Source organism: Pseudomonas alkylphenolica (genome assembly GCF_004025535.1).
Classification (GTDB): Bacteria; Pseudomonadota; Gammaproteobacteria; order Pseudomonadales; family Pseudomonadaceae; genus Aquipseudomonas; species Aquipseudomonas alkylphenolica_A.
In genome coordinates, this window is the sequence record NZ_QJRG01000033.1 from 345341 (window position 1) to 803758 (window position 458418).

423 protein-coding genes, 1 other RNA gene and 9 pseudogenes (2 of these 433 only partly in view) are annotated in these 458418 nt (G+C 61.0%); 205 read left to right on the forward strand and 228 right to left on the reverse strand.

Going from position 1 to position 458418, the window contains the following annotated elements; genetic code table 11:
- Positions 1-4625 carry the 5' portion of a dermonecrotic toxin domain-containing protein gene (locus tag DM813_RS01645; RefSeq protein WP_128321707.1) on the reverse strand. Its footprint begins 82 nt before the window's first position, so the window shows 4625 of its 4707 coding nt (coding positions 1-4625); it begins with the start codon at positions 4623-4625; its stop codon lies beyond the left edge, outside the window.
- Positions 4626-4702: 77 nt separating this feature from the next.
- Positions 4703-9355, reverse strand: coding sequence for a dermonecrotic toxin domain-containing protein (locus DM813_RS01650; protein WP_128321708.1), 4653 nt, complete (start codon positions 9353-9355; stop codon positions 4703-4705).
- A gap of 173 nt (positions 9356-9528) precedes the next feature.
- Between DM813_RS01650 and DM813_RS01655 the strand changes: the two genes are divergently transcribed.
- Complete coding sequence (locus tag DM813_RS01655) at positions 9529-11055, forward strand: trypsin-like peptidase domain-containing protein (protein WP_128321709.1); 1527 nt, start codon at positions 9529-9531, stop codon at positions 11053-11055.
- 65 nt (positions 11056-11120) lie between these two features.
- Here the strand turns inward: DM813_RS01655 and DM813_RS28545 are convergent, their stop codons facing one another.
- On the reverse strand, positions 11121-11411 hold the full coding sequence (locus DM813_RS28545) for a hypothetical protein (protein WP_206617350.1): 291 nt from the start codon (positions 11409-11411) through the stop codon (positions 11121-11123).
- 91 nt (positions 11412-11502) lie between these two features.
- Positions 11503-13067, reverse strand: a pseudogene (locus DM813_RS01660) (BCCT family transporter); the annotation flags it as partial.
- Between the two features lie 477 nt (positions 13068-13544).
- Between DM813_RS01660 and betI the strand changes: the two are divergent.
- From betI to trxC, 7 genes are all read left to right on the forward strand, one after another.
- Positions 13545-14210, forward strand: a complete 666-nt coding sequence (gene betI / locus DM813_RS01665; protein ID WP_128321711.1) for a transcriptional regulator BetI — start codon at positions 13545-13547, stop codon at positions 14208-14210.
- A 30-nt stretch (positions 14211-14240) separates the two neighbouring features.
- Positions 14241-15713 carry a betaine-aldehyde dehydrogenase gene (betB, locus tag DM813_RS01670; protein ID WP_128321712.1) on the forward strand — a complete coding sequence of 491 codons (1473 nt, stop codon included), beginning with the start codon at positions 14241-14243 and terminating at the stop codon, positions 15711-15713.
- Between the two features lie 81 nt (positions 15714-15794).
- Positions 15795-17492, forward strand: coding sequence for a choline dehydrogenase (betA, locus tag DM813_RS01675; protein WP_128321713.1), 1698 nt, complete (start codon positions 15795-15797; stop codon positions 17490-17492).
- 229 nt (positions 17493-17721) lie between these two features.
- Positions 17722-19464 carry a potassium/proton antiporter gene (locus DM813_RS01680; protein WP_128321714.1) on the forward strand — a complete coding sequence of 581 codons (1743 nt, stop codon included), beginning with the start codon at positions 17722-17724 and terminating at the stop codon, positions 19462-19464.
- 39 nt (positions 19465-19503) lie between these two features.
- Positions 19504-22857 carry a mechanosensitive channel MscK gene (mscK, locus tag DM813_RS01685; RefSeq protein ID WP_128321715.1) on the forward strand — a complete coding sequence of 1118 codons (3354 nt, stop codon included), beginning with the start codon at positions 19504-19506 and terminating at the stop codon, positions 22855-22857.
- Positions 22858-22915: 58 nt separating this feature from the next.
- Positions 22916-24376 (forward strand): protein adenylyltransferase SelO, encoded by a 1461-nt coding sequence (gene selO / locus DM813_RS01690; protein WP_128321716.1) that lies wholly within the window; start codon positions 22916-22918, stop codon positions 24374-24376.
- 27 nt (positions 24377-24403) lie between these two features.
- Positions 24404-24838, forward strand: a complete 435-nt coding sequence (gene trxC / locus DM813_RS01695) for a thioredoxin TrxC (RefSeq protein WP_128321717.1) — start codon at positions 24404-24406, stop codon at positions 24836-24838.
- Here trxC and DM813_RS01700 read toward each other — a convergent pair.
- The gene (locus DM813_RS01700; RefSeq protein ID WP_128321718.1) at positions 24835-25608 is read right to left on the reverse strand and encodes a ParA family protein; all 774 of its coding nucleotides are present in this window, start codon (positions 25606-25608) and stop codon (positions 24835-24837) included. The genes trxC and DM813_RS01700 overlap by 4 nt on opposite strands.
- A gap of 316 nt (positions 25609-25924) precedes the next feature.
- Between DM813_RS01700 and DM813_RS01705 the strand changes: the two genes are divergently transcribed.
- The 17 genes from DM813_RS01705 to DM813_RS01785 are packed head-to-tail and all read left to right on the forward strand — an operon-like array spanning position 25925 to position 40765.
- Entirely contained in the window at positions 25925-26647 is a 723-nt protein-coding gene (locus DM813_RS01705) for a beta-ketoacyl synthase chain length factor (protein ID WP_128321719.1), read from the forward strand.
- A complete protein-coding gene (locus tag DM813_RS01710; protein ID WP_128321720.1) occupies positions 26623-27435 on the forward strand; it encodes a lysophospholipid acyltransferase family protein in 813 nt (270 codons plus the stop codon). The genes DM813_RS01705 and DM813_RS01710 overlap by 25 nt, the downstream gene beginning before the upstream one ends.
- Positions 27410-27682: a phosphopantetheine-binding protein gene (locus tag DM813_RS01715; RefSeq protein WP_128321721.1), complete on the forward strand. Its 273-nt coding sequence runs from the start codon at positions 27410-27412 to the stop codon at positions 27680-27682. The genes DM813_RS01710 and DM813_RS01715 overlap by 26 nt, the downstream gene beginning before the upstream one ends.
- Before the next feature lie 9 nt (positions 27683-27691).
- Positions 27692-27946: an acyl carrier protein gene (locus DM813_RS01720; RefSeq protein ID WP_128321722.1), complete on the forward strand. Its 255-nt coding sequence runs from the start codon at positions 27692-27694 to the stop codon at positions 27944-27946.
- Positions 27943-28488 (forward strand): hypothetical protein, encoded by a 546-nt coding sequence (locus tag DM813_RS01725; protein WP_128321723.1) that lies wholly within the window; start codon positions 27943-27945, stop codon positions 28486-28488. The genes DM813_RS01720 and DM813_RS01725 overlap by 4 nt, the downstream gene beginning before the upstream one ends.
- Entirely contained in the window at positions 28485-30164 is a 1680-nt protein-coding gene (locus DM813_RS01730; protein WP_128321724.1) for an AMP-binding protein, read from the forward strand. Before DM813_RS01725 ends, DM813_RS01730 begins: the two co-directional genes overlap by 4 nt.
- A complete protein-coding gene (locus DM813_RS01735) occupies positions 30157-30891 on the forward strand; it encodes a glycosyltransferase family 2 protein (protein ID WP_128321725.1) in 735 nt (244 codons plus the stop codon). Before DM813_RS01730 ends, DM813_RS01735 begins: the two co-directional genes overlap by 8 nt.
- A complete protein-coding gene (locus DM813_RS01740) occupies positions 30888-31826 on the forward strand; it encodes a glycosyl transferase (RefSeq protein ID WP_128321726.1) in 939 nt (312 codons plus the stop codon). Before DM813_RS01735 ends, DM813_RS01740 begins: the two co-directional genes overlap by 4 nt.
- Positions 31807-33354 carry an HAL/PAL/TAL family ammonia-lyase gene (locus DM813_RS01745; protein WP_128321727.1) on the forward strand — a complete coding sequence of 516 codons (1548 nt, stop codon included), beginning with the start codon at positions 31807-31809 and terminating at the stop codon, positions 33352-33354. Before DM813_RS01740 ends, DM813_RS01745 begins: the two co-directional genes overlap by 20 nt.
- Positions 33344-33769, forward strand: coding sequence for an acyl-CoA thioesterase (locus tag DM813_RS01750; RefSeq protein WP_128321728.1), 426 nt, complete (start codon positions 33344-33346; stop codon positions 33767-33769). The genes DM813_RS01745 and DM813_RS01750 overlap by 11 nt, the downstream gene beginning before the upstream one ends.
- Entirely contained in the window at positions 33766-34368 is a 603-nt protein-coding gene (locus DM813_RS01755) for an outer membrane lipoprotein carrier protein LolA (RefSeq protein WP_128321729.1), read from the forward strand. The genes DM813_RS01750 and DM813_RS01755 overlap by 4 nt, the downstream gene beginning before the upstream one ends.
- Positions 34358-36673 carry an MMPL family transporter gene (locus DM813_RS01760; protein ID WP_128321730.1) on the forward strand — a complete coding sequence of 772 codons (2316 nt, stop codon included), beginning with the start codon at positions 34358-34360 and terminating at the stop codon, positions 36671-36673. The genes DM813_RS01755 and DM813_RS01760 overlap by 11 nt, the downstream gene beginning before the upstream one ends.
- Positions 36670-37155 carry a DUF3261 domain-containing protein gene (locus DM813_RS01765; RefSeq protein ID WP_128321731.1) on the forward strand — a complete coding sequence of 162 codons (486 nt, stop codon included), beginning with the start codon at positions 36670-36672 and terminating at the stop codon, positions 37153-37155. Before DM813_RS01760 ends, DM813_RS01765 begins: the two co-directional genes overlap by 4 nt.
- Entirely contained in the window at positions 37152-38351 is a 1200-nt protein-coding gene (locus tag DM813_RS01770) for a beta-ketoacyl-[acyl-carrier-protein] synthase family protein (protein ID WP_128321732.1), read from the forward strand. The genes DM813_RS01765 and DM813_RS01770 overlap by 4 nt, the downstream gene beginning before the upstream one ends.
- A complete protein-coding gene (locus DM813_RS01775; protein ID WP_128321733.1) occupies positions 38348-38818 on the forward strand; it encodes a hotdog family protein in 471 nt (156 codons plus the stop codon). Before DM813_RS01770 ends, DM813_RS01775 begins: the two co-directional genes overlap by 4 nt.
- A complete protein-coding gene (gene fabG, locus DM813_RS01780) occupies positions 38811-39539 on the forward strand; it encodes a 3-oxoacyl-ACP reductase FabG (protein WP_128321734.1) in 729 nt (242 codons plus the stop codon). The genes DM813_RS01775 and fabG overlap by 8 nt, the downstream gene beginning before the upstream one ends.
- Positions 39539-40765 carry a beta-ketoacyl-ACP synthase gene (locus DM813_RS01785; RefSeq protein ID WP_128321735.1) on the forward strand — a complete coding sequence of 409 codons (1227 nt, stop codon included), beginning with the start codon at positions 39539-39541 and terminating at the stop codon, positions 40763-40765. Before fabG ends, DM813_RS01785 begins: the two co-directional genes overlap by 1 nt.
- A 28-nt stretch (positions 40766-40793) precedes the next feature.
- On the opposite strand, the gene DM813_RS01790 is transcribed toward DM813_RS01785, so the two are convergent.
- A complete protein-coding gene (locus tag DM813_RS01790) occupies positions 40794-41696 on the reverse strand; it encodes a LysR family transcriptional regulator (RefSeq protein WP_128321736.1) in 903 nt (300 codons plus the stop codon).
- A gap of 118 nt (positions 41697-41814) precedes the next feature.
- Here DM813_RS01790 and DM813_RS01795 point away from each other — a divergent pair, with 118 nt between their 5' ends.
- The gene (locus DM813_RS01795; RefSeq protein ID WP_128321737.1) at positions 41815-43074 is read left to right on the forward strand and encodes an MFS transporter; all 1260 of its coding nucleotides are present in this window, start codon (positions 41815-41817) and stop codon (positions 43072-43074) included.
- A gap of 59 nt (positions 43075-43133) precedes the next feature.
- On the opposite strand, the gene DM813_RS01800 is transcribed toward DM813_RS01795, so the two are convergent.
- The 11 genes from DM813_RS01800 to pilM form a co-directional block, all read right to left on the reverse strand.
- On the reverse strand, positions 43134-43481 hold the full coding sequence (locus DM813_RS01800) for a YgiW/YdeI family stress tolerance OB fold protein (RefSeq protein ID WP_128321738.1): 348 nt from the start codon (positions 43479-43481) through the stop codon (positions 43134-43136).
- Positions 43482-43592: 111 nt separating this feature from the next.
- A complete protein-coding gene (gene hemE / locus DM813_RS01805; RefSeq protein WP_128321739.1) occupies positions 43593-44657 on the reverse strand; it encodes a uroporphyrinogen decarboxylase in 1065 nt (354 codons plus the stop codon).
- A 148-nt stretch (positions 44658-44805) separates the two neighbouring features.
- Positions 44806-46224 (reverse strand): FAD-dependent oxidoreductase, encoded by a 1419-nt coding sequence (locus tag DM813_RS01810; protein ID WP_128321740.1) that lies wholly within the window; start codon positions 46222-46224, stop codon positions 44806-44808.
- 33 nt (positions 46225-46257) lie between these two features.
- On the reverse strand, positions 46258-50703 hold the full coding sequence (gene gltB, locus DM813_RS01815; protein ID WP_128321741.1) for a glutamate synthase large subunit: 4446 nt from the start codon (positions 50701-50703) through the stop codon (positions 46258-46260).
- A gap of 364 nt (positions 50704-51067) precedes the next feature.
- Positions 51068-52675 (reverse strand): AAA family ATPase, encoded by a 1608-nt coding sequence (locus DM813_RS01820; protein WP_128321742.1) that lies wholly within the window; start codon positions 52673-52675, stop codon positions 51068-51070.
- A gap of 16 nt (positions 52676-52691) precedes the next feature.
- On the reverse strand, positions 52692-53789 hold the full coding sequence (gene aroB / locus DM813_RS01825; protein ID WP_128321743.1) for a 3-dehydroquinate synthase: 1098 nt from the start codon (positions 53787-53789) through the stop codon (positions 52692-52694).
- Between the two features lie 99 nt (positions 53790-53888).
- Positions 53889-54407, reverse strand: coding sequence for a shikimate kinase AroK (aroK, locus tag DM813_RS01830; protein ID WP_128321744.1), 519 nt, complete (start codon positions 54405-54407; stop codon positions 53889-53891).
- Positions 54408-54411: 4 nt separating this feature from the next.
- Positions 54412-55701 carry a type IV pilus secretin PilQ gene (locus DM813_RS01835; protein WP_128321745.1) on the reverse strand — a complete coding sequence of 430 codons (1290 nt, stop codon included), beginning with the start codon at positions 55699-55701 and terminating at the stop codon, positions 54412-54414.
- A 24-nt stretch (positions 55702-55725) separates the two neighbouring features.
- A complete protein-coding gene (locus DM813_RS01840; protein ID WP_241653125.1) occupies positions 55726-56655 on the reverse strand; it encodes a pilus assembly protein PilP in 930 nt (309 codons plus the stop codon).
- Positions 56656-56660: 5 nt separating this feature from the next.
- Complete coding sequence (locus DM813_RS01845; protein ID WP_128321747.1) at positions 56661-57188, reverse strand: PilN domain-containing protein; 528 nt, start codon at positions 57186-57188, stop codon at positions 56661-56663.
- Positions 57176-58075, reverse strand: a complete 900-nt coding sequence (gene pilM, locus DM813_RS01850) for a type IV pilus biogenesis protein PilM (RefSeq protein WP_128321748.1) — start codon at positions 58073-58075, stop codon at positions 57176-57178. The genes DM813_RS01845 and pilM overlap by 13 nt, the downstream gene beginning before the upstream one ends.
- Positions 58076-58255: 180 nt before the next feature.
- Between pilM and DM813_RS01855 the strand changes: the two genes are divergently transcribed.
- Complete coding sequence (locus DM813_RS01855; RefSeq protein ID WP_164897203.1) at positions 58256-60700, forward strand: penicillin-binding protein 1A; 2445 nt, start codon at positions 58256-58258, stop codon at positions 60698-60700.
- A 179-nt stretch (positions 60701-60879) separates the two neighbouring features.
- On the opposite strand, the gene DM813_RS01860 is transcribed toward DM813_RS01855, so the two are convergent.
- The 3 genes from DM813_RS01860 to rpmE all read right to left on the reverse strand — a co-directional run bounded on the left by DM813_RS01860 (position 60880) and on the right by rpmE (position 63366).
- A complete protein-coding gene (locus DM813_RS01860; protein ID WP_128321750.1) occupies positions 60880-62148 on the reverse strand; it encodes a malic enzyme-like NAD(P)-binding protein in 1269 nt (422 codons plus the stop codon).
- Positions 62149-62326: 178 nt separating this feature from the next.
- Positions 62327-63148 carry a thermonuclease family protein gene (locus tag DM813_RS01865; RefSeq protein WP_128321751.1) on the reverse strand — a complete coding sequence of 274 codons (822 nt, stop codon included), beginning with the start codon at positions 63146-63148 and terminating at the stop codon, positions 62327-62329.
- Positions 63149-63150: 2 nt separating this feature from the next.
- Entirely contained in the window at positions 63151-63366 is a 216-nt protein-coding gene (gene rpmE, locus DM813_RS01870) for a 50S ribosomal protein L31 (RefSeq protein WP_128321752.1), read from the reverse strand.
- A gap of 168 nt (positions 63367-63534) precedes the next feature.
- Here rpmE and DM813_RS01875 point away from each other — a divergent pair, with 168 nt between their 5' ends.
- The 3 genes from DM813_RS01875 (at position 63535) to DM813_RS01885 (ending at position 68355) form a co-directional block, all read left to right on the forward strand.
- The gene (locus DM813_RS01875) at positions 63535-65754 is read left to right on the forward strand and encodes a primosomal protein N' (RefSeq protein ID WP_128321753.1); all 2220 of its coding nucleotides are present in this window, start codon (positions 63535-63537) and stop codon (positions 65752-65754) included.
- 173 nt (positions 65755-65927) lie between these two features.
- Positions 65928-67664, forward strand: coding sequence for an arginine--tRNA ligase (gene argS, locus DM813_RS01880; RefSeq protein WP_128321754.1), 1737 nt, complete (start codon positions 65928-65930; stop codon positions 67662-67664).
- Between the two features lies 1 nt (position 67665).
- Positions 67666-68355 carry an SPOR domain-containing protein gene (locus DM813_RS01885; protein WP_128321755.1) on the forward strand — a complete coding sequence of 230 codons (690 nt, stop codon included), beginning with the start codon at positions 67666-67668 and terminating at the stop codon, positions 68353-68355.
- 41 nt (positions 68356-68396) lie between these two features.
- Here DM813_RS01885 and DM813_RS01890 read toward each other — a convergent pair whose 3' ends face one another.
- Positions 68397-68816: an NINE protein gene (locus DM813_RS01890; protein ID WP_128321756.1), complete on the reverse strand. Its 420-nt coding sequence runs from the start codon at positions 68814-68816 to the stop codon at positions 68397-68399.
- A gap of 155 nt (positions 68817-68971) precedes the next feature.
- Here DM813_RS01890 and DM813_RS28885 point away from each other — a divergent pair.
- Together DM813_RS28885 and DM813_RS01895 are read left to right on the forward strand one after the other, a co-directional pair.
- Positions 68972-69089: pseudogene (locus DM813_RS28885) on the forward strand (peptidase P60); the annotation flags it as partial.
- A gap of 71 nt (positions 69090-69160) precedes the next feature.
- Positions 69161-69592, forward strand: a pseudogene (locus tag DM813_RS01895) (C40 family peptidase); the annotation flags it as partial.
- An 11-nt stretch (positions 69593-69603) separates the two neighbouring features.
- On the opposite strand, the gene DM813_RS01900 reads toward DM813_RS01895, so the two are convergent.
- Positions 69604-70614, reverse strand: a complete 1011-nt coding sequence (locus DM813_RS01900) for a type IV pilus twitching motility protein PilT (protein WP_128321758.1) — start codon at positions 70612-70614, stop codon at positions 69604-69606.
- 66 nt (positions 70615-70680) lie between these two features.
- Here DM813_RS01900 and DM813_RS01905 point away from each other — a divergent pair, with 66 nt between their 5' ends.
- From DM813_RS01905 to DM813_RS01945, 9 genes are all read left to right on the forward strand, one after another.
- Positions 70681-71367 carry a YggS family pyridoxal phosphate-dependent enzyme gene (locus DM813_RS01905; RefSeq protein WP_128321759.1) on the forward strand — a complete coding sequence of 229 codons (687 nt, stop codon included), beginning with the start codon at positions 70681-70683 and terminating at the stop codon, positions 71365-71367.
- Between the two features lie 38 nt (positions 71368-71405).
- Positions 71406-72224: a pyrroline-5-carboxylate reductase gene (gene proC / locus DM813_RS01910; RefSeq protein WP_128321760.1), complete on the forward strand. Its 819-nt coding sequence runs from the start codon at positions 71406-71408 to the stop codon at positions 72222-72224.
- A 10-nt stretch (positions 72225-72234) separates the two neighbouring features.
- Positions 72235-72825 (forward strand): YggT family protein, encoded by a 591-nt coding sequence (locus DM813_RS01915; protein ID WP_128321761.1) that lies wholly within the window; start codon positions 72235-72237, stop codon positions 72823-72825.
- 153 nt (positions 72826-72978) lie between these two features.
- The gene (metX, locus tag DM813_RS01920) at positions 72979-74118 is read left to right on the forward strand and encodes a homoserine O-succinyltransferase MetX (RefSeq protein WP_128321762.1); all 1140 of its coding nucleotides are present in this window, start codon (positions 72979-72981) and stop codon (positions 74116-74118) included.
- 7 nt (positions 74119-74125) lie between these two features.
- Positions 74126-74746, forward strand: a complete 621-nt coding sequence (metW, locus tag DM813_RS01925; RefSeq protein ID WP_128321763.1) for a methionine biosynthesis protein MetW — start codon at positions 74126-74128, stop codon at positions 74744-74746.
- 24 nt (positions 74747-74770) lie between these two features.
- The gene (locus DM813_RS01930) at positions 74771-75205 is read left to right on the forward strand and encodes a DUF4426 domain-containing protein (protein ID WP_128321764.1); all 435 of its coding nucleotides are present in this window, start codon (positions 74771-74773) and stop codon (positions 75203-75205) included.
- Complete coding sequence (rdgB, locus tag DM813_RS01935) at positions 75205-75798, forward strand: RdgB/HAM1 family non-canonical purine NTP pyrophosphatase (protein WP_431311894.1); 594 nt, start codon at positions 75205-75207, stop codon at positions 75796-75798. Before DM813_RS01930 ends, rdgB begins: the two co-directional genes overlap by 1 nt.
- Positions 75795-77009, forward strand: coding sequence for a radical SAM family heme chaperone HemW (gene hemW, locus DM813_RS01940; protein WP_128321766.1), 1215 nt, complete (start codon positions 75795-75797; stop codon positions 77007-77009). Before rdgB ends, hemW begins: the two co-directional genes overlap by 4 nt.
- A 9-nt stretch (positions 77010-77018) precedes the next feature.
- Positions 77019-77342: a DUF3392 domain-containing protein gene (locus tag DM813_RS01945; RefSeq protein ID WP_128321767.1), complete on the forward strand. Its 324-nt coding sequence runs from the start codon at positions 77019-77021 to the stop codon at positions 77340-77342.
- A gap of 83 nt (positions 77343-77425) precedes the next feature.
- Here the strand turns inward: DM813_RS01945 and trmB are convergent, their stop codons facing one another.
- The 4 genes from trmB to DM813_RS01965 all read right to left on the reverse strand — a co-directional run bounded on the left by trmB (position 77426) and on the right by DM813_RS01965 (position 79674).
- Positions 77426-78148, reverse strand: coding sequence for a tRNA (guanosine(46)-N7)-methyltransferase TrmB (trmB, locus tag DM813_RS01950; protein ID WP_128321768.1), 723 nt, complete (start codon positions 78146-78148; stop codon positions 77426-77428).
- A 9-nt stretch (positions 78149-78157) separates the two neighbouring features.
- Entirely contained in the window at positions 78158-78952 is a 795-nt protein-coding gene (locus DM813_RS01955; protein ID WP_038615579.1) for a thiazole synthase, read from the reverse strand.
- Positions 78953-79000: 48 nt separating this feature from the next.
- A complete protein-coding gene (gene thiS, locus DM813_RS01960) occupies positions 79001-79201 on the reverse strand; it encodes a sulfur carrier protein ThiS (protein WP_128321769.1) in 201 nt (66 codons plus the stop codon).
- 101 nt (positions 79202-79302) lie between these two features.
- Positions 79303-79674, reverse strand: coding sequence for a DUF423 domain-containing protein (locus DM813_RS01965; protein WP_128321770.1), 372 nt, complete (start codon positions 79672-79674; stop codon positions 79303-79305).
- Between the two features lie 33 nt (positions 79675-79707).
- On the opposite strand from DM813_RS01965, the pseudogene mtgA reads away from it, so the two are divergent.
- Positions 79708-80465: pseudogene (gene mtgA, locus DM813_RS01970) on the forward strand (monofunctional biosynthetic peptidoglycan transglycosylase).
- Between the two features lie 63 nt (positions 80466-80528).
- Here mtgA and DM813_RS01975 read toward each other — a convergent pair.
- From DM813_RS01975 to ftsY, 5 genes are all read right to left on the reverse strand, one after another.
- Positions 80529-81038: a DUF1993 domain-containing protein gene (locus tag DM813_RS01975; RefSeq protein WP_128321772.1), complete on the reverse strand. Its 510-nt coding sequence runs from the start codon at positions 81036-81038 to the stop codon at positions 80529-80531.
- A 139-nt stretch (positions 81039-81177) separates the two neighbouring features.
- Positions 81178-82032 (reverse strand): RNA polymerase sigma factor RpoH, encoded by an 855-nt coding sequence (rpoH, locus tag DM813_RS01980; protein WP_038615587.1) that lies wholly within the window; start codon positions 82030-82032, stop codon positions 81178-81180.
- A gap of 113 nt (positions 82033-82145) precedes the next feature.
- Positions 82146-83174: a permease-like cell division protein FtsX gene (ftsX, locus tag DM813_RS01985; protein ID WP_128321773.1), complete on the reverse strand. Its 1029-nt coding sequence runs from the start codon at positions 83172-83174 to the stop codon at positions 82146-82148.
- A complete protein-coding gene (gene ftsE / locus DM813_RS01990; RefSeq protein ID WP_038615591.1) occupies positions 83171-83842 on the reverse strand; it encodes a cell division ATP-binding protein FtsE in 672 nt (223 codons plus the stop codon). The genes ftsX and ftsE overlap by 4 nt, the downstream gene beginning before the upstream one ends.
- Complete coding sequence (gene ftsY / locus DM813_RS01995) at positions 83839-85398, reverse strand: signal recognition particle-docking protein FtsY (RefSeq protein ID WP_128321774.1); 1560 nt, start codon at positions 85396-85398, stop codon at positions 83839-83841. The genes ftsE and ftsY overlap by 4 nt, the downstream gene beginning before the upstream one ends.
- 230 nt (positions 85399-85628) lie before the next feature.
- Between ftsY and DM813_RS02005 the strand changes: the two genes are divergently transcribed.
- The 6 genes from DM813_RS02005 (at position 85629) to DM813_RS02030 (ending at position 92994) form a co-directional block, all read left to right on the forward strand.
- On the forward strand, positions 85629-86984 hold the full coding sequence (locus DM813_RS02005) for a M16 family metallopeptidase (RefSeq protein WP_128321775.1): 1356 nt from the start codon (positions 85629-85631) through the stop codon (positions 86982-86984).
- Positions 86977-88476, forward strand: coding sequence for a M16 family metallopeptidase (locus DM813_RS02010; RefSeq protein ID WP_128321776.1), 1500 nt, complete (start codon positions 86977-86979; stop codon positions 88474-88476). The genes DM813_RS02005 and DM813_RS02010 overlap by 8 nt, the downstream gene beginning before the upstream one ends.
- Positions 88476-89069, forward strand: coding sequence for a 16S rRNA (guanine(966)-N(2))-methyltransferase RsmD (gene rsmD / locus DM813_RS02015; RefSeq protein WP_128321777.1), 594 nt, complete (start codon positions 88476-88478; stop codon positions 89067-89069). Before DM813_RS02010 ends, rsmD begins: the two co-directional genes overlap by 1 nt.
- Positions 89070-89186: 117 nt before the next feature.
- A complete protein-coding gene (locus DM813_RS02020) occupies positions 89187-90536 on the forward strand; it encodes a M16 family metallopeptidase (protein WP_128321778.1) in 1350 nt (449 codons plus the stop codon).
- The gene (locus DM813_RS02025) at positions 90529-91929 is read left to right on the forward strand and encodes a M16 family metallopeptidase (RefSeq protein WP_164897196.1); all 1401 of its coding nucleotides are present in this window, start codon (positions 90529-90531) and stop codon (positions 91927-91929) included. Before DM813_RS02020 ends, DM813_RS02025 begins: the two co-directional genes overlap by 8 nt.
- 66 nt (positions 91930-91995) lie before the next feature.
- Positions 91996-92994, forward strand: coding sequence for a hydrolase (locus tag DM813_RS02030; protein WP_128321780.1), 999 nt, complete (start codon positions 91996-91998; stop codon positions 92992-92994).
- Positions 92995-93013: 19 nt separating this feature from the next.
- Here DM813_RS02030 and DM813_RS02035 read toward each other — a convergent pair whose 3' ends face one another.
- Together DM813_RS02035 and DM813_RS02040 are read right to left on the reverse strand one after the other, a co-directional pair.
- Positions 93014-93868, reverse strand: coding sequence for a sulfurtransferase (locus tag DM813_RS02035; protein WP_128321781.1), 855 nt, complete (start codon positions 93866-93868; stop codon positions 93014-93016).
- Between the two features lie 39 nt (positions 93869-93907).
- A complete protein-coding gene (locus DM813_RS02040) occupies positions 93908-94573 on the reverse strand; it encodes a TetR/AcrR family transcriptional regulator (protein WP_128322134.1) in 666 nt (221 codons plus the stop codon).
- A 149-nt stretch (positions 94574-94722) separates the two neighbouring features.
- On the opposite strand from DM813_RS02040, the gene DM813_RS02045 reads away from it, so the two are divergent.
- From DM813_RS02045 to ggt, 6 genes are all read left to right on the forward strand, one after another.
- Entirely contained in the window at positions 94723-96156 is a 1434-nt protein-coding gene (locus tag DM813_RS02045; RefSeq protein ID WP_128321782.1) for a coniferyl aldehyde dehydrogenase, read from the forward strand.
- Positions 96157-96178: 22 nt separating this feature from the next.
- Complete coding sequence (locus DM813_RS02050; protein WP_128321783.1) at positions 96179-96712, forward strand: twin-arginine translocation pathway signal protein; 534 nt, start codon at positions 96179-96181, stop codon at positions 96710-96712.
- A gap of 28 nt (positions 96713-96740) precedes the next feature.
- On the forward strand, positions 96741-98339 hold the full coding sequence (locus DM813_RS02055; RefSeq protein WP_128321784.1) for a GMC family oxidoreductase: 1599 nt from the start codon (positions 96741-96743) through the stop codon (positions 98337-98339).
- Positions 98340-98451: 112 nt separating this feature from the next.
- Entirely contained in the window at positions 98452-98931 is a 480-nt protein-coding gene (gene coaD / locus DM813_RS02060; RefSeq protein ID WP_128321785.1) for a pantetheine-phosphate adenylyltransferase, read from the forward strand.
- A 108-nt stretch (positions 98932-99039) separates the two neighbouring features.
- Positions 99040-99291, forward strand: a complete 252-nt coding sequence (locus DM813_RS02065; RefSeq protein ID WP_010222176.1) for a YfhL family 4Fe-4S dicluster ferredoxin — start codon at positions 99040-99042, stop codon at positions 99289-99291.
- Complete coding sequence (ggt, locus tag DM813_RS02070; protein WP_128321786.1) at positions 99291-100979, forward strand: gamma-glutamyltransferase; 1689 nt, start codon at positions 99291-99293, stop codon at positions 100977-100979. Before DM813_RS02065 ends, ggt begins: the two co-directional genes overlap by 1 nt.
- 6 nt (positions 100980-100985) lie before the next feature.
- On the opposite strand, the gene mutM is transcribed toward ggt, so the two are convergent.
- Both mutM and DM813_RS02080 read right to left on the reverse strand, forming a co-directional pair.
- The gene (mutM, locus tag DM813_RS02075) at positions 100986-101798 is read right to left on the reverse strand and encodes a bifunctional DNA-formamidopyrimidine glycosylase/DNA-(apurinic or apyrimidinic site) lyase (RefSeq protein WP_128321787.1); all 813 of its coding nucleotides are present in this window, start codon (positions 101796-101798) and stop codon (positions 100986-100988) included.
- Between the two features lie 3 nt (positions 101799-101801).
- Positions 101802-102620 carry an HDOD domain-containing protein gene (locus tag DM813_RS02080; protein WP_206617355.1) on the reverse strand — a complete coding sequence of 273 codons (819 nt, stop codon included), beginning with the start codon at positions 102618-102620 and terminating at the stop codon, positions 101802-101804.
- A 245-nt stretch (positions 102621-102865) separates the two neighbouring features.
- Between DM813_RS02080 and DM813_RS02085 the strand changes: the two genes are divergently transcribed.
- Positions 102866-104062, forward strand: coding sequence for a class I SAM-dependent rRNA methyltransferase (locus DM813_RS02085; RefSeq protein WP_128321789.1), 1197 nt, complete (start codon positions 102866-102868; stop codon positions 104060-104062).
- A gap of 60 nt (positions 104063-104122) precedes the next feature.
- On the opposite strand, the gene mgtE is transcribed toward DM813_RS02085, so the two are convergent.
- The gene (gene mgtE / locus DM813_RS02090) at positions 104123-105181 is read right to left on the reverse strand and encodes a magnesium transporter (protein ID WP_128321790.1); all 1059 of its coding nucleotides are present in this window, start codon (positions 105179-105181) and stop codon (positions 104123-104125) included.
- 283 nt (positions 105182-105464) lie between these two features.
- Positions 105465-106547 carry a phosphatidylinositol-specific phospholipase C gene (locus DM813_RS02095; RefSeq protein ID WP_128321791.1) on the reverse strand — a complete coding sequence of 361 codons (1083 nt, stop codon included), beginning with the start codon at positions 106545-106547 and terminating at the stop codon, positions 105465-105467.
- A gap of 337 nt (positions 106548-106884) precedes the next feature.
- Between DM813_RS02095 and ilvD the strand changes: the two genes are divergently transcribed.
- Positions 106885-108726 (forward strand): dihydroxy-acid dehydratase, encoded by a 1842-nt coding sequence (ilvD, locus tag DM813_RS02100; protein ID WP_128321792.1) that lies wholly within the window; start codon positions 106885-106887, stop codon positions 108724-108726.
- A gap of 69 nt (positions 108727-108795) precedes the next feature.
- Here the strand turns inward: ilvD and DM813_RS02105 are convergent, their stop codons facing one another.
- The 6 genes from DM813_RS02105 to DM813_RS02130 all read right to left on the reverse strand — a co-directional run bounded on the left by DM813_RS02105 (position 108796) and on the right by DM813_RS02130 (position 118133).
- Positions 108796-111207, reverse strand: coding sequence for a TonB-dependent siderophore receptor (locus DM813_RS02105; RefSeq protein WP_128321793.1), 2412 nt, complete (start codon positions 111205-111207; stop codon positions 108796-108798).
- Between the two features lie 132 nt (positions 111208-111339).
- On the reverse strand, positions 111340-112287 hold the full coding sequence (locus DM813_RS02110; RefSeq protein WP_128321794.1) for a FecR family protein: 948 nt from the start codon (positions 112285-112287) through the stop codon (positions 111340-111342).
- 29 nt (positions 112288-112316) lie between these two features.
- Positions 112317-112850 carry an RNA polymerase sigma factor gene (locus tag DM813_RS02115; RefSeq protein WP_128321795.1) on the reverse strand — a complete coding sequence of 178 codons (534 nt, stop codon included), beginning with the start codon at positions 112848-112850 and terminating at the stop codon, positions 112317-112319.
- A 77-nt stretch (positions 112851-112927) separates the two neighbouring features.
- Positions 112928-115981 (reverse strand): efflux RND transporter permease subunit, encoded by a 3054-nt coding sequence (locus DM813_RS02120; protein ID WP_128321796.1) that lies wholly within the window; start codon positions 115979-115981, stop codon positions 112928-112930.
- Positions 115978-117045, reverse strand: coding sequence for an efflux RND transporter periplasmic adaptor subunit (locus DM813_RS02125; protein ID WP_128321797.1), 1068 nt, complete (start codon positions 117043-117045; stop codon positions 115978-115980). The genes DM813_RS02120 and DM813_RS02125 overlap by 4 nt, the downstream gene beginning before the upstream one ends.
- Entirely contained in the window at positions 117042-118133 is a 1092-nt protein-coding gene (locus DM813_RS02130; protein ID WP_128321798.1) for an efflux RND transporter periplasmic adaptor subunit, read from the reverse strand. The genes DM813_RS02125 and DM813_RS02130 overlap by 4 nt, the downstream gene beginning before the upstream one ends.
- 235 nt (positions 118134-118368) lie before the next feature.
- Between DM813_RS02130 and DM813_RS02135 the strand changes: the two are divergent.
- A pseudogene (locus DM813_RS02135) lies at positions 118369-118769 on the forward strand (REP-associated tyrosine transposase).
- Positions 118770-118872: 103 nt separating this feature from the next.
- Here DM813_RS02135 and DM813_RS02140 read toward each other — a convergent pair.
- From DM813_RS02140 to DM813_RS02170, 7 genes are all read right to left on the reverse strand, one after another.
- Positions 118873-119766, reverse strand: coding sequence for an ABC transporter permease subunit (locus DM813_RS02140; RefSeq protein ID WP_128321799.1), 894 nt, complete (start codon positions 119764-119766; stop codon positions 118873-118875).
- The gene (locus DM813_RS02145; protein ID WP_128321800.1) at positions 119763-120683 is read right to left on the reverse strand and encodes an ABC transporter permease subunit; all 921 of its coding nucleotides are present in this window, start codon (positions 120681-120683) and stop codon (positions 119763-119765) included. Before DM813_RS02145 ends, DM813_RS02140 begins: the two co-directional genes overlap by 4 nt.
- Positions 120680-121822: a polyamine ABC transporter ATP-binding protein gene (gene potA, locus DM813_RS02150; RefSeq protein WP_128321801.1), complete on the reverse strand. Its 1143-nt coding sequence runs from the start codon at positions 121820-121822 to the stop codon at positions 120680-120682. Before potA ends, DM813_RS02145 begins: the two co-directional genes overlap by 4 nt.
- A gap of 59 nt (positions 121823-121881) precedes the next feature.
- Entirely contained in the window at positions 121882-122976 is a 1095-nt protein-coding gene (locus DM813_RS02155) for a polyamine ABC transporter substrate-binding protein (protein WP_128321802.1), read from the reverse strand.
- 167 nt (positions 122977-123143) lie between these two features.
- A complete protein-coding gene (locus DM813_RS02160; protein WP_128321803.1) occupies positions 123144-124241 on the reverse strand; it encodes a polyamine ABC transporter substrate-binding protein in 1098 nt (365 codons plus the stop codon).
- Positions 124242-124395: 154 nt separating this feature from the next.
- Positions 124396-125754, reverse strand: coding sequence for an aspartate aminotransferase family protein (locus tag DM813_RS02165; protein ID WP_128321804.1), 1359 nt, complete (start codon positions 125752-125754; stop codon positions 124396-124398).
- 47 nt (positions 125755-125801) lie between these two features.
- The gene (locus DM813_RS02170) at positions 125802-127160 is read right to left on the reverse strand and encodes a glutamine synthetase family protein (protein WP_028942349.1); all 1359 of its coding nucleotides are present in this window, start codon (positions 127158-127160) and stop codon (positions 125802-125804) included.
- A gap of 581 nt (positions 127161-127741) precedes the next feature.
- Here DM813_RS02170 and DM813_RS02175 point away from each other — a divergent pair.
- Positions 127742-129118, forward strand: a complete 1377-nt coding sequence (locus DM813_RS02175) for a glutamine synthetase family protein (RefSeq protein ID WP_128321805.1) — start codon at positions 127742-127744, stop codon at positions 129116-129118.
- Between the two features lie 98 nt (positions 129119-129216).
- Here DM813_RS02175 and argA read toward each other — a convergent pair whose 3' ends face one another.
- Together argA and argE are read right to left on the reverse strand one after the other, a co-directional pair.
- Complete coding sequence (gene argA / locus DM813_RS02180) at positions 129217-130515, reverse strand: amino-acid N-acetyltransferase (protein ID WP_128321806.1); 1299 nt, start codon at positions 130513-130515, stop codon at positions 129217-129219.
- 115 nt (positions 130516-130630) lie between these two features.
- Positions 130631-131788 carry an acetylornithine deacetylase gene (argE, locus tag DM813_RS02185; RefSeq protein WP_128321807.1) on the reverse strand — a complete coding sequence of 386 codons (1158 nt, stop codon included), beginning with the start codon at positions 131786-131788 and terminating at the stop codon, positions 130631-130633.
- 127 nt (positions 131789-131915) lie between these two features.
- Here argE and DM813_RS02190 point away from each other — a divergent pair, with 127 nt between their 5' ends.
- A complete protein-coding gene (locus tag DM813_RS02190) occupies positions 131916-133307 on the forward strand; it encodes an inorganic triphosphatase (protein WP_128321808.1) in 1392 nt (463 codons plus the stop codon).
- 3 nt (positions 133308-133310) lie between these two features.
- On the opposite strand, the gene DM813_RS02195 is transcribed toward DM813_RS02190, so the two are convergent.
- Complete coding sequence (locus tag DM813_RS02195) at positions 133311-133781, reverse strand: Lrp/AsnC family transcriptional regulator (protein WP_128321809.1); 471 nt, start codon at positions 133779-133781, stop codon at positions 133311-133313.
- A 126-nt stretch (positions 133782-133907) separates the two neighbouring features.
- On the opposite strand from DM813_RS02195, the gene DM813_RS02200 reads away from it, so the two are divergent.
- The 3 genes from DM813_RS02200 (at position 133908) to DM813_RS02210 (ending at position 136399) form a co-directional block, all read left to right on the forward strand.
- Positions 133908-134228 (forward strand): hypothetical protein, encoded by a 321-nt coding sequence (locus DM813_RS02200; RefSeq protein ID WP_128321810.1) that lies wholly within the window; start codon positions 133908-133910, stop codon positions 134226-134228.
- 99 nt (positions 134229-134327) lie between these two features.
- The gene (locus DM813_RS02205; RefSeq protein WP_128321811.1) at positions 134328-136031 is read left to right on the forward strand and encodes a GspE/PulE family protein; all 1704 of its coding nucleotides are present in this window, start codon (positions 134328-134330) and stop codon (positions 136029-136031) included.
- A 53-nt stretch (positions 136032-136084) separates the two neighbouring features.
- Positions 136085-136399, forward strand: a complete 315-nt coding sequence (locus tag DM813_RS02210) for a DUF2388 domain-containing protein (RefSeq protein ID WP_128321812.1) — start codon at positions 136085-136087, stop codon at positions 136397-136399.
- A 105-nt stretch (positions 136400-136504) separates the two neighbouring features.
- Here DM813_RS02210 and gcvP read toward each other — a convergent pair whose 3' ends face one another.
- From gcvP to DM813_RS02260, 10 genes are all read right to left on the reverse strand, one after another.
- Entirely contained in the window at positions 136505-139381 is a 2877-nt protein-coding gene (gcvP, locus tag DM813_RS02215; protein WP_128321813.1) for an aminomethyl-transferring glycine dehydrogenase, read from the reverse strand.
- Positions 139382-139462: 81 nt separating this feature from the next.
- The gene (gcvH, locus tag DM813_RS02220) at positions 139463-139846 is read right to left on the reverse strand and encodes a glycine cleavage system protein GcvH (RefSeq protein WP_128321814.1); all 384 of its coding nucleotides are present in this window, start codon (positions 139844-139846) and stop codon (positions 139463-139465) included.
- Between the two features lie 45 nt (positions 139847-139891).
- A complete protein-coding gene (gene gcvT / locus DM813_RS02225; protein ID WP_128321815.1) occupies positions 139892-140974 on the reverse strand; it encodes a glycine cleavage system aminomethyltransferase GcvT in 1083 nt (360 codons plus the stop codon).
- A gap of 119 nt (positions 140975-141093) precedes the next feature.
- Complete coding sequence (locus DM813_RS02230) at positions 141094-142716, reverse strand: ABC transporter permease (RefSeq protein ID WP_128321816.1); 1623 nt, start codon at positions 142714-142716, stop codon at positions 141094-141096.
- A gap of 139 nt (positions 142717-142855) precedes the next feature.
- On the reverse strand, positions 142856-143857 hold the full coding sequence (locus tag DM813_RS02235) for an extracellular solute-binding protein (RefSeq protein ID WP_128321817.1): 1002 nt from the start codon (positions 143855-143857) through the stop codon (positions 142856-142858).
- Positions 143858-143959: 102 nt separating this feature from the next.
- The gene (locus DM813_RS02240; protein WP_164897204.1) at positions 143960-145177 is read right to left on the reverse strand and encodes a 2-octaprenyl-3-methyl-6-methoxy-1,4-benzoquinol hydroxylase; all 1218 of its coding nucleotides are present in this window, start codon (positions 145175-145177) and stop codon (positions 143960-143962) included.
- 9 nt (positions 145178-145186) lie between these two features.
- Entirely contained in the window at positions 145187-145669 is a 483-nt protein-coding gene (locus DM813_RS02245) for a DUF4442 domain-containing protein (RefSeq protein WP_128321819.1), read from the reverse strand.
- Positions 145670-145671: 2 nt separating this feature from the next.
- Positions 145672-146865, reverse strand: coding sequence for a 2-octaprenyl-6-methoxyphenyl hydroxylase (ubiH, locus tag DM813_RS02250; RefSeq protein ID WP_128321820.1), 1194 nt, complete (start codon positions 146863-146865; stop codon positions 145672-145674).
- Positions 146862-148196: a Xaa-Pro aminopeptidase gene (gene pepP / locus DM813_RS02255; RefSeq protein ID WP_128321821.1), complete on the reverse strand. Its 1335-nt coding sequence runs from the start codon at positions 148194-148196 to the stop codon at positions 146862-146864. The genes ubiH and pepP overlap by 4 nt, the downstream gene beginning before the upstream one ends.
- 23 nt (positions 148197-148219) lie before the next feature.
- On the reverse strand, positions 148220-148774 hold the full coding sequence (locus DM813_RS02260; protein WP_128321822.1) for a YecA family protein: 555 nt from the start codon (positions 148772-148774) through the stop codon (positions 148220-148222).
- A 151-nt stretch (positions 148775-148925) separates the two neighbouring features.
- Here DM813_RS02260 and DM813_RS02265 point away from each other — a divergent pair, with 151 nt between their 5' ends.
- The 4 genes from DM813_RS02265 (at position 148926) to DM813_RS02280 (ending at position 150355) form a co-directional block, all read left to right on the forward strand.
- Positions 148926-149135, forward strand: coding sequence for a TIGR02449 family protein (locus DM813_RS02265; protein WP_128321823.1), 210 nt, complete (start codon positions 148926-148928; stop codon positions 149133-149135).
- Positions 149132-149449, forward strand: a complete 318-nt coding sequence (locus DM813_RS02270) for a cell division protein ZapA (protein WP_128321824.1) — start codon at positions 149132-149134, stop codon at positions 149447-149449. Before DM813_RS02265 ends, DM813_RS02270 begins: the two co-directional genes overlap by 4 nt.
- 18 nt (positions 149450-149467) lie before the next feature.
- A non-coding RNA gene (gene ssrS / locus DM813_RS02275) (6S RNA) lies at positions 149468-149645 on the forward strand.
- A gap of 83 nt (positions 149646-149728) precedes the next feature.
- Entirely contained in the window at positions 149729-150355 is a 627-nt protein-coding gene (locus tag DM813_RS02280; protein ID WP_128321825.1) for a 5-formyltetrahydrofolate cyclo-ligase, read from the forward strand.
- On the opposite strand, the gene DM813_RS28395 is transcribed toward DM813_RS02280, so the two are convergent.
- Positions 150356-150496 (reverse strand): hypothetical protein, encoded by a 141-nt coding sequence (locus DM813_RS28395; protein ID WP_164897197.1) that lies wholly within the window; start codon positions 150494-150496, stop codon positions 150356-150358.
- Between the two features lie 181 nt (positions 150497-150677).
- Between DM813_RS28395 and DM813_RS02285 the strand changes: the two genes are divergently transcribed.
- The 4 genes from DM813_RS02285 to DM813_RS02300 all read left to right on the forward strand — a co-directional run bounded on the left by DM813_RS02285 (position 150678) and on the right by DM813_RS02300 (position 156019).
- On the forward strand, positions 150678-151127 hold the full coding sequence (locus DM813_RS02285; protein WP_128321826.1) for an EVE domain-containing protein: 450 nt from the start codon (positions 150678-150680) through the stop codon (positions 151125-151127).
- Positions 151128-151221: 94 nt separating this feature from the next.
- Positions 151222-152181 (forward strand): HlyD family secretion protein, encoded by a 960-nt coding sequence (locus DM813_RS02290; RefSeq protein WP_128321827.1) that lies wholly within the window; start codon positions 151222-151224, stop codon positions 152179-152181.
- Positions 152178-154901 (forward strand): ribosome-associated ATPase/putative transporter RbbA, encoded by a 2724-nt coding sequence (rbbA, locus tag DM813_RS02295; protein ID WP_128321828.1) that lies wholly within the window; start codon positions 152178-152180, stop codon positions 154899-154901. The genes DM813_RS02290 and rbbA overlap by 4 nt, the downstream gene beginning before the upstream one ends.
- A complete protein-coding gene (locus tag DM813_RS02300; RefSeq protein ID WP_128321829.1) occupies positions 154901-156019 on the forward strand; it encodes an ABC transporter permease in 1119 nt (372 codons plus the stop codon). Before rbbA ends, DM813_RS02300 begins: the two co-directional genes overlap by 1 nt.
- Before the next feature lie 4 nt (positions 156020-156023).
- Here the strand turns inward: DM813_RS02300 and DM813_RS02305 are convergent, their stop codons facing one another.
- The gene (locus DM813_RS02305; RefSeq protein ID WP_128321830.1) at positions 156024-156428 is read right to left on the reverse strand and encodes a flagellar basal body-associated protein FliL; all 405 of its coding nucleotides are present in this window, start codon (positions 156426-156428) and stop codon (positions 156024-156026) included.
- A gap of 156 nt (positions 156429-156584) precedes the next feature.
- On the opposite strand from DM813_RS02305, the gene DM813_RS02310 reads away from it, so the two are divergent.
- The gene (locus tag DM813_RS02310) at positions 156585-157562 is read left to right on the forward strand and encodes an NADPH:quinone oxidoreductase family protein (protein WP_128321831.1); all 978 of its coding nucleotides are present in this window, start codon (positions 156585-156587) and stop codon (positions 157560-157562) included.
- A gap of 9 nt (positions 157563-157571) precedes the next feature.
- Here DM813_RS02310 and DM813_RS02315 read toward each other — a convergent pair whose 3' ends face one another.
- From DM813_RS02315 to trxA, 6 genes are all read right to left on the reverse strand, one after another.
- Complete coding sequence (locus tag DM813_RS02315) at positions 157572-158213, reverse strand: energy transducer TonB (protein ID WP_128321832.1); 642 nt, start codon at positions 158211-158213, stop codon at positions 157572-157574.
- Positions 158214-158307: 94 nt separating this feature from the next.
- Positions 158308-158958 carry a gamma-glutamylcyclotransferase gene (locus tag DM813_RS02320; RefSeq protein WP_128321833.1) on the reverse strand — a complete coding sequence of 217 codons (651 nt, stop codon included), beginning with the start codon at positions 158956-158958 and terminating at the stop codon, positions 158308-158310.
- 274 nt (positions 158959-159232) lie between these two features.
- A complete protein-coding gene (locus tag DM813_RS02325; RefSeq protein WP_128321834.1) occupies positions 159233-160201 on the reverse strand; it encodes a CDP-6-deoxy-delta-3,4-glucoseen reductase in 969 nt (322 codons plus the stop codon).
- Positions 160202-161668 (reverse strand): 4-hydroxy-3-polyprenylbenzoate decarboxylase, encoded by a 1467-nt coding sequence (gene ubiD / locus DM813_RS02330; RefSeq protein ID WP_128321835.1) that lies wholly within the window; start codon positions 161666-161668, stop codon positions 160202-160204. It lies immediately after the preceding gene.
- A gap of 126 nt (positions 161669-161794) precedes the next feature.
- Positions 161795-163054: a transcription termination factor Rho gene (gene rho / locus DM813_RS02335; RefSeq protein ID WP_010221159.1), complete on the reverse strand. Its 1260-nt coding sequence runs from the start codon at positions 163052-163054 to the stop codon at positions 161795-161797.
- Between the two features lie 229 nt (positions 163055-163283).
- Positions 163284-163613: a thioredoxin TrxA gene (gene trxA / locus DM813_RS02340; RefSeq protein ID WP_045201042.1), complete on the reverse strand. Its 330-nt coding sequence runs from the start codon at positions 163611-163613 to the stop codon at positions 163284-163286.
- Positions 163614-163855: 242 nt separating this feature from the next.
- On the opposite strand from trxA, the gene ppx reads away from it, so the two are divergent.
- Complete coding sequence (gene ppx, locus DM813_RS02345; RefSeq protein WP_128321836.1) at positions 163856-165358, forward strand: exopolyphosphatase; 1503 nt, start codon at positions 163856-163858, stop codon at positions 165356-165358.
- Here the strand turns inward: ppx and ppk1 are convergent.
- Entirely contained in the window at positions 165345-167585 is a 2241-nt protein-coding gene (gene ppk1 / locus DM813_RS02350; RefSeq protein WP_128321837.1) for a polyphosphate kinase 1, read from the reverse strand. The genes ppx and ppk1 overlap by 14 nt on opposite strands.
- A gap of 19 nt (positions 167586-167604) precedes the next feature.
- Positions 167605-168615 carry a porphobilinogen synthase gene (gene hemB / locus DM813_RS02355; protein ID WP_128321838.1) on the reverse strand — a complete coding sequence of 337 codons (1011 nt, stop codon included), beginning with the start codon at positions 168613-168615 and terminating at the stop codon, positions 167605-167607.
- A gap of 207 nt (positions 168616-168822) precedes the next feature.
- On the opposite strand from hemB, the gene DM813_RS02360 reads away from it, so the two are divergent.
- Positions 168823-169467, forward strand: coding sequence for a DedA family protein (locus tag DM813_RS02360; protein WP_128321839.1), 645 nt, complete (start codon positions 168823-168825; stop codon positions 169465-169467).
- A gap of 501 nt (positions 169468-169968) precedes the next feature.
- Here the strand turns inward: DM813_RS02360 and DM813_RS28580 are convergent.
- Positions 169969-170595: pseudogene (locus DM813_RS28580) on the reverse strand (sterol desaturase family protein); the annotation flags it as partial.
- A gap of 113 nt (positions 170596-170708) precedes the next feature.
- Between DM813_RS28580 and elbB the strand changes: the two are divergent.
- Positions 170709-171377, forward strand: a complete 669-nt coding sequence (elbB, locus tag DM813_RS02370) for an isoprenoid biosynthesis glyoxalase ElbB (protein WP_128321840.1) — start codon at positions 170709-170711, stop codon at positions 171375-171377.
- 118 nt (positions 171378-171495) lie between these two features.
- Here the strand turns inward: elbB and DM813_RS02375 are convergent, their stop codons facing one another.
- The 5 genes from DM813_RS02375 to DM813_RS02395 all read right to left on the reverse strand — a co-directional run bounded on the left by DM813_RS02375 (position 171496) and on the right by DM813_RS02395 (position 177289).
- Positions 171496-171957 carry a YaiI/YqxD family protein gene (locus tag DM813_RS02375; protein ID WP_128321841.1) on the reverse strand — a complete coding sequence of 154 codons (462 nt, stop codon included), beginning with the start codon at positions 171955-171957 and terminating at the stop codon, positions 171496-171498.
- 60 nt (positions 171958-172017) lie between these two features.
- On the reverse strand, positions 172018-173916 hold the full coding sequence (locus DM813_RS02380) for an FTR1 family protein (protein ID WP_128321842.1): 1899 nt from the start codon (positions 173914-173916) through the stop codon (positions 172018-172020).
- Between the two features lie 160 nt (positions 173917-174076).
- Entirely contained in the window at positions 174077-174709 is a 633-nt protein-coding gene (locus tag DM813_RS02385; RefSeq protein ID WP_128321843.1) for a LysE family transporter, read from the reverse strand.
- A gap of 82 nt (positions 174710-174791) precedes the next feature.
- Positions 174792-175379 (reverse strand): mechanosensitive ion channel family protein, encoded by a 588-nt coding sequence (locus tag DM813_RS02390; RefSeq protein ID WP_128321844.1) that lies wholly within the window; start codon positions 175377-175379, stop codon positions 174792-174794.
- On the reverse strand, positions 175379-177289 hold the full coding sequence (locus DM813_RS02395; protein ID WP_128321845.1) for an ATP-binding cassette domain-containing protein: 1911 nt from the start codon (positions 177287-177289) through the stop codon (positions 175379-175381). The genes DM813_RS02390 and DM813_RS02395 overlap by 1 nt, the downstream gene beginning before the upstream one ends.
- A gap of 50 nt (positions 177290-177339) precedes the next feature.
- Between DM813_RS02395 and DM813_RS02400 the strand changes: the two genes are divergently transcribed.
- Entirely contained in the window at positions 177340-177822 is a 483-nt protein-coding gene (locus DM813_RS02400; protein WP_128321846.1) for a TIGR02444 family protein, read from the forward strand.
- On the opposite strand, the gene DM813_RS02405 is transcribed toward DM813_RS02400, so the two are convergent.
- Positions 177798-178937: an AlgP family protein gene (locus tag DM813_RS02405; protein WP_128321847.1), complete on the reverse strand. Its 1140-nt coding sequence runs from the start codon at positions 178935-178937 to the stop codon at positions 177798-177800. The genes DM813_RS02400 and DM813_RS02405 overlap by 25 nt on opposite strands.
- Positions 178938-179163: 226 nt before the next feature.
- Here DM813_RS02405 and DM813_RS02410 point away from each other — a divergent pair, with 226 nt between their 5' ends.
- Positions 179164-179829, forward strand: a complete 666-nt coding sequence (locus tag DM813_RS02410; RefSeq protein WP_128321848.1) for an FKBP-type peptidyl-prolyl cis-trans isomerase — start codon at positions 179164-179166, stop codon at positions 179827-179829.
- A gap of 16 nt (positions 179830-179845) precedes the next feature.
- Here DM813_RS02410 and rsd read toward each other — a convergent pair whose 3' ends face one another.
- The 8 genes and pseudogenes from rsd to DM813_RS28890 all read right to left on the reverse strand — a co-directional run.
- Positions 179846-180316, reverse strand: coding sequence for a sigma D regulator (rsd, locus tag DM813_RS02415; RefSeq protein WP_128321849.1), 471 nt, complete (start codon positions 180314-180316; stop codon positions 179846-179848).
- Between the two features lie 223 nt (positions 180317-180539).
- Positions 180540-181061 (reverse strand): disulfide bond formation protein B, encoded by a 522-nt coding sequence (locus DM813_RS02420; RefSeq protein WP_128321850.1) that lies wholly within the window; start codon positions 181059-181061, stop codon positions 180540-180542.
- Positions 181062-181277: 216 nt separating this feature from the next.
- Complete coding sequence (locus DM813_RS02425) at positions 181278-182516, reverse strand: heme biosynthesis protein HemY (RefSeq protein WP_128321851.1); 1239 nt, start codon at positions 182514-182516, stop codon at positions 181278-181280.
- Complete coding sequence (locus DM813_RS02430) at positions 182513-183607, reverse strand: uroporphyrinogen-III C-methyltransferase (RefSeq protein ID WP_128321852.1); 1095 nt, start codon at positions 183605-183607, stop codon at positions 182513-182515. The genes DM813_RS02425 and DM813_RS02430 overlap by 4 nt, the downstream gene beginning before the upstream one ends.
- Positions 183608-183639: 32 nt before the next feature.
- Positions 183640-184419, reverse strand: a complete 780-nt coding sequence (locus DM813_RS02435; RefSeq protein ID WP_128321853.1) for a uroporphyrinogen-III synthase — start codon at positions 184417-184419, stop codon at positions 183640-183642.
- The gene (gene hemC / locus DM813_RS02440; protein WP_128321854.1) at positions 184416-185357 is read right to left on the reverse strand and encodes a hydroxymethylbilane synthase; all 942 of its coding nucleotides are present in this window, start codon (positions 185355-185357) and stop codon (positions 184416-184418) included. Before hemC ends, DM813_RS02435 begins: the two co-directional genes overlap by 4 nt.
- Positions 185358-185473: 116 nt before the next feature.
- Positions 185474-186220 (reverse strand): LytR/AlgR family response regulator transcription factor, encoded by a 747-nt coding sequence (locus tag DM813_RS02445; RefSeq protein WP_128321855.1) that lies wholly within the window; start codon positions 186218-186220, stop codon positions 185474-185476.
- Positions 186217-186323, reverse strand: a pseudogene (locus tag DM813_RS28890) (sensor histidine kinase); the annotation flags it as partial. The pseudogene DM813_RS28890 and the gene DM813_RS02445, both read right to left, overlap by 4 nt.
- Positions 186324-186542: 219 nt before the next feature.
- Here DM813_RS28890 and argH point away from each other — a divergent pair.
- Entirely contained in the window at positions 186543-187937 is a 1395-nt protein-coding gene (argH, locus tag DM813_RS02455) for an argininosuccinate lyase (protein ID WP_128321856.1), read from the forward strand.
- A gap of 53 nt (positions 187938-187990) precedes the next feature.
- Here the strand turns inward: argH and DM813_RS02460 are convergent, their stop codons facing one another.
- A complete protein-coding gene (locus DM813_RS02460) occupies positions 187991-188656 on the reverse strand; it encodes a glutathione S-transferase (RefSeq protein WP_128321857.1) in 666 nt (221 codons plus the stop codon).
- 146 nt (positions 188657-188802) lie between these two features.
- Between DM813_RS02460 and DM813_RS02465 the strand changes: the two genes are divergently transcribed.
- The 3 genes from DM813_RS02465 (at position 188803) to DM813_RS02475 (ending at position 192417) form a co-directional block, all read left to right on the forward strand.
- The gene (locus DM813_RS02465; RefSeq protein WP_128321858.1) at positions 188803-189087 is read left to right on the forward strand and encodes a hypothetical protein; all 285 of its coding nucleotides are present in this window, start codon (positions 188803-188805) and stop codon (positions 189085-189087) included.
- Positions 189088-189171: 84 nt separating this feature from the next.
- Positions 189172-189417: a TIGR02647 family protein gene (locus DM813_RS02470; protein ID WP_128321859.1), complete on the forward strand. Its 246-nt coding sequence runs from the start codon at positions 189172-189174 to the stop codon at positions 189415-189417.
- Positions 189418-189567: 150 nt separating this feature from the next.
- The gene (locus DM813_RS02475; protein WP_128321860.1) at positions 189568-192417 is read left to right on the forward strand and encodes a class I adenylate cyclase; all 2850 of its coding nucleotides are present in this window, start codon (positions 189568-189570) and stop codon (positions 192415-192417) included.
- 2 nt (positions 192418-192419) lie between these two features.
- On the opposite strand, the gene rnk is transcribed toward DM813_RS02475, so the two are convergent.
- The 3 genes from rnk to cyaY all read right to left on the reverse strand — a co-directional run bounded on the left by rnk (position 192420) and on the right by cyaY (position 193528).
- Entirely contained in the window at positions 192420-192839 is a 420-nt protein-coding gene (gene rnk, locus DM813_RS02480) for a nucleoside diphosphate kinase regulator (protein WP_107026127.1), read from the reverse strand.
- 133 nt (positions 192840-192972) lie between these two features.
- A complete protein-coding gene (locus tag DM813_RS02485; protein WP_128321861.1) occupies positions 192973-193194 on the reverse strand; it encodes a DUF1289 domain-containing protein in 222 nt (73 codons plus the stop codon).
- 1 nt (position 193195) lies between these two features.
- Positions 193196-193528, reverse strand: a complete 333-nt coding sequence (gene cyaY / locus DM813_RS02490) for an iron donor protein CyaY (RefSeq protein WP_128321862.1) — start codon at positions 193526-193528, stop codon at positions 193196-193198.
- Positions 193529-193722: 194 nt separating this feature from the next.
- Here cyaY and lptM point away from each other — a divergent pair, with 194 nt between their 5' ends.
- From lptM to DM813_RS02560, 15 genes are all read left to right on the forward strand, one after another.
- Positions 193723-193860: an LPS translocon maturation chaperone LptM gene (gene lptM / locus DM813_RS02495; RefSeq protein ID WP_128321863.1), complete on the forward strand. Its 138-nt coding sequence runs from the start codon at positions 193723-193725 to the stop codon at positions 193858-193860.
- 9 nt (positions 193861-193869) lie between these two features.
- Complete coding sequence (gene lysA / locus DM813_RS02500; RefSeq protein ID WP_128321864.1) at positions 193870-195117, forward strand: diaminopimelate decarboxylase; 1248 nt, start codon at positions 193870-193872, stop codon at positions 195115-195117.
- 4 nt (positions 195118-195121) lie between these two features.
- Complete coding sequence (gene dapF / locus DM813_RS02505; RefSeq protein WP_128321865.1) at positions 195122-195952, forward strand: diaminopimelate epimerase; 831 nt, start codon at positions 195122-195124, stop codon at positions 195950-195952.
- Positions 195953-195965: 13 nt separating this feature from the next.
- Entirely contained in the window at positions 195966-196703 is a 738-nt protein-coding gene (locus DM813_RS02510) for a DUF484 family protein (protein WP_128321866.1), read from the forward strand.
- Positions 196703-197602 carry a tyrosine recombinase XerC gene (xerC, locus tag DM813_RS02515; RefSeq protein WP_128321867.1) on the forward strand — a complete coding sequence of 300 codons (900 nt, stop codon included), beginning with the start codon at positions 196703-196705 and terminating at the stop codon, positions 197600-197602. The genes DM813_RS02510 and xerC overlap by 1 nt, the downstream gene beginning before the upstream one ends.
- Entirely contained in the window at positions 197599-198297 is a 699-nt protein-coding gene (locus tag DM813_RS02520; protein ID WP_128321868.1) for an HAD family hydrolase, read from the forward strand. Before xerC ends, DM813_RS02520 begins: the two co-directional genes overlap by 4 nt.
- Before the next feature lie 203 nt (positions 198298-198500).
- Positions 198501-199742 (forward strand): tyrosine-type recombinase/integrase, encoded by a 1242-nt coding sequence (locus tag DM813_RS02525; RefSeq protein ID WP_128321869.1) that lies wholly within the window; start codon positions 198501-198503, stop codon positions 199740-199742.
- Positions 199739-200299 (forward strand): hypothetical protein, encoded by a 561-nt coding sequence (locus tag DM813_RS02530; protein ID WP_128321870.1) that lies wholly within the window; start codon positions 199739-199741, stop codon positions 200297-200299. Before DM813_RS02525 ends, DM813_RS02530 begins: the two co-directional genes overlap by 4 nt.
- Positions 200300-200355: 56 nt before the next feature.
- Positions 200356-200631, forward strand: coding sequence for a helix-turn-helix transcriptional regulator (locus tag DM813_RS02535; protein ID WP_128321871.1), 276 nt, complete (start codon positions 200356-200358; stop codon positions 200629-200631).
- Entirely contained in the window at positions 200624-200836 is a 213-nt protein-coding gene (locus DM813_RS02540; RefSeq protein WP_241653117.1) for a helix-turn-helix transcriptional regulator, read from the forward strand. Before DM813_RS02535 ends, DM813_RS02540 begins: the two co-directional genes overlap by 8 nt.
- Positions 200837-201172: 336 nt before the next feature.
- The gene (locus tag DM813_RS02545) at positions 201173-201649 is read left to right on the forward strand and encodes a hypothetical protein (protein WP_128321872.1); all 477 of its coding nucleotides are present in this window, start codon (positions 201173-201175) and stop codon (positions 201647-201649) included.
- A 198-nt stretch (positions 201650-201847) separates the two neighbouring features.
- Positions 201848-202414: a hypothetical protein gene (locus tag DM813_RS02550; protein ID WP_128321873.1), complete on the forward strand. Its 567-nt coding sequence runs from the start codon at positions 201848-201850 to the stop codon at positions 202412-202414.
- Between the two features lie 40 nt (positions 202415-202454).
- The gene (locus DM813_RS02555; protein WP_128321874.1) at positions 202455-203672 is read left to right on the forward strand and encodes a tyrosine-type recombinase/integrase; all 1218 of its coding nucleotides are present in this window, start codon (positions 202455-202457) and stop codon (positions 203670-203672) included.
- Positions 203673-204164: 492 nt separating this feature from the next.
- Positions 204165-204329 carry a hypothetical protein gene (locus tag DM813_RS28400; protein WP_164897198.1) on the forward strand — a complete coding sequence of 55 codons (165 nt, stop codon included), beginning with the start codon at positions 204165-204167 and terminating at the stop codon, positions 204327-204329.
- 114 nt (positions 204330-204443) lie between these two features.
- On the forward strand, positions 204444-204743 hold the full coding sequence (locus DM813_RS02560) for a hypothetical protein (RefSeq protein WP_128321875.1): 300 nt from the start codon (positions 204444-204446) through the stop codon (positions 204741-204743).
- A gap of 70 nt (positions 204744-204813) precedes the next feature.
- On the opposite strand, the gene DM813_RS02565 is transcribed toward DM813_RS02560, so the two are convergent.
- From DM813_RS02565 to glnK, 4 genes are all read right to left on the reverse strand, one after another.
- Complete coding sequence (locus DM813_RS02565) at positions 204814-205632, reverse strand: hypothetical protein (protein WP_164897199.1); 819 nt, start codon at positions 205630-205632, stop codon at positions 204814-204816.
- Between the two features lie 261 nt (positions 205633-205893).
- Positions 205894-206217, reverse strand: a complete 324-nt coding sequence (gene sutA, locus DM813_RS02570; protein WP_128321876.1) for a transcriptional regulator SutA — start codon at positions 206215-206217, stop codon at positions 205894-205896.
- A gap of 474 nt (positions 206218-206691) precedes the next feature.
- Positions 206692-208023 carry an ammonium transporter gene (locus DM813_RS02575; protein WP_128321877.1) on the reverse strand — a complete coding sequence of 444 codons (1332 nt, stop codon included), beginning with the start codon at positions 208021-208023 and terminating at the stop codon, positions 206692-206694.
- A gap of 40 nt (positions 208024-208063) precedes the next feature.
- Complete coding sequence (glnK, locus tag DM813_RS02580; RefSeq protein ID WP_002555808.1) at positions 208064-208402, reverse strand: P-II family nitrogen regulator; 339 nt, start codon at positions 208400-208402, stop codon at positions 208064-208066.
- Positions 208403-208809: 407 nt separating this feature from the next.
- On the opposite strand from glnK, the gene DM813_RS02585 reads away from it, so the two are divergent.
- The 3 genes and pseudogenes from DM813_RS02585 (at position 208810) to DM813_RS02595 (ending at position 211848) form a co-directional block, all read left to right on the forward strand.
- Entirely contained in the window at positions 208810-209073 is a 264-nt protein-coding gene (locus DM813_RS02585) for an accessory factor UbiK family protein (RefSeq protein ID WP_128321878.1), read from the forward strand.
- 25 nt (positions 209074-209098) lie between these two features.
- Positions 209099-210886, forward strand: a pseudogene (locus tag DM813_RS02590) (monovalent cation:proton antiporter-2 (CPA2) family protein).
- Between the two features lie 50 nt (positions 210887-210936).
- Complete coding sequence (locus tag DM813_RS02595; protein WP_128321879.1) at positions 210937-211848, forward strand: LysR substrate-binding domain-containing protein; 912 nt, start codon at positions 210937-210939, stop codon at positions 211846-211848.
- A gap of 43 nt (positions 211849-211891) precedes the next feature.
- Here DM813_RS02595 and DM813_RS02600 read toward each other — a convergent pair whose 3' ends face one another.
- The 4 genes from DM813_RS02600 to DM813_RS02615 form a co-directional block, all read right to left on the reverse strand.
- Entirely contained in the window at positions 211892-213730 is a 1839-nt protein-coding gene (locus DM813_RS02600; protein WP_128322137.1) for an amidohydrolase, read from the reverse strand.
- Positions 213731-213948: 218 nt separating this feature from the next.
- On the reverse strand, positions 213949-214515 hold the full coding sequence (locus DM813_RS02605; protein ID WP_128321880.1) for an antibiotic biosynthesis monooxygenase: 567 nt from the start codon (positions 214513-214515) through the stop codon (positions 213949-213951).
- 78 nt (positions 214516-214593) lie between these two features.
- Positions 214594-215223 (reverse strand): isochorismate family cysteine hydrolase YcaC, encoded by a 630-nt coding sequence (gene ycaC, locus DM813_RS02610; RefSeq protein WP_128321881.1) that lies wholly within the window; start codon positions 215221-215223, stop codon positions 214594-214596.
- Between the two features lie 706 nt (positions 215224-215929).
- Positions 215930-216316, reverse strand: a complete 387-nt coding sequence (locus DM813_RS02615) for a hypothetical protein (RefSeq protein WP_241653118.1) — start codon at positions 216314-216316, stop codon at positions 215930-215932.
- A gap of 196 nt (positions 216317-216512) precedes the next feature.
- On the opposite strand from DM813_RS02615, the gene DM813_RS02620 reads away from it, so the two are divergent.
- From DM813_RS02620 to DM813_RS02650, 7 genes are all read left to right on the forward strand, one after another.
- Positions 216513-217292 (forward strand): class I SAM-dependent methyltransferase, encoded by a 780-nt coding sequence (locus DM813_RS02620; RefSeq protein WP_128321882.1) that lies wholly within the window; start codon positions 216513-216515, stop codon positions 217290-217292.
- 183 nt (positions 217293-217475) lie between these two features.
- Positions 217476-218969, forward strand: a complete 1494-nt coding sequence (locus DM813_RS02625) for a YifB family Mg chelatase-like AAA ATPase (protein ID WP_128321883.1) — start codon at positions 217476-217478, stop codon at positions 218967-218969.
- A 168-nt stretch (positions 218970-219137) separates the two neighbouring features.
- Positions 219138-219926, forward strand: coding sequence for a winged helix-turn-helix domain-containing protein (locus tag DM813_RS02630; RefSeq protein WP_128321884.1), 789 nt, complete (start codon positions 219138-219140; stop codon positions 219924-219926).
- 2 nt (positions 219927-219928) lie between these two features.
- Positions 219929-220405: a hypothetical protein gene (locus DM813_RS02635; protein WP_241653119.1), complete on the forward strand. Its 477-nt coding sequence runs from the start codon at positions 219929-219931 to the stop codon at positions 220403-220405.
- A gap of 114 nt (positions 220406-220519) precedes the next feature.
- The gene (locus DM813_RS02640; RefSeq protein WP_128321885.1) at positions 220520-221203 is read left to right on the forward strand and encodes a DUF3313 domain-containing protein; all 684 of its coding nucleotides are present in this window, start codon (positions 220520-220522) and stop codon (positions 221201-221203) included.
- Positions 221204-221245: 42 nt separating this feature from the next.
- Positions 221246-221746, forward strand: a complete 501-nt coding sequence (locus DM813_RS02645; protein WP_128321886.1) for an outer membrane beta-barrel protein — start codon at positions 221246-221248, stop codon at positions 221744-221746.
- Between the two features lie 131 nt (positions 221747-221877).
- The gene (locus DM813_RS02650; RefSeq protein ID WP_128321887.1) at positions 221878-223308 is read left to right on the forward strand and encodes a mechanosensitive ion channel family protein; all 1431 of its coding nucleotides are present in this window, start codon (positions 221878-221880) and stop codon (positions 223306-223308) included.
- Between the two features lie 16 nt (positions 223309-223324).
- Here DM813_RS02650 and amaA read toward each other — a convergent pair whose 3' ends face one another.
- Both amaA and amaB read right to left on the reverse strand, forming a co-directional pair.
- On the reverse strand, positions 223325-224611 hold the full coding sequence (gene amaA, locus DM813_RS02655; protein ID WP_128321888.1) for an L-pipecolate oxidase: 1287 nt from the start codon (positions 224609-224611) through the stop codon (positions 223325-223327).
- 128 nt (positions 224612-224739) lie between these two features.
- Positions 224740-226230, reverse strand: a complete 1491-nt coding sequence (gene amaB, locus DM813_RS02660; RefSeq protein ID WP_128321889.1) for an L-piperidine-6-carboxylate dehydrogenase — start codon at positions 226228-226230, stop codon at positions 224740-224742.
- A gap of 135 nt (positions 226231-226365) precedes the next feature.
- Between amaB and DM813_RS02665 the strand changes: the two genes are divergently transcribed.
- Positions 226366-227256: a LysR family transcriptional regulator gene (locus DM813_RS02665; RefSeq protein ID WP_128321890.1), complete on the forward strand. Its 891-nt coding sequence runs from the start codon at positions 226366-226368 to the stop codon at positions 227254-227256.
- 102 nt (positions 227257-227358) lie between these two features.
- The gene (gene hglS / locus DM813_RS02670; protein ID WP_128321891.1) at positions 227359-228756 is read left to right on the forward strand and encodes a 2-oxoadipate dioxygenase/decarboxylase HglS; all 1398 of its coding nucleotides are present in this window, start codon (positions 227359-227361) and stop codon (positions 228754-228756) included.
- Here the strand turns inward: hglS and DM813_RS02675 are convergent.
- Positions 228728-229696, reverse strand: coding sequence for a LysR substrate-binding domain-containing protein (locus tag DM813_RS02675; RefSeq protein WP_128321892.1), 969 nt, complete (start codon positions 229694-229696; stop codon positions 228728-228730). The genes hglS and DM813_RS02675 overlap by 29 nt on opposite strands.
- 157 nt (positions 229697-229853) lie before the next feature.
- Between DM813_RS02675 and DM813_RS02680 the strand changes: the two genes are divergently transcribed.
- The gene (locus tag DM813_RS02680) at positions 229854-231245 is read left to right on the forward strand and encodes a NorM family multidrug efflux MATE transporter (protein ID WP_128321893.1); all 1392 of its coding nucleotides are present in this window, start codon (positions 229854-229856) and stop codon (positions 231243-231245) included.
- 38 nt (positions 231246-231283) lie between these two features.
- Here the strand turns inward: DM813_RS02680 and DM813_RS02685 are convergent, their stop codons facing one another.
- Positions 231284-232948, reverse strand: a complete 1665-nt coding sequence (locus tag DM813_RS02685) for a putative bifunctional diguanylate cyclase/phosphodiesterase (RefSeq protein WP_128321894.1) — start codon at positions 232946-232948, stop codon at positions 231284-231286.
- A gap of 266 nt (positions 232949-233214) precedes the next feature.
- Here DM813_RS02685 and rep point away from each other — a divergent pair, with 266 nt between their 5' ends.
- Both rep and DM813_RS02695 read left to right on the forward strand, forming a co-directional pair.
- Positions 233215-235224 (forward strand): DNA helicase Rep, encoded by a 2010-nt coding sequence (gene rep, locus DM813_RS02690; RefSeq protein ID WP_128321895.1) that lies wholly within the window; start codon positions 233215-233217, stop codon positions 235222-235224.
- Between the two features lie 63 nt (positions 235225-235287).
- Positions 235288-235860, forward strand: coding sequence for a xanthine phosphoribosyltransferase (locus tag DM813_RS02695; protein WP_128321896.1), 573 nt, complete (start codon positions 235288-235290; stop codon positions 235858-235860).
- A gap of 64 nt (positions 235861-235924) precedes the next feature.
- Here DM813_RS02695 and DM813_RS02700 read toward each other — a convergent pair whose 3' ends face one another.
- The 6 genes from DM813_RS02700 to dadA all read right to left on the reverse strand — a co-directional run bounded on the left by DM813_RS02700 (position 235925) and on the right by dadA (position 241925).
- Positions 235925-237790, reverse strand: a complete 1866-nt coding sequence (locus DM813_RS02700; protein ID WP_128321897.1) for an acetyl-CoA hydrolase/transferase C-terminal domain-containing protein — start codon at positions 237788-237790, stop codon at positions 235925-235927.
- A 117-nt stretch (positions 237791-237907) separates the two neighbouring features.
- Entirely contained in the window at positions 237908-238330 is a 423-nt protein-coding gene (locus tag DM813_RS02705; protein WP_197875438.1) for a c-type cytochrome, read from the reverse strand.
- A gap of 141 nt (positions 238331-238471) precedes the next feature.
- Positions 238472-239020: a cupin domain-containing protein gene (locus DM813_RS02710; protein ID WP_128321898.1), complete on the reverse strand. Its 549-nt coding sequence runs from the start codon at positions 239018-239020 to the stop codon at positions 238472-238474.
- A 109-nt stretch (positions 239021-239129) separates the two neighbouring features.
- Positions 239130-240203: an alanine racemase gene (gene alr / locus DM813_RS02715; protein WP_128321899.1), complete on the reverse strand. Its 1074-nt coding sequence runs from the start codon at positions 240201-240203 to the stop codon at positions 239130-239132.
- A gap of 95 nt (positions 240204-240298) precedes the next feature.
- Positions 240299-240652 (reverse strand): RidA family protein, encoded by a 354-nt coding sequence (locus DM813_RS02720; RefSeq protein ID WP_128321900.1) that lies wholly within the window; start codon positions 240650-240652, stop codon positions 240299-240301.
- Positions 240624-241925, reverse strand: coding sequence for a D-amino acid dehydrogenase (gene dadA, locus DM813_RS02725; RefSeq protein ID WP_128321901.1), 1302 nt, complete (start codon positions 241923-241925; stop codon positions 240624-240626). Before dadA ends, DM813_RS02720 begins: the two co-directional genes overlap by 29 nt.
- 156 nt (positions 241926-242081) lie before the next feature.
- On the opposite strand from dadA, the gene dadR reads away from it, so the two are divergent.
- On the forward strand, positions 242082-242570 hold the full coding sequence (gene dadR, locus DM813_RS02730; RefSeq protein WP_008366790.1) for a transcriptional regulator DadR: 489 nt from the start codon (positions 242082-242084) through the stop codon (positions 242568-242570).
- Positions 242571-242573: 3 nt separating this feature from the next.
- On the opposite strand, the gene DM813_RS02735 is transcribed toward dadR, so the two are convergent.
- Positions 242574-242927, reverse strand: a complete 354-nt coding sequence (locus tag DM813_RS02735; RefSeq protein WP_128322141.1) for a YkgJ family cysteine cluster protein — start codon at positions 242925-242927, stop codon at positions 242574-242576.
- Positions 242928-243039: 112 nt separating this feature from the next.
- Here DM813_RS02735 and DM813_RS02740 point away from each other — a divergent pair, with 112 nt between their 5' ends.
- Positions 243040-244344, forward strand: coding sequence for an NAD(P)/FAD-dependent oxidoreductase (locus DM813_RS02740; RefSeq protein ID WP_128321902.1), 1305 nt, complete (start codon positions 243040-243042; stop codon positions 244342-244344).
- Here DM813_RS02740 and DM813_RS02745 read toward each other — a convergent pair.
- Positions 244341-244571, reverse strand: a complete 231-nt coding sequence (locus DM813_RS02745) for a DUF1127 domain-containing protein (RefSeq protein WP_128321903.1) — start codon at positions 244569-244571, stop codon at positions 244341-244343. The genes DM813_RS02740 and DM813_RS02745 overlap by 4 nt on opposite strands.
- 178 nt (positions 244572-244749) lie before the next feature.
- Here DM813_RS02745 and DM813_RS02750 point away from each other — a divergent pair, with 178 nt between their 5' ends.
- Together DM813_RS02750 and DM813_RS02755 are read left to right on the forward strand one after the other, a co-directional pair.
- Positions 244750-246180: a PLP-dependent aminotransferase family protein gene (locus DM813_RS02750; protein ID WP_128321904.1), complete on the forward strand. Its 1431-nt coding sequence runs from the start codon at positions 244750-244752 to the stop codon at positions 246178-246180.
- A 59-nt stretch (positions 246181-246239) separates the two neighbouring features.
- Positions 246240-247793 carry a phospholipase D family protein gene (locus DM813_RS02755; protein WP_241653120.1) on the forward strand — a complete coding sequence of 518 codons (1554 nt, stop codon included), beginning with the start codon at positions 246240-246242 and terminating at the stop codon, positions 247791-247793.
- Here DM813_RS02755 and DM813_RS02760 read toward each other — a convergent pair.
- The gene (locus DM813_RS02760) at positions 247790-248929 is read right to left on the reverse strand and encodes an MFS transporter (protein ID WP_128321906.1); all 1140 of its coding nucleotides are present in this window, start codon (positions 248927-248929) and stop codon (positions 247790-247792) included. The two genes, DM813_RS02755 and DM813_RS02760, sit on opposite strands and share 4 nt — an antisense overlap.
- Positions 248930-249023: 94 nt before the next feature.
- Positions 249024-250517: an aldehyde dehydrogenase gene (locus DM813_RS02765; RefSeq protein ID WP_128321907.1), complete on the reverse strand. Its 1494-nt coding sequence runs from the start codon at positions 250515-250517 to the stop codon at positions 249024-249026.
- 195 nt (positions 250518-250712) lie between these two features.
- On the opposite strand from DM813_RS02765, the gene DM813_RS02770 reads away from it, so the two are divergent.
- Entirely contained in the window at positions 250713-251072 is a 360-nt protein-coding gene (locus tag DM813_RS02770) for a cupin domain-containing protein (RefSeq protein ID WP_128321908.1), read from the forward strand.
- Between the two features lie 143 nt (positions 251073-251215).
- Here the strand turns inward: DM813_RS02770 and rpmG are convergent, their stop codons facing one another.
- Positions 251216-251371, reverse strand: a complete 156-nt coding sequence (gene rpmG, locus DM813_RS02775) for a 50S ribosomal protein L33 (RefSeq protein WP_010225867.1) — start codon at positions 251369-251371, stop codon at positions 251216-251218.
- Between the two features lie 11 nt (positions 251372-251382).
- The gene (gene rpmB / locus DM813_RS02780) at positions 251383-251619 is read right to left on the reverse strand and encodes a 50S ribosomal protein L28 (RefSeq protein WP_010225868.1); all 237 of its coding nucleotides are present in this window, start codon (positions 251617-251619) and stop codon (positions 251383-251385) included.
- A 362-nt stretch (positions 251620-251981) separates the two neighbouring features.
- Between rpmB and DM813_RS02785 the strand changes: the two genes are divergently transcribed.
- On the forward strand, positions 251982-253571 hold the full coding sequence (locus tag DM813_RS02785; RefSeq protein WP_128321909.1) for an ABC transporter substrate-binding protein: 1590 nt from the start codon (positions 251982-251984) through the stop codon (positions 253569-253571).
- On the opposite strand, the gene radC is transcribed toward DM813_RS02785, so the two are convergent.
- Positions 253555-254241, reverse strand: coding sequence for a RadC family protein (gene radC, locus DM813_RS02790; RefSeq protein ID WP_128321910.1), 687 nt, complete (start codon positions 254239-254241; stop codon positions 253555-253557). The genes DM813_RS02785 and radC overlap by 17 nt on opposite strands.
- A 132-nt stretch (positions 254242-254373) precedes the next feature.
- On the opposite strand from radC, the gene coaBC reads away from it, so the two are divergent.
- From coaBC to argB, 4 genes and pseudogenes are all read left to right on the forward strand, one after another.
- Positions 254374-255582 carry a bifunctional phosphopantothenoylcysteine decarboxylase/phosphopantothenate--cysteine ligase CoaBC gene (gene coaBC, locus DM813_RS02795; protein ID WP_128321911.1) on the forward strand — a complete coding sequence of 403 codons (1209 nt, stop codon included), beginning with the start codon at positions 254374-254376 and terminating at the stop codon, positions 255580-255582.
- Between the two features lie 6 nt (positions 255583-255588).
- The gene (dut, locus tag DM813_RS02800; protein ID WP_128321912.1) at positions 255589-256044 is read left to right on the forward strand and encodes a dUTP diphosphatase; all 456 of its coding nucleotides are present in this window, start codon (positions 255589-255591) and stop codon (positions 256042-256044) included.
- A gap of 136 nt (positions 256045-256180) precedes the next feature.
- Positions 256181-257557 (forward strand): annotated as a pseudogene (locus DM813_RS02805) (phosphomannomutase/phosphoglucomutase); the annotation flags it as partial.
- 29 nt (positions 257558-257586) lie between these two features.
- The gene (gene argB, locus DM813_RS02810) at positions 257587-258492 is read left to right on the forward strand and encodes an acetylglutamate kinase (protein ID WP_128321914.1); all 906 of its coding nucleotides are present in this window, start codon (positions 257587-257589) and stop codon (positions 258490-258492) included.
- Positions 258493-258534: 42 nt separating this feature from the next.
- Here the strand turns inward: argB and pyrE are convergent, their stop codons facing one another.
- On the reverse strand, positions 258535-259176 hold the full coding sequence (gene pyrE, locus DM813_RS02815) for an orotate phosphoribosyltransferase (RefSeq protein WP_010225878.1): 642 nt from the start codon (positions 259174-259176) through the stop codon (positions 258535-258537).
- 80 nt (positions 259177-259256) lie between these two features.
- Here pyrE and DM813_RS02820 point away from each other — a divergent pair, with 80 nt between their 5' ends.
- Positions 259257-260036 carry an exodeoxyribonuclease III gene (locus DM813_RS02820; protein WP_028942456.1) on the forward strand — a complete coding sequence of 260 codons (780 nt, stop codon included), beginning with the start codon at positions 259257-259259 and terminating at the stop codon, positions 260034-260036.
- A gap of 153 nt (positions 260037-260189) precedes the next feature.
- On the opposite strand, the gene DM813_RS02825 is transcribed toward DM813_RS02820, so the two are convergent.
- Together DM813_RS02825 and rph are read right to left on the reverse strand one after the other, a co-directional pair.
- Entirely contained in the window at positions 260190-260558 is a 369-nt protein-coding gene (locus DM813_RS02825; protein ID WP_128321915.1) for a DUF4870 domain-containing protein, read from the reverse strand.
- Between the two features lie 24 nt (positions 260559-260582).
- Positions 260583-261305, reverse strand: coding sequence for a ribonuclease PH (rph, locus tag DM813_RS02830; RefSeq protein ID WP_045186166.1), 723 nt, complete (start codon positions 261303-261305; stop codon positions 260583-260585).
- A 241-nt stretch (positions 261306-261546) separates the two neighbouring features.
- Between rph and DM813_RS02835 the strand changes: the two genes are divergently transcribed.
- Together DM813_RS02835 and gmk are read left to right on the forward strand one after the other, a co-directional pair.
- The gene (locus DM813_RS02835; RefSeq protein WP_128321916.1) at positions 261547-262410 is read left to right on the forward strand and encodes a YicC/YloC family endoribonuclease; all 864 of its coding nucleotides are present in this window, start codon (positions 261547-261549) and stop codon (positions 262408-262410) included.
- Between the two features lie 13 nt (positions 262411-262423).
- A complete protein-coding gene (gmk, locus tag DM813_RS02840) occupies positions 262424-263044 on the forward strand; it encodes a guanylate kinase (RefSeq protein WP_128321917.1) in 621 nt (206 codons plus the stop codon).
- 21 nt (positions 263045-263065) lie between these two features.
- Here the strand turns inward: gmk and DM813_RS02845 are convergent, their stop codons facing one another.
- The 4 genes from DM813_RS02845 to DM813_RS02860 all read right to left on the reverse strand — a co-directional run bounded on the left by DM813_RS02845 (position 263066) and on the right by DM813_RS02860 (position 268417).
- Entirely contained in the window at positions 263066-264616 is a 1551-nt protein-coding gene (locus DM813_RS02845; protein WP_128321918.1) for an APC family permease, read from the reverse strand.
- Positions 264617-264728: 112 nt separating this feature from the next.
- Positions 264729-265508, reverse strand: a complete 780-nt coding sequence (locus tag DM813_RS02850; protein ID WP_128321919.1) for a gamma-glutamyl-gamma-aminobutyrate hydrolase family protein — start codon at positions 265506-265508, stop codon at positions 264729-264731.
- A 14-nt stretch (positions 265509-265522) separates the two neighbouring features.
- Positions 265523-267016, reverse strand: a complete 1494-nt coding sequence (locus DM813_RS02855; protein WP_128321920.1) for an aldehyde dehydrogenase — start codon at positions 267014-267016, stop codon at positions 265523-265525.
- A gap of 18 nt (positions 267017-267034) precedes the next feature.
- Entirely contained in the window at positions 267035-268417 is a 1383-nt protein-coding gene (locus DM813_RS02860; RefSeq protein WP_128321921.1) for a glutamine synthetase family protein, read from the reverse strand.
- A gap of 243 nt (positions 268418-268660) precedes the next feature.
- Here DM813_RS02860 and DM813_RS02865 point away from each other — a divergent pair, with 243 nt between their 5' ends.
- The 5 genes from DM813_RS02865 (at position 268661) to DM813_RS02885 (ending at position 273355) form a co-directional block, all read left to right on the forward strand.
- Entirely contained in the window at positions 268661-269539 is an 879-nt protein-coding gene (locus tag DM813_RS02865; protein WP_128321922.1) for a LysR family transcriptional regulator, read from the forward strand.
- Between the two features lie 184 nt (positions 269540-269723).
- On the forward strand, positions 269724-269990 hold the full coding sequence (gene rpoZ, locus DM813_RS02870) for a DNA-directed RNA polymerase subunit omega (protein WP_028942466.1): 267 nt from the start codon (positions 269724-269726) through the stop codon (positions 269988-269990).
- Between the two features lie 60 nt (positions 269991-270050).
- Positions 270051-272159 (forward strand): bifunctional GTP diphosphokinase/guanosine-3',5'-bis pyrophosphate 3'-pyrophosphohydrolase, encoded by a 2109-nt coding sequence (spoT, locus tag DM813_RS02875; protein ID WP_128321923.1) that lies wholly within the window; start codon positions 270051-270053, stop codon positions 272157-272159.
- 23 nt (positions 272160-272182) lie between these two features.
- On the forward strand, positions 272183-272563 hold the full coding sequence (locus DM813_RS02880) for a RidA family protein (RefSeq protein ID WP_045186183.1): 381 nt from the start codon (positions 272183-272185) through the stop codon (positions 272561-272563).
- A 57-nt stretch (positions 272564-272620) separates the two neighbouring features.
- The gene (locus DM813_RS02885; RefSeq protein ID WP_128321924.1) at positions 272621-273355 is read left to right on the forward strand and encodes a hypothetical protein; all 735 of its coding nucleotides are present in this window, start codon (positions 272621-272623) and stop codon (positions 273353-273355) included.
- Positions 273356-273367: 12 nt separating this feature from the next.
- Here DM813_RS02885 and DM813_RS02890 read toward each other — a convergent pair whose 3' ends face one another.
- The gene (locus DM813_RS02890; RefSeq protein ID WP_128321925.1) at positions 273368-274225 is read right to left on the reverse strand and encodes an SDR family oxidoreductase; all 858 of its coding nucleotides are present in this window, start codon (positions 274223-274225) and stop codon (positions 273368-273370) included.
- Between the two features lie 196 nt (positions 274226-274421).
- On the opposite strand from DM813_RS02890, the gene exbB reads away from it, so the two are divergent.
- From exbB to DM813_RS02920, 6 genes are all read left to right on the forward strand, one after another.
- Positions 274422-275399, forward strand: a complete 978-nt coding sequence (gene exbB, locus DM813_RS02895) for a tonB-system energizer ExbB (protein WP_128321926.1) — start codon at positions 274422-274424, stop codon at positions 275397-275399.
- Positions 275400-275402: 3 nt separating this feature from the next.
- On the forward strand, positions 275403-275828 hold the full coding sequence (exbD, locus tag DM813_RS02900) for a TonB system transport protein ExbD (protein WP_128321927.1): 426 nt from the start codon (positions 275403-275405) through the stop codon (positions 275826-275828).
- Positions 275825-276562, forward strand: coding sequence for an energy transducer TonB (locus DM813_RS02905; RefSeq protein WP_128321928.1), 738 nt, complete (start codon positions 275825-275827; stop codon positions 276560-276562). Before exbD ends, DM813_RS02905 begins: the two co-directional genes overlap by 4 nt.
- Positions 276563-276655: 93 nt before the next feature.
- Entirely contained in the window at positions 276656-277576 is a 921-nt protein-coding gene (locus DM813_RS02910) for a hydrogen peroxide-inducible genes activator (RefSeq protein ID WP_128321929.1), read from the forward strand.
- A gap of 9 nt (positions 277577-277585) precedes the next feature.
- Positions 277586-279661: an ATP-dependent DNA helicase RecG gene (recG, locus tag DM813_RS02915; RefSeq protein ID WP_128321930.1), complete on the forward strand. Its 2076-nt coding sequence runs from the start codon at positions 277586-277588 to the stop codon at positions 279659-279661.
- 78 nt (positions 279662-279739) lie between these two features.
- The gene (locus DM813_RS02920) at positions 279740-281140 is read left to right on the forward strand and encodes an aminoacyl-tRNA deacylase and HDOD domain-containing protein (RefSeq protein WP_128321931.1); all 1401 of its coding nucleotides are present in this window, start codon (positions 279740-279742) and stop codon (positions 281138-281140) included.
- Positions 281141-281162: 22 nt separating this feature from the next.
- Here the strand turns inward: DM813_RS02920 and DM813_RS02925 are convergent, their stop codons facing one another.
- From DM813_RS02925 to DM813_RS02940, 4 genes are all read right to left on the reverse strand, one after another.
- Entirely contained in the window at positions 281163-281537 is a 375-nt protein-coding gene (locus tag DM813_RS02925) for an SCP2 sterol-binding domain-containing protein (RefSeq protein WP_128321932.1), read from the reverse strand.
- Positions 281538-281747: 210 nt separating this feature from the next.
- The gene (locus DM813_RS02930) at positions 281748-282020 is read right to left on the reverse strand and encodes an HU family DNA-binding protein (RefSeq protein ID WP_128321933.1); all 273 of its coding nucleotides are present in this window, start codon (positions 282018-282020) and stop codon (positions 281748-281750) included.
- Positions 282021-282208: 188 nt separating this feature from the next.
- Positions 282209-283357, reverse strand: a complete 1149-nt coding sequence (locus DM813_RS02935; RefSeq protein ID WP_128321934.1) for an NAD(P)/FAD-dependent oxidoreductase — start codon at positions 283355-283357, stop codon at positions 282209-282211.
- Between the two features lie 33 nt (positions 283358-283390).
- Positions 283391-283558, reverse strand: coding sequence for a rubredoxin (locus DM813_RS02940; RefSeq protein ID WP_128321935.1), 168 nt, complete (start codon positions 283556-283558; stop codon positions 283391-283393).
- A gap of 167 nt (positions 283559-283725) precedes the next feature.
- Here DM813_RS02940 and DM813_RS02945 point away from each other — a divergent pair, with 167 nt between their 5' ends.
- Together DM813_RS02945 and ubiA are read left to right on the forward strand one after the other, a co-directional pair.
- Positions 283726-284289, forward strand: a complete 564-nt coding sequence (locus tag DM813_RS02945) for a chorismate lyase (RefSeq protein WP_128321936.1) — start codon at positions 283726-283728, stop codon at positions 284287-284289.
- Positions 284289-285179 (forward strand): 4-hydroxybenzoate octaprenyltransferase, encoded by an 891-nt coding sequence (ubiA, locus tag DM813_RS02950; protein WP_128321937.1) that lies wholly within the window; start codon positions 284289-284291, stop codon positions 285177-285179. The genes DM813_RS02945 and ubiA overlap by 1 nt, the downstream gene beginning before the upstream one ends.
- A 34-nt stretch (positions 285180-285213) precedes the next feature.
- Here the strand turns inward: ubiA and DM813_RS02955 are convergent, their stop codons facing one another.
- Entirely contained in the window at positions 285214-285585 is a 372-nt protein-coding gene (locus DM813_RS02955) for a COG4315 family predicted lipoprotein (protein WP_128321938.1), read from the reverse strand.
- Positions 285586-285730: 145 nt separating this feature from the next.
- Here DM813_RS02955 and phoB point away from each other — a divergent pair, with 145 nt between their 5' ends.
- From phoB to DM813_RS02970, 3 genes are all read left to right on the forward strand, one after another.
- On the forward strand, positions 285731-286420 hold the full coding sequence (phoB, locus tag DM813_RS02960) for a phosphate regulon transcriptional regulator PhoB (protein WP_128321939.1): 690 nt from the start codon (positions 285731-285733) through the stop codon (positions 286418-286420).
- Between the two features lie 78 nt (positions 286421-286498).
- The gene (phoR, locus tag DM813_RS02965) at positions 286499-287773 is read left to right on the forward strand and encodes a phosphate regulon sensor histidine kinase PhoR (RefSeq protein WP_241653129.1); all 1275 of its coding nucleotides are present in this window, start codon (positions 286499-286501) and stop codon (positions 287771-287773) included.
- 113 nt (positions 287774-287886) lie between these two features.
- Complete coding sequence (locus tag DM813_RS02970; protein WP_128321941.1) at positions 287887-289227, forward strand: hemolysin family protein; 1341 nt, start codon at positions 287887-287889, stop codon at positions 289225-289227.
- Positions 289228-289234: 7 nt separating this feature from the next.
- On the opposite strand, the gene DM813_RS02975 is transcribed toward DM813_RS02970, so the two are convergent.
- The 8 genes from DM813_RS02975 to DM813_RS03010 all read right to left on the reverse strand — a co-directional run bounded on the left by DM813_RS02975 (position 289235) and on the right by DM813_RS03010 (position 299629).
- Positions 289235-290131, reverse strand: coding sequence for a M23 family metallopeptidase (locus DM813_RS02975; protein WP_128321942.1), 897 nt, complete (start codon positions 290129-290131; stop codon positions 289235-289237).
- 140 nt (positions 290132-290271) lie between these two features.
- The gene (locus DM813_RS02980) at positions 290272-291168 is read right to left on the reverse strand and encodes a response regulator (RefSeq protein ID WP_128321943.1); all 897 of its coding nucleotides are present in this window, start codon (positions 291166-291168) and stop codon (positions 290272-290274) included.
- A gap of 162 nt (positions 291169-291330) precedes the next feature.
- Positions 291331-292089, reverse strand: a complete 759-nt coding sequence (gene phoU, locus DM813_RS02985; RefSeq protein ID WP_128321944.1) for a phosphate signaling complex protein PhoU — start codon at positions 292087-292089, stop codon at positions 291331-291333.
- A gap of 56 nt (positions 292090-292145) precedes the next feature.
- Positions 292146-292979: a phosphate ABC transporter ATP-binding protein PstB gene (gene pstB / locus DM813_RS02990; RefSeq protein WP_128321945.1), complete on the reverse strand. Its 834-nt coding sequence runs from the start codon at positions 292977-292979 to the stop codon at positions 292146-292148.
- Between the two features lie 85 nt (positions 292980-293064).
- Positions 293065-294735 carry a phosphate ABC transporter permease PstA gene (gene pstA / locus DM813_RS02995; protein ID WP_128321946.1) on the reverse strand — a complete coding sequence of 557 codons (1671 nt, stop codon included), beginning with the start codon at positions 294733-294735 and terminating at the stop codon, positions 293065-293067.
- A gap of 17 nt (positions 294736-294752) precedes the next feature.
- Complete coding sequence (locus tag DM813_RS03000) at positions 294753-297041, reverse strand: ABC transporter permease subunit (RefSeq protein ID WP_128321947.1); 2289 nt, start codon at positions 297039-297041, stop codon at positions 294753-294755.
- A 138-nt stretch (positions 297042-297179) separates the two neighbouring features.
- Positions 297180-298178 (reverse strand): phosphate ABC transporter substrate-binding protein PstS, encoded by a 999-nt coding sequence (locus DM813_RS03005; RefSeq protein WP_128321948.1) that lies wholly within the window; start codon positions 298176-298178, stop codon positions 297180-297182.
- A gap of 161 nt (positions 298179-298339) precedes the next feature.
- Positions 298340-299629: an MFS transporter gene (locus DM813_RS03010; RefSeq protein WP_128321949.1), complete on the reverse strand. Its 1290-nt coding sequence runs from the start codon at positions 299627-299629 to the stop codon at positions 298340-298342.
- 373 nt (positions 299630-300002) lie between these two features.
- Here DM813_RS03010 and DM813_RS03015 point away from each other — a divergent pair, with 373 nt between their 5' ends.
- Positions 300003-300404, forward strand: a complete 402-nt coding sequence (locus tag DM813_RS03015; RefSeq protein ID WP_009402429.1) for an acyl-CoA thioesterase — start codon at positions 300003-300005, stop codon at positions 300402-300404.
- A gap of 72 nt (positions 300405-300476) precedes the next feature.
- Positions 300477-301373 carry a D-hexose-6-phosphate mutarotase gene (locus DM813_RS03020; protein ID WP_128321950.1) on the forward strand — a complete coding sequence of 299 codons (897 nt, stop codon included), beginning with the start codon at positions 300477-300479 and terminating at the stop codon, positions 301371-301373.
- A 2-nt stretch (positions 301374-301375) separates the two neighbouring features.
- On the opposite strand, the gene DM813_RS03025 is transcribed toward DM813_RS03020, so the two are convergent.
- From DM813_RS03025 to purE, 4 genes are all read right to left on the reverse strand, one after another.
- Complete coding sequence (locus DM813_RS03025) at positions 301376-301909, reverse strand: DUF3299 domain-containing protein (RefSeq protein WP_164897200.1); 534 nt, start codon at positions 301907-301909, stop codon at positions 301376-301378.
- A 44-nt stretch (positions 301910-301953) separates the two neighbouring features.
- Entirely contained in the window at positions 301954-302199 is a 246-nt protein-coding gene (locus DM813_RS03030; protein ID WP_028942497.1) for a GlsB/YeaQ/YmgE family stress response membrane protein, read from the reverse strand.
- 93 nt (positions 302200-302292) lie between these two features.
- Positions 302293-303375: a 5-(carboxyamino)imidazole ribonucleotide synthase gene (locus DM813_RS03035; protein WP_128321952.1), complete on the reverse strand. Its 1083-nt coding sequence runs from the start codon at positions 303373-303375 to the stop codon at positions 302293-302295.
- Positions 303376-303385: 10 nt separating this feature from the next.
- Positions 303386-303877, reverse strand: coding sequence for a 5-(carboxyamino)imidazole ribonucleotide mutase (gene purE / locus DM813_RS03040; protein WP_028942499.1), 492 nt, complete (start codon positions 303875-303877; stop codon positions 303386-303388).
- Between the two features lie 316 nt (positions 303878-304193).
- Here purE and DM813_RS03045 point away from each other — a divergent pair, with 316 nt between their 5' ends.
- Positions 304194-304829, forward strand: a complete 636-nt coding sequence (locus DM813_RS03045) for a hypothetical protein (protein ID WP_128321953.1) — start codon at positions 304194-304196, stop codon at positions 304827-304829.
- A gap of 3 nt (positions 304830-304832) precedes the next feature.
- On the opposite strand, the gene DM813_RS03050 is transcribed toward DM813_RS03045, so the two are convergent.
- Complete coding sequence (locus DM813_RS03050) at positions 304833-305744, reverse strand: LysR substrate-binding domain-containing protein (RefSeq protein WP_128321954.1); 912 nt, start codon at positions 305742-305744, stop codon at positions 304833-304835.
- A 178-nt stretch (positions 305745-305922) separates the two neighbouring features.
- On the opposite strand from DM813_RS03050, the gene aspA reads away from it, so the two are divergent.
- The 5 genes from aspA (at position 305923) to DM813_RS03075 (ending at position 311833) form a co-directional block, all read left to right on the forward strand.
- A complete protein-coding gene (gene aspA / locus DM813_RS03055; protein WP_128321955.1) occupies positions 305923-307347 on the forward strand; it encodes an aspartate ammonia-lyase in 1425 nt (474 codons plus the stop codon).
- 157 nt (positions 307348-307504) lie between these two features.
- Positions 307505-308497, forward strand: a complete 993-nt coding sequence (locus tag DM813_RS03060) for an asparaginase (protein ID WP_128321956.1) — start codon at positions 307505-307507, stop codon at positions 308495-308497.
- A gap of 57 nt (positions 308498-308554) precedes the next feature.
- On the forward strand, positions 308555-309547 hold the full coding sequence (locus DM813_RS03065; protein WP_128321957.1) for an AraC family transcriptional regulator: 993 nt from the start codon (positions 308555-308557) through the stop codon (positions 309545-309547).
- A gap of 142 nt (positions 309548-309689) precedes the next feature.
- On the forward strand, positions 309690-310736 hold the full coding sequence (locus DM813_RS03070) for a histone deacetylase family protein (RefSeq protein ID WP_128321958.1): 1047 nt from the start codon (positions 309690-309692) through the stop codon (positions 310734-310736).
- Entirely contained in the window at positions 310733-311833 is a 1101-nt protein-coding gene (locus DM813_RS03075; protein WP_128321959.1) for a polyamine ABC transporter substrate-binding protein, read from the forward strand. The genes DM813_RS03070 and DM813_RS03075 overlap by 4 nt, the downstream gene beginning before the upstream one ends.
- Before the next feature lie 55 nt (positions 311834-311888).
- On the opposite strand, the gene DM813_RS03080 is transcribed toward DM813_RS03075, so the two are convergent.
- Together DM813_RS03080 and DM813_RS03085 are read right to left on the reverse strand one after the other, a co-directional pair.
- Complete coding sequence (locus DM813_RS03080; RefSeq protein WP_128321960.1) at positions 311889-312335, reverse strand: hypothetical protein; 447 nt, start codon at positions 312333-312335, stop codon at positions 311889-311891.
- A gap of 113 nt (positions 312336-312448) precedes the next feature.
- Positions 312449-313996 carry a PLP-dependent aminotransferase family protein gene (locus DM813_RS03085; RefSeq protein WP_128321961.1) on the reverse strand — a complete coding sequence of 516 codons (1548 nt, stop codon included), beginning with the start codon at positions 313994-313996 and terminating at the stop codon, positions 312449-312451.
- A 90-nt stretch (positions 313997-314086) separates the two neighbouring features.
- On the opposite strand from DM813_RS03085, the gene DM813_RS03090 reads away from it, so the two are divergent.
- Genes DM813_RS03090 through DM813_RS03100 form a run of 3 tightly spaced genes read left to right on the forward strand, consistent with a single transcriptional unit; the run spans position 314087 to position 315865 of the window.
- The gene (locus DM813_RS03090; RefSeq protein ID WP_128321962.1) at positions 314087-314716 is read left to right on the forward strand and encodes an FMN-binding negative transcriptional regulator; all 630 of its coding nucleotides are present in this window, start codon (positions 314087-314089) and stop codon (positions 314714-314716) included.
- An 11-nt stretch (positions 314717-314727) separates the two neighbouring features.
- Complete coding sequence (locus tag DM813_RS03095) at positions 314728-315174, forward strand: GNAT family N-acetyltransferase (RefSeq protein WP_128321963.1); 447 nt, start codon at positions 314728-314730, stop codon at positions 315172-315174.
- Between the two features lie 16 nt (positions 315175-315190).
- The gene (locus DM813_RS03100) at positions 315191-315865 is read left to right on the forward strand and encodes a GNAT family N-acetyltransferase (protein WP_128321964.1); all 675 of its coding nucleotides are present in this window, start codon (positions 315191-315193) and stop codon (positions 315863-315865) included.
- Positions 315866-315963: 98 nt separating this feature from the next.
- On the opposite strand, the gene oadA is transcribed toward DM813_RS03100, so the two are convergent.
- Positions 315964-317772, reverse strand: coding sequence for a sodium-extruding oxaloacetate decarboxylase subunit alpha (gene oadA / locus DM813_RS03105; protein WP_128321965.1), 1809 nt, complete (start codon positions 317770-317772; stop codon positions 315964-315966).
- An 11-nt stretch (positions 317773-317783) separates the two neighbouring features.
- Positions 317784-319199, reverse strand: coding sequence for an acetyl-CoA carboxylase biotin carboxylase subunit (locus DM813_RS03110; protein ID WP_128321966.1), 1416 nt, complete (start codon positions 319197-319199; stop codon positions 317784-317786).
- A 188-nt stretch (positions 319200-319387) separates the two neighbouring features.
- On the opposite strand from DM813_RS03110, the gene DM813_RS03115 reads away from it, so the two are divergent.
- Positions 319388-320350, forward strand: a complete 963-nt coding sequence (locus tag DM813_RS03115; protein ID WP_128321967.1) for a LysR family transcriptional regulator — start codon at positions 319388-319390, stop codon at positions 320348-320350.
- Here DM813_RS03115 and DM813_RS03120 read toward each other — a convergent pair.
- Entirely contained in the window at positions 320292-320510 is a 219-nt protein-coding gene (locus DM813_RS03120; protein ID WP_128321968.1) for a PA3496 family putative envelope integrity protein, read from the reverse strand. The genes DM813_RS03115 and DM813_RS03120 overlap by 59 nt on opposite strands.
- A gap of 196 nt (positions 320511-320706) precedes the next feature.
- On the opposite strand from DM813_RS03120, the gene DM813_RS03125 reads away from it, so the two are divergent.
- Positions 320707-321018: a hypothetical protein gene (locus DM813_RS03125; RefSeq protein ID WP_128321969.1), complete on the forward strand. Its 312-nt coding sequence runs from the start codon at positions 320707-320709 to the stop codon at positions 321016-321018.
- Between the two features lie 31 nt (positions 321019-321049).
- Here DM813_RS03125 and hexR read toward each other — a convergent pair whose 3' ends face one another.
- Positions 321050-321916 (reverse strand): transcriptional regulator HexR, encoded by an 867-nt coding sequence (gene hexR, locus DM813_RS03130; protein ID WP_128321970.1) that lies wholly within the window; start codon positions 321914-321916, stop codon positions 321050-321052.
- Between the two features lie 104 nt (positions 321917-322020).
- Between hexR and zwf the strand changes: the two genes are divergently transcribed.
- Positions 322021-323463, forward strand: coding sequence for a glucose-6-phosphate dehydrogenase (zwf, locus tag DM813_RS03135; RefSeq protein ID WP_128321971.1), 1443 nt, complete (start codon positions 322021-322023; stop codon positions 323461-323463).
- Positions 323464-323548: 85 nt separating this feature from the next.
- Positions 323549-323872, forward strand: a complete 324-nt coding sequence (locus DM813_RS03140) for a hypothetical protein (RefSeq protein ID WP_128321972.1) — start codon at positions 323549-323551, stop codon at positions 323870-323872.
- 24 nt (positions 323873-323896) lie between these two features.
- Here the strand turns inward: DM813_RS03140 and DM813_RS03145 are convergent, their stop codons facing one another.
- Positions 323897-326776 carry a GGDEF domain-containing phosphodiesterase gene (locus DM813_RS03145; protein WP_128321973.1) on the reverse strand — a complete coding sequence of 960 codons (2880 nt, stop codon included), beginning with the start codon at positions 326774-326776 and terminating at the stop codon, positions 323897-323899.
- A gap of 223 nt (positions 326777-326999) precedes the next feature.
- Here DM813_RS03145 and uvrD point away from each other — a divergent pair, with 223 nt between their 5' ends.
- From uvrD to DM813_RS03160, 3 genes are all read left to right on the forward strand, one after another.
- Positions 327000-329183: a DNA helicase II gene (uvrD, locus tag DM813_RS03150; RefSeq protein WP_128321974.1), complete on the forward strand. Its 2184-nt coding sequence runs from the start codon at positions 327000-327002 to the stop codon at positions 329181-329183.
- A 180-nt stretch (positions 329184-329363) separates the two neighbouring features.
- Positions 329364-330221 carry a Tim44 domain-containing protein gene (locus DM813_RS03155; RefSeq protein WP_128321975.1) on the forward strand — a complete coding sequence of 286 codons (858 nt, stop codon included), beginning with the start codon at positions 329364-329366 and terminating at the stop codon, positions 330219-330221.
- A gap of 112 nt (positions 330222-330333) precedes the next feature.
- Positions 330334-330741 (forward strand): SMI1/KNR4 family protein, encoded by a 408-nt coding sequence (locus DM813_RS03160; RefSeq protein ID WP_128321976.1) that lies wholly within the window; start codon positions 330334-330336, stop codon positions 330739-330741.
- Positions 330742-330885: 144 nt separating this feature from the next.
- Here the strand turns inward: DM813_RS03160 and DM813_RS03165 are convergent, their stop codons facing one another.
- A complete protein-coding gene (locus tag DM813_RS03165; RefSeq protein ID WP_128321977.1) occupies positions 330886-332646 on the reverse strand; it encodes a cation:proton antiporter in 1761 nt (586 codons plus the stop codon).
- A gap of 323 nt (positions 332647-332969) precedes the next feature.
- On the opposite strand from DM813_RS03165, the gene DM813_RS03170 reads away from it, so the two are divergent.
- On the forward strand, positions 332970-333455 hold the full coding sequence (locus tag DM813_RS03170; protein WP_128321978.1) for an acyl-CoA thioesterase: 486 nt from the start codon (positions 332970-332972) through the stop codon (positions 333453-333455).
- Here DM813_RS03170 and pdxY read toward each other — a convergent pair.
- A complete protein-coding gene (pdxY, locus tag DM813_RS03175; RefSeq protein ID WP_128321979.1) occupies positions 333452-334324 on the reverse strand; it encodes a pyridoxal kinase PdxY in 873 nt (290 codons plus the stop codon). The genes DM813_RS03170 and pdxY overlap by 4 nt on opposite strands.
- Positions 334325-334442: 118 nt before the next feature.
- Between pdxY and DM813_RS03180 the strand changes: the two genes are divergently transcribed.
- Complete coding sequence (locus tag DM813_RS03180; RefSeq protein ID WP_128321980.1) at positions 334443-334835, forward strand: DUF3301 domain-containing protein; 393 nt, start codon at positions 334443-334445, stop codon at positions 334833-334835.
- On the opposite strand, the gene DM813_RS03185 is transcribed toward DM813_RS03180, so the two are convergent.
- Genes DM813_RS03185 through zigA form a run of 3 tightly spaced genes read right to left on the reverse strand, consistent with a single transcriptional unit; the run spans position 334832 to position 337689 of the window.
- Positions 334832-335803 (reverse strand): CobW family GTP-binding protein, encoded by a 972-nt coding sequence (locus DM813_RS03185; protein ID WP_128322142.1) that lies wholly within the window; start codon positions 335801-335803, stop codon positions 334832-334834. The genes DM813_RS03180 and DM813_RS03185 overlap by 4 nt on opposite strands.
- Positions 335804-335845: 42 nt before the next feature.
- Complete coding sequence (locus tag DM813_RS03190) at positions 335846-336481, reverse strand: DUF1826 domain-containing protein (protein WP_128321981.1); 636 nt, start codon at positions 336479-336481, stop codon at positions 335846-335848.
- Positions 336481-337689 carry a zinc metallochaperone GTPase ZigA gene (gene zigA / locus DM813_RS03195; RefSeq protein WP_128321982.1) on the reverse strand — a complete coding sequence of 403 codons (1209 nt, stop codon included), beginning with the start codon at positions 337687-337689 and terminating at the stop codon, positions 336481-336483. Before zigA ends, DM813_RS03190 begins: the two co-directional genes overlap by 1 nt.
- A 124-nt stretch (positions 337690-337813) precedes the next feature.
- Between zigA and DM813_RS03200 the strand changes: the two genes are divergently transcribed.
- Together DM813_RS03200 and folE2 are read left to right on the forward strand one after the other, a co-directional pair.
- On the forward strand, positions 337814-338200 hold the full coding sequence (locus DM813_RS03200; RefSeq protein ID WP_128321983.1) for a glutamine synthetase: 387 nt from the start codon (positions 337814-337816) through the stop codon (positions 338198-338200).
- 36 nt (positions 338201-338236) lie between these two features.
- Positions 338237-339124 (forward strand): GTP cyclohydrolase FolE2, encoded by an 888-nt coding sequence (gene folE2 / locus DM813_RS03205; RefSeq protein ID WP_128321984.1) that lies wholly within the window; start codon positions 338237-338239, stop codon positions 339122-339124.
- Between the two features lie 6 nt (positions 339125-339130).
- Here folE2 and DM813_RS03210 read toward each other — a convergent pair whose 3' ends face one another.
- Positions 339131-339658 (reverse strand): DUF3617 domain-containing protein, encoded by a 528-nt coding sequence (locus DM813_RS03210; protein ID WP_128321985.1) that lies wholly within the window; start codon positions 339656-339658, stop codon positions 339131-339133.
- A gap of 128 nt (positions 339659-339786) precedes the next feature.
- On the opposite strand from DM813_RS03210, the gene cls reads away from it, so the two are divergent.
- The gene (gene cls, locus DM813_RS03215; RefSeq protein ID WP_128321986.1) at positions 339787-341226 is read left to right on the forward strand and encodes a cardiolipin synthase; all 1440 of its coding nucleotides are present in this window, start codon (positions 339787-339789) and stop codon (positions 341224-341226) included.
- A 4-nt stretch (positions 341227-341230) separates the two neighbouring features.
- On the opposite strand, the gene cfaB is transcribed toward cls, so the two are convergent.
- Positions 341231-342415, reverse strand: a complete 1185-nt coding sequence (gene cfaB, locus DM813_RS03220) for a C17 cyclopropane fatty acid synthase CfaB (RefSeq protein ID WP_128321987.1) — start codon at positions 342413-342415, stop codon at positions 341231-341233.
- A 210-nt stretch (positions 342416-342625) separates the two neighbouring features.
- Here cfaB and lpdA point away from each other — a divergent pair, with 210 nt between their 5' ends.
- Positions 342626-344026: a dihydrolipoyl dehydrogenase gene (gene lpdA, locus DM813_RS03225; RefSeq protein WP_128321988.1), complete on the forward strand. Its 1401-nt coding sequence runs from the start codon at positions 342626-342628 to the stop codon at positions 344024-344026.
- A gap of 2 nt (positions 344027-344028) precedes the next feature.
- On the opposite strand, the gene DM813_RS03230 is transcribed toward lpdA, so the two are convergent.
- The 12 genes from DM813_RS03230 to DM813_RS03285 all read right to left on the reverse strand — a co-directional run bounded on the left by DM813_RS03230 (position 344029) and on the right by DM813_RS03285 (position 356429).
- Positions 344029-345234 carry a benzoate/H(+) symporter BenE family transporter gene (locus DM813_RS03230; protein ID WP_128321989.1) on the reverse strand — a complete coding sequence of 402 codons (1206 nt, stop codon included), beginning with the start codon at positions 345232-345234 and terminating at the stop codon, positions 344029-344031.
- 102 nt (positions 345235-345336) lie between these two features.
- Complete coding sequence (gene catA, locus DM813_RS03235) at positions 345337-346269, reverse strand: catechol 1,2-dioxygenase (RefSeq protein ID WP_128321990.1); 933 nt, start codon at positions 346267-346269, stop codon at positions 345337-345339.
- 38 nt (positions 346270-346307) lie between these two features.
- On the reverse strand, positions 346308-346598 hold the full coding sequence (catC, locus tag DM813_RS03240) for a muconolactone Delta-isomerase (protein ID WP_128321991.1): 291 nt from the start codon (positions 346596-346598) through the stop codon (positions 346308-346310).
- A gap of 11 nt (positions 346599-346609) precedes the next feature.
- Positions 346610-347731, reverse strand: coding sequence for a muconate cycloisomerase family protein (locus DM813_RS03245; protein ID WP_128321992.1), 1122 nt, complete (start codon positions 347729-347731; stop codon positions 346610-346612).
- 19 nt (positions 347732-347750) lie between these two features.
- Positions 347751-348512 carry a 1,6-dihydroxycyclohexa-2,4-diene-1-carboxylate dehydrogenase gene (locus DM813_RS03250; protein ID WP_128321993.1) on the reverse strand — a complete coding sequence of 254 codons (762 nt, stop codon included), beginning with the start codon at positions 348510-348512 and terminating at the stop codon, positions 347751-347753.
- A gap of 63 nt (positions 348513-348575) precedes the next feature.
- Positions 348576-349586 carry a benzoate 1,2-dioxygenase electron transfer component BenC gene (gene benC, locus DM813_RS03255; protein ID WP_128321994.1) on the reverse strand — a complete coding sequence of 337 codons (1011 nt, stop codon included), beginning with the start codon at positions 349584-349586 and terminating at the stop codon, positions 348576-348578.
- A gap of 25 nt (positions 349587-349611) precedes the next feature.
- Positions 349612-350100 carry a benzoate 1,2-dioxygenase small subunit gene (gene benB / locus DM813_RS03260; protein WP_128321995.1) on the reverse strand — a complete coding sequence of 163 codons (489 nt, stop codon included), beginning with the start codon at positions 350098-350100 and terminating at the stop codon, positions 349612-349614.
- Positions 350097-351455 (reverse strand): benzoate 1,2-dioxygenase large subunit, encoded by a 1359-nt coding sequence (gene benA / locus DM813_RS03265; protein ID WP_128321996.1) that lies wholly within the window; start codon positions 351453-351455, stop codon positions 350097-350099. The genes benB and benA overlap by 4 nt, the downstream gene beginning before the upstream one ends.
- Positions 351456-351561: 106 nt before the next feature.
- Positions 351562-352518 carry an AraC family transcriptional regulator gene (locus tag DM813_RS03270; protein ID WP_128321997.1) on the reverse strand — a complete coding sequence of 319 codons (957 nt, stop codon included), beginning with the start codon at positions 352516-352518 and terminating at the stop codon, positions 351562-351564.
- A 115-nt stretch (positions 352519-352633) separates the two neighbouring features.
- Positions 352634-353887, reverse strand: a complete 1254-nt coding sequence (locus DM813_RS03275; RefSeq protein ID WP_128321998.1) for an OprD family porin — start codon at positions 353885-353887, stop codon at positions 352634-352636.
- A gap of 106 nt (positions 353888-353993) precedes the next feature.
- Complete coding sequence (locus tag DM813_RS03280) at positions 353994-355325, reverse strand: aromatic acid/H+ symport family MFS transporter (protein WP_128321999.1); 1332 nt, start codon at positions 355323-355325, stop codon at positions 353994-353996.
- 147 nt (positions 355326-355472) lie between these two features.
- Positions 355473-356429, reverse strand: coding sequence for an AraC family transcriptional regulator (locus tag DM813_RS03285; RefSeq protein WP_128322000.1), 957 nt, complete (start codon positions 356427-356429; stop codon positions 355473-355475).
- 129 nt (positions 356430-356558) lie between these two features.
- Between DM813_RS03285 and DM813_RS03290 the strand changes: the two genes are divergently transcribed.
- From DM813_RS03290 to DM813_RS03300, 3 genes are all read left to right on the forward strand, one after another.
- Entirely contained in the window at positions 356559-357446 is an 888-nt protein-coding gene (locus tag DM813_RS03290) for a LysR family transcriptional regulator (RefSeq protein WP_128322001.1), read from the forward strand.
- Positions 357447-357562: 116 nt separating this feature from the next.
- Positions 357563-358597: a L,D-transpeptidase gene (locus DM813_RS03295; protein WP_128322002.1), complete on the forward strand. Its 1035-nt coding sequence runs from the start codon at positions 357563-357565 to the stop codon at positions 358595-358597.
- A gap of 254 nt (positions 358598-358851) precedes the next feature.
- Entirely contained in the window at positions 358852-359568 is a 717-nt protein-coding gene (locus tag DM813_RS03300; RefSeq protein WP_128322003.1) for a murein L,D-transpeptidase catalytic domain family protein, read from the forward strand.
- 67 nt (positions 359569-359635) lie between these two features.
- Here DM813_RS03300 and DM813_RS03305 read toward each other — a convergent pair whose 3' ends face one another.
- The 22 genes from DM813_RS03305 to rpmH all read right to left on the reverse strand — a co-directional run bounded on the left by DM813_RS03305 (position 359636) and on the right by rpmH (position 381373).
- Complete coding sequence (locus DM813_RS03305) at positions 359636-360868, reverse strand: acetamidase/formamidase family protein (RefSeq protein WP_128322004.1); 1233 nt, start codon at positions 360866-360868, stop codon at positions 359636-359638.
- A 276-nt stretch (positions 360869-361144) separates the two neighbouring features.
- The gene (glmS, locus tag DM813_RS03310) at positions 361145-362980 is read right to left on the reverse strand and encodes a glutamine--fructose-6-phosphate transaminase (isomerizing) (RefSeq protein ID WP_128322005.1); all 1836 of its coding nucleotides are present in this window, start codon (positions 362978-362980) and stop codon (positions 361145-361147) included.
- The gene (locus DM813_RS03315) at positions 362980-363759 is read right to left on the reverse strand and encodes a DeoR/GlpR family DNA-binding transcription regulator (RefSeq protein WP_128322006.1); all 780 of its coding nucleotides are present in this window, start codon (positions 363757-363759) and stop codon (positions 362980-362982) included. Before DM813_RS03315 ends, glmS begins: the two co-directional genes overlap by 1 nt.
- Positions 363760-363945: 186 nt before the next feature.
- A complete protein-coding gene (gene glmU / locus DM813_RS03320) occupies positions 363946-365313 on the reverse strand; it encodes a bifunctional UDP-N-acetylglucosamine diphosphorylase/glucosamine-1-phosphate N-acetyltransferase GlmU (protein ID WP_128322007.1) in 1368 nt (455 codons plus the stop codon).
- A gap of 125 nt (positions 365314-365438) precedes the next feature.
- On the reverse strand, positions 365439-365855 hold the full coding sequence (locus DM813_RS03325) for a F0F1 ATP synthase subunit epsilon (RefSeq protein WP_128322008.1): 417 nt from the start codon (positions 365853-365855) through the stop codon (positions 365439-365441).
- A gap of 44 nt (positions 365856-365899) precedes the next feature.
- Complete coding sequence (atpD, locus tag DM813_RS03330) at positions 365900-367276, reverse strand: F0F1 ATP synthase subunit beta (protein WP_128322009.1); 1377 nt, start codon at positions 367274-367276, stop codon at positions 365900-365902.
- 27 nt (positions 367277-367303) lie between these two features.
- Positions 367304-368164 (reverse strand): F0F1 ATP synthase subunit gamma, encoded by an 861-nt coding sequence (atpG, locus tag DM813_RS03335; RefSeq protein WP_107024412.1) that lies wholly within the window; start codon positions 368162-368164, stop codon positions 367304-367306.
- A gap of 50 nt (positions 368165-368214) precedes the next feature.
- A complete protein-coding gene (gene atpA / locus DM813_RS03340) occupies positions 368215-369759 on the reverse strand; it encodes a F0F1 ATP synthase subunit alpha (protein ID WP_038616135.1) in 1545 nt (514 codons plus the stop codon).
- 21 nt (positions 369760-369780) lie between these two features.
- On the reverse strand, positions 369781-370317 hold the full coding sequence (locus DM813_RS03345) for a F0F1 ATP synthase subunit delta (protein WP_038616138.1): 537 nt from the start codon (positions 370315-370317) through the stop codon (positions 369781-369783).
- 12 nt (positions 370318-370329) lie between these two features.
- The gene (locus DM813_RS03350; RefSeq protein WP_038616140.1) at positions 370330-370800 is read right to left on the reverse strand and encodes a F0F1 ATP synthase subunit B; all 471 of its coding nucleotides are present in this window, start codon (positions 370798-370800) and stop codon (positions 370330-370332) included.
- A 57-nt stretch (positions 370801-370857) separates the two neighbouring features.
- Positions 370858-371115, reverse strand: coding sequence for a F0F1 ATP synthase subunit C (atpE, locus tag DM813_RS03355; RefSeq protein ID WP_002555987.1), 258 nt, complete (start codon positions 371113-371115; stop codon positions 370858-370860).
- 143 nt (positions 371116-371258) lie between these two features.
- The gene (atpB, locus tag DM813_RS03360) at positions 371259-372128 is read right to left on the reverse strand and encodes a F0F1 ATP synthase subunit A (RefSeq protein WP_128322010.1); all 870 of its coding nucleotides are present in this window, start codon (positions 372126-372128) and stop codon (positions 371259-371261) included.
- Between the two features lie 16 nt (positions 372129-372144).
- Positions 372145-372552: a F0F1 ATP synthase subunit I gene (locus DM813_RS03365; RefSeq protein ID WP_128322011.1), complete on the reverse strand. Its 408-nt coding sequence runs from the start codon at positions 372550-372552 to the stop codon at positions 372145-372147.
- A 149-nt stretch (positions 372553-372701) separates the two neighbouring features.
- Positions 372702-373574 carry a ParB/RepB/Spo0J family partition protein gene (locus DM813_RS03370; protein ID WP_128322012.1) on the reverse strand — a complete coding sequence of 291 codons (873 nt, stop codon included), beginning with the start codon at positions 373572-373574 and terminating at the stop codon, positions 372702-372704.
- A gap of 9 nt (positions 373575-373583) precedes the next feature.
- Positions 373584-374375, reverse strand: a complete 792-nt coding sequence (locus tag DM813_RS03375) for a ParA family protein (protein WP_128322013.1) — start codon at positions 374373-374375, stop codon at positions 373584-373586.
- An 18-nt stretch (positions 374376-374393) separates the two neighbouring features.
- Positions 374394-375038, reverse strand: a complete 645-nt coding sequence (gene rsmG / locus DM813_RS03380; protein ID WP_128322014.1) for a 16S rRNA (guanine(527)-N(7))-methyltransferase RsmG — start codon at positions 375036-375038, stop codon at positions 374394-374396.
- Positions 375035-376927 carry a tRNA uridine-5-carboxymethylaminomethyl(34) synthesis enzyme MnmG gene (mnmG, locus tag DM813_RS03385; protein ID WP_128322015.1) on the reverse strand — a complete coding sequence of 631 codons (1893 nt, stop codon included), beginning with the start codon at positions 376925-376927 and terminating at the stop codon, positions 375035-375037. The genes rsmG and mnmG overlap by 4 nt, the downstream gene beginning before the upstream one ends.
- Before the next feature lie 516 nt (positions 376928-377443).
- A complete protein-coding gene (mnmE, locus tag DM813_RS03390; protein WP_128322016.1) occupies positions 377444-378814 on the reverse strand; it encodes a tRNA uridine-5-carboxymethylaminomethyl(34) synthesis GTPase MnmE in 1371 nt (456 codons plus the stop codon).
- An 83-nt stretch (positions 378815-378897) separates the two neighbouring features.
- Positions 378898-380580, reverse strand: a complete 1683-nt coding sequence (gene yidC / locus DM813_RS03395) for a membrane protein insertase YidC (protein ID WP_128322017.1) — start codon at positions 380578-380580, stop codon at positions 378898-378900.
- A 2-nt stretch (positions 380581-380582) separates the two neighbouring features.
- A complete protein-coding gene (yidD, locus tag DM813_RS03400; protein WP_075226616.1) occupies positions 380583-380828 on the reverse strand; it encodes a membrane protein insertion efficiency factor YidD in 246 nt (81 codons plus the stop codon).
- Positions 380821-381225: a ribonuclease P protein component gene (rnpA, locus tag DM813_RS03405; RefSeq protein WP_164897205.1), complete on the reverse strand. Its 405-nt coding sequence runs from the start codon at positions 381223-381225 to the stop codon at positions 380821-380823. Before rnpA ends, yidD begins: the two co-directional genes overlap by 8 nt.
- Before the next feature lie 13 nt (positions 381226-381238).
- The gene (rpmH, locus tag DM813_RS03410; RefSeq protein WP_002551315.1) at positions 381239-381373 is read right to left on the reverse strand and encodes a 50S ribosomal protein L34; all 135 of its coding nucleotides are present in this window, start codon (positions 381371-381373) and stop codon (positions 381239-381241) included.
- A 580-nt stretch (positions 381374-381953) separates the two neighbouring features.
- On the opposite strand from rpmH, the gene dnaA reads away from it, so the two are divergent.
- From dnaA to gyrB, 4 genes are read left to right on the forward strand one after another with little or no spacing between them, the layout of a single operon-like run.
- A complete protein-coding gene (gene dnaA, locus DM813_RS03415; protein ID WP_128322019.1) occupies positions 381954-383468 on the forward strand; it encodes a chromosomal replication initiator protein DnaA in 1515 nt (504 codons plus the stop codon).
- Between the two features lie 39 nt (positions 383469-383507).
- Positions 383508-384611: a DNA polymerase III subunit beta gene (dnaN, locus tag DM813_RS03420; RefSeq protein ID WP_128322020.1), complete on the forward strand. Its 1104-nt coding sequence runs from the start codon at positions 383508-383510 to the stop codon at positions 384609-384611.
- A 19-nt stretch (positions 384612-384630) separates the two neighbouring features.
- Positions 384631-385734: a DNA replication/repair protein RecF gene (gene recF / locus DM813_RS03425; RefSeq protein WP_128322021.1), complete on the forward strand. Its 1104-nt coding sequence runs from the start codon at positions 384631-384633 to the stop codon at positions 385732-385734.
- A 4-nt stretch (positions 385735-385738) separates the two neighbouring features.
- Positions 385739-388156: a DNA topoisomerase (ATP-hydrolyzing) subunit B gene (gene gyrB, locus DM813_RS03430; protein ID WP_128322022.1), complete on the forward strand. Its 2418-nt coding sequence runs from the start codon at positions 385739-385741 to the stop codon at positions 388154-388156.
- An 82-nt stretch (positions 388157-388238) separates the two neighbouring features.
- On the opposite strand, the gene DM813_RS03435 is transcribed toward gyrB, so the two are convergent.
- From DM813_RS03435 to DM813_RS03455, 5 genes are all read right to left on the reverse strand, one after another.
- Positions 388239-389327, reverse strand: coding sequence for a M14 family metallopeptidase (locus DM813_RS03435; RefSeq protein WP_128322023.1), 1089 nt, complete (start codon positions 389325-389327; stop codon positions 388239-388241).
- A gap of 115 nt (positions 389328-389442) precedes the next feature.
- Complete coding sequence (locus tag DM813_RS03440) at positions 389443-390720, reverse strand: MFS transporter (RefSeq protein ID WP_128322024.1); 1278 nt, start codon at positions 390718-390720, stop codon at positions 389443-389445.
- Positions 390721-390797: 77 nt separating this feature from the next.
- Positions 390798-391718: a LysR substrate-binding domain-containing protein gene (locus tag DM813_RS03445; RefSeq protein WP_128322025.1), complete on the reverse strand. Its 921-nt coding sequence runs from the start codon at positions 391716-391718 to the stop codon at positions 390798-390800.
- A 105-nt stretch (positions 391719-391823) separates the two neighbouring features.
- A complete protein-coding gene (locus DM813_RS03450) occupies positions 391824-393185 on the reverse strand; it encodes a DUF1329 domain-containing protein (RefSeq protein WP_128322026.1) in 1362 nt (453 codons plus the stop codon).
- Positions 393186-393211: 26 nt separating this feature from the next.
- Positions 393212-395074: a DUF1302 domain-containing protein gene (locus tag DM813_RS03455; RefSeq protein WP_128322027.1), complete on the reverse strand. Its 1863-nt coding sequence runs from the start codon at positions 395072-395074 to the stop codon at positions 393212-393214.
- 258 nt (positions 395075-395332) lie between these two features.
- Between DM813_RS03455 and DM813_RS03460 the strand changes: the two genes are divergently transcribed.
- On the forward strand, positions 395333-396655 hold the full coding sequence (locus DM813_RS03460; protein WP_128322028.1) for a CapA family protein: 1323 nt from the start codon (positions 395333-395335) through the stop codon (positions 396653-396655).
- A gap of 64 nt (positions 396656-396719) precedes the next feature.
- On the opposite strand, the gene DM813_RS03465 is transcribed toward DM813_RS03460, so the two are convergent.
- A complete protein-coding gene (locus DM813_RS03465; RefSeq protein WP_241653121.1) occupies positions 396720-398033 on the reverse strand; it encodes a sigma 54-interacting transcriptional regulator in 1314 nt (437 codons plus the stop codon).
- A gap of 249 nt (positions 398034-398282) precedes the next feature.
- Here DM813_RS03465 and DM813_RS03470 point away from each other — a divergent pair, with 249 nt between their 5' ends.
- Genes DM813_RS03470 through DM813_RS03480 form a run of 3 tightly spaced genes read left to right on the forward strand, consistent with a single transcriptional unit; the run spans position 398283 to position 401288 of the window.
- Entirely contained in the window at positions 398283-399167 is an 885-nt protein-coding gene (locus DM813_RS03470) for an MBL fold metallo-hydrolase (protein WP_128322144.1), read from the forward strand.
- Positions 399168-399204: 37 nt separating this feature from the next.
- Complete coding sequence (locus tag DM813_RS03475; RefSeq protein ID WP_128322029.1) at positions 399205-400473, forward strand: NAD(P)/FAD-dependent oxidoreductase; 1269 nt, start codon at positions 399205-399207, stop codon at positions 400471-400473.
- On the forward strand, positions 400470-401288 hold the full coding sequence (locus DM813_RS03480) for a sulfite exporter TauE/SafE family protein (protein WP_128322030.1): 819 nt from the start codon (positions 400470-400472) through the stop codon (positions 401286-401288). The genes DM813_RS03475 and DM813_RS03480 overlap by 4 nt, the downstream gene beginning before the upstream one ends.
- 3 nt (positions 401289-401291) lie before the next feature.
- On the opposite strand, the gene DM813_RS03485 is transcribed toward DM813_RS03480, so the two are convergent.
- Positions 401292-402179, reverse strand: a complete 888-nt coding sequence (locus DM813_RS03485) for a LysR family transcriptional regulator (protein WP_128322031.1) — start codon at positions 402177-402179, stop codon at positions 401292-401294.
- 136 nt (positions 402180-402315) lie between these two features.
- Here DM813_RS03485 and DM813_RS03490 point away from each other — a divergent pair, with 136 nt between their 5' ends.
- Positions 402316-403965, forward strand: a complete 1650-nt coding sequence (locus tag DM813_RS03490; protein ID WP_128322032.1) for a GMC family oxidoreductase — start codon at positions 402316-402318, stop codon at positions 403963-403965.
- A 100-nt stretch (positions 403966-404065) separates the two neighbouring features.
- Positions 404066-405688, forward strand: coding sequence for an MFS transporter (locus DM813_RS03495; RefSeq protein WP_128322033.1), 1623 nt, complete (start codon positions 404066-404068; stop codon positions 405686-405688).
- 171 nt (positions 405689-405859) lie between these two features.
- Here DM813_RS03495 and DM813_RS03500 read toward each other — a convergent pair whose 3' ends face one another.
- From DM813_RS03500 to glyQ, 4 genes are all read right to left on the reverse strand, one after another.
- Positions 405860-406630, reverse strand: coding sequence for a lysophospholipid acyltransferase family protein (locus DM813_RS03500; RefSeq protein WP_128322034.1), 771 nt, complete (start codon positions 406628-406630; stop codon positions 405860-405862).
- A gap of 61 nt (positions 406631-406691) precedes the next feature.
- Positions 406692-407225, reverse strand: coding sequence for a D-glycero-beta-D-manno-heptose 1,7-bisphosphate 7-phosphatase (gene gmhB, locus DM813_RS03505; protein WP_128322035.1), 534 nt, complete (start codon positions 407223-407225; stop codon positions 406692-406694).
- A gap of 3 nt (positions 407226-407228) precedes the next feature.
- Complete coding sequence (gene glyS / locus DM813_RS03510; RefSeq protein WP_128322036.1) at positions 407229-409283, reverse strand: glycine--tRNA ligase subunit beta; 2055 nt, start codon at positions 409281-409283, stop codon at positions 407229-407231.
- Entirely contained in the window at positions 409280-410227 is a 948-nt protein-coding gene (gene glyQ / locus DM813_RS03515) for a glycine--tRNA ligase subunit alpha (protein ID WP_164897201.1), read from the reverse strand. Before glyQ ends, glyS begins: the two co-directional genes overlap by 4 nt.
- Positions 410228-410309: 82 nt before the next feature.
- On the opposite strand from glyQ, the gene DM813_RS03520 reads away from it, so the two are divergent.
- Positions 410310-410861: a DNA-3-methyladenine glycosylase I gene (locus tag DM813_RS03520; protein ID WP_128322038.1), complete on the forward strand. Its 552-nt coding sequence runs from the start codon at positions 410310-410312 to the stop codon at positions 410859-410861.
- A gap of 39 nt (positions 410862-410900) precedes the next feature.
- Positions 410901-411788 (forward strand): lysophospholipid acyltransferase, encoded by an 888-nt coding sequence (locus DM813_RS03525; protein WP_128322039.1) that lies wholly within the window; start codon positions 410901-410903, stop codon positions 411786-411788.
- 140 nt (positions 411789-411928) lie between these two features.
- Here the strand turns inward: DM813_RS03525 and DM813_RS03530 are convergent, their stop codons facing one another.
- The 5 genes from DM813_RS03530 to def are packed head-to-tail and all read right to left on the reverse strand — an operon-like array spanning position 411929 to position 416448.
- Positions 411929-412240, reverse strand: coding sequence for a tetratricopeptide repeat protein (locus tag DM813_RS03530; RefSeq protein ID WP_128322040.1), 312 nt, complete (start codon positions 412238-412240; stop codon positions 411929-411931).
- Between the two features lie 11 nt (positions 412241-412251).
- A complete protein-coding gene (gene trkA / locus DM813_RS03535) occupies positions 412252-413625 on the reverse strand; it encodes a Trk system potassium transporter TrkA (protein WP_128322041.1) in 1374 nt (457 codons plus the stop codon).
- A gap of 19 nt (positions 413626-413644) precedes the next feature.
- A complete protein-coding gene (gene rsmB / locus DM813_RS03540; RefSeq protein WP_128322042.1) occupies positions 413645-414955 on the reverse strand; it encodes a 16S rRNA (cytosine(967)-C(5))-methyltransferase RsmB in 1311 nt (436 codons plus the stop codon).
- Positions 414952-415884, reverse strand: coding sequence for a methionyl-tRNA formyltransferase (gene fmt, locus DM813_RS03545; protein ID WP_128322043.1), 933 nt, complete (start codon positions 415882-415884; stop codon positions 414952-414954). The genes rsmB and fmt overlap by 4 nt, the downstream gene beginning before the upstream one ends.
- A gap of 57 nt (positions 415885-415941) precedes the next feature.
- Complete coding sequence (gene def, locus DM813_RS03550; RefSeq protein WP_128322044.1) at positions 415942-416448, reverse strand: peptide deformylase; 507 nt, start codon at positions 416446-416448, stop codon at positions 415942-415944.
- Between the two features lie 243 nt (positions 416449-416691).
- Here def and dprA point away from each other — a divergent pair, with 243 nt between their 5' ends.
- Complete coding sequence (gene dprA, locus DM813_RS03555; RefSeq protein ID WP_431311901.1) at positions 416692-417798, forward strand: DNA-processing protein DprA; 1107 nt, start codon at positions 416692-416694, stop codon at positions 417796-417798.
- 37 nt (positions 417799-417835) lie between these two features.
- Positions 417836-418393, forward strand: a complete 558-nt coding sequence (locus DM813_RS03560) for an L-threonylcarbamoyladenylate synthase (RefSeq protein ID WP_128322046.1) — start codon at positions 417836-417838, stop codon at positions 418391-418393.
- A 35-nt stretch (positions 418394-418428) separates the two neighbouring features.
- Here DM813_RS03560 and DM813_RS03565 read toward each other — a convergent pair whose 3' ends face one another.
- Positions 418429-419406 (reverse strand): NADPH:quinone reductase, encoded by a 978-nt coding sequence (locus DM813_RS03565; RefSeq protein WP_128322047.1) that lies wholly within the window; start codon positions 419404-419406, stop codon positions 418429-418431.
- Between the two features lie 129 nt (positions 419407-419535).
- Here DM813_RS03565 and hemF point away from each other — a divergent pair, with 129 nt between their 5' ends.
- Entirely contained in the window at positions 419536-420462 is a 927-nt protein-coding gene (gene hemF / locus DM813_RS03570) for an oxygen-dependent coproporphyrinogen oxidase (protein WP_128322048.1), read from the forward strand.
- Positions 420463-420514: 52 nt separating this feature from the next.
- Positions 420515-421339: a shikimate dehydrogenase gene (gene aroE, locus DM813_RS03575; protein WP_128322049.1), complete on the forward strand. Its 825-nt coding sequence runs from the start codon at positions 420515-420517 to the stop codon at positions 421337-421339.
- Between the two features lie 7 nt (positions 421340-421346).
- Here the strand turns inward: aroE and DM813_RS03580 are convergent, their stop codons facing one another.
- Both DM813_RS03580 and DM813_RS03585 read right to left on the reverse strand, forming a co-directional pair.
- Positions 421347-422918, reverse strand: a complete 1572-nt coding sequence (locus DM813_RS03580; RefSeq protein ID WP_128322050.1) for a SulP family inorganic anion transporter — start codon at positions 422916-422918, stop codon at positions 421347-421349.
- A 92-nt stretch (positions 422919-423010) separates the two neighbouring features.
- Positions 423011-423628: an NAD(P)-dependent oxidoreductase gene (locus DM813_RS03585; protein WP_128322051.1), complete on the reverse strand. Its 618-nt coding sequence runs from the start codon at positions 423626-423628 to the stop codon at positions 423011-423013.
- Between the two features lie 75 nt (positions 423629-423703).
- Here DM813_RS03585 and DM813_RS03590 point away from each other — a divergent pair, with 75 nt between their 5' ends.
- Positions 423704-424039 carry a DOPA 4,5-dioxygenase family protein gene (locus DM813_RS03590; RefSeq protein WP_128322052.1) on the forward strand — a complete coding sequence of 112 codons (336 nt, stop codon included), beginning with the start codon at positions 423704-423706 and terminating at the stop codon, positions 424037-424039.
- Between the two features lie 104 nt (positions 424040-424143).
- Here DM813_RS03590 and trpA read toward each other — a convergent pair whose 3' ends face one another.
- Together trpA and trpB are read right to left on the reverse strand one after the other, a co-directional pair.
- A complete protein-coding gene (trpA, locus tag DM813_RS03595) occupies positions 424144-424956 on the reverse strand; it encodes a tryptophan synthase subunit alpha (RefSeq protein ID WP_128322053.1) in 813 nt (270 codons plus the stop codon).
- A complete protein-coding gene (gene trpB, locus DM813_RS03600) occupies positions 424953-426170 on the reverse strand; it encodes a tryptophan synthase subunit beta (protein WP_128322054.1) in 1218 nt (405 codons plus the stop codon). Before trpB ends, trpA begins: the two co-directional genes overlap by 4 nt.
- A gap of 109 nt (positions 426171-426279) precedes the next feature.
- Between trpB and DM813_RS03605 the strand changes: the two genes are divergently transcribed.
- A complete protein-coding gene (locus DM813_RS03605) occupies positions 426280-427176 on the forward strand; it encodes a LysR family transcriptional regulator (protein WP_164897202.1) in 897 nt (298 codons plus the stop codon).
- Here DM813_RS03605 and DM813_RS03610 read toward each other — a convergent pair.
- Positions 427173-427496: a DUF883 family protein gene (locus DM813_RS03610; RefSeq protein WP_128322055.1), complete on the reverse strand. Its 324-nt coding sequence runs from the start codon at positions 427494-427496 to the stop codon at positions 427173-427175. The genes DM813_RS03605 and DM813_RS03610 overlap by 4 nt on opposite strands.
- A gap of 155 nt (positions 427497-427651) precedes the next feature.
- Here DM813_RS03610 and DM813_RS03615 point away from each other — a divergent pair, with 155 nt between their 5' ends.
- Positions 427652-427867 carry a dodecin gene (locus tag DM813_RS03615; protein ID WP_128322056.1) on the forward strand — a complete coding sequence of 72 codons (216 nt, stop codon included), beginning with the start codon at positions 427652-427654 and terminating at the stop codon, positions 427865-427867.
- A gap of 106 nt (positions 427868-427973) precedes the next feature.
- Positions 427974-428195, forward strand: a complete 222-nt coding sequence (locus tag DM813_RS03620; RefSeq protein WP_128322057.1) for a DUF1161 domain-containing protein — start codon at positions 427974-427976, stop codon at positions 428193-428195.
- Between the two features lie 90 nt (positions 428196-428285).
- Here DM813_RS03620 and DM813_RS03625 read toward each other — a convergent pair whose 3' ends face one another.
- Positions 428286-429290, reverse strand: a complete 1005-nt coding sequence (locus tag DM813_RS03625) for an LLM class flavin-dependent oxidoreductase (RefSeq protein WP_128322058.1) — start codon at positions 429288-429290, stop codon at positions 428286-428288.
- Positions 429291-429470: 180 nt separating this feature from the next.
- Here DM813_RS03625 and DM813_RS03630 point away from each other — a divergent pair, with 180 nt between their 5' ends.
- Positions 429471-429896, forward strand: coding sequence for an OsmC family protein (locus tag DM813_RS03630; RefSeq protein ID WP_128322059.1), 426 nt, complete (start codon positions 429471-429473; stop codon positions 429894-429896).
- A 73-nt stretch (positions 429897-429969) separates the two neighbouring features.
- The gene (locus DM813_RS03635) at positions 429970-430203 is read left to right on the forward strand and encodes a DUF1161 domain-containing protein (protein ID WP_128322060.1); all 234 of its coding nucleotides are present in this window, start codon (positions 429970-429972) and stop codon (positions 430201-430203) included.
- 6 nt (positions 430204-430209) lie between these two features.
- Here the strand turns inward: DM813_RS03635 and DM813_RS03640 are convergent, their stop codons facing one another.
- On the reverse strand, positions 430210-430623 hold the full coding sequence (locus DM813_RS03640; RefSeq protein ID WP_128322061.1) for a hypothetical protein: 414 nt from the start codon (positions 430621-430623) through the stop codon (positions 430210-430212).
- 53 nt (positions 430624-430676) lie between these two features.
- Positions 430677-431090 carry a hypothetical protein gene (locus DM813_RS03645; protein ID WP_128322062.1) on the reverse strand — a complete coding sequence of 138 codons (414 nt, stop codon included), beginning with the start codon at positions 431088-431090 and terminating at the stop codon, positions 430677-430679.
- A gap of 66 nt (positions 431091-431156) precedes the next feature.
- On the opposite strand from DM813_RS03645, the gene DM813_RS03650 reads away from it, so the two are divergent.
- Positions 431157-432260, forward strand: coding sequence for an aminopeptidase (locus DM813_RS03650; protein ID WP_128322146.1), 1104 nt, complete (start codon positions 431157-431159; stop codon positions 432258-432260).
- Positions 432261-432265: 5 nt separating this feature from the next.
- Here DM813_RS03650 and DM813_RS03655 read toward each other — a convergent pair whose 3' ends face one another.
- Positions 432266-432916, reverse strand: a complete 651-nt coding sequence (locus DM813_RS03655) for an HAD family hydrolase (protein ID WP_128322063.1) — start codon at positions 432914-432916, stop codon at positions 432266-432268.
- A gap of 29 nt (positions 432917-432945) precedes the next feature.
- Positions 432946-433494, reverse strand: coding sequence for a gamma carbonic anhydrase family protein (locus DM813_RS03660; protein ID WP_128322064.1), 549 nt, complete (start codon positions 433492-433494; stop codon positions 432946-432948).
- 91 nt (positions 433495-433585) lie between these two features.
- Between DM813_RS03660 and prlC the strand changes: the two genes are divergently transcribed.
- From prlC to DM813_RS03685, 5 genes are all read left to right on the forward strand, one after another.
- Positions 433586-435637, forward strand: coding sequence for an oligopeptidase A (gene prlC, locus DM813_RS03665; protein ID WP_206617351.1), 2052 nt, complete (start codon positions 433586-433588; stop codon positions 435635-435637).
- Positions 435634-435915: a YheV family putative zinc ribbon protein gene (locus tag DM813_RS03670; protein ID WP_128322066.1), complete on the forward strand. Its 282-nt coding sequence runs from the start codon at positions 435634-435636 to the stop codon at positions 435913-435915. Before prlC ends, DM813_RS03670 begins: the two co-directional genes overlap by 4 nt.
- Positions 435916-435990: 75 nt before the next feature.
- Positions 435991-437052 carry a PA0069 family radical SAM protein gene (locus DM813_RS03675; RefSeq protein ID WP_128322067.1) on the forward strand — a complete coding sequence of 354 codons (1062 nt, stop codon included), beginning with the start codon at positions 435991-435993 and terminating at the stop codon, positions 437050-437052.
- Positions 437053-437296: 244 nt separating this feature from the next.
- The gene (locus tag DM813_RS03680; RefSeq protein WP_128322068.1) at positions 437297-438016 is read left to right on the forward strand and encodes a carbonic anhydrase; all 720 of its coding nucleotides are present in this window, start codon (positions 437297-437299) and stop codon (positions 438014-438016) included.
- Positions 438017-438201: 185 nt separating this feature from the next.
- Positions 438202-439734 (forward strand): SulP family inorganic anion transporter, encoded by a 1533-nt coding sequence (locus DM813_RS03685; RefSeq protein ID WP_128322069.1) that lies wholly within the window; start codon positions 438202-438204, stop codon positions 439732-439734.
- A 21-nt stretch (positions 439735-439755) separates the two neighbouring features.
- On the opposite strand, the gene DM813_RS03690 is transcribed toward DM813_RS03685, so the two are convergent.
- Positions 439756-440403: a hypothetical protein gene (locus DM813_RS03690; protein ID WP_128322070.1), complete on the reverse strand. Its 648-nt coding sequence runs from the start codon at positions 440401-440403 to the stop codon at positions 439756-439758.
- Positions 440404-440771: 368 nt separating this feature from the next.
- Between DM813_RS03690 and coxB the strand changes: the two genes are divergently transcribed.
- From coxB to DM813_RS03710, 4 genes are read left to right on the forward strand one after another with little or no spacing between them, the layout of a single operon-like run.
- Entirely contained in the window at positions 440772-441899 is a 1128-nt protein-coding gene (gene coxB, locus DM813_RS03695; RefSeq protein WP_128322071.1) for a cytochrome c oxidase subunit II, read from the forward strand.
- Between the two features lie 52 nt (positions 441900-441951).
- On the forward strand, positions 441952-443541 hold the full coding sequence (gene ctaD / locus DM813_RS03700; protein WP_128322072.1) for a cytochrome c oxidase subunit I: 1590 nt from the start codon (positions 441952-441954) through the stop codon (positions 443539-443541).
- A 25-nt stretch (positions 443542-443566) separates the two neighbouring features.
- Positions 443567-444136, forward strand: a complete 570-nt coding sequence (locus tag DM813_RS03705) for a cytochrome c oxidase assembly protein (RefSeq protein WP_128322073.1) — start codon at positions 443567-443569, stop codon at positions 444134-444136.
- A 12-nt stretch (positions 444137-444148) separates the two neighbouring features.
- Positions 444149-445036: a cytochrome c oxidase subunit 3 gene (locus DM813_RS03710; protein WP_128322074.1), complete on the forward strand. Its 888-nt coding sequence runs from the start codon at positions 444149-444151 to the stop codon at positions 445034-445036.
- Positions 445037-445042: 6 nt separating this feature from the next.
- Here DM813_RS03710 and DM813_RS03715 read toward each other — a convergent pair whose 3' ends face one another.
- Entirely contained in the window at positions 445043-445246 is a 204-nt protein-coding gene (locus tag DM813_RS03715; protein WP_128322075.1) for a twin transmembrane helix small protein, read from the reverse strand.
- A gap of 63 nt (positions 445247-445309) precedes the next feature.
- On the opposite strand from DM813_RS03715, the gene DM813_RS03720 reads away from it, so the two are divergent.
- The 5 genes from DM813_RS03720 to DM813_RS03740 are packed head-to-tail and all read left to right on the forward strand — an operon-like array spanning position 445310 to position 449214.
- Entirely contained in the window at positions 445310-446050 is a 741-nt protein-coding gene (locus DM813_RS03720) for an SURF1 family protein (RefSeq protein WP_128322076.1), read from the forward strand.
- Complete coding sequence (locus DM813_RS03725) at positions 446016-446609, forward strand: hypothetical protein (RefSeq protein WP_128322077.1); 594 nt, start codon at positions 446016-446018, stop codon at positions 446607-446609. The genes DM813_RS03720 and DM813_RS03725 overlap by 35 nt, the downstream gene beginning before the upstream one ends.
- Positions 446610-446618: 9 nt before the next feature.
- Positions 446619-447701 carry a COX15/CtaA family protein gene (locus DM813_RS03730; protein WP_128322078.1) on the forward strand — a complete coding sequence of 361 codons (1083 nt, stop codon included), beginning with the start codon at positions 446619-446621 and terminating at the stop codon, positions 447699-447701.
- Positions 447686-448585 (forward strand): heme o synthase, encoded by a 900-nt coding sequence (cyoE, locus tag DM813_RS03735; protein ID WP_128322079.1) that lies wholly within the window; start codon positions 447686-447688, stop codon positions 448583-448585. The genes DM813_RS03730 and cyoE overlap by 16 nt, the downstream gene beginning before the upstream one ends.
- Entirely contained in the window at positions 448582-449214 is a 633-nt protein-coding gene (locus DM813_RS03740) for an SCO family protein (RefSeq protein ID WP_128322080.1), read from the forward strand. Before cyoE ends, DM813_RS03740 begins: the two co-directional genes overlap by 4 nt.
- 40 nt (positions 449215-449254) lie before the next feature.
- Here the strand turns inward: DM813_RS03740 and DM813_RS03745 are convergent, their stop codons facing one another.
- The 3 genes from DM813_RS03745 to DM813_RS03755 all read right to left on the reverse strand — a co-directional run bounded on the left by DM813_RS03745 (position 449255) and on the right by DM813_RS03755 (position 451766).
- On the reverse strand, positions 449255-450025 hold the full coding sequence (locus DM813_RS03745) for a MetQ/NlpA family ABC transporter substrate-binding protein (protein WP_128322081.1): 771 nt from the start codon (positions 450023-450025) through the stop codon (positions 449255-449257).
- Positions 450026-450087: 62 nt separating this feature from the next.
- The gene (locus tag DM813_RS03750; protein ID WP_128322082.1) at positions 450088-450759 is read right to left on the reverse strand and encodes a methionine ABC transporter permease; all 672 of its coding nucleotides are present in this window, start codon (positions 450757-450759) and stop codon (positions 450088-450090) included.
- Entirely contained in the window at positions 450759-451766 is a 1008-nt protein-coding gene (locus DM813_RS03755; protein ID WP_128322083.1) for a methionine ABC transporter ATP-binding protein, read from the reverse strand. The genes DM813_RS03750 and DM813_RS03755 overlap by 1 nt, the downstream gene beginning before the upstream one ends.
- A 142-nt stretch (positions 451767-451908) precedes the next feature.
- On the opposite strand from DM813_RS03755, the gene katE reads away from it, so the two are divergent.
- The gene (katE, locus tag DM813_RS03760; protein WP_128322084.1) at positions 451909-454131 is read left to right on the forward strand and encodes a catalase HPII; all 2223 of its coding nucleotides are present in this window, start codon (positions 451909-451911) and stop codon (positions 454129-454131) included.
- Between the two features lie 37 nt (positions 454132-454168).
- Here katE and DM813_RS03765 read toward each other — a convergent pair whose 3' ends face one another.
- The 4 genes from DM813_RS03765 to zur form a co-directional block, all read right to left on the reverse strand.
- Positions 454169-454879 carry a PA5502 family lipoprotein gene (locus DM813_RS03765; RefSeq protein WP_128322085.1) on the reverse strand — a complete coding sequence of 237 codons (711 nt, stop codon included), beginning with the start codon at positions 454877-454879 and terminating at the stop codon, positions 454169-454171.
- Between the two features lie 130 nt (positions 454880-455009).
- Positions 455010-455792 carry a zinc ABC transporter permease subunit ZnuB gene (znuB, locus tag DM813_RS03770; protein ID WP_128322086.1) on the reverse strand — a complete coding sequence of 261 codons (783 nt, stop codon included), beginning with the start codon at positions 455790-455792 and terminating at the stop codon, positions 455010-455012.
- A complete protein-coding gene (gene znuC, locus DM813_RS03775) occupies positions 455785-456564 on the reverse strand; it encodes a zinc ABC transporter ATP-binding protein ZnuC (RefSeq protein ID WP_128322087.1) in 780 nt (259 codons plus the stop codon). The genes znuB and znuC overlap by 8 nt, the downstream gene beginning before the upstream one ends.
- Complete coding sequence (gene zur / locus DM813_RS03780) at positions 456564-457046, reverse strand: zinc uptake transcriptional repressor Zur (protein ID WP_128322088.1); 483 nt, start codon at positions 457044-457046, stop codon at positions 456564-456566. Before zur ends, znuC begins: the two co-directional genes overlap by 1 nt.
- 66 nt (positions 457047-457112) lie before the next feature.
- On the opposite strand from zur, the gene DM813_RS03785 reads away from it, so the two are divergent.
- Positions 457113-458036, forward strand: coding sequence for a zinc ABC transporter substrate-binding protein (locus DM813_RS03785; RefSeq protein ID WP_128322089.1), 924 nt, complete (start codon positions 457113-457115; stop codon positions 458034-458036).
- A 47-nt stretch (positions 458037-458083) separates the two neighbouring features.
- Here the strand turns inward: DM813_RS03785 and DM813_RS03790 are convergent, their stop codons facing one another.
- On the reverse strand, positions 458084-458418 hold the end of the coding sequence (locus DM813_RS03790) for a homoserine kinase (RefSeq protein WP_128322090.1). Its footprint extends 616 nt past the window's final position; only the last 335 of its 951 coding nucleotides appear in the window; its start codon lies beyond the right edge, outside the window; the stop codon is at positions 458084-458086.

Sequence of the window (458418 nt, forward strand, 5' to 3'; positions counted from 1 at the left end):
CGCACGGCCTCCATCTGCGCTTTCTGGCCAATTTTTCGCTGCGACCAGATCTTCAGGTGGCCTTTGGCAAACCGGCGCGCCGGAACCGTGGCATCCGGATAGTGGAAATGTGCCTCCCAAATGCCTGTTCCTTTGGCATTCCCCCGGGATGGCAAACGGTGGACCTCATAGATATCCAGGTAGTCGTTGGCCGAGAGCATTTTTCGGCGCGTGGTGGGGCGAATGGATATTTGTTTTTCCCTGAACAGGAAACGCAGGCCGGTTGCCGTTGGGTGGCTGGTCGTCAGGTAATAGCTGGTCAGCAGATCATGCTGTGTATTTTCAAGGCGTTCGATGGCATCCGACAACTTCGCACCAAACTCCGCAGCGATGCCTGTGCTTTCCAGCGCCTCACCGGCTTCCTTGAGCCGCTCGACAAGCCCCTCCACGATTGACTGCATGCCAATCGGCTCAGACTTCCCGATGTAGCGCTGGGCCAGTTCGAGCGTGGGTTCAAGCTGCCCCAGAGCCTTGCGCGCCATCGACCTGGCAACACCTACGTCATGACTGTTGTCGCTTGGCTGAAGTTCATCGACAGGCTCCTCGACGTCCTCAACCCAGACGCCTTGCTGTTTGCGGAAAGTCTTGAGGACTTTAGTGCCTGATGGGTCCTTTTGCTGCACGACATCATGACCGTCGACCTGCACTTCTTCACCGATGACACTACGCCCGTTGTGTGTCTTGACCACGCGGTGTTTGCCCGTTCGACGCCGGTACACCCGTGTTGTGGGCTGCACCGGATCAAAAAGCTCAGACTCGCGAATGGCCATGGCCATTTCTTCCTGCGCCGAGTCAATCAAGGTATCCAGCACCTTCAAGTACTCATTGAGGGTGTCCGTCTTGATCACCTCATCACCCGACTCAGCGAGCAACACTGCATGCCCCTGGGCAACCTTGTAACTGTCCAGCACTCCGCCTAACAACTCAAGCCGCTGCGCCGCTGGCACCTCGATCACCTCCAATTTCCCATGCTCGATTCCCGCGCTCTTCAGCGCGTCACTCCACAACTGTGCGTGGTAACGGATGAGCGCTTCTTCATCGTCTCCAGCTCCGCGATTCAGGCATAACTCTGCCAGATGCTCGAGCAACTCCAACTGCAGATCGGTAAACGTAAGGCGTCGCTTCTCGATCAGCCCATCCAGCTCTACCTGCTTGTTCTGGCGCTCACCGCTCTCGTCCTTGAAGACAATTTCGACGTCTTTGAGTGTTTCTATCAGCAGCCCATCCAGAAGCTTGGATATCCATACCAGATCGAGTTGCTTGGCAACGACGCTTTCAAGCATTGACCTGACATAGTCATAGTGCTCAAGCTCAGTCTTACTGATTGGCCGTGCCACCATGTTGTCGATGAGCTCCTGCACGTCGATATCATTGATGGTGATTCGCGTATCGTTGTATAGCGCCACTAAGTTCTCGATGACCTGCTGACGCACAATGCTTCGATGAAGTTTTATCGCTGGCATCAATTTCTGCCGGGCAAACTTGGGCTGAACCAATTGGGTCAAGACCTTATCCAGCTTCAGGTCCGCCTCGATCATGGCTTTCAAATCCGCCATCACCTGGTATTTGGCTCTGAGTACATCGCGGCGGGCCAACTTGATTTTCTGTTCAAACGCCAGCTTCAAAGGACGGCCGGCAGGATTGTCGGGCACTTTGTCCCGCTGAGCTTCGAGCTTCTCCGCATGTCTTTCTCGATTGAACCATTCGGATTTGCTCAAGCCAAAGCTTTCCGCGACGCGGTTACGCTCGTCACTAAAGTCCGCCTGTTGCGTGTAGAGTGCATCGTATTCTTTCTGGTTATCCTCTCGGAGCAGATCTGCCCGACGTCTCGGACCTCCTCCGAGCAACCGCAAACCCGCGTCGATACGCCATTGCCCATGGCGGTAATTCAGCCAGGGACCTTTTTTCCCATCAGCACCTAGAACCTGCACACCTTTATCAGACACCTCCACAAGGTAAGTGTCGCCCACCAGGCTGGTGTAATAATTCTCACCGATCCGGTACAAACCGCGTTCAGGCCCGGACTCAAGTGCCTCAACGCCATTAAGAGAGACGCCAGAGCGCAGCCCTTGCAGAGCCTTGCGTTGCTCGGTCGGGAGCGCGTTGAACCCTTGCCTGCCACGCCAGGTAAAATCCAGCTGCACACCGGGGCGCTCGGCGAGTGAGCCAGGCAAGCCTTGTTTGCCCATTGCAGGCTCCTGGGCGGCGCTTGCCAGACCAGGCCCAGGCGGCAGACCGTCAAATACAACCGGATCGGGAAAACGTCGTGTCGGCGCCGCGTCTCCTTTCGGCAAACGGGCATGGAACATGGCCATGCCAAGGTTCAGGATCAAATCAACCACAGCCGCCGATCGCTCAAAATCACTGCCTTGATTGAGCGCTGCCACATCAGATTCCAAGCCTTTGATGACCTGCACCAACCAGGCCACGCTGGCCACAGGCCCGCGCAACAACAAAGTGACGACGTCAAACAGTAACCAGGCGCCTTGCACAAGCAATGCCCAATGGCTTTCGGCGCTGGAAACCGACTGACGATCAGCCAGCTCAACCAGCAGATCTCGGTTAGCCAGGTAAAGCTTGGCATCGACATCAAACTGCCAGAACTGCGCAAAGAAACTTGCCGGCTTCACCGGCTCAGGCAACAACTGGGTATCCAGAATCGGCCGCCCCAGGTGCGGCTCACTGAATCCGCCGTGATCGTAGATGCGTCGTGCTTGGGGTTTCAGCCACTCAAGGATGCTGTCCTGCAGTGTGCCGGGCTGACGAATCGCCGCCATCATCGCCTCAAGGCTGGCGAATTCCTTCAATGCTGCAGCGCTGTACAGCGGGCGATACAGCAGCACGGTCGCGGGCTCTGTCGAAAACAGCACATACATGCCACTGACCAGATCAGGTTCACGGCTTGCCGGCTCACAACTGAACGCCAGCGGCATCAACATGATGCCCGGCAAATCCCGGTCGACATGATCGCCACAGTAGTCGACCACACACTGCAGACCTGCCTCGCTGAGGGTGCCGCCCAATTTAGCGGTCAGTGCGCTGAACAGCAGCGAACAGCGCCATTCCCGGGCAAAGCAGCTCACCCGCTGCTCGCGGGTGGCCGAGTCGTCCAGTTGCTGTGCGACATACCCAGGATAGTGGCCGCCGATATCGACCTTCTCGACCAGCGAGCGGACATAATCAACGTTCAGCCAGTCCATGATCAGCTGTCCGTTGCGGTGCTCGATCGTAGTCAAGGTTGCGCCTTGCAGTGAGCTCAGATTGCCTATAGCGAACTGAGTCAGGGTCATGCTCCGGGTTTCCACCACGCCATCGCCAACACCCACGCCCGCTCCACCCGGTACGCCTCTGGTGAGCGTAAGCGTCAGGTTCAGATCGTCGGGAAAGTAATTGGCATCGTCCGGATGGTCGATCAGCAGTTGCGAGCGCAAACGCGCGCTGGCATAGCTGTGCAGGTCCTGCACATCGTCGAGCGCGGCTCTGCCCTTCGATTGCGCCTGGGCCAGAGCAAGCTCGAACAGTCCACACTGGTATGCAAAGCTGTCTGCCGCCGAAGCTCCGATTAAACCCGGCGCTACCGCGACACTCGCATCACCGCTAGCCACATAACCTTCGATGAACCATTGCGCGGGGTCAGTCAATGCGGCATGCAACGCCTCCATTTCAGCAACGTCTGTGTGCCGCGCGCCATGCAGCCGCTGCAGATTCTCCAGCATGATATTGAGCAGCAGCGCCGCTTGCTGGGAGAAGGGATCGCCTTCCAGTTCATAACGGTTCCAGCTCATCGACTCGAATGCGTAGCGGCTCGCCATTTCGTCCTGCAGCGCTGAGGCAAAGTCATCCAGCGAGTCAAAAGCCCTCACCACACTCGAGGGCGCGCACCACAACACCACCTCGCGCTCATCCCACTCGCCAACCACCAGCAGGTTCGGCAGCATGCGCAGGAATCTCTGCCCGTTGGCGGCGAGCTGTACTTCCACGGTGAAAACGCCGGGCTGCTCGTGCGCACCTTTCAATAGTCCATAGATACAGGCTTCCTGTGGGTCGCCAAGCCCTTGAAGTGGCAGGTTGCGCAGCAGCGCCAACTTCAGTGTCTGCTGCAGCCAACGATCCCGGCTGACGCCGGCACTTGATACGTCAGACCAGTAATCGATCTGGGCTTGCTGAACGTGGTACGGCAACTCCAGCAGCAGATCATTGATCGAATCGGTGATGCCTTTCAGCTCGATGTACTCAAAACCATCGCTGCCCTCGAAGCGATAAGGCTCGACAAAGTACAGTCCATGCGCTTCCTCATAGAGCATCTCCAGATTCAGCGCTGTGCCATCCATTAAGGCCTGCAACAAAACTTGAATCAGCGGCACTGACAACCGAGCGTTTCCTGGCCCAGACTGGGGAATCAGCAGACGCAGCGGCTCAGCGTCGGTCAGCAACGGCCGGACAGTGGAGAGCTTGGGATGGCGCTCGACCAGAAGCTGCAAGACCTTGCGCCCGACCACTTGACGCAGGGTCGGGCGACTGGCGAACTGCAAGGCCACAGCGCGTTTGAAATCCTGCGCCGACAGACGGGTTGTTTGGCTACTCATAAGCGTGACGCTCCATACAGACGGTAAGCCTCCACGCTATCCACCCATCTGCTTGCAGCGGCGTTACATATTGCTGGCTAATGGAAAGGGATGATGTCTTTCACGTCGGCATACGTGAGATTGCCACGATAGATACTCAGCGTTTCACCGGCCTGGGCAGCCATCAGCTGTTCACGGTACCCCCATTTTCGTTGGCTCCAGAGTTTTAGATGGCCTTTATCGAATGCCGTGGCATTGGCTGCGACATCATTGAAGTGAAAATGAGCAGCCCAGAGGTTTCTACCCTTGGTATCACTCGCTGACTTCAACCTGATGATTCTGTACTCGTCCAGCCCACCGCCATCGGCGGTTTGCTGACGTGGCCCGACGTACTCGATCTTCAGCAGTCGCTGCGCATGCAAGTAGCGCAATCCCTCAGCGCTGGGGTACTGGCTGTTGCTATAAAGGTCGCTCAGTATCCGCACTTTGCTCGCGCGCAACGCCTCGAGCGCTTCATTCAAGCGGCCGACCAACTGATCGTCTTCGTCCACTTTGCGCAGGCCGGCGCTGACTCTGCGAACATCTTCGATCTGCGCATCAAGCAACGACGAAATACCGTCCGCATTCTTGTCTCGCGCCACGAGTGCTTCGGCGTCACTGATCACCTGCGCGTTATGCTCAAGCAAACCTTCGGCCAGCAATTTGGCGTCCTCTTCCGGCTCCGACTCCGGTAGCTCGGGTTGTGATACGCCTGATTCTTCACTCCAGGCGCCATTTAGACGATGAAACGTGTGCAGTACTTTCCCGCTGTAGGGGCTGCGAACCTCAAGCACCTGCTTGTCATCAATACTGATCTCAGTGCCGATAACAAGGCGCCCGTTAGCCGTGTGAGCAATACGCTGCTGCGACTCGCCGACCGGATAGGCGGGCGGGCGCGAAGGGGCCATCTCGCCCAGATCCTGCTCGCGAATCGCCTGCACCAGTTCGGAACCCGCAGCGTCCTTGAGAAACTGCATTTGCTGCGTGTAACGGGCGAGCATGGCGGCATCCACCAGGCGTCCGCCTACCCGGGCAATTCGCTGGCTGTTGAGCAGGGCAGACAAGTATTCGTCCCACGCAGTGCGCAGCACTGTTATCCGGTCTGCAGCAGTAAGATTGCTCAGCGCCAGCTGGCCATGGGCACTCGCCGCGCTACTCAATGCAGTGTTGTCCAAGTCGTCGAGGAAGGTGATCAAACGCTTTTTGCCTGAGACCTTATCCATATGCAGCCCCAGATCAGCAAGGTTCATCGCCTGTTGATAAGCCAGATCAATAGTGGTCACCTGGCGTGCGTCAATCACATCCTGCACCGTCCGGGCAGTAGGCCCCGGGTTCAGCTGCGATTGCGCATCAACCATGGGCAGGAAGCGGTCGAGGTTGCCGCTCGCGACCAGCATCCTGTCCTGCAGGCCGACCGTCTCCACAATCCTCGCCCTGAAACGCCGGAACATCTCAGGTCGCGCCTCGGCCGGCAACTGCATGATCTGGCGAGCCATCGCGTTTGTCTCACGGTATCCCGCCAACTGGAACAGCTCGCTCAGGATGTAATCGGTGCTTCTGATCAAATCCAGCTTCAATCGCAGGTGCCGGTCCCTCAAGTCGAGGGCCTCCCCGGGGTCGCTGCGATCCCGGTATTTCTCCTCGCCCAGCGTAGCCAGCACCGCTTCCATCTCAACATCATGCTTGACCAGTGACTCGTGCGCTTCGACAGCCTTCATCCGTGCCAGACGTAGTGGCTCGTCCATGCCCTGAAGCCGCCCTTGATACAAGCTGACAAGCCTAAGCACCTCCTCCTCGGACATTTTGCGTCCTTCGTTGTCTTGCGCTTTCTTTATCAGCGCCTTCATTTTTTTGATGTCCAAAAGCAGTGACCGGACTTGGCCGCCTTTTTCCTGAGACAGCTCCCACGCGGTTCGGGTCTGCGTAGACAGCTCATTCAACCGGGTAACCAGGCGCTTGTGGTCTTGTTCGACTTTCAGCTTTCTGGGACCTCCCCCTCTCAATCGGGTATCCAGACGCCAGCCCCCTTCCTGCTTGTTGATATACGGCCCTGGCGTACCTGAAGGCCCGACAATTCGTGCACCACCCTCTTCCAGCAGCACCTGGTAGACCTCACCTGCCAGCCGGACGTAATACAGGTGATTGACGGAATAGAGCCCCTGGGCGGGACCGCTGGAAAGCGGCACCAGGCCATCAATGCGGACGGGCGAAACCAGTGCATGAAGGCGCCTGCGTTGTTGCGCAGTTAAACGGTCCAGGCCTTGAGTGCCCAGCCAGGAAAAATCCAGATGTTGCCAAGCGCTCTCTTGCAGCGCGCCAGCGACGTAGGCCTGGCCTTCACTGACCTGCACGTGCGATGCAGCCAAGACGTATGCCGGGGGCGGGCCGTCCAGGCGCACAGCAGGCCAAAACCCGCGGTTGGCACGCAACGCAGGGTATGGCATCGGCACATGGAGCATCGCGATGGCGAGACTACTGAGTACGTCGGCTATGGCGAGCGACTTTTCAGCATCGCTACCCTTGCGCAAGGTCTCCAGATCATCATGCAGACTGCCCAGTTCCAGGAGCAGCCAGGTGGCGGAGCACAATGGCCCCGGCAACAAAGGGGCCACCAGGTTGAACATGAGCCATCCGAACTGCTTGAGTACCGCCCATCGATGCTCGGCATTGGATACCGAGTTACGGTCGGCCAGCTCGATCATCACCTCGCGCTGGGCCTGAAAAATGCGGGCATCAATCTCCGATTCCCAGAATCGCACGGCCAAACTGGCAGGTGCCGGACGCTCGGGCATCGTGAAAGGATCAAGCGGCAGTATCGACAAATGCGGTTCCTTGAAACCACCCTCGTCGTAAATGCTGCGCACACTCTGGTCGAGCCACTGCAAAATGCTCAGTTGCAACTCCCCGGGCTCGCTGACCGCCGCCATCAAGGCGTGTGGGTCATTGAATTGGCAGAGTGGATCATCGGCATACAGTGGGCGATAGATCAACCAGCTGTTTGGCTCGTCAATCTGGATCACGAACATGCAGTCGACTTCGTCACTATGCTGCGAAGCCGGCGAGCGCTTGAACGCCAGCGGGCCTATCTTCAGGGCTTCGTGTGGCAGTTCAGCATTACGGCAAAATGCCGCGAGCGTCCGCCACGCCGGTTCACTCAATTTACCCGTGATTTTCGCCTTCAACGCATCGAACAGCAGGCGGCAGCGCCACTCGCGGCCGAATCGCGTGACCCGCCAATCCAAGCTGGCGGCATCATTCAGTTTTTCTTGGAGGTACAGGGGATAGGTACCACCGATATCGACGCGTTCTATAAGGTCGGTGACATAGAGCGGAGTCATCCACGCCATGATCAGTTGCTCATGGCGGTGAGTTATGCCGGTAACAATGCCACCCTTCAGGGCATCCAGATGACCAATGGCCAGTTGGGTCAGCGTCAACCTACGAGCATCGCGAAGCGTTTCAATACCGACGCCTTTCGGGTCACCTACAGGTACGGATACCGCCAAAAGCAGATCGTCGGCAAAATAATTCGCCTCCACCGGATGGTCTTCCAGCATTTGCGCACGCAGGCAACGGGCGGTGTAGCTATTGAGGTCGTCTATGTCCTGCAACGCGGTCACTCCAGCAGAAGCAACCTGCAGGATTGCCAGGTCCAGCACCGCCGCGTGGTACTCGAACTGATCGGCAGAGCCCACCCGAGCCAACCAGTCCGGCAGTTTGACCGCAGGAAGATCATTATCGAAAAAACCTGAAGCAGGGAAAAATCGCGCAGGATCAGAGAGCTCAGCGAACGCTTGCTCAAGGCACTCAACGGTATTCAGCGACGCTACTTGCGCTCTATCCACCTGATCCAGTACAGCGTTGAGCAATAGACCGACCTGAAGCGCGAATACTTCGCCACTCAACGCGAAGCGCTGCCAACTCAGCGACTCGAACTGATAGCGGGCAGCCGTTTCGGCGCACAATGCCTCGCCAAAGGCATCGTAGGATTCGTAGCAGCGCACCTTGCCAGCCGGTGTACACCAGATTACTAACTGGCCCTCATCTCGCTCGGCACAAATCAGTAGATCGGGCAACAGGTCGCTGTTCACATAACTGTCGACCTGGACTTCCACCGCGAACAAACCCAAATGCTCAACTGAGCCCTGCAACACGTCCAGGACACAGATGCTTGCGTCTTCAGTCAAGCCCCCCGTGCGCACACCCTGCAACAAGGCGGCGCGAAGCATCTGTTGCAAACAGCGGCTTCGGCTCACCCCTTCCAGCGTGTCCTCGGCGCCATTCCAGTATTCAATCTGCGCTTGCTTGAAACGCTGGAACAACGAGCCCCGCAATTCGTCAAAGGCACCGTTCAGCTCGTCGAGTCTGATCTGAGCGAGTTTGTTAAGGTTGCTTGAATCGCTGTCCGTGAGAGCGCCAGGTGCCAATCGGTCCTGATGATTGAAGGCCACCGGTTGGGGCTGAAGCAGCGAGTGAAGGACATGGGAGACGAGCAACTCGGTATTGCGCGTGCCGTCATCGGCCAGGCGGACCACCGTGAACGATTCGGCGGTATTGATTCCGGGCAGATCACTGATGAGTTGCGGGTGATGTGTTGCGAGAAGTTTGAAGACGGCTCTGCCGAGCACCTCACGCAGACTTGGACGGCTGGCAAACTGGTGGGCAACTACAGTGCGCAGATCAGGTACTGACACATTCAAAGTTATCGACATCGGCTTAGGGCCCCTGTATGTGGAGCCCTAGAATTGCTGACTCGATACTCGTGCAAACCATACATATTGCTGGCCCGATCCGGGCATGAGATGTACCAGTGCAGCACCGGAAAGTCATCCTGGTAAAGCTGACATGGCTTGAGCGTTATGTACCACAAGCCCTATGCGCAACAATGGAAATTGACGTCGGCAACCCACATAGGAGCTTTCCAATGCCGACCGTAACCCCACACCTTCTCGGTGCAGTATTGATATGGACGTCCTTCCAGGCACTTGCGGAGCAAACCGAGACCACCACGTCACCTGGCGCCGTGACGCTAACCAATGCGCAAGAGGAAAACAGCAAGTGGAGCGGAATCGGGCGCCTGTCCCTTCCGAACAACACGCAATGCATCGCCACACTGATGGACAGCCGCGACTCACCGACTTCATCGAGTGGCCCTGCCTACGTCGTAACCAGTGGCCATTGCATCGACAAGCGCAATGGCATCATCGTCCAGGATCAATTACTGGAAGGTACTGTCAGCTTCAACTTCTTCGTCGATACACAAGAGACACGTAAAACCTTCCCCCTCAAACGCATCGTGTGGAGCAGTATGCAAGGCATCGATCTGGCATTGCTGGAGCTGGAAAGCAGCCTGGATGACGTCATCGCCCAGGCAGTTACACCACTTTCCCTGGGCGCTAGCCCTGCTGCCGGCAGTCCGGTCAAGGTGATTGGTGAACCCAGCCGGCCTGACCAGGGACTGCGCCTGGCAACCTGCTCGGAAGACACCGCAGACGTGGTCATCGAAACACCCTGGGTCTGGCGCAATGTTCGACGCAATCACTGCCCAGGGGTGGCCGAAGGGGCTTCAGGCAGCCCGGTTGTCACAGCGGGTGACAACCTTGTCGTCAGCGTGGTCAACAGCGTCGCCAGCGAGACGAGCAAGCTGCCCCGCTGCGGCCTGAACAATCCATGTCTTCAACAGGAAGGCCAAGTGCAGAACCACGGCACGACCAATTACGCCGCACCGGTTCAACGTATCAAAGGCTGCTTCAAGGACGGTCGGGTCGATTTGAACCTGGAGGGTTGCGACCTGCTCCCCGGCTTTCAATTCAAGGCGTTGGAGCCCATTAACCGCTTGCAGAAAATTGCTACCAGCGCGGAGGGCGAACCGGTTCTTCCGTCCTGGAATTTGCGGTTCCAGATCGATACCCCAAACTATCGCTACAAAACCACCTTGGATCCACTGACCTGTGAGGACCCCATCGGCTACAGCGGTACCATTGCCGCCAGCGAAAACCTGATCGATGTGCCCATCGGGCCGCAGCCGGGCTGGAACTTCCTTTGCGTAATCGGTGTTCAGGCCCCGGACGAGCGGCCGTCCTACGCATTGATGGGCAATGCCCTGAGCCTGCCGGTCAAACTCCTTCCCGCTGGTCCGCCCGCTATCAACTTCACCAGCGTGCGGCGGCCTGATGGCGGTGTTGATATCGCCTGGCATCGAGACTCCCCCGACCTGCTGCTGTACACCATCAAACGCGGTGCCCCGGACGCCGTCGACTGCGATGACCCCACAGGCTATCGTGCGCTGGCGCGCGACCGGCATACCCTCGCGGCGGCGAAGCTACCCATCAAGTTCTGCACCAAGGCTGTGGATATCCTCAAACAGGAGTCCGCGCCACAGGCCGACATCATCAACGCCAGTGACGACTGAACTCTCTGAAACGACAAAGGCCCTGTTCTCGCGAACAGGGCCTTTGAGGTCATGCATCGAATGGGTTAGCTATAAACCCGCCCCAGCAGCTGCCGATGGCTCTCGAACTGATCGAGTACATCGCGGGTAATCTGGTCAGGCGTGAAGCCCATCAGATCGTATTCCTGGCTGCCGTTCTGCAGGTACACCTCGGCACGGTAGAAACGCTGGCGCACTTCGCTTTCGCCTTCGACCGGCGCTTCGCTTGGCGCGGCCAGATAGCCGTCCAGGCTTACTTCGTAAACGAACGGGTTACCCTCTTCCATCATCACCCGCAGGCCCATGGTCGAACGCGACTGACCGACACGGGTTTCCACCTCGACACCAAGGTTCTGCAACTGCTGCGCCGCATCCTTGAGTGCTGGGCTGACCTGCTTGTCCATGAAGCGCTGGACCATGGCCTGGGTCGGTTGCAGGTCGAGCTGGCTCAGGCGCTCGCTGAAACCGCGGCGACCGCGAGCGGCCAGCTCGGCTTGTTCCTGTTCGATCTGGCTGTCCTGCTTCATGGCCTTGTACAAACCGAACATGAACAGTACCAGCACCACCGAGAACGGCAGCCCGGCCAGTACCACCATGGTCTGCATGGCGGCGAAGTTGCCGGCGAACAGCAGACCGATGGTTACCAGGGTGATCACCACCGACCAGAACACCACCATCCAGTGCGGCGCATCCTCGTCGACCTGGCCGCCTTTGCACGAAAGGTTAGCCATCATCACCGCGCCAGAGTCGGCCGGGGTGAGGAACAGCACGAAGCCGACGAACACCGCCACACCAATGACAATCTTGGCCGCCGGGAAAAATTCCAGCAGTTGGTAGATCGACATCGACGGCTGCTCGAGCGCGGTCTTGCCCAGCTCCACGGCGCCATGGTTCATCACCAGGTCCAGCGCGGTGTTGCCGAAGATCGACAGCCAGGCCAGGGTGAAGCCCAGCGGGATCAGCAGCACCCCGGCCACCAGCTCACGCACGGTGCGGCCTTTGGAGATACGGGCGATGAACATGCCGACGAACGGGCCCCAGGAAATCCACCAGGCCCAGTAGAACACGGTCCACAGCCCCAGCCAGCGCTCGGACTTGCCCGCCTCGCTTTCGTAGACGTAGAGGTCGAAGGTCTTCAGCACGATGCCGTTGAGGTAGTCGCCGATGTTCTGCACGAAACCGTTGAGCAGGTGCAGGGTGTCACCCGCCAGCAGGACGAAGATCAGCAGGCCGCTGAACAACATGATGTTCAGGTTCGACAGGCGACGAATGCCGTTCTCTACGCCAGACACTGCAGCCACAGTGGCGACGGTGGCCATGACCAGGATCACGATCAGCAGATTGGTCTTGCTGTGGTCCATGCCGAACAGGTATTCCAGGCCCGAGGCCACCTGCATCGAACCGATGCCCAGGTTGGTCACCAGACCCAGCAGCGTCACGAACATACCGAAGATGTCCACCGCATGACCGGCGCCACCCTTGACCCAACGCTCGCCCATCAGTGGGTACAGCGCAGAGCGCAGAGCCAGCGGCTGGTTGTGACGGTAGGCAAAGTAGCCCACGGCCAGGCCGACCAGGGCGTAGATAGCCCAGCCGTGCAGGCCCCAGTGGAGGAAGGTCAGCTGCAGACCCTGGCGCGCGGCTTCGGCGCTGGCCGAGGTGCCTTCCGGCGGGTTGAAGTAGTGATCCAGCGGCTCCGAAGCGCCGAAGTACAGCAGCGAAATGCCGATGCCCGAGGAGAACAGCATGCCGGCCCACGCGCCGTAGCTGAAGTCGGGTTTGTCGTCCTTGCCGCCCAGCTTGAGCTTGCCGAAGCTGGAGAAGGCCAGAACGATGACGAATACCAGGTAGCCGCCGATCACCAGCATGTAATACCAGCCGAAGCTGCGCGTCAGCCATGTCTGGGCGACGTTGAGCACTTCGCCGGCTTTTTCCGGTACAGCGATAAGCAAGGCAGTCAGTACAAGGATCAGCAACGCGGAGGTGATGAACACCACGCTATTGACCCGGACCCTCTCGGTAGGGGTCTTGATAAGGGAGGCAGAACTCATTGCACGTAGGCTCCGGGCAGTGCGAGAGAAACGAAAACAACCTTTCCCTGAGCAAATGGTGCAATAGCCCCACAGCAGCAGGTGTTATAAAAGCACTCTGAAAAACCGTGATCCCGAATCGATTGCATTGAAAAAATCAGATCAAAAGTCCCTCTTCGAGGATTGACCGCGCAGTCAGCGACCGCCCGGCAGATCTGTTCAACGCACCGTTTGCACCCGTAAACACCTTGTGTTTCGGGGGTTCCACGTCTTTTTGGGGTGCCAATTTGGGCCAATCGACTGTAGGAAAAAGCTGTCAATGGCACAGATTGTCGCAGAGCTTATTCTTTGTTGATTGAACGTTCAATCAAAACAAAATAGACTGGCCTTCGCCGAGGCAGCCGCTCGTCGACTGCTCGCAGGCCTGAGGAGATTTGCAAAATGCCCAAGGTCGGTATGCAACCCATTCGCCGCCAACAGTTGATCGAAGCCACATTGCTGGCGGTCGACCAGGTCGGCATGGGAGATGCCAGCATTGCGCTGATCGCCCGTTTGGCCGGTGTGTCGAATGGCATCATCAGTCACTACTTTCAGGACAAGAACGGCCTGATCGCAGCGACCATGCGGTACTTGATGAGCGTGCTGAACGAGAACGTCGCCGCCCGCCGGCAGGCGCTCAAGGACAACAGCCCGCGTGCCCACCTGCAGGTGATCATCGAAGGCAACTTCGACGCCAGTCAGGTCAACGGCCCGGCAATGAAAACCTGGTTGGCGTTCTGGTCCACCAGCATGCACCAGCCGTCATTGCACAGGTTGCAGCGGATCAACGATCACCGCTTGTATTCCAACCTGTGCTGTCAGTTCCGCCGTGTGCTGCCGCTCGCCGAAGCGCGCAGTGCGGCCCGTGGACTGGCAGCGTTGATCGACGGTCTGTGGCTGCGCGGTGCCTTGTCCGGAGACGCTTTCGACACCGACCAGGCGCAGCAAATCGCTTACGAATACATGGATCTACAACTGGCGAAGCAGACGAGCCCGAACACACAAACCCGGGCCTCTGAACCATCACGCGCCGCAAATGCCCAACGGGCAGGAGCGCCGCTCGGATAGCCAAAAACACAATGCACTTGCGAGGACACTATGGCCCGTTTCGAACTGCAAAAACTCTACATTGATGGTGGTTATGTCGACGCTTCCAGCGACGCTACCTTTGACGCCATCAACCCGGCCAACGGCGAAGTCCTCGCTCAGGTACAACGTGCTACCCAAGCCGACGTCGAGCGTGCTGTAGAAAGCGCCGAGCGCGGCCAGAAAGTCTGGGCGGCGATGACTGCCATGCAGCGTTCGCGCATCCTGCGTCGTGCCGTCGACATCCTGCGTGAGCGCAATGACGAGCTCGCCGCGCTGGAAACCCTGGATACCGGCAAGTCCTACTCCGAAACCCGCTACGTCGACATCGTCACCGGTGCAGACGTACTGGAGTACTACGCAGGCCTGGTGCCAGCCATTGAAGGCGAGCAGATCCCGCTGCGCGACAGCTCGTTCGTCTACACCCGCCGCGAGCCACTGGGCGTAACCGTCGGCATCGGTGCCTGGAACTACCCGATCCAGATCGCCCTGTGGAAATCCGCACCTGCCCTGGCGGCCGGTAACGCGATGATCTTCAAACCGTCGGAAGTCACCTCGCTGACCACCCTGAAGCTGGCCGAGATCTACACCGAAGCCGGCCTGCCGGACGGCGTGTTCAACGTCCTGACCGGCAGCGGCCGCGAAGTCGGCACCTGGCTGACCGAGCACCCGCGCATCGAAAAAATTTCCTTCACCGGCGGTACCACCACCGGCAAGAAAGTCATGGCCAGCGCTTCGAGCTCGACGCTCAAGGAAGTCACCATGGAACTGGGTGGCAAGTCGCCGCTGATCATCTGCGAAGACGCCGACCTCGATCGCGCCGCCGACATCGCCATGATGGCCAACTTCTACAGCTCGGGTCAGGTCTGCACCAACGGTACCCGTGTCTTCATCCCGGCCTCGATGAAAGCGGCTTTCGAAGCCAAGATCGCCGAGCGCGTTGCGCGCATCCGCGTTGGCAACCCTGAAGACGAGAACACCAACTTCGGCCCGCTGGTCAGCTTCGCCCACATGGAAAGCGTGCTCGGCTACATCGCCAAGGGCAAGGAAGAAGGCGCACGTGTACTGTGCGGCGGCGAGCGCCTGACCGACGGCGAATTCGCCAAGGGCGCGTTCGTTGCACCGACCGTATTCACCGACTGCCGTGACGACATGACCATCGTCAAGGAAGAGATCTTCGGCCCGGTAATGAGCATCCTCTCCTACGAAACCGAAGAAGAAGTCATCCGTCGCGCCAACGACACCGAGTACGGCCTGGCCGCCGGCGTCTGCACCAACGACATCAGCCGTGCGCACCGCATCATCCACCAGCTGGAAGCCGGTATCTGCTGGATCAACGCCTGGGGCGAGTCGCCTGCGGAAATGCCGGTTGGCGGCTACAAGCAGTCCGGTGTCGGCCGTGAAAACGGCGTGAGCTCGCTGGCGCAGTACACCCGCATCAAATCGGTACAGGTAGAGCTGGGCAACTACAACTCGGTGTTCTGAGCACCCCTGTAGCCGCGCCCGGTCCGCAAGGCCCGGGCGCTATCCCGCTTTCCTGCCTACTGCCAACATGAGGGAACAGCAATGTCCCATGAATTCGATTACATCATCGTCGGTGCCGGTTCTGCCGGTAACACCCTGGCGACCCGCCTGACCGAAGACGAAGGCGTCACTGTTTTGCTGCTCGAAGCCGGCGGCCCGGACTACCGCGCCGACTTCCGCACCCAGATGCCGGCCGCCCTGGCTTTTCCGCTGCAGGGCCGCCGCTACAACTGGGCCTACGAGACCGATCCGGAGCCGCACATGGACGGCCGCCGCATGGAGTGCGGTCGCGGCAAGGGCCTGGGTGGCTCGTCGTTGATCAACGGCATGTGCTACATCCGTGGTAACGCCATGGACTTCGACGGCTGGGCTGAACTGCCAGGCCTGGAAGACTGGACCTACCTGGACTGCCTGCCGTACTTCCGCAAGGCGGAAACCCGCGACATCGGCGCGAACGACTACCACGGCGGCGAAGGCCCGGTCAGCGTGACCACGCCGAAAGCCGGCAACAACCCGCTGTTTCACGCCATGGTCGAAGCCGGCGTGCAGGCCGGTTACCCGCGTACCGAAGACCTCAACGGCTACCAGCAGGAAGGTTTCGGTCCGATGGACCGTACCGTGACGCCCAAAGGCCGTCGCTCCAGCACCGCCCGCGGTTACCTGGACACCGCCAAGAAGCGTTCGACCCTGACCATCGTCACCCACGCCCTGACCGATCGCGTGCTGTTCGACGGCAAGCGCGCCGTTGGCGTGACCTACCTGGTCGGCGCCAGCGAAGAGCGCGTGGAAGCCCGTGCGCGCAAGGAAGTCATCGTCTGCAGCGGCGCCATCGCTTCGCCGCAACTGCTGCAACGCTCCGGTGTCGGCCCGGCCGAATTGCTGAAAAGCCTGGACATTCCGGTGGTCCACGACCTGCCGGGCGTTGGTGAAAACCTGCAGGACCACCTCGAGCTGTACCTGCAATACGCCTGTACCCAACCGGTGTCCCTGTATCCGTCGCTGCTCTGGTACAACCAGCCGGCCATTGGTGCCGAGTGGCTGTTCAACGGTACCGGTATCGGCGCCAGCAACCAGTTCGAGGCCGGTGGTTTCATCCGCACCCGCCCTGAATTCAAGTGGCCGAACATCCAGTACCACTTCCTCCCGGTGGCGATTAACTACAACGGCAGCAATGGCGTACAGGAACACGGTTTCCAGGCGCACATGGGTTCGATGCGTTCGCCAAGCCGCGGCCGTATCCAGGCCAAGTCGAAAGACCCACGCCAGCACCCGAGCATCCTGTTCAACTACATGGCCACCGAGCAGGACTGGCAGGAGTTCCGTGACGGTATCCGCCTGACCCGTGAAATCATGGCCCAGCCGGCGCTGGACGCCTACCGTGGCCGTGAAATCAGCCCGGGTGCCGACGTGCAGACGGACGAGGAACTGGACACGTTCATCCGTGAACACGCCGAAACCGCGTTTCACCCGTCCTGCTCGTGCAAGATGGGCACCGACGACATGGCCGTGGTCGATGGCCAGGGTCGCGTGCATGGCATGCAGGGTCTGCGCGTGGTCGATGCCTCGATCATGCCGATCATCATCACCGGTAACCTCAACGCCACCACGATCATGATCGCCGAGAAAATCTCCGACAAGATCCGTGGCCGCCAGTCGTTGCCGCGTAGCACTGCCAAGTACTACGTTGCCAAGGATGCACCGGTAAAAGGCAAAGCGATGCGTGAGCTCAAGCAGGCGTAGTAACCCTGCACCGGCCTCTTCGCGGCTAAAGCCGCTCCTTGTAGGAGCGGCTTTAGCCGCGATAGGGCCATTCCAGGCAACACAAAAAAAGGCACCCATCGCGGTGCTTTTTTTTCATCTGCAGAAACGCTTTACATGCTGCCAATTCATCAGGTTAGAATCGATTGGCACGCGAACTGCTTATCCACAGCTGATCGCCCCCTTCCTGCTTTTCCCCGGAGTACTGCCTTTGGATGCGTCCACCATCAATAGCCTGTTCTTGATCGGCGCATTGCTGGTAGGTGCAAGTATTCTGGTCAGCTCGCTGTCATCACGCCTGGGCATCCCGATCCTGGTCATCATTCTTGCCGTCGGCATGCTCGCTGGCGTCGATGGCGGCGGCATCATTTTCAATAACTACCCGACCGCTTACCTGGTGGGCAACCTGGCACTGGCGGTGATCCTCCTCGATGGCGGCTTGCGCACGCGCGTGGCGAGTTTTCGCGTCGCCCTCTGGCCCGCACTGTCGCTGGCCACGGTAGGCGTACTGATCACCACCGGCCTGACCGGCATGGTCGCCGCCTGGCTGTTCAACCTGAGCCTGATACAGGGCCTGCTAATCGGCGCAATCGTTGGCTCTACGGATGCTGCGGCGGTGTTTTCCCTGCTCGGCGGCAAAGGCCTGAACGAACGGGTAACCGCGACGCTGGAAATCGAGTCGGGCAGTAACGACCCGATGGCCGTGTTTCTCACCGTGACCCTGATCGACATGATTGCCAGCGGCCAGACCGGCCTGCACTGGAGCCTGTTGACCCACCTGCTGCGCGAATTCGGTATCGGCGGCCTGCTGGGCCTGGGTGGCGGCTGGCTGATGCTGCAACTGGTCAACCGCATCAACCTGGCCGGTGGCCTGTACCCGATCCTGGTAGTGGCTGGCGGACTGGTAGTGTTCTCCCTCACCAACGCCTTGCACGGCAGCGGCTTCCTCGCGGTGTACCTGTGCGGCCTGGTGCTGGGCAACCGGCCGATCCGCAGCCGCCATGGCATTTTGCACATGCTCGACGGCATGGCCTGGCTGGCCCAGATCGGCATGTTCCTGGTGCTGGGGCTGCTGGTTACCCCGCACGACCTGCTACCCATCGCCCTGCCCGCCCTGGGCCTGGCGTTGTGGATGATCATCTTCGCCCGGCCGTTGTCGGTGGTGGCCAGCCTGCTGCCGTTCAAGGCCTTCCACGGCCGCGAGAAAGCCTTCATTTCCTGGGTCGGATTGCGCGGTGCGGTACCGATCATTCTGGCAGTGTTCCCGTTGATGGCCGGGTTACCCGATGCCCAGCTGTTCTTCAACCTGGCGTTCTTTATCGTGCTGGTTTCGCTGCTGGTGCAGGGCACCAGCCTGCCGTGGGTGGCCAAGCTGCTCAAGGTCACGGTACCACCAGACCCGGCGCCCATCTCCCGCTCGGCCCTCGAAGTGCACATCACCAGCGAGTGGGAACTGTTCGTTTATCGCCTGGGTGCGGAAAAATGGTGCATCGGCGCAGCACTGCGCGAACTGAAAATGCCCGAAGGCACCCGTATTGCTGCCCTGTTTCGTGGCCAGCAACTGCTCCATCCGTCGGGAAGTACCACCCTGGAAGTCGATGACCTGCTCTGCGTGATCGGCCACGAACACAACCTTCCAGCCCTCGGCAAGCTGTTCAGTCAGGCGCCACAGCGTGGTCTCGATCTGCGTTTCTTCGGCGACTTTGTGCTCGAAGGTGACGCAGAACTGGGGGCTGTAGCGGCGTTGTACGGTTTGCCGCTCGCCGGCCAGGACCCGCACATGCCCCTGAGCCGCTTCATTGCACAGAAGGTTGGCGGTGCACCGGTCGTCGGCGACCAGATCGAATGGAACAACACGCTCTGGACAGTGGCGGTGATGGAAGGGAACAAGATCAGCAAAGTGGGCGTCAAATTCCCCGAAGGAACTCGACCCGGCCCCGGGTTGTTCCTTTAAACTCATTACTTCGCCCCTGCTTGCTAGAACATTCTGCCTATGTCCCTGCGCACCACTGTATGCGCAGCCCTGCTCGGGCTGTGCCTGTCACTCTCCTCCGTCTGGGCGGCAGAACCGCCGACCAGTGCGTCCATACAAAACAGCCTGGACAAGATTGCCGAGCGCAAGCTGCCCGAGGCCGAGCAGAAAGCCCTGCAACAGGTACTCGAGCAAACCCTGGCCTTCCTCTCCAGCAAGGAAGATGCCGAGAAAAAGCTGGTTGCACTCAAGCAACAGCTTGCCGATGCACCGCACAAAACCAGCGAAAACCAGCGCGAACTGCGCAAGCTCAACGACAGCAAAGTGGTGCCGGTCGCCCAGCGCTACGCCGCGCTGAACGTGCCGCAGCTGGAACAGATACTCTCCGAACGCAACACCGAGCAGGGTGAACTGCAAAAGGCGCTGTCTGAAGCCAACAGCCTGACCATCACCGCTCAGACCCGTCCCGAGCGTGCGCAGGCCGAAATCAGCGCCAACCAGACCCGCGCACAGCAGATCAACAACAGCCTGAAGATTGGCAAGGACGGCGGCAAAACGTTGTCCGCCGATCAGCGCAACCAGCTCAACGCCGAACTGGCCGCGATCAATGCCGTCACCGTGCTGCGCCGCCAGGAGCTGGCAGGCAACAGCCTGCTGCAAGACCTGGGCAACAGCCAGCATGACCTGCTGATCGAGCGCGTCGCCCGCCTGGAACAGGAAATCCAGGACCTGCAGACCCTGATCAACCAGAAGCGCCTGGCGCAGTCCCAGCAGACGGTTACCGAGCAGTCGATCGAAGCCCAGAAAGCCGGCGGCAGCACCTTGCTGGCCACCGAAAGCGCGGCCAACCTCAAGCTCTCCGACTACCTGCTGCGCAGCACCGACCGCCTCAACGAACTCACCCAGCAGAACCTCAAGACCAAGCAGCAACTGGACAGCCTGACCCAGGCCGACCAGGCCCTGGATGAGCAGATCAACGTCCTGCGCGGCAGCCTGTTGCTGTCGAAGATTCTCTACAAGCAGAAGCAGTCGCTGCCCCACCTGAAGGTCGATCGCGACCTCGCCGACCAGATCGCCGATATCCGCCTGTATCAATTCGAGATCAACCAGCAGCGTGAGCAGATCACCAGCCCGAGCGCCTACGTCGACAAACTGCTGGCCAACCAGCCCGAAGAAAACGTCACTCCGCAACTGCGCAAGGCCTTGCTCGAGGTAGCGTTCACCCGCAACGACCTGCTCGAACGGCTGAACCGCGAACTGAGTGCACTGCTGAACGAGTCCATCACCCTGCAGTTGAACCAGAAGCAACTGCTGAGTACCTCGCAGAGCCTGCGCAAGACGCTCGACGAGCAGATGTTCTGGATTCCGAGCAACAAGCCGCTGGACCTGGAGTGGCTGAGCACGGTGCCCGAACGCCTGAAAAAGCAGCTGATCAGCCTGCCGTGGGGTGCCGGAATCAAGGAACTTGGCGACGGTTTGCTACAGCGCCCGTTGTTGTTCCTGCCGCTGCTGCTGTTGATCGGCGCACTGCTGTGGCGCCGAAAATACCTGTATGGCCGCCTGAACAAGGTCCACAAGGACGTCGGTCACTTCAAGCGTGACAGCCAGTGGCATACGCCGCAGGCGATCCTGATCAACATTCTCCTCGCCCTGCCGGTCAGCCTGGGCCTGGCGTTGTGCGGTTTTGCCCTGCAGATCGACGCCCGCGGGCAGAACGCCAACCTCGGCGCCGCGCTCTGGCAAGTCGCCCAGGCCTGGATGGTGTTCTACACCGCCTACCGCATCCTGGCCCCGGGCGGCGTGGCCGAACTGCATTTTCGTTGGGAAAAGGCCCAGGTCGAATTCCTGCGCCGATGGATCCGCCGCCTCGGCGCCGTGGTCCTGGCACTGGTCGGTGTCGTCGCCGTGGCCGAGCACCAGCCGTCGGCGCTGGCAGATGATGTGCTCGGCATCGGCGTGGTGCTGACCTGCTACGCCTTGATGACCTGGTTGCTCAGCCGCCTGCTGATCAGCAGCCCGGCCCACCGCAACACCTCACTGTTTCGCCAGGCCGTAGGGGTGGCCTTCACCGCCCTGCCGATCGCCTTGTTCATCGCCGTGTGTTTCGGCTACTACTACACCGCGCTGAAACTCACCGATCGCCTGATCGACACCCTCTACCTGCTGATGTTCTGGCTGGTCATCGAGGCGGCGTTTGTGCGCGGCCTGGCAGTGGCTGCCCGCCGCCTGGCTTACCAGCGCGCACTGAGCAAGCGCCAGGCCACCAAGGAGGGCCTGGATGGCGAAGTGATCGTCGAAGAGCCGACCCTGGACATTGAACAGGTCAACCAGCAGTCGCTGCGCCTGATCCGCCTGGCCCTGCTCGGCGGCTTCATCGGGGCACTCTACTGGGTCTGGTCCGACCTGATCAGCGTGGTCGCCTACCTCGACAACATCACCCTGTACGAATACACCAGCGGCACCGGCGCGACCATGAGCATGGTGCCAATCAGCCTCAGCGACCTGCTCGGTGCGCTGGTAATCATCGGCATCACCATCGCCCTGGCCGGCAACTTGCCGGGCTTGCTGGAAGTGTTGGTGCTGTCCCGTCTGAACCTGGCCCAGGGCAGCGCCTACGCCACGACCACCCTGCTCTCCTACGTGATTGCCGGGGTCGGTTTTGTCTCGACGCTCTCGGCACTGGGCGTGAGCTGGGACAAGCTGCAGTGGCTGGTCGCCGCCCTGTCGGTGGGCCTGGGCTTCGGCATGCAGGAGATCTTCGCCAACTTCATCTCCGGCATCATGATCCTGTTCGAACGCCCGGTGCGTATCGGTGACACCATCACCATCGGCAACCTGTCCGGCACGGTCAGCAAGATCCGGATCCGCGCCACCACCATCACCGACTTCGACCGCAAGGACATCATTGTCCCGAACAAGACCTTCATCACCGGGCAACTGATCAACTGGTCGCTGACCGACACCGTCACCCGCGTCACCCTCAAGCTGGGGGTCGACTACGGCTCGGACCTGGACCTGGTGCGCGAGCTGCTACTCAAAGCGGCCAAGGACAACCCGCGGGTGCTCAAGGAACCGGAGCCGATCGTCTACTTCCTCAACTTCGGTGAAAGCACCCTCGACCACGAACTGCGCATGCACGTGCGTGACCTGGGCGACCGTAACCCGGTACTGGACGAGATCAACCGCTTCATCAACAAGGAGTTCAAGAAGCAGAAGATCAACATCTCGTTCCGGCAGATGGAGGTCTACCTGAAGAACATGCAGGGTCAGGAATACAAGATGGTGCCCGTGGAGCAGCACGACAAGACGGTGATCGTGAAACCGTCAGACAGTGACGACAAACCGGACGACACCGCGCCAGGCAAACTGGCCTGACTGGACGCAGACGGCCATACCCTTGCAGAATACTCAGGTTTTCTTCAGGAGATGGCCGTTGAAAGCCCTCGACGAACTGACCTTCGACAACCGTTTCGCCCGCCTGGGCGATGCCTTCTCAACCTCGGTGCTGCCCGAGCCGATTGCCGAGCCGCGCCTGGTGGTTGCCAGCGACGCCGCCATGGCGCTGCTCGACCTGGAGCCGACCGAGGCGCACTCACCGGTATTTGCCGAACTGTTTGGCGGCCACAAGCTCTGGAGCGAGGCCGAGCCTCGGGCGATGGTCTATTCCGGGCACCAGTTCGGTGGCTACAGCCCACGTCTGGGCGATGGTCGCGGCTTGCTCCTCGGTGAGGTCTACAACGACGCTGGCGAACACTGGGACCTGCACCTCAAGGGTGCCGGGCAAACCCCCTACTCGCGCATGGGCGACGGCCGTGCCGTGCTGCGCTCGTCGATCCGTGAGTTTCTTGCCAGTGAAGCCCTGCATGCCCTGGGCATCCCGAGCAGCCGAGCCTTGTGCGTCATCGGTTCGAGCACGCCGGTCTGGCGTGAAACCCAGGAGCGCGCGGCAATGGTGCTGCGCCTGGCGCCGAGCCATGTGCGCTTCGGTCACTTCGAGTATTTCTACTACACCCGTCAGCCCGAGCAACAGCGCATTCTCGCCGAGCACGTGCTGAGCCAGCATTTCCCTGAGTGCCAGACCGAGCCCGAGCCTTACCTGGCAATGTTTCGCAGCATCGTCGAGCGCAATGCCGAGCTGATTGCCCTCTGGCAGGCTTACGGCTTCTGCCATGGCGTGATGAACACCGACAACATGTCGATCCTGGGCATCACCTTCGACTTCGGCCCGTTTGCCTTCCTCGATGACTTCGACGCCAACTTCATCTGCAACCATTCCGACGACCAGGGCCGCTACAGCTACAGCAATCAGGTGCCAGTCGCCCACTGGAACCTCAGTGCCCTGGCCCAGGCCCTGACGCCGTTCATCAGCGTCGAGGCGTTGCAACAGACCCTGGCCTTGTTCCTGCCATTGTACGAGGCGCACTACCTGCACCTGATGCGTCGTCGCCTGGGGCTGACCGAAGCGCACGAAGGCGACAAGGCCCTGATCGAACGCCTGCTGCAACTGATGCAGCCCGGCGCAGTGGATTACACCCTGTTCTTCCGTACGCTCGGCGACCAGCCTGCCGACGAGGCGGTGCGCGTGGTCCGTGATGACTTCATCGACCTGGCCGGGTTCGACCGCTGGGCAGACGACTATCTGGCGCGCATCGCCCGCGAGCCTGGTAACGCCGAAGGGCGTCGCGAGCGCATGCACGCCGTTAATCCGCTCTACATCCTGCGCAATTATCTGGCGCAACGGGCCATCGAAGCCGCTGAAGGCGGTGACTATGAGGAAGTGCGGCGGCTGCATCAGGTGCTGTGCAAGCCGTTCGACGAGCAGCCGGACATGCAGGCCTATGCCGAACGACCGCCGGAGTGGGGCAAACACCTGGAAATCAGCTGCTCGTCCTGACCGCCATAGCGAAACCCTGGAGCCCCCATGACCGATTCACTGGTAATACCCTGTCCGCACTGCAACGGCCTGAACCGCATTCCTGCCGGGCGCCTCGGCGACACGCCCAAATGCGGCCGCTGCAAAAGCCCGGTGTTGCTGAGCAAACCTTTCGACCTCAAGCAAGGCGACTACGCCAGCCAGATCAAAGGCGACCTGCCGTTGCTGATCGACGTCTGGGCTGACTGGTGCGGGCCGTGCAAATCCTTTGCACCGACCTTCGAGCAGGCTGCCAGCCAGTTGAGCGGGCGCTGCCGCCTGGCCAAGCTGGACAGCGAGGCCAACCAGCAACTGGCGGGGCAATTGGCGATTCGTTCGATTCCCAGCCTGATCCTGTTCAAAAATGGCCGGGAAGTGGCGCGCCAGAGTGGTGCTTTCCCACTCCAGCAACTCCTGGAGTGGTTGCGTAGCCAAGGGGTTTAGGCGTTTTCTTCAAGCAGTGCGTGCAGCTCGACAAACTGCTGGGTCAGCTTGTGTCGCGGTTCCAGATGAATCAACGGCAGGCTGGCCTGGTGCGACTCACGCATCTTCACTGAGCTGTTGAGGTACACCGGCAACACCGGCAGACCTTCGGCCAGCAGCTCGTCGAGCATCTGCTGAGGCAGGCTGGCCCTGGCCTGGAACTGGTTGACCACGATGCCTTCGACTTGCAGGTCTTCGTTGTGGTCGTCCTTGAGCTCTTCGATTTCAGCCAGCAGGCCGTACAGTGCCTGGCGGGAGAAGCTGTCACAGTCAAAGGGAATCAGCACACGATCAGCGGCGATCAGCGCAGAAACCGCATAGAAGTTCAACGCAGGCGGCGTGTCCAGATAGATCCGGTCATAGTCTTCATCCAGATCATCGAGCAGTTTGCGCAGCTTGTTGATCTTGTGTTTGGCCTCAAGCTTGGGCTGCAGGTCGGCCAGCTCGGCCGTGGCGGTAACCACATGCAGGTTGTCGAAGGGCGTTTCGTAAATATCGACCTTGTTCTTCTTGGCAAACGGCCCCGACGACAGGGTTTGCTTGAAGAAGTCGGCAATACCCATGGGAATGTCCTCACCGGTCAGGCCGGTCAGGTACTGGGTCGAGTTGGCCTGGGCATCCAGGTCGATCAGCAAGGTTCGATAGCCTTCACTGGCACTCACCGCCGCCAGGTTACAAGCGATACTCGATTTACCCACACCACCTTTCTGATTGAACACCACGCGCCGCATGGAAAGACCTCCGTGTATCTGGGAATGACCGAGTATGTGGTGCCGGCGCTGGCTTGACCAGTACCACCTGCCTCAACTTGTTGAGGAATCGACCGACAACCGATTGCCGCCGCCTGTCGGGAAAAAAACGACCGTTCTGACAAACTTGATTGTTCGAGGTCTTTTACAGGCAGACGCAGTTACAACCAGCATTTGCTCCGCGCCAGCGTCACCGGGATAATGCGCGCCACTCGGCGATAGCACCACACCCTGCCAATTCGCTAGCCGCGAGCCACACCCTCGGCAAGGAAGTCCCTCAGGGCGGGAAACAAGCATTGTGATCACATTCGACATCAGCCAGTGGCGAGCCTGGGCGCCAGGCGTGCAGACGACTGCCGACTGGCAGCGCTGGAGCCAGGCAACACAGGCTTTCCCGCCCTCTGACCAAGCGCCGGATGTATCATTTCTGCCTGCCATGCACCGCCGCCGTCTGAGCCGTCTGGCCCGCATGGCCTTTGCCGTCGGCTGGCCGTTGGCCGATGGCTTGCGCGATGTGCCTCTAGTGTTTGTCTCGCGGCATGGAGAAACTCCGCGCACTTTCGCCATTCTCAGTGATCTGGCTGAAGAGCAACCGCTATCACCTACCCAATTCAGCCTTTCGGTGCACAATGCGGTGATCGGCCTGTGGTCGATCATGCGCGGTGAAACCTGTGAGATGAGCGCCATTGCCGCCAGCGCTGACGGTTTTGAGCAAGGGTTGCTGGAGGCTGCCGGGCTGCTGCACGATGGCGCCCCGGCGGTACTGCTGATCATCGTTGAGGAGCAACCGCCCGCAGCGTATCGCGACTGGGTTGATGACGTGCCGTTCGACTATGCCCTGGGATTGCTGCTGACTCCAGGAAATAGCTGGTCTCTGGCACTCGGCAAGCAAGATGCCACGAATCCGGTCGTTGTCAGCGAGCCGCACGCCCTGAGCTGGCTGCGTAACCTGCTGACCGGCCAGGCTGGCTGGACCCACGCCGGGAAACGCCGCACATGGCACTGGCAACACAAGCCGTGAGCCGGCCACAAGACCATTTCTACTGGCGCCTGCTGGCTACCGCTGGCAGCTTCTGCCTGTTCGGCGTCGGCTGCCTGTGCCTGCGCATACTGGGGCTGCCGTTGCTGGCCTGCCTGCCTGGCGACCGTACCCGCCATCGTCAGCGGGTGCGGCACACCATAAGCTGGCTGTTCTGGCGTTTCATTCGCTTCATGGCGGTCGCTCGCGTATTGACCTACGAAGTGCGTGGCGCAGAAAAGCTTGGCCGCCCCGGGCAAATGATCCTCGCCAACCACCCCTCGCTGATCGATGTCGTGTTTCTCATCGGCCTGGTACGCCAGGCTAACTGCGTGGTCAAGCAGAGCCTGTGGCGCAACCTGTTCACCCGTGGCCCGGTGCGCGCGGCCGAATACATCAGCAACGACGGCAGCATGGACATGCTCGACAACGCAGTGAACGCCCTGCACGATGGCCAGACCCTGATCATTTTCCCCGAAGGCACGCGCACACTGCCCGGGCAGATGCCCGCCTTTCATCGTGGCGCCGCCGCAATCGCCCTGCGCGGTGCGAAGATCATCACACCGGTGACCATCAAGGTCAGCCCCACGACCTTGACCAAGGCCGAACCCTGGTACCGCATTCCGCTACGCCGCGTGCACTTCAGCCTGCAAATCGGCGACGATATCGACCCGCAGGCGTTCGCTGACCTGGGGCCCGCACCCCAGGCATCGCGTAAACTCAATGATTACCTGCACCAGTATTTCATCAAGGAGCTCGCCAAAGATGAGCGTTCCACAGCAAGACCTTAACCGTGACATCAAGCTGTTGATCATCGAGGCGCTAGGCCTTGAAGACATCAGCTCTCAAGATATCGACGACGATCAGCCCCTGTTCGGCGAAGGCCTTGGCCTGGACTCTGTGGACGCACTGGAACTCGGCCTGGCCATCCAGAAGAAGTACGGCATCAAGATCGACGCCGATGCCAAAGACACCCGCAATCATTTCACCAGCGTGACCAGCCTTGCCGCTTTCGTCACTGCCAAACAGGCCGCCTGAGACCGCACCATGCAAACCCGCGAAGACATCTTCAACACCCTGCGCGATGCGCTGGTCGAATTGTTCGAACTGGAGCCTGCGCGCATCAGCCTGGAATCGAACCTGTACCAGGACCTGGAAATTGACAGCATCGATGCGGTCGACCTGCTCGATCACATCAAACGTCAGACCGGCAAGAAAATCACCGCCGAAGACTTCAAGTCGGTACGCACCGTCAACGACGTGGTCGAAGCGGTGTATCGCCTGATCAGCCCGGCGGCATGAAAAACCTGATCGGCCTCGGCCTGGTCCTGGCCGGTCTGCTGTACCCGTTTGCGGTGTATTTCGGCATCAGCCATTTTGCCCCCTGGCAATTCGGGCTGCTGCTCGGCGGGCTGTGGCTGGCCCGCGCCCTGAACCAACCGCGCCGGCCGGGCGGACACTGGATAGCACTGGTAGCCATTGCCTTCTGCGTGTTGCTGGCGCTACTCGACAGCCCGGTGCTGCTTCGCTGGTATCCGGTGCTGATCAATACGTGCCTACTCGCACTGTTTGGCGTGAGCCTGAAGTTCGGGCCGCCGGTTGTCGAGCGCCTCGCACGCCTGCGTGAGCCGCAACTGCCGGACGCTGCGATTCATTACACCCGTCAGGTGACTCAGGTCTGGTGCCTGTTCTTCCTGGGCAACGGCTTGATCGCCGCTGCACTGACACTGTGGGCTCCTTTGAGCTGGTGGACCCTGTACAACGGCCTGATCGCCTACGGCTTGATGGGCCTGCTGTTCGCTGGCGAATGGCTGATAAGACAACGTGTGCGAGGACGCTCATGAAATGGCTGAACCTTGAGCAGCTCCTGTACCCGCTGCAGACGCTACGCCCGGTTGCTCTGGACCCGGCACTGGATCACGCAGCACTCTGCACACAAGCCCTGCAGCTGGCTGCGGGCCTTGAGCAGCGAGGGGTTCGACGTCTGGCCGTGTACCTGGAAGATGCCGCGCTGCTGGCGGTAACCCTGCTTGGCGCCTGGCGCGCCGGTGTGCAGGTGCTGCTGCCCGCCGACCTGCAACCTCATACCCGCCTGCGCTGGCAAAACGAAGTCGACCTGTGGATAAGCGAGCACTCCCAGGACCATCAACTTGAAGGTTTGTACGAAGCCCCCCTGGCGGCCGCCGACCTTGATCTGGACAGTTGTTGCCTGAGCCTGTGCACCTCCGGATCCAGCGGCGAACCCAAACGCATCGACAAAACCCTGCGCCAGCTGGCCAACGAAGTCGTGGCCCTGGAACAACAATGGGGCGCCGAACTGGGCGATGCCTGCATCATCAGCAGCGTGGCCGCCCAGCACATTTACGGTTTGCTGTTTCGCATACTCTGGCCGCTGTGCGCCGGACGCCCGTTCCTGCGCCGTCAACTGCCCTTTCCCGAAGACCTGCAGTGCGCCAGCCGCCAGCACCCGAGTTTTGCCTGGGTCGCCAGCCCGGCCCTACTCAAACGCATGGGGGAGAACCTCGACTGGCCCGCCTTGAGGCGGGTGCGCCGGGTGTTTTCATCCGGGGGAGAATTGCCCGCCAGTGCGGCACAAACCCTACAGCAGCACCTGCAGCAATGGCCCACGGAAATTCTCGGCAGCTCCGAGACCGGGGGCATTGCCTGGCGCCAGGGCGAAAACCTGTGGCAACCCTTCGCCAACGTGCGCCTGAGCCAGAGCGCTGAGGGCGCTTTACGCATCGATTCCCCCTATTTACCGGAAGGCCACATCGAACAAAGTGCCGATGCCGTTGAATTCATGGCTGACGGACGTTTCCGGCTGCTCGGACGCCTGGACCGCATCGTCAAGCTCGAAGAAAAGCGCATTGCCCTGCCGCTGCTGGAAAATGCCCTGCTCGAGCACCCCTGGGTGGCAGACACCCGGCTGGCACTGATTCAGACCAACCGCGCCTCTCTCGGCGCCTTGCTGGTACTGACAGCGGCCGGGCTGCATGCCCTGCGCAATCAGGGCCGACGGGCAATTACCGAGGGTTTGCGCACGCATTTGCACCAGCACTGCGAAGCCCTGGCCTTGCCCCGACGCTGGCGCCTGTTGCATCAGCTGCCGTTCAACAGCCAGGGCAAATTGCCACAAGCCGAGGTCGAAGCGCTGCTACTCGCACCGCGAGGCACCGGCCCGGAAATTCTCAGCCAGGCGCAGCAAGGCAACGAACTGCACCTGCAACTAGCCGTTTCGGTGGATCTGGCCTGCTTCAGCGGCCATTTTCCCCAGACACCGGTACTGCCTGGGGTGGTCCAGATCGACTGGGCCATCAGCCTGGGCCAGGCCCTGCTCGACGGTCCGCGGCATTTTGCCGGAATGGAAGTGGTGAAATTCCAGCGCGTTGTGCGTCCGGGCGATCTGCTGACGCTGAACCTGCGTTTCGATCGCGAACGCGGCAAGCTTTATTTCAGCTACAGCAATGATGGCGAACCCTGTTCCAGCGGCCGTATCGTGCTGGAGGCCGACGGTGAATAAACCCTGTGCGGTGATCCCGGTTTACAACCACGAACGGGCAGTGCCGGCAGTGGTCGCCGCACTGCTCGCGACCGGATTGCCCTGCGTGCTGGTCGACGACGCCAGCAGCCCGGCCTGCGCTGCAGTGCTACATCAGCTGGCGGCACAGGAACACGTGTATCTACTGCAACTGGCGATCAACCAGGGCAAAGGCGGAGCGGTCATGGCCGGCTTGCGCGAAGCCGCGCGCCTGGGCTTCAGCCATGCCCTGCAGGTCGATGCCGATGGCCAGCATGACCTGGCCGATGTCAGCCAGTTTCTCGAACACTCACGGGCGCACCCGCAGGCACTGATCTGTGGTTATCCGCAGTTCGACGCCAGCGTGCCCAAGGGCCGTCTGTATGCCCGATACCTGACTCACGTGTGGGTGTGGATCAACTGCCTGTCCCTGCAGATTCCCGACTCAATGTGCGGCTTCCGGGTCTATCCCCTGGCGCCGACCCTGGCCCTGATCGACCAGGTGAAGCTGGGCAAACGCATGGACTTCGACACCGAAATCCTCGTGCGCCTGGCCTGGCGCAACCAGCCAATGCGCTGGCTGCCAACCCGCGTACATTACCCGGCGGACGGTGTGTCGCACTTTCGTCTGCTCCACGACAACCTGTTGATCTCGAGAATGCACGCCAAGCTGTTCTTCGGCATGTTGCTGCGCGCCCCCATAATCCTCTGGCGACGGTGGCAGGCATGAGCCGCGGCGAGCAACACTGGGCCGAGCAACAGGAACGCGGCAGCTTCTGGTTGATGAAACTGACCGCTGCAGGCGTCAGGCTGCTCGGGCGCCGCCTGCTGAGCCCGATCCTGTATGGCGTAGTGGTGTATTTCTTCCTGTTTGGCCGCACAGCCCGGCGCAGTGCCTGGCAATACCAGCAGCGTCTGGCCGCCTGGAGCGCCCAACCCGCCTTGCGCCCCAGCCATTGGCGGGTGTTTGGCCAGTTCATGGCGTTCGCTGATGCCCTGCTCGACAAGCTCGATGTGTGGAACGGCAAGCTGCGCCTGGAACAGATCGAAATCATCGACCCGGCCCTGCTACGCCCACAGTTGCGTGGCGAGCGCGGGCAGATGCTGGTAGGTGCCCACCTGGGCAATCTGGAAGTCTGTCGCGCCCTGGCGGAACTGGGCGAACAAGTGACCATGAATGTACTGGTGCACACCCGCCATGCCGAACGCTTCAATCGCCTGCTCGGCGAAGCCGGGGCAAGCAATCTGCGCCTGATTCAGGTCAGTGAGCTGGACCCGGCGATCATGCTGCAACTGAGCCAGCGCCTGGAGCGTGGCGAGTGGCTGGCAATTGCCGGTGATCGCGTACCACTGCACGGTGCGCGCACGGTCGAGGTAGACTTTCTCGGCCACCCGGCGGCTTTTCCGCAAGGCCCCTGGCTGCTTGCCGGGCTGCTCAAGTGTCCACTCAACCTGCTGTTCTGTCTCAAGCAACAAGGCCGTTACCAGGTGACGCTCGAACCCTTCGCCGCGGCCATCGAATGGCGCCGCAACCAGCGCGATCAGATCATTGCCGAGTGGGCTCAACGCTACGCCGAACGCCTGGGGCATTACTGCCTGCAAGCGCCGCAGCAATGGTTCAATTTCTACCCTTTCTGGAAGACCGATGACGATGCCTGTGCATGAGCCTGTAACCTTCGGTGAGTCACCGCTTGCGATCGAAGACGTCCTGGCCCTGGCCAACCGCCAGGCCGCGAGCCGCCTGCAGGACGATGCCGGGTATCGTGCACGCATCGCCCGCGGTGCGCAGTTCCTCGACACCCTGCTGGACAAGGAAGGCGTCATTTACGGCGTCACCACCGGCTATGGCGACTCGTGCGTGGTAGCCGTGCCGCTGGAACACGTCGAAGCCTTGCCACGCCATCTGTACACCTTCCATGGCTGTGGCCTGGGACGCCTGCTCGATGCGCCGGCGACCCGTGCGGTGCTGGCTGCACGCTTGCAGTCACTGTGCCAGGGCGTGTCCGGCGTGCGCGTGGAACTGCTGCAGCGTCTGCAGGATTTTCTGGCCCACGACATCCTGCCGCTGATCCCGGAAGAAGGCTCGGTCGGCGCCAGCGGCGACCTGACACCGCTCTCCTATGTCGCCGCCACCCTCGCCGGCGAGCGTGAGGTCATGTACCACGGCGAGCGCCGCAGTGCCGCCGAGGTCCACCAGGAATTGGCTTGGCAGCCGCTGGTGCTGCGCCCCAAAGAAGCCCTCGCGCTGATGAATGGCACCGCCGTCATGACCGGCCTCGCCTGCCTGGCGTTCGCCCGTGCCGACTACCTGCTTAAACTGGCCACGCGCATCACGGCACTGAACGTGGTCGCCCTGCAAGGCAACCCGGAACACTTCGACGAGCGCTTGTTCGCGGCCAAGCCCCACCCGGGGCAGATGCAGGTGGCTGCCTGGTTGCGCCAGGACCTTGCCATCGACGCACCGACGGCGCCTTTGCACCGTTTGCAGGATCGCTACTCGCTGCGCTGCGCGCCCCATGTGCTGGGTGTACTGGCCGACAGCCTGGGTTGGTTGCGCGGTTTCATCGAGACTGAACTCAACAGTGCCAACGACAACCCGATCATCGACGCCGAAGCCGAGCGGGTGCTGCACGGCGGGCATTTCTACGGCGGCCACATCGCCTTCGCCATGGACAGCCTGAAGACACTCGTAGCCAACGTCGCCGACCTGCTCGACCGTCAGCTCGCCCTGTTGGTGGACGTGCGCTACAACCATGGTTTGCCCAGCAACCTGTCCGGCGCCAGTGCCGAACGGGCGATGCTCAATCATGGGTTCAAGGCGGTACAGATCGGCGCCAGCGCCTGGACTGCCGAAGCCCTCAAGCTGACCATGCCAGCCAGCGTGTTTTCACGCTCCACCGAATGCCACAACCAGGACAAAGTCAGCATGGGCACCATCGCCGCCCGCGATGCCCTGCGCGTGCTGGAGCTGACCGAGCAGGTTGCCGCCGCGACCCTGCTGGCGGCCAATCAGGGTGTCTGGCTACGCAACCGCGAAGACGATGCTCGAGACTTGCCACCGGCCCTGGCCACGATGCACCGCGAACTGCGCGCCGATTTCGCCCCGGTCATCGAGGACCGCGCCCTGGATAGCGAGCTGCGCCTGTGCCTGAGCCGTATTGCCGGACAACACTGGAGGCTGCATGCGCAGTAAAGGCGTGTTGCACGTCGACACCGAAGTCCAGGTGCCGTTCTTCGATGTCGACAGCATGCTGGTGGTCTGGCACGGCCACTACGTCAAGTACCTGGAAGTGGCACGCTGTGCGCTGCTCGACCGGCTCGGCTACAACTACCTGCAGATGCGCGACTCGGGCTACGCCTGGCCGGTGATCGACCTGCAGCTACGCTATGTGCGCGGTGCCACCTTCGGCCAGCGCCTGACGGTGCGCGCCAGCTTGGTGGAGTGGGAGAACCGCCTGAAGATCAATTACCTGATCAGCGACGCCATCAGCGGTGAACGCATGACACGCGCCAGCTCCGTGCAGGTAGCGGTAGACATCGCCAGCGGCGAGATGCAGCTGGCCTCGCCACACGAAATACTCGATGCCGTGGCCAGGGTGTTGAAATGAAAACCCCGATGCGCAGCCTGCTGTGCGCCACCCTGATGCTTGCCAGTGCGCTGGCCCAGGCCTTTGGCCTGGACGATCTGCGTAAACAATTGGCTGAGCCGGCGGTGGTCAAGGGCCCGTTCATCCAGGAGAAGCACTTGCGTGCCCTGCCTCAGCCATTGCTGAGCAAAGGGCAGTTCGTCCTGGCCCGCGATCTGGGCTTGCTCTGGTTGCTGCAAACACCGATCAAGCAGGACTACCGCCTGGACGCCCAAGGCATTGCCCGCCGTGACGGCGGAGGCTGGCAGAGGCTGCCGGGCAAGAGTGCCGGCGCCGAGCAGAACCGCCTGTTCTTCGCGGTGCTGCAAGGTGACAGTAGCGGCCTGCAGCGCGACTTCGAACTCAACCTGCAAGGCGATGCCCGGCACTGGCAACTGCGCCTGACCCCGCGCTCGCTGCTGCTCAAGCAAGTGTTCCAGCACATCGACATCGACGGCGGGCGCTTTGTCGAACGGATCCAGATGCTCGAAACCCAGGGCGACCGCACCGTGCTGCGCATGCCTGCAAGCAACAGCGCCAGCCAGCTGAACGACACGGAGCGCCGCGACTTTGCCCAGTGAGCGCGTGTTGCCACGGCTGTTCCTGTTGCTCCTGATAGCGGCCCTGGCCCTGACCGGCTGGCAGTGGCATCGGGGGGCGCCGCTGTCGGCCGACCTGATGACGCTGGTGCCCGGCGCCACTCAGGACCCACTGGTGCAACGCGCCGAACAACGTATGCAAGAGCCGCTTAATCGCCAGATGCTGGTGCTGGTCGGCCATCCCCGGCGCACGCAGGCCATCGCCCTCGCTCAGCGCCTGGGTGAACAGTGGCAGGCGAGCGGCCTGTTCGAGCAGGTCCAGTGGAGTGTGCAAAGCGATTTGCAGGCGGTGCGAGAGCAGTTGCTGCAAGGCCGACTGGCGATGCTCTCGCGTACCGATCGTACTGCATTGATCGACGATCCCCAGGCCTTTGTCGAGCAGCGCGTACACAGTCTCTATGACCCTTTCAGCGGCTTCAGCCTGGTGCCCAGCCAGGACGACTGGCTGGGCCTGACCGGGCGCATCCAGGACAGTCAGCCACGCCCCGCCTCAGTGCAGCTCGACACGGCCAGCGGCGCGCTGCTGGCCGAGGCTGACGGCCAGTTCTGGGTGTTGCTGCGGGCCCGAACCCTGGGCAACGCCTTCGATATGCAGCTACCGCTGCAAGTCGCCGCCTTGCTCGACGACAGTCGCCAGCAAGCCCGCCACGATGGCGCACAACTGCTGGCCGCCAGCGGCCTGCTGTACGCCGCCAACGGCCAGCGCCAGGCCAGCCAGGAAATCACCTGGGTCGGCGGCGGCGCGACGCTGGGTATTCTGCTGTTGCTGCTCCTGGCATTTCGACGCCTGCGTGTGCTGCTGGCGTTCGTCCCGGTGCTGATCGGCATGCTGTTCGGTGCCGCCGCCTGCGTGGCCCTGTTCGGGCAGATGCATGTGATGACCCTGGTGTTGGGCTCCAGCCTGATTGGTGTGGCGGTGGACTATCCGCTGCACTACCTGTCAAAAAGCTGGAGCTTGCGCCCCTGGCACGCCTGGCCCGCCCTGCGCCTGACCCTGCCGGGGTTGAGCCTGAGCCTGGTGACCAGTTGCATCGGTTACCTGGCCCTGGCCTTCACGCCCTTCCCGGCATTGACCCAGATCGCCGTATTCTCTGCTGCCGGCCTGCTTGGTGCGTACCTCAGCGCAGTGTGCCTGCTACCCGCGCTGCTCAAGGGCACCTCGTTGCAACCGGCGCAGTGGCCGCTGACGGTCGCCCAGTGGCTGATGGCGCTGCGTAGCAGGTTGTTGGCCAGGGTTCCCAGCCCCGCGCTGCTCGGCCTGCTGATCCTGTTTTGCATTGCAGGCCTGTCGCAACTGGACAGCCGTAACGACATCCGTCAGTGGATCAACAGCTCCCCACAATTGCTTGAGGAGGCCCAGGCTGTTGCGCGCATCACCGGCTACCAGCCCACCAGCCAGTTTTACCTGGTGCGCGCCGCAGACCAGACCCAGTTGCTCAAGCGCCTGCAATCCCTGGGCACGCGCCTCGACAAACTGGTCGAGACTGAAAAGCTCAAAGGCTACATGGCCCTCAGCCAACTGGTCGCCAGCCCGGTCGAACAACAACAGCTGCGCGAGGCGCTGGCCAGACTGCCCGGGTATTGGCAGCCCCTGCTGGCCCTGGGCATCCCCGCCAGCGCACTGCAAACCGAACTGGCCCAGTTGCAGGCACTGCCACCCCTGGACATCGATAACGCCCTCAGCGGCCCTTTGGGCGAGCCTTGGCGCCCTCTCTGGCTGGGCAATGACAGTCAAGGTGTGGCTGCCATCGTCAGCCTGCAGGGCTTGAGCGATCCGGCCTTGCTGCAGCAGCAGGCAATTGACCTGGAAGGCGTCGAACTGGTGGACCGCCTTGGCGACTTGAACCGGGTGTTCGCTGCCACCCAGATCAGCGCCGCCGAGTTAAAGTTGCTGTCGTGTGCGTTGATCGTGGTGCTGCTGATCCTGCCCTTCGGCGTGGGTGGGGCATTGCGTATCGTCGCCTTGCCTCTGCTCGCCGCCGTGTGCAGCCTGGCCAGTCTCGGCTGGCTGGGGCAGCCGCTGACCCTGTTCAGCCTCTTCGGCCTGCTACTGGTCACGGCCATCAGCGTCGACTACGCCATCCTCATGCACGAACAGATCGGCGGCGCTGCCGTCAGCCTGCTGGGAACCTTGCTGGCAGCCACCACCACCTGGCTGTCGTTCGGCCTGCTGGCGGTGTCGAGCACGCCAGCGGTGAGCAATTTCGGCCTGGCCGTGAGCCTGGGGCTGGTGTTCAGCTTCATGCTCGCCCCCTGGGCCGCCACCCGCGACAAGGAACACGCATGAAACGCCTGCTGTTGATAGTGGCCATGTCCCTGCTCAGCGCCTGTGCCAGCCAGCCGCCGCTGCCTGAACAGATGCCGACGCTGGCACTGCCAATGCAGCTGCACATCCAGAGCGAGCAGGCCGACCAGCGTCAGGATTTGCTCCTGGTAATTCAGCGGGAGGGCCTCAGCCTGCGTTGGTCGCTACTGGACTTACTGGGCATTCCCCAGGCCCGGCAAGTGTTCGACCAGGGGCAGTGGCAGGCCGATGGTTTTCTGCCGCCCAATCCAGCGGCCCGCGAGTTGTTCGCTGCGTTGTTGTTTGCCCTGACACCTGGCGGGCAGCTTGAACAAAGTTACCCGGATGCCCGTGAGCACGATCAGCAGCGCTGGCTGGACGAGCGCTGGCGCGTCGATTACCGGCACGCTGATGACTTCACCTTGAACCTCAAGCAGGGCCTGCGTTATCGAGTGAGCCCACTGCCCAGCGAGACCACGCCATGAGCGCTTATTTGAATGCCCTGGGCCTGGTCTGCGCCCTGGGCCGCAACCAGGCCGAGGTTGCCCGCCATCTGTTTGCCGGTGATTGCTCAGGGATGCGCGAAGAGCACGGCTGGGTGCCGGAACGCCGTGTACCGGTTGCTGCCGTGCCCGGTACGTTGCTCGACCTGCCGCCAGCGCTGCAGTCGCGGCACAGCCGCAACAACCAGTTGCTGTATGAGGCCTGCCTGCAGATCACCCCGCAAATCGAAGCGGCGATTGCCCGCCATGGCCGCGAGCGCGTAGCCATTGTGCTGGGCACCAGTACGTCGGGCATTGCCGAAGCCGGCGAAGGTATTGCTCACTACCTGCGCGAGCAACAGTTTCCGCCACGCTATGACTACACCGAGCAGGAACTCAGTGCGCCGGCCAACTTTCTCGCCGACTGGCTGCAACTGAGCGGCCCGGCCTACGTCATCTCTACCGCCTGTACCTCCAGTGCGCGGGCCTTGATGAGCGCCCGCCGCCTGCTCGATCTGGGTGTCTGCGATGCGGTGATCTGTGGTGGCGTGGACAGCCTGTGCAAGCTGACGCTCAATGGCTTCAGCGCGCTGGAGGCGGTCAGTGCACAACGCTGCAACCCCTTTTCGGTCAATCGCAACGGCATCAACATCGGCGAAGCGGCGGCGCTGTTTCTGATGACCCGCGAGGCAAATTGCCCAGGTACCAGCGTCGCGCTGCTGGGTGCCGGGGCCAGCTCCGATGCGCACCACATCTCCGCGCCCCAGCCCGAGGGAAAAGGCGCCTTGCAGGCCATGGCCAAGGCGCTGGACAATGCAGGTCTACAGCCCGCGCAGATCAATTACCTGAACCTGCACGGTACTGCCACCCAACATAACGATGCCATGGAGAGCCAGGCTGTGCATGCCCTGTTCGGCAGCCAGCTGGCCTGTTCGTCGAGCAAGCCCATGACCGGTCACACCCTGGGTGCGGCCGGCGCGCTGGAAGCAGCGTTCTGCTGGCTGAGCCTGTCGGCGCACAACCGGCATGGGCAGTTGCCGCCGCACATCTGGGACGGTGCGTACGACCCGCAGTTGCCAAGGCTCAACCTGGTCGAAGCCGGCCAGCGCCTGCCAACTGCGGGCCCACGGCGCTTGATGAGCAACTCGTTCGCCTTTGGTGGCAACAATGTCAGCCTGATTCTCGGAGACACCCCATGATCACCTGGCCCCTGGCCGAATTGCTGCCCCATGCCGGCGACATGATCCTGATCGATCAGGTCGAGTCTTTCGACGAGGACCAGGTGCATACCCGACTGACCGTTCGCCCGGGCGGCCTGTTCAATCGCGCCGACGGTAGCCTGCCCGCCTGGATCGGCATCGAGTTGATGGCCCAGAGCGCTGCAGCGTTCGCCGGATGCCGCGCGCGCGCCCAAGGTAAACCTGCAGCGCTGGGCTTGCTGCTCGGTACACGCAAGTTCGCCTGTAATGTCGAGTGTTTTCCCGTGGGTGCCGAACTGCATATCCATGCCCGCCCCTCGCTGGAAGACGATAACGGCATGGCCGTGTTCGAATGTGAACTGCACGGCCCTGGCATTCAGGCCACGGCCCGCTTGAACGTATTTAGCCCGCCCCAGGATGCCAGTTACCTGACTGAAGCGGGCCCGGAGGATTCCCCCCATGACTGACACAATCCTGGTCACCGGCTCCAGCCGCGGTATTGGCCGGGCCATTGCCCTGCGCCTGGCACGCTCCGGCTTCGACCTGGTCCTGCATTGCCGTAGCGGCCGTACCGAAGCCGACGCCGTTGCAGAGGAGATCCGCGGGTTGGGCCGGCAGGTTCGGGTGCTGCAATTCGATGTTGCCGATCGAGCAGCGTGTGCGGCCATTCTCGGTGCTGACGTCGAAACCCATGGCGCCTATTACGGTGTTGTGTGCAATGCCGGCCTGACCCGCGACGGCGCCTTTCCGGCCTTGAGCGAAGAAGATTGGGACCAGGTGCTGCGCACCAACCTCGACGGCTTCTACAACGTCCTGCACCCGTTGATGATGCCAATGATCCGCCGTCGCGCGCCGGGCCGGATCGTGTGTATCACCTCGGTATCGGGGATGATCGGCAACCGGGGCCAGGTCAACTACAGCGCCTCCAAGGCCGGTGTGATTGGCGCCGCCAAGGCGCTGGCGATTGAACTGGCCAAGCGCAGGATCACCGTCAACTGCGTCGCCCCCGGCCTGATCGACACGGCCATGCTCGATGAGCATGTGCCCGTTGAAGAGCTGCTGAAAATGATCCCGGCGCAACGCATGGGCACCCCGGATGAAGTCGCCAGTGCCGTAAACTTTCTGGTGTCGACTGAAGCGGCGTACATCACCCGTCAGGTGCTGGCGGTCAACGGAGGGTTGTGCTGATGAAGCGCGTGGTGGTCACCGGCATGGCCGGCATCACATCCCTGGGCAATGACTGGGCGACCATTGCCGGGCACTTTACCAGGCATCACAGCGGCATCCGCCGGATGCACGAATGGGATCGGTTCGAGGAACTCAACACACGCCTGGCCGGCCCGGTCGATGATTTCAAAGCCCCCGATTACTGGACCCGCAAACAGTTGCGCAGCATGGGCCGGGTGTCACGCCTGGCCGTGGCCGCGGCCGAGAACGCCCTGCGCGATGCCGGCCTGCTCGACGACCCGGCGATTCGCGATGGTCGCATAGGTGTGGCTTGTGGCTCGTCCACCGGCAGCACCGACGAAATGAAAACCTTCGGCAACATGCTGCTCAACTCGGTTGCCGAAGGCCTCAACGCCAATTCCTACGTGCGGATGATGCCGCACACCACCGCCGCCAATATCAGCATTTTCTTCGGCCTGACCGGGCGCCTGATCCCCACTTCCAGTGCCTGCACCAGTGGTAGCCAGGGCATCGGCTATGCCTATGAGGCAATCAAGTTCGGCCGTCTGCCGCTGATGCTCGCCGGAGGTGCCGAAGAACTCTGCCCGACCGAGGCCATGGTGTTCGACGCACTGTACGCCACCAGCCTGAAAAACGATGCCCCACAGAGCACTCCCAGCCCTTATGACAGTGGTCGTGACGGCCTGGTCATCGGTGAAGGCGGCGGCATGCTGGTGCTTGAAGAACTCGAGCACGCGCTGGCCCGTGGTGCACACATCTACGCCGAGATTGTCGGTTACGGTACTAACGCCGACGGCCAGCACACCACCCGCCCGGAGCAGGTAACCATGCGCCGCGCCATGGAACTGGCCCTGGAAGACGCCAGCCTCGCGCCCGAAGCCATCGGTTACGTCAATGGCCACGGTACCGCCACCGAACAAGGCGATATCGCCGAAACCCTGGCCACCAGCAGCCTGTTCGGGCCACGCATGCCGATCAGTTCGCAAAAGAGCTTTCTCGGCCATACCCTGGGCGCCTGCGGTGCGCTGGAGTCCTGGTTCAGCATCGAGATGTTGAACAGCGATCGTTACGTGCACACCCTCAACCTGGTCAACGTCGACCCGCAGTGCGGGGAGCTGGACTACCTGTGCGGCGACTGGCGGCCAATGAGCAACGAGTACGTGATGAACAACAATTTTGCCTTTGGCGGGGTCAATACGTCGTTGATTTTCCGGCGCTGGCCTTGACCTTGCCCGCAATCGTCGAAGCCGCCCGTCAAACGGGCGGAATCAGCGCGCGTCCCCCCAGCAATGAAGCAAATGCGCTGGCCATTGCCGAGGTCGACTCACGGCGCTGTACCAGCCATACAGCCGTCATCGCCTCGCTGTCGAGCAAGGTCCGGTAAACCACGCCATCGATACGCATGCGCTGGAACGACGCCGGCAGCACCGATACCCCAAGCCCCGCCGAGACCAGGCCGATAATGGTCATCGCCTCGCTCGCCTCCTGGGCAAAATGCGGGCTGAAGCCCGCCTGCCGGGCAAGGCTCAGTAGCTGCGCGTACAAGCCGCTGCCATAGCTGCGAGGAAAGAACACAAATGGCTCGTCGGCCAGCGCGGCCATGTGCAGCCCACCTTCACTGCCTTCGGCCAATGGATGGGCAGCATTGATGACAGCCACCAGCGGTTCGCGGAACAGCTCGGTTGCCACCAGGCTGTCGGGCAACGACAACGGGCGTATCAAGCCGATTTCGATGGATTCGTCGAGCAAGGCGTCGGCGACCGCCTGGCTGCTCATTTCCTCAAGGTTCAGGTGCACGGCCGGAAAACGCTGGCGAAACGCGTAAATGGCCTTGGGAATACTGGAATTGAACGGTGCCGACGAGGTGAAGCCGATCTTCATTTCGCCCAGTTCACCTAGCTGCGCGCGGCGGGCCACATCGGCGGCCTTATCCACCTGAGCCAGCACCAGGCGCGCCTCCTCAAGGAACAGCCGCCCCGCCTCGCTGAGCGCGACCCGACGATTGGTACGCTCGAACAGCCGCGCGCCCAGCTCCTGCTCCAGCGCCTGGATCTGCTGGCTCAGGGGCGGTTGAGAGATGCCCAACAGCTCGGCAGCCCGGCCAAAATGCAGCTCTTGAGCCACCGCAATGAAATAACGCAGGTGACGCAATTCCATAATCGCTCCAATAGGTCGTAAAACATCTCAAACAGGTCGAACAATATATTGGAAATGATCATTAGCCAGCTATATGCTTTTTTCACTGCCTGTCTGGTTGTGACGCCCGAGGTCACCCGTGAAAACTGCTGTTGCTCCACTCGTCCACGATGTTCCCCCGCTCCCTGTCGACGCCCCCGCCGCCCTTGCTGAACGCTGGATAGAAAAAGGTACACCGGCCTTTCTGCGCACGGTGCTGGCCTTGTTCTGCGGCGGCTTCGCCACCTTTGCACTGCTCTACTGCGTGCAGCCGATGATGCCGATGCTGTCCCATGAGTATTCGATCAATGCTGCACAAAGCAGCCTGATCCTCTCGGTGTCGACGGGCATGCTGGCCTTCGGCCTGTTGATCACCGGCCCCATTTCCGATCGCATCGGCCGCAAGCCGGTGATGGTCTTCGCGTTGTTTTGCGCCGCCTTGTGCACCATCGTCAGCGCACTGATGCCCAGCTGGCACGGCGTGCTGCTGACCCGGGCGCTGCTGGGGCTGTCGTTGAGCGGCCTGGCCGCGGTGGCCATGACCTACCTCAGCGAAGAGATCCACCCGCAACACATCGGCTTGGCCATGGGCCTGTACATCGGCGGCAATGCGATCGGCGGCATGAGCGGCCGGCTGATCACCGGCGTGCTGATCGATTTCGTCAGCTGGCACACAGCCCTGCTGGTAATCGGCTGCCTGGCGCTGATCGCCGCCGTGGTGTTCTGGAAAGTGCTCCCCGAATCACGCAACTTCCGCCCCCGTTCAATGCATCCGCGCAGCCTGCTTGAAGGCTTTACCCTGCATTTTCGCGATGCCGGCCTGCCGTGGCTGTTCCTTGAGGCATTCCTGCTGATGGGGGCGTTCGTCACCCTGTTCAACTACATCGGCTACCGCCTGCTGGCCGAGCCCTACCACATGAGCCAGGCGCTCGTCGGCCTGCTGTCGGTGGTGTACCTGTCGGGTATCTACAGTTCGGCACAAATCGGCGCCCTGGCCGACAAGCTGGGGCGGCGCAGGGTGTTCTGGGGCACCATCGTACTGATGTTCGGCGGCCTGTTGATGACGCTGTTCAGCCCCTTGCTGCTGGTAATCGTCGGCATGCTGGTGTTTACCTTCGGCTTTTTTGGCGCACATTCGGTGGCCAGCAGCTGGATCGGGCGGCGCGCGACCAAAGCCAAGGGGCAGGCCTCGTCGCTGTACCTGTTCAGCTATTACGCGGGGTCGAGTGTGGCCGGGACGGCCGGTGGCATTTTCTGGCATGAGGCCGGCTGGAACGGCATCGGTCTGTTTATCGGCAGCTTGCTGGCGGTGGCCTTGCTGGTGGCATTGCACCTGAGCCGATTGCCGGCCAAGGCGTGAAGATCGCCGGCAGCCCGGCTCCACACAGGGTGGAACCGGGCTGCCGGTGGAACAGTCTTTTAATTGATCACTTCAACCAGATCCACATCCACTTCACGGCTCATCAGGTGCTTCTCGACTTCACCGGTCAGCTTGACCTTGGTCTTGTCGTCGAAGGCCACCGGCGGCATGTCTTCCTTGTCGATCTCGACCGTGATGGTGCCGGTGGTGTCCTTGAATTCGAACTTGTCATCGTTGTTCAGCTTCTTCACCACAAAACCCTGCAACACCACCGGAGTGTCGTCAGCGGCGTCGTTGGCGGCGGCAACCGTGGTCACCGGTTGTGCACCCGGGCCGGTGTAACCGGCGGCCAGGGCAGCGGTACTGAACAACGGGGCGAGCAGCAAAGCGAGATAGCGGGTTTTCATGATGAAGGTCCTGTTCGGGTTTCGATGAAGACAGGTTATCCGGGCAGGCTGAACTGAAGCTTAAAAGCAAAACGCCCGGCATTGGCCGGGCGTTTCATACCGCTAAAAAGCTTACTGATGATACTGCGCGGACAGCTCATGCACGGCGTTGATGAACGCACCGGCATGCTCAGGATCGACTTCCGGGGTGATGCCATGGCCGAGGTTGAACACGTGGCCGCTGCCGTTGCCATAGCTGGCCAGGATGCGCCCGACTTCAGCACGGATGGCTTCCGGCTTGGCGTACAGCACAGTTGGGTCCATGTTGCCTTGCAGGGCAACCTTGTTGCCAACCCGCTGGCGGGCTTCACCGATATCGCAAGTCCAGTCCAGGCCCAGGGCATCGGCGCCGGCGTCAGCGATGCTTTCAAGCCACAGGCCGCCGTTCTTGGTGAAGAGGATCACTGGCACCTTGCGGCCTTCGTGTTCGCGGATCAGGCCGCTGACGATCTTGCGCATGTAGGCCAGGGAGAACTCCTGATATGCCGCCGCCGACAGGTTACCGCCCCAGGTATCAAAAATCTGCACAGCCTGCGCACCGGCCAGAATCTGGCCGTTGAGGTAGCTGGTGACCGACTGCGCGAGCTTGTCGAGCAGCAGGTGCATGGCTTGCGGGTTGTCGTAGAGCATGGCCTTGGTTTTGCGGAAGTCTTTCGACGAGCCGCCTTCGACCATGTAAGTGGCCAGCGTCCACGGGCTGCCGGAGAAGCCGATCAACGGCACACGGCCATTGAGCTCGCGGCGGATGGTGCTGACCGCGTCCATGACATAGCCGAGGTCTTTCTGCGGATCAGGGATCGGCAGCGCCTCGATATCGGCCAGGGTACTGACGACTTTCTTGAAACGCGGACCTTCGCCGGTCTCGAAATACAGGCCCTGGCCCATGGCGTCGGGAATGGTGAGGATGTCGGAGAACAGGATCGCGGCGTCCAGCGGGTAGCGGTCCAGCGGCTGCAGGGTCACTTCACAGGCGAACTGCGGGTTCATGCACAGGCTCATGAAATCACCAGCCTTGGCGCGGCTGGCGCGGTACTCCGGCAGGTAGCGGCCGGCTTGGCGCATCATCCAGACAGGCGTGACGTCTACGGGTTGCTTGAGCAGTGCACGCAGGAAACGATCGTTCTTCAGGGCAGTCATGTCGGCATCCGGAAAAAAAGTGCGGGCATTTTCTCAGACACCAACGGAAAAGGCACGGTAAGTACCGTGCCTTTTGTCTATCGACTTGTGACAGGTCAATAGATTTCTTGATTGCAGGAGCGGATTTATCCGCTCCTACAGGCCTCAATCAGACGCCGAGGTAGTCCAGAATCCCTTCGGCGGCGTTGCGCCCTTCGAAGATCGCCGTCACCACCAGGTCAGAACCGCGGACCATGTCGCCACCGGCGAAGATCTTCGGGTTGCTGGTCTGGTGCTTGTAGGTGTTCTTCTCCGGCGCCACAACGCGGCCCTGGCTGTCGGTCTGGATGCTGAACTGCTCGAACCATGGCGCCGGGCTCGGACGGAAACCGAAAGCAATGACCACGGCGTCGGCCGGGATGATCTCTTCGGAGCCCGGGATCGGCTCGGGGCTGCGACGGCCACGGGCGTCCGGCTCGCCGAGACGGGTCTCGACCACCTTCACACCTTCGACCTTGTCTTCACCAACAATGGCGATTGGCTGGCGGTTGTAGAGGAACTTCACGCCTTCTTCCTTGGCGTTCTTCACCTCTTTGCGCGAGCCCGGCATGTTCGCTTCGTCACGGCGGTAGGCACAGGTAACGGCCTTGGCGCCCTGGCGGATGGAGGTGCGGTTGCAGTCCATCGCCGTATCGCCGCCACCGAGCACTACGACCTTCTTGCCTTTCATGTCGACGAAATCTTCCGGCGACTTTTCAAAGCCCAGGTTGCGGTTGACGTTGGCCACCAGGAAGTCCAGGGCATCGTGCACGCCAGGCAGGTCTTCACCGGGGAAACCGCCCTTCATGTAGGTGTAGGTGCCCATGCCCATGAATACTGCATCGAACTCTTCGAGCAGTTGTTCCATGCTGATGTCCTTGCCCACCTCGGTATTGAGGCGGAACTCGATACCCATGCCGGTGAAGACTTCGCGACGATTGCTCAGCACGGTCTTTTCCAGCTTGAACTCGGGGATGCCGAAGGTCAGCAGGCCACCGATTTCCGGGTTGCGGTCGAACACCACCGGGGCCACGCCGCCGCGCACCAGTACGTCGGCACAACCCAGACCAGCCGGGCCGGCACCGATGATGGCGACACGCTTGCCGGTCGGCTTGACCTTGGACATGTCCGGACGCCAGCCCATGGCGAAGGCGGTATCGGTGATGTACTTCTCCACCGAACCGATGGTGACCGCGCCGAAGCCGTCGTTGAGGGTGCAGGCACCCTCGCACAGACGATCCTGCGGGCACACCCGGCCGCACACTTCCGGCAGGGTGTTGGTCTGGTGCGACAGCTCGGCGGCGGCGAGGATGTTGCCTTCGGATACCAGCTTCAACCAGTTGGGGATGAAGTTGTGTACCGGGCACTTCCACTCGCAGTACGGGTTGCCACAGCCCAGGCAGCGGTGGGCCTGTTCGGCCGACTGCTGGGGTTTGAAGGGCTCGTAGATTTCCACGAACTCTTTCTTGCGTTGACGCAACAGTTTCTTCTTCGGATCCTTGCGCCCGACCTCGATGAACTGGAAGTCATTACTCAGACGTTCAGCCATGTTCAAAACCTCATCAAACTCTTCAGGCGCATATCACTGCGGGTTGGCACGGGTGCTGGACAGCAGGTTCTTCAGGTTGGCCGCCTTTGGCTTGACCAGCCAGAAGCGACGCACGTAGTCGTCCAGGTTTTCCCAGAGCTCGCGTCCCCATTCGCTGCCGGTTTCTTCAACGTACTCAGTCAGCACGCGGTGCAGGTGGCTGCGATACGCCTCCATGGCCTCACCGGTGATGCGCTGGATTTCCACCAGCTCGTGGTTGAGCTTGTCGACGAAGCTGTTGTCCATGTCCAGCACGTAGGCGAAACCGCCAGTCATGCCAGAGCCGAAGTTGTAGCCCGTCTTGCCCAGTACGCAGACAAAACCACCGGTCATATATTCACAGCAGTGATCGCCTGTGCCTTCGACAATCGCGTGGGCACCGGAGTTACGCACCGCAAAGCGCTCGCCCGCGGTACCGGCGGCGAACAGCTTGCCGCCAGTGGCACCGTACAGGCAGGTGTTGCCGACAATGGCGCTGTGCTGGGTGGCGAACGGACTGCCCGCAGGCGGCACGATGACCAACTTGCCGCCAGTCATGCCTTTACCGACGTAGTCGTTGGCATCACCCTCGAGGTACATGTTCAGACCACCGGCGTTCCACACCCCGAAGCTCTGACCGGCAGTGCCCTTGAAGCGGAAGGTGATCGGCGCCTTGGCCATGCCCTGGTTGCCGTGCAGGCGGGCAACCTCACCGGAAATGCGCGCGCCGATGGAGCGATCGCAGTTGCAGATATCCAGTTCGAATTCGCCACCGGACAGGTCGCGGATCGCCGGCAAGGCCATCTGCACCATCTTCTCGGCCAGCACGCCCTTGTCGAACGGCGGGTTGCGGTCGACTTCACAAAACTGCGGTTTGTCGGCCGGCACGTGCGGGCTGCCCAGCAGCGGGCTGAGGTCCAGGTGCTTCTGCTTCTCGGTTTCACCCGGCAGCATTTCCAGCAGGTCGGTACGCCCGATCAGGTCGCCGAGGCTGCGAACGCCCAGCTTGGCCAGCCATTCGCGGGTTTCTTCGGCCACGTAGGTGAAGAAGTTCACCACCATGTCGACGGTACCGATGTAGTGGTCCTTGCGCAGCTTGTCGTTCTGGGTCGCAACGCCGGTGGCGCAGTTGTTCAGGTGGCAGATGCGCAGGTATTTGCAGCCCAGGGCGATCATCGGTGCAGTGCCGAAGCCGAAGCTTTCAGCGCCAAGGATGGCCGCCTTGATCACGTCGAGGCCGGTTTTCAGGCCACCGTCGGTCTGCACCCGGACCTTGCCACGCAGGTCGTTGCCGCGCAGGGTCTGGTGGGTTTCAGCCAGACCCAGCTCCCACGGCGCGCCAGCGTACTTGATCGAGGTCAGCGGCGAGGCGCCGGTGCCACCGTCGTAGCCGGAAATGGTGATCAGGTCGGCGTAGGCCTTGGCCACACCGGCGGCGATGGTGCCGACACCGGCTTCTGCCACCAGCTTGACCGAAACCAGCGCCTGCGGATTGACCTGCTTGAGGTCGAAAATCAGCTGCGACAAGTCTTCGATCGAGTAGATATCGTGGTGCGGCGGAGGCGAAATCAGGGTCACGCCAGGCACGGCGTAGCGCAGCTTGGCAATCAGGCCGTTGACCTTGCCGCCCGGCAGCTGGCCGCCTTCGCCCGGCTTGGCGCCTTGAGCGACCTTGATCTGCAGCACCTCGGCGTTCACCAGGTACTCCGGCGTGACACCGAAACGGCCGGTGGCCACTTGTTTGATCTTGGAGCTACGGATGGTGCCGTAGCGGGCCGGGTCTTCACCGCCCTCACCGGAGTTAGAGCGGGCACCGAGGCGGTTCATTGCTTCGGCCAGGGCTTCGTGTGCCTCCGGCGACAGTGCGCCGAGGGAAATACCGGCGGAGTCGAAACGCTTGAGGATGTCCTGCAACGGCTCGACTTCTTCCAGTGCCAGGGCCTGGTCGGCGACCTTGACCTTGAGCAGGTCGCGGATCATCGACACCGGGCGCGAATCGACCAGCGCCGTGTATTCCTTGAACTTGGCATAGTCGCCCTGCTGCACGGCAGCCTGCAGCGTGTTGACCACATCCGGGTTGTAGGCGTGGTACTCACCACCGTGGACGAACTTCAGCAGACCACCTTGCTGGATCGGCTTGCGCGGGCTCCAGGCTTCAGCAGCAAGCAGCTTCTGCTCATTCTCGATGTCGACAAAGCGCGCGCCTTTGAGGCGGCTGGCAACACCACGGAAGCTCAGCTCGACAACTTCCTCGGACAGGCCTACGGCCTCGAACAGCTGCGCACCACGGTAGGAACCGATGGTCGAGATGCCCATCTTCGACAGGATCTTCAGCAGGCCCTTGGAGATACCCTTGCGGTAGTACTTGAACACTTCGTCCAGGTCACCGAGCACTTCGCCAGTGCGGATCAGGTCGGCCAGCACTTCGTAGGCCAGGTACGGGTACACGGCCGAAGCACCGAAACCAATCAGTACGGCAAAGTGATGCGGGTCACGCGCGGTGGCGGTTTCAACCAGGATGTTGCTGTCGCAACGCAGGCCCAGTTCGGTCAGGCGGTGATGCACCGCGCCGACGGCCAGCGAGGCATGCACCGGCAGTTTGCCCGGGGCGATATGACGGTCGCTCAGTACCAGTTGGGTCTTGCCGCTGCGCACGGCTTCTTCGGCCTGGTCGGCGATGTTGCGTACCGCGGCTTCCAGACCCAGGCTTTCTTCGTAGTTGAGGTCGATCAGCTGACGCTCGAAGCCGGGGCGGTCGAGGTTCATCAGCGAACGCCACTTGGCTGGCGAAATCACCGGCGAGCTGAGAATGACCCGCGAAGCGTGCTCGGGAGACTCCTGGAAGATGTTGCGCTCGGCACCCAGGCAGATCTCCAGCGACATGACGATTGCTTCACGCAACGGGTCGATCGGCGGGTTGGTGACCTGGGCGAACTGCTGACGGAAGTAGTCGTAGGTCGAACGCACGCGCTGGGAGAGGATCGCCATCGGCGTATCGTCACCCATCGAGCCGACCGCTTCCTGGCCTTGTTCGCCGAGCGGGCGCAGCACCTGGTCACGCTCTTCGAAGGTGACCTGGAACATCTTCATGTATTGCTTGAGCTGGTCGGCGTCGTAGCTGGCCACGCCCTGGTCGTCGCTGAGGTCGGCCTGGATGCGCAGGGCATTCTGGCGCAACCAGCGCTTGTACGGGTGGCGCGACTTCAGGCGGTTGTCGATGGCGTCGGTGTCGAGGATCTGGCCGGTCTCGGTGTCCACGGCAAAGATCTGACCCGGGCCGACACGCCCCTTGGCGATAACGTCTTCAGGCTTGTAGTCCCACACGCCGATTTCCGACGCCAGGGTGATGTAGCCGTTCTTGGTGGTGACCCAGCGCGCCGGGCGCAAGCCGTTGCGGTCAAGCAGGCAGACCGCGTGGCGACCTTCGGTCAGTACCACGCCGGCCGGGCCGTCCCACGCCTCCATGTGCATGGAGTTGTATTCGTAGAAGGCGCGCAGGTCGGCGTCCATGGTCTCGACGTTCTGCCACGCCGGCGGAATGATCATCCGCACGCCACGGAACAGGTCGATGCCGCCGGTCACCATCAGCTCGAGCATGTTGTCCATGCTCGAAGAGTCGGAGCCGACACGGTTGACCAGCGGGCCGAGCTCTTCCAGGTCCGGGATCAGGTCGTTTTCGAACTTGGTCCGACGGGCCTGGGCCCAGTTGCGGTTACCGGTAATGGTGTTGATCTCGCCGTTATGGGCGAGGAAGCGGAACGGCTGCGCCAGCGGCCATTTCGGCAGGGTGTTGGTCGAGAAGCGCTGGTGGAACACGCAAATTGCGGTTTGCAGGCGCTCGTCATCCAGGTCCGGATAGAAGGCGGCGAGGTCCGCCGGCATCATCAGGCCTTTATAGATGATGGTCTTGTGCGAAAAGCTGCAGATGTAGTGGTCGGTGTCGGCAGCATTGGCTACGGACGAGCGACGACGGGCGCTGAACAGCTTGATGGCGAATTCCTGGTCGCTCAGGCCGTCACCGCCGACGAACACCTGTTCGATCTGCGGCAGGCGTTCCAGTGCCAGGCGGCCGAGCACGCTGGTGTCGATCGGCACTTTGCGCCAGCCCACCAGGGTCAAGCCCGCAGCGAGAATCTCGCGGTTCATGTTTTCGCGTGCCGCTTCTGCCTTGCCGGCGTCCTGGTTGAAGAACACCATGCCGACCGCGTACTGCTTGGGCAGCTCAACGCCAAACTGTTCCTGGGCGACCGCGCGCAGGAACTGATCAGGCTTTTGCATCAACAGGCCACAACCGTCACCGGTCTTGCCGTCGGCGTTGATACCACCGCGGTGGGTCATGCAGGTCAGTGCCTGCATAGCTGTTTGCAGAAGGTGGTGGCTGGGTTCGCCCGTCATATGGGCGATCAGGCCAAAACCACAGTTATCCTTGAATTCTTCGGGATGGTACAGACCTGTTTTCATAGACACTTTCTCACCAGGTTCGCCTCTCACCAAGGCAAATCTCTTTTTAGTACAACCACTTACCATCCACGCCGAACGAATGCCAGCTTTGCGGGGGCAATAGGGGAGCCATTGTTGCACAGCGACAGGGAAGCCCACAAATTTACGACGAAATGTCGCAAGTCCATGTCGCATTTTTGAATGTTTTTAAGCGCGCGCCGTGGTAACAGCATGGCTTGAGTCTGAAGCGTTTCAGCCTGGACTGCAAGATGGGCTTGTGGCCGGCAGTCTGGGACAGAAAAGCCTGCCGCGTATTCACGCAGCAGGCTTGACCGTAATTCAGGAGTCGCTCAGCAGGTGGCGGGGGTAGTGCCACCCAGCTTTATCAGCGGGTCGCAGCCAGTTCTTGTTGGACGCTGGCGACGGTACGTGGCCAAGGTTTACCAGCCTGGACCTTGGCTGGCAAGGCTTTGATTGCAGCCAGCGCTGCATCACGGCTGGCGAAGTTGCCATAAGTGATGACATACAGGGGTTTGCCCTGCAGGGTTTTCTTGAAGTAGCGATAGTCGCCACCCTGAGCATTCACGTAGGCCTGGGCCGTGGACTCGGAGCTGGTGCCGAGAATTTGCACGACGTAGTTGCCCGGCTTCTGTCCGGCATACCAGCTACCGCCGGCGGCCGGCTTGGCTGCAGCTTTCTCGGCAGGCTTCGGCGCAGGCTTGGCAGTCGCAACCTGGGTCGGGGCAGGTTTGGCAGCTGGCGCAACCGGTTTGCTGGCTGCCGGAGCAACCGGCTTCGCCGCTGGCGCCACTGGCTGAGCCTGGGCAACAACGGGCTGTGCCGGCGTAGGCGCAGGGCCTGGCTGCACGCCAGCAGGCGGGGCAATGGTAGTGACGGTAGGCGGCTGCAGCGCGGTATCGCCGGCCGGGCCACCCTCCTCACCCTCATTCATGCCAGCCGCTTCGGCCAATGGACCACGCATCACCGGTTGAGACTGGCCTACCAGCGGCAGCGGCATCGGTTGCGAGTTGCCGGCGAACTCGATGGCTGGGCCGCCATTGTTCGACTGCGCAGCACCCGGCTGACCTTCTCCCAGTGGCAGCTGAGCCTGCTCTGCCGGTGCGGTGGGCGCCTGGTCGCTTTTTTTCGGCATCAGCACGGCCGCCGCTACAGCAACGACAACCACAGCAGAGAGTGCCAGCACGTGTTTCTTAGGCATATTGAACCCCATTGATGGTCGCTTGGCCGTTGTCCGGCTGGCGATCATGGCTTCGATCAAGGTATCGCGAGCGACCTGGTTGATAGCTCCAGGCCAGCCGTCCGAATGTTGGTGAATATCGACAATCTGTTCACTGGTGAACACCTCGATGCCTCGCCCCGCACCCTCAAGGCGCTGCTCAAGGTATTCCCGCGTTTCTTCTTCGCTGTAGGGCGCCAGCTCAATGACATGGAAACGCTCCAGGTCTTCACTCAGCTCTTCCAGCCCGGCGATCAGTGACGGCTCACCGAACAGGAATACATGCGGACGCCCTTCGGGCGTACCCGCCGCCAGTTCCAGCAAGGCTTGGAGTGCCGACGCGTCGAGTTGTTCCGCATCGTCCACCAACAGATAGACTTCCTGGCCGGTCAGTGCCAGCTGCACCACCTGAGCCAGCAGCTCAGGGACCTCGGGCTGAGCAACGCCCAGGGCCTGGGCCACCTGACCGAGCACGCTGGCAGCATCGCTGGCGCCCCGCGCGGACACCACTACGCTCTGCACCGACTGCTTGTTGGTGCTGGCCACCAGTGCCTGGCGCAGCAAGGTCTTGCCACTGCCCTGCGGGCCGGTGACCACCAGCAACAGCTGGCTGTAGCGCGCCAGGTGATGCAGTTGCCCCAGCACAGGCTTACGTTGCGCCGGGAAAAACTTGAAGCCGGGCACCCGTGCAGCAAAGGGGTCGTGGTTCAACTGGTAATGGCCGAGAAAGGCCTCGTCAGCATGCAAACTAGTCATCGGACGCTCATCAACCTCAAAGCTGGGCCACGATCGCGCGGTAATCCGCGGCTAACGTGGCCTGAAGAATCTCTTTCGGATAGTCGTCGGTGACCACCGCTTCGCCCATTTGGCGCAGCAGAACCAGACGCAGACGACCGTCGAGTACTTTTTTATCGACCGCCATGTGTTCCATGAACTGGGCGGGCGTCATCGCTTCGGGCGGTACTACCGGCAAACCGGCACGCTGGAATAGGCGAATGCCACGGTCACGCGCTTGCTGACTGATCCAGCCCAGACGCATGGACATCTCCAGTGCCATGACCGTACCCGCCGCCACGGCTTCGCCATGTAGCCAGACACCATACCCCATGTGGGTCTCGATCGCGTGACCGAAGGTGTGCCCAAGGTTGAGTGTGGCGCGCACGCCCGACTCTCGCTCATCCGCACCGACCACTGCCGCCTTGGCTGCACAGGAGCGACGAATCGCCTCGGTCAGGGCCGTTTGCTCCAGGCCGCGCAGCGCATCCATGTTGGCTTCGAGCCAGCCCAGGAACGGTTCGTCACAAATCAGGCCGTACTTGATCACTTCGGCAAGGCCGGCAGACAGCTCACGCGGTGGCAGGGAGTTGAGGCTGGCGGTGTCGATCAGCACGGCATTGGGCTGATAGAAGGCGCCAACCATGTTCTTGCCCAGCGGGTGGTTGATGCCGGTCTTGCCACCCACGGAGGAGTCGACCTGGGACAGCAGAGTGGTCGGCACCTGGATGAAATCCACACCGCGCTGGTAACAGGCAGCGGCAAAACCGGCCATGTCGCCGATCACCCCGCCCCCCAGGGCGACCACGGTGGTACGGCGGTCGTGACGTGCGGTGAGCAGTGCATCGAAAATCAGCTGCAGGGTTTCCCAGTTCTTGAAGGCTTCGCCGTCAGGCAACACCACCGGCAGCACCGAGTAGGCACCCAGGGTCTTGCTCAGACGTTCGAGATAGAGGGGAGCTACCGTCTCATTGGAGACAATGGCGACCTGCCGACCGGCAATATGCGGTGCCAGCAACTCAGGCTGGTCCAGCAGGCCTTCGCCAATGTAGATCGGGTAGCTGCGCTCGCCCAATTCGACCTTTAGTGTCTGCATGTGTCCCCACAATGAACAAGGCGCGGTATCGATGCGTCGACCCGCGCGATAACGGTGTGCCCTGTCACGGCATGACTGGTCGCCGAGGATAGTCCTGGCTTAACGGGGCGGCAACTTCTGCAACCGCTCGAGAATGTCGAGCACGACCATTCGCGGTGGCCGTTCGTCGGTTTCCACCACCAGGTCGGCGATCTCGCGGTAGAGCGGATCACGGACTTCCAGCAGTGCCCGCAGCGTTGCTTCCGGGTTGGCCGTGCGCAGCAACGGTCGGTTGCGATCACGCGCCGTACGCCCGACCTGCTGCTCGACCGAGGCATGCAGATACACCACACGCCCCCCGGCGTGCAGGGCCTGACGGTTGGCATCGCGCATCACGGCGCCGCCACCGGTGGCCAGGACCACGCCGTCGAACGCGCACAGCTCGGCGATCATCGCCTGCTCACGATCACGAAAGCCCGGTTCGCCTTCCTTGTCGAAGATCCACGGGATATTGGCGCCCGTGCGCAATTCAATTTCCTTGTCGGAATCTTTGAACGGCAGGCGCAGCTCTTTAGCCAGCAGGCGGCCGATGGTGCTTTTACCAGCACCCATGGGCCCCACAAGTATCAAATTTCGCACAGAATCAACGACTCACAGCAATCGCCTGGTCACTCATGATACGCGGAGTCAGGAAGACCAGCAGCTCGGATTTTTTCTCTTGTAGAACATCGCGACGAAACAGCCGCCCAACATACGGCAGATCACCAAAAAATGGCACCTTGTCGACAACTTTACTTTGCATTGTCGAGTACACACCGCCGATCACGATGGTCTCGCCATCGCGGATGTGCACGTTGGCATTCACCTCGTTTTTGCGGATGGCAGGCACCTGGTCCAGGGCATTGAGGTAATCGGGCTCATCCTTGGTCACCTTCACCGCCATGATTACCCGGTTGTCAGGGGTGATCTGCGGCGTTACCTCCAAAGACAGCGAGGCCTCGCGGAAGGTCACAGACGTGGCACCGCTGCCGCTGGTTTCCTGATAGGGGACATCGGCGCCCTTGAGAATCCGTGCGGTTTGCTTGTCGGCGGTGACCACCTTGGGCTGCGAGATGATCTCGCCGTTGCCGGACTTTTCCATGGCGCTGAGTTCAAGATCGAGAAGCACATTATCCCGGACCAGCCCCAAACCGACGGCTGAGCCAGCCTGTTCCACCCCCAGATCGACAAAAGTACCCTCGCCACCCAGAACCAGACCGCTCCCCACGCTTGCCTGCGCCCCCCAGCGCACACCGAGGCTCCTTTCGTAACCGACATTGGCCTCGACGATCCGCGCCTCGATCATTACCTGGCGCACCGGAACATCCAGGCGCGCGACCAGCTGGCGTAATACGTCCAGCCGCGCCGGCGTCTGGCTGACCACCAGGGTATTGGTCCTGTCATCGACACTCAGAGTGCCCTGACCTGGCGTTGACGGGTCGTCTACCATCAGCGCCTGGAACACGGTGGCGATGTCCGCGGCCTTGGCATAGTGAATGGACAGCAGCTCGCGCTGTACTTGCGCCAGCCCGGCCACCTGCTGTCGCCCCTCCAGCAACTGCCGCTCATGCCCGCTCAATTCGCCAATGGGGGCCACCAGCAACACGTTGCCCTCGTCCCGTTTTTCCAGCCCCTTGCTGCGCAGCACCAGGTCCAGTGCCTGCTCCCAGGGCACCTCCTGCAATCGCAGGGTGATCTTGCCCTGTACCGAGTCACTGGCAACCAGGTTGACCCCGGAGAAGTCCGCCAGCACCTGCAACACTGCGCGCACCTCGACGTCCTGGAAGTTCAGCGACAACTCCTCGCCAGCCGGCTTGCCATTGGCCGACTGAGCGACGACAGCCTGAACCGCAAGCACACCTGCAATTATCCCCCTGCACCACCTTGCCCCCATCTGCGACCTCCCTGGTCCGTCCCGCTAGCCCGCCAGCGCGGACGATTTCAAACTCAACGTGCGCTGCCGCTCAACCCATCCCAGGTCCGGCACGAAGACCTTCTCGGCAATCTCCACCCTATGCTCATCAATACGTGTCACCCGGCCATTGTCCCGGCCCAGACGGTCACCCACCTGCAGACGATGCACCACCCCGCCGACGCGCAGCAACGCATGGCGGACCTGGCGCCGGGCAAGGCTGCCAATCAGTTCGAACTGGTCGAGCGGCAAGGTTTCCAGGTACTGGCGCTGCTGCGTCGCTGACGCCGGCTCGAACGGACTGCGTACGACACCTGGGACTGGGCGTGCCAGCGCCGGCTCAAACTCAGGCAAGGCTGTCGCTGTCCGCTGTTCGCGACTGCGGTAGGCACTGACGCGAACCTGTAGCTGCAGGCTTGCCGGCCCCTGTCCTTCAGTCGGTAGCAGGTCAAATTCCTGCGGGATAATGAGCCGTGGCAGTTGTGCCAGCCCCTGAGAAAACCCGGACAATGCGGCATAAGTGCCACGCACGCGAAGCTGTATTGGCATTTCTATATGGTGGTCGTGAAGCACCTCCTGTATCGGCTCCATCTGTTCGACAAACACACCATGGGACTGGCCCTGATAGGCAATGTCCTCAACCAGACCAGCCAATTCGCCTCCCGCTGCAAGCCGCCAGTGCGCCGCCTCGAGGCTTAGCTGTGCCGCCATCAAGCGGGCGTGACCGACTGCGAGCTGCTGGGCTTCAGGTGCCTTTTCTGCCAGTTCCAGACGCAGGCGCTGGGTCTGTTCGCCTTGTATCTCGATTGCCAGGAACAGCGCACGCAGATGGAAGACAAACGCCAGCGCCAGCATCAACACCAGGCAAACGCCCAGCAGCGCAGCTTTCCTGGGGCCGGAGACAACCGCCAAGCGTTGCCAGCTAAACCGTGGCACCCTGCTCAAGGCAATCCTCTCAACGCCACGTTCAGCTCAAACGCCTCGCCTTCGTCGACTGCCTTGAGCTGCTGCATATCAGCTACACCGACTTCATCGGCCAGTTTGCGCATCAGCTGTGCAACCAGAGCACCCGAGCGAGCCACCCCGTGAAGATTGAGGCGCTCGCCGTGTTGAGTGAGTGCCGTGAGGTACACGTCCTGCGGTACTGCACGCTGAACACGCTCAAACAGGTCAACCAGCGCCCAGCGCCTGCCCTGCAGGACGGTCAGCCCGCCAAGCTGCTGCTCTACCTGGCTGAGCTCGATCTGCTGCCGGGCCAGCCGCGCCAGCTGGCCGTCGAGCACATCAAGTGCCTGCTGAACCGAGGCCTTGTCGAGTCGCTGGCGATGTTCGGCCTGCCTCGCCTGGACATCGATGAGCCAGACCATCAGCACGGCTGCCAGACCTACCCCCAGCAACTGTGCCTGCAGACGACGGGTAGTAACTTGACGCTGGCGCTCACGCCAAGGCAGCAGATTCAGCCCCTGCATTGCGGCCCCTCACTCATGGCAACGCCACAGGCAACGGCCAGCAACGAGGCCTGCGCCAACTGCGTAAAGGGTTTGACCAGGCGTACATCGATACCCAGGCGACACTGCAACTGCTCGGACACGTGCCCGTCCGACAACCCTGCCCCGCAGAGCAGCACTTGAGCCGGCAACACGCGGCCTGGATAGGACAACACGTAGTCATCCACAGCCGCCACCAATGAGCGCACCATGTTTTCATGCCGCGGCAATTGGCATTCGTGGCGCTGCAGCGCCCCCTCTCCCGACTCATGAAAGACCAGAGCATCCCCTTCAATTTGCAGAATCAGGGCCTCAGGCTCGCCGGCGACCTGCGCAGCACGACGCAGCGCGTGTCCGTCCGGCTCGACGATGCAAACCTGCAACCCTGCACACTCGAGGCAAGCATCAAGCACTTCCAGCAACCCTTGATGGCAGGCTGCAACACTGATGCGCTGAAGCTGCGCATCGTCAGGGTCCGGGCCGACGACCTGAAAGTCCATTGCCACATCTTCGAGCGCGTAGGGAATGAACGGCCCGGCGTCTGCGGGCAAACGCCCGGCAATGGCGTGCTCGTCAATTCCGATCGGCACCGTCAGCACTTTCTCGATGACCAACCCACCGGGCAGCGCCACAGCCACCTGTCGCGTCGTGCAGGCGCTACGCCGAACTGCCTGCTGCAGCAGCGCACCGACCTGTTCGGGATCGCCAATCCAGCCGTTATGCATGAGCGCCTCAGGCAAGGGCTCAAGGGCCCATGTCACCAAGCTGCAACGGCCTCGCTGGCGTTGCAGCTGCACCAGCCTGATGAACGGAGGGGTGATTTCTACCCCGAGAAGTGAACCGGCATCCCTGCCAAAGCGTCCAAGCATCGGTTTTTCCCTGATCGCTGCAGGTGAACAGGGGGCATACCCCCGGCAAACCTGGCTGATTCCCTGACGGCGGCGCCGATAACGCGGCCGCGCGAAAAATGCTTATAATGCCCAGCGTTTTTCCTTGTCCGCTGGCCCTGCGCGCAACCCACTCTTTAATCTGGACGCCCAAAAGCCTTGATACGTCTGCTGAAGTTCTTCTGGTGGTCTTTCGTCGCAGTCATTTGCGCCATCGTGCTCGGTCTGAGCGGCGCGTTTCTGTATCTTAGCCCCAGCTTGCCCTCGGTAGAGGCACTCAGAAGCATCCAGTTGCAGATCCCTTTGCGGGTCTACAGCAGCGATGGAAAGCTGATCGCAGAGTTCGGCGAGATGCGCCGTTCTCCCATCCGTTTCGCCGACATTCCGCCTCATTTCATTCAGGCTTTGCTCTCGGCAGAAGACGACAATTTCGCCAATCACTATGGGGTCGACCCCAGCAGCTTGATGCGCGCTGCAACACAATTGCTAAAGTCCGGGCACATCCAAACCGGCGGCAGCACCATCACCATGCAGGTGGCGAAAAACTTCTTCCTCAGCAGTGAACGCAGCTTCTCGCGCAAAACCAACGAAATCTTGCTGGCGTTGCAGATCGAGCGCGAACTGACCAAAGACGAAATTCTCGAGCTGTACGTCAACAAGATCTACCTGGGCAACCGTGCCTACGGCATCGAAGCCGCTGCCCAGGTGTACTACGGCAAGTCCATCCGTGACATCAGCCTGGCCCAGATGGCAATGATTGCCGGCCTACCCAAGGCGCCGTCGCGCTTCAACCCGCTGGCCAACCCGGTGCGCGCCAAGGAGCGTCGTGACTGGATCCTGGGGCGCATGTACAAGCTCGGCAAAATTGACGAAGCCAGCTACCAGGCCGCACTGGCCGAGCCGATCAACGCCAGCTACCACGTACCCACGCCGGAAGTCAGCGCCCCGTACATTGCCGAAATGGCCCGCGCAGAAATGGTTGGCCGCTATGGCAGCGACGCCTACACCGAAGGTTTCCGCGTCACCACCACCGTGCCGAGCAACCTCCAGGAAATCGCCAACAAGGCCGTGCTCGACGGCTTGAGCGCTTACGATGAACGCCATGGCTATCGCGGCCCTGAAGCCCGCTTTCCGGGCAAGACCGAAGCGGCCTGGCTACAGGAACTGGGCAAGCAACGCCCACTTGGCGGCCTTGAGCCGGTAATTGTCACCCACGTCGACAAGACCGGGCTGCGCGTACTGACCCGCAGCGGCGAACAGGAAGCCGTGGCCTGGGAAACGATGAAGTGGGCCCGCCCGTTCCTCAATACCAACAGCCAGGGCCGCGCCCCGCAACAACCTGCCGATGTGGCCAAGGTCGGCGACCTGGTCCGTGTACAGCGCCTGGATGACGGCAGCCTGAAGTTCAGCCAGGTCCCCGGTGCGCAAAGCGCACTGGTTTCGCTGGACCCGAACACCGGCGCCATCCGCGCCCTGGTTGGCGGATTCTCCTTCGAGCAGAGCAACTACAACCGCGCCATGCAGGCCAAGCGCCAGCCTGGCTCCAGCTTCAAGCCATTCGTCTACAGCGCAGCACTGGACAGTGGCTACACCGCCGCCAGCCTGGTCAACGATGCGCCGATCGTGTTCGTCGACGAGTACCTGGACAAGGTCTGGCGCCCGAAGAACGACACCAATACCTTCCTCGGCCCGATCCGCATGCGTGAAGCGCTGTACAAGTCGCGCAACCTGGTGTCGATCCGCCTCTTGCAAGCCATGGGTGTCGGCCGGACCATCGACTACATCACCAAGTTCGGTTTCAACAAGCAGGACCTGCCGCCCAACCTGTCGCTGGCCCTGGGCACCGCGACCCTGACGCCGATGGAAATCGCCACAGGCTGGAGCACCTTTGCCAACGGTGGCTACAAGATCACCCCGTACCTGATCGAGCGCATCGAAAGCCGCAACGGCGAAACCCTGTTTACCGCCAACCCGCCCCGCGTACCGCAGACAGGCGAGCAGGTCGAGGCAGGCATTGCCGCGCCCGAGGCGCCGATCAGCGTGCAGTTCCCCGGTGAAGCCGCCGCAAACACAGGCAACGCTGCCGCCCAGCCTCCGGCAATTGCCGAGCGCATCATTGACGGGCGCACCACCTATATTCTCACCAGCATGCTGCAGGACGTGATCAAGCGCGGTACCGGGCGACGCGCCCTGGCACTGGGCCGTACGGACCTGGCAGGCAAGACCGGTACCACCAACGAGTCCAAAGATGCCTGGTTCTCCGGTTACAACGCCGACCTGGTGACCACCGTCTGGAGCGGCTTCGATCAGCCTGAAACCCTGGGGCGCCGCGAGTACGGCGGCACCGTGGCACTGCCAATCTGGATGAACTTCATGGGCCCGGCCCTCAAGGACAAGCCTAATCACACCCCGGCAGAGCCTGAGGGCATTCTGAGCCTGCGCATCGACCCGGTCAGCGGCCGGGCGGCAACGCCGGATACGCCTAATGCCTATTTCGAGCTGTTCAAGGCAGAAGACACGCCGCCGTCGGTGAACGAACTGGGTAACGGCACTGCTCCAGGCAGCCCGCTGCCAGCGGATGAGGCAGCACCGATCGACCTGTTCTGAACAGTCTTTGTAGGAGCGGATTTACCGGGACGCCGGACCGCCGCAATGGACTGCGCAGCAGGCCCATTTACGGGGCCGCTGCGCCCATCGCGGATAAATCCGCTCCTACAGGTTTAAGCAAGCCAACAAAAAGCCCCGACTCTCACGAGCCGGGGCTTTTTGTTGAACGCTACAACGGCTTAGCCGTTGAACACGTCATCCACGCTTTTCAGCGGGTAGTTCTTCGGATACGGCAGGGTCGCTACGCCGGTCTCGATGGCGGCCTTGGCCACAGCGTCGGAAACCAAGGTGATCAGACGGGCATCCATTGGCTTCGGAATGATGTACTCACGGCCGAATTCCAGCGCGTCGACGCCGTAAGCTGCGCAAACTTCCTTCGGCACTGGCAGCTTGGCCAGGTCTTTCAGGGCGTTGGCGGCAGCGATCTTCATTTCTTCGTTGATGCGCTTGGCGCGAACGTCCAGGGCACCGCGGAAGATGAACGGGAAGCCCAGTACGTTGTTGACCTGGTTAGGGTAGTCGGAGCGACCGGTAGCCATGATCACGTCGCTACGGGTAGCGTGCGCCAGTTCCGGGGAGATTTCCGGATCAGGGTTGGAGCAGGCGAACACGATCGGGTTCGGCGCCATCGACTTCAGGCCTTCAGGGCTCAGCAGGTTCGGACCGGACAGGCCAACGAACACGTCAGCGCCATCCAGGGCGTCTGCCAGGGTGCGCTTGTCGGTCGCGTGAGCGAAGACAGCCTTGTACTGGTTCAGGTCGTCACGACCAGCGTGGATCACGCCAGTACGGTCAACCATGAAGATGTTTTCGATCTGTGCGCCCATGCTCACCAGCAGCTTCATGCAGGAGATGGCGGCAGCACCGGCACCCAGGCAGACGATCTTGGCGTCGGAGAGGGTCTTGCCGGCGATTTCCAGGGCGTTGATCATGCCTGCAGCGGTCACGATTGCAGTACCGTGCTGGTCATCGTGGAAAACCGGGATGTCGCACTGCTCGATCAGGGTGCGCTCGATCTCAAAGCACTCAGGTGCCTTGATGTCTTCCAGGTTGATGCCACCGAAGGTGATGGAAATGCGGCGGACAGTGTCGATGAAAGCCTGCGGGCTCTCCGATTCGACTTCGATGTCGAATACGTCGATGCCAGCGAAACGCTTGAACAGAACACCCTTGCCTTCCATGACAGGCTTGGACGCCAGTGGGCCGAGGTTACCCAGGCCGAGAATGGCGGTGCCGTCGGAAATGACTGCTACCAGATTGCCCTTGCCGGTGTACTTGTAGGCCAGCTCCGGATCGCGACCAATTTCACGTACCGGCTCAGCCACGCCTGGGCTGTAGGCCAGCGACAGGTCGCGAGCAGTCGCGGTAGGTTTGGAGAGCTCGACGCTCAGTTTCCCCGGACGAGGCTGAGCATGGTATTCGAGAGCGGCGGTTTTCAAATCTGACATGGTGGGCATTCCGCTATTTACTGTTCTGACGGACCGCCGAGGATACGCAAAGAGCAAAGGGCCGACAAGACTGGCCGGTCACTTGTGTCAAGGCCTTTAACCTACGACTTTCCGCCAAGACCCGCAGCCTGCAAGGGTTTCAATGTGTACAATCGAATAAAAAAATGTTCACAATTTTTTAACGATTGGCCCGCTCCAGCATCGACGGATCGGTCAATGGCAGCAACCAGCGTCTCTGCCCGGCTTTCAGGCCGCCCTTGCGGGAACGATCCAGCACCCAACCACGCGCTTCGATGGTCTGCCCTTTGAGGTCGCTGAAGAAGGACGCGGGGAAATTGCGCTGCAATCGTGCAGGCACCTGAAGGACCAGCGAATCGTCAATTTCGATCCAGGTTCCGCCGCGATTGCGCTCGATACCCACGACTTTCCCGCCGATCAGCGCAAAACCGGATTGCTGTACCTGATCCGCTGCTACCACGGGAGGTGTGCGCCACACGCCCAGTCGCTGCTGACGAGCGGTACGCTCTGCCTGGCCCTGGCAGTCCGTCAGCGCCACGTTGGGCGCGACTGCCACACGGTAGCCGAGGCCCTCACTCAACAGCTGTGCTTCGAAATTGTCGCCAGCACGACCATAAATATGTGCCAGGGTGCGCCCGTACTTGTCTCTGGACTCGATGCCCGGAACCAACCCGACCTCGCCGCCGCTGGCCTTCACCAAGGCTTGCAGACGCCGGCGGGCCGCCTCAGCGTAGGGTTCGCTGGTACGGCCCTTGCGGCCAATCTCCGGGGCATTGATGCCGATAAGGCGAACACTGCGCCCATCATTCAGACGCAAGGTATCACCGTCGACCACCTGACGCACGGTGACAACCTGCGGGTCAGCCGGTGCAGCGCAGAAGGCCAGCGCCGGCAGTTGCCAAATCGCGCCCACAAAAAAGGCGCCCACGAGGGACGCCTTTTTCAGCAGCATTGCCAAGCCCACAGGGCCAGCTACGCGCAATCTTACTTCTTGGCACCGAACATGCCGAAGCGATCTGCGAACTTCTGTACGCGGCCGCCAGTGTCCAGCACCTTTTGCTTACCGGTGTAGAACGGGTGGCATTCGTTGCAAACGTCGGTGCCCAGTGGAGCGCACAGGGTCGAACGGGTTTCGAACGAGTTGCCGCAGCTGCAGGTGACTGCGACTACTTCATAATTCGGATGAATTTCTGGTTTCATGGTCACTTCCTCGACTGCGTGCCGCCACCCAACACCATTGTTGAATACCGCACGTAATTAGGCGGCGAATAATACCAGAGCATGCTCTCAACGCAAGTTGTCGCTTGCACCGGCTGTCGTCTGCTAGGCTCGCCGGGTCTTGGAAATTCCCTTCAGAGAACTCTTCGCGTGTCCGACGTCATTTTGCGCCTCGCCCTGCCCTCGCCTTTACGGCGGCTGTTCGACTACAGGGCCCCGGCGAACATGGCGCGCCAGGCACTCACCCCGGGCATGCGCATCCGCGTGCCGTTCGGGCGCCGGGAGATGATCGGCATCCTGATCGAGATCGCCGACAAAAGCGAAGTGCCCGCCGACAAGCTCAAGCCGGCCATTGCCCTGCTCGATCCCGTTTCACCGCTGCCTCCGGCCCTGTTCAAGCTCTGCCTGTGGACGGCGCAGTACTACCAGCACAGCCTCGGCGACACATTGAGCTGGGCGCTGCCCGTGTTGCTGCGCCAGGGCGAGCCGGCCGAAGCGCGCCAGGAGCGCTTCTGGCAGGTCGCGCCAGGCGCCCGCCTGGATGACCCGCGCATCGCCCGCGCACCGCGTCAGCGCGAGGCCCTGGCCACGCTGGCGCAGCACCCGCATGGCGTCGCGCACACCTTGCTGGGCAAGCTGATGCTGAGCAAGGACAGCCTTGATCTGCTGCTGGCCAAGGAGTTGGTACAGGTCGAGGTGCGGCGCCATCTGCCCCTGGCCCGCCATGAACACTGGCTGGCCCAGCCTGAACTGCCACTGAACGAGGAACAACGCGCAGCCTTCAATGCGGTGCGCTCAGGCTTCGACAGCTTTCATGCCTTCCTGCTGGCCGGGGTGACCGGTAGCGGCAAGACCGAAGTCTACCTGCAACTGATCCGCGAAACCCTGGAGGCCGGCAAGCAGGCACTGATCCTGATCCCGGAAATCAACCTCGGGCCGCAGACCCTGGCGCGTTTCGAACAGCGCTTCAACGCCCGCATCGCCTTGTTGCACTCGGCGGTCAATGACCGTGAACGCCTCGATGCCTGGCTGGCAGCCCGTGACGGCGAGGCCGACATCATCATCGGCACCCGCTCGGCGCTGTTCACGCCGATGAAGCACCCGGGCCTGATCATCATCGACGAAGAGCACGACGGCTCGTATAAACAGCAGGAAGGCCTGCGTTATCACGCCCGCGACCTGGCACTGGTGCGCGCTCGCCAGGAAAACATCCCGATCCTGCTAGGCTCGGCAACGCCATCGCTGGAAAGCCTACACAACGCCCACAGCGGCCGTTACGGGATGCTGCGCCTCAACCAGCGGGCCGGCGGCGCCCAGCAACCGCGCTTCCTGCGCCTGGATGTGAAGAGCCGCCCTCTGGACAGCGGCATCAGCGGGCCGATGCAGCAAGCCATCGGCCAGACCCTGGCTGCCGGCCAGCAGGTGCTGGTGTTTCTCAATCGCCGTGGCTTTGCCCCGACACTGCTCTGCCATGACTGCGGCTGGATGTCCGAATGCCCGCGCTGCGATGCGCGCATGACCGTGCATCAGCGCTCGAACGAGTTGCGCTGTCATCATTGCGGCTATGACGAGCGCGTCCCCCGCCAGTGCCCGCAGTGCAACAAGGTCGACCTGCGCCCGGTAGGCGCCGGCACCGAACGCGCCGAAGAGCGCCTGAATACCCTGTTCCCGGATTTCCCGGTGTTGCGCGTCGACCGCGACAGCACTTCGCGCAAGGACGCGATGAACCAGCTGTTCAACACCATTCAGCGGGGCCAGCCGTGCATCCTGGTCGGCACGCAGATGCTTGCCAAGGGTCACCACTTTCCGCGGGTGACCCTGGTGGCCATCCTCGATGCCGATGGCGGCCTGTTCTCCGGCGATTTTCGCGCCAGCGAACGCATGGCCCAGCTCATCGTGCAGGTCGCTGGCCGGGCCGGGCGCGCCGAGGAACCGGGCAAAGTCATCATCCAGACGCACCTGGCCGACCATCCACTGCTGGTACAACTGACCGAACAAGGCTACTTCGCCTTCGCCGAGCAAGCGTTGAGCGAGCGTCGTGCCGCAGGGCTACCACCCTTTGCCCACCTGGCCCTGCTGCGCGCCGAGGCGCACAAACCGGGTCAGGCGGAAAGCTTTCTGGACGAAGCCTGCAGTGCGGCCGAGCAGTTGCTGGCGGAGCACAACCTGCACGGTATCGAGCTGCTCGGCCCGGTACCCGCGCCGATGGAGCGACGTGCGGGGCGTTTTCGTGCGCAACTATTGCTCCAGGCCAATGCACGGGCGCCTTTGCATCGACTGATCAGTGCCTGGTTGCTACTGTTGGAAAACATGCCGTCAGGCCGCCAGGTGCGCTGGTCTTTGGATGTGGACCCCGTCGATCTGTATTGACTCTGCAGGAGCGGATTTATCCGCAAAGACCTTTCGCGGATAAATCCGCGCCTGCAGGTACGCGGTGTTCCTGCGACACCAAAGGTTGGCAACCTCGCCCCGGCAACGGATAATGTCCAGTTTTTCCACCTGCGCATCGAGCGCCACCGCGCTTGCGGTCGAAAGAGAAGCCCATGAAAGACACCATTCGCCAGCTTATCCAGCAAGCCCTCACCCAACTCGTCGCCGACGGTGTGCTGCCTGAAGGGCTGACGCCGGCGATCCAGGTGGAAAACGCCCGGGACAAAACCCACGGCGATTTCGCCAGCAACATCGCGATGATGCTGGCCAAGCCGGCCGGCATGAAGCCGCGCGACCTGGCCGAGAAAATCATCGCCGCACTGCCTGCCGACGAGCAGGTCAGCAAGGTCGAGATCGCCGGCCCTGGCTTCCTCAACTTCTTCCAGAACACCCAGGCACTGGCTGCCCGCCTGGATGCGGCACTGGCCGACGCCAAACTGGGCGTGCGCAAGGCCGGCCCGCAGCAGAAAGTCGTAGTCGACCTGTCGGCACCGAACCTTGCCAAAGAGATGCACGTCGGCCACCTGCGCTCGACCATCATCGGCGACGCCGTTTCCCGCGTGCTTGAGTTCCTCGGCGACACCGTGGTGCGTCAGAACCATGTAGGCGACTGGGGCACCCAGTTCGGCATGCTGATGGCCTACCTGCAGGAAAACCCGATCACCAGCGACGAACTGTCTGACCTGGAAAATTTCTACCGTGCGGCGAAAAAACGCTTCGATGAATCCGAAGAATTCGCCGACCGCGCCCGTGGCCTGGTGGTCAAGCTGCAAGCCGGCGACGAGGAATGCCTGAAGCTGTGGACCCGCTTCAAGGATATTTCCCTGGCGCACTGCCAGAAAACCTACGAACTGCTCAACGTCAACCTGACCATGGCCGACGTGATGGGCGAAAGCGCCTATAACGACGACCTGGCCAATGTTGTCAGCGACCTCAAGGCCAAAGGCTTGCTGGTCGAAAGCAAGGGGGCACAGTGCGTGTTCCTGGACGAGTTCAAAACTGCCGAAGGCGAGCCACTGCCGGTGATCGTGCAAAAGGCCGATGGCGGCTATCTGTACGCCACCACCGACCTGGCCGCGGTACGCTACCGCAGCAATGTGCTCAAAGCCGACCGCGCCCTGTACTTCGTCGACCAGCGCCAGGCCCTGCACTTCAACCAGGTGTTCGAAGTGGCCCGCAAAGCCGGTTTCGTCGGCCACCCGATGGACATGGAACACATGGGCTTCGGCACCATGAACGGTGCTGATGGCCGTCCGTTCAAGACCCGTGATGGCGGCACCGTCAAGCTCATCGACCTGCTGACCGAAGCCAAGGACCGCGCCTACGCGCTGGTCAAAGAGAAAAACCCGGAGCTGCCGGACGAAGAACTGCGCGCCATCGGCCAGGTCGTCGGCATCGACGCGGTCAAATACGCCGACCTGTCCAAGCACCGCACCAGCGACTACAGCTTCAACTTCGAGCTGATGCTCAACTTCGAAGGCAACACCGCACCGTACCTGCTCTACGCCTACACCCGTGTGGCGGGCGTGTTCCGTAAACTGGGCAAAGGTTTCGACGAAGTCGACGGCCACATCGTGCTGCAAGCCGCCCAGGAACAGGACCTGGCTGCGCGCCTGGCCCAATTTGGCGAAATTTTGAACAACGTCGCTGAAAAAGGGACTCCACACGTTCTCTGCGCCTACCTGTACGACGTCGCCGGCCTGTTCTCCAGCTTCTACGAGAACTGCCCGATCCTCGGCGCCGAAACGCCTGAACAACAGCAAAGCCGCCTGCGCCTGGCCGCCCTGACCGGTCGCACCCTCAAGCAAGGTCTGGAGCTGCTCGGCCTGGAAACCCTGGAGCGTATGTAAGTTGGCTGCCAAGAAAAAACCTGCTCCCAAGCGCGGCGCCAGTCGTAACCAAGCACCTGCCAAACAACCGATCCCAGGCTGGCTCTGGCTGGCGATCGGCCTGACGGTGGGTGCCTTCGTGGTTTTCCTGATGAAGCTCGAGCCGGGTGGCGATGAGGTCAAACGCGCCAAGCCTGAGCAACAAAAGGCCGAAAAAGCCGCCGAAGCCAACAAGACCGCGCCAAGCCCGCAGCAACCGGTCAAGCCCAAGTACGACTTCTACACCCTGCTGCCCGAGTCTGAAGTGATCGTGCCGCCGGAAGCCGTACCGGAGAAAACCCCACCGGTACCGGCACAACCACCGGTCACCCCGGCGGAAGCAGCGAAAATCGACACCGCGCGCGCCCAGGCCGCCTTGATGGGGCAGACGCCGCCACCGGCACCGGAAGTGATCAAGCCGGCAGCAACCACGCAGTTCTTCCTGCAGGCCGGATCGTTCCGCAAGCAGGCTGACGCCGACAAGGTGCGCGCCCAGATCATCCTGCTCGGGCAGGCGGTCAAGGTCGAGTCCGGCACAGTCAAAGAGGAAACCTGGTACCGGGTACTGGTCGGCCCGTTCAGCAATCGCGAACAGCTCACCGTGGCCCAGAAACAACTGGCAGGTGCAGGTTTCAGCAACCTGCTGCTGCAGCAGCGCCAGACCCGCCAGTAGTCACGCCAGCGGCCTTGTCGCCTTCGACAAGGCCGCTGCACTCAACGCCGCTGGGCGTTCGCCAGCGACACCTGGGTGTTCAGCGTCCAGAAGTCATACAAGATACCCACCAGAAACAGGCCACCCGTGCACAGGTAGATGATCCCGGTGATCCATTTGCCCTGGTACATGCGGTGTACGCCAAACAAGCCGAGAAAGGTCAGCAGAATCCAGGCCAGGCTGTAGTCCAGCGGGCCCGCGTGGAAACGCAGGTCGGCTTCGCGATCCATGGCCGGAATCAGGAACAGGTCGATCAGCCAGCCGATACCCAGCAGGCCCAGGGTGCAGAACCAGATGGTCCCGGTGACCGGCTTGCCGTAATAAAAGCGGTGAGCGCCGGTGAAGCCGAAAATCCACAGCAGATAGCCGATGACCTTGCTGTGCGTGTCGTGCAGTTGCCCATCCTGTTGATAACTGTTCATTCATAGCCTCTTCAGGTTATCGATAAATTTTCTAAGCAAAAATGTGACTTTTTCGTGTCAGGGCGACGTATGGCACCCTGCCAGTCGACCAACGGATCAGAAATTGATCAAAAAGCTGTTATAAAGTTTCGCGCTAACCAACTAGAGCCCTGCCTATGCGTCCTCTTTTCAAGACATGGCTGACCCTTTGCCTATTATTGCCACTGGCCGCCCACGCCACCAACCGTGAGCAACGTCTACCTAACGGCTTCTCCGGGTACACCACAAATTCCACGTCTGTACGTTCCACCAAGAACGTCAGCACCAAGACCCAGCACCGCACCCGCTCCAACCCACAGAGCTATCCGGTTGCCGCCATGTCGCCCGAGCAGAGCAGCGACGTGCTCAGCCGTGCCGTCAATGTACTCGGCACCCCTTACCGCTGGGGCGGCAGCAGCCCAAGCAAGGGCTTCGATTGCAGTGGCCTGGTCAAGTACGCCTTCAACGATATCGATGAAATCGACTTGCCCCGCACCTCGAATGCCATGGCCCAGGGTCACGGCATCAAGGTAGACCGTGACGACCTCAAGCCAGGCGACCTGATCTTCTTCAACATCAAGAGCCGCCGGGTCAACCACGTTGCCATCTACCTGGGCAATGACCGCTTCATCCACGCCCCGCGTACCGGTAAGCGCGTCAGTATCGACACGCTGAACAAACCCTACTGGCGCAGCCGCTATGTGGTTGCCAAGCGCGTCCTGCCGAAAAGCCAGCAACTGGCCCTGGCCAAGCGCTAACGCCTTATAACCTATATGCGGGCACTTTCGAGGCTGATCAAGCCTCGCCGCAACAGACCCTGAAGGCAGCTGTCCAGGGTCTGCATACCCAGCGCCCCGCCCGTTTGCATCGTCGAATACAACTGCGCCACCTTGCCCTCGCGTACCAGGTTACGCACCGCAGGTGTGGCCAGCAGTATTTCATGCGCGGCCACCCGACCGCCCTCCACCTTTGCGACCAGCACCTGCGACACCACTGCCTGTAACGCATCGGCCAGCATCGCCCGCACCAGTTGCTTTTCCTCGGCAGCAAAAACGTCCACCAGACGATCAATGGTTTTCGCCGCCGATGCTGCATGCACCGTTGCCAGCACCAGATGCCCGGTTTCAGCCGCCGTCAGGGCCAGGCGGATGGTCTGCGCGTCACGCAGTTCACCCAGCATGATCACATCCGGGTCCTGCCTGAGCGCGCCGTGCAGGGCCTGGACAAAGCCATGGCTATGCCGGCCGATCTCGCGCTGGCTGACCAGGCTGCGACGGGGGCTGTGGATAAATTCGACCGGATCCTCAAGGGTGATGATGTGCAGCGGCCGCTCTCGATTGAGGTGGTCCAGCAGTGCAGCCAGGGTTGTCGACTTGCCCGAGCCGGTCGGCCCGGTGACCAGCACCAGGCCGGCAGGCAGCTCGGCAATCCGGCGAAACACATCGCCTAGCCCTAATTCGGCCAGGCTGCTCACCTGCGCCGGAATCACCCGCAGCACGGCCGCCGGCCCGCGCAGCTGGGTGAAGGCATTCACCCGAAAACGCGCCAGACCAGGCACATCGATGGCGAAGTCGGTCTCCAGATGGCTTTCGAAGGCCTTCTGTTGAGCGTCCGACATCAACTGCCCGAGCACTTCACTCACCTCCTGCGCACTCAATAGCGGCACGTCCAGGCGGCACATCTTCCCGTCTACACGAATGGCCGGCACCTCGGCCGCTGCCAGGTGCAGGTCCGAGGCCCCGGCCCTTGTCGCCAGGGCCAAGAGTTCAGTCACATCCATGAGACTCCCCAAAGGCTGCCAAGCAGGTAGAATGCCGCAGACCCAAAGAGCCGCTGGCATCGATCAATGTCCACCATAGCAGACAACCTTTCCACGCTCGGCGCACGCATCAACGCTGCTGCCCAGGCGTCAGGACGCGCGCCGTCCACCATCCGCTTGCTGGCCGTCAGCAAGACCAAACCCGCCGCCGCCGTGCGTGAAGCCTTTGCCGCCGGGGTTCGCGATGTGGGCGAGAACTATCTGCAGGAAGCCCTGAACAAACAGGCCGAATTGACCGACCTGCCCTTGACCTGGCACTTCATCGGCCCCATTCAGTCGAACAAGACTCGTGCGATTGCCGAGCATTTTGACTGGGTACATTCCGTGGATCGCCTGAAAATCGCCCAACGCCTGTCGGAACAACGCCCTGACAGCCTTGAACCACTGAACATCTGCCTGCAGGTGAATGTCAGCGGCGAAGCCAGCAAGTCCGGCTGCACGCCGGAGGAACTGCCCGCCCTGGCCCTGGCCATTGCGGCACTTCCGCGCCTGCGCCTGCGCGGATTGATGGCCATTCCGGAGCCCACCGACGACCGTGCCGCCCAAGAGGCCGCGTTCGCCAGGGTTCAGCAGTTGCAAGCCAGCCTGAACCTCGGTCTGGATACCCTTTCCATGGGCATGAGCCACGACCTGGAGGCCGCCATTGCCCAGGGCGCGACCTGGGTCCGCATCGGCACCGCGCTGTTTGGTGCACGCGATTACGGCCAGCCCTGACCCATGCCTTATTCAACCTTCACCCTCAAGGACCTGACATGAGCAAGACTCGTATTGCCTTTATCGGCGCCGGCAACATGGCCGCCAGCCTGATCGGCGGCCTGCGCGCCCAGGGCCTGGACGCCTCGCAGATCCGCGCCAGCGATCCGGGTGCCGAGCAGCGGGCGAAAGTCCACGCCGAACACGGCATTGAAATGTTTGCCAACAATGCCGATGCCGTCGAAGGCGCCGACGTTGTGGTCTTGGCGGTCAAACCCCAGGCCATGAAAGCTGTGTGTGAAGCACTCAAACCCAGCCTCAAGCCCGAGCAACTGGTGGTGTCGATTGCCGCCGGAATCACCTGCGCCAGCATGAACAACTGGCTCGGCGCCCAGCCCATCGTGCGCTGCATGCCCAATACCCCGGCACTGCTGCGCCAAGGCGTGAGCGGCCTGTACGCCACCGCCGAAGTCTCGGCAGCACAACGCCAGCAAGCCGAACAGCTGTTGTCGGCGGTGGGCATCGCCTTGTGGCTGGACTCCGAGCAACAGCTCGATGCCGTCACTGCAGTCTCCGGCAGCGGCCCGGCGTACTTTTTCCTGCTGATCGAAGCCATGACGGCCGCTGGCGAAAAACTCGGCCTGCCACGCGAAACCGCCGCGAAGCTGACCCTGCAAACCGCACTGGGCGCAGCGCACATGGCTGTCAGCAGCGACGTTGATGCCGCCGAACTGCGCCGCCGCGTCACCTCGCCTGCCGGCACCACGGAAGCGGCGATCAAGTCGTTCCAGGCCGACGGGTTCGAAGCCCTGGTCGAAAAAGCGCTAGGCGCTGCGGCACACCGCTCGGCCGAGATGGCCGAACAACTGGGCAACTAAGGAGCCGAACATGATCGGATTGAACACCGCTGCCATTTACATCCTGCAAACCCTGGGCAGTCTCTACCTGCTGATCATCATGCTGCGCTTCATCCTGCAACTGGTTCGCGCCGACTTCTACAACCCGCTGAGCCAGTTCGCCGTACGCGCCACCCAGCCGCTGCTTAAACCTATGCGCCGGATCATTCCCAGCCTGTTTGGCCTGGACATGTCCTCGCTGCTGCTGGCGATCCTCGTGCAGATGCTGTTCATGGCCCTGACCCTGCTACTGGCCTACGGCACCACCGGTAACCCGCTGCAGCTGCTGATCTGGTCGATCATCGGCGTTACCGCGCTGTTCCTGAAGATCTTCTTCTTCGCCCTGATCATCAGCGTGATCCTCTCCTGGGTCGCACCGGGCAGCCACAACCCGGGCGCCGAACTGGTCAACCAGATCTGTGAACCGTTCCTGGCACCGTTCCGCCGCATCCTGCCGAACCTGGGTGGCCTGGATATCTCGCCGATCCTCGCGTTCATGGCCCTGAAGCTGATCGACATGCTGGTGATCAACAACCTCGCGGCCATGACGGCGATGCCGGAAATCCTGCGGCTTCTGGTTTAACCGCTCCGTAGGAGCCGATCTTGCCAACGCCAGGGCGCCTGGCAGCTCTACAACCAAGGTCGGCTCCAACAGGTTCATTGCAGCGGGTTCATTGCTTGCTGCATACCCCCGTGGTCTTTAGACTTACGCCTCATTTAAGCGTGAGCAGGGTCGATGTCCACTGTCTTTCCCGAAGATTCGGTCGGTCTGGTAACACCGCAACTGGCACAGTTCGACGAGCCGTTGGCCCTGGCCTGCGGTCGGTCGCTGGCCTCCTACGAACTGATCTACGAAACCTACGGCACGCTGAACAGCTCGGCCAGCAACGCCGTGCTGATCTGCCATGCGCTGTCCGGTCACCACCACGCCGCGGGCTTTCACAGCCCCAATGACCGCAAGCCGGGGTGGTGGGACAGCTGCATTGGCCCCGGCAAGCCAATCGACACCAACCGCTTCTTCGTGGTCAGCCTGAACAACCTCGGCGGCTGTAATGGCAGCACCGGCCCGAGCAGCATCAACCCGGCCACCGGCAAGCCCTACGGTGCCGACTTCCCGGTGTTGACCGTGGAAGACTGGGTGCACAGCCAGGCACGCCTGGCCGACCGCCTGGGTATCGGTCAGTGGGCTGCAGTCATCGGCGGCAGCCTGGGCGGCATGCAGGCGCTGCAATGGACCATCACCTACCCGGATCGGGTTCGCCACTGCCTCGACATCGCCTCGGCACCCAAGCTGTCGGCGCAGAACATCGCCTTCAACGAAGTGGCTCGCCAGGCCATCCTCACCGACCCCGAGTTCCACGGTGGCTCGTTCCAGGACCAGGGCGTCATCCCCAAGCGTGGCCTGATGCTGGCACGGATGGTCGGGCATATCACTTACCTGTCCGATGACTCCATGGGTGAAAAATTCGGCCGCGAACTGAAAAGCGACAAGCTCAACTACGACTTCCACAGCGTTGAATTCCAGGTGGAAAGCTACCTGCGCTATCAGGGTGAGGAGTTCTCCGGTCGTTTCGACGCCAACACCTACCTACTGATGACCAAGGCCCTGGACTATTTCGACCCGGCAGCCGCCCACGGCGGTGACCTGGCCGCAACGCTGGCCCATGTCAAAGCGGACTACTGCGTGATGTCGTTCACCACCGACTGGCGCTTCTCGCCAGCACGTTCGCGTGAAATCGTCGACGCGCTGATCGCCGCCCGCAAGAACGTCTGCTACCTGGATATCGACTCGCCGTATGGCCACGATGCCTTCCTGATCCCGACCCCGCGCTACATCACGGGCTTCACGAACTACATGAACCGCATCGTCTGCTGAGGAAGCCATGAGAGCCGACCTGGAAATCATCCAAGACTGGATCCCCGCCGGTAGCCGCGTACTCGACCTCGGTTGTGGTACAGGCGAGCTGTTGGCATCGCTGCGTGACCACAAGCAGGTCAGCGGCTACGGCCTGGAAATCGACCCTGACAACATTGCCCAATGCGTGGCCAAGGGCGTCAACGTCATCGAGCAAGACCTCGACAAGGGCCTGGGCAATTTCGCCAGCAACAGCTTCGACGTGGTGGTCATGACCCAGGCCCTGCAGGCCGTGGAGTACCCGGACCGCATCCTCGACGAAATGCTGCGCGTGGGCCGCCAGTGCATCATCACCTTTCCCAACTTCGGTCACTGGCGCTGCCGCTGGTACCTGGCGACGAAGGGTCGCATGCCGGTTTCCGACTTCATGCCGTATACCTGGTACAACACGCCGAACATCCACTTCTGCACCTTTGAAGACTTCGAGGCGCTGTGCAGCGAACGCCGCGCCCAGGTACTGGACCGTCTGGCCGTCGACCATTTGCACCGTCACGGGTGGGCGAGCAAGCTATGGCCTAATCTTCTAGGGGAGATCGGCATTTACCGTGTCAACAGCCCCGGCCTTACAGATCACAAGGTCGCGGTTTAATCCGCACACTGGAGGAGAACGATCATGGGTCGCTTGTTGAGCTTTTTACTGGTTGCCTGCCTGAGCGCGACAGCCGTAGCTGCCGACGCCATCAAAGGCGAGCGCCAGGAAGTCTTCGGTGATACGACGGTGCACTACAGCACCTTCATCTCCACGTTCCTGCAACCGGACATCGCCAAAGCCGCCGAACTGGTTCGCAGCAAGAATCAGGGCGTGATCAACGTCTCGGTGATCAAGGCCGGCAAGCCGCTGGTCACCCAGGTCAGCGGCACGGTCAAAGACCTGACCAGTAACTCGGTGCCGCTGAAGTTCAAGCAGATCAACGAACAAGGCGCGATTTACTACATCGCCCAGTTCCCTGTCGAACAACAGGAAACCCGTACCTTCACCATCAACGTTGATACCGGTGGCAAAACCGAAACCATCAGTTTCAACCAAGAGCTTTTCCCAGGCGAATAATGACTTTTCAGCACATCGTATTGGCCAGCCACAACGCCGGCAAACTCAAGGAACTGCAGGCCATGCTCGGCGAGTCCGTGCAACTGCGCTCCATTGGTGAGTTCAGCAGCGTCGAGCCGGAAGAAACCGGCCTGTCGTTCGTTGAGAACGCCATTCTCAAAGCGCGCAATGCCGCACGCATTTCCGGCATGCCGGCGCTGGCTGACGACTCCGGCCTGGCGGTCGACTTTCTCGGCGGCGCGCCGGGCATCTATTCCGCGCGCTATGCCGACGGTCAGGGCGATGCGGCCAACAACGCCAAATTGCTCGATGTCCTCAAGGATGTCCCCGAGGCACAACGTGGCGCGCAGTTCGTCTGTGTCCTGGCCCTGGTACGCCACGCCGACGACCCGCTGCCGATCCTCTGTGAAGGGCTGTGGCACGGGCGCATCCTGACCCAGGCCAGCGGTGAACATGGCTTTGGCTACGACCCGCTGTTCTGGGTGCCGGAGCGCAATTGCTCCAGCGCCGAACTCAGCCCTGCCGACAAGAACCAGATCAGCCACCGAGCCCGTGCCATGAGCCTGCTGCGTCAACGTCTGGGCCTGGCATGACCGATCATTCGCCGGCACAGCCACTGCATCTGGGCGAGGCTGGCTTTACATCCCAGGCACCACGGGCGGCCCTGACGCAGCTGCCGCCCCTGGCGCTGTACATCCATATCCCCTGGTGCGTGCGCAAATGCCCGTACTGCGACTTCAATTCCCACGCCGCAACGCCCGAACTGCCCGAAGAGGCCTATGTCGATGCCCTGCTGGCAGACCTCGACCAGGAACTGGGTGCGGTCTACGGCCGCCCGATCAGTTCGATCTTCTTCGGTGGCGGCACCCCGAGCCTGTTCAGTGCCAAGGCGCTGGGCCGGCTGCTCACGGGCGTTGAGCAACGCATTCCGTTCGCCAGCGATATCGAGATCACCCTGGAAGCCAACCCCGGGACCTTCGAGCAAGAGAAGTTCAAGGCATACCGGCAGCTGGGCATCAATCGCCTGTCGATCGGCATCCAGAGCTTCCAGCAAGCAAAGCTTGAGGCGCTGGGGCGCATCCACAATGGTGACGAAGCCATTCGCGCCGCCGACATGGCGCGCAGCGCCGGCTTCGACAACTTCAACCTGGACCTGATGCACGGGCTGCCTGACCAGTCTCTGGACGACGCACTCGGCGATCTGCGCCAGGCTATTGCCCTTAGCCCTACGCACCTGTCCTGGTACCAGCTGACGCTCGAACCCAATACGGTGTTCTGGAACCAGCCACCGCTGCTGCCCGAAGACGATATCCTCTGGGACATCCAGGAAGCCGGCCAGGCACTGCTGGCCAGCCACGGCTACAGCCAGTATGAAGTCTCGGCCTATGCCCAGCCCGGTCGCGCCGCACGGCACAACCTCAACTACTGGAGCTTCGGCGACTTCATCGGCATCGGCGCCGGCGCCCACGGCAAGCTCAGCCACCCTGACGGGCGCATCCTGCGCACCTGGAAGACGCGCCTGCCCAAGGACTACCTGAACCCGGCCAAAGCCTTCAAAGCGGGTGAAAAGCTGCTGCCGGTCGACGAGCTGCCGTTCGAGTTCCTGATGAACGCCTTGCGCCTGACCCAGGGCGTGGACGCCGAGTTGTTCAGCCAGCGCACTGGACTGGCCCTGGAACAGCTCACCGAGGCTCGCCGCGAAGCCGAACAAAAGGGCCTTTTGCAGGTCGAAACGACGCGACTGGTCGCCACCCCACGGGGCCAGTTGTTCCTCAACGACCTGCTGCAGTATTTCTTGACCTAAGGATTGCGAATGGACTTGGTACTCGATCTGCTTTCGACAGTTTCCCGCTGGAGCCGCGGCAACCTGTCGGAGATCTCACTGGCACTCGTGGGATGCTTGCTGGTGCTGTTTGGCACCGACATCAAGGGCTGGGTAGAGCAGCGCCTGGGCGGCCTGGCAGGCGCCTTGCGCGTGCCCTTCATGGCATTGCTGGTGATGATCGGTAGCGGTGCGGCGCTGATCTATGCCACGCCGTGGGTGGTGAAGGGGCTGTCGCAGTTCAACAACTACGCGCTGGCGCCGGTGTTGCTGATTGTGCTGGTACTGATCGGCGTGGTCGCAGACCGCCGCTGACAACAACGCCAGCTTCCACAGATTTATCACACACCCTGTGGGAGCCGGCATTGCCGGCGATCGAGCGCAAAACGCGCGCAGATTTACGCCAGTTTCTCGAACTTCAGGTCCCACACCCCGTGCCCAAGTCGTTCGCCACGGCGTTCGAACTTGGTGATCGGGCGCTCGGCCGGGCGCTCTACGCACTTGCCGTCAGCCGCCAGGTTGCGATAACCCGGCGCGACATTCATGACTTCCAGCATGTATTCGGCATAAGGTTCCCAGTCGGTAGCCATATGGAATACGCCACCGACCTTGAGCTTGCTGCGCACCAGCGCGGCGAATTCAGGCTGAACGATACGGCGCTTGTGGTGACGGCTCTTGTGCCACGGGTCGGGGAAGAACAGCATCAGCCGGTCAAGGCTGTTGTCGGCGACACACTTGTTCAGTACTTCAATGGCATCGCAGTCGTATACCCGCAGATTTTTCAGGCCCTGGGTAAGCACGCCGTTGAGCAGCGCGCCAACCCCGGGGCGGTGTACTTCGACGCCGATGAAGTCTTGGTCCGGCGCTGCCGCAGCCATTTCCAGCAGGGAATGGCCCATGCCGAAACCGATCTCCAGGGTGCGCGGCGCCGAACGGCCGAACACCTGGTCGTAGTCTACCGGGCTATCAGCCAGCGGCAGGATGAACAGCGGCCCACCCTGCTCCAGGCCACGTTGCTGACCTTCGGTCATACGCCCGGCGCGCATCACGAAACTCTTGATGCGGCGGTGTTGGCGCTCTTCGCCTTCGGCGGAGATCGGCGTTTCTTGCGATTCAGTCATCAGGAGCTCTTACTTGATCAGACCATCCAGCGGCGACGAGGCGCTGGCATAGAGTTTTTTCGGCATACGGCCGGCGAGGTACGCCAGACGGCCGGCGACAATGGCGTGTTTCATCGCTTCGGCCATCATGATCGGCTGTTGGGCATTGGCAATGGCCGAGTTCATCAGCACGGCCTCGCAGCCCATTTCCATGGCGATGGTGGCATCTGAAGCGGTACCGACACCGGCATCCACCAGCACAGGTACTTTCGATTCTTCGAGAATGATCTGCAGGTTGTAGGGGTTGCAGATACCCAGGCCGGTACCGATCAGGCCAGCCAGCGGCATGACTGCGATGCAACCCGCCTCGGCCAGCTGACGCGCGATGATCGGGTCATCACTGGTGTAGACCATCACGTCAAAACCGTCCTTGACCAGCACTTCGGCGGCCTTGAGGGTTTCGATGACGTTGGGGAACAGGGTTTTCTGGTCGGCCAGTACTTCCAGCTTCACCAGGTTGTGGCCATCGAGCAGTTCGCGCGCCAGGCGGCAGGTGCGCACGGCTTCGACGGCGTCGTAGCACCCGGCGGTGTTCGGCAGAATGGTGTAGCGGTCCGGCGGCAGCACATCGAGCAGGTTCGGTTCGCCCGGGTTCTGGCCGATGTTGGTACGACGTACGGCTACGGTGACGATCTCGGCGCCCGAGGCTTCGATGGCCAGGCGGGTTTCTTCAAGGTCACGGTATTTGCCGGTACCAACCAGCAGGCGCGACTGGAAAGTACGGCCGGCCAGCGTGAAGGGCTTGTCGCTGCGAAGGTTGCTCATCGGAAATCCTCTGAAAGGTTGAGGGACTTGCAAGGTAATCCTGGGGGCTTAGCCGCCGCCGATGGCATGCACGACTTCGACCTGATCGCCTTCACGCAGCGCAGTGGCTGCGTGCTGGCTGCGTGGCACGATGTCCAGGTTGAGTTCTACTGCGACGCGACGCCCGACAAGGTCCAGGCGGGTCAGCAGGGCCTCGACGCTCTCGCCATCGGGCAACTCGAAGGATTCACCGTTCAATTGAATGCGCATGCGCACGGCCACCATTATTTTTAGGGGCCCGCATTCTAGCCCTGATCACGCCCTGCGACCAAGGCCAAGCATCGCCATTCGTCTCGATTTGGACCGCTGGGTCAACCCAGGCGCCAGGCGGCGAGCCCCAGGCACAGCCAGCCCCCGAGGAAGGCCAGGCCACCAATCGGGGTAATCATGCCGAGTTTGCCGATGCCGCTCAGGGTCAACAGGTAGAGGCTGCCGGAAAACAGCACGATACCCAGCGCGAACAGGCCGCCAGCCCAGCCCACCAGCCTGCCGGGCAATTGCGCAGCCAGTACCGCCACCGCCAGCAGCGCCAGGGCATGGACAAGCTGGTACGTCACCCCGGTGTGAAAAATCGCCAGGTACTCGCTGCTCAGGCGCCCCTTCAGGCCATGGGCTGCAAAGGCGCCCAAGGCAACCCCGGTGAAGCCGAAAAAGGCGGCGAGCATTAGAAAACTACGCAACATGAGGCGACTCCTAGTCATCACAGGGTCTGTATAATGGCCCGCTCATTCGGTTCGGCCAAGCCATGTCTATGTTGTCGTCCATTATCCGTCGTCTCGCCCGCGCCCTGCTCTGGTTTGCTGCCGGTAGCGCCCTGTTGGTGCTGGTGCTGCGCTGGGTACCCCCACCGGGCACAGCGCTGATGGTCGAACGCAAGGTCGAGTCCTGGTTCAATGGCCAGCCCATCGACCTGCAACGCGACTGGGAACCCTGGGAGCGCATCTCAGACGAGCTCAAAGTCGCAGTGATTGCTGGCGAAGACCAGAAATTTGCCAATCACTGGGGCTTCGACTTCATCGCCATTCAGGCCGCTCTCGCCCACAACGAACGCGGCGGCAGCATTCGCGGCGCCAGTACCCTGAGCCAGCAGGTGGCCAAGAACCAATTCCTCTGGTCGGGCCGCAGCTGGTTGCGCAAAGGCCTGGAAGCCTGGTTCACCGCCCTGATTGAACTGCTGTGGTCCAAGGAACGGATTCTTGAGGTGTACCTCAACAGTGCCGAATGGGGTGAAGGCGTGTTTGGCGCGCAAGCGGCAGCGCAGCATCATTTTGGTGTAGATGCCAACCGCCTCAGCCGTCAGCAGGCCAGCCTGCTTGCCGCCGTGCTGCCGAGCCCACTCAACTGGAGCGCCAGCCGCCCCAGCAGTTATGTCGCACGGCGTGCCGGCTGGATACGCCAGCAGATGCGCCAGCTGGGCGGCAGCGATTACCTCAGCCAGCTGGACAGCCCGCGCCGGGCACCCTGGAACCCATAAAAACACCCGGCGAAGCGCAAACTTTGCCGGGTTTTCAGTGTGTGCCGATTACCGGGTTAGCGCTTAGAACGCACCCATGTAGTCACGCTTGCCCACTTCCACACCATTGTGACGCAGGATCGCGTACGTGGTGGTGACGTGGAAGAAGAACTGCGGCAGGCCGTAAGTCAGCAGGTAAGCCTGACCCGTGAAGCGCTTCTCTTTCGGCGTGCCCGGACGGGTAACGATTTCGATGCCTTCCTTGCCGTCGATCTGCGCTGGCGCAAAACCGTCGAGGAAAGCCAGAACCTTGGTGATCAGCGCTTGCAGCTCGGCAAAGGTGGTTTCGTTGTCGTCGTATTTCGGCAACTCGACCTCGGCCAGACGCGCCGATACGCCCTTGGCGAAATCAACCGCGATCTGCACCTGGCGAACCAGCGGAAACATGTCCGGGTACAGGCGCGCCTGCAGGAACACGCTCGGGTCGATGTTTTTTGCCGTAGCGTGCGCTTCGGCCTTGTTCAGGACATCACTCAAGGCGTTGAGCATTTGCTTGAAAACAGGAACGGAAGCGGCATACAAGGAAATGGTCATAACAGTCTCGATGTGGGTGGCGAAAGAAGTGACAGTGCCAATGTGGCGCGATTATAGACCTGCGCTGCCGCCTGAAAGACCTGGCACCATAAAAAAGCCCCGACACGTCGGGGCTTTTTGTTTATTGCCGTATCGCGGCTCAGATTGCGATCAAGGCTTTCACCTTGTTCATCGCGTTCTTTTCCAGCTGGCGAATCCGCTCGGCGGACACGCTGTATTTCTCGGCCAGGTCGTGAAGGGTGGCCTTCTCCTCGGCCAGCCAGCGCTGGTAGAGGATGTCACGGCTACGGTCGTCCAGACCCTGCAAGGCTTCGTGCAGGTTGCTGGTGGAGTTGTCGCTCCAGTCGGCATCTTCCAATTGCAGCGCCGGGTCGTAGCGATGGTCTTCCAGGTAGTTGGCCGGCGACTGGAACGCACTGTCGTCGTCGGCTTCGGACGCAGGATCAAACGCCATGTCCTGACCGGTCAGGCGGCTTTCCATCTCACGGACTTCACGCGGCTCCACACCCAGGCTTTCGGCCACACGATGAACTTCATCGTTGTTCAGCCAGGCCAGGCGCTTTTTCTGGCTGCGCAGGTTGAAGAACAGCTTGCGCTGGGCCTTGGTGGTGGCGACTTTGACGATCCGCCAGTTACGCAGGATGAACTCGTGAATTTCGGCTTTGATCCAGTGCACTGCAAAGGACACCAGGCGCACACCCATTTCCGGGTTGAAACGTTTGACCGCCTTCATCAGGCCAACGTTACCTTCCTGGATCAGGTCAGCCTGAGCCAGCCCGTAGCCGGAATAGCTACGCGCGATATGTACGACAAAACGCAGGTGGGCGAGCACCATTTGCCGAGCCGCCTCAAGATTCTGCTCATAGTAGAGACTCTCGGCCAGTTCACGCTCCTGCTCCGGCGTCAGCAATGGAATGCTGTTGACCGTGTGCACGTAGGCTTCCAGGTTTGCGCCGGGAACCAGGGCATAGGCAGGTTGCAACGAAGTGGTCATACGAAAAAACCTCCGACTCACTAAACTCGTGCCCGAAGACACTGCCAACATTGACCGGGAACCGCGAAACAAGTTCCCTAAAAATGAAAAGAGTCAATACAAGCAAAAAGACACTATCGCGGTGCCAGCTCACTCAGGTGGCGGGCCACCGCAATCCAAGCACCGATATACCCTAACAACACCGCACCAAGCAAGAGCGACAGACCATCGGCAGACGGGACGCCCGCCAACGCAAAGTCGCTGCCATACAGCCCGGAAAGCCCGATTACCGCATCGTTCAGCCAGTTCAGGCCAAATGCCAGCACCCCCCAGGCCAATACCCCTGCGCCCAGACCATACAACGCGCCCATGTACAGGAAAGGCCGGCGCACATAGCTGTCGGTGCCGCCTACCAGCTTGATCACCTCGATCTCGGTACGGCGGTTCTCGATGTGCAGGCGAATTGTGTTACCAATTACCAAAAGCAGCGCCGAAATCAGCAACACCGTCAGGCCGAACACAAACCGGTCGCCCAGCTTGAGAATCGCCGCCAGGCGCTCGACCCACAACAGGTCAAGTTGCGCCACGTCCACTTTGGGCAGCTCTGCAAGGCGTTGGCGCAGGGCTTCAAGGGCGGGTTTGTCGACTTCTGCCGGAGTGACCACAATCACACCCGGCAGGGGATTCTCAGGCAGTTCGCGCAGCGCATCGCCAAGGCCGGATTGCTGCTGGAATTCCTCCAGGGCCTTTTCGCGGCTGACGTACTCGGCTTCGGCTACCCCGGGGAGCGCCTTGATCTGCTCACGCAAGGCCTCACCGTCACGGCTGTTGGCATCGAGCTTGAGGTACAGGGAAATCTGCGCCGCACGCTGCCAGGAGCCTCCCAGACGCTCGACGTTGCTCAGCAGCAGCGAGAGGCCCATGGGCAAGCTCAGGGCCACTGCCATCACCAGGCAAGTGAAAAAGCTGCCAATCGGCTGCTTGCCCAGGCGGCGCAAGCTGTCGACCAGGCTCGAGCGGTGACTTTCCAGCCAGGCGTGCAACAGGGTACGGAAGTCCGGCCCGTCGTCGTCATGGCTGCTGCGTTTGTTCTTTTCCGGTTGTGGATCGGCGGCTTTCGGTGCGACGCGCTCGGACACTTTGGGACTGCGTGTTGCACTCATTGGCCGGCCTCCCCGTCACCGATCAAACGGCCACGCTGCAGGGTCAGCATGCGATGGCGCATGCGCGCGATCAGCGCCAGGTCGTGACTGGCGATGAGCACGCTGGTACCCAGGCGGTTGATGTCTTCGAATACACCCATGATTTCCGCCGCAAGGCGTGGGTCGAGGTTACCAGTCGGCTCGTCCGCCAGCAGCAGGGCCGGACGGTGGACGATCGCGCGGGCAATACCGACACGCTGTTGCTGACCGGTCGACAGGTCGCCGGGGAACAGTTCGGCCTTGTCCGACAGGGCCACGCGCTCAAGCGCCGAGTCGACCCGCTTGGCCACTTCGGCCTTGGACAGGCCAAGGATCTGCAGCGGCAGGGCGACGTTGTTGAACACAGTGCGGTCGAACAGCAGCTGGTGGTTCTGGAACACCACGCCAATCTGCCGACGCAGGAACGGAATCTGCGCGTTGCTGATCTGCCCGAGGTCCTGGCCCGCCAGCAGCAGTTTGCCGCTGGTCGGTCGCTCCATGGCCAGCAGCAGGCGCAGCAAGGTGCTTTTACCTGCGCCGGAGTGGCCGGTGACGAACAGGAATTCGCCCCGACGCACCCGAAAACTCAACTCATGCAGGCCTACGTGGCCATTGGGGTAGCGTTTGGCGACCTGTTCGAATCGAATCATGGATGCTCCCGCTCGGCAAACAGTGCTTTCACGAAGGGTTCGGCTTCGAAGGTGCGCAGATCGTCGATACCTTCGCCCACGCCAATATAGCGGATCGGCAGGCCGAACTGCTTGGCCAGGGCGAAGATCACCCCGCCTTTGGCCGTGCCATCGAGCTTGGTCAGGGCGAGACCGGTGAGCTCGACGCTCTGGTTGAAGTGCTTGGCCTGGTTGATCGCGTTCTGACCGGTGCCGGCATCTAGCACCAGCAGGACTTCGTGCGGCGCGTCGGCATCGAGCTTGCCGATGACCCGACGGACCTTCTTCAGCTCTTCCATCAGGTTGTCTTTGGTGTGCAGGCGACCGGCGGTATCGGCGATCAGTACGTCGATGCCGCGGGCCTTGGCGGCCTGGACAGCGTCGAAGATGACCGAGGCAGAGTCGGCACCGGTGTGCTGGGCGATCACCGGGATCTGGTTGCGCTCGCCCCAGACCTGCAGTTGCTCGACCGCTGCGGCACGGAAGGTGTCACCGGCGGCGAGCATGACTTTCTTGCCTTCAAGCTGCAGTTTTTTCGCCAGCTTGCCGATGGTGGTGGTTTTACCGGCACCGTTGACGCCGACTACCAGGATCACGAACGGCTTGTTCTGCGCCTGGATGCGCAGCGGTTGTTCAACCGGCTTGAGCAGGTCGGCCAGCTCGCCTTGCAGCGACTTGTACAGGGCGTCGCTGTCGGCCAGCTGCTTGCGCGCGACCTTCTGCGTCAGGCTCTGAACGATCACCGAGGTGGCCTCGACGCCGACGTCAGCGGTCAGCAGGCGGGTTTCAATCTCGTCGAGCAGGTCATCGTCAATGGCCTTCTTGCCCAGGAACAGGCTGGCCATGCCTTCGCCAATGCTGGCGCTGGTTTTCGACAGGCCCTGCTTGAGACGGGCGAAGAATCCGCCTTTGTTCTCTTCGACACGGGCCGCAGCAGGTGCTTCGACGGGGGCGGGTTCAACTACCGGCGCGGGAACGGGAGCTGGGGCTGCTACAGGCGCTACAGGCGCTACAGGCGCTACAGGCGCTACAGGCGCTACAGGCGCTACAGGCGCTACAGGCGCTACAGGCGCTACAGGCGCTACAGGCTCGGGCGTCTGGATTGCTGCCGCAACAGGCTCTGGTGCAGGTGCAGGTGCAGGCTCTGCAATGACCGGCGCAGGCTCTACCTGAGTTTCAGCAACAGGTACCGGGCGCTCTGGAATCGGCGGCGGCGCGTGCGGCTCCAGATCAGCCACCAGCGCTACCGGCTCCTCCGGAACGGGCAGCACAAGGCCGACAAACGGCGCTTGCGGCGCCTCAACGGGCACAGGCTGAGCAGGCTCGGCGACCACGACCGCTGTAGGTTGGTCGTTGATCGGCGCAACTGTAACCTGCGCTTCGACGGCCGGCACTGCAGGCTGCTCCGGTTCGATCGGTGCAGGGGTTTGTGGCTGTTCGGCAACAGGTTGCTGCGGCTTTTTGCGCAGCCAGCCGAACAGGCCCTTCTTTTCACCAGCCGCAGCCGGCGTCTTTTTGTCGTCGTTGGAACCAAACATGGAAGACGGCTATCTCAGGGTAGCGATGCGCCACTGTGGCGCTTCGAAAATTCTTTTAACGCAGAACAGACTACTTTTATTCCGGCACGTTCATGCGCAACATTTTGTCGTGTGGCCTGCGGGTCAGATCCACGACAGGCATGGTCGTCAGGCAACCGGATCAGTATCCTAGCACCTCCTAGCCCGCTGACGCTAAGACCACGCGGGCAGTCCTACAGGTTAAACAACGTATGAATGCTCTAGCCCGCCGCGCCGCTGGCCTGTTGCTCAGCACAGTTTGTCTGCCGTTCGCCGCCTTCGCCGCCGCTCCGCAGCCCACCCACGAGTTCATTCTCGACAACGGCCTGAAAGTGGTCGTGCGCGAGGACCATCGCGCGCCGGTGGTGGTCTCGCAGATCTGGTACAAAGTGGGCTCTACCTACGAGTCCCCGGGCCAGACCGGCCTTTCCCATGCCCTTGAGCACATGATGTTCAAAGGCAGCGAGAAACTTGGCCCCGGCGAGGCCTCGCGCATCCTGCGTGACCTGGGTGCCGAAGAAAATGCGTTCACCAGCGACGACTACACCGCCTATTACCAGGTGCTGGCGCGCGACCGCCTGCCGGTCGCCCTGGAGCTTGAAGCCGACCGCATGGCCACCCTGCGCTTGCCGGCCGACGAGTTCAGCCGCGAAATCGAAGTGATCAAGGAAGAGCGCCGCCTGCGCACCGACGACCAGCCCAACGCCAAGGCGTTCGAACTGTTCAGCGCCATGGCCTTCCCGGCCAGCAGCTACCGCACGCCGACCATCGGCTGGATGGCTGACCTCGATCGCATGAAGGTCGAAGAACTGCGTCACTGGTACGAATCCTGGTACACCCCCAACAATGCCACCCTGGTGGTGGTCGGCGACGTCACCGTCGACGAAGTCAAAGGCCTGGCCCAGCGCTTCTTCGGCGCGATCCCCAAGCGTGCCACGCCGCCGAGCAAACTGCCGCTTGAACTGGCTGAACCGGGCCTGCGGGAAACCACCCTGCATGTTCGTACCCAACTGCCCAGCCTGATCTACGGCTTCAACGTGCCCGGCCTGGCCACCGCCAAGGACCCGCGCACGGTGCACGCACTGCGCCTGATCACTGCGTTGCTCGACGGCGGCTACAGCGCCCGCCTGCCAAGTCGCCTGGAGCGGGGTGAGGAACTGGTTTCAAGCGCTTCCTCCAGCTACAACCCGTTCACCCGCGGCGACAGCCTGTTCATGATCTCGGCAACGCCGAACCTGCAGAAGAACAAGACCCTGGCGCAAGTCGAAAGCGGTATCTGGAAGCAGCTCGACGAACTCAAGACCACCCCGCCCTCGGCTGAAGAGCTGGAACGCGTCCGCGCCCAGGTGATTGCCGGCCTGGTTTACGACCGCGACTCCATCAGCAGCCAGGCCTCGGCCATCGGCATGCTGGAAACAGTCGGCCTGTCGTGGAAGCTGATCGACAGTGAGCTCGACGAGCTGAAAAGCGTTACCCCGGCCGACATCCAGAACGCGGCGCGCACCTATTTCACCCGCGAACGCCTGAGCGTTGCCCATGTATTGCCCGAGGAGAACGCTCATGAGTGATCGCAGCGCACCCCGCTACACCCTGATCGGACTCGTCATCCTGCTGATGGTTGGCGTGCTGGCGTTCTTCCTGGCCAAACCGGCCCAGTCGGACAATGCCGCGCAACCTGCCACCAGCACTGCCGCCAAGCCGGCCAACAAACTTCAGACCCTGGCCGAGCTCGATGGCAAGGCGCCCAGCCGCCGGCAACTGAACATCCAGACCTGGAACACCGCCGAAGGCGCCAAGGTCCTGTTCGTAGAGGCCCGCGAGCTGCCAATGTTCGACCTGCGCCTGACCTTCGCCGCCGGCAGCAGCCAGGATGGCAACGCCCCGGGCCTGGCCACCCTGACCAATGCCATGCTCAACGAAGGGGTAGCCGGCAAGGACGTCACCGCGATCGCCGAAGGCTTTGAGGGCCTCGGCGCAGACTTTGGCAACGGTGCCTACCGCGACATGGCCGTGGCCACCCTGCGCAGCCTGAGCGCCACGGACAAGCGCGAACCGGCGCTGAAGCTGTTCGCTGAAGTGGTCGGCAAGCCGACCTTCCCGCAAGAGGCGCTGACCCGCATCAAGAACCAGATGCAGGCCGGTTTCGAGTACCAGAAGCAGAACCCGGGCAAACTGGCCGGTATCGCCCTGTTCGAGCACCTGTACGGCACCCACCCCTACGCACACCCGAGCGATGGCGATGCCAAAAGCATCCCGCCGATCACCCTCGAGCAACTGCGTGACTTCCACGCCAAGGCCTACACCGCCGGCAATGCTGTCATCGCCCTGGTCGGCGACCTGAGCCGCAGCGAAGCCGAAGCCATTGCCAACCAGGTCTCGGCCGCTCTGCCAAAAGGCCCGGCACTGGCCAAACTGCCGCAGCCGAGTGAACCGAAGGCGGGCGCCAGCCACATCGAGTTTCCGTCCAAGCAAACCCACCTGATGCTCGCTCAACTGGGTATCGACCGCCAGGACCCGGACTACGCCGCACTGTCGCTGGGCAACCAGATTCTCGGTGGCGGTACCTTTGGCACCCGCCTGATGAGCGAGGTGCGCGAGAAGCGTGGCCTGACCTATGGCGTGTATTCGGTGTTCAGCCCCATGCAGGTGCGTGGGCCGTTCATGATCAACCTGCAGACCCGTGCCGAGCTCAGCGAAGGGACACTCAAGCTGGTTCAGGACATCCTCGCCGATTACCTCAAGACCGGCCCGACCCAGCAGGAACTGGATGACGCCAAGCGTGAACTGGCCGGCAGTTTCCCGCTATCGAACGCCAGTAACGCCAGCATCGTCGGCCAGCTTGGCGCCATCGGCTTCTACGACCTGCCACTGACCTGGCTGGAAGACTACATGCAGCAGTCCCAATCCTTGACCACCGAGCAGGTCAAAGCTGCACTGAACAAACACTTGGCGGCAGACAAGATGGTTATCGTCACTGCCGGCCCCAGCGTGCCGCAGAAACCCCTGCCGCCGCCCACTGACAAACCCGCCGAGCAGCCGCTTGGCGTACCGGAGCATTAATGGCCAGTCCCTCTGCAAAATCGGCCAAGCCACATAACGGCCAGGGCCACCTGCGCATCATTGCCGGCGAATGGCGCAGCCGCCGCTTGAGCTTCCCTGAGGCCCCAGGTCTGCGCCCGACGCCTGACCGGGTGCGCGAAACCCTGTTCAACTGGCTCGCCCCGCACATCGAAGGCGCCAAAGTGCTCGATGCCTATACCGGCAGCGGCGCGCTTTACCTGGAGGCGCTTTCGCGGGGTGCCGGCGACGCCGTGGCCCTGGACAGCAATCCGGCCGCCATCGCCAGCCTGCGACAGAACCTCGAGATCCTGCGCTGCCCACGCGGCCAGGTGATCCAGAGCGATGCCCAGCGTTACCTGCAGGGTGAGCCGAAGTTCGCCTTCGACCTGGTGTTCCTCGATCCGCCGTTTCACCAGAACCTGCTGACAACTACCTGCGCCCTTCTCGAAGAACGCCAGTGGCTGGCAGCTAACGCCTGGATCTACACCGAAAGCGAGACCCCGCCGTCGACCCTGCAGTTACCCGCCAACTGGCGCCTGCACCGGGAGAAAAAGGCCGGTCAGGTGTACTACGCACTCTGGCAGCGCGGTTAAATACCGCCACGACCCGGCTACGGCCGGGTCGTCGGCCTGTGCAATAGATAGTTAATCCCCTTTCCCCGACGCCCTGGCTGATCGTGTTCCTGGTTATTCACCAGAAGGAACACCCTTATGCACGGACGCATGTTTACCTGTTGCAGCTTGCTTGGCCTGCTAGGGCTGACCGCCCAGGCGGCGGCCGACACGCCCACCCGCCACGAATTCACCCTGGACAATGGCCTGCAGGTGGTCGTTGCCGAGGATCGTCGTGCGCCGGTGGTTACCACCCATCTGCTGGTCAAGGTGGGCTCGAGCCACGAACACCCGGGCCAGTCAGGCCTTTCTCACGCACTTGAACACTTGCTCTTTCGCGGCAGCTCGAAAGCTGCGCCCGGCGAGTTCTCACAGATCATCGAGCGCCTGGGCGGCAGTGACAACGCCTACACCACCCGCGATTACACGGTGTACCACCAGACCTTGCCCAACGACCGCCTGGCTGTCGCCATAGAGCTCAACGCCGACCTGCTCGACGGCGCTCTCCTCGATGAGGCCGAGTTTCTCCGTGAGATAGAAAGCGTGAAAGCCGAGCGCCGACAGCATGTCGAAGGCGATGCGCGGGCTCTGCTGTATGAACAGCTGCAAGCCATCGCTTATCCGGCCAGCAGCTATCACACCCCGGTGATCGGCTGGATGAGTGACCTCGAGCGCATGAGCAACGACGAGTTGAAGGCCTGGTACCGGTCAAGGTACGTGCCGAACAATGCCACGCTGATCATTGTCGGCGATGTTCGGCGAGACGAGGTGAAAAACCAGGTAGAACACTACTTTGCCCGCATTATCCGGCGCGACCTGCCTGACGCGAAACGCCCGTTGCAGTCTGCTGCCGCAGGGTTGCGACAGGTCACGGTCTACAACGAGTTCAGCACGCCCAAGCTGTTCATGGCCTTCAACGTACCCAGCTATGCAACTACTGCGCACACCGCCAATGTCGATGCATTGCGCCTGATTCAGGCAATGCTCGGGCGAGGCATGAGTGCCCGTCTTAATACGCGCCTGGTACGCGAGCAAGGTCTGCTCGCCAACCCGTCGGCCAATTATGACCCCATGGCCAGAGGCGACACGCTGTTCGAAATTGAAGCGTCGGTGAGCGCCGCCAACCCTCAACCGTTGGCGGTGTTGCAAAAAGCCGTCTGGGCCGAGCTGCATGCGCTCATACAGACCCCGCCCACACCGGCGGAGCTTGCCAGAGCCAAGGCCCTGCTACTGGCCAATAAAACCTACGCTCAGGACAGCCTGTCGGGTCGTGCCGACGAGATCGCCGCCACGCTGGGCAGCGGCCTACCACTCGCACAACCGGACAGCGACGCCAGTCGCCTGGCCCGCGTGACACCTGAACAGATCCAGTATGTCGCCCACACCTACTTCAGTGCAGAACGCCTGGCAGTTGCCTACATGCAGGCCAAGGAGGCCCATGATGACTGACACTATCCAGATACTGCTGCTCGCCGTCCTCACACTGGCAGGCACTGCCCACAGTCAGGGCCTCCCCGCCCCTGCAGCGCTAGAGTCGCTGACCTCCCTCTCGCCGCCATCCACCCAGTTGCAGGTGCCCATCGAGTCCTGGCAAACCCCGCAAGGCAGCCGGGTACTGTTTGTTCACAGGCCAGAGCTGCCGATGTTCGACCTGCAGGTGCTGTTCGACGCGGGCAGCGCCCGCGACGATGGCGCCTCGGGGCTGGCACAACTGACCTTGGGCATGCTGAAGGAGGGTACGCAGCACAGGGGCGCAATGCAGATCGCCGAGGGATTTGATGAAATCGGCGCCCGTTTTTACACCTCCGCATCACGCACCAAGGCGACTATCCGCTTACGCAGCCTGAGTACGGAGCAACACCGAAGCCAAGCGGTTGCGTTGCTGGCTGAAGTACTCGGGCAGCCGTTGTTTGCCAACGAAAAGCGTCAAGAGGTCAAAGACCAGCTGATCAATGCCTCGACACAGCGACAAAGCCTGGCGTATGTCAAAGCGGTCGATCGGTTGTTTGAACATGCTTATGCCAATCATCCTTTCGCCGCAAACGACACAGGCACCGCGCAGAGCATCAACAACCTGCAGATAGCGGATATAACCGCCTTTCATCAGCAAGCCCTGAGCGCCGGCAATGCCTTGATCACGCTGGTAGGCGATCTCTCACCAGAACAGGCGCGCGAAACAGCGCTGCAAATCTCTGCGGCTCTACCTGCGGGCCCACGCCTGCCTTCGCTGCAGCCTCCGGCAGGGTTCGAAGCGGAGATCTATCACCTGGATCACCCCGGCACGCAGTCGTTCCTGTTGTTTGCCTTGCCCGGAATCGATATCCAGCATACAGACGCACCGGCACTGACACTGGCCAACCTGATGCTAGGCGGCCCTGGTACCACCTCCCGGCTGTTCAAGGTGCTGCGCACCGAGCGAGGACTGACCTACAGTGCAGGCGCACACCTGGTCCAGTCGACCGACAGCGGGCTCTGGATTTTCACCACCGAAGTCCAGGCCAAATACCAGGATGGCGCCATGACCTTGCTGGAAAACCTGCTTCAGGACTATGCCGACACGGGGCCGACCCCTCAACAGTTCGAGGACGCCAAAGAGCAACTGCGCGGCAGCTACCTGCTGGGTGCGGTCAGTAACGGGCAATTAAGCGACCTGCTGGCGGAAATGGGTTTTCATCAACTCCCGCTGGACAGCAGGCAAACCTTCCTCGAACAGATCGAGGCACTCACCCTGGATCAGCTGAAAGTCGCCTTGAAAAAACACCTGAAGCTCGACAAGCTGGTGCAGATCAGCGTCGGCCCCAGTGTCGATCAGCACGACCTGCCCGAACCTGCATCCGGCTGACCGGCACATGCAGGCCGTGGTCAGCGTGCATACACTTGTGTGAAAGAAATGTGTGAGTACGCCACGATGCACCTGCCCCCTTCCAGCCCCTTCAAACCAGCCTTGGGGCTGAGTAACCCGCACTTGCAAACACTCTGGGGGCCGTTGTGGCGTAAACCGGCAAGCCTGAGCCGACAGCGCGAGCGAATGTGGCTAGCGGACGGCGACTTTCTCGATCTGGACTGGCACGGCCCCCATGAAGCCACTACACCCTTGGTGTTGGTGCTTCATGGGTTGACCGGCTCGTCCAATTCCCCCTATGTCATTGGTTTGCAGCACGCACTGGCACGCCGTGGCTGGAGCAGCGTCGCCCTGAACTGGCGTGGTTGCTCTGGGGAACCCAACCTGCTCCCGCGCAGTTACCATTCAGGTGCCAGCGAAGACCTCGCTGAAACCATCGAACACCTGCGCGCGCAACGACCGCAGGCACCGTTGTATGCCGTTGGCTATTCGCTGGGGGGCAATGTACTGCTCAAACACCTCGGTGAAGTCGGTTCAGCCAGCCACCTGCAAGGCGCCGTCGCGGTCTCGGTACCCTTTCGCCTGGATCAATGCGCCGACCGCATTGGCCTGGGGTTCTCGCGGGTGTACCAGGCGCACTTCATGCGCGCCATGCTGGCCTATGTGAAGGACAAGCAGCGTCACTTTCAGCACCGTGGGCACTATGACGGCCTGGCCGCACTGGAGCGCCTCGGGCCGCTGGAAAACCTGCGCACGTTCTGGGACTTCGACGGGCGGGTCACGGCGCCGCTCAATGGCTTTACCGATGCCAAGGATTACTACCGCCGGGCATCCAGCCGCTATTTTCTCGGTGAGAACCGCACACCTACCCTGATCATTCACTCCAGTGACGATCCGTTCGTGTTCAGCCACAGTTTGCCTGCCGCCAACGAGCTGTCGGCAGGCACCACCTTCGAACTGCACTCCCGCGGTGGGCATGTCGGCTTCGTCGATGGCAGCCTGCATAGCCCTGGTTACTATCTCGAGCGGCGAATTCCTCAGTGGCTGGAAACTGTGCCGGCGTAGGCGTTACACAAACGCCGCGTCAGTCGCCTGTGGCCACCTGGCGCTGCGGGTCGGTGATCCATTCGCTCCAGGACCCCGCATACAACGTGCCCAACGGATAACCCGCCAACGCCAGGGCAAAGAGGTTGTGGCAGGCCGTGACGCCTGAGCCGCAATACGCCACCAGTTGATCGGGCGAACGTTTGCCCAGCTTTTGCGCAAAACGCTTTTTCAGCAGCTCTGGCTCAAGAAAACGGCCATCTGCATCCAGGTTGTCGGTAAATGCCGCGCACTGCGCGCCGGGAATGTGCCCGGCCACCGGGTCGATGGGCTCTACCTCACCGCGAAAACGCGGTAAACCACGGGCGTCGATCAAGGTCAGGCCCGGCTGGTTCAGGCGCTCGCCCAGCTGTTCGGCACTGATCAACAGGCTTTCATCGGGAGCGCCGCTGAAACTGCCTTCGCGCTTGCTCGGCGGGTCGAGGCTCAATGGCAATCCGGCTGCATGCCAGGCCTTCAAGCCGCCATCAAGAATAAAAACCCCACTGCGTTTGCCCAGCCAGGCCAGCAGCCACCAGGCCCGCGCGGCAAACGCACCGGGACCGTCGTCGTACAGCACCACGTCGCTGTCATTGTCGATGCCCCAGGCACGCAGCTTTTCCACCAGCCGCTGTGGGTCAGGCAACGGGTGGCGACCGGTCACTCCCTTGATCACAGGCCCACTCAGATCACGCTCCAGATCGGCAAAATGCGCACCGGCAATATGCCCCTCGGCATAGCTGCGCTGGCCGTAATCGACATCTTCCAGGGCAAAACGACAATCGAGAATCACCAGCGCCGGCGCCTCCAGGCGGTCGGCCAATTGCTGGGCGGTGATCAGTTGCGCGAGGGGCATGACAGTCTCCTGAACGATTGAACGAATAAGGCCTGGGCGCTACTGCTCCAGTGCCTGATTAAGCGAAACGTAGAATTCCTCGCACAGGGCGTCCACTTCCGGACGCGCCTGGGCGGTAACAAAACCGAGTTCCAGCACCAGCACCTGATAGATACCGCGTTTGATCGCATCCTCACTCAGGTGCGCCGAGTTTTCGCGGGTGGTGCAGAGAAAGCGCACCCAGGAAGTCAGCACGATCCAGGCGTTGAGGGTCAGTGATTCGATCTGAATGGCGTCCATCTCCACCAGGCCTGCGCTGACAAAACCGCGGTAGATACCCTGGGCCTGAATCAGGCAGCGCTGCGAGAAACGCCGGTAGCGCGCAGCAAGCTCCTTGTCACTGTCGAGCAGGTGCTCAAGGTCACGGTGCAAAAAGCGGAAGTCCCACATCGCCGCCAACAGTTCCTTGAGATAGAAACGCTTGTCGGCAACCGTGGCGACTCGGCCCTGCGGCGGACGCAGAAAACTTTCGACGCGCTCTTCGTACTGGGTGAAGAGAACCGCGATGATTTCCTGCTTGTTGGCGAAGTGGTAGTACAGGTTCCCCGGAGAAATCTCCATGTGGGCTGCGATGTGGTTGGTGCTGACACTGCGCTCGCCTTGCTGGTTGAACAGCTCCAGGCTGTTCTGCACGATGCGTTCGCGGGTCTTGATGCGCGGAGCCATGATCAGATCCAGATGCCGGCTTTGAGTGAATAGGTCCATCTTACGGTTTATCCAGACCCTGATGTACCTGCTCGTCGTCAAAAACTAGTCGCATTATGCTGATATTAGAGTTTATGCTCTAGAAAAAACACGCTGCCGTGGAGTTCCGCATGACCGCCGATGCCGCACGTCTTTTGCACCCTACCGCCTTTGACCACCTCGCCGAGCAGTTCAGCGCCCAGCGTCAGGCCTTTGCGGGTAACCCCATGCCCCCCAGAGCCCAGCGCCTGCAATGGCTCAAGAGCCTGCGCGAGCTGTTGCTGACACACCAGGAAGCACTGATCGCCGCCATCAGCGAAGACTTCAGCGGTCGCAGCGCCGACGAAACCCGACTGGCCGAACTGATGCCCAGTGTTCAGGGCCTGCGCCACGCCGAGCGCCATCTCAAGCAATGGATGAAAGCCTCGCCACGCAACGTCGGCCTGGCCTTTCAGCCGGCCAGCGCCAAGGTGCTGTATCAACCGCTGGGGGTGGTCGGCATCATCGTGCCCTGGAACTACCCGTTGTTCCTGGCTATCGGCCCGATGACCTGCGCCCTGGCTGCCGGCAACCGGGTCATGCTCAAACTCAGCGAGGCCACGCCGGCGACAGGCCTGCTGCTCAAGCAACTGTTCGAAGCTGTTTTTCCCGAGGATCTGGTTTGCGTGGTGCTGGGTGAGTCGGACGTTGGCGAGGCTTTCTCACGCCTGCCCTTCGATCATTTGCTGTTCACCGGTGCCACCAGTGTCGGACGCCATGTGATGGCTGCGGCGGCGCAAAACCTGACGCCAGTGACCCTGGAGCTCGGCGGCAAGTCGCCCGCCATTGTCTCCGCAAGTGTGCCGTTGAACGATGCGGCAGAGCGCATCGCCTTCGGCAAGACGCTCAATGCCGGACAGACCTGCGTGGCTCCTGACTATGTGCTGGTGCCCAGAGCACGCCTGGACGAATTTGCGCAAACCTACCGTTCGGTCGTGCACCGTTTCTACCCGACCCTGGCCGACAACCCCGACTACACCGCGATCATCAATGCACGGCATCTGGCGCGCCTGGAGGGCTACCTGGAAGATGCCCGCAGCAAAGGCGCGCACGTTGTCGACCTGTACCCCCAGGAACCACGACAGGGCCGTCGCCTGCCCCCGCATTTGCTGCAGCAGGTCAACGACGACATGCGCGTGATGCAGGACGAAATCTTCGGCCCGCTGCTGCCGCTGGTGCCCTACGACAGCCTTGACGAGGCGCTAGCCTACATCAACCAGCGCCCTCGTCCGCTGGCGCTGTACTACTTCGGCTACGACCGTGCCGAGCAGCAAAAGGTGCTGGAGCACACCCATTCCGGTGGCGTCTGCCTCAACGACACCTTGCTGCATGTCGCCCAGGACGACCTGCCCTTCGGCGGTGTCGGGCCGTCGGGGATGGGGCATTACCACGGTCACGAAGGTTTCCTGACCTTCAGCAAAGCCAAGGCGGTGTTCGCCAAGCAACGCTTCAACGCCGCTCGCCTGATCTACCCGCCTTATGGCAAGTCGGTGATGAAGCTGGTGTTCAAGCTGTTCATCCGCTAACCCGCTACCAGGCCCGATAACAATGACTACAAGCCTGCCTGTATCCCCCGCCCTGAGCCGTCGTGGGCTGCTCCGGTTCAGCCTCGGCGCCAGCGTTTTTCTGGCTACTGCGGGGCTGACTGCCAGCCTCAGCGGTTGCTCGGCGTCGACACCGGCCAACGGTTTCATCACCCTGCGCTCAGGTGACCTGCCGATTTTGCAGGCACTGATACCGGTGCTGCTCGACGGTACCCAGGCACCTGAAAACACCGAAGCCGTGCTGCGCCAACTGGACGGCAAGCTCGCCAGCCTGTCCCCGGCCATGCTCAAGCTGACTCAACAGCTGTTCGACGTGCTGGCCCTGCCAGTCACCCGCGGGCCGCTGACCGGTATCTGGGGTGCCTGGGAAAATGCCAGCCAGGCGCAGATTCAGGCTTTTTTGCAACGATGGGAGGACAGCTCGCTGAATCTGCTGCGCATGGGCCACAGTTCGTTGCTGCAATTGCTGCACATGGCCTGGTATGAGATGCCCGCATCCTGGGCAAATTGTGGTTACCTCGGCCCGCCAAAGATCTGAACCAAACAATAACGACAAGAGGCTGTAGATGCCCGTACCCGACCTGTTTCGCGAAGGCCTCGCCCGCGGCTGGAAAGCCCGTGACGCCTCGCGCCTGGACCAGGACCTGACCCTGGAAGCCGATATCGCCATCATCGGCAGCGGTGCCGGTGGCGCCACCACGGCCGAGCTGCTCAGCGCCGCCGGCTTCAAGGTGCTGTTGATTGAGGAGGGCCCGCTGAAGACCAGCAGCGATTTCCATTTGCTCGAAGACCAGGCCTACGCCAGCCTCTACCAGGAAGGCATCGGGCGCATGAGCAAGGACGGCGCCATCACCATTCTCCAGGGCCGTGCCGTGGGCGGCACCACCCTGATCAACTGGACGTCGAGCTTTCGCACTCCGGCGCCCACCTTGCAGCACTGGGCCCGCGAGCACGGTGTGGTTGGCCTGAGCGAGACCGAGCTGGCGCCCTGGTTCGAGCGCATGGAGCAGCGCCTGGGCATCGCGCCGTGGATCATGCCGCCCAACGCCAACAACGATGTACTCAAGCGTGGCTGCGAAGCACTGAAACTCAACTGGAAGGTCATCCCGCGCAATGTGCGCGGCTGCTGGAACCTGGGCTATTGCGGCATGGGCTGCCCGACCAACGCCAAGCAATCGATGCTGGTCACCACCATTCCTGCCACCCTCGACATGGGCGGCGAGCTGATTTACCTGGCCCGCGCCGAGCGCCTGCTGCACGACGGTGAACGAATCAGCGCCCTGCAGTGCCAGGCCATGGATTCACGCTGCGTGAGTCCGACAGGCCGCACGCTCCTGGTCAAGGCACGACACTACGTGCTCGCCGGCGGCGGTATCAACAGCCCGGCCCTGCTGCTGCGCTCGGACGCGCCCGACCCGCATCAACGCCTGGGCAAGCGGACCTTTCTGCATCTGGTCAACTTCAGTGCCGCCCTGTTCAAGGACAAGGTCAACCCGTTCTACGGCGCTCCGCAATCGATTTACTCCGATCACTTCCAGTGGCGTGACGGTGTCGCCGGCCCGATCGGCTACAAGCTGGAGGTGCCGCCGCTACATCCGGCACTGGCCAGTACCCTGCTCGGCAGCTTTGGCCGCGATAACGCCATGCGCATGGAGCAGTTGCCCAACACCCACGTGATGCTCGCGCTGCTACGCGACGGCTTCCACCCGGAAAGCAGTGGCGGTGACGTACAGCTACGCGACGACGGTTCGCCGGTGCTGGACTACCCGGTGTCGGCCTACACCTGGGACGGCATCCGCCGTGCCTTCCACAGCATGGCCGAGATCCAGTTCGCCGCCGGTGCTGACGCCGTGTTGCCCCTGCACAGCGCGGGCCGCTACGTAAAAAGCCTGGCCGAGGCAAGGCAGATGATCGACGGGCTGAACCTGGAGCTGTTCCGCACCCGCCTGGGCAGTGCCCATGTCATGGGCGGCTGCAGCATGGGGGAAAACCCGCAACAGGCAGTGTGCGACAGCCTGGGACGCCATCATCAACTGGCCAATCTGTCGATTCACGACGGCTCGTTGTTCCCGACCAGCATCGGTGCCAACCCTCAACTGTCGGTGTATGCGCTGGCTGCTCGGCTCAGTGACAACCTGATTCAGCGACTGGCGAGCAACACATGACAACAAATGCCCTCACTGTCTATAGTGCCTTGAGCGTGCGCAGCCGACTTGGCCGACCGCCACTGCTGCGATACCATCCGACTCCCCAACGCACTCCTGCCAGGACGACGCGATGAACCGAGTGTTGTACCCAGGTACTTTCGACCCTATTACCAAGGGCCATGGCGATCTGGTTGAACGTGCCTCGCGGCTGTTCGACCAAGTGATCATTGCGGTAGCTGCCAGCCCGAAGAAAAACCCGCTGTTTCCACTGGATCAACGGGTAGAACTGGCTCGCGAGGTCACCAAGCACCTGCCCAACGTCGAAGTCATCGGCTTCTCTACGTTGCTGGCGCATTTCGCCAAGGAACAGCAGGCCAATGTGTTCCTGCGTGGTCTGCGGGCGGTGTCCGACTTCGAATACGAGTTCCAGCTGGCCAACATGAACCGCCAACTGGCCCCCGATGTGGAAAGCCTGTTCCTGACCCCGTCAGAGCGCTATTCCTTCATTTCCTCGACTCTGGTCCGGGAAATCGCGGCATTGGGTGGAGACATCGCCAAATTCGTCCATCCAGTGGTGGCCGACGCCCTGACGGAACGCTTCAGGAAGTGACATCCGCGATTTGACAGCCGCGCCCGCGTGCACTGCGGGCGCTAATGCGGCACAATTGTGTCCATTGGTTTTCAAATGCCAGGGCGACGTGCCTTGGCCGGAGTCCCCATGTCCCTGATCATCACCGACGATTGCATCAACTGCGACGTCTGCGAACCCGAGTGCCCGAACGCTGCGATCTCTCAAGGCGAAGAGATCTACGTGATCGACCCTAACCTGTGCACCCAGTGCGTAGGCCACTATGACGAGCCTCAATGCCAACAGGTCTGCCCGGTTGACTGCATCCCGCTGGATGAAGCCCACCCCGAGACCGAAGAGCAGTTGATGGAGAAATACCGCCGCATCACCGGCAAGGCCTGATGCCGGTCGCTGGCCGCCTTGCCGCACTGGCCCTGGGTGCACTGTTTGTACTCGGGGCAGCCGGTGTTCAGGCCCAGGGGCCTGGGCGTGCAGCGATTGCCAGCCCGCACCCCGAAGCGACAGCAGCAGCGCAGCAAATCCTCGAACAAGGCGGTAACGCCTTTGACGCGGCAATCGCCGTCAGTGCCGCATTGGCGGTGGTCGAACCCTATGGTTCGGGGCTGGGTGGTGGTGGTTTCTTCCTGCTGCGCGAAGCCGACAGCCCTGCGCGTTATGCCTTCCTCGATGCCCGCGAACGCGCACCTGGCAAAGCCACCGAGGCCATGTACCTCAAGGATGGCAAGGTCCAGCCCGGATTGTCGATCAATGGCCCGCTGGCAGCGGCAATACCCGGCTTGCCGGCGGCGCTTGCCGACCTCGCTGCGCACTACGGCAAACTGCCACTGAAAAACACCCTGGCGCCAGCCATTCGCCTGGCCAACCAGGGCTTTGCCGTGGATCGCATGTATCGTGACCGGGCAACCATGCGCCTGAGCGCGTTACGCGACGATGCGGAAAGTGCCCGGCTGTTCCTCACCCAGGGTGAAGTCCCGGCACTGGGTGCGAACATTCGCCAGCCGGAGCTGGCAATCACCCTTGAACGCCTGGCCAACCAAGGCCGCGATGGCTTCTACACAGGCCCGACGGCACAGGCGATGGTGCAGGGTGTTCAAGCTGCAGGCGGTATCTGGAGCCTGGAAGACCTGGCCAACTACCGCACCGCCAAGCGCGAGCCGTTGCGCTACCAACTGGCCGATCAACGCGAACTGATCAGCGCCCCGCCGCCCTCCGCCGGTGGCGTGGCCCTGGCCCAGAGCCTGGCAATGCTTCAGCGCCTGCCCTGGCAGAGCGCCGAGCCGGTACAGCGCAGCCATTACGTGGTGGAAGTGTTGCGCCGCGCCTACCGCGACCGCGGCCTGCTTGGCGATCCGGACTATGTGGCCAACCCCGTGCCGCAACTGCTGGCGCGCACCTACCTGAGTCGCCTTGCCGACGGCATCGATGCATACCAGGCTACACCGAGCAGCAGCCTGCCGCCCGCCCCGGCCTGGCGTGAAGGCGACCACACCACCCACTTCGCGGTGATTGATGCCGACGGTAACGCCGTGGCGGCGACGCTGTCGGTCAACCTGCCCTTCGGCGCAGCCTTCAGCGCGCCAGGCACCGGTGTAGTACTGAACAACGAGATGGACGACTTCGCCGCAGACCCGCGCGGCAGCAACAACTACGGCCTGGCCGGCAGCCAGGCCAATGCGGTTGCCGCCGGCAAGCGGCCGTTGTCGAGCATGAGCCCGAGCTTCATCGAGAGCCCGACGCAGTTCGCCGCCTTTGGCACCCCCGGAGGCAGCCGCATTCCGAGCATGGTACTGCTGTCGATGCTGGGGTTCCTTGAAGGCAAGCCGGTCGCCAGCTGGCCGGCGGTGCCGCGCTACCACCACCAGTACCTGCCGGATGTGGTCGAGCACGAGCCGGGAGCATTCACCGCCGAGCAGCAGCGCGACTTGCAGGCACGCGGCTACCAGCTAAAAGACCTGCGCCGCACCTATGGCAATCAGCAAGTGTTGTACTGGGACAAATCCAGGCACACCCTGGAAGCCGCCAGCGACCCGCGTGGTGTAGGCCGCGCTGAAGTGCTCAGCCCGCGCTGAGCACGCTCACGTCTGGCAGCGCGGGCAGAAAACGCTGGCGCGCTGCCCCAGTTTGACCTCGCGCAGAATGCTGCCGCAGACCTTGCATGGTTCTTCCCGGCGTCCGTACACGAACAGCTCCTGCTGGAAATAGCCCGGCTGGCCATCACCGCCGATAAAGTCGCGCAGGGTGGTGCCGCCGCGCTCGATGGCGCAGGCGAGGATGCGCTTGATCTCGATCGCCAGCTTCAGGTAGCGCGCTCGGGAAATGCCCCCGGCTTCGCGGCGCGGATCGATCCCGGCAGCAAACAGGGCTTCGGTCGCATAGATATTGCCGACCCCGACCACCACTGCGTTGTCCATGATGAACGGCTTGACCGCCATGGACTTGCCACGCGACAGCTGAAACAGGCGCTCGCCGTCAAACAGGTCGGTCAGCGGCTCAGGGCCAAGCCTGATCAGCAGTTCGTGGTTGAGCGGGTCGAGGCTCCAGAGCATGGCGCCAAAGCGTCGCGGGTCGGTGTAGCGCAGGGCCAGGCCCGACTCCAGTTCGATGTCGACATGCTCATGCTTGGCGGCCGGCAAACCGATCTCGACCAGGCGCAGGTTGCCCGACATGCCCAGGTGGCTGATCAGCGTGCCGACTTCGGCATTGAGCAACAGGTACTTGGCCCGCCGCTCGACCTTGACGAAGCGTTGCCCCGACAAGCGTACATCGAGGTCTTCGGGGATCGGCCAACGCAGGCGGCGGTCACGTACGATCACCCGGCTGACCCGCTGGCCTTCGAGAAACGGCGCGATGCCGCGCCGGGTGGTTTCGACTTCTGGTAGTTCCGGCATGAATCAGTGGCCGCCCAATTCGCGAATGGTTTGCTTGAGGTTCTCGAAGTCGTACTCGGAAAGCCCCACATAGTCGAGCACCAGGTGCCCAACGGCGTTCCATTCGTGATCCACGCTCTGATTGCCCAGTACCCGGTAGGAAGCGCAGATGTGCTCGGCCATCTTCAGCACCGCCAGCAGGTTCTTCAACTGTGTCTGGGCATTGCCCGACGACTCGTCGCGGAACACGGCCAACGCATTGTGGTGGTTGGCAATGGCGGCGCTGATGTGCTCGGGCAGGCGCCAGGACTTGGCGGTGAAGTAGCCGACCACCGAATGGTTGGTGTTGAAGATGCGATTCTCGGTATCGACTACCCGGGTTTCGGCATCGGCCTTGGCATAAGACTCTTCCAGCACATCCATGTAGTCGGGAAAGCGCTTGAGCATCAGCGGCACGCCGCAGTCATGGAACAGCCCGAGGGTATAGGCTTCGTCTGCCGACTGGATGCCGGTGCGCTTGGCCAGCGTCAGACAGGTCATGGCCACGTCCTGGGCGGTGTCCCAGAAACGGTTGAGGGTGACGATGGTCTCGTCGCTCATTTCGCCCTTGATCGACTGGGCGTTGATCAGGTTGATGATCGAGCGGCTGCCCATCAGGTTAACTGCGCGCTGGATCGAACCGATCTTGTTCGACAGGCCGAAATGCGGCGAGTTGACCAGTTTGAGCAAGGCGCCGGAAAGCCCCGGGTCCTGGGAAATCAGCTTGGCGATGGTTTCCAGATCCGGGTCGGGCATGTACTGCTCGAACTGCAGATCGACCATGATCTGCGGTTGCGGCGGAATGGTGATGCCTTGCAGGGCTTGCTGGATCTGTTCGGCGCTGAGTTCTTGGGACATGCGTACTCACTCGTGAAGGACGGCGAATTCTAACCCTGTAGCCCTGTTGCGTACCAACGATGCAGAGGATACCCACACATCCTGCTATGGAAGACCTGCAGGAGCGGATAAATCCGCGCCTACCGTCGCGCCCTGCACCGATAAAAAGGCCTACAGGTTATACTCCCGCTCTTTTTTCCCGGAGCGACGTCATGTCCCTGCCCAGCCTTCGTCTCAAAGCCAATGCCGACCGCCGCTTGCGCGCCGGCCACCTGTGGGTCTACAGCAACGAAATCGACGTCGCCGCGACCCCGCTGCATGGCTTCAAGGCCGGTGACCAGGCGCTGCTTGAAACCGCTGGCGGCAAGCCGCTGGGCATCGTTGCCATGAGCCCGAACAACCTGATCTGCGCCCGCCTGCTGTCGCGCGACATCAAGCTGCCGCTGGACAAGTCGCTGCTGGTACACCGCCTCAATGTGGCCCTGTCGCTGCGTGATCGCCTGTTCGACAAGCCGTTCTACCGTCTGGTTTATGGCGATTCCGACCTGCTGCCGGGCCTGGTGGTGGACCGTTTCGGCGACATCCTCGTCGTTCAGCTGGCGTCGGCGACCATGGAGCAGCACAAGGACGACGTCATCGCCGCCCTGGTACAGGTGCTCAAGCCAAGCGGCATCCTGTTCAAGAATGACTCGGCAGCCCGTGATGCCGAAGGCCTGGGTCGCTACGTCGAGACCGTGTTCGGTGTCGTGCCGGAGTGGGTCGCGCTGGAAGAGAACGGCGTGAAGTTCGAAGCCCCGGTGATGGAAGGCCAGAAGACCGGCTGGTTCTACGACCACCGCATGAACCGCGCACGCCTGGCCCCTTATGTTCAGGGCAAGCGCGTTCTCGATCTGTTTAGCTACATCGGCGGCTGGGGTGTGCAGGCAGGCGTGTTCGGCGCCAGCGAAGTGTTCTGTGTGGATGCTTCGAGCTTCGCCCTCGATGGCGTCGAGCGCAACGCCGCGCTCAACGGAATTGCCGAGAAGCTGACCTGCATCGAAGGTGACGTATTCGAAGCCCTGAAGGAACTCAAGGCTGCCGAAGAGCGCTTCGACGTGATCGTTGCCGACCCACCCGCGTTCATCAAGCGCAAGAAAGACCTGAAGAACGGCGAAGGCGCCTACCGCCGCCTGAACGAGCAAGCCATGCGCCTGCTGAGCAAGGACGGCATTCTGGTCAGTGCCTCGTGCTCGATGCACCTGCCCGAGGATGACCTGCAGAACATCCTGCTGACCAGTGCCCGTCACCTGGACCGCAACATCCAGCTGCTTGAGCGCGGCGGCCAGGGTCCGGATCACCCGGTTCATCCAGCTATCCCGGAAACCCGTTACATCAAGAGCATTACCTGCCGTTTGTTGCCTAACAGCTAATCTGTTTGACGAAAAATCCCGGCCAAGTGCCGGGATTTTTGTAAACAGAGCAGGCAGTCGTCAGATATCCAACACCTGCGAAGCAATCCCGAAGTACACCAGTACACCGGCGGCATCGGCAATCGACGTCACCAATGGCCCACTGGCGGTGGCCGGGTCGAGGTTCATGCGGCTGAGCAGGAACGGCAGGCTCATGCCGATGAGGCTGCCTAGCAGGACGATGACCAACATGCTGCTGGCCACGATCAACGCGATATCCGGGCCGCCGCGCAACACCCCCAGCGACGCAACCGCGACGGCCATGGTGCCACCCAGGGCCAGCGCCACCCCACACTCACGCCCGAGCAAGCTCAACCAGTCCCGCATGACCACCTCCCCCGTGGCCAGGGCACGGACCATCAAGGTCGCCGACTGGGCGCCGGCATTACCGCCGCTGTCGACCAGCAATGGAAGGAAGAACACCAGGGCGATATGGGCGGCAATGGTGTCTTCGAAGGCGGCGATGCCCGCCCCGGAAAACAGGTTGCCGAACACCAGCAACACCAGCCAGAGCACGCGCTTGCGGTAGAGCAGGCCCACCGTGGCGGTCTTCAGGTTGCCCAGCTGGGTGCCGATCAGCGCGCCCTTGTGGAAGTCTTCGGTGGCCTCCTCGACCACCACATCCATGGCGTCGTCACAGGTGATGATGCCGACCAGCCGGCCGTCGTTGTCCAGTACGGGCAAGGCCAGCAAATCGTGTTCACTGATCAGCCTGGCAACTTTTTCCTGGGAGGTAAACGTGCTCACACTGAGCACCGGACGAACCATCAACTGCTCTACCGGTAACTCCGGGCTGGCCAGGATCAATTCGCGCAGGGACAGGGTGCCGAGCAGGTTGCCCTGCTCATCCAGCACATAGGACTGATAGATGGTCTCGGCATCGGCGGCTTCACGCCGCAGCATGTCGATGGCCTGGCTCGCGCTGAGGCCGCTGCAGATACAGGAGTAGTGGCTGCTCATCAGCGCCCCGGCGGTGCCCGCCGGATAACGTCCAGCCTGCAGCAGGTCGTCACGGCGGGCCTGAGCCTGCTTGCGGGGCAAGGCCAGACTGGCCAGGTTTGCATCATGGATTGGGGTCATATCGATCTCCAGGCAGCGGCACAGGTGCCTGGAGGCCGACCGGCAAGGCTGACGGTCAGCTAACGGGCAGCCCTGGCGCCACGGCGTTCAGTGCCAGAATGTAGGTTCGCGATGAACTGAAACTGGGAAGGTCCATTAAGGGTGTCGTCTCGTTAGCCGCACATGCGGCGCGGGGATAGTAGGCAAGTAGCGCCTGGCCGTCTGTAGCAAAACCCACCCTGGGGGCCAAATCAGATAAGCACTACGACAAACCAGCAAAATCGCGACCGGTATGTCGCCAAGCTCAATGCCCAAGCTCATGGGCAGGGTGGTGATTGTTGGCGATGATGTTGGCAATCAGGGACTCTCCCGGGAAGTCGGCCATGATGATGCCCACGGTTCTTTGGGTCGGGCCCGGGCCGTTCATGTCGTTGATGTCGTCACGCGCCAGGGTGTTGGTGCCTTCGAATGAGATCGTGCAAACACGCAGCACGCAGGTGGTTCGGGGGAAAAACGGGTACCAGTCGACCTCCCCCAGGGCCAGAAGGCCCGTCGACAGTCGGGGTGCATCCGTGCCCGACGAGGAATGCCCGCTCGCCACGAAGTAAGGGAACGACCCGAAGCTGCCCGACAGGTAATTCACATAAAACATGTTCTTGTCCCCCGCCGCAGCACGGTGTAGCTGGCGCCTGATCTTCAGGTACTTCTCGTGCAGGTCCCAGTTGGTTTTGAGCGTAAAATCATCCTGGATGTCGAAGTTGCTATAGTTGAGCCCGTAAGGGTTGAGGTTGGAAATGTTGGAAAGCACCACAAACTTCCCCCGCGCCTCGCCCAGCGTTACGGTGTTGCGCGGTGCTTTCAGGTACGTACTGGAAAACTGTTTCATGTAGTGATCGAAGACATCCGCCAGGCTGACCGTCACGTTACTGTTCGCCGTGTGCTCTTCCTTGATCCGAAACAACACAGTTTCGCTGGGGTTGGCCTTGAGAAAACGCTCGATGGAGCGCAAGGCGGAGCCGAACATCTTGTCGAGAAAAACCGGGCCATGGTGCAAGGCGAAGACATCACTGGTTCGCCGGATACGCAAATCAAGGACGCGAATGCCATACCTCAGTTGCTCGTCGAAATTGAGCGTCTGAGTAACGACGATGTCGTCAACGATCGGAAACAGGCTGACATCGAAGGTGGCCGAATCATGGGTGCCGGGAAGCGCCAGTTCACTCAACTGCACGTCATCGCGGATTGATTTCATCCAGCTGCTTTTGTCGGTGAAAGAGTCATGGACATCGTGCGAATAGGCACCGTCCAGGTGCGGATTGGCAGTGGCCGCCTGGCTCAGGCAAAGGAACAGGCAGCCGAGGCTGATCAGGTGGTGAATGGTTGGCATGTTCGGGCCCTCCTTGGCGCGATTGATCCACCGCCACGCTAAATGCCCGGGTGCCAAAACAGGCCCTAAATAGATACCGGCACTACCCTGTTGCAGGCGTGTACATGACCGAACCTCGGGTTACATGCGCTTGTTCATTCCCTATACGCGCCAGCGGTGTAGAATCGGCTTATTCATCGCCAGTCATCCCCGGCGGGTTTATGAGCTCTGGTCGAGCACGCGGCGATCCCGCGCTGTCTTCGGCCCCATCCGTACCAGCGGCCACATGCCTTCGGTGCAAAGGACTAGAGAAGCTCACTCCCCTTTTTGTTACCTGATTAGCCGCCAGGAGTGCTTCATGCCTGATTACCGTTCGAAAACGTCCACCCACGGCCGCAATATGGCCGGCGCACGCGCTTTGTGGCGTGCCACCGGGATGAAAGATGAGGACTTCAAAAAGCCGATCATCGCCATCGCCAACTCGTTCACCCAGTTCGTCCCGGGGCACGTGCACCTGAAGGACCTGGGCCAGCTGGTCGCCCGCGAGATTGAGCGCGCCGGTGGCGTAGCCAAAGAGTTCAACACCATTGCGGTCGACGATGGCATCGCCATGGGCCACGACGGCATGCTCTATTCGCTGCCTAGCCGCGAGATCATTGCCGACTCGGTCGAGTACATGGTCAACGCCCACTGCGCCGACGCCATTGTCTGTATCTCCAACTGCGACAAGATCACCCCCGGCATGCTGATGGCCGCCCTGCGCCTGAACATACCGGTGATCTTCGTTTCCGGCGGCCCGATGGAAGCCGGCAAGACCAAACTGGCCAGCCACGGCCTGGACCTGGTCGATGCCATGGTGATTGCCGCCGACTCTACCGCCTCCGACGAGAAGGTTGCCGAGTACGAGCGTAGCGCCTGCCCGACGTGCGGTTCGTGCTCGGGCATGTTCACCGCCAACTCGATGAACTGCCTGACCGAAGCCCTGGGCCTGGCCCTGCCGGGCAACGGTTCGACCCTGGCCACCCACAGCGACCGCGAGCAGCTGTTCCTGCAGGCCGGCCGCACCATCGTCGAGCTGTGCAAGCGCTACTACGGCGAGAACGACCAGAGCGTCCTGCCGCGCAACATCGCCAACTTCAAGGCGTTTGAAAACGCCATGATGCTCGACATCGCCATGGGCGGTTCGACCAACACCATCCTGCACCTGCTGGCGGCCGCACAAGAAGCGGAAATCGACTTCGACCTGCGCGACATCGATCGCCTGTCACGCAAAGTGCCGCAGCTGTGCAAAGTGGCGCCGAACATCCAGAAGTACCACATGGAAGACGTCCACCGCGCCGGCGGCATCTTCAGCATCCTCGGCTCGCTGGCCCGTGGTGGCCTGCTGCACACCGACCTGCCGACCGTGCACAGCCCGAGCATGGAAGAAGCCATCGCCAAGTGGGACATCACCCAGACCGACGACGCAGCGGTTCACCACTTCTTCAAGGCCGGTCCGGCCGGTATCCCGACCCAGACGGCCTTCAGCCAGTCGACCCGCTGGGAAACCCTGGACGACGACCGTGAGAACGGTTGCATCCGTAGCGTCGAGCACGCCTACTCGCAAGAAGGCGGCCTGGCCGTGCTCTACGGCAACATCGCACTGGACGGCTGTGTGGTGAAAACCGCCGGTGTCGACGAGTCGATTCACGTGTTCGAAGGCAATGCGAAGATCTTCGAAAGCCAGGACAGCGCCGTGCGCGGCATCCTCGCCGACGAAGTGAAGGCCGGCGACATCGTCATCATTCGCTACGAAGGCCCGAAAGGCGGCCCGGGCATGCAGGAGATGCTCTACCCGACGTCTTACCTGAAGTCCAAAGGCCTGGGCAAAGCCTGCGCCCTGCTCACCGACGGTCGCTTCTCCGGCGGCACCTCGGGCCTGTCCATCGGCCACGCTTCGCCTGAAGCAGCTGCTGGCGGTGCCATCGGCCTGGTCCAGGACGGCGACAAAGTGCTGATCGACATCCCCAACCGTTCGATCAACCTGCTGGTCAGCGATGAAGAGCTGGCAGCACGTCGCGTCGAGCAGGACAAGAAAGGCTGGAAGCCGGTGGAAGTGCGCCCGCGCAAAGTGACCACCGCCCTGAAGGCCTACGCCCTGCTGGCCACCAGTGCCGACAAGGGTGCCGTACGCAACAAGGCGTTGCTCGACGGGCTGTAAGTCGTCTGCAACAAAAATAACCGGCGCCCTGTGCGCCGGTTTTTTTATTCACGCAGGCCGCCGGGCAGGTCAGTACTTGGCGCGCAGGGTCAGGGTCAGGTTGCGCGGCTCACCGTAGAAGTTCGAGCCCCAGGAGCTGTCGACACGCTCGTAATAGGTACGGTCGAACAGGTTGTTGGCGGTCAGCGTCGCAGACAGGTTGCGGTTGAACTTGTAACCTACCTGGGCGGTGGTGATGGCGTAGCCACCCTGGACGAAGTCCACGTCACGCTTGTAGTAGGTGGCGCTCACAGCCCGCACGCCGCCACCGACACTGAAATCCTTCAGCGGCCCGTCACTGAATTCGTAGCGCGTCCACGCGTTGAAGTTGTGCTTGGGGGTGATGGTGGTGCCCTGGTTGGTGTCTTCGCCACTGAGCGACTTGAGCATGGTGAACGCGTAACCGGTGCTGATGCTCCAGTTATCGGTCAGGTTGCCACTGAGTTCGGTTTCCCAGCCCTGGCTGCGGATCTTGCCTTGCGCTTCATAGTATTGGTTGTTGGCGACCAGCTCTGCCCGGTTTTCGTCGTAGATGCGGAACACGGCCACACTGCCGTTCAGACGACCATCGAAGAACTCCCGTTTGAGACCCAGCTCATATTGCTTACCCTTGCGTGGCTCGATGATCTCATTGTCGCTGCCGACTTCGGTCTGCGGCTTGAACACGCTGGTGTAGCTGGCGTAGGCCGACAGCTCGGGAGTCAGCTTGGCCACCAGCGCCCCGTAAGGGATGAACTTGCGGTCGATATTGGTATCGGTGGTGCTGAAGTTGTTGAAGAACGCGTTGGCGTTGTGTGCCTCGCTTTCAAACCAGGTCACCCGGCTGCCGAGGATCACGTCCAGCCAGTCGGTAGCGCTGATCTTGGTTCGGGCATAGAGGCCGTACTGATGGGATTTCGACCAGTTGCCGTTGTCCATCTCGTACTTTTGCTTGGGGATGTTGATGCTGCCCGGATCGAACACGTTGGTATCGAAGTATTCCCCACCTCCGTAGGTGAAATCCTTGTCCAGGTGCTGGTATTCAGCGCCCGCCGTGAACTCATGGGTACGCCCGAAAGCTTCCACCGGCAAGGTGACAAAGCTGTCCACACCCAGGGTCTTGATATGGGTGTAGTAGGAGTAGGCCACGGCCGAACTGGCACCGGTATCCGGATCGACAGCACCGTCGCTCCAGGTGAAGTTGCGGGTCGGGGTCTCGGCATCGCGGTAGGTCAGCGAGGTCTTGAACTGGCCACCGTTTTCCAGGGCATGGTCGACTTCGAAGAAACTCTCCCAGACGTGTTCGTCCAGTTCGTTCCACTTGGCGTCGACGAAGGTCGAGCGGCTGACGTCCAGCAGCTTGCCATTGGCGTACGCCGGCAGGCCGAAGGCCGGAGTGGAATGGTTGTGCTGGTAGGCGCCGCCCAGCGACAGGGTGGTGTCCGGCGTGACGTCGTATTCCAGCCGGCCATACACCATCGGTCGCTCATTCTGGGCATAGTCGACGAAGGACTTGTTGTCTTCATAGGCAGTGACAAAGCGCCCACGCAGGCTGCCGTCACTGTTCAGCGGCCCGGTGATATCCACCGTCGAGTGGTAGTGATCGTAAGAGCCTGCAGACAGCTCGCCGCTCAGGGCGAACTCACCCAGTGCACGTTTACGCACCAGGTTGATGGTACCGCCCGGCTCGCCGGCCCCTTGATACAGGCCTGAAGGCCCGCGTAGCACTTCGACCCTGTCGAACATCGCCAGGTCGAAGCTGGTCATCAGGTCGCCTTGACCGGTGATCTGGGAAACACCGTCGACCTGCACCTGATCGACCAGAAAGCCACGCATGTAGACGTCATTGAGACTGGAACCGGAGTTGTAGCTCTTGATCGTCGCCCCGGTTACCTGGCGCATGGCGTCCTGCAGGCTGTTCATGTTCTGGTCGTCGAGACGCTGGCGGGTAACCACCGACACCGACTGCGGGATGTCCTTGAGTTTCTGCTCGCCTTTACCGATGGTCAGGGCGCCAGTGGTGTAGGAACCACTGCCTTCGGTGGTGGCGCCCAGGGCCTTGCCACCGACCATGGTCGCGCCCAGTTGCAGGGCGGCATCGCCATCACTGGACAGGCGCTTTTCCAGCGTGACACTGTCGCTGTCGATGTAGCTGGCGTTCAGCCCGGTGCCTGCCAGCAGGCGTGCCAGGGCCTGCTCCTGTGGATAACTGCCTTTGAGTCCGGAAGAGCGCAAACCTTGGGTCATTTCGGCGTTCACCAGTACCTGCACCCGGGTCACGGCGCTGAAGGCAGCCAGCGCGCCGTCCAGCGATTGTGCCGGTATGTCGAACTGATAAGCCTGAGCCTGCACCGCAGTTGCTGCCAGCACTGGCATGGCCAAGGTACTGCCCCCCAGGGCAATGGCCAGGCTCAGTAGCGTCGGCAGACCGGACTGGCGCCGGGTGGCGGTAGTGGTATCCATCAGTGGTGCTCCCCAAATCGTCGAAATCGTTTAGCTGCGCCGCACTGTCTGAGAGTGCTTATTATTTGCGCCTACGAGATCAAGGACGACCGCTGCCAGGGAAACCCTGAAACTTTTTTTCAAATTTTTTCATCAGCCTTCGCGCAGCACCCGCAGGTAGGGGGTGTACTGCTCGGCGCGCAGGCCCAGGGTGTGCGTCAAGGCTTTGAGGACGGCATCCGGCTTGTCGATTTCGAACACCCCGGAGACCTTGCGTTGACGCAAGGTCTCGCCGAGCACCAGTGTCTGTCCTGGCCAATAGCGGTTGAGCGCATCCACTACCTCGGCCAGTGGTTGTTGCCGGAATACCAGTTGGCGCTGGCGCCAGGCAAACTCGGCGGCAACGTCGAAACCGTGCTCCGCGCCCAATTGCGTGCCGCGGTATTCGACACCCCGGCCAGGCTCGAGCAGCACCGACTGGCTGTTGTCGGCGCTGACCTGGACCTTGCCCTGGGCAACGCGCACACGGGTCTGATCGCCCTGCTGGGCAACGCTGAAGCGCGTCCCCACTACCTTGACCCAGCCGTCACCGGAGCGAATCAGGAACGGGCGCGATGCATCATGGCTGACGTCGAACCACGCTTCGCCACGCAGCAGACGCACCCGGCGCTCACCCTCGCGCAACTCGACCTGCACCGCAGTGTCGGTATTGAGTTGCAACTGTGAGCCATCGGCCAGGGCAATCGCGCGCGACTCCCCTGTAGCCGTCGCGTAGTCCGCGCGCCAGCGGTCCGGCCACGGGCTGGCCGCCAGCACGCCAAGCATCAACAGCACAGCGGCAGCGTTCGCCCAGACCCGCACCGACGGTCTACGCCAACGCGCACGCTGGGCCTGGCGTATGCGCTGAGCGGGCTCACGCAAGGCGCCCAGCAAATCGAGCATTTCGTTCCAGGCCTTGAGCTGGGCAGGCCCGCGCGCCAACCAGGCAGCGAATGCTTCCCGCTCGGTGTCGTCGAGGTCTTCAGCCTGTAGGCGGTAGTACCAGCCACTGGCCTCGGCGAACAGCTCGTCATCGGCATCCATGGCATTCGGGTCAATCATCAGTGTGTCCGTAGCTGCAAGTGGCCGGCTCATCCGCGCGGCTCCGACGCGCCGCTGAGCAGCCGCGCCTTGATAAAGGCCCGGCAATCGATCAGCGCGCGACGCAATTGGTATTCAACGCTACGTGGGGAAACGTTGAGACGCTCAGCAATTTCCCGGTAGGAACATTCATCGACATGGTAAAGCAGGAAGATGTGCCGAGTCGCCTCGGGCAAGGCCTGAATGGCATCATGCATCAGCGCATGCTCCTGCTGGGCCGAGAGTTGCTCTTCTGCGCCCGGTGCATGGCAGGGCAGGTCATCGCTGGGTTCACCGCCATCCAGGCGCTCGCGGCGGATCATCTGACGCTGATGGTCGCGCACCAGATTGCTGGCAATTGTGAAGAGGAACGCCGGCAGGTTGTCGATCTTTTTGTCGCCAGGCAGTCGCGCCAGACGCAGGAACGACTCCTGCGTCAGGTCGGCGGCAACCTGGGCATTGCCAATGCGCCGGGCAACAAAGGCTTCCAGCGCTTTTTTGTGCTCGGCAAACAACCGGGCAATCTGCATATTCCACGAAGACACGGCACGTCCTGGCAGCGAATCTCAAGGTGAGCGCACGCTAGCAGAAGATGAGATGTATTCGCAATTGATATGTATTTTTATGCACGTTGCTCCTCGGGCTCCCTGATCTTGTACCAGGCCACATACAGCGCCGGCAGGAACAGCAAGGTCAGCAGGGTGGCGATAATGATCCCGCCAATCATCGCGTAAGCCATCGGCCCCCAGAACACTTCACGGGCGATGGGAATCATGCCCAGGCTCGCGGCAGCTGCCGTCAGCAGGATCGGGCGACGACGATGGTTGGTCGCTTCCAGCACCGCTGCCCATGCAGACAATCCCTGCTCCTCATACTCGTGGATCTGGGTCACCAGAATGACCGAGTTGCGGATGATGATACCGATCAACGCGAGAATCCCCAGAATCGCCACGAAGCCCATGGGCGTGCCCGTCGGTACCAGCGCAAGCACCACACCGATCAAGCCCAGCGGTGCCACGCTGGCCACCAGGAACAACTTCTGCACGCTGTGCAGCTGGATCATCAGGAAGGTGCCCATCAGGAACAGCATCAGTGGTATGACTTTGGCGATCGGCCCCTGGGCCTTGCCGCTGGCCTCCACGGTACCGCCGGTCTCTACCTTGTAACCCACCGGCAGTTTGCTGGCGAATTCATCGATACGCGGCTTGAGTTCAGCAACAAGGTCCGTCGGCTGGATATCGCCACGCACTGCAGCCTTGATGGTAATGGTCGGCTTGCGGTCACGCCGCCAGACCAGCGGCTGCTCCATCTCGTAGCGCACGGTAGCGAACGCCAGCAACGGAATCGAGGTGCCATTGGGAGTGACGATCTGCAGGTTCTGCAGGGTCTGTGGCGAACTGCGCTCGCTGTCTTCGGCACGGGCGATGACGTTGATCAGGTAGATACTGTCATTCACCTGGGTGATCGGCGTGCCGCTGACAATGCTGTTCATGACGTTGGCCACGTCCTCGGACGACAGGCCGAGCTGACGCGCTTTGTCCTGGGCGATCTCGACCCGCAACACTTTACCCGGCTCGTTCCAGTCATAAATCATCTGGCCGATGTGGTCATTGCTGTCGAGCAAACTGGCCAGGGCGATGGCGTGTTTGCGCACCTCGTCGATGTCTTTGCCCATGACCCGGTACTGGATCGGCAACCCTACTGGCGGCCCCATTTCAAGTGACTGGACGTTGCTGCCGATACCGACGAAATCTTCACGCAAGCGCTCCTTCAATCGCTTGATCAACGCGTCGCGCGCCTCGAAGCCCTTACTGACGATGACCAGCTGGGCGTAGTAGGGGTTCTGCAACTGTTGGTCCAGTGGCAGGTAAAAGCGAATGGCGCCCTGACCAATGTAGGTGCTCCAGTGCACGATGTCCGGGTCGCCTTTGAGACTTGCCTCAAGCTTGTCCACCGCTTTGCGGGTTTCCTCGATCGAAGCGTTCTGCGGCAAGTTGAGGTCGACAAGAATTTCCGGGCGGTCCGATGAGGGGAAGAACTGATTCTGCACAAAGCGCATGCAGAACAGCGCCAGCACAAACAGCAAGATGGTCCCGGCAATGGTCAGCCAGCGATGGCGCATGCACCACACCAGGCTGTGCTCGAACGCCTTGCCGACGCGGCCGGTCTCTTCGTTATGCGCTTTGACCTTGGCGTTGAGGATATGCACGCCCAGCACCGGAGCAAATACCACCGCCACCACCCAGGACACCAACAAAGCGACAGCAATCACCGCGAACAGTGTGAAGGTGTACTCCCCCGCCGAACTGGCATTGAGACCGATCGGCATGAAGCCGGCCACTGTCACCAAGGTTCCGGTCAGCATCGGAAACGCCGTCGACGTGTAGGCAAAAGTCGCGGCCTGCTCTTTGGTTTCGCCCATTTCCAGGCGCGTCACCATCACCTCTACGGTGATCATCGCATCGTCCACCAGCAAACCCAGGGCAATAATCAACGCGCCCAGAGAGATCCGCTGCATGGTGATGCCGCTGTACTCCATGAAAATGAACACCATCGCCAGCACTAGCGGAATCGAACAGGCCACTACCAGACCCGCCCTGATACCCAGGCTGATGAAGCTCACCACCAGAACGATGACTACAGCTTCGAACAATGCGCTAGTGAAGCCACCTACGGCTTCTTCCACTACCACCGCCTGATCAGAGACCGTGTGCACCCCGACACCAACCGGCAGTTCGCTGACCACACGGTCCATCATTTTGTGCAGATCGGCGCCGAACACCTGAATGTTACCGCCGGCCTTCATGCCGATGCCCAGGCCGATGGCTGGCTGCCCGTTGAAACGAAACAGTGGCGCAGGCGGATCAACGTAGCCCCGCTCGATATCGGCAATATCTGCCAGGCGGAAAAATCGGTCGTTGATGCGCAGGTTGATCGCCTCCAGGTCCTTCTCCGAGGCGAACTGGCCAGACGTACGTACCGACACACGCTCCGGCCCGGCTTCGATAACCCCGGCCGGGGTGACCGCGTTCTGAGCCTGCAAGGCTTGCAGCACTTGTCGCTGATCGATGCCGAACGACGCCAGTTTGCGTGTAGAGAAGTTCAGGTACAGCACTTCGTCCTGGGTGCCGATCATCTCGACCTTGCCCAGGCCGGGCACCTCACGGATCTCGGCGCGCACCTGCTCGACATAGTCGCGCAGCTGGCGCAGAGTCAGGCCGTCGGCGGTAAACGCATAGATCGATCCGTAGACGTCACCGAACTCATCGTTGAACCCCGGGCCTTGGATACCCTGGGGAAACTGACCTCGAATGTCCTGGATCTTCTTGCGCACCTGGTACCAGATTTCGGGAATATCCTTGGCAGGCGTGGTGTCCAGCAAGTTGACATACACCGTCGACTCGCCCGGCCGGGTGTAGCTCTTCACATAGTCGAGCGAATCCAGCTCCTCGAGTTTTTTCTCGATGCGGTCGGTCACCTGATTCAGGGTTTCATCCTGGGTTGCGCCTGGCCAGCGGGTCTGGATGACCATCGTTTTGATTGCGAATGAAGGGTCTTCCTCACGCCCCAGGTTCATGTAGGAGAACACGCCCATCAGCAAGCTGACGAACATCAGGTACCAGACGAAGGATTGGTGCTTCAGCGCCCATTCCGAGAGGTTGAAGCTTCCTTTCATCGTGCATCTTCCTCATCGACTATGACCTTCTGGCCCGGTTTCAGACTGTTCACACCAGCTGTCACTACACGCTCTCCTGCTTGAACACCCGAACTCAACACCACGCTGTTGGGCGTGCGCTCAAGCAATTTCACCTCACGGGTGGCCACCGTGTGCTGCTGCGGATCGACCACCCAGACGCGGGTCTGCCCGTCAGTTTCCAGCAATGCCGTCGCGGGCAGTTCGTTGCGCGGTGATACTGACGAGGTCAGCGTGACGCTGATCGCCGTACCCAGGTAAAAAGTCCTTGGGGTATCGGCCAGAGTCAAACGCGCACGACGGGTTCGCGTCGCGGCGTCGGCCTGGGGTTCGAGCTCACGCAAGGTGGCGGTGGTGTTGATGCCCGCATCAAGTTGCGAAGCCACCACGAATTTCATGTCACCGGTCAATTGCTCGGCAAGGTAGGTCGGCAAGTCGATAACCGCTTCCTTCACGTCCGGACGGGCCACGGTCACCACCGCCTGCCCGGCACTGACGGTCTGCCCCGCCTCGGCCTGCCAGTCGGTAACCACGGCATCGTGATCAACATGCAATTCGCTGTAGCCGAGCTGGTCACGCGCCTGGCTGACGGCTGCGCGGGCCTGCTCCAGAGACGCCCCGGTGGTTTTCAGGTTGGTCGTGGCAACGTCCAGTTGTGCCTGGGCGCCCACGCCACGGTCAAACAACTGCTGCTGCCGACGGGCGTCTGCCTGGGCGTTGATCCACTGCGCCTGGACCTTTGCCAGGTCGCCCTCGGCGGCGCGCAACTGGTTGCGCTGATCGGCCGGATCTAGGCTGGCCAATACATCACCCGCTTTTACCGCGCTGCCGACATCGACCCAACGCCGGGCAATGCGGCCTGCCACACGAAAGCCCAAGGTGCTTTCGAAGCGCGCCTGAATAGTACCGGCGAAGCGGCCAAGATTGGCTTGTACCTGCGGCTGCACGATCACCGAAAGCACTGGCCGCACCGGCTCCGAATCCACAGACTCCTTTCCGCACCCCGCCAGAAGCAGGGCGCTGCACAGCAGTGTGACTGCTCTCATTGCGCTACCCCGATGTCCTTGAACGGTGCGATTTCTACCTGCATGCCGGGGGTGAGCAGCTGCCCGCCGGCTACCACCACGGTTTGCCCGGCTTTGAGGCCTTCACCAATGACCACCTTGCCAGTGAGGTACTGACTGATTTTGACCGGCTGCAAACTGACCTTGTCGCCGTCGCCTACCAACCACACGGCGGGGTCATGCAAGTCCTTGGTCAACGCCGACCAGGGCAGCACGACACTTGATGTGCCCTGGGCGTGACCGGTGGCAGTGACCGGTGAGCCCAACTCCATCCTGGCCGGCACATCGCGCAACGCCACTTTTACCTGCACGGTGCCGCTCTGTGCCGAAACGGTCGGGGTTATTTCACGCACGTGGCCCTGGGCCTGGACCTTCGGATCGTCCACCAGGCTGACGGTAATCGTCTCGCTGCTGGGCGGTGCGACCAACAGCGCCGGGTAAACATTGAACACCGCGTCGCGGTCACCATCGCTGGCCAGGGTGAAAATCGGTGCCGTGGCCTGCACAACCTGCCCGACTTCGGCCTGGCGTTCGGTGATGACGCCGGCAGCATCGGCCACCAGGGCGGTGTAGCTCAGTTGGTCCTGGGCATTGGCCAACTGCGCCTTGGCGGCGGTCAGTGCGCTCTGGCTGCTGCGCAGCGCAGCCTGGGCCGAGTCGTATTCACTCTGGCTGGTATAACCCTTGGGCAGTAATTTCTGCTGACGAACAAACGCTGCGCTGGTCTGGGTAACCCGCGCCTGCTCGGCGAATACTTCGGCCTTGGCCGAGTCGACATTGGCTTGCAGGTCCTTGGGGTCGAGACGGGCCAGCACCTGATTGGCCTTTACATGGTCACCGACATCAACGCTGCGGGAAATGATCTTGCCACCGACGCGGAACGACTGGTCCGCCTGTACCCGCGCCTGGACATCCCCCGTCAGTGTCACCAATGCGGCAAAATCGCTGGGTTGAACCTTTTGCACGGCCACCCGGGGTAACTCGATTTCGTCCGCTTCCTTCTTTTTGCAGCCAGCAAGCATGAGCACCGAGCCCAGACTGACGACTAATACCGTACGCAACACCGTCATGCAGGCTCCTTCCACGCGTAAGATCGATACAGGTATGCGAGTGTTAGCGTAGATCAGGGTTCTGAAAACGGCACTGGGGAGGGAATGTTTTACCCGCGAAAAGCCAGGGTGCAGTCTGTTGTTCCCACAGGGTTGGCATGTGATCCCTTGGCATAGCCGGAAACCATCGGCCATGTCGTGCCAACGCCTCAGTCACTACCTTTGAGAAGGTATCCACCTCTCAAGGAGCACGCTGATGCCCAAAGCCCAATCTCACCTGCTCCGCCGTGGCCGGTGCTCGAAACCCGGCAGGCTCTACTTGCTGACCACGACCACACATCAACGCAAACCGTTGTTTCACGACTTCGAGCACGCGCGCCTGGTCGTTCGGCGCCGGATCATCTGCACTAGTTGATTGAATTGAAAGCGGTCACGCTGGGCACACTGATGCGCAGGTTCAAGTCACGGTGCAGTCTCGCCTTGCACAAGGCGGGCGTTAAACATGAACCGATCTGGCAGAACGGCTATCAGGATCGGGCGCTGCGGCGGGAGGAGCATGTCGTGCGGGTCGCCAGGTACATCGTTGCCAATCCGCTACGGGCGGGGTTGGTAAATCGAGTCGGCGACTACCCGCATTGGGATGCGGTCTGGCTATGAATCGGCGGTGGGATCTTCGCGGGTGAACCCGCTCCCACAGGTACGGTGCAGGTCTCAGCCATTGCACTTTTCCTGTGGGAGCGGGTTTACCCGCGAAGCAACATCAGGCGGACGCTGTAACCGGCGCCTGACGCTTGGGTTGCGGCTGCGACACGTTGGCCGCTGCACCTTCTTCGATAGCCTGCTGGATCGCCTTGCGACGACGCTCTTCGGACTGACGGCTGAAGTACCAGACCATGAAGGTCACGATCGATACGCTCAGCAGGATCAGGCTGGCAACGGCGTTGATTTCCGGTTTCACGCCCAGACGCACGGCGGAGAACACTTCCATCGGCAGCGTGGTCGAACCCGGACCGGACACGAAACTGGCCAACACCAGGTCATCCAGCGACAAGGCGAAGGACATCATGCCGCCCGCCGCCAGCGAAGGCGCAATCATCGGGATGGTGATCAGGAAGAACACTTTCCACGGCTTGGCGCCCAGGTCCATGGCTGCTTCCTCGATCGACAGGTCCAGCTCGCGCAGGCGCGCCGACACCACCACCGCCACATAGGCCGCACAGAACGTGGTGTGGGCGATCCAGATGGTGACGATGCCACGCTCCTGTGGCCAGCCAATCAGCTGGGCCATGGCCACGAACAGCAGCAACAGCGACAGACCGGTGATCACCTCAGGCATTACCAGCGGCGCGGTGACCAGGCCACCGAACAGGGTACGGCCCTTGAAGCGCGTGACCCGGGTCAGCACGAAGGCCGCCAGGGTGCCCAGCGCCACCGCGGCGATCGCGGTGTAGCAAGCGATCTCCAGCGAGCGCATCACCGAGCCCATCAGTTGCGTGTTGTCGAGCAGGCCGACGTACCACTTCACCGACCAGCCGCCCCACACGGTTACCAGCTTCGAGGCGTTGAACGAGTAGATCACCAGGATCAGCATGGGCAGGTAGATGAACAGCAAACCCACGATCAACATCAGCTTGGAGAAACTGAAACGCTTCATGCCCTGCCCTCCATCTCTTTGGCCTGACTACGGTTGAAGAGCAGAATCGGCACGATCAGGATCGCCAGCATTACTACCGCCAGGGCAGACGCCACCGGCCAGTCACGGTTGTTGAAGAACTCTTGCCAGAGCACTTTACCGATCATCAGGGTTTCCGGACCGCCAAGCAGTTCCGGGATGACGAACTCACCGACCACCGGAATGAACACCAGCATGCAACCGGCAATGATGCCGTTCTTCGACAGCGGTATGGTGATCTTCCAGAAGCTGTTGAAGGTACTCGAACCCAGGTCGGATGCGGCTTCAAGCAAACTCTGATCATGCTTCACGAGATTGGCGTACAGCGGCAGGATCATGAACGGCAGGTAGGAATAGACCACACCGATGTACACCGCAAGGTTGGTGTTGAGGATCTGCAGCGGTTGGTCGATCAGGCCCAGCCACATCAGGAAGGCATTGAGCAAACCGTTGTTGCTGAGGATCCCCATCCAGGCGTACACGCGGATCAGGATCGCCGTCCAGGTCGGCATCATGATCAGCAGCAACAGCACCGTCTGCGTTTCCTTGCGCGCATTGGCGATGGCATAGGCCATCGGATAGCCGATCAGCAAGCACAGCAGCGTGCTGAAAAAGGCCATCTTCAACGAACCCAGGTACGCCGAGATGTACAGCTCATCCTGGGTCAACAGGCCGTAGTTGGCCATGTTGAGCACCACCTGCACTTTGTCTTCGACATAGCTGTAGATTTCGGTGTAAGGCGGGATCGCTACGTCCGCTTCAGCGAAACTGATCTTCAGGACGATGAAGAACGGCAGCATGAAGAACAGGAACAGCCAGATGAAGGGCACGCCGATCACGACATGACGGCCTTCAGGCTTTATTCGGTTGAATGCTCGCGTGAGCTTGCGCATGTTCATGACCGCAGTACCACGCCGCTGTCATCCTCCCACCAGACGTAGACCTGGTCGTCCCAGGTAGGTCGGGTGCCCTGGCGCTCGGCGTTGGCGACAAACGACTGGACTATCTTGCCGCCAGGCAGCTCGACGTAGAACACCGAGTGGCCGCCCAGGTAGGCAATGTCGTGCACTTTGCCGCGCGACCAGTTGTGCTCGCAGGTTGGCTGCTCGGTGGTCACCAGCAGCTTCTCCGGACGCAGCGCGTAGGTGATGCGTTTGTCTTCCACGGAAGTAGTGACACCGTGGCCGACGTAGATCTTGCGCTCAAGCTCAGGGGTGGCGATCACCGCGTGGCCTTCGGCGTCTTCGACCACTTCACCGTCGAACAGGTTGACGTTACCGATGAACTCGCAGACCAGGCGGCTGGTCGGGGTTTCATAGATGTCGATCGGGCTGCCGATCTGGGCGATCCAGCCCAGGTGCATGATCGCGATGCGCTGGGCCATGGTCATGGCCTCTTCCTGGTCGTGGGTCACCATCACGCAGGTTACACCGACCCGCTCGATGATCTCGACCAGCTCCAGTTGCATCTGCGAACGCAGCTTCTTGTCCAGCGCACCCATCGGCTCATCGAGCAACAGCAGCTTCGGACGCTTGGCCAGGGAGCGGGCCAGAGCCACACGCTGACGTTGGCCACCAGAGAGCTGATGTGGCTTGCGCTTTGCGTACTGGGTCATGTGCACCAGCTTGAGCATCTCGCCGACACGCGCGTCGATCTCGGCCTTGGGCATGCGGTCCTGCTGCAGGCCGAAGGCGATGTTCTGCGCCACGGTCATGTGCGGAAACAGTGCATAGGACTGGAACATCATGTTGATCGGCCGCTCGTAGGGCGGCATATCGGTGATGTCTACGCCATCGAGGAAGATACGCCCCTCGGTTGGCCGTTCGAAGCCGGCCAGCATCCGCAGCAAGGTGGATTTACCCGAACCGGAGCCACCCAGCAGGGCGAAGATCTCACCCTTTTTGATTTCGAGGGAGACGTCCTCCACCGCGATGGTTTCGTCGAATTTTTTCGTGACCCGGTCGATTTTGACCAGCACCTGTTTAGGTTGCTGGTCGCCCTCGAGGGCTTTCTTATAGGCACCGGAGGCAACTGCCATTTGTGAAACTCCCAACAAGATTTTTTGCGCTCGCCCCTGCCGTGACGAACCCTGGATTGTTACTTGCCCGACTTGACCTTGGTCCAGATGCGGGTCATCAAACGTTGCACTTTGGGGGGTAGCTCAGAGTTGACGTACAACTTGTCCAGCACTTCTTGCGGTGGATATACCGCTGCGTCGGTTCGCACGCTCTGGTCCATGAGTTCGCCAGCCTTTGGGTTAGGGTTGGCGTAACCGACGTAATCGCTCACCTGGGCAATCACCGCAGGTTCAAGCAAATAGTTGATGAAGGCATGGGCCTCTTTGACGTTGGCGGAGTCTTTCGGAATCGCCAGCATGTCGAACCAGAGGTTGCCGCCTTCCTTGGGAATGACATAGGCCACGTCAATGCCCTTGCCAGCCTCTTCGGCACGGGACTTGGCCTGGAACACGTCGCCGGAGAAGCCTGCAGCCACACAGATGTCACCGTTGGCCAGGTCCGAGATGTACTTGGAGGAGTGAAAGTAGGTCACGTAGGGACGTACTGCCAGCAGCTTTTTCTCGGCGTCGGCATAGTCTTTGGGATCGGTGCTGTTGGGGTCGCGCCCCATGTAGTTGAGCACCGCCGGAAGCATCTCGTCGGCAGAGTCGAGGAACGCCACGCCGCACTTGGAGAGTTTCTTGATGTTTTCCGGCTCGAACAGCATGGCCCAGGAATCGATCTTGTCGGTGCCCAGCGCCGCCTTCACCTTCTCGACGTTATAGCCGATGCCGTTGGTGCCCCACAGATAGGGGACTGCGTACTGGTTACCCGGATCGTTTTTCTCCAGACGCTTCATCAGCGCCGGGTCCAGGTTCGAATAATTCGGCAGCAGCGACTTGTCGAGCTTCTGGAACGCGCCCGCCTTGATCTGCTTGCCGAGGAAATGGTTGGACGGCACGACTACGTCATAGCCGGTACGACCGGCCAGCAGTTTGCCTTCCAGGGTTTCGTTGGAGTCGAAAACGTCCTGCACAGGCTTGATGCCCGTGGCTTTTTCAAAATCCGCGAGTGTGGTCTGGCCGATGTAGTCCGACCAGTTGTAAATGTGCACCGTGGGCGCCGCTTGGACGCTGATCGCCAGCGTCAGACCCGCTCCAGCCAGCATGGCCTTGCGAAATACAGAAATAGACAAGTGAGAGGTCCTCTACAAAAGTGCCCATGTCTTGCGGCAGTAATCCCTGCCGGACAAGCAAACCGGCGCGCAACTTACCTTCGATACACCCACTCGGCAAAAAAAAATTTGCCCTTCAAGCCCTCTCGGACGCCGCTTTCGCAGCATCCGGGAGGAAAACCGGGGAATTATTTGCCCGATTTGATTTTGGTCCAGCTACGCGTGATATCACGCTGGGCAGCTTTTTCCGGCGCTTTGATGGCGTACAGCTTGGCCTTCACTTCATCGGACGGGTAGATGGCAGGATCGCTGGTGATCTCTTTGTCCACCAGCGGGGTGGCCGCCAGGTTGCCGTTCGGGAAGCGCACGGCATTGGTGATGCCGGCCATTACTTCCGGTTGCAGCAGGAAGTCCATGAACTTGTAAGCGGCCTCGACGTTCTCGGCGTCTTTCGGAATGGCGACCATGTCGTAGAAGGTACCTGCACCTTCCTTCGGAATGGTGTAGCTCAGCTTGACCTTGTCGCCGGCCTCATGCGCACGGGCCTTGGACTGCTCCAGGTCACCCGAGTAACCCACGGCGACGCAAATGTTGCCGTTGGCCAGGTCCGAGATGTACTTGGACGAGTGGAAGTAGGTGATCGAAGGACGGATCTGGAGGAACAGCTCTTCAGCCTTCTTCAGGTCTTCCTTCTTGGTGCTGTCGCTCGGCAGGCCCAGGTAGTGCAGCGCAGCCGGAATCATCTCGGTCGGTGCATCGAGGAAGCTCACACCGCAGCTCTTGAGCTTGGCAATGTTCTCAGGCTTGAACACGGCGTCCCACGAATCGATCTTGTCCACGCCCAGCGCGGCCTTGACCTTCTCCGGGTTGTAGCCGATGCCGATCGAACCCCACATGTACGGGAAGGCGTACTTGTTGCCTGGGTCGCTGGCATCGCCAACGGCCTTGAGCAGTGCAGGATCGAGGTTCTTCCAGTTAGGAAGCTTGGACTTGTCCAGCTCCTGGTAAACACCGGCGTGGATCTGTTTGGCCAGGAAGTTGTTCGACGGGATGACCACGTCGTAACCGGACTTGCCGGCCAGCAGTTTGGCTTCCAGGGTTTCGTTACTGTCGAAGACGTCGTAAACGACCTTGATGCCGGTTTGCTTCTCGAAGTTGGCGACGGTGTCTGGCGCGATGTAGTCCGACCAGTTGTACACATGCAGCACTTTGTCATCCGCCTGAACAGCACTGGCCATGGCGCCCATCAGGGACATAGCCAACAACGTCTTGCCCAATTTCTTCATGCGTAATGCTCCAGAATTTTTTATTTAGCCATCTGTTCAGTGGCCGGCTGTCGGGCGACTGAAACAGTCGCTAGTCTGGCAAGTTACAAGGCGCACTTTCAACCAACGCGCGCCTCGAAACACGATGATGCCATTAGGCTAGCCTAGCACTTGGCTATTTCAGCGCCTCAAGCGTCAAGTCCAGGCATTTGCGTGCCTTTTCAACCAGCTCGTCGATCTCTTCACGGCTGATGACCAGCGGTGGTGCAATGATCATGGTGTCGCCCACGGCGCGCATGATCAGGCCATTGTCGAAGCAGTGCTGCCGGCAGATCATGCCTGCGCCCTGACCTTCGTAACGCGCCCGCGTTGCCTTGTCCTTGACCAGCTCGATTGCACCGAGCATGCCCAGGCCACGCACTTCGCCAACCAGCGGGTGATCGTTCAACTCGCGCAAACGTTTTTGCAAATACGGTGCCGTTTCTTCCTCGACCTGCTCGATAATTTTTTCATCGCGCAGAATCCGCAGGTTTTCCAGGCCCACAGCGGCCGCCACCGGGTGACCCGAGTAAGTGAAGCCGTGGTTGAAGTCACCGCCTTCACTGACCACACGCGCCACTTCGTCACGTACGATCACACCGCCCATGGGGATGTAACCGGAGGTGAGACCTTTGGCGATGGTCATCAGGTCGGGTTTGAGATCGTAGTAATTGGAGCCAAACCACTTGCCGGTACGACCGAAACCGCAGATCACTTCATCGGCGATGAACAGGATGTCGTACTTGGCCAGAATCTCCTTGATCTTCGGCCAGTAGGTATCTGGCGGAATGATCACCCCGCCAGCGCCCTGGATAGGCTCGGCAATAAAGGCAGCGACATTGTCTTCGCCGACTTCGAGGATTTTCTTCTCCAGCTGTTCGGCGGCCCAGACCCCGAACTCATCCGGAGTCATGTCGCCACCTTCACCGAACCAGTACGGTTGCGGGATGTGCACGATGCCCGGCAATGTGCCGCTCTGGGCGTGCATGCCGCTCATGCCACCCAGGGCAGCGCCGGCCACGGTGGAGCCGTGGTAGCCGTTGATGCGGCCGATGATCACTTGTTTGTTCGGCTTGCCCTTGACCGCCCAGTAGTGGCGAACCATGCGCAAGATGGTGTCATTGCCTTCAGAGCCGGAGCCGGTGAAGAACACATGGGTCATACCTTCCGGCGCTACGTCGGAAACGGCCTTGGCCAGTTCCAGTGCCGGTGGGTGAGCCGTCTGGAAGAACAGGTTGTAGTACGGCAGTTCACGCATCTGCTTGGAAGCGGCCTCAACCAGCTCCTCACGGCCATAGCCAACGGCAACGCACCACAAGCCAGCCATGCCGTCGAGGATCTTGTTGCCCTCGCTGTCCCACAGGTGCACGCCTTGAGCTTTTGTGATGATTCGCGGCCCCTTCTCTTTCAACTGTTTGTAATCGCTGAAAGGCGCCAGGTGATGCTCGCCGCTCAAAGCTTGCCACTCACGGGTTTGCGGGTTGTTGACGCTCATGTGCTTCTCCGTTTTCTGACGGCCGCACTCCTGCGGCTCCGGGTTGATCAGACCGCAAACAGCAGGAACTCACGTTCCCAGGAGCTGATTACGCGTTTGAAGTTTTCATGCTCGGCGCGTTTGGTCGCGACGTAGCCGGTGATGAATTTCTTGCCCAGGTACGGTTCCAGTGCCTGGCAGTTCTCCATGCGCTCCAGCGCGTCCTCGATGGTCAGCGGCAGGCGCAGGTTGCGTCGCTCATAGCCACGGCCCTGTACCGGTGCGCTGGGCTTGATGCCTTCGACCATGCCGATATAGCCGCACAGCAGGCTGGCGGCGATCGCCAGGTACGGGTTGGCATCGGCGCCCGGCAAACGGTTCTCGACGCGGCGGTTCTGCGGGCCGGCATCCGGAACGCGCAGGCCAACGGTGCGGTTTTCTTCGCCCCACTCCACGTTTACCGGCGCCGAGGTGTCGGGCAGGAAGCGGCGGAACGAGTTGACGTTCGGTGCGAACAGCGGCAACACCACCGGGATGAACTTCTGCAGACCGCCCACATGGTTGAGGAACAACTCACTCATGCGCCCGTCTTCATCAGAGAAGATGTTCTTGCCGGTGTGCACGTCGATGATGCTCTGGTGCAGGTGCATGGCGCTGCCAGGCTCACCGGTCATCGGCTTGGCCATGAAGGTGGCCGCGACGTTGTGCTTGAGCGCCGCTTCACGCATGGTCCGCTTGAACACCAGGATCTGGTCGGCCAGGGCCAGGGCATTGCCGTGACGGAAGTTGATTTCCATCTGCGCAGTGCCGTCTTCGTGGATCAGCGTGTCCAGGTCGAGGTTCTGCAGTTCGCACCAGTCATAGACGTCTTCGAACAGCGGATCGAATTCGTTGGCGGCTTCAATAGAGAACGACTGACGACCGGTCTCCGGGCGCCCCGATCGGCCGATCGGCGGCTGCAGCGGGAAGTCCGGGTCTTCGCAACGCTTGGTCAGGTAAAACTCCATTTCTGGCGCCACGATGGGCTGCCAGCCTTTGTCGGCATAGAGTTTCAGCACCTTCTTGAGCACGTTGCGCGGCGACAGCTCAACCGGATTGCCCTGCTTGTCGTAGGTATCGTGGATCACCTGGGCGGTCGGCTCGATCGCCCACGGTACGAGAAACACCGCGTTCTCGTCTGGCCGGCAGATCATGTCGATGTCGGCCGGGTCCAGCAGTTCGTAATAGATGTCGTCATCGACGTAGTCGCCAGTAACGGTTTGCAGCAGGACGCTCTCGGGCAAGCGCATGCCTTTTTCGGCAATGAACTTGTTGGTTGGAGAAATCTTGCCACGCGTGATCCCGGTGAGGTCGCTGATCAAGCACTCCACTTCAGTGATCTTGTGTTCTTTCAACCAATCGGTGAGCTGGTCGAGGTTGTTACTCATAAATACCTCAGGAGGTAAATGTCTGGACTGTCGTCAGGACACCCGGAGTGGGCCGTCCCAGACATTCTGGATGCCGGGCAACGCTAAAGCAAAAGCCACGCGAGGGCATACCGCGGCGAGGGCCGCTATAGTGAAGGCATAAGGTATTCAAAGAGGTGGCGACAACGGGCAGGCTGCCCGGGCCGTCAATTATTTCAGCCGGGGTGCAGGATGCTGGCGCGCGGCGAAAGCCGCCCGCGTAGAATGCGTGCAGACCGATCTGCGAGCGGCAGACGGTGATGCCGGTTGTCGGCAAGCGTGACATGTAACCCCCGGTATTATTGATGTTATGGGTTGCCACCGAGCTTAGCCTTGTTCATTTTTTTACACAACACCCCCGTAAAAAATAGAACACGGCATGCTCAAAACCGCTCGTATCGTACGAAAGCAGCGATTGTCTGCGCCCTTAATTGCAGCAAAAATGCCGCTCGAGGGCCATTTTAGGGCATCATGGGGTTGGCTTGACTTCAGTAGGGCTTTCCGATTGACTGGAGCTGCAAGCCCCCATTGATTGATATTTTTAACAACAAAGGTGTTGCATCATGTCGGTACCCCCGCGTGCCGTTCAGCTTAACGAAGCGAACGCGTTCCTTAAGGAACATCCTGAGGTTCTCTACGTTGACCTTCTGATTGCAGATATGAATGGTGTGGTGCGTGGCAAGCGCATTGAGCGCACCAGCCTCCACAAGGTTTACGAGAAAGGCATCAACCTGCCGGCCTCCCTCTTCGCATTGGATATCAACGGTTCGACCGTCGAAAGTACCGGCCTGGGCCTGGACATCGGCGATGCCGACCGCATCTGCTATCCGATCCCCGATACCCTGTCCAACGAGCCTTGGCAGAAGCGCCCGACCGCTCAGTTGCTGATGACCATGCACGAACTCGAAGGCGAGCCGTTCTTTGCCGACCCGCGGGAAGTCCTGCGTCAGGTCGTGACCAAGTTCGACGAGCTGGGCCTGACTATCTGCGCCGCCTTTGAACTTGAGTTCTACCTGATCGACCAGGAGAACGTGAACGGCCGTCCACAGCCACCGCGCTCGCCAATTTCCGGCAAACGCCCGATTTCGACCCAGGTTTACCTGATCGACGACCTCGACGAGTATGTCGACTGCCTGCAGGACATCCTCGAAGGCGCCAAGGAGCAAGGCATTCCTGCCGACGCCATCGTCAAGGAAAGCGCCCCTGCACAGTTCGAAGTCAACCTGCACCACGTTGCCGACCCGATGAAGGCCTGCGACTACGCGGTACTGCTCAAGCGCCTGATCAAGAACATTGCCTACGACCATGAGATGGACACCACCTTCATGGCCAAGCCCTATCCGGGCCAGGCGGGTAATGGTCTGCACGTCCATATCTCGGTGCTGGACAAAGATGGCAAGAACATCTTCACCAGCGAGGATCCCGAGCAGAACGCCGCACTGCGTCACGCGATCGGCGGTGTGCTCGAGACCCTACCGGCGTCGATGGCGTTCCTGTGCCCGAACGTCAACTCGTACCGCCGTTTCGGTGCCCAGTTCTACGTCCCCAACTCGCCGAGCTGGGGCCTGGACAACCGTACCGTGGCCCTGCGTGTGCCGACCGGCTCACCGGATGCCGTGCGCATCGAACACCGTGTAGCCGGTGCCGACGCCAACCCGTACCTGCTGATGGCTGCCGTGCTGGCCGGCGTTCACCATGGTTTGACCAACAAGGTCGAGCCGGGCGAGCCGACCGAAGGCAACTCCTACGAGCAGAACGAGCAGAGCCTGCCGAACAACTTGCGTGATGCACTGCGCGAGCTGGATGACAGCGAGATCCTGGCCAAGTACATCGACCCGAAATACATCGATATCTTCGTGGCCTGTAAAGAGAGCGAGCTGGAGGAGTTCGAACACTCCATCTCCGACCTCGAGTACAACTGGTACCTGCATACCGTGTAACAACCGCTTCGCGGCGGTCCGGTAAACCCGCCCCCACAGGGACATACTCCTGTGGGAGCGGGTTTACCCGCGAAGGGATTTATCCGTTCCTACGGGCGTTACAACGTCTTCTCAAAAATCTTCGAATTGCGCTGATAGTTGTACAGCGAAGCCCTGGCCGCCGGCAGCCGCTCGACCCCGCTGGGTACGAAGCCCCGCTCGCGGAACCAGTGCGCCGTCCGGGTCGTCAGTACAAACAGAGTGTTGAGGCCCATCTCCCGCGCCCGCGTCTCGATACGCTCAAGCAACTCATCACCGCGCCCGCCGTGACGATACTCGGGATTGACCGCCAGGCACGCCAGCTCGCCGGCTTCGGAGTCTGCAATCGGGTACAGCGCCGCACAGGCGATAATCATGCCTTCCCGCTCGACCACACTGAACTGCTCGATCTCGCGCTCCAGCACCTCACGCGAGCGACGTACCAGGATGCCCTGCTCTTCCAGCGGGCTGATCAGGTCAAGCAGACCACCGACATCTTCAATTTCCGCTTCACGCACCTTCTCGAACTGCTCCTGGGCCACGAGGGTGCCACCGCCATTGCGGGTGAACAGCTCGGTGAGCAAGGCGCCGTCTTCGGCGTAACTGACGATATGGCTACGCGCCACGCCACCACGGCAGGCCTCGGCGGCGGCATCGAGCAGTTCACCCTGATAATCGCTGCCCAAGCGCGCCAGGTGCGCGGGAACCTGCTGCGGACGCAGTTCACGCACCAGCCGCCCTTGCTCATCGAGCAAGCCGCGCTCAGCGCCGAACAGCAGCAACTTGTCGGCTTCCAGCTCGATGGCGGCGCGGGTTGCGACGTCTTCGCAGGCGAGGTTGAAAATTTCCCCGGTGGGCGAATAGCCCAGAGGCGACAACAGCACGATCGAACGCTCGTCGAGCAGGCGATTGATGCCTTTGCGGTCAACCCGGCGCACTTCACCGGTATGGTGATAGTCGACCCCTTCGAGCACACCGATCGGCCGCGCCGTCACCAGGTTGCCGGAGGCCACGCGCAGCCGCGAGCCCTGCATCGGCGAGGCGGCCATGTCCATCGACAGGCGCGCTTCAATGGCGATGCGCAACTGCCCCACCGCATCGATCACGCACTCCAGCGTGGCGGCATCGGTGATGCGCATGCCGCGATGGTAGTGCGGGGTCAGGCCGCGACTGCTCAGGCGGGTTTCGATCTGCGGGCGCGAACCGTGCACCAGCACCAGCCGAACCCCAAGGCTGTGCAGCAGCACCAGGTCGTGGACGATGTTGCCGAAGTTGGGATGTTCGACGCCGTCGCCGGGCAACATGACCACAAAGGTGCATTCCCGGTGAGCGTTGATGTAAGGCGAAGCATGACGCAGCCAGTTGACGTAATCGGGCATAACCAAAGAGCCTGTAAAAAATTGGACAAAAACGGGAAAGCACACAGCGCTCGAAGGGTTATCGTCGGAACAGGCTTGGCGTCACGCGCAATCTCCTTGGGGAAAACGGCTGAACTCAGCGGGCAATTACCGGGCTCAGGCAATAATGTTCAATCAGTTCACGCAATAGACGCACAGTAGGCTGCAAGCGTGACATTTCAAGGTACTCGCCCGGCTGATGGGCACAGGCGATGTCGCCGGGGCCCAACACCAGGGTTTCGCAGCCCAGTCGCTGAAGATAAGGCGCTTCAGTGCCAAAGGCTACCGCTTCGGCGCGATGACCGGTAAGACGTTCGGCTACCTTGACCAGTTCCGCATCGGCGGCCTGCTCGAAGGGCGGCACTTCGGGGAACAACGGCGCGTATTCGATCTGCACCTGATGCTGCTCGGCCAGCGGCACCAGCTTCTGGCGAATCGCCGCTCGCAGGGCCTGCGGGTCCATCCCCGGCAGCGGCCGCAGGTCGAACTCAAGTGCACATTGCCCGCATATCCGGTTGGGGTTGTCGCCGCCATGGATGCAGCCGAAGTTCAGGGTCGGTTGCGGCACGCTGAACTGGGCATTGTTGAATTCCTTCTGCCATTGCCGGCGCAAGCCCATCAGCTCACCCATCACCTGATGCATGGCTTCCAGCGCGCTATGGCCAAGACTGGGATCCGACGAATGGCCACTGCGCCCGAGGATGTCGATGCGCTCCATCATCACCCCCTTGTGCAGGCGGATCGGCTTGAGCCCGGTCGGCTCACCGATCACTGCCGCCCGCCCCAACGGCCGGCCAGCCTCGGCCAATGCGCGGGCACCCGACATCGAACTCTCTTCGTCGCAGGTGGCAAGGATCAGCAAAGGCTGTTTGAAATCATGGGCCAGCAGCGGCTGCACGGCCTCGATGATCAGGGCGAAGAAGCCTTTCATGTCGCAGCTGCCAAGGCCCACCCAACGACCATCGACTTCGGTCAGCTTGAGCGGGTCGGTGCTCCACAACTGAGGATCGTATGGCACCGTATCGCTGTGCCCGGCCAGCACCAGACCGCCCGGGCCACTGCCATAAGACGCCAGCAGGTTGAACTTGCCCGGGTTCACCTGCTGGATGTCGCAGTCAAAACCGAGGTCGCCCAGCCACCCGGCCAGCAGGTCGATCACCGCACGGTTGGACTGGTCCAGCGCAGGTTGGGTACAGCTGACCGAGGGTGCGGCAATCAGCGCGGCAAACTGGTCTTTGAGCGATGGCAACGGCATGCGCGTTCTCCTCGGGACGAAACCCATCATAGGGCCATCGGGCACCTGGAATAAACCGTCGACGGCCGAGTCCTGTACACTGCACGGCCAAGACGCTCCCTGTCATCCGAGCCTGGATTACCCAGCAATGCACAAAGAAACCGAAATCAAACTGCGGGTCAGCCGCGAGACGCTCGCCGCCCTGCGCGAGCACCCATTGCTGAAGAAGCGCAACAAGTCCGGCTGGCAGCAGCGCGAGCTGCTTAACCAGTACTTCGACACCCCCGAGCGTGACCTGGCTGCAGCCAAGGTCGCCCTGCGCCTGCGCCGCGACGGCGATGTGGTCATTCAGACCCTCAAGACCCGCGGCCAGAGCGTCGCCGGCCTGTCGCAGCGCAACGAACACGAATGGGAGCTGCCCAAGGCCAAACTGGACCTGAAGAAGCTCGACGACACCTGCTGGCCGGCCGAACTGGCCGAGCTGGACAAAAAGACCATCAAGGCGCTGTTCACCACCGACTTCACCCGCGAATACGCGGAAATTGCCTGGGGCCGCGGCAAGTCCAAAGTAGTGATCGAGGCAGCCCTGGACCTGGGCACAGTGGTCGCGGGCAAGCAGAAAGAAGAAATCTGCGAGCTGGAACTGGAGCTGCGCGAAGGTGAGCCCGAGGCGCTGCTGGAACTGGCTGCCGAGCTGTCCGCCAGCCTGCCGCTGTTCCCTTGCGACATCAGCAAGGCCGAACGCGGCTATCGCCTGCTCGACCCGGCCAGCTACGCCTTGAGCCTGACCGCAAGCGAGCTCAGCGCCGAAATGTCGGTAGATGACGCCTTTGCCGCGCTCGCCCTGCAATTGCTCGGCGCCAGCCAGCGCCTGGCTGAGCAGTATCGCTTCAACGGCCACTGGCGCCTGCTGCAAGACTGGGTGCAGGCCCTCGCCGAACTGCGCGCCCTGGCCAGCAGCCTTGGCCAGGCGGCGCCGCGTACCACCACGGCGGCCCTGCGCAGCAGCCTCGATGCCCTGCTCGAAGACTGGCGCCCACTGGTATTGGCCGGAAACGACGACGAAGACGTACGCCGCGCCGCGCCGGAACAGTTCGCCGAAGAGCTGCTCGACACCCGCTGGGGTCAGTTCTCCCTGGAAACCTCGCGCTGGCTGCTGGCCCGCGGCTGGACCGTCGAGCGCAACAAGCGCGGCGACCGCCAGGGCGCTGCCCAGTTGGCCAACTGGCTGAACGTACTGCTGGCTGACGAAGCCAAGGCGCTGAACCTGCCGCTGTACCATCGCCAGCCGGAAGACCTGGCCGAGCAACTGCCGCGTATCGAGCGCCTGTTGGCCTGGTTGCACCATGCCCGTCAGGTACTGGAAAGCCCGGACCTGGACCGCCTGTTCGGTGAACTGAACAAACTGCACGAACTGGCCAACTTGCCGATCAGCGACGAAGTGGAAGCAGACGTGCGCACCGAAGTGCTGGACGCCCGTGCCCAACAGGTCATGGCCGTGTTCCAGAGCCGTGGCTGGAAACACCTGCTGCGCAAGTAAGCCCTAGCGCAGCACAGGTAGACTCGTCGTGGACTTGATTTCAGACAAGGCCACGATCGAGTTGACCTCCTGGATCCCCGGCACCATCGACAGCTTTTCGAAGAAGAACCGTTCGTAGGCTTCGATGTCCGGGGTGACGATCCTCAGCAAGAAATCCACCGCCCCCATCAGCACATAGCATTCCAGCACTTCTTCAAAACCGCGGATCGCCTCGGTGAATTCGGTGAAGTTGGAGCGACCGTGGGCGTTGAGTTTTACCTCGGCGAAAATCTGCGTATTCAGGCCGATCTTCTTGCGGTCAAGCAGGGTCACCTGCCCGCGAATCACCCCCTCCTCCTTCAGGCGCTGAATCCGCCGCCAGCACGGTGACTGCGACAGCCCTACGCGTTCGGCAATCTGCGCACTGGAAAGCGAAGCATCCTCTTGCAACAGGGCCAGGATACGTCGGTCATAAGCGTCCAATTCGCTTTGCATAATAATTTCCTTTCTATGCACCAAGACGAATTATTCAATTCAATAACTCGCCATACTCGCTGATCTTAGAGAAAAAATTCCCGCGTGCGCATGTAAAAATCTCTCGCACTGATACCGGAGAATCTCATGAGCGCACTTGAACGCTTCGACAGCCCTGTCACCCCGTTGCGTGACGACGTCTGGGCGGCCAGCAGCGCCCTTAGCTACGTGCGCTACCAGCTGCAGGTCGAAGCCGAGCCAGACAGCCTCTGCCGGGTGCTGAACCTGTTTGCCCTGCAGTTTCTGACGCCACACAAGGTGGTGATGAACCAGTGCGACGATGTGCTGGAGGTAGAGCTCGAGATTGGCGGCCTGAGCTGGCACCGGGCCGAGTTGATTGCACAAAAAATGCGCAACCTGATTTGTGTCGACGAGGTGGTCCTGGCGCTGGCCCATCGCCCGGACTGAACCGGGACACGCCTGGAAATGCATCCGGGCCTTGCTATTCCCCACAGCCAGCTAAGCTTGTGATTGCCACCCCTTCAGGCAGCAAGGCAAGGACGCCACATGACTGTCAGCCAAAAGGACCGCAGGCTGACGCTCGAGTGCCTGCTGGGCGACCTGCTTGATGCCCGGCTCATCAGCCATGACGCCGTCCAGGCACTGCGCGCTCAAGCTACCGCCAGCGATACCCACCCACTCGAACACGTCGCCCACCAGGCTTTGCCTGACCCTCGCCAACCGGGTCAGCGCCTGAATCTGGAAACCCTGTGTCAATGGCTGGGCAGGCGCAGCGGGCTGCCCTACCTGCACATCGATCCGCTGCAACTCGACCTGGTGGCAACCACTGGCCTGATGTCTGCCACCTTTGCTCAACGTCACGGCATCCTGGTGATTGCCGATGACGCCCAGGGCGTCACGGTGGCCAGCGCCGAACCCTATGTCAGATCATGGGAAGCCGACCTGGCCCAGGTATTGCGCCGCCCGATCAGGCATGTGCTGGCCAGCCCGGTACAGATTCGCCAGTTCAGCCAGGCGTTCTTTCACCTGGCTCATTCGGTCAATGGTGCCAGCCGCCAACAGAGAGGGGCCGCCTCGCCAGGCAACCTCGAGCACCTGCTTGAGCTGGGCGCGCAAGGTCAGCGATCAGAAGACGATGATGCCCATATCGTCACCATCGTCGACTGGCTGCTGCAATACGCGTTCGATCAACGGGCCAGTGATATCCATCTGGAACCCAGGCGGGACCAGGGGCAATTGCGCTTTCGCATTGATGGGGTGCTGCACCCGGTCTATCAGTTTCCGGCGGAAGTCACCCTGGCCGTGGTCAGTCGCCTGAAAACCCTCGGGCGTATGAACGTGGCTGAAAAACGCCGGCCTCAGGATGGCCGGATCAAGACGCGCCTGCCGGCCGGCAACGATGTTGAGCTACGCCTGTCGACCCTGCCAACCACCTTCGGCGAGAAGCTGGTGATGCGCATTTTCGACCCGCACCTGATGCAGCACGACTTCCACCAGTTGGGCCTTGCAGGCGACACCCTGGCATGCTGGCAGGCCATGATCGGCCAGCGCCACGGCCTGATCCTGGTCACAGGGCCGACCGGGTCCGGCAAGACCAGTACCCTTTACGCCACCCTGAAGTACCTGGCAACGCCTCAGGTGAATGTGTGCACGGTTGAAGACCCGATCGAAATGGTTGAACCCCGGTTCAATCAACTGCAGGTCCACCCGGCCATCGACCTGGGCTTTGCCGAAGGCGCCCGGGCCCTGCTGCGCCAAGACCCGGACATCATCATGATTGGCGAGATCCGTGACCTGGAAACGGCCCAGGTGGCCTTCCAGGCAGCATTGACCGGCCATCTGGTCCTGTCGACCTTGCACACTAACGATGCTTGCAGTGCGATCAGCCGCTTGATTGAGCTGGGGGTAGCGCCGCACCTGATCAACGCCGGGCTGATCGGTGTGTTGGCTCAGCGCCTGGTGCGCACCCTCTGCGCGGTGTGCAAAGTACCGAACGAAAGGAGTGGCTACAGCGCCGCCGGCTGCAACGCGTGTCGGCAGACCGGTTATCACGGCCGCAGCGCCATTCATGAACTACTGAGGATAAGCACTGCCCTCAAAGCCGGTATTTGCCACGATACCGACCTCGCCCTGCTGCGCCGGAAAGCCGCAGAAGAAGGTCTGCTCAGCTTGCTGCAGAGCGGTGAACAGAAAGTGGCTGCCGGCCTGACCACGCGGGCAGAAGTATTGAGCGTGGCGCCAGGGAACTAGATTCGGGCGAACCAATCCAATCGGCCAGTTCACCTCAGTTGGAGTCACCCTCGATGCGTCTCAACGTTGCAGTCGCAACCCTTGCCCTGCTTTCCCTGCCTGTCGGTTCGGCCATGGCCGATACATTCTGGCGCAATGTAATTACCTCCGGCGCAACCACCGGCTCCACCTACCTGACGTCCAAGGACCACAAGCTGGTCGCAGCCGCGCAGGATGATGCCAGCAGCTTTGTCGCCAGCGAAGGCGCCATTCGCGGCCCCTACCTGGAAGCGGCCATGCGCACTGCCCGCGCTGAAAACCCGGATCTCAACGTCAGCGACATGGACCTGGCCAACGCGATCCTGGCCAAAAATGCTGTAGTGGACTGACCCCAAAACCTGGACAGTTAACTAGAAGCCTTCGCGGGTAAACCCGCTCCCACAGGGGAAGTGCAATGGACCTGTGGGAGCGGGTTCACCCGCGAAGAAGCAGCGCTACGCCCGGTACTCATCCACCGGTACACAAGCACAGAACAGGTTGCGGTCACCGAACACGTTGTCTACCCGGTTCACTGCCGGCCAGTACTTGTGCATACGCACATGGTCGCTGGGCGCAACACCCTGGGCAATGCTGTAGGGACGCTCCCAGATGCCCAGCACATCCGCCAGGGTATGTGGCGCATGCTTGAGCGGGTTGTCTTCTGCGGGCCAGTTACCGTCCTGCACTTGCTGGATTTCCGCACGGATACTCAGCATCGCCTCGATAAAGCGATCCAGCTCGGCCTTGGACTCGCTCTCGGTCGGCTCGACCATCAAGGTACCCGGCACCGGAAACGACATGGTCGGTGCATGGAACCCGTAATCCATCAGGCGCTTGGCCACATCCTCCTCGCTGATTCCGGTCAAGGCCTTCAATGGCCGCAGATCGAGAATGCACTCGTGCGCCACGCGCTCATTACGCCCGCGATACAGCACCGGGAATGCGCCACCCAACCGCTCGGCAAGGTAATTGGCCGAGAGAATCGCCACTTCGCTGGCATCGGCCAGTTGCGGCCCCATCATGGCGATGTACATCCAGCTGATTGGCAGGATGCTCGCACTGCCCCAAGGGGCTGCACTCACCGCAGTATTTTTCGGGTCCGGCCCTGGCACCGGGACAACCGGGTGACTGGCGACAAACGGCGCCAGGTGGGCACGCACACCAATCGGCCCCATCCCGGGGCCACCACCACCGTGGGGGATGCAAAAGGTCTTGTGCAGGTTCATATGCGACACATCGGCACCGATATCGGCCGGCCGCGCCAGGCCCACCTGCGCATTGAGGTTGGCGCCATCCATGTAAACCTGGCCACCCTGCTTGTGGATAACTTCACAGATCTCGCTGATACCCTCTTCGTAGACGCCGTGGGTCGAAGGGTAAGTCGCCATCAGGCAGGACAGCCGTTCGCCCGCCGCGAGCGCCTTTGCCTTGAGGTCCCCGAGGTCGACGTTGCCGGCCTCGTCGCACTCGACAATCATCACCTGCATGCCGGCCATCTGCGCCGATGCCGGATTGGTGCCATGCGCAGATGAAGGGATCAGACAGATGTTCCGCTGATGCTGATGGCGGCTACGGTGGTACTTGGCAATCGCCATCAACCCGGCGTACTCGCCCTGGGCGCCCGAGTTGGGTTGCATGCAGATGGCATCGAAACCGGTGATCGCGCAGAGCCAGGCCTCCAGCTCATCGATCATTGCCTTGTAGCCCTGCACCTGCCCGGCGGGTGCAAAGGGGTGCAGCAAGGCAAAACCTGGCCAGGTGATCGGGATCATCTCGCTGCTGGCGTTGAGTTTCATGGTGCAGGAGCCCAGCGGAATCATCGACTGGTTCAACGCCAGGTCTTTGTTCTCCAGCTGCTTGAGATAACGCAGCATCTCGGTTTCGCTGTGGTGCAGGTTGAACACCGGATGCGCGAGAAACGTGGTGCGCCGGACCAGTGCTGCCGGAATACCTTCCGGCAAGGCTTGTGCATCGAGGGTGGCGATATCCAGGCCGTGGTCGGCGCCCAGGAAGATATCGAACAGCCGCAGCACGGTAGCTTCGTCACAGGTCTCGTCGAGGCTTACGCCCAACTGGCCGCGCCCGAGGATACGCAGGTTGATCTGCGCGGCTTCGGCACTTTCGATGATCGCCGTCTGGCTGCCGCCAACTTCAAGGGTCAGGGTGTCGAAGAAGTGCTCATTGAGGCGCTTGATGCCTTTACTCTCCAGCCCGGCTGCCAGCACGAAGGTCAGCGCGTGCACGCGCTGGGCGATACGCTGCAAGCCTTCCGGACCGTGATACACCGCATAGAAGGCGGCAATGTTGGCCAGCAGCACCTGCGCCGTGCAGATATTGGAGTTGGCCTTCTCGCGGCGGATATGCTGCTCGCGGGTCTGCAGGGCCATGCGCAACGCGACATTGCCGCGCGCATCCTTGGACACGCCGATGATGCGCCCGGGCATGGCTCGCTTGAAGGCATCGCGGCAGGCAAAGTAGGCTGCGTGGGGACCGCCATAGCCCATCGGCACGCCAAAGCGCTGTGTCGTGCCCAGTACCACGTCGGCGCCCTGCTCACCTGGTGGCGTCAGCATCAGCAGGCTGAGCAAATCGGCGGCGACACAGGCCAATGCCTGTTGTTTGTGCAGTTGCTCGATCAAGGGCCGCAGGTCGCGGATTTCTCCATGGGTATCGGGATACTGCAATAACGCTCCGAACACCTGGTAATTGCCAAGGTTATCCACCGCATCGACGACCAGCTCAAAACCAAAGCCCTCGGCGCGGGTATGCAGCACTGACAGGGTCTGTGGATGGCAGTGCTCATCGGCAAAGAACACATTGCTTTTCGACTTGGCCATGCGTTTGGCCAGGGCCATGGCTTCAGCCGCCGCCGTGGCTTCATCGAGTAACGAGGCGTTAGCCAGATCGAGCCCGGTGAGGTCGATGATCATCTGCTGAAAGTTCAGCAAAGCTTCAAGGCGCCCCTGGGCAATTTCCGGCTGATAGGGGGTATAGGCGGTATACCAGCCCGGGTTCTCAAGGACGTTGCGCAGTATGACGGTGGGCGTGACAGTACCGTGGTAGCCCATGCCGATCAGGCTGGTCCACACCTGATTCTGTTCGGCATACCCCCTGAGTTTGGCGAGGGCGGCCTGCTCATCCAGCGCGGCAGGCAGCTCCAGTGGCCCACTCAGGCGAATGCCCGGTGGCACAGTCTGCTCGATCAGTTCGCTGCGACTGGCCAGGCCAAGGGCCTGGAGCATCGCCTGCTGCTCCGAGGCATCAGGCCCCAGGTGGCGACGCAAAAACGGATTAGGGTCGTGCAGTTGGCTCAGGGACGGCGACTGGGACATAGCGGCTCTCTCTTCCTAGACCAAGCCTCGACCAGTCGAGGCATATTGAGTCTAGGAAGAGATTGCCGCTTTGTGTGAAAACTATTCGCCGATGGCAGCAGCGTAGCCGCCAGCATCGAGCAGTTTGTCCAGCTCGGCGGTGTTGCTTGGCTTGAGTTTGAAGATCCAGCTGCCGTAAGGATCGCTGTTCAGCGACTCAGGGCTGTCTCCCAGGTCCTCGTTCACAGCGATGACTTCACCACTGACCGGCGCATAGATGTCCGAAGCAGCTTTTACCGACTCGACCACACCGGCAGCATCGCCAGCAGCGAATACCTTGCCGACTTCCGCCAGCTCGACGAACACCACGTCGCCCAGGGCTTCCTGGGCGTGATCGCTGATGCCCACGGTTACTGTGCCGTCGGCTTCCAGTTTGGCCCACTCGTGACTTTCGGCAAAACGCAGGTCGGCGGGGATATTGCTCATCTTGTTTTCCTCAATAGGGTCAGCGGTAGGCCCGCCAGAATAGGTTCAGATCAAAATCTTGCCATGGCGCACGAAAGTCGGTTTGACCACTCGCACCGGGTACCACTTGCCACGAATCTCCACCTCGGCACGATCGGCGGTTGCCATTGGCACCCGCGCCAGGGCGATGGATTTGCTCAGCGTAGGTGAGAAGCTACCACTAGTGATCTCCCCCTCGCCAATACCAGCGACACGCACGACCTGATGAGCACGCAGTACGCCGCGCTCCTCCAGCACCAGGCCGACCATTTTTTGCTCAACGCCGTGCTCGATTTCCGCCAGCAAGCCGCTACGACCGATGAAGTCTCGCTCGGCTGGCTCCCAGGCGACACTCCAGCCCAGGTTCGAGGTCAGCGGGGTGTGGGCCTGGTCGATGTCCTGGCCATACAGGTTCATCCCGGCCTCGAGGCGCAGGGTATCGCGTGCACCGAGGCCACTCGGGGCAATCCCGGCACCCACCAGGTCGTTGAAAAACGCCGGAGCCTGTACCGCCGGAAAAATCATCTCCAGGCCGTCTTCGCCGGTGTACCCGGTACGGGCGATAAACCAGTCGCCTTCGGCGCGGCCTTCAAAAGGCTTGAGGTCGCGGATCAGCGCTGCCCTGGGGGCAGAGACCAGCTCGGCAACCTTGGCGCGTGCCTCGGGCCCCTGGATCGCCAGGATGGCCAGTTCCGGTCGTTCGTTGAGCGTCACATTGAAATCGCCTGCGCAGGCGTTCAACCAGGCAAGGTCCTTGTCCCGGGTGGCTGCGTTGACCACCAGGCGGTAGCCGTTCTCGCACCGGTAGACAATCATGTCGTCGATAACCCGGCCCTGCTCATCGAGCATGGTGCTGTACAGGGCCTTGCCCACTTCGTCCAGTCGTGCAACATCGTTAGCCAGCAGGCGCTGTAACCAGACGGGGGCGTCATCGCCCGTTACATCGATAACGGTCATGTGGGAAACATCGAATACCCCGCAGTCACGGCGCACCTGATGGTGCTCTTCGACCTGCGAGCCATAGTGCAACGGCATGTCCCAACCGCCAAAATCGACCATCTTGGCGCCTAGCGCCAGGTGCAGGTCATAAAGAGGCGTGCGCAGTCCCATGGGTTTCTCCTTCCGGGCGTGGCGAGGCTTCGGCTTTAGGCAGCGTTTGCGCTACCCGGTCTGTAAGACCGACCACAGAATGCCGCGCATTGTAGCTGCAAGCTTGGACGCTGGCACCCTCAGCGCGTTTGACCGAGGTGTCGGGACGAACGTCGAATCAACCCGATAACCGGTAGCAGGCCGACCAGAATAAGCGTTAGCGCGGGTAACGACGCCCGTGCCCACTCGCCTTCGCTGGTCATTTCAAAGATGCGCACGGCCAGCGTGTCCCAGCCAAACGGACGCATCAGCAAGGTGGCCGGCATTTCCTTGAGCACATCGACAAACACCAGCAAAGCGGCGCTCAAGGCACCAGGAACCAGCAAAGGCAGATACACCTTGATAAACAATCGTGGCCCACCGACCCCAAGGCTACGGGAGGCCTCGGGCAGCGACGGACGAATCCGCTCAAGGCTGTTTTCCAGCGGGCCGTAGGCCACGGCGATGAAGCGCACCAGGTACGCCAGCAGCAAGGCAAACAGGCTACCCAGCAACAGCGGCCTGCCCGCCCCACCCAACCAGCTAGACAGCGGCACCACCAACTGATTGTCCAGGTAGCTGAAGGCCAACATGATCGACACTGCCAATACCGAGCCCGGCAAGGCATACCCCAGGTTAGCCAGGCCGACGCCGGCGCGAATGCCTTGCGTCGGCGCCTGCCTGCGGGCAAACGCCAGTACCAGCGCCACACACACGGTAATCAGCGCGGCCATCGCCCCCAGGTAGAGGGTGTGCAGGATCAGGTTGGTGTAGCGCTCATCGAGGTCGAAGCGGCCACGCTGCCAGAACCACACCAGCAATTGCAGCACGGGAATGACGAAGGCGCAGGCAAACACCAACAGGCACCAGCTTGAAGCAGCCAACGCCTTGACCCCACGCAGGTGATACAGCGCATTGGCTCGGGGTCGTTCATTGCTGCCACGCACGGCACCCCGGGCCCGGCGTTCACCGTAGAGCACCAGCATCACCGCCAGCAGCAGCAGGCTGGCCAGTTGCGCGGCACTCGACAGGCTGAAGAAGCCATACCAGGTCTTGTAGATCGCAGTGGTGAAAGTATCGAAGTTGAACACCGATACCGCACCGAAATCGGCCAGGGTTTCCATCAACGCCAAGGCAACACCGGCGCCGATGGCCGGTCGCGCCATCGGTATTGCCACCCGCCAGAATGCTTGCAGCGGCGAATGCCCCAATACCCTCGCCGCCTCCATCAGGCCCTTGCCCTGAGCGAGGAACGCGGTACGCGCCAGCAGGTAGACATAGGGGTAAAACACCAGCACCAGCACGATGATCACCCCGCCGGTGGAGCGTACCCGCGGCAAACGCATCGGCCCGAACGCCTCACGCAGCAGGGTTTGCACCGGCCCGGCAAAGTCCAGCAGGCCGACGAAGACAAACGCCAGGACGTAAGCCGGAATGGCAAACGGCAGCATCAGCGCCCAGTCCAGCCAGCGCCGACCGGGGAACTCGCACAGGCTGGTCAGCCAGGCCAGGCTCACACCCAACACGGTGACGCCCACGCCGACACCGGCAATCAGGGTCAGGGTATTGCCCAGCAAACGGCTCATCTGGGTATCGAGCAGGTGCGACCAGATCTGCATGTCGACCGACTGCCAGGACAACAGCAGTACACTCAGCGGCAGCAGCACCAGGGCGGCAATGGCGAAAACCAGGGGATACCAGCGGCGTTGGGCGGGGTGAGCCAAAAGGAACTCTCTGTGCAGTAATGACGACCGCGTGGCGGTCGATCGCAAACAAGGCCGGGCCCCCAGGTGTTGAAACGCGGGCGCCGGCCTTGTCAGCGAATGGGGCCTGACCAGGCCCCGAAAGGATAAAGCCTTGCGCTTAGTTCCAGCCAGCCCGATCCATTAGGCGAATGGCTTCTGCCTGACGCTTGCCGGCGATTTCGACCGGGATGGTGTCAGCCTTGAAGCTACCCCAGGCCGCGACTTCTTCAGAGGGAGCGACTTTCGGGTTGGCCGGGAATTCCTGGTTCACACCGGCGAAAATCTTCTGTGCCTCTTCACCGGTCATCCACTCGACCAGTTTTTTGGCGGCCTCAGGATGCGGTGCGTACTTGGTCAGGCCAATGCCCGAGAGGTTGACGTGCACGCCACGGTCAGCCTGGTTAGGCCAGAACAGCTTGACCGCCAGCTTCGGGTTTTCCTTGTGCAGGCGACCGTAGTAGTAGGTGTTGACGATACCGACGTCGCACTGGCCGGCATTGATGGCCTGCAGCAAGGCGGTGTCGTCGGAGAACACATCGGTGGACAGGTTGTTGACCCAGCCCTTGATGATTTCTTCGGTTTTCTGCTCGCCGTGGGTTTCGATCAGGGTGGCGGTCAGCGACTGGTTGTAGACCTTCTTCGCCGTACGCAGGCACAGGCGACCTTCCCAGTTCTTGTCCGCCAGGGCTTCGTAGGTGCTCAGCTCTTCGGGTTTGACCCGGTCGGTGGAGTAGGCAATGGTCCGGGCACGCAGGCTCAGGCCAGTCCAGTCGTGGGACGAGGCGCGATATTGCGGGGGAATGTTGGCGTCGATCACTTCGGACTTGATCGGCTGCAGAATGCCCATCTGCTCTGCCTGCCAAAGGTTGCCAGCATCGACGGTCAGCAGCAGGTCGGCAGTGGCATTCTGCCCCTCGGCCTTGATCCGCTGCATCAGCGGCGCCTCTTTGTCGGTGATGAACTTGATCTTGACCCCGGTCTTGGCGGTGTAGGCATCAAACACCGGCTTGATCAGCTCGTCGATGCGCGAGGAATACACCACCACCTCGTCTGCCGCCTGGGCGGTTCCGCCCAACAGAGTCAGAGCCAGGGCGGCCAATACGTGCTTGCGTGGCAACATGGTGCAGTCCTCGGAATTCAATTAAGGCGCAAATGGTAGTTAATCCCATTTGCCTTCTCAACCGAACTCACAAGGGAGGAGTTACCAGATGTTGCTGCCCATTCAGACGCGCGCCAGCTCCGGCAAATCGCCGCTCAGGCCCAAGGCCTGACGCACGAACAAGGCCTTGGCTTCGGGCAATTGCTCAACCCACTTCAAACCGGTGTTGCGCAGCCAACGCAGCGGCAAGGGGTCGGCCTGGAACAAGCGCTCGAAACCTTCCATCGCCGCCATCAGCGCCAGGTTATGCGGCATGCGCCGGCGTTCGTACCGGCTCAATACGCGCACATCGGCCAGTTGCTCACCACGCTCGTAGGCATGCAAAAGCTCTTCGGCCAGTACTGCCGCATCGAGAAAACCCAGGTTGACCCCCTGCCCGGCCAGCGGGTGAATGGTGTGCGCGGCATCTCCAATCAGGGCCAGGCCTTCGGCCACATAACGTTTGGCATGACGCTGGCGCAGTGGCACACAGACGCGGGGATCGGTCTGCAGCACAGCACCCAGGCGTCCTTCGAAGGCGCGTTCAAGTTGGGCGCAGAACGCGGCATCATCCAGCTTCATCAGGTGCTCGGCCTGCTCCGGTGTGGTCGACCAGACAATCGAGCACCAGTCCTGCCGACCGTCACGCAGCAATGGCAGGAAGGCCAGCGGGCCGTCATCGGTAAAACGCTGCCAGGCGGTGGCCTGGTGGGGTTCAGCGCAGCGTACGCTGGTGACGATGGCGTGGTGCAGGTAGTCCCATTCGCGGGTTTCACAGCCGGTCAGGCGGCGTACCGCCGAGTTCGCGCCGTCGGCAGCAATCACCAGCGGCGCGCGCAGGGTACGGCCATCGGCAAGGGTCAGCAGCCAGTCGTCACCGGAGCGGCGCATCTGCTCCAGGCGCGCATTGGCCAGCAAGCCGATCTCGCTGTCGTGCAGTCGCTCCAGCAGACCGTCCTGCACCACCCGGTTCTCGACGATGTGCCCGAGCACCTCGGCGTGCACACTGGCGGCCGAGAAGTGGATCTGCCCGGTACCGCTGCCATCCCATACGCGCATGTCCGAATACGGGCTCAGGCGTCGTGCGCTGACACCTTGCCAAGCGCCCAGACGTTCAAGGATGCGCTGACTGGCCATCGACAAGGCACTGACCCGCGGCTCGAAGGCCGACTGCGCGTCAAACGGCGGGACAGACATCGGGCTGCCATCAAGCAGGAGAATTTCCAGGCCGCTGTGCTGCAACGCCAGGGCCAGGGCGCTGCCGACCATACCGGCACCGACAATCAACAGATCTGCGCGCATTTCCATGCCTTAAGCCTGTCTCGCTTGCGGCTTGAGCCGCACATAAAGGGTTTTGTCGACCCGTGCCACCAGTTCACCAGCAGCGTCACGGATATCGACCTGAAGTCGTGGCAGGTATTTCTTGCCGCCTGCGGTGTGCTCACGAATCTCGGTCAGCAAGCCCTCGTCAATGCGCAGATCGGCAAACACCGGGCCTTTGCCCGGTGCGATGAAGTCGATGCTGGCGGCCTTGTCCCAGACGATGTATTCGCGTCCCAACAGCTGCATCAGCATCAACATGTAGAACGGATCGACCATCGAGTAGAGGCTGCCGCCAAACTGGGTGCCGACATAATTGCGGTTGAACCGCGACAGGCCCATGCGCACCTTCACCTGGCAAAAATCCGCGCTGATGCTCTGCACGCGAATGCCGGCCCCGATGTAGGGTGGATAGCAGTTCAGCAGCCAGCGCAGCATACGCGCACGCCGTGCCAGTTTCCTTGCGTCGGCCATGCTCAGCTCCGTAGGTCCGGACGGGTTCCCAGGCCCATGGCCTGTCGTGCGAACCAACGTTTGGCAGGGGGCAACAGGTCCAGCCCGAGCAGCCCCAGGTTACGCCCGGTGGCGATCAGCGGCTGAGCGCTGCCGAACAGGCGGGTGACCCGGTCGGAGAAGCCCACGGTCAGGTCCTGGTCCAGGCGCTGGCGTTCGCGATAGGCCTGCAGGGTAGCAAAGTCACCCGGCACGGCAGGGCCTGCCAACAGGCCTTCAGCCAGCGACTGCACATCACGCAGCGACAGGTTGAAACCTTGCCCGGCAATCGGGTGCAGGCTGTGCGCGGCGTTACCCAGCACCACCAGGTGCGGGCGCACCTGCTCCTGCGCCTCGACCAGCGACAGCGGGTACAGGTGCCGGGCACCGACTTGGCGCAAGGTGCCCAGACGGTAGCCGAACACCCCCTGCAATTCACTCAGGAAGCTGCGCTCGTCCAGTTCGGCAAGGCGCTTGGCATCCATGCCGACGCGGGTCCAGACCAGCGCGCAGCGGTTTTCCGGCAATGGCAACAGTGCCATCGGCCCTTCGTCGGTGAAACGCTCGAAGGCCTGGCCGCAATGGGCTTCGCTCGGGGTGATGTTGGCGATCAGCGCACTCTGGTTGTAAGGCCGCTGGCTGACATGGATACCCAACTGCTCGCGCAAGCCGGAACGCCCACCATCGGCCAGTACGGCCAGGTCGCACTCGACCATCGTGTCGTCGTTGAGCGTCAACCTGTAGCCATCTTCCAGCGCCTGCAGGGTCGTCACTTCAGCCGGACAGCGCCAGCTCACCACGTCGGCATCCAGGCCTTTCCACAGGCATTGACCCAGCCAGGCGTTTTCCACCACGTAACCCAGGGCGGGAACGCCCTCCTCCAGCGCATCCAGGCGAGTGGCGCCAAAACGGCCGCGGTCGGATACCTGGATCTGGCGGATCGGCTCGGCGCGGCGGCTGATGGCCTGCCACAGGCCCAGACGCTCGTAGATCTGCCGGGTACCGAACGACAACGCCGAAGAGCGCGCATCATAGCTGGGTTGAAAGGTATCGCCCGGCGCAAAGGGTTCGATCAGCAGGATCTTCCACCCACGGGCCTTGGCCCCGGCCTGCAAGGCCAGCGCCAGGCTGGCTCCGACCAGACCGCCGCCAATGATTGCCAGATTGACCCGGCTCATGCCGCCACACTGCGCGCGGCAGCCATCAGCGCTTCGATTTCAGCGACCGTCTTCGGCACACCTGAGGTCAGGATTTCACAGCCCTGTCTGGTTACCACTACGTCATCCTCGATACGTACACCAATGCCGCGCCATTTCTTCGCAACATCCTGATTGTCGGCACCGATGTAGATTCCAGGCTCCACGGTCAGGGCCATGCCGGGTTCAAGCACGCGCCACTGCCCACCCACCTTGTACTCACCGACGTCATGCACATCCATGCCCAGCCAGTGACCGGCGCGGTGCATGTAAAACGCCCGGTAGGCTTCGCTGTCGATCAGCTCCTGCACCTTGCCCTTGAGCAGGCCCAGTTCCACCAGCCCTTCGGTGATCACCTGCACCGTCGCCTCGTGGGCATGGTTCCAGTGCTTGCCCGGTGCAATCACCGCAAAGGCGGCCTCCTGCGCTCTGAGCACCAGTTCATAGATCGCCTTTTGCTCCGGCGAGAACCGGCCGCTGACCGGGAAGGTACGGGTGATGTCGCTGGCATAGCAGTCGATCTCGCAACCGGCGTCGATCAACACCAGGTCACCGTCCTTGAGCGGCGCATCGTTTTCCTGATAGTGCAGGATGCAGCTGTTGCGCCCGGCCGCGACAATCGAGCCGTACGCCGGCATCTTTGCCCCGCCCTTGCGAAATTCGTAATCCAGCTCGGCTTCCAGGCTGTACTCATGCAAGCCTGCGCGGCAGGCCTGCATGGCGCGTATATGGGCACGAGCGGAAATGGCCGCGGCCTCACGCATCACTTTGACCTCTGCCGCCGATTTATACAGGCGCATGTCGTGCAGCAGATGATCCAGGGCAACGAATTCGTTCGGCGGCTGGGCACCAAGACGGGCCTTGGAACGGATCACGTTGATCCACTCCATCAGGTGACGGTCGAATTCCGGGTTGCTGCCCATGGCCGAATACACCCGGTCACGGCCTTCGATCAGACCGGGCAGGATGTCGTCGATATCGGTGATGGGAAAGGCGTCATCCGCACCATAGTTGCGCACCGCCCCTTCCTGGCCCGCACGCAGCCCGTCCCACAGCTCGCGCTCCGGATTGCGCTCGCGGCAGAACAGCACATATTCGCCGTGCTCGCGGCCGGGGATCAGGGCAATTACCGCCTCCGGCTCGGGGAAGCCGCTGAGGTACTGGAAGTCGCTGTCCTGTCGGTACACGTGCTCGACGTCGCGGTTGCGAATGGCAACGGCAGCGGCCGGCAGGATGGCAATACTGTTGGGCACCATCTGCGCCATCAGCGCCTTGCGTCGACGGGCGTATTCCGACTTGGGGATATGGCTCATGGGCAGTGGTGCTTCCTGATTGATCAGTGCAACGAAGGTTTGGCCGCAGGCTCGGCCGGCTTGGCCAGCTCCGTGTACAGCAGCAGCGGTGCGACGCGCAGGTACTCCATGACTTCCATATAGTCGCTTTCGCCGTCTTCGGACTCTTCCAGGGCATCCTGAACCTGGGAAATCGCATCCAGGTCACCGAGCACTTCCTTGGCTTCGGTGCTCAGCACCAAACCGCCGGAGTTCAGGCCAAAACCGGTCAGAAAGCCCTGGCACCACTGGCCCAGCGCTTGAGCGCGCTCAGCCAACGGCAACTCGTCGCCCGGCAGCAACAGGACGATGGTGATATCTTCACCGGTGAGTTCGCCCTTGACCATTTCCTGCAGGCCGATCAAGGCGTTACGAACGTTGTCGGCCGGCTCCGACTCCAGCAGCTGGGCGGCATCCGCCAACCAGGCTTCGGCGTCGAAGCCGGCACCGGCGCAGCTGCGGCCGAGCAACAGGCCGTGCAGTTCGGCAGGCGAGACAGGATGCCCATTGCTGCTGAGCAAGGTGGCGAAAGCGGTGTACGGCGAATTGGTATTAGGCATGGGCAACTAGGCGCCAGACGGCGCAATGACTAGAATGAAGACCTTGTATCCTAGCACCGGCAGGCGCGCCAAGACTATCGACGTGGCCAACTCGGAGCTGACCTGGGCATAAACCAGGCAATCACCCGCCAGAGCGAATCGAGTGCGACCAATGCAAGAGAACGATCTGCAAACGCTGATGGGCCGGTTCGAACAGCTGATTGAGCGAGTCGAGCAACTAAAACGGCAAAATGCACTCCTACAAGCTCAGGAAAAGTCCTGGCGCGAGGAGCGCGCCCACCTCATCGAAAAAAATGAAATCGCCCGGCGTAAGGTCGAATCGATGATTTTGCGACTCAAGGCCCTGGAGCAAGACTCATGAGTTCAAGCAATAGCGTCACCGTTCAGATCCTCGACAAAGAATATTCGATCATCTGTCCGCCTGAAGAGCGCAGCAACCTGGTCAGCGCCGCGCGCTACCTGGATGGCAAAATGCGTGAAATCCGCAGCAGCGGCAAAGTGATCGGTGCCGACCGTATCGCGGTAATGGCTGCGCTGAACATCACCCATGACCTGCTGCACAACCAGGAACGCCCCGAAACACCTGCCGGTGGTGCCACCCGCGAGCAGGTTCGCGACCTGCTCGAACGTGTCGATCAGGCACTGGCCGACGATCCGAATACAAAAACCAGTTGAGATTCAGTATACTGGCGCCACTCCCTGGAGTGCTTGCCAGTCGGTCATGTCCCTGAGCCGATACGCACAACCACGGGGGTTGCACGTGGGGCCGGTGTGCATGTCCGCTTGACGGAAAGCCTTAACGCCTCCTGCAATCTCCACCTTGAACTTTCGGGTTCAAGGGCTACACCGACAGCGGTTCGTCGGGGAGCCTGAATCACCTTTGCTCGTGTATTCACGCGAGCAAATCGAGCTGTCGCCCAACGCGCGGCAGCCCTCTCTGGGAACGCCCGTGCCATGACCGACACCGCGCCGCTCACCCGCCCCCAACTTCGCCGCCTGCTACGTGATGCCCGCCGCGCCCTGAGCCCGGCCCAGCAACGTCAGGCCGCGCGTGGCCTGTACCGGCAACTGGCGCAGCATCCACTGTTCCGCCGCGCCCGGCACATTGCCCTGTACCTGCCCAATGATTGCGAGATTGATCCGCGCTTGTTGCTGCGCGAAGCGCAGCGGCGCGGCAAGCGCACCTATCTTCCGGTGCTGCACGCCTGGCCGAAAACCAAAATGGCCTTCCAGCGCATCGAACACGGCGAAAAGCTGCGCCCCAACCGCTTTCGCATTGCCGAACCGCACATCAGCCTGGCCCGCCAACGGCCGGTCTGGGCGCTGGACCTGATCCTGCTGCCGCTGGTTGGGTTTGACGAAACAGGTGGGCGACTGGGCATGGGCGGTGGCTTCTATGATCGAAGCCTGGCGTATCAGGCCCGCCGCAAGGCCTGGAAAAAGCCGTTGCTGCTGGGCCTGGCGCATGAATGCCAGAAAGTCGAGAAACTGGCGCAGGCCAGCTGGGATGTACCGCTACAGGGAACGGTCTCTGACCGTGCGTGGTACCTGGCGCCTGCCTGGCAGACACCAGCAGGGTAATCAGCGTTGTTGCGGATTTACCGGCGCTTCATACGGGGCGTCAAGATTACGCTCCCAGAGGCTTTGCGCATAACCGGTAGTGACCACACCCAGACCGAACAGAAATACCAAAATCCAGAGCAGGTCCGGTTTGCGGTTCATTGATTGCCCCCCTCAGGCAAACTGATCACGTTGTCGGCAACGTTTTATAGTTGGTTGCAACAGCGTCTAGCTTAAAATTGCCGCATTCTCCGACAACACGCGTCGACACGCAAACGTTGACGCCAACCGACTGTCGGTTTCATGCAACAGGTTATTTCAAATTTTGTCAGGAGCAGCACCCATGGCCTATTGGCTGATGAAGTCCGAGCCGGACGAACTTTCGATCAAGGATCTGGCCCGCTTGAAAGAAGCGCGCTGGGACGGGGTTCGCAACTATCAGGCCCGTAATTTCCTGCGCGACATGGCCGTGGGCGACGAGTTTTTCTTCTACCACTCCAGCTGCCCCGAGCCTGGCATAGCGGGGATCGCGCGCATCAGCGCCGCAGCCTACCCGGACCCGACGGCACTCGACCCGCAAAGCCACTACTTCGACGCAAAGGCCAACGAAGTAAAGAATCCCTGGAGCGCCGTGGATGTCGCCCATGTCGAAACGTTCAGCAAGGTCCTCAGCCTCGGCTACCTGAAACAGCAGGCCAACCTGGCTGAATTGCCGCTGGTACAAAAAGGCAGTCGCCTCTCGGTAATGCCGGTTACGGCGGAACAATGGGCGGCAATCCTCGCCTTGCGTTAAAGCAAGCTACGATTACCCCTCGTTTGACCAGAATCAAAGCACCAGGGTCGGTGACACGTCACACTTTGACGCGAATGCAGCAGGATGCAGAGAGATGAGCCAACATACCCCGAAAATATTCGCCAGCGCCTTGATCGCTTTACTCCTGGCTGCCGGCGGCCTGGGCTACTGGAAGTCCCTGCACGATCGTTTGCCTGAAGGCCTGAGCATGGGCAACGGGCGACTCGAGTCCACCGAAGTGCAGATTGCCAGCAAGGTTCCCGGGCGCCTCGCCGAAGTATTGGTCGATGAAGGTGACAAGGTCCGGCAGGGCCAGTTACTTGCGCGTATCGATACCCGCACCCTTGAAGCCCAGCGCAGCCAGGCCGAAGCTGAAGTACTGCGCGCGCAGGAAAACTACGCAGCCGCCGAGGCCAACGTGCAACTGCGCCAGAGCGAACTGCTGCTGGCCAGCCAGGAGCTCAAGCGCGTACGCGAGATCTTCCAGCGCAAATACGCCAGCCAGCAGCTGCTCGACCAGCAGCAGGCGCGATTCGACACCGCCAACGCCGCCGTGACTGCATCGCGCGCGCAGCTGGCAGCGATCAAGGCCGCCATCGGTGCCGCCGAGGCCCAGGTGGCGCAACTGACCAGCGAAATCGACGACAGCAGCTTGCGGGCGCCCATCGACGGCATCATCCAGCTGCGCCTTGCCGAACCGGGCGAGGTGCTGGGCGCCGGAGGGCGGGTACTGACGCTGATTGACCCGAATGATCAGTACATGAACCTGTACCTGCCCGCCTCGACCACCGGCCGCCTGACCGTTGGTGACCAGGCACGGATAGTGCTCGACGCCCTGCCGGAAAAAGCCCTGCCGGCGAAAATCGCTTTCGTTGCCGCCAAGGCGCAATTCACCCCGAAACAGGTCGAGACCCGTGACGAGCGGCAAAAACTGGTGTTCCGCGTCAAGCTGCGCCTGACCGAGCCCAGTGCCGTGCCACAAGCCAAGCCCGGCATGCCCGGCGCCGGTTATGTCAGGACGGCTGAAGTGGACTGGCCGGCCAATCTGCAATGAACACGCTGGCGCTGCAGGCCGAGGCCCTCAGCCATCGCTATGGTGACTTGACGGCCCTGCACGACATTGCCTTCAGCCTGCCTGCCGGAACCCGCTGCGGCCTGATCGGCCCGGACGGCGCCGGCAAGTCCAGCCTGCTCGGCCTGATTGCCGGGGTGAAGAAACTGCAGGCCGGCGAACTTCAGGTGCTCGGTGGCTCGATCCGGAAACGTCGCCATCGCAACAGCCTGTACCCGCGCATCGCGTTCATGCCCCAGGGCCTGGGCAACAATCTCTATCCGGAACTGTCGATCAGCGAAAACATCCGCTTTTTCGCCACCCTGTTCGGGCTGGGTTCGGCCGAGTGCGAGCAGCGCATGCATAACCTGTTGCTGGCCACCGACCTGGCGCGCTTCGCCGAACGGCCGGCCGGCAAGCTGTCGGGCGGCATGAAGCAGAAGCTCGGGTTGTGCTGTGCACTGATCCACGAACCCGACCTGCTGATTCTCGACGAGCCGACGACAGGCGTAGACCCGCTGTCGCGCCGGCGCTTCTGGGAGCTGGTCGAGCAGGTTCGCCAGGAGCGACCGCAACTGACCCTGCTGGTGGCCACCGCCTACATGGAGGAAGCCGAGCAGTTCGAACACTGCCTGATGCTTGATCGCGGCAAGCTGATTGCCTCGGGCCTGAGCCAGACGCTGGCCAGCGCCACGCCTAGCGGCAAACTTGACGATGCCTTCACCCACTTTCAAGGTGACAGCGGCCACGACCCGCAGCCGCTGCTGATTCCACCGCGCCCGGCCGGCGACACCACAATTGCCATCGAAGCCCATAAACTAACCTTGCGCTTCGGTGATTTCACCGCCGTGAACAAGGTCAGCTTTGCCATCGGTCGTGGCGAGATTTTCGGCTTCCTCGGCTCCAACGGCTGCGGCAAGACCACCACCATGAAAGTGCTCACCGGCCTGATGCCGGCCAGCGAAGGCAGCGCCACCCTGCTCGGCCGCCCGGTGGATGCCAAGGACCTGGCCACGCGCAAGCGGGTCGGCTTCATGTCACAGAGCTTCTCGCTGTATGGCGAGCTCAGCGTGCGCCAGAACCTTGAACTGCATGCACGCCTGTTCGACCTGCCGAAGGCCGAGAGTGCGCCGCGTATCGCCGAACTGATCGAACGTTTCGACCTCGGCGAAATTGCCGACCAGCAGTCTGGCGCCCTGCCCCTGGGCCTGCGCCAGCGTCTGTCGCTGGCGGTCGCGGTCCTGCACCGGCCCGAAGTGCTGATTCTCGACGAACCCACCTCTGGGGTCGATCCAGCGGCACGGGATGATTTCTGGCGCTTGCTGATCGAGTTGTCGCGGGAACAGGGCGTGACCATCTTCTTGTCCACCCACTTCATGAACGAAGCCCTGCGCTGCGACCGTATTTCCCTGATGCATGCGGGCAAGGTATTGGCTTGCGACACGCCCGCAGCCCTGCAGCAACAGTTCGCTGGTGACACGCTCGAGGACGCTTTCGTTTCCTGTCTGGAGCAGGCCCAGGGCGCGAGTGACGCCCCGCAAGCCAGCGCCCAGCTGGGCTCCCCGGCTGATACAACGCCTCACGCAATGCGGCACGGCTTCAGCCTCAAGCGCCTGTTCGCCGTGGCCACCCGTGAAGGCAAAGAGCTTATGCGCGACAAGGTTCGAATGGCCTTCGCGTTGCTGGGCGCGATGTTCATGATGGTGATCTTCGGCTTCGGTATCTCGCTGGATGTGGAGAACCTCGCATTCGCCGTCTACGACCAGGACCAGAGCCCGCAAAGCCGCGCCTACCTGGAAGCGTTTCGCGGCTCACGCTACTTTGCCGAACAGCCCCCCATTAAAGATGCAGCGCAATTGCACAAGCGCCTGCAACGCTCGGAAATCAAACTCGCCCTGGAAATCCCTCCGGGCTTTGGCCGCGACCTGCACGCAGGGCGCCAGCCGGTGGTGGCGGCCTGGCTGGACGGCGGCATGCCGTTTCGCGCCGAAACCAGCCGCAACTACGTAGAAGCGGTGCACCAGGCCAACCTTGAGCAACTGGCCGCACTGAGCAGCAGGGCATTGGCCGGGCAGTCCCCGGTGCGCCTGGAAACACGCTTTCGCTACAACCAGGACGTGGTCAGCGTCAACGCCATAGGCCCCGGCGTCATGGCGCTGATCCTCGCGTTCATCCCGGCCATGCTCACTGCCCTGGGGATTGTTCGCGAGAAAGAACTGGGCTCGATCACCAACTTCTATGCGACGCCGCTGACCCGCCTTGAGTTTTTGCTCGGCAAGCAGGCGCCGTACCTGGCGATCAGCCTGGTCAACCTGGCGTTGCTGGTAGCCATGAACCGCTGGCTGTTCGGCGTACCGTTCAAGGGCAGCGCCCTGGCGCTGGCCTGCGGTGGCCTGCTGTACCTGCTGGCAACCACCAGCCTGGGCCTGCTGATATCCGCGTTCACCCGCACCCAGATCGCCGCCATCCTTGGCACCATGATCATCACCAGCCTGCCCACCATCCAGTTTTCCGGGCTGATCGTGCCGCGCTCGTCGCTCGACGGTTCGGCAGCGCTGATGGGCCAGTTGTTCCCTGCCGGCTATTTTCTCGACATCGCCGTCGGCACCTTCACCAAGGCGTTGAGCCTGCGTGAACTGTGGCCGCAATGCCTGGCGCTGCTGGGCTTTTTCGTCGGTTTCACCGGCCTGAGCCTGGCCATGCTGAAGAAGCAGGAGGTCTGATGCATCGCTTGGCACACACCCTGCGCCTGGGCCTGAAAGAGCTGACCAGCCTGCGCCACGACAGCGTCCTGCTGCTGTTTTTGCTCTACGCATTCAGCGTGGCGATCTACATGCCGGCGGCCGGCTCGATCATTGGCGTACACAACGCCAGTGTTGCTGTGATCGACGAAGACCATAGCCAACTGTCGCGCAAAATGACCGAGGCCCTGCAGCCCCCCGAATTCCAGGCGGCGGCGCCGCTGGCCTATGACCAGCTGGACACGGCCATGGACAGCGGCCTGTACACTTTCGTGATCAACGTACCGGTCAACTTCCAGAGTGACCTGCTGGCGGGCCGCTCACCGGAACTGCAGATCAATGTCGATGCCACGGCCATGAGCCAGGCATTCATGGGCGCCGGCTACATTGGCCGGATCTTCGAACGGGAACTGCTCGAGTACGCCAACCAGGGTTCGGCGGCAGCCAGCAGCCCGGCGCTGATCAGCCCAAGGGCACTGTTCAACCCGAACCTTGAGGGTGGCTGGTTCCTGGCGGTGATCCAGATCGTCAACAACATCACCATCCTCGCCATTGTGCTCACCGGCACCGCGCTGTTGCGCGAGCGCGAGCACGGCACCCTGGATCACTTGCTGGTGCTGCCGCTGACAGCCCTGGAGATCATGCTGGCCAAGATCGGCAGCAACGCGCTGGTGGTCGTGCTGTGCACCTGGGTGTCGCTGGAGGTGGTGGTCAAGGGGGCACTGGGCGTGCCGCTGGCGGGTTCGCTGGGGCTGTTCCTGGCGGTGACTGCGCTCTACCTGTTTGCCAGCACGGCGCTGGGGATCTTCCTCGCCACCTTGGCGCGCTCGACCCCGCAATTCGGGCTGCTGGCGATTCCGGTGATCATCCCGATGCTCCTGCTGTCGGGCGGCAGTACCCCGCTGGACAGCATGCCGCAGTGGCTGCAGTGGGTGATGCAGCTTTCACCTTCCACTCACTTCGTCAGCCTCAGTGCCGCGATCCTGTTTCGCGATGCCGGCCTGACGGTGGTCTGGCCCGATGTACTGGCGCTGGCCACCATCGGCCTGGTGTTTTTCGGCATTGCCCTGGGCCGCTTCCGCCGCAGCCTGACGTCCTGACGCGTTACTGAACGATCAGGTTATTGAAGAGCAGGTCATCCACCAGCGGCTTGCCTTCTTCGTGCTCAAGCACCTGCTGCACCTGCTTCAGGGCTTCCTGGCGCAGCTTTTCCTTGGCCTCGACGTTGCTCATGTTGTCCACACCTTGCTGGGTGAACAACGCCACCAGTTGGTTGCGGATCAACGGCTCGTGATGCTTGACCGCCGCCGCAGCCGCATCGCTGTTGACCCGAAGGGCCACATCGGCCTTGTACACACGCAGTTTCGGACCACTGTCCAGAGCATAGTTGCCCACAAACGGCGGGCTCAGGGAAACGTAAGATACCTTCGGCTCCCCTTCCTTGGCTTCTTCGGCGATCGCCGCCATCGGCAGCATCAGGGCCAGTACCATCAAGATCCACGCTTTCACGAATTCGCTCCTCAAACTGTTGGCGCCAGCATACCCAGCGCACCGGTCAAACCCAAGCCCAGGCTTATGCCGGCCTATCAGGGCGGGCCATGCTCGTTGACCCGACGTGTGCCCCACCTACACTTATCGGCCACTACGCGCAAAGGAATAGCCCCGATGAAAGCTGTGTTGTGCAAAGCACTGGGCCCGGCCCGGAATCTGGTACTGGAAGAGGTCGATAGCCCGGTACCGAAGAAAAACGAGATTCTCCTCGAGGTGCATGCGGCCGGGGTGAATTTCCCCGACACCCTGATCATCGAAGGCAAATACCAGTTCCAGCCGCCACTGCCGTTCTCGCCCGGTGGCGAAGCTGCCGGCATCGTGCGCGCGGTGGGCGAAAAGGTCACCACACTCAAGGTCGGCGACCGCGTCATGGCCCTCACCGGCTGGGGCAGCTTTGCCGAACAAGTGGCCGTACCGGCCTATAACGCTATACCGATTCCACCACAGATGGACTTTTCCAGTGCTGCGGCCTTCGGCATGACCTACGGCACCTCGATGCACGCCCTGCAGCAACGTGGGCAGCTCAAGGCCGGTGAAACCCTGTTGGTGCTCGGCGCCTCGGGCGGCGTCGGCCTGGCTGCCGTAGAAATCGGCAAGGCCATGGGTGCACGGGTGATTGCCGCAGCCAGCAGCGCCGAGAAACTCGCCGTAGCCAAGGCCGCCGGTGCCGACGAACTGATCAACTACAGCGAGCACAGCCTCAAGGACGAGATCAAACGCCTGACGGGGGGCAACGGCGCCGACGTTATCTACGACCCGGTGGGCGGCGACCTGTTCGATCAGGCGGTACGCGGCATTGCCTGGAACGGCCGTCTGCTGGTAGTCGGTTTTGCCAGTGGGCGCATCCCCGAGCTGCCGGTCAACCTGGCGCTGCTCAAAGGCGCGGCGGTACTCGGGGTGTTCTGGGGGGCTTTTGCCCAGCGCCAGCCCGCCGACAACGCGGCGAACTTCCAGCAGCTGTTTACCTGGTACGCCGAAGGCAAGCTCAAACCACTGGTATCGCAGACCTTTGAACTGGCGCAAGCCGGCGCTGCCATCGACGTACTAGGGCAGCGCAAGGCCGTGGGCAAGCTGGTGGTGACGATGCGCTGAGCAACCGGCTCAGCGCTTCTGAACCAGGCGCTCGCGCAGGGACGCGGGCCAGATGTCGACAAAGTCCAGGCCCGGGTAGGCCTGGCAGCGCTCGATGATGTTTGGCAACGCGTCCATGAAGGCGGTGGAACTGGCCCGCGACTGCTTGTAGCTGGTGACGCCGTCTTCGGAAGCAGGCGAGATCATTCGTACCGACAGTAACGTGGTCTTCATGTCGTCCAGCGAACGGGCAGGATCGTCTTTGCGGTACAGCGCCACTTCATCGTTGAACTGGCTGCAGGTCATGACAATCAACCCGGCCCGTTCATAGATATCCCACCAGGCTTTCTTGTCGTTGAGGCGGAACTTGAGTTCGTTGACTACCTCGACTTTCGCCGGGTTCTCGTCCGACACCGTCCAGGGCTTGAAACGCCATTGCCGTACGGCCTGCAGTGCGGCATCGGCAAACGCTGGCTCACTGCCTTGGATCACGTGAATGTCACTCACCGAACCGTCGGCGTTCACCTCAAAACGGACTCTGACCGAGCCGGTGATGGCCGACTTGCGCAGCGCTTCCGGGTAAACGGGAATGGTCTTTTCGACCCACTCCAGCTTGATATCGGCCTGGGCAGTACTTGCCCCCAACAACAACAGCGCAGCGAACCACTTCATCCTTGATCCTTGCCAAACCTGCCATCTAGAGCGCGCGATGATAGCGCTCCGGAGCGACGCCTACCAAATAACAATTATCATTATTGTTACAGCGTCAGACCTTCCCCTGGAAATGGCAACGGCGAAAGCGCGCTTCGAGGTTTCGATCAGGCATGGCATGACTGCGCAGGGCATTGAGTGTCTGCTCGACGTAATCACGGGTACTGCCGTAGCGCCCCTTGGCATTGGCGAATATCTGGCTGAGCAGATCATCCGGCAGGTTACCGGCATAACACGGCAGGTGCCGTTCCAGTACGAAGCCCAGTGCCTGAACCTTGCTGCCATCGTCGAGGCGACAGGTCAGCCAGTGCGGCCGATAGGCCGGATACGGCATCTCACGCTGCCACAGAGCCAACAACGAGTCTTCCAGGGATTCGTCCGGCAGGCGATAGGCAAAGCCGCCGCACGAGCCGCCGCGGTCGAGGCCGAATACCAGGCCCGGGCATTCCGGCGTACCACGGTGCTCATGGGACCAGAGGTACAGACCACGATGATAACCATGCACTTTGGCGCGCTGACGCTCGGCGGCATTGCACTCTGGCCGCCAGATCAGCGAGCCGTAGGCAAACAACCAGACCGGCCCGCCCTGATGCAGGGACATGGTGTGTTGAACCGAAAGTTTAAGTTGCTCATGGGACAGTTGTTGTCCGAAGTCGAGCAACGGAGGATATGCCACATTCAAAGATGCAGATTCAATCGCCGACATAGCTGCCGCCAGAATTCCTCGTGAACTACTGAAGTGAGTCACTGTAAACGAATACGTTATCCGTGTACTTACCGTACGGCAGATAGCATATTGAACACAAGCCTCACCTCACCCGGAAGCGCCATGCAACAAGGGCTGGCGCTAACCACCGGTGTTATTTCAAGTGTAGCGAAAGTTATTTGCGCTGCTCGCAATAATAATTGCCTTATGCCCGGCAAGAACAACAGTGGTTATTTAACCCGGCACGCTATTGCAGCGTGCCTTATTCCGTCATTCAACCGCGAGGGGCATAAGCGAAGACATCGGCGCGCATCTGGTGAGCATCCATTCCGGCTTCAACCAGTGCATCAAGCGTGGCGTAGATCATGTTCGGAGAACCACTGGCATAAACGTGCACGCCTGCAAGATCCTTCAAATCCTCACAGACCGCCTCATGCAGCATCCCGCAGCGCCCTTCCCAACCACACAGGTCACTGACCACCTTGTGCAGGAACAGGTTCGGCAACTGCTCCCATTCAGCCCAGTGTTCGATCTGATAAAAGTCTTCCGGAAGACGCACGCCCCAGTACAGGTGTACCGGATGCTTGAAGCCCTGGGCCCGGCAATGCTCGATCAGGCTGTGCATCTGCGCCATACCGGTACCGGCGGCGATCAATACCAGCGGCCCCTCGGGCAGCTCGGCCAGGTGCGTATCGCCAAAGGGCATCTCCAGCCGGGCCATGCCGTTGCGCTGCAACTGCGTAATCAGTTCGACCGCACTGTTCTCGCGGGCCAGCACGTGCAGTTCGAGGTCGCGGCCACCATGCGGCGCCGAGGCCAGGGAGAAGGCGGCCTTGTCGCCCGTGTCGCGCTCGATCATCAGGTACTGCCCGGCGTGGTAACGCGGCGGTTTCCCTGCGGGTGCGCGCAGGCGTACCCGCCAGACGTCGCCACCGACCTCAACGCACTCACTCAACTGACAGGCCAGCGTCCGTACCGGCAACTCGCCCAGGGCGAGCACGCCATCCCACAACAAGACACAGTCCTCCAGTGGCTCGGCGATACAGGTGAACAGCTCGCCATGATCTCGCTCCTGCCCGTCCTGACGCACCCGGCCTTCGACCAGCAAGGCTGCACAGACGTGGCAGTTGCCATTGCGACAGCTCTGCGGGCAGTCGTAGCCCAGACGTCGCGCCCCATCCAGAATCCTTTCACCGGGGTTGAGCGTCAACACGGCCCCGGACGGCTGCAAGGTTACCTGCATTTAGTCTATTCCCAACTGCTGCCACAGCTCATCGATCCGCCGGGTGACCGCTTCATCCTTGACGATGACACGTCCCCATTCACGGGTGGTTTCTCCGGGCCACTTGTTCGTCGCGTCCAGGCCCATCTTCGAGCCCAGGCCGGACACCGGCGAAGCAAAGTCCAGGTAGTCGATCGGGGTGTTGTCGATCATCACCGTGTCGCGCTTGGGGTCCATGCGCGTGGTGATCGCCCAGATCACATCGTTCCAGTCACGGGCATTGATGTCGTCGTCGGTGACGATAACGAACTTGGTGTACATGAACTGTCGCAAAAACGACCAGACTCCGAGCATCACGCGCTTGGCGTGCCCCGGGTACTGCTTCTTCATGGTCACCACCGCCATGCGGTAGGAACAGCCCTCCGGTGGCAGGTAGAAGTCGGTGATCTCCGGGAACTGCTTCTGCAGGATCGGCACGAACACTTCGTTGAGCGCCACGCCGAGAATGGCCGGCTCATCCGGCGGACGGCCAGTGTAGGTGCTGTGGTAGATCGGGTTCTTGCGGTGGGTGATGCGCTCCACGGTAAACACCGGGAAGCTGTCGACCTCGTTGTAGTAACCGGTGTGGTCACCGTACGGGCCTTCCGGGGCCATTTCACCCGGATGAATCACACCCTCAAGGATGATCTCGGCCGTGGCCGGCACCTGCAGGTCATTGCCCCGGCACTTGACCAGCTCGGTGCGGTTGCCGCGCAACAGGCCGGCAAAGGCGTACTCCGAGAGGGTGTCGGGCACCGGCGTCACGGCACCGAGAATGGTCGCAGGATCAGCGCCCAGCGCCACGGAGACCGGGAACGGCTGGCCTGGGTGCTTCTCGCACCACTCACGGTAGTCCAGGGCGCCGCCACGGTGGCTCAGCCAGCGCATGATGACCTTGTTGCGGCCAATCACTTGCTGACGGTAGATCCCGAGGTTCTGGCGCTCCTTGTTCGGACCGCGGGTCACGGTCAGGCCCCAGGTAATCAGCGGCGCGACATCGCCCGGCCAGCAATGCTGAACGGGGAGCATGCCGAGGTCGACGTCGTCGCCTTCGATGACCACCTCGTGGCAGGCCGCGTCCTTGACCACTTTCGGCGCCATGGACACGACCTTCTTGAAGATCGGCAGCTTCGACCAGGCATCCTTCAGGCCCTTGGGTGGCTCGGGCTCCTTGAGGAAGGCCAGCAGCTTGCCGATCTCGCGCAGCTCGCTGACCGACTCGGCGCCCATGCCCATGGCCACCCGTTCCGGGGTGCCAAACAGGTTGCCAAGCACCGGGATGTCGAAGCCTGTCGGCTTTTCGAACAACAGCGCCGGGCCTTTGGCGCGCAGGGTGCGGTCGCAGACTTCAGTCATTTCCAGGACTGGAGAAATCGGAACCTGGATGCGCTTGAGTTCGCCACGCTGTTCCAGGCCACGGATAAAGTCGCGCAAATCGCGATACTGCATGCAAAAGCCTCGTATTCGCCGTACCGGTCGGGGTGCAAAGTGTATCGCCTAACCCGGCCAGCCAGAATAGCCAAAGTACAGATAGCAAAAAGCCGGGTTGCCCCGGCTCTTGCACAACGCAACAGTTTACTTGCGTTTCATCGACAAGAAGAACTCGTCGTTGGTCTTGGTCTGCTTGAGCTTGTCGACCAGGAACTCGATGGCAGCTACTTCGTCCATCGGGTGCAGCAGCTTGCGCAGGATCCACATGCGCTGCAGCTCGTCGTCGGCGGTCAGCAGCTCTTCGCGACGGGTACCCGAACGGTTGATGTTGATGGCCGGGAACACACGCTTCTCGGCAATCTTGCGGTCCAGTGGCAGCTCCATGTTGCCGGTGCCCTTGAACTCTTCGTAGATCACTTCGTCCATCTTCGAGCCGGTTTCAACCAGCGCGGTGGCGATGATGGTCAGCGAGCCGCCTTCTTCGATGTTACGGGCAGCACCGAAGAAACGCTTTGGCTTCTCCAGGGCATGCGCATCGACACCACCGGTGAGGACCTTGCCGGAACTCGGGATCACGGTGTTGTAGGCACGGGCCAGACGGGTGATCGAGTCGAGCAGGATGACGACGTCTTTTTTGTGCTCTACCAGGCGCTTGGCCTTCTCGATGACCATTTCGGCAACCTGCACGTGGCGGGTTGGTGGCTCGTCGAAAGTCGAGGCAACCACTTCGCCGCGTACGGTACGCTGCATTTCGGTTACTTCTTCCGGACGCTCGTCGATCAGCAGAACGATCAGGTGGCACTCGGGGTTGTTGCGGGTAATGTTGGCCGCGATGTTCTGCAGCATGATGGTCTTGCCCGCTTTGGGCGGTGCGACGATCAAACCACGCTGACCTTTACCGATCGGGGCGCAGAGGTCGATCACCCGGCCAGTGAGGTCTTCGGTGGAGCCGTTACCGGCTTCCATCTTCAGGCGCTCGTTAGGGAACAGCGGCGTCAGGTTTTCGAACAGGATCTTGTTCTTCGCGTTTTCCGGCCGGTCGAAATTGATGGTGTCGACTTTCAGCAGGGCGAAGTAACGCTCGCCTTCTTTTGGCGGGCGGATCTTGCCGACGATGGTGTCGCCGGTACGCAGGTTGAAGCGACGGATCTGGCTTGGCGACACGTAGATGTCGTCCGGGCCGGCCAGGTAAGAGGCATCAGCCGAGCGCAGGAAGCCGAAGCCGTCCTGGAGAATCTCCAGCACGCCGTCACCGGAGATTTCCTCGCCGCTTTTCGCATGCTTTTTCAACAGGGAGAAAATCACATCTTGCTTGCGCGAACGGGCCATATTTTCTATGCCCATCTGTTCGGCCATTTCGAGCAGATCGGTAATCGGCTTTTGCTTGAGTTCAGTCAGGTTCATAAGGGGGATGACGTAATCATGTAAGAAGGGGGAATTAAGCTTCTGGCTTAATGAAGCCGCGCCGCAAAGAAGGCGACAGGATCGCGTACTGATTCGAATTAGGGATGCGTCGGCGACGGCGTGCAGAGGGCACCAAAAAAACAGTGCGAGGCCGAATGTAACACCTGCTTTTTCTGGCGTCTAGTCACCAGATAAAGAAAAGCCCCGGCGAATGCGGGGCTTTTTTGACTCAGATATTGGCGTCCAGGAAGGCTGCCAGCTGAGACTTGGACAGTGCGCCGACCTTGGTGGCCTCGACATTGCCGTTCTTGAACAGCATCAGGGTCGGGATGCCACGAACGCCGTGCTTGGCAGGGGTTTCCTGGTTGTCGTCGATGTTCAGCTTGGCGACAGTCAGTTTGCCCTGGTAGGTAGCGGCGATGTCGTCCAGAACCGGAGCGATCATTTTGCAAGGGCCGCACCATTCAGCCCAGTAGTCGACCAGCACCGGGCCTTCTGCTTTGAGCACTTCGGCTTCGAAGGTGGCGTCGGTGACGTGTTTGATAAGATCGCTGCTCATGGAAGTCTCCAAGGTCGTAAGCAAAAAAACGTGGCCCATCATAGCTGCACCGACGCCCTACAGGAAGTCGCAGGCGATTGAGTGTAACTATAGTTGTGCATGACCGCGCATATCGGTGCTGTCACGGGAAAGTCATATTTCCTCAATCAACCTGCCCCATATCAAGCCTTGATACGCTGCGCGTTGGCGTCAGCGGTGGATCATGGCAGGATTGCCGGGTTATCGAACGAGAAATCACGACCATGCCGCAAACCACAGCCAAGAATCTGTCCTTGATCGCTGCCATCGACCTGGGCTCCAACAGTTTCCATATGGTTGTGGCCAAGGCCCACCATACCGAGATCCGCATCCTTGAGCGCCTTGGAGAGAAGGTTCAGCTGGCCGCCGGCATCAACGAAGAGCGCCAACTCAATGAAGAGTCCATGCAGCGCGGCCTGGACTGCCTCAAGCGTTTCGCCCAGCTGATCAACGGCATGCCGGCCGGCGCCGTGCGCATCGTCGGCACCAACGCTCTGCGCGAAGCGCGCAACCGCGGCGAATTCATCCGCCGCGCCGAAGAGATTCTTGGGCACCCCGTCGAAGTGATTTCCGGCCGTGAAGAAGCCCGCTTGATCTACCTTGGCGTCTCCCACACGTTGGCCGATACTCCCGGCAAACGCCTGGTCGCCGACATTGGCGGTGGCAGTACCGAATTCATCATCGGCCAGCGTTTCGAACCGCTGCTGCGCGAAAGCCTGCAGATGGGCTGCGTAAGCTTTACCCAGCGTTATTTCCGTGATGGCAAGATCACCCCGGCACGCTACGCCCAGGCCTACACCGCCGCGCGCCTGGAACTGATGAGCATCGAAAACGCCCTGCATCGCCTGACCTGGGACGAGGCCATCGGCTCCTCGGGCACCATCCGTGCCATAGGCGCGGCCCTCAAGGACGGCGGTATGGGCAACGGCGAGGTCAACGCCGACGGCCTGGCCTGGCTCAAACGCAAGCTATTCAAGCTCGGTGATGTTGAGAAAATCGACTTTGACGGCGTCAAACCGGACCGCCGGGCAATCTTCCCGGCGGGCCTGGCGATCCTCGAAGCCATTTTCGATGCACTGGAACTGCAGCGCATGGACCACTGCGACGGCGCGCTGCGCGAAGGCGTGCTGTTCGACCTGCTGGGCCGCCATCACCATGAAGACGTGCGTGAACGCACTCTGAGCTCATTGATGGAACGCTACCACGTAGACCAGGGCCAGGCCGCCCGGGTAGAACGCAAGGCCTTGCACGCCTTTGACCAGGTGGCCAAAGCCTGGGACCTGGAAGACGGAATCTGGCGCGAGCTGCTCGGTTGGGCGGCCAAAGTGCACGAAGTGGGCCTGGACATCGCCCACTACCACTACCACAAGCACGGCGCTTACCTGATCGAGCACTCGGACCTCGCCGGTTTTTCCCGCGAAGACCAGCAGATGCTTGCTCTGCTGGTGCGCGGCCACCGCCGTAATATTCCAAAGGACAAATTTGCCGAGTTCGGCGAAGACGGCGCCAAGCTGATCCGCCTGTGCGTGCTGCTGCGCTTTGCGATCCTGTTCCATCACATCCGCGGCACCCAGCAGATGCCGACAGTCACCCTGCATGCGGCAGGCGACAGCCTCGATGTGGAATTCCCGGCCGGCTGGCTGGAGCAGAACCAGCTGACCCAGGCCGACTTCGGCCTGGAGGCCGAGTGGCTGACCCGGGTCGGCTTCGTCCTCAGCGTACGCTGAGGACCGGGTTGCTCAAGCGCTCAAGCAGTGTCGCCTGGGCACTGCGGGCGTTCTGGTTGCCGGTTGGCGTGCTGCGCACGTAGCGACCATCCGGCTGCAGGATCCAGGCGTGAGTGTTGTCGGTCAGGTACCCCTCCAACTCCTTCTTCACCCGCAGGATCAGCTTCTTGCCCTCGACCGGGAAGCAGGTCTCGACGCGCTTGTCGAGGTTGCGTTCCATCCAGTCGGCGCTGGAGAGGAACATCTGCTCTTCACCGCCATTGAGGAAGTAGAACACCCGCGTGTGCTCAAGGAAGCGACCGATGATCGAGCGCACCTGGATGTTGTGCGACACCCCGGCAATCCCTGGCCGCAGGCAGCACATGCCGCGCACTACCAGATCGATACGCACTCCGGACTGGCTGGCCTTGTACAAGGCGCGAATGATCTTCGGATCAGTCAGCGAGTTGAACTTGGCGATGATGTGCGCCGGCTTGCCATCAAGGGCAAACTGGGTCTCGCGCGCGATCATGTCGAGCATGCCCTTCTTCAGGGTGAACGGCGCGTGCAGCAGCTTTTTCATGCGCAGGGTCTTGCCCATGCCGATCAACTGACTGAACAGCTTGCCGACGTCTTCGCACAAAGCGTCATCCGAGGTCAGCAGGCTGTAGTCGGTGTACAGGCGCGCGTTACCGGCGTGGTAGTTACCGGTACCCAGGTGGGCATAACGCACGATCTCGCCGGCTTCGCGGCGCAAGATCAGCATCATCTTGGCGTGGGTCTTGAAGCCGACCACACCGTAGATCACTACCGCACCGGCAGCCTGCAGGCGGCTGGCCAGTTGCAGGTTGGACTCTTCATCGAAGCGCGCGCGCAATTCGATCACCGCGGTGACCTCCTTGCCGTTACGCGCCGCATCGACCAGCGCGTCGACGATCTCCGAGTTGGCACCACTGCGGTACAGGGTCTGGCGCACGGCCAGGACATGCGGGTCCTTGGCGGCCTGACGCAGCAGATCCACCACCGGGGTGAACGACTCGAACGGGTGCATGAGCAGGATGTCCTGCTTGCCGACCACACTGAAAATGTTCTCGGCGTTCTGCAGCAGTTTTGGAATCGCTGGCGTGAACGGGGTGTATTGCAATTCCGGATGGCTATCCAGACCGGTAATGCTGAACAGACGGGTCAGGTTGACCGGACCATTGACCTGGTACAGCTCGCTTTCGCTCAGGCTGAACTGCTTGAGCAGGTAGTCCGAAAGATGTTTGGGGCAAGTGTCAGCCACCTCCAGGCGCACCGCATCGCCATAGCGACGCGAGAACAGCTCGCCACGCAGTGCCCGGGCAAGGTCTTCGACATCTTCGGAGTCCAGCGCCAGGTCGGCGTTACGGGTCAGGCGGAACTGATAGCAACCCTTGACCTTCATGCCCTGGAACAAGTCGTCGGCATGGGCATGGATCATCGAGGAGAGGAACACGTAGTTGTCCCCCGGCCCACCGACGTCTTCCGGCACCTTGATTACCCGTGGCAACAGGCGCGGCGCCGGAATGATCGCCAGACCCGAATCTCGGCCGAACGCGTCGACACCTTCCAGCTCGACGATGAAGTTCAGGCTCTTGTTCACCAGCAACGGGAACGGGTGCGTCGGGTCGAGGCCGATCGGGGTGATGATCGGCGCGATCTCGTCACGGAAGAAGCGCCGCACCCAGGTCTTGAGCTTGGTGTTCCAGTGCCGGCGACGGATAAAGCGAATCTGGTGTTTTTCCAGCTCCGGCAGCAGCACATCGTTGAGGATCGCATACTGGCGATGAACCTCGCTGTGCACCACCTCGCTGATCCGCGCCAGCGCCTGATGCGGCTGCAGACCATCAGCGCCGGCCTGTTCACGGGCAAAGGTAATCTGCTTTTTCAGGCCCGCCACACGAATTTCGAAGAACTCATCCAGGTTGCTGGAGAAGATCAGCAGAAACTTCAGCCGCTCCAGCAACGGGTAGCTCTCATCCAGCGCCTGCTCGAGCACGCGGATGTTGAACTGCAGCTGGGACAGCTCGCGGTGAATGTACAGGCTGCTGTCATCCAGACCGGGGATAGCGATAGCCGGTGCCGCCGGTGCCGGAGTGGGCGCAGGCGCCTCGACCTCGTTGACCGGCACAGGCACCGCAGCAGGCTCCGGCGGCGTTTCGAGCATCTGCTCCGGCACAGGCTGGGCTTGCTTCATATCGACATCACTGAGTACTTCGTTATTCATCTGGCGTTCCTGAAGGGCCTTACTGCCCTCTCATCAATTGTGCAGCGCGAACAGCGAAATAGGTCAGGATGCCATCGGCACCTGCCCGTTTGAAGGCGGTGAGGGATTCCAGGATCACCCCTTCACTGAGCCAGCCATTCTGAATCGCCGCCATGTGCATGGCATATTCGCCACTGACCTGATAGACAAAGGTCGGGACTTTGAATTCATCCTTGACCCGATAAAGAATATCCAGATACGGCATGCCTGGCTTGACCATGACCATGTCGGCGCCTTCGGCCAGGTCCGCCGCCACTTCATGCAGGGCTTCGTGGCTGTTGGCCGGGTCCATCTGGTAGGACGCCTTGTTGGCCTTGCCCAGGTTGAGCGCCGAGCCGACCGCATCGCGGAACGGGCCGTAATAGGCGCTGGCGTACTTGGCCGAGTAGGCCATGATACGCACGTTGACGTGACCGGCCAGCTCCAGGGCCTCACGGATGGCCTGGATACGGCCGTCCATCATGTCTGAAGGGGCGACTACCTGGGCACCGGCTTCGGCGTGCGACAAGGCCTGACGCACCAGCGCATCGACGGTAATGTCGTTCTGCACGTAGCCTTCTTCGTCGAGGATGCCGTCCTGACCATGGGTAGTGAACGGGTCCAGGGCAACGTCGGTGATCACCCCAAGCTCCGGGAAACGCTCACGCAGGGCGCGAGTAGCACGCTGGGCAATACCCTCCGGGTTCCACGCTTCGGCGCCATCCAGCGATTTTTTCTCTGTCGGGGTCACCGGGAACAGGGCCAGTGCCGGAATGCCCAGGTTTACCCACTCTTGCGCAGCTTCCAGCAACAGGTCGATGCTCAGACGCTCGACACCCGGCATCGACGCGACTTCTTCGCGGCGGTTCTCGCCGTCCAGAACAAACACCGGCAGGATCAGGTCATCGACGGTCAGTACGTTTTCGCGAACCAGGCGACGGGAAAAGTCGTCACGACGGTTGCGACGCAGACGAGTGGCAGGAAACAAACGGTTAGCGGGGGTAAAGCTCACGGCAGACTCCTGAGCCCGCGCAGGCGGGCGAGCGCGACAGTTATAAGCGGCCATTATGACGCTTGTATGACAGCCAGGGGCAACCCTGCGACTGGAGGACGCAGCCATTGTCCTTGCAGGACATGATCACGTCGAGACACATTTAGACACTTTCCCCAAAGCCCACGAAGGGTTAGGCTGCGCGTTCATTTCGCCAGCACCCAGAAAATGCTCGAGCAATTCCTTCAAGATTTTGGCTACTTTGCCCTTTTTCTTGGCACGTTTTTCGAAGGTGAGACCATCCTGGTTCTCGCCGGCTTCCTTGCGTTCCGCGGATACATGGACATCAACCTGGTGGTCCTGGTGGCCTTCTTCGGCAGCTATGCCGGTGACCAGCTGTGGTACTTCATGGGCCGCAAGCACGGGCGCAAATTGCTCGCACGCAAACCACGCTGGCAATTGATGGGCGACCGCGCGCTGGAGCACATCCGCCGCCACCCGGACATCTGGGTGCTGAGCTTTCGCTTCGTTTACGGCTTGCGTACGGTCATGCCGGTTGCCATCGGCCTGTCCGGCTACCCGCCGCGTCGCTACCTGCTGCTCAACGGCATCGGTGCTGCGGTATGGGCGTTGGCACTTGGCGCCGCCGCGTATCACTTTGGCGCCATTCTCGAAGGCCTGCTGGGTAACGTGAAGAAGTACGAGCTATGGGTGCTCGGTGGCCTGCTGGGCCTTGGTGGCTGCCTGTGGCTGCGCCGCCGCATCAAGGCCGCGCGCATCGCCCGCAAGGAAGCGGCTGCCATACAGGCCGATCACGCTGAGCAGGCTGTAGACAAACAGCGCGACCCAGGCCAGGGCAGTGACCGGCCATAAACCGCTCATCCCGGCCAGCGCCATGGCCGGGACATTCAGCGCCAACCGCAGCAGCTCGCACTTGAATGCCCACGGGCGGTTTTCCAGCTGAGTGCCCAGCGCAAACAACCCCAACGCCATCACCCCCCACCCGAGCAGCAAGGCGGCAGCCGACAAGCGTTCGGCGTGCTCCATCAAGTAGCTGCCCAGTGCAACGTAAAGCGCAAACTGCAGCACCACGTACAGCTGCTGCGGCCAGCCCAGCGCCACCTCGAATTTGCTGAAGCGGCTCAAGTCCTGCTTGGCCTGCGGGAAGCGCTGCGCCACATCCGCCGGGCGCCAGCCCGTGGGCATGAACCAGATTCGCACCTTGTCCCACCAGCGCTCGGCATGGCGCGCGTCATGCCACAACTGGGCATAGAACTGCACGTTGGCCCACAGCGGGTTCCAGCTGGCCAGGGGGGTGGTCACGCCAAAGATCACCGGCTCGTTATCGTCCTCTTCCTGAAAGGTGCCAAACAGCCGGTCCCAGATAATGAACACTCCGCCGTAGTTGCGATCCAAGTACAAAGGATTCTGCGCATGGTGCACGCGATGATTGGACGGCGTAATGAACAGCCATTCGAACCAGCCCAGCTTGGGAATGTGACGGGTGTGCACCCAGAACTGATAAAGCAGGTTCAACGCAGCGACGGTGATGAACACCAGCGGCGGTACGCCCAGCACCGCCAGCGGCAGGTAGAAGATCCACGACAGCAAAAAACCGCTGCTGGTCTGGCGCAAGGCCGTGGAGAGGTTGTAATCCTCGCTCTGGTGGTGCACCGAATGCGCCGCCCAGAGAATATTGCGCTCGTGCCCGAAACGGTGCAGCCAGTAGTAACACAGGTCATAGAGCACGAACGCCAGTACCCACACCCACACCGCGTCGCCTGGCAGCTTGAACAGTGCCAGGTGCTCCCAGGCCAGCGCGTAGGTGACCAGGCCGACGCCTTTGGTCAGCAGGCCCGTGGTGGTCGACAGCACCCCGGTGCTGAGGCTGTTGATCGCGTCAGCCAGACGGTAGGTGCGCATACCGCGCAGGCGGTCGGCGAGCAACTCGACCACAATCAGGACAAAGAAGAACGGTACCGCCAACAGAATCAGATCCATGGGTCATCCATCTCCAGGCTATTGCACAAGATTAGGCCTGGAATGCGGCAAACCCTATGGCGACATCTGCCAATTTAGAGGACATTTAGCGCCTCGACTCGGGAGTAGTGAGCATGACCAAAAAAAAAGTTGCTGTGATTCTTTCCGGCTGTGGTGTCTATGACGGCGCCGAAATCCACGAGAGCGTGATCACCCTGCTGCGCCTGGACCAGCGCGGCGCCGAGGTACAGTGCTTTGCGCCGAACATCGCACAGATGCATGTGCTCAATCACCTGACCGGCGAAGAGATGCCTGAATCGCGAAACGTCCTGGTGGAGTCGGCGCGCATCGCCCGCGGCAACATCAAGGACCTGCGTGAAGCAGACGCCAAGGACTTTGACGCGCTGATCGTACCGGGTGGTTTTGGCGCGGCGAAAAACCTCTCCAACTTTGCCGTTGAAGGGACCGCCTGCACCGTCAATCCGGACGTACTGAGCCTGGCAGAAGCCTTTGCCGAAGCTGGCAAGCCGGTCGGCCTGATCTGCATCTCCCCTGCCCTGGCCGCGAAGATCTACGGCCCGGGCGTGGTCTGCACCATTGGCAACGATGCCGACACCAGCGCCGCCATCGTCAAGATGGGCGGCACCCATGAAGAATGCGATGTGCACGACATTGTCGAAGACACCCAGCGCAAACTGGTCAGCACCCCGGCCTACATGCTGGCGCAGTCGATTGGCGAAGCGGCGGGCGGTATCTACAAGCTGGTCGACCGGGTGCTGGAACTGACTCACGAAAAAGACTGAGTCTGTAGGAGCGGATTCACCGGGACGCCGGATCGCCGCGATGGACTGCACAGCAGTCCCGATTTTTGGGGCCGCGCTGCGGCCCACCGCGGATAAATCCGCTCATACAAGCCAGCGATCAGTTGGGAATCTGGCGCGCCAGCCGCGTCAGGATGCGGTCCAGGGAATTGGCAAATGCCTGCTTCTCGCGATCGCCATAAGGCGCCTGACCACCACCGACCTGCCCCTGCTCGCGCAGGTCGGTGAACAGGTTACGTACCGCCAGGCGCTCACCCATGTTGCGTTCATCGAACTCGCGACCGCGCGGATCAAGGCAGGCAACGCCCTTCTTGACCAGCCTGTCGGCCAGCGGTACATCACTGCAGATCACCAGCTCACCCGGCACGGCGTGCTCGACCAGGTAATCGTCGGCTGCATCCGGCCCGCTGGGTACGACGATCAACCTGACACAGGCGAACGCCGGCTTGATCTGGCTCTGCCCGGCGACCAGCACCACCTCGATCTGGCGCTTGAGGGCAAATTTGACGACCTGATCCTTGGCCGCCTTGGGGCAGGCATCGGCATCGATCCAGACACGCATAACTAACACTTCCAACGTAAACGGGCGACCAGTATCCCTGCTCGCCCGCCTGGCTTCAAATCAACCCGCCGGCACCCGACGCCTGGACGCCAGGTAACTGCGGCCGTACAGGAAAGCGATCGCCAACAAGGCCACCACTTGCGCCGCCAATGAGTAAGCGTCGGCGTGGATCCCTAGCCAGTCAAAGTCGAAGAACGCCACTGGACGCGTACCGAACACGCCAGCCTCCTGCAACGCTTTGACACCATGACCGGCAAACACCACCGACAAGGCGCACAGCAGCGCCGCGTTGATGCTGAAGAACAGCGACAGCGGCAGCTTCGCCGAGCCACGCAGAATCACCCAGGCCAGGCCCACCAACAGCACCAGCGCAGTTGCGCCACCGGCCAGTACCGCCTGATGGCCAGCAGGCCCGGCCTGCAGCCATAGGGTTTCGTAGAACAGAATCACTTCGAACAATTCGCGGTACACCGAGAAGAAGGCGAGCAAGGCAAAGCCGAATCGCCCGCCGCCACTCACCAGGCTGCTCTTGATGTAGTTCTGCCAGGCGGCCGCATGCCGGCGGTCATGCATCCACACGCCCAGCCAAAGCACCATGACGCTGGCGAACAGGGCCGTACAGCCCTCAAGCAATTCGCGCTGGGCGCCACCGACGTCGATGACATAGGCCGCCAGGGCCCAGGTGCCAAAGCCGGCCAGCAGGGCCAGGGCCCAGCCGATGTTGACGCTGCGCACCGCCGACTGCTGCCCGGTATTGCGCAGGAAAGCGAGAATCGCCGCCAGCACAAGAATCGCTTCGAGGCCTTCGCGCAGCAGGATCAGCAGGCCGGAGATGAAGCTCAGCGACCAGCTCAAACCATCGCCGCCAAGCAGATCGGCAGCTTCCTTGAGTTTGCCCTTGGCAACGTCCAGACGCTGTTTCACCTGCTCCAGCGGCAAGCCGTCCTGCAGCGCCTGGCGGTAAGCCATCAGCGACTTCTCGGTGTCCTTGCGCACGTTGGCGTCGACGTTGTCCAGCGAGCTTTCGACCAGCTCGAATCCTTCCAGGTAAGCAGCCACCGACAGGTCATAGGCCTGGTCGTGATCACCGTTCTGGAAGGCCGCCAGGCTCTTGTCCAGGGTGCTGGCGGTGTAGTCGAGCAATTGCGCAGGGCCCCTTTGTACCTGCGGTGGCTGGGCGCGCTGGGCGCGGAATTGCGCAGCGGCGTCCGGGCCCAGCGCCGCTTCAACCTCCAATGGCGTCTGGCGTGCCAGATCCGCAAGGTTGTAGGGGGTATCGTCTTTGGCCTTGGCAGGGTCGGCGGTGAAGCTGGCGACGTAGGTGGCCAGGTCCCAGCGCTGGCGTTCGTCGAGCTGGTCGGCAAACGACGGCATGTCGGTGCCTTCGATCCCTTGCCCCAGGGTGTTGTAAAGGTCGAACAGGCTAAGGCGTGCCAGGCGTTCGCTGCTGCGCAGATTCGCCGGTGGCGGCTCCAGGCCGACCCCCGCCGGGCCGTCACCGGCACCGCTGTCGCCATGACAGACCGAGCAGTGCTGCGCGTAAAGCGGCGCACCGCGAGTTGGGTCCGGGGTGATCAGCGGTGCCTGACTGACTTCATAGGCCACCGCCAGCTGGGCACCGAGCTGGCGTGCCATGCGCGCGACGCTGGCACCGTCCTGATGCTGGCTGATCGCCTGGCGCAGGTTGACCACGCCCTGCTCCAGCGCCTGACGCTCGGCACGCGCCGGCAACCCGCCGATCAGCCCGTGCAGGACGTCGGTGAACTCCAGCTGCTCACGGTACTCGCCATCATCCACCACCTTGCCCGCTTCCACCGTTGCCGGATAATCGGCGCCGATGTAGTCGAGCAGATGCAACGCTTTGGCGGCATCATCGGCCGTATCGGCCAGCAACACAGTGCTGCTCAGCGCCATCAGTGGCCACAGCAGCCAGGCGAGCAAGCGGGAACGGGAAGTCATGAGCCAATCTCAAATAACAATGCGAGGTATTGCATTGTTCACTTCCATTGGCCATCGCTCAAGGTGTGCACGACAAACTACGTAAAATTTAGTGACAATTTTTCCGCGCAAAAGAAAAGCGACCCTGAGGTCGCTTTTCCCTACTGGCAGCAGCCTGATTTCAGACCGGTGCGCGGCGGATTGTCGCCAGCAGTGTCGCCGCCCCCAGGAACAGGCCGGCGAAAGTACGGTTCATGCGCCGCTGCTGCTTGGGCGTACGCAGCAAACGCAACACCCGCGCGGCCAGCCCGGTATAACCGGCCATCACCAGCAGGTCGACGGTGACCATGGTCGCAGTGATGATCAGGTACTGAGGCAGCAACGGTGCATGCGGGTTGATGAACTGGGGCAGCACCGCGAGCATGAAGACCAGCGCCTTGGGGTTGCTTACGTTGACCAGAAAGCCGCGGAACACCAGGCTCAGGGGCTTGCCGATCGGCCGCACGGTCGACTCGTCGCTAAGGTCGCTCGGCAGCGCACGCCATTGTTTGACCGCCAGGTACACCAGGTAGGCAACACCGAACCACTTGATCACATGGAAGGCAGTGGCCGAGGTGGCGAGGATGGCGCCGACGCCTGCGGCAATGATCGCAATCTGTAGCACCAGGCCCAGCTGCAGGCCCAGGGCGTTCCAGTAACCGCGCCAGAAGCCGTACTGCAGGCCACAGGACATCGAGGCAATGGCCCCGGCACCCGGCGACAGACTGATCACCCAACAAGCGGCAAAAAACGCCAACCACGTTTCCAACGACATCACACACCTCGCCAAGACTTGTTACAAAACTCTAAGCTAGTGCGCAGGCGAAAAAATAACCACGCTTTTTTTCAGATACCGATCACTTGCCGACGGATTTCTCGTCGCCCACCAGCGGCACAATCTCGGCACCGCGCCAGCGCCGCACCGACTTCTGGAAAAACTGGCTGTTGGGTACCTGCACGGTCGCTCCCCCCGCTTCCGGCATTTCGATCAGGGTCGTGAACAGCAGGTTGATCGCGACCACCCGCCCCTTCACCCCGGGCTTGTCGATGGTCTCGACCAGTTCCACCACGTCGCCGATACGAAACGGGCCAACGGTGAAAATCAGCACTGCGCACAACAGGTTCGACAGCACACTCCACATGGCAAAGAACGCCACCGCGGCCACCGCGACGAAGCCTGACAAGGCCGTCCACAGCACCGTGGCAGAGACGCCCAGGCGCTCTAGCACAAACACCAGTGCGCTGCCCATGATCAGCCAGCGCAAGCCGCCGCGCACCGGCATCATCAGCTCCGGCGGTAACGGGTAACGCTCACCGAGACGTCGCAGGCAGCGCCCGACCAGGCGCTGCAGTACAAACGCAGCGCACAGGATCAGGAGAATCTGCAAACCCATCCAGAACGGCGCAATCCACTCTGGCGGCACCGGCAATTGCAACGACGCCATCAAGACAACGCCTCCAGCTCCGCCTGCATGGTCTCCAGCTGCTCGAGGGCGGCCATCCAGGCTTCTTCCAGTTCGGCTTCTCGAACCTTGAGCTTGGCCTGTTGGGCCAGCATGTCGCGCAGCTCATCCTTGCGTGCGGCTTCGTAAATGGCGCTGTCGCCGAGGCTGGCATCGACTTTCGCCAGTTGCTCGTGCAGGGCACCCAGCTCGCGCTCCAGCTTGTCGGCTTCACGCTTGTGCGGCGCCAACTGCTGACGCAGCGCGGCGGCGGCCTGGCGCTGGGCTTTTTTATCGGTCTTGTCGGCGTTGACCGGCGCGGTGCTGACCGGCGCGTTGCGCTGACGGTACTCGACCAGCCAGCGGGTGTAGTCGTCAAGGTCGCCATCAAAGGTCTCGACCTTGCCGTCAGCCACCAGCAGGAAGTCGTCGGTGGTGCTCTTGAGCAGGTGCCGATCGTGGGAAACCACCAGCACCGCACCGCTGAATTCCTGCAGGGCCATGGTCAGCGCCAGGCGCATTTCCAGGTCCAGGTGGTTGGTCGGTTCGTCGAGCAGCAACAGGTTCGGACGCTCCCAGGCGATCAACGCCAGGGCCAGCCGCGCCTTCTCGCCGCCAGAGAAATTCAGCACCGGCTCGTCGATGCGCCCGCCACGGAAGTCGAAGCCCCCGAGGAAGTCGCGCAGTGTCTGTTCACGCTCGGTCGGTGCCAGGCGTTGCAGGTGCAGCAAAGGGCTGGCCTTGTTGTCCAGCGAGTCGAGCTGGTGCTGGGCAAAGTAACCCACCGACAGGTTCTCACCGCGCACCAGGCGCCCGCTCAGGGGCTCGAGCTCACCGGCGAGGTTCTTGATCAAGGTCGACTTGCCCGCGCCGTTAGGGCCCAGCAAACCGATCCGCGCGCCCGGCGTGAGCTGAAGCTTGACCTTCTCGAGGATGGTCTTGTCGCCATAGCCCAGACGCCCTTCGGACAGGTCGAGCAACGGGCTGGAGATTTTCTCCGACTCGCGGAAGACAAAATCGAACGGCGAGTCCACATGCGCAGCCGACAGCTCCTCCATGCGTTCCAGGGCCTTGATCCGGCTCTGCGCCTGACGGGCCTTGGTGGCCTGAGCCTTGAACCGGGCGATGTATTTTTCCATGTGCGCGCGCTGGGCCTGCTGCTTCTCATAGGCCTGTTGCTGCTGCGCCAGGCGCTCGGCACGGGTGCGCTCGAAGGCGGTGTAACCACCCCGGTAGAGGGTCAGCTTGCATTGTTCGACGTGGGCCACATGATCGACCACCGCATCGAGGAAATCGCGGTCGTGGGAAATCAGCAGCAGCGTGCCCGGGTAACCCTTGAGCCAGTCCTCCAGCCAGAGGATCGCATCGAGGTCCAGGTGGTTGGTGGGCTCATCGAGCAGCAACAGGTCGGAGGGGCACATCAGTGCCTGGGCCAGGTTCAGGCGCATCCGCCAGCCACCGGAAAAGTCTCCGACGCGCCGATCCATCTGGTCATTGGTGAAGCCCAGACCGGCCAGCAGTTTGCGTGCCCGGGCATCGGCGGTGTAGCCATCAGCGCTATCGAGCTCGATGTGCAGGCGTGCCAGGGCGGTGCCGTCGTGCGCAGCCTCGGCCGCGGCCAGGTCAGCCTGGACCTTGCGCAGACGCGCGTCACCATCGAGCACATAGTCGACCGCCAGCCGGTCGAGGGTGTCGACCTCCTGGCGCATGTGCGCAATACGCCAGTCGGCCGGGAGCTGACAGTCGCCTGAGTCGGGCGTCAGCTCACCACGCAACATAGCGAACAGGCTGGATTTACCGGCGCCATTGGCACCGATGAGGCCGGCCTTCTGACCGGCATGCAGGGTCATTTCAGCGCCTTCTAGCAGGCGCTGGGGACCACGCTGTAAAGTGAGGTTCGATAGTCTGATCATAATGGCCGCGGAGTCTACCAGCTTCGTCGGCAACTGGCGCGAGTGGGACCATGCACACCGACCTGTGGAATTTTGCCCTGAATCTGTACGCCCGCCCAGGGGTGGAGGTGGCCTGCCTGCAATGGCAGGATCACGGCGGCGATGTTTGCCTGCTGTTATGCGTGGCCTGGCTCGGTGAGCGCGGTGTCACGCCTGACGAGTCGCGCCTGCAGGCGCTACGTTCCCTGGCCGATGTCTGGCAGGACGAGGTGGTAAAACCACTGCGTAGCCTGCGCCGGCAATGGCGCACGGCAGCCTTGCAGGACCTGCCATTGGCAAGCTTGCGTGATCAGGTCAAGGGACTGGAATTGGCGGCAGAACGAATGCTGCTGGAGCGGCTGCAAGCACTAAGCGAAGGTTGGGCAACGAATGCCGAAGAGGGTACGGACTGGCTGCCGTTGCTGACCTCGCCAGACACCCGCTTGCATCACGACGCGCGGCATGTGCTGCGCGCCGCAATGCAAATGACTCAGGACGCCGACGACGGTGTCTGAGGGTTGGTAACCGACGTAACGGGTGCGCTCGACGGTGTAGCGGCGGGTGCGACAGGTGCCGAGGCCGGGGTTGCCGAAGCTGGCGCTGTGGTTGGAGCCGCTGGCGTTGGTGCGGCGGCTGGTTTTACTGCTGGCTTGGCAGCAGCGGGTTTGGCTGCAGACCTGGCCGCTGGTTTGGCAGCAGCTGGCTTGGCTGCGGGTTTTGCAGCAGGCTTCGCCGCAGCAGGTTTGGCCGCGGGTTTAGCGGCGGGTTTCGCCGCAGCCGGCTTGGCCGCAGGTTTAGCGGCAGGCTTGGCTGCAACCGGTTTTGCTGCAGGTTTGGCAGCGGCAGTTTTAGCCGCTGGTTTGGCCGGCGCTTTCGCTGCAGCTGGTTTGGCCGCAGGTTTTGCAGCAGCCGTTTTAGCCGCAGGTTTTGCAGCTGGTTTTGCAGCAGCAGTTTTAGCCGCTGGCTTGGCAGGTGCTTTGGCAGCAACCGGCTTGGCTGCAGGTTTTGCAGCAGCGGTTTTAGCCGCTGGCTTGGCAGGTGCCTTGGCTGCAACAGGTTTGGCGGCTGGCTTGGCCGCAGGTTTTGCAGCAGCGGTTTTAGCCGCTGGCTTGGCAGGCGCCTTGGCTGCAGCTGGTTTGGCCGCAGGCTTGGCGGCAGGTTTCGCAGCTGCTGTACGTGCTGCAGGTTTGCTCGCAGGCTTGGCCGCTGCAACCGGTGCAGGTTTGGCTGCACGCTGGGTCAGCGCCTTGGCTGCTGCTTCCTTGACCTTGCCAACACCCTGGGCCAGTTTCAGGCTTTCCTGGGCATCGCGCTTGAGCTGCTGAATGTAGGTGCGGGTCTGCGACTGGCGCTCTTTGAGCGAGTCGAGCAGTTCTTCAAGTTCAGCGGCTGCAGACTTTGCCTTGGCCTGCGCCTTGGCTTTTCCGGCGTGGGCAGCGTCCTGCAGTTTGAGACGGGATTTGTGCAATTTCTCTTGTGCCTTGCCGCGTTGTTTTTCCAACTTGGCGAGCAGTTTTTCAGCATCAGCCAGCGCTTGCGAGCAGGCATTTTCCAAATGATCGAGCAGGCTGCCCGAGAGTTGCTGGAGCAGATGTAACGGCGTACTTACTGGCTTCTTATTGGCCGACATGGCTTACCTCCTGGCTGACGAGAGTGCGGCTCATACTATGCTTCTGCTGCTACCGCCGCTAGGGCATGTTGACAGTATTAAATTCGCCGCGTTGCATGCCTGGGCAAAGTTGTTATTGCTGCAGCTGGAAATCAGTGTAGATGCTTCACAAAGTGCTGCTGATATTTAGCCAAAGTTCCCAGCGAAGGCTGGCATACTTTGCGCTCGTTGAAGCAGGAGTGAGCCCGTGTCACGCCATCTCGTACTAGCTCTTTTTCTATGGCCTGCAGCGCTCATTGCAGCGCCTGCCCAGCCCACCACAGATGATCACGATCTGGCCTACAGCCTGGGCGCAAGCCTGGGCGAACGCTTGCGTACGCAGGTACCTGACCTGCAACTGGACGCCTTGCTCGAAGGGCTGCGCCAGGCCTATCAAAACAAGCCTTTGGCGCTTAGCGAAGCACGCATGGCGGCACTGCTCAGCGAACACGAAGCCCGAGCCAATGAAGCAGCACTGCATGCACAAAGCGAACAGATGCTGAGTGCTGAAAAACGCTTCATGGCCACCGAACGTTCCCGCGCAGGCGTGCGCGAATTAGCCGCAGGCATTCTGGTCAGTGAACTGAGCAAAGGCAGCGGCGCGAAGCCCAACGCCAAGGGCAAAGTCCAGGTTCGCTATGTCGGAATGTTGCCCGATGGCACCGTGTTCGATCAGAGCCAGCAACCGCAATGGTTCAATCTGGACAGTGTGATCGAGGGCTGGCAAGTGGCGCTGCCGGAAATGGCAACGGGATCGAAGTGGCGACTGGTGATTCCTTCAGCACAGGCCTATGGCGCCGAAGGCGCGGGCGACTTGATTGCGCCCTATACGCCACTGGTATTCGAGATTGAACTGCTCGGAGTGGCCGACTGAGCAGCCGGCACGCCGATCAGGCCTGCACGGCGCCTTCTTCGCTATGGGCGTTGTGCAACACTTCGATCAGGCAATCTTCAAGTTCAAAACGCTCATGCAGCAAGCTGCCGAGTTCGTTCAACTTTTTCGCGAAGCGCTCAGGGTCGTTGCAGTCCCCCTTGTCGCAGTGATCGTTGAAGGCCGAGGCGATTTCGGTGGTTGCATCGATACGCGGGCTGATCTGTTTTGCCAGCTCCAGGCCACGTGTATCACCGAAGGCCTTCGCCTCGCTGACCAACTGTTCGCTTACCTCGAAGTGCCAGGCCGACACATAGTCGATCAGCACCGCACAGAAATCCCGGCTTTTGTCCTTGTCGGCGAAAGCCGGCTTGGCATCGCGCAACTCGCGGAAGGCTGTCACCAACTCTGCGCGCTCATCCAACCAACGGTCAATGAGCTTGTGAACTCCGCCCCAGCGTTCCTGAGCATTCTGACAACTATCTAGCATGGCGATCTCTTCCCTTCTGGGTAATGCGCCTGCCCCCGCTCGCAAGTGTGCGCAGCAATGGTGAAATCAGCAGGCCGCATCGAGCAGCTGTGTTTTCGGTATGCGTGCAGGGAGATTATTCCCGTGCGCCCTTGGCTTCAAGGTACTCAGCCTACAAAGTTCATACAAGTGTTTAATCCCGTTCCTACTTGCCATCGGTCGTTTACAACATCGACGGAGGGCTTTATTTTTCGGCCCGATGACGGAAATTCGAACGCCAGCGCCCAAACACCTGATTCAGGGACAACGCGGCCAGTAACAAGAACGACAACAGACTCCACTCTGGAATCGTCAGATCGAGAAAGCTCCAGTTGATCCGTACGCAATCAGGGTTGCCGACCACCATGGTCTTGAGCAGCTCACTCAGTGGCATGTTCTCGACGCTATAACCAAATGGCGCCGGGCAACTATTGCCCGGCACCAGCGACGTACTCTGCAAATAGACCTGTCGAGCCGCCAGCAACGCTCCGGCAAAAGCCAGAAGTAGCGTCAATGCGGCATAGACCCGTGTACCCCGGTGCCCGGGCGCCTGCACCACCGCGCACAAGCACACCCCTGCGAACACAGCCAGCACCAGCCGCTGGCTGTAGCACAAGGCGCAAGGCACCTGTGCCATCCCCCACTCCAGATAGAACGCGGCAGCCAACATCAGTACCGAGGCGAATAGCGCCGGCAGGAACAACAGGCGGATGCGGGCCAACGGCATGGCAGTTCCGGAATCAAGTGGATAAGCACCAACGGTAGAGGAAAGACGCGTATTGTTTCAAGGCGCAAGAATTGGGACAAATCATTGTCTGATAAGGGAAATTTCGCGAAATACTTCAGAAACGCACTTAGTGCATTGCAGGGCAATTACGTAGGAAGGCGTAGTCATTTTCTATGAAGCCTTGAGCCCGCGGCATGCCACGAGCCCAAGGGGTGTTCAAGCGCGAACGGCTTCCGGCAATGGCAATGCCAACAGACGCTCGTCCAGCAGACCCAGGCCTTCCTGGAACAACTGGTTGCTGCGCTCGTTATCCCCCAGCCCCGCCAGCAGGCGCGCAAGTTCGGCACAGGCCTCGGGGTTGCGTTGCAAACGCAAGCTGCTTTCCAGGTAGTCGCGCGCCTTGCCCCAGAGACGGTTCTGCAGGCTCAGCCGGCCCAGGGTGAGCAACAGTCCCGGATCATCGCCATGGTCCTTCAACCAGCCTTCCGCTGTTTGCAGTTGACGCGCCACATCAGACCCGCGCACCAGGCCATAGAGCCTTGCCAGGTGGCTCTCGTACTGACGCTTGAGCGCGGCACGCAGCACCTCCTCAGCCTCGCCTTGCGCACCCAGTTGGCGCAGTTGCTCGGCATAGGCCGAGACCAGTTGCGGCTCCTGTCGCTGCGCCGCCGTAAGCTGCTGCCAGGCGCGCTCCAGTGACTGGCGCGCACTCTGGTCCTCGCCCTCACGGCTGACAGCCAGGCTCAGGTTTTCGCCCCAGGCGCGGCGCTCCAGATCCGCCAACTCGGCGGCCGGCAAGACTTTGTCTTTGCGCAGCTCAGGCAACAGGCGGATCAGCGCCGACCAGTCGCCACGCTCGCGGTACAGCCGCTGCAACAGGCGCAGCACCTGCGCGTTATGCGGATGACGCTCCTGCATGGCCTGCAGGGTTGTCAGGGCCGCATCACTCTCGCCGCGATCCATCTGCAACTGGGCATGACTCAAGGCAATGGCCAGCTCGGCTTGCGGCTGACGCTCCAGCGCCCGCTCCAGCAAGTTATCGCGGTCTTCCACGCGGCCCAGTTCATTGGCGGCGCGAGCGGCGCCGAGGTAGTACAGCAGTGGCTGCCGCTCGGCTTCGGCGGCGCGTTGCAGGTGACGCTGGGCACTGGCCCAACGCCCCTCGGCAAGGTCCAGCTGGCCCTGCTCGATGGCCAGCCGGGTACGACGGCTGCGGTTGCGCCGTGACCAGGGATTGACCACGCCGCTGGAGGTCAGCACCAGCCCCACCAGAAAACGCACCAGCAACACACCCAGAATGAGACAGGCCAATACCGCGAGCGCTGTCCAGAGGCCGGATTGATAGCGAAAGCTGCCGTAGGAAATCAACACATAACCACTGTGTTTGGCGATCGCGATCCCGAGCGCGGCAGCGGCCGCAATGGCCACGACTGCCAGCAGGTATACGCGTTTCATGGCTTGACCTCCTCGGCCGGCAGGTGCCGACGCTCAAGGTACGCCTGCACAGCACTGAGGCTGTCCGCCAGGTCTGGAACCACAACCGACACCGGCTCTTCTGCCAGGGCATTGAGGCTGTCGAGCATGGCTTTGCTCTGCGGGTTGTCCGCATTGAAGTTGGCCAGCAGGATACTGCGCGCATCGTCCAGGGCCTGGGTATAGACCTTTGCTTCACCATTGAGCGCGGCCCACTGGGCCTGTTCGATCGTCAGGCTCAGGGCCAGGCGCAGCTGGTTGAGGGATTGCCCAGCCAGCAACGGACGAATGTTTTCGTCGGCATTGAAATCGATCTGGAAGTACTTGGATATTTCCGCCCACCACTGCGACCAGCGACTGGCGCCATCGCCATCGGCGGTCAGTGCACCCAAGGCGTCGGCATTACTGTTGAACTCTGGCGACACCGCGCTCAATTGCTGCACCAGTTCACGCTGCGCCGCCAGTTTCAGGAACAACCCGGTACGGTCCGGTTGCTGAACGCTGTTGAGTGTGGCCAGGCTTTTGGTCAGTTGCTCGCGCGCGGCAAAGGCGCCCGGGTCACTCTGCTCACGCAGAATCTCGTCAGCCCCCTGAACCAGCGCGCGCGCACTGACGATATCCTGCAGGGCAGACAAGCGCAGGCTGGCCAGGCGTAGCAAATGCTCGGCCTCCGCCAGGCGCCAGTCCTTGCGGCTAGCGCCAAGAATGGTTTCCAGACGCTGGCTCAACCGTTGCTGATCACCCTGCAGTTGCGCAACCAGGCGGCGACGGTCTTCGAGCTCGTCTGCTGCCGGCAACGCCGCCAACTGCGCCGACATCTGCTGCTCACGCAGCTGCAGCGCCTGGGTCTTTTCGCTCAAGGATTGCAGGTACTGGCCCTGGCCTTGTTCGGCACCCTGGAGCTGACGCACCTGCCACACGCCCCACCCGCCTACTGCAACGCCCGCAGCTCCGAGCAGCAAAGCCAGGATTGCCAGGCCATTGGCCGAGCGCTTGCTCGGCGTGGCGGCAGTGGGTTCAGACGCTTCTGGCGTCGCTTGCAGGTCATCGTTGGGCAAGACAGTTTCGCTCACGTATCCATCCTTTGCATTGGGCTCGACGCCAATCAGCTTAGCGCCTCAAGGGCAGGTGCGGGGGTTTGCCGCAACGCTGCCAATAACGCCGCGGCACTGGCACCGCGACAGTCCACTACATTCTGTGCACCGGCTTCCCGGGCTTGTGCCGCTACGCGCGGGCTGGGCACAAACAATGTCAGCTGCGCCAACCTTGGCCAATCATTCGCAGCCAACTGGCGAAGGTGTTCAAACCCCTGCCCACTGCTGACCACCAGGCCGTTCAGGCGTTCACTGCAAACGCGCCCGGCCAGGGTGCCATCCGGGTAGGCTGGCAAACAACGGCGGTAGAGTTCCAGATAATCGACACTAGCACCTTGCTCAGCGAGACGCTCGGCGAGCCATTCGCGCCCGCCCTCGCCGCGCATGATCAACACACGGGGTGCCGGGCCGGCAATGGCCTGACACAGCGCCGGCAACTGCAGCAGCGCCTCGCTGTCGTCACCCACGGGCGGGTAACTGACCTGACAGCCCTGCGCCTGCAGAATCTGAGCAGAAGCGGCGCCCACGGTGAACCAGGCCAGCGGCGGCAGTTGTGGCCACAATCGCGACAGTTCGGCCAGACCAAGGCGGGCCGCCGGCTTGCTTACCACGATAATCGCCGCGTAGCGATCGACAGCGCGCAACACGCCCAGCGCCTGCTCATCCAGCCCCACGGGCTCAATCTCCAGCAGCGGCAGGCTACTGCTCGCGACGCCGTGTTCAAGCAGGCTCTGCGCCAGGGCCGTGCATTCTTCCGCCGGCCGGGTCAGGAGCAGGCGCCAGCGGTTCACGGGTGGCCAGCCTCGCCATAAACCGCCTTGAGGATCTCTTCAGCGCCTTGCTGCAGCAGGGCTTCGGCCACCTGCACACCCAATGCCTGCGCGTCACTGCGCGGCGCCCGGGCCTGTGCGGTCAGCAGCTTGCCGCCACTCGGCTCGCCCACCAGCCCCCGCAACCACAGCTGCTCGCCTTCAAGCACGGCGTAGCAGGCAATCGGAACCTGGCAACCGCCATTGAGGTGCTTGTTCAGGGCGCGCTCGGCAACCACACGGTCAGCGGTGTCCTGATGGTGCAGCGGTGCCAGCAATGCATGGATCTCGCTGTCGACGCTGCGGCATTCGATGCCCACCGCGCCCTGGCCACCGGCAGGCAGGCTGTCTTCTACGCTGATGCTGGAGCTTATCCGCGCTTCAAAACCGAGGCGAATCAGGCCGGCAGCCGCAAGGATGATTGCGTCGTACTCGCCGGCATCCAGTTTGGCCAGGCGAGTATTGACGTTGCCGCGCAAAAAGCGGATTTCAAGGTCAGGTCGGCGGGCCAGAAGCTGGGCCTGTCGACGCAGGCTGGAGGTACCCACGATGCTCCCGGCAGGCAGTTCATCGAGGTTCTTGAAGGTGTTGGAAACGAAGGCGTCACGCGGGTCTTCGCGCTCGCAGATGCAGTACAGCCCCAGGCCTTCGGGGAAGTCCATCGGTACGTCTTTCATCGAATGTACGGCGATGTCAGCCTGGTTTTCCAGCAACGCGGTCTCAAGCTCTTTGACGAACAGGCCTTTGCCGCCAATCTTCGACAATGGCGAGTCGAGCAGCTTGTCGCCCCTGCTGACCATCGGGACCAGTGTTACCAACAGGCCAGGGTGAGCCTGCTCCAGACGGGCTTTGACGTATTCGGCCTGCCACAGGGCAAGGGCACTTTTGCGCGTGGCAATGCGGATTTCACGAGTGGACATGGATCGATCCGTACAAGATAGATGCTACGGATGATAACAGCTCAATCCGGCTCGCCTGCAGATCTATGTCACAGGAAAAACCACCATCCCTGGTGGAATCATCGAACCGCTGCGGGCTAAAGCTGCTGCATCATCTTGCGTACGCCCGCGACATGCCGGCGGCTGACAATCAGCGCGTCACCATTGAGCCCCTTGAGAAACAGCTGGAAATGCCCAAGCGGCGTGCGCTGCATTCGCTCGATGCGATTGCGCGCTACCAGCGCATTGCGGTGAATACGCACAAAACGCTCGCCGAACTCGTCTTCCAGGGCCTTGAGCGGCTCGTCGAGCAGCACTTCCCCGCCGTCATGACGCAAAGTCACGTACTTGTGATCGGCAATAAAGTAGATCACATGGTCCAGGGGGATCAGCTCGATGCCTTTGCGGGTTCGCGCACTGATATGGCTGCGCGGCCCGTTGCCGCTTTCGGCGGCCGGCCGGGTCAGTGCCGAGAGCTGTACCCGATTTGGCCGCTCGGCCTTGCGCAAGGCTTCGCGCAGCCCTGCAGCATCGGTGCTCTTGAGCACGTAGCTCAACGTACTGCCCTTGAAGGCCTGCACGCCAAACTCGTCTTCGTGGGTGGTAAACAGCACAGCCGGTGGCGCTTCGCGCTCGCATAACCGGGCGGCGACCTGAAGGCCGTCCATGCCGGGCATGCGAATGTCGAGCAGCACCACCTCGGGCTTGAGGCTGTCGATCAGGGCCAGAGCTTCATCGCCATTGGTGGCGCTGGGCTCCAGCACTGTATAACCCTCCAGTTCGCCAAGCAGTCGGCTCAGGCGTTCCCGGGCTTGGGGTTCGTCATCAACGATCAGGACATTCATATTGCGCTGGATTCCTGCGTGAGTCTCGCACAAGGGTAGCGTAGACAAGTGAGGTACGACCGTCACGGCGATCCACGCTCTGACTCGCACGAAGGCTAAAGATTCACTGGATCGGCAGGAAACATGCAGATCCTCTGTCCAACTGTAGACGGTTGCCGGAACGCTGCCGTTCAATCGATAAATATCCTGTTGTTCGAGCGCTGTCGCGTACCCCTGCCGCGACATATTCACGCATCTGCCCCGACCGCCGCCCTGCGGCTTGGCGCTCAACCCTGCTATTATCGACGCCACTTTTCCGTTCACGCCTTCAACGAGTGAATCCATGAGCACCGACAAGACCAATCAGTCCTGGGGCGGCCGCTTCAGTGAGCCCGTCGACGCCTTCGTCGCCCGTTTCACCGCCTCCGTCAATTTCGACCAGCGCCTGTACCGCCACGACATCATGGGTTCGATCGCCCACGCCACCATGCTGGCGAAGGTCGGCGTACTGACCGATGCCGAGCGCGACACCATCATCGATGGCCTGAAAACCATCCAGGGCGAAATCGAAGCCGGTAACTTCGACTGGCGCGTCGACCTTGAAGACGTGCACATGAACATCGAAGCACGCCTGACCGACCGCATCGGCATCACCGGTAAAAAGCTGCACACCGGCCGTAGCCGCAACGATCAGGTCGCCACCGACATCCGCCTGTGGCTGCGCGATGAAATCGACCTGATCCTGGCCGAGATCACCCGCCTGCAGCAGGGCCTGCTGGAGCAGGCCGAGCGCGAAGCCGAGACCATCATGCCCGGCTTCACCCACCTGCAAACCGCCCAGCCAGTGACCTTTGGTCACCACCTGCTGGCCTGGTTCGAAATGCTCAGCCGCGACTACGAGCGCCTGGTCGACTGCCGCAAGCGCACCAATCGCATGCCACTGGGCAGCGCGGCGCTGGCCGGCACCACTTACCCGATCGATCGTGAACTGACCTGCCAGCTGCTGGGCTTTGAAGCGGTAGGTGGCAACTCGCTGGACGGCGTGTCCGACCGTGACTTCGCCATTGAATTCTGCGCAGCCGCCAGCGTGGCGATGATGCACCTGTCGCGCTTCTCCGAAGAGCTGGTGCTGTGGACCAGCGCCCAGTTCCAGTTCATCGACCTGCCCGACCGCTTCTGCACCGGCAGCTCGATCATGCCGCAAAAGAAAAACCCGGACGTCCCGGAGCTGGTACGTGGCAAGACCGGTCGTGTGTTTGGCGCGCTCACCGGCCTGCTGACCCTGATGAAAGGCCAGCCACTGGCCTACAACAAGGACAACCAGGAAGACAAAGAGCCGCTGTTCGACGCCGCGGACACCCTGCGTGACTCCCTGCGCGCCTTTGCCGACATGATTCCGGCGATCAAACCGCGCCATGCGATCATGCGCGAAGCGGCCCTGCGCGGCTTCTCCACCGCGACAGACCTGGCCGACTACCTGGTACGCCGTGGCCTGCCGTTCCGTGATTGCCACGAAATTGTCGGCCATGCGGTGAAATATGGTGTCGACACCGGTAAAGACCTGGCCGAAATGAGCCTGGACGAGCTGCGTCAGTTCAGCGACCAGATTGAACAGGATGTGTTCGCCGTGCTCACCCTGGAAGGCTCGGTTAACGCCCGTAACCACATTGGCGGTACGGCGCCAGCTCAAGTCCGGGCCGCTGTAGCCCGCGGCAAAGCGCTGCTGGCCAGCCGCTAAGCCCTGCGCACAGGCTCGTCGGCGCAATGCCGCGAGCCTGCTCGGCGGACGGCTTAACGCTTGCCGCTACGCACCATGTCGAGGAATGCGGGCATCTGCGCTTCCTTGTCAGCGGTGATTTTCTGTACGTTGGGATTCTGCTTGAAGTGTTTGAGCAGCGCCTTTGCCTGCGGAAAGTCCGCCAACAGGTCGATATCAAAGACTTCCTTGCCCACTGCACTGGCCAGATCGAGACTGAAGCAGAACTTCATGTCGGCAAGGGTCATCTGGTTGCCCGCAACATAGGGTGAGAAGCTGCCGTTACGCTTGAGCGTCTCCACACCCGCCAGCAGCTCGGCCTTTGCCTTGTCCTTGATGGCCGGATCGACCTTGGCTCCAAAGAAGGCTTCCGGGTAGCAGGCGCGGGCCGGCAACTCGATGTAGAGCTCGATCTCTTTGGCCAGCTCACGCACCTTGGCCTGAGCAAAGGCGTCGGTCGGCAGCAGTGGCTTGTCCCCGGCGTGGGTGTATTCGATGTACTCGAGAATCAGGCTGGTCTCGCTCAGAAAGCCATGCTCGGTTTCCAGCACTGGCACCTTGCCGCGCGGGCTCTTCTTCAGCGCATCCGGGCTCTGACCACCGAAAAACAGCACCTCTTCGAACGGCAGGCCTTTTTCCAGCAGCGCCAGCTTGACCATGTTGTAGTAGTTACTGACAGCAAATCCATGAAGCTTGAGCATGAATACAGCCTCCAGGCCGGAAAGGGGTTGGCCGAGGAGTTATAGACCCAAGGCCGGGTACTGACCAGCATCATGGAGTTTGTCGATAGCAAGGCATTGGCTGCGGGCTCATGGCAAACTGGACGCCCCTTCAGAGGAGATCGCCCATGAGCGAGCCAACCGATATCGACAACGACGAAGAAGAGTTCGCCGAGTCGACCCTGATCGAAGCGATCGAAAACCAGATTGAAAGCGACAACCCACCGGCGGCCAAAGCCACGTTCAACAAGCTCACCCTGGTGGGTTACGAGCGCGACGACATCCTCAACCTCATGGCCCATGTGCTGGCCTACGAGATTGACGCAATGCTCGAAGAAGACCGCGCCTTCAACACCGAATGGTACGAAACCGCCTTGCGCGCCCTGCCCGAGCTGCCGCCGGAAAAGGACTGAAGCAAAGCAGGATTTCCCTGACTACACTGCAAAACCAGGCACCGGCGACGGTGCTGCCCTCCTTGTCTGGAAGTCGGAGTCTCTATGTCGTTTACCCCCGAACTGATTGCCGAGCTGGAAGTCCTTGCCCTGTTCAACCTGGATAGCAGCCAGGAAGGCATCAAGGTCCATAACACTGCGTCGAAAGAGCTCATCGCTGCAGCCCAACGCCTGTACGACAAAGGACTGACCGACCAGCCGGACGGCGGCTACCTGACCAGTCTGGGGCATGATGCTGCCGAACACGCACAGCAGTTGCTGACCATCCTGAACGTCGCCCAGCCAGCCTGAACCTGATTTGCGCAAGCAACTATCCGCTCCCACAGAACCCTGTAGGAGCGGATTTATCCGCGATTCTCTGCGCTGACAAATTGGCGTCAAAATTCAAATAACGCTTAAACTCGCCACAGCGTCCCTCCACATGGCCGGTTTTAGCTTGCGATGAATCACCCCCACGAAATCCGCCCCGACCTTGACGAGGGCATCGACCGCAAGGTGCTCAGCCAGCTGCGCACGCGCTTTTTGACGCTCAATCATGGGCGCCTGGAGCGGGCCATGGAGGGGTTGTCCAGCCGCCAGCAACTGGTGCTGAGCCTGCTGCCACTGTTCTTTCACGTCAATCACCCGCTGTTACCCGGCTATGTGTCCGGCACCACGCCCGCAGGTATCTCGCATTTCGAGCCGGACCCCCGACTGTTGCTCGAAGCCCAGCGCCTGACCCGCTCGTTCGCCTACAAGGCCCGCCACGGCAACCCGCCGCGCCCCATTCATGGCCTGTACCTGATGGGCAGCCTGGGCACCCTGGCGCAGGCCGAACAAAGCGACATGGATGTCTGGGTCTGCCATGCCGCCGACTTGAGCGAAGGCGAGCAGGCTGAACTGCGCAAAAAGTGCCAGCTGCTGGAAGCCTGGGCTGCCAGCCAGGGCGCCGAGGCCCACCTGTTTCTGATCGAGCCGCACAGTTTTGTGCAGGGCGAACGCGATAACCAGCTGAGCTCCGACGATTGCGGCACCACCCAGCATTACCTGCTGCTCGACGAGTTCTACCGCACCGCGATCTGGCTGGCCGGCCGTACACCGCTGTGGTGGTTGGTACCGGTGTACGAGGAGCTTCGCTATCAGCGCTACACCCAGACCCTGCTGAGCAAACGTTTCATCCGTGCCGATGACTGCCTGGACCTGGGCCACCTGGCGCACATCCCGCCGGGGGAGTTTGTCGGTGCCGGGTTGTGGCAGCTCTACAAAGGTATCGACTCGCCTTACAAGTCGGTGCTCAAGCTGCTGCTGACCGAGGTGTATGCCAGCGAACACCCGCAGGTACAGTGCCTGAGCCTGCAGTTCAAGCAGGCGGTGTTCGCCAACCGCCTCGACCTGGATGAGCTGGACCCTTACATGATGGTCTACCGCCGTATCGAGCAGTACCTGCAGGCCCGCGGTGAGCACGAACGCCTGGAGCTGGTGCGGCGCAGCCTGTACCTGAAGGTCAACAAGAAGCTCAGCGGCCTGGCGCGTCAGCGCGCCAACAGCTGGCAGCGCAACCTGTTGCGCCGCTTGAGCCAGGAATGGGGCTGGGACGAACGCCAACTGGCCCTGCTCGACAGCCGCAGCCAGTGGAAAGTGCGCCAGGTCGCGGTCGAACGGCGCACGCTGGTGGCCGAACTCAACCATAGCTATCGCTTTCTGTGCCAATTCGCCCGTTCCCAGAATACGAGCAACCGCATCGACCAACGCGACCTCAATGTCCTTGGTCGTCGTCTGTATGCTGCCTTCGAGCGCCGGGCCGGCAAGATCGAATTCATCAACCCCGGCATCGCCCCGGACCTTGCCGAAGACACCCTGACCCTGGTCCAGTCCGCCAACCGCAAAGAGCCCGGGCAATACCTCTGGGGCCTGTACAACGGTAATCTGGGCGTCCATGAGTGGGAGCACTTCGCGCCGATCAAACGCTGCCGCGAGCTACTCGACCTGCTGGCCTGGGCCCACCGCAACGGAGTCATCGATAGCAGCACCCGCCTGGCTTTGCACCCCGGCAGCAGCGACCTCAGCGAATTCGAGCTGTTCAACCTGCTGGGCAGCCTGCAGCACAGCGTGCCCCTGCCCTTGCCGGGCGTCAGTGATGAGCGCCTGCTGCAACCGAGCGTTGTCGACGAAATGCTGTTGCTGGTCAACGTCGGCGTCGACCCCTTGCAACACCACCGCGACCTCAACATCGTAATGACCACCGAACGCACCGATTCGCTCAGTTACGCCGGCGTACGCGAGAACCTGGTGCTGACCCTGGACCAGATCACGCTCAACAGCTGGAACGAAGTCCAGGTAAAGCGTTACGACAGCGAGCATGCCTTGCTGAACTGCCTGCGCGATTACCTCAACAGCCTGGGCAGCGCCGAGCACCGGCCCCGGCTGCAGGTCCGCTGTTTTTGCCACAACCGCGCGCAGGCCATTGCGCAACGGGTCGAAGCGGTGTTCGACACCGCCCAGGCGCTGCTCGGCCAGGGCCTGAATCATCGTTACCTGCTGCAGGTCCAGCAGCATGCCCATGTACTGGAGTTGCACCCGGCAGCGGTCGAGCTGATCACCCTCGACAGCACCGAAGCACTGGTGAACTACCTGTGCGAAGAGCGGCTCGACTACAGCCCGCTGCACCTGGACGGTAACGCCCTGGAGGATCACGACCTGGCGCACGTACTGCCGTTGGGCCAACCCGCGTGTATCCAGGTGTTCTACCGGGTTCAGGATGTCTGGGCCGATGTTTACGTGCTGGATGAGCACAATGCCCTGTGGCAACAACGCCTGGCGTACCATGACGAAAGCAGCCTGCTGCTGCCCCTGCAGCGCTTTCTGGAGTCGATTGTGTTCCGCCGCGATGCGCAGTTGCCGCTGGACAAACTGCACGCCCAGGGGTCGCTGGACATTCTCTACTATCAACTGATGCCCGCAGGGCCTGGCAAGGCCCGCAGCGTGGAAGCGCGGCAGGCACCGACACGCACCATCGGCACGCCTTACTACGATGTCCAGGCCATCGTGCAGCCGGGCAGCGGCAGCAACGTGCAGGTCACGCTGTATTGCAACGAACAGGAGTTTTCCGGGTTGGAGCATGGCGACCAGCTCTACGCAGAGGTCGCCCGCCAGATCATCGGGCAGCGCCGGGATGCCGAGCGCTACCGATGCTACATCACCGACCTTGACCTGTCGGGCTTGCTCGCCGACGGCCAGGGCTCAAGCAATCTTTACCTGCGCTACAAGGGCGAGCTGGAGCTGGCGCTCAACGAGGCCCTGGCACACATGTGAATTCAGAGGTCGAAATCGCCTGCGGCTTCAGGCTGGTACTCGACTTCCAGCAGCTTGAGCTTGAGGGTCTTGCCGCCCGGGGCCGGCCAGTCGATCTGCTCGCCCACCGACAGGCCCAGCAGTGCGCTGCCGATCGGCGCGAGGATGGAGATCTTGCCTTCATCGGCGTTGGCGTCCTTCGGGTACACCAACGTCAGGTGATAGTCCTTGCCGCTGGCTTCTTCGCGGCAATGAACCCGGGAGTTCATGGTCACGACACCGGCCGGAACTTCCTCGTGACCGACCTGCTCGGCACGGTCCAGCTCGTCCTGCAAGGCGAGCACACCCGGAGAATCCTGCGTCTTCTCGTCGAGGCTGTCGATCAGACGCTCGAGACGCTGAACGTCCAATCGGGTGACGATAATGGAAGGCTTGGTGCTCATGATCCAGTCAGACTCCTTTTTTTGAGCGATATAAAGCAAAACCCCGCCCAAGGGCGGGGTTTGCAGGAATTCGGCATCGCCGAAGCACCATCGACACTAACACAGCCAAGTAAATACACAATACCCGCAGGGTTTAAGGCGTTTCTGCCTGTTGTCGGCGCGCCTGGGCCTGCTGGCAGATCACCCGGCGCTGCTCGTCATCGGCCGAGCGCCACTGGCGAATATCCTCGACATGGCGGAAACAGCCAATGCAGACCTTGTGTTCATCCAGTCGACACGTGCTGATACACGGTGACGGCACCGCCGGACTGACATTGCTGTAGAGCGGCTTGGCCGGCTTGGCTGCAGTACTCATCTCAGATTTCGTCGAAGTCCAGCTTTTCGCCAGCCCGCTCCCAGACAATGCGCTCGAGCATCTCGCCGAGCAACTCTTCGGTCTTTTCGCAAGTCCACTTCTTCGACTCTTCGTCGAAGTCGAAGTGGAAGCCGCCGGACTTGTCGGCCAGCCACAGCTGGCGCAACGGTTCCTGGCGACTGAAGATCAGCTGGCTGCCGTTTTCAAACTTGATGGTCAGCACGCCGGCCGAGTTTTCCATGTCCAGATCCATACCGCTCTCGTCGAACAGGTCTTCCAGTGCCTGTTGGGTCGCGTCGACCAGGTCGTGAAAACGCGCTTCAGTCAAACTCATTGCAAGAACCTCAAAATTGTCTGCACACACGCAAGCCGGGCAAGATACGAGTGCAGCGCGCCGAATGCAAAGGATACCGCCCTGCGCACCTGCCGACAGCCACCCCCCGCCCGACGGCTGGCCACCCGCATAGGCAAGGCGGCAGGTGCTCGGTATACTCGGGCGCAATACTGCTTATTTCAAAGGATTACGCCATGAAGCGCCTGATCTCCTCCCTCGCGGCGCTCGTCGCGATTGCCTGCCTTGTTTCCGCCTGCGGCCAGAAGGGCCCGCTGTACCTGCCAGACGACAGCAAAGACGGTCAAAAGTCGCAATCGCACAAGCATCAGTAAGGGTACCCCATGGACGCTTTCAACTACCGCGACGGTGAACTGTTCGCGGAAGGCGTGGCCCTGTCGGCCATTGCCCAACGTTTCGGCACACCTACCTACGTCTACTCGCGCGCTCACATCGAGGCCCAGTACCGTAGCTATGCCGATGCCCTGCAGGGTGTCTCGCACCTGGTCTGCTTTGCCGTCAAGGCCAACTCCAACCTCGGCGTGCTGAACCTGCTGGCCCGCCTGGGCGCAGGCTTCGATATCGTTTCCGGTGGCGAGCTTGAGCGTGTACTGGCCGCTGGCGGCCGCGCCGATCGCGTGGTGTTCTCCGGGGTTGGCAAAACCCGCGAAGACATGCGCCGTGCCCTGGAAGTCGGTGTGCACTGCTTCAACGTCGAGTCCACCGACGAGCTGGAGCGCCTGCAAGTGGTGGCCGCCGAAATGGGTCTGCGCGCGCCGATCTCGCTGCGGGTCAACCCGGACGTCGATGCCGGCACCCACCCGTACATCTCCACCGGGCTTAAAGAAAACAAATTCGGCATCGCCATTGCCGATGCTGAAGAGGTCTACATCCGCGCGGCCCAGTTGCCGAACCTGGAAGTGGTGGGTGTCGACTGCCACATCGGCTCGCAACTGACCACCCTGGAACCCTTCCTCGATGCCCTCGACCGCCTGCTGGCGCTGATCGACCGCCTCGGCGACTGCGGTATCCACCTGCGTCACCTGGACCTGGGTGGCGGTGTCGGCGTGCGTTACCGTGATGAAGAGCCGCCGCTGGCGGGCGACTACATCAAGGCCATCCGCGAGCGCCTCGGCGAGCGCGACCTGGCCCTGGTGTTCGAGCCAGGCCGCTACATCGTGGCCAACGCCGGCGTCTTGCTGACCCGCGTCGAATACCTCAAGCACACCGAACACAAAGACTTCGCCATCGTCGATGCGGCGATGAACGACCTGATCCGCCCTGCCCTGTACCAGGCCTGGATGAACGTCACCGCCGTGCAACCGCGTGCGGGCGAAGGCCGTACCTACGATGTGGTCGGACCGATCTGCGAAACCGGCGACTTCCTGGCCAAAGAGCGCACGCTCAACCTGGCCGAAGGCGATCTGCTGGCGGTGCACTCGGCAGGCGCCTATGGTTTTGTCATGAGCTCGAACTACAACACCCGTGGCCGCTGCGCCGAAATCCTGGTCGACGGTGACCAGGCCTTCGAAGTGCGTCGCCGCGAAACCGTAGCCGAGTTGTTCGCTGGCGAAAGCCTGCTGCCGGAGTAAACCCATGCTGCTGCGTTTTACCAAAATGCATGGGCTGGGCAATGACTTCATGGTCCTCGACCTGGTCAGCCAGCATGCGCACATCCTGCCCAAGCACGCCAAGCAATGGGGTGATCGCCACACCGGCATCGGCTTTGACCAATTGCTGATCGTCGAAGCGCCAAGCAATCCGGAAGTGGACTTTCGCTACCGGATCTTCAACGCTGACGGCTCTGAGGTCGAGCAGTGCGGGAACGGTGCGCGCTGCTTCGCACGCTTCGTGCTGGACAAGCGCCTGACCACGAAAAAGCTCATCCGCGTCGAAACCAAAGGCGGCATCATTGAGCTGGACGTGCGCAACGACGGTCAGATTTGCGTCGACATGGGTCCGCCGCGCCTGACGCCGGCCGAAGTGCCGTTCGATGCGCCGGCCCAGGCCTTGAGCTACCCGCTGGACGTGGCCGGGCGCCAGGTCGAGCTGGCCGCGGTGTCGATGGGCAACCCCCACGCCGTGATCCGGGTCGACGACATCAACAGCGCCCCGGTTCACGAACTGGGCCCGCAGATCGAACACCACCCGCGCTTCCCGCAGCGGGTGAATGTCGGTTTCATCCAGGTCATCGATCGCCACCGCGCCCAGTTGCGCGTATGGGAACGCGGCGCCGGGGAAACCCAGGCCTGCGGTACGGGCGCCTGCGCTGCCGCTGTCGCCGCCATCAGCCAGGGCTGGATGGATTCGCCACTGCTGATCGACCTTCCTGGTGGGCGCCTGTCCATTGAATGGGAAGGCCCGGGCAAGCCGGTGCTGATGACCGGCCCTGCCGTACGCGTTTTCGAAGGACAGGTTCGTCTATGAGTGAGTGCCAACCATGACCGATCAGCCCCAGGCTCCTGCCGAGCAGCCCACCGACCATTGTGCCGAGGGCTCGACGCCCGCCTTCGGGGCTGACGCCGTGGTGGCCTACCTGCGCGACAACCCGACGTTTTTCGCCGAGCACGATGAGCTGCTCAGCGAGTTGCACATCCCTCACCAGCGCGGCGACAGCGTGTCGCTGGTGGAGCGTCAACTCAAGCTGCTGCGCGACCGCAACATCGAGATGCGTCACCGCCTCTCGCAGTTGATGGACGTGGCCCGCGACAACGACCGGCTGTTCGACAAGACCCGCCGGCTGATCCTCGACCTGCTCGATGCCGACAGCCTCGAAAGCGTGGTCATGGCTGTCGAAGACAGCTTGCGCCAGGAGTTCAAGGTGCCCTTCGTCAGCCTGATCCTGTTCGGCGAGGCCGCCGCGCCGGTCGGTCGCTGGGTCAACAGTGCCGATGCCCAGCAAGCCATCGGTGGCCTGCTGTGCAGCGGCAAGACCGTCAGCGGCAACCTGCGCGACCACGAACTGGACTTTCTGTTTGGTGAAGAGCAGCGCAAGGAGGTCGGCTCCACCGCCGTCGCCACCTTGAACCACCAGGGCCTGCATGGCGTGCTGGCCATCGCCAGCCGTGACCCGCAGCACTACAAAAGCAGCGTCGGCACCCTGTTCCTCAGCTACATCGCCGAAGTGCTTGGCCGCGTGGTACCACGCTTTACCCAGACCCTGCGCCCGGTGCGCTGATGGAGCGCCAGCTCCAGGCCTTCAGTGCGCACCTGCGCACTGAGCGCCAAGTATCCGAGCACACCCAGCTGGCCTACCGCCGCGACCTCGAGACGGTCCTGGCGTTCTGCGCCAAGCAGCACATCGACAGCTGGAATGCCCTGCAGATCCAGCACCTGCGCCAGCTCATTGCCCGCCAGCACCATCAGGGGCAATCGTCGCGCAGCCTGGCGCGCCTGCTCTCGGCCGTTCGGGGTTTTTACCGATACCTCAATCGCGAAGGCCTGTGCAGCCACGATCCGGCCAACGGCCTGTCGGCGCCCAAAGGTGAGCGGCGCCTGCCCAAGACCCTGGACACTGACCGCGCCCTGCAACTGCTCGAAGGCGCGGTGGAAGACGACTTTCTCGCGCGCCGCGACCAGGCCATGCTCGAGCTGTTCTACTCCTCGGGCCTGCGCCTGTCTGAACTGACCAGCCTCGACACCGACCAACTCGACCTCGCCGCAGGCCTGGTAGAAGTACGTGGTAAAGGCAGCAAAACCCGGGTGTTACCGGTCGGTCGCAAGGCCCGCGAAGCGCTTGAGCAATGGCTCGCGCTACGCGGTATCAGCGCCCCTCAGGACAACGCCGTGTTCGTCAGCCGCCAGGGACGCCGCCTCGGCCCACGGGCGATTCAATTGCGCGTGCAGGCAGCTGGCGAGCGCGAGCTGGGCCAGAACCTGCACCCGCACATGTTGCGTCACTCGTTCGCCAGTCACTTGCTGGAGTCGTCCCAGGATCTGCGCGCCGTGCAAGAAATGCTCGGCCATGCCGACATCGCCACCACCCAGATCTACACTCACCTTGATTTCCAGCATCTGGCCGCTGTCTATGACAGCGCCCATCCTCGGGCAAAACGCAGCAAGGGCAGCGATTCATGAGTATCAAGCTGATTACGTTCGACCTCGACGACACCCTGTGGGATACCGCCCCGGTCATCGTCAGCGCCGAGGCCGTGTTGCGCGACTGGCTCGCGGCGAATGCCCCTGACCTCGGTGCGGTGCCCGTCGAGCACCTGTACGCCATCCGTGAGCGCCTGGTGAGCGCCGAGCCCGGGCTGCGCCACCGCATCAGTGCCTTGCGCCGCCGCGTGCTGTTCCACGCCCTCGAAGATGTCGGCTACAGCGAAAACAAGGCTCGCGAGCTGGCCAATGAAGGCTTTGAAGTCTTCCTGCATGCCCGCCATCAGGTCGATATCTTCCCTGAGGTCCAGCCGGTGCTGGAGATCCTGCGCCACACCTACACCCTGGGGGTGGTCACCAACGGCAATGCCGACGTGCGCCGCCTGGGGCTGGCCGACTACTTCAAGTTCGCCCTGTGTGCCGAAGACATCGGGATCGGCAAACCCGACCCGCAACCTTTCCTCGAAGCGTTGCGCCAGGGCCAGGTCGAGGCCCAGGCAGCGGTGCATATCGGTGACCACCCGGGCGATGACATTGCCGGGGCCCAGCGCGCCGGTCTGCGTGCGGTGTGGTTCAACCCGCAGGGTAAGGCCTGGGACGCCGACTACCGACCTGACGCCGAGATCCAGCGGCTGTCGCAACTGCCCGAACTGCTCAACAGCTGGCGCAGCTGAACACCGACCCTACGCCCACAAAAAAGCCCGCAGCGACGGCGGGCTTTTTCTTTTCCGCAAATGTCCACAGCACTCCACAAGACCTAGTTAAACCGGGGCTTACCGGGTATTATCCTGTCTACAGCATCCCACCCATATCTACCTGATCCCACGAAAATGTGTGGGGCTGTATGTGGGGTTGGAACAGTCGACGAGGAAATAGAATGAGCCGATTGAACCCCAAGCAAGTCGAACACCTGAGTGAACCAGGCCGGTATCTGGACAGCGATGGGCTTTACCTTGTAATCAGCACCACCGGTAGTAAGTCCTGGCTGCTGCGATTTCAGCTCAGCGGCAAACGTCGTGATATGGGATTGGGGCCATTTCCTACCGTCACGCTTAAGGCAGCACGACTGGCCGCTACAGAGGCTCGGTCGCTGATCATGCAGGGCCGCGACCCCCTGGACGAACGTAAAGCAGAACAGCAGCGGCAAAAAGAACAGCGGTTGGCGGAAAAAGCAAAATCTGTCACGTTCAAGTCGCTGGCGTCCGACTACCACCGGTCACACTGTCAGCACGTGACCGATGGCTGGCGCAAAGGCTGGCTTTCCAAATTGGAGCGCTATGTCTATCCAGTCATAGGGGAGCTGCCGCCCGGACAGGTTCAAACCGAGCATGTATTGCGTGTTTTGCAGCCGATCTGGAGCGAGAAGCCCCGGACAGCGAGCGAGGTTAGGAGCCAGATAGAAAGCGTGTTGGACTCCGCCAAGGCGCTAAGCCTTCGATCCGGCGAGAACCCCGCGCGCTGGCGCGGCCATCTGGACAACCTGTTAAGCCGGGCAGACAAGAAACGAGCTACGCAATCGACTAACCATCCAGCCATGCCATGGCGTGATCTGCCGGCGTTTATGGGAAGGCTGGCCGCCGCCAATGACCGTGACTCTCAAGCGCTACAACTGGTGATCCTGACTGCCGCGCGAGCTGGCATGGCTCGCTTGGCGACGTGGGACGAATTCGATCTAGAGTCCGCTATCTGGAATCTGCCAGCCGAGCGCATGAAAACCCGGCAGGCGTTCGCCATCCCATTGCCACAGCAGGCGGTTGAGCTGCTACGAGCGATTCCGCGCACTGTTGGAAGTCCCTATCTGTTTCCTGGTACCGGTAAATCTGGCGTGATGGGCCGTGTTGCATTCTTGTCACTACTGCGGGCGATGGATCTACCAGACATAACAACACACGGGTTCCGGGCCACCTTTCGCACCTGGGCGAGTGAGTGCACGCACTATCCGCGTGAAGTCTGTGAGCTGGCGCTTGCCCATGATGAGCGTGACAAAATCGAGGCCGCTTACAGTCGCAGCAACCTATTGGACAAACGCCGCGAGCTGATGCAGGCCTGGGCAAAGTTCGCCACCACTCCGCCAGCGGTGAATGTTATTCATGGCACGTTTGGGCGAGCAGAAGCATGACCCGTAAATACAGCGACGACTTGGCCAAACCCATTAAGTTAGCTCCGCTGGGGCTCCTCCATACACCTGAGCACTGTGACGCCCGAAGTAAGGCGCACATAGCTGAGGTAGAGCGCCGGATGGGCCTGTTATTTGAGGCCCATGGTGTTATCGCTGGCGACTGGAAGAACCTTTGCTGGAGCTTGGCACTCGACTTGCCGGGCTTCCAGGTGACCAGCTCCCAGCCTGTGGGCCGACGTAAATGCTGGGATGAGTTAACCCGTGCATTGTTGGTACTGAGTATCGATGAACTCCGAGCAGTGGAGCCATCAGTTACTGCCGCAACTCAACGACTCGCTGAACAGGAGCCATGGTTGCAAATGGTCCGTCATGCTAAAGGCGATGAACGGCTGAGAAGCGAATCCACACGCCCGACCGACCCGCGCCTGCTTTCAATGCTCCGTGATAGTCGTGATCTGATGATTGCATCGGGTCAAATAACTGATGAGCCTGGCGCATTTGCGCGTAAATACCTTGCCGTTAATTACGCGCAACACGAGCCCCGAAACGAGCAATAGTATTGGAATCCATGGCGCCCACTGATTCAGGCGCTCTTAATTCGCGAGGAGCGAACATGGACTTCATACACACCGACAGCCCCCCTATCTTCTTACTGCGCCTGCGCGACGTTATGGATCGTGTTGGGCTGCGCTCAAGTGCAATCTATCAATCCGTGCAAAGGGGCACTTTTCCAAAGCCCATCAGGCTCGGGGACAGTGCTTCTGTGGCCTGGCTTGACCAGGAGGTTGACGCGTGGCTCAGGACGCGACTCATGTCCCGCCCCCCCAATCCCCCCCCGCGCAAGCGCCGCCTGAAGGGAGGCCATGAAGGAGGCCAGATCAATGACTGACAACCTGCGAGTCATGCGAATCGAGGAGGTCATGAAGCGAACCGGCCTGGCCCGAGCCTCGATCTACAAATACGCCCTGAACCAAACATTTCCGCAACAGGTGCAGCTTGGCCGTGGTGGCGCAGTGGGGTGGTTAGAGCAGGAGATTAACGCGTGGGTGCAAGAGCAAATCGACAGGAGCCGAGGCAAAACTGCCAACACATAAAAATGCCGGACGTATGCGCGTCCGGCTGTGCTGACCACTGGTTTGCCTCAGTGGTGGGCGCGCCCATCGTCGCATCTAGTACGGCTTTCGACAAACTGTTCTGGGGCGATACTCATGAGTATAAAAAATGAGCATCAGGGCCATTGCTTGCCGATCACTGGTGAACTGGTTCCTGACGGCAAGATTCATCGATTCCATGCTCATAATGATGAGCAAGTACGCGATACCGGCTGGTACTTACTCCATCGTACCGGCGAAGGCTTTTGCACTTCGTGGCACCCGAACAGCACTGTCATTTGGCATGGCTCCAGCCATCGCAGTGGGAAGGGCTGAGCTATGGCGCGCGCGCGCAACATCAAGCCCGGTTTCTTCAAGAACGAGATGCTGGCCGAACTCGCCGCCTTTGACCGTCTGCTTTTCATCGGCCTTTGGTGCCTTGCCGACCGAGAGGGGCGCATCGAGGACCGTCCGAAGCGAATAAAGATGGAGCTGTTTCCCTGTGATGACTACCAGGTAGAGCAGGGACTTACAGCGCTGGAAAAGGCAGGATTTATAGAGCGATTTGCCGTCGCCGGTTGGGCAGTCATTGAGGTGTTGAACTTCACCAAGCACCAGAATCCCCACGGCACTGAAAAAGACGGCGCGCTACCGGACAGGCATGGTGAATTAACTGTTCATGAACGCAAAAAGAACGGTTACGTCACGGGGAGCAAACGCAAGGTCCACGTTAATCCACTGGTAGATAAGGTTAACCCACCGATGGAGAACGCCCTGATTCACCGATTCACCGATTCACCGATTCCTGATTCCTGATTCCTGATTCCTGATTCAGCCCTCGCCCCCGCTTTGCTTCTGATCTGCCTAATGATCGAAAGATCATTGACTTTGATCTTTAGCCCGAGTGGGGCCCCGCTCGCGGGGTCGAGGGCTTTGGGAAAAGCCACAAACCGCGCCATACCAGGGGAATCTGCTACCAACGATGACTGGGGGCCGTGAACTATGGAGGTGTTTATGAACACTGGCTATGAGTGGGCTATGACGGTAGTTGGTGACCTTCTGGATGGGTTCGGCATTGATCCTTTGGCAACGGTGCTCGGCCTGCTGGCACTCGGTTACGGCCAGCCAGTACAGGTACTACTGCAAGCACAATGGTCCGATTTCGACTTACAGGCCGGTGTCTGGTGGGTCGGTAGCGAGGCGTTGCCGCTGACAGCGCCTTTCGTGGTGCTGCTGGAGCGCTATTGGCGTTGGTGTGCTGGCCGAAGTGATCGCCTATTCGTGGGGCGTAGTGGCGGATCACTAGGCAAGGCTGAGGCTAACGCCAGGGTACGCGAGCTGCTGCGCGAATTCTTCAACCTGAGTGACCTGATCACAATGACCGCGCGCGTGTGTCCGGACCTCTGCGCGGCAGAGTGGCGCGCTGAGCGCTTGCGTGAGTACGCCGAGAAAGGTGCGACTGCTGAGCAGGTAGAGGCGTTGGAACGTGAGTTTAACGGTCGACTGCGCTCTCTGGTGGAAGGTTTACACAGCGCCCTGTGTGTGGCGGCTGTGATGGTGGAGCGTGGCTTTACTCGCTGAACAATATCGATTAGCTGGCAATTCTTTGCGGAGGTGCGCGATGGGTGAGACGCGTTACATCGATTTCAGTGATGCGGCAATTCGAGCCGAGGCGAAAGATGAATACGTTCGCGACCTACGCGACCATCATTACCCGGATTTACGGTTTCGTTATCTCAAAGATCGTCGGCGCGGTGCTTGGTACACGGTGCACGACGGAAAATGGCAGAAAGCGGCGGATTGGCCGCGCTGCGGCTGCAAGGAAATGGATGCGAGGTTGTCATCCATCCAGTTGCTGCGCACTGCAAGTGATCGACCTGACGCCGTGCTGCGTGTTCTGTACACGGTGGGCGACGTGGTGTCGTGGTATCTGGAGCGGCACTTGAACGCGGCCACGATTTCCAAGTCGCGCAAGGCTAGTTGCCGATCACTTGCCAAGAACTGGCTTCTCCCACGTTTAGTGGGCATGCCAGTGGATCACTTGAACACAGTTACGCTTGATCGGCTGTTGGTTCAACCAATGCAGGCTCAAGTGGCCCCAGCGACGGTGTGCAATGCCTATCGGATGTTGAGCGCGGCGTTTCGCACAGCAAGGCGCCTGGGGCTGCTGAACGTCAATCCACTGGCTGATGTTCGGTTCACGGATTTCGGGCTGGGCCGCTTAAGGCCGAAGGGGGCGCGGTTATTTCCGCGTGATGTTGGCTGGCTGATGGATCTGCTGACACAGCGTCTTTTGAAGTCACCAGGGCCATGTATGTTGGCGCTGCTGATGCTCGGTCACGGCACACGGATCGGAGAGACGCGACAGGCACGCTGGGATCACTTCGACCTGAACGCTGGGTGGTGGGTAATTCCAGCGGAGCTGACCAAGACGCGAACACGGCTTGAGCTGCCGTTGACGCCTGCGATGATGGCTCTGATCCGTTGGTACAAAGCGCAGCAAAACAAGCCGAGCGTATACCTGTTTCCAGGTGGCCATGGTCACGCATTGACGGGGCCGGGGGCATCGTTGGCGATTGCCAGCCTGAGCACTGGTGCCTGGTCGAGCCACGACTTGCGCAAGCTGGCACGGGCCGGATGGCAGCATCTGAACGTCAACTATGTGATTGCCGAGCAACTGCTGAACCATGCGATGCCGGGGCTGACCGAAACGTATGTCCAGGGTGACCTTTCGGCACTCAAGCGGCAGGCGCTGGAGGTCTGGCACGGTGTCGGCACGAGTTGCGTGGATGGGTTGGATTTAGCGCGGCGCTTCGACTTTATAGTTAATTCGCAATAATTTTCCTGAGTCTGCAAAGGCGCGTGCTAGAGCAGCTGCGTGCCTAGAGCTGTATTCACTCGGGAAAAATTCGGTTTTTTGGTGGCTAATACGGTGTGTTTGAAAAATGGAATAGCTGTGATGTGATTTTGAGTTAAAGGCTGAGAAGTCCGGTTTAGAGGGACTGGAGCTGGATGGCCGGTTTTAGCTTGTCAGTCTGAGGCGTTCAAATGTCCTACCCACAGTGACGCGCTCTAGTGCGGGACCTTGCGGACTGTGTACGGGGCTGGCAGATATGGGATCGGTAAAAGCGGCCACTAGCAGAACATGCGGGAAAAGTTTTCGTGCTCGAATAACTTCTTGTAAATCAGTGGGCTGCAAACTGATTAGCGAGGGGAAACCGGGAGGGTGGAGCCTGTAAGTTTCTGGCGCATCGACGCGGCAAGGCACAGTCGACCGGGTGTTGGAGCCGGGTCTCATCGGCACTTTCCAGTTGGATCTGGCAGTGGCGTCATGATGGTGAATGGCGACTTCGACATGGAAGTTGATGGCGGCTTCGCCGTGATCGCCCAGGTGCTGGAGATGAATCTGCTCGGCACCGTCGAAATGGATCTGACAGCGAAGTCGAAGTGGATCTGGCAACGCCTTCGAGGGCGGCATCGCCAATGCGGTTTCTAGAGGCAATCGTGGAAGTTCAGATGATGACCCAGGTCAATCAGGTCGTCGAGGCGGCTGTCAAAATGTAGAGGCTGAGTCCATCGATAAAAAGCCGATACGCGACATGGTGCAGAAATGAAAAAAGTTATGCCGTTCCTGTTAGCGCTGGCATTGATATCCACGACAGGCTGCGCCGAAATTATCGATGCTCGTCGCGACTACTTGCAATGGCAAGACTCTCTCGGCTTGCCGAGTGCTCCAAGGAGCCAGGGGCGGGTCCAAACAGAACAAGGTAATGCGGTCTACGACGCAGATGATTGCATTGGTGCCGTGGTCAACGGTGTGTGTCACGGCACCATTAATCCTTCAATCCAGCCCGTAGCGCACTGCTACGGAACCATGATCAATGACCAGTGTACCGGCCCTATGTACTGAAGTACCACGCACAGGATGGCATCGGCGCTGTGGTAATTGGTGTTTGTCATGATGCCAGGTCCGGCCTAGCTTACTCCTCCGTTGAGCTAGGTGATTGCTGCTCAAAACCCTTGAAAAGCTCCAAGGCTTCATCGTCAGATACCCCCCTCATGAAAAGGTCATAGCTTTTCACCTCTTCAGGCGTGGGCACCGTGTAATCAGGAATAGCCCTAATTCCATCAGCGATGTCCCTACGGCTGATGTTGCCCTGTATGACCATGCCTGAGTTCATCTGGTATTCCAGAGACCCGCATTCGCTATTCATGTAGCCCACGATGCCACCGGCCATCATCGCATTGGGGCGTTTCCTGACCTCATGCTTAGCGAGTGCAACACGGATCGTTTCGAGCCTAATGAATAGAAAAGTGATACGGGCCAAATCGTCTTCAAGCTGATGTGCCAGCGATGGATCGTCAATCAGTGATTGAACCTCTTTAGCCTTCTGGAGCGCCGTATAATTCACGTATCCACGGTCACGCTTCAGGTCCTTCAGCTTCAACTCAAGCCCTGAATTTTTGACAGTCCTGACGTAGCCCTTCGCTTTCTCAATCCACGTCCTGAGCAATTCATAGGCACTGAAAATCCACATCTGGGACTGGGCAGCCAGAAAAAATGAATCGTATGCAGATGACGTTTCATTGAATTTTGAACGCAGGTAGTCGTATTCAATACCCATGATGAATTCGTCAATGAGGGCCAGGTTCATCGCCTGACTCCTGAGATTCATATCTGTGGAAAACAATGTCAGGGAACACAGCGCATCAGCCAATGCCTGCTGTGGAATCTCGTCCTTGCTCACATAGGTTGGTACATAGTCGTCGTAGCAATCATCTTCGTCATAGTCAGTCATGGGTGCATTTTCCTCTAGAGGTGACACTGTCCTAGGTGACCTGAACGCCAAACTTATGGGCAAGGAATTTAATCGCAAGGTGATGAGGCTAGAAGAGCTTGGCGGCTAGTACTCTTGCGTGCCTTACCTAGCTGCACGCAGACAATAAGTGTGGGGCTAGGTGTGGGGCTAGACGGGCCGCTAACAAGTGGGCCTTGTATTTTGGGGCCTACATAACAAAAAAGCCCGCAGCGACGGCGGGCTTTTTTGTGGGCGGGACACTCAGATAGGGCGGCTGCCGTACTTGTTGTCCGGCTTCTTGGGCGGATCGGCGACCACGTTGGCCTCCACTTCCTGCACCTTGCCACCACGGGACAGGAACTCTTCCATGGCCTTGGCCAGCGCATCGCGCTCTTTTTGCTTGGCTTCCATGCTGGGCATTTCGTCAACCGAAACCGCCGCCTTGGACTTGCCTTTGGCTACCGGTGCCGGGCTGTCGTCGCCGCTGTCGTCAGAGACGTCATCAGCTGCCGCTTCCAGGCCTTCGTCGCCTTCGTCATCATCGCCTACTTCGAGGTCGTCATTTTCCAGATCGTCGTCGCTCATGTTCTACCTCATGACTTGCGAAAAGCAGATTAGTTATAGACCAGCAGCGCCGGGAATCGACAGCCACCGGAAGAAATTCAAAGGGTCGCGGGTTTGCCGCCACCTCGGGTGCCCGCCAGGTACCTGGTGAGCACCGTGCAGACCCCGCTCTTGGCAAGGCCTGACGAAATTAAAGAGCTGCCGACAGAAGTCGTCGGCCTACCCTGGCATGATCGGCCCGCTCATTGGCAAGCCTAGCAAAGGGTAACGAAATTTGCGGACAGCTTGTCAGCTCCCTTCGGCGCGCATTCTAGCGCGCTCAGAGAAAAAGCAAAGTGCCTAACTATCACTCTGAGCTGTAAGTTTTCTGCCTACATGAGCCGCGTCGGAAAAGTAACGCCAAAAGCGCCGCGGTAAACCGTTTGCGCTGGCTGAAAGCGACAAACTGCAGGCAAAAAAATGCCCGGCAAGCCGGGCAAATTTTTTCCGAGGCCGTTACAGGTTGTAGCCGCGCTCGTTGTGTTGCGCCAGGTCGAGACCAACCGACTCTTCTTCTTCGTTAACCCGCAAGCCCATCACCAGATCCAGGACCTTGAGGATCACGTAGGTGACGATCGCGGTGTAGATCACGGTAAAGCCGACACCCTTGGCCTGAATCCAGACTTGCGCGCCGATATCTTCCACGGTGCCGAAGCCGCCGAGTGCAGGGGCTGCGAACACACCGGTGAGGATCGCGCCGACGATACCGCCGATACCATGCACGCCAAAGGCATCCAGAGAGTCGTCATAGCCGAGCTTGCGCTTGAGGCTGGTGGCGCAGAAGTAGCAGATCACACCGGCCACCAGGCCGATCACCAGGGCGCCCATCGGGCCGACCGTACCAGCCGCCGGGGTGATGGCGACAAGGCCTGCGACCACACCCGAAGCGATACCCAGTGCGCTTGGCTTGCCGTGGGTCAGCCACTCGGCAAACATCCAGCCCAGGGCGGCGGCAGCGGTGGCGATCTGGGTCACCAGCATGGCCATGCCGGCGGTGCCGTTAGCCGCTGCAGCGGAGCCTGCGTTGAAGCCGAACCAGCCGATCCACAGCATGGCCGCGCCCATCAAGGTGTAACCCAGGTTGTGCGGCGCCATCGGCGTGGTCGGGAAACCTTTGCGCTTGCCCAGCACCAGGCAGGCTACAAGCCCGGCAATACCGGCGTTGATGTGCACCACGGTGCCGCCCGCGAAGTCGAGCACGCCCCAGTCCCACATCAGGCCACCGTTGCCGCTCCACACCATGTGGGCTATCGGCGCGTAGACCAGAGTGAACCAGATAGCCATGAAGATCAGCATGGCCGAGAACTTCATGCGCTCGGCAAAGGCACCCACGATCAGCGCCGGGGTGATGATCGCGAAGGTCATCTGGAAGGTAATGAAGACCGCCTCGGGGAACAATGCCGTCGAAGAGGTGAGGCTCGCTGGGGTCACGCCGGCAAGAAACGCCTTGGACAAACCGCCAACGAAGGAATTGAAGTTGACCACGCCCTGCTCCATACCGGTGGTATCGAACGCCAGGCTGTAGCCGTACACCACCCACAGAACGCTGATCAGGCCGGTGATCGCAAAGCACTGCATCATCACCGACAGTACGTTTTTGGAACGCACCATACCGCCGTAGAACAGCGCCAGACCGGGAATGGTCATGAACAGCACCAAGGCTGTGGCGGTCAACATCCAGGCGGTGTCGCCGGAGTTGAGGACCGGGGCTGCCTCCTCTGCCAGGGCCATGCCGGGCATTACGAGGGACAAAAGGGCTCCTAGCCCTGCGAATTGACGCAGAGTCATATTGTTATCTCCTGGGGCGTTGGGGTTTGGTGAGGCTTTTTTAGATCGCGTCGGTATCGGTTTCGCCGGTACGGATGCGAATCGCCTGCTCCAGATTGACCACGAAAATCTTCCCGTCACCGATCTTGCCGGTGTTGGCTGCCTTGGTAATCGCTTCGATGACCCGGTCCAGATCCTTGTCGTCGATGGCGACGTCGATCTTCACCTTGGGCAGGAAATCGACCACATACTCTGCGCCGCGATACAGCTCGGTGTGACCCTTCTGACGACCGAAGCCTTTGACTTCAGTGACAGTAATACCCTGCACGCCGATTTCGGACAGCGACTCGCGCACGTCGTCCAGCTTGAACGGCTTGATGATGGCAGTGACTAGCTTCATGAAACTCTCTCCCGAATTGGTGGACTTGCCCCAGGAAAACAAACCCGACTCAAGTCTAAGCGCAGCGCCTGGCTTTGTAACGCACCGTCGACCTCTTCTCCCCGGCCGACACCAGAAACCGCTCCTGACGAAACAGCGTGATGCTCCGCCTGCACCCTGCCTCGTCACGGTGACTGCATCAGTGCATGGGTCGCCAAGGTCTTTGCAGAAACCTTGCCAGATCTACTAAATCTCCCAATTACAGGCACTTGCGATCACACCCGTCGCTTGGCCAGTCGCCAGTACCGCTTGCCTGCACAACAACGGTGCGTCGCGTTTCACTGCCATGCGCAAAAAGCGTGCAGCGCAAGCTAGCCAATACTGCGTGCTACACTGGCGCCCCTCTTGGATACAGCGGATAGCCGAACATGCTCGCGCCCAAAGCCTTTCTCGACGCCCTGAGCGACCAAGCCTCGCGCCTGTTCAGCGGTGACACCTCGCAACCACGCGCCGAACTCGAAAGCCAGTTCAAAGCCCTGCTGCAAAGCGGCTTCAGCAAACTGGAACTGGTGAGCCGGGAAGAATTCGACAGCCAGATGGTGGTGTTGGCCCGTACCCGCGCCCGCCTTGAGGCGCTGGAAGCCAAAGTTGCAGAAATGGAAGCACGCCTGAGCCCTCCGCCAGCCGAGTAAAACCTGCGTTCAAGGAGGACACGCAATGCCAGATGAAGGCAGCCTTCTGCAAACCGCGGTAATTTTCCTCCTGGCTGCGGTCATCACCGTACCGCTGGCCAAGCGCCTGCAACTGGGGGCAGTGATCGGCTATCTGTTAGCCGGCGTGGTGATCGGGCCACAAACCCTGGGGCTGATTCGCGACACCCAGAGCGTCGCGCACATCTCCGAACTGGGCGTGGTCCTGCTGCTGTTCATCATTGGCCTGGAACTCTCGCCCCGGCGCCTGTGGCTGATGCGCAAGTCGGTGTTCGGCGCTGGTCTGGCGCAGGTACTGCTGTGCGGCGCGGCGATCGGCGCCATTGCCTTTTTCGGCTTTGCCCAATCGCTATCGGCTGCAGTCGTGGTCGGACTGGGCCTGGCGCTGTGATCCACGGCCCTGGGCCTGCAGAGCCTGGCCGAGCGCAAGCAGCTCAATGCCCCGCATGGACGCCTGGCCTTTGCCATCCTGCTGTTCCAGGACATCGCCGCAATTCCGCTGATTGCCCTGGTACCGCTGCTCGCCGCCAACGGCCCGGACACCGGCCAGGGCGACAGCCTCCAGCACGCCCTGAAAGTGTTTGCCAGTATCGCCATCGTTATCGTTGGCGGTCGCTACCTGTTGCGCCCGGTGTTCCGCACCGTGACCCGCACTGGCCTGCCGGAAGTCTCTACCGCCACCGCGCTGCTGGTGGTGATCGGCACCGCCTGGCTGATGGAACAGGCAGGCGTCTCAATGGCGCTTGGCGCGTTCCTGGCCGGCATGCTCCTGGCAGACTCGGAATACCGCCACGAACTGGAGTCGCAGATCGAGCCGTTCAAGGGCCTGTTACTGGGGCTGTTTTTTATCAGCGTCGGCATGGGTGCCAACCTGAGCATCCTGTTCGAGACACCCGGCCTGCTGCTTGGCCTGACCCTGATGCTGCTGGCGGTAAAGCTGCCGCTGCTGGTTGTTGTCGGGCGTACCATCGGCGGCCTGGGCGCTGCCAGTGCCATACGCCTGGGCGTGGTGTTGGCGGCCGGCGGCGAGTTCGCCTTCGTGGTGTTCAAGCTGGGCAAGGACCAAGGCCTGTTCGACGCTCATACCTATGACCTGCTGCTGATGACCATCACCCTGTCGATGGCCCTCACACCGTTGTTGATGCTGGCCTGCACACGCCTGCTCAAGCGACCGCCAGTGCCTCGCGAAGTGCCTGAGCAGTACAAGACCATCCAGACCGATGCGCCGCGGGTGGTGATCGTCGGCATGGGCCGCATGGGCCAGATCGTTTCACGCATCTTGCGTGCGCAAAAGATCCCGTTCATTGCCCTCGACACTTCGGTGGATGCCATCGAGATGACCCGCACTTTCGAGCAAGCCCCGGTGTTTTACGGCGACCCGCTGCGCGCCGAGGTACTGCATGCCGCCAAGGTCGGCGAGGCCGAGTACGTGGTGATCACCACCGATGACCCGGAGATCACCACCCGCACCGCAGAACACATCAAGCGCCTGTACCCGCAGATGAAAGTGCTCGCCCGCGCACGTAACCGCCAGCATGTACACAAGCTCACCGATGTCGGCGCCGAACCGATCCGCGAAACCTTCTACTCCAGCCTGGAAATGACCCGTCGTGCCCTGGTTGGCCTGGGCCTCACCCGTGAACAGGCGGCAGACCGCATCCAGCGTTTTAGCGAACATGACGAGCAGCTTCTGGAAACCCAGGGCCGCGTACGCGATGACCGCGCCAAGGTCATGCAGAACGCCAAGGAAGCCCGGGTGGAGCTGGCACGGTTATTTGAGTCCGATTCAAACTGATCGCGCGCAGCAGATGAAGAGCCTCCTGGCGTCTTAATGGAGAACGACCGTTGGAAGACCTCAACTCCCTCTACTTCTTCACCCAGGTGGTGGAGCACGGCGGTTTTGCCCCGGCGGGCCGGGCGCTGGACATGCCCAAGTCAAAACTCAGCCGGCGCATCGCTGATCTCGAAGACCGGCTTGGCGTGCGCCTGCTGCACCGCACCAGCCGCCACTGTTCGTTGACCGAGATCGGCCAGGAGTACTACCGCAGTTGCCTGGCGATGCGGGTAGAAGCCGAAGGCGCCTCCGAAGTGATCGAGCGCAATCGCAGTGAGCCCAGAGGCCTGGTTCGCATCAGTTGCCCGACCACCCTGCTCAACTCCTGGGTCGGCCCGATGCTGACCCGCTACATGCACAAATACCCACTGGTCGAGCTGTTCATCGAAAGCACCAACCGCCGCGTCGACCTGCTGCACGAAGGTTTCGACGTCGCACTGCGGGTACGCTTTCCGCCACTGGAAAACACCGACATGGTGATGAAAGTGCTGTGCAACAGTACCCAGTGCCTGGTCGGCCAACCGGCATTTCTTGAACAATTGCCCGAAGGCTTTGATCCCTTGTTGCTTGGCGAACTGCCCAGTTTGCACTGGGGCGGCAACCAGCGTGAATACCAGTGGACGCTGTTTCAGGGCGAAGACATGAGCCGCAGCCTGGTGATCCCCCACAGGCCACGGATCGTCACCGACGACCTGTTTGCCCTGCGTCATTTCGTGGTGGCCGGAGTTGGCATCGCTCACCTGCCACGGGTGGCCGTACGTGAGGAACTGGCCGCAGGCAAGCTGGTGGAACTGCTGCCGGGATGGCACCCGCGCTGCGGCATCGTTCATGCGATCTTCCCGTCGCGGCGTGGCTTGCTGCCGTCGGTGCGCTCATTGATCGATCACCTGGCAGAAGAATTTGCCGTCAGCGACATGGCTTGAGATCAGCGGCTGTAATTGGGGCGCATAGCGCCCCTTTTCTGCATCAGAAAGCGAAGCAGGAACAACCCAGCGCCCCCCAGAACCCCTGGTAGTCATTGACCGGCACACTGGAATGTCGCGCCTTCTCATGGCTGTGCGCATGCACGCCACACGGCCCTACACACTGGTGCAAGGCGGCCGCCAACGGCGCCCCTGCACGCCAGTGCCCGGGCACCTTGGTAACGGGCGACCACTCTGGCAACACCGGCAGTACTGACGGGCCGTACTTGTCGAACTCTTCGGCGCCATACACCACCTTGCCATCGACCACCGTCAGCACCGACTCGATCGACTTGATCGAGTCTTCATCGACACTGAAGTAGTCCAGCGACAACGCCGCCAGGTCGGCAAACTGGCCCACCTTGATCTGGCCCTTCTTGCCCTGCTCGCTGGAAAACCAGGCACTGCCCTGGGTAAACAGTTGCAATGCGGTGTCACGGCTCAGACCCTCCTCGTGCAGCGCCAGACCGCCAACGGTTCTGCCGCTGACCATCCAGTACAGCGCCGTCCAAGGGTTGTAGCTGGACACCCGCGTTGCATCGGTGCCAGCGCCCACCGGGACGCCTTCGGCGAGCATGCGCTGGATCGGCGGGGTCTTCTCTGCGGCCTTGGCACCGTAACGGTCGACGAAGTACTCGCCCTGAAAGGCCATACGGTCCTGAATGGCAATGCCGCCACCGAGGGCACGCACGCGCTCGATGTTTTTCGGGGTGATGGTCTCGGCGTGGTCGAAGAACCACGGCAGGCCGTTGAACGGTATATCGTGGTTAACCTTCTCGAACACGTCGAGCATGCGCGAGATGGACTCGTCATAGGTCGCATGCAGACGGAACGGCCAACGCTGCTCGACCAGATGGCGGACCACCGGCTCCAGCTCCGCCTCCATGGTTTGCGGCAGGTCCGGGCGCGGCTCGAGAAAGTCCTCGAAGTCGGCGGCAGAGAACACCAGCATCTCGCCCGCACCGTTGTGCCGGAAGAAATTGCTGCCATCGCCTGGCTTGACCTTCTGGGTCCAGTTCTTGAAATCGGCGAGCTCTTCCTTGGGCTTCTGGGTGAACAGGTTGTAGGCGATGCGCACCGTCAGCTGGCCGTTATCGGCAAGCTCCTGAATCACCTGGTAGTCGTCCGGGTAGTTCTGGTAGCCACCGCCGGCATCGATGGCGCTGGTCAGTCCGAGGCGGTTGAGCTCGCGCATGAACTGGCGGGTCGAGTTGACCTGGTACTCCAGCGGCAGCTTCGGCCCCTTGGCCAGGGTGGCATAGAGGATCGTGGCGTTGGGCCGGGCGATGAGCATGCCGGTCGGCTCGCCACGGCTGTTGCGCTGGATTTCGCCACCGGGCGGGTTGGGCGTGTCCTTGGTGTAGCCCACCGCCTTGAGCGCCGCACGGTTGAGCAAGGCGCGGTCGTACAGGTGCAGCAGGAACACTGGAGTATCGGGCGCTGCCTGGTTGATTTCCTCCAGGGTCGGCATGCGCTTTTCGGCGAACTGGAATTCATTCCAGCCACCCACCACCCGTACCCATTGCGGGCTCGGCGTGCGATCGGCCTGGTCCTTGAGCATGCGCAAGGCATCGGCCAGCGATGGCACGCCTTCCCAGCGCAGCTCCAGGTTGTAGTTGAGACCACCGCGGATCAGGTGCAGGTGCGAGTCGTTCAGGCCCGGGATGACCGTGCGCTGCTTGAGGTCGATCATCTGCGTGGCATCGCCACGATGCGTCATGGCCTCGGCATCGGTGCCCACGGCGAGAAACCGGCCATCCTTGATGGCCACTGCGCTGGCTGTTGGCTTGTCACGGTCGACCGTGTGCAGCTTGCCGTTGAACAGGATGAGATCGGCGGTCATGGGAGCTCCTTGCGTGGATGCGTGGGCGGAACCGGCCGAGCCGGCAAACGGCAATGCGGACCAAAGCGCGCCAGCGGCGCCGAGCACGGTACTGGTGGCGAGGAACTGGCGACGACTCTTGTCGTTGGGGTCCTGGGTCATGGTGGTCTCCATGTGAAAACGGCATCGACCGGTTGAGGTTAGCAACGCTGTGTTGCACTTGCCGCTGCGTCGATGCTTCAGCGACGCAACCAGCCGGCGCAGCGACGGCTCACCCAGGGCATGATGTAGAACACCACCGGCACAATGATGAACAGGTTGATGATCAGGTTGCTGGTCAACCCGTGCCCCAGCAGCGGGAAGCGCGCAAACAGCGGTGCCAGCAGCTGGGGCACAATCAAGGTCATCGGGCAGATCACCAGGTAGGTGAGCACCGCCTGCTTCCAGCGTGGCGGGGGTGGCGTGGTACTGCTGGGCGGGGTGAACCAGAATTCCGGGTCATTGTGAACCTGGGTCTGGTCGCCCTCTTCGAGCAACGGCAGCACCTCCTCGACCAGCGCCTGACGCTCGGCAGAATTGACCCAGGCGTGCAGCAGGTCAGCCTCGGCAAAGCGCACCACCGTGGTGAAATGGCGACCGCCGTCATCCGGGCGAATCACGTTCACGTCCAGATGGCCCGGTTGCTGGCGGGCGGTGGCCACTGCACGCCGCAGCCATGCCTCGTAGCGCGGCAAGGCATCGGCACGCGCCTTGTGCTGGATCACCAGGGTTACCACGTTGCGGTTGTCTGGGGTTGCAATGTTCATCGGCATTGCCTCGGCATGAGCGGCTGGCCGGTGCCCACTGAGTGCCAGTGGGCAGGCCCTGGTCTGTAGCGTTCGGGCTTACTTGCCAGCCGTCAGCGCGTTGTAGCTGGTCATCAGGTTGCGGTAGTCCGGAATGTGGTTCGAGCACAGGGCGGCCAGGCCTTCGATGTCGTTGCGCCAGTCGCGGTGCAGCTCACAGGCCACGCCGAACCAGTTCATCAATTGCGCGCCGGCTGCGCTCATGCGGTTCCAGGCCGCATCACGGGTCATCGCATTGAAGGTGCCGGAGGCATCGGTGACCACAAACACCTCGAACTCTTCTTCAAGGGCCGACAGCGCCGGGAACGCCACACACACCTCAGTCACGACACCGGCAATGATCAGTTGCTTCTTGCCCGTCGCCTTCACCGCCTTGACGAAGTCTTCGTTGTCCCAGGCATTGATCTGACCGGGGCGGGCAATGTAGGGGGCATCCGGGAACAGCGCTTTGAGCTCTGGCATCAGCGGGCCGTTGGGGCCTTGCTCGAAACTGGTGGTAAGAATGGTAGGCAAGTTGAAGAACTTGGCCAGGTCGGCCACGGCCAGCACATTGTTCTTGAACTTGTCCGGCTCGATGTCACGAACCAGCGACAGCAGGCCAGCCTGGTGGTCGACCAGCAGCACAGCGGCGTCATCTTTGTTCAGGCGGTTGTATTTGAACGAGGTCATGGTCGTGCTCCTAAAGGTGGGTGATTCAGTGTGTGTTAGGTGTTTCGCGTTGATGGACACACATTAAATTCATCACCTTTGGAGCGGTAGACGGTGAAATTTGGCTCTAGCGTTCTATTTTATGAACGATTGCTGAATGCAGACTGGGTTAGGTCGGTGGACGCGCCAACCACCGCTCGCCACGAATCGAATAGGTGGCAGCTGTGCGCGGGTTCGCAGACCGGGCATAGGAACCGGCGCACCCAAAGGTGCCCCACGCACAGCCACCATTGCTCGACGATATAGCGAGGAAGTTAGCATCTGGAATTAAGGAGGCAGCTGTCCGTGGGTTAGCAGACCAGGCATAGGAACCGGCGCACTCTAAAGTGCCCCACGCACAGACACCATTGGCCAGCAACACAGATCGAGTCTGATAAGAGTTGTGCAGGGTAAGTGCGTACGGCGGCAAGTTCAATGGCGCAGTGGCATCGATGGTATTTATTCAGAAACTTCTGACACAAACTAGCACAAAGCACACAAACCGCCCTTGAAGAACAGAGCTATTTCCACCTAAAAATTCGAGACCATCTATATAGAAAGCACAACAAAAATTAAACTCGCAAAACACCAACGCGGTACCGACGAAATCGAGACAACCTGCTTGCCCCTGACAAGTCATCTCGGCTTTCGTCATCTCCCTACCACGCAGCCACCCGTTGGCTGGCAGCTATCCTCTGGAGCACGCTTGCGCGGCGTCCAGCAGCCGGCCTTTGTCGTACCAGGCGTCGCGCTGGTAGGCAGTGTACAGGCTATGGCCGTTTGCGCTGGATACCTCGACCAGGCCGTCGGTAGTGCCAGGGTTGGTCGAGCCGATGAACAGGTCGGTTTTACCGCCGTTTTCCACCGTGTACGTTGAGGTGTAGCTCTGCACTTCGTCCTTGACGCAATCAATGTAGGCTTTATCACTCTTTGAAGTAATACCGTCAACGTTATCGCCGCTGGTTCTTATATCAGGATTGTGCGCACAACCCGCCAGCAGCAACAAGGTGCACATGAAATAAAATTTACTACGCTTTATAGACATCGGATGTTTGCCAAGTATCGTGCTTTTCATGGTAATAACTCCAAGCTCGAACTGTGGGGCGCATGAAAGTATAGCCAAAAGCTAACTAAGGCGATCGAATTTAATCTGCATAGACCCACCCGCTGCCAAGCCGGCAATTGGGGAATATCTAAGGAAATCACTCCTGCTGCCGATAACCTGAAAACTGAGCGCTACGGCCTCTCCCCTTTCGGACAGCAGGTATCCCATGAAAGTCTGCATCACCCATCGAGAGATCTTCTATCACCTGATCCACGCCGTATTCCAGGCGTGTGACAAGCAACCTGTCATCGCTGAACTCGGTGTGCTGCGCGGTGAGAACGCGCTCAAGCTGTACGACGCCCTGGCGCCACAACAGATGGTGTTGATCGATAGCTGGAGCCCGGTCGCGAACGAGCAGTACAGCCCGTTCGACTCGCTGCCGCCGTGGGTCGAGCCTGTGGACTCGTACGCTTACTACTACGGTGGCTCGATGCACGATCCGGCCACCTGGGACCGCCTCTATCAGGAATGCCTGAGCAAGTTCCTCGACAAAGACAATGTCACCACGATCCGTGCCGATACCATCAGCGCCATTGAACAGATCAAACCGAAGACAGGTATCGACAAGTTCGACCTGGTGTACATCGATGCCAATCACCAGTACGAGTACATCCTGCGCGACTTGATGTATTACCAGGACCTGGTGGCCGACGATGGCTTCATGCTCCTCAACGACTGCTGCCACAGCCTGATGGGCACCAAGCAGAACCTTGGCGTTCTCGAAGCCCTGAGCAGCTTCCTCAAGCGCTCCGACTTCATTCCGCTGGCCATGACCAACACCGACTGGTCCGACGTGATCCTGGTGCGCAAGAACTCGCCGATGGTGCAACTGGTGGACATGGCGCTGAGCAATTCCGATATTCCGTTCGTGGAAATTCCGTACCAGCTGATTTCTGCCGCCAAGGTGCGGTCCGGTCAGCAACGCATGAACCTCAGTTTTGCCTGAGCCGTTCCTGTCCTGACGCCTGGCCCCGGGTGCTGTTCAGCGCCTGCGGCCAGGCCGGTTTGCTCCTGTACCCTTGAGTCACGCCGGTAAAACCCGGACGTACTCTTCTCCCGCCTCCCCCCGTTCGCCCCACTATCCTTGCAAAGCCGCAGGACGCGGCCCCGTCTAGATCATGGAGCGTTCATGTCACTCGCCCTTGTCCACAGCCGCGCTCAGGTGGGTGTGTCCGCACCTGCAGTCAGCGTTGAAGCCCATCTGGCCAACGGCCTGCCTGCATTGACACTGGTAGGCCTGCCTGAAGCCACGGTCAAGGAAAGCAAGGACCGGGTGCGTAGCGCGATCCTCAATTCAGGCCTGGAATTTCCCGCGCGGCGCATTACCCTCAACCTCGCCCCGGCCGACTTGCCCAAAGACGGCGGACGCTTTGACCTGGCGATTGCCTTGGGCATTCTGGCGGCCAATGCACAGTTCCCCCTTCAGTGGCTGGACGACGTTGAATGCCTGGGGGAATTGGCGCTGTCCGGGGCGATCCGGCCGGTGCAAGGTGTACTGCCGGCCGCCCTGGCAGCACGGGACGCTGGCCGGGCGCTGGTGGTGCCACGGGAAAACGCTGAAGAAGCGTGCCTGGCCACCGGGTTGGTGGTGTTCGCCGTCGGCCACCTGCTGGAGTTGATCGGCCACTTCAACGGCCAGGCGCCGATCACGCCCTATGCCGCCAATGGCCTGTTGCTGCAAATCCGGCCTTACCCCGATCTGAATGAGGTGCAAGGTCAGGTAGCGGCCAAACGCGCCCTGCTGGTGGCAGCGGCGGGGGCTCACAACCTGCTGTTCAGTGGACCGCCCGGTACCGGCAAGACCCTGCTCGCCAGCCGCCTTCCCGGCCTGTTGCCACCGCTGGATGAACGCGAAGCACTTGAGGTGGCGGCGATTCAGTCGGTGGCCAGCCACGTGCCGCTGAGCAGTTGGCCGCAACGACCGTTCAGGCACCCGCACCACTCGGCGTCAGGGGCGGCCCTGGTGGGGGGTGGCAGCCGCCCGCAACCCGGCGAGATCACCCTCGCCCATCACGGCGTGCTGTTTCTTGATGAATTGCCGGAATTTGAGCGAAGGGTGCTGGAAGTACTGCGCGAGCCGCTGGAGTCCGGGGAAATTGTCATCGCTCGGGCCAAGGACAAAATCCGCTTCCCGGCGCGCTTTCAACTGGTCGCGGCCATGAATCCCTGCCCCTGTGGATATCTTGGCGACCCCACAGGCCGCTGTCGCTGTGGGAGCGATCAGATCCAGCGTTACCGCAACAAGCTCTCCGGGCCGCTGCTCGACCGAATCGACTTGCATTTGACCGTTGCCCGCGAAGCCACGGCCTTGGCGCCTGTGGGTAACAATGGCCAAAGCAGCGCCACGGTCGCCGCGCAGGTAGCCGACGCACGGGCTGTTCAACAACAACGCCAAGGCTGCGCCAACGCCTTTCTCGACCTGCCAGGCCTGCGCCAGCATTGCGAGTTATCCACAGCCGACCAGCATTGGCTGGAAAGTGCCTGCGAACGCCTCACCCTGTCGTTGCGTGCGGCACACCGACTGCTAAAGGTTGCCCGCACGCTGGCAGACCTCGAACAGGCTTCGCACATTCGCCGCGAGCACCTGGCGGAGGCACTGCAGTATCGACCGACAACCCACTGAGACCTGCCAGACAATTATTTCAACGCTGTAATTATTTCAACATTGAAATAATTAAACGCCTATAGCTTATTAATTCATCACTGTGAATACAAGCGCGCCCTGTCGACTTGCGTCGTTAATTATGATCCCTATAATGGCCCGCACTTTTCACAACGCGCGATGTGTTTCATGAGCTACTATTTTCGATTAAAAAATAGCGCCCTTGTGGAGTTTGATCCTGATCGCTACACGCTATTAATCAACACATTACAAAACCCGCCAGAGGAAATAACCCTGGCCCGCGCAGATGCGCGGATTCTCGAGCTGCTACTGCTTGAACCCGGGGCCATTTGCTCGCGCGAGGCCATCATGGCGTTCGCCTGGGATGATCGCGTCGTCTCGGCAGGCAGCCTCAACCAGTCCATCTTCATGCTCAGGAACATCCTCGGCGACAGCAAGGATCACGACCTGCTGATCACCGTTCCGCGACGCGGCTACCGCTTCAACAGCGATCAGCTGGTGTCTCCCGCCAGCAACATAGAGCAACCTGCCGGGCAATCGATCGTCGAACCTCCCTCCATTACCCGCGTTCACCTCGCACCGGCAATTGAGAAACAACGCCTGGGTATCGCGATCAGGCTTGGCTATCTGGCAGTGTCGGTATTTGCACTGTTTACCCTGTGGCAACTGTACACCGGGTACGAACTGCCGCATGACCTGCAAGTTGCAGAGATCAAACAAGGCGCATTATCAATTACCGCTGTCGGCAAAAGCAAACAAGAAGTAGATGCACTCAAAGCCGATGTTTTAAGTTCAGGTATTGTCACAGATCACTTGCGCGGCGAAGTGTTTATCAGCCGTACCGGTTCACGCACCAATCTTTCCTGCGTCCAGAAAACCGGAGATGCCTACAACCTGGAGTTTTCCTTTCGCGAAGAGCGGCTTATCAGCATGTTTGAAAAGTGTTTAGGGAGTTGATGATGAACAATCATCGCGCGGCATGGCGACATGCGCTGATTATCACGGTGATCTTCTCGGCCTGCCTGGCTGCGTTATTCATGACCCGCTCCGTGCCCTACGAAAACAGCCAGCCTTATCGCTCCGAAGGGCATCACTTCATGGGTGGCGATACGCTGGACTTCAAGGAACGGCTGACGATCAGTGAACCCAGCGCGGTCATCAGCATGCTTGAACGCCTGGGCGACAAAGAACGCCATACCGCCGTGGGCGCCTCACTGGTAGAAGCCTCGCGCTGGCGAATAAAGATCAAGGTCGAGGATATCCAGGCCAGCAGCGAGGAACAGCTGTTCGACGTCAGTCGCCATTCGGAGCTGCTGTTTTCCCGCCAGTATTTCCGACTGGGTTCCATTTTGAACCTGGCGGTCATCCCCACCCACGGTGACGCGCTGTGCTACTACATCCTTGAGCTGGACCGCCTGCGCTGCATGAACGACTGATGATCTGCAGCACCCGCGGGCCACAAATGACAATTTTTGATTCCTGTTTTCTTCACCAACGGCCCAGATTGGGGAGAGGCCAGTCACCTCGATGTGACGTCAACAGGAATCAACATGCCGCTCAAACAACTCTCTGTCTTTTTGCTCTCGCTGACTTTGTTTGGCTGCTCGATGGCCCCCAGCATCGACACCGAACTAACCACCACAGAACAAGCCAGCAGCCCATTGCAGGTCATCGAACACGATGACAAAACAGTCGCCTGGAAACGCTCCACGGCGCCGTTCTCTGCAGAACATGAAAAGGTTGTGTTCATCAACTTGCCGAAAACCTTCGCACTCGAGGGCGACGATCCTCGATTTGCCAAGTTTGCCGGTGATGCAGACAAACTGCGTCAACACTTCCGTCGTCAGCTGGAACAACAACTGACCGGCGCCGGTTACCGCCTGGTAGACAAACCTGCGCCAAAGGCACTCTCGCTCAATGTGTCGATTGCCAATATCGAACGCGCACCGCGTGATCCCAATGTCACCGAATACATCCCTATCGGCATGCTGGTTGGCCTCTCCCTGCATGCCACCGGGGTGCGCGATGAAACCCTGTATCTGTTCTTCCAGAGTGAAGTCAGCGACAGCGTGACAGGCGAGATGCTTGGCCGGGCCCTGGACCGCATCAGCGGCAGGAACATCGACCAGTCCGCGGCCCCGGTCGTGGAAGACATCTATCCCGCGCTCGACAGCGCTGCGCAACAGATCCGGGAACGTCTGGACCGCGAGTTCCAGCCGAAGAAACCGGCCTGATCCGGCCATCCTCCCCCACCACTCAAGTACATTGGACGACTGATGAAATTCGCAAAACCGCTTGTAGCTGCCCTGTTTATGTTCAGCACTTTCAACGCCCTGGCCGATGACCGTGGCCTTTACGTCGGCGGCGGTCTTACCCGGGTTGAAATCGATGAGCACCAGATCAGCGACGACGACAATGCCTATAAAGCCTTCGTCGGCTACCGCCTGAACCCTTACCTGGCGTTTGAAGGCGCCTGGGTCGACCTGGGCCAGTTCGATGGCGACCACGGTAACTTCGAGGGCCACTCGGTTCAGGCCGCCGCTCACCTCGGCATGCCGATCGGGCAACGTATACGCCTGTTCGGCAGCCTGGGCGTACATGCCTGGGATGCAGACCACGATATCGCTGGCGACAGTAATGACCTGGACATGACCTACGGTCTGGGTGTCGAGGTGGACGTGCTGCGCAACCTTGGCGTGCGCCTGGAGCAGGAAGTGCTGAAGGTCGGCGACATCGATCTGGACCAGACCAGCGCCAGCGTTTACTTCATGTTCTGATGACATTGCGGCTCCTGCCTCCACAGCGAGCCGCTTTCCCCGCTTCACCCCATGCGTCTCGTCGGGCACGCCAGTAGTAATTGCAGCCAACCTGCTCTTTACTAGCAGCAGCCCATTGCGCCGAGACCCGCATGTTCGCATTCCTCCAGCATTACCCCTTGCTGATCGGCATTGTCCTGATCGCACTCGATGTGCTGCTCTGGCACCTGATCCCGGTCGAGCGGCGCGCCTGGCGTATCGGCCTTCGGGTTGGCATGTTCCTGCTGTTCACCTGGGTGCTGATCAGTGCCGGCGTCAGCCCGTTGCAGCCGGCGCCCTGGCCCGAGGATGTGTCACGCAACCTGCTGGCAACGGTGCTGGGCATCGCCTGGTGGTTGTTCGCCGCACGTGCGGTGACTGTCGTGACGGGTGTATTCCTGGTGGCACGCAGCAGCCATACTGGGCGGCTGCTGCAGGATGTACTGGGGGCGGTGATTTTCCTGGTCGCCATCGTCGCCGCGGCCGCCTATGTGCTGAGCCTGCCGGTCAAGGGCCTGCTGGCCACTTCGGGTGTCATGGCGATTGTCATCGGCCTGGCGCTGCAGAGCACCCTCAGCGATGTGTTTTCCGGGATTGTGCTCAACACCACACGCCCCTATCAGATTGGCGACTCGATCAGTATCGATGGCACCGAAGGCAAGGTCATCGACATCGACTGGCGCGCCACCCGCCTGCTGACCGGCAGCGGCAGCCTGGCAGTGATCCCCAACTCGGTGGCGGCCAAAGCCAAGTTGCTCAATTTCAGCCAGCCCAACGATGTGCACGGCGTATCGATCAGCGTAGTGGTGCCTGCCAAGGTGCGACCGCGCCGTGTCATCGATGCCCTGGAGAAAACCCTGCAGGGCACCCGCAGCCTGTTGAGCAGCCCCGCGCCGAAGGTGACGATCAAGAGTACCAGCCTGGAATCGGTCGAATACGAGGCCAGTGGCTTCGTGGCCAGCATGGGCCAGAAAGGCGAAGTACGTAATCACATGTTCGACCTCGCCCACCGCCACCTCGAGGCCAGCGGTGTGATCTGGAACGCCGACACCCAGCCCGCTCAGCCCTGGAACCGCCAACGCGCCCTGCTCGAAGACGTTCGGATCTTCCGTTCACTGAGCAGTGACGAGAAGGACAGCCTTAGTCAGCGTATGACCTCGGTGGAGTACCTGGCTGACCAGGTGATTCTCGGCGTAGGCGACAACTCGGACTTCCTCTTGGTAATCGGCACGGGGGTCGTCTCTGCGGCCATTCGCGACGGCGACAAGCTGATCGAGGCCGGGCGCATGGGGCCCGGTGAAGTGCTGGGCGTCGAGGGCTTGCTCGATGGCGACAACTCCAGCGCCGAGTTCCGCAGCCTGACCAGCTGTTTGCTGTTTCGCATCAACAAGGAAGAAGTGCGCAGCTGCCTGGAGGAACGCCAGGAGATAAAAACCGCACTGACCAAACTGCAGCGCACCCGCCAGCAATCCAGCCAGTCACTGCTGGAACAGAAACCGGCAGCCATCAAGAAAGGCGGCTTTCTCAGCTGGCTGCACAAGTAACGATTACAACTGTCGGCTACAACACCACGCGCAAGCATTGCCCGGCGTGATACAGCGAGAACCCGGTTTCGTAGAAGCCGGTGCGCAGCGCCGGTGCCGAGACCGGTTTCATGGCCGAAAACGGAATCGGCAGTGCATCGGGGTTGTCCTCCAGCAGGAACTGGGCAAAGGCTTTGCCGATCACTGTGCCGGTGGTGTTGCCACGGCCGTTGTAGCCGGTCACGGCCACCAGCCCCGGTGCCGGTTCGAACAGTCGCATCAGGTGGTCCGGGGTGAAGTCGATGCAGCCGGTCCAGTGCATTTCCCATTCGATCTTTCCCAGCTGCGGAAAGTAGTGGTTCTGGATACGGTCGGCCCAACTGCGAATAAACCAGGCCGGTTTGTTGTCGACACGCCCCAGGCTGCCAAGCAGCAGACGGCCCTGATCGTCACGGCGAATGCTACTGAGCACCGTACGCGTATCCCAGGAGCCCTGGCCGTGCTTGAGCACATTGTCGGCGGCAGCGCCTTGCAGAGGCACCGATGCGACCTGGTAGTAGTAACCACGGAAAAAGTGCTTCTGCAGCGTGGTCCAGTCGCCTTCGGTGTAGGCGCCGGTGGAGATCACGACCTTCTCGGCACTCACCGAACCGTTGCCGGTTTTTACCCGCCAGCCACGCCCTTCACGCTCCAGCCCCTCGACAGCTGACTGCTGAAAGATCTGCCCGCCCAGGCGCGTGACCGCTGCGGCCAGGCCCTGGGTGTAGGCCATGGGGTTGATGGTGCCCGCGCGGTGATCGAGCAGCGCGGCGGAAATCTGGTCAGTACCGCAATACTCTTCACAACGTGCCCCGGTGAGCAGCTCGACGTCGGCACCGCGACGGCGCCACTGTTCATGACGTGCTTCAAGGTCGGCCACACCCGTGGTGTTGTGGGCCATGTGCAAGGTACCGCTGTTGTTGGCCTGGCAATCGATGCCCAGACGCTTGATGGTGGCGAACACTTCAGCCGGTGCTTCACCCAGCACCTTGTTCAGGCGGCTGCCTTGCTGTTGTCCCAGCGTGGCTTCGACGTCGTCGGGGCGAATCCATGTACCGGCGTTGACCAGGCCAACATTACGCCCGGAACCGCCGTGACCGATTTTCCAGGCCTCCAGCAGGATGACCGACTTGCCCTGCTCCAGCAGGTGGATGGCCGCCGACAGCCCGGTGATGCCGCCCCCGATGACACACACATCGGCCTTTTGCTCACCGGCCAGAACCTGGGCGGCGACGGTCGGTTGGCTGACGTGTTCCCACAAGCATTGTTGACGCAGTTCGGACATGACCGGCTCCAGCTATTTATTCTTGTTTGGGGCTGCTTTGCAGCCCATTCGCGGGCAATGGAGATCCTGTGGGAGCGGGCTTGCCTGCGAACCGGGGACTATGCCCCCGGCCATGCTGCATCAAACCATCAGTCGAACACGATACCCTGTGCCAGCGGCAGCTCACGCGAGTAGTTCACTGTGTTGGTCTGCCGACGCATGTAGGCTTTCCAGGAGTCAGAACCCGACTCGCGGCCACCACCGGTCTCTTTCTCGCCACCGAACGCGCCACCGATTTCCGCACCGCTGGTGCCGATGTTGACGTTGGCGATGCCGCAGTCGCTGCCCGACGCACTCTGGAAGCGCTCGGCTTCACGCAGGTCGGTGGTGAAAATGCACGAGGACAGGCCTTGCGGTACGTCGTTGTTCAGGCGCAGGGCCTCTTCGAAGTCGTCGTAGGCCAGCACGTAGAGGATCGGTGCGAAGGTTTCGTAACGCACGACAGCGCTCTGGGCCGGCATTTCGGCAATGGCAGGCGACACGTAGTAGGCGTTCGGGTACTGGTCGGCCAGCTGACGCTCACCACCGAATACCTGACCGCCTTCGTCGCGGGCTTTGGCCAGCGCGCCTTGCATGGCGTCGAACGACTGCTTGTCGATCAACGGACCGACCAGGTTGTCCTTGCGAGGATCGCCGATACGCACCTTGGCGTAAGCAGCCTTGACCCGTGCTACCACCTCATCCTTGATCGAGCGGTGGACGATCAGGCGGCGCAGCGTAGTGCAACGCTGACCGGCGGTGCCGACGGCGCTGAACAGGATGCCGCGTACGGCCAGGTCCAGGTCGGCGCTTGGCGCGAGGATCATGGCGTTGTTGCCACCCAGCTCGAGAATGCTGCGGCCAAAACGAGCGGCCACCCGCGGGCCGACTTCGCGTCCCATGCGGGTGCTGCCGGTGGCGCTGACCAGCGGCACACGCGGGTCATCCACCAAGGCTTCACCGGCGTCACGATCGCCGATGATCAGCTGGCTCAGGCCTTCAGGCGCATCGCCAAAGGCTTTCAGGGCTTTCTCGAACAGCGCCTGGCACGCCAGGGCGGTGAGTGGCGTTTTCTCGGATGGCTTCCAGACCACGGCATTGCCGCACACCAGCGCCAGCGAGGTGTTCCAGGCCCAGACCGCGACCGGGAAGTTGAAAGCGCTGATGACCCCGACCACACCCAGCGGGTGCCAGGTTTCACGCATGTGGTGGCCTGGGCGCTCGGAAGCGATGGTCAGGCCGTACAGCTGGCGCGACAGGCCCACGGCGAAGTCGCAGATATCGATCATTTCCTGCACTTCACCCAGGCCTTCCTGGGTGATCTTGCCGGCCTCGATGGACACCAGTTCGCCGAGGTCGGCCTTGTATTCACGCAGCACTTCGCCAAACAGACGAATCAGCTCACCGCGACGTGGCGCTGGCACGTTGCGCCAGGCCTGGAAAGCCTGCTCGGCCTTATCGATCTTGGCCACGACCTGGGCTTTGCTTTCCAGGTGCACCGAGGCGATCGCGCTGCCATCGATAGGGGTGTGAACGGGATGGTTGCCGTGGGTGTAGGCACTGGCCGGGACACCAAGGCGGTCAAGCAGTCCATCAACCATTTTCTTCTCCTGCATGCGATGAGTGGTTGAATTAGTGATCCGGATCAGTATTAATCCGATCACTCTGGCGCAACAAACGACCTTTATTCTGCATATCATTCCGCCAGGTAATGATCTACCCACTCAGAGACCACTATGTCCAAACGCCTGGTGCCATCGATGGCCGCCCTGCAGTGTTTCGAGGCAGCCGCCCGTCACCTGAGTTTCACCCGCGCCGCCGAAGAACTGCACCTGACCCAGAGCGCGGTGAGCAAACAGGTCGCGCAACTGGAGGAAATGCTCCGTCATCACCTGTTCCTGCGCATTCGCCGGCGCCTGCAGCTGACACCCGCCGGCGCGCTTTACCTGGCCGAGGTCAACAAGATCCTCACCCAGGTCGACATGTCCAGCCGCTACATCCTTTCCTACGGCGAGCAGACCGAAGTATTGAAGGTAGCCACTCAGCCGAGTTTTGGCGTGCGCTGGTTGATCCCGCACCTCAAGGGCTTCGGCAAGCGCTACCCCAATATCCACTTGGACATCCGCAACGAGATGGAGCCCTTTGCCTTGCTGCAAGGCAGCGCCGACGTGGTGTTTTTTTACGGCCAGGGCACCTGGCCCGGTGCAACCTGCGTGGAGCTGTTCGGTGAAGAGGTAGTGCCGGTCTGCGCCCCCGAACTGCTGCAAGACCGTACCTTGAAAGACGCCAGTGAACTGTCCGAGCTGGTGCTGCTGCAAAGCACCTCGCGCCCGGAAGCCTGGCATGAGTGGTTCCTTGAACAGGGCCTGCATTCGGCTCACAGCTATCACGGCCCGCGCTTCGACACCTTCTATATGAGCCTGAGCGCCGCCCAGTCGGGCTGCGGCGTGGCCCTAGTGCCGCGCTATCTGGTGGCCCAGGAGCTGGCTGAAGGCAAGCTGGTGGTGCCGTGGCAGCACAGCATGCGCAGCTCCGGTGCGCACTTTCTGGCCTTTGCCGAGCACGCCGCAGAAGTGCCCAAGGTACGCGCGCTGGTCGACTGGATCACTGACGAGCTTGCACGCTGACGTCGCGAATTCATGGAATGACTGATCGACTTTTTTTCGCTTGCGGGAGTACTGCATTCCTCGCTTTCATGTAGGGGTGCCCACTTCACCAGGAAGCTTTCGATGCCCGCTCAAGATTTCGTCAGCCCGGACAGCATTCGCGCGCAGTTCTCCGCCGCCATGTCGCTCATGTACAAGCAGGAAGTGCCGCTGTACGGCACGCTGCTGTCGCTGGTGAGCGAAATCAACCAGCAGGTCATGGCCGGGCAACCCGAAGTCGCCCAGGCGCTGCGCTGGACCGGTGAGATCGAGCGCCTCGACCAGGAACGCCACGGCGCCATTCGCGTCGGCACTGCCGAAGAGCTGGCCACCATTGCCCGGCTGTTCACGGTCATGGGCATGGAGGCGGTGGGCTATTACGACCTGAGCTCGGCGGGTGTACCGGTGCACTCCACTGCCTTCCGCGCCGTTCACGAACAATCGCTGCACATCAGCCCGTTCCGGGTATTCACCTCGCTGTTGCGCCTGGAGCTGATCGACAACCCGGCCTTGCGCGAGCTGTCACGGCAGATCCTCGCCAAGCGGCAGATCTTCACCCCGCGCGCGCTGGAACTGATCCAGCAGTTCGAGCGTGAGGGCGGCCTGAACGCCGACGATGCCAACACCTTCGTTGCCGAGGCCCTGCACACTTTCCGCTGGCACCACGACGCTACAGTGACGGCCGAGCAGTATCAGCAATTGCATGACCAGCACCGCCTGATCGCCGATGTAGTGGCGTTCAAGGGTCCACACATCAACCACCTGACCCCGCGCACCCTGGACATCGATGCGATCCAGGTGGGCATGCCGGCCAAGGGTATTCCGCCAAAAGCCGTGATCGAAGGCCCGCCGCCGCGTCGCTGCCCCATCCTGCTGCGTCAGACCAGCTTCAAGGCATTACAGGAAAAGGTCGCGTTCAGTGACCAGCACGGCGCTGCGGGTGGTAGTCATACGGCGCGCTTCGGCGAGATTGAACAGCGTGGTGCAGCGCTGACGCCCAAGGGGCGCCAGCTCTATGACCAACTGCTGGATGCCGCCCGCGAGGCGCTGGGCGGAGTGCCGGCAGATGCCAATGCCGAGCGCTACATGGCGCTGCTCAAAGACAGCTTCCAGGTGTTTCCGGATGATCTTGCACAGATGCGCGAGCAAGAACTGGCCTACTTCCGCTACTTCCCGACCGAACGTGGCCTGGCATCCCGCAGCGATACCGGGCGGCCAACCTCACTGCAGGGCCTGATCGACGCCGGTCATGTGCATTTCGAGGCACTGGTGTATGAGGACTTTCTACCAGTCAGCGCGGCGGGGATTTTCCAGTCCAACCTCGGTGATGAGGCGCAGAGCAACTATGGCAGCAATGCCAACCGTGATGCCTTTGAACAGGCATTGGGCAAGTCGGTGCAGGATGAGCTGGCGCTGTATGCGCAGAGCCAGCAGCGTTCGTTGCAGGCGTGTGCTAAGGCGCTGGATCTGACGGGGCTGTAACACGCCGGGGCTGCGCGGCAGCCCCCAGTATTTCTACTTTGGGCAGGTCCATCGCGTCGGCCTCGCCCTGCAGAAAATCACTCAGCCGGCGCAAGCGTTCACCGCCGGGCCGGGTTTTCGGCCACACCAGGTAATAGTCCAGACCGCTGGCTACCGCAACCGGCCACGGCAGGCTCAAACGCCCCTGGGCCACATCTTCAGCCACCATCAGCAGGTCGCCCATCGACACGCCGTAACCCCGCGCAGCCGCGATCATCCCCAGCTCCAGCGTGTCGAACACCTGGCCGCCCCTGAGCGACACCTTGTCGGTCAGGCCCATGCGCGCCAGCCAGCTGCGCCAGTCGCGTTTGTCCGGTGTCGGGTGCAGCAGCTCGATCCCGGCCAGGCGCTTGGCGTCCCAAGGCCCTTCATCAAGCAGCTCGGGCGCGCCAACCGGGATCAGTAGTTCGGAAAACAGCCGCGACACTTCCCAGTCCGGCGGAAAGTGCCCATCGCCAAGCAATACCGCGCAATCAAAAGGCTCATGGTTGAAATCGACATGGTCGACATCCATCCAGGCACTGGTCAGCTGCACCTCATTGCCTGGCTGCAGGTGACGAAAACGGCTGAGCCGCGCCAGCAGCCAGCGCATGGTCAGGGTCGAGGGGGCTTTCATCCGCAGGATGTCATCCTCGCTGCGCAGCGTATTGCAGGCGCGCTCCAGTGCCGCAAAGCCTTCACGCACGCCCGGCAGCAACAGCCGGGCGGCTTCGCTCAGTTGCAGGCTGCGGCCGTTGCGCACGAACAAACGGCAGGCGAAATGCTCTTCCAGGGTGCGGATATGGCGGCTGACAGCACTCTGGGTAATCGATAACTCATCCCCGGCGCGCGTGAAGGAACTGTGCCGTGCGGCAGCCTCAAAGGCACGCAATGCATACAACGGCGGCAAACGACGGGACATGGACGAATCCTCCAGGCGGACTCAAGCGCAAACCACCGCATCATACTGGCATGAGTTTTAATCATGCCACTGATCGTTTTTATCCTTTTGCGAATAACCGCATAAAGGATGAGAATTTCACGCTTTCCTCAAAGCAGTGCCAGAAAAGGACGATCCAATGCAGGCCGCACCCACTCATGAACTCAAGGCTCTGTTGCGCCTGGCCGGTCCTCTGATCGCCTCGCAACTGGCACACATGCTGATGGTGCTGACCGACACCCTGATGATGGCCCGTATCAGCCCTCAAGCCCTGGCCGGTGGCGGCCTGGGGGCGGCGAGCTATTCCTTCGTGTCGATTTTCTGCCTGGGGGTGATTGCTGCGGTCGGCACGCTGGTGGCCATTCGCAAGGGCGCTGGCGACACCGTCGGCGCCACGCGCCTGACCCAGGCCGGGCTGTGGCTGGCCTGGGTCATGGCCCTGGTGGCGGCGCTGGCGCTGTGGAACCTGGAGCCGGTGCTGTTACTGCTTGGCCAAAGCCCTGAAAACGTTACGGCGGCAGCCCAGTTCCTGCTGTTGCTGCCCTTCGCCCTGCCCGGTTACCTGAGCTTCATGGCCCTGCGCGGGTTTACCAGTGCCATCGGCCGTTCAACCCCGGTGATGGTTATCAGCCTGGTCGGCACCGTGGCCAACTTCCTGCTCAACTATGCGCTGATCGAAGGCATGTTCGGCCTGCCGAAACTGGGCCTGGTCGGTATCGGCCTGGTCACCGCCGTGGTCGCCAACTGCATGGCGGTGGCCATGGCCCTGTACATTCGCTGGCACCCGGCGTATGCGCCCTACCCGATCCGCAAGGGCCTGAGCCGGCCGTCGTGGCCAGCCCTGCGCGAGCTCTGGCGCCTGGGCCTGCCGATTGGCGGGACCTACACCGTGGAAGTCGGCCTGTTCGCCTTCGCCGCCCTGTGCATGGGCGTACTCGGCAGCACTGAACTGGCAGCGCACCAGATCGCCCTGCAGATTGTTTCCACCGCATTCATGATCCCCGCCGGGCTGTCCTACGCGGTGACCATGCGTGTCGGGCTCTATTACGGCGCGGGCAACCTGCTGGGTGCGCGGCATGCCGGGCGGGTCGGGATCGGCTTCGGCGCAGCGATGATGCTGATGTTCGCGATTCTGTTCTGGCTGTTGCCAGACCCGCTGGTAGGGCTGTTCCTCGATCACGGTGACCCGGCCTTTGCCGACATCATCCAGCTGGCCGTGAGCCTGTTGATGGTTGCGGCCTGGTTCGAGCTGTTCGACGGCGTGCAAACCATTGCCATGGGCTCGATCCGCGGCCTCAAGGATGCCAAGACCACGTTCCTGGTGGGCCTGTTCTGCTATTGGGTGATCGGCGCACCGGCCGCCTGGTTGCTGGCATTCACCCTGGGCCTGGGCGCGGTAGGCGTGTGGTGGGGCCTGGCGTTGGGCCTGGCCTGTGCGGCGGTGAGCCTGACGCTGGCGTTCGAATGGCGGATGAAGCGGATGCTGGAGCGGGCCAACGGTGCGAAGAAGGCCACAGCGACAATGGCCTGAGCAATGTGTAGGCGCGGTTTTGTCCGCGCCCGCATGCCTTACATCGCTACCGACTGCGGCGCCGATCCGGTCAGCAAAAATGCCATCAGCTCATCAATCGGCAACGGCCGACTGATCAGAAAGCCCTGCACCTGATCACAGTTGAAACTGCGCAACAGATCCATCTGCTCCAGCGACTCGACGCCTTCGGCGACCACCTCAAGGTTGAGGTTGTGCGCCAGGTTGATCATGGCATGCACCAGTTTGCGGTTTTCTTCACGCTGCTCCATGCCGCCGACAAAGCTGCGATCCACTTTGAGCAAGGTGATCGGCAAGCTGTTGAGATGGACGAACGATGAAAAGCCGGTGCCAAAATCGTCGAGGGAAAAACGCACGCCCAGGCGCCCGAGGGCGTCCATGGTCTGCTGAACCAGGTCGTTGCGACGCATCACCGCGGTTTCCGTGAGCTCAAATTCCAGCCAGCGGGCATCGACTCCGTGCTCGATGATCAGCCGGCTCAGGGTGGCAAGCAGCTGGCTGTCCTGAAACTGGCGAAACGACAGGTTCACCGCCATGTGCAACGGTGCCAAGCCCCGCTCGCGAAGTGCCTGCATGTCACGCAGTGCGCGCGAAATCACCCAGTAGCCCAACGGCACGATCAGCCCGCTCTGCTCGGCCAGGGGCACGAACTCGCTGGGCGGCAACAAGCCTCGCTCGGCGTGGCGCCAGCGCACCAGCGCCTCCAGGCCGACGATGCGCCCATCGGACATGTTCAACCGCGGCTGGTAATGCAGTTCCAGTTCGTCGCGGCGCAGGGCCCGGCGCAATTCGCTTTCCAGGTCGGCCAGGCTGCGTGCGTTGCGGTTGATCCGCTCGTTGAAGATGTGAAAGGTACAGCCCTGGGTGCCCTTGGCCTGTTGCATGGCGATGTGCGCATGCCACATCAACGGGTCTGCCCCGCCTTGGGCGCGGGCATGGGCAATACCCAGGCTGCAGCCGATCAGCAGGCTCTCGCCGTCGACCCAGTAGGGTTCGGCCAGGGCTTCGGTAATGCGCTCGGCCATCCACTCGGCACGCTGCGGCTCGCGGCGGGTGTCGATCAGCAAGGCAAATTCATCGCTGCCCAGGCGGGCAACCTGGTCGCCGGCTTCCAGCTGGCTTTTCAGCCGCCCGACCACCTGCAGGATCAGGCGGTCGCCAGCCTGATGGCCGAGGGCGTCGTTGGCATGACGAAAATTGTCCAGGTCCAGGTGCCCAAGGGCCACACCCCGGCCCTCGTTGTCGGCCAGGCGTGCTGCCAGCAGGGTCTGAAAGCCCTGGCGGTTGGCAATGCCGGTCAACGGGTCCTGTTCGGCCAGGCGCTGCAGGGTGGCTTCCAGCACGCCGCGCTCACGCACATGGCGCAGGCTACGGCGCAAGGTATCGACATTCAGATGGTCACGTACCAGCCAGTCGCTGACACCCGGTGGCGGCACCTGGGGCTCGTGCTCAAGCAGTAGCACCATCGGCAGAATGCACCGCCCGGGCGCGGGCTGCAGCGCAGGCGTCGACAACACCAATGCGTTGCGGTCATTGGCAAACAGGCTGTCGACAGCTTCCCAGTGTGGCGCGGTCAACAGCACCACACTGCCCGCCAGCGGTGCCAGACAATCGCGCAATGCTGCGGCCCATTCAGGCTCATCGGCCAGCAACAGCAAACGCAAGGGTTCGACAGGCGTAAACAAGCTGGCTCCTTAGTACGTGGACACACGTCAAATGAGAGTGGGCAGCGGAGAGGTTCATCCTAAACCAGGGTGAAAATGATTTTCACTTAAAGTCATGCCATTCCATTTGCCGACATCCCGCAGTTTTCGCCACGCATCCTGCGGGAAAGTAACAAAACCGGCAAATTTAGATCGCGTGGTACGTCACACCGTCAGACGGTCGCGGCAGAAATTGTTCACCCCTGCTAAAATGCGCGGCTATTTTCTGGCGACCCCCGGTTTCTGTCATGTCCCGACTCAACCCCCGGCAACAAGAAGCCGTGAACTACGTCGGCGGCCCTCTTTTGGTGCTCGCCGGTGCAGGTTCCGGCAAAACCAGCGTTATCACCCGTAAAATCGCACATCTGGTGCAGAACTGCGGCATTCGTGCGCAGTACATCGTGGCCATGACCTTTACCAACAAGGCCGCACGGGAGATGAAAGAGCGGGTCGGCACCCTGCTGCGCAAAGGCGAGGGGCGCGGCCTGACCGTGTCGACCTTCCATAACCTGGGCCTGAACATCATCCGCAAGGAGCATGAGCGACTGGGCTACAAGCCTGGGTTCTCGATCTTTGACGAGACCGACGTCAAAGCCCTGATGACCGACATCATGCAGAAAGAATACTCGGGCGACGACGGTGTCGACGAGATCAAGAACATGATCGGCGCCTGGAAGAACGACCTGGTGCTGCCGCCGGAGGCGCTGGAAAAGGCGCGCAACCCCAAGGAACAAACCGCCGCGATCGTCTACTCGCATTATCAGCGCACGCTCAAGGCGTTCAATGCGGTGGACTTCGACGACCTGATTCTGCAGCCGGTCAAGCTGTTCGAGGAACACGCGGACATCCTCGAAAAATGGCAGAACCGCGTACGCTACCTGCTGGTGGACGAATACCAGGACACCAACGCCAGCCAGTACCTGCTGGTGAAGATGCTGATCGGCACGCGCAACCAGTTCACCGTGGTGGGCGACGACGACCAGTCGATCTATGCCTGGCGGGGCGCACGTCCGGAAAACCTGATGCTGCTCAAGGACGACTACCCGTCGTTGAAAGTGGTGATGCTGGAGCAGAACTACCGCTCCACCAGCCGCATCCTGCGTTGTGCCAACGTACTGATCGCCAATAACCCGCACGCGTTCGAGAAACAGTTGTGGAGCGAGATGGGCCACGGCGACGAGATCCGCGTGATCCGCTGCAAGAACGAGGATGCCGAGTGCGAGCGGGTGGCCATGGAGATCCTCAGCCTGCACCTGCGCACCGACCGCCCGTACAGCGACTTCGCGATCCTCTACCGTGGCAACTACCAGGCCAAGCTGATGGAGCTCAAGCTGCAGCACCATCAGGTGCCGTACCGCATGAACGGCGGCAACAGCTTCTTCGGCCGCCAGGAAGTAAAGGACCTGATGGCCTACTTCCGCCTGCTGGTGAACCCGGATGACGACAACGCCTACCTGCGGGTAATCAACGTGCCACGCCGGGAAATCGGCTCCACCACCCTGGAGAAGCTGGGCAACTACGCCACCGAGCGCAAGGTCTCGATGTACGCGGCCAGCGAGGAAATGGGCCTTCGCGAGCACCTCGACAGCCGCTTCACCGACCGCCTGGAGCGCTTCAAGCGCTGGATGGACAAGGTCCGCGAGCAGGTGGCCACCGAAGACCCGATCGCCGCGCTGCGCAGCATGATCATGGACATCGACTACGAGACCTGGATCCGCACCAACAGCTCCAGCGACAAGGCTGCGGATTTTCGCATGAGCAACGTCTGGTTCCTGATCGACGCGTTGAAAAACACGCTGGAAAAGGACGAAGACGGCGACATGACCATCGAGGACGCCATCGGCAAGCTGGTGTTGCGCGACATGCTCGAGCGCCAGCAGGAAGAAGAGGACGGTGCCGAAGGCGTGCAGATGATGACCCTGCACGCCTCCAAGGGCCTGGAATTCCCGTATGTGTTCATCATCGGCATGGAAGAAGAGATTCTTCCACACCGTTCCAGCATCGAGGCCGACACCATCGAGGAAGAACGGCGTCTTGCCTATGTAGGCATCACCCGTGCACGCCAGACCCTGGCGTTCACTTACGCCGCAAAGCGCAAGCAGTACGGCGAGATCATCGATTGTGCGCCGAGCCGCTTCCTCGACGAACTGCCCGACGATGACCTGGCCTGGGAAGGCCTGGACGACGCGCCAACCGAAGTGAAGGCCGCTCGCGGCAATAATGCACTGGCCGATATCCGCGCCATGCTTAAACGTTAGATAATCAACCTTTGCTGCGGCGTACTGCCGTGGCCACGCTTGCTACATCGAGGAAATACCACAGTGGAAGCACTGCACCAGAAGATTCGCGAAGAAGGCATCGTGCTTTCCGATCAGGTTCTCAAAGTCGATGCGTTTCTTAACCATCAGATCGACCCTGCGCTGATGCAACTGATTGGCGACGAGTTCGCCCGTCGGTTCGCCGACTCCGGCATCACCAAGATTGTCACCATCGAAGCCTCGGGCATTGCCCCGGCTGTGATGACTGGCCTGAAACTGGGTGTCCCGGTGATTTTCGCGCGCAAGCACCAGTCGCTGACCCTGACTGAGAACCTGCTGACCGCCTCGGTGTACTCCTTCACCAAACAGACCGAGAACACCGTGGCGATCTCGCCGCGCCACCTCAACAGCAGCGACCGCGTGCTGGTGATCGACGACTTCCTGGCCAACGGCAAAGCCTCCCAGGCACTGATCTCGATCATCAAGCAGGCCGGCGCCACCGTCGCCGGCCTGGGTATCGTCATCGAGAAGTCATTCCAGGGCGGCCGTGCCGAACTGGACAGCCAGGGCTACCGCGTTGAATCGCTGGCTCGGGTGCAATCGCTGAAGGATGGCGTGGTTACTTTCATCGAGTAAGCCGCATCGCCAGCAAGCCGGCGCCTACAGCCCATGTAGGCGCCGGCTTGCTGGCGGTTGACTCTCAAGCGACCATCGTAGCCTGCAAGCCTGCCAGCAACAGCCGCTGATACAGCTCTTCTTTGAATCCCTGCGGCTGCGCCAGGCCCATGCGCGCCAACTGCTGTGGGTAAGCCTCGGGCGCCGGTGCGTCCAGCGTCGCCTTGCCCAGTTCCAGCACCTCGCTTAGCTTGAATTTGCTCTTGAGCCAGTTCAACGCCCGCAACAAATCACGCTCCTCGGCGGTAAAGTCACTGCCCAGTGGATACTCCGGAAACAACCGTGCATGCCGGCTGCGCAGGCTTTGCAAGCGCTGGGGAGTGTTCTCGCTAAAGCGTGGTTCAAGCACAAACCCGCCCGGCAGCTTGTCGGCTTGCTGGGCACGCTCGATCAGTTCGGGCTGAAAGCGTGAATCGCTGATCGCCAGCAGGCGCCGAATGCACTCGGCATCGGTCTGCCCCCGCAAGTCGGCAATGCCGTACTCGGTGACCACCACATCACGCAAGTGTCGGGGAATGGTGCAGTGAGCGTAGTTCCACACCAGGTTGGAGCTGACTTCACCGCCCGACTCGCGCCAGCTGCGCAGCAGCAAAATCGAACGCGCGCCCTCCAGTGCATGGCCCTGGGCAACAAAGTTGTATTGCCCGCCTACACCACTGAGCACCCGCCCGTCTTCCAGCTGATCGGCAACACCGGCGCCCATCAGGGTCATGGTGAACACCGTGTTGATAAAGCGCGCATCGACACGCTGCCGGCGCTTGAGCGATTCCTCGCCGTACAGTTCGTTGATGTAACTGATCGCGCGCATGTCTATGCATTGTCGGGTTGCCAGCGGCATGTCGCGCAAGCGCTGGTAAAACGCCTGCGGGCCCAGGAAGAAGCCACCATGCACCAACACACCGCCCTCGACCGGACGCCGGATAATGCCGGCTTCGAGCAGCGCCAACAGACCGTTGACGAACATTTCGCTGCAGCCATACAGCCCGTCGACGAAGGGATCGATGCCGCCTTCACGGGCAATCAGCTGCTCCCATGGCTGCAGATCCATGTCGGCCAGCAACGCCTGGTACGCCTCGCTTTCAGTTTCTCGGGCCAGTAGCGCAGCGGTCAGGGCATCGCCCATGGCGCCAATGCCGATCTGCAAGGTGCCGCCATCGCGCACCAATGTGCTGGCGTGCAGGCCAATGAAGTGGTCCTGGGTGGTAACCGGCATGTTTGGCGTCGAGAACAGGCGCCGCTGCTCTGCGCTATCAATCAACAGGTCGAATGCGTGCCGGGGCAATTCGGACGTGCCCGGCATGTAGGGCAATTCGGCGTGCACCTGGCCCAACAGCAGGATGGTTTCGCCGGCTGCGCGCCGCCGCTCGATCATCGGCAGCAGGTCGAGGGTGATGTCCGGGTTGCAACTGAGGCTCAACTGATCCGGGTGCTGCGGATCTTCAGCCAGCAACTGCGCCACCAGGTTCAGGCCTTTGGCGTTGATGTCCCGCGCAGCGTGGCTGTAGTTGCTGCTGACGTAGTCTTGCTGGGCCATGGCACTGTGCAACAGACTGCCCGGCTGCATGAAGAACTGCTGCACACGGATGTTGGCCGGCAAGCGATCCTGGCGCAGGTCGCTGAGGTACTGGAGCTCTTCGTAATCGGCAAACACGCGCTCGATAAACGGCGCCAGGAAGCGCCGCTGCAAGCCACTGCCAAGTTCCGGCCGGCCGAGGCTGAGCGCGGTGTAGATCGTCAGTTGCCGCTCCGGTAACGCCCTGACCCGCTCGTACAGCGCATTGACGAAGGCATTGGGCTTGCCCAGCCCCAGCGGCAGACCCAGGTGGATATGCGCCGGTAAGCGTGCCAGCACTTCATCTACGGCCTTCTCGATCGAGCAATGCTGCGTCATGGGCGTCTCCTGGTCATCCTTGCAGGTTCGACCGAGCTTGCTCCGGGTTTGCTCCCCTGGCCAGCGCCAAAAACGACAAAGCCCGCACAAGGCGGGCTTTGCTGGAAGCGGGCAGGCTTACAGGCCGGACATTTTCTTGATGGCGCCCTTGAGGTCGTCATCCGAGCAGTCGGCACAGGTGCCTTTCGGTGGCATGGCGTTGATGCCGGTGATGGCTTTGGCCAGGATACCGTCCAGACCACCCTGGTGGTCGGCACGTTCTTTCCAGGCGGCAGCGTCGCCGATTTTTGGTGCGCCGAGCAAACCGCTGCCGTGGCAGGCGTTACAGTGCTTGGCGATGATTTCGTCCGGGGTCTTGGCGCCACCGCCACCTGCGGAGGCTGCGACTTCCATGCCCTTGCATTCCTGACCTTGAACACACACCTGACCCACCGGCTCCAGCCGCTTGGCGATGTCGTCGTTGGTTGCAGCTTGTGCGTTGACTGCCCAAAGGGCCAATACGGCTGCTGGTACGGCCAGCATTTTCTTGATTAGATTCACGCGTACACCCTCATGGTGGCTAGTCACGCCTGCGGCCACGGTTTCGCAGGCGGCGCAAGTATAACGGGAACCCTGTCGTACCGAAACAACCCTAGTGTCTAAAGGGTCTTAGCCGCGACAATCCGCCGCGCGCCAGATTCTTCAGAAGTTTGCCGGGGTTGCCGCGCTGATCAGCCGAGCCGGCTCATCGTACGGATTGCGGAAACGGTGCGGCTTGGTACTTTCAAAATAGTAGCTGTCGCCCGCTTCGAGGATAAAAGTTTCGAGACCTACCACCAGTTCCAGGCGACCTTCGAGGAGGATGCCGGTCTCTTCACCATCATGGGTGAGCATCTCTTCGCCGGTATCGGCGCCGGGTGGATACACCTCGTTGAGAAAGGCAATGGCCCGGCTCGGGTGCGCCTTGCCCACCAGCTTCATGGTCACCGCACCGTCGGAGATATCGATCAGTTCGTTGGCCTTGTAGACGATCTGCGTGGGGTTTTCCGGTTGCAGCTCTTCGGAAAAGAACTCGACCATGGACATCGGAATTCCGCCCAGCACTTTACGCAGCGAGCTGATTGAAGGGCTGACGCTGTTCTTCTCGATCATCGAGATAGTGCTATTGGTGACGCCCGCACGTTTGGCGAGTTCACGCTGGGACAGGCCCTTGAGCTTGCGTATGGCTTGCAGTCGTTCACCGACGTCCAATGCTGGAGCCCTCCTAAAACGAACGAGTGGGGTCGAAATTGAACGTTATCATCGCAACAGCGTTCAGTATTTACAACACTTCGACCCGCAGCCTGTCCGCTTTAGCGCCTCAATCGCCGCTGTAGTCCAGCGGAACGCGTTTGAGGTTGCAGAAAATCTGGTACGGGATCATTCCCGCCTGCATTGCCACATCGCTCGCCAGCACCTGTTTGCCCCACAGTTCGACCGGGCTGCCAACGCCTGCCTCGGGCACATCGGTAAGGTCGATGCAGAGCATGTCCATCGATACCCGACCGATGATCTGGCTGCGTTTTCCGGCCACCATCACTGGCGTTCCGGTCGGTGCCTGGCGCGGGTAACCGTCGGCATAACCCATGGCAACCACACCGACCCGCGTCGGACGCGGGCTGATGAACTTGGCGCCATAGCCTACCGGCTCTCCACTCGGCAACTCACGCACGCTGATTACCCGCGATTGCAAGGTCATCACCGGCTGCAGGCGCGCCGCTTCTGCTTGCGGCACCTCAAACGGGGTGGCGCCGTACAGCATGATGCCGGGGCGCACCCAGTCACTGGGTACCTGCGGCCAGCCCAGCACAGCAGGCGAGTTGCGCAGGCTGACCTCAGCGCTAAGGCCCTGGCGGGCAGCCTGGAACACCGCGACTTGCTCGTTGCTGGCGCTGCTGTCGAGTTCGTCGGCACGGGCGAAGTGGCTCATGAGCACAATTTTCGACACCTTGCCGGTGGCCAACAGGCGCTGGTAGGCGTTCTGGTAATCCTTGGGATGCAGGCCGACCCGATGCATGCCCGAGTCGAGTTTGAGCCAGACGTTGATCGGCTTGGCCATCGCGGTCTGTTCGATTGCTTCCAGTTGCCACAGCGAATGCACCACACACCACAGGTCGTGCTCGACGATCAGCGCCAGTTCGCTGGCCTCGAAAAAGCCTTCGAGCAGCAACACCGGGGCCTTGATCCCGGCCGCGCGCAACTCCAGGGCTTCCTCGATGCAGGCCACGGCAAAACCATCGGCCTGTTGTTCGAGCGCCAGTGCGCAACGTACGGCGCCATGACCATAGGCATCCGCCTTGATCACCGCGAGGGCCTTGGCACCGGACAATTCGCGGGCCAGTTGATAGTTGTGACGCAGTGCTTGCAGATCGATGAGGGCACGGGCAGGACGCATGACGGCAGCCTTCTGGGCAGTCTGGTTAGAATAAAAAACCCGGCGCCCGAATGCGGCATGTAGGCCGCAAGCGGCACCGGGTGAGGGATTGCGGGTTACGGCAGCGCAGCCACCACCGACAGTTCGACGAGGATTTCCGGCTCGCACAGCTTGGCCTCGACGGTGGCACGGGCCGGTGCGACGCCCTTGGGCAGCCACTGGTCCCAGACACTGTTCATGCCCTGGAAGTGCGCATCGATGTCCTTGAGGTAGATGGTCACCGAGAGCAAACGGCTCTTGTCGGTGCCCGCCAGGTCCAATAGACGCTCGATGTTGGCCAGCGTTTCGCGGGTTTGCTGCTCAATGCCGGCATTCATGTCGTCGCCCACCTGGCCCGCCAGGTAAACGGTGCCATTGTGGGTAACGATCTGGCTCATGCGCTCATTGGTGAGCTGGCGCTGGACTGACATGTTTTGCAGGCTCCTGGTGTTTTCCGTAACGAGAGATATCGAGACCTTCGGCGCTGATCTGCGGCTTTTTGCGCGCGATCAGATCGGCCAGCAAACGCCCCGAACCGCATGCCATGGTCCAGCCCAAAGTACCGTGACCGGTATTGAGGAACAGGTTGCGGAATGGCGTTGCCCCTACGATCGGCGTGCCGTCCGGGGTGGTCGGACGCAGGCCGGTCCAGAAACTGGCCTGGCTCAGGTCACCGCCGCGAGGATAAAGATCGTTGACGATCATCTCCAGCGTTTCGCGTCGACGCGGATTGAGCGACAGGTCAAAACCGGCGATTTCAGCCATGCCGCCAACCCGGATACGGTTGTCGAAACGGGTAATCGCGACCTTGTAGGTCTCGTCCAGAATGGTCGAGGTCGGGGCCATGGCCGGGTCGGTGATCGGCACGGTCAGCGAGTAACCTTTGAGCGGATAGACCGGAGCCTTGATGCCCAGCGGTTTGAGCAGCTGTGGCGAATAGCTGCCCAGGGCCAGCACGTAACGGTCGGCGGTTTCCAGCTTGCCGTCGATCCATACGCCGTTGATGCGGTCACCGGCGTAGTCCAGGCGCTGAATGTCCTGACCGAAGCGGAACTCGACACCGAGTTTGATCGCCATCTCCGCCAGGCGTGTCGTGAACATCTGGCAGTCACCGGTCTGGTCGTTGGGCAGACGCAGGGCGCCGGCGAGGATGTCGGTGACGTTGGCCAGGGCCGGTTCGACGCGGGCAATGCCTTCACGGTCGAGCACTTCGTACGGCACACCGGACTGTTCCAGTACCGCGATGTCCTTGGCGGCACTGTCCAGTTGCGCCTGGGTGCGGAACAGCTGGGTGGTCCCCAGGGTCCGGCCTTCGTAGGCGATACCGGTTTCGGCGCGCAGTTCGTCGAGGCAGTCACGGCTGTACTCGGACAGACGGACCATGCGCTCCTTGTTCACCGCATAACGGTTCGCGGTGCAGTTGCGCAGCATTTGCGCCATCCACAGGTACTGGTCGATGTCGGCGGTGGCTTTGATGGCCAACGGCGCGTGGCGCTCGAGCAGCCACTTGATGGCCTTGAGCGGCACACCAGGGGCAGCCCAGGGCGAAGCGTAACCCGGCGAGACCTGGCCGGCGTTGGCAAAACTGGTTTCCATGGCAACGGCCGGTTGGCGGTCGACCACGACGACTTCAAAACCCTGCCGTGCCAGATAGTAGGCACTGGCGGTTCCGATCACACCGCTACCAAGTACCAGAACTCGCATGTTGATTACCCTCGACGCAGCGTACCGCTGACATTTGTTGTTAATGGCATAGATGCGCGCAGTATAGGAATGTATGACCAGTGCATTTCACTATATAAAAGCCTATATTTGGCGACAATTCTCGGCAAAGCAGGCTTTTACGGAGGGGCATCCACTATGAGAACCCAGCATCAAAGCAAACGCGAACTGGACAAGATCGACCGCAATATCCTGCGGATCCTGCAGGCAGATGGGCGTATCTCGTTTACCGAGCTGGGCGAGAAAGTCGGGTTGTCGACCACGCCCTGCACCGAGCGGGTGCGGCGCCTGGAGCGCGAGGGCATCATCATGGGCTACAACGCCCGGCTCAACCCGCAGCACCTCAAGGGCAGCCTGCTGGTGTTCGTCGAGATCAGCCTGGACTACAAGTCGGGGGACACCTTCGAGGAGTTTCGCCGCGCGGTGCTGAAGCTGCCCCACGTATTGGAATGCCACCTGGTGTCGGGCGATTTCGACTATCTGGTGAAGGCGCGGATTTCGGAGATGGCCTCCTACCGCAAGCTGCTGGGCGACATCCTGCTCAAGCTGCCGCACGTGCGTGAATCGAAGAGTTACATCGTTATGGAAGAGGTCAAGGAAAGCCTTAACCTGCCGATTCCGGACTGAGCTTCAGACCAGCACCTGGCGGGAGCTGGCGATGTACGCGTGCACCAGCTTCTCGGCCTGCGGGTCGATCATCTCGGCCGGGCCGCGACCATTGGGGCATGGCAGGCGCGGCGTGGTGCCGAACAACCGGCAGATCAGCGGCCGCTCCTCGTACACGGTGCAACCATTGGGGCCCAGGTGCACGCAGTTGAGCTCGGCCAGGGCCGCCTCTTGCTCGGCCGCGCTCTTGCGCGGCAGGCGCGCCATCTCTTGCGACGAGGTGGTCACCGGCCCGCAGCAATCGTGACAGCCGGGCACGCATTCGAAGGACGGGATCTGCTCACGCAGGAAGCGGATCTTGTGCTGGTTGCAACTCATGGCGGCCTTGGCTGAAACAGGGAAAGACCAATTTTGCCTCATGGTTGCCCCACCGTGAAAGCACGGCTTATCCTGCGTCAATTTTTCCAAACACCCGAATCAGGATGACCCCATGACCGCCGGTGCCCCGCTGCCTGCTTCGCACACTGCCTCCTACTACGCCGCCAGCAGTGCTCCGCAGCCGGACTACGCACCCTTGGCTGGCGAGCAGCAGTGCGACGTCTGCGTGGTGGGTGGCGGCTACTCCGGGCTGAACACCGCCATCGAGCTGGCCGAGCGCGGCCTCAGCGTGGTGCTGCTGGAGGCCCGGCGCATCGGCTGGGGCGCCAGCGGCCGTAATGGCGGCCAGTTGATTCGCGGGGTCGGTCATGGTCTGGAGCAGTTCCGTCCACAGCTGGGTGAGAGCGGTGTGCGGGCGCTGAAACTGATGGGGCTCGAGGCGGTAGAGATCGTCCGCGAGCGCATCGAACGTCATGCCATCGAATGCGACCTGACCTGGGGTTACTGCGACCTGGCCAACAAACCGCGGGACTACCAGGGCTTCATCGAAGATGCCGAAGAACTGCAGAGCCTGGGCTACCGCCACGAATTACGCCTGGTAGAGCCGGGGCAGATGCACACGGTGATTGGCTCGCAGCGTTACCTCGGCGGCATGATTGACATGGGCTCGGGCCACTTGCACCCGTTGAACCTGGCCATCGGGGAAGCGGCAGTGGCGGCGCGGCTGGGGGTAAGGCTGTATGAACAGTCGCCGGTCACCCGCATCGACTACGGTCCGCAAGTTCGGGTCCACACTGCCCAAGGCTCGGTACGCGCCAACACTTTGGTGCTCGCCTGCAATGCCTACCTGAACAACCTGAACCCGCAGCTGGGTGGCAAGATCCTGCCCGCCGGCAGCTACATCATCGCCACCGAGCCATTGAGCGAAACCCAGGCCCGGCAGCTGCTACCGCAGAACATGGCGGTGTGCGACCAACGCGTGACGGTCGACTACTTCCGCCTGTCGGCCGACCGCCGGTTGCTGTTCGGTGGTGCCTGCCACTACTCCGGCCGGGATCCGCAGGACATCGCCGGTTACATGCGGCCGAAGATGCTCAAAGTATTCCCGCAACTGGCAGATACGCGCATCGACTATCAGTGGGGCGGCATGATCGGCATCGGCGCCAACCGCCTGCCACAGATCGGCCGCCTGCGCGAACAACCCAACGTGTATTACGCCCAGGCCTACGCTGGTCACGGCCTGAACGCCACGCACCTGGCCGGCCGCCTGCTGGGCGAGGCGATCAGCGGCGAACAGGCTGGACGCTTCGACCTGTTCGCCCAGGTCCCACACATGACCTTCCCTGGCGGCAAACACCTGCGCTCGCCGCTGCTGGCCCTGGGCATGCTCTGGCATCGCCTCAAGGAACTGCTCTAGGAACGCCAGAAAGGCTTGAGCCCCTCTTCACGGGCCTGCGCCGGCGTCAGGCCGATATCGCGCAGCTGCTCGGGCGTCAGCTCCAGCAGGGCGCGGCGGCTGTGCCAACGGTGCGCCATCAGCCCCCAGCGGCCCAGCCCGGCCGGCACATCAACCAGCTGAACACGCCGTTCCCGGCTCAGTTCTTCCGCGTGCAATTTAAGGCGCACATCGCTCATACCGCTCATTGCCTGATTCCTCCGGGGTGGGCTAACCGTAGGAAAAGCATGCGCGAATGAGAGAAACCATTACAGATTCAAAAGCGGTGTATTATTTCCATACAGAATTGCTGATTTTCTGACTGAATGCGGTATTTTTTCAGCATCTGTACTGGTTTGCTACTGAAAGTCTGCGCTGGAGTATGCCATGAGCCTTTACGTCAACCTTGCCGAGTTGCTGGGAGCCCGCATCGAGCAGGGCCTGTACCGACCGGGCGACCGTTTGCCCTCGGTGCGCGCCCTGAGCGTGGAGCACGGGGTGAGCCTGAGCACCGTGCAACAGGCCTATCGCCTGCTCGAAGACAATGGCCTAGCCGCACCGCGCCCGAAGTCCGGCTACTTCGTGCCCATCGATCGCAGCCTCCCCGCCCTGCCCGCCATCAGCCGGCCAGCGCAGCGCCCGGTTGAAATCTCGCAGTGGGAGCAGGTCATCGAGCTGGTGCGCAGCGTGCCGAACAAGGACGTCGTGCAACTGGGCCGCGGTATGCCGGATGTCGACAGCCCGACACTCAAGCCGCTGTTGCGCAGCCTGGCGCAATTGAGCCGGCGCCAGGACATGCCGGGGCTCTATTACGACACCATTTCCGGCACCCTGGCGCTGCGCGAACAAATCGCCCGGCTGATGCTCGACTCCGGCTGCAGTATCGATCCGGCCGACCTGGTGGTGACCACCGGTTGCCACGAAGCACTGTCTGCGAGCATCCGCGCGGTCTGCCAGCCCGGTGATATCGTCGCGGTCGACTCGCCGAGCTTTCATGGCGCCATGCAAACCCTCAAGGGGCTGGGCATGAAGGCCCTGGAGATCCCCACCGACCCGCTCACCGGTATCAGCCTGGAAGCCCTCGAGCTGGCGCTGGAACAGTGGCCGATCAAACTCATCCAGATCACCCCGAGCTGCAACAACCCCCTTGGCTATATCATGCCCGAGGCGCGCAAGAGGGCCCTGCTGACCCTGGCCCAGCGCTTCGACGTGGCCATCCTCGAGGATGATGTGTACGGCGACCTGGCCTACACCTACCCTCGCCCGCGCACCATCAAGTCGTTCGACGAAGACGGCCGCGTGCTGCTCTGCAGTTCGTTCTCCAAGACCCTCGCCCCTGGCCTGCGCATCGGCTGGGTCGCGCCGGGGCGCTACCTGGAGCGGGTGCTGCACATGAAGTACATCAGCACCGGCTGCACCGCCACCCAGCCGCAACTGGCGATTGCCGACTTCATCGAGGGCGGCCACTACCAGCCGCACTTGCGGCGCATGCGGAGCCAGTACCAGCGTAGCCGCGATCAGATGAGCGACTGGGTGACCCGCTACTTCCCGCCAGGCACCCGCGCCAGCCGCCCCCAGGGTGGCTTCATGCTGTGGGTGGAATTGCCGGAAAGTTTCGACACCCTCCGCCTGAACCGGGCTTTACTTGGGCAGGGTGTGCAAATCGCCGTGGGCAGCATTTTTTCCGCCTCGGGCAAGTACCGTAACTGCTTGCGGATGAATTTTGCCGCGCGCCCGACACAGGAAATCGAAGCCGCCGTGCGCAAGGTGGGTGAAACCGCCATTCGTCTACTGGCCGAGGCCGCCAGTGACGCGTAACGTGCCGCCGCCGCTTGTGGTCGATGCCCTTCCACCTCTGTCGTAAAGGACCCTGCACCTTGAGAAACCCGTGCACGCTGCCCCTGCTACTGTCGCTGCTGTTCGTGCTCAGCGGCTGCGCCAGTATCAGCCAGCCCCGGGAAGTCACCCAGGCCTTGCCTGCCGGCGACTCGGCCTTTGGCCGCTCGGTGCAACGCCAGGCCGCCAGTTACGAGGGGCGCTCCGGCTTTCGCTTGCTGCCCAACAGCAATGAAGCGTTTCGCGCCCGCGCCGAGCTTATCCGCAATGCCCAGTCGAGCATCGACCTGCAGTACTACATCGTCCATGACGGTTTGAGCACCCGCGCACTGGTTCATGAACTGTTGCAGGCGGCTGACCGCGGCGTGCGCATCCGCATCCTGCTCGATGACACCAACAGCGATGATCTTGAAGACAAGATGGGCGCGCTCAACGCGCACCCCAACATCCACATCCGCGTGTTCAACCCGCTGCAGCTTGGCCGCAGCACCGGGGTAACCCGGGCGGTCGGCCGCTTGTTCAACCTCAGGCTGCAACACCGACGCATGCACAACAAGTTGTGGCTGGTGGACAACAGTATGGCCATCGTCGGCGGCCGCAACCTGGGTGACGAATACTTTGATGCCAAGCCCAACCTGAACTTCACCGACATCGACCTCCTCGGTGTCGGCCCGGTCGCCGAACAGCTGGGCCACAGCTTTGACCAGTACTGGAACAGTGCTTTGAGCCAGCCGATCGAAGACTTCCTCTGGCGCAAGCCCGATGCCGACGACCTGCAGGCCAGCCGCCAGCGCCTGGAGGCGTCACTGGCCGAGGCGCGGATCAAGCACAAGGACCTCTATGATCGCCTGATGGCGTACCAGACCAACCCACGCCTGGGCGTCTGGCGCAACGAGCTGATCTGGGCGCACAACCAGGCCGTCTGGGATGCGCCCAGCAAGGTCCTGGCCCGTGACGAACCCGACCCGCAACTGCTGCTGACCCGCCAGCTGCTCCCGGACCTGAATGCGGTGCAGCACGAACTGATCCTGATATCGGCGTATTTCGTCCCCGGCGAGACCGGATTGCTCTACCTGACCAGCCAGGCCGATGCCGGTGTCTCGGTCAAGTTGCTGACCAACTCGCTGGAAGCCACCGATGTACCCGCCGTCCATGGTGGCTATGCGCCCTACCGCAAGGCCCTGCTGGAGCATGGCGTACAGCTTTACGAGCTGCGCCGTCAGCCGGGCGCGCCGCGCCCCCGGACGCTGAGCCTGCACGGCAGCTCGGATTCCAGCCTGCACAGCAAGGCGATCATCCTCGACCGACGCAAGACGTTTATCGGCTCGTTCAACTTCGACCCGCGTTCGGTGCTGTGGAATACCGAAGTGGGCGTGCTGGTGGACAGCCCGGAGCTGGCCGAGTACACCCGTTACCTGGCCGCCCAGGGCATGGCCCCGGCGTTGAGCTATCAGCCCCAGCTGAGCGACGGCAAGCTGGTGTGGATCACCGAGGACAACCACCGCCTGCATACCCTCACCACCGAGCCAGGCGGCCTCTGGCGCCGCTTCAATGCCTGGATCAGCAAGGCCGTTGGCCTGGAGCGGATGCTCTAGGCCGCAGCGGGCTCGAAGGCATTGGGCCGTCGTGCCAGCAGCACCAGCCCGGCTGCGCCGGCCGCCATCAGCAACGGCAAGGCATGCCCGCTGATCCATTGGCTGCCAGCCCCCGCCACCAGCGGCCCGATCAGGCAGCCAATGCCCCAGAGCTGAGCGACATGGGCGTTGGCGCGCACCAGCGCGTCGTCCCGGTAGCGTTCACCGATCAGTACCAGCGACAAGGTGAACAACCCACCGGCACTGGCCCCGAACAACACCCACAACGGCCAGATTGTCCAGTTTTGCAGCATCAGAGGAATCGCCAGGCTCGACACCAGCAAAGTCAGTGCACAAGCGGTAAACAGCGTGCGCCGTGACATGCGGTCGGCCAATGCACCGATAGGCAGCTGCAACAACGCATCCCCCACCACCACGGTGCTGACCATGAACAAGGCGATCTCGGTGGTGAATCCTTGCTGCAGGCAATACACCGGCAGCAAGGTCAGAATCATCGCCTCGAAGGCGGCGAACAGGGCAATTGCCCAGGCAATGACCGGCAAGCGCCGGCAAAAGCCGATCAGGTCGAACAGGGTAACGCTGCACGATTCTGCACTGGGCGCGCCGTCACGTCCCAGCAGCACCAGCGGTGCCAGCAACAGCAAGCCCGCCCCCACCCAGAAGCCGAAGTCATCCTCCGAACCCAGTACACCCAGCAGCAACGGGCCCGCCAGCTGGCTCAAGGCATAACTGCTGCCATACAACGCCACCAGCCGACCCCGCCATTGCTCGACCACCAACTGGTTGATCCAGCTTTCGCCGAGGATGAACACAATGGTCAGGATCATGCCGATCAGCAGGCGCAACACCAGCCACAGCGGGTAACTGGGCAACAACGCCAGCAGCCCGATGGACAGTGCGCCGGCCCACAGGCACAGGCGCATCAGCCCCGGCGTGCCGAAGCGGGCGGCAAGCCGACTGGACAGGCTGGCCCCGAGCAATACGCCGATGGCCGGCATCGCTGCCATTACGCCAATGGCGAAGCTGCCGTAGCCCCAGCTTTCCAGGCGCAGGGACACCAGCGGCATGCTCACACCCAGCGCCAGGCCGACACTGAGCACCGCGGTCAATACGGCGAAATAGGTACCCCAACGCATTGCAGCCTCCCAGGCTGATGTGACTCGGCACAAACGACACAGCCGGACCTTGCGTCGAGCAAGGTCCGGCTGTGAATGGATCGCGCGGTTGCGGTTACAGCTTGATCCAGGTCGCCTTCAGCTCGGTGTACTTGTCCAGCGCGTGCAAGGACTTGTCACGGCCGTTGCCCGACTGCTTGAAGCCGCCAAACGGTGCGGTCATGTCGCCACCGTCGTACTGGTTGACCCAGACGCTACCGGCGCGCAGGGCTTTGGCGGTCAGGTGGGCCTTGGAAATGTCCGCGGTCCACACACCGGCAGCCAGGCCGTACGGGGTGTCGTTGGCAATGTTGATCGCTTCTTCGACGGTATCGAAGGTAATTACCGACAGCACTGGGCCGAAGATCTCTTCCTGGGCGATGCGCATGGCATTGCTGACGCCGTCGAAAATGGTCGGTTCGACGTAGGTACCACCGGTTTCTTCGAGGATACGCTTGCCGCCAACCAGCAGCTTGGCGCCGTCACTGTGACCGGCCTCGATGTACGACAGCACGGTGTTCATCTGCTGGGTGTCGACCAGTGCACCGACGGTGGTGGCCGGGTCCAGCGGATTACCTGGCTTCCAGGCCTTGAGGGCCTCGAGAACCAGCGGCAGGAACTTGTCCTTGATCGAGCGCTCGACCAGCAGGCGCGAGCCGGCGGTGCAGACTTCGCCCTGGTTGAAGGCGATGGCGCTGGCGGCCGCTTCAGCAGCGGCGCTCAAGTCCGGAGCGTCAGCGAAGACGATGTTCGGGCTCTTGCCACCGGCTTCCAGCCAGACACGCTTCATGTTCGACTCGCCCGCATAGATCATCAACTGCTTGGCGATCTTGGTCGAACCGGTGAACACCAGGGTGTCGACGTCCATGTGCAGGGCCAGGGCCTTGCCGACAGTGTGGCCGTAACCTGGCAGTACGTTGAGAACGCCTGCAGGAATACCGGCTTCGATGGCCAGTTGGGCGATACGGATGGCGGTCAGCGGCGACTTTTCCGAAGGCTTGAGCACCACCGAGTTGCCGGTGGCCAGGGCCGGGCCGAGTTTCCAGCAAGCCATCAGCAGCGGGAAGTTCCACGGTACGATAGCGGCCACTACGCCCACAGGCTCGCGAGTCACCAGGCCCAGCTGATCGTGCGGAGTCGCTGCAACTTCGTCGTAGATCTTGTCGATCGCTTCACCGTTCCAGCTCAGGGCCTGGGCGGCACCCGGCACGTCGATGTTCAGCGAGTCATTGATCGGCTTGCCCATGTCCAGGGTTTCCAGCAGCGCCAGCTCCTCGACGTTCTGCTTGAGCAGTGCGGCAAAGCGGATCATGGTGGCTTTGCGCTTCGCCGGGGCCAGACGCGACCAGACGCCGGAGGCGAAGGTGGCGCGGGCATTGTCCACGGCACGCTGGGCATCGGCTTCATCGCAGCTGGCGATCTGTGCCAGCAGGCGGCCGTCGACCGGGCTGAGGCATTCGAACGTCGCGCCGGAAACGGCGGCGGTGTATTCACCATTGATGAAAGCGCGGCCTTCGATCTTTAATTGTTGGGCACGCTGTTCCCAATCCGCACGAGTCAGGGTGGTCATACGAAACTCCTCCTCTTGTTAAGGTGCAGTGCCGTACGAGGGGTCAGGGCACTGTCAAAAATTCTGGCTGGGCGAGCTACGCGCACAGGCACCTGCCACCCTAAACCACAGGGGACCCAATTATCAATATATTTGACATAATCAGGCCAAAAGCCTACTGATGTTCATTTTATTAAACAAACAAGAGAAAACGCCATGCGCATTGATCAGATAATCGACTTCGCCCAGGTGCTGACCGAAGCTGAACGCTACCGCCCTGCCGCGGAAAAGATCCTCAAGGGTGAGCCGGATCAGGCCGTATACAACCATTATTCCAGCCCTTGCGGGCAGTTTGCCGCCGGCGTCTGGGAAGGCGAAATCGGCCAATGGACCGTCAATTACACTGAACACGAGTACTGCGAAATCGTCCTGGGCGTTTCTGTGCTACGTGATGCCGAGGGTGGCGCGAAAACCCTGCGCGCTGGCGACCGCTTCGTGATCCCGGCGGGCTTCAAGGGCTCCTGGGAAGTGCTGGAGCCATGCCGCAAGATCTATGTGATGTTCGAACAGAAATAACTGTAGGAGCGGATTCATCCGCGATTCTTCTGGGCCGCGGTGAGCCCTATCGCGGATGAATCCGCTCCTACAGGGGTTTTCACCCCGAATAAAAAAGGGCCCGTATCGTGAGATACGGGCCCTTTTTTCGTCAGCCGGATCAATTACTTGATCTTGGCTTCCTTGTAGATCACGTGCTTGCGAACAACCGGATCGAATTTTTTGATTTCGATTTTGTCCGGAGTGGTGCGCTTGTTCTTGTCGGTGGTGTAGAAGTGGCCGGTATTAGCGGTCGACACCAGACGGATCAATTCACGCATGATTCTCTCCCTTAGACCTTAGCGCCGTTACGGCGAATGTCGACCAGAACGGCATCGATGCCGCGCTTGTCGATGATGCGCATGCCTTTGGCAGATACGCGCAGACGCACGAAACGCTTCTCGGACTCGACCCAGAAGCGATGATGCTGCAGGTTCGGCAGGAAACGACGACGGGTTTTGTTGTTTGCGTGGGAAATGTTATTCCCGGTTACCGGACCCTTACCGGTAACTTGACAGACTCTCGACATGCCTCAGCCCTCTAAAACCACATGCCCAACCCGGCATGGGTTGGCCGCTTAATCTCTCAGTCTTTGGCGCTAGGCGCCGTGTTTCTTCAGGGTCTTATCGACTCAATCAGCAGATGCGACAAGCCGAGCCCCTAGAAAAGAGCGCTGCTTTATACCAGAAAGACCAAAGCACAACAACAGAAGATGCACTTTGAATTGCTGAGCGACACGCCGGAGCAGCATAACGACTGGCTCGGCACACTGTCGACCGCTCGTCGCACGAATGGCAAAAAAGGAGATGGCCATTTCCGGCCCGGCGCACTAGGGTAAGACTTTTCCAGACTGCACTGGCAGATGGGCCATCGATCAGCCAAGGATTCCTCATGCGTGCCGCCGCTCTACCCCTGTTGTTCGCCACCTTGCTCGGCCCTGCCTTCGCGCAGGCGGCCGCGTTGAGTGTCTGCACTGAAGCCAGCCCCGAAGGCTTCGATGTGGTTCAGTACAACTCGCTGACCACCACCAATGCCTCGGCCGACGTGCTGATGAACCGCCTGGTCGAGTTCGATGCCGCCAACGGCAAGGTAGTGCCCAGCCTGGCCGAGAGCTGGACGGTTTCGCCTGATGGCCTGGTCTATGAATTCAAGCTGCGCCCCGAGGTAAAGTTCCACAGCACCGGCTACTTCAAACCGTCTCGCACGATGAACGCCGATGACGTACTGTTCAGCTTCCAGCGGATGCTTTACCCCGCCCATTCCTGGCACAAGATCGCCCAGAGTGGCTACCCGCACGCCCAGTCGCTGCAGCTGCCGAGCCTGATCAAGCAGATCGAGGCGCCCGAGCCGCTCACCGTACGTTTTACCCTCGATCACCCGGACGCCACCTTCCTGGCGACCCTGAGCATGGGCTTTGCCTCGATCTACTCCGCCGAGTACGCCGACCAGTTGCTCAAGGCGGGCACACCGGAAAAACTCAACAGTCAGCCGATCGGCACCGGGCCTTTCGTCTTCAACCGCTTCCAGAAGGACGCCGTGATCCGTTACCGGGCCAACCCGGACTACTTTGACGGCAAGCCGAGCGTCGACCCGCTGATCTTCGCCATCACCCCGGACGCCAACGTGCGCCTGCAGAAACTCAAGCGCAATGAGTGCCAGATCGCGCTGTCACCCAAGCCGCTGGATATTGCCGCCGCCAGCGAGGACCCGGCGCTGAAGGTGGAAAAAACCGAAGCCTTCATGACTGCGTTCGTCGCGATCAACAGCCAGCATGCCCCGCTGGACAGGCCTGAAGTCCGCCAGGCCATCAACCTGGCGTTCGACAAGGCCAGCTACCTCAAAGCCGTGTTCGAGGACACCGCGGTGGCCGCCAACGGCCCCTACCCGCCCAACACCTGGAGCTTTGCCAAAGACCTGCCGGGCTACGCCAGTGACCCGGACAAAGCTCGTGCGCTGCTGGCCAAGGCGGGCCTCGCGGATGGCTTCAGCACCACCATCTGGACCCGCCCCCAAGGCAGCTTGCTCAACCCCAATCCGAGCCTGGGCGCGCAGCTGCTGCAGGCGGACCTGGCCAAGGTCGGAATCAAGGCCGAGATCCGCGTGATTGAGTGGGGCGAGCTGATTCGGCGCGCCAAGGCGGGCGAGCATGACTTGCTGTTCATGGGCTGGGCAGGCGACAACGGCGATCCGGACAACTTCCTCAGCCCGCAGTTTTCCTGTGCGGCAGTGAAGTCCGGTACCAACTTTGCGCGCTATTGCGACCAGCGCCTGGACCAACTGATCAGCGCCGGCAAAACCACCACCGATCAGAGCGTGCGCAGCCGCCTGTACCAGCAGGCCCAGGCGTTGATCCAGCAGCAGGCGCTGTGGCTGCCGCTGGCGCACCCGACGGCCGCTGCACTGGTGCGCAAGACGGTAGACGGCTATCAGGTCAGCCCGTTTGGTCGTCAGGACTTCGCCAAGGTCAACTCGACGCGCTGAACCAGCCGTGCTCGACCATCGACAGGGGCTCGCCATCGCCAACGATGAGGTGGTCGAGCACCCTGACATCAACCAGCCCTAACGCCGTCTTCAGGCGCTGTGTCAGCACCAGGTCGGCGTGACTGGGCTCGCTCACGCCCGACGGATGGTTGTGGCAAAGGATCAAGGCCGCCGCGTTGTTGGCCAGGGCGCGCTTGATGACCTCCCTCGGGTAGACACTGGCGCTGTCAATCGAGCCGCGAAACAGCACTTCGAAACCCAATGGACGGTGCTTGGTATCCAGAAACAGGCAGCCGAATACTTCGCTCCGTTCGTGACGCAGCTTGGCCTTCAGGTAGCGACGCACCGCACTCGGGCTTTGCAGTGCCGAGTCGCGTTGCATGGTTTGCTCAAGGTGCCGCCGGCCGATCTCCATCACCGCCTGTAGCTGGGTGTATTTCGCCGGCCCCAGCCCGATTTCCAGCTGAAACGTGGCTTGATCGGCCTCCAGCAAGTGACGTAGGCCGCCAAATTTCTTCAACAAATGCCGGGCCAGGTCAACGGCGCTCATGCCCGCAACACCCGTGCGCAGAAACACCGCAAGCAACTCGGCGTCCGACAGGCTGCCCGCCCCTCGCTCCAAAAGTTTCTCCCGTGGCCGCTCCGCCACTGGCCATTCCCGAATACTCATCCTCACCTCCCTGTCCATCGGTACTGCTCCTGAGTTTCAGCCCTGTGCTACATTAGCCGCACTTTTTTACGCGACGATTCGGCCTGGGGAGGCGTCGTCGCCGCGTGCAATCACTGAGCAAAAGGCAAGCCTATGCAGCGGCTGTATCGTAAGCGCATCGTTCTCGGCGTCGGCGGCGGCATCGCCGCCTACAAGAGTGCCGAACTGGTTCGCCGACTCCTGGAACACGGTGCGCAGGTGCGTGTCGTCATGACCCGCGGCGGTGCTGAATTCATCACCCCGCTGACCCTGCAGGCACTGTCCGGTCATCCGGTGCACATGGACCTATTGGACCCTGCTGCCGAAGCGGCGATGGGCCATATCGAACTGGCCAAATGGGCCGATCTGGTATTGATCGCTCCTGCCACCGCCGACCTGTTGGCACGCATGGCCCAGGGTGTTGCCGACGACCTGTTGACCACCCTGGTGCTGGCCACCGACGCCACCGTGGCCGTCGCCCCCGCGATGAACCAGGCAATGTGGCGGGATCCTGCAACCCAGGCCAACCTCGACCTGCTGCAAAGCCGCAACATCAAGGTCTTCGGTCCGGCATCCGGCAGCCAGGCCTGTGGCGATGTCGGCCTCGGCCGCATGCTTGAGGCCACCGATCTGGCCTGGTGCGCCGCCGAAAGCTTCACGCGTGAATCGCTGACCGGCAAACACGTCGTGATCACCGCCGGCCCCACCCAGGAAAACATCGACCCGGTTCGCTATATCACCAACCACAGCTCCGGGAAAATGGGCTTTGCACTGGCTGAAGCCGCTGTGGAAGCGGGCGCCAAGGTCACCCTGATCAGCGGCCCGGTGCACCTGCCAACGCCTGATCGGGTCAACCGTATCGACGTGGTAAGCGCCCGCGACATGCTCGCCGCCTGTGAAGCCGCGATGCCCTGCGACATTTTCATCGCCTCGGCAGCGGTTGCAGACTACCGCCCTGAGGTGGTCGCGCCACAGAAACTCAAGAAAGACCCTACGACAGGTGACGGCCTGCTGCTGCAGATGGTCCGTAACCCGGACATTCTCGCCAGCATCGCCACGCGCCCTGACCGCCCGTTCAGCGTCGGCTTTGCCGCCGAGACCGAACACCTGCTCGACTACGCTGCGCGCAAGCTCAAGGACAAGAACCTCGACCTGATTGTCGCCAACGATGTGGCCAACCCCAGCATCGGCTTCAACAGCGAGGAAAACGCCTGCAGCGTGATCGATCGCCAGCTTCACGAAACACTCTTCGCACAGACCAGCAAGGGCAAGATCGCCCGCCAGCTGGTCGCCTTCATCGCTGAACGTCTCAACCAGGTTTAATTCTGCATGCACGCTCTACAAGCCAAGATTCTCGATCCACGCATCGGCAGCGAATTCCCGCTGCCACAGTACGCCACACCGGGTTCGGCCGGTCTCGACCTGCGCGCCATGCTCAAGGAAGACACCGTACTGGAACCAGGCCAGACCCTGCTGATTCCTACCGGTCTTTCCGTGTACATCGGCGACCCGGGCCTGGCGGCGCTGATCCTTCCGCGTTCGGGCCTGGGCCACAAGCACGGTATCGTTCTGGGTAACCTGGTCGGCCTGATCGACTCCGATTACCAGGGCGAACTGATGGTCTCCTGCTGGAACCGCGGCCAGACGCCGTTCACCATCACCATCGGCGAGCGCATCGCGCAACTGGTGCTGGTCCCTGTCGTACAGGCGCATTTCGACGTTGTCGAAGCCTTCGACGAGAGCCAGCGTGGCGCTGGCGGCTTTGGTCATTCCGGCACCAATTGATCCCCCGACTGCCTGCTGTGCGCCAAGGATGGCGAACTCTCTGGCGAAAAGACCGTCAAAGCGTTCAGTTTGAGCCTGCCCTGCACGCCCTCGAAAATGGAGCTCCCCAGAGATGAACGACATGGCACACCTGGTACCTGTACTTCCAGAAAGCATCTTCCGCGCCTACGACATCCGTGGCGTGGTGGGTGACACCCTGACGGCCGAAACCGCTTATTGGATCGGTCGCGCCATCGGTGCACAAACCCTGGCCCAGGGCGAACCGAACATTTCCGTCGGCCGAGATGGCCGCCTGTCCGGCCCGATGCTGGTCGAGCAACTGATCAAAGGTCTGGTCGAAGCCGGTTGCCAGGTCAGTGATGTCGGCCTGGTGCCGACGCCTGCCCTGTATTACGCCGCCAACGTCCTGGCCGGCAAGTCCGGTGTCATGCTCACCGGCAGCCACAACCCGCCCAACTACAACGGTTTCAAGATTGTCATCGCCGGCGACACCCTGGCCAATGAGCAGATCCAGGCCCTGTTGACCCGCCTGAAAACCAGCGACCTGAGCCGTGGCGAAGGCCGTGTGGAAAAAGTCGAGATTCTCGACCGCTACTTCACGCAGATCATCGGCGACATCAAGCTGGCGAAAAAACTCAAGGTCGTGGTCGACTGCGGCAACGGCGCCGCCGGCGTGATTGCGCCCCAGCTGATCGAAGCCCTGGGCTGCGAAATGATCCCGTTGTTCTGCGAAGTTGACGGTAACTTCCCCAATCATCACCCGGATCCAGGCAAACCGGAAAACCTCGTCGACCTGATTGCCAAGGTCAAGGAAACCGGTGCCGACCTGGGCCTGGCCTTCGACGGCGATGGCGACCGCGTGGGTGTGGTGACCAACACCGGCAGCATCGTCTACCCGGATCGCTTGCTGATGCTGTTCGCCCAGGATGTGCTGGAGCGCAACCCGGGCGCCGAGATCATCTTCGACGTCAAATGCACCCGCCGCCTGACCCCGCTGATCGAGCAATACGGTGGTCGCGCGCTGATGTGGAAGACTGGTCACTCGTTGATCAAGAAGAAGATGAAGCAAACCGGCGCACTGCTGGCCGGCGAGATGAGCGGACACATCTTCATCAAGGAACGTTGGTATGGTTTTGACGACGGCATCTACAGTGCCGCGCGCCTGCTGGAGATCCTCAGCAAGGCAAAAACCGATGCCGAACAGCTGTTCGCCGCATTCCCGAACGATATTTGCACGCCGGAAATCAACATTGATGTGACCGACGAAGGTAAATTCAGCATCATTGATGCACTGCAACGCGAAGCCGACTGGGGCAACGATGCCAACCTGACCACCATCGATGGTGTGCGGGTGGATTATCCCCACGGCTGGGGCCTGGTTCGCGCTTCCAACACTACACCGGTGCTGGTACTGCGCTTCGAGGCCGACAATGACGCCGAACTGCAGCGTATCCAGGAAGTCTTCCGCGCTCAGCTAAAGCGCGTTGCTCCTGATCTGCAACCCAAGTTCTGACTGACTATCTGTTCCAACTGGAGCCCTGCATGACCCTCGATCGCGATGCCGCCACCCATGTCGCCCAGGTTTTGTCCGAAGCGCTGCCTTACATTCGCCGCTTTGTCGGCAAAACCCTGGTGATCAAATACGGCGGCAACGCGATGGAGAGCGAGGAGCTCAAAACCGGTTTTGCCCGCGACATCGTCCTGATGAAAGCCGTCGGCATCAACCCGGTGGTAGTACACGGCGGCGGCCCGCAGATCGGTGATCTGCTCAAGCGCCTGTCGATCGAAAGCCACTTTATCGATGGCATGCGCGTTACCGATGCGCAGACCATGGACGTGGTCGAGATGGTCCTCGGCGGCCAGGTAAACAAAGACATCGTCAACCTGATCAACCGTCATGGCGGCAGCGCCATCGGCCTGACCGGCAAAGACGCCGAGCTGATTCGTGCGAAGAAGCTCACCGTTACCCGCCAGACCCCGGAGATGACCACGCCGGAAATCATCGACATCGGCCATGTCGGCGAAGTCACCAGCGTCAACACCGACCTGCTGAACATGCTGGTCAAAGGTGATTTCATCCCGGTCATCGCGCCGATCGGCGTGGGTGCCAACGGCGAGTCGTACAACATCAACGCCGACCTGGTGGCCGGCAAGGTCGCTGAAGCACTGAAAGCTGAAAAGCTGATGCTGCTGACCAACATTGCCGGCCTGATGGACAAGCAAGGTACCGTGCTCACCGGCCTGACCACCGAGCAGGTCAACGAACTGATTGCTGACGGCACCATCTACGGCGGCATGCTGCCGAAGATTCGCTGCGCACTGGAAGCGGTGCAAGGCGGCGTCAACAGCTCGCACATCATCGACGGACGCGTGCCGAACGCGGTACTGCTGGAGATCTTCACCGACAGCGGTGTCGGTACCCTGATCACCAACAGCAAGCAGCGCTAAGACACAAAAAAGGCGACCCGAAGGTCGCCTTTTTTATTGGCTTCAGATCCCGTACTGGGCCCGATACGCCTCGACGGCCGGCAAATGCTGCTTGAGCGCCGGGTCGTCGGCGAGGAACTCCAGCACCTGGGTCAGCGAAACGATGCTGACCACAGGAATGCCGAAATCGCGCTCCACTTCCTGGATCGCCGACAGCTCACCGTTGCCACGCTCCTGACGGTTCAGCGCGATCAGTACGCCAGCGGCCTTGGCCTGCTGACCCTGGATGATCTGCATGACTTCGCGGATCGCGGTGCCCGCGGTGATCACGTCGTCGATGATCAGCACATCGCCGGTCAACGGTGCGCCAACCAGGCTGCCACCTTCGCCGTGGGCCTTGGCTTCCTTGCGGTTGAAGCACCAGGGCAGGTCGAGGTCATGGTGCTCGGCCAGGGCCACTGCAGTGGCCGCCGCCAGGGGGATACCCTTGTAGGCTGGGCCAAACAGCACGTCGAACGGAATCTTGCTGTCGACAATTGCCGCGGCATAGAAACGCCCGAGCTGAGCCAGGGCCGAACCACTGTTGAACAGGCCGGCATTGAAGAAATACGGGCTGGTGCGCCCGGATTTGAGGGTGAATTCACCGAAGCGCAGAACCCCGCGGTCGATGGCAAAACGAATGAAGTCGCGCTGATACGGCTGCATGAAGAGTCCCGGATACCACGGATTTAGCTAAATGAGTACAGCTCGGGTATCATACACGCACGAGATTTTTGGGGCCATTTATGCGGATCATCAGTGTGAACGTAAATGGCATTCAGGCTGCAGTCGAGCGTGGTTTGCTCAGCTGGCTGCAAGCCCAGAATGCCGACGTCATCTGCCTACAGGATACCCGCGCCTCGGCCTTTGAACTCGACGACCCAGCTTTCCAGCTTGATGGCTACTTCCTTTATGCCTGCGACGCAGAAGTTCCCGCCCAAGGCGGCGTGGCGCTTTATTCGCGGTTGCAGCCCAAGGCAGTCATCAGCGGCCTGGGCTTCGAGACAGCCGACCGCTACGGACGTTACCTGCAGGCCGATTTCGACAAGGTCAGCATTGCAACATTGCTGCTGCCTTCGGGAATGAACGGCGACGAAGACTTGAACCAGAAATTCAAGTTGATGGACGACTTCGCCAAGTACCTGGACAAACAGCGCCGCAAGCGCCGCGAGTACATCTATTGCGGCTCGTTGTACGTGGCGCAGCAGAAGCTCGACGTCAAGAACTGGCGCGATGGCCAGCAGTCGCCGGGCTTCCTCGCACCGGAACGTGCGTGGATGGACACCGTCGTCGGTGACATGGGGTATGTCGACGCCCTGCGTGAAGTCAGCCGTGAAGGCGACCAGTACAGCTGGTGGCCGGACAACGAACAGGCCGAGATGCTCAACCTGGGCTGGCGTTTCGACTACCAGCTGCTGACCCCGGGCCTGCGTCGCTTCGTGCGTAGCGCGCGCCTGCCGCGTCAGCCACGCTTCTCCCAGCACGCGCCACTGATCGTGGACTACGACTGGACGCTGACGATCTGATTCGCTCAGCTACAAAAAAACCGACGTGATGTCGGTTTTTTTGTGTCTGGCGTTTCAGCGGGGTGGGGAAAGTTTGATCGAGGCCAGGCCTACGATTAGCCACGTCCAGGCATGAAAAAGGCTCGCCTTTTACTTGAAACGTTCAACTGATCATTATTTGATCGGCCGCCAGGTCAGCGGGTAGCGATAGGGCTGGCCTTCGTTGGCCTTGACCCCGGCGATGATGGTCAGCACCAGCACCGCCACCATGAGCCCGGCGAACAGCACCAGGCCGATCAGCACGAACATCAGCGCAAAGCAGATGATCGAGGCGAGGAACACGGTGATCTGAAAGTTCAGCGCTTCCTTGCCCTGGGCATCGATGAAGGGATCGAGGTCTTTTTTCCAGATCCACACCACCAGCGGCCCCAGCAGGTTGCCAAGCGGGAACAGCAACCCCGCCAGGGCCGCCAGGTGACAGAACATGGCCCACTGCCGAATCTCGGCATTGGGGGTTGGCAACGGTAACGGCTGCTGGTCCATGCTCTGCTCCTTGCCTTGTCGAAATCAGTCAGCCAGCGAGGCTTGCTGCAGCTCGAACAGGTCGACCATGCCCTTCTGCGCCAAGGCCAGCATGGCATTGAGCTCTTCAGGCTGGAACGGCGCGCCTTCGGCAGTGCCCTGAACTTCGATGAAACCACCCTGGCTGGTCATGACCACGTTCAGGTCGGTCTCGGCAGCCGAGTCTTCCAGGTAGTCGAGGTCAAGCACCGCTTCGCCTTGGTACATGCCGACCGAAACGGCGGCAATCATGTGCTTGAGCGGGTCACCGCCCTTCAGGCCGCCACGCTTCTTGACTACGCGCAGGGCATCAACCAGGGCAACCATGGCACCGGTGATCGACGCGGTACGGGTACCGCCATCGGCCTGGATCACGTCGCAGTCGACGTACAGGGTGATGTCGCCAAGCTTGCTCATATCCAGTGCGGCGCGCAGCGAGCGGCCGATCAGGCGCTGGATTTCCAGAGTGCGACCACCCTGCTTGCCACGGGCGGCTTCGCGCTGGTTACGCTCGCCGGTGGAGCGTGGCAGCATGCCGTACTCGGCAGTCAGCCAGCCTTGGCCCTGACCTTTGAGGAACCGCGGTACACCGTTCTCGACACTGACGGTGCAGACGACTTTGGTGTCACCGAATTCGACCAGTACTGATCCCTCGGCGTGTTTGGTGTAGTTGCGGGTGATGCGGATCGAGCGGAGCTGATCGGCAGCGCGACCACTTGGACGTTTCATTTGGGATACCTGTACTGGGTTTGAATCTGCCCAGCATTATAGAGCGCGCCGGGGCTTGAGGACACGTCTATTGTCGCAGCCCCCGGAACAGGCGGCACAGAGGCGTTGGTCGGGATTTTCCGGACGCCGTCCGGGTGTTTGTAACATCAGTGGATTGGGAGCCAGCGCCGCACTGCGCTACAATCTTGCGCCTTTGCAGCCGCTTGGCTTTTCCTTGATCCTTTTTTGCGAGGTACTTCCCATGGTGCACAGCATGACCGCTTTTGCTCGTGTCGAGCGCGCCGGTAGCCAGGGCACCCTGATCTGGGAACTACGCTCGGTCAATCATCGCTACCTGGAGCCGCACCTGCGCCTGCCTGAAGCCCTGCGCGACCTCGAAGGCGCCGTGCGTGAAGCGCTGCGCCAAGGGCTGTCGCGTGGCAAGGTGGAATGCACGCTGCGCTTCAACGAAGAGAACGCCGGTAAGCCCTTGCAGGTCGACCGCGAGCGTGCCGCGCAGCTGGTGGCCGCCGCCGAGACCGTGGCCAGCCTGATCAAGCAGCCAGCACCGCTGAACCCGCTTGAAGTGCTGGCCTGGCCAGGCGTGCTGGTCGCTGACGCCAGCGATCCGCAGGCGCTGAACAACGAAGCAATGAGCCTGTTCGAAGACGCCCTCAAGGAACTCAAGAACGGCCGCAACCGTGAAGGCGCCGAGCTGGCCCGCCTGATCAACGAGCGCCTGGACAACATGACCAGCGAGGTCACCACCCTGCGCGCTCTGGTGCCGCAGATGCTCGCTGCCCAACGGCAGAAGATTCTCGACCGCTTCACTGACATGCAGGCCGAGCTCGACCCGCAGCGCCTGGAACAGGAAATGGTCCTGCTCGCGCAAAAAAGCGACGTCGCGGAAGAGCTCGACCGCCTGAGCACCCACATCAACGAAGTACGCCGGGTACTCAAATCCGGGGGCGCCGCCGGCCGGCGCCTGGACTTCCTGATGCAGGAGCTCAATCGCGAAGCCAACACCCTGGGCTCCAAAGCCTTCGACCCACGCAGCACCCAGTCCGCGGTCAACCTCAAGGTACTGATCGAGCAGATGCGTGAACAAGTACAGAACATTGAGTAAGGCCACACCCACCATGAATCAAAGCAGCGGCACCCTCTATATCGTTTCTGCCCCGTCCGGCGCCGGCAAGACCAGCCTGGTCAAAGCCCTGATCGACGCCGACAACAGCATCCAGGTGTCGGTATCGCACACCACCCGGGCCATGCGTCCGGGCGAAGTGCACGGGGTGAACTACCACTTTGTCGAGCACACCGAATTCAAATCGATGATCGCGCAAGGCGACTTCCTCGAGCAGGCAGAGGTGTTCGGCAACTTCTACGGGACCTCGCGCAGCGCGCTGCAGCAAGCCCTCGACCAGGGTCACGACCTGATTCTGGAAATCGACTGGCAGGGTGCGCAGCAGGTACGCAAGCTGATGCCCGAAGCGCGCTCGATCTTCATCCTGCCGCCGACCCAGGAGGCACTGCGCCACCGCCTGAACAACCGTGGCCAGGACAGTGACGAGATTATCGAAGGACGGATGCGTGAAGCCGTCAGCGAGATGAGTCACTACGATGAATATGAGTTCGTCATCATCAACGATGACTTCGCCACGGCCCTGGAAGACCTCAAGGCAGTGTTCCGCGCCAACCGCTTGCTGCAGGCCAACCAGCAGCAGCGTCACGGTGAGCTGCTCAAGCAATTGCTTGCCTGAGCAGTCGCCATCTCCAGCCGCTTAACGGCGGCTGGATACCGTCGCGTGGCGTTGCAGGGTCATGCCCAGGAAGAACGCCGGCGCCCGCAAGCGCGACAGCAGCATCAGCCCCAACCCCAGCAATGTGATGATCATTGCGATCACGAACACCAGGCCCAGCCCACCCACGTGCGAGCCGCTGCCGAATGACGGTGAAGCGCTGTCGATGGCTGTCTGCACGAAAATCACCGAGAGAATGCCGCCGCCCAGCAGCGGGCAGACGCCACGCATCAGGAAATGACGCAGGCTGTCGGTCAGGCTGTGGCGGAAGTACCAGACACAGGCAAATGCGGTCAGCGAGTAATAGAAGCAGATCATCATGCCCAGGGCAGTGATGGTGTCGGCCAGTACGTTCTCGCTGAGGGTGCGCATGGTGACGTAAAACACGGCGGCTGCCACACCGGCGCAAATCGTCGCGTAACGCGGGGTCTTCGAGCGCGGGCAGATGTTGGCAAAGCGCTCTGGCACTGCACCGTAGTACCCCATGGCCAGCAGCGTGCGCGCTGGCGACACGAAGGTGGACTGCAAGGACGCTGCGGTACTGGCCAGCACTGCGATCGACATCAGGATCGCCAGCGGCCCCATCACCGGTCCTGCCAGGTGGGCAAAGACGTTTTCCTGGATACGCGGATTGTTCAGGCCCAGGCCGATGTCGCCAATGCCGGCAAATTGCAGGGTGGCGATCGCCGTCACCAGGTACAGGCCAAGAATCAGCAGCACGGTCAGGGTCGCCGCACGGCCAGGGGTATCACCGCTGCCTACCGACTCTTCGCTGATGCTCAGGCATACGTCCCAGCCCCAGAAAATGAAGATCGACAGCGACAGGCCGGCGGTAAAGGCTGAAAACGACTCAACGCCAAAGGGGTTGAACCAGTCCAGGTCGAACTCCAGTGGCGGCGTCTCGGCCGAACCACCGAAGGCTGCCATGGCAAAGCCCACCAGCACCAGCACCTGCAATGCCACCAGGCCGTACTGCACGGTCATGGTGGTGGCGATGCCGCGACAGCAAATCCACACCGCCATGGCGATGAACACGCAGCAGGTGACAACGTTGATCAACAGGTTATCGGCCAGCGCCGCCACCTCGTGACTGCCAAGTATCTGCCCGATGAACAGGTAGAAAAAGTCCACCGCCACACCGGCGAGGTTGGACAACACGATGGTGGTGGCTGTCACCAGCCCCCAGCCGCCGATCCAGCCGATCATCGGGCCAAACGCCCGCGCCGACCAGGTAAAGGAGGTGCCGCTGTCCGGTTCCGCCGCGTTCAGCTCACGGTAACCCAGCGCGACCAGCAGCATCGGCAGGAAACCCACGATGAACACTGCCGGCAGATGGGCGCCGACTTCGCGTACGGTGGGGCCAAGCGCGCCAGTGAGGGTATAGACCGGGGCAATGGTGGAGATGCCCAGCACGATGCTCGCCAGCAGTCCGAGCCGGCCCTTGGCCAGCCCTTTGGATGCTCCCGATGCACCAGTTGCCTGGGCGCGAGCCTGTCCCGAACCCGGGGAAAGGCCTGCTTCGTATTCGCTCATGAGTAGTTGTCGCCGCTTTTACTATTGTTTTTCAGGACGCCCCGCAGCGCGCCCACTTGCACTCAATGAATCCTGTTGCCTGTTACGTCTGCTCCGGGTCAGCCGGATGACTTCATAGGCCGCTCTCCTGCTGACGCACGCCCCTGGCACGGGCCAGGCAGGCTTCACGGAACGCCTGGAACAAACGCAGTGAAACCGGGTTGTCCGCCAGGCGGTACTCGGGGTGCCACTGCACACCGACTACAAAGCCCGGCGCCGTCTTCAACGACACCGCCTCGATCAGGCCATCCGGCGCCAGTGCCTCGGCACGCAGGCTGTCGGCCAGGCGATCGATGCCCTGACCGTGCAGCGAATTGACCATGAAGCTCGGTTCCAGGCCAAGCCGCTCGAACAGCCCGCCGGGCTGTACCGTAACGCTATGGCGGGGGCCGTACTGCACTTCCACCGGGGCATCCTGCGGCTCACGGTGATCAAGGAACCCCGGCAGCTCATGCACCCGCTGGTGCAGCGTGCCGCCCAAGGCAACGTTCAACTCCTGAAAGCCGCGGCAAATGCAGAACACCGGCACGCCGGTGGCAATGGCGGCCTGCAACAAAGGCAGGGTCAACCGGTCACGAAACACGTCGTGCTTCGTGCCTTCGGCACTGGGGGCGCCATTGTAATGATGCGGCTCGATATTTGAAGGCGAACCGGTAAAAAGAATGCCATCGAGGCGCTCTAGCACGCGCTGCGGGTCGACCGGCTCGTCACGCGCCGGAAGGATCAGCGGAATGCCGGCAACGCCCGCCGCTTCGACATACTTGTCGCCCACGGTGTGCGACGAGTTGTGCCCCAACTGCTGGCGGCACGCCGAGACGCCAATCAAAGGCGGCAGATCATTGGTAGTTTGCATGGGTTCACCCTCCCTTACAGCTTGATCCAGGTCGCCTTGAGTTCGGTGTACTTGTCAAAAGCATGCAGCGATTTGTCACGACCGTTGCCCGACTGCTTGAACCCGCCAAATGGCGCGGTCATGTCGCCGCCGTCGTACTGGTTGATCCAGACGCTGCCGGCACGCAGGGCGCGCGCCGTGTTGTGGGCACGGGAAATGTCGCTGGTCCAGACCGCCGCGGCCAGACCGAAGGGCGAGTCGTTGGCAATGGCCACTGCCTCTTCAGCGCTGTCGAAGGTGATCACCGACAGCACCGGCCCAAAGATTTCTTCACGCGCAATGCGCATGGCGTTGGTCACGCCATCGAAAATCGCCGGCTGCACATACACGCCGCAGGTGTCTTCCAGTACGCGCTCACCACCGGTCAGCAGCGTCGCACCATCGGCCTTGCCGGCGGCAACGTAGCCCAGCACGGTGTCGAGCTGGGTGCTGTCCACCAAGGCGCCAACGCGGGTTTGCGGGTCCAGCGCGTGGCCAGGTTTCCAGGCTTTGAGGGCCTCTACTACCATCGGTAGGAATCGCTCCTTGATGCTGCGCTCGACCAGCAGACGCGAACCGGCAATGCACACTTCGCCCTGGTTGAAGGCGATAGCCGCGGCGGCCGCATCGGCCGCCGCCTGCAGGTCCGGGGCGTCGGCAAAAACGATGTTCGGGCTCTTGCCACCGGCCTCCAGCCAGACACGCTTCATGTTCGACTCACCGGCATAGACCATCAATTGCTTGGCAATGCGGGTTGAACCGGTGAACACCAGGGTATCGACATCCATGTGCAGGGCCAGGGCCTTGCCAACGGTGTGACCGTAACCCGGCAGTACGTTCAGGACGCCAGCCGGAATCCCGGCTTCAATGGCGAGCTGGGCGATGCGGATCGCGGTCAGTGGTGATTTTTCGGACGGCTTGAGGATTACCGAGTTACCGGTAGCCAGGGCCGGGCCGAGTTTCCAGCAGGCCATCATCAGTGGAAAGTTCCACGGAACAATGGCCGCGACCACGCCAACCGGCGAGCGGGTGACCAAACCCAGCTGGTCGGACGGGGTCGCAGCAACTTCGTCATAAATCTTGTCGATGGCTTCGGCGTGCCAGCGAATGGCATTGGCCGCCGCCGGGATATCGATGCTCAGCGAGTCGGCAATGGGCTTGCCCATGTCCAGCGTTTCCAGCAGCGCCAGCTCCTGGGCATTGGCCAGCAGCAGGTCGGCGAAGGCGATCAGTACACGCTTGCGCTCGGCCGGCGCTTGCGCCGCCCAGACACCACTGTCAAAGCTGCGCCGGGCTGCAGCCACGGCACGCTCGGCGTCGGCGTCGTCGCAACTGGCGATCTGCGCCAGTGCACGGCCATCGACCGGGCTTGAACAGTCGAACGTTGCACCAGAGACACTGGCGCAGTACTGCCCGTCGACAAAGGCGCGGCCTTCGATCGTCAGGGTCTGGAACAGCTGTTCCCAGTGTTCACGTGGTGCAATTGTCATTGTTATATACTCCGGGCATCACACGGTATGCAGGTACCAGTTGTATTCGAGGTCGGAAATCGACACCTCGAACTCGGCCATTTCGCTTTCCTTGCAGGCAACAAAAATGTCGATGTAGTCCGGGCTGATGTACTTGTTCAGCACTTCGCTGTCATCGAGTTCACGCAGCGCATCGCGCAGGTTGTTTGGCAGGCTCTGTTCCAGTTGCTCATAGGAGTTGCCTTCAATGGGCGCTCCTGGCTCGATCTGGTTGGTCAGGCCGTGATGGATGCCGGCGAGGATCGCCGCCATCATCAGGTACGGGTTGGCATCGGCACCGGCAACCCGGTGCTCGATACGCACGGCATCGCTGCTGCCGGTCGGCACGCGCACGGCTACCGTACGGTTGTCCAGGCCCCAGCTTGGCGCGTTCGGGACGTAGAACTGGGCACCGAAGCGGCGATACGAGTTGATGTTCGGGCAGAGGAACGCCATCGATGCCGGCATGGTTTCCAGTACGCCGCCGATGGCGTGACGCAGCGTCTCGCTCTGCTCGGGGTCATCACTGGTAAAGATGTTCTTGCCGGTTTTTTTGTCGAGCAACGAAATATGCACGTGCAGGCCGTTACCCGCCTGGCCCGGATAGGGCTTGGCCATGAAGGTGGAATCCATCTCATGGTCGTAGGCAATGTTCTTGATCAGACGCTTGAGCAGCACCGCGTAGTCGCAGGCCTTGATCGCATCGGCGACGTGGTGCAGGTTGACTTCGAACTGCGCCGGGGCGCTTTCCTTGACGATGGCGTCGGCCGGGATGCCTTGCTCTTTTGCGGCTTCGAGCATGTCCTGCAGGCAGTCGACGTACTCGTCCAGGTCATCGATCAGGTACACCTGGGTCGACTGCGGACGCTTGCCGGAAATTGGTGAACGCGGCGGCTGTGGGCGGCCGTTGAGGTTGTCCTGATCGATCAGGTAGAACTCGAGCTCGAAGGCCGCGCAGATATCCAGGCCCAGCGCGTCGAATTTCTCCACGACACTGCGCAGCACTTCACGCGGATCGGCGAAGAACGGCGCACCATCCAGTTCGTGCATGGTCATCAGCAACTGGGCGGTGGGGCGTTTCTGCCACGGCTCGTAGCTCAGGGTGCCGGGAATCGGGAAGCAGATGCGGTCGGCATCGCCGATGTCCAGGCCCAGGCCGGTGCTTTCAACGGTCGAACCGTTGATGTCCAGGGCGAAGAGGGAGGCCGGCAGGTTGATGCCTTTTTCGTAGACCTTGACCAGGCTCGCCCGTTCGATGCGCTTGCCACGCACCACGCCGTTCATGTCTGCAATCAGCAGATCGACAAATTGCACCTCGGGGTAGGCCTTGAGAAATTCACCCATCTCGTCGAGAGGGATGGCGCGCGGGGAGACCGACGTCATGGCTTGGCACCTTTGATTTTTTATCGTACGACTATGGAGGAGGCACTGCGGCGCTGCGAAGAGCGGCGATGGCTACGTTTGTTCTTTTAAGTAGTCCCATCGTGGGGAACTGCAGAACGTTGTCATATAGGACTTTCGTTCCACATTTTGACAACGTCGCGAGTTGATTCACGACTGCTGCCTCACTATAGAATGGCCCCAGCGCAACAGACATTGGCATTTAGGCAAGTAAAGAGTGCACCCATGCAATATCAGATCAGTCACGCCGACCTCTCCCTCGTACTCGCCCTGGTACGCGGACGCTCGCTGGCCAAGGCCGCCGAGCTGCTGAAAGTGGATGTTTCGACGGTGTTTCGCTCGATTCGGCGCATGGAAGCCGCCCTTGGTACCGCGTTATTCGTAAAAAGCCGCAAAGGCTACATTCCGACAGGCACCGCCCAGGCCCTGGCCGAGCAGGCCGAACGTGCCGAACAGGCGCTCGATGCCGCCCGGGTGGCACTCGAGCACGGCGAACAGGTGGTCAGCGGCACGGTGCGCCTGACTTGCACCGACGCCGTGCTGCACAGCCTGTTGCTGCCGGCACTGGCCGAGTTCATGCCGGCCTACCCGGCCCTGTCGCTCGAACTGGCCACTTCCAACACCTTCGCCAACCTCAGCCGTCGCGACGCCGACCTCGCCTTGCGCCTGACCAACTCGCCGCCTGAGCATCTCGTGGGCCGCTGCCTGGGTTCGGCCTCCTATGTGGTCTGCGGCCGCGAGGAGTACCGAACCAAGCTCAAGGAGGCACCGGCCAGCCTGCCCTGGATTGCACCGGACGACACCATGCAGGACCACTCCACGGTGGTCTGGCGCAGCGAACACCTGCCAGGCGTGATGCCACGCTACCGCTGCAGCAGCATTTCCTCCATTGCCCAACTGGTGACTGCAGGCCTTGGCGTAGCCGCCTTGCCCGACTACATGGCGCATACGCTGCCGGACGTAGAGGCCTTGAGCGACCCGCTGCCCGGCTGCGACACCGAGCTGTGGCTGCTGACGCGCCCGGATTGCCGCGCCTTGCGTTCGGTGCAGACCCTGTTTGACGAGCTGACCCCGCGCCTGCGCGATGCCCTCGGTCGCCAGTGAAACCGTTACTGGCATTCCGACAACTGCACAAACAGTTGTGCCAGAGCCCCGGAAGTGGTTATCGTCAGCGGTATCACGGGCTCGAATTGAAATCAGCGCTTCCCTAAAGGCTGGTGATTTTTTAAACTATTGAGTCCGCTCGCCCATTCGGGCTGAACACCGCATTTGCTACTTGAGGAAGACCATGGCCCGCGTAACCGTTGAAGACTGCCTAGAACACGTGGATAACCGTTTTGAGCTGGTCATGCTCTCTACCAAGCGTGCCCGTCAGCTGGCCACCGGCGGCAAAGAGCCAAAAGTGGCATGGGAAAACGACAAGCCTACCGTCGTTGCCCTGCGTGAAATCGCTGAAGGCATCTGCACCCCTGAATTCATCGCTGCCGAATCCATTGTCGAAGTCGAGCCTGCCTTTGCATTCGGTAGCGAGGAAGAGGCCAACGAGGCCGTCTAAGCCTATGCCTGGTCGACGCAGTACGGCGCAGGTCCCCTTTCCTCGGCAGGAGGTAATCCTGTGCCGAGCATAGACGCCCTCGCCGATCGCCTGTCGACCTACCTCGGCGCTGACCAGGTCAACCTGGTGCGCCGAGCGTACTTCTACGCCGAACAAGCCCACGACGGCCAACGCCGTCGCAGCGGCGAAGCCTACGTCACGCATCCGCTGGCGGTGGCGAGCATCCTTGCCGACATGCACATGGACCATCAGAGCCTGATGGCCGCCATGCTCCATGACGTGATCGAAGATACCGGCATCGCCAAAGAAGCCCTCTGCTCGCAATTTGGCGAAACCGTCGCCGAACTGGTCGACGGGGTCAGCAAGCTGACCCAGATGAACTTCGAAACCAAGGCCGAAGCCCAGGCGGAAAACTTCCAGAAAATGGCCATGGCCATGGCCCGGGACATCCGCGTGATCCTGGTCAAGCTGGCCGACCGTCTGCACAACATGCGCACCCTCGAGGTGCTGTCCGGCGAAAAACGTCGGCGCATCGCCAAGGAAACCCTGGAAATCTACGCCCCCATTGCCAATCGCCTGGGGATGCACAGTGTTCGCGTGGAATTCGAAGACCTGGGTTTCAAGGCCATGCACCCGATGCGCTCGGCACGCATCTACCAGGCCGTCAAACGCGCCCGCGGCAACCGCAAGGAAATCGTCAACAAGATCGAAGAGTCGCTGGCCCACTGCCTGGCCGTGGACGGTATCGAAGGCGAAGTCAGCGGCCGCCAGAAGCACCTCTATGGCATCTACAAGAAGATGCGCGGCAAACGCCGGGCCTTCAACGAAATCATGGATGTCTACGCGTTCCGCATCATCGTCGACAAGGTAGACACCTGCTACCGCGTGCTCGGCGCCGTGCACAACCTGTACAAGCCGCTGCCTGGCCGCTTCAAGGATTACATCGCGATCCCCAAGGCCAACGGCTACCAGTCGCTGCACACCACTTTGTTCGGTATGCACGGTGTGCCCATCGAGATCCAGATTCGCACCCGCGAAATGGAAGAAATGGCCAACAACGGCATCGCCGCGCATTGGCTGTACAAATCCAGTGACGACGAGCAGCCCAAAGGCACCCATGCCCGTGCCCGCCAATGGGTCAAAGGCGTGCTGGAAATGCAGCAGCGTGCCGGCAACTCGCTGGAATTCATTGAAAGCGTGAAGATCGACCTGTTCCCGGACGAGGTCTACGTGTTCACGCCCAAGGGCCGCATCATGGAGCTGCCCAAAGGCTCCACCGCGGTCGACTTTGCCTATGCAGTGCACACCGACGTTGGCAACAGCTGCATTGCCTGCCGGATCAATCGCCGCCTGGCCCCGCTGTCCGAACCCCTGCAAAGTGGTTCGACGGTCGAGATCGTCAGCGCGCCAGGTGCCCGGCCGAATCCGGCCTGGCTCAATTTCGTGGTCACCGGCAAGGCCCGCACGCACATCCGCCATGCGCTCAAGCTGCAACGCCGCTCCGAGTCCATCAGCCTGGGCGAACGCCTGCTGAACAAGGTCCTCAACGGCTTCGACAGTGCACTCGACCGGATTCCCCAGGAACGCATTCAGGCCATGCTCAGCGAGTACCGCCTGGAGCAGATCGAGGACATGCTCGAAGACATCGGCCTGGGCAACCGTATGGCCTATGTCGTCGCCCGCCGCTTGCTGTCCAGCGAAGGCGAACAACTGCCCACACCGGAAGGCCCGCTGGCGATTCGCGGTACCGAAGGCCTGGTGCTCAGCTATGCCAAATGCTGTACGCCGATCCCGGGCGACCCGATTGTCGGCCACCTGTCGGCCGGTAAAGGCATGGTCGTGCACCTGGAAAACTGCCGCAACATCAGTGAAATCCGCCACAACCCGGAAAAATGCGTGCAGCTGTCCTGGGCCAAGGATGTCACCGGCGAATTCAACGTCGAACTGCGCGTCGAGCTGGAACACCAACGCGGCCTGATCGCCTTGCTGGCCAGCAGCGTCAATGCCGCCGACGGCAACATCGAGAAAATCAGCATGGACGAGCGCGATGGTCGCATCAGCGTGGTCCAACTGGTGGTCAGCGTGCACGATCGTGTGCACCTGGCCCGCGTGATCAAGAAACTGCGTGCACTGACAGGCGTGATCCGCATCACCCGCATGCGCACGTAGCCCTAAAACAGCAAGGAGTCATCATGTCCAAGACCGTCATCACCAGTGACAAGGCCCCAGCCGCCATCGGTACCTACTCCCAGGCGATCAAGGCCGGTAACACGGTGTACATGTCCGGCCAGATCCCGCTGGACCCGAAAACCATGGAACTGGTTGAAGGCTTCGAAGCCCAGACCGTTCAGGTGTTCGAAAACCTCAAGGCCGTTGCTGAAGCTGCCGGCGGTTCGTTCAAAGACATCGTCAAACTGAACATCTTCCTGACCGACCTGAGCCACTTCGCCAAGGTCAACGAGATCATGGGCAAGTACTTCGAGCAGCCGTACCCAGCGCGCGCCGCTATCGGTGTAGCCGCCCTGCCACGTGGTTCGCAAGTTGAAATGGACGCGATCCTGGTCCTCGAGTAATACCCCGCGCGGCGAGCCGACCGGCTCGCCCTGCTTTGCCCCGGAAAGGACCCCGCCATGCGCCACGCGCTCGCCCTGACCCTGGCTGCCGCACTGCTGAGCGGATGCGCCAGCCACAAACCTGAAGACTACAACGGCATCTGGATCAACCAGAAAGCCATCGATACCGCCGCCAAAGGCGTCAGCCTGCGCCAGGCCCTGCAGGACAACGGCCCCAATTTCGAATGGAAGGTCAACGTCGCTGCCGGACAGGCCAGCTTCGACAACGGTTTCGAAATCGCCGAAGGACAGCTCAAGCCCGGTGAAAAGCAATACCAGGTGGACTTCGGTGACAACCACGACGAAATACTGACCCTGGATGGCGACGAACTGGTGCAGAACACCAGTGAGTGGGCACCGCAACAGAAGTTCGAGAAGGCCCGCACACCTGCGCCGATGGGTGCACGCACCGGCACCACGTTTGAGCAGGCGCTCTACAGTGCGTATCTGGGCGGAGAGTGGAAAATCATCGAAGGCCCGGGCCAGGGCGGCCAGGTGCATTTCCGTGACAACGGCAGCGTTGACGGCCTGCCCAACCTGGACCGCTATGCGCTGTGCCTGGCAGGTGACTGCGCCGACATGAGCGGCGGCAACGACAGCCTCTGGCTGGAGCGCAACAAGCAAGGTGCGCCGTGGATATTCAAGCGCGACGGTGACCAGCTGGAAATCCTGCGCGCCACCAACAGCGCGCAACCGGATGAAAAGCCGCAGCTGCAGCCTGGCGCTCGCCAGTGGTTGCTCGAGCGCGACTGATCCGCTGCGGTATCAGGTACGCCCCTCCAGGATTGCCGCATAGCCTTCCTGGTAGCTCGGGAACTGTGGCGCCCAGCCCAGTGCCCGCGCCCGGGCGTTGCTGCAGCGCTTGCTACCGGTACGACGCACCCGTTCCTGCTCCGACCACTCTGTGACGCCCATGTGCTGACGCAACCAGGCTACTACTTCGGCCAACGGCGCCGGCGCGTCGTCCACACCGATGTAACAGTCCTCCAACGCCTGGCCCTGGTCATCGGCCTTGATCAGAAAGGCGAGCAGGCCGGCAGCGTCCTCGGCATGGATCCGATTGGCATACAGCGGTGGCTCTTCGGTAACCCGGTAGCCCTGACGGACCTGTTCAATGGTCGACACGCGCCCTGGGCCGTAAATACCCGTCAGCCGTACGATGGTTGTTGGCAAATCACTGGCCAAGGCTAGCTTTTCAGCATCAAGCATCACCCTACCCCGATAATTTTCCGGTTTAGCTTCCGACGCTTCATCAATCCATTCACCATCTTGCTGGGCATAGACACCACTGCTGGATACGAACAGCAAGCGCCGCGGCTTCTGACCACGCTCGACCAACCAGCTAAGGACATGTCTTAGGCCCTCGACGTAGGCTGCCTTATAGCCCGCCTCGTCACGTTGGCTGGCCGCCGAGCAGTAGACTACGTAGTCCGGTGTATCGACTGGCCAGGTGACTGGGCACTGCGCTTCAAGCAGGTCTGCAGCCACGGGCGTCACCCCGGCAGGCAATTTGTCGACGCTGCGTCGCAAACCGCTCACCTGCCAGTTGCAGGCCAGCATTTGCTTGGCAAGGCGACTACCGACATCACCACATCCGACGATCAAAACAGAAGGCGCAGACATCCCGAAACTCCGCAAATCAAAGACCCAGCCTATCCAAATAAATCGATAGGCGGCTAGCTATGATGGAAAAAAAGTAACTTTATTACTTCTGCTAACAAGAATTACTTGCAATAATGGCTGCCGAATTTTTGTTCTCGGCCTGTATCGAGGCCTGGAAGGACAACCCCCTCTTTCTTCTTCATCAGGTCCGGCCAGCATGACACGTATCCAACCTTCCGCTTCGCCAACCACGCCGCGCGCATGGCGCGCCATTGCCGCGCTGATGTTCAGCCTGGTGCTGGCCCCGGCTGCGATGGCTGATGAGCCGACAGCGCCCGTCGCCGCCCCTGCTGCTGCCGTTGCCCCTGCGGCACCGGGCACCGAAGCTGCCGCTACCCCGGCTGACCCGGCTGCCATCCCGGCGCCTGCAGTAGAAGGCCAGGTACCAGATACCGGTGAAGAAGGCCTGGTTGAAGAAACCAGCCTGGGCATGGCCCACGACCTGTCGCCATGGGGCATGTACAAAAACGCCGACATCGTGGTCAAGATCGTCATGATCGGCCTGGCGATCGCCTCGATCATCACCTGGACCATCTGGATCGCCAAGGGCTTCGAGCTGCTGGGTGCCAAACGCCGCCTGCGTGGCGAAATCGCCGCACTGAAAAAGGCCACCACCCTCAAGGAAGCCAGCGATGGCGCCAGCAAGGAAGGCACCCTGGCCCACCTGCTGGTTCACGACGCCCTGGACGAAATGCGCCTGTCCACCAATGCCCGCGAAAAAGAAGGCATCAAGGAGCGTGTCAGCTTCCGCCTCGAGCGCCTGGTAGCGGCCAGCGGTCGTAACATGAGCAGCGGCACCGGCGTGCTGGCCACCATCGGTTCCACCGCGCCCTTCGTCGGTCTGTTCGGTACCGTATGGGGCATCATGAACAGCTTCATCGGCATCGCCAAAACCCAGACCACCAACCTCGCCGTCGTAGCCCCAGGCATCGCCGAGGCCCTGCTGGCTACCGCTCTGGGCCTGGTTGCAGCGATTCCGGCCGTAGTCATCTACAACGTTTTCGCCCGCTCCATCGCCGGTTACAAGGCTCAGGTGTCCGACGCCTCGGCCGAAGTCCTGCTGCTGGTCAGCCGTGACCTGGACCACCAGCCAGGTGACCGCGCCACTGCACCTCACATGGTGAAAGTGGGGTAATCCATGGGCCTGCATCTTAACGAAGGTGGCGACGACCTCGCCGAGAACCACGAAATCAACGTCACGCCGTTCATCGACGTGATGTTGGTCCTGCTGATTATCTTCATGGTGGCAGCCCCTCTGGCAACCGTCGATATCAAAGTCGACCTGCCGGCATCGACTGCCAAACCGGCACCGAGGCCGGAAAAGCCGATCTTCCTCAGCGTCAAGGCCGACCAGAACGTTTACGTCGGCGATGATCAGGTTCAACGCGACCAGCTCGGTGCCGTGCTCGACGCCAAGACCAAGGGCGACAAGGACACCACGATCTTCTTCCAGGCCGATAAAGGCGTGGATTACGGCGATCTGATGGAAGTGATGAACACGCTGCGCGCGGCCGGTTACCTGAAAGTCGGTCTGGTCGGGCTTGAGACGGCAGCCAAGAAATGATCAAGACGCGGCATAAGCTGGCGCGTTACAGCGGTAGTCTGGCGATTGTGCTGGGTATCCATGCCATCGCCGTCCTGTTGACGCTCAATTGGTCGGTGCCCCAGGCGATCGAATTGCCGCCTGCGGCGATGATGATCCAGATGGCGCCGATACCGGAACCGGCACCTCCACCGCCGCCCAAGGTGGTGACCCCACCACAGCCGCCAGCACCGGTCGAAGAACCGCCGCTGCCGAAACTGGTCGAGGCCCCGAAGCCGAAAATCGCCATTGCCAAACCGGTAAAGCCAAAGGCCAAACCGCAGCCGCCCAAGCCAGAGAAAAAGCCTGAGCCGCCGCAGGAAAAGCCTGCTGACGAAGATGTGGTCGATACACCGCCTAGTAATGCGCCTGCGCAGAAATCTGCGGCACCGGCCCCAAGCATTGCCAGTAACAGCAACGCCCTGCCGACCTGGCAGAGCGACCTGTTGCGCCACCTGGCCAAGTACAAGCGCTACCCGGAAAACGCCCGGCGCATGCGTATGGAAGGCATTAACCGGCTGCGTTTCGTGGTTGATGGTGAAGGCAAGATTCTGTCGTACGCATTGGCTGGAGGTTCGGGTAGTGCAGCACTGGATCGGGCGACCCTGGAGATGATCCGTCGCGCCCAACCGGTACCACCACCGCCCAAGGAATTGCTTAACAACGGCAGCATCGAAGTGATCGCACCATTCGTCTACTCGCTGGACAAGCGCTGACGCTTTGTTTCTGTCACAAACAAGCAACTCTGATAACGTGCGTCTATCGATTGCAGCCGCTATGCTGGGGCCGCAACTTCATGGACGCACGTTATGACCCTCACAGAATTGCGCTACATCGTCACCCTCGCCCAAGAGCAACACTTTGGCCATGCCGCCGAGCGCTGCCATGTCAGCCAGCCGACCCTGTCGGTGGGCGTGAAAAAGCTTGAGGATGAGCTGGGTGTACTGATCTTCGAGCGCAGCAAAAGCGCCGTACGCCTGACCCCGGTGGGTGAAGGCATTGTCGCCCAGGCCCAGAAGGTGCTCGAGCAGGCCCAAGGCATTCGCGAGCTGGCCCAGGCCGGTAAAAACCAGCTGACTGCACCGCTGAAAGTCGGTGCAATCTATACCGTCGGCCCCTACCTGTTCCCGCACCTGATCCCGCAACTGCACCGGGTCGCACCGCAGATGCCGTTGTACATCGAAGAAAATTTCACGCACATCCTGCGCGACAAGCTGCGCAACGGTGAGCTGGACGCGGTGATCATTGCCCTGCCGTTCAATGAAGCCGATGTACTGACCTTGCCGCTGTACGATGAGCCCTTCTATGTACTGATGCCCAGCGAACACCCTTGGACCAAGAAGGAAACCATCGACGCCAGCCTGCTCAACGACAAGAGCCTGCTGTTGCTCGGTGAGGGCCACTGCTTCCGTGACCAGGTGCTTGAAGCGTGCCCGACCCTGACCAAGGGCAGCGACGGCGCCAAGCACACCACGGTCGAGTCCAGTTCGCTGGAAACCATCCGCCACATGGTCGCCTCCGGCCTCGGTGTATCGATCCTGCCGCTGTCCGCAGTGCACAGCCACCACTATGCGCCCGGCGTTATCGAAGTTCGCCCGCTGAGCCCTCCGGCGCCGTTCCGTACCGTGGCCATCGCCTGGCGCGCCAGCTTCCCGCGGCCCAAGGCAATCGAGATCCTCGCCGACTCCATCCGGCTGTGTTCGGTGGCCAAGCCACCTGTGAGCGCGTAAGGAACCGTCATGCCGGAGTTGTCCCAGGTATCGGTGACTGCATTGAAGGGCGTGGGCGAGGCCATGGCCGAGAAGCTCGCCAAGGTCGGCCTGGAAAACCTTCAGGACGTACTCTTCCACCTGCCCCTGCGCTATCAGGACCGCACCCGCGTGGTCCCGATCGGGGCCCTGCGCCCTGGCCAGGATGCAGTGATCGAAGGCGTCGTCAGTGGTACCGACGTGGTCATGGGCAAGCGCCGCAGCCTGCTGGTGCGGCTGGGTGACGGCACCGGTGTGTTGAGCCTGCGCTTTTACCACTTCAGCAATGCGCAAAAAGAGGGCCTCAAGCGCGGCACTCACCTGCGTTGCTATGGCGAAGCCCGCCCCGGGGCCTCGGGCCTGGAAATCTACCATCCGGAATACCGCGCCCTGACCGGCGACGAACCTGCACCGGTGGAGCAAACCCTGACGCCTATCTACCCGACCACCGAAGGCCTCACTCAGCAGCGCCTACGCCAACTGAGCCAGCAGAGTCTGGCCATGCTTGGTCCGCGCAGCCTGCCCGACTGGCTGCCGCTGGAATTGGCCCGGGATTACCAGCTGGCGCCACTAGATGATGCCATCCGTTACCTGCACCACCCACCCGCCGATGCCGACGTCGATGAGCTCGCTGAAGGCCAGCACTGGGCCCAGCACCGCCTGGCGTTCGAAGAGCTGCTGACGCATCAACTTTCCCAGCAACGCCTGCGCGAAAGCCTGCGCGCACAACGGGCGCCGGCGTTGCCCAAGGCAACCCGCCTGCCGCAACAGTACCTGGCCAACCTCGGCTTTGCCCCAACGGGCGCACAACAGCGGGTGGGCAACGAGATTGCCTATGACCTCAGCCAGTCGGAGCCGATGCTGCGTCTGGTGCAGGGTGATGTCGGCGCCGGTAAGACGGTGGTCGCCGCGCTGGCCGCCCTGCAGGCACTGGAAGCCGGTTATCAGGTCGCCCTGATGGCGCCCACCGAGATTCTTGCCGAGCAGCACTTTGCGACCTTCAAGCGCTGGCTGGAACCCCTGGGTATCGAAGTCGCCTGGCTGGCCGGCAAGCTCAAGGGCAAGGCCAGGGCCAGTGCCCTGGAGCAAATTGCCCAAGGCGCGCCAATGGTGGTGGGCACCCACGCGCTGTTCCAGGACGAGGTGAAGTTCAAGAACCTGGCCCTGGCGATCATCGACGAGCAACACCGTTTCGGTGTGCAGCAGCGCCTGGCGCTACGGCAGAAAGGTGTCGGCGGGCAACTCTGCCCGCATCAGCTGATCATGACCGCAACCCCGATCCCTCGCACACTGGCGATGAGCGCCTACGCCGACCTGGACACTTCGATCCTCGATGAACTGCCGCCCGGACGTACGCCGGTCAACACGGTGTTGGTGGCTGACAGCCGACGCTTTGAAGTGGTCGAGCGGGTGCGCGCCGCGTGCGCCGAAGGCCGCCAGGCTTATTGGGTATGCACTCTGATCGAAGAGTCCGAAGAGCTGACCTGCCAAGCGGCAGAAACCACCTTCGAAGAATTGGGCAGCGCCTTGGGCGAGCTGCGTGTCGGTCTGATCCATGGGCGCATGAAGCCCGCTGAAAAGGCCGCCGTCATGGCGCAATTCAAGCAGGGCGAACTGCAACTGCTAGTGGCCACCACGGTGATCGAGGTTGGCGTCGATGTGCCTAACGCCAGCCTGATGATCATCGAGAACCCCGAGCGCCTGGGCCTGGCCCAACTGCACCAGTTGCGCGGTCGGGTCGGTCGCGGCAGTGCGGCGAGCCACTGTGTGCTGCTGTACCACCCGCCGCTGTCACAGATCGGCCGTGAACGCCTGGGGATCATGCGCGAAACCAACGATGGCTTCATCATCGCCGAAAAAGACCTGGAACTGCGCGGCCCCGGCGAAATGCTCGGCACCCGCCAGACCGGCCTGTTGCAGTTCAAGGTGGCCGACCTGATGCGCGACGCCGACCTGCTGCCAGCGGTGCGTGATGCCGCCCAGGCCCTGCTGGCACGCTGGCCGGATCATGTCAGTCCGTTGCTCGATCGGTGGCTACGCCATGGTCAGCAATATGGACAGGTGTGACGCCCGTCCCAGAATGGATCCAGCTTGTCGCTGAAGCTGGTTATACTCTTGCGATTATAAAATTTCTGGATACAGACCATGACTGAAGTTGCTCTGGACACCGCAACCCCCCACGCTCCGTCTGTTATCCGGCTGCTGCTGGAAAAGCTCGGCATCGCTTATCGCGAAGTGCTGGACCACCCTCACCTGTTGCCCGAGCGCAAGGCCCAGGTGGTGTTGCTCGATGATGAAGTCGGCGCTCTGATGGTGCTGTTCCCGCAGAATCAACTGCTCGACCTTAACCGCCTGACCGAACTGACCGGGCGCAAGCTTGCCGCCGTACCGCTGGAGCGTCTCAAGCAGATGCTCGACAAACATGGGCTCAAGCAGCTGCCAGGCATCCCGGCGCTGACCAGTTCGCCCTGCCTCTATGAAGAGAGCCTGCTCAAGCCTGAAAAGCTGCTGATCCACTCCGGCGAAGCCGGCTTGCTGCTGGAAATCGAACGCGACGATTTCAAGAAGATGCTGAGCAAGGCCAGCGCCGGCAACTTTGGCGAGCCGTTGAGCCATATTCGCCCGAACCTCGACCGCCCTACCGATGACCGCGAAGAGATCTCCCAGGCCGTCCAGGCCTTCACGGCGCGGCGTATCCAGCAGCGCCTGGAAAACACCATCGAGATCCCGCCACTGGCCGAAACCGCACAAAAGATCATCAAGCTGCGCGTCGATCCCAACGCAACCATCGATGACATCACCGGCGTGGTCGAGACCGATCCGGCGCTGGCCGCCCAGGTTGTCAGCTGGGCCGCATCCCCCTATTACGCCTCACCGGGCAAAATTCGCTCGGTGGAAGATGCCATCGTGCGTGTGCTGGGTTTCGACCTGGTGATCAACCTCGCACTGGGCCTGGCCCTGGGCAAGACCCTGAGCCTGCCCAAGGACCACCCGCAGCAAGCCACGCCCTACTGGCAGCAATCGATCTACACCGCCGCCGTGATCGAGGGCCTGACCCGCGCCATGCCGCGTGCAGAACGCCCGGAAGCGGGCCTGACTTACCTGGCCGGGCTGCTGCACAACTTTGGCTACCTGCTGCTGGCGCATGTCTTCCCGCCACACTTCTCGTTGATCTGCCGCCACCTGGAGGTCAACCCGCACCTGTGCCACAGCTACGTCGAGCAACACCTGCTGGGTATCAGCCGTGAGCAGATCGGTGCCTGGTTGATGCGTTTCTGGGACATGCCGGAGGAGTTGGCGACCGCACTGCGCTTTCAGCACGATCCCTATTACGACGGCGACCATGCGGCATTCCCGAACCTGGCCTGCCTCGCGGTACGCTTGCTGCGCGCCCGTGGTATCGGCTCCGGGCCTGACGAGCCGATTCCCGATGAGCTGCTGGAACGCCTGAGCATCTCCCGCGAAAAAGCGGAAGATGTCGTGAGCAAAGTGCTTGAAGCGGAAGCGCTACTGCGCGAGCTGGCCTCACAATTCGGCCAGCATTGAACAACAGGCCTGCCCCGCCGGGTCAGGCCTTTTTCTTGGGCTTGAGGTACTTCATCAAGCCCTGGAACCAGATCACCAGCGCCGGGTTGCCCTTGATCTGGATGCTTTTGTCCTGAATCCCCTGCATGAATGCCAACTGCTTGTTCTTCGCTTGCAGAGTGGCAAAACCGAAAGCTGCATCCTTGAACGCGATGGCAAACGCCGGTTGCGCGTGGGTGCCTGAGTGGCTGCTGATGCGCAGGTCCTTGACCACGAAGTGGCGCGCCACCTTGCCATCCAGGGTTTGCAACTGGAACACCAGGTCCTTGTCGGTCAGCTGCTGCTGGAAGGCCGGGTTGTTGCGGCTGGCTTTGGCCATCAACAACCCCATGGCCCAAAGGAGAAAGCGAAACTTCATGTGCACGCCTCGGCTAAAAAGTGACTGGCGGAGCAGTTTATAGTCTCGCTACAAAAACACCATACTTAACCACTCTTTTCGCGAAGATCAGTGCTGTTTGCTCTGTAACCGGGTTATTCGGCACCCAAGACAGTGCACGACGCAATAAAAAACGGGCACCGTATCGGGTGCCCGTTTTTTGTAATACGTTCAAGCGCGGCGTGGCATCACTCAGTTGACGCTTTCCTTCAGGGCCTTGCCCGGTTTGAACGCAACGGTATTGCTCGCCTTGATTTTCACCGGCTCACCGGTTTGTGGGTTCTTGCCAGTGCGTGCGCCACGATGACGTTGTTCGAAGGTACCGAAACCGACCAGGGTCACGCTGTCTTTTTTGTGCAGCGCCGCGGTGATCGACTCCAGCACGGCATTGAGTACACGGTTGGCTTGTTCTTTGGTGAGATCAGCCTTTTCAGCGATGGCTGCGGCGAGTTCTGGTTTGCGCATAGTGAAGCCTCTTTGACGGGATTTTTGTTGTTATGCCGTGCTGCTCTTCGAGAACAGCGCCCAAGGCACCGCAGGCTCTAAACTGCGGCAGACGGGTGTGAGAATGGCATGCCGTCAGGGGCCGCGCCAGTCTAAGGGCGGCCATTGTTGGGGCAATTACATGGCAAATACGACAGAACACCAGCCATTCATGCCATGAGCGCTGGAAGTTGCCGATTTAGAGCCAGTTTCTCCATGACAGCGGTGCCGGTCAGGGCGTAGCCCAACAGGTTGCCCTCGGCATCATGACACAGCACTTTGAGGTCGCTGCCCTGGCCTTCAACCTGCCATTTGCCCTCACGACCATACGGTGGTGGCGAGACCACCAAGGGGCAAGCAGGGGTCTTGACCGTTACCGGCATCGGCCCGTAGGTAACAACCGTCGGGTTGCCCGCCAGGGTTTGCGCCAACGCGCGGGCGCAGCTCATCAGCGGCATGACGTAAAGCAGGTTGAGCCCATCGACTTCGGCACAATCGCCCAGTGCGTAGATATTGGCGTGAGAGGTACGCAGTTGCCGGTCGACCACAACGCCGCGATTGGTCTGCAAGCCTGCGGCGGCCGCCAGGTCGATACGCGGGCGCAATCCCACCGCCGACACCACCAGGTCGCAACGGATCAGCGTGCCATCAGACAGATGCGCCTCAAGCCCCTCAGCAACCCGCTGCAGGCGGGTCAGTACCGGCCCCAGGTGAAAGCGCACCCCGAGCCCTTCCAGGCCAGCCTGCACGGCGCCTGCCGCCGCGGGGTGCAGCAAGGTCGGCATGACCTGCTCACAGGGTGCGACCAGCTCGACCTGGTAACCGCCCAGGCTCATGTCGTTGGCGAACTCGCAGCCAATCAGCCCGGCCCCCAGGATCAACACCCGCTGTTTGCCGGCTGCAGCTGCGCGGAACCGGGCGTAATCTTCCAGGTCGTTGATCGGATAGATCGCCGCACCGGCATCCCCTTCAACCGGCACCTGCACGGTTTGCGCACCCCAGGCCAGGATCAGGTCGCGGTAAGCCACCTGCTCCTCGCCAATCCACAGGCGCTTGTGGCCTGGATCGATGCCACTGATACGGGTGTGCGTGCGCACTTCGGCCTTGAGCTGCTCGGCCATGGCGCCGGGCTCGGCCATGCTCAGGCCATCGGCATCCTTGTTCTTGGCAAAACCCGTGGAAAGCATCGGCTTGGAATACGAACGGCCATCGTCGGCAGTGATCAGCAACAGCGGCGTATCGCCGTCCAGTTTGCGAAACTCACGGGCCAGGTTGTAGCCCGCCAATCCTGTACCGACAATTACTACGGGTGCCGTCATGCCGCGCCTTCCTTCCATCAGGTTAAAAATTGATCAGCCGATAGCGATCATTTCGAAATCGATCTTGCCCACGCCACAGTCGGGGCACAGCCAGTCTTCCGGCACATCTTCCCAACGGGTGCCCGGGGCAATGCCGTCATCCGGCCAGCCTTCGGCTTCGTCGTAGATCAGGCCGCAAACAATGCACTGCCACTTCTTCATCACACTAGTCCTCAACTCACACAGGCTTTGGAGTGGCCGCTCTCGGAATCGTTACAGTGGCGGCCATCAGGGAGGGGCTTTGTACTGGAGCCAGGTGCCAGCATGCAAGCCGGATTGGGCAATCATGCTAAGCTCGCGGTCTCTTTGGCCTGTTAATCCATACCATCGTGCCGTACGAAACATCGCAAGCGCCGGCTGCAGAATGGCTGCAGCACTCACAGGTAGCAGACTGCACCGCACCGGCCCTCCTTGACTGGTTGTTCGATGAAGGCTCGCTTACCCGTCGCCTGACTCGATTATCCGCCGATCATTTTTCTGTAACACCCCTTTGCGAAGGCTGGCAGCCTCTACGTGATGACGAATGCCGAGCCCTTGACCTACCAGCAGGTAGTGAAGGCTGGGTGCGCGAAGTGTATCTGCGCGGCCACGGCCAACCCTGGGTCTTCGCCCGCAGCGTTGCCGCGCGAAGTGCCCTGGAAAGCGGCGGGCTGGACATGGAAGCACTGGGCAGCCGCTCTCTGGGCGAGCTGTTGTTTTGCGACCAGGCCTTTACCCGCCGGGCCATCGAAGTCTGCCATTACCCGCAAGCCTGGTTGCCAGCGCTAAATGCCAGTGAAGCCCTGTGGGGCCGCCGCTCGCGCTTTGACCGCGATGCGCTGAGCATATTGGTTGCCGAAGTTTTCCTGCCATCACTGTGGCAAGTCGCCGAGATTTCCGGGGAGATCCGCTGATGTACCTGCAGCTGCTCAAGTCGCTCAATCGCCTGCACCCGCGGGCCTGGGACTTCATTCAGCTAAGCCGCATGGACCGCCCCATCGGCATCTACCTGCTGCTGTGGCCCACCCTGTCAGCGGTATGGATCGCGGCCAAGGGCACGCCAACGCTTGCCAACGTGCTGATTTTCACCCTGGGCGTGGTGCTGATGCGTGCGGCCGGATGTGCCATCAACGACTTCGCCGATCGCAAAGTCGATGGCCACGTCAAACGCACCGCCGACCGCCCCCTGGCCGCTGGCCGGATCAACGCCCGTGAAGCACTGGTGCTGTTCGCCGTGCTGGTTGGCGTGAGTTTTCTGCTGGTGCTATGTACCAACGCCCAAACCGTGTGGTTTTCGTTCGGTGCCGTAGCCCTGGCAGCCTGCTACCCCTTTATGAAGCGCTACACCTACTACCCACAGGTAGTGCTGGGCGCGGCGTATTCCTGGGGCATTCCGATGGCCTTCACCGCCGCCACAGGCGAGCTGCCGGCGATTGCCTGGCTGCTGTACATCGCCAACCTGTTGTGGACAGTGGGCTATGACACTTACTACGCCATGGTCGACCGCGACGACGACCTGAAGATCGGGGTCAAATCGACCGCCATCCTGTTCGGCGAAGCCGACCGGGTCATCATCCTGACCTTGCAGGTGCTGTCGCTGGGCTGCCTGCTGATGGCCGGTAACCGTTTCGAGCTGGGCGGCTGGTTCCACCTGGGGTTGGTGGCGGCGTTGCTGTGCTTCGTCTGGGAGTTCTGGTCAACCCGCAAGCTGGACCGCGAGTCATGTTTCAAAGCCTTTTTGCACAACCATTGGGCAGGGCTGCTGATCTTCATCAGCATCGTGCTGGACTACGCACTGCGCTGACGCCTCGAGGGCAGTCAGCGCAATGGCGGGGACGCTACTTGATCACGTGCCAGACGTCTTTCATGCCGTCTCCGGTCATGTCACCGGCTTTCTTGTCTTTGATGAAGGTGTACACCGGCTTGCCTTTGTACGCCCACTGCATGGAACCGTCGTCTCGCTTGATCTGGGTCCAGCCCTCTTCGGCCGTATCGCCGGATTTGACCATCAGCGGCGGCCAGTTCTTGGCACACTCATCGTTGCACATGGACTTGCCACCCGAGTCCTTGTCGAAGGTGTACAGCGTCATCCCTGCATGGTCGACCATCACACCGTCTTTCATCATGGCATGATGCGCCGAGGCAATCCCCGGCAAGGCCAGCGCCACTGCAGTGAAAAGCGCCATCCAGTTCAGCGTATGTCGTGTCATTGGATCCACCATGTTTCTCGGGATTGGGAATTTAAGCCTAGCCCAGTAACCGAATGTTGCTGAAACCCCCACGACCTGTCACACGACTGCAATAATTCCGTTATCTAATGCGGGCCAAGACACCTGAATGGGAAGAGGTTTGAGCATGGTTGGCAGAAACATTCTGATCGTTGACGACGAAGCGCCAATTCGCGAGATGATCGCCGTTGCGTTGGAAATGGCCGGCTATGACTGCCTGGAGGCAGAGAACTCGCAGCAGGCCCATGCCATCATCGTTGATCGCAAACCGGACCTGATCCTGCTGGACTGGATGCTGCCGGGCACCTCGGGCATCGAGCTGGCCCGACGCCTGAAGCGCGATGAGCTGACCGGTGACATTCCGATCATCATGCTCACCGCCAAGGGCGAGGAAGACAACAAGATCCAGGGTCTTGAGGTGGGTGCGGACGACTACATCACCAAACCGTTCTCGCCCCGCGAACTGGTAGCCCGCCTCAAGGCGGTCCTGCGCCGGGCCGGGCCCAACGATGGCGAAGCACCGATCGAAGTCGGCGGCCTGCTGCTTGACCCCATCAGCCACCGGGTGACCATTGACGGCAAACCGGCCGAGATGGGGCCTACCGAATACCGACTGCTGCAGTTCTTCATGACCCACCAGGAGCGTGCCTACACCCGCGGCCAGCTGCTTGACCAGGTCTGGGGCGGCAACGTCTACGTCGAAGAGCGCACGGTCGACGTGCACATCCGCCGCCTGCGCAAAGCGCTGGGTGATGCCTACGAGAATCTGGTACAAACCGTACGCGGCACCGGGTACCGCTTTTCGACCAAGAGCTGAACCGGTCATCAGGCCAAGGTATTTGAAAGGACGCGTCGTTAATTGAACCAGAACTGGCATGGCACCCTGATTCGCCACATGCTGCTGCTGATCACCGCCTGCCTGCTGGTCGGCCTGATCAGCGGCTATTACGGCTGGAGCCTGGCCCTGGGCCTGGCGCTTTACCTGGGCTGGACACTCAAGCAGTTGCTGCGCCTGCATGAATGGCTGCGCCTGCACAAACCCGACGAAGCACCTCCCGATGGCTATGGCCTGTGGGGCGAGGTATTCGACAGCATTTATCACCTGCAACGTCGCGACCAGCGTGTGCGGGGCCGCCTGCAGGCGGTGATCGACCGGGTCCAGGAGTCTACCGCCGCCCTCAAGGATGCGGTGATCATGCTCGACAGCGACGGCAACCTGGAATGGTGGAACCGCGCCGCCGAAACCCTGCTGGGCCTGAAGACCCCACAGGACAGCGGCCAGCCGGTAACCAACCTGGTGCGCCATCCACGCTTCAAGGAGTACTTCGAACTGGAGAACTACCTCGAGCCGCTGGAAATTCCGTCGCCGATCAACGACCGCCTGCGCATCCAGCTGCATATCACCCGCTACGGCAACAACGAACACCTGATGCTGGTACGCGACGTCACCCGTATCCATCAGCTGGAACAGATGCGCAAGGATTTCGTGGCCAACGTATCCCATGAGCTGCGCACGCCGCTGACGGTAATCGCTGGCTACCTGGAAACCCTGCTCGACAATGTCGAAGAGGTGAATCCGCGTTGGGTCCGTGCGCTGCAGCAAATGCAGCAACAGGGCGGGCGCATGCAAACGTTGCTCAATGACCTGCTGCTGCTGGCCAAACTTGAAGCCACCGATTACCCCTCGGACAATCAGCCGGTTGCCATCGACAGCTTGCTGCAATCGATCAAGAGCGATGCCCAGGCGCTGTCCGGCCAGCGAAACCAGCGCATCAACCTGGAAACCACCCCGGGGATCTACCTCAAGGGCAGCGAAGCCGAGTTGCGCAGTGCGTTTTCCAACCTGATATTCAATGCCGTCAAATACACCCAGGACGAAGGCCAGATCCGCATCCGCTGGTGGGTGGACGAGCAAGGTGCGCACCTGAGCGTTCAGGACTCGGGAATCGGCATCGACGCCAAGCACCTGCCGCGCCTGACCGAACGCTTCTACCGGGTCGACTCCAGCCGCGCCTCCAATACCGGTGGCACCGGCCTGGGCTTGGCGATCGTCAAGCACGTGCTGTTGCGTCACCGTGCGCGCCTGGAAATCAGCAGCGTGCCCGGACACGGCAGCACCTTTACCTGTCATTTCGCTCCCGTGCAGATAGCCCAACGCGTGGCCTCCTGAAGGCCCGCCCCTAGGCAATCGCGCCCTCACCCGCTACATTGGCGGACTTGTGCCAGTTCGTACTGGCAGGCCTTTCTCTTTTTTTCAAATGACGGACCCCGTAAAACCCCATCATGGACCCTTCCCCTGGTATTAGCCTCGCCTCACTGTTCGCCGACTTCGGCATGATTCTTTTTGCTCTGCTGCTGGTGCTGCTCAACGGCTTTTTCGTTGCCGCCGAGTTCGCCATGGTGAAGTTGCGTTCGACAAAAGTTGAGTCAATCGCCGAGCAACATGGCTGGCGCGGCCAAATCCTGCGTACCGTACACAACCAGCTGGATGCCTACCTGTCGGCCTGCCAGCTGGGCATCACCCTCGCCTCCCTGGGCCTGGGCTGGGTGGGTGAGCCGGCGTTCGCGCATTTGCTGGAGCCGCTACTGGCCGCAGTCGGCGTAGAGTCGCCGGAAGTCATCAAGGCCGTGTCGTTCTTCAGTGCCTTCTTTGTGATTTCGTATCTGCACATCGTCGTCGGTGAGCTGGCGCCCAAATCGTGGGCCATCCGTAAACCCGAACTGCTGTCGCTGTGGACGGCGGTGCCGTTGTACCTGTTCTACTGGCTGATGTACCCGGCAATTTACCTGCTCAACGCCAGCGCCAATGCCATTTTGCGCATTGCCGGCCAGGGTGAACCCGGCCCGCACCACGAGCACCATTACAGCCGTGACGAACTGAAACTGATCCTGCACTCCAGCCGCGGCCAGGACCCTAGTGACCAAGGCATGCGGGTACTGGCGTCGGCGGTGGAAATGGGCGAACTGGAGGTGGTCGACTGGGCCAACTCCCGTGAAGACATGGTCTACCTCGATGCCGACGCGCCGCTCAAGGAAATCCTGGCGATGTTCCGCCGGCACAAGTTCAGCCGTTACCCGGTACTCGATGCCGCACGCGGTGAGTTCATCGGCCTGCTGCACATCAAGGACCTGTTGCTGGAGCTGGCCGACCTCGACCACCTCCCCGAATCGTTCAACCTCGCCGAGCTGACCCGCCCGCTGGAGCGCGTGTCCCGCCACATGCCCCTGTCGCAGTTGCTCGAGCAGTTCCGCAAGGGCGGTGCGCACTTTGCCCTGGTCGAAGAAGCCGACGGCAAAGTCATTGGCTACCTGACCATGGAAGACGTGCTTGAAGTGCTGGTTGGCGACATCCAGGACGAGCACCGCAAAGCTGAACGCGGCATCCTCGCCTACCAGCCAGGCAAGCTGCTGGTACGTGGCGACACGCCGTTGTTCAAGGTTGAGCGCCTGCTGGGCGTCGACCTGGACCACATTGAGGCGGAAACCCTCGCCGGCCTGGTGTACGAAACCCTCAAGCGCGTACCTGAAGAAGAAGAGGTGCTGGAGGTCGAAGGCCTGCGCATCATCATCAAGAAGATGAAAGGCCCGAAGATTGTCCTGGCCAAGGTGCTCAAGCTCGATTGAGCACCCTTCAGGGGTTACCGGCAGTAAAGTTTGGCAATCCGCCGACGGGCTGGTTGAACTGGTAAGGAATCGACACCAGCTCCAGCCCGACGTTGCGCTGCACGACAAAGTGCAAGTGCGGGCCGGTGCTGTTGCCGGTGTTGCCAGACTTCGCCAGCGGCGTGCCGTACACCACCGACTGCCCTTCGCGGACGACCACCGAACCGCGCATCAGATGCAGGTAGACGCCCATGGTGCCGTCGTCATGCAGGATCCTCACGAAATTCCCCGCCGGGTGCGTGCCGCGCCCACTCTGGTTGTTCTCCACCTTGATGACCATGCCTGCCCTAGAGGCGATGATCGGTGTGCCTTCAGGCATGGCGATGTCCATTGCGTAACGCCCTTTGGGACCAAAATGACTGTAACCGCCATTCGGTCCCTGGGTCACACGAAACGGCCCACCCCGCCATGGCAACGGGTAACGGAATGCCTGTGAACGCTGGTCCGGGTTGCCCAGCGCGTACTGGAATTTCTCCTGATAACGCACAGGCTTGCCTGGTTGCTGGGCGTTGACGATCGTCAGCAACACGGCGGCGCGCGCAGGCACCACGCGGCGAACCAGCCGCGACGTCCCGCCCTTGGCGTTGCTCAGGCCATCCAGACGCAACTCCACCTCTACAGGCGCGTAAGTGTCGTTCCGGGCACTGAAGCTCACGCCGGCGGCAGACGTGACGGCGTGCAGCTTCACCTGGTCCTGTAAATGCTCGACCATGCTGTCGCGAAACACAAACGTGTCGGCGCCGGGTATGGGCTTGTCGGAATACGAGACCACACCATAGGCATCAGTGCTTTTGTACAGGGTCATGGCCGTAGTCGGGCCAGCGGCCAGCAACGCGGCGCAGAACAGCAGCAAGCGAGCGGACATGAGTAATGGCTTTTTGACAGTTGAGATCTGTCGAAGACTAGCAGCAGATTTTGCCGAAGGTAGGAGGGGAATGTTTCAGCGGTGTTCGAGGAGACGGGCGGTGTAGGCGCGGATTCATCCGCGCCTACCTACCCTACGGGTCAGGCCCCAGGCACGAAATGCTTCTGCGCCGTACCGCGCGCAATCAACCGCGACAGGTAATCCAGCTTCTGGGCATCCTGGTCGACAAACTTGAAGGTCAGTTGCAACCAGTCACTGTCCGGCTTGGGCTCCAGCGCCGCTACGGCGTGCAGGTAACCGTTGAGCCGGGCAACCTCTGCACTCTCGCCCTGCTCCAGATCGAGCACAGCGCCCTCCAGCACCTGTGGCAGGGACTCACCACGCCGCACGACCAGCAGCGCCTCCTTGAGGCTCAGGGCCTTGATCACACAGGGTTGCACACCACTTGGCAAACGCAGTTGACCCTGGCCACGGCCAGCAGGTGCTGCAGGCGGTTTTGGCGCATTGATCAGCGGCTTGGCAGGTGCAGCTGCGGCGGCTGGCGCACCGCTCGGCTTCACTGTTTCGGCACGCCCGCCGGTCAGGGCGCTCAACGAGTCGTTGGCAAAGGCTGAGTTGGCGCGCGTCGGCGCACTGGCCAGCAGCGTGTCGAGCTTGCCGACCTTGGTCAGGGCCTTTTTCACTTTGGTCAGCAGCTGTTCATTGGTGAAGGGTTTGCCGACAAAGTCGGAGACACCGGCCTGGATTGCCTGAACCACGTTTTCCTTGTCGCCACGGCTGGTCACCATGATGAAAGGCAGGGCTTTCATCGACTCCTGCTGGCGGCACCAGGTCAGCAGCTCCAGGCCTGACATTTCCGGCATTTCCCAGTCGCACAGGACCAGGTCAAAGGCTTCACGGGCCAGCAGTGCCTGGGCCTTTCGACCATTGACCGCGTCTTCGATGACGATGCCCGGAAAATGGTTGCGCAGGCACTTCTTCACCAGGTCGCGGATGAACGGCGCATCATCCACAACCAACACACTGACTTTACTCATCGCCACTCCTATTGAATCCCGACTAGCATAACGCTGACTAATGGCCATTTGCCAAACATTGGCTCACGCCGGGACTCGTCGATTCGTTCGCGGCTGCCTTGAGGTGTTCGACCGCAAACGAAAACGCCCGGCCAAGGCCGGGCGTTCGTTCTCGGGGCAGTCTTACTTATCGTCAGCTTCAGCCGGAACATTAGCCTTTTCGCTGCCACCCTCGACCTCTTCTTTCATGCGTTTGAGGCCCAGGTGACGCACGTCGGTACCGCGCACCAGATAGATCACCAGCTCCGAGATGTTGCGCGCGTGGTCGCCGATCCTCTCAAGCGAACGCAGGGCCCAGATCACGCTGAGTACCCGCGAGATCGAGCGCGGGTCTTCCATCATGTAGGTGACCAGTTCACGCAGCGCGGTCTTGTACTCGCGGTCGATGGTTTTGTCGTACTGGGCGACCGACAGCGCCAGGTCGGCGTCGAAACGGGCAAAGGCATCCAGCGCATCACGGACCATGTTGCGCACCTGATCACCAATGTGCCGGACCTCGACATAACCTCGCGGCGACTCACCCTCTTCACACAGCTGGATAGCCCGGCGGGCGATCTTGGTCGACTCGTCACCAATGCGCTCCAGGTCGATCACCGACTTGGAAATGCTGATGATCAGACGCAGGTCGGAAGCGGCCGGCTGACGACGAGCGAGAATGCGCACGCATTCTTCGTCAATGTTGCGCTCCATCTGGTTGATCTGCTCGTCGACTTCTCGTACTTGCTGGGCCAGGCCCGAGTCGGCCTCGATCAGCGCAGTAACGGCGTCATTGACCTGCTTCTCAACCAGACCGCCCATCGCCAGGAGGTGGCTGCGGACCTCCTCGAGTTCGGCGTTGAATTGCTGGGAGATGTGGTGGGTAAGGCTGTCTTTATTGATCATGAGAAATCCTTGGAGCGTCCGGTAAGTGCTGTCAGGCGGCGTTCAGTCGTTGAATCCTAGCCATACCGACCGGTGATGTAGTCTTCGGTCTGCTTCTTCGCCGGATTGGTGAACAGCGTGTCAGTGTCACCGAACTCGACCAGCTTGCCCATGTACATGAAGGCGGTGTAGTCGGAAACCCGCGCCGCCTGCTGCATGTTGTGGGTCACGATGACGATGGTGTACTTGGACTTCAGCTCGTAGATCAGTTCTTCGACCTTAAGGGTCGAGATCGGGTCGAGTGCCGAGCACGGTTCGTCGAGCAGCAGTACCTCAGGCTCCACCGCGATGGTGCGGGCAATCACCAGACGTTGCTGCTGGCCACCGGACAGGCCCAGCGCCGACTCGTGCAGACGGTCCTTGACCTCATCCCACAGGGCGGCACCCTTGAGTGCCCACTCTACAGCTTCATCGAGCACGCGTTTCTTGTTGATGCCCTGGATGCGCAAACCGTAGACCACGTTTTCGTAGATGGTCTTGGGGAACGGGTTGGGCTTCTGGAACACCATGCCGACCCGACGACGCAGTTCGGCGACATCTTCGCCCTTGCGGTAGATGTTGTTGCCGTACAGGTTGATCGCGCCGTCGACACGGCAGCCATCAACCAGGTCGTTCATGCGGTTGAAGGTCCGCAGCAAGGTCGACTTACCGCAACCGGACGGACCGATGAAGGCGGTCACGCGCTGTTTCGGGATGTTCATGCTGACGTCGAACAGGGCTTGTTTTTCGCCGTAATACAGGCTCAGGCCAGGCACTTCGATGGCCACGGTTTCATCGGCCAGTTGCAGGCTCTGCTTGGTACGACCCAGGGCCGACATATCGATGCCGTGGGCGTGGGATTCTTGCTGCATGGTCAGACTCCATACGCTATCAATTTCGTTTCATCGAACCGCCCGGTACAACACACGGGCGGCACTTGCAAAAAGGATGTATCGATCAGCTGTCCAGCGCCTTGTACTTCTCGCGCAGGTGGTTACGAATCCACACTGCCGACAGGTTGAGCGTGGCGATCACCAGCACCAGCAGCAACGCAGTGGCGTACACCAGCGGCCGCGCGGCCTCGACGTTCGGGCTCTGGAAGCCGACGTCGTAGATGTGGAAGCCCAGGTGCATGATCTTCTGGTCCAGGTGCAGGTACGGGTAGTTGCCGTCCACCGGCAGCGACGGCGCCAGCTTCACCACACCCACCAGCATCAACGGCGCCACTTCGCCAGCGGCGCGGGCCACGGCGAGGATCATGCCGGTCATCATCGCCGGGCTGGCCATGGGCAGGACGATCTTCCACAGGGTCTCGGCCTTGGTTGCACCGAGTGCCAGCGACCCTTCACGCACCGTACGCGGAATCCGCGCCAGGCCTTCTTCAGTGGCGACGATTACCACCGGCACCGCCAGCAGCGCCAGGGTCAGCGAAGCCCACAGCAAGCCCGGGGTACCCAGGGTTGGCGCAGGCAGCGCTTCAGGGAAGAACAGGCGGTCGAGCGAGCCACCCAGCACATAGACGAAGAAGCCCAGGCCGAACACGCCGTAAACGATGGCCGGAACACCGGCGAGGTTGTTCACCGCGATACGGATCAGGCGGGTCACCGGGCCCTGGCGCGCATATTCGCGCAGGTACACCGCCGCCAGCACGCCGAACGGGGTAACGATCACGGCCATGATCAGGGTCATCATCACGGTGCCGAAGATTGCAGGAAAAATCCCGCCTTCGGTGTTGGCTTCACGCGGGTCGTCGCTAAGAAACTCCCAGACCTTGGCGAAATACACGCCCATCTTGGTGAAGAAGCCCATGCCGTTCGGCTGGTAGGCGTGAACCACCTTGCTCAGGTTGATCTCGACTTCACGGCCGTTGCCATCCTTGGCCACCAGGCTATCGCGACCGAAGTCCTGGTGCAGGTTGCCCAGGCGCTCCTCGATAGCCTTGTAACGGTTGTTCAACTCGGCGCGCTCAGCGTCCATGTCAGCCTGGGCGGCGGCATCCAGCTTACCGTCGAGCTCCAGCTTGCGAGCATGCAGGCGCAGACGCTCCAGGCCGTAGTTGATGGCGCCGATGTCCTTCTTCTCAAGCTTTTGCAGCTCACCCGCCAACTGGTCGGCACGCTTGAGGCGCGCCTGCAGCTCGGTCCAGGCTGCCTGACCTTCGGCGACAACCTTGCCGTTTTCCTTGACGCTGACCAGGTAGCCGTAGAAGTTGCCCCACTCGCGGCGTTCCAGGGCGATCAGGTCGACCGGCGTCTGCATGTCGGTCAGCCAGTCGCCGACCACCCAGGTGAAGTCGCTGCCGTTGAGGTCGCGGTTACCGACCTTGATCAGCTCGCGGGTCATGAACTCCGGACCGTTCTCGGGCACCGGCAGGCCGGCCCCTTTCAAGCGCGCCAGCGGCACTTCTTCTTTCTGTACCACTTCGCCAACAACGACGTGGTCGGCCTGGCCAGGCACCTTGTAGGTGGCCTGGACCAGGTCGGCCGGCCAGAAGTGGCCGAGGCCGCGCACAGCGATCACAGAGAGCAGACCGATGGTCATGATCACCGCGATGGCGACCGCGCCACCGCTGATCCAGACGCCGGGGGCGCCGCTCTTGAACCAGCTTTTGAGGGAATCCTTTTTCACGGATCTCTACCTTTCTATCAAAGCGACGAGTATTTCTTGCGCAGACGCTGGCGAATCAGCTCGGCCAAGGTGTTCATCACGAAGGTGAACATCAGCAACACCAGCGCGGCGAGGAACAGGACGCGGTAGTGACTGCCACCGACTTCCGATTCAGGCATCTCCACGGCCACGTTGGCGGCCAGGGTACGCATGCCTTCGAACAGGTTCAGCTCCATGACCGGGGTGTTGCCGGTGGCCATCAGCACGATCATGGTTTCGCCCACAGCACGGCCCATACCGATCATCAGCGCCGAGAAAATCCCCGGGCTGGCGGTCAGGATGACCACGCGGGTCAGGGTCTGCCACGGCGTTGCACCCAGGGCCAGGGAGCCCAGGGTCAGGCTGCGCGGCACGCTGAACACGGCGTCTTCGGCAATCGAGTAGATGTTTGGAATCACCGCGAAGCCCATGGCGATACCGACCACCAGAGCGTTGCGCTGGTCGTAGGTGATGCCCAGGTCATTGGTGATCCACAGGCGCATGTCACCGCCGAAGAACCAGGTTTCCAGCAACGGGCTCATGTACAGCGCGAACCAGCCGGTCAACAGGATCACCGGGATCAGGATCGCCGCCTCCCAGCCATCCGGAACCCGCAGGCGAATCGACTCCGGCAGGCGGCTCCAGGTGAAACCGGCGACCAGGATGCCGATCGGCATCAGCAGGAACAGGCTGAAAACACCCGGCAGGTGACCTTCCAGGTAAGGCGCCAGGAACAGGCCGGCGAAGAAACCCAGGATTACCGTCGGCATCGCCTCCATCAGCTCGATCACCGGCTTGACCTTGCGGCGCATGCCAGGGGCCATGAAGTAGGCGGTGTAAATAGCAGCGGCAATTGCCAGTGGCGCGGCCAGGATCATCGCGTAGAACGCCGCCTTCAGGGTACCGAAGGTCAGTGGCGACAGGCTCAGCTTGGGTTCGAAGTCGGTGTTCGATGCGGTGGACTGCCAGACATACTTCGGCTCGTCATAGTTCTCGTACCAGACCTTGCTCCACAACGCGCTCCAGGACACTTCCGGGTGCGGGTTCTTCAGCGTCAACGGCAGCAGCTTGCCGCCTTCTTCGACGATGATGCGGTTGGCCCGCGGCGACAGCGCCAGGATGCCTGCGCCTTCGGCGACCGGCTCGACCAGCAGGGTACGGTGTGCGGTACTGTGGAACACGCCAAGCTTGCCGCTGGCATCCAGGGCTACGAAGCCCTTGCGGCGTTCTTCGGCATCGATCTGCACGATCGGCGCAGTGCCCATCTGGAATTCGCGAATGCGCTTGAAGCGCTGCTCGCCATCCGGGTCACGGGCCATGAACCACTGCGCCAGGCCACCTTTGGAGTCGCCGATGATCAGCGAGATACCACCGACCAGCTGGGTGCTGGCAGTGACTTCGGCATCGCCGTTGTCGAGCAGCTTGTAACGGCCATTGAGGCTCTTCTCGCGCAGGCTGAAGACATCCGCCTGGGCCCGACCGTTGATCACGTACAGCCACTGCTGGCGCGGGTCGATGAAGATCGCTTTGACCGGCTCGGTCATTTGCGGCAGGTCGATGCGGTTCTGCTCACTGGTGACCTCACCGGTCATCATGTTTTCTTCGCGGCTCAGCGAAACGACCTGCAGGTGCGCACCGGTGGAACCGGCAACCACCAGCGTGTCACCGTTGACGTTGAGGCTGACGTGCTCCAGCGCACGGCCTTCTTCATCCAGGGTGAACGGTTCCTGGCCGTACGGGTAGTCGACAGCCGGGGTGATGGTCTTCTTGTTGTCCGGATAGGTGATCTTGTAGCTGTGGCTGAACGCCAGTGCCTTGCCGTTGGACAGGCCCAGCACCACCAGCGGGTTACCCGGCTGGTCGTTGCCGATGGACGTCACCTGGGTGCCTGCCGGTACGGGCAGGTCGACGCGCTTGAGTTCGGCACCGGTCTTGGTGTCGAAAAACAGTGCCTGGCCCTTGTCGGAAACCCGCATGCCCACCAGGTTCTGCTCTTCCAGGGCAATCATCAGTGGCTTGCCGGCATCCTGGCTCAGCCAGGTCGGCTCCAGCGCTTTCTTGCTGGTCAGGGTGGCGCCCTGGAACAGCGGTACGACCACATAGGCCAGGTAGAAAAAGATCAAGGTGATCGCTGCCAGCACGGCAAGCCCGCCCACCAGTACATACCAGCGGGTCAGGCGATCCTTGAACGCGCGCATACGGCGCTTGCGTTGCAGTTCGGGCGTATTGAAATCAATCCGCACGGGGGGAGAATTTTGGGTCATGGTGGAGTTGGCCAGATCATTCATGCGCACACCCTAGCGGTCCCGTATTACAAAAACATGACAGTGCAGTGACGCGACAAAGCCCACCGCTCAGTGGACCTGGCGGCGGACTCGCAATTTGCGGTGAGATCTGGTCATTTCCAGACCCCACCAGGCTCACACTTAGTTCTTCGCTACGCCTTTGGCGTGGTCCAGGCCCAGATCAGCCAGGGCCTTGGCCGCTACTTTCGCAGGCAGCGGGATGTAACCGTCTTTCACGACAACTTGCTGGCCAGCTTGCGACAGCACCAGCTTGACGAACTCGGCTTCCAGCGGAGCCAGCGGCTTGTTCGGCGCTTTGTTGACGTAGACGTAGAGGAAACGCGACAGCGGGTAGGTACCGTTCAGGGCGTTGGCTTCGTTGTCTTCAACGAACTCGCCGCCTTCTTTCTTGGCCAGGGCCACGGTCTTCACGCTAGCGGTTTTGTAACCGATGCCCGAGTAACCGATGCCGTTCAGCGAGCTGCTGATCGACTGCACGACCGAAGCCGAGCCTGGTTGTTCGTTGACGTTAGGCTTGAAGTCGCCTTTGCACAGGGCTTCTTCCTTGAAGTAGCCGTAGGTACCGGATACCGAGTTACGGCCGAACAGCTGGACCGGCTTGTTGGCCAGGTCGCCGGTCACACCCAGGTCACCCCAGGTTTTCACGTCGGCTTTGCCGCCGCACAGGCGGGTGGACGAGAAAATCGCGTCAACCTGAGCCATGGTCAGGCCCTTGATCGGGTTGTCCTTGTGCACGAATACGGCCAGGGCGTCGACCGCTACCGGGATGGCGGTTGGCTTGTAGCCGTACTTCTGCTCGAAGGCCTGCAGTTCAACGTCCTTCATTTTGCGGCTCATCGGGCCAAGGTTGGCGGTGCCTTCAGTCAGCGCGGGTGGCGCGGTGGAGGAACCAGCAGCCTGAATCTGGATGTTTACGTTCGGATATTCCTTCTTGTAGGCCTCAGCCCACAGAGTCATCAGGTTCGCCAGGGTATCGGAACCGACGCTGGAGAGGTTGCCCGACACGCCAGTGGTTTTGACGTAGGTCGGAATAGCAGGGTCAACAGCGGCAACCGCATTGGCGGTGGCAACGCCAGCGGCGACGAAAGTCAGGGCCGCCATCAAACGCTTCAGTTTCATGCCTTGCTCCTAGCAGGAATTGGGGTGAGATGGATCGGGCCCAAGTATCTGCAGGCCGTATGACTACTCTATGAACCCAATGTGACAATTAGATGAAAGGCCATCACCGGATTACCGGGATGGCCTTTTCAAAATGTTGCGAGGACAGGGCTAGCGCGGCTTCAGCGTTTTTTCGCCAGCAGATAAAGGCCGACCAGCAGACCAATGGTGCAGATCCCGGCCACATAGTAGGCCGGTGCCATCGGGCTGAACTTGAGCAGTGCGGTCACCACCATCGGCGTCAGGCCACCAAAAATCGCGTAGGCCATGTTGTAGGAGAATGACAGGCCACTGAAGCGCACCACTGGCGGGAAGGCGTGCACCATTACATACGGCACGGCACCGACGATCCCCACGCACAGGCCGGTCAGGGCGTACATCGGGAACAGCCATTCAGGGTGGGTCGGCAAGGTGTGGTAGAAGGTCCAGGAGCTGGCCAGCAACATCAGGCTGCCCACTACGAACACCCGGCCAGCACCAAAGCGGTCAGCCAGCGAGCCGGCCACGATGCAGCCGAAGCTGAGCAGGACGATGGCCAGGCTGTTGGCCATCAGCGAGTCGGTCGGGCTGACCTTGTAGAGGCTTTGCAGCAGCGCCGGGGTCATCAGGATGACCACGACAATGCCAGCCGACAGCAGCCAAGTCAGCAGCATCGACAGAACGATGGAACCGCGGTGCTCACGCAGCACCGCTTTGAGCGGTACTTCTTCAGCCAGCGCCTTGCGCGCCTGCATCTCGGCGAACACCGGCGTTTCGTGCAGCCAGCGCCGCAGGTACACCGCAAACAGGCCGAATACGCCACCGAGCAGGAATGGGATACGCCACGCGTAGTCGGCGACCTCTTCGGCGCTGTAGATACTGTTGATCACTGTCGCCACCAGCGAACCGAGCAGAATCCCCGAGGTCAGCCCCGCCGTCAGCGTGCCGCAGGCATAGCCGATATTGCGCGAAGGGACATGCTCGGAGACGAACACCCAGGCACCGGGCACTTCACCGCCAATGGCCGCCCCCTGGATCACGCGCATCAGCAGCAACAGGATCGGCGCCCACATGCCGATCTGCGCATAGGTAGGCAGCAAGCCCATGATCAGGGTTGGCACAGCCATCATGAAGATGCTCAGGGTGAACATCTTCTTGCGCCCCAGCAGGTCGCCGAAGTGGGCCATGATGATCCCGCCCAGGGGCCGCGCCAGGTAGCCCGCCGCAAAGATCCCGAAAGTCTGCATCAAGCGCAGCCACTCCGGCATGTCGGCAGGGAAGAACAGCTTGCCGACCACGGTGGCGAAAAACACGAAAATGATGAAATCGTAGAACTCCAGCGCACCGCCCAGGGCGGACAGCGAGAGCGTTTTGTAGTCACTGCGGGTCAGCGGCCTCGAAGGCTGCGCGATACTGCCGGGCACGGAGGTCATAGTTATCTCTTATTGGGTAGCGCTTGTTTGAACGGCAGGCCGCCTGTGGCGCATGTTTGGCCACATAAGTCGGTGACGATATCAAATTGCCGGAAAAAGCACATAGCAGTACACATTCAATACAAGTATTCATGACTACATGGTCGTCGCTGCGCATTCGGCTCTATATACTGGCCGCCTGTAGGAGGTTGTTGGAATCTTCTGAAGGATGTTGTGCGAAGACGTTGCTAGACAGGCTTAGTCGGTTTCGCAGAGTTTCCCTTCGCCGCCTGGCAAAGCGAAAGCAGCGTAGAATAGTTGTGCTGAATCGTTTTTCGAGGCGTCTGTCATAGCGCCAACCAACGAAGCGTCACGGGTCAGAGGCACCCCCGGCATGATTGAACTCGAACAAGAAGATCCTATCCCGCAAGGCGACCTTGCCCTGCAGATCACCGCATTACCGCGTGAAACCAACGGTTTCGGCGATATTTTTGGCGGCTGGCTGGTCGCACAGATGGACCTTGCCGGTACGGCCATGGCCAGTCGTGTTGCAGGTGGCCGCGTGGCTACCGTGGCCATCGACCGCATGGCCTTTCTGGTCCCTGTCGCGGTTGGCGCGCAACTTTCCTTCTATACCCAGACCCTGGAAATTGGCCGCAGCTCGATCCAGATGATGGTCGAGGTATGGAGTGACGATCCGCTGTCCAGCGAATGGCGCAAAGTCACCGAGGCGGTGTTCGTGTTCGTTGCCATCGATGGCAGCGGCCGCACCCGTTCGGTTCCTCCTCGTCGCTGACACGGCTGCGCGGTAAACTCAACGGTATGCAAGCGGTCGAAAACCGTACGGCACATCAATGAGATAACGCGCATGTCCACACCCAAGGTTGAATCCGAAAAGCACGGCGAGCTCAATTGCTGGCGCATCACCAGCGCCAGCGCTGAATTGCTGGTTGCCCAGCAGGGCGCTCAGGTATTGAGCTATCAGCGGCTCGGCGAGCCGCCGTTGCTGTGGCTCAGCGAGCAGGCCATTTTCAAGCAGGGCAAATCGGTACGCGCCGGGGTTCCGGTGTGCTGGCCCTGGTTTGGCAACCTCAAGCGTAATCCCGCACCTGTTCAGGCTATGTACCTGGAACAGGAAGGGCCTGCCCATGGCCTTGTGCGCGGTCGCGACTGGCAATTGCTGTGTATCGACAGCACTGGCGACAGTGTCCGGGTCGAATTCACCTTGCCCGAATCCCAGGGCGATCTCCCAGGCTGGCCACACAATGTCGAGCTCAAGCTGAGCATCGTCATGGGCGAACAGCTGGGTATCACCCTCTCCAGCTATAACCTCGACAACGTTCCGGTCACGATCAGCCAGGCGCTGCACAGCTACTTCGCGGTCAGCGACGTGCGTGACGTACAGGTAGAAGGGGTCGATGGCCTGGGCTATATCGAAACCCTGGCTGACTGGGAGCAACGCACGCAACAGGGCCATCTGGGATTTGCCGGAGAAACCGATCGCATCTATCTGCAGGCCCCGGCGCAGTTGAGCATTGTCGATCAGGGCTGGAACCGACGCATTCGCCTGACCAGCAGTGGCTCGCGCTCGGCCGTTATCTGGAACCCATGGACCGATCGCGCTGCAGAGCTGCCAGACATGGCTGATGATGGCTGGCAGCGCATGCTGTGCATCGAGACGGCCAATGTGTGGGATGACGTAGTGACCTTGGCACCTGGGGCCAGTCACTCATTGAGTCTGACCCTAGTTAGCGAACCGCTCTAACCCTACAGATCGGCGTCTTCCACAACCCGCACCTTGGCCGCATCCATTGCATAAGCGGCATCGGCCAGGTCATTGCTGACCTTCTCGATCTTCAAGGCGCCGCTGACCCACAGCGGCGTGTAAATATCATCGAGCTTCAGGCCCTTGGGGTAGCGCACCAGCACCAGCTGGTTTGGCGGCGGTGGCGGAACGTGGATACAGGCGCCCGGATAGGGGACGAGGAAGAACAGCGTACTGTTACCCTTGGCATCGGTTTCCAGTGGCACCGGATAGCCACCCAAGCGGATCTGTTTGCCATTCATGGCAGCCACGGTCTTGGTCGAATACATCACCGCAGGCAGGCCCCTGGCCTGCTTCATGCCACCTTTTTCGGTAAAGGTACCATTGGCTTCCGGCGAGTCGTGGTCGATTTCAGGCATCTGTTCGAGCGCTTTCTGGTCCGACTTGGGCATGAGCTCCAGCCAGTCGGTTTCCGGTAGCTCGGCGCGCGCCAGGCTACTGATGAGCAACAGTGAAAGCAGTAATACACGGCGCATGGCATTGCTCGGCAATGAAAATTGCCGAGCATTCTAGCCTGCCACTAGTTCTTTTTGACCATGCCGTAGATCACCAGCAGCACGACCGCGCCCACCAGTGCGCCAAGGAAGCCCGCGCCCTCTCCGGCCTGGTAGATGCCCAGCGCCTGGCCGCCATAGGTCGCCGCAAGCGACCCGGCAATGCCGAGGAGAATGGTCATGATCCAGCCCATGCTGTCGTCGCCAGGCTTGATGAAGCGTGCCAGCAAACCGACGATCAGGCCGATGAAGATGGTTCCGATGATGCCCATGGCAATCCCTCTGAGTGAGTTGGCGCATGCCAAAGCCTAGTCAGCGCTTTGGCATCCCGCCATCAGAGGGACATCGAAGAGAGAAGGTTCCCTTCAGCCCTGGATCAGGGCTTCGACCTGCTGGATCTTCTGTTCCAGGCTCGCCATGTCGTCACAACGCAGGGTGGCGTGACCCACTTTGCGCCCGACCTTGAAGGCCTTGCCGTAGTGATGCAGGTGGCACTCGTCGATGGCAATCACCTTGTCGACTGCCGGCACTTCACCAATGAAGTTGAGCATGGCGCTTTCGCCGACCTTGGCGGTCGAACCCAGCGGCAGGCCGGCAACGGCGCGCAGGTGGTTTTCGAACTGGCTGCACTCGGCGCCTTCGATGGTCCAGTGCCCGGAGTTGTGCACGCGCGGAGCGATTTCGTTGGCTTTGAGGCCACCGTCGACTTCGAAGAACTCGAACGCCAGCACACCGACGTAGTCGAGCTGCTTGAGCACGCGACCGGCGTAGTCTTCAGCCAGACCCTGCAGCAGGTGGTCTTCACTGGCGACCGACAGGCGCAGGATGCCGTTCTCGTGGGTGTTGTGCACCAACGGATAGAAACGGGTTTCACCATCGCGGGCACGCACGGCGATCAACGACACTTCGCCGGTGAATGGCACGAAGCCTTCGAGCAGGCACGGCACACTGCCCAGTTCGGCGAACGTACCGACAACATCTTCGGCAGTTCGCAGCACTTTCTGACCTTTTCCGTCATAACCCAAGGTACGGGTCTTGAGCACGGCAGGCAGTCCGATGCTGGCGACGGCGGTATCCAGGTCGGCTTGCGACTGGATATCGGCGAACGACGGGGTTGGAATGCCCAGGTCCTTGAACATGCTCTTTTCGAACCAGCGATCGCGAGCGATACGCAGCGATTCGGCACTCGGGTAGACCGGTACGAACTGCGACAGGAACGCTACGGTTTCAGCTGGTACGCTTTCGAACTCGAAAGTGACCAGGTCAACTTCGTCAGCCAGCTGGCGCAGATGGTCCTGGTCGCCGTAATCGGCACGCAGGTGCTCGCCCAGTGGCGCGGCGCAGGCATCCGGCGCCGGATCGAGGAAAGCGAAGTTCATGCCCAGCGGCGTTCCTGCCAAGGCCAACATGCGACCCAGCTGGCCGCCACCGATTACACCGATTTTCATGCTTTTGACCTCAGGCCTGGCGCGGATCTGGATTGTCCAGAACGTTGTCTGTCTGCTCAGCGCGGAACTGCTTCAGCACGCTGTGGAACTGCGGGTGCTTGGCGCCGAGGATGCTCGCCGAGAGCAGCGCGGCGTTGATGGCACCGGCCTTGCCGATGGCCAGGGTGGCGACCGGGATACCGGCGGGCATCTGCACGATCGACAGCAGCGAGTCGACTCCGGAGAGCATCGACGACTGCACAGGCACGCCCAGCACCGGCAGGTGGGTCTTGGCCGCACACATGCCAGGCAGGTGGGCAGCGCCGCCGGCGCCGGCGATGATCACCTCGATGCCACGGCCTTCGGCCTCTTCGGCATACTGGAACAGCAGGTCCGGGGTACGGTGGGCAGAAACCACCTTGACCTCGTAGGGAATGCCGAGTTTTTCCAGCATATCGGCGGTGTGGCTAAGGGTGGACCAATCGGACTTGGAGCCCATGATCACGCCAACCAGTGCACTCATCGTCGAGCCTCTTCTCTTGGGCGCCCGCAGGCGCGTCAAAAAACAACAAGCCACGCGGGACAACCGGCGTGGCTTGTTATGCGAATTAGGGCCGGGGGAGACCGACCGAAGGCCGCGCAGTATATCGCAAAGGCGCAGCTTTGATGCACTTGGCAGACCAACTGCCGCCCTTATTTTTCGGGGGTCAGGCTGACTCTCGAGTCAAAACAGGGGGGATCGCCGGATCACTCCAGCCAGCTTTTCCTGCTGCCACTCCTGTAATAGCGACTTTAACTTGAGACCTCCCAGCGCTACAGCGTCAATGGAGGACGCCACTATGACTGCATTAAGACCTTTGGGCATTCTGCTCGCACTACTCTTTACCCTGTACCTGCCTTCGGCGACGGCTGCCAGATCCCTGGTGGTCTGGGTCTATGCCCACGACGATCTCGCCGATATCAGCGACGCACAGCTGAACAAGGATTATTTTCAGCACTGGATCGACGAGATGCGCTTGATAACCAACCACCCGATAGAGGTCATCTTTGAACGCAACGTGCCCGGCATCACCGATATCACTTATTCAAGCATGAGTGCTGCATCGCTCCTCGCAATGTTCTCGAATCAATCATCAGATATAGATCATCAACGAGAACGCTCCCCCTCGTACCTGAACAAGTCCATCCTGCTCACCAAGGAGCCCTATGATAAAAGTGAATCGGGCTTACTGGCCGGCCTGGCCTATGTTAAACAAACTACCGCCATAGCCTCGCTCGCAACCTTTGTAGCGCCAGCCCATGAGCTGGGGCACTTGTTTTCAGCCACCCATAATGACGCCGAGGTCAACTTCAACGGCTGGTTTTGCGAAACCTACACCTTTGAAACGCGCCTCTCACTGCGCTCCAATTGCTATCGCTACAGCGACAAGAACCGCCAGAATATAGCGGACTACATAAACTATTATTCCAGTTGAACTTCAGACCGGTTCTTGACCGCCTGCCGACTCCAGCTTGCGCCAAAGCAATCGCACATTGGCCTTGCGCACCAGTGCACAGCGATACAGGCGGATCTCCAGTGGCACATGCCACTGGGGGCCGCCACAGATAACCAGCTCACCCCGCTCCAATTCCGCCCGCGCCGATAGCCTCGGCACCCATGCGATCCCCAAACCCTCCAAGGCCATACTTTTAAGACTGTCCGCCATCGCCGTCTCGTAAACCGTGGTGAATCGCAGGTTACGCTGGCGCAATAACAGATTGACCGAACGCCCGAGGAACGCCCCGGCACTGTATGCCAGTAGCGGCACGCTACCCTCGCCTTCAAGGTCAAACAACGGCGTTCCGTCTTTGTCAGCAGCGCACACCGGCAGCATCTCGGTATGTCCCATATGCAGTGACGGGAATATCTCGGGGTCCATCTGCAATGCAGCATCCGGATCGTAGAACGCCAACATCAGGTCACACCCGCCCTCACGCAAGGCATGCACCGCATCGCCGACGTTGGTGGCCACCAGCCGGGTTGCGATGTTCAAACCTTCGTTGCGAAGCTGAGCAATCCACCGCGGGAAGAAGCCCAAGGCCAGGGAGTGAGCGGCAGACACCTGAATCACCTCGCCCTGCCCGCCTTCCAGGTGATGCAAATGGCGCAACACTTCACCCAGTTGATCAACAACAGTACGTGCCGTAACCAGGAACAACTGCCCGGCAGCCGTCAGCTCGATCGGCGTTCGCGAGCGGTTGACCAAGGTCAACCCCAATGCGGCCTCAAGGCTGCGTATACGGCGGCTGAAGGCCGGCTGGGTCACAAAACGGCGCTCGGCCGCCTGAGAAAAGCTACGGGTCGCCGCCAGGGCACTGAAGTCTTCCAGCCATTTGCTTTCGAGGTTCATCTGTCTCTCCAGGCATGCACCAAAATGGCACACGCTCGAATGTCGGTTGGCGTCACATCAACCATTATGCCGTTTGTGCATAGGTTAGCGTGCAACAGCATTGGCCGCAAAATCGGCGCAGGCCTAGGATTAGCGCCATTCCGGCATGTGCCGGGTCAAACTCGAGATGATATTTATCATGTCCGCTGCTGCATCGTTCCGCGTCGAAAAAGATCTGCTTGGCACCCTTGAAGTCCCGGCTGATGCCTACTACGGCATCCAGACCCTGCGCGCTGCCAACAACTTCCACCTCTCCGGTGTTCCACTGTCGCACTACCCTAAACTGGTTGTAGCGCTGGCCATGGTCAAGCAGGCCGCTGCTGACGCCAACCGCGAGCTGGGTCACCTGAGCGATGCGAAACACGCCGCCATCAGCGAGGCTTGCGCCCGCCTGATCCGCGGTGACTACCACGAGCAGTTCGTGGTCGACATGATTCAAGGCGGTGCTGGTACTTCTACCAACATGAACGCCAACGAAGTAATCGCCAACATCGCGCTGGAGGCCATGGGCCACCAGAAAGGCGAGTACAAATACCTGCACCCGAACAACGACGTGAACATGGCGCAGTCGACCAACGACGCCTATCCGACCGCGATCCGTCTGGGTCTGCTGCTCGGTCACGACGCCCTGCTGGCCAGCCTCGACAGCCTGATCCAGGCCTTCGCTGCCAAAGGTGAAGAGTTCAGCCACGTACTGAAAATGGGCCGTACCCAGCTGCAGGATGCTGTGCCGATGACCCTCGGCCAGGAATTCCGCGCCTTCGCCACCACCATGACCGAAGACCTGCAGCGCCTGCGCTCGCTGGCTCCGGAACTGCTGACCGAAATCAACCTGGGCGGTACCGCCATCGGCACCGGCATCAACGCCGACCCTGGCTACCAGGCCCTGGCCGTACAGCGCCTGGCGACCATCAGCGGCCAGCCGCTGGTACCGGCTGCCGACCTGATCGAAGCCACCTCCGACATGGGCGCCTTCGTCCTGTTCTCCGGCATGCTCAAGCGTACCGCAGTCAAACTGTCGAAGATCTGCAACGACCTGCGCCTGCTGTCTAGCGGCCCACGTACCGGCATCAATGAAATCAACCTGCCAGCGCGTCAGCCAGGCAGCTCGATCATGCCAGGCAAGGTCAACCCGGTAATCCCGGAAGCCGTTAACCAGGTGGCCTTCGCCATCATGGGCAACGACCTGGCCCTGACTGTCGCTGCCGAAGGCGGCCAACTGCAGCTGAACGTCATGGAACCGCTGATCGCCTACAAGATCTTCGATTCGATCCGCCTGTTGCAGCGCGCCATGGACATGTTGCGCGAGCACTGCATCGTCGGCATCACTGCCAACGAACAGCGCTGCCGTGAACTGGTCGAACACTCTATCGGCCTGGTCACCGCCCTGAACCCGTACATCGGCTACGAAAACGCCACCCGTATCGCTGCCATCGCCCTGGAAAGCGGCCGTGGTGTGCTGGAACTGGTCCGCGAGGAAGGCCTGCTGGACGAAGAGATGCTCACCGACATCCTGCGTCCGGAAAACATGATTGCTCCGCGTCTGGTGCCGCTCAAAGCGTAACCGATGCTGTAACACCGCTCACCAGGTCGAGGGACTAGACACCTCTCACCTTTTGAGGGCCCTGGGATCAGTCCCCGGGCCCTTTTTTTATGCCCGCAACAACGACGGATGGCGTAGTGTAACCAGCTCATTTCAAGCTGCCCCCGGAGACCGTGCCATGGCAACCGTACACCCCGCCCGCAAGATCATGGTGCTGTATACCGGCGGTACCATCGGTATGCAGGCAGGCGCCAACGGGCTTGCTCCAGCCTCGGGCTTCGAGCAGCGGATGCGCGAACAACTGGCCGGCCTTACGGGAATCCCGCTGTGGCATTTTCGCGAAATGCAGCCGCTGATCGACAGCGCCAACATGACACCGCACTACTGGCAACGCCTGCGCGAAGCCGTCATTGATGCCGTCGATGTTCAAGGCTGCGATGCGGCGCTGATCCTGCACGGCACCGACACCCTGGCCTACAGCGCTGCAGCCATGAGCTTCCAATTGTTGGGGCTTGACGCCCCCGTGCTGTTCACCGGCTCCATGCTGCCGGCCGGTGTGGCCGACAGTGATGCCGGGGAGAATCTTCTCGGTGCCCTGCAGGCGCTGGCCGGCGGCCTGCCATCGGGCGTGCAGCTTTACTTCCATGGTGAACTGCTCGACCCGCTGCGCACGGCCAAAGTACGCAGTTTTGGTCGACACCCTTTCGTCCAGCTCAAGCGCTTTGGCGGTGCCATGCCTGCAGATCATTTGCCAGCGAAACTCGACTGCCGACAGCCAAAACAGCCGGCCAGCGTAGCGGTGTTACCGCTGGTGCCGGGTTTCAACTCCAACCTGCTGCACACGGTGCTCGACAGTGGCGCCCAAGGCCTGATTCTGGAGTGCTTCGGCAGCGGTACCGGCCCTGCCGACAATCCGGATTTTCTCGCTGCCCTCGCCCAGGCCCAGGCAAAGGGCGTGGTGGTCGTGGCAATCACCCAGTGCCATGAAGGCGGTGTAGAGCTGGATGTCTATGAAGCCGGCAGCCGCTTGCGCCAGGTCGGGGTGCTCTCCGGGGGCGGCATGACCCGGGAAGCTGTCTTCGGCAAATTGCAATTGCTGCTCGGCGCGGGCTTGCCAACCGAAGACGTTCGACACCTGATCGAGCAGGACCTCTGTGGGGAACTGCGCTAAAAGCGGCAAGGCACGCATATTGCTCGCTTGCCGGTAGCCCTTCAGCAGGAAACAACCATGCTCCACTCACACCTCACGACCCTCAACGCCGTTTCTCTGGTGCTTCAAGCTTTCCAGAACGACGGCGTAGACCCGGCGGCGCTGCTCGACGGTAGCGGCATCAGCCCCGCAGATCTGGGCCGTGCAGATTCGCGCATCACCACGCGCCAAGAGATGCTGGTATGCGCCAATGCCGTGGCCCAGCGCCGTGAAGTGGGCCTGGAGCTGGGGCGGCGCATGCATGTTTCCTGCTACGGCATGCTCGGTTACGCCCTGCTCTCCAGTGCCACCTTAGGTGACGCGTTACGCCTGGCCATGCAGTACCCGGCGCTTCTGGGAACACTTTTCCAATTGCGCCTGATCGAAGACGGCGAACGTATCTGGTTCAGCGCCAGCAATTATCGGGAAGAGCCGCACCTGGCCGCGTTCAACGCCGAGTTCTGCCTGACCTCGCTGAAGGTCATCTGCGATGACCTGCTCGGGCAACCACTGCCCTTGCTGGCCGCCCGCTTTGTGCACGCCGCCCCGGATTACCAGGCGCTGTATGCGCAGACGTTTGCTTGCCCACTGCAATTCGATGCCAGTGACAACGCCTTCGCCTTCGAACGCCGCTGGCTGGATAAACCGCTGCCACTGGCCGACCAGATCACCCACCGGGCCATGAGTGAACGCTGCCGCCGCCAGAACCTGGAGTTCACCGGCCGCCAGGCCTGGCTCGGGCGCATCCGGCAGTTGCTGCTCGAACAGTTGAATGCAGCACCCGGGCTCGAAGGTCTGGCGCGGCAAATGAACTGCTCGTCGCGCACCCTGCGCCGCCACCTGCAGGAGTTGGGCAGCAGCTATCAACAATTGCTTGATGAGCTACGCTTCGAACGGGCCAAACAGTTGCTCGCCGAGGACCAGTTGCCGATCTACCAGATTGCCGAAGCGCTGGGCTTTAGTGAAACCGCCAGTTTCCGCCACGCTTTTTTACGCTGGAGTGGTGTAGCCCCCAGCCATTTCCGCGCCTGATCAGCGCACGTCGCACCGTCAAAGGGCGAAATCCGGACACGCAGGTTGGCCATATTGATCCCCTTTTGGCCGTTTGCGTCGTTCTGAACCGAAGCGGCTCCATGAACAATGGCGCCACGCCAGTGACTTCGGAGAACAACAAATGCTGACTATCTATTCGGATGACCATCACCTTCACCACGGCCGTTGCGAGCTGATCGACGGGCAATTGATGCCTTGCTTCGAAATGCCTTCGCGCGCTGACCATGTGCTGGAACGCGTCAAAACCCGTGAGCTGGGCCCGGTGCAAGGTCCTGCAGACTTTGGCCGCGCCCCACTGCTGCGGGTGCACAGTGCCGATTACCTGAACTTCTTTGAAGGTGCCTGGCAACGCTGGGCCGAACTCGGTCACGACGGCGACCTTCTGCCGTTCACCTGGCCCGCACGCACCCTGCGCAGCATCAAACCCAAAGGCCTGCACGGTGAACTGGGTTATTACAGCTTCGATGCCGGTGCACCGATCACCGCCGGCACCTGGCAGGCCGCCTACAGCGCAGCGCAAGTCGCCCTGACTGCTCAAGCGGCCATCCAGGCCGGCGCACACAGCGCGTTTGCCCTGTGCCGGCCGCCAGGACACCACGCTGCCAGCGATGTGATGGGTGGCTACTGCTACTTGAACAACGCCGCCATTGCCGCGCAGGCCTTTCTCGACCAGGGCCATCGCAAAGTGGCCATCCTCGATGTGGATTACCACCACGGCAACGGCACCCAGGAGATCTTCTACCAGCGCAGCGATGTGCTCTTCGCTTCGATTCATGGTGACCCGCAAGCCGAATTCCCGTTCTTCCTGGGTTATGCCGATGAAGAAGGCGAAGGTGCAGGCCAGGGCTACAACGTCAACTACCCACTGCCAGCCGGCAGCGACTGGGCGGCCTGGGGCAATGCCCTGGATCAGGCCTGCGAGCGGATTGCCGCGTATGCCCCCGACGTCGTCGTGGTGTCGCTCGGCGTCGATACCTTCAAGGACGATCCGATTTCCCAGTTCAAACTCGACAGCCCCGATTATCTGAAGATGGGCGAACGCATTGCCCGCCTTGGCAAACCGACCCTGTTCGTCATGGAAGGCGGTTATGCCGTCGAAGAAATCGGTATCAACGCGGTTAACGTGCTCGAAGGCTTTGAGCGCGGCCAGCAAGGCACTCGGCCATGAACCGCGTCAAGCGTCTACTTGCACCCCTGCTCTGCAGCGCCCTGCTGGTCGGCAGCCTCGAGGCCGCCGAGCAGCGCACGCTGCGGGTCTACAACTGGTTCGACTACATTACCCCGCAAACGCTGGTGGACTTCCAGAAAGACAGCCAGGTCAAGCTGATCTATGACATCTTCGACACCAACGAAGCCCTCGAAGCCAAGTTGCTGACCGGCAACTCCGGATATGACGTAGTGGTGCCGTCCAACGTGTTCCTGGCCAAGCAGATCGAGGCCGGGGTGTTCCAGCCTCTGGACCGCAGCAAGCTGCCAAACTGGCAACACCTCGACCCCAAGCTTATGAAGCTGATCGAGGCCAATGATCCCGGCAACAAATACGCCGTGCCCTACATGTACGGCACGGTGTTGATTGGCTTCAACCCGGCCAAGGTCAAGGCCGTGCTCGGTGACCACGCGCCGGTGGACAGCTGGGACCTGATATTCAAGGAAGAGAACATCGCCAAGCTCAAGCAATGTGGCGTAGCGCTGCTCGACTCCCCGTCCGAGATCCTGCCGCTTGCATTGCAGTACCTGGGCCTGGATCCGAACAGCGGCAAGCCGGATGACTACAAGAAAGCCGAAGCGTTGCTGCTGAAGATCCGCCCGCACGTTACTTACTTCCACTCGTCCAAATACATGGCGGATATCGCCAACGGCGACATCTGCGTGGCGGTGGGGTATTCGGGGAGCTTCTCGCAGGCGGCCAATCGCGCGCTTGAGGCCAAAAACGGTGTGGTCGTGGACATGCGCCTGCCCAAGGAAGGCGCGCCGATCTGGTTCGATATGCTGGCCATTCCGAAGGGCGCCGCCAACCCGGAGGATGCCTACACCTTCATCAACTACCTGTTGCAGCCCAAGGTGATTGCCCCGATCAGCGATTTTGTCGGTTACCCGAACCCGAACAAGGACGCCACTGAACTGGTAACGCCGGCCATACGCAACAACCCGAACCTCTATCCCACTGAAGAGGCCATGGCCAAGTTGTACACCCTGAAGCCCCTGGCCCGTGATGCGGAACGTGCGCGTACGCGAGCCTGGACCAAGATAAAGGCTGGTACCTGATAAAAGCATCAGCCCGCCCCTGTCGAAAAACAGGGGCGGGCGCTCTGACTTTAATTCAAAATTCCCTTACCCAGAACTTTGCACTGGTTATCGATTCAAAGGCATCGTTGTTTTCCAGCCTAAACGTAAAGCTGCCAGAAAAGCTACCATCATCCCTATAAAGTATTTCAGCCCCACCCAGATCGGCCACATAATTAAGAAACGGCGCACCCTCAGTGTCAATACTGTAGCCGGCGGTTACCTTCCCGCCGAGATCGTATGGCTGGATCAAGTGCCTGCCACTTTCAATATCCGTATCTACAGCAAAATCGATAATATGATTGCTGCTGCCTTTTTTCATGAAGGCTATCACAACTTTCGTACCAGGATATTTAACCACAGTCACAGAACCCTGAAATAATTTACCATCAATGAGCGCTACCAGATGGTCTTCGCATTGAGCCGTCGCAACCCCGCACCTGACCTTCTCAATGGCATCTTTAACACATTCCCGACTATTCATGATCGTATCTTTCCGACTACATTAAAATTAGATGTAATACCCAAACGATCACGAATATATAGGCGAGAACTACAACACGTCCCCCATCAGATATATCAGTTGATATTTAACGATTACCTCGATAGTTTCTGAGGTTTCAACCAGGCATTCACAAGGCGCTCTGCCGCCTCTTTTATATGAGCTTCTGGCACCGCAGCAAATCCAATCACCAACCCTGCCTGCTGTTCTACTGGGCCGCAGCTATTCGGCAACCAGTAACTGCTCAAGGCATTGAGTTCGACGCCAACGGCTTCTGCCTCAGTTACCAATTCACGCTCACGCTCGAGCCCTTCTACTGACAGGGTCAGGTGTAATCCAGCCGAAACTACCGGCATCGCACCCACACCCGGTATATCCTGCGGCCATGCCTTGAGTAATGCATCGCGGCGCGCCAGGGCCGCACGGCGCATTCGCCGGATGTGTCGCTGGAAGTGGCCCTGAATCATGAACTGTGCCATGACGCTTTGCGTGGCCACTTCGGAATGGCGCACATTCAATGCGCGCGCCCAGGAAAACGCGTGCATGAGCGACTCGGGCAGTACCAGATAACCCAGGCGCAATGCCGGAAACGCGATCTTGCCGAACGTACCCACATAGATAACCCGTTCATTTCGGTCAAGCACAGCCAGGGGCGCGAGTGGGGCGCCGTCATACCGGTATTCACCGTCGTAGTCATCCTCGATGATCCAGCTGTCGTTGCGTTGCGCCCAGTCAAGCAGAGCGAGGCGCCTGGGCAGGCTCATGGTTACACCCGTAGGGTACTGATGAGCCGGTGTGACATAGGCCAGCTTGCAGTTATCGAACGACTCCAACACCGAGCAGTCCAGCCCTTCACTATCAACAGGCACACCCACGACGTGAGCACCAGCCGCCGCAAATGCGTGCCCAGCAGCTCGATAGCCCGGGTTTTCCACAGCCACCCTATCCCCCACTTCCATCAACAGCTGTGCACAAAGGCTGATGGCTTGCTGCGCACCACTGGTGATCACAATTTGTTCAGCAACGCAGGAAAGCCCACGTGATCGACGCAGATAGGTGGCAATCAGCTCCCTAAGTTGCGGCTCACCCGCAGGATCACCGTAGCCCAGCGTCGCTGGATCCGGATTGCGCCAGAATCCCGCCTGCAGCTTGGCCCAGACGTCGAAAGGAAAGAGATCAAGCGCCGGTAAACCGACGCGAAATGCCCTGGGCGGGCCGCTTTTAGGTGCGGGCAAATGGTTGTTTTCCAACCGGCCAAGCGGACCGCTGTGGATAACTTTACTGGACAAATACTCAGTATTTCCGAGCGATTTTGTGGATAACCCTGTGGAAAAACCCAGGGATAACCCTGTGGATACTTTTGTGGATAGTTTTGGCAGCTGGCTGACGTAGGTGCCGTCACCCACCCGGCTTTCGATAAAACCCTCGGCGTACAACTGGTCGTAGGCGCGCACCACGCTGTTACGCGAAAGCGCCAACGCGTTCGCCATGTCTCGCGTGGCCGGCAGGCGCGTGCCGCTGCTAAGGCGGCCATCCAGCACGCGCAGGCGCAACGCCTGATACAGCTGACGGCTCAACCCCTGGCGCCGGTCAAGCACAATGCCCGTAGGGTCGAACGGAAGGCTGAATGGACGCTCACTCATGACAATGGACCTATGAAATTAGCTGGAAATGGCTCTTACCATAGACCAATAGCCTGCCTAGGATTGAACCATTCGCCAAGGACAATCCGCATGTACACAGCTTCGAGCTTCAAGGAAACCGACCTCGATCAACTGCAGCAGCAGATCGAACAGACGCGCCTGGCCGTACTCGTCACCCACGGCGAACAGGGCCTGCAGGCCAGCCACCTGCCCTTGCTGCTCGATCGCAGCCAAGGCAGTAATGGCACGCTGTACGGTCACTTCGCCCGCGCCAACCGACAGTGGCAGGAGCTGGAGAATGGCGCCGAAGCCCTGGTGGTGTTTGCCGGGGCGGATGCGTATGTCAGCGCCGGCTACTACCCCAGTAAGGCTCAGGACCCACGCACCGTGCCCACCTGGAATTACGTCAGCGTGCACGCCTGGGGCAAGGCCGAGGTCTACCACGACGCCAAGTCCCTGCTGGATATCGTAAGGCGCCTGAGCGATCGCCATGAACAATCCCAGGCCAAGCCCTGGTCGGTGGATGAAGCGCCCGCTGACTACATGGCCGGCATGCTCAAGGCCATCGTCGGCTTCGCCCTGCCCATCGAACGCTTGCAAGGCACCCGCAAACTCAGCCAGAACCGTTCTGCCATCGATATCGAAGGTGTGCGTACGCGCCTGGCCAGCAGCACCGACCCTCTGGACAACCAACTGGCCGCAGTGATGCGCCAATCGTGAAGGAATCTCCCATGCCCAGCGTTACGATCCGCCCGGTTTCTGCCGATGACCACAGCGCCTGGCTGCCACTGTGGCAAGCCTATCAACGCTTCTATGAGACCCGCATCGCCGATGAGGTGACCGCGGTCGCCTGGCAACGCATGCTCGACCCTACCGAACCAACCAATGCCGCGCTGGCCTGGGTAGATGGCAAGGCGGTGGGCATGGTCCACTGGATCTATCACCGCTCCAACTGGAGCATCGAGAACTCCTGTTACCTTCAGGATCTGTATGTCCAGAGCGAACTGCGCGGCCTCGGCGTCGGCCGCCAGCTGATCGAATACGTCTACGCTACGGCCAAGGCGGCAGGTTGCGCCAAGGTGCACTGGTTGACTCACGAAACCAACGCCACTGCGATCAGCCTTTATGAACAAGTCGCCGAGCGGCCTGGCTTTATCCAGTTTCGCAAACCACTGTAAGCCCAGGAGCCATTACATGAGTGCACCGTTGAACTGGCACCCGGCCAAGCGCCCACACCCCACAACCCTGGTCGGGCGCTTCATTCGCCTGGAAAAACTCGATCCCCGCCGCGATCGGGAAGACCTCTGGCAGGTATTCCAGGGGCCCGACGCTGACCCGAAACTCTGGGATTACCTGGCCTACGGGCCTTTCACCGAACGCGAAGACTTCGACCATTGGCTCGACAGCAACGCCGCCAGCAGTGACCCGCTGTTCTACAGCGTCATCGATAGCGCCAGCGGCCAGACCCAGGGGATTCTCAGTCTGATGTCGATCGTGCCCGATCAGGGTCGCATAGAGGTCGGCCACATCGCCTTTGGCGCCGCCATGCAACGCACGCCCAGGGGCACCGAAGCGGTCTACCTGCTGAGCAAGCTGGCGTTCGAACTGGGTAACCGTCGCCTGGAATGGAAGTGCAACAACGACAACGCCCGTTCGAAAAGAGCGGCGGAGCGCTTCGGCTTCAGCTTTGAAGGGGTGTTTCGCAAGCACATGGTGATCAAGGACCGTAACCGCGACACCGCCTGGTTCTCGATTACCGACGATGAATGGCCGGCGATCGCGGCGGGGTTCGAGCGCTGGTTGGGGGAAGACAATCAGCGCCCGACTGGACAGGTGCAAACACTGGAAGCCTGTCGCGCAGCTCGCTGACAATTGAGCGTGTAGCGCTCACTTGAGGAAAAAAGCGCAAAAAAAAGGGAGGCATATGCCCCCCAGAGGTTAACCGCTTGTAGATGAAGGCCTGAAAATCAGCCTTCGATCTCGATCAGGATCTCGCCCGGGTTGACCCGGTCACCCTTGGCCACGTGGATGGCAACCACCTTGCCGGCGATGTCGGCCTGGACTTCGGTTTCCATCTTCATGGCTTCGGTGATCAGCACCGGCTGGCCGGCCTTGACCATGTCACCTTCCTTGACCAGCACATCGACGATGTTGCCTGGCATGGTGGTGCTGACATGGCCCGGTGCGCTGGCCTGCTTGCGCTTGCTGCTGCCACCGCCGACGAATTCGTTGAGCGGCTCGAACACCACTTCTTCCGGCATGCCGTCGATGGACAGGTAGAAGTGACGCTTGCCTTCGGCCTTGACGCCCACACCCGTGATGTCTACGCGATAGGTTTCGCCGTGGACGTCGATGACGAACTCGGTCGGTACACCTTCGCCACCAGCCGAGGCCACCTTGCCTGCTTCCGGAATCGGCAGCAGCACTTCTGGCGTCAGGGTGCCGGCTTCGCGCTCTTCGAGGAACTTGCGCCCGATGTCCGGGAACATGGCGAAGGTCAGCACGTCTTCTTCGGACTTGGCCAGGTTGCCGATATCGGCACGCAGCTTGGTCATTTCCGGCTTGAGCAGGTCGGCCGGACGCACGTCGATTACTTCTTCGCTGCCGATGGCCTGACGACGCAGGGTCTCGTCGACCACACCCGGGGCCTTGCCGTAACCGCCTTGCAGGTACAGCTTCACCTCGTTGGTGATGGTCTTGTAGCGCTCGCCAGCCAGCACGTTGAAGAACGCCTGGGTACCGACGATCTGCGACGTCGGAGTCACCAGCGGCGGGAAGCCGAGGTCTTCACGAACGCGCGGGATCTCTGCCAGCACTTCGTTCATGCGGTTGAGCGCGCCCTGCTCCTTGAGCTGGTTGGCGAGGTTGGAAATCATCCCGCCTGGCACCTGGTTCACTTGCACGCGGGTATCTACCGAGGTGAACTCGCTTTCGAACTGGTGGTACTTCTTGCGCACAGCATAGAAGTACAGGCCGATTTCCTGCAGCAGTTCCAGGTCCAGACCGGTGTCGAATTCGCTGCCCTTGAGCGCCGCGACCATCGACTCGGTACCCGGATGGCTGGTGCCCCAGGCAAAGCTGGAGATCGCGGTGTCGATGTGGTCGGCACCGTTCTCGATCGCCTTGAGCTGGCACATGGCAGCCAGGCCGGCGGTGTCGTGGGAGTGGATGAACACTGGCAGCGACTGTTCGGCTTTCAGAGCCTTGACCAATTCGCCCGTGGCATAAGGGGTCAGCAGGCCGGCCATGTCCTTGATCGCGATCGAGTCGCAACCCATGGCTTCCATCTGCTTGGCCTGGGCCACGAACGCGTCGATGGTGTGCACCGGGCTGGTGGTGTAGGCAATGGTGCCCTGGGCATGTTTGCCAGCGGCTTTCACGGCTTCGATGGCCACACGCAGGTTACGCACATCGTTCATGGCGTCGAAGATACGGAACACGTCGATGCCATTGACAGCAGCCTTGGCCACGAACGCTTTGACCACATCGTCGCTGTAGTGACGGTAGCCGAGCAGGTTCTGACCACGCAGCAGCATCTGCAGGCGGGTGTTAGGCAGGGCCGCGCGCAGCTTGCGCAGACGCTCCCACGGGTCTTCCTTGAGGAAGCGCACGCAGGCGTCGAAGGTCGCGCCGCCCCAGACTTCCAGCGACCAGTAGCCGACTTTGTCGAGCTTGTCGCAGATCGGCAGCATGTCTTCGGTGCGCATGCGGGTGGCCAGCAGGGACTGGTGGGCATCGCGCAGGATTGTGTCGGTTACAAAGATTTTCTTGGACATTATGGGATTCCTCACAGGCCTGCGTGGGCGGCGATGGCGGCAGCGATGGCCAGGGCCAGCTCTTCGGGTTTGCGCTTGATCGAGTAGTTGGTCAATTCCGGATGGCTTTCAACGAAGCTGGTATTGAACTGGCCACTACGGAATTCCGGATTGCGCAGGATTTCCTGGTAATACGCGGCGGTGGTCTTCACCCCTTGTACGCGCATGTCGTCCAGGGCGCGCAGGCCACGGTCCATGGCTTCTTCCCAGGTCAACGCCCAGACCACCAGTTTCAGGCACATGGAGTCGTAGAACGGTGGAATGGTGTAGCCGGTGTAGATCGCCGTATCGGTACGAACGCCGGGGCCGCCGGGTGCGTAATAACGGGTGATCTTGCCGAAGCTGGGCAAAAAGTTGTTCTTCGGGTCTTCAGCGTTGATCCGGAACTGCAGGGCAAAGCCGCGATGCTGGATGTCTTCCTGCTTGACCGACAGCGGCAGGCCCGAGGCAATCCGGATCTGCTCACGAACGATGTCGATACCGGTGATTTCTTCGGTGATGGTGTGTTCCACCTGCACCCGGGTGTTCATTTCCATGAAGTACACCTCGCCATCGGCGAGCAGGAACTCCACGGTACCGGCGTTCTCATAGCCCACGGCCTTGGCTGCGCGCACCGACAGGTCGCCGATGTAGGCGCGCTGTTCAGGAGTCAGCTGCGGGCTTGGGGCAATCTCGATGAGCTTCTGGTTGCGGCGCTGGATCGAGCAGTCGCGCTCGAACAGGTGCACAACGTTGCCGAAGCTGTCACCGAGGATCTGCGCCTCGATGTGTTTCGGGTTGACGATGCATTTTTCCAGGAAGACTTCCGCCGAACCAAATGCCTTGGTCGCTTCGGAAATCACCCGCGGGAATGCCTGCTCCAGCTCCTCGCGGCTGTTGCAGCGACGAATACCGCGGCCGCCACCACCCGAAGTAGCCTTGAGCATCACCGGATAACCGATGCGCTCGCCTTCGGAAAGGGCTTCGTGGATGTCGGCAACGTTGCCTTCGGTGCCCGGCGTTACCGGTACACCAGCCTTGATCATGCTGCGACGGGCTTCGGTCTTGTCGCCCATGCGGCGAATGACTTCGGCTGCCGGACCGATGAACTTGATACCGCGCTCGGCACAAATGTCTGCAAGCTCAGCGTTCTCTGACAGAAAACCGTAACCGGGATGCAGGGCATCACAACCGGTTTCCACTGCAAGGTTCACCAGCTTGCGCGGGTTCAGGTAACCGGCCAGGGGCTCGGCACCAATGCTGTGAGCCTCGTCGGCACGTTTGACGTGCAAGGCGTGGCGGTCGGCGTCGGAGTAGATCGCCACGGAGCGAATGCCCATCTCGGCGCAGGCACGCACGATTCGAACAGCAATTTCACCGCGGTTGGCGATCAGGATCTTTTTTATCACTGGAGTATTCCCAAGGCCGCTAGAACAAACGAGTCGGCAAAGCCGGTCGGCGCGTGACCAATCGTCGCTGGCCAGTCGCATCCTTACCCTAGCGCTGTCTCTGGATAAACAAAAATCAATATTTATTAGGGTGTGCATTAGCAAAAGCTTATAGTGCTGTTACAAGGTTTTGCCGGGACAATAAAAAAATGCGTAAGTCATTGATGCGTATGACATTGCGTCAATTGCAGATCTTCAATGAGGTCTGTGATTTGCGCTCTTACAGCCGTGCAGCCGACGAGATGAGCCTGACGCAACCCGCCGTAAGTCTACAAATCCGCCAGCTCGAAGAGTTGGTCGGCCAACCGCTGTTCGAGTACGTCGGTAAAAAACTCTACCTGACGGAAGCCGCCGAGGCCTTGCAACGCGCCAGCCGCGACATTTTCGGCCGCCTGGAAAGCCTCGACATGCAGCTGTCCGACATGCAGGGCTCGCTGCAAGGCCAGCTGAAACTGGCTGTGGAATCCAGTGCCAAGTACTTCGTCCCGCACCTGTTCGCCGCCTTCAAGCGCCAGCACCCTGAAGTCAATCTTACCCTTACCGTGGTCAATCGGGCCCAGGCCATCCGCCGCCTGTCGGACAACCGCGACGACCTGATCATCATGTCCATGGTGCCCCAGGACATGGGACTGGAGTTTTTACCGTTCCTGAACAACCCGATTGTCGCCGTGGCGCCGCCTGACCACCCGCTGTGCAAGCTGGAGAAGCTGCGCCTGCAGGACCTGGAGCCGCATACCCTGCTGGTTCGCGAGCAAGGTTCGGGCACCCGCAAGGCTTGCGAAGAGTACTTCAAGGACAAGCGCGTGCACTTCACCCAGACCCTTGAGGTCGCTTCGGCCGATGCCCAGCGCGAATGCGTGATTGCCGGCCTGGGCATTGCCCTGCTGACCCGTCACGCACTGAACCTTGAACTGGCCACGGGCATCCTGCGCGAGTTACCGATTGAAGAGCTGCCGCTGTACCGCAGCTGGTGCGTGGTGCAGTCCAAGGCCAAGCGGCAATCGCCGGTGGCCTTGGCGTTTCTTGCATTCATTCGCAGCGAACGTGCGCAAATCAGCGAGCTTGTTGAGCGGTTTTCGGGGAATCTGCCGCCGATACTTGCCACACGTTGATGGCCTGCAATTCCGGAAAGTCGGCTATTTCCTGAAGCAGCCGCCGTTGCTCGGAGTAGCTTTCGATCGCGCGGCGAAACTCCATGCGGCGCTGATCTTTCTCCTGCTGCTTGCGGGACTTGGCATTGGGTTGATACGAGCCATCGAATTCACGAGCCATTGCATATCTCCCTGATCGAGTGCGGGGAGTTTCAGAGTGGCCCTCAGGTTTTACGGTTTGGTGCCACCTCGATTACAAAACGGTGAATTTCCCTGCAATAACTGCGAGAAACCTGTCCAGATGCCTTCGTTTCGGTGGCGGATGAATAATTTTGTGGCGGCAAAACAGCCGCGCCCAAAAGCCAACGGAGAACCCCATGAAAATCGAAACCGGTACGTGGAATGCCCTGCGCATCAACATAGACGGTAAAACCAGAATAATGGTAACCGGCTCTGTAATTTCGGCACTCGAAAGCACACCGTCCCTGATCCATGAAGGCCAAAGAAAAGCTGCCGATTTTCCCGAATGTTTCAGACTCGAAGCTCAGCCGGCCCCCGACCTGACAGTGCAGCTTCCAATTCATGCGGTTTCTTGCACGATAAACAATCGAACCGGGCGTACGCCGATAGAAATCACACACCAGGGACACGAATTGGTCAGCTTGGTCCTCGATGCCGAAGATGCCTGATAGCTGGACGACCGCTTGGGTCAACGCAAACTCAGTCGTCGAAGGCCTTCACCGACTTCGGCGACAGGCGCAAGCTGCGCAGGCTGCGTTTAACGCTCTTGAGGTGGTTGACCAGGCTCGGGCCACGGGCCATCGCCACACCCATGGCCAGCACGTCGATCACCACCAGGTGGGCGATACGCGAAGTCAGGGGTGTGTAGATCTCGGTGTCTTCGTGCACATCGATCGCCAGGTTTACAGTCGACAGTTCGGCCAGCGGGGTCTGACTCGGGCACAAAGTAATCAGCGTTGCACCGCTTTCACGCACCAGGTTGGCGGTGATCAGCAGGTCTTTGGAGCGCCCTGACTGGGAGATGCAGATAGCCACATCGCCGGGCTTGAGCGTGACCGCCGACATTGCCTGCATGTGCGGATCGGAATACGCAGCAGCCGTCAGCAGCAAGCGGAAGAACTTGTGCTGGGCATCCGCCGCCACCGCGCCGGAAGCACCAAAACCATAGAACTCTACGCGCTGGGCCTGGGCCATGGCAGACACCGCACGTTGCAGCGCCTGAGGGTCGAGATGCTCGCGCACCTCCATCAGCGTATGCAGGGTGGTGTCGAAAATTTTCAGGCTGTAGTCAGCGACCGAGTCGTCTTCATGAATCGCGAACTGGCCGAAGCTGGCGCCGGCGGCCAGGCTCTGGGCCAATTTCAGCTTGAGGTCCTGAAAGCCTGAACAGCCAATAGCTCGGCAAAAGCGCACGATGGTCGGCTCGCTGATACCAACGCTATGGGCAAGATCGGCCATCGAGCTATGCATGACGGCTGCAGGATCAAGCAGCACGTGATCGGCAACCTTCAGTTCCGATTTGCGTAGCAGATGGCGCGACTGGGCGATGTGTTGCAACAGATTCAAGGGCAGGACTCGGTTATGATCGACTGACCGGGTTGTAGCTTTCTTGTAGTTATACTACATGACCGGCGACCCGCCCAGCTAAACGAACTAGGAGAGTGGTGGTATTGACTATCCCTTGCGACATCATGGTGTTCGGCGGCACCGGTGATCTGGCCCTGCACAAACTGCTTCCGGCGCTCTATCACCTGTATCGCGAGGGGCGTCTGCACATCGCCGTACGCATTATCGCCCTGGCCCGACGCCCCCTCCCGCGTAATGACTATCTCAAACTTGCCGAACGCCGTTGCCGCGCCCAGATTGCCCGCAATGACTTCGACGAGGATGTCTGGGCGCGTTTCTCCGCGCGTCTGGACTACTTCGCCATGGACGCCTCGCAAAGCGCCGACTTCGGCCGCCTGTCGCGTTTTCTCGGTGAGCCCGGCGGCCTGACCCGGATTTACTACCTGGCCACCGCGCCCAATCTGTTCGTACCCATCGCCAACCACCTGAAAGTGGCCGGGCTGGCCGAAAGCGAAGCGCGCATCGTCCTGGAGAAGCCCATCGGCCACTCACTGGAGTCGGCCACTTCGATCAACCAGGCCATCGGCGCGGTATTTGACGAGTCGCAGGTGTTTCGCATCGATCACTACCTGGGCAAGGAAACGGTGCAGAACCTGATGGCCCTGCGCTTTGCCAATGCCTTGCTGGAGCCGGTGTGGCGCAACAGCCAGATCGATCATGTGCAGATCAGCGTCTGTGAAACCCTGGGCGTCGAAAACCGCGGGGCCTACTACGACCGCGCCGGCGCCACCCGCGACATGCTGCAGAATCACCTGCTGCAACTGTTGTGTCTGGTAGCAATGGAGCCTCCCGCACAGTTTGAAGCAGAAGCGGTACGTGACGAAAAGGTGAAGATCCTCAAGGCCCTCAAGCCCATCAACGGCCAGGATGTGCAGGACAAGACCGTGCGCGGTCAGTACAGCGCCGGCAAGATCGGTGGCCAGGAAGTACCGGCCTACTATTTCGAGAAAGATGTCGACAACGACAGCGATACCGAGACATTCGTTGCCGTTGAAGCCCATATCGACACCTGGCGCTGGGCCGGCGTGCCCTTTTACCTGCGTACCGGCAAACGCCTGGGCAAACGCTCTTCGCAAATCGTCATTCAGTTCAAGCCTGTACCCCATCGTCTGTTCGAGGGCGACCAGGCCAACCAGCTGCTGATCCAGTTGCAGCCTGATGAACGCATCAGCCTGCAGATGATGACCAAGACACCTGGCAAAGGGATGCGCCTGGAACCCGTGGAGCTGAACCTCAACCTCGCTCAGGTGTTTGGCCAGACCCGGCGCTGGGACGCTTACGAGCGCCTGTTGCTGGATGTGCTCGACGGCGACTCGACCCTGTTCATGCGCCGCGATGAAGTCGAGGCCGCCTGGGCCTGGGTCGACCCGATCCTCAATGGCTGGCAGGAACACTTTCAGGCGCCTCGGCCCTACCCGGCCGGCTCCAACGGGCCGGACCAGGCCCATAGCCTGTTGGCCCGCAAGGGCAGCGCCTGGCACGATTGAAGGTTTTCCAGCTCCATTGAACGCTATGGTTACCGGAAGATGAGCCTGCAACAGACGTTGCAGACCATCTTTCAGGAGTCACACCATGATCATTGAAACCAAGGACTGGACCCTTCAAAACGACCTGATGCCGGGCCCGGACGGCGGCTGCTTCCGCGTGCGTGGCACGGTCACTGTTGCTCACCCAGGGATCAATCCGGTACTGGAACAAGCCCGTATTCAAGACAGATCCTTTGCATTGAACCTGGAGCTCAAGGTGGAAGAAGAAGCAGGTTCATTCATTCAGGTAGTGACCGATAAAGAGGTGTGCTTCGAACTGCCTGGCGATCACAGCGAAATCCCGTGGGTGAACATCCTGCACGACGGCAAGCAACTGACCACGGTTAAAAAAATCCTCACCACCAGCTGACGCTTTAGCCGGCAGCACGACCCGCTAGCCGAGGAAGCGGGCCGTGCTGCTGCCGAGCAGCTCACTGAACGACGTGGCATCCACCGGCTTGCTGATCAGGTAACCCTGCACTTCGTCGCACCCCTGCTCGCGCAGCAAGGCCAGTTGTTCGCGGGTTTCCACGCCCTCAGCTACCACTTTCAGGTCCAGACTCTTGGCCATGGCAATGATCGCCCGGGTGATCGCCGCGTCTTCGCTGCCTTCATGCAGGCCACGGATAAACGCCTGATCGATTTTGACGTAATCCACGGGAAAGCGCTTGAGGTAGCTGAGCGATGAATAACCGGTTCCAAAGTCATCGATCGCCAGTTTGACCCCCAGCTCATGCAGTTGCGCAAAGGTGGTGATGATGTGCTCGACACTGTCTAGCAACTGGCTCTCGGTCAGCTCCAGTTCCAGCAGGTGCGGCGCCAGGCCGCTCTCCTTGAGTACCTGGCGCACCAGGCTGACCAGCTTGCCCTGCCGCAACTGGTAAACCGACAGGTTCACCGACACCCGGATCGGCGCCAGCCCCTGGCGCTGCCATTCACACGCCTGCCAGCAAGCCTGACGCAGGACGAACTCACCAATTGGCGCAATCAGTCCGGTTTCTTCGGCCAGGCCGATGAACTCGCTCGGTGGTACCATGCCCCATTCTGGATGCTGCCAGCGCACCAGCGCTTCGGCGGCCAGCAACTGTCCTTTACGCAAGCACAGCTTGGGCTGGTAGTAGACCAGCAGCTGACGCTCCTCGATGGCCTTGCGCAAGTGGTTCTCCAACTGCAGGCGTTCGAGGGTGCTGGCACGCAGGCTCTCGGTGTAGAACTGGAAGCTGTCGCCGCCCAGGTGCTTGGCATGCTGCTTGGCCATGTCGGCCTGACTGACCAGGGCGCCCAGGTCGAAGGTGGCATCCGACAACACACTGATGCCGACCGACGCACTGATCACCACCTCATGGCCGTCCAGGCGCTGTGGTACGCGCAGCTTGTCCAGCAGCCGGGTGGTTACCCGCACCAGGCTGGACAAGTTGTTGTAGCCATCAAACAGTACGGCAAACTCGTCACCGGACAAGCGCGCCACGGTGTCGGCCTCCGGTACCGCGTTAGCAATGCGCCGCGCCATTTTCTTCAGCAACTGGTCAGCCAGTTCATGGCCCAGGCTCTCGTTGAGCAACTTGAAGCGGTCCAGGTCGATGTGCAGCAACGCCAGGCTACGCCCGTTCAGGCGCACCCGCTGGCTGGCATCGTGCAGACGCAGGCGGAACAGCGCCCGGTTGGCCAGCCCGGTCAGTTCATCGTAATGGGCCAGATAGCGCAGGCGCTCCTCGGATTCACGACGGGCCGAGAGGTCGGTATAGAAACCAACGATATGACTGATCACGCCGCGGGCATCACGCACACCGTTGAGCTGCAGCCATTGCGGGTACAACTCGCCATTCTTGCGCGCTTCAACCAGTTCGCCCTGCCAGCGCCCCTGCTGGTCCAGCGCCTGGTCGATGGCCAGGCTGTGTCGCCGGGCATCATGACTGCAAGGCAGCTCAAGCGCATTACGTGCAAGCAACTCTTCACGGCTAAAGCCGGTGACGTCGCAGTAGGCCTGATTGACCGCCAGCAGCACAAAGTCCGGATCGAGGATGGCAATCCCTTCGCTAGCGGCCTCAAACACGGTCGCCGCCAGCCGCTGTTGTTCTTCCTGCGCCCGCTGTACCGAGACATCACGACGAGTCCCCAACATGCGCACCACCGTGCCATTGGCGCCGTGCTCCACTGCCCGCCCCCGGTCTTCGATCCAGCACCAGTGCCCCTGACTGTGGCGTATCCGGTATTCGACACGATAATCCTCGGTGCGCCCTTTCAGGTGATCGACCAGGGTACGTCTGAGCAGCGGCACATCTTCGGGGTGCAGGCGCGGTTTGAGGTCGTTGCGCACACTACGCACCTGTGCCGGATCAAGGCCGAACAGTTCACGCAGCTGGGTGTGATGAACCTCGTCGGTCTCCAGGTTCCAGTCCCATAGCCCCAGCTCACTGGCCTCAAGGGCCAGGGCAAGGCGTTGTTCGCTCTTGCTCAGGGCATGATTGGCCTGGTCCAGTTCCTGACCCCGTTGGGCCACACGTGATTCCAGACCGGCCTGGGCTTCACGCAATTGCTCTTCGACCTGACGCCGTTGCTCCACTTCGCCGGCCAGCGCCTGATTAAGACGTTCGCTACAACGCTGCGCCTCCTGCAGGTGCTCGATCAGGGCCTGATTCTGGAAACGCCTGAGCAGCCCACGCTCAATCAGGCGATTGACCTGCCAGGCAACCACCAACAATGCCACCAGCAGAATCAGCCCCAACCAGCCCCAACCTTGATGCAGTTCGTCGCCCTTCCAGAACAGAAAGGCAATGGGTGGCAACAGGCAGGGCAAGGTAAAGCTGAGGAAGGCTGGCAGGCTGACGGCGTAGGCGATACTGGCGGACAGGGTCGCCGCCCCCAGCAGGCCGAACACCCAGGCCTGCTGCACAAAATTATCCACAGGCACCAGAGCGATCGCCGCGCTGGCCAGGGTCAGGCCACTGAACGCCGAACCCAGCAGAAACATCCGCCGCCACGTCGGCTGAGCCTGACGCTCGGGCATCGCCGCGTCAAAAGCCGCCACCTGGATGACTCTTAGTGCTACCAGCGCCATCAGCCAGACAACCCAGACGCTGACCAGCAGGTAGCGGGCCGGGTTCCACAGCAACCAGGCACAGACCAGGCCATTGACCAGCATGAGCAAAGTGGGCAGCAACGAGCCCTGGTAGAGCAGTCGGGTACGCTCCACCGAGAGTTGCGTGGCAAATTGCTTGCGAATATGCCTGCGAGCCGCTTGAGGCACGCCGACGGCGCCGGAACCGAGTGTCATAGGCAGTGTTCTTGTAATGGTTAGCCCTAAACGAGCACGGAGCATACACAAGCAAGCGCGTGGACCAAACTGCTCTGGATCATAATTCTGTTGTGCATTTTTCGACGCAAAGCGCTCAAACCTGCAGGCCTTGGGCTGCAAGCCAATGACCGTCGGGCGCAGGCGGGCAAGTTTTTCTACTGTATGTTTGCCCAAGGGTTGCCTGCGCCCCTAAAATGCCCGGATGCGCGATGATCTCTCTCTCCTGTTGAACTCTCTCAACGACGCCCAACGCCAGGCCGTAGCGGCCCCCGTCGGTCGTCAGTTGGTCCTGGCCGGTGCCGGCTCCGGCAAGACCCGTGTGCTGGTGCACCGCATCGCCTGGTTAATCCAGGTTGAGCAGGCCTCGCCTCACTCGATCCTGTCGGTGACGTTTACCAACAAGGCCGCGGCGGAAATGCGCCAGCGTATCGAGCAGCTGATGGGCATCAACCCGGCCGGTATGTGGGTGGGTACCTTCCACGGCCTGGCCCACCGGCTGTTGCGTGCCCACTGGCAAGAAGCCGGGCTTAACCAGAATTTCCAGATCCTCGACAGTGACGACCAGCAACGCTTGGTCAAACGCGTGATCCGCGAACTTGGTCTCGACGAACAGCGCTGGCCGGCACGCCAGGCCCAGTGGTTCATCAACGGGCAGAAAGACGAAGGCCTGCGCCCTCAGCACATTCAGGCCAGTGGCGACCTGTACCTGGGTACCATGCGCAGCATTTATGAAGCCTACGAAGCCGCCTGCCAACGGGCCGGCGTAATCGACTTCTCCGAATTGCTGTTGCGCGCCCTGGACCTGTGGCGTGACCACCCGGGCCTGCTCGAGCACTACCAGCGGCGCTTCCGCCATGTGCTGGTGGACGAGTTCCAGGATACCAACGCCGTGCAGTACGCCTGGCTGCGCCTGCTCTGCAAAGGTGGCGACAGCCTGATGGTGGTAGGCGACGATGATCAGTCGATTTACGGCTGGCGCGGCGCCAAGATCGAGAACATCCACCAGTACAGCGCCGATTTCCCCGACGCCGAGATGATCCGTCTGGAGCAGAACTACCGCTCCACCGCCGGCATCCTCAAGGCCGCCAACGCCCTGATCGCCAACAACAGCGACCGTCTGGGCAAAGAGCTGTGGACTGATGGCGGCGATGGCGAGCCGCTGAGCCTGTACGCCGCCTTCAATGAACACGATGAAGCACGCTACGTGGTCGAAACCATCGAAAGCGTGCTCAAGACCGGTCTGGCGCGCAGCGACATTGCCATTCTGTATCGCTCCAACGCCCAATCGCGCGTGCTTGAAGAAGCCTTGCTGCGCGAACGTATCCCCTACCGCATCTATGGTGGCCAACGCTTCTTCGAGCGTGCCGAAATCAAAAATGCCATGGCTTACCTGCGTCTGCTGGAAGGCCGTGGCAACGATGCGGCGCTGGAGCGGGTAATCAACGTACCGCCACGCGGTATCGGCGAGAAAACCGTCGAAGCGATCCGCGACCATGCGCGCCACGCCGAAGTGTCGATGTGGGAATCGATGCGCCTGCTGATCGCCAACAAGGCCCTCAAAGGCCGTGCCGCAAGTGCGCTGGCTGCCTTCATCGAGCTGATCGAGAACCTCGCCGCCAAAGTCATGGAGATGCCCCTGCACCTCATGACCCAGACCGTCATCGAACAGTCGGGGCTGATCATCTATCACCAGGAAGAAAAGGGTGAAAAGGGCCAGGCGCGGGTAGAAAACCTTGAGGAACTGGTCAGCGCTGCACGCAACTTCGAAACCAGTGAAGAAGACGCCGAGCTTTCGCCCCTGGCGGCTTTCCTTGGCCACGCATCGCTGGAAGCCGGCGATGCCCAGGCGGACGAGCACGAAGACAGCATTCAGCTGATGACCCTGCACAGCGCCAAAGGCCTGGAATTCCCTCATGTGTTCCTGGTCGGCATGGAGGAAGGCCTGTTCCCGCACAAGATGAGCCTGGAAGAGCCCGGCCGTCTGGCGGAAGAACGTCGGCTGGCCTACGTCGGCATTACCCGGGCGATGCAGCAACTGGTGATGACCTACGCCGAAACCCGACGTCTTTACGGCAGCGAAACCTACAACAAGGTGTCCCGTTTCGTTCGTGAGATTCCGGCCGGTCTGATCCAGGAAGTCCGTCTGTCCAACAGCGTCAGCCGCCCTTTCGGCTCCGGCCAGCAGCAAAACACCAGCAGCCTGTTCGCCAACGCGAACATCCCGCAAACCGCGTTCAACCTCGGCCAGCGGGTGCAACACGCCGTGTTCGGCGAAGGTGTGATCCTCAACTTCGAAGGCTCCGGTGCCCAGGCCCGGGTGCAGGTCAACTTCGCCGAAGGCAGCAAGTGGCTGATGCTCGGCTACGCCAAACTCGAAGCCTTGTAGGAACAATCAGGCCCTGCGATCCGCGGGGCCTGACTAACGGCAATCGCCGGGCGGGGCCTGCCCCGCAGCGCCAGCCCCGGCTTTTTGCGCAAAAGATGGAAACATCTTGGCGCTGGTCATGTGTCCTGCAACCTGTGCACCATGACGCGCGTGCAATCCACAAAACGGGAATACCCTTCTATGCAACGTTTTCTCAGCATCGCCCTGGCGTTGTGCATCGGCCTGACAATGAGCCTCGACGCCAGCGCCGCCAAACGCATGGGCGGCGGTAAAAGCTCCGGCGCCGCGCCAATGCACCAGACTCGCCAGGCAACCCCGACCACCCCGGGTGCCTCGCCAACCGCGCCAGGTCGCGCCCCTGCGGCTGCCAGCGGCGCATCGAAATGGCTCGGCCCGCTGGCCGGCCTCGCCGCCGGTGGCCTGCTGGCCTCGATGTTCATGGGCGATGGCTTCGACGGCATGCAGATCTTCGATATCCTGATCATGGCCGTGATCGCCTTCCTGGTGTTCCGCTTCATCGCCGCCCGTCGCCGCAAGCAGCAGCCACAAATGGCCGCCGCCGGTCACGCGCCTTTCCAGCGTGAAGCCCATCAGCCGGCTGCCCAACCGTCGATCTTCGGTGGCTCCGCTGCGCCTGCCGCTGCTGCCCGTCCGGTCATCAACGCGCCGGCCTGGTTCAACGAGCAAAGCTTCCTGGCCGCTGCCCGTAACCACTTCCAGACGCTGCAGCAGCACTGGGATGCCAACGAAATGGACAAGATCGCCGAGTTCGTCACCCCGCAAATGCTGCAGTTCCTCAAGCAGGAGCGCGCCGAACTGGGTGATGGCTTCCAGTCCACCTACATCGACAACCTGAACGTGCAGCTTGACGGTGTCGACGACCGCGCCGACAAGACCATCGCCACCCTGACCTTCAGTGGTGTGTCGAAAAACTCGCGCTTCGACCAGGGCGAAGTGTTCAGCGAAAGCTGGAACATGGAGCGCGCCCAGGGCGAAAACCAGCCTTGGCTGGTCGCCGGGATCCGCCAGAACGGCTGATCTTGAGGCATTGCACAAAAAAACCCCGGGCCTGTCCCGGGGTTTTGCTTTTAGCGCACCGGGCTACTAGGGTATAACGCGCAGCGTGTCGTGAAGGTTAGAGGATAGAACCGTGGAAGAAGTCATCGAGCAGCTCCGAGAAGCCAACGAGCCCGTACCCGTGCCGCTTGAGCTACCGGACGAAGACCAACTGGTCGAGATCGAGGAAGAGTTGTTCATCAACATTCCATTCGTCTTCAAAGAGTTTCTGCTGACGGTCAGCGATGTGGTGTACGGCAGCCTCGAGCCGGTCACCGTCACCGACCCGCAATCGCATACCTACCTGCCAGAGGTTGCCGCAAACGCCTGGGACGCCGGCGTACCACGCGACCTGATCCCGATCTGCCAGGACGGTGATGATTATTACTGTGTCGAAGAAGACGGCACCGTGGTGCTGTGGTCCGGCGAAGAAGAGATCGTCACCGAAGACAGCTGGGAATCGGTCTGGCACTGGGCCCGGGATGTCTGGCTGGAAAGCTGAATGAGAAATATCCGCATAAATTAATGGCCCCTTGCCATTAATGTTCGTAGAATCGCCATGCATTCCTGTGCGTGGCGATTCGCTACCGCTCCATCCCCTCGGACATACGAATCGTCCCGTACAGGAAGCGCCCCGCCCATCCCCCTAGGGATGATTGTCCTGATGGTTATCCAGCGTCTCCAGCAACGCAATCTGCATGCGCGTGTGCACGCGGATGAACCAGCGCCAGAGCAACGCCGCTACCACCGCCGCCACCACCACGATCAGCACCAGCAACTCGCTGGTAGGCAGAATGCTGGCTGACAGTGCCGACAACAGCAGGAAAATCACTAGGAGCGACAACAACGGGATGACCTCGGCTATCACCCGCCGCACGCGCTGGGTATGGCGCCCAGCCATTTCCGGCTTGACCCCCATCTCAGCCAGGAGCATCGACAGGGCCTTGAGCTTTCGGTAAGCGGCAATAAGGAACGGCAACGACAGCAGCAACGCCGCGCCCCAGATCAGCGCCTTTTGCTGACCAGCATCGCTGATCCATTCGCTCAGGTACTCGCCGATCCGTGCCGCGAAGTAGCCGCCGCTGAAAAAGATCGCAATCACCAATGCCAGGTTCACACCCACCTGGAGCAAGATGCGTCGGATCATCGAGGCCAGCAGCGCACCTTCGCCGTGGGGCTGGATACTGCGCAGCCACTCACCGTACAGCGACAGCACCCGTGCCAGGCGCCGAGGAACGATCGTGGCCAGCTTGAGTGACAAAGGATCGGCACCGCGAATCAGATACGGCGTGAGCAGCGTGGTAATGGCCGAGACGGCCACTGCCACCGGGTAGAGGAAGTCGCTGGTGACCTGCAGCGTCATGCCAAGCGCGGCGATGATGAATGAGAATTCGCCAATCTGCGACAGCCCCATTCCCACCCGCAGCGACGTGCGACCATCGTTGCCCGCGATAAACGCGCCCATACCGCACGACAGCATCTTGCCCAAGACGACGGCGATGGTGATCACCACGATCGGCCAGGCATATTCAACCAGAACGCTCGGATCGATCATCATGCCGATGGCGACAAAGAAAATGGCACTGAACAGATCGCGGACCGGTTCGATCAGTCGTTCGATCTTAATCAACTGCCGGGATTCAGCCATGATTGCGCCAATCAGGAACGCCCCCAGCACCATGCTGTACTCGAGCTTGACCACCAGCAGGCAAAAGCCGAAACACAGCCCGAGCACGGTGATCAGCAGCATCTCGTTGCTTTCAAAGCGCGCCACATAGGCCAGCAAACGCGGTACCAGCAATATCCCCACAACCAAGGCCACGATCATGAACAGCGACAGCTTGCCGACCGTGGAGAACACCTCGCCGGAACTCACCGACCCGCTCACCGCAATCCCCGAAAGCAAGGCAATGATACCGATGCCAAGGATGTCCTCGACAATCAGCACGCCAAAGATCAGTTGGGCAAACCGCTCGTTTTTCATCTTCAGGTCGTTGAGCGCCTTGACGATGATGGTGGTCGAGGAAATCGCCAGGATCGCGCCGAGAAATAGCGAGTCCATGGTGCTCCAGCCGAACCAGCGGCCGATCTCGAAACCGATCCAGATCATCAGGACGATTTCCAGGAACGCGGCGATAAACGCCGTTGCACCGACCTTGAACAGCTTGCGCAGGCTGAACTCCAGGCCCAGGCAGAACATCAGGAAGATCACCCCAAGCTCGGCCAGGGTCTTGATCGTGTCTTCGTCGTGGATCAGTCCGAACGGCGGCGTGTGCGGGCCGATAATGAAGCCGGCAACGATATAGCCCAGCACCACCGGCTGCTTGAAGCGATGAAACAGGATAGTGACCACACCGGCGATCAGCATGATCACTGCCAAATCCTGGATGAAACTGATGGCATGCACGGCGCGGTACTCCTTACCTTGTCACGAAGGAAAAAACCGCGACTCTCCCGAAAACAGACCGATTGAGTTGCGGGTACTTAATGTTTTTAATGTAGGGAACCCACTTTGCGTGGGTCTGTTCAGGTTAACACTGGCGCCTGTCACGAAAAGCCGATGCAATAAGTGGAAACAGATCGACCAAATCAACGCCATAAATGGCAAAACCAGCGTGACGGCAAGGCCGCTGTCAGCGTCCCGTCTTTTAGATGGGAATCGTATTAGGGGAAAGAAGCGTGAATACCAGTCGCCACCCCGCCTCAGCGCAACCTAACCGTGAGCACACTATGGAACCTGGAAACGCCCAGCTGTCGATGACCGTCCTGATGACCCCGGACAAAGCCAACTTTTCTGGCAATGTGCATGGCGGCACCCTGCTGAAGTACCTTGATGAAGTCGCTTATGCCTGTGCCAGCCGCTATGCCGGTCGCTATGTCGTAACCCTTTCGGTGGATCAGGTGGTCTTCCGCGAGCCGGTGCATGTCGGCGAACTGGTCACCTTTCTCGCCTCGGTGAACTACACCGGCAACACCTCGATGGAGGTAGGCATCAAGGTCGTCACCGAGAATATTCGCGAGCGCTCGGTACGCCACAGCAATAGCTGCTTTTTCACCATGGTGGCCGTTGATGACGACCGCAAACCGGTCGCGGTGCCACCGCGCCAACCGGAAACCAGCGAGGAGAAGCGCCGCTTCCTGCAAGGCAAGCAGCGCCGACTGATTCGCCAGGAGCTGGAAAAGCGCTACCAGGAACTCAAGGGCGACGCGCTTTAAGCCTTGACCGGCTGCGCCTCGAAGCGCACCCGCGGATGCACGATGCGATCCTGGGCCCGCACCAGTTCAAGTTCGTAACTGGCGCAGGCCTGGGTTTCAAGCAGCACCTCGTGCACGGCAGCAGCGGTGAATTCGAACGCTGTCAGCCAGTCATCGCCCAGCAGCACGCGGGCGAGGAACAGGCCCGAGGTCAGGTCACCGACGCCCACCGGCTGACGCGGAAACGCCAATAGCGGGCGGCGGATGTGCCAACTGCCTGCTGCCGTCACCAGCAGCATCTCGAAATCCTGTGCGCCGCGCCCCGGATACGCCAGGTGCTTGACCAGCACTGCTTTCGGTCCGCGCGCCAGCAGGCTGCGCGCCATGGCAACGCAGTCTTCCAGCGATTCCGGACGACGCCCGCAGAAACTGTCGAGCTCCAGTTGGTTGGGACACAGCACATCGGCCACCGCCACCGCTTCGTCGAGCAGGAAACTGCTGACTTCGGCTGGCACGATGCAGCCCTTTTCCGGGTGGCCCATGACCGGGTCGCACAAATACAAGGCTTTCGGGTTTACCGCCTTGATGCGTGCAACGCCACTGAGAATCGCCCGTCCTTGCTCGGCGCTTCCCAAGTAGCCCGACAGCACCGCATCGCAGTTGCCCAGCTCGCCGATCGCTGCAATACCTTCAACCAGTGCAGGGATTTGCGCAGGCGCAAGCACTTCCCCGGTCCACTGGCCATACTGAGTGTGGTTGGAAAACTGCACCGTGTTGAGCGGCCACACGTTGACGCCAACTCGCTGCATCGGAAACACCGCCGCGCCGTTACCGGCATGGCCGAAAACTACATGGGACTGGATAGCAAGCAAGTGTGGCGTACGTTTCATGCAAAACTTCCGAAACAATTAGATGAAAAACACGGCACGCAGTATGGCGCTAAATGCCACCTGTACGACAGACCGCACAGGCAGTTAAGCTGAACGTACATCGCTGGAGCAAATGTAAATGTTGACCCTGGGTAATCTCTTCGTGCTGATGTTGCTGGCCACCGCCGGCGCCTGGCTGTGGCACAACCATGGATTGCGGGAAAAAGCCCTGGAACGGGTCAAGCAGCACTGCGCCAAGCTAGACCTGGAGCTGCTGGACGGCAACGTTGCGCTCAAGCGCATTGGTTTTGTCCGCGATGCCAGCGGCCGTAAACGCCTGGCACGGGTGTACAACTTCGAATTCACCGTCACCGGTGAGCAGCGCCACCCCGGTACCGTCACTCAGTTCGGCGCGCACACGATGCAGATCGAGCTGGCGCCCTACCCGTTCGAGATCAAGCCTGCACCACAGGCCGATAACGTCATCGAAATGAACCAGTGGCGTCAGGATCACAACCGCTGGCGTAACTAGCTTACACAGGCCTGCATGGCCGCGTGCAAGGCATCGCGGTCCTGCCTGGACGCAAATATGAGCTCGATGCGTGAGTCGCGGCGCCATTCGCTGGGCTGCCAGTTCAGCGCCTTCTGACCAGCCAGGGCGTTGATCGATTGCCAACCTTGCGCGCTGTGGATAACCAGCTTGGCCCGGCGCCAGTCAGTGCTGTGCAAAAACTGCTCGATACGCCCCCGGTCAAATACCTGCTGCGGATGCCAGCGCCAACCGATACTCCAGCCATCTGCAGCGTCCTGAACGCTACAGATTGCCTCGTGTGGATTTGTCCACAGGGTCGCTACAGGCCCGTCTGCCGGGGGCAATGTCAGCTTATCCACAGCCTCGATGCGCGTCGGTTCCGACGCCTGACAGGGGAGCAGCGTCAAAGGTAGATAACCCTGCTCGGTCCAATACAGCGCCTGATCGGGTAGCTGTGAACTTATCCACAGGCGACGTTCGTCGTTCACATCGGTTGACTTGTTCAACACCAACAGGCCAGCACCGGCCAAGGCCTGCTGCTGCGCTTCGGGCAGCGCCTGACCGGTTGCGAGTTGTTCGGCGTCCAGTACCATCACGCTGGGTTGTACCGCCAGCACCCCGCGCCACGGCGGCTGTCGCAATTGCTCGACGAGCTGCAACGGATGCCCAAGGCCCGACGGCTCGATGAATAGTCGATGCGGTCGGGCCTTACGCAGCAAGCGCCCCAGCCCGACCTGAAAAGGTGCGCCATTGACACAGCACAGGCAGCCACCAGCCACTTCCCCCATGGAAATGCCCTGATCGTCGGTACTCAACAGTGCCGCGTCGAGGCCAACCTGGCCGAACTCATTGATCAGCACAGCCCAGCGTTCATCGGCAGGCCGTTGAGACAGCAACTGGCGAATCAGGCTGGTCTTGCCGGCGCCCAAGGGCCCGGCAATCACATGAGTAGGAATGTTCTGCAGCATAGGACGGTAGAGGCTCCGAATTTTCGTCACTATGCCTCGATATCAGGCCAACCAGTCAAGGCTGAGAATCAAGCGACGCTCACCACGGGCCAGCGACGGTGAACGGTGGACCAGCCCTGCGCCCTGATTGCCCAGCCACTTTTCCCCTTTCAGCAGGGCAACATCTCCTGCGGTTAGTTGCTGGATTTCGCACAGGCCGGGTTGCTCATCAGCCAACTGCGAGCGCTTGATCGCACTTTCCTTGAGCCATTCGCTACCGGGGCCGGCATAAGTGGTGAGCAGACGCACCGGCACATGATCAACATGAAAGCGCGGGCACATGGCGCGATCCAGCGCAGTGACACGCAGGCCAACGCGGCGGGCATCGAGCAGGCACCCAAACGCGGCCACCAGCCAGGCAACATCGGCGATGAAGGCCTCATGGCCCTGCACGTCGGCGTAACCGGCCAACAACCCGCCAAGGTCAGGCGGTTGATGACTGGCATCCAGTTCCAGCTCTCGGCGCTCGCCAACCGGTTGGTTCAACGACAACAACGCACAGGCAAAGTCCTTGATCTGCACCGGCAAGCGCCGTTGCCAGACCGCCATATTGACGGTGTCCTGCAACACTTCGGTCAACACCTGCGGCGTGTCGCCCTCGGCCTGCCGAATGGGCAGTTGTAGCCTGCTCGCCAGCATCAGGCCACCTCCTCGTCATACCAGCCGTCAAAAGGGTCCGGCAGTTGCCGCCAGCCTTCGACGCCCTCGGCCATTTCTGCCTCGCTCAGCAGGCAGGCTTCGAGGTCCGCCCCCAGACGCTTGAAGTCGATGTGCTGACCGATGAACACGAGTTCCTGGCGGCAATCACCTTCTTGGGCCGTCCAGTGCTTGAGAATCGCAGCCGTGCTTTGTTCATCCTGCGGCCAGTCCGGACGCGGTACAAAGCGCCACCAACGCCCGGCAAAGCCGTAACGCATCATGCCGCCGGCCTGCGACCAGCTGCCGGCATCCTGGTGCTTGCTGGCCAACCAGAAGAAACCTTTGGAGCGCAGCAACCGCCCGTTCACCCAGGGCCTGTTGATAAAGTCGAAGAAGCGCTGTGGATGAAGCGGTCGGCGCGCCCGCCAGACGCTGGCGGCGATACCGTATTCCTCGGTTTCCGGCACATGTTCGCCGCGCAGTTCCTGCAGCCACCCCGGGGCCTGGGCGGCACGCTCGAAATCGAACAACCCGGTGTTGAGGATCGACGTCAGAGGCACCTGCCCCATCAGCATCGGCACGATCCGCGCCTGGGCGTTGAGGCTGCGCAAAATGGCCGTGAGCTCTTCACGCTCATCGCGGCTGATCATGTCGATCTTGCTGAGCAGGATCACATCGGCGAACTCAACCTGTTCGATCAGCAGGTCACTGATCGAGCGCTGATCGTCCTCGCCCAATGTTTCACCCTGACTCGCCAGGCTCTGCGCACCTTGGTAATCGTGCAGGAAGTTCAGCCCATCGACGACCGTCACCATGGTATCCAGGCGCGCCTGGTCGGCGAGGCTAGCGCCCCGTTCATCACGAAAGGTAAAGGTCTCGGCAACCGGCAGCGGTTCGGAAATGCCGGTGGACTCAATCAGTAAGTAATCAAAACGGCCTTCACGCGCCAAACGGCCAACTTCCTCCAACAGGTCCTCGCGCAGGGTGCAGCAGATGCAGCCATTGCTCATTTCCACCAGTTTTTCTTCCGCACGATTGAGGCTGACATGGCGTTGCACCTCGCTGGCGTCAATGTTGATTTCACTCATGTCGTTGACGATCACCGCCACCCGCAAGTTCTCGCGGTTGCGCAGCACATGATTCAGCAGCGTACTTTTGCCAGCCCCGAGGAAGCCGGAAAGCACAGTGACAGGAAGGCGGTTGGGCATGGACAGATCCTCATCGGGCAGGTGCATTCAAACGATGCATTGCACAATGTTATAATATAACAATACAATCTCGCCAAGCTGCTTTACCTAACCTCGATTAAAGGCCTTCGCCAAGGACGCCAAATTGAACAGCTTTTGCTCGTCTGTCGCTGTCGTGTTACTGCTGTTCCTGCCCGTTGCCGCGCAGGCGCTGCCACTGAGCCAAGGTCTGGCGCTGTGTACCCGAAGCGCCACGTTGCTGGCCTGTGGTGATGTTCAAGGCAACTACTACAGCGTACGCATCGACGGCGGCACGACATACCTGCGCGGCTATGAAGTGGAGGGACGGCGGCTCTGGACACAAACCAACAGCCGCTACGGCCAGCTGACGTTCTACACCGGTCTGGCCAGTGACGGTGAAACCTGGGTGGGCTACAGCCGTAAAGTCGGCTGGACCACCTTCAACCGAGTATCCAGTTCCAGCGGGCAGCGCTTCAAGGTGCGCTGCGAACGGCTGAGCGGCTGCCAGTAAACATCACACCCTCCCGCCCTGGAATTCGAGCTGCCCATGACCGCCCTGACGCTTCCTGATATTGCCGCGCAAGCCACTCAAAGTTCGTTGCCACTAAACTGGGTCGGTATGTGCAACATTGCCCTACCCGTACAGTTCGACGGCAGCAGGTTGCGTGCAAGCGCCGACGCGGGCGTCGACCTGGACGATGGCAACTCACGCGGAATCCACATGTCGCGCCTGTACCTGGCACTGGAGGTTTTCGAACAGCAGCCCCTAACACCGCAGCTCATTCACCAGGTGTTGGGTACCTTTCTTGAAAGTCATGCCGGGCTATCCACGGGCGCCTATTTGCAATTGCGCTTTGAGCTGATGCTTAAACGCCCCGCATTGATCAGCCCATTGGCGGGCTGGAAAGCGTATCCCGTCACTCTATCTGCACAGCTAAAAGATGAAGTGTTCCACGTGGAACTAAATGTGCAGCTGGATTATTCCTCCACCTGCCCTTGCTCCGCTGCCTTGGCCAGGCAATTGATTCAACAGCAATTTCTTGCCGACTTCAGCGACCGCGGTCTCAACCATGAGGCAGTATTCAACTGGTTGGGTAGCGCTGAGGGTGTGGTGGCCACCCCGCACAGCCAGCGCAGTTCCGCACAGCTGCAGGTACGTTTAAAGGAGGGAATGAACGAGCTGCCGATCAAAGCCCTGATCGATCAGGCGGAAGCCGCTCTAGGCACCGCTGTGCAAACCGCAGTGAAGCGCACAGACGAACAGGCGTTCGCCTTGGCCAATGGTCAGAACCTGATGTTCTGCGAAGACGCCGCGCGACGCTTGCACCGGGCGCTGCAGCAACTTCCCTGGTTGACCGGCTTCACCCTGCGTGTGGAACATGCTGAAAGTCTGCATGCCCACGACGCAGTCGCTCATAGTCAGTGGTACTGGTAACGCGCTTCAGGTTCGCGGCTTGACGGTACCGCAGTCTTCACCCAGCCAAACGGCACGGGTGTTCATGCTGCCTTGCTGCTGGACGCCTGAGGCGTTGAACGTACCGTTCACCGTGGTGGTGAACTCCTTATCACTCTGGAAGGTTGCCACACCGTTGCCCTGTGCTTTCGGGCAGCTGAAAGTGAACTTCCAGATGTTACCCGTGCGTTCGGTAATCTTCTGAGTGCACCCGGACTTCGGGTCCTGCAATGGAATGTCGTTGGTCTTGACCTGTTCCGGCGTAAGGCACGAACGCACCCCCTGACCGGCGACACTGATGCCCTGCTTGGCCAGGCCGCCTTCAATCATCGCCCGCTGTTCGGGTGGCAGGTTCTTCAACTGGCCAAGCATGAAGCCCATGTCCGGCAGCGCCTTGCCATCGACCTGCATATTGCTGGTGGTCAGTTCCCACAACCCCGGTTGCAACATCTGCGCATGCACCAACGGGCTCGCCAGCCCCAGAACCAGTGCCAGCATTGGCAGACGACTTTTCATGTAATGACTCCTCGAAACTCCAGCCCCAAGCTGGAACAAAGCTTAGACGTCAATTTGCCCTTTCGGTTGCAACTGCGGTGTGGAACATGCTCTGTTAGTAGGCAGTACCTTTGGACAGCAGGATGCGTATGGATTACCACAGCCCCTACTTCTTCGGTTACCTGATCGGTGCCTTGCATTTGCTCGGTGCAATCGCTGCCATGCATGCGGTGTTGACGGTACGCACCGCTCAGGGTGCAATTGCCTGGGCCTTGTCGCTACTGTTCATTCCCTACTTCACCCTGATCCCCTACCTGATCTTTGGCAGCCGGACCTTCGACGCCTACATCCAGGCCCGGCGTCAGGCCAACCGGGAAATGCATGTCGCCATGGCCGACCTGAACTGGCGGCCATGGGTAGACGAAGCGTTGGCGGCACGAAACTCTGAATCCTACGGGGCACTGCGGGCGATGCCCAAACTGGGCCGAATGCCTTGTCTGGCGAACAACCAGGTGCGTCTGCTAATCGACGGCAAGGCCACTTTCGATGCGATCTTTGCCGCCATTGAACAAGCCAGCACCACCGTGCTGGTGCAGTTCTTCATCATCCATGACGACAAACTGGGACGGGTCCTGCAAGCGTTATTACTGAAAAAAGCCGCTCAAGGCGTGAAGGTGTATGTGCTGTACGACGGAGTCGGTAGCCATGCCCTGCCGGCCAGCTACAGCCAGACCCTGCGCGATGGCGGGGTAAATGTTCGCGCATTCGCCACACGCCGGGGTTTGTTCAACCGCTTCCAGGTCAACTTCCGCAACCATCGCAAGATTGTGGTAATCGATGGTGTGCAAGGGTTCCTCGGCGGCCACAACGTCGGTGACGAATACCTGGGGGAAAAGCCACCGCTGTCGCCCTGGCGCGACACCCATGTTCAGGTCACGGGCCCGGTGCTGGCCTGCCTTCAGGAGTCGTTCGCCGAAGACTGGTTCTGGGCCGCTCGGGAGCTGCCGCCGCTGATCCTGCCCGACGCCTATCCGGAAGACGGCGTGCTCTGCCAGGTGTTGGCCAGCGGACCAGCCGACCCGCAGGAAACCTGCTCGCTGTTTTTTGTCGAAGCGATTCATTCGGCGCAACAACGCCTGTGGATCACCAGCCCCTACTTCATCCCGGACGAGGCCGTGTTCGCTGCCCTGCGGCTGGCCGTGCTGCGTGGGGTCGATGTACGTATCCTGCTGCCGTCACGCGCGGACCACCGCATCGTGTATGCCGCCTCCAGCCTGTTCGCATTCGAAGCAGTACGGGCTGGCGTTCGCATGTACCGCTACGGTCCGGGGTTCCTGCACCAGAAGGTCGTGCTGATCGACAACGAGGTCAGCGCCATTGGCAGCGCCAACCTGGACAACCGCTCGTTCCGCCTTAACTTCGAAGTGATGCTACTGACAGTAGACCGCGACTTCGCCGACCAGGTCGAAACCATGCTTATCCATGACTTCGACCTGTCCCGAGAAATCAGCGCTGAAGACAGCCAGGACACGCACCGCCTGCAACAACTGGGGATGCGAATCGCCCGGCTGATTTCGCCGATCCTCTGAGCGTTTAGCGGTAGAGGTCTTCGCGGGTCAGCGGCAGGTCATGGTGGCCATCGGCGAAGGGTTTCACCGCAAGAATCTGGTGCAGGTTGATCCAGCCCTTGGCGAAGGCATAGGAGCAACCAGCAAGATAGAGGCGCCAGATACGCAGAGCTTTCTCCGGCACCAGCGTCGAGGCTAATTGCAGCTGGCTTTCCAGGCGATCACTCCAGTGCTTGAGAGTGCGCGCATAGTGCAGGCGCAGGCTTTCGACATCGACAACCTCAAGGCCAGCCTGGCTGATGCTGGCGGCGATCATCGACAGGTGCGGCAACTCGCCGTGAGGGAACACATAGCGCTCGATGAAACTCCCGGCCCCCCGCCCTACCGGACGCCCGTCCACATGCTTGGCAGTGATGCCATGGTTCATCACCAGACCACCCTCGCGCACGGCACCGAACAGCCGCTCACAGTACAGCGCCAGGTTGGCATGGCCGACATGCTCGAACATGCCGACACTGACCACCTTGTCGAAGCGACCATCTTGAGGGAGGTCGCGATAGTCGAGGATCTGCAGGTCCACCTGATCCTGCAGGCCTTCGGCCTTGACCCGCTCGCGGCCCAACTTGAGTTGCTCCTTGCTCAAGGTAATGCCGAGCACTTTGGCGCCAAACTCCCGTGCGGCGAACCGCGACAGGCCACCCCAACCGCACCCGACATCGAGAAGGTAGTCGCCCTTCTGCAAACGCAGCTTGCGGCACAGGTGTTCGAACTTGTTCTGCTGGGCTTGCTCCAGGGTGTCCTGTTCCGTTTTGAAATAGGCACAGGAGTAGGCCATGTCCTGATCCAGCCACAACTGATAGAAGTCGTTGGACAGGTCGTAGTGATAGGAAATGGCTGCTGCATCGGTGGCCTTGTCGTGTTCACGGCGCACCGGTTGTTCATCGACTTCATGCTTGAGCAGCGCTTCACTAAGCTCATCGCAAACCCGAATCACCTCACTGATGGTGCCCTCCAGCTCCAGCTTGCCTTCGACGAAGGCAGCGCCCAGTTCGTCCAGGCTTGGATGGGTCAGTTGGCTGATCAGCTGCGGATCCTTGACCAGGATGGTGACCTGCGGCTTGGGCCCCAGATCGATCTCATGACCATCCCACAGCTTCAAGCGCAGTGGCAGTCGCAGGCTTTGCAGAACAGGCGGAAGTTGCGCAAGCATGAATTGAGCCTCCCTTTCTTCATCGGACGTCACCGCAAAAGGGTAGTTCATCTGTTGGAAGTTTCAGCCTATCGCGACCATAGTCTGAAGCGCTCGGCCCCATCCCAGACCCTTCTGGCGTAATCGAGCCGCGCGATAAATTGTATACAATCAATCGCCGGGCAGACTAATCTTGGCGCCATTGTCGATTCTTCATCCTGGAGTACAACAATGAAAACCTATGATGTGGTGATCATCGGCGGCGGCCCGGGCGGCTATAACGCCGCCATTCGCGCCGGTCAGCTGGGCATGAGCGTCGCCTGTGTGGAAGGCCGCTCGACGCTGGGCGGCACGTGCCTGAATGTCGGTTGCATGCCGTCCAAGGCCCTGCTGCATGCCTCGGAGCTGTATGAATCGGCGGTAGGCAGCGAGTTCGCCAACCTGGGGATCGAGGTCAAACCCACCCTCAACCTCGCCCAGATGATGAAACAGAAAGACGAAAGCGTGACGGGCCTGACCAAGGGCATCGAGTTCCTGTTCCGCAAGAACAAAGTCGACTGGATCAAGGGCTGGGGCCAGATCGCAGGCACGGGTCGGGTCAATGTCACCGCCGAAGATGGCAGCGTCACCGAACTGCAGGCCAAGGACATCGTCATCGCCACCGGCTCCGAGCCCACGCCGCTTCCCGGTGTGACCATCGACAACCAGCGCATCATCGATTCCACCGGCGCCCTGTCGCTGCCCGCTGTACCCAAGCACCTGGTCGTGATCGGTGCCGGTGTCATCGGCCTGGAACTGGGCTCGGTGTGGCGCCGCCTGGGCAGCCAGGTCACGGTTATCGAATACCTCGACCGCATCTGCCCGGGTACCGACGAAGAAACTGCCAAGACCCTGCAACGCTCACTGGCCAAACAGGGCATCAGCTTCAAGCTGGGCAGCAAGGTCACTCAGGCCACTGCCTCGGCAGATGGCGTCAGCCTGAGCCTGGAGCCTGCCGCAGGCGGTGCCAGTGAAAACCTGCAAGCCGATTACGTGCTGGTCGCCATTGGCCGTCGTCCTTATACCAAGGGGCTGGGCCTGGAAAACGTCGGCCTCGAAACCGACAAGCGCGGCATGCTCGCCAATGAGCATCATCGCTCGGCTGTACCCGGCATCTGGGTGATCGGCGACGTCACTTCCGGCCCAATGCTCGCGCACAAGGCCGAAGACGAAGCAGTCGCCTGCATCGAGCGTATCGCCGGCAAGGCCCATGAGGTGAACTACAACCTCATCCCCGGTGTTATCTACACCCGCCCGGAACTGGCCAGCGTCGGCAAGACCGAGGAGCAACTGAAGGCCGAAGGGCGCGCCTACAAGGTCGGCAAGTTTCCCTTCACCGCCAACAGCCGGGCGAAGATCAACCACGAGACCGAAGGCTTCGCCAAGGTCTTGGCGGACGCCAACACCGACGAGGTGCTGGGTGTGCACCTGGTCGGTCCGAGCGTCAGCGAAATGATTGGCGAGTTCTGCGTGGCCATGGAATTTTCGGCCTCGGCCGAAGACATCGCCCTGACCTGCCACCCGCACCCGACCCGTTCCGAAGCCTTGCGCCAGGCCGCGATGAACGTCGAAGGCATGGCCATGCAGAACTGACTTCAGTCAGCCTGCACCCCTACCCTGCTCACCTGTGGCGCTGGCCGCCGCAGGTGCAGCAGCAGGTGCGCGAACACACCGAAGATCAACCCCCAGAAAGCAGCCGACAGCCCCAGAAATGACATCCCCGAGGCCGTCACCAGAAAAGTGATCAACGCTGCCTCGCGATCATTCGGCACGCTCATTGCGCCAGCCAGTGCGCCACCGATGGCCCCGAACAAGGCCAGCCCGGCCAGCGCCGCGATCAAGGCCGCCGGAAACGCTGTGAACAGCGATACCAGCGTCGCCCCGAACACGCCCAGCATCAGGTACAACACACCGCCGCTGACCCCCGCCCAGTAGCGCTTGCGCGGATCGTCATGTGCTTCGCGGCCGGTACAGATCGCCGCAGTGATTGCCGCAAGGTTGAGACCATGGCAACCGAACGGCGCCAGTATCAGGCTGGTGAACGCATTACTGGCGATGATCGGGCTTGCCGGGGTTTGATAGCCGTCGTTGCGCAACACGGCGATACCCGGCACAAACTGTCCGGTCAGTGCCACCATCACCAACGGCAAGCTGATGCTCAGCAAGGCATGCCAGCTGAACACCGGCGTAGTCCACACCGGCGTCGCCAAACCCACCACCAGCGCCGAACTGTTCATTTCGCAGCTAAACACGGCAATGCTCACGCCGCACACCAGCACCCCCAGCACCGCATAGCGTGGTGCGATGCGCTTGAACAGCAGGTAAGTGACGAACATCGCCAGCACCAACAGCGGTTGCGACTTCAACGAGGTGAACAGCCCGGTACCGAAGCTGAACAGGATACCGGCCAGCATCGCCGCAGAGATGGCCGGTGGCAGCTTGCCGACGATGCGGTCAAAGGCACCCGACAACCCCACCAGCAGGATCACCAGGTTGGCGACGATGTAAGCGCCGACCGCCTCGGCAAACGCGATATCCGGTAGTAGTGCCACCAACAGCGCCGACCCCGGTGCCGACCAGGCAATCACCAGCGGGACCTTGAAACGCAGGCTGAGCACGATGCCCAACACACCGCTGCCGATGGAAATGGCCCACACCCAGGAAGACAGTTCGGCCGCCGACAACTGTGCACTGTGGGCGGCCTGGAAGATGATCACCAAGGGTCCTGCATAAGAAATCAGCGTGGCGATGAAGCCCGCAACCAAAGCAGAGAGGGAGAAGTCCTGGAGTATTGTTTTCATTGGATCATCCAGTAAATGGCTTCTGAAAAGCAGCGCGGGGCAAGCGCGCTTCCACAAACACTGTGGGAGCGCGCTTGCCCCGCGCCGGATTCAACCCGGTTCTCAGGCGTCCTGCAACGCCCGCGGCCGCTTGCTGCGCGCTTCGCTGGCAGGCTTGGGTGCCGCAAGCAACTGGAAGTCGAAGTCCATTTCGGCGAAACGCCCTTCAACACCGCGGGCATCGGCTGCAGCTGCATCTTCGACAAAGCGCAGCTCGCCGATCAGGCCATCACGGGTGGCATAGGCAAAGTCGTCCCACAGGTACTGGTCACCGGCAAGGTTGATCTGGGTGGTCAGGTGACGATAACCCGGTGCCGAAATGAAGAAGTGGATATGCGCCGGACGATTGCCGTGACGACCGAGCTGATCGAGCAGCTCCTGGGTCGGGCCGTCTGCCGGGCAGCCATAGCCCGACGGCACGATGCTGCGCGCGCGGTAGCGCCCTTCGGCATCGGTCACGATGCGGCGACGCAGGTTGTAGTCCGACTGGGTGCTGTCGAAGTACGAATAGGTACCCTGGGTGTTCGCATGCCACAGGTCGACCACGGCGCCAGCCACCGGCTGACCTTGCTCGTCGAGGACACGACCCTGAAGGAACATCACAGTCCCTGGGTCCAGGCCGTCGTCCATGCGTACTTCGCCTTCGGCCAGCGGTGCGCCGGCAACATACAGCGGGCCTTCGATGGTGCGCGGCGTACCGCCGCTGATGCCGGCTTCAGCATCCTGGGCATCCAGTTGCAGGTCCAGGTAGTGTTCAACACCCAGGCCGGCAACCAGCAGGCCGGCTTCCTGGCGCGAACCCAGGCGGTTGAGGTAATCCACCGCCTTCCAGAACTCATCAGGGGTCACTTGCAGGTCTTCGATGATGCGCGCCACATCGTTGACGATGCGGTTGGTCACCAGCTTCATGCGCGGGCTGCCCAGGTCGTTGTTCAGGCCACTGACTTCTTCGAAGAATTTCTGGACATCGGCAGTGTGAGCGATCTTCACGGTCATGGTTTGTACCTCGAATTGTTGTTATCGGCGTTTCGCGTTCAACGGTCGTCGCTGTGGATCGATGACGGGTGGCGGCACAGGCCATCAATCTCGATGTCCATATAGGGGAACAGCGGCAGCTGCATCAGGGTGTCGTGCAGCGCCTCGACACTGGCTAGGTCGAACACGCTGTAGTTGGCGTAGTGCCCGGCAATGCGCCACAGGTGACGCCAGCTGCCTTCACGCTGCAGGCGCTGGGCCAGTTCCTTTTCGTCGGCCTTTAGCTGCGCAGCTTTGGCCGGGTCCATGTCCAGGGGCAGGTTCACGGTCATTTTCACGTGGAACAACATGGCATCTCTCCTTACTTGCGGCTGAAGAACGCCAGGCGTTCTTCGTCCAGGGTCAGGCCCAGGCCCGGGGTACGGGGTACGTGCAGGGCGAAGTCGCGGTACACCGGCGCCTCGTTAACGATCTCTTCGGTCAGCAGCAGCGGGCCGAACAGTTCGGTGTGCCAGGTCAGTTTGTTCAGGGTGACAAAGGCATGGGCAGCGGCCAGGGTGCCGATCGAACCTTCGAGCATGGTCCCGCCGTACAGGGCGATACCGGCGGCTTCGGCGATCTGCGCGGTGCGCAGTACGGCACGCGGACCGCCGTTCTTGGCGATCTTCAGGGCGAAGATGCTCGCTGCGCCATCGGCCGCCAGACTGAAGGCATCCTCAACGCTCTCGATGGATTCATCGGCCATGATCGGTGCCGGGCTGCGCTGGTTCAGGCGCACTTGACCGGCACGATTGATACGCGAAATAGGCTGTTCGACCAGGTCGATACCGTTGTCGCCCAGCACTTGGCAGGCGCGGATGGCCTGGGACTCGTCCCAGTACTGGTTGACGTCCACCCGCACACTGGCGCGTTCGCCCAGTGCGCGCTTGATGGCAATTACATGGTTGAGGTCATGGGCGACTTCGCTGGAACCGATCTTCAGTTTGAAGATGCGGTGGCGGCGTAAATCGAGCATCTGCTCGGCCTCGGCAATGTCGCGCGCAGTGTCACCGCTGGCCAGGGTCCAGGCCACTTCCAGGCTGTCGCGCACACGCCCGCCAAGCAGTTCGCTGACGGCCAGGCCCTGACGCTTGCCCTGGGCATCGAGCAACGCGCTCTCGATCCCGGAGCGGGCGAAGGTGTTGCCCTTGATCACCTTGTCCAGGCGTTGCATGGCGGCATTGATGTTGCTCGCATCCTGGCCGATCAGCAGCGGCGCGAAGTAGCTGTCGATGTTCTGCTTGATGCTTTCCGGGCTTTCGTTGCCATAGGCCAGGCCGCCAATCGTGGTGGACTCACCGAGGCCTTCGATGCCATCCGAACACTGCAGGCGGATGATCACCAGCGTCTGTTTCTGCATGGTGTGCATCGCCAGCTTGTGCGGGCGAATGGTGGGCAGGTCGACGATCAGCGTCGAGATGCGTTCAATCAGGGGATGACTCATCGAGATCTCCAGGGGGCGCTCAGCCGAGGTCGCCGCCGCCGACCGGCAATACCGTGCCGGTAATGTAGGAAGCCTCGTCGGAGGCCAGGAAGAGGATCGCGCCAACCTGCTCATCAAGGTTGCCGTAGCGTTTCATCAGGCTGCTGTCGAGCGTCTGGTCGACGATTTGCTGGTACCAGACTTTCTCGTCGCCGCTCTGTTCGGCACTGTTACGCGGCACCCGACGTGGCGGTGCTTCGGTGCCACCGGGGGCCGTAGCGTTGACCCGCACACCGCGGCCGGCAGTTTCAAAGGCCAGGCACGCAGTCAGAGCATTCACGCCACCTTTGGCGGCGCCGTACGGCACACGGTTGACGCTACGCGTGGCGATCGAGGAAACGTTGACGATGGCGCCATGGCCCTGCTCAAGCATGTAGGGCAAGGCGGCATGACAGCACCACAAGGTCGGGAACAACGAGCGACGGACTTCGGCTTCGATCTGCGCCGCTTCGTAATGCTCGAACGGCTTGGCCCAGATGGTGCCGCCAACGTTGTTGACCAGCACATCAAGGCGGCCGAAGTGCTCCACCGCAGCGGCCATGACCCGGTTGCAGTCGTCGTACTGCTCCAGGTCCGCTGTCAAGGTCAGTACGCCCTCGCCTTGCAGCTCGTGGACCAGCTCCGAGCGATCCACGGCTACCAGGGTCGCGCCCTCTTCGAGCAAGCGCTCGCACAGACGGCGGCCGATGCCCTGCGCCGCGCCGGTAACCAGCGCGACCTTGTTGTCGAATCTGTTGTTCATGACAACCTCGAGTAAAAAGGGACCGAACGTACCCGCACGATGCGCCCGGCCCCGTAAACAGGTTCAGGCAGCGGCAGCGGCGAATTTTTCGTAGTAGAAGTTCGCTGGGGTGATGCCCTGTTCGCGGATGTACTGGCTGACCGCCTCGACCATCGGCGGCGGGCCGCACAGGTACACATCGACGTCGCCCTCGTTAAGGTGCTGCGGCTCGATGTGCTGGGTGACATAACCCTTGAGCGGGTGCTGGCTGTCGGGGTTGGCCACGCAGGCGCTGTAGCTGAAATTGGGGATGCGTGCAGCCAGCGCTTGCAGGCGGTCCAGCTCAACCAGGTCGAAGTCGTTGGTCACGCCGTAGATCAGGTGCAGCGGATGTTCACTGCCCTCCTCGGCAATTTTCTCCAGCATCGCGGTGAACGGAGCGAGCCCGGTCCCCCCCGCCAACAGCAGCAACGGCCGGCGGATTTCGCGCAGGTAGAAACTGCCCAGCGGTCCGGCCAGGGTCATGCTGTCGCCGGCCTTGGCCAGGCCAGTGAGGAAGCTGCTCATCAGGCCGCCCGGCACGTTGCGGATCAGGAAGCTGACTTCGCCATCCTTCTGCAGCGAGCTGAAGGAATAGGCGCGGGTCTGTTCACTGCCGGGCACGCCGAGGTTGACGTACTGCCCGGGCAGAAAGGCCAGGCGGCTCAAAGCATCGCCCTTGATCGACAGCGCAATGGTGCTGTCGGAGAGCTGACGCACCGCACTGATGCTGGCCTGGTAGCTGGACTGCTCGGTCTTGCACACCTGGGACGAAGCCGGAATGCGTACCACGCAATCGCTCTCGGCACGCATCTGGCAGGTCAGCACATAACCCTGGGCGGCTTCTTCTTCGCTCAAGGCATCTTCGATGTATTCCTGACCGAGGTCGTAACGACCGGCCTCGGCAAAGCACTTGCAGGTACCGCAGGCGCCATCACGGCAATCCAGCGGAATGTTGATGCCCTGGCGGTAGGCGGCATCCGCCACGGTTTCGTCAGCAGCGGCGTCAATGAAACGGGTAACCCCGTCCTCGAAATTCAAGGCGATCTTGTGCATGGCGCACCTCGCAGAAAAACTGGATTCAGATGTGGTAAACGTCGATGACCTGACGCACGTAGTCGTTCTTGAGCACGACTTTCTTGGCCTTGATCAGCGGCCGCTCGCCGCGCACATCAAGGGTGTAGAAACTGGTGCCGAAGTGACTGTCCACTGTCTTGTAGCGAAAGCTTAAGGTGTGCCAGTTGAAACGCACCTTGCAGACGCCATCGCCCTGTTCCAGCAGTTCGATGTTGCTGATGTTGTGCGAGGTACGGGTGTCGGGCATGGTCGCACTGGAGCGTTCGGTCTTGATCCGGAACACCCGGTCTTCCAGGCCGCCACGGTTGCCGTACCAGATCAGCGAGATTTCCCGTTGCGGGTCTTCGGTGAGCTGGTCGTTGTCGTCCCAGGCCGGCATCCAGAAGGTTGCGTCGGCGGCGTAGCACTCCAGCCAGTTGTCCCACTGGCTGTCGTCCAGATAACGCGCTTCTTCGTAGAGAAAGTCGCGTACTTGCTCGAAGGAAATGCTCATTGCACGGCCTCCACAGGGATCAGTTGCTGCTCGTCAGCGAGGGCCTTGAGCATGGTTTCCTGCCAGTACTTGTGCTGGAGCACGAACAGGCCTTCGTCTTCGGTGCGCACACCGCTCATTTGCGGATGCAGGTCGATTTCCTGCGCAGCAGCATCGGCGCCGTCAACCCAGTGGGTTGCCCCGCGAGACATGTCGTTCCAGCCACGCCCGCCCTGGTAACCCATCTGACACGAGCGGAACTCTTCGAGGTCATCCGGAGTGGCCATGCCACTGACGTTGAAGAAGTCTTCGTACTGACGGATACGCTGGGCCCGGGCCTCATCGCTCTCGCCCTTGGGGGCGATGCAATAGATGGTGATCTCTGTCTTGTCCACGGCGATCGGCCGGGCGATACGGATCTGCGAGCTGAACTGGTCCATCAGGTACACGTTGGGGTACAGGCACAGGTTGCGCGAGTTCTCGATCATCCAGTTGGCACGGGCCTGACCGAAGTCAGCGGCCAGTTCGTCACGGCGCTCGAACAGCGGACGGTCCTCGGGGTTGGCCCAACGGGTCCAGAGCAACAGGTGGCCCTTATCGAAGGAGTAGAAGCCGCCACCGCTCTTGGCCCAGCCACCCGCACTCATGGTTTTCACTTCACCGCCCGCTTCGCGCTGCTTGCGCTGGTTCTGGGTGGCGGCATAGTTCCAGTGCACGGCACTGACGTGATAGCCGTCGGCGCCGTTCTCGGCGGTCAGCTTCCAGTTGCCTTCATAGATGTAGGAAGACGAACCGCGCAGCACTTCCAGACCTTCCGGCGACTGATCGACGATCATGTCGATGATCTTCGCCGACTCGCCCAGGTGCTCGACCAGCGGCACTACGTCCGGGTTCAGGCTGCCGAACAAGAAGCCGCGATAGGACTCGAAGCGGGCGACCTTGGTCAGGTCATGGGAGCCTTCACAGTTGAAGCTCGCCGGGTAGCCGGCATCGACCGGATCCTTGACCTTGAGCAGCTTGCCGGAGTTGTTGAACGTCCAGCCGTGGAATGGGCAGGTGTAGGAGGAGCGGTTACCGCTCTTGTGCCGGCAGAGCATTGCACCGCGGTGGCTGCAGGCATTGAGGAAGGCATTGAGCACCCCCTCCTTGTTGCGCGCGATGAAAATCGGCTGGCGCCCCATGGTGGTGGTGAGGAAGTCGTTCTTTTCAGGAATCTGGCTTTCGTGGGCAAGGTACAGCCAGTTGCCCTCGAAGATGTGTTTCATTTCAAGATCGAACAGACGGGGGTCGGTGAACATCTCGCGCTTGCAGCGAAAGACGCCCTTCTCCTGATCTTCTTCAAGCAGGGAATTAAGGTAATCGAATCCCAGGGACATGGCCGGGGCCTCCGTTGTTATTGTGTTCAGGCCATGTCAGGTTAAGGAGCGAGGGGGACGGCAAATATCCGCTTTGTGCAGACCTTTATCCGTTTTCTGCAAAGTGTCAGGAACGACGCTTGAGGGTGTCGGAGGGCAGTTCGCCGAACAGCGATTTGTAGTTTTCCGAAAAGCGGCCGAGGTGTACGAAGCCGTAATCCATGGCCAGTTCAGTAATGCTGCGCACCGGGCAAGTGGCATCGGCCAGGTTGGCGTGGATGCGTTCGAGTTTTTTCTGGCGGATGTACATTTTCGGCGTGGTACCAGCGTTTCGCTCGAACAGCGCATACAGCGAGCGCAGGCTCATGCTGGCCTGGCGCGCCAATTGTTCGCTGCTGATATCCAGCTTGAGGTTGCCCTCGATGTAACCGGCAATCCGGTCGAAGGTGACGCCCTGGCTGTTGATCGCCTCACGGCTGACGTTGGTCGGCATCAGGGTCAGCAGCTTGCTGGCGATTATCTGGCTGTAGTGTTCCTGCACGCGCAGCAACGGTTCGCTGGCTTCGGCCTCATGGCAGACCATGGCCAACAGCCCGGCGAACCCTTCCAGCGCCAGCAACTGGTAATGGCTGTGGATAAACCGCACACCCTCGCTGGGGCGCTGCCAGCGTTGTTCATCGCAGACACTTTCAAGCAAGCGGTTGGGCAGTTTGAGAATGAATTTTTCGCAGTCGGCGGAATAGGCCAGGTCGACCGGTTCGTCCGGGTTGATCAGCAGCAACTCGCCCGGCCCCAGCAAACGCTCGGCACGACCGCGCCGCCACAGGCAATGGCCACGCAGCAGGATTTGCAGGTGAAAGACGTTTTCCAACGCCGGCGACATCACCCGTACTTCGCCGCCGTAGCTGATCCGGCACAGATCCAGGCTGGCGAACTTGCGATGGTCGAGGCACGCCTCGGGGTGACCGTGATGCGGCAGACGGATGTGGTGCACGCCCACATGCTGATTGACGTAGGTCGACACGGCATAAGGATCGGCACGATCGAAAACCCGGCTGCGCTCACTGAGCAGGGGACTCTCCATACCAGGACACTCGTTGTAGTTATCCTGGCAGTCTAAGCGAAAGCACGCGTCTTCGACCAATCGCGGGATGGACGGTGTGTTGCCAAACGCATCGCACGGTTGCCCGCGATGCGCTTTACAACAAGCTCCAGGTGTACGTCAGCACCACCCGGTTCTCATCGATGTCCGAACGGTAGTTGGAGCGCGCCATGGCATTGCGCAAGCGCACCCCAAGCCCCTTGAGCACGCCGCTCTGCACCGCATAGCCGATATCCAGGTCACGCTCATGCTCCTTGCCTTCAAAGCCGAGCCCGGTGTCGACATTGTTGCCTTTCAGGTAGCGAACCGTTGCCGTCAGCCCCGGCACTCCCATGGCGACGAAGTCGTAGTCGTAGCGCACCTGCCAGGAGCGCTCATCGGCATAGGAGAATTCATAGGTCGGCACTTCGTTACCCAAGGGTGAAATATTCGGAAACACACGGGGAAACGCGTTCTCGCCAAAGATGCCCTGGTAGCCGACGGTGAAGGTGTGCCCACCACGCTTGGCCGACAGCAGCGAATAAAAAGCCTGGTTGTCGATATCGCCAATACGGCTTTCGCCCTGCTCTTTGGCGCTGAAGTAGCCAAGGTTGGCGCCCAGTACCCAATCGCCCACCGGCTCGCTGTGCTTGAGACCGACAAAGCCCTGTTGATAAATGTCTTCGAGGCGGCCGTACCACAGGCTCAAGGTGCTGCGGTTGGCGTTGAAGCTGTAATCGCCACCGGCAAAATTGAAGGCATCGCTGTTGGCCTGGCGCTGCGGCAAGTGGCCGAGCATGGCGATCAGTTTTTCATCACCCGCTTCGTTGCGCAGGCTGGTGGAACTCAGGTGACCTGCCTGTAAAGTAAGACCGCTGATCTCGGCCGAGCTGATGCTGGCGCCCTGATAAGTCGGCGGTAGCAGGCGCGAATCGTTGTACTGGAGGATGGGCAAGTTGGTTTGCAGCTCACCGACTTTCACTTCGGTCTTCGAATAGCGCAGCTTCAAAGTCGCCCCTGCCCGGCTGTATTCGTCTGCCGCGCGGCCGTCGTCCTGAACCGGCAGCAAGCCGGTACCGGTACGGTCCGGGCTGCTGTCGAGCTTGATCCCGAGCAGGCCGATTGCATCGACGCCTACACCAATGATCCCCGGGGTATAGCCCGACTTGACGTTGAGGATAAAGCCCTGCCCCCACTCCTCGGCCTTCGATTGCGGGTTGGCACCGACGATGCCGGAAAAATCGCGGCTGAAGTAATAGTTGCGCGCTTGCAGGGTCGCGGTGGTGTCCTTGAAGAAATCCGGCTCGGCGGCCTGGGTAGTGAAACTCAGGGCGAGCAAAGACAGCAACCCGGTTGGACGGAGGTTGTTCATGATGGCGTGCTCTTTTTATTGTTGTTTTTGACGTGAGGACTGCGGGGTCCGCATCGCAGGCTGCGCCAGCTCCTACAGGTTTTGCGGGAGCTGGTTTAGTGGTTGGCTAGGCCGCTGATTGCAGGGTCGCGGTTTGCTTGGCCGTACTGCGGCTGGCAAACACCATCATCGCCACCGCCGCCACGGCGCCCGGTACGGCAAAGGCCATGAAATTCAGCGCCAGCGGCAGCTGGATCCCCAGCAACAAGCCGCCGAGGATCGGGCCAACGATTGCCCCGCTACGCCCGATACCCGACGCCCAACCCAGCCCTGTGGAACGAATCCCCATCGGGTAGAACTGCGCGACACAGGCATAGGCCAGGATCTGTGTACCGATCGTGGTCGCCCCGGCAATGGCGATCAGCAGGTACAGCACCGGAGTCGGGCTTTTGAAGCCCAGCAGACTGATCGACAGTGCCGCCAGCGCGAAGAACACCACCAGCACGCGGTCGAGCTTGAATCGATCTCCAATCCAGCCGCCACCGACCGCGCCAAAAATCGCCCCGAAGTTAAGTACCAGGAGAAAGGCCAGGCTCGATCCCAGACCATAACCGGCATTGCTCATCAGCTTTGGCAACCAGGAGTTGAGCGCGTAAACCATCAGCAGGCAGCAGAAGAAGGCAACCCATAGCATCAAGGTGCTCAGCGCCCGGCCTTCACGAAACAGCTGCGGCACAGAACCACCGGCTTCGACGCCCGTGACCACTTCCAGACGATCACCTGCCTGTGGCTGGTAACCGGGTTCGACCCGTTGCAGCAGCTGGCTGGCCTGCTCGGTACGTCCCTGGCGCACCAGAAAGCCCAGCGACTCTGGCAAGAAGCGCAGGATCAACGGCAACAGCAGCAACGGAATGACGGCGACATAGAACACCGACTGCCAACCGAAGGCCGGCAGCAACACGATCCCCAGGCCCGCCGAGAGCATGCCGCCTACCGAATAGCCGCTGAACATGATGGCGACCAGCGTGCTGCGCATGCGTCTGGGAGCGTACTCATTCATCAACGCCACCACGTTGGGCATCACCCCGCCGATGCCCAACCCCGCCAGAAAGCGGCAGATGCCGAATTCGGTGGGGTTGCGGGCAAAGCCATTGAGCACGGTAAAACCGCTGAACAGGATCACGCAGATCATGATGGCTTTCTTGCGCCCGATGCGGTCGGACAGCGGCCCGAACACCAGGGCACCGAACATCATGCCGAACAGGGCGTAGCTGCCCAGGGCGCCAGCCTGCAGCGGGGTCATGCCCCACTCCTGCATCAACGCCGGCAACACTACGCCATAGATGACCAGGTCATAGCCGTCGAAGATGATGATCAGCGCGCACCAGAACAGTACACGCCAGTGAAAGGTATTGAACTTCGCCTGATCGATCAGGCTGTTGATATCGATCGCTCGCATGTGGCGTGTCTCTTTTGTTGTTGTTATCGAAACCCGAAAGCGAACCTGCCGAGCAGTGTTCGCGATCTCAGGTTAGGAGCAGCACAAAAGCGCCAATAGCCGTTTCCTGCGAATTGCTATCCAGTTTGCGCAGGGACTGACCAGGTGTCAGCGATGACGTTTGAAAGTAACCGAAGGCAGTTCACCGAAGCGCTGGCGATAGCTTTCGGCAAAACGACCCAAGTGCAGAAAACCGTAGTCCAGGGCGATCTCGGTGACATTACGCACCGTGCTGGCCGGGTCCTGAAGCGCGGCATGAATGCGGTCAAGCTTGCGCTGGCGCACATAGCCCTTGGGCGACAACCCGGCATGCCGTTCGAACAGCGAATACAACGAGCGCTCACTGACCCGCGCCACATTCATCAGTTGTACGACACTGATGTCCTGATCCAGGTGAGCGTCGATATACGCGGCCAGTTGCTCAAACGAGTGCGGCTGTTGCGAAGGCTCCCCGCGCTGAACGTTATTGCCCAGCAAGCTCAGCAGTTTGCTGGCAACGATGCGCCCGTAATGCTCCTGTACCTGCAGCAACGAATTCGCTGACTCCGCTTCTTCGCACACCAGGCCAAGCAACCCGATAAAACCTTCCAGCTCGCCGGTGACATGGCGTGCGCTGTTGAAACGGATTCCACCATCCGGCACCTGCCAGCGCTGCTCCTGGCAAGCCTGTTCGAGCAGAGCGACCGGCAATTTGAGGATGAATTTTTCGCAGTCGGCCGAGTAGGTCAGGTCTACCGGATCGTCCGGGTTGATCAGCAGCAGCTCACCGGGGACGTAGTAATGCTCATTGCCGCGACAGTTCGACTGGCAATGCCCCTTGAGCAGTATCTGCAGGTGATACAGGGTACCCAGTGCGGGCGAGGTAATCCGCGCCTTGCCGCCGTAGCTCAAGCGGCACAGGTCAAGGCTGGCAAACTTGCGGTGGTTGATGCTCGCCTGCAGGTCGCCGGTTCTGGGCAGGCGCAGGCTGTGGCCACCGACATGCTGATTTACGTATTCGGACACGGCATAAGGATCGGCGCGCTGAAACACACGGCTGCGCTCGCTTAACAGGTGGCTGCTCATGGGCTGCCCTCTTTTTGTTCTTGCTGGACGATATCCACAGGGTCTGGTTATCCACAGGGAAGCAGCTTGCGTCACGTGTAGTAGGCAGTCCAATATCTGTTGGGTAGGCAACAATACCCTGGAGGTATCATGGAACTGCGCCATCTGCGTTATTTCCGGGTGCTCGCGCAGACCCTGAACTTCACTCGCGCCGCCGAGCAGCTGCATATCGCCCAACCGCCCCTGAGCCGGCAGATCCGTCAGCTGGAAGAAACCCTCGGCGTCGAATTGCTGGAGCGCAACCGGCCACTGCGCCTGACAGAAGCAGGTCGCTACTTTTATGAACAGAGCGCGATGCTGCTCGATCAACTCGAACAGATCGCCGAAGGCGCCAAGCGCATCGCCAACAGCGAGCGGCAATGGTTGCGCATAGGTTTCGCACCTTCGACCCTCTACGACCTGCTGCCCGAGCTGATCCGCCAATTACGCCGTAATGCCGAACTTGAGCTGGGTCTGCAGGAGATGATCACCCTGCAACAGGTCGAAGCCCTGAAAGCCGGGCGCATCGATATCGGCTTCGGGCGCATCCATATCAAGGACCCGGCCATCGAGCAGCAGGTACTGCGCGAAGACCCGCTGGTAGTCGCCCTGCCCTGCGGTCATCCACTGATCGGCCAACCCATTGACCTGGTGCGCCTGGCGTTTGAGCCTTTCATCCTCTACCCCGCCACACCTCGCCCAAGCTATGCCGACCACATCATGGGGCTGTTCGCCAGCCAAGGCCTGAGCGTGCAGGTGATTCAGTGGACCAATGAACTGCAGACAGCGCTGGGTCTGGTAGCGGCCGGCCTGGGGATAACGCTGGTGCCCGCCTCGGTGCAACGCCAGCACCGCGACGATATCGTTTATGCACCGCTGAGCGAGTCGGCTGCGGTTTCGCCGATCATTCTCAGTCGACGGGTTGGGGATAACTCTCCACAGGTCCGCCATTGCCTTGGCCTGGTGGATCGCTTAATTTTATCCACAGGGCCTGCATGAAAGCGCACGCGCCCTGCCAGGGTGAGATATCCACAGGCGCTCACTGCTCCGTGAGTCATTGCCCGATGGCGAACGCTCCGTCTAAGCTGGCAGCAGGTTATCAAAGGATGGATTCGATGATGCATCTACCGCTCGCACTGGGTTTGTTACTCGCCGCGGCCGTGGTCGAAGCGGCGCCCTTGCAGGTGCCCACCCCGGCCGAACTCAGGACCCAGCTCGACAGTCTCAAGCCCGGCCAGTTTCTCTGGTACCCGCAGGTTTCGCCGGTGGGACCGGTGACCGTGGTCGTCAGCCTTACCGAGCAACGTGCCTACGTCTACCGCAATGGCATCGCCATTGGCGTCAGTACCGTGAGCAGCGGCAAGCCTGGCCGGGAAACCCCTACCGGGGTGTTCAGCATTCTGCAGAAGAAGGTCGAGCATAAATCCAGCCTCTACAACAGCGCGCCGATGCCCTACATGGAGCGGCTGACGTGGGACGGCATCGCCCTGCACGCCGGCCATCTACCGGGCTACCCCGCCTCTCACGGTTGCGTGCGCCTGCCAATGGCCTTTGCCAAGAAGCTGTATGAAGTCACCGGCTTCAGCTCCACCACCGTGATCGTTTCCGATACCCACAGTGCTCCGGTGGAGGTAAACCACCCCGGCGTGCTGGCGCCTACAGTCACCGAGGGCAAAGCCCAGGGCCCGCTGGTACTGAACAATCAACAGTTCTGGAACGATCCGGACCCGACGGCGGGGCCGCTGTCGATCCTGATCAGTCGCGCCGACCTGCGCGCCTATGTTTACCGCGGTGGCCAACTGATCGGTTCAGCGCCAGCACTGTCGCCAGAGAACGGCAAGCGTCGCAGCGGCATGGCGGTGTATTCCCTGCTGCAAAAACCCTCCGCCCTGGCACTCGACGCCACGCAGCCATTGCGCTGGTCAGTGGTGGGTATGAGCAACCCGGAGTACGGCGATACGCCTTATGAACAACTGGGCCAACTGAACATGAACGCGGAATTCCGCGGCCATTTGCGCGCGGCGATGGACGTCGGCACGATGCTGGTGATCACCGATTGGGCCTCCACCCGGGATACCCGCAGCAATGGAAAATTCACCGTGATCAGCACCGAAGACAGTGAAGAAACTAAACCATTGGTCAAGAAATGATCGGCAATCCTGTAGAAATAAAGCAAAGTAGCGGGCTTTGGCTCTGAACAAGCCGATTTTTCGCTTAGAAGACGTGCCATAACAACGCATAGCAAAACCGACCATTAGGACTTAGCACCTGTTGACGATTTAGCGAGCTGGCGCCCTGCAAGACAAGGCGCACAGCGCAGTATGCAAGGGACGAATGCCGCCCGGTTTAACGCCGAGCGGCTGACACACCCTCGATCGCAGACAGGTTTTTTACAGGATACTCCATGTCGATGTTCGAACCCTTGCGGGGAGCCCTCCGGCTCTCAGCGGCCAGTATTGGCCTGTTTTTCCTGAGCGCCTGGCAGACTGCCTACGCCCAGCCCCTGCCTACCGCTGCCGAACTGCAGCAATTGGCGCCAAGCGCCAGCCTCTCGACCCTGACCCTGGCGCTCACCGCCTATGAGTGCGCCAGTGACAGCGATGAGGACAAGCTGCTGACAGTGATCGACTACTCCAAGGCCTCACGTGACAAACGCCTGTGGGTGTTCGATTTGCGCGCCCGGAAACTCTTGTTCGAGGAATGGGTTGCCCACGGCAAGAACAGTGGTGCCGATGTACCGACCGCGTTTTCCAACACGCCGAACAGCTACCAGTCTTCGATCGGTATGTATGAAACCGGCCAGACCTACAACGGCAAGCATGGCCGTTCGTTGCGCTTGCAGGGGCTGGAGCCGGGGTTCAACGACAACAGCATGTCGCGTGCGATTGTCATGCATGCCGCCGCCTACGCCGATCCCAAGGTCGTTCCTGGTCTCGGCCGCCTGGGCCGCAGCCAGGGCTGCCCTGCCGTACGGCCGGCCATTGCCGGCAAGCTGATCGATACGCTGCAACGCGGCAGCTATGTCTTCGCCTACTACCCGCAACAGGACTGGCTGAAAAAGTCGCGCTACCTCAGCGCCCAGAGCTGCCCGCTGGCCCATCAGTCGCTGGCCAGCAAATAACTTGCTGGACCGGCAGAACCACAAAAAACCCCGATAAACGGGGTTTTTGTGGTTAGGGATTGCAGCCCTAGTCCTCAAACTCGCTGAAGTCTGCCTTGCGGATCATTGAATTGATGCCCTTGGTTCTATCGACCACCTGAGAGACCTGAAAGTCAGTTGCGGCACTCAGGTAGGCGAACGCAACCGCTTCATCGATGCCATATTTCGCCTTGAGGAAGTGGATCGCTTCACGCGTGGACTTCTTCATTGCCTCATCCAGATCCTCATCCAGCCCAAGAGTGATCCAGAACTCATCTGTTTCGCCCATCGGCTGGGATATCGATTTTCCAGGAATCTGCTTGGCGCCGCTTTTCAGCAGTGTGAGGCGAAAGGTTGCCCGTGCCGATCCTTCCAGCGCAGTCAGCGCAACCTCGCCATCCCCTTGAACAAAGTGGCTATCACCGGTGTAAAACAGGGCACCGGGGACCATTACCGGGTAGTAGGCAGTGGCGCCTGCTCCCAGATCATTCACGTCCAGATTGCCGCCATAATGGGCCGGGGGAACGGAATGTACGGGCTGGTCGGTGTTAGCCGCGACGCCCATGATGCCCATGAACGGGTGCAGAGGAAATCGGATCTTCTTGCCCGCGCCGCCATCCAGCGTGCCGACATATCCTGCCTCGCCCCGCTCGATGGGTGTGAAAATCGATAGATTGCCGTAGCGCTCCGGGTGCTCGGCGCTGGCATTGGGCTGGGCTGGGGTTTTGGGATATTCCCCCGGAAGCGCACCAAAGCCGTGTCGACTTGAAATAACGCCATAAGGAACCCGTGGCTCAACTGCCAGGATTTCAACCTTGAGCACATCGCCCGGTTGCGCCCCTTCCACGGCAACGGGCCCCGTAACCACGTGGGGACCATCCTTGGCGAAATCATGGGCACGATCGGAGGCTGTCAAGGCAATGGCTTCCTTCAACACCTGCCCTGGCTTTACTCCGTGCGTACCAAAATAGGCGACCGGATCCCGCCCCTGATCTTCCATGAGGCCTTCATGGGACAATGTGTCAAAGGTCACCACGCTACCCGAAGGGATGCTCAAAACCGGCTTCGCAGTGCGATTCGGCAAGTATCCCCAACTGACATTCTCCAGCGAGGAAGGTACATAGTAGTTCCCCGCATATTGACCTTGTTCCAACTTGGTCGGTATAGCGGAGAGCTGTTCGAGAATGGCGAACGGTGGCTGTGTCTCTGCCTGAACAACTTCGACCAGCGGGAGAAAGGCAAATGGAAGAAAACAAGAAATGAAGCGGCTGTTGGCAAGCATGAATCGTCCTCGTTGATTTAGCTCAGCGAAGTCATCGCAAAATCCACGCCAACGTACAAAATGGCTGTTTACAGCCTCAACACCGCTAAAACGAAGCAGAAACTGCCTCTAAACGGTGCAACCGCTTGCCTCAATGCATTGGGCCCGTCCCGGCCAGGCACTTGCAAGCACGACCAAGTGGAATCGGCACGTTGATCTATTGCCAGACATAAAAAAGGGAGCCGAAAAGTGGCTCCCTTGTTGTTGCGACAGTTATGTTGCTAACCGCAGCGATAGTTACTCTACAGTGACCGACTTGGCCAAATTACGCGGCTGGTCGACGTCGGTACCTTTGAGCACCGCCACGTAGTACGACAGCAGTTGCAGCGGAATGGTGTAGAGGATCGGTGCCAGGGCATCGATGATGTGCGGCACGGCAATTACGTGAGTGCCTTCACCGTTGCTCATGCCGGCGGCCTGGTCGGCGAAGACGATCAGTTGCCCGCCACGGGCGCGCACTTCCTGCAGGTTGGACTTGAGCTTCTCCAGCAGTTCATTGTTTGGCGCCACGGTGACCACCGGCATGTCGCTGTCGACCAGAGCCAGCGGACCATGTTTGAGTTCACCCGCCGGGTAGGCTTCGGCGTGAATATAGGAGATTTCCTTGAGCTTGAGCGCGCCTTCCATCGCCACCGGGAACTGGGCACCGCGGCCCAGGAACAGGGTGTGGTGCTTGTCGGCGAACAACTCGGCGGTTTTTTCGACTACCGCGTCCATGGCCAGGGCTTCGCCCAGGCGAGTCGGCAGGCGACGCAGCTCTTCGACCAGCTCGGCCTCCACACCCGCTGCCAGAGTGCTACGCACCTGACCCAACGACAGGGTCAGCAGCATCAGCGATACCAGTTGCGTGGTGAACGCCTTGGTCGACGCCACGCCGATTTCCGGACCGGCCTGAGTCAGCAGGGTCAGGTCCGACTCGCGAACCAGCGAGCTGATGCCGACGTTGCAGATCGCCAGGCTGCCGAGGAAGCCCAGCTGTTTGGCGTTGCGCAGTGCTGCCAGGGTGTCGGCGGTTTCACCGGATTGGGAGATCGACACGAACAGGGTGTCTGGCTGTACCACAACTTTGCGGTAACGGAACTCGCTAGCCACTTCCACCTGGCATGGAATGCCGGCCAGCTCTTCGAGCCAGTAACGCGCAACCATACCGGCGTGATAGCTGGTGCCACAGGCGACAATCTGCACATTGCGCACTTTTGCAAACAAGTCGGCAGCCTGCGGACCGAAGGCCTGAACCAGTACATGGTCCTTGCCCAGACGGCCTTCCAGGGTGCGCTGAACCACGGTTGGTTGCTCGTGGATTTCCTTGAGCATGAAGTGGCGGTACTCGCCCTTGTCAGCGGCTTCGGCACCTTCGTGGTACTGCACGGTCTCGCGCTGAACCTTGGCTCCGGTTACATCCCAGATTGATACCTGATCGCGGCGAATCTCGGCGATATCACCCTCTTCCAGGTACATGAAGCGGTCGGTCACCTGACGCAGCGCCAGTTGATCCGAGGCCAGGAAGTTCTCGCCATGGCCCAGACCAATCACCAGCGGGCTGCCGCTGCGGGCCGCCAGCAGACGGTCAGGCTGGTGCACACTGATCACCGCCAGGCCATAGGCACCGTGCAGTTGCTTGACAGCAGCCTTCAGGGCGTCGGCGAGGTCCGGAACAGTTTTCAGGGTGTGGTGCAGCAGGTGGACGATGACTTCGGTGTCGGTCTCGGAACTGAACAGGTAGCCCAGGCCCTTAAGCTGTTCACGCAGTTCTTCGTGGTTCTCGATGATGCCGTTATGCACCACCGCCAGTTCCTGGCCGGAAAAATGCGGGTGGGCATTGTGCTCGGTTGGCGCGCCATGGGTAGCCCAACGGGTGTGGGCAATACCCAACTGGCCGACCAGCGGATCGGCGGCAACCGCTGCTTCCAGTTCGCTCACCTTACCAATTCGACGACGACGCTCCAGGTTGCCTTGCTGGGTGTATACCGCAAGACCTGCGCTGTCATAGCCGCGGTATTCCAGACGCTTGAGGCCTTCGATCAGGATGGTCGTGATGTTACGTTCGGCGACGGCGCCAACGATTCCACACATTAGATATGCTCCTTGGAGAGTGCGGCACAGATCACATGGACGCCGCGGGCTTCAATTTGTTCACGCGCCGCTGTGGGCAAGCGCTCATCGGTAATCAGGGTGTTTACGTTGCCCCAGGGCAGTTCAAGGTTGGGGATCTTGCGCCCGACCTTGTCTGACTCGACCATCACAACTACTTCACGCGCCACTTCGGCCATCACCCGGCTCAACCCCAGCAGCTCATTGAAGGTGGTGGTGCCGCGGGTCAGGTCGATGCCATCGGCACCAATGAACAACTGGTCGAAATCGTAGGAGCGCAATACCTGCTCGGCGACCTGTCCCTGGAAGGATTCGGAATGCGGGTCCCAGGTGCCGCCGGTCATCAACAGCACCGGCTCGTGCTCCAGTTCACTCAGGGCGCGGGCTACATTCAGCGAGTTGGTCATCACCACCAGGCCCGGCTGGTGACCCAGTTCGGGAATCATCGCTGCCGTGGTGCTACCACTGTCGATGATGATGCGCGCGTGTTCTCGGATGCGCCCTACCGCTGCCCTGGCAATGGCCTGCTTGTATAAGGAGACTGGTTGCGCCTGCTCTGCGATCAGTTCTTGCGGCATGGTCACCGCACCACCGTAACGTCGCAGCAGCAAGCCGTTGGCTTCGAGGGCGGCGAGGTCCTTGCGGATGGTCACCTCTGAGGTTTCGAAACGCTTGGCCAGCGCATCAACGCTCACTTCCCCCTGCTCATTCAGCAAGGCGAGGATGTTGTGGCGGCGTTGTGGGGTGTTACGTTTCGACATGGCGTCTTTAAGTTTCGTTTCGAAAGTTAGTGATGCCAATCAAAACCTAAAGCGTTAACTGCGTCAAGCAGATCCGACAAAAACCCATCTGTGCATAACTTGTTCGACAAAGCCAATTTATCCACAGAATGATAAAAGGCCGACTTATACACTGTACAGTCGGCCTTTTTTACATTTGTGGATAACTCAGCTCTTCTTGATTTTCTCCGGCCGCTTCCAGCCGTCGATGTTGCGCTGACGCGCACGACCTACAGCGAGCTGGCCCGCTTCGACATTCTGGGTGATGGTCGAACCGGCGGCAGTGGTGGCGCCATCCAAGATATCCACAGGCGCAACCAGTGAGTTATTGGAGCCGATGAACACGTCCTCACCAAGGGTAGTCTTGAACTTGTTCGCGCCATCGTAGTTGCAGGTGATGGTACCGGCACCGATGTTGGTACGTGCACCGATCTCGGCGTCGCCGAGGTACGCCAGATGGCCGGCTTTGGCGCCTTCACCCAGGCGGGCGTTCTTCAGTTCGACAAAGTTACCCACATGGGCACGGGCGCCCAGTTCGCTGCCTGGACGCAGACGTGCGAACGGGCCGGCATCGCTGCCTTCGCCCATGATCGCGCCTTCAAGATGGCTGTTGGCCTTGATCACCGCACCTTTGCGCAGGGTGCTGTTCTTGATCACGCAGTTCGGGCCGATGACCACATCGTCTTCGATGATCACCCGGCCTTCAAGAATGACGTTGATGTCGATCAGCACGTCGCGGCCCACGGTAACTTCACCACGCACGTCGAAACGCGCCGGGTCACGCAGGGTTACGCCCTGGGCCATCAGACGGCGGCCTTCGCGCAACTGATAGTGCCGCTCAAGCTCAGCCAGTTGGCGACGGTCGTTGGCGCCCTGCACTTCCATCGGGTCGTGCGGCTGTTCGGTGGCAACCACCAGGCCATCGGCAACAGCCATGGCGATGACGTCGGTCAGGTAGTACTCACCTTGGGCATTGTTGTTCGACAGACGCCCCAGCCACTGCGCCAGGCGTGCACCCGGGACAGCGAGAATGCCGGTGTTGCCTTCGTTGATAGCTTTTTGCGCGTCGCTGGCATCCTTGTGCTCAACGATCGCCGCCACCTGCCCCTGGGCATCACGGACGATACGCCCGTAACCCGTTGGGTCGGCGAGGTTGACCGTCAACAGCCCCAACTGCTCGGCGCTGACCTTGGCCAGCAGGCGCTTGAGGGTGTCGACTTCGATCAGCGGCACATCGCCGTAGAGGATCAGCACGGTGTCGGCTGTCAGCGCTGGCAAGGCTTGCGCTACTGCGTGACCGGTGCCCAGCTGCTTGTCTTGCAATACAAAACTCAGGTCGTCAGCCGCCAGACGCTCACGCACCAGTTCAGCCCCGTGCCCGATCACTACGTGGATGCCTTGCGGCTGTAGCTGACGGGCGCTGTGGATAACATGGCCAAGCATGGAATCGCCGGCGACCGGGTGCAGCACCTTGGGCAGCGCGGAGCGCATGCGGGTACCTTGGCCTGCGGCGAGAATAACGATATCGAGAGACATTGACGGGCTACCAATCCTGGAAGGTCAGTGAGGTGACCAGAATATAAAACGCAGAAAAAGAAAAAGGGTAGCCGAGGCTACCCTTTAACTCAATCACACCAGAAGTGACCGGTTCGAAAACCGATTTACTTCTTGCGCATTTGCTGGACGGTACGCAGCTGAGCTGCGGCCTCGGCCAGACGTGCAGCGGCGGCACTGTAGTCGAAATCCGCGCTCTTTTCGTGCAGGGCTTGCTCAGCTGCCTTGACGGCATCCTGAGCCTGGGCCTCGTCCAGGTCGGCAGCACGTTGCACGGTATCGGCAAGCACCTTGACCATGTTCGGCTGGACCTCGAGGAAACCACCAGAGATGTAGAACACCTCTTGGGCGCCACCCTGCTTGGTCAGCGTGATCGGACCTGGCTTCAGATTAGTGATCAGCGGCGCGTGGCCTGGAGCGATACCAAGATCACCCAGGTTACCGTGCGCAACCACCATCTCGACCAGACCGGAGAAAATCTCTCCTTCCGCGCTGACGATATCGCAATGGACTGTCATAGCCATCTGCTTGCCTCAACCTGATTAGCGCCCCTTTCGGGGCGCCGGGATTACAGTTTCTTGGCTTTCTCGACCGCTTCTTCGATGCCGCCGACCATGTAGAACGCTTGTTCTGGCAGGTGGTCGTAGTCACCTTTGAGGATGCCGCTGAAGCCAGCAATGGTGTCTTTCAGGGAAACGTATTTACCTGGGGAACCAGTGAAGACTTCTGCCACGAAGAACGGCTGGGACAGGAAGCGCTGGATCTTACGAGCACGGGATACCAGTTGCTTGTCGGCTTCGGACAGTTCGTCCATACCCAGAATCGCAATGATGTCCTTCAGCTCTTTGTAGCGCTGCAGCACGTACTGAACGCCGCGGGCGGTGTCGTAGTGCTCGTTGCCGATGACGTTCGGGTCCAGCTGGCGCGAAGTCGAGTCCAGTGGATCGACCGCTGGGTAGATACCCAGGGAGGCGATGTCACGGGACAGTACGACGGTGGCGTCCAAGTGGGCGAAGGTGGTCGCTGGCGACGGGTCGGTCAGGTCGTCCGCAGGTACGTATACGGCCTGGATCGAGGTGATCGAACCTTCTTTGGTCGAAGTGATACGCTCTTGCAGAACGCCCATCTCTTCGGCCAGAGTCGGCTGGTAACCTACTGCCGAAGGCATACGGCCCAGCAGTGCGGATACTTCGGTACCGGCCAGGGTGTAACGATAGATGTTGTCGACGAACAGCAGAACGTCGTTACCTTCGTCACGGAACTTCTCAGCCATGGTCAGGCCGGTCAGCGCTACGCGCAGACGGTTTCCTGGTGGCTCGTTCATTTGGCCGTATACCAGAGCAACCTTGTCCAGTACGTTGGAATCCTTCATCTCGTGGTAGAAGTCGTTACCCTCACGAGTACGCTCACCCACACCGGCGAACACGGAATAACCGCTGTGCTCGATGGCGATGTTACGGATCAGTTCCATCATGTTTACGGTTTTGCCTACACCGGCACCACCGAACAGACCGACTTTACCACCCTTGGCAAACGGGCAAACCAGGTCGATAACCTTGATGCCGGTTTCCAGCAGGTCGTTGCCGCCTGCCTGGTCAGCGAACGAAGGTGCATCACGGTGAATGCCCCAGCGCTCTTCTTCACCGATCGGGCCGGCTTCGTCGATTGGGTTACCCAGGACGTCCATGATACGGCCCAGGGTCGCTTTACCGACCGGTACCGAGATCGCTGCGCCAGTGTCGTTTACGTCCAGGCCACGTTTCAGGCCTTCGGTGGAACCCATCGCAATGGTACGAACCACGCCGTCGCCCAGCTGCTGCTGAACTTCCAGGGTGGTTTCCGCGCCAACTACTTTCAGCGCGTTATAGACACTCGGTACGCTGTCACGTGGAAATTCCACGTCGATGACGGCGCCGATGATTTGAACGATACGTCCGCTACTCATAGCTGGATCCTCTGAATATTTGAACCGTTAAACCGCGGCAGCGCCGCCGACGATTTCCGAGATCTCTTGGGTGATCGCAGCCTGACGCGCCTTGTTATAGATCAGCTGCAATTCGCTGATCAAATCACCGGCGTTGTCGGTGGCGTTCTTCATCGCGATCATCCGGGCAGCTTGTTCAGCTGCGTTGTTCTCGACCACCGCCTGGTAGACCTGCGACTCCACGTAACGCACCATCAGGCCGTCCAGCAGCTCTTTGGCGTCAGGTTCGTAGAGGTAGTCCCAGTGGTGCTTGAGTTCTTGATCCGGGGTTGCCACCAACGGAATCAACTGCTCGACCGTTGGAGTTTGAGTCATGGTATTGATGAACTTGTTCGATACCACGGACAGACGATCGATACGACCGTCCAGGTAAGCATCCAGCATGACCTTGACGCTGCCGATCAGATCATTGATCGACGGCTCTTCGCCCAGGTGGCTGATTGCTGCAACGACGTTGCCGCCGAAGCTGCGGAAAAACGCCGCACCCTTGCTACCAACTACGCAGAGATCGATCTCGATCCCTTGCTCGCGGTTGGCCGCCATGTCCTTGACCAGGGCCTTGAACAGGTTGGTGTTCAAGCCACCACACAGACCACGGTCACTGCTCACCACAACATAACCGACGCGCTTTACAGGGCGATCGATCATGAACGGGTGGCGGTATTCCGGGTTGGCGTTGGCCAGATGACCAATAACCTGGCGGATACGCTCCGCATAAGGACGGCTAGCAGCCATGCGCATTTGAGCCTTGCGCATTTTGCTGACCGCCACTTTTTCCATGGCGCTGGTAATTTTTTGCGTGCTTTTGATGCTCGCAATCTTACTGCGAATCTCTTTTGCGCCTGCCATGTAACACCTATCAGGTTAGCAAGCGGGGGCTGCAAAGCCCCCGCTGCGGCTTACCAGGTTTGGGTGGCCTTGAACTTCTCGATACCGGCTTTGATGCCAGCGTCGATTTCGTCGTTGAAGTCACCCTTCACGTTGATCTTCGCCATCAGTTCGGCGTGATCACGGTTGAAGTAGGAAATCAGCGCTTGTTCAAAGCTGCCGACTTTGGCGATTTCAACGTCGGTCAGGAACCCACGCTCAGCGGCATACAGCGACAGCGCCATGTCCGCGATGGACATTGGAGCGTATTGCTTCTGCTTCATCAGCTCGGTTACACGTTGACCGTGTTCGAGTTGCTTACGGGTGGCTTCGTCCAGGTCAGAAGCGAACTGGGCGAATGCTGCCAGTTCACGGTACTGAGCCAGAGCGGTACGGATACCACCGGAGAGCTTCTTGATGATCTTGGTCTGAGCGGCACCACCCACACGGGATACCGAAACACCGGCGTTAACTGCAGGGCGGATGCCCGAGTTGAACATGGCCGATTCCAGGAAGATCTGACCGTCGGTGATGGAAATCACGTTGGTCGGAACGAACGCGGAAACGTCGCCAGCCTGGGTTTCGATGATCGGCAGTGCGGTCAGGGAACCGGTCTTGCCAGTTACAGCACCGTTGGTGAACTTCTCGACGTACTCTTCGGAAACGCGCGATGCACGCTCCAGCAGACGGGAGTGGAGATAGAACACGTCACCTGGGTACGCTTCACGTCCTGGTGGACGGCGCAGCAGCAGGGAGATCTGACGGTAGGCAACGGCCTGCTTGGACAGGTCATCGTAAACGATCAGCGCGTCTTCACCGCGGTCACGGAAGAACTCGCCCATGGTGCAACCGGCGTATGGCGCCAGGAATTGCAGTGCGGCGGATTCCGAAGCACTGGCAACAACCACGATGGTGTTGGCCAGGGCGCCGTTTTCTTCCAGCTTGCGAACGATGTTGGCAACGGTGGAACGCTTTTGGCCGACAGCAACATAAACACAGAAAATACCGGAGTCTTTCTGGTTGATGATGGCGTCGATCGCCATGGCGGTCTTACCGATCTGACGGTCACCGATGATCAGCTCACGCTGACCACGGCCGACTGGGATCATGGCGTCGACGGATTTGTAGCCAGTCTGTACAGGCTGGTCTACCGACTTACGCCAGATCACGCCCGGAGCAACTTTCTCGACCGCGTCGGTCTCGGTGTTGCCCAGCGGGCCTTTGCCGTCGATTGGGTTACCCAGTGCGTCGACAACGCGACCCAGCAGTTCCTTACCAACTGGAACTTCGAGGATGCGGCCGGTGCACTTGGCGCTCATGCCTTCAGCGAGGGTGTCGTAAGCGCCCAGTACTACCGCACCAACGGAGTCTTGCTCCAGGTTGAGGGCCATACCGTAGACGCCGCCTGGAAATTCGATCATTTCGCCGTACATGACGTCGGCCAGACCGTAAATCCGCACGATGCCGTCAGAAACGCTGACGACAGTACCTTCGTTGCGAGCTTGAGAGGCTACATCGAGATTCTCGATGCGGCCCTTGATGATTTCACTAATTTCGGAAGGATTGAGTTGCTGCATTGCTCTGCTGCCCCTTCAAACTCAAGATTTCAATGCTTCGGCCAGTTTCGCGATTTTGCCGCGGACTGAGCCATCGATAACCAGGTCGCCGGCGCGGATTACGACGCCACCGATCAGGCTGGCATCCTCCGACACTTGCAGGCGCACTTCCCGGTCGAGCCGTGCACTGAGAACCTTGGCGAGTTTGTCTTGCTGTTCTTGGTTCAACGCAAAAGCACTGGTGACTTCCACGTCCACGGATTTCTCTTGTTCGGCCTTGTACAGCTCGAACAACGCCGAAATCTCCGGCAACAGCAGGAGACGTTCGTTTTCCGCGGCAACTTGGATGAAACTCTTTGCCTGTGCATCAAACTTGTCACCGCACACTTCAACAAAAGTGGCGGCCTTTTCTGCGCTCGTCAGTCGCGGGGCCTTGAGCAGGCGCTGCATGGTGTCGTCTTGCGACACCGCAGCAGCCAGGCCGAGCATGGCTGACCAATTGGCCAGTTGCTGATGGGCCTGGGCATGCTCAAAGGCAGCCTTAGCGTAAGGTCGGGCCAACGTGGTCAGTTCTGCCATGATCGCCCTCGCTTAAATTTCAGCGGCCAGTTTGTTAACCAGCTCCGCATGCGCGTTTTGATCGATTGTGGCGCCAAGGATCTTTTCAGCACCGTCAACGGCCAGGCTACCCACTTGGGCGCGCAGCGCGTCTTTGACACCGTTAATTTCCTGTTCGATCTCGGCCTGAGCCTGAGCCTTCACACGGTCAGCTTCGACGCGGGCCTGATCACGGGCTTCCTCGACGATCTGAGCACCGCGTTTCTTGGCTTGCTCAATGATTTCAGCTGCCTGAGCCTTCGCTTCGCGCAGTTGCTGACCCACTTTATCTTGGGCCAACTCCAGGTCGCGAGCTGCTCGGTTGGCAGCGTCCAGTCCATCCGCGATCTTCTTCTGACGTTCTTGCAATGCCGCGATGACCGGAGGCCACACGAACTTCATGCAGAACAGTACAAAGATGAAGAACGCAACGGACTGGCCAATCAGGGTTGCATTAATGTTCACGCCAACACCTCGCTCGTTCTTTGTCCAACACACCAAACCACTCGGAAATCCGAGTGATTAGCCAGCGAGTTGACCAACGAAAGGATTAGCGAAGGTGAAGAACAGAGCGATACCAACACCGATCATGGTTACGGCGTCGAGCAGACCGGCAACGATGAACATTTTAACTTGCAGCATTGGAACCATCTCTGGCTGGCGAGCAGCGCCTTCCAGGAACTTGCCGCCCAGCAGGCCGAAACCAATGGCGGTACCCAGGGCACCCAGGCCGATCAGCAGAGCAACAGCGATAGCGGTAAGACCAACTACAGTTTCCATCTTTCCTCCCGACTTTTACGTCGTATTGGTTAGGTTTTTTAGTTTGAAGCGGTAAAACAAAATCGTTTGGTACAACTGCCCTTGCGGACTTTTTCGACCCTCCCCAGTACCTGCGAAAGGGTCATCAGACACGCCAGGCGGTCTTAATGGTTATCTTCGTGAGCCATCGACAGGTAGACGATGGTAAGCATCATGAAGATGAACGCTTGCAGGGTGATGATCAGGATGTGGAACACAGCCCACGCCCATTGCAGCACCACACCCAGGCCGCTCAGCCACAGCAGGCCGCTGCCGAACATCACGGCAATCAGGATGAACACCAGTTCGCCGGCATACATGTTGCCGAACAGACGCAGTGCCAGCGAGATTGGTTTGGCGATCAGGGTGACGAACTCAAGCAGGAAGTTGACCGGAATCAGCAGGATCTGAACGAAAATGTTCTTGCTGCCGAACGGGTGCAGGGTCAGTTCGCCGATGAAACCGCCGATACCCTTGACCTTGATGCTGTAGAAAATGATCAGGGCGAACACGCTGAAGGCCATGGCCAGGGTCGCGTTCGGGTCGGTGGTCGAGACCGCGCGGAACGGAATGTGCGGATCACCGGAGATCAGGATGGCCAGCTGAGGAATCCAGTCGACCGGGATCAGGTCGACGGCGTTCATCAGGAAGACCCAGACGAAAATGGTCAGCGCCAGTGGGGCGATCACCGGGCTGCGACCGTGGAAGCTGTCCTTGACGCTGCCGTCAACGAACTCAACCAGCACTTCAACGAAGTTCTGCAGGCCGCCAGGCTGACCGGAGGTCGCCTTTTTTGCTGCCATACGGAACAGGAATACGAAAAGCAGACCCAATGCGACCGACCAACCCAGGGTATCCAGGTGGAAAGCCCAGAAGCCCATTGCTTTGGCTTCTGCTGCGGAATGGGCAAAGCCCCAACCGCCGTCTGGTAGTTGACCGAAGGTCAAGTTCTGCAAGTGGTGCTGGATATAGCCCGAAGCGGTTTCTGCTGCCATGGTTGCCTCAAACGCCCTAAGGTCTCGAAAGTCTTATATTCATCAGCAGGGGCGCGAACCAGCTGACCAACTGGGTCAGCAGAAAGACGCCGAATACTGCTAACGGCGCCAATGGCTTCACTCCTGCAAACGTCAGTGCAAACAGCACTGCCGTCAAAATCAATTTGCCTGCTTCGCCAGCGTAAAACGACTTGACGATAGCCTGCGCTGCCCTGGCCCCCGTGTAACGGAACGCCTTCCAGGCGAAATACACATTAGGCAGCCAGGCAATCAACCCTCCACAGAGTGCTGAGTATCCACTGACCGCCCCGTGCCACTGCCACACCACCAAAGTTGCGAGCAAAAACACAACACATTGAGCCAACAGTACCGGGAAAACCGCCCAGCGATGGAAAGGCAGGCGGTTTGGCGTGCGGGTTTCCATCAAAACTGCTCCTCGAAAGTCGACCAACCAGTCAGCAATGACTTGGCATAATTTGTGCCGACAAAATGCGCGCAGAGTATAGGGGCGGATTAACCCCTATTCAACTGCCGGGTAGTGATTTCCGACTGCGCGCTACAAAAGGAATTGTTTCAGCGGATGTGAGCAAGCACGCCTTGCAACTCATCTAACGAGTTGTAGCGGATAACTAACTGACCCTTGCCCTTGTTGCCGTGACGTATCTGTACTGACGAGCCCAAACGCTCTGCAAGCCGCTGTTCAAGGCGGGTGATGTCCGGATCGGGTTTGGCCGGTTCGACCGGTTCCGGCTTGCCATTGAGCCACTGGCGGACCAGTGCTTCGGTTTGGCGCACGGTGAGACCACGTGCGACAACATGACGCGCCCCTTCCACCTGTTGCTCATCCGGCAACCCCAGCAGCGCCCGGGCGTGGCCCATCTCCAGGTCACCATGCGACAGCATGGTCTTGATCACTTCCGGCAGCGAAATCAGACGCAGCAGGTTGGCCACGGTTACCCGCGACTTACCCACAGCATCGGCAACCTGCTGTTGCGTCAGCTGGAACTCCTGCTGCAAGCGCTGCAGGGCGATCGCCTCTTCAACCGGGTTGAGGTCTTCGCGCTGGATGTTCTCGATCAGGGCCATGGCGATGGCGGCCTCATCGGGGACATCGCGGACCATGGCCGGGATGGTTTCCATGCCTGCCTGCTGGCTGGCGCGCCAGCGGCGTTCGCCGGCGATGATCTCAAAGCGGTTGTCGCCAACCGGACGGACCACGATCGGCTGCATCACACCCTGATTCTTGATCGAGTGAGCCAGCTCTTCCAGCGCTTGCGGGTCCATATCCCGCCGTGGCTGATACTTGCCGCGCTCGATCAGGTCGAGCGGGAGGTGTTGCAGTTCTTTCTGGTCGACCTTTACAGCCTGCTCTTCGAGCGCGCTGACGGTAGGACCACTGAGCAGTGCATCCAACCCACGTCCGAGACCCCGTTTCTTAACGGCCATACGGATTCCTTAAGTTGTTTGTGCAGTGCGTGATGGACGGCGCTGACGGCGTACGAGTTCCCCGGCCAGAGCCAGATAAGCCAGAGCGCCACGCGATTGCTTGTCATACGCCAACGCCGGCATGCCGAAACTCGGCGCCTCGGCCAGGCGAATGTTGCGTGGGATCACGGTGTCGTACAGCTGGTCGCCGAAGTGTTCCTTGAGTTGCGCGGAAACATCGTTGATCAGGCTCAAGCGCGGGTCGTACATGGTCCGCAACAAGCCTTCGACCTTCAGCTGAGGGTTCAGGCGTTCGCCGATGCGCTTGATGTTATCCACAAGGTCGCTCAAGCCTTCCAGTGCAAAGTACTCGCACTGCATCGGAATGATGACGCCATCGGCAGCTACCAGGGCGTTGAGGGTCAGCATCGACAGCGACGGCGGGCAGTCGATCAGGATGTAGTCGTAACTTTCCCGGATCGGCGCCAGTGCCGTGCGCAGACGGCTCTCCTTCATCTGCATTTCCAGCAGCACCACTTCAGCCGCCGTCAGGTCGCGGTTGGCCGGCAGCAGTTGATAACCACCGTGCTCAGAGACGTGCATGGCCTGGGTCAGATCGCATTCACCGATCAGCAGGTCGTAGACCGAATGCTCCAGGACGTGTTTATCCACACCGCTACCCATGGTGGCGTTGCCCTGTGGATCGAGATCGATCAGCAGCACGCGTCGCTTGGTCGCGACCAGCGATGCTGCGAGGTTGATACAGGTGGTGGTCTTGCCCACACCACCTTTCTGGTTCGCGATAGCGAATACCTTAGCCATTCTTGCTTGTGTTCCCAATCATGCCGTGCGGCGCAGTATCAGCAGATGGCGCTGGCCTTGGCAACCCGGAACGGTCAAGGCCTGCTCGCTATCTACTCTGAAATCTGCCGGCAATGCTACCAGCTCGTCGGCAGGATGCAGCCCTTTCATTGCCAGCCACTGCGTCTGCTCGTCGCCAAGATGGCGCGTCCAGTTGGTGAAGTTCTCCATGCTGCTGAAAGCCCGGGAAACAATTCCGGTAAACGGCAGCTCAGGCTGGAACTCTTCGACCCGCTTGTGGATAACTGTCAGGTTGTCCAGTTTCAGCTCAAGTTTTACCTGCGTGAGGAACCGGGTTTTCTTGCCATTGCTGTCAAGCACCGTGACTTGCTTGTCCGGATGCAGGATGGCCAAGGGAATACCCGGCATGCCGCCACCGCTGCCGACATCGAGCCAGCGCGCGCTGTGGATAAACGGCATCACGCTCAAACTGTCGAGCAGATGGCGGGAGACCATTTCGTCCGGATTACGCACCGCAGTCAGGTTGTAAGCCTTGTTCCACTTTATCAACAGGGCAAGGTAAGCCAGCAATTGCGCGTGCTGCGCCTCGCTCAGCTCAACACCCAGCTGGCGGGCACCTGTGGACAACTCTTCGGCGTGTTGAGGGGTGACCATAGAACTCAAGCGCTTTGCTCCAACTCGCGGCCAGCGCCGCGTTTTTTCAGATGAATCAGCAACAGGGAAATCGCTGCCGGCGTGACGCCGGGAATACGCGATGCCTGGCCCAGCGTCTCGGGCCGGGTCTGACCCAGTTTGCTCTGGATTTCCTTGGACAGACCGGAAATACCGCTGTAATCGATATCTTCAGGCAGGCGGGTGTCTTCGCTGGCACGCAGGCGGGCGATTTCTTCCTGTTGCCGGTCGATGTAGCCGGCATATTTGGTCTTGATCTCGACCTGCTCGGCTACCTGTGGATTAATTTCGGCACCGCCGGTCACTTCCATCAGCCCAGCGTAGTCGATTTCCGGACGGGTCAGCAGGTTGAGCAGATTGTATTCATGACTCAACGGCGTGCCGAATTTCTCGGCAATGGCCTGACCTTGCGCGGTGTCCGGGCGAACCCAGGTGGACTTCAACCGTTGCTCTTCCAGGGCAATGCCTTCGCGTTTGGCGCTGAACGCCGCCCAACGCTCGTCGTCGATCAGGCCCAGCTCGCGACCTTTTTCGGTCAAGCGCAGATCGGCGTTGTCTTCACGCAGGATCAGCCGGTATTCGGCGCGCGAAGTGAACATGCGGTATGGCTCCTGGGTACCCAGGGTAATCAGGTCGTCGACCAGCACGCCGATGTACGCCTCATCCCGACGCGGGCACCAGCTTTCACGACCCTGCGCGCGCAGCGCGGCGTTGGTACCGGCGAGCAAGCCTTGCGCACCGGCCTCTTCGTAGCCGGTTGTGCCGTTGATCTGGCCGGCGAAGAACAGGCCGCCGATCACTTTGGTTTCCAGGCTGTACTTGAGGTCACGCGGATCGAAGTAGTCGTACTCGATGGCGTAGCCCGGACGCACGATATGCGCGTTTTCCATGCCGCGGATCGAACGGACGATCTGCAGTTGCACATCGAACGGCAAGGATGTGGATATCCCGTTCGGGTACAGCTCGTGCGTGTTCAGGCCTTCCGGTTCGATGAATACCTGATGGCTTTCCTTGTCGGCAAAGCGATGAATCTTGTCTTCGATCGACGGGCAATAGCGCGGGCCGATGCCTTCGATTACCCCCGAGTACATCGGCGAACGATCAAGGTTCGAGGCGATGATCTCGTGGGTCCGCGCGTTGGTGTGGGTAATCCAGCAACTGACCTGGCGTGGATGCATCGATTTGTCGCCCATGAACGACATCACCGGAATCGGGGTATCGCCTGGCTGCTCGGTCATGACCGAGAAATCCACAGAGCGCCCATCGATACGCGGAGGCGTGCCGGTTTTCAGTCGACCGACGCGCAGCGGCAACTCCCGCAGGCGATGCGCCAAAGCAATCGCAGGCGGATCACCGGCGCGACCGCCGGAGTAATTCTGCAAACCAATGTGGATAAGTCCAGCGAGGAAGGTCCCGGTGGTCAGTACCACGGAGTCGGCGAAGAAACGCAGACCCATTTGAGTCACCACGCCGCGTACCTGGTCCTGCTCGACGATCAGGTCATCGCAGGACTGCTGGAATATCCACAGGTTGGGCTGGTTCTCGAGAATTTCACGCACAACCGCCTTGTAGATGGCGCGGTCGGCCTGGGCGCGGGTTGCGCGCACTGCCGGGCCTTTGCGGTTGTTCAATACACGGAATTGGATACCGCTCTTGTCAGTAGCCAGCGCCATGGCGCCGCCGAGCGCATCGATCTCCTTGACCAGATGGCTCTTGCCGATGCCACCGATAGCCGGGTTGCAACTCATATGACCGAGGGTTTCCACGTTATGGGTCAGCAGCAGGGTTTTTACGCCCATGCGAGCAGACGCAAGCGCAGCCTCGGTACCGGCATGGCCGCCGCCGATGACGATCACTTCAAAACGGGAAGGGAAATCCACCACGCACCTCGTGCCTGTTTCGGGAATAGATAGGGATAACGCACCAGTATAGGGACTTCCCCCCCTCTATAGGAACCTTTTGCACAAAATTTAACCAGCCTGTGGATGAGTGGCGAGCAATAGAAATTAAAAGAGAGAAATTTATTAAAGCTTTGTTTTTATGTTTATTCTTATGCACCTACCTTTCTGTGGATAAATCTCTACAGGCCTTTAACTACGGTATGTACAGAGGTTCAAAACCCTGTGGTCTACCGGCCATGAGCGTTCTGGATAAGCGCTTTAAGCCTGTGGATGAAATGCCTACTTACCCACAAGCGGATTTATCTTCAGGGTTGAGGGCTAGTTATCAACGGAGCTGAAGCCGGGTTTTCCACAGGGCTTATTTAACAAAATTGTGGATAGACGCGCAGACGAGTACGCAGGATCAACGCATGGGTTGTCCTGGCAGGGGGAGAAAAATTAAGGAGAGAAGGCAGCAGCCAGGTCCATTGCGGACCCGGCTGTGGATAAGGACGCTTACTTGCCGATGCAGAAGCTGGAGAAGATTCGACCCAGCAAGTCGTCGGAGCTGAAAGCGCCGGTAATTTCGCCCAAGGCTTGCTGAGCCTGACGCAGGTCTTCAGCAAGCAGCTCACCGGCACCCGCCAGGGTCAATTGCGCACGACCGTGCTCCAGGTGCGTACTGGCCTGGCGCAACGCCTCCAGGTGGCGCCTGCGCGCGCTGAAGCTACTCTCGGCCGTCTGTTCGTAACCCATGCAGGCCTTCAGGTGTTCGCGCAACAGCTCAAGCCCCATGTCAGTATCCCTGGCACTGAGGGTGATGGTGACGTGGCCATCCGCGCTTTGCTCCATGGCGACCGTCTCGCCACTGAGGTCGGCCTTGTTACGAATCAGCGTGACTTTGGCCGGGTCCGGGCGCAGATCGAGAAACTCCGGCCACAGTGCAAAGGGATCGCTGGCTTCCGGCGCCGTCGAATCAACCACCAGCAACACCCGATCAGCTTCGTTGATGGCTTTGAGTGCACGCTGCACACCGATCTTTTCCACATGGTCATCGGTGTCGCGCAGTCCGGCAGTGTCCACGACATGCAGCGGCATGCCATCGATGTGGATATGTTCGCGCAGGATATCTCGGGTGGTGCCGGCAATATCGGTCACGATTGCAGCTTCACGCCCGGCCAGTACATTGAGCAGGCTGGATTTGCCGGCATTCGGACGACCGGCGATCACAACCGTCATGCCATCGCGCAGTAACGCGCCCTGCCCGGCTTCACGCTGCACTGTGGACAGATTCGTGCGGACATCATCGAGCATGCTCAACACATGGCCATCGGCGAGAAAGTCGATTTCTTCCTCCGGGAAGTCGATTGCGGCTTCCACGTAGATCCGCAAGCTGATCAATTTCTCGGTGAGGTTATCCACACGGCGGGAAAATTCGCCCTGGAGCGAGCGCAAGGCATTGCGCGCCGCTTGGGCCGAACTGGCTTCAATCAGGTCGGCGATCGCCTCGGCCTGCGCCAGGTCGAGCTTGTCATTGAGGAATGCGCGTTCGCTGAATTCACCTGGGCGCGCCAGTCGGCAACCCAGTTGTACACAGCGCTGCAGGAGCATATCCAGCACCACCGGCCCACCATGGCCCTGCAACTCGAGTACATCCTCGCCGGTGAAGGAATTTGGCCCAGGGAAAAAAAGCGCGATACCTTCATCGAGTACCAGACCATCGTCAGCACGGAACGGCCCGTAATGGGCATGCCGCGGCGTCAGCGCTTTTCCACAGATGGCCAGCCCGGCCTGTTGGGCCAAGGGACCGGAAAGCCGCACGATCCCCACCCCCCCACGTCCCTGGGCGGTAGCGATGGCGGCAATGGTTTCACGCACAGTGTTCATGCTCGAAGGCCTCACGACAAAAACGACAGATAGCAAAACGCCCCACGAGGGGGCGTTTATCCACAGGTTAGCTGGCTAACCCGTTATGCAGCGGCTTTCTTGGCAGCCTTTTCGATGCTGCTGGTGATGTACCACTGCTGTGCGATCGACAGGCAGTTGTTCACAACCCAGTACAGCACCAGACCTGCCGGGAACCACAGGAAGAAGAAGGTGAAGATGATTGGCATCAGCTTCATCACCTTGGCCTGCATCGGATCCGGCGGCGTCGGGTTCAGGCGCTGCTGAATGAACATGGTCGCACCCATGATGATCGGCAGGATGAAGAACGGATCCTTGATCGACAGGTCGGTGATCCAGAACATCCAGGGTGCCTGACGCATCTCGACGCTTTCCAGCAACACCCAGTACAGCGAGAGGAAGACCGGCATCTGCACCAGTATCGGCAGGCAGCCGCCCAGCGGGTTGATCTTCTCTTTCTTGTACAGCTCCATCATGGCCTGCGACATTTTCTGCCGGTCATCACCATGTTGTTCTTTCAGTGCAGCCAGTTTTGGCGCCACGGCACGCATGCGCGCCATCGACTTGTAGCTGGCGGCGGACAGCGGGAAGAACAGCAGCTTGATCAGCATGGTCAGGACGATGATCGACCAGCCCCAGTTGCCGAGCAGGCTGTGGATATGTTGCAGCAGCCAGAAAATCGGCTGAGCGATGAACCACAGAATGCCGTAGTCGACAGTCAGTTCCAGACCTGGGGACAACTCTTTGAGCTTGTCCTGGATCTTCGGACCGGCATACAGCATGGCACTGGTTTCGCCTTTGGCACCGGCGGCTACGTTCAGGGCCGGGCCAGTGAAACCGATGATGTAGTTACCCTGGCTGTCCTTGCGGGTCTGGACAATGTTGTTGTCAGACTTGTTTGGAATCCAGGCGGTAACGAAGTAGTGCTGCAGCCAGGCTACCCAGCCACCGGAAACATTTTCTTTCAGATTTCCCTTGTCGATGTCTTTCATCGACACTTTTTTGTAGGGTTCCGAACTTGTCCACAGGGCAGCACCCAGGTACGTCGCGGTACCCGTTGCAGTGCTCGAAGAAGGATCGGAGCTTGCATCGCGCTTGAGTTGCGCGAACAGGTTACCGGTCCACGGCTGTGCACTCTGGTTGTCGATCAGGTAGGTAACGGTCAGGTCGTACTCACCGCGCTTGAAGCTGAAGCGCTTGATGTAGTTGACGCCGTTATCGCTGAACTTGAGGTCGACGACCAGTTGGTCCTGGCCATCAGCCAGTTGATAACTTTTCTGATCGGCGGCGTACAGCGGACGGCCGGCAGAACGTGCATCAGGACCATTGGTACCGGTCAGGCCGCTTTGCGCCAGATAAGTACGCTCGTTTCCGTTGTCGAACAGCTGGAACGGAATGTCCGGATGATCCTGACGACGGGGGTACTTGGGCAGCATCAGCTGGGCGATGTCACCACCGTTTGGATCGATAGCCAGGTCGAGAACGTCAGTTTTGACCCGAATCAGGTCCTTGCTGACGGCAACCGGAGCCAGTTCGGCTGGGCTGGATTCAGCGTTGGCGCTCGGCACATCGGCGCTGGCGCCAGTGTTGCCGGCCTGCGCGGTGTCCGGCAATGCCGGGGCAGCGTTGCTGGCAGCAGTATTCTGAGTCGGCAGGGCAGCCTGGCCGTAGTCCTGGTTCCAGTTAAGGACCATGACGTAGGACACGATTGCCAGGGCGACGATCAGGATCGTGCGTTTAATATCCATGATTACTCGGCTATCGAAGAAGAACGGGAAGAGGGAGCTGGCGGAACCGGGTCAAAACCGCCGGCATTCCACGGATGACAACGCCCCAGGCGACGAACGGTTAGCCACCCACCACGCAGTAGGCCATGGTTTTCGATGGCTTCCAATGCGTAACAGGAGCAACTGGGGTAGAAACGACAGTGATTGGCCATCAGTGGACTAATGGCATAACGGTAAAACTGGATCGGAACGAGCGCCAGTTTACGCATCTTGACTGTCTACCCCCACAGAGTCGGTGTTCACCACTGGAGCGGGCCGACTGCGTGCGAGGCGCTTCCAGAGCTTGCCAAAATGTTGGTGCAATTCTGGGTTTTCAATCTCGCCCAACCCTTTGCGCGCGACGATCACGATATCCCAACCTGCAAGCAAGTGCTGGTTCAGGCGAAACGAATCGCGCATCAGGCGTTTCAGGCGATTGCGTTGAACGGAGAGCTTGACGCTCTTTTTCCCGATCACAAGCCCCAGGCGGGGGTGATCAAGACCGTTCTCGCGGGCAAGGAGCAGCAGGTTTTTCCCTGGGACCTTGCCGGTTGGGGAGTCGAAGACCGCTTTGAAATGTCGGGGAACAAGCAGACGCTTTTCCCGACTGAAGTCCTGACTCACCACCAGTGCCGAAAAATCAAACTGCCAGACGCTTACGGCCTTTGGCACGGCGACGCGACAGAACGGCACGACCGTTCTTGGTGGCCATACGGGCACGGAAACCGTGAGTGCGAGCGCGCTTGATGGTGCTTGGTTGGAAAGTACGTTTCATGGCGTGTTACCTGGTTCGTCGACAACGGGCCGGAATGGCCCCCGTTTTAAGAGACCGGCGATTCTAGAGAAAGCGCAGCCGTAGGTCAATTTCCAACCAGCTTTTCCTTATAGACGGGAAATCCGCTGTTTCGGGTTGGGGTGTCACGCTGGAGAACCATCACACGCTTAAACATAAAAAAAGAGAGAGGAATTATTTAAAGCTTTTCTGTAAAACTTATAGAACTTAAGCAGCCGATATCTGTGGATAAAACGCTACAGGCCTTTATTCACGCCATGTACAGAGAACTGAAAGGTTGTCGAGAAGAGGTGCTCTGACTGTGCTGAAGGTTCGGAAAAGCTGTGGATCAAATCGATGGTTATCCACAGGACGGTTATCCACCGATTTCGACCCCCAGTTGTGCAAAGACCTCAGGTGCGGTTATCCACAGAGCTTATTCACAGCGCATAAAGGTCATTTTGGTCACTAAGCTGCTGATTTATCGCCACCCTCATCGCACCTGCATGTGGATAACTGTGAGGTTGCTCGGTACAATGGGGGCTTGTTTTTGCCTCACCGGCTTTCAACTCAGGGGATATCCGTGTCAGTGGAACTTTGGCAGCAGTGCGTGGAGCTTCTGCGCGATGAACTGCCTGCCCAGCAATTCAACACCTGGATCCGTCCGCTACAGGTCGAAGCCGAAGGCGACGAGTTGCGCGTTTACGCGCCCAACCGTTTCGTTCTCGATTGGGTCAATGAAAAATACCTCAGCCGTCTGCTCGAGCTGCTCGGGGAACATGGCAACGGCATCGCGCCTGCCCTTTCCTTATTAATAGGCAGCCGACGCAGTTCTGCACCCAGAGCCGCTCCCAACGCCCCGCTGGCTGCCGCTGTTGCTGCATCCCAGGCGCAGGCGGCACAGACGGCCGTGGTCAATGAGCCGGTTGCCGCCCCCGTTGCTGCGCCCGCTGCGGCTGAAGTCGAGCAAGCGCCTTCGCGGGACAGCTTCGATTCGATGGGCGAGTCTGCTGCTGCGCCGGCGCCCACCGGCCGTACTGAACAACGTACCGTGCAGGTCGAAGGTGCGCTCAAGCACACCAGCTACCTGAACCGTACTTTTACCTTCGAGAATTTCGTCGAAGGTAAATCCAACCAGTTGGCGCGCGCGGCCGCCTGGCAGGTCGCCGACAATCCCAAGCATGGCTACAACCCGCTGTTCCTTTATGGCGGTGTCGGCTTGGGTAAAACGCACTTGATGCACGCTGTGGGTAACCACCTGCTCAAGAAGAACCCGAATGCAAAAGTGGTTTACCTGCATTCAGAGCGTTTCGTTGCCGACATGGTCAAGGCGCTGCAGCTGAACGCGATCAACGAGTTCAAGCGTTTCTACCGATCGGTGGATGCGTTGCTCATCGATGACATTCAGTTCTTCGCCCGGAAAGAGCGTTCGCAGGAAGAGTTTTTCCACACCTTCAACGCCTTGCTCGAAGGCGGTCAGCAAGTAATTCTTACCAGTGACCGTTACCCGAAAGAGATCGAAGGCCTGGAAGAGCGTCTGAAGTCGCGTTTCGGTTGGGGCCTGACCGTAGCGGTCGAGCCCCCCGAGCTGGAAACCCGCGTTGCGATCCTGATGAAGAAAGCCGACCAGGCAAAGGTAGACCTGCCTCACGACGCCGCGTTCTTTATTGCCCAGCGCATTCGCTCCAACGTCCGCGAACTTGAAGGCGCATTGAAACGTGTCATCGCGCACTCGCACTTCATGGGACGCGACATCACCATTGAGCTGATTCGGGAATCGCTCAAGGATCTTCTGGCACTCCAGGACAAGCTGGTAAGTGTGGATAACATCCAGCGCACCGTTGCCGAGTACTACAAGATCAAGATTTCCGACTTGCTGTCCAAGCGTCGCTCGCGTTCAGTGGCACGGCCTCGACAAGTGGCCATGGCACTGTCCAAAGAGCTGACCAACCATAGCCTGCCGGAAATTGGTGATGTCTTTGGCGGCCGCGACCACACTACCGTGTTGCATGCGTGCCGTAAGATCAACGAACTCAAGGAATCCGACGCGGATATCCGCGAGGACTACAAGAACCTGCTGCGGACGCTGACGACGTGATTAACGTCAGCGCAGCTTATTAAGGCAAGGGACTAGACCATGCATTTCACCATTCAACGCGAAGCCTTGTTGAAACCCCTGCAACTGGTCGCAGGCGTCGTTGAGCGCCGCCAGACCTTGCCGGTACTTTCCAACGTACTGTTGGTCGTTCAGGGCCAGCAACTGTCGCTTACCGGTACTGACCTGGAAGTGGAACTGGTTGGCCGTGTTCAACTGGAAGAGCCTGCCGAGCCAGGCGAGATCACCGTGCCTGCACGCAAGCTGATGGACATCTGCAAGAGCTTGCCGAACGACGCGCTGATCGACATCAAGCTCGACGAACAGAAGATCGTGGTGAAGGCCGGTCGTAGCCGTTTCACCCTGTCTACGTTGCCAGCCAATGACTTCCCGACGGTTGAAGAAGGCCCTGGCTCGCTGACCTGCAACCTTGAGCAAAGCCGCCTGCGTCGCCTGATCGAACGCACCAGCTTCGCCATGGCCCAGCAGGACGTGCGCTACTACCTCAACGGCATGCTGCTGGAAGTGTCGACCAACACCCTGCGTGCTGTGGCCACCGACGGTCACCGTCTGGCGATGTGCTCGATGAGCGCCGACATTGGCCAGGCCGATCGCCACCAGGTCATTGTGCCGCGCAAAGGTATCCTGGAGCTGGCGCGCCTGCTCACCGAGCCGGATGGCATGGTCAGCATCGTTCTGGGTCAGAATCACATTCGCGCGACCACTGGTGAGTTCACCTTCACCTCCAAGCTGGTCGACGGCAAGTTCCCGGACTACGAGCGCGTGCTGCCTAAAGGCGGTGACAAGTTGGTGGTGGGTGATCGCCAGGCGCTGCGTGAGGCATTCAGCCGTACCGCCATTCTGTCGAACGAGAAGTACCGCGGTATTCGTTTGCAGTTGGCCAATGCTCAGCTGAAGATCCAGGCGAACAACCCTGAGCAGGAAGAGGCAGAAGAAGAAATCAGCGTTGACTACAACGGTAGTTCGCTGGAGATCGGCTTCAACGTCAGCTACCTGCTGGACGTTCTGGGCGTCATGACTACCGAGCAAGTTCGCCTGATCCTGTCGGATTCCAACAGCAGTGCACTGCTGCAGGAAGCTGGCAATGACGACTCCGCTTACGTTGTCATGCCGATGCGCCTGTAAATTGTCCAGCAGACTCTAGATGTCCCTCAGTCGCGTTTCAGTCACCGCGGTGCGTAATCTGCACCCGGTGACCTTCTCTCCCTCCCCCCGCATCAATATCCTGTACGGCGCCAACGGCAGCGGCAAAACCAGTGTGCTGGAAGCTGTTCATTTGCTGGGCCTGGCCCGTTCCTTTCGCAGTACTCGGCTCACCCCCGTAATCCAATACGAGCAGTTGGCCTGTACCGTGTTCGGTCAGGTCGAACTCAGCGAAGGTGGTTCAAGCAACTTGGGAATTTCGCGGGATCGGCAAGGTGAATTCACCATTCGCATCGACGGGCAGAATGCCCGTAGCGCTGCACAACTGGCAGAGATTCTGCCGCTGCAATTGATCAACCCGGACAGCTTTCGACTGCTCGAAGGTGCGCCGAAAATTCGCCGACAGTTCCTTGATTGGGGTGTGTTCCACGTGGAACCACGCTTCATGGCCACATGGCAACGCCTGCAGAAGGCTTTGCGGCAGCGGAACTCATGGTTGCGGCATGGTACACTTGACGCTGTTTCACAAGCGGCCTGGGACCGGGAACTCTGCCTGGCCAGTGCTGAAATAGATGAATACCGCCGAAATTACATCAAGGCCTTGAAGCCAGTCTTCGAGCAAACCCTGAGCGATTTGGTCGAACTCGAAGGGCTGACCCTGAGTTACTACCGTGGCTGGGACAAGGATCGAGAACTCAGTGAAGTACTCGCCTCCTCCTTGCAACGTGATCAGCACATGGGCCATACCCAGGCCGGACCTCAACGCGCTGATTTGCGTCTGAGACTCGGCGCTCACAATGCCGCCGATATTCTGTCTCGGGGCCAACAGAAGCTTGTGGTCTGTGCGTTGCGCATTGCCCAGGGGCATTTGGTTAGCCAGGCTCGACGCGGCCAATGTATTTATCTGGTGGATGACTTGCCGTCCGAGCTGGACGAGCAGCACCGTCTCGCACTATGTCGCTTGTTGGAAGACTTACGCTGCCAGGTTTTTATCACCTGTGTAGATCAAGAATTATTGAGGGAAGGCTGGCAGACGGAAACGCCAGTTGCTTTGTTCCACGTGGAACAGGGCCGTATCACCCAGACCCACGACCATCGGGAGTGAAGGCATGAGCGAAAATCAAACGTACGACTCCTCCAGCATCAAGGTGCTGAAAGGGCTAGATGCCGTGCGCAAGCGTCCCGGTATGTACATTGGCGACACCGATGATGGTAGCGGCCTGCACCACATGGTGTTCGAGGTGGTCGATAACTCGATCGACGAGGCACTCGCCGGCCACTGTGATGACATCACCGTAATCATTCACCCGGACGAATCCATCAGTGTTCGCGACAACGGTCGCGGCATTCCAGTCGACGTGCACAAAGAGGAAGGCGTCTCCGCCGCCGAGGTCATCATGACCGTCTTGCACGCCGGCGGTAAGTTTGACGACAACTCCTATAAAGTTTCCGGCGGTCTGCACGGTGTAGGTGTGTCGGTGGTAAACGCCCTCTCCGAGCAGTTGATTCTGACGGTGCGTCGTAGCGGCAAGATCTGGGAACAGACTTACGTTCATGGTGTTCCACAAGCTCCGATGAAAATCGTTGGCGAGAGTGAGACCACCGGTACTCATATCCACTTCAAACCGTCGGCCGAAACCTTCAAGAACATCCATTTCAGCTGGGACATCCTGGCCAAGCGGATTCGTGAACTTTCGTTCCTCAACTCCGGTGTTGGCATCCTCCTCAAGGATGAGCGCTCGGGTAAAGAGGAGTACTTCAAGTACGAAGGCGGCCTGCGTGCCTTCGTTGAGTACCTGAACACCAACAAGACGCCGGTCAACCAGGTGTTCCACTTCAATGTTCAGCGTGAAGACGGTGTGGGCGTAGAGATCGCCCTGCAGTGGAACGACAGCTTCAACGAGAACCTGTTGTGCTTTACCAACAACATTCCGCAGCGCGACGGTGGTACCCACCTGGTCGGCTTCCGCTCGGCGTTGACCCGTAACCTGAACAACTACATCGAGCAGGAAGGCCTGGCCAAGAAGAACAAGGTTTCGACCACCGGCGATGACGCCCGTGAAGGTCTGACTGCAATCATCTCGGTTAAGGTTCCAGATCCAAAGTTCAGCTCGCAGACCAAAGACAAGCTGGTGTCCTCGGAAGTCAAAACAGCCGTAGAACAGGAGATGGGCAAGTACTTCTCCGACTTCCTGCTGGAAAACCCGAACGAAGCCAAGGCTGTTGTTGGAAAAATGATCGACGCGGCGCGTGCCCGTGAAGCAGCGCGCAAAGCGCGGGAAATGACCCGCCGCAAAGGTGCACTGGATATCGCCGGCCTGCCAGGCAAACTGGCTGACTGCCAAGAGAAGGACCCTGCCCTCTCTGAACTCTACCTGGTGGAGGGTGACTCCGCAGGTGGTTCGGCCAAGCAAGGTCGTAACCGTAAGACCCAGGCCATCCTTCCGCTCAAGGGTAAGATCCTCAACGTCGAGAAAGCACGTTTCGACAAGATGATCTCGTCCCAGGAAGTCGGCACCCTGATTACTGCACTGGGCTGTGGTATCGGTCGCGAAGAGTACAACATCGACAAACTGCGCTATCACAACATCATCATCATGACCGATGCTGACGTGGACGGTTCGCACATTCGTACCTTGCTGCTGACCTTCTTCTTCCGTCAGCTGCCAGAGCTGGTCGAGCGCGGCTACATCTACATCGCTCAGCCACCGCTGTACAAGGTGAAGAAAGGCAAGCAGGAGCAGTACATCAAAGACGACGAGGCCATGGAAGAGTACATGACCCAGTCGGCCCTGGAAGACGCCAGCTTGCACCTGGACGAATCGGCGCCACCGGTTTCCGGTGTCGAGCTGGAGCGCCTGGTCAACGAATTCCGTACTGTGATGAAGACCCTCAAGCGTCTGTCGCGCCTGTACCCTCAGGAGTTGACCGAGCACTTCGTCTACCTGCCTGCCGTTCCTCTGGAGCAGTTGGGCGACCACGCTGCCATGCAGGCGTGGTTGGCCAAGTTCGAAGAGCGTCTGCGTAGCGTCGAGAAGTCCGGCTTGCTGTACAAGGCCAGCCTGCGTGAAGACAAGGAGCGTAACGTCTGGCTGCCGGAAGTGGAAATCACCTCCCATGGCCTGGCCAGCTACGTCACCTTCAACCGTGACTTCTTCGGCAGTAACGACTACCGCACCGTCACCGCTCTTGGCGCACAACTGAGCACCCTGCTCGGCGAAGGTGCTTACGTGCAACGTGGCGAGCGCAAGAAGGCGGTCACCGAGTTCAAGGAAGCACTCGACTGGCTGATGACCGAAAGCACCAAGCGTCACACCATCCAGCGCTACAAAGGGCTGGGTGAGATGAACCCGGACCAGCTGTGGGAAACCACCATGGACCCGACCGTGCGCCGCATGCTCAAGGTGACCATCGAAGACGCGATCGCTGCCGATCAGATCTTCAACACCCTGATGGGCGATGCCGTTGAACCACGTCGTGAGTTCATCGAAAGCAACGCGTTGGCGGTATCTAACCTGGACTTCTGATCCGGTGTAGCCACCCGCATGAAAAACCCAGTGCCGAAAGGCCCTGGGTTTTTTTTTGCGTTCATTATTGAGGTGCGGCTGATTACAGCGCGACGCTCAAGCCATTGATTGCCTGCAGAGCGACTTCGCGACCCTGACGCAACACATCATCCTTCCACTGCGGTTCGTCGACATAGAATGCATCGCGCAATTGCTGCTTGATCTGCTGGCGCTGGTGCTCACCGGTACCAGGGTTGTTGTGCAGCCACTGTTCAGCGCGTAAAGCATCAAGCACTTGTGTGCCTGGCAAGGTGCCGAACTCCAAGGTCAGTGCGGTGAACGCCGCCGGGGAGCACTCATCCAGTGCGCCGTATACCATCAGCCCGCTAAGCGGCACCGATACGGACTGACCTTCTTGCGAGGAACGTACGCCCTCCCCCCACCAGCGTCTGGCCCGTTCCAGCATGGGTGAATTACCGGGCCCGGAGTAAATGCGTTCACCATGGCCCTTGGGTCCGAGACCGGTGTGGATATCTATCCACACCAGGTGTTTGCAGTGGCTGGCGTGCTGGCGGACGATTTTGCGCACCGCGCTATTGCTCCATGTGGGCGAGACGCCGGTGTAGAACAGACCTTCGGGATGACTGTGCTGCCCACCCGAGACTGCTTTCTGCAAGCGCCTGCGGCCGAACTTCACCAGGTGTGAAAGCAGGTGAAGGCGATTACCTAAGGTCGCCGGCCAGCGTTTGGGGATCATCACTGCGTGAAGCGCCTTATAGTCGTCGTTGTGCGTGCGGGCCTGGCTGAAATCTCGGAAGTTGCGATTCAGGTCGACGTTCTCATGAGTCCAGCGGCGCAGCCAGGAGAAGCCATAGGGGTTGGCTGCATGCAGGTACACCACCGCACAGCGAGCGTCGCTTGCCTGACGCTGAAAGACCTCATCCCGTAACAATGCGATCTGCACCGCTGACCCGCAAAAGCCCTCAACGCCATGGCAACCACTGCTGATCAACACCACGTGCTCGGCGTCGAGCGGGCCACTGCGTGCTACATCAACGGCCAGCTCCTCTGCTTCGGCACCCGGTAAGGGGTGCCGGTGGGATTCCACGGGTAAACCGAGATCGGCGCAGGCACTCAAGAACTTCTGGCGTGCTTGGGCATATGTCTGTGAGAAACAGGCAGCGGAGGTCATAGCAGCTCCTGGATTTTTCCATGGGTTGACCCGGCTGGCGGGCAGCCGCATGCCGGCCGGCCCTAAGCCAGGAAAAGTTGAATGGGGAAAAGGCCGCAAGACAGCGGCCTGATGATTAGCTGGTGTGCAGCACCGGTTGCAGGGACGACTCGCCGGCCTGCAGCTGCTCGCGGGTGTGCTCTGGTCGTACCAGCCAGAAGGCGATCAGGGTGAAGACAATGATGGCTGCGCCGATCAGCGCCAGCGCCGACTCGAAGCCATGCGCAATGTCACCGCCGCGAACTGCGACCAATTGCCCGACTAACCAGGGCGCCAGCATGCCGGCGCTGGTAACTCCGCCGATATGGATCGACAGCATCGAACCGCGGCGCACGCTGGGCGCAATGAACGCAACGATGGTGTTGGCGAAGGTCGGCAACACATTGATCAATACCGCGCCAATCGCGTACAGCGCCAGTGTCGCAAGCGTGTGGCCGTGGGCCTGGGTTATCAGCAGGAAGGCCAGGCCTGCGATCAGACAGCAGGCCAGCGGGAGTACCACCATTGCTCGTTGCGGGCTGATGCCTCGCTTGAGTGCCCGTTGGGAAAATGCCGAGACGCCGAGGTTACAGAGGATGACCGCCAGGGTTACGCCCATGACCACGTAACCTGACTGCATCGCGGTCATGTTCAGGCCTTTCTGCAGGTACACCGGCACCCAGCTGTAGACCAGCGCATTGGGTAAAAAGCCCATGAAGCCAATCAAGGTGATGCCGAGGAAAGTCCGGTTTAGCAACAACCGCCGATAGCCTGGCAAGGGTTGCCCGGCATTGTCGATTACTTCATCCACCTGCGTGCCCTCGCGACCGAAGGCCAGCCACAGCAGCATCCAGAGTAGCCCGATCAGCGCCAGCGCAAGGTAAGCCATGCGCCAACCGACCTGTGCTATCAGAAAAGGCAGACAGATCGCGGCGAGCACGGCACCGAGCATGATCGACACCTGGATCAGCGATGCGGGCATCACCCGTTCAGTGGGGCCGAACCATTTGAAGCAGGCATGCTGAGTCACGGCAGTGCCAGGGCCGGTACCGGCACCCAGCATCAAGCGGCTGAGTACCAGTGCAGCGAAGCTGCTGCTGACGCTCACCAGCAGTTGCGAGACCATCCACACCACGGACATGCCCACCAGGATCCAGCGGCTGGGAAAGCGGTTGGCGAGAAAGCCCACCGCCACCCCGGAGATTGAATAGAGGAAAAAGAACGCACTGCCGATGAAGCCGAATTCAGCGGGTGTGAGTTTCAGCTCATCAATGATCTGGGCGCCGGCGAAGGCAAAGATGCTCTTGTCCAGCACGCTGATGATCATTACTGCCATCAGCATCACCAACACGAGGTTACGTCGGGAGAACGGCATACAGGGCTACTCCATGGGTCAGGCAGGCAGGATGCCGCAGCCGCTGGTCGCTGAATAATGATCTATCGGCATGCTTATCAGGGTTGGTTATGGAGCGGTGAACGCAAAGATGGCGGGTTTTTGAAGGCGTAGATGATGTCGTCGACAAGCATCTGTGTTTCCCGGGTCATCAGTTCTGCAGGCCGGCACACCAGGGAGATGTCGGTGCCGGGCACGCGCTCTGCGATCGACAGCATGTCCAGATTGCCAGACACGATGGGCAAGTCGAACACCCGACGCGACCAGCTACTCACGGCATCGGTTGTGGCGGCGAGCTCTGCGTAAAGCACTACCGACGCGCAGACGATGGTGCGTTCTGGCGGCTTGACCCCGTACTCCTCGAACATGCGGCCGGCCAGTGCACTGTCCAGCGCGTCAGGCAGCAGCCATTCCTGGTCGAGCAATTCGCTCAATGAGCGCGCCTTCGACAGTGGATGGCCTTTGCGCACCGCCAGCGTGGTGGGTTGCGCGTAAAGCTCGTGCCACTCAAAGCCTTCAACACTACGCACCGGCGGATGGGAAGTCAGGGCCAGATCCAGCTGACCTTCACGCAAACCTTCCAGTAGTTTGGCCGGGCGCAGTTCAAGGATCTGCAGTTGCACCTTTGGAAAGCGCTTGCGGTAGCTGAGGATGCAACTGACGAACTGTTGGCTGGGCGTTACAGGCGACACGCCGATGGTCACCCGACCGTCCATGGTGCCCTTGAGTGTTTCGATTTCGTCCCGCGCCCGGCGTACTTCCTCTACTACCAGGCGCGCGCGGCGCACCAGATGCTCACCATAAGGGGTGGCGGTGATGCCACGATTCGATCGCACCAACAGGGGCACGCCCAGTTCCGACTCCAGTTCCTTGATGCTCTTTGACAGGGCCGGCTGGGAAATATGCAGTAACCGTGAGGCCTCCTGAATACTGCCACTTTCGCAGATCGCGACGATGGCGCGCAGTTGATGCAACTTCATGGACACACACCTGAACTGAGGGGATGCGAACTAGAGCATAAAAAGCAGCGTCGGACGAGTCCGCGCCCACGGGTAGCATTACCATCCCGTGGGTGCTGCGGGCTGTCAGCGAATCCCGGTAGCGCGCAAGGCGTTCGGGGTGAAATCTTTGCTCGATGCATTCAGCGAGAAGTCGTAGCTGTTCTTCTTCTCTTCGTTGCGCAGGCCCGAGACCGTGTAGCGACCGTTGGACACGTCGTAGTGAGTCTCGGCCGTCAGCCAGGGGAACTGCTGGTCGTAGAAGAACCGTGCATGCCCCTCGGAAACCCGCCACAGGTTGCCACGGCCGTCGTAGGCATCGACTTCGGCAACCTGCCAGCTGTCTTCGTCGATGTACAGGTCACGCTTGCTGTAGACATGGCGCTGCCCCGGCTTCAGGGTGGCGACCACATGCCAGACCCGGTGCAGTTCGTAGCGGGTGTGGTCGGGATTCAGGTGGCCCGGACGAATGATGTCGTCGTACTTGAGCTTCGGTGAGTCCAGGGCATAGCTGTTGTAGGGGATGTAGACCTCTTTCTTGCCCACCAGCTTCCAGTCATAGCGATCGGGTGCACCGTTGAACATGTCGAAGTCGTCGTAAGTACGCATGCCTTCGGCGCCGGGGCTGTCGTATCCCACCTGTGGCGCACGGCGCACCCGGCGCTGGCCGGCGTTGTATACCCAGGCCATTCGCGGCTCGGCGACCTGATCGAGGGTTTCCAGCACCAGCATCACGCTGCCGGCCCGACGGGGTGGCGAGAGGATTTCCTGGCGGAAGTAGAAGAGGATATTCGCCATCTTCTGCGGGTCGTAATCCTTCAGCCCGAACGGAAAGGCGAACTGCTCTTTCATCATGCTGACGGTGTAGGTGCCGTTATCTTGCGGGTTCATTTGGGCGGTGTTGCGCAGGATAGAATCGCCCCGGTAACGGGTGATGTGGTTCCAGATCACTTCCAGGCCAGTCTGAGGAATCGGGAATGGAATCGACATCGTGAAGTTCTGTAGCCCGTTACCGCCTTCGGCAAGGGTGGTGCGCGTGGCGTTTTCCTTCACGGCGGCAAACACCTTCGGCGGCAGAGTGACGCTGCGATGGGTGGTGTACACCGGAATGCGGTAGGTGTCCGGAAACCGTTTGAACATCGCCAACTGACCGGGGGTCAGACGCGCCTTGTACTGTTCGGCGTTTTGCGCGGTGATGACGAACAGGGGCTTTTCGTCGGCATAAGGGTTGGGGATAAAGCCGCCGGCGTCCACTGCACCGGTGCTCGCCGGCAGGCCGCCGGTCCAGGCCGGGATGCTGCCGTCGGCGTTAGCGGCTTTCTCGGCGCCGATAGGCGTCAGGTCACGTCCCAGGCGTGCGGCTTCCTGTTCGGACACCGCGGCCATCACCTGGCCGGTCAACAGGCTCAAGGCCAGGCAGCTGCTGCGGATCAAGGATTTGCGAAACATGGTCTACCTCCAGGAACAAAGGGACGTTAGAAACTCACGCCCATGCTGACGGCGAGGAAGTCGCGGTCGGTGTTGGTGTTGAAGTCACCGCCGAAGTAATCGGTGTAACTGACGGCCAGGTTGTAGCGGGTCATGTATTCGGCATCCAGACCAATGCTCACTGACTTGTCGCCTTCGTTGAAGGTCGGGCCAAAACCTTCGACGTCGTGGGCGAAGGACAGACTCGGGCGTAGTACTACACCACCGATCAGGTCGGCGTATTCCAGCCCGGCACGCAGCCGGTAACCCCAGGAGTCGGCGGTGTAGAAGCCTTTGCTGCTGCACTGGTCCGGGTTGGCGGAGTTGGCTACCTGGCGACACAGGTTGTTGCCAGAAATGCCACCGAGCAAAGGCGCGCTACCAGCTTCGGACAATTCACCGTTGCCATAGATACTGCTGCGGCCAAAGCGCAGATCTGAACCATCGGTCGCGCCCAGGTCGGCGATGTGGCTGTAGCCGAGCTCACCCACCAGCGTCAGCCGGTCGGCACCGATGAAGGTCAACTGGTCGATGGTGCGGGTCAGGGTGACTTGTGCCTGGGTGAACGGCTTGCGTACATAGCCATTGATCAGCGAGCCGTAGGCGGAACTGGCGAAACCGGTCTGGAAGATCGGCAGGCCGGCATTGACCCGCGGGTTGGTGGCAGCAGCACCAAGGGTGGCGGCTGCCGATACATCGCTGGCGTTTAGCGACAGCGGCATGTTTGGCCGGTAGCTGAGTTCGCCGGCCACGGCGGTGGCGCCGACAGTGGTGCTGAAGCTCAGGCCGAACAGACGAATGTCTTCCGGATACTCCAGGTAATAGCGTGCCGTACTGACACCGCCCCGCCCTGCCAGCCCGCCCACCGGGTCGACCAGGGCGCCGCGGCCTACGGCCCAGGTGCTGGTCGGGGTTCGGCTGTGATAGTTCATGGCGTAGAAGCCGAACTCGGTGTCATTGAGTTCGGGCACCATCCAGCGCAGGGCCACGCCGAACTGGCCGCTGTCGCGCGGTTCTTTGTCCGAGAGCCGAGGTACATAACCGTAACCCCCAAGCACACCGGTGCCGTCGATATCGCGGTCAAAGTCGCTGCCGTTGATTGCCATGTTGATGTCGCAGCCCTTGGCGGCTACATCGCTGCTGAAGAAGGTGCCGCAGTTGTCGGCGACGGTCTTTTCCCACTGCAATTGGTAGAAAGTCTCGACCGACAGGTTGTCGGTCAGGCCCTGGTTGAAATAGAGCATGCTGACCGGAATCAGCGCTTCCTTGACCTCGGAGCCTGGGCGGCGCAAGGCCGAGACATCGACCGGGTTGATGCTGTTGATGCCGTTCTGGATAAAGGTGCTTTCACCCCAGCTGACTACCTGACGGCCGGCGCGCACAGTGCCGGGCAGGTCGTTGACGGTGTAGTTGTGGTAGACGAAGGCATCCAGCAGCTCGACGCCCGAGGCTTTGGCGGCATTGTCGCGGTGGTTGTCGTCGATGTCGTAGAGCGGGCGGCTTTCGTCTTTGAGCTCAAAGTCGTACCAGTACTTGCCACGTACGAACACGCCGGTGTCGCCGTACTTGAGTTCAAGGTCGTGCACGCCCTTGAAGATCTTCGAAAAGGTCTCGCCTTTCTTGAAGTTCAGGCGTCCGTCATCGGAGGTCTGGGTGGAGGCTGTGCCGCCGTTGCGACTGCCAATGAACGCACGGTCCGGGCTGTCCATGGCCCAGCTTGCCCCAATGGACAGGCTGGAGTCTAAACGCCCTTCTATTTCCCCGATGTTGAAGGTAACGGCCTGCGCGCCTGTTGCCGCGAGTGTCAGGCTGACTGCCAGCGGCAGTGCGCGAAGCCGAAGGCCCGCGACGCCGGTTATTGTTTTTTTCATAGTGCTCTGCGCCTTGAACCTGCTGTTCATGAGAAAGCCTCCCCGTCGGCGGGGCGGTTGCATGGTAAGCAGCGAGTCACAGCGACGGCTTCTGAAAAAAAGTGATGCCCATAGCCAAATGAGAGGGTGGCAGGTGTGAGTGCTCTTGCCGCACAAGGGGTTGATAACTTGTGGCTATCGGGATGAACCGTATTCAATCTGCTGTCGTGCAGGCTTGCCCTATAGTCCGGTCGGATTTCACCCCTTGCGAGGTAGACCATGAAGATTGCCCTGACCGGCGACAGTATCCTGCAGCGTCGTCTGCACAGCCGTGACGATCAGACGCTGAGTCCGCTGTTTGACCTGATCCGCGCAGCGGACGTGAGCTTCACCAATCTTGAGGTGTTGCCCAACGACTTTGCCGGTGACCCGGCACTGGAAAGCGGTGGCTCCCATTTCGGTGCCCCGGCCTGGGTGCTCGACGAACTGGTCGAGGGTGGCTTTGACGTGTTCTCCACCGCCAACAACCACAGCCTGGATTACGGCATCAGCGGCCTTCACGCCGCCCATGAACAGCTACGCAAGCGTGAATTGCTGTTCGCCGGCACCGGGCGAAACCTCGAAGAAGCTCGTCGCCCGGTGTACTGCAGCAAACCGGCGGGTACCGTCGCAATGCTGGCTTGCAGCTCGACCTACGGCAAGGGCCAGGAAGCCAGTGACCAGAGCCGCGACATGCCTGGCCGCCCGGGCCTCAACCCGTTGGGCTACGACACCCTGCATGAAGTCAGTACCGAACAGATGACACAGGTGCGCCAGTTGATTGCCGACCTTGGTCTGGATCGTCTGTACCAAGGCGCGGTCGATCTGGGCTTCGCTCATCCCCTGCCCGACCCTTCGCTGCAGGTGTTTGGCCCGTTCACACCGCTGCTGTTTCGTGAAGGTGCGCGCACCCGGCTGCGTACTCTTGTGCGCAAGAAAGACCTGGATGGCATTTTGCGTTGGGTCGAGGAAGCACGGCTGACTTCGGACATCGTGATGGTCAGCCTGCATGCCCACGAACTGGGCTATAACGAAGCGGGTGAATGGGACCTCGAAGTACCCGCCGAATTCATCCAGCCAGTGGCGCGCAAGCTGATCGACGCGGGCGTCGATATCGTGGTGGGTCATGGCCCGCATTTGCTGCGTGGCATGGAAATCTACCAAGGCAAACCGATCTTCTACAGCCTGGGTAACTTCATCGGTCAGAATGAACTGGTTGAACGTCTACCGGTGGACAGCTACGACCAGTTCCGCGTCGACCGCCAGCAGACACCGTCCAAGGTGTTCTTGCAGCGCACCCGCAACGACACGCGCAGCTTCCCGTCCGATGCGCGTTTCTGGGAGAGCATTGTGCCGATCTGCACCTTCGACGGTCGCACCCTGACGGGCATCGAACTACACCCGGTGCATTTGGGGCTCGGCGAAGCCATCCACCGACGCGGCCGACCACGGCTGGCCGCAGGTGATCAGGCCTGGGCAATCCTGCAACGCTTTGCAGCGCTGTGCGCTGGCTATGAAACCCGTCTGGAAATCAACGCGGACACGGCGCGCGTTGTGCTCTGATCCTGCTTGTGAAATTCCAATGTCAGCCCCCCAACGTGCTGACATTGGTAGCGCATGGATGATGCTAGTGTTTTTCCAACGCCTTCAACCGCCGATACAGGGTGCGCTCGCTCATCCGCAAGTGCTTTGCCAGTTCGGCGCGTGACCCTGCGAAGTTATCCACTGCCTGCGCCAGGTGCCCAAGGCTGTTTGCTGGTTGCCTTCTGTGTTGGCCGTCGGTGGCAGGTTCCTTGAACTCGGCGGGCAAATGTTCAAGGCGGATGACTCCGTCATCGGCAAACAACCGCGCCCGTTCAAGGATGTTGCGCAGCTCACGGATATTGCCGGGATAGGCATACAGGCTCAGGACGTTCATCGCCTCCCGATCAACCCGGGGTGCCGCACTCCCTGCGATGCGCTGTAACAAACTCTCGATCAGCAACGGCAAGTCATCGACCCGCTCTCTGAGCGCCGGCAATCGAATGGGAAAACCGCTGATCCGGTAATACAGGTCTTCGCGAAAGCTGCCCGCCGCCACCATCTCCTTGAGCGGCTTATGCGTGGCCGACACCAGCCTGAAGTCCGAATGAACAGTGCGCAGGCTACCGACCGGGCGAAAGCTGCCGGATTCGATCAGGCGCAGCAGTTTGACTTGCATGGCCAGCGGTACTTCGCCGATCTCATCGAGAAACAAGGTGCCGCCATGGGCCGCTTCGGCCAGGCCGATCTTGCGTTGCAGCGCACCGGTGAATGCACCTTTCTCGTAACCGAACAGCTCACTCTCGAACAATGACTCGTTCAGCCCGGTGCAGTCGACGACGACCAACGGGCCGTTGGCGCGGGGGCTGCCCAGGTGCAAGGCGCGGGCAAAGAGCTCCTTGCCGGTGCCTGACTCACCCTGCAGCAGCACCGGGATCTGTGCCGGCGCGGCGCGCTGCAGGCTGGACAAGGCGTCGGTAAACGCGCTCGAGCGCCCGACCAGACCTTGCTGTTGAGGTTGTGCCGACGCCACGGCAATGCTGCTGAGGCGTTCGACAAAGGCTACCACCTCGCCGTCCGCGTTCAGGATCGGCCGCAACTCGACATCCACGTGCTCCGGCCCCCGCGGAGTGTGGTGCACATGCAGCACCCTTTCCGGGGCGCGGCTGTCCCAGGCTTTGCGCATCGGGCACAACTCGCCAGCCTGATCGCAGGGCACGGCATAGTGATGGGACACCCGGTGGCATTTACCTCCGACGGGCGATTGGCCTCCAGCGGTGAACTGGCGCTGATAGGCCGCGTTGGCAGCCAGGATGTTGTAGTCAGTGTCCAGCACGATGCTCGGTTGTGGGTCGTGTTCGAGGTAGGACACCAGCGATTGAACGGCAGGATCAGGAATTTCTTGCGAAGAATAAGCCATAAGACACCAGGGAAATCTCCCGAGCAGCTTAACTGAAGGCGAGAGGGACTGCCAAAAACTGCCAGGGACTGCCATGACCTGGCAGAAACAACGGCAGTCTGCCAGCTGCCAGGCGACTGCCAGTCAATGAAACCGGCGCTTTAGCCTGAAAACAGGCTGCTACAAGGGGTGGCACGCATCTTGATAACAGGCTGATCAATGCGCACACGGCTTTACGCCATGGCACACGAAAAATTCTGGAGAGCGGTAATGATCATCGGCGGCAATATGTATGTGGAGGCGCTGTTCGACAGTGCGACCTCGACCATCAGTTATCTGGTGATGGATCGTGCTAGCGGTCAATGTGCATTGATCGACAGCGTGCTCGACTACGATCCCAAGGCCGGGCGTACCAGCACGGCCTCGGCCGACGCCCTGATTGCCCGGGTTCAGGAGCTGGGTGCCAAGGTCCAGTGGATTCTGGAAACCCATGTGCATGCCGATCACCTGTCGGCAGCGGCGTATCTCAAGCAGGCACTGGGTGGCCAGGTGGCCATTGGCAGCCAGATTACCCAGGTACAGAAAGTCTTCGGTGCCCTGTTCAATGCCGACCCGACGTTCGCCCGCGATGGCAGCCAGTTCGATGCGCTGTTCGAGGATGAGCAGGTGTTTGCCATCGGTAGCTTGCGCGCCAAGGCACTGCATACGCCAGGCCATACGCCAGCGTGCATGACCTACGTGGTGGAGAGTGAAGGGCAAAGCATCGCCTTTGTCGGTGACACCCTGTTCATGCCGGACTACGGCACGGCCCGTTGCGACTTCCCAGGTGCCAGTGCGCGCACGCTGTACCGCTCGATCCAGCGCATTCTCGCCCTCCCCGCTGAAACCCGATTATTCATGTGCCATGACTACCTGCCGGGTGGCCGTGAGCTTCGTTACATGACCACGGTGGCAGAGCAACGCACCAGCAATATCCACGTGCGTGAGGGCATCAGCGAAGACGCATTTGTCGCCATGCGCGAAGCCCGCGATGCAACCCTCGACATGCCGGTGCTGATCCTGCCGTCGGTGCAGATCAACATGCGCAGTGGGCAACTGCCAGAACCCGAAGAAAACGGCGTGCGCTACCTGAAGATTCCGCTGAACGCACTCTGAGCACTACCCAGAATTATTATTAAAGGAACACCTTGCCATGCCTGCCCATTCCCCATCGCTGAGAAGCGATCATCACAAAGTCCTGATTGTTGGCGCTGGAGCTGCCGGCATCGCTGTGGCTTCCAGCCTGATCCGTCGCGATCCGTCGCTGGACATTGCCCTCGTTGATCCGGCCGACACTCACTACTATCAGCCCGGCTGGACGATGGTAGGTGCGGGTGTCTTCTCGCCTGCCAGTACCGCCAAGCCGATGGCCGCCGCGCTGCCGAAGGGTGTGCGCTGGATCAAGGCACGGGTCGAGCAGTTTGACCCCAACGCCCAGACGGTGACCCTGGATGACACCAGTGTGCTGAGCTACGAGCAGTTGATCCTGTGCCCTGGACTCAAGCTCGATTGGCAGGCGATTGAAGGCTTGAGCGACACCCTGGGTCGCAACGGCGTGACCTCCAACTACCGCTACGACCTGGCACCCTACACCTGGCAGCTGGTGCAGAACCTGCGTGAAGGTCGCGCCGTGTTCAGCCAGCCGCCGATGCCGATCAAGTGCGCGGGGGCACCGCAAAAAGCGCTGTACCTGTCCTGCGACCATTGGCTTCGCAGCGGCCGCCTGGGCAACATCCAGGCGCAGTTCTTCAATGCCGGCGCGGTGTTGTTCGGTGTGGCCGATTATGTGCCTGCGTTGATGAAGTACATCGACAAGTACGCCGTCGACCTTCAGTACAACCATCGCCTGGTTGCCGTCGATGGTCCCGCCCGGCAAGCCACCTTTGTACGCACCCTGCCCGATGGCAGCAGCGAAACCCGGGTACAGCCTTTCGAAATGCTACACGTGGTCCCGCCGCAGGTCGCTCCGGACTTTATCCGCAGCAGTCCATTTGCCGACGCTGCCGGCTGGGTCGACGTCGACCCGGCGACCTTGCGCCACCGGCAGTTCGCCAACGTTCACGGCTTGGGCGATGTGATCAATACCAGTAATGCCAAGACCGCTGCCGCCGCGCGCAAACAGGCACCTGTGGTCGCCAATAACGTGTTGGTGGCCTTGGGACGTTTGCCGAGGCTGGCGCAGTACGATGGCTACGGTTCCTGCCCATTGACCGTTGAGCGCGGCAAGATTGTCCTGGCCGAGTTCACCTACGGCGGCAAACTGGCGCCGAGCTTCCCGCGCTGGCTGCTGGATGGTCGCAGGCCCACCCGCCTGGCGTGGTTGCTCAAGGCGCAGATCCTGCCGCCACTGTACTGGCGCTGCATGCTCAAAGGCCGCGAATGGCTGGCCAAACCGCAAACGCTTGTCGAGGTCGGGCAGTGATCGAACACGAACTACTGGCCGCAGGGCTCGGCGCGATCATCGGTGCCGTGCTGGCGCTCACCGGTGCAGGAGGCGGCATCCTGGCAGTGCCGCTGTTGGTGTTCGGCCTTGGCCTGTCGATGGTGGAAGCCGCTCCCGTCGGCCTGCTGGCTGTCGGCATGGCCGCCGCCGTCGGCGCCTTGCTGGGGTTGCGTCAGGGCGTGGTGCGCTACCGGGCTGCTGCTTTTGTGGCGGCAATCGGTATTGTTGCTGCGCCTTTCGGTTTGATGCTGGCTCACCGGCTGCCCAACGCGCCGCTCGCCCTCACCTTCTCCGTGGTGTTGGTATACGCCTGCGGGCGCATGCTGCTCAAAGCGCGCCGAGAGCTGCGCGGCGAACCGCCCCTGGGCAAGCGCACGCTCATGCCCTGTGTGCTCAACCCCTTACAGGGTCGCCTGCGCTGGACCCTGCCCTGCGCCCGGGCACTGGCCTTTACCGGTGTGCTGTCCGGGTTGCTCTCAGGATTGCTTGGGGTCGGTGGCGGCTTTGTGATCATCCCGGCGTTGAGCCGCTACACCAACCTGGACATGAAAAGCATCGTCGCCACTTCGCTGGCGGTGATTGCCCTGGTGTCCACCGGGAGCGTCATCAGTGCCAGTGTCGGCGGAGTGATGCACTGGAGCGTAGGCGCGCCCTTTGCTGCAGGTGCGGTGCTCGGGCTGTTGATCGCCCGGCAGTTTGCCAGTCGCCTGGCCGGGCCGCGCCTGCAGCAACTGTTCGCCACCGTTGGCATCTGCGCGGCGCTGCTGCTGGTGGTGAAAACCCTGGGAGGATGAGCCCTACTCCGCCAGTAGCGCGTCTTGCTCTTGCGCGCACAGTTCCAGGAGGAAATCCCAGACCACCCGCAGTCGCACTGATTTGTGCAGTTCGCGGCGGGTGCAGATCCAGTAGCTGCGCTGAATGGTCTCGCTGGGCAGCACCCGCACCAGTGCCGGGTCGTGTCGGGCCATGTAGTTGGGCAGTACGGCGATGCCCAAACCGGCCCTGGCGGCCTGCTGCTGGGCAATCACGCTGGTGCTGCGAAACACGACATTCGGTGCCCGGCAGAAGCTGTTGAGAAACAGCAGTTCCTGGCTGAACAACAGATCGTCGACATAGCCAATCCAGCTGTGCCTGGCCAGGTCCTCGCGATGTTCGAGGGCGGGCGCGTTGGCCAGGTATTCGGGGCTGGCGTACAACGCCAGGCGATAGTCCGTGAGTTTGCGGGTTATCAACAGGTCGGCATTGGGCCGTTCCAGATGAATGCTGATTTCCGCTTCGCGGTTGAGAATGCTGACGAACCTGGGCACGGCCACAAGCTCCACCTCCAGCCCCGGATAGCGTTCAAACAGGCTGCCCATGCGCGGTGTGAAGAACATGATGCCGATGCCTTCGGTGACCCCCAGGCGGATCTTGCCCAGCGGGGTGATGGCCTGGGTGATTTCCTCCTGGGCCAGCAGCGCGACGTTTTCCATGGCTTCGGCATGCTTGAGCAACGCCTGGCCGGAAGGCGTCAGTTCGTAGCCCTGGGCGTGCTGGACGAACAAGGCGGTGCCCAGGCTCTGCTCGATATTCTCGATGTGCCGGGCGACAGTGCTGTGGGTGGTGTTCAGGCGTTTGGCGGCAGTCAGTAAACGCCCACTACGCTGCAACTCGAGAAAAAACCGCAGATCATTCCAGTCGAACATGCTTTTCCTTGTGAATCAGGTGTTCACGAACGTTGTGTTAAAACGCACAGCACTTGAGTGAAATCTAACGTTTTCATCTCGAAATTAATCAATAACATGGACTGCGACAAGAATAATAATCAGGCGCGAGGTTGCCATGCCATCAGCCGATCCTGTCTACGACTATGTGGTCGTGGGTGCCGGCCCTGCCGGATGCCTGCTGGCCAACCGATTGTCTGCCGACCCGGGCTGCCGGGTGTTGTTGCTCGAGGCGGGCGGTCGCGACAACTATCCCTGGATTCACATCCCGGTGGGCTACCTCTATTGCATCGGTAACCCGCGTACCGACTGGTGCTTCAAGACCGAAGCGCAACCCGGCCTCGCCGGGCGCGCCCTGGGTTATCCACGGGGCAAGGTGCTGGGTGGCTGCTCCTCCATCAACGGCATGATCTACATGCGCGGCCAGGCCGGCGACTACGATCGCTGGGCCGAGCAGGGCAATGCCGGCTGGGCCTGGAAAGACGTATTGCCGCTGTTCAAGGCCAGCGAACACCATTTCGCCGGTGCCAGTGAGGCGCACGGTGATCAGGGCGAATGGCGGGTCGAGCAGCAACGCTATGCCTGGCCGATCCTCGATGCGTTTCGCGAAGCCGCAGCGCAGAGCGGAATTCAAAGCGTCGCCGACTTCAACACCGGGGATAACCAGGGCTGTGGATATTTTCAGGTCAACCAGCGTTCCGGGGTTCGCTGGAACTCTGCCAAGGCCTTTCTTCGCCCGGTGCGCCACCGTCCCAACCTGACTGTGCTGACCGACGTGCTGGTCGATCAGGTCATTCTTGATGCTGGTCGTGCTTCAGCAGTGAGGGCGCGCTGGCAAGGCAACTGGCAAAACTTCAGTGCCCGCCGCGAGATCATCCTCTGTGCCGGTGCGGTGGGGTCGCCTGGAATTTTGCAACGTTCTGGCATCGGCCCACGAAGCTTGCTGGAGAGCCTGGGGATAACTGTCCGGCATGAATTACCGGGAGTGGGTGGCAACCTGCAGGATCACCTGCAGCTACGTCTGATCTACGAGGTGAACGGGGCGCGAACCCTCAATCAGGTGGCCAACAGTGCCTGGGGCAAGCTGGGTATGGGCCTGCGCTATCTCTACGACCGCAGCGGCCCCCTGGCCATGGCACCGAGCCAATTGGGGGCCTTTGTTCGCTCCGGGCCGGAACAGGCGTCAGCCAACCTGCAATACCATGTTCAACCGCTGTCGCTCGAACGCTTCGGCGAGCCGCTGCACCGTTTCCCGGCGTTTACCGCCTCGGTGTGCAACTTGCGTCCGGCGAGCCGCGGGCGTATCGACATTCGCTCGGCCAACCCGGACGACGCCCCGCTGATCGACCCCAACTACCTGAGCGACCCGCAAGACCTGAAGGTCGCCGCGCAAGCCATCCGTCTCACCCGCACAATCGTCCAGGCCCCTGCCCTGGCGGCATTCAGCCCGCGTGAATACCTGCCCGGTCCCGAGTTGCAGAGCGAAGAGCAACTGCACGAAGCCGCCGGCCAGATCGGCACGACCATTTTCCACCCTGTCGGTACCTGCCGAATGGGCCATGGGCCGCTGGATGTGGTGGATGACCAGTTACGCGTGCATGGCATACCGGGGCTGCGTATCGCCGATGCTTCGATCATGCCGCAGATTGTTTCCGGCAATACCTGCTCACCGACCTTGATGATTGCCGAAAAGGCGGCACAACTGATTACCCGGGGGACGTTATCCACAGCCCGAAGCGATGAAGAAAATGCCGTACCGACGCCCTGATCAGGGTGCGTAGCAACAACGACGTCGGACGCAGTCTGCCGACGTCGGCAGTGGAACAACAAGAATAATCACTGTGGCCTAAAGGCCGAGGACAGCAACGATGTCGGATTATATTCAGGAGCAGGGCGCGGTTGCGGCCAGCAACAGCCGCCGTGAAGAGCGCAAGATCATTTTCGCGTCATCCCTCGGGACGGTGTTCGAGTGGTATGACTTTTTCTTGTACGGGGCACTGGCCGCGGTCATCAGCAAGCAGTTCTTTGCCGGGGTGAACGACACCACTGCCTTCATTTTTGCCTTGATGGCCTTCGCCGCCGGCTTTCTGGTGCGGCCGTTCGGTGCACTGGTGTTCGGTCGCCTGGGGGACATGATCGGACGCAAGTACACCTTCCTGGTGACCATCGTGCTGATGGGCTTGTCGACCTTTGCCGTTGGCCTGCTCCCTACCTACGCCAGCATCGGCATTGCGGCACCGATCATTCTGGTGATCCTGCGGATGCTTCAGGGCCTTGCGCTGGGCGGTGAGTATGGCGGCGCAGCGACTTATGTGGCCGAACACGCGCCACCGGGCAAGCGGGGTTTCCATACCGGCTTTATCCAGTCCACGGCGACCCTGGGCTTGTTGCTGTCGCTGCTGGTTGTGCTGGGCAGCCGCTACATCAGTGGGGATCAGTTCGAAGTCTGGGGCTGGCGCCTTCCGTTCCTGTTGTCGATCGTGTTGCTCGCCATCTCAACCTGGATTCGCATGAGCATGCACGAATCACCGGCTTTCGTGAAAATGAAAGCCCAGGGCAAGACCAGCAAGGCGCCGATCCGTGAGTCATTCGGGTCCTGGGCCAACCTCAAGATCGTGCTCACGGCGCTGTTCAGCATCAACGCAGGGCAAGCCGTCACTTTCTACACCGCGCAGTTCTACGTGCTGTTCTTCCTCACACAGATGCTCAAGATGGACCCGGCCCAGGCCAATACCTTGCTGATTATCAGCGTGATCATCGGCGCGCCGTTCTTTGTGTTCTTCGGCTGGCTGTCGGACCGCATCGGCCGTAAACCCATTCTGATGCTCGGCCTGCTGTTGGCTACCCTGCTCTACTTCCCACTGTTCAAGGCGCTGAGCCATTACGCCAACCCGCAAATCGACGCTGCCAGCCGCCAGGCGCCGATTGTGGTCATGGCCGATCCGCAAGGCTGCACCTTCCAGTTCGACCCGGTCGGCAAGGCACGTTTTGACAGCCCATGCGACAAGGTCAAAACCTTCCTGGTCAAGCAAGGCCTGCCGTACAGCTCTGAATCCGTGGCGCCAGGCAGTGAAGTGGTAGTGACCGTAGGCGAGCAGCGTATCAACGGCTTTGATGAAGCGGCGCTGCGTGCCGCGATCGAAAAAGCCGGCTACCCGGCCAAGGCAGACCCTGCCAGTGTCAACGAAACCATGGTGGTGGTGCTGATCGTGGCCATGATCCTGATCGCCACCATGACCTATGGCCCGTTGGCGGCAGTGATGGTCGAGCTGTTCCCGACCCGCATCCGCTACACCTCGATGTCGCTGCCGTATCACATTGGCAACGGCTGGTTCGGCGGCTTCCTGCCCACGGTGTCGTTTGCCCTGGTGGTGTACACCGGCGACATCTTCTACGGGCTTTGGTACCCGGTACTGGTGACCGGTGTGAGCCTGGTGGTCGGGTTGTTCTGTCTGAAGGAAACCCGCGATGTAGACCTCGACAAGGTCTGAGTGATCAGCGGGCAAAAAAACCGGCGTAAGCGCCGGTTTTTTTATGCCGAGGAAAAACTTATGCACGATTGTCAGAACATTGTCACGCAGAGAAATAAGTATAAAAATTAATAACTTAGATCATTCTGCAGAAAATTTTCAAAATACTGTACACAAGTTATCCACAGATCGTCAGGCAACACCCTTGGCGGCGTTGGGTGCCGCTGCAGGCAATGAACCCATGTCGCGCTGGGTCTGCTCGTTCCAGGCTGCTGCGCGGTCGTTGAGCTCGGCGATGGCTCGAGGGCCCGTGCCTTCGGCGTACATCGGTGCACCGATGACCACTTCGATAGTACCGGCGCGCTTACCCCAGCCTTGCTTGGGCCAGAATTTGCCGGCGTTGTGTGCAATCGGCAGCACCGGCAGGCCTGCGTTGACCGCCAGTGCGGTACCGCCGCGGGAGAATTTGCCGATCTGACCGAAAGGCACGCGTGTGCCTTCCGGGAAGATCAGTACCCAAACGCCATCTTTAAGCAGCTTGTCGCCTTCACTGGCCACCTGCTTGAGGGCTGCCTTGGGGTTGTCGCGGTCAATGGCAATCGGGCGCAGCATGGCCATTGCCCAGCCGAAGAACGGCACGTACAGCAATTCACGCTTGAGCACCTGGCTCAAGGGCGAAAAATAGGCTGAAAGGAAGAAGGTTTCCCAGGTGCTCTGGTGGTTGGAGAGGATCACACAGGGTTGTTTGGGAATGTTTTCAGCCCCGCTGACCTTGACCTTGATGTTCAGGAACACCCGCACCAACACCAGTGCGAAGCGGCACCAGTAAACGTTGATGAAGCGATAACGGGCACTGAACGGCAGAAACGGCGCGATAAAAAAGCTCAGGGTGCACCACAGCAACGAGCTGGTACCCAGTAGCAGGTAAAAAAGAAAGATTCTGATCGCCTGCAGGATCGACATAGCGGCATGTACCGTTGCGGGCTTGCCCGCCTAGTAAAAGTGCGCCTGGTTCGCAGACGCGCTATTTGTGGATAAGTTCTCTGGCGATGGCTGCCAGATCATCGAAAATCAATGTTCCTTGCGGAATGCCCTTGCTCAGGGTCTTCTCGCCTTTTCCGGTTTTTACCAGAATCGGTTGAGCATCGACGGTCAATGCGGCTTCCAGGTCACCCTTACTATCACCGACAAACCATACGCCGGCCAGATCAGACTGGTAATGACGGGCAATGGTTCGCAACATGCCCGGCTTCGGCTTGCGGCAATCGCAGCCTTCATCTGGGCCATGCGGGCAATAGACGATCAGGCCAACCTGGCCACCCTGCTCGGCCACCAGCCTGCGCAGGCGCGCATGCATGGCCTCGAGGGTGGCCAGGTCGTAGTAACCACGGGCGATGCCGGACTGGTTGGTGGCAACCGCCACCGTCCAGCCGGCCTTGCTCAACTGCGCGATGGCCTCGATCGATCCAGGGATCGGTATCCACTCGTCCAGCGACTTGATGTAGGCGTCGGAGTCCTGGTTGATCACCCCGTCACGATCGAGAATCAGCAGTTTCAAGACTTACCCCAGCAGCGAGATGTCGGCTACGCCCAGGAACAGACCGCGCAGGCGGCTGAGCAAGGCGTAACGGTTGGCCCGTACATTGGCGTCCTCGGCGTTGACCATCACCGCCTCGAAGAAGGCGTCGACCGGTTCACGCAGGGCTGCCAGACGTGCCAGCGACTCACTGTACTGACGCGCAGCAGCCATGGGCTGCACGGCCTGGTCGGCTTGCTGGATGGCCGAGTACAGCGAGAACTCGTTGGCATTGTCGAAGTACTTCGGCTCGACGGTGGCCGCGATGGCGCCTTCGGCCTTGCTCAACAGGTTCGACACGCGCTTGTTCACTGCGGCCAGGGCGGCGGCTTCAGGCAGCTGACGGAAGGCCTGTACGGCCTGCACGCGCTGGTCGAAGTCCAGTGCCGAGCCTGGCTTCAAGGCACGTACCGACAGGTAAGTGGCAACATCGATGCCTTCGTCTTCGTAACGGGCGCGCAGGCGGTCGAAGATGAACTCCTGTACCTGATCGGCCAGGCCAGCAGCTTTTACGCTGCCGCCGAACTGGGCAACGGCGAACTCCACTGCTTCGTTCAGGTTCAGGTCCAGCTGCTTCTCGATCAGGATACGCAGCACGCCCAGCGCTGCGCGGCGCAGGGCGTAAGGGTCTTTGCTGCCGGTTGGCAGCATGCCGATACCGAAGATACCGACCAGGGTGTCGAGCTTGTCGGCAATCGCCACGGCCGCACCGGTCAGGGTCGACGGCAGTTCGGCACCGGCACCGCGCGGCATGTACTGCTCGTTCAGGGCCAGGGCGACATCTTCCGGCTCGCCGTCGTTGAGGGCGTAGTAGTAGCCGGCCACACCCTGCATTTCCGGGAACTCGCCGACCATCTCGGTGGCCAGGTCGCACTTCGACAGCAGGCCTGCGCGGGCTGCACGCTGGGCGTCGCCGCCAATGCGCTGGGCAATGAAAGCGGCCAGTTTGCCGACGCGTACGGCCTTGTCGTAGACGCTGCCCAGCTGTGCCTGGAACACCACGTTCTTGAGGCGTTCGTTGAAGCTTTCCAGCGGCTGCTTCTTGTCTTGCTTGAAGAAGAACTCGGCGTCGGTCAGGCGCGGGCGCACAACCTTCTCGTTACCTTCGACGATCTGCTTCGGATCGCGGCTCTCGACGTTGGCGACGGTGATGAAGCGCGGCAGCAGCTTGCCGTCGACGTCCAGCAGGCAGAAGTACTTCTGGTTGTCCTGCATGGTGGTGATCAGAGCTTCTTGCGGCACTTCAAGGAAACGTTCCTCGAACGAGCACACCAGCGGTACCGGCCATTCAACCAGCGCGGTCACTTCATCGAGCAGCGCAGGTGGCACGATGGCAGTGCCTTCCTGCTGCATCGCCAGTTCGGCGGTGCGCTTGCTGATAATCTCGCGACGCTCGGCGAAGTCGGCCAGCACGTAGGCTTTGCGCAGGTCGTCCAGGTAGTTGGCCGGGGCGCTGATGCGAACGTCTTCCGGGTGGTGGAAGCGGTGGCCACGGGAGTGGCGGCCGGCGGTCTGGGCAAGGATGGTGCAGTCGACGACGTCGTCACCGAGCAGCATGACCAGCCATTGGGTCGGACGCACGAACTCTTCCTTGCGCGCACCCCAACGCATGCGCTTCGGGATCGGCAGGTCGTTCAGCGAGTCTTCGACGATGGTTGGCAGCAGGCTGGCAGTGGCTTTGCCCGGGATGTGCTGGGAGAAGCGCAGCTTCGGCCCGCTTTGGTCGATATCCGATAGCTCTACGCCGCACTTCTTGGCGAAGCCAAGGGCTGCTTGGGTCGGGTTGCCTTCGGCGTCGAACGCCGCCTGACGGGGTGGGCCGTCAACGTTGATGCTGCGATCTGGCTGCTGGGTGTCGAGCTGACTAATCAGCACGGCCAGGCGACGCGGTGCGGCGTAGACCTGCTTGCCTGTGTAGTTCAGGCCGGCAGCCTGCAGGCCTTTTTCGATACCGGCGAGGAACGCGTCGGCCAGGGCGCCGAGGGCTTTTGGCGGCAGTTCTTCGGTGCCCAGTTCAACCAGAAAATCTTGAGCACTCATTGTGCAGCCTCCAGCTTGGCCAATGCTTCATCACGCAATTCAGGGGTCGCCATCGGGAAGCCCAGCTTGGCGCGGGCTTGCAGGTAGCTTTGCGCCACGGCCCGGGCCAGGGTACGTACGCGCAGGATGTACTGCTGGCGCGCGGTGACCGAAATGGCACGGCGAGCATCGAGCAGGTTGAAAGTATGCGACGCCTTGAGGACCATTTCGTAGGTCGGCAGCGGCAGCTCCAGCTCGATCAGGCGGTTGGCTTCGCTTTCGTAGAAGTCGAACAGCTCGAACAGTTTCTCGACGTTGGCGTGTTCGAAGTTGTAGGTCGACTGCTCCACTTCGTTCTGGTGGAACACGTCGCCGTAGGTCACCTTGCCGAACGGACCGTCGGCCCAGACCAGGTCGTAGACCGAGTCGACGCCTTGCAGGTACATGGCCAGACGCTCAAGGCCATAGGTGATTTCACCGGTGACCGGCATGCACTCGATGCCGCCCACTTGCTGGAAGTAGGTGAACTGGGTGACTTCCATGCCGTTGAGCCAGATTTCCCAACCCAGACCCCAGGCGCCGAGGGTTGGCGATTCCCAGTTGTCTTCGACGAAACGGATGTCGTGGACCAGCGGGTCGAGACCGATGGCTTTGAGCGAACCCAGGTACAGTTCCTGGAAGTTCGCCGGGTTCGGCTTCAGTACTACCTGGAACTGGTAGTAGTGCTGCAAACGGTTGGGGTTTTCGCCGTAACGACCGTCAGCCGGGCGACGGCTCGGCTGTACGTAGGCGGCGTTCCAGGTTTCCGGGCCGACGGCGCGCAGGAACGTGGCGGTATGGAAAGTGCCGGCGCCTACTTCCATATCGTAGGGCTGAAGCACCACACAACCTTGCTCCGCCCAGTAGTTTTGCAGGGCGAGGATCAAGTCTTGGAAGGTACGCACGGCTGGCGTAGGCTGGCTCACGAAATTCACCTGTTTCTAGGGCTGCGAATATAAAGAGCGGGAGTATAACCCGATTCGCTCGAGCCTCTACCCTTGGAGCCTTATGCCACGTTGCTTTTGGTGTACCGACGATCCGCTTTACCAGGCGTATCACGATCAGGAGTGGGGAACGCCACAGCGCGACCCGGCGCAGCTGTTCGAGATGCTGTTGCTCGAGGGCTTCCAGGCCGGGTTGTCGTGGATCACCGTGCTGAAAAAGCGCGAACGCTATCGCGAGGTGCTGTTCGGCTTCGATCCCGAGCGCCTGGCACAGATGAGCGACGGTGAAATCGAGGAGCGGATGCTCGACCCCGGCATCATCCGTAACCGCCTCAAGCTCAATGCCGCCCGGCGCAATGCGCGGGCCTGGCTGGCGCTGGAGAGCCCGGGGGAATGGCTCTGGTCGTTTGTCGGCGGTGCGCCGAAGATCAACCATTTCAGCCAGCGCAGCGATGTGCCGGCGGTCACCGATGAGGCCAAGGCCATGAGCAAGGCGCTGCAAAAAGCCGGCTTCACCTTCGTCGGCCCGACGATCTGCTACGCCTTCATGCAGGCCACCGGCATGGTGATGGACCACACCACCGATTGTGATCGCTACGCCGCTTTGCTGCGCTGAGGGGTACAATGGCCGGCTTGCAAAGAGAGGAACCAGCCTGTGGATAAATTCAAAGGCGCCTTGATGGTCGGGGCGTTGCGGTTGTTTGCCAAGCTCCCCTGGGGCGCGGTGCAGCGGGTCGGCGCAGCCATCGGCTGGATCATGTGGAAGGTGCCCAACAGCTCACGCAACGTGGTGCGCATCAACCTGGCCAAGTGTTTTCCCGAGATGGACCCGGCTGCACGCGAGCAACTGGTCGGCCGTACCCTGATGGACATCGGCAAATCCTTTACCGAAAGCGCCTGTGCCTGGATCTGGCCAGCCCAGCGCTCGATTGCCCTGGTTCGTGAAGTCGAAGGCCTGGAAGTGCTGCAGGCGGCCCTGGCTTCAGGCAAGGGTGTGGTCGGCATCACCAGCCACCTGGGTAACTGGGAAGTGCTCAACCACTTCTATTGCAACCAGTGCAAACCGATCATTTTCTACCGCCCGCCCAAGCTCAAGGCGGTCGATGACTTGTTGCGCGAGCAACGCGTACAGCTGGGCAACCGCGTGGCGGCGTCGACCAAAGAAGGCATCCTGAGCATCATCAAGGAAGTGCGCAAAGGTGGCCAGGTGGGCATTCCAGCGGATCCGGAGCCAGCTGAATCGGCAGGTATCTTCGTGCCGTTCTTCGCCACCAAGGCCCTGACCAGCAAATTCGTTCCCAACATGCTGGCGGGCGGCAAGGCGGTCGGGGTGTTCCTGCATGCTCTGCGTCTGCCCGACGGCTCCGGCTTCAAGGTGATTCTGGAAGCGGCCCCCGAGGCCATGTACAGCGAAGACACCGAGACCTCGGCGGCGGCCATGAGCCAAGTGGTCGAGCGTTATGTCCGCGCGTACCCGAGCCAGTACATGTGGAGCATGAAGCGCTTCAAGAAGCGTCCGCCAGGCGAGGCGCGCTGGTACTGAAGGCGCACTGCTCGTGTAGGAGCTGGTTTACCTGCGATCGGCGGCGAAGCCGTCGTAAATCCTGAGTCCCGGTTGCATCTGTCAAACCGGGGACTCAGGTGTTGCGGCCGCTGCGCGCCCGATCGCAGGTAAACCAGCTTCTACAGGGTTTTATCCAGCTTTTTGAGAAACACCGTCATCTCTTTCTCGGCCTGCTTGTCACCGTGGGCCGTGGCCGCTTCCAGGCCCTGTTCCCAGGCCTGGCGCGCTGCCGCTTTATCGCCCTGCAACTGATACGCCTTGCCCAGCAGCTTCCACGCGGCCGAATACTTCGGGTCGAGCTCGACGCAGCGTTGCAGGTGCACTGCCGCCTCGGCGCCGTTGCCTTCATCGAGCCAGGCCTTGCCGAGGCCAAAGCGCAGCAGGGCGTTATCCACACCCTTGGCCAGCATCTTTTCCAGTGATTCGCGCATGTGCTGCTCCTTCAGAAGAAGCTCAACCCTACATGGAACAGCTTCTCGACGTCACGGATGTACTTTTTATCCACAACGAAGAGGATCACATGGTCGCCGGCTTCGATCACCGTGTCGTCGTGGGCAATCAGCACTTCTTCGTCACGGATGATCGCACCAATGGTGGTGCCCGGTGGCAGGGCGATATCTTCGATGGCCTTGCCGATGACCTTGCTCGATTTCGAGTCGCCGTGGGCAATGGCTTCGATGGCCTCGGCGGCGCCACGGCGCAGGGAGTGCACGCTGACGATATCGCCGCGGCGCACGTGGGCTAGCAAAGTGCCGATGGTGGCCAGCTGGGGGCTGATGGCGATATCGATGTCGCCGCCCTGAACCAGGTCGACATAGGCCGGGTTGTTGATGATGGTCATGACCTTGCGCGCGCCCAGGCGTTTGGCCAGCAGCGAGGACATGATGTTGGCTTCGTCGTCGTTGGTCAGCGCCAGGAAGATATCGGCCTCGGCAATATTCTCTTCGAGCATCAGGTCGCGGTCCGAGGCACTGCCTTGCAACACCACGGTGCTGTCCAGAGTATCGGAGAGGTAGCGGCAGCGTGCCGGGTTCATCTCGATGATCTTGACCTGGTAACGGCTTTCGATGGCTTCGGCCAGGCGCTCGCCGATCTGCCCGCCACCGGCGATGACCACTCGCTTGTTGGTCTCGTCGATGCGCCGCAACTCACCCATTACCGCGCGGATGTGGGCTTTGGCAGCAATGAAGAACACCTCGTCGTCAGCCTCGATCACGGTATCGCCCTGGGGCAGGATCGGCCGGTCGCGGCGGAAAATGGCCGCCACGCGAGTGTCGACGTTGGGCATGTGCTCGCGGATCTGGCGCAGTTGCTGACCGACCAGCGGGCCACCGTAGTAGGCCTTGACCGCCACCAGCTGTGCCTTGCCTTCGGCGAAGTCGATCACCTGCAGGGCACCCGGGTGCTCAATCAGGCGCTTGATGTAATGGGTTACCACCTGTTCGGGGCTGATCAGCACGTCCACCGGAATGGCATCGTTGTCGAACAGCCCGGCGCGGGTCAGGTAGGCCGACTCACGCACGCGCGCGATCTTGGTCGGGGTGTGGAACAGGGTGTAGGCAACCTGGCAGGCGACCATGTTGGTCTCGTCGCTGTTGGTCACCGCCACCAGCATGTCGGCGTCGTCGGCGCCGGCCTGGCGCAATACAGTCGGGAACGAGGCGCGACCCTGGACGGTACGGATGTCCAGTCGGTCGCCGAGGTCGCGCAGGCGGTCACCATCGGTGTCGACCACGGTGATATCGTTGGCTTCGCTGGCCAGGTGCTCGGCCAGCGTACCGCCGACCTGCCCTGCGCCGAGGATGATGATCTTCATCCACTCTTCCCTTCTGTGGTTATCCGCGCGCGGCGGCGATTTTGATCAGCTTGGCATAGTAGAAGCCATCGTGTCCGCCTTCCTGGGCCAGCAGCTGGCGGCCATGGGGCTGGCGCAGGCCGGCCTGGGTCGCCAGGTCCAGCTCACGGGCACCCGGGGTGCGCGCGAGGAAGGCCTCGATGACTTCGGTGTTTTCCGTTGGCAGCGTCGAGCAGGTGGCATACAGGAGGATGCCGCCGACTTCGAGGGTTGGCCACAGGGCATCGAGCAACTCTCCCTGCAAGCTGGCCAGAGCCGGAATGTCTTCGGCCTGGCGGGTCATCTTGATGTCCGGATGGCGGCGAATCACGCCGGTTGCCGAGCACGGTGCATCCAGCAGGATGCGCTGGAAACCCTTGCCGTCCCACCAACTGGCGGTGTCGCGGGCATCGCAGGCGATCAGTTGGGCATCCAGGCCAAGACGGTCGAGGTTTTCGCGCACGCGGGTCAGGCGCTTGGCTTCGAGGTCGATGGCGACCACGGCGTCGAGACCGGCCTGGGCTTCGAGCAGGTGGCAGGTCTTGCCGCCTGGGGCACAGCAGGCATCGAGCACGCGCTGGCCGGGGGCGAGGTCAAGCAGGTCGGCAGCCAGTTGCGCGGCTTCGTCCTGTACGCTGATCCAGCCTTGATCAAAGCCGGGCAGGCTGCGCACATCGCAGGCTTGCGCCAGCACAATGCCGTCGATGCTGTACTGGCACGGGTCCGCTTCGGTACCGGCTTCGCGCAGCAGTGCCAGGTAGGCGTCACGGCTGTGATGACGGCGATTGACCCGCAGGATCATCGGCGGATGGGCATTGTTGGCGGCGCAGATGGCTTCCCATTGTTCTGGCCAGAACGCCTTGAGCGACTTCTGCAACCAGCGCGGGTGGGCGGTACGCACCACCGGATCACGCTCAAGTTCGGCGAGGATCTCGCTGCTCTCGCGCTGGGCGCGGCGCAGTACGGCATTGAGCAAGGCCTTGGCCCAGGGCTTTTTCAGCTTGTCGGCACAGCCTACGGTTTCACCCAGGGCGGCATGGGCCGGGATGCGGGTGTACAGCAGCTGATAAAGACCGACCAGCAACAGCGCTTCGACGTCGGCGTCGGCTTTCTTGAACGGCTTTTGCAGCAGGCGCTCGGCCAGGGCCGACAGCCGTGGCTGCCAGCGTGCGGTGCCAAATGCCAGGTCCTGGGTCAGGCCACGGTCACGTAGCTCGACCTTGTCCAGTTGCGCGGGCAACGAACTGTTCAGCGAAGCCTTGCCGCTGAGTACTGCCGCCAGGGCGCGGGCGGCTGCCAGACGAGGATTCATTGACCCAGCACCATACCGGCGGCGAATTTCTCGCGGCGGCTGTTGAACAGGTCACTGAAGTTCAGCGCCTTGCCACCGGGCAATTGCAGCCGGGTCAGGCAAAGGGCTTGCTCACCGCAGGCGATGACCAGGCCGTCTTTGCTGGCACCGAGGATTTCACCGGGTGCGCCGCTGCCTGTGGATAAGTGGGCTGCCAGCACTTTCACGGCTTCGCCATTGAGGGTGCTGTGGCAGATCGGCCAGGGATTGAAGGCGCGAACCAGGCGCTCCAGCTCGACAGCCGGGCGGCTCCAGTCGATGCGTGCTTCGTCCTTGTTCAGCTTGTGTGCATAAGTGGCCAGGCTGTCGTCCTGGACCTCACCTTGCAGCGTACCGTCAGCCAGACCTGCCACGGCTTGCAGCACGGCAGGCGGGCCCATTTCGGCGAGGCGATCGTGCAGGCTGCCTCCAGTATCGCTGGCGCTGATCGGGGTGGTGACCTTGAGCAGCATCGGACCGGTATCGAGGCCGGCCTCCATGCGCATCACGGTCACGCCGCTTTCGCTGTCACCGGCCTCGACTGCACGCTGGATCGGCGCAGCACCGCGCCAGCGTGGCAGCAGCGAGGCGTGGCTGTTGATGCAGCCCAGGCGCGGGATGTCCAACACTGCTTGTGGCAGGATCAGGCCATAGGCGACCACCACCATCAGATCGGGCTTGAGGGCGGCGAGCTCCGCTTGAGCCTCGGCATTGCGCAGGGTTGGCGGTTGCAGGACCTGGATGCCGTTATCCACAGCCAGCTGCTTCACGGCACTGGGCATCAGTTTCTGCCCACGTCCGGCCGGACGGTCCGGTTGGGTGTAAACGGCAACCACGTCATAGGGGCTGTCGATTAAGGCCTTGAGGTGTTCGGCGGCAAACTCTGGGGTGCCTGCGAAGACAATGCGCATGGAGTTCTCGCTTAAAAAGAAAAAGGCTTGCCGGAGCAAGCCTTCTGAAAGAAGGGATCAAGCTTGCTGGCGGTGCTGCTTTTCCAGCTTTTTCTTGATCCGGTCGCGTTTGAGCGTCGACAGGTAGTCGACGAACAACTTGCCGTTGAGGTGATCACATTCGTGCTGGATGCACACGGCCAACAGGCCTTCGGCGATTTCTTCGAAGGGCTTGCCGTCACGGTCAAGCGCTTTGATCTTGACCCGTACCGGACGATCGACGTTTTCGTAGAAACCGGGCACCGACAGGCAGCCTTCCTGATACTGATCCATTTCGTCGGTCAGCATCTCGAGTTCAGGGTTGATGAACACCCGTGGCTCGCTGCGATCTTCGCTCAGGTCCATGACCACGACGCGCTTGTGCACGTTGATCTGGGTCGCGGCCAGGCCGATGCCAGGGGCTTCGTACATGGTTTCAAACATGTCGTCGACCAACTGGCGGATGCTGTCGTCGACTTCCGTCACCGGTTTGGCGATGGTGCGAAGGCGCGGGTCCGGGAATTCGAGAATGTTCAGAATGGCCATAAGCGTATGAGCTGCACTGTGCGATGAATTACAAACATGAATACACATAATAAAGGGAATCGGCGCATTCGGCACCTGGCAAAGGTCAGCTAAGGTTTCAGGCAGCGTTTCCCACTCTGCCTCAGCACGCCAGGATGGCAGCTACTGGCAGAAATCTTTCAACCGGTTGTCAAAGTATTATCAACAGAGTTATCCACAGCTTGTGCAGGCCGTGGCCGGCTCGCCCGATCAAGGATGATCGCCATGTCACAGCTAGCTTCGCACGCGTGTTCGCCGGCCGAACTTGAGGCGCGATTGCGCCTGCACCGTCTACCGTCTCTGGGGCCACAGCGTTTTCACGCACTCCTTCAAGCCTTCGGCAGTGCCTCGGCGGCGCTAAGCGCGCCGGCCAGTGCCTGGCGTTCTCTGAAGCTCCCCTGCGAGAGTGCCGAAGCCCGGCGCAGCCGTGAAGTGCGCGAGGGTGCAGCGGCTGCTTTGGCCTGGCTAGAGCGCCGCGACCGGCATGTACTGATGTGGGACGAGCCCGGCTATCCGGCCTTGCTGGCGGAAGTGGACGCCGCCCCGCCCCTGTTGTTTGTGGCCGGCAACCCTGCCCTGCTGGAAAAACCTCAGCTGGCAATAGTAGGTAGTCGCCGCGCCTCACGCCCGGCGCTGGACACGGCGGCGGCCTTTTCCCGTTACCTTGCGCAGGCCGGGTTCGTGATTACCAGCGGCCTGGCCCTGGGCGTCGACGGTGCGGCTCACCAGGGCGCACTGGACGTTGGCGGGCAGACCGTCGGGGTGTTGGGTACCGGGCTGCAGAAATTTTATCCACAACAGCATCGGTCGCTGGCGGCGGCGATGATCGAGCAAGGCAGCGCCGTGGTTTCCGAGTTTCCCCTCGATGCCGGGCCGGTGGCGGGCAACTTTCCCCGACGAAATCGCATCATCAGTGGCTTGTCGCTGGGTGTGCTGGTGGTCGAAGCGAGCCTGGCCAGCGGTTCGTTGATTACTGCACGGCTGGCGGCTGAACAGGGGCGCGAGGTGTATGCCATCCCGGGCTCGATTCACCATCCGGGGGCCAAGGGCTGTCATCAGCTGATTCGCGATGGCGCATTGCTGGTGGAAAACGTCGAGCAGATAGTCGAGACACTGCAGGGATGGCAACGCCTGCCGCCCCAGCAAGGCGCTGAACCGGCTGGCAGTCGACACCTGCTTGAAGATTTGTTGCTGGCCGCGCCACTCACCAGTGAAGCGCTGGCCAGCAGCAGCGGTTGGCCGCTGCCCCAGGTGCTGGCGGCGTTGACCGAACTGGAAATGGCGGGACGCGTGTGTAATGAAGCTGGGCGTTGGTTTGCCCGGCCGGGCTAAGTACACTGCTCATCAGCCTTTATGCGGAGAGATAGCAATGGTGAGCAGTTGGCGTGTGCAACAAGCCGCGCGTGAAATTCGGGCCGGTGCGGTGATTGCCTATCCAACCGAGGCCGTCTGGGGGCTGGGCTGTGATCCCTGGAACGAGGAAGCGGTGGATCGCCTGCTGGCGATCAAGTCGCGCTCGGTCGACAAGGGCTTGATCCTGATCGCCGACAATATCCGCCAGTTCGACTTCCTGTTTGAAGATTTTCCCGAGGTCTGGCTGGACCGCATGGGCAGTACCTGGCCGGGCCCCAATACCTGGCTGGTGCCGCACCAGAACCTGTTGCCGGAATGGATCACCGGGCAGCACGACACGGTTGCCCTGCGTGTCAGTGATCATCCGGTGGTGCGTGAGCTGTGTTCGCTGGTTGGCCCGTTGGTCTCGACCTCGGCCAACCCGCAGGGGCGCCCAGCGGCGAAATCGCGCTTGCGCGTAGAGCAGTACTTCCGTGGGCAGCTGGACCTGGTCCTTGGCGGCGCATTGGGTGGTCGGCGCAATCCGAGCGTGATTCGTGACCTGGCCACCGGGGATGTTGTCCGGGCGGGTTGACGCAGCCTCGCCCGCCCGCTGGTTCCTACAGGTTTTTACGGCAACAGAATGGTGGACCCCACGGTCCGTCTTGCTGACAGCTCAGCTTGAGCCTTGGCCGCTTCGCTCAGTGGGTAACGCTGGTGGATATCCACCACCAGCTTGCCACTGGCGATCATTGCGAACAGGTCATCGGCCATCGCCTGAGTGTTCTCGGCCGTGTTGGCGTAGCTGGCCAGGGTCGGTCGGGTGACGTACAGCGAGCCCTTCTGCGCCAGGATCCCCAGGTTGACCCCGCTGACGGCACCCGACGCATTGCCGAAGCTGACCAGCAGTCCGCGCGGTGCCAGGCAATCAAGCGATGTCAGCCAGGTGTCCTGGCCAACTCCGTCATACACCACCGGGCATTTTTTGCCATCGGTCAGCGCCAGCACTCGCTGCACCACGTCTTCACGGCTGTAATCGATGGTTGCCCAGGCGCCCAGTGCTTTGGCGCGCTCGGCTTTTTCAGCCGAGCTGACGGTGCCGATCAGGTTTGCTCCCAGGGCTTTGGCCCATTGGCAGGCCAGCGAGCCGACACCGCCGGCAGCGGCGTGGAACAGCAGGGTGTCGCCTAGTTGTACGGCGTAGGTCTGTTTGAACAGGTACTGCACCGTCAGGCCTTTGAGCATGACGGCGGCCGCCTGTTCGAAACTTATGGTGTCGGGGAGTTTGACCAGATTGGCTTCGGGTAACACGTGCACTTCGCTGTAGGCGCCCAACGGGCCACTGCCATAAGCAACTCGATCACCGACCTTGAACCGGGTGACCTGTCCGCCGACCGCTTCAACCACCCCGGCGCCTTCGGTTCCCAAGCCTGAGGGCAGTGCCGGTGGGTGATATAAGCCGCTGCGAAAGTAGGTGTCGATGAAGTTCAGACCAACGGCCTGGTTGCGTACGCGGACCTGCTGCGGGCCTGGCTCGGCGGGTTCGAAATCGACCAGTTGCAGGACCTCCGGGCCCCCATGCTGGCTGAACTGGATACGCTTGGCCATCTGCACTCTCCCTTCAGGCTCGAAAACCCTTATCGGACGCTTTTGCTTGATCGCCGTCAACTGCGACCGGCCTGCAGCCGGTGGTATGCTACGCGCCGAATTTGCTCAAGCCCGCTTCCAGGTGACCTGATGACTAGCCGCACCGAGGCCGTGAAAGCCTACCTGCTCGACCTGCAAGACCGTATTTGTGCCGCCCTCGAAGCTGAAGACGGTGGCGCCCGCTTTGTCGAAGATGCCTGGACGCGTGAGGCTGGCGGCGGTGGACGGACCCGGGTGATCGGAAATGGCAATGTCGTCGAAAAGGGCGGCGTGAACTTCTCCCACGTGTTCGGCAGCGGCCTGCCACCGTCGGCCAGTGCCCATCGGCCGGAACTGGCCGGGCGTGGTTTCGAGGCCCTGGGCGTATCGCTGGTGATCCACCCGCACAACCCGCATGTGCCAACCTCGCATGCCAATGTGCGGTTCTTCATCGCCGAGAAAGAAGGTGAGGAAGCGGTCTGGTGGTTCGGCGGTGGTTTCGACCTGACGCCTTATTACGGCAACGAAGAAGACTGCCTGCACTGGCACCAGGTCGCCGAGCGCGCCTGTGCGCCGTTCGGCGCTGACGTCTACCCGCGCTACAAGGCCTGGTGCGACCGCTACTTCCACCTCAAGCACCGTGGAGAGCCACGCGGCATCGGCGGCCTGTTCTTCGATGACCTCAACGAGTGGGACTTCGATACCTGCTTTGCCTTCATCCGTGCCATTGGCGACGCCTACATCGAGGCTTACCTGCCGATCGTCCAGCGCCGCAAGGCCATGGCCTACACCGCCGAGCAGCGTGAATTCCAGGAATTCCGTCGCGGCCGCTACGTCGAGTTCAACCTGGTCTACGACCGCGGCACCCTGTTCGGCCTGCAGTCTGGCGGTCGTACCGAATCGATCCTCATGTCGCTGCCACCGCAGGTGCGTTGGGGGTACGATTGGAAGGCCGCACCTGGCAGTGAAGAAGCCCGCCTGACCGAGTACTTCCTGCAGGACCGCGACTGGCTTGGCGAGGCCAAAGCCGCTCACTGATGCCTTGTGGATAACTTCCGGCCCGCTTGAATTTGACTCAGGAACTGCGTGAATGGACCAGTACGTTGTATTTGGCAACCCGATCGGCCACAGCAAGTCGCCGTTGATTCACCGGCTGTTTGCCGACCAGACCGGCCAGCAGCTGGAATACAGCACCTTGCTGGCGCCACTGGACGATTTCAGCATGTGCGCCCAGGGCTTTTTCAAGCAGGGCCTGGGGGCCAACGTCACGGTGCCCTTCAAGGAAGAAGCCTATCGCCTGGTCGACAGCCTGACGCCACGCGCGCAGCGGGCGGGTGCGGTCAATACCCTGAGCAAGCTGGCTGATGGCACCCTGCAGGGTGATAACACCGACGGCGCCGGGCTTGTGCGAGATCTGACGGTCAATGCCGGTGTGCAACTGACGGGCAAACGCATCCTCTTGCTTGGCGCTGGCGGTGCCGTGCGTGGCGTACTGGAGCCCTTGCTGGCACACAACCCGGCGTCCCTGATCATCGCCAACCGTACGGTGGAAAAGGCCGAGCAGCTGGCTCGCGAGTTCGCCGACCTCGGCCCGGTGGCGGCCAGTGGCTTCAGCTGGCTGCAAGAGCCTGTCGACCTGATCATCAATGCCACCTCCGCCAGCCTTGCCGGCGAGCTGCCGCCGATCTCTGCGGACCTGATCGCGCCGGGTAAAACCGTGTGCTACGACATGATGTATGGCAAAGAGCCGACGCCGTTTTGTCGTTGGGCCACGGAACACAAGGCTGCCAAGGTCCTGGATGGGCTGGGCATGCTTGCCGAACAGGCCGCCGAAGCGTTCTTCATCTGGCGCGGCGTGCGTCCGGACACTGCTCCGGTACTGGACGAGCTGCGCCGTCAATTGGCGCGGGCTTGAGCTAGCCTCACTCTTCGAAGCGGATCGGGCAGTGCGCTGCCCCTTCCAGCTTGTGCAATTCTTCGATTACCTGCGGGCGTGCGCGATGCAACGTCAGGCTGCCACCTGCCCGGGCCAGACGACGGGCTTCACGGTGGAGCATGTCGACGCCGGAATAGTCGATGAAGTTGATCTGCCGGGCATCGATAACCACATCAGGACCCTGGCAGCGTTGCAGGCGCACTTGCAGGTAATGGCTGGCGCCAAAGAAAATCGAACCGCCCACACGTAGCACGTCGGCATCGCCCTCGCGCGTTTGCTGCACCCGAGGGCGTGAAGTGCGCTTGAGGTAGAAAAACAGCGAGGCCAGGACCCCGGCATAGATCGCCGTTTGCAGCTCCAGCAGCAAAGTGGCAGTCGCAGTCAGGGCCATGACCAGGAACTCGGCACGGCTGACCCGGAACAACGCGCGGATCGCTTGCAGGTCAACCAGCCCCCAGCAGATCAGCAGGATGCTGCCAGCCATTGCCGGGATTGGGATATGCGCGATCAGTCGCGCGCCGGCCACGGCGAACAGCGCCACCCAGAGCGCCGAGAACACCCCGGCCAAGGGCGAGCGCGCACCGGCTTCGTAACTGAGCCCTGAACGGGTAAAGGAGCCTGAAGACAGGTAACCGGAGAACCAGCTGCCGACCATGTTTGACAGGCCCTGGCCGCGGATTTCCTGATTGGCGTCGATCAATTGCTCCGAACGCGACGACAGCGAACGGGCAATCGACAGGCTGGTGACCAGCCCCAGCATGCCCACCGCCACGGCACTGGGCAGCAGGCGCAGGATCAGCTCGACATCCAGCAGCGGCAACGGGCTCAGGGGCGGCAACTGGCCAACAAAGCCGGGTACCAATTGCACATGCGCGAATACGTCAGGTAGCAGCCAGACCAGCAGGCTGGCAACACTCAGGGTTATCAACAGGCCGGGCCAGCGCGGCCTTAGCAATTTCAGGGCGATGCCGAGTATCAGGGTGCCCAACCCAAGGCTTACAGAAGGCCAATCTACATCGCCTGCGTGCTCCAGGAGGCCTCCCAGGGTTTTCAATGCCGTGGCCTTGCTGGGCAGGTCCATGCCCATCAGGTTCGGCAGTTGCCCCAGGGCGATGACCACGGCGGCACCGAGGGTGAAGCCGAGCACCACGGCGTGTGAAACGAAGTTGACCAGTGCGCCGAAACGCAACATCCCCAGCAACCACTGAAACACCCCGGCGAGGAATGTCAGTAAGAGGATCAGGGTGATGTAGTCGTCGCTGCCGTTGACCGCCAAGGGGCTGACGCTGGCATAGAGGACGATGGAAATCGCAGCGGTCGGCCCGCAGATCAGGTGCCAGGAAGACCCCCACAGGCACGCAATCAGCACTGGCACGATGGCCGCGTAGAGCCCGTATTCGGCTGGCAGGCCGGCGATCAGGGCGTAGGCGATCGATTGTGGCAAAGCCAGAATGGCGCCGCTCAGCCCCACCAGCAGATCACGACGGACGCTGCCACGGGTCTGCAGGGGCAGCCAGCGCAGAAAAGGCAGCAGACGGTAGCGGTCAAGCCGGAGCATGGACAGTCTCTATCGCAAGCAGAAGCTGCTCAGGGTGCGATGTCTGGCGTGCCGGTGCAAGTCTAAGCGGCTTTCCTGCGCACGAAACCGCATCAGCAGACGAAGTTTACGTGTTCGCCGATGTGAAGTTTCAGCTCGAGGCTATCGACCATGCCGGCGGCCACCCGGGCCAGGCGCTGCAGCGGTTCGGCGAGACCGGGTTCGAGGGTGCCGTGGGTGTGGTGGAAGTGTTCGATGCCCAGGCCGGCGACTTGCTGCGGCATGTTTACCAGGGTCCACTGCAGCTGGCTGCGCTGTAGCGCGTCGACGATCTGCTCGGCACAGTCATGTTGCTGCTTGCTGTGCCCTTCGTTAGTGTCGAGCACGCTGAAATCGCCCACCAGTAGCAGCCGGCGTATAGTGGTGAGCGACATTCCAGCAATCAGTGCCTGGCTCATGCGCAATTGGGCGGCGAAGTCGTCGGGGGCCAGCGCAGTCAGCAGGCAGACCACCGCCGAACCGCCGGCCACGCTTTGTTCGGCTTGCGCTGCGCTGTTCAGGCCGCCGATCTTGAAGTGCAGGCCCGGGCGCGGCGCCAGGGTATTGAGGTCATCGACCACGGCGATCACTTCATGCTGGCGCTTGAGCAGTTCGGCCATCAGGGCGCTGCCCAGGCTGCTCAAACCGCCGATCAGAATCAGTTTGAACACTGGGGTTTCGGCATTTTTCACCAGATCACTCCCTTTGATGCGGGTGATCATTTGACCCCGGGGCGGCCTTGGGGTTCTTGTGAATCAGGAGTATTCGTGCAAAGGATCAAGGGCTATCACGCCCACGTTTACTACGACGCCAGCACTATGGAGCAGGCACGGCAGCTATGTGAAGAAGCCGCCACGCTGTTTGGTGTGACGATGGGGCGGATGCATCAGAAGCCGGTCGGGCCGCATCCGGACTGGAGCTGCCAGTTGGCGTTCGGGCCGGAGCTGGTGGGGGTGGTGTTGCCTTGGCTGGCGCTGTATCGCCATGGGCTGGTGGTGTTCCTGCATCCGCTGACCGGAGACGAGTTGGCGGATCATCGCGATCATGCGATCTGGATGGGAGCGGTCCGGCCGCTGGATCTGTCGATCTTCCTGCCTTCCTGATTCGGGCGGAGCTGCTATCGGCGGCAAGGACGGCTCCCACAACAGCCCGGTGTATAAAGGCTTGTATGGGAGCCGGCCTTGCCGGCGATGAGCGCGTTAGGTAATCAGGCCTTGCGTGCGGTCCGTACGCCTTGGGCCAGCGCCGAGCACAGCTCCAGCACATCGCCCACGGCCTGATCAGCCGATTTGGCCTGGGCAATCTTGTCGACCAGCGCCGAACCGACCACTACGCCATCCGACAGCCTGGCAATGGCCGCTGCCTGCTCCGGGGTACGGATACCGAAGCCGACGCTGATTGGCAGGTCGGTATGCCGGCGCAGGCGTTCGATGGCGTTGCTGACCTGTTCGGAAGTGGCCGAACCGGCACCGGTGACACCCGCCACCGAGACGTAGTAGACGAAGCCGGAGCTGCGCTCCAGTACCCGCGGCAGACGCACGTCGTCAGTGGTCGGTGTGGTCAGGCGGATGAAGTCGATACCGGCCGCCTGGGCCGGGGTAGCCAGTTCGGCGTCATGCTCAGGTGGCAGGTCGACAATGATCAGGCCATCGACACCGGCTTCCTTGGCCTGGGCGACGAAAGCTTCGACGCCAAAGCGGTGAATCGGGTTGTAGTAGCCCATCAGCACGATCGGCGTGGTCTGGTTGTCCACACGGAACTCGCGCACCATCTGCAAAGTTTTCGCCAGGGTCTGGCCGGCTTCCAGGGCGCGCAGGGTAGCGAGCTGGATGGACACACCGTCAGCCATCGGGTCGGTGAACGGCATACCCAGTTCGATGACATCGGCGCCAGCAGCCGGCAGGCCTTTGAGAATGGCCAGCGAGGCATCGTAGCCGGGGTCGCCTGCAGTGATGAAGGTGACCAGTGCCGAGCGGCCTTCGGCCTTCAGTTCGGCGAAGCGTTGTTCAATACGGCTCATGCCTGTTTCTCCTGGGCAGCCATATGGCTCATCACGGTTTGCATGTCTTTGTCGCCACGCCCGGACAGGCACACCACCATCAGGTGATCCTTCGGCAAGGTCGGGGCGCGTTTGATCGCTTCGGCCAGGGCATGCGAGGTTTCCAGGGCCGGAATGATGCCTTCCAGACGGCAGGTGGTGTGGAACGCAGCCAGGGCTTCTTCGTCGTTGATGCTGACGTACTCGACGCGTTTCACTTCGTGCAACCAGGCGTGTTCAGGGCCGATGCCGGGATAGTCGAGGCCGGCGGAAATCGAGTGGGCGTCGGTGATCTGGCCGTCGGCGTCCTGCAGCAGGTACGTGCGGTTGCCGTGCAGAACGCCCGGAATACCGCCGGTGAGGCTGGCCGCATGCTTGTCGGTTTCGACACCATGGCCACCGGCTTCGACGCCGATGATCTGCACGCTGCTGTCATCGAGGAAGTCGTGGAACAGGCCCATGGCGTTGGAGCCGCCGCCGACGCAGGCGATCAGGCTGTCCGGCAGGCGCCCTTCCTTTTCCTGCAACTGGGCGCGGGTTTCCTTGCCAATGATCGACTGGAAGTCGCGAACCATCGCCGGGTACGGGTGCGGGCCGGCCACGGTACCGATCAGGTAGAAGGTGTCCTCGACGTTGGTAACCCAGTCGCGCAGGGCTTCGTTCATGGCATCTTTGAGGGTGCCGGTACCGGAGGTCACCGGGACGATTTCGGCGCCCAGCAGCTTCATGCGGAACACGTTGGCCTGTTGGCGTTCGATGTCGGTTGCGCCCATGTAGATGACGCAAGGCAGGCCAAAACGCGCGGCAACCGTGGCCGTGGCAACACCGTGCATACCGGCGCCGGTTTCAGCGATCAGGCGCTTTTTGCCCATGCGCTTGGCCAACAGTACCTGGCCGATGCAGTTGTTCACTTTGTGTGCGCCGGTGTGGTTGAGTTCTTCACGTTTGAAGAAAATCTTCGCACCGCCGCAGTGTTCGGTCAGACGTTCGGCGAAGTACAGCGGATTCGGGCGGCCAATGTAGTCGCGCTGGAAGTACGCCAGTTGCTCGAGGAACTCCGGATCGGCTTTGGCCGCTTCGTATTCGCGTGCAAGGTCGAGTACCAGCGGCATCAGGGTTTCGGCCACGTAACGGCCGCCGAATGCGCCAAACAGGCCATTGGCATCAGGGCCGGCGCGGAAGTTGGTCTGGGTCATGGGTCGCTCCAGGGCGTAATGAAATCTGGGAATGGCTTTACTCTACCCACGACAGGCCCGGCTGAAAACCGATAAGATTGCTATAACATGTCAGGAAATCTCACACGTCATGCGCCAGGACCTGCCTCCCCTCAATGCCCTGCGGGCGTTCGAAGCCACTGCCAGGCTCAACAGCGTCAGCCAGGCCGCCGAGCAACTGCATGTGACCCATGGCGCTGTTAGCCGCCAGTTGAAAGTACTGGAGGAGTTTCTCGCGGTTAGCCTGTTCGTCAAGGACGGACGTGGCATTAAACTCACAGATGCCGGCGTGCGCCTGCGCGATGCCAGTGCCGACGCATTTGATCGCTTGCGCAGCGTGTGCGCCGAGTTGAGCCAGAGCGGTGACGACGCACCGTTTGTTCTGGGCTGCTCGGGCAGTTTGCTCGCGCGCTGGTTCATTCCGCGCCTGGGCAGGCTCAAGGCAGACCTGCCGGAGCTGCGCCTGCACCTGTCGGCCGGTGAAGGTGACCTGGACCCGCGTCGCCCCGGGCTGGATGCGTTGCTGGTGTTTGCCGAGCCGCCGTGGCCGGCGGACATGCAGGTGCATGTGCTGGCGCAGGAGCGTATCGGTCCGGTACTGAGCCCGCATTTTCCCGGGTTCGCCCGCTTGTGCCAGGCACCGGCGCCGGCCTTGCTCGAAGAAGCCCTGCTGCACACCACGTCACGGCCTCAAGCCTGGCCCAACTGGGCTGTGCAACAGCACATCGATCCCGAGGCGCTGCGTTACGGCCAGGATTTCGAACACCTGTATTATTTGCTCGAAGCTGCCGTTGCCGGTCTGGGGGTGGCCATTGCCCCGCAACCGCTGGTCGCCGACGACCTGCGGGCCGGGCGTCTGGCTGCGCCGTGGGGATTCTGCGAAACCGAGGCGGTGCTGGCGTTGTGGGTGCCCCGGCGCGCCGCAGATGGACGCGCGGAGCAGTTGGCCGGCTGGCTACGCGCCGAGTTGGCGAGTCAGGCCGATTAACGGCGGCTGCACATCAGGTAAGCAGCGAGCAGTCCCAGGGCACCGACGGCCACACCCGCCGTCGTCCACGGGTGCTCCTGGGCATAGTCGCGGGTGGCCAGGCCGGTCTCGCGGGTTTTGCTTTTCACCTCCGCATAGGCGTCGCCCAGCAGGCTGCGGGAGTGGCGTAGCGCACTTTCGGCGTTGCTCTTGAGTGTTTTCAAGGTCTTGCGCGACTCGTCCGAGGCGTCGTCCTTGAGGGTTTCCAATGTCTTCAGAAGGCTTTCGATCTCCGCTTCCATACTTTGCAGCGACGCCTGACGCAGCGAGTGGTTGGTCATGGTGACTCTCCTCCTTCGAGGTGTGATTGAGTTGTTATGGTTCCGACTTCAGCCAGGCAAGAAAGTGCAGTGCGGTGTGTTCGAGTGGCGGGTGCGCGGGTAAATCAGCCTGGCACTGCTAGGCTGAAAGTTCACATCTGCGCAGGAGACGGGTCATGTCTGATCATCACACCTACAAGAAAATCGAACTGGTGGGCTCATCGCCCACCAGCATCGAGGAGGCCATCAACAATGCCCTGGCCGAAGCGGGCAAAAGCATCAAACACCTCGAATGGTTCGAAGTGCTCGAAACCCGTGGGCACATCAAGGACAACAAGGCGGCGCACTTCCAGGTAACCCTCAAGGTCGGGTTCCGTATCGCCAATAGCTGAAAGCATTGCGCTGGCATGTCCGGGTCAATTGAGTTACACAGTTCTGAGGCGCCTGGACCGGCTCCGGCGCCACCCTCCACTTTGATCTGAACAAGGAAAGCGATCGATGAAGAAGTTGGTAGTTGCACTGGGTTTGATGACGCTGGCCGGCACTGCGCTGGCCGCGGGCAAGCCCTGTGAAGAATTGAAGGGCGAAATAGCAGCCAAGCTGGATGCCAAAGGCGTCAGCGGCTATTCGCTGGAGATCGTCGACAAGGGCGCGGCGTCAGGCGGCAAGGTCGTAGGTACCTGCGAAGGCGGCACCAAGGAAATCGTCTACAAGCGCTAATCAAGGCATCCACTCAGCGATGCAATGACTTCGTTGCCGGTCATGCTGGCTCCCCCATGTGGGAGCCAGCATGGCTAGCGATGTGTCCCCTCAGTTCCCGCGCATCACCTGCGACAGCAACTCATAGGAGCGGATCCGGTCCGCATGTTCGTACAGGTCGCAGGTGAAGATCAGCTCGTCGGCCTGCGTCTGCTCGAGCAGCACCTCGAGTTTGGCGCGAATTTTCTCCGGGCCGCCGACCATCGCCAGTCCGAGGAAACTGCCCACTGCCTCGCGCTCATGAGGCAGCCACAAGCCATCCATGCTTTCTACCGGAGGGCGCTGCATCAGGCTCTGGCCCCGCATCAGGGCGAGGATGCGTTGATACACCGAGGTCGCCAGGTAGTCGGCCTTCTCGTCGCTGTCGGCCGCCACCAGCGGTACGCCGAGCATCACGTAGGGCTTATCGAGTTCGGCGGAGGGCTGGAAGTGGTTGCGATACACCCGAATGGCCTCGTGCATGTAACGCGGGGCGAAATGCGAGGCAAAGGCATACGGCAGGCCGCGCATACCGGCCAGCTGGGCGCTGAACAGGCTTGAGCCGAGCAGCCAGATGGGAACCTCAGTACCGTAGCCGGGCACGGCGATGACTTTCTGGTCTGGTGTGCGCGGCCCCAGGTAGCGCACCAGTTCTTCCACGTCGTCGGGAAAATCGTCGGCACTCCCGGAGCGCTCGCGGCGCAGGGCTCGTGCGGTCATCTGGTCAGACCCCGGCGCGCGTCCCAGGCCAAGGTCGATACGGCCGGGATACAGGCTGGCAAGGGTGCCGAACTGTTCGGCAATTACCAGTGGTGCGTGGTTAGGCAGCATGACCCCGCCCGCCCCCACCCGGATTGTGGAAGTACCGCCGGCCAGGTAGCTGAGCAATACAGAGGTCGCCGAACTGGCAATGCCGTCCATGTTGTGGTGTTCAGCAACCCAGAAGCGGTTGTAGCCGAACTTCTCTACATGCTGTGCCAGGTCCAGGGAATTGCGCAGGGACTGCGCCGGGCCGCCGTCTTCGCGAACCGGCACCAGGTCGAGGGTGGAGAATTTGATATCCGCAAGTCGCTTCATGGGCTGATGAGCCTCCAGGGCATTCGTTTGCCCGGCATAAGACCGGAACCTACTGAACGTTGTATGGGCACATCCTGAGGAATCAATGCCTGGCGTGCAATCAAGCTGAACTTGCCAGGGCGGGTGGCCTCTGAATTTTAGGCTGCGCAAACCTGCGCCCTTGGTTACTCAGGAGGCATTATGAAAAAGACAGCATCGGCAATCTGGCAAGGTGGCCTGAAGGACGGCAAGGGTCTGCTATCTACCGAAAGTGGTGCGCTCAAAGACAATCCTTATGGTTTCAACACGCGCTTCGAGGGTCAACCTGGCACCAACCCGGAAGAGCTGATTGGCGCGGCCCACGCGGGGTGCTTCTCCATGGCCCTGTCGATGCTGCTGGGTGAGGCAGGTTTCACTGCCGAGCGCATCGATACCACTGCGGAAGTGACCCTGGAAAAACAGGCTGACGGCTTTGCCATTACCGCCGTTCACCTGATCCTCAAAGCCAAGGTACCCGGCGCCAGCGAAGCCCAGTTCCTGGAGGTGGCGAACAAGGCAAAGGCAGGCTGCCCGGTGTCAAAAGTGCTCAACGCAACCATCAGCCTGGACGCTACGCTGGCGGGTTGAAGTAGAACCGCGACGCGCTTCTTGTGGTCAAATGGGAGTCGGCAAACTCTCTGCCGCCACAAGGAGCTGTCCCATGACCCGTGTTGCAATCGCTGTGCTGGCTTCGCTGCTGGCGACCTCTGCGCTGGCTGCGCCGAAGAATTGCGAAGCGCTCAAGGCCGAGATCGAAGCCAAGATCCAGGCCAACAATGTGAGTTCCTACACGCTGGAAATCGTGCGCAACGACGAAGTCCACGACCAGAACATGGTGGTGGGCAGCTGTGAAGGCGGCACCAAGAAAATCATCTACCAGAAGAATGACCGCTAGGCCTTCTCAAGGTATGCAGAAGATGTCGTTCTTCTCTTCTGCCAGCAGCTTGCGCTGGGCGTCATAGAGATAGGCACTGGGCTGCATGGCCGGTGCCCGCGCTTCCAGGCGATAGCGCTTGCCGGCCTCGAAGTGGTCGTAGTTCACCTTGAGGTAGCAGGTCCGTTCCACGGGGTTGAGCGAGAAGCCACCGCCGTACACCTCGAAGTCGAAACGCACGGTCAGTTCGTGGCTACCAGGCGTTACCTGGAAAAAGCGCCCGTCCTTGAGGCGTTCGCCATCAAGCCGGTCGGCCATGACCAGCTTGCCAGGAGTCATGGTGTACAAGTCGATCCAGGCCTGTTTGCTATCGACTGGGGGCAAGGGGCTAGCGCAAGCCCCCAGGGCACTGAGGGCGATCAGCATCATTGGCTGGCGCATGGCAAACTCCCGTTTGCAAACTACAAAGCACAAGCATAGCGCCATTCACGCTATCAGGTACGTTGGCAGCCCGCCGGTAGCCCTTTGCTGACCAGGTTTCGCTGTTCATCGTACAGATTGGCCCAAGGGCGGAAGCCGATACTTCCGGCTTCGATCTGATAGCGTTGCCCGGCACTGAAATCCTTGAATTTCACATTCAGCTGGCAATCGCGCCATAGCGGTTCGCTGCTTGGGCCGATGTTGCTTGGCGTCACCAGGAACTGGTAACGCACGGTCAATTCGTGGCTGCCCGGCTGGACTTCGAAATAGCGCTTGTCTGCCCAGTCGCGATCATCCACCTGCAGGGCATGCAGGGATTCGTCCGGATTGGGTGCAAGGTCAATCCAGGCCTGGTTGGGATCGGCAGGGGGCAAGACGGCGCAGCCGGTCAACAGCACCATACCGCCAAGGACGAGCAGTGTACGCATGGTAAAACTCCAGCTGGGCAGGATAGTCTGGAAGCGGATGAGCACTTGAGCGAGACAACGGGACGGATGCTTCGACTATTTCTTTTATTGCGCTCAAGTCTTGGGGCACTCGACCATTTTTTTCGCTACTTGGTTCCCCTGTTGGTGTTCGGGCTGCTGAACGGTTGTTCCAGCATCGATTACTACGGGCAACTGGCTAGCGGGCAGTTGCAGCTGTTACAGGCGCGAAAACCCGTGGCCGAACTGATAGCCGACCCCGCGACCCCGGCGAAGCTGCGTCAGCATCTGATGCAGGCCGAGCAGGCCCGGGCCTTCGCCAGTGCGCAGCTTCGACTGCCGGATAACCGCAGTTACCGGGTGTATGCCGACATAGGCCGACCCTTCGTGGTCTGGAATGTGTTCGCCACGCCGGAGTTCTCTCTCGAGCCGCAAACCCATTGCTTCCCGATTGCCGGTTGCGTCGCCTACCGCGGTTACTACAGCCAGGGCGCGGCACGGGGCGCCGCAGCACTACAGAAGCAGCAGGGGCTGGATGTGTATGTCGGCGGCGTCGAGGCCTATTCGACCCTGGGCTGGTTCGATGACCCGATCCTCAGTTCCATGCTCGGTTGGGGCGACGAGCGCTTGGCGACCGTGATCTTTCATGAGCTGGCGCACCAGCGCGTGTATGTGCGCGACGACACGGCGTTCAACGAATCTTTTGCCACCTTCGTGGAGCAGGAAGGCACCCGCCAGTGGCGTGCGGCACGTGGCCTGCAGGCGCAATCCGAGGATGATGGAGGGCAACGCGACCAGTTCGTCACGTTGGTGCTGGCCAGCCGGGAGCGGCTGAAGACGTTGTATGCCTCGCCGCTGACCGCGCCTGCCAAGCGAGCCGGCAAGCAGGCTGAGTTTGAACGGCTACGCCGTGATTACCGGGCGCTGCGTGACAGCCAGTGGCAGGGTAAAGGGCGGTATGACGCCTGGATCAATGCGCCGATGAACAATGCCAAGCTATTGCCCTTCGGCTTGTATGACCAGTGGGTACCTGCTTTTGCGCAGCTTTTTGTTCAGGCCGGCAAGGACTGGGACGTGTTTTATCGGCAGGTTGAAGCCTTGGGCAAGTTGCCGCGTGAGCAGCGCCGGCAGGTATTGAAAGGTTTCGACCTTTCGCCAGCCAACCGGCGATAGCGCCTTCAAGTCCGCAGAAAGGCCTGGTGCAGTTCCTGTAACGTGGCGAAGTGATACGCAGGCTGTTCGGCCGTCAGCTCTTCATGACTACCAAAGCCATAGCCCACCGCCACGGCTTCCAGACCATTGCTGCGGGCACCGATCAGGTCGTGTTTGCGGTCGCCGATCATCAGCGTCTGCGCAGGGTCCAGCTGTTCTTCGGCCAGCAGGTGAGCGATCAGCTCGACCTTGTTGGTACGGGTGCCGTCGAGTTCGCTGCCGTAGATCACCTTGAAGTGATGATCGAATTCGAAGTGGCGGGCAATTTCGCGGGCGAACTCCCAGGGTTTCGACGTGGCGATGTACAGCGTCCTGCCCTGCCCGTTCAAGGCTTCAAGCAATGGCTGGACACCATCGAACACCAGGTTCTCGTACAAGCCGGTGACCTTGAAACGTTCACGGTAGAAATTAACGGCCTGCCAGGCCTTGGCCTCGTCGAAGCTGTAGAACTGCATGAATGCCTGCAGCAGCGGCGGGCCGATGAAGTGCTCAAGGCGCGCCAGGTCCGGCTCGTCGATGCCAAGCTTGGCCAGGGCGTACTGGATCGAGCGGGTGATGCCCAGGCGCGGGTCGGTCAGGGTGCCGTCGAGGTCGAACAGAATGTTTTGCTGGTGCATGGTGGTCTCGCTAATGGCTGTCGGCAGGGTCACTCAGGCAGGTGGTAGCCTTCGGCCAGGTGCTGGTCTTTGAGTTTCACGTAGTTGCTGGCGCTGTAGGGGAAGAAGGCGCGCTCCTTCTCGGTCAGGGCGCGGGCCTGTTTGACCGGGCTGCCGACATACAGAAAGCCGCTTTGCAGGCGTTTGCCCGGTGGCACCAGGCTGCCTGCGCCGATGATCACCTCGTCTTCGACCACTGCACCGTCCATGATGGTGCTGCCCATGCCGACCAGAATCCGGTTGCCCAGGGTACAACCATGCAGCATCACTTTGTGACCGATGGTCACTTCGTCGCCGATCAGCAACGGAAAGCCGTCAGGGTTGAAGGGCCCAGCGTGGGTAATGTGCAACACGCTGCCGTCCTGCACACTGGTGCGCGCGCCGATGCGGATACGGTGCATGTCGCCGCGGATCACGGTCAGCGGCCATACCGAGCTGTCCGCACCGATCTCGACATCCCCCAGCACCACTGCACTGCGGTCCACGAAGGCGCGTTCGCCCAGGCGGGGTGAATGGTTCTGGAAGCTGCGGATGGCCATGATAGGGACTCTCTTTAGTGTTGATAGGGCTGCGGTCGGCGTCGATTGTAATTAAGATGGTCGCGTGTTTCTTCTGCCAAGGTGTTTAACCGTGAGTGCGAACAACCCGCTACTGCAGCCTTATGACTTGCCGCCCTTCTCGGCAATCCGCGCCGAGCATGTGCAGCCGGCGATTGAACAGATCCTGGCCGACAACCGTACCGCCATTGCCACCATTCTCAAGTCCCAGGGCCAGCAGCCAAGCTGGGCCGGCCTGGTGCTGGCCATGGACGAACTCAATGACCGCCTGGGCGCAGCCTGGAGCCCGGTCAGCCACCTCAATGCCGTATGCAACAGCGCCGAACTGCGCGAAGCCTACGAAGGCTGCCTGCCGGCATTGAGTGCCTATGCCACTGAACTGGGGCAGAACCGCGAGCTGTTCAAGGCGTATGAGGCGCTGATTGCCAGCCCTGAAGCCGCCGGTTTCGATGTCGCCCAGAAGACTATTCTGGAACACGCCCTGCGTGACTTCCGCCTGTCGGGTATCGACCTGCCGGCAGATAAACAAAAGCGTTATGCCGAAGTGCAGAGCAAGCTCAGCGAACTGGGCAGTCGTTTCTCCAACCAGCTGCTCGACGCTACCCAGGCCTGGACCAAGCACGTGGCCGATGAAGCCGCGCTGGCCGGCCTGACCGATTCGGCCAAGGCACAGATGGCCGCCGCCGCCCAGGCGAAAGGCCTGGATGGCTGGCTGATCAGCCTGGAATTCCCCAGCTACTACGCGGTAATGACTTACGCCGAAGACCGCGCCCTGCGTGAGGAGCTTTACGCGGCCTACTGCACCCGTGCCTCCGACCAGGGCCCCAATGCCGGTCAGTTCGACAACGGCCCGGTAATGCGTGAAATCCTCGACCTGCGTCAGGAACTGGCCGAGCTGCTGGGCTATGCCAACTACGCCGAGCTGAGCCTGGCGACGAAGATGGCCGAGTCCAGTGACCAGGTGCTGAGCTTCCTGCGCGACCTGGCCAAGCGCAGCAAACCATTTGCCGCCCAGGACCTGGTCCAGCTCAAGGCTTATGCCGCCGAGCAAGGCTGCCCAGACCTGCAGAGTTGGGACAGCGGCTTCTACGGGGAAAAACTGCGTGAACAGCGTTACAGCGTTTCCCAGGAAACCCTGCGCGCCTACTTCCCGATCGACAAGGTGCTGTCCGGCCTGTTTGCCATTGTTCAGCGCCTGTACGGTATCGAAATTGCTGAACTCAAAGGCTTTGACACCTGGCATCCGGATGTCCGCCTGTTCGAAATCAAGGAGCACGGCCAGCACGTCGGGCGTTTCTTCTTCGACCTGTATGCCCGTGCCAACAAGCGTGGCGGTGCCTGGATGGATGGTGCGCGCGATCGTCGCCGTACTGAAGCAGGCGAGCTGCAAAGCCCGGTGGCCAACCTGGTGTGCAACTTCACCCCGGCAGCACCTGGCAAGCCTGCGCTGCTGACCCACGATGAAGTCACTACGCTGTTCCACGAGTTCGGTCACGGCTTGCACCACCTGCTGACGCGTATCGATCACGCCGGTGTGTCCGGGATCAATGGCGTGGCCTGGGACGCCGTGGAGCTGCCAAGCCAGTTCATGGAAAACTGGTGCTGGGAGCCCGAAGGCCTGGCGCTGATTTCCGCTCACTACGAAAGCGGCGATGCCCTGCCCCAGGACCTGCTGGAAAAAATGCTGGCGGCGAAGAACTTCCAGTCCGGCCTGATGATGGTCCGCCAGCTGGAGTTCTCGCTGTTCGACTTCGAACTGCATGCCAGCCATGGCGACGGCCGCAGTGTGCTTGAGGTGCTTGAAGGCGTGCGCGACGAGGTCTCGGTCATGCGTCCACCGGCGTACAACCGCTTCCCCAACAGCTTTGCGCATATCTTTGCCGGCGGTTACGCCGCGGGTTACTACAGCTACAAGTGGGCTGAAGTGCTTTCTGCTGATGCCTTCTCGCGTTTCGAGGAAGAAGGTGTGCTCAACGCGCAGACCGGTCGCGCTTTCCGTGAAGCCATCCTGGCCCGCGGTGGTTCCCAGGAGCCGATGCTGCTGTTCGTCGACTTCCGTGGCCGTGAGCCGTCAATCGATGCACTCTTGCGTCACAGTGGCCTGAGTGAGGAAGTGGCGGCATGAGTGATGCGCCCGTGATCAAGACGAAAAAGCGCTTTATCGCCGGGGCGGTTTGCCCGGCGTGCAGCGAGCCGGACAAATTGATGATGTGGAGCGAAGACAGCGTTCCGCACCGTGAATGCGTGGCGTGCGGGTTCTCCGACACCCTCAACGAGCAGGGTTTGTCGGTGCCCAAGGAGCTGGGTACCCGGGTCAACAAGGTCGAAGTGAAAGCGGCCGAGGCCAAGGTGCAGACGGTACAGTTCTTCCCCAATCCCAAGCTGAAGAAGCCGGCTGAATAAGCGCGATCGGCGGTACTGGAACCTGTAACTCACCTCGGGTACTGTATATAAAAACAGTATCCGGGGTGTCGTTCAATGTTCCCTCCTCAAGGGCCGCAACGGGGGCGTGGCACGACCAGTAACCCCCACAATCGATTCGCCCCACGCCAATCGGTCGCCGAGGATGACGGCTGGTACCAGGAAGTGCCGCTAACCCAGGGTACCGAGGTGCGCATTGAAACGGCCAAGAGCATCATCACCCGCAACAGCTCTCCCGACCTGCCCTTCGACCGCTCGATCAATCCTTACCGTGGCTGTGAACATGGCTGCATCTACTGTTATGCGCGGCCCAGCCATGCCTATTGGGATTTGTCCCCGGGGCTGGATTTTGAAACCAAGCTGATCGCCAAGACCAACGCCGCCACCGTACTTGAGCAGCAACTGAGCAAGCCAGGCTATGTCTGTGCGCCCATCAACCTGGGCTCCAACACCGACCCGTACCAACCCATCGAACGCGAGCAACAACTGACCCGGCGATTGCTGGAGGTGCTGCTGCGCTACCGGCACCCGGTCACCATCGTCACCAAAGGCTCGCTGGTTCTGCGCGACCTCGATCTGCTCACCGAGCTGGCGCAACAGCGCCTGGTAAGCGTGATGATCAGCCTCACCACGCTGGACGACGAACTCAAACGCACTCTTGAGCCTCGCGCAGCGGCGCCCAAAGCCCGCTTGCGGGCGATTCGCGTGCTCAGTGAGGCCGGCGTTCCCGTCGGTGTGTTGTGCTCGCCGATGATCCCGATGATCAACGACAGCGAACTGGAGCACTTGCTGGAGGCTGCCAGGGACGCTGGTGCACGCAGTGCCGCTTACATGATGTTGCGCCTGCCGCTGGAGGTCGCGCCATTGTTCGAGCAGTGGTTGCAGGATCATTATCCGCAACGGGCCGAGCACGTCCTGAGCCTTATTCGCCAGAGCCGCGGCGGTGAGTTGTACGACAGCCGATTCGGTGCACGCATGCGCGGTGAGGGGATATTTGCCGAGCTGCTGGCGCAGCGTTTCAGCAAGACGATTCGCCGTTTGGGTTTGAATCAGCGTGAAGGCTATGCCCTTGATTGCAGTGTCTTTTGCCCGCCTGGCAGGCAGATGTCGTTGCTCTGATCTGGGTAGTGGGTATTGGCCATTGATGGTTTTTTGATATTATTTATGGCAGTCTTTTCCGGTCTGGAACGCCCGTTCTAGAGCCTCTGCATTCAGTTTGAGTTAAGTTTCGCCGAGTAGCGTAGGAATTCAGCCAGCAACTGATGTGATTGTTGGTGCGCATGTGTCATCCAAATGACATACGCCGTTTGAATCATCAACCCGGTAAAATGGATTTAACCCAAACCGTCAAAGAGGATGAATCATGCCCGTCAAGGACCCATCCAAGGTTGTTCCGGACGTACCTGCCGAGAGCGCCGATGCAGCGCTGAAGCATATTGTCGACGGCTTTCTGCGCTTTCATCACGATGTCTTCCCTGAACAGCAGGAGCTTTTCAAGAAGCTCGCTACCGCGCAAAAGCCCCGTGCGATGTTCATCACCTGTGCCGACTCACGCATCGTCCCCGAGCTGATCACCCAGAGTTCCCCTGGCGACCTGTTCGTCACCCGTAACGTCGGTAACGTCGTTCCTCCCTACGGACAGATGAACGGTGGTGTATCTACCGCCATCGAATATGCCGTGCTGGCGCTGGGCGTACACCACATCATCATTTGCGGTCACTCCGATTGCGGTGCCATGCGCGCGGTACTCAACCCGCAGTCGCTGGAGAAGATGCCGACGGTAAAGGCCTGGCTGCGCCATGCCGAAGTGGCGCGCACCGTGGTTGAAGACAACTGCTCGTGCGGCACCGAACACGAAAGCATGCAGGTGCTGACCAAAGAAAACGTCATCGCCCAGTTGCACCACCTGCGCACGCACCCTTCGGTCGCATCGCGTCTGGCTGCCGGTCAGTTGTACATCCATGGCTGGATCTATGACATCGAGTCCAGCCAGATCGAAGCGTACGACGCTGAAAGCGATCGTTTCCTGCCCCTGGCTGCGGGTCAGCCAATCCCCTGCGCATCGCCGAGAGGACGCTACTAAGCGTCCCTGACACCCCCGCAATAAGCTGATTGACGGCTGCACCTGACCGGTGCGGCCTGGTCATCGGCTGCCTTGAATTTCCCTGACTGCCCTGCCGGCTTGCTGGCGGTTTGCACCTGCGCGCACGTCAGGGGTGTGCATTCGGCCCCAGGAATGGCCTTGAACGTGAAAGAAGGAGTGACACGGTGAACAAAACACAGATCAAAGCGGCATTGCCGCGTGAATTGCTGGCCTCGGTAGTGGTGTTTCTGGTCGCCCTGCCGCTGTGCATGGGGATCGCCATTGCTTCCGGCATGCCGCCGGCCAAGGGCCTGATCACCGGAATTATCGGCGGCATTGTGGTCGGCTGGCTGGCCGGTTCGCCGCTTCAGGTCAGTGGCCCGGCTGCAGGCCTGGCGGTATTGGTGTTCGAGCTGGTGCGCCAGCATGGCGTGGCGATGCTCGGGCCGATACTGCTGCTGGCCGGTTTGCTGCAGCTGCTGGCCGGACGCTTGCGCCTGGGCTGCTGGTTTCGGGTCACGGCCCCGGCCGTGGTCTACGGCATGCTGGCTGGTATCGGCGTGCTGATCGTGCTGTCGCAAGTGCATGTGATGTTCGACAGCGCGCCGCAACCTTCAGGCCTTGCCAACCTGCTGGGTTTTCCCGCCACGGTCAGTCAGGCCTTGCCGCTGGAGGCCCGGGGTAATGGCTGGAAAGCTGCTGCATTGGGCCTTGGCACAATCGCAGTGATGTGGGGGTGGGAACGCTTTCGGCCACAGTCACTGCGTTTTGTACCGGGGGCCTTGCTCGGTGTGGCGTCGATGACCGCCATCAGTCTCTGGCTGGCGCTGCCGGTAAACCGCGTCCAGGTGCCTGCTGATCTGAGTGAGGCAATCGACTGGCTGAACCCGGCCGACCTGCTCAATCTTGCCAACCCGGACCTGCTGGTTGCGGCCTTCGCCCTGGCCTTCATCGCCAGTGCCGAAACCTTGCTTTCGGCGGCTGCCGTTGACCGTATGCACAACGGCCAACGCTCGGACTTCGACCGCGAACTGTCTGCCCAAGGGCTGGGCAACATGCTCTGCGGTGTGCTCGGTGCGTTGCCGATGACGGGGGTGATCGTGCGCAGCTCGGCGAATGTCCAGGCCGGTGCCCGGACGCGCTTGTCGGCCATCCTGCACGGCTGCTGGCTACTGGCGTTTGTGGTCGCACTCAGTGCGGTGCTGCAACAGATACCGGTTGCCAGCCTGGCAGGTGTGCTGGTGTATACCGGCATCAAGCTGGTCGACTTCAAAGCCTTTCGTGGCCTGGGCCGCTATGGCCGGATGCCGATGTTCACCTATGCCGCGACGGCACTGGCGATCATCTTCACCGACTTGTTGACCGGGGTGCTGCTTGGTTTTGCCTTGACCCTGCTCAAGCTGGCGCTCAAGGCGGCGCGCTTGAAGATCAGTGTTGCCAGCCTGGATGCGCCGGGGCACATGGAACTGCGGTTAAGCGGCGCGGCAACCTTTCTCAAGGTACCGGCGCTGGCGCAGGTGCTCGAAGGCATTGCGCCCGGCACCACGCTGCATGTGCCGCTGGCCAACCTCAGCTATATCGACCACTCCTGCCTGGAACTGCTCGAAGATTGGGGGCGCGCCAATGCTGGCAACGGCTCACGCCTGGTGATCGAGCAGCGCAGACTCAAGCGTCGGGTCGAAGGTCGGGCGCGTACAACGGTCGGGTTGGGCGCCTGATTCTGACCCGGTGAGCGTGCTTCAAGCCGGCTGATCCAGCTCCAGTCCAACCCCCAACTGCCGCGACAGGCAAGGCCAGCGTTTCCACGCGGCGCCGGTGTCCGGGCTGCTGAGTTTGTCGCGGTATTGCTCCACCGATTCCAGGGCGAAGCTCTCTTCATTGAGCATTTCGTCCACTGAGTGGTGAACCACTTCATCCAGCTGGTTGGCGAACTCTTCGCCGATCAGCTGGTGAGCGATCAGGTTGGCCACGGTGGTGTCCAGCGGGATCAGCGGCTGCTGAAAGTGCTTGATGTACAAATCGTTTACTTCTTCCACCAGACGGTGTGCCAGGTAGGCTTCATCCAGCAGGCAATCAAGGCCGACATGGCCATTCATGATTTGCGGTGGCTGCAGAAAATACTCTTCGGCGATTTTCAGCACCGGCTTGATCTGCGATTCGATACCGGCTTCGCGGGCCACTTCATTGGCGGCCTCAAGGAGTTCCGGAACCTGCTCGATGTAGGCAGTGACGAAGCGTACCAATGCACCCTTGGCATCGTTTTCAGGAAGCTGGATCGACGGGTGCAAGTGTGGCAATTGAGTGTCGAGCTGCTGTTTCAGTTGGCCGGTTTCGGTCTCATGTTGATGGGCACGGGTGATCTGCTCGCGCAAAGCGGCGATGTTCATGACAACTCCAGGGTAAAGGCGTGACAAACGGAAGACATAAGGTAGCTCGGTTCTGCAGATGCTTAAGACGCATTTTGCATAACCGAAAGCCATTTAATGCTCGGCAATTATATCAATGTGCCATCATTGTGCCCCAGCCCGCGTAATTCGCGGCCTGAGACGCAAACGATCAACTTGGGCAGGTTGAATTTTCCTGTCGCGTTGCGTGGTCGAGGTCGCTGTCTATACTCCGGTTGAAAGTGATGTGCTGATGAGGCCCGACTGCAGTTCGCAGGGGGGTGGTTGTCGAAGTTAGCAGTCTTGGCCGCCGTACCCTTAGCCGTAGGTCCATGCCTCCGGGATAACAAGAACGATAAGGGGAACCCGCAATGATGCGACATCCACACGTATGGATGGGCCTTCTGTTGTGGTCGATAATCGGTCAGGCCAATGCGGCCTGGACGGTGAACATGGCGCCAGGGGCGACGGAAGTCAGCAACGCCGTATTCGACCTGCACATGACCATTTTCTGGATCTGCGTGATCATCGGCCTGGTGGTCTTTGGCGCAATGTTCTGGTCGATGATCATCCACCGTCGTTCCACCGGGCAGCAGCCTGCGCATTTTCATGAGCACACCTGGGTCGAGATCATGTGGACGGTGGTGCCGTTCCTGATCCTGGTGGCCATGGCCATTCCGGCAACCAAGACCCTGATCGAAATCTACGATGCCAGCGAGTCGGATGTCGATATCCAGGTTACTGGCTACCAGTGGAAATGGCACTACAAATACCTGGGCCAGGATGTCGAATTCTTCAGCAACCTGGCCACCCCCGCCGATCAGATCCACAACAAAGCGCCCAAAGACGAACATTACCTGCTCGAAGTCGACCAACCGCTGGTGCTGCCGGTGGGTACCAAGGTGCGCTTTCTGGTGACTGCCGCCGATGTCATCCACTCCTGGTGGGTGCCGGCGTTCGCGGTCAAGCGCGACGCCATTCCCGGCTTCGTCAACGAGGCCTGGACCCGTGTCGAGAAGCCCGGCATTTATCGCGGTCAATGCACCGAGCTGTGCGGCAAGGATCACGGCTTCATGCCGGTGGTGGTCGAGGTCAAGTCCAAGGCCGATTACGACACGTGGCTCGCCGAACGCAAGGCCGAGGCTGCCAAGCTCAAGGAGCTGACCAGCAAGGAATGGACCCTGCAGGAGTTGGTCGAGCGCGGTGACAAGGTCTACCACACCACCTGCGTGGCCTGTCACCAGGCCGAAGGACAGGGCCTGCCGCCGATGTTCCCGGCGCTCAAGGGCTCGAAGATCGCCACCGGTCCCAAGGAAGATCACCTGAGCATTGTCTTCCACGGCAAACCGGGCACGGCCATGGCTGCGTTCGGCAAGCAGCTGTCGGAAGTGGATATCGCTGCCGTGGTGACCTACGAGCGCAACGCCTGGGGCAACAACAAGGGTGACATGGTCACACCCAAAGACGTGTTGGCGATCAAACAGGCAGAAAGCAAATGAGCCGGCCTGAGAGCTTTTCCCGCACCAGCCACCGGATTGCAGGAGACAGGACATGAGCGCAGTGATCGACGACCACAGCCAGGGTCATGAGCACGCCCACGGACCGGCCAAGGGCCTGATGCGCTGGGTGCTGACCACCAACCACAAAGACATCGGCACCATGTACCTGTGGTTCAGTTTCATCGCCTTCCTGTTGGGTGGCTCCTTCGCCATGGTGATCCGCGCCGAGCTGTTCCAGCCCGGCCTGCAGATCGTCCAGCCGGAATTCTTCAACCAGATGACCACCATGCACGGCCTGGTCATGGTCTTCGGTGCGGTGATGCCGGCCTTCGTCGGCCTGGCCAACTGGATGATCCCGCTGATGATCGGTGCGCCGGACATGGCTCTGCCGCGGATGAACAACTTCAGTTTCTGGCTGCTGCCGGCGGCTTTCCTGCTGCTGGTATCGACCTTGTTCATGCCCGGTGGCGGGCCGAACTTCGGCTGGACCTTCTATGCTCCGCTCTCCACCACCTACGCGCCGGAAAGCGTGACCTTCTTCATCTTTGCCATTCACCTGATGGGCATCAGCTCGATCATGGGCGCGATCAACGTCATCGCCACCATCCTCAACCTGCGTGCCCCGGGCATGACCCTGATGAAAATGCCGCTGTTCGTCTGGACCTGGCTGATCACCGCGTTCCTGTTGATTGCAGTGATGCCGGTGCTGGCGGGAGTGGTGACCATGATGCTGATGGACATCCACTTCGGCACCAGCTTCTTCAGTGCTGCCGGTGGCGGTGACCCGGTGTTGTTCCAGCATGTGTTCTGGTTCTTCGGTCACCCCGAGGTGTACATCATGATCCTGCCGGCGTTCGGCGCGGTCAGTTCAATCATTCCGGCGTTTTCGCGCAAACCGCTGTTCGGTTACACCTCGATGGTCTATGCCACCGGCGCGATTGCCTTCCTGTCCTTTATTGTCTGGGCCCACCACATGTTCGTGGTCGGCATTCCGGTGGTCGGCGAGCTGTTCTTCATGTACGCCACCATGCTCATTGCCGTGCCCACCGGGGTGAAGGTGTTCAACTGGGTCAGCACCATGTGGGAAGGCTCGCTGACGTTCGAAACGCCGATGCTATTCGCCATCGCCTTCGTCATCCTGTTCACCATCGGTGGTTTCTCGGGATTGATGCTCGCCATCGCCCCGGCGGACTTCCAGTACCACGACACCTACTTCGTGGTGGCGCACTTCCATTACGTGCTGGTGCCCGGGGCGATCTTCGGCATCTTTGCCTCGGCCTACTACTGGCTGCCGAAATGGACCGGGCACATGTATGACGAAACCCTGGGCAAGCTGCATTTCTGGCTTTCGTTCATTGGCATGAACATGGCGTTCTTCCCGATGCACTTTGTCGGTCTGGCCGGTATGCCGCGGCGAATTCCGGACTACAACCTGCAGTTCGCCGACTTCAACATGGTCTCATCGATCGGTGCGTTCACCTTCGGTGCCACACAGATCTTCTTCCTGTTCATTGTCATCAAGTGCATTCGTGGCGGTGAACCTGCACCGGCCAAACCCTGGGATGGCGCCGAGGGACTGGAGTGGTCAGTGCCGTCTCCAGCGCCCTATCACACGTTCCAGACCCCACCGGAAGTGAAGTGAGCGGCGTGGGCCCAAGGAGGCTGCCATGAGTGAAGGGACATCGCTTAAACGCCTGGTCGCGCGGTTATTGCTGCTGACCGTGGTGATGTTCGCCTTTGGGTTTGCCCTGGTGCCGATCTATGACGTGATGTGCAAGGCCTTCGGTATCAACGGCAAGACTGGCGGGCAATACGAAGGGACGCAGGTCAGCGACCCGAACAGAAGCGTGAAAGTGCAGTTCATGTCGACCAATGCCAGCGACATGGTATGGGACTTCTATTCAACTGCTGACCAGATCGACGTCAATCCGGGGGCGGTCAACCAGATGATCTTCGTTGCCCGCAACCCGACCGACAAGCCCATGAGTGCCCAGGCGATCCCCAGCATCACCCCGGCCGAAGCCGCCGCGTACTTTCACAAGACCGAATGCTTCTGCTTTACCCAGCAGGTACTGCAGCCGGGAGAGCGCATCGAGATGCCGGTGCGTTTCATCGTCGACCGTGACCTGCCCAACGATGTGAAACACCTGACACTGGCTTACACGCTGTTCGATATCACCGCTCGCCATCCGCCGGTTGCACAGTTGGCGGGCCCGGCCGCACAGGGCGCCCGATAAGGAGAACGCACCATGGCTTCGCATCAGCACTATTACGTACCGGCGCAAAGCAAGTGGCCGATCATTGCCACGATCGGCATGTTCATCACCGTGTTTGGCCTGGGGACCTGGTTCAACGACCTCAAGGCGGGCCGTCCGGAGTCCCATGGGCCGTGGATTTTCATCTTCGGCATGCTGTGCCTGGTGTATATGTTCTTCGGCTGGTTTGGCGCGGTGGTCAAGGAAAGCCGCGCCGGGCTGTACAGCCCGCAACTGGACCGCTCGTTTCGCTGGGGTATGTCCTGGTTCATTTTTTCCGAGGTGATGTTCTTCATCGCCTTTTTCGGCGCGCTGTTCTATGTGCGCAACCTGGCCGGGCCCTGGCTGGGCGGTGAAGGCGCGAAAGGCGTGGCGCACATGCTCTGGCCGAATTTCGAGTTCGCCTGGCCGTTGCTCAATACGCCGGATCCGAAACTGTTTCCCCCAGCGAGAGAAGTCATCGATCCCTGGCACCTGCCGCTGATCAACACCATTCTGCTGGTCAGCTCCAGTGTCACCGTGACCATCGCTCACCACGCATTGCGCAAGGATCACCGCGGCGCCCTGAAGTTCTGGCTGGCGCTGACCATTCTCCTGGGCATCAGCTTCCTGATTCTGCAGGCCTACGAATACCACGAAGCCTACACCGAGTTGGGCCTGACCTTGGGCTCAGGCATCTATGGCGCGACCTTCTTCATGCTCACGGGCTTTCACGGTGCCCACGTGACCATGGGCACCCTGATCCTGATCGTGATGCTGGTGCGGATCATGCGCGGGCACTTCAACGCCGACAAACACTTTGGTTTCGAGGCTGCCAGTTGGTATTGGCACTTTGTCGATGTGGTCTGGGTGGGGTTGTTTATCTTCGTTTATGTGCTGTAGCGCTGCTCAGAACGGCGCGTGGGAGACCAACTGGCCGCTGTAGAAGCCCCAGGTAATCAGCGCAAGGGTCAGTGCAGCGAGGCTGACCCGCACGGTGAGTGCTTTGAGCAGACGCGTGGAGTGCCCATCGTCCTTGACCAGAAAGAACAGGCCACTGAACAGACTGGCGATGGTTGCCAGCAGCATCAGGACAATCGCGGCTTTAAGCATGGCGAAACTCCGGGGGGATGCATCGATGACTTTAAGTATAGCGACTGACTTTGTGGTGATCAGGTGAAGCACTTTCGCCCAGGCTGGGTGCCTACCCTGGTCGTGCTGATGCTGTTGCCCGGGCTGATTGCACTGGGCTGCTGGCAGCTTGGGCGTGCCCAGGAAAAGCGCGTGCTGCTGGCCAGTTATGCCGAACGGCAGGCCGGTGAGCCGGTGCGCGCTGGCGAACTGTCCGCGATGGACGATCCCGCCTTTCGCCGGGTACAGCTGTTTGGCCATTTCGACGCCGAGCACAGCCTGTTGCTGGATAACCGCGTGCGCAATGGCCAGGTGGGCGTCGAGCTGTTGCAACCCTTTCTCGACCAGGCCAGCGGGCTCTGGCTGCTGGTCAATCGCGGCTGGCTGCCCTGGCCTGATCGGCGAAACCCGGTGCAGTTTTCCACACCCGACCAGGCGTTGAGCCTGGATGCCTGGGTTTATGTCGCCCCCGGGGCGACGTTCCAGCTGCATGCCGATCCCGAAGGCGGCAGCTGGCCGCATCTGCTGACCGCCATCGATGCCAGTCACCTGTGGCCACAGCTGGCCCGTGAAGGCTTTGCTCATGAATTGCGCCTCGAAGCGGGCCCGGCCAGCTATCGCCTGGACTGGCCGGTGGTCGCCATGGGGCCGGAAAAACACCTTGGCTACGCCGTGCAATGGTTTGCCCTGGCGCTGGCGTTGGTCCTGCTTTACCTCTACTTCGGCTGGTATAAAAACAAGGAGAAACAGCATGGGAGTCGTCACGAGTCCTCTCAACATGTCTGAAGGCAAGGTGCCGCCAGGGCGGGCGCGGGGGCGTCTGCAATTGATCCTGATCCTGCTGGTGGTCATCGGGCCGATGATGCTGGCGACCGGTATGTACAAGTTTCAGTTCTGGGTACCGGACAGCCGCAATTACCACGGCGAAATGATTGGCGACGGCCAGAGCCGCGCCGACCTTGGGGTGAGTGCAGATGAACAGCGCTGGCAGCTGCTGGTCAGCGCGCCCAGGGAGTGCGGGCTGGACTGCCAGCAACTGGTGTACCTGGCCCGGCAGATCCAGATCGGCCTGGGGCGCGATGCCAGTCGCGCCAGCCACGCCCTGGCGACGGCGCAGCCAGTCAATGGTGACTTTCAAGCCCGGCTTGAGCGTGAATACCCGCAGCTGCAGCGCTATGCGCTGGACCTGAACAAGTACGGCGCCGCGAGCAACGGCAAAGCGGATGCGCAGCTGTGGATCGTCGACCCCCATGGCAACCTGGTGCTGCGCTACGACGCCCGGGTTAAAGGCAAGGATTTGCTCAATGACCTCCGTCATTTGTTGAAACTGTCCAATATCGGGTAGGACATCATCATGGCCAGACCTGGATTTCGCCTTGCCGTGTTTGCCACCGCGCTGGCACTGGTGGTGGTACTGCTCGGTGCCTATACCCGCCTCACCCATGCCGGCCTGGGCTGTCCGGATTGGCCGGGGTGCTACGGGTTCATCAGCGTGCCCAAGACCGAAGCCCAGCTGGCGCATGCCGAGCTCCACTTCCCCGACACCCCGGTGGAGGCGCACAAGGGCCGTAACGAAATGGTCCATCGCTACTTCGCCGGTACCCTGGCGCTGGTGATCACCCTGCTCGCCTGGCAGGCCTGGCGCCGCCATGGCCGGGACGGTCAGCCCTATCGTCTGCCGGTGTTGCTGCTGGCGGTGGTGTTCGCCCAGGCAGCTTTCGGCATGTGGACCGTTACCCTCAAGCTGTGGCCGCAGGTGGTCACTGCCCACTTGTTGGGCGGCTTCACGACCTTGAGCCTGTTGTTCTTGCTCAGCCTGCGCCTGTCACGGGCGTTTGCGCCGTTGCCCAAGCTGCCGTTGAGCGTAAGGCGCGTGGCGGCCCTGGGCTTGCTGGTGGTCATCGGCCAGATCGCCCTGGGCGGCTGGGTCAGCGCCAACTATGCGGCGGTTGCCTGCATCGACCTGCCGACCTGCCACGGCCAGTGGTGGCCACAGGCGGATTTCGCCAATGGCTTTCACCTCACCCAGCATATCGGCCCCAACTACCTTGGCGGGCAACTGGACAGCGATGCGCGTACGGCCATTCATATCAGCCACCGGTTAGGGGCGCTGATGGTGACCGGCGTGCTGTTGCTGTTGAGCTGGAAGTTGCACCGCCACGGGCTTGGCCGGCTGGCCCGGCTGGTGCTCCTGGCCCTGGCGGTTCAGGTTGGGCTGGGCATCAGCAATGTGCTGTTCCACCTGCCGCTGCCCGTTGCGGTGGCACACAACGCCGGGGGCGCCATGCTGTTGTTGTGCATGGTCCTGGTCAATTACCGCATTCGCCTGGTGGCCAAGGCGAAGGTGCGCCGGGTCAGCCAGGGTTGGCGCCTGACACCGCTGAGCAGTGGCGGTGTCGTCCATTATCTGGGAGATAACTCATGGCGACGCTTTTAAGCGGACGCAGGCTGCAGGCAGGTTGGGCCGATTACCTGGAGCTGACCAAGCCCAAGGTCGTAGTGTTGATGTTGATCACCTCGCTGGTCGGCATGTTTCTCGCGACCCGTGCCGGCGTGCCCTGGACGATTCTGTTGTTCGGCAACCTGGGTATTGCCTGCTGTGCGGGTGGCGCCGCAGTCGTCAACCATGTGGTCGACCGGCGAATCGATGCACTGATGGCCCGTACCCACAAGCGCCCACTGGCAGAGGGCCGGGTGGCGCCAGCCGCTGCCCTGACCTTCGCCCTGCTGTTGTGCGTGCTGGGCATGGTGTTGCTGCTGGTCTTCACCAACGCCCTCACCGCCTGGCTGACGCTGGCCTCGTTGCTCGGGTATGCAGTGATCTACACCGGCTTTCTCAAGCGCGCGACGCCGCAGAACATCGTCATTGGCGGGTTGGCTGGCGCGGCCCCACCGTTGCTGGGATGGGTAGCCGTCAGTGGTCACATCAGTGCCGAGCCATTGTTGCTGGTGCTGATAATCTTTGCCTGGACCCCACCGCATTTCTGGGCGCTGGCCATTCATCGCAAGGAAGAGTATGCAAAGGCTGACATCCCGATGCTGCCGGTGACCCACGGCGAGACCTACACCAAGCTGCACATTCTGCTTTATACCCTGGTGCTGCTGGCCGTCAGCCTGCTGCCTTACGCCATTCACATGAGCGGGCCGCTGTACCTGGTGTGTGCCGTGTTACTGGGCGCACGCTTCCTGCATTGGGCCTGGGTGTTGTACCGTGGCAGCCGGCCGCACGCGGCGATCAAGACCTTCAAGTACTCTATCGGGTACCTGTTTTTGCTGTTCATCGCGCTGCTTGTAGACCACTACTTATTGTTGAACCTATGACTCGAACCCAGAAAACCGTCTTCATTCTCGTTGCCCTGGTCGCCGTGATCCTTGGGCTTACTGTCAATAAGGTGCTCAGCGGTCGCAGCCAGGGCAACCCGGCCGAGCTGATCGATGCGGGTATTATCCTGCTGCCGCAAAGCCGCACGGTACCGGGCCTGGAAATGACTGATGAGAACGGTCAGCCGGTGCTGATGGATGAACTCAAGGGCAAATGGTCGCTGCTGTTCTTCGGCTACACCTTCTGCCCGGACATTTGCCCGACGACGCTGGCGCAGTTGCGTCAGGTGAAGAGCGAGTTGCCCAAAGAGGCGGTGGAGCGCTTGCAGGTGGTGCTGGTCAGCGTCGACCCGAATCGGGATACGCCGGCTCAGCTCAAGCAGTACCTGGGGTATTTCGACAAGGATTTTCGCGGCGTGACCGGCTCGCTGGATAACCTGCAGAAGCTGGCTAACGCGGTGAGCATTCCGTTTATTCCGGCCGATACCAGCAAGCCGAATTACACGGTCGATCACAGTGGCAACCTGGCGCTGCTGGGGCCGGATGGAAAGCAGCGTGGGTTCATTCGTGCGCCATTCAACAACCAGAAGCTGGTGGCGCAACTGCCGGGATTGGTCAAGCGCGATTGAAACCATCGCGGGGCAAGTCGCCCCGCGAAAAGCTGTCAGATCAGAACGCCGGCTTGACCGCGCCCTTGTACTTCTCTTCGATGAACTTCTTCACTTCCGGGGTGTGCAGGGCTGCAACCAGCTTCTTCACCGCCTCGGCATCCTTGTTGTCTTCACGGGTGACCAGGATGTTCACGTACGGCGAATCAGCGCCCTCGATGACCAGGGCATCCTTGCTCGGGTCGAGCTTGGCTTCCAGCGCGTAGTTGGTGTTGATCAGCGCCAGGTCGACCTGGGTCAGCACACGCGGGATGGTGGCCGCTTCCAGCTCACGGAACTTGAGGTTCTTGGGGTTCTCTGCGATGTCTTTGACGGACGAGAGGATGTTGGTGTTGTCCTTGAGCTTGATCACACCGGCCTTGTCCAGCAGCAGCAAGGCACGACCGCCGTTGGTGGCGTCGTTGGGGATAACCACGGCGGCAGTCGATGGCAGTTCGGCCAGGGTCTTGAACTTGCTGGAATAAGCGCCCAGCGGCTCCAGGTGCACACCGGCAACGCTGACCAGGTGCGTGCCCTTGGCCTTGTTGAACTCATCCAGGTACGGCTGGTGCTGGAAGAAGTTGGCGTCCAGGCGTTTCTCGGCCACCTGCACATTGGGCTGGATGTAATCGGTGAATACCTTCACCTTCATGTCCACGCCTTCTTTGGCCAGCACCGGTTTGACGAACTCGAGGATCTCGGCGTGCGGTACCGGGGTGGCGGCAACGGTCAGGGTTTCGGCCTGAGCCGAGAAGGCCGCAACGGCGGCGACAACAGCAAGCAGCTTTTTCATCAAATCACTCCTTGTGAGGGCCGGTCCGGCCCCCGGTGCGTCGGCATTGCCGACCCATGGGGTTATTTACGGGAGAAATGTACAACCAGTTTGTCGCCCACGCTCTGCAGCACTTGAACCAGAATCAGCAGAAGCACCACGGTGACGACCATGACATCGGTTTGGAAACGCTGGTAGCCAAAGCGGATCGCCAGGTCACCCAGGCCTCCCGCGCCAACCACACCGGCCATTGCGGTGTAGGACACCAGGGTAATGGCCGTCACCGTGATGGCGGCGAAGATGCCCGGGCGCGCCTCGGGCAGCAATGCATTCATGATGATCTGGCGGGTGGTTGCGCCCATCGACTGGGTTGCTTCGATAATGCCGCGATCAACCTCGCGCAGCGCGGTTTCCACCAGGCGCGCAAAGAACGGCGTGGCCCCCACCACCAGCGGCGGGATGGCACCGGCGACGCCCAGCGAGGTACCGGTAATCAGCACGGTGAACGGAATCATCACGATCAGCAGGATGATGAACGGCAGCGAGCGCAGCACGTTGACCACAAACGACAGCAGGGCATACACGCCCTTCTGCTCAAACAGCTGGCGTGGGCCGCAAAGGAACAGCAGCACGCCCAGGGGCAGGCCCAGCAGTACGGTGAACAGCAGCGAGCCGAACAGCATGATCATGGTGTCGATCGTTGCCAGCCAGATTTCGGCCCAGTCGACATTGGCAAAGAAACTCAAGGCGTCCATTAACGCAGTACCTCCATATGAACATCAGCCGCCGTGAAGCGTGCGAACGCCGCTTCCATGTCGCCGCCAGTGACGGCCAGGGTCAGCTGCCCATACGGGGTGTCTTTGATGCGGTCGATGCGGCCGGCGAGGATGCTGTAGTCCACGCCGGTTTCGCGGGCGACGGTGCCCAGCAGCGGCGCGTACGTGGAGTCGCCCTGGAACGTCAGGCGCACGATGCGACCCGGCACATGGGCGAAGTCGTCGCGCTGCTCGTTTTCGTCGATTTGCTCGTCTTCCTGGACAAAGCGCTTGGTGGTCGGGTGCTGCGGATGCAGGAAAACATCGGCCACCGGCCCTTCTTCGACAATTTTCCCGGCGTCCATGACGGCTACCCGGTCGCAGACCCGGCGGATCACGTCCATTTCATGGGTGATCAGCACGATGGTGAGCTTGAGCTCGCGGTTGATCTCCGCCAGCAGTTGCAGCACCGAGGCGGTGGTTTGCGGGTCCAGCGCACTGGTGGCTTCGTCGCACAGGAGGATTTTCGGCTTGGTCGCCAGGGCCCGGGCAATACCGACGCGTTGCTTCTGGCCACCGGACAACTGCGCCGGGTATTTCTTCGCGTGCTCCGACAGGCCTACGCGGGCCAGCAGCTCGCTGACGCGGGCGTCGATCTCTTTGCGCGACAGCTCACCCGCCAGGGTCAGTGGCAGCGCGACGTTGTCGGCGACAGTCTTGGAGGCCAGCAGGTTGAAGTGCTGGAAAATCATCCCGACCTGTTGGCGGAAGCGCCGCAGGTGATTGGCGTTGAATGCGGTGACATCTTCACCGTCAACGATGATCTTGCCGCCGCTTGGGGCCTCAAGGCGGTTGATCAGGCGCAGCAGGGTACTTTTACCGGCACCGGAATGGCCGATCAGTCCGAACACCTGGCCGTCTTCGACACTCAGGTTGGTCGGGTGCAGCGCGGGGATGTCCCTACCGGCGACGCGGTAGGTTTTATGCACATTTTGGAACTCGATCACGTAGCGAACCTTGTGGGGCGCATGGAATAAGGGTCAGCGGTTAGCCGGGGCCGGCATTTTAGCCTGTTCATATAGAGGTTCTTAGCATTTATTTCGCAATTGACCAATGCTGCAGGAATAACGCGATCAGTGGTCAATCCAAATGAACGCTCGCCGTCAACGCCCGGTCACTACTGCAAGGGCCCTGCCTGGGGCCGAACCGCGACTGATCGAGGAGAGTGTTCCAATGCCCAGCACGAAGAAACCGTCCAAGGAAAGTCAACTGGCCGGCACCCAGACCCCCGACCGGGCCAATACCAACGCCAAGCTACAAAGCCTGGAAGCCTTTCGCAGCGATGCCACCGACCAGGCGTTGCGTACCAATCAGGGCGTCAAGATCGCCGACAACCAGAATAGCCTGCGGGTCGGTGCGCGTGGCCCGTCGTTGCTGGAAGACTTCATCATGCGTGAAAAAATCACGCACTTTGATCATGAACGCATTCCCGAGCGTATCGTGCATGCCCGGGGCAGCGGCGCCCATGGCTATTTTCAGGCGTACAAATCCCATGCCGCGCTGACCAAGGCCGGATTTCTTCAGGACCCGGAGAAGATCACCCCGGTGTTCGTGCGCTTTTCCACGGTGCAAGGGCCGCGCGGTTCGGGTGACACGGTGCGGGATGTGCGTGGCTTTGCGGTCAAATTTTTCACCGATGAAGGCAACTTCGACCTGGTTGGCAACAACATGCCGGTGTTTTTCATCCAGGACGCCATCAAATTTCCCGACTTCGTCCATGCGGTAAAACCCGAACCGCACAACGAGATGCCAACCGGTGGCTCGGCGCACGACACCTTCTGGGACTTTGTTTCGCTGGTGCCGGAGTCGGCGCACATGGTGATCTGGGCAATGTCTGACCGGGCCATCCCCAAGAGCCTGCGCACCATGCAGGGCTTTGGTGTGCATACCTTCAGGCTGATAAACGCCGAAGGCAGGTCCAGTTTCGTCAAATTCCACTGGAAGCCCAAGGCCGGCGTTTGTTCGCTGCTCTGGGACGAAGCGCAGAAGCTCGCCGGTAAAGACACCGATTACCACCGTCGCGACCTCTGGGAAGCGATCGAGACCGGCAATTATCCGGAGTGGGAGTTCGGGGTGCAGATCGTCGCTGAAGAAGATGAGCACAAATTCGACTTCGACCTGCTCGACCCGACCAAGCTCATCCCCGAAGAGCTGGTGCCGGTGACCCCTTTGGGCAAGATGGTGCTCAACCGTAACCCGGACAATTTTTTCGCCGAAACCGAGCAGGTCGCCTTCTGCCCCGGGCATATCGTCCCCGGTATCGACTTTTCCAATGACCCGTTGCTGCAGGGGCGGCTGTTTTCCTACACCGATACCCAGATCAGCCGCCTTGGTGGCCCTAACTTCCACGAAATCCCGATCAATCGTCCGCTGGCGCCCAACCACAATGGCCAGCGCGATGCCCAGCATCGCGTCACGCTGGACAAGGGCCGCGCATCCTACGAACCCAACTCGATCGATGGTGGTTGGCCGAAGGAAACTCCGGCAGCGGCCAGCGATGGGGGCTTCGAGTCCTACCCTGAGCGGATCGAGGCGCACAAAGTGCGTCAGCGCAGCCCCTCGTTTGCCGATCACTTTTCCCAGGCGCGGCTGTTCTTCCACAGCATGAGCGCGACCGAGCAGGCGCACATTGTCAGTGCCTACAGCTTTGAGCTGGGCAAAGTTGAGCGAGTGCCCATCCGCACGCGGGTGGTGAATGAGATTCTGGCCAATATCGACCTGAAGCTGGCGGCGCGGGTAGCGGCGAATCTCGGGTTGCCGGCGCCGAAAAAGGCTACGGTCGAAGTGCCTGCGCCGGGCTTGAAGCAGTCGCCGGCCTTGAGCCAGATGAATCTGCTGGGGGAAGGCATCAAGGGCCGCAAGGTAGCGATGCTGGTTGCGGATGGCGTGGATGGCGACCAGGTCGACGCCGTGCTCAAGGCACTTCAGGCAGAGAGTGCGCAGATCAAGTTGCTGGGACCGACATCGGCAGCGGTGAAGACGGCACAGGGCAAATCGCTGGAGGTCGATGCGTCAATCGAAGGCATGCCATCCGTGGTGTTCGATGCATTGTGGGTGCCAGCCGGCAAGGCGTCATTGCAAACGTTACTGAACAGCGGTGCGGCCCTGCACTTTGTCCTGGAAGCTTACAAGCATCTGAAACCCATGGGGCTGGCCAGCGAAGCGCAGCCTTTGCTCGACAAGCTGGGCCTGAAGGCTGACAGCGGCTTGTCGCTTGGCAGCGACGCAAAAGCTTACAAGGCCTTCATCAAGGCCATCGGCAAGCATCGGATATGGGCACGGGAGGCGGCGGCTCAGGCGATTCCCGCCTGAGCGCAGGATCAGGGTGCCCGCTGGGGCACCCGGTCGCTCAAGGACGGCGTGGAATCAACACCGCCTGGGCAGGCTGGTTGCGGTGGATCTCATGGGATTGCTGCAGGGCGAATTCGCGGTCGAGCTTGTGCACGCGCTTGCCCAGCAGGGTCTTGAGCCACGGCGCGTCGTCCTTGCGCGGTACCTGGAACACCACGTCGCATTGGTAATTCACCACATCGGCGGCGATGTCATCGAGTTGTCGACGCATTGCGCGAATATTGGTGGTTTTCAATGCCACGACGGTGCTTGGCGCAGTCGGGTCGATCAGCTTGGCCTTGGGTCGTGCTTCGGCGGCCTTGAGGGCCGCTTCGGCTTGTTCCAGCTCAGCCTTGCGGGCCTGGGCGATAGCGCCGTTGACACCACCGGTCAAGGCTGGCGCCTTGGGCATCAGGGCACGGGCCCGGCTCAAGGCGGTAGCAGCGGCATTGACATCACCTTTTTGCAAGACGATCTGGCTGCGTTGCAGATAGGCTTCGGCCAATTGGCGCTGGTGCTGTTCGACCCGGCTGTCGTTGGGGTCTTGGGCTTGCAAGGCGGCAAGCTGGTCTTCAGCGGTTGCCAGCTCACTGCTGGCGATGCTTTGCTCCAGTTGCTGCCAGGCATCGGGCTGGGCAGGTGCGGCGTTGTCGGCCGGCGTGCTGGAACACGCGGTCAGGATCAGCGAGAACGCGGCAAGGAGTAGATAACGGGAGGCGAACGGCTTCATTCCTGCGACTCTCTATTTGCGCAAAAAGCGAGCAAGTCTACACCCTGTCCGCAGACTCGAAAATAAATCTTCAGGGCCCCGCATGATTTAACTGATGCAGGGTGCAACCGCCAGGGCCGCACCCTGGCTTTCAGCGCCGGGGTAACGCCAGGCTCAGCAAGAATAGCACTGCTGCGCAGACCACGATCGAGGGCCCGGCCGGGGTGTCCTTGAACCAGGACAACGCCAGGCCGCCACACACAGCGGTAACCCCGAGCAAACTGGCGCCGAGGGCCATTTGCTCCGGGGAGCGGGCGTGACGTTGCGCCGCAGCGGCCGGGATGATCAGCAGCGAGGTGATCAGCAGCACACCGACGATTTTCATCGCCACGGCAATCACCACCGCGATCAACAGCATCAGTGCCAGGCGCAGGGCGCCGACAGGCAGGCCTTCAACCATGGCCAGCTCTTCGTGCACGGTTACCGCCAACAAGGGGCGCCAGAGTGCAACCAGCAACAGCAGGACTGCAGCACTGCCACCGAGGATCCACGCCAGGTCGCCAGGGCTGATCGCCAGCAGGTCGCCGAACAGGTAGGCCATCAGGTCGATGCGCACATCGTGCATGAAGCTCAGCACCACAAGGCCCAGTGACAAGGTGCTGGGCGCCAGAATCCCCAACAGCGTATCGGACGCCAGCGGTTGGCGCTGTTGCAGGGTAACCAGCAGCAGCGCCAGTAACAGGCAACCGACTGTGACCGCCAGGGCCGGGCTGATATCCAGCACGAAACCCAGGGCTACGCCGAGCAGTGCGGCATGGGACAGGGTGTCGCCAAAGTACGCCATGCGCCGCCAGACCACGAAGGAGCCGAGGGGGCCTGCGACCACCGCCAGGGCCAGGCCTGCAAGCAGGGCGTAAAGCAGAAAATCAGCCATGCTTGCAGTGTTCTCCGTGTACGTGGCCACCTGCGGCCGGGGTAACCACCGAACCATGCAGGTCGTGGGCGTGGTCGTGATGGTGGTGGTAGATCGCCAGGCTTGGCGCATTGTTGCCGAACAACTCGACGAAAGCCGGGTCGCCGCTGACCTGTTCCGGGTGACCGGAGCAGCACACATGGCGGTTCAGGCAGACCACCTGATCGGTGGTGCTCATGACCAGGTGCAGGTCGTGAGAGACCATCAGCACGCCGCAGCCATGGCGGTCGCGCAGGCGGGTTATCAGGCTGTACAGCTCGGCCTGACCGGCTACGTCGACGCCTTGTACCGGCTCGTCGAGCACCAGCAGTTCGGGTTCGCGCAGCAAGGCACGGGCAAGCAGTACTCGCTGCATCTCACCGCCGGAGATCGTCTGGATCGGGCTGTCGATGACCTGTTCGGCACCCACTTCCTGAAGCGCGCTCAACGCGGCGGCACGGTCGACGCCCGGCACCAGGCGCAAAAATCGCAACACCGACAACGGTAACGTGGCATCCACCTGCAGTTTTTGCGGCATGTAGCCAATGCGCAGGCGCGGTTTGCGCCAGACGCTGCCGGTGTGTGGCTTGAGCAGCCCGAGCACCGCACGCACGAGGGTGGTCTTGCCGGCGCCGTTGGGGCCGATCAGGGTAACGATCTGTCCCGGTTCGACGGCCAGGTCAATGCTGTCGAGCACCGCTTGACCCGAGAACGCTACGCCGACCTGTTCGAGGCGAATCAGCGCGTTGCTCATCAGGCGCTCCGGCAAGTGCTGCACAGGCCGACGACTTCGACGGTTTGCGCTTCAACGCTGAAACCGACGTCCTTGGCGCTGGCGATAATGGCATTGCTGATGCTGGTCTGCTCCAGTTCGATAGCAATGTGGCACTCGCGGCAGATCAGAAATTGCCCTTGGTGGGCATGTTCCGGATGGCTGCAGCCAATGAAGGCGTTCAGCGAAGCGATGCGGTGTACCAGGCTGTTCTCCAGCAGGAAATCCAGGGCCCGGTATACGGTAGGCGGCGCCGCCCGACGACCGTCCTGCTCGCTCAGCACGGCGAGAATGTCGTAGGCGCCCAATGGCTTGTGGCTCTGCCAGACCAGTTCCAGCACACGCCGGCGCAAGGCGGTCAGGCGCAAGCCCTTGCGTGCGCACAGGGCATCGGCCTCGGCCAGCGCGCTGTGGACGCAGTGGGAGTGGTCGTGGGGGCGGTTGGCCAGCGGAGTATTGGGCATGGGCGGCGACGGTTCTGATTAGAGACGTTATTATGTTACCTGTTCCTGCCCCTGTGAGTGGTCATCGTGTCCCGATTTTTTGCCCTTTTTGTCGCTTTTATCGCCACCTTGATGATGGCTCAGGTACAGGCCGAGGTGCGTGTCCTGACCAGCATCAAGCCGTTGCAGCAGATCGCCGCGGCGGTCCAGGACGGTGTTGGCAGCCCTGACGTGCTGCTGCCGCCGGGCGCCTCACCGCATCACTATGCCCTGCGTCCGTCCGACGTACGGAAGGTGAACGATGTCGAGCTGTTGTACTGGATCGGGCCGGACATGGAAGGGTTCCTGCCCCGGGTGCTCAAGGGGCGCAGCAAGACCACGGTGGCGGTGCAGGAACTGCCTGGCTTGCAGTTGCGCCATTTTGGCGAAGACAGCCATTCCCACGACCATGAGGGCGATGGTGACGAGCACGATCACGACCATCGTCCCGGTAGCCTCGATGCGCACCTGTGGCTGTCGTCCGCCAATGCCCGGGTGATCGCGGCAAAAATGGCCGCCGACCTCAGCGCCGCCGATCCGGCCAACGCCGCCCGCTACCAGAGCAACCTGAAGGCCTTCGACGAACGTCTGGACGCCCTCGATGCACGCCTGAAAAAGCGCCTGGCCGGCATCAGCGGCAAGCCGTTCTTTGTGTTCCATGAAGCGTTCGACTACTTCGAGTCGGCCTATGGCCTCAAGCACACCGGAGTGTTCAGCGTTGCGGCCGAGGTACAGCCGGGGGCCCAGCATGTGGCCGCGATGCGCAAGCGCCTGCAGGCAGTCGGCAAGACCTGTGTGTTCAGCGAGCCGCCGATGCGTCCACGCTTGGCCGAAACCCTGACTGCGGGCCTGCCGGTGACACTGGCCGAACTGGATGCGCTGGGCGGCACTGCGCCGGCCAGTGCTCAGGGGTATGAGCAGCTGCTGGAGAAGTTGGGGAATGATCTGGCGGGGTGTTTGGAGAAGCTCTGATGCCAACCATCGCCGGTGGTTAGCCGGCGATGTGCTTCAAAGCTGGTTTACAAGGCGAACGGCAAAGCGATGCTCACCTGCTGGCGGGCCGCCAGGCGTACTTCGAAATCTGCCGGATCGTGGATCAACACGTCCATACCGGCAAACGACTCTGCGGCGATCAGGCGCGACAGCCAGAAGCGCACGCAGGCAATGCGCAGCATCACCGGCCACACCTGCGCCTCTGCCGAGGTGAACGGCCGCAGCGCCGCATAGGCACCCAGCAGTGCACGCGCTCGCGGTGCATCGATGTGCCCGACGTCGTCACAGCACCAGTCATTCAGGGTGATCGCCAGGTCATAGAGCATCGGGCCCGAACAGGCGTTGTAGAAGTCGATGAGGC

Bases quoted from the DNA above. Each gene is read 5' to 3' on its own strand.
- DM813_RS03095 (WP_128321963.1), top strand. From the start codon at position 314,728: ATGCCCAGCGTTACGATCCGCCCGGTTTCTGCCGATGACCACAGCGCC.
- DM813_RS02665 (WP_128321890.1), top strand. From the start codon at position 226,366: ATGTCCAAACGCCTGGTGCCATCGATGGCCGCCCTGCAGTGTTTCGAG.
- ggt (WP_128321786.1), top strand. From the start codon at position 99,291: ATGCCGGTCGCTGGCCGCCTTGCCGCACTGGCCCTGGGTGCACTGTTT.
- DM813_RS03465 (WP_241653121.1), bottom strand. From the start codon at position 398,033: ATGGCTTATTCTTCGCAAGAAATTCCTGATCCTGCCGTTCAATCGCTG.
- DM813_RS03285 (WP_128322000.1), bottom strand. From the start codon at position 356,429: ATGAGCAGCCACCTGTTAAGCGAGCGCAGCCGTGTGTTTCAGCGCGCC.
- proC (WP_128321760.1), top strand. From the start codon at position 71,406: ATGAGCAAGACTCGTATTGCCTTTATCGGCGCCGGCAACATGGCCGCC.
- DM813_RS02765 (WP_128321907.1), bottom strand. From the start codon at position 250,517: ATGACCACCCTGACTCGTGCGGATTGGGAACAGCGTGCCCAACAATTA.
- trpB (WP_128322054.1), bottom strand. From the start codon at position 426,170: ATGACCCAGACCAACTTCCGCGCCGGCCCTGATGCCAATGGCCTGTTT.
- DM813_RS02385 (WP_128321843.1), bottom strand. From the start codon at position 174,709: ATGTCGTTGGAAACGTGGTTGGCGTTTTTTGCCGCTTGTTGGGTGATC.
- DM813_RS01890 (WP_128321756.1), bottom strand. From the start codon at position 68,816: ATGAACAGTTATCAACAGGATGGGCAACTGCACGACACGCACAGCAAG.
- DM813_RS01765 (WP_128321731.1), top strand. From the start codon at position 36,670: ATGAAACGCCTGCTGTTGATAGTGGCCATGTCCCTGCTCAGCGCCTGT.
- ppx (WP_128321836.1), top strand. From the start codon at position 163,856: ATGCCGCAAACCACAGCCAAGAATCTGTCCTTGATCGCTGCCATCGAC.
- DM813_RS03115 (WP_128321967.1), top strand. From the start codon at position 319,388: ATGCGTAAGTCATTGATGCGTATGACATTGCGTCAATTGCAGATCTTC.
- atpD (WP_128322009.1), bottom strand. From the start codon at position 367,276: ATGAGTAGCGGACGTATCGTTCAAATCATCGGCGCCGTCATCGACGTG.
- DM813_RS02605 (WP_128321880.1), bottom strand. From the start codon at position 214,515: ATGAACATTGCAACCCCAGACAACCGCAACGTGGTAACCCTGGTGATC.
- DM813_RS02050 (WP_128321783.1), top strand. From the start codon at position 96,179: ATGACTACAAGCCTGCCTGTATCCCCCGCCCTGAGCCGTCGTGGGCTG.
- DM813_RS02640 (WP_128321885.1), top strand. From the start codon at position 220,520: ATGCCGCTCAAACAACTCTCTGTCTTTTTGCTCTCGCTGACTTTGTTT.
- DM813_RS01650 (WP_128321708.1), bottom strand. From the start codon at position 9,355: ATGTCGATAACTTTGAATGTGTCAGTACCTGATCTGCGCACTGTAGTT.
- DM813_RS01710 (WP_128321720.1), top strand. From the start codon at position 26,623: ATGGCACTGGCAACACAAGCCGTGAGCCGGCCACAAGACCATTTCTAC.
- DM813_RS03300 (WP_128322003.1), top strand. From the start codon at position 358,852: ATGTCGATGTTCGAACCCTTGCGGGGAGCCCTCCGGCTCTCAGCGGCC.
- DM813_RS01745 (WP_128321727.1), top strand. From the start codon at position 31,807: ATGACGATGCCTGTGCATGAGCCTGTAACCTTCGGTGAGTCACCGCTT.
- DM813_RS01915 (WP_128321761.1), top strand. From the start codon at position 72,235: ATGATCGGATTGAACACCGCTGCCATTTACATCCTGCAAACCCTGGGC.
- DM813_RS03650 (WP_128322146.1), top strand. From the start codon at position 431,157: ATGCTTCGACTATTTCTTTTATTGCGCTCAAGTCTTGGGGCACTCGAC.
- DM813_RS03025 (WP_164897200.1), bottom strand. From the start codon at position 301,909: ATGCGCCGTGTATTACTGCTTTCACTGTTGCTCATCAGTAGCCTGGCG.
- DM813_RS02620 (WP_128321882.1), top strand. From the start codon at position 216,513: ATGAAAGTCTGCATCACCCATCGAGAGATCTTCTATCACCTGATCCAC.
- DM813_RS03245 (WP_128321992.1), bottom strand. From the start codon at position 347,731: ATGAGTCATCCCCTGATTGAACGCATCTCGACGCTGATCGTCGACCTG.
- DM813_RS03670 (WP_128322066.1), top strand. From the start codon at position 435,634: ATGAGTGATGCGCCCGTGATCAAGACGAAAAAGCGCTTTATCGCCGGG.
- DM813_RS02165 (WP_128321804.1), bottom strand. From the start codon at position 125,754: ATGAGCGTCAACAACCCGCAAACCCGTGAGTGGCAAGCTTTGAGCGGC.
- mscK (WP_128321715.1), top strand. From the start codon at position 19,504: ATGTCCCTGCGCACCACTGTATGCGCAGCCCTGCTCGGGCTGTGCCTG.
- DM813_RS02760 (WP_128321906.1), bottom strand. From the start codon at position 248,929: ATGCGTTGGGGTACCTATTTCGCCGTATTGACCGCGGTGCTCAGTGTC.
- DM813_RS02555 (WP_128321874.1), top strand. From the start codon at position 202,455: ATGGGTGAGACGCGTTACATCGATTTCAGTGATGCGGCAATTCGAGCC.
- DM813_RS02035 (WP_128321781.1), bottom strand. From the start codon at position 93,868: ATGCCCCTCGCGCAACTGATCACCGCCCAGCAATTGGCCGACCGCCTG.
- DM813_RS02535 (WP_128321871.1), top strand. From the start codon at position 200,356: ATGGACTTCATACACACCGACAGCCCCCCTATCTTCTTACTGCGCCTG.
- hemF (WP_128322048.1), top strand. From the start codon at position 419,536: ATGACTAGCCGCACCGAGGCCGTGAAAGCCTACCTGCTCGACCTGCAA.
- DM813_RS03450 (WP_128322026.1), bottom strand. From the start codon at position 393,185: ATGTTTCGCAAATCCTTGATCCGCAGCAGCTGCCTGGCCTTGAGCCTG.
- hglS (WP_128321891.1), top strand. From the start codon at position 227,359: ATGCCCGCTCAAGATTTCGTCAGCCCGGACAGCATTCGCGCGCAGTTC.
- DM813_RS02210 (WP_128321812.1), top strand. From the start codon at position 136,085: ATGCGTCTCAACGTTGCAGTCGCAACCCTTGCCCTGCTTTCCCTGCCT.
- rpmB (WP_010225868.1), bottom strand. From the start codon at position 251,619: ATGTCGAGAGTCTGTCAAGTTACCGGTAAGGGTCCGGTAACCGGGAAT.
- DM813_RS02905 (WP_128321928.1), top strand. From the start codon at position 275,825: ATGATCAAGACGCGGCATAAGCTGGCGCGTTACAGCGGTAGTCTGGCG.
- DM813_RS02930 (WP_128321933.1), bottom strand. From the start codon at position 282,020: ATGCGCAAACCAGAACTCGCCGCAGCCATCGCTGAAAAGGCTGATCTC.
- DM813_RS03060 (WP_128321956.1), top strand. From the start codon at position 307,505: ATGGCAACCGTACACCCCGCCCGCAAGATCATGGTGCTGTATACCGGC.
- DM813_RS02680 (WP_128321893.1), top strand. From the start codon at position 229,854: ATGCAGGCCGCACCCACTCATGAACTCAAGGCTCTGTTGCGCCTGGCC.
- DM813_RS03610 (WP_128322055.1), bottom strand. From the start codon at position 427,496: ATGACCAACCACTCGCTGCGTCAGGCGTCGCTGCAAAGTATGGAAGCG.
- zigA (WP_128321982.1), bottom strand. From the start codon at position 337,689: ATGCCCAACCGCCTTCCTGTCACTGTGCTTTCCGGCTTCCTCGGGGCT.
- rep (WP_128321895.1), top strand. From the start codon at position 233,215: ATGTCCCGACTCAACCCCCGGCAACAAGAAGCCGTGAACTACGTCGGC.
- trxC (WP_128321717.1), top strand. From the start codon at position 24,404: ATGACCGATTCACTGGTAATACCCTGTCCGCACTGCAACGGCCTGAAC.
- DM813_RS02825 (WP_128321915.1), bottom strand. From the start codon at position 260,558: ATGGACCAGCAGCCGTTACCGTTGCCAACCCCCAATGCCGAGATTCGG.
- DM813_RS02720 (WP_128321900.1), bottom strand. From the start codon at position 240,652: ATGTCAGTCCAGCGCCAGCTCACCAATGAGCGCATGAGCCAGATCGTT.
- gcvT (WP_128321815.1), bottom strand. From the start codon at position 140,974: ATGGGACTGCGCACGCCTCTTTATGACCTGCACCTGGCGCTAGGCGCC.
- atpE (WP_002555987.1), bottom strand. From the start codon at position 371,115: ATGGAAACTGTAGTTGGTCTTACCGCTATCGCTGTTGCTCTGCTGATC.
- DM813_RS03620 (WP_128322057.1), top strand. From the start codon at position 427,974: ATGAAGAAGTTGGTAGTTGCACTGGGTTTGATGACGCTGGCCGGCACT.
- DM813_RS02315 (WP_128321832.1), bottom strand. From the start codon at position 158,213: ATGAAGTGGTTCGCTGCGCTGTTGTTGTTGGGGGCAAGTACTGCCCAG.
- DM813_RS02980 (WP_128321943.1), bottom strand. From the start codon at position 291,168: ATGAGTAAAGTCAGTGTGTTGGTTGTGGATGATGCGCCGTTCATCCGC.
- lpdA (WP_128321988.1), top strand. From the start codon at position 342,626: ATGAAAACCTATGATGTGGTGATCATCGGCGGCGGCCCGGGCGGCTAT.
- DM813_RS02615 (WP_241653118.1), bottom strand. From the start codon at position 216,316: ATGAAAAGCACGATACTTGGCAAACATCCGATGTCTATAAAGCGTAGT.
- DM813_RS03190 (WP_128321981.1), bottom strand. From the start codon at position 336,481: ATGCTGGCGAGCAGGCTACAACTGCCCATTCGGCAGGCCGAGGGCGAC.
- DM813_RS03065 (WP_128321957.1), top strand. From the start codon at position 308,555: ATGCTCCACTCACACCTCACGACCCTCAACGCCGTTTCTCTGGTGCTT.
- DM813_RS03470 (WP_128322144.1), top strand. From the start codon at position 398,283: ATGATCATCGGCGGCAATATGTATGTGGAGGCGCTGTTCGACAGTGCG.
- yidD (WP_075226616.1), bottom strand. From the start codon at position 380,828: ATGCGTAAACTGGCGCTCGTTCCGATCCAGTTTTACCGTTATGCCATT.
- DM813_RS02260 (WP_128321822.1), bottom strand. From the start codon at position 148,774: ATGCCTAATACCAATTCGCCGTACACCGCTTTCGCCACCTTGCTCAGC.
- DM813_RS02445 (WP_128321855.1), bottom strand. From the start codon at position 186,220: ATGAATGTCCTGATCGTTGATGACGAACCCCAAGCCCGGGAACGCCTG.
- DM813_RS03275 (WP_128321998.1), bottom strand. From the start codon at position 353,887: ATGAACAACCTCCGTCCAACCGGGTTGCTGTCTTTGCTCGCCCTGAGT.
- DM813_RS02390 (WP_128321844.1), bottom strand. From the start codon at position 175,379: ATGGCGTCGTTGCAATTGCCGGTGCCGCCAGAGTGGATTGCGCCGTTC.
- DM813_RS03660 (WP_128322064.1), bottom strand. From the start codon at position 433,494: ATGGCCATCCGCAGCTTCCAGAACCATTCACCCCGCCTGGGCGAACGC.
- DM813_RS02205 (WP_128321811.1), top strand. From the start codon at position 134,328: ATGACTGTCAGCCAAAAGGACCGCAGGCTGACGCTCGAGTGCCTGCTG.
- DM813_RS03305 (WP_128322004.1), bottom strand. From the start codon at position 360,868: ATGCTTGCCAACAGCCGCTTCATTTCTTGTTTTCTTCCATTTGCCTTT.
- cyoE (WP_128322079.1), top strand. From the start codon at position 447,686: ATGGCGACGCTTTTAAGCGGACGCAGGCTGCAGGCAGGTTGGGCCGAT.
- DM813_RS03085 (WP_128321961.1), bottom strand. From the start codon at position 313,996: ATGAGTGAGCGTCCATTCAGCCTTCCGTTCGACCCTACGGGCATTGTG.
- DM813_RS03715 (WP_128322075.1), bottom strand. From the start codon at position 445,246: ATGCTTAAAGCCGCGATTGTCCTGATGCTGCTGGCAACCATCGCCAGT.
- rpoZ (WP_028942466.1), top strand. From the start codon at position 269,724: ATGGCCCGCGTAACCGTTGAAGACTGCCTAGAACACGTGGATAACCGT.
- DM813_RS28395 (WP_164897197.1), bottom strand. From the start codon at position 150,496: ATGAACCGCAAACCGGACCTGCTCTGGATTTTGGTATTTCTGTTCGGT.
- phoR (WP_241653129.1), top strand. From the start codon at position 286,499: ATGCTGCTGCTGATCACCGCCTGCCTGCTGGTCGGCCTGATCAGCGGC.
- ftsE (WP_038615591.1), bottom strand. From the start codon at position 83,842: ATGATTCGATTCGAACAGGTCGCCAAACGCTACCCCAATGGCCACGTA.
- mutM (WP_128321787.1), bottom strand. From the start codon at position 101,798: ATGCCGGAACTACCAGAAGTCGAAACCACCCGGCGCGGCATCGCGCCG.
- DM813_RS01700 (WP_128321718.1), bottom strand. From the start codon at position 25,608: ATGCGGCGCGTGGTGTTCAATCAGAAAGGTGGTGTGGGTAAATCGAGT.
- DM813_RS02030 (WP_128321780.1), top strand. From the start codon at position 91,996: ATGCACCTGCCCCCTTCCAGCCCCTTCAAACCAGCCTTGGGGCTGAGT.
- argS (WP_128321754.1), top strand. From the start codon at position 65,928: ATGAAAGACACCATTCGCCAGCTTATCCAGCAAGCCCTCACCCAACTC.
- recG (WP_128321930.1), top strand. From the start codon at position 277,586: ATGCCGGAGTTGTCCCAGGTATCGGTGACTGCATTGAAGGGCGTGGGC.
- DM813_RS02575 (WP_128321877.1), bottom strand. From the start codon at position 208,023: ATGACTCTGCGTCAATTCGCAGGGCTAGGAGCCCTTTTGTCCCTCGTA.
- DM813_RS03230 (WP_128321989.1), bottom strand. From the start codon at position 345,234: ATGAAAACAATACTCCAGGACTTCTCCCTCTCTGCTTTGGTTGCGGGC.
- znuC (WP_128322087.1), bottom strand. From the start codon at position 456,564: ATGAGCAACGCGCTGATTCGCCTCGAACAGGTCGGCGTAGCGTTCTCG.
- DM813_RS02320 (WP_128321833.1), bottom strand. From the start codon at position 158,958: ATGTCGGCGATTGAATCTGCATCTTTGAATGTGGCATATCCTCCGTTG.
- DM813_RS01835 (WP_128321745.1), bottom strand. From the start codon at position 55,701: ATGGGGGCAAGGTGGTGCAGGGGGATAATTGCAGGTGTGCTTGCGGTT.
- DM813_RS03050 (WP_128321954.1), bottom strand. From the start codon at position 305,744: ATGAACCTCGAAAGCAAATGGCTGGAAGACTTCAGTGCCCTGGCGGCG.
- DM813_RS03035 (WP_128321952.1), bottom strand. From the start codon at position 303,375: ATGAAAATCGGTGTAATCGGTGGCGGCCAGCTGGGTCGCATGTTGGCC.
- DM813_RS01810 (WP_128321740.1), bottom strand. From the start codon at position 46,224: ATGGCTGAACGTCTGAGTAATGACTTCCAGTTCATCGAGGTCGGGCGC.
- DM813_RS03295 (WP_128322002.1), top strand. From the start codon at position 357,563: ATGATGCATCTACCGCTCGCACTGGGTTTGTTACTCGCCGCGGCCGTG.
- DM813_RS03315 (WP_128322006.1), bottom strand. From the start codon at position 363,759: ATGTCGAAACGTAACACCCCACAACGCCGCCACAACATCCTCGCCTTG.
- DM813_RS03615 (WP_128322056.1), top strand. From the start codon at position 427,652: ATGTCTGATCATCACACCTACAAGAAAATCGAACTGGTGGGCTCATCG.
- DM813_RS01740 (WP_128321726.1), top strand. From the start codon at position 30,888: ATGAGCCGCGGCGAGCAACACTGGGCCGAGCAACAGGAACGCGGCAGC.
- aspA (WP_128321955.1), top strand. From the start codon at position 305,923: ATGTCCGCTGCTGCATCGTTCCGCGTCGAAAAAGATCTGCTTGGCACC.
- DM813_RS03750 (WP_128322082.1), bottom strand. From the start codon at position 450,759: ATGGACGCCTTGAGTTTCTTTGCCAATGTCGACTGGGCCGAAATCTGG.
- DM813_RS03635 (WP_128322060.1), top strand. From the start codon at position 429,970: ATGACCCGTGTTGCAATCGCTGTGCTGGCTTCGCTGCTGGCGACCTCT.
- pepP (WP_128321821.1), bottom strand. From the start codon at position 148,196: ATGAGCCATATCCCCAAGTCGGAATACGCCCGTCGACGCAAGGCGCTG.
- DM813_RS02910 (WP_128321929.1), top strand. From the start codon at position 276,656: ATGACCCTCACAGAATTGCGCTACATCGTCACCCTCGCCCAAGAGCAA.
- DM813_RS03745 (WP_128322081.1), bottom strand. From the start codon at position 450,025: ATGAAAAAGCTGCTTGCTGTTGTCGCCGCCGTTGCGGCCTTCTCGGCT.
- DM813_RS02820 (WP_028942456.1), top strand. From the start codon at position 259,257: ATGCGGATCATCAGTGTGAACGTAAATGGCATTCAGGCTGCAGTCGAG.
- fmt (WP_128322043.1), bottom strand. From the start codon at position 415,884: ATGCGCATTGTCTTCGCAGGCACCCCAGAGTTTGCCGCCGAACACCTC.
- trmB (WP_128321768.1), bottom strand. From the start codon at position 78,148: ATGACTGAATCGCAAGAAACGCCGATCTCCGCCGAAGGCGAAGAGCGC.
- DM813_RS02290 (WP_128321827.1), top strand. From the start codon at position 151,222: ATGAGCCAACATACCCCGAAAATATTCGCCAGCGCCTTGATCGCTTTA.
- DM813_RS02585 (WP_128321878.1), top strand. From the start codon at position 208,810: ATGCTCGCGCCCAAAGCCTTTCTCGACGCCCTGAGCGACCAAGCCTCG.
- DM813_RS01750 (WP_128321728.1), top strand. From the start codon at position 33,344: ATGCGCAGTAAAGGCGTGTTGCACGTCGACACCGAAGTCCAGGTGCCG.
- DM813_RS02140 (WP_128321799.1), bottom strand. From the start codon at position 119,766: ATGAAGCGTTTCAGTTTCTCCAAGCTGATGTTGATCGTGGGTTTGCTG.
- glyS (WP_128322036.1), bottom strand. From the start codon at position 409,283: ATGAGTGCTCAAGATTTTCTGGTTGAACTGGGCACCGAAGAACTGCCG.
- sutA (WP_128321876.1), bottom strand. From the start codon at position 206,217: ATGAGCGACGACGATCTGGAAAATGACGACCTCGAAGTAGGCGATGAT.
- DM813_RS02530 (WP_128321870.1), top strand. From the start codon at position 199,739: ATGACCCGTAAATACAGCGACGACTTGGCCAAACCCATTAAGTTAGCT.
- DM813_RS02745 (WP_128321903.1), bottom strand. From the start codon at position 244,571: ATGAGCGGTATGAGCGATGTGCGCCTTAAATTGCACGCGGAAGAACTG.
- rsd (WP_128321849.1), bottom strand. From the start codon at position 180,316: ATGCTAGATAGTTGTCAGAATGCTCAGGAACGCTGGGGCGGAGTTCAC.
- DM813_RS02125 (WP_128321797.1), bottom strand. From the start codon at position 117,045: ATGAGAGCAGTCACACTGCTGTGCAGCGCCCTGCTTCTGGCGGGGTGC.
- DM813_RS02375 (WP_128321841.1), bottom strand. From the start codon at position 171,957: ATGCGTGTCTGGATCGATGCCGATGCCTGCCCCAAGGCGGCCAAGGAT.
- DM813_RS02880 (WP_045186183.1), top strand. From the start codon at position 272,183: ATGTCCAAGACCGTCATCACCAGTGACAAGGCCCCAGCCGCCATCGGT.
- DM813_RS02400 (WP_128321846.1), top strand. From the start codon at position 177,340: ATGCACACCGACCTGTGGAATTTTGCCCTGAATCTGTACGCCCGCCCA.
- DM813_RS03345 (WP_038616138.1), bottom strand. From the start codon at position 370,317: ATGGCAGAACTGACCACGTTGGCCCGACCTTACGCTAAGGCTGCCTTT.
- argA (WP_128321806.1), bottom strand. From the start codon at position 130,515: ATGCCCGATTACGTCAACTGGCTGCGTCATGCTTCGCCTTACATCAAC.
- DM813_RS02420 (WP_128321850.1), bottom strand. From the start codon at position 181,061: ATGCCGTTGGCCCGCATCCGCCTGTTGTTCCTGCCGGCGCTATTCGCC.
- DM813_RS03290 (WP_128322001.1), top strand. From the start codon at position 356,559: ATGGAACTGCGCCATCTGCGTTATTTCCGGGTGCTCGCGCAGACCCTG.
- DM813_RS02635 (WP_241653119.1), top strand. From the start codon at position 219,929: ATGAACAATCATCGCGCGGCATGGCGACATGCGCTGATTATCACGGTG.
- DM813_RS02675 (WP_128321892.1), bottom strand. From the start codon at position 229,696: ATGTCCCGTCGTTTGCCGCCGTTGTATGCATTGCGTGCCTTTGAGGCT.
- rsmD (WP_128321777.1), top strand. From the start codon at position 88,476: ATGGCCAGTCCCTCTGCAAAATCGGCCAAGCCACATAACGGCCAGGGC.
- rnk (WP_107026127.1), bottom strand. From the start codon at position 192,839: ATGAGCACCAAGCCTTCCATTATCGTCACCCGATTGGACGTTCAGCGT.
- exbD (WP_128321927.1), top strand. From the start codon at position 275,403: ATGGGCCTGCATCTTAACGAAGGTGGCGACGACCTCGCCGAGAACCAC.
- DM813_RS02005 (WP_128321775.1), top strand. From the start codon at position 85,629: ATGAATGCTCTAGCCCGCCGCGCCGCTGGCCTGTTGCTCAGCACAGTT.
- DM813_RS03365 (WP_128322011.1), bottom strand. From the start codon at position 372,552: ATGGAAACCCGCACGCCAAACCGCCTGCCTTTCCATCGCTGGGCGGTT.
- DM813_RS01655 (WP_128321709.1), top strand. From the start codon at position 9,529: ATGGAAATTGACGTCGGCAACCCACATAGGAGCTTTCCAATGCCGACC.
- DM813_RS03375 (WP_128322013.1), bottom strand. From the start codon at position 374,375: ATGGCTAAGGTATTCGCTATCGCGAACCAGAAAGGTGGTGTGGGCAAG.
- gcvH (WP_128321814.1), bottom strand. From the start codon at position 139,846: ATGAGCAATATCCCCGCCGACCTGCGTTTTGCCGAAAGTCACGAGTGG.
- benB (WP_128321995.1), bottom strand. From the start codon at position 350,100: ATGAGCATTTCCTTCGAGCAAGTACGCGACTTTCTCTACGAAGAAGCG.
- DM813_RS02085 (WP_128321789.1), top strand. From the start codon at position 102,866: ATGTCCCTGCCCAGCCTTCGTCTCAAAGCCAATGCCGACCGCCGCTTG.
- rpmE (WP_128321752.1), bottom strand. From the start codon at position 63,366: ATGAAACCAGAAATTCATCCGAATTATGAAGTAGTCGCAGTCACCTGC.
- DM813_RS03280 (WP_128321999.1), bottom strand. From the start codon at position 355,325: ATGCGAGCGATCGATATCAACAGCCTGATCGATCAGGCGAAGTTCAAT.
- oadA (WP_128321965.1), bottom strand. From the start codon at position 317,772: ATGTCCAAGAAAATCTTTGTAACCGACACAATCCTGCGCGATGCCCAC.
- amaB (WP_128321889.1), bottom strand. From the start codon at position 226,230: ATGGTTGATGGACTGCTTGACCGCCTTGGTGTCCCGGCCAGTGCCTAC.
- DM813_RS02970 (WP_128321941.1), top strand. From the start codon at position 287,887: ATGGACCCTTCCCCTGGTATTAGCCTCGCCTCACTGTTCGCCGACTTC.
- DM813_RS02785 (WP_128321909.1), top strand. From the start codon at position 251,982: ATGCGTGCCGCCGCTCTACCCCTGTTGTTCGCCACCTTGCTCGGCCCT.
- rpoH (WP_038615587.1), bottom strand. From the start codon at position 82,032: ATGACCACTTCGTTGCAACCTGCCTATGCCCTGGTTCCCGGCGCAAAC.
- benC (WP_128321994.1), bottom strand. From the start codon at position 349,586: ATGCACAAGATCGCCTTGAATTTCGAGGACGGGGTTACCCGTTTCATT.
- DM813_RS02700 (WP_128321897.1), bottom strand. From the start codon at position 237,790: ATGACGCAGCATTGCTCGATCGAGAAGGCCGTAGATGAAGTGCTGGCA.
- DM813_RS01860 (WP_128321750.1), bottom strand. From the start codon at position 62,148: ATGTCAGATTTGAAAACCGCCGCTCTCGAATACCATGCTCAGCCTCGT.
- dprA (WP_431311901.1), top strand. From the start codon at position 416,692: ATGTCACAGCTAGCTTCGCACGCGTGTTCGCCGGCCGAACTTGAGGCG.
- DM813_RS01975 (WP_128321772.1), bottom strand. From the start codon at position 81,038: ATGACCATTTCCTTGTATGCCGCTTCCGTTCCTGTTTTCAAGCAAATG.
- DM813_RS02550 (WP_128321873.1), top strand. From the start codon at position 201,848: ATGAACACTGGCTATGAGTGGGCTATGACGGTAGTTGGTGACCTTCTG.
- potA (WP_128321801.1), bottom strand. From the start codon at position 121,822: ATGGCAGTTGCCTCCGGTGCCTATAAGAAAGCCCTCGAGGGCGACCAG.
- DM813_RS28400 (WP_164897198.1), top strand. From the start codon at position 204,165: ATGATGGTGAATGGCGACTTCGACATGGAAGTTGATGGCGGCTTCGCC.
- DM813_RS03475 (WP_128322029.1), top strand. From the start codon at position 399,205: ATGCCTGCCCATTCCCCATCGCTGAGAAGCGATCATCACAAAGTCCTG.
- DM813_RS03495 (WP_128322033.1), top strand. From the start codon at position 404,066: ATGTCGGATTATATTCAGGAGCAGGGCGCGGTTGCGGCCAGCAACAGC.
- DM813_RS02270 (WP_128321824.1), top strand. From the start codon at position 149,132: ATGAGTTCAAGCAATAGCGTCACCGTTCAGATCCTCGACAAAGAATAT.
- DM813_RS02740 (WP_128321902.1), top strand. From the start codon at position 243,040: ATGACCGCCGGTGCCCCGCTGCCTGCTTCGCACACTGCCTCCTACTAC.
- DM813_RS02120 (WP_128321796.1), bottom strand. From the start codon at position 115,981: ATGAAAGGAAGCTTCAACCTCTCGGAATGGGCGCTGAAGCACCAATCC.
- rsmB (WP_128322042.1), bottom strand. From the start codon at position 414,955: ATGAATCCTCGTCTGGCAGCCGCCCGCGCCCTGGCGGCAGTACTCAGC.
- ilvD (WP_128321792.1), top strand. From the start codon at position 106,885: ATGCCTGATTACCGTTCGAAAACGTCCACCCACGGCCGCAATATGGCC.
- atpA (WP_038616135.1), bottom strand. From the start codon at position 369,759: ATGCAGCAACTCAATCCTTCCGAAATTAGTGAAATCATCAAGGGCCGC.
- DM813_RS03140 (WP_128321972.1), top strand. From the start codon at position 323,549: ATGATCATTGAAACCAAGGACTGGACCCTTCAAAACGACCTGATGCCG.
- DM813_RS03460 (WP_128322028.1), top strand. From the start codon at position 395,333: ATGAAGATTGCCCTGACCGGCGACAGTATCCTGCAGCGTCGTCTGCAC.
- cfaB (WP_128321987.1), bottom strand. From the start codon at position 342,415: ATGCTTGCGCAACTTCCGCCTGTTCTGCAAAGCCTGCGACTGCCACTG.
- DM813_RS02475 (WP_128321860.1), top strand. From the start codon at position 189,568: ATGAATCACCCCCACGAAATCCGCCCCGACCTTGACGAGGGCATCGAC.
- DM813_RS03440 (WP_128322024.1), bottom strand. From the start codon at position 390,720: ATGCCGTTCTCCCGACGTAACCTCGTGTTGGTGATGCTGATGGCAGTA.
- catA (WP_128321990.1), bottom strand. From the start codon at position 346,269: ATGACCGTGAAGATCGCTCACACTGCCGATGTCCAGAAATTCTTCGAA.
- DM813_RS03455 (WP_128322027.1), bottom strand. From the start codon at position 395,074: ATGAAAAAAACAATAACCGGCGTCGCGGGCCTTCGGCTTCGCGCACTG.
- DM813_RS02645 (WP_128321886.1), top strand. From the start codon at position 221,246: ATGAAATTCGCAAAACCGCTTGTAGCTGCCCTGTTTATGTTCAGCACT.
- DM813_RS01905 (WP_128321759.1), top strand. From the start codon at position 70,681: ATGTCCACCATAGCAGACAACCTTTCCACGCTCGGCGCACGCATCAAC.
- DM813_RS02625 (WP_128321883.1), top strand. From the start codon at position 217,476: ATGTCACTCGCCCTTGTCCACAGCCGCGCTCAGGTGGGTGTGTCCGCA.
- aroB (WP_128321743.1), bottom strand. From the start codon at position 53,789: ATGCAGACACTAAAGGTCGAATTGGGCGAGCGCAGCTACCCGATCTAC.
- DM813_RS02750 (WP_128321904.1), top strand. From the start codon at position 244,750: ATGAGCCTTTACGTCAACCTTGCCGAGTTGCTGGGAGCCCGCATCGAG.
- DM813_RS02280 (WP_128321825.1), top strand. From the start codon at position 149,729: ATGACCGACACCGCGCCGCTCACCCGCCCCCAACTTCGCCGCCTGCTA.
- DM813_RS02545 (WP_128321872.1), top strand. From the start codon at position 201,173: ATGGCGCGCGCGCGCAACATCAAGCCCGGTTTCTTCAAGAACGAGATG.
- DM813_RS01965 (WP_128321770.1), bottom strand. From the start codon at position 79,674: ATGTTGCGTAGTTTTCTAATGCTCGCCGCCTTTTTCGGCTTCACCGGG.
- DM813_RS03530 (WP_128322040.1), bottom strand. From the start codon at position 412,240: ATGCGCGAATCACTGGAAAAGATGCTGGCCAAGGGTGTGGATAACGCC.
- DM813_RS03155 (WP_128321975.1), top strand. From the start codon at position 329,364: ATGCAACGTTTTCTCAGCATCGCCCTGGCGTTGTGCATCGGCCTGACA.
- DM813_RS03015 (WP_009402429.1), top strand. From the start codon at position 300,003: ATGATTGAACTCGAACAAGAAGATCCTATCCCGCAAGGCGACCTTGCC.
- ctaD (WP_128322072.1), top strand. From the start codon at position 441,952: ATGAGCGCAGTGATCGACGACCACAGCCAGGGTCATGAGCACGCCCAC.
- dapF (WP_128321865.1), top strand. From the start codon at position 195,122: ATGCTGCTGCGTTTTACCAAAATGCATGGGCTGGGCAATGACTTCATG.
- DM813_RS02020 (WP_128321778.1), top strand. From the start codon at position 89,187: ATGCACGGACGCATGTTTACCTGTTGCAGCTTGCTTGGCCTGCTAGGG.
- cyaY (WP_128321862.1), bottom strand. From the start codon at position 193,528: ATGAGTTTGACTGAAGCGCGTTTTCACGACCTGGTCGACGCGACCCAA.
- DM813_RS02405 (WP_128321847.1), bottom strand. From the start codon at position 178,937: ATGTCGGCCAATAAGAAGCCAGTAAGTACGCCGTTACATCTGCTCCAG.
- DM813_RS02540 (WP_241653117.1), top strand. From the start codon at position 200,624: ATGACTGACAACCTGCGAGTCATGCGAATCGAGGAGGTCATGAAGCGA.
- DM813_RS01945 (WP_128321767.1), top strand. From the start codon at position 77,019: ATGGACTTGGTACTCGATCTGCTTTCGACAGTTTCCCGCTGGAGCCGC.
- DM813_RS03075 (WP_128321959.1), top strand. From the start codon at position 310,733: ATGAACCGCGTCAAGCGTCTACTTGCACCCCTGCTCTGCAGCGCCCTG.
- DM813_RS03705 (WP_128322073.1), top strand. From the start codon at position 443,567: ATGAGTGAAGGGACATCGCTTAAACGCCTGGTCGCGCGGTTATTGCTG.
- DM813_RS02105 (WP_128321793.1), bottom strand. From the start codon at position 111,207: ATGGATACCACTACCGCCACCCGGCGCCAGTCCGGTCTGCCGACGCTA.
- DM813_RS02510 (WP_128321866.1), top strand. From the start codon at position 195,966: ATGACCGATCAGCCCCAGGCTCCTGCCGAGCAGCCCACCGACCATTGT.
- DM813_RS02200 (WP_128321810.1), top strand. From the start codon at position 133,908: ATGAGCGCACTTGAACGCTTCGACAGCCCTGTCACCCCGTTGCGTGAC.
- DM813_RS03045 (WP_128321953.1), top strand. From the start codon at position 304,194: ATGACTGCATTAAGACCTTTGGGCATTCTGCTCGCACTACTCTTTACC.
- DM813_RS01715 (WP_128321721.1), top strand. From the start codon at position 27,410: ATGAGCGTTCCACAGCAAGACCTTAACCGTGACATCAAGCTGTTGATC.
- rdgB (WP_431311894.1), top strand. From the start codon at position 75,205: ATGACTTTTCAGCACATCGTATTGGCCAGCCACAACGCCGGCAAACTC.
- DM813_RS03445 (WP_128322025.1), bottom strand. From the start codon at position 391,718: ATGAAGTTGCATCAACTGCGCGCCATCGTCGCGATCTGCGAAAGTGGC.
- DM813_RS02890 (WP_128321925.1), bottom strand. From the start codon at position 274,225: ATGTCTGCGCCTTCTGTTTTGATCGTCGGATGTGGTGATGTCGGTAGT.
- recF (WP_128322021.1), top strand. From the start codon at position 384,631: ATGTCCCTCAGTCGCGTTTCAGTCACCGCGGTGCGTAATCTGCACCCG.
- DM813_RS03730 (WP_128322078.1), top strand. From the start codon at position 446,619: ATGGCCAGACCTGGATTTCGCCTTGCCGTGTTTGCCACCGCGCTGGCA.
- DM813_RS03740 (WP_128322080.1), top strand. From the start codon at position 448,582: ATGACTCGAACCCAGAAAACCGTCTTCATTCTCGTTGCCCTGGTCGCC.
- DM813_RS02235 (WP_128321817.1), bottom strand. From the start codon at position 143,857: ATGTTGCCACGCAAGCACGTATTGGCCGCCCTGGCTCTGACTCTGTTG.
- xerC (WP_128321867.1), top strand. From the start codon at position 196,703: ATGGAGCGCCAGCTCCAGGCCTTCAGTGCGCACCTGCGCACTGAGCGC.
- fabG (WP_128321734.1), top strand. From the start codon at position 38,811: ATGACTGACACAATCCTGGTCACCGGCTCCAGCCGCGGTATTGGCCGG.
- gyrB (WP_128322022.1), top strand. From the start codon at position 385,739: ATGAGCGAAAATCAAACGTACGACTCCTCCAGCATCAAGGTGCTGAAA.
- gmk (WP_128321917.1), top strand. From the start codon at position 262,424: ATGAATCAAAGCAGCGGCACCCTCTATATCGTTTCTGCCCCGTCCGGC.
- trxA (WP_045201042.1), bottom strand. From the start codon at position 163,613: ATGAGCAGCGATCTTATCAAACACGTCACCGACGCCACCTTCGAAGCC.
- DM813_RS02325 (WP_128321834.1), bottom strand. From the start codon at position 160,201: ATGCAGGTAACCTTGCAGCCGTCCGGGGCCGTGTTGACGCTCAACCCC.
- betI (WP_128321711.1), top strand. From the start codon at position 13,545: ATGCCCAAGGTCGGTATGCAACCCATTCGCCGCCAACAGTTGATCGAA.
- glmU (WP_128322007.1), bottom strand. From the start codon at position 365,313: ATGTCTCTCGATATCGTTATTCTCGCCGCAGGCCAAGGTACCCGCATG.
- mnmE (WP_128322016.1), bottom strand. From the start codon at position 378,814: ATGAACACTGTGCGTGAAACCATTGCCGCCATCGCTACCGCCCAGGGA.
- DM813_RS03125 (WP_128321969.1), top strand. From the start codon at position 320,707: ATGAAAATCGAAACCGGTACGTGGAATGCCCTGCGCATCAACATAGAC.
- DM813_RS03180 (WP_128321980.1), top strand. From the start codon at position 334,443: ATGTTGACCCTGGGTAATCTCTTCGTGCTGATGTTGCTGGCCACCGCC.
- atpB (WP_128322010.1), bottom strand. From the start codon at position 372,128: ATGGCAGCAGAAACCGCTTCGGGCTATATCCAGCACCACTTGCAGAAC.
- DM813_RS01720 (WP_128321722.1), top strand. From the start codon at position 27,692: ATGCAAACCCGCGAAGACATCTTCAACACCCTGCGCGATGCGCTGGTC.
- DM813_RS02920 (WP_128321931.1), top strand. From the start codon at position 279,740: ATGACTGAAGTTGCTCTGGACACCGCAACCCCCCACGCTCCGTCTGTT.
- alr (WP_128321899.1), bottom strand. From the start codon at position 240,203: ATGCGTCCTGCCCGTGCCCTCATCGATCTGCAAGCACTGCGTCACAAC.
- dadR (WP_008366790.1), top strand. From the start codon at position 242,082: ATGAGAACCCAGCATCAAAGCAAACGCGAACTGGACAAGATCGACCGC.
- benA (WP_128321996.1), bottom strand. From the start codon at position 351,455: ATGTCCCTGGGATTCGATTACCTTAATTCCCTGCTTGAAGAAGATCAG.
- DM813_RS02525 (WP_128321869.1), top strand. From the start codon at position 198,501: ATGAGCCGATTGAACCCCAAGCAAGTCGAACACCTGAGTGAACCAGGC.
- betB (WP_128321712.1), top strand. From the start codon at position 14,241: ATGGCCCGTTTCGAACTGCAAAAACTCTACATTGATGGTGGTTATGTC.
- znuB (WP_128322086.1), bottom strand. From the start codon at position 455,792: ATGGCTGATTTTCTGCTTTACGCCCTGCTTGCAGGCCTGGCCCTGGCG.
- DM813_RS02940 (WP_128321935.1), bottom strand. From the start codon at position 283,558: ATGAAGAAGTGGCAGTGCATTGTTTGCGGCCTGATCTACGACGAAGCC.
- glnK (WP_002555808.1), bottom strand. From the start codon at position 208,402: ATGAAGCTAGTCACTGCCATCATCAAGCCGTTCAAGCTGGACGACGTG.
- DM813_RS02065 (WP_010222176.1), top strand. From the start codon at position 99,040: ATGTCCCTGATCATCACCGACGATTGCATCAACTGCGACGTCTGCGAA.
- katE (WP_128322084.1), top strand. From the start codon at position 451,909: ATGAACGCTCGCCGTCAACGCCCGGTCACTACTGCAAGGGCCCTGCCT.
- DM813_RS02735 (WP_128322141.1), bottom strand. From the start codon at position 242,927: ATGAGTTGCAACCAGCACAAGATCCGCTTCCTGCGTGAGCAGATCCCG.
- dadA (WP_128321901.1), bottom strand. From the start codon at position 241,925: ATGCGAGTTCTGGTACTTGGTAGCGGTGTGATCGGAACCGCCAGTGCC.
- DM813_RS02110 (WP_128321794.1), bottom strand. From the start codon at position 112,287: ATGATTGACCCGAATGCCATGGATGCCGATGACGAGCTGTTCGCCGAG.
- DM813_RS01845 (WP_128321747.1), bottom strand. From the start codon at position 57,188: ATGCAGGGGCTGAATCTGCTGCCTTGGCGTGAGCGCCAGCGTCAAGTT.
- DM813_RS02935 (WP_128321934.1), bottom strand. From the start codon at position 283,357: ATGACGGCACCCGTAGTAATTGTCGGTACAGGATTGGCGGGCTACAAC.
- DM813_RS03725 (WP_128322077.1), top strand. From the start codon at position 446,016: ATGGGAGTCGTCACGAGTCCTCTCAACATGTCTGAAGGCAAGGTGCCG.
- DM813_RS03435 (WP_128322023.1), bottom strand. From the start codon at position 389,327: ATGACCTCCGCTGCCTGTTTCTCACAGACATATGCCCAAGCACGCCAG.
- DM813_RS02560 (WP_128321875.1), top strand. From the start codon at position 204,444: ATGAAAAAAGTTATGCCGTTCCTGTTAGCGCTGGCATTGATATCCACG.
- DM813_RS02860 (WP_128321921.1), bottom strand. From the start codon at position 268,417: ATGACGTCGGTCTCCCCGCGCGCCATCCCTCTCGACGAGATGGGTGAA.
- gcvP (WP_128321813.1), bottom strand. From the start codon at position 139,381: ATGTCCCAGTCGCCGTCCCTGAGCCAACTGCACGACCCTAATCCGTTT.
- DM813_RS01790 (WP_128321736.1), bottom strand. From the start codon at position 41,696: ATGGAATTGCGTCACCTGCGTTATTTCATTGCGGTGGCTCAAGAGCTG.
- ubiA (WP_128321937.1), top strand. From the start codon at position 284,289: ATGTACCTGCAGCTGCTCAAGTCGCTCAATCGCCTGCACCCGCGGGCC.
- DM813_RS02310 (WP_128321831.1), top strand. From the start codon at position 156,585: ATGAAAGCTGTGTTGTGCAAAGCACTGGGCCCGGCCCGGAATCTGGTA.
- DM813_RS02770 (WP_128321908.1), top strand. From the start codon at position 250,713: ATGCGCATTGATCAGATAATCGACTTCGCCCAGGTGCTGACCGAAGCT.
- DM813_RS02190 (WP_128321808.1), top strand. From the start codon at position 131,916: ATGCACAAAGAAACCGAAATCAAACTGCGGGTCAGCCGCGAGACGCTC.
- DM813_RS01800 (WP_128321738.1), bottom strand. From the start codon at position 43,481: ATGAAAACCCGCTATCTCGCTTTGCTGCTCGCCCCGTTGTTCAGTACC.
- DM813_RS03710 (WP_128322074.1), top strand. From the start codon at position 444,149: ATGGCTTCGCATCAGCACTATTACGTACCGGCGCAAAGCAAGTGGCCG.
- phoB (WP_128321939.1), top strand. From the start codon at position 285,731: ATGGTTGGCAGAAACATTCTGATCGTTGACGACGAAGCGCCAATTCGC.
- dut (WP_128321912.1), top strand. From the start codon at position 255,589: ATGCACGCTCTACAAGCCAAGATTCTCGATCCACGCATCGGCAGCGAA.
- DM813_RS02600 (WP_128322137.1), bottom strand. From the start codon at position 213,730: ATGACCGCCGATCTCATCCTGTTCAACGGCAAGCTGCACACGGTCGAC.
- metW (WP_128321763.1), top strand. From the start codon at position 74,126: ATGAGAGCCGACCTGGAAATCATCCAAGACTGGATCCCCGCCGGTAGC.
- amaA (WP_128321888.1), bottom strand. From the start codon at position 224,611: ATGTCCGAACTGCGTCAACAATGCTTGTGGGAACACGTCAGCCAACCG.
- glmS (WP_128322005.1), bottom strand. From the start codon at position 362,980: ATGTGTGGAATCGTTGGCGCCGTCGCCGAACGTAACATCACGACCATC.
- cls (WP_128321986.1), top strand. From the start codon at position 339,787: ATGGATTACCACAGCCCCTACTTCTTCGGTTACCTGATCGGTGCCTTG.
- DM813_RS02460 (WP_128321857.1), bottom strand. From the start codon at position 188,656: ATGCTCAAGCTTCATGGATTTGCTGTCAGTAACTACTACAACATGGTC.
- DM813_RS03645 (WP_128322062.1), bottom strand. From the start codon at position 431,090: ATGCGTACACTGCTCGTCCTTGGCGGTATGGTGCTGTTGACCGGCTGC.
- DM813_RS03005 (WP_128321948.1), bottom strand. From the start codon at position 298,178: ATGAAACTGAAGCGTTTGATGGCGGCCCTGACTTTCGTCGCCGCTGGC.
- DM813_RS03605 (WP_164897202.1), top strand. From the start codon at position 426,280: ATGCGCCAGGACCTGCCTCCCCTCAATGCCCTGCGGGCGTTCGAAGCC.
- DM813_RS03100 (WP_128321964.1), top strand. From the start codon at position 315,191: ATGAGTGCACCGTTGAACTGGCACCCGGCCAAGCGCCCACACCCCACA.
- DM813_RS03655 (WP_128322063.1), bottom strand. From the start codon at position 432,916: ATGCACCAGCAAAACATTCTGTTCGACCTCGACGGCACCCTGACCGAC.
- DM813_RS02975 (WP_128321942.1), bottom strand. From the start codon at position 290,131: ATGTCCGCTCGCTTGCTGCTGTTCTGCGCCGCGTTGCTGGCCGCTGGC.
- DM813_RS02650 (WP_128321887.1), top strand. From the start codon at position 221,878: ATGTTCGCATTCCTCCAGCATTACCCCTTGCTGATCGGCATTGTCCTG.
- DM813_RS03270 (WP_128321997.1), bottom strand. From the start codon at position 352,518: ATGGAGAGTCCCCTGCTCAGTGAGCGCAGCCGGGTTTTCGATCGTGCC.
- DM813_RS03630 (WP_128322059.1), top strand. From the start codon at position 429,471: ATGAAAAAGACAGCATCGGCAATCTGGCAAGGTGGCCTGAAGGACGGC.
- DM813_RS02865 (WP_128321922.1), top strand. From the start codon at position 268,661: ATGCAATATCAGATCAGTCACGCCGACCTCTCCCTCGTACTCGCCCTG.
- DM813_RS02095 (WP_128321791.1), bottom strand. From the start codon at position 106,547: ATGCCAACCATTCACCACCTGATCAGCCTCGGCTGCCTGTTCCTTTGC.
- trpA (WP_128322053.1), bottom strand. From the start codon at position 424,956: ATGAGCCGTATTGAACAACGCTTCGCCGAACTGAAGGCCGAAGGCCGC.
- DM813_RS03325 (WP_128322008.1), bottom strand. From the start codon at position 365,855: ATGGCTATGACAGTCCATTGCGATATCGTCAGCGCGGAAGGAGAGATT.
- DM813_RS03520 (WP_128322038.1), top strand. From the start codon at position 410,310: ATGCCACGTTGCTTTTGGTGTACCGACGATCCGCTTTACCAGGCGTAT.
- ftsY (WP_128321774.1), bottom strand. From the start codon at position 85,398: ATGTTTGGTTCCAACGACGACAAAAAGACGCCGGCTGCGGCTGGTGAA.
- DM813_RS03250 (WP_128321993.1), bottom strand. From the start codon at position 348,512: ATGAACAACAGATTCGACAACAAGGTCGCGCTGGTTACCGGCGCGGCG.
- DM813_RS01930 (WP_128321764.1), top strand. From the start codon at position 74,771: ATGGGTCGCTTGTTGAGCTTTTTACTGGTTGCCTGCCTGAGCGCGACA.
- argH (WP_128321856.1), top strand. From the start codon at position 186,543: ATGAGCACCGACAAGACCAATCAGTCCTGGGGCGGCCGCTTCAGTGAG.
- aroE (WP_128322049.1), top strand. From the start codon at position 420,515: ATGGACCAGTACGTTGTATTTGGCAACCCGATCGGCCACAGCAAGTCG.
- coxB (WP_128322071.1), top strand. From the start codon at position 440,772: ATGATGCGACATCCACACGTATGGATGGGCCTTCTGTTGTGGTCGATA.
- exbB (WP_128321926.1), top strand. From the start codon at position 274,422: ATGACACGTATCCAACCTTCCGCTTCGCCAACCACGCCGCGCGCATGG.
- catC (WP_128321991.1), bottom strand. From the start codon at position 346,598: ATGTTGTTCCACGTGAAAATGACCGTGAACCTGCCCCTGGACATGGAC.
- hemE (WP_128321739.1), bottom strand. From the start codon at position 44,657: ATGACTGCCCTGAAGAACGATCGTTTCCTGCGTGCACTGCTCAAGCAA.
- yidC (WP_128322017.1), bottom strand. From the start codon at position 380,580: ATGGATATTAAACGCACGATCCTGATCGTCGCCCTGGCAATCGTGTCC.
- DM813_RS02160 (WP_128321803.1), bottom strand. From the start codon at position 124,241: ATGAAGAAATTGGGCAAGACGTTGTTGGCTATGTCCCTGATGGGCGCC.
- DM813_RS01730 (WP_128321724.1), top strand. From the start codon at position 28,485: ATGAAATGGCTGAACCTTGAGCAGCTCCTGTACCCGCTGCAGACGCTA.
- DM813_RS02055 (WP_128321784.1), top strand. From the start codon at position 96,741: ATGCCCGTACCCGACCTGTTTCGCGAAGGCCTCGCCCGCGGCTGGAAA.
- coaBC (WP_128321911.1), top strand. From the start codon at position 254,374: ATGCAGCGGCTGTATCGTAAGCGCATCGTTCTCGGCGTCGGCGGCGGC.
- DM813_RS02240 (WP_164897204.1), bottom strand. From the start codon at position 145,177: ATGCGCGCAGATCTGTTGATTGTCGGTGCCGGTATGGTCGGCAGCGCC.
- DM813_RS02955 (WP_128321938.1), bottom strand. From the start codon at position 285,585: ATGACACGACATACGCTGAACTGGATGGCGCTTTTCACTGCAGTGGCG.
- ubiH (WP_128321820.1), bottom strand. From the start codon at position 146,865: ATGAGCCGGGTCAATCTGGCAATCATTGGCGGCGGTCTGGTCGGAGCC.
- DM813_RS03565 (WP_128322047.1), bottom strand. From the start codon at position 419,406: ATGGCCAAGCGTATCCAGTTCAGCCAGCATGGGGGCCCGGAGGTCCTG.
- DM813_RS03500 (WP_128322034.1), bottom strand. From the start codon at position 406,630: ATGTCGATCCTGCAGGCGATCAGAATCTTTCTTTTTTACCTGCTACTG.
- DM813_RS02850 (WP_128321919.1), bottom strand. From the start codon at position 265,508: ATGCAAACTACCAATGATCTGCCGCCTTTGATTGGCGTCTCGGCGTGC.
- DM813_RS02130 (WP_128321798.1), bottom strand. From the start codon at position 118,133: ATGACGGTGTTGCGTACGGTATTAGTCGTCAGTCTGGGCTCGGTGCTC.
- DM813_RS03090 (WP_128321962.1), top strand. From the start codon at position 314,087: ATGTACACAGCTTCGAGCTTCAAGGAAACCGACCTCGATCAACTGCAG.
- DM813_RS03080 (WP_128321960.1), bottom strand. From the start codon at position 312,335: ATGAATAGTCGGGAATGTGTTAAAGATGCCATTGAGAAGGTCAGGTGC.
- pstB (WP_128321945.1), bottom strand. From the start codon at position 292,979: ATGCAGCAAGAATCCCACGCCCACGGCATCGATATGTCGGCCCTGGGT.
- DM813_RS02885 (WP_128321924.1), top strand. From the start codon at position 272,621: ATGCGCCACGCGCTCGCCCTGACCCTGGCTGCCGCACTGCTGAGCGGA.
- DM813_RS02360 (WP_128321839.1), top strand. From the start codon at position 168,823: ATGCTCGAGCAATTCCTTCAAGATTTTGGCTACTTTGCCCTTTTTCTT.
- DM813_RS03625 (WP_128322058.1), bottom strand. From the start codon at position 429,290: ATGAAGCGACTTGCGGATATCAAATTCTCCACCCTCGACCTGGTGCCG.
- ftsX (WP_128321773.1), bottom strand. From the start codon at position 83,174: ATGAGTGCAACACGCAGTCCCAAAGTGTCCGAGCGCGTCGCACCGAAA.
- thiS (WP_128321769.1), bottom strand. From the start codon at position 79,201: ATGCGCATTCAATTGAACGGTGAATCCTTCGAGTTGCCCGATGGCGAG.
- DM813_RS02465 (WP_128321858.1), top strand. From the start codon at position 188,803: ATGAGCGAGCCAACCGATATCGACAACGACGAAGAAGAGTTCGCCGAG.
- phoU (WP_128321944.1), bottom strand. From the start codon at position 292,089: ATGATCAATAAAGACAGCCTTACCCACCACATCTCCCAGCAATTCAAC.
- DM813_RS01785 (WP_128321735.1), top strand. From the start codon at position 39,539: ATGAAGCGCGTGGTGGTCACCGGCATGGCCGGCATCACATCCCTGGGC.
- DM813_RS02835 (WP_128321916.1), top strand. From the start codon at position 261,547: ATGGTGCACAGCATGACCGCTTTTGCTCGTGTCGAGCGCGCCGGTAGC.
- gltB (WP_128321741.1), bottom strand. From the start codon at position 50,703: ATGAAAACAGGTCTGTACCATCCCGAAGAATTCAAGGATAACTGTGGT.
- argB (WP_128321914.1), top strand. From the start codon at position 257,587: ATGACCCTCGATCGCGATGCCGCCACCCATGTCGCCCAGGTTTTGTCC.
- DM813_RS02195 (WP_128321809.1), bottom strand. From the start codon at position 133,781: ATGCAAAGCGAATTGGACGCTTATGACCGACGTATCCTGGCCCTGTTG.
- DM813_RS02470 (WP_128321859.1), top strand. From the start codon at position 189,172: ATGTCGTTTACCCCCGAACTGATTGCCGAGCTGGAAGTCCTTGCCCTG.
- pilM (WP_128321748.1), bottom strand. From the start codon at position 58,075: ATGCTTGGACGCTTTGGCAGGGATGCCGGTTCACTTCTCGGGGTAGAA.
- betA (WP_128321713.1), top strand. From the start codon at position 15,795: ATGTCCCATGAATTCGATTACATCATCGTCGGTGCCGGTTCTGCCGGT.
- atpG (WP_107024412.1), bottom strand. From the start codon at position 368,164: ATGGCAGGCGCAAAAGAGATTCGCAGTAAGATTGCGAGCATCAAAAGC.
- ubiD (WP_128321835.1), bottom strand. From the start codon at position 161,668: ATGCAGTATCGCGATTTGCGCGACTTTATCCGTGGCCTGGAACAGCGT.
- DM813_RS01955 (WP_038615579.1), bottom strand. From the start codon at position 78,952: ATGAGCAACCTTCGCAGCGACAAGCCCTTCACGCTGGCCGGCCGTACT.
- DM813_RS03640 (WP_128322061.1), bottom strand. From the start codon at position 430,623: ATGCGCCAGCCAATGATGCTGATCGCCCTCAGTGCCCTGGGGGCTTGC.
- hemC (WP_128321854.1), bottom strand. From the start codon at position 185,357: ATGTCCACTCGTGAAATCCGCATTGCCACGCGCAAAAGTGCCCTTGCC.
- DM813_RS02040 (WP_128322134.1), bottom strand. From the start codon at position 94,573: ATGGCTCCGCGCATCAAGACCCGCGAACGCATCGTGCAGAACAGCCTG.
- DM813_RS02630 (WP_128321884.1), top strand. From the start codon at position 219,138: ATGAGCTACTATTTTCGATTAAAAAATAGCGCCCTTGTGGAGTTTGAT.
- DM813_RS02175 (WP_128321805.1), top strand. From the start codon at position 127,742: ATGTCGGTACCCCCGCGTGCCGTTCAGCTTAACGAAGCGAACGCGTTC.
- rbbA (WP_128321828.1), top strand. From the start codon at position 152,178: ATGAACACGCTGGCGCTGCAGGCCGAGGCCCTCAGCCATCGCTATGGT.
- lptM (WP_128321863.1), top strand. From the start codon at position 193,723: ATGAAGCGCCTGATCTCCTCCCTCGCGGCGCTCGTCGCGATTGCCTGC.
- DM813_RS02380 (WP_128321842.1), bottom strand. From the start codon at position 173,916: ATGACTTCCCGTTCCCGCTTGCTCGCCTGGCTGCTGTGGCCACTGATG.
- DM813_RS03030 (WP_028942497.1), bottom strand. From the start codon at position 302,199: ATGGGCATCATCGGAACCATCTTCATCGGCCTGATCGTCGGTTTGCTG.
- DM813_RS01770 (WP_128321732.1), top strand. From the start codon at position 37,152: ATGAGCGCTTATTTGAATGCCCTGGGCCTGGTCTGCGCCCTGGGCCGC.
- DM813_RS02565 (WP_164897199.1), bottom strand. From the start codon at position 205,632: ATGACTGACTATGACGAAGATGATTGCTACGACGACTATGTACCAACC.
- pyrE (WP_010225878.1), bottom strand. From the start codon at position 259,176: ATGCAGCCGTATCAGCGCGACTTCATTCGTTTTGCCATCGACCGCGGG.
- DM813_RS01755 (WP_128321729.1), top strand. From the start codon at position 33,766: ATGAAAACCCCGATGCGCAGCCTGCTGTGCGCCACCCTGATGCTTGCC.
- argE (WP_128321807.1), bottom strand. From the start codon at position 131,788: ATGCCGTTGCCATCGCTCAAAGACCAGTTTGCCGCGCTGATTGCCGCA.
- DM813_RS02170 (WP_028942349.1), bottom strand. From the start codon at position 127,160: ATGAGTAACAACCTCGACCAGCTCACCGATTGGTTGAAAGAACACAAG.
- DM813_RS03120 (WP_128321968.1), bottom strand. From the start codon at position 320,510: ATGGCTCGTGAATTCGATGGCTCGTATCAACCCAATGCCAAGTCCCGC.
- DM813_RS02265 (WP_128321823.1), top strand. From the start codon at position 148,926: ATGCAAGAGAACGATCTGCAAACGCTGATGGGCCGGTTCGAACAGCTG.
- DM813_RS03490 (WP_128322032.1), top strand. From the start codon at position 402,316: ATGCCATCAGCCGATCCTGTCTACGACTATGTGGTCGTGGGTGCCGGC.
- DM813_RS03690 (WP_128322070.1), bottom strand. From the start codon at position 440,403: ATGAACATCGCCGCTTTGCGCGAGCAGATCACCCGTGCCCATCAACAT.
- DM813_RS02925 (WP_128321932.1), bottom strand. From the start codon at position 281,537: ATGAAGTTTCGCTTTCTCCTTTGGGCCATGGGGTTGTTGATGGCCAAA.
- DM813_RS02245 (WP_128321819.1), bottom strand. From the start codon at position 145,669: ATGGCCGACGCAAGGAAACTGGCACGGCGTGCGCGTATGCTGCGCTGG.
- metX (WP_128321762.1), top strand. From the start codon at position 72,979: ATGTCCACTGTCTTTCCCGAAGATTCGGTCGGTCTGGTAACACCGCAA.
- radC (WP_128321910.1), bottom strand. From the start codon at position 254,241: ATGAGTATTCGGGAATGGCCAGTGGCGGAGCGGCCACGGGAGAAACTT.
- dnaN (WP_128322020.1), top strand. From the start codon at position 383,508: ATGCATTTCACCATTCAACGCGAAGCCTTGTTGAAACCCCTGCAACTG.
- DM813_RS02045 (WP_128321782.1), top strand. From the start codon at position 94,723: ATGACCGCCGATGCCGCACGTCTTTTGCACCCTACCGCCTTTGACCAC.
- DM813_RS01775 (WP_128321733.1), top strand. From the start codon at position 38,348: ATGATCACCTGGCCCCTGGCCGAATTGCTGCCCCATGCCGGCGACATG.
- DM813_RS02025 (WP_164897196.1), top strand. From the start codon at position 90,529: ATGACTGACACTATCCAGATACTGCTGCTCGCCGTCCTCACACTGGCA.
- purE (WP_028942499.1), bottom strand. From the start codon at position 303,877: ATGAGTGCACTGGTTGGCGTGATCATGGGCTCCAAGTCCGATTGGTCC.
- DM813_RS03370 (WP_128322012.1), bottom strand. From the start codon at position 373,574: ATGGCCGTTAAGAAACGGGGTCTCGGACGTGGGTTGGATGCACTGCTC.
- ycaC (WP_128321881.1), bottom strand. From the start codon at position 215,223: ATGACCTCGTTCAAATACAACCGCCTGAACAAAGATGACGCCGCTGTG.
- DM813_RS02395 (WP_128321845.1), bottom strand. From the start codon at position 177,289: ATGATCAGACTATCGAACCTCACTTTACAGCGTGGTCCCCAGCGCCTG.
- folE2 (WP_128321984.1), top strand. From the start codon at position 338,237: ATGACCGCCCTGACGCTTCCTGATATTGCCGCGCAAGCCACTCAAAGT.
- DM813_RS02845 (WP_128321918.1), bottom strand. From the start codon at position 264,616: ATGAGCGAATACGAAGCAGGCCTTTCCCCGGGTTCGGGACAGGCTCGC.
- def (WP_128322044.1), bottom strand. From the start codon at position 416,448: ATGGCCATTCTGAACATTCTCGAATTCCCGGACCCGCGCCTTCGCACC.
- DM813_RS03765 (WP_128322085.1), bottom strand. From the start codon at position 454,879: ATGAAGCCGTTCGCCTCCCGTTATCTACTCCTTGCCGCGTTCTCGCTG.
- DM813_RS03070 (WP_128321958.1), top strand. From the start codon at position 309,690: ATGCTGACTATCTATTCGGATGACCATCACCTTCACCACGGCCGTTGC.
- lysA (WP_128321864.1), top strand. From the start codon at position 193,870: ATGGACGCTTTCAACTACCGCGACGGTGAACTGTTCGCGGAAGGCGTG.
- DM813_RS03680 (WP_128322068.1), top strand. From the start codon at position 437,297: ATGCCCGTCAAGGACCCATCCAAGGTTGTTCCGGACGTACCTGCCGAG.
- ppk1 (WP_128321837.1), bottom strand. From the start codon at position 167,585: ATGAATAACGAAGTACTCAGTGATGTCGATATGAAGCAAGCCCAGCCT.
- rpmG (WP_010225867.1), bottom strand. From the start codon at position 251,371: ATGCGTGAATTGATCCGTCTGGTGTCGACCGCTAATACCGGCCACTTC.
- DM813_RS02285 (WP_128321826.1), top strand. From the start codon at position 150,678: ATGGCCTATTGGCTGATGAAGTCCGAGCCGGACGAACTTTCGATCAAG.
- DM813_RS02145 (WP_128321800.1), bottom strand. From the start codon at position 120,683: ATGAACATGCGCAAGCTCACGCGAGCATTCAACCGAATAAAGCCTGAA.
- DM813_RS02300 (WP_128321829.1), top strand. From the start codon at position 154,901: ATGCATCGCTTGGCACACACCCTGCGCCTGGGCCTGAAAGAGCTGACC.
- rph (WP_045186166.1), bottom strand. From the start codon at position 261,305: ATGAAACGTCCAAGTGGTCGCGCTGCCGATCAGCTCCGCTCGATCCGC.
- DM813_RS03580 (WP_128322050.1), bottom strand. From the start codon at position 422,918: ATGCTCCGGCTTGACCGCTACCGTCTGCTGCCTTTTCTGCGCTGGCTG.
- DM813_RS02485 (WP_128321861.1), bottom strand. From the start codon at position 193,194: ATGAGTACTGCAGCCAAGCCGGCCAAGCCGCTCTACAGCAATGTCAGT.
- DM813_RS03485 (WP_128322031.1), bottom strand. From the start codon at position 402,179: ATGTTCGACTGGAATGATCTGCGGTTTTTTCTCGAGTTGCAGCGTAGT.
- DM813_RS03010 (WP_128321949.1), bottom strand. From the start codon at position 299,629: ATGACCTCCGTGCCCGGCAGTATCGCGCAGCCTTCGAGGCCGCTGACC.
- DM813_RS03145 (WP_128321973.1), bottom strand. From the start codon at position 326,776: ATGACACTCGGTTCCGGCGCCGTCGGCGTGCCTCAAGCGGCTCGCAGG.
- mgtE (WP_128321790.1), bottom strand. From the start codon at position 105,181: ATGACCCCAATCCATGATGCAAACCTGGCCAGTCTGGCCTTGCCCCGC.
- DM813_RS03000 (WP_128321947.1), bottom strand. From the start codon at position 297,041: ATGAATGATCTGGCCAACTCCACCATGACCCAAAATTCTCCCCCCGTG.
- DM813_RS02855 (WP_128321920.1), bottom strand. From the start codon at position 267,016: ATGACAATTGCACCACGTGAACACTGGGAACAGCTGTTCCAGACCCTG.
- DM813_RS01900 (WP_128321758.1), bottom strand. From the start codon at position 70,614: ATGGATGTGACTGAACTCTTGGCCCTGGCGACAAGGGCCGGGGCCTCG.
- DM813_RS02520 (WP_128321868.1), top strand. From the start codon at position 197,599: ATGAGTATCAAGCTGATTACGTTCGACCTCGACGACACCCTGTGGGAT.
- coaD (WP_128321785.1), top strand. From the start codon at position 98,452: ATGAACCGAGTGTTGTACCCAGGTACTTTCGACCCTATTACCAAGGGC.
- pdxY (WP_128321979.1), bottom strand. From the start codon at position 334,324: ATGAAACGTACGCCACACTTGCTTGCTATCCAGTCCCATGTAGTTTTC.
- DM813_RS01820 (WP_128321742.1), bottom strand. From the start codon at position 52,675: ATGACTAGTTTGCATGCTGACGAGGCCTTTCTCGGCCATTACCAGTTG.
- rpmH (WP_002551315.1), bottom strand. From the start codon at position 381,373: ATGAAACGTACTTTCCAACCAAGCACCATCAAGCGCGCTCGCACTCAC.
- rho (WP_010221159.1), bottom strand. From the start codon at position 163,054: ATGAACCTGACTGAACTCAAGCAAAAGCCGATTACCGATCTGCTCGAA.
- DM813_RS03020 (WP_128321950.1), top strand. From the start codon at position 300,477: ATGTCCACACCCAAGGTTGAATCCGAAAAGCACGGCGAGCTCAATTGC.
- DM813_RS03560 (WP_128322046.1), top strand. From the start codon at position 417,836: ATGGTGAGCAGTTGGCGTGTGCAACAAGCCGCGCGTGAAATTCGGGCC.
- DM813_RS03210 (WP_128321985.1), bottom strand. From the start codon at position 339,658: ATGAAAAGTCGTCTGCCAATGCTGGCACTGGTTCTGGGGCTGGCGAGC.
- trkA (WP_128322041.1), bottom strand. From the start codon at position 413,625: ATGAAGATCATCATCCTCGGCGCAGGGCAGGTCGGCGGTACGCTGGCC.
- DM813_RS02010 (WP_128321776.1), top strand. From the start codon at position 86,977: ATGAGTGATCGCAGCGCACCCCGCTACACCCTGATCGGACTCGTCATC.
- DM813_RS03185 (WP_128322142.1), bottom strand. From the start codon at position 335,803: ATGCTGCAGAACATTCCTACTCATGTGATTGCCGGGCCCTTGGGCGCC.
- DM813_RS01725 (WP_128321723.1), top strand. From the start codon at position 27,943: ATGAAAAACCTGATCGGCCTCGGCCTGGTCCTGGCCGGTCTGCTGTAC.
- elbB (WP_128321840.1), top strand. From the start codon at position 170,709: ATGACCAAAAAAAAAGTTGCTGTGATTCTTTCCGGCTGTGGTGTCTAT.
- DM813_RS03675 (WP_128322067.1), top strand. From the start codon at position 435,991: ATGTTCCCTCCTCAAGGGCCGCAACGGGGGCGTGGCACGACCAGTAAC.
- DM813_RS02425 (WP_128321851.1), bottom strand. From the start codon at position 182,516: ATGAAACGCGTATACCTGCTGGCAGTCGTGGCCATTGCGGCCGCTGCC.
- DM813_RS03170 (WP_128321978.1), top strand. From the start codon at position 332,970: ATGGAACCTGGAAACGCCCAGCTGTCGATGACCGTCCTGATGACCCCG.
- uvrD (WP_128321974.1), top strand. From the start codon at position 327,000: ATGCGCGATGATCTCTCTCTCCTGTTGAACTCTCTCAACGACGCCCAA.
- hemW (WP_128321766.1), top strand. From the start codon at position 75,795: ATGACCGATCATTCGCCGGCACAGCCACTGCATCTGGGCGAGGCTGGC.
- zur (WP_128322088.1), bottom strand. From the start codon at position 457,046: ATGCCCAATACTCCGCTGGCCAACCGCCCCCACGACCACTCCCACTGC.